Source organism: Steroidobacteraceae bacterium, assembly GCA_041395505.1.
Lineage (GTDB): Bacteria > Pseudomonadota > Gammaproteobacteria > Steroidobacterales > Steroidobacteraceae > JAWLAG01.
Map to the genome: position 1 here is coordinate 1,380,130 of JAWLAG010000001.1, position 461,373 is coordinate 1,841,502.

Here is a 461,373-nt window from a genome sequence, read left to right on the forward strand (position 1 = left end):
AGTTGAATCGTATAACCGGTTCCGCCCAGTCTGGAGCGACGGAAATAATCTGGTTGAGACGTACATGAGTTTCACCGATGCCAAATAGCTGCGATCGCCGCAACCAGTCGTACAAGCCAAGAATCAAAATGAGATTGTTGGCATATTGCTTGATTCGCCACGAAAGCGGTGGACGAGGTTGGCGCGCTGCTGCGGCAAATCCGACGTGCGTATCAGACGTCGCTTGCGGTTGCAGCAGTAAACCGCCTATCAAAGCATTTACCGGTTTGCCTCTACCAAAGCTGAATATGACTGGAGTTTGGAGCGAGCGACGGGCGAGGATCGCATCGGGATGAGCTTGGCAGGCATCCAGAATTATGACGGCGGGCGACTTGGACCGCAGCTCGGCTCTTATCTCCTCTGCATTGTCGCCCGAACCAAGGAAATTGACGCATACAACCGCTACCGTATTGCGTGTCACAGCGGCCAAAACGTCTGCTGCAGGCATCTGAGGGTTATCTCGGTCAAAATCAACGAGTCGCAGTCGCGCTCCCGCGGAAATAGCTGCTGTCGCAATGTCGGGGCACGCATACGCAGGCGCAATGACTTCGGGTATTCCTGCTTCGCGGCTATCGGAAATAGCCGCTGAAATAGCTGCGGACAGGGCGGAAGTGCCATTGGCGTACAAGTGGCCTTGTGTAAGGAATGGTAGTGGCTCGTCTGCAGCGTGCTTACGCGCAGAACAAACTAATTCGCCGACAGGGGCAACAGACTTGAGCACGATTGAGTAAAACGGGGATCGCAGTCCAGTCCCTATAATACAGGCTCATCGACCGTGGCGAGGTACCGAGAGGCGTCGCCTGTGCGTGCCGCGCTAGATATGCGATGCTTGAGCCGGTTTTGCAGCGAGTGCAAGCCAAGCCCGGCAAACAGCGAGCTCCGCTAATTTTGCAGCAAATTTTTTGTAGTTAAGTGATGCCAAAATCCCTACCGCATACCATCAAGTCGCAGCTCCGCTCGTTATATGGGCGCTTCGCCGCGCCAATCGGTCAACGCCGGCATCGCCGGGATTTCGCGATTCTTACGTACCATAGGATCTTGCCCGTCGAGCATGCCGACTTTGGCATTGAGGAGCCAGGCATGGTCGTTACGCCAGAGACCTTCGAAATGCATCTTCAGGTGCTCCAACGTGAGATGCGACTGACGCACCTGGGGGCGACAGTAGATGACGAGCGTGGTGGCGCGGTTGATTCAACTCGCCCTGCAGTTGCAATTACGTTCGACGATGGCTGGCGGGATAATTACCTTTACGCTTATCCTCTTCTCAAGAAGTACAATGCGCCTGCGACAATTTTTGTTGTTACAAGCCTGGTTGGAAGCAACCGGGGTTTCTGGCCGACCAATTTGGCCAGGCGGTTGAAAGGGCGTCCTCTAAGTTCATCCCTCAAGGATATTGTCGCCGACGAGCTGGCAGAATTCCTTCATGCATTTGGCGGGAAACATTCTGATCAGCGCGTGTCGTGGGACGCGACATTGATCAGCTTGGCCGTGGGTGCGTGCAAGCGGTTTGCCGACTCCCAAATGGAAGCCTGGATCGAGCGGATTGATTCACAAGACGCGTCTTCCGGTCGAGATATTGTCAGCTGGGAAGAACTGGATGAAATGTCTGCGAGTGGGTTGGTTAGCGTCGAATCACATTCTGTCGCACATCAGCGAATGACCGCGAACGTGACAGACGACGTAATTGCGCGGGAACTGGCTGATTCGCGCACCGCAATCAGGAAACGGCTTGGAATCGACCCACAGATATTTTGTTACCCTAATGGCGACTATACGGCGAAGGCGGCGGAGATTGTGTCAAAGTACTATCGCGCTGCCGTAACGACCGACATAGGATGGAACCACCGTACCGGTAACAGGTTCTCGTTGCGACGTTTTTCGATACACGAAGACATGGCGAGCACACGGGACGATCTAATGGCAATCCTCTACTAGGCCAGCGCGAATGCTCGCGGTCTTCGAATTGGTCATCTACAGTTCGAGATTCTGCCGGGCCGACTTGCTCAGTGTATTCGCGTAAAGATTTGCGTAGTCCCGCAGCGTCGTTTGCAGGGAGAAATTCTCAACGACATAGTCTCTGCCGGCCTTTGCGAGAGTGCTGCGAAGAGGTCGATCGCGCAGGAGCCGTAAGATTGACTGAGAGAGACCAGCATGATCTCCACTATCGACCAATAGACCTCGGATACCGTGTTTAATTATTTCTTGCGCGCCACCGCTCGCGGTTGCGACCATCGCGCGACCACATGCCATCGCCTCCAGAAACGACATCGGCAGCCCTTCAGAGCTGGAACTTGAAACGTAGATATCTAGGTTTTGATAGAAGTCTGCGTCCGTGTTTCTCAAGCCCAAAAAATGGAAGTGCTTCTCGAGCTTCAGCTCATTACGCAGGTCAAGTAACCTTCGCGCAAGCTGTCCGTCAGTGCTGCCCGCAACTGCAAAAATTGCTTGCGGGACTTCCCGGACGACAAGCGCTGCCGCACGCAATAAGACGTCGTAGGATTTTGGCGGGCGGATATTGCCGACCGCGCCAATCAGGAGAGCCCCATCAGTCAAAGCTAGTTCGGCGCGTAAACTGGTGGAGGCACCGTCCGTGAAACTGCTTGTGTCGACGCCATTATGAATAATTACGCTTGACTCCCTGCCTTTAACAAGTGGTTCCATAGCGTCGGCTGTGCTTCGTGACACAGCAACTAACCTCCCGCAAAAACGCGACAATAACCAGTGTTTTACTGCAGCCAATCGCCCCAGTTTGTCGAGATCCGTTGGTCCGTGCAGCGTCGCTACCACGGGGATGCCGAGAAATGCCCCGCACAGCGCGCCATAAACAGCAGACCCTGGCAAATGTGCGTGGATCAGGTGCGCACCATTCGATCTGGCAACTTTGGACAGTCGGCCCAAGTATCGAACATTGAAAGAACCGCTTGAGTTCAGAATAACGGGCTCAACGCCGACCTGACGCAGTCGGTCAGCCAGCCAGTCTTCGCGAGGGATTACGGCAACGCAACGGAAACCGAAATCAGGCATGCGAGCTGCGAGTTGCGCAAAAACTGTCTCTGCGCCACCGGGCCCGGCGGTGTCGATGACCAGGAGAACGGTCGGTTGATTGTCCACGGGCTATCGCAGCAGTGCGCGCAAGTAGTCGCGCGCCGCAAAAGCAGCTGGCCTGGGATCCGAAAGACGCAGCAATTCGTAGCGCAGCCCGGGACGCCAAGGCATGAGGAACCGACCCAAAGTGGTCAACTTTTTCTTGATGCTGGCGTCGGCGTCTCGAAACGTCAGGTACAGGTGATCGAGATCCCCGAGCCACCAACGCAAATACCTGCCAATTGAATAACAATGCGGAAAAGAAACTGGCTGGCCGACAGCAAGCTGATACATATACCAGGGAAACTCCACGCCGCAGTCAATTGCAAGTTGCAGCGACCCCCAAAGCCTGGCGTTGATTTCCATCAACCAGTACTCGCCAGATTGGTCCCGTTTGAATTCTACCATCGCAACCCCGTGCCACTGCATGCCGCCAAGAAGGCGTTCAACGCGCGAACGAAGCTCACTCGGAACCGGAACACTACGGCTAAGCACGCTCACGCCTCCGGATGGGGGTTTTTCCCGTAGGCGTTCATGCGCGAAGAACCCCAGTGCTTGCCCATGGTCGTACAGAGCAAATACGCCGCATCCTTGCCCGACGACCAACTCCTGTACCAGAACCTCGTCGTTCTCGTCCAACAGAGTCGACTTGGCCGTAGTCTGCAACGTCTCGGCATCACGACAATAACTGACGGACCGGCGGAAAATTTGGCCACCGGATGCCTGTGCCGAACGTCGGGGTTTGACGACCACGGGGAAACTCAAACCTCCTTCGTCACATGCGGTCAGATTGCGCATGCTGACAACAAACGTCTGGGGTGAACCGATCCCTGCGCCTCGGGCCGCTTCAGCCGTGTAGTACTTGTCCACTGCGTGCAAATATTGTGCGCGTCCGGGCAGTGCTGAGCGCAGACGGGTGCCGCTATCGATCATGTCAACGACGAGTGGAACGGTGACATCGGTCATAGGGAAAACGACGAAATGCGGAGCATTGGCGGCCAGGTCGGCCAACCATGCCCGGAAACCGGCAGGATCGCTCGATGGGTCGGGGTAGCTCAGCCGAAAAGTGCAAAAGCGTGAACTGGCTGAAAGGCTCGAGGCCGTTGTGTCGGCGACTGCCACCCGCAACCCGCGACCACCCAGGCACCGAACCGTCGCGAGAGCGCTACGTTGCTGGCCATCAAGTACCAGTGCGTCGCACTGCGCGATAGGGTTTTCTGCCACTGGTCGCCGGTCGTGATACTCTGCCATGATCTAATTTAGACTTCGCAAGGGTTTATAAGGCAGAACAGACGGCAATGGACGAAGCAGAAGCGCCTGAAATTCTATTCGAACCATGGCTCCGTCATGCGCAGTATCAGCACCCCATCGGCGGTTTCTGTCTCCTTATTGCGACAGCGGTCTCATTTTCGGTCCTGACGAACGCATGAGTTTACGAGCTCGCGCGGCCAGCGCGATGGAACGCAGTCTGCTCGCGCTCGGCCTCTTGACGTCGGGCAGTGATGTTCCCGCGAACCAACGCGATCGTCTGGTATTTGTTTGCACGGGCAACATTTGCCGCAGTCCCTATGCGTCCGCCATTGCGCAACGAGCTGGCATCAATGCCGTCTCCTGCGGCATTGCTACGACACCCGGTCTTCCGGCTGATCCTATGGCAATCGATGCGGCAAGACGCCGCGGCATTGACCTGGCCACCCATCGCACGTCAGCCTTTGCCGCCAGCGCCCTTCGTGCTACGGATTGGGTAATACCAATTGAAATGCGACATGCGTTGCATGTTCGCGGCGCAGCGCGTCAAGCTGGATGTGCTGTTACCATCCTTTCTGCTCTCCATGCCGGCCAATTTTCGGTTGTGAGCGACCCATATGGCACCAATGCGGCTGAGTTCGATCGGGTATATCATTTGATCGACACTTTATGTGCCCGCCTGTTTTCGATTTGCCGCGGCTAATACCTTGAATCCGGAGTTGTAATTTGGCCGGTCTGAACGACGACACGCAGCACCGAGTTGCGATCGTCGTTTCGTATTACATTCTTCCGGCGCCGGCAGTTGGTGCATTGCGCCCCTCCAACACTATCGATGCGCTCGTGGCAAATGGCTGGACAGTTGTAGTGCTGACGCGGCATGCACCCTCCGTAGTGGACTACTGGCGAAATCGCCACGGTGATCGAGTTGATGTGGTGACCGTTCGCGAACTGCCCAAGGTTCTGGATGCGCTTGCCCGATTTAGGAATCGGCTGGTCGAGCGCAGTGTTCCGGCGGCTGCCGTTCAGGATCCAACGGTCGCCGATGCGCCTACGCAAAAGAGCTGGTTGTGGCGCCGCGCTCATTCGATCATGTGGATCATAGATACGACCAAAGCATGGGCCTTCGCGGTTTTGTGGCGGATGATTTTCCACCCCCAGGCGCGCCGCGCGCAGGTGATCATCTGCTCCAATCCGCCGGTAGCGCAGCAGTTGGCAGCCGCGACCATGAGTCGAATCTTCAGAATTCCGTACATCATGGACATGCGCGACCCATGGCTCGGCAACTTCGGTTACATGGAAGGAATCCGCTCCCGATTGACGGATATCGTCGACACCGCCGCCCAGAAATGGTGCGCGAATACCAGTTTCGCGGTCACGACCGCCTCGCCGGGTATTGCGCGCGGAATGATCGCCGACGCGCATCTGCCCGAGAGCAAGGTACACGTCATTTACAATGGCTATTCCGGTCAGGCGGCAAAGGTATCGGGTTCCATGGTCGGCCGGCTGGACATGCTCTACGCCGGTACGATCTACCTCAACCGCAATCCGTTCCCGCTTCTCGAGACGGTCGACGAACTGCTCGCGGCAGGTCAACTTGATCCTTCGCTTGTCTCCATAACATTCGTGGGAGATTGTCACGCCTATCAAGGCGTCTCCCTGGCTGACTGGGCGAGGCCGCGAGCCATTCGCGACGTGCTCCATATTCGCGATACGGTTCCGCGCGTTGAACTCGAGTCGATGCTTGCCGCGGCCAACATCATGATCGTGCTGGCGCAAAAGCAGCTCGGGCAGATTCCAGCCAAGTGCTATGATTTCATGCGCCTGGGCAAGGAATCGTTGGTCGTCACGGAAAGTGACGGCGACACAGCGCGCATCGCGCGCGAGTCGCGTGCGGCAGTGGTGGTCGATCCGGATTCGCGGCCGGCCATGCGCGCGGCAATACTCGACATGTATCGCCGCTATGCAATCGACAAGACCGGCTTCGATTTTGATCCCGCCGCAGTCGCCCGGTTTGCCTCCAGTGCACAAATTGCCAGATTCCTGGAATTGATCGAAACGAGGCTCCGAGGCGCCGCACTGCAGGCCGACCCGCGATAGTGTGACGCTCGTCACAACGCACGCCGCAGCAAACGCCGCGATTGCGGCTTACCGACACGGACAGCGATGAGCCGAATCAGGTAGCATTTCACCCCAGGGTTGCCGGTCGGATTCGGGCGAACAAAAACAACGGATTAGCGAAGGGAATGAGCGGAATTTCGGACGAGCTGGACGAGGTGGCCGGAGGCACGGATATTGCCGTCGTCGGCATGGCCTGCCGCCTGCCAGGCGCGCAGACCCCGTCCGAATTCTGGGAGCTTCTGGCGGCCGGGCGTGAAGCGAGCACCCGGCTCGGCGACGATGACTTGCGTGCAGCCGGCGTGCCCGATGTGCTCCTGCGCGATCCCAATTACGTCAAGGCCGGAATGTTCCTTGCGCACATGGAGCAGTTCGATCCCGGCTTCTTCGGCTTCAGTCCGCTCGATGGCCGCATTCTCGATCCGCAGCATCGACATTTCCTCGAATGCACCTGGGAGGCGCTCGAGAACGCCGGCTACGACCCGACGCGGACCGATGCCTCGATCGGCGTGTTCGCTGGTTCCGGCCACAACGCCTATCTGCCCTACAACCTGCTCACGAATCCTCAGCTGGTCGCCGAAGTCGGTTTCTTCCTGCTGCGCCACACCGGCAACGACAAGGATTTTCTCGCGACCCGCGCGTCCTACTGCTTCGACCTCAAGGGCCCCAGCGTCAATGTGCAGACGGCCTGTTCGACTTCGCTCGTCGCCATTCACTACGCATCGCAGAGCCTCATCAACGGCGAGTGCGACATGGCACTTGCCGGCGGTGTCACCATCGAGATGCCGCACCATCAAGGCTATCTGTACAAAGAGCAGGAGATCCTCTCGCGCGACGGTCATTGTCGTCCGTTCGATGCGAGCGCCGGCGGCACGCTCTTTGGTAGCGGTGTCGGCGTGGTGCTGTTGCGCCGGCTCGGCGATGCGATCGCGGCGGGCGATCACATCCACGCGGTGATCAAGGCCTCGGCGATCAACAACGACGGTGCGAACAAAGTCAGTTACCTTGCGCCGAGCGTGGATGGGCAGGCGGCTGCCATACACGAGGCGCTGGCAATCGGCGACATCGACCCCCGGTCGGTGACCTACATCGAAGCGCACGGCACCGGCACGCAACTTGGCGACCCGATCGAAGTCGCCGCGCTCACTCAGGCTTACGGCGCCGACAATGCAGCCCGGCAGTACTGCGGACTCGGATCGGTGAAATCGAACATCGGCCACCTTGACACGGCGGCGGGTATCGCGAGCCTCATCAAAGTCATCCTCGCGATGCAGCACCGCCAGTTGCCGGCCACGTTGCATTACACGGCGCCTAATCCGGCGATCGATTTCTCCGCGAGTCCTTTCTACGTCAATGACAGACTGCGCGACTGGGCCGCACCGGCGCCGCTGCGCGCGGGGGTGAGCTCCCTGGGAGTGGGCGGAACCAATGCCCATCTGATCATCGAGGAAGCACCGCAGTTGGCGCAGAGCGAAGCGCCGCAACGCAGCTTGCAGCTCATCATGTTGTCCGCGCGCTCCGATCAATCGTTGCTGCGCAGCCGCGATCGCCTTGCGCAATTCCTTGAAAACGAGCCGACGGATTCAGCGGCCCGTTTCGCGGACCTTGCCTATACGCTTGCCGTGGGCCGTCGTGGCTTTCGCAAGCGGGGGTTCGCGGTCGTCGCCGATGCCGCGGAGGCCATGGCGGTCCTCAATGGCAGTTCGCGTGACCAGTGGCGACAGGCCGACGCACCGGCTGGCAGTCGCGAGGCCGCCTTCATGTTCGCTGGCGGTGGCGCACAATATCCGAACATGGGCCGCGGCCTGTACGAATCAGAACCGGTCTATCGTGCCGCCATCGACGAGTGTCTGCGCCTGCTCCGTTCGGTCATCGACTACGACCTGAAGACCTTGCTCTATCCCGAGGCCGCGGACCTCGAACGGGCCGCAGTGGAGCTCGAGCGTCCCAGCCGCACATTGCCGGCGCTATTCGTCACGCAATACGCCCAGGCGCGGTTGTGGGAGTCCTGGGGCGTGCGCCCGGCTGCCCTCATCGGCCACAGCATGGGTGAGAACACGGCGGCCTGTATCGCGGGCGTGCTGTCGTTGCGCGACGCTCTCGGACTCGTCGCCTTGCGCGGCAAGCTGTTCGAGACGGTCGGCGAAGGCTCGATGCTGAGTGTCGATCTCGACGAAAAGGAACTACTGCCGCTGCTTGGCACGGAACTTAGCCTTGCGGCGATCAACGCCCCCGGACTCGCGGTCGCCTCCGGTCCCAAGCCGGCGCTGCGAGCCCTGGAGCGTACGCTCGCGGAGCGGGAGATCGGGTGCAAGCCCATTCGCATCGACGTCGCGGCCCACTCGAGCATGCTCGACGCAATCCTCAAGCCTTTCGGCGATTATCTGCGCTCGATCTCATTGCAGGCGCCACAGATACCCTTTGTATCCAATCTCACCGGCGACTGGATCAAGTCGGGAGAAGCGACCAATCCGGAGTACTGGGTGCGGCACCTGCGCCAGACAGTGCGCTTCGCCGAAGGTGTGGGGCGACTGCTCGAGTCGGGCAAATACGCGCTCATCGAGGTTGGACCAGGGCGAACGCTGTCGAGCCTCGCGGGATTGCATGCTGCGCGCAAACCCGACCAGGCGATCGTAACCTCACTCCGCCATCCCGATGACGCAACGCCCGATCCGGTGCACATGCTCTCGACGCTCGGGAGTCTGTGGCAAGCGGGTGTCGAAATCGACTGGTCCGTTTTCCATGGCGACGGGACTCGGCGTCGCGTGCCTTTGCCCACCTACGCCTTCGACCACATGCGCTGCTGGGTCGATCCCGGTACGCGGATGCTGAGCGCCGCGCCGCTTGGCAAGGATGATGCGGAACGCGGCGCCGGCATGGTCGACTGGCTCTATCAGCCGACCTGGCAACGCGCAGCACCATTGGCGGCTCCTGAATTGCGCGGCACCCGCGTGCTGCTGCTTGCGGGTGAGCATGCATTGGCTGGCCAGTTGATACAGGCCCTGCAAAGCGCCGGCGCGGATCTGAAGATCGTGCGCCAGGGCGCGCGTGCCGAGCTCGATCCCGGCGCGGCGCTGACGATCCGCCCCGGTCAGGCGGACGACTTCGTCCGGCTCGTCGCTGCCTTGCAGGCGAGCGACTGGGTGCCGGGCTGCATCATCCACACGCTTGCCCTCGATGTCGAGGCCGGCGCCGACGCGGCGCTCGATCCCGTACAGCGAGCGCGCAGTTTCGACAGCCTGTTCCATCTGGGTCAGGCGGCCGCCAACGAAGACTGGCAGGCACTGCGCTGGTTGGTGGTCACGTCGCAGGCCATCGAAGTGGCGGGCGAGCGCGCCATGCGACCCCTCGCGGCGCTTGCCCAGGGTCCTGTGCGCGTCATGCCGCATGAATTCCCGGGCTGGAATTGCCGCCTGGTCGATATCGATGACAGCACTTCGGCCGGGACCATCCTGGCGGAACTCAGCGACGCGTCGTCGACGCCCCTGATCGCCATCCGCGGTCGCGGCAGGCACCTGCAGCGCTTCCTGCGACGAGCCGACAGCTCGGCCGACGCCGTGGCCGCCCTGGCGCCGCGCGCGGGCGCTGCCTATCTGATCACCGGCGGTACCGGCGGCCTCGGGCTGGTGGCCGCGCGCGCCATGGCGCAGCGTGAGCGGGTCAAGCTGGTGCTCCTGGCACGCAGGCCATTGCCGGCACGCGATTACTGGGACCAACTCATCACGGAACAGGCACCGGAGGCGGACACCCTGGCGGCGATCAAGGCCATCGAGACGACCGGATCGGAAGTCATTCTGGAGACCGGTGACGTTGCCGACCGTGCCGCGATGAACGCGCTGGCGGCGCGCCTTGCCGGGCGCGGTGCTGCAGTCCGCGGCGTCATCCACACCGCGGGTGTGGTCGAAGATGCGCTCCTGATGACCAAGGACTTCGACCAGGCCGAGCGCGTATTGGCGGCCAAGGTCGCCGGCACGGTGGTGCTGGATCAGGTGTTTGCGGGCGCGACGCTCGATTTTTTCATCCTCTACTCCTCGACCAGCGCGTTCGCGGGACTGCCGGGCCAGATCGACTATGCCGCCGCAAACGCGTTCCTCGACAGCTACGCGCACGCGCGCACGGCCGAAGGCGGGAATTTTGTCGCCATCAACTGGCCGGCCTGGCGCGATGTCGGCATGGCGGCGGCAATTGCAACGGGCGCCAAGGCGCGGCGACTTCCGGCCGGGCGACCGGTTTCGCATCCGCTCATCGATCGCTGCATCGAGGACTCACCCGGCCGTGCGGTCTACGCAACACTTTTCGACGTGCCTGGTTTCTGGTTGCTGAACGAGCATCGCATCAAGGACGGACCGGCGTTGATTCCAGGCGCAGGCTTTCTCGAGCTGGCGCGGGCCGCATTTGCCGACCGATTCGCCGATGCAACCGCATTCACCATCGACGAAGCGGAGTTCGAGCTGCCGTTCATCGTGGGCGATGCCGAGCATAAATTGCTACGCGTTGCATTGAATGGCGAGCGCGACAACGTGGAGTTTACGCTGCTGAGCGAAAGCTTCGGCGATGCGGTCGAGCATGTGCGCGGCCGGATCCGTTCGAGCGAGCCATTGCGCGCAACGCTTGATATCGCCGCGGTGCGCGCACGTTGCCAATCGGGAGAGCAACGTTTTGATGACGCGGACCACCATCCCTACCTCGACTTCGGGCCGCGCTGGGCGTCGCTGCGGCGCGTGCTGATCGGCGAGCAGGAAGCGTTGGTCGAGATCGAACTCGATCAAGAACATCAGGGCGAGCTGGGACAATTCATCCTGCACCCGGCATTGCTCGATATGGCGACTGCGGGAGCCCAGGTCGTCATCGACAACTATTCGCCGCAGGAAGAATTCTACGTACCCATCGGCTACCACGAGTTGCGCAGCAATGGCGCATTTGCGCGGCGCTCATTCAGTCACGTGCGATTCCGGCCCGCGGATGCCAGCGGGCGAAGTCACGAGGTGGCGACACTCGATATCGATGTTGCCAACGAGAGCGGCGAGATTTTTCTTCAGGTGCGCGGTTTTGCGCTGCGCCGACTGGCGGACACGCATGCGCTCAAGCAGGCCGCCGGCGAAAATGCACCCAGCGAGCATCCCTCGCTCGCGCGTACGCTCGAGCTGGGCGTTGCGCCGGATGACGGTGCCGATGCCCTGATGCATGTCATGGCGCACCGCCTCGGGCCGCAGACCGTGGTCAGCCCGTATCGGCTGGATTACCTGCGAGGCGAACTGCTGCGCATGGCCATTCCCGAGCGCCCGAGCGAGAAGTCGCAGCACGATGCCGACGCCGATCCGTCGATTGCGCAGATCGAGGCAACGCTCGGCGAATGTCCAGCCGTGGCCGAAGTCATCGTGCGCGCCTTCAAGGACGCCTCGGAGGAGACACGCTACGTCGCCTTCTTCGTGCCCGATCACGAGCACTTCGTAACGCTTGCCGAAGTGCGCCGTTTCGCGCGCCAGCACCTTGCGGCCGAATTGACGCCGCAGCAGCTGGTCGAGCTCGACGAATTTCCGTCCGGCGCCGCGGGCGTCGATCGCAAGGCGCTGCGTGATCCGCTGGCGCCGGAAGACAATTTCAGCGCGCCCCGTACTACCACGGAAAAGGCGCTGGCCCGAATCTGGCAGGAGGCGCTCGGCGTCGAGCGGGTCGGCCTGGGCGACAATTTCTTCGACCTGGGCGGCCACTCGCTCCTGTCCACGCGCGTCGTCATGCAGATCTACAAGAAGCTCGGCGTCCGGCTCGACCAGGCAACCATGGTCTTGAATACGCTGGAGCAAATCTCCCGCGATGTGGATCAGCGCGTTTCGGTCACGCAGACGGCTGCCGCGAACGAGGCGGAGGCAGCTCCCGCGCCGCAGCGCGACAAGGGCCTGCTGCGCTCGCTGTTCGGCAAGAAGGCGGGCTAGGCCATGGTGCCGCTGTTCTTTGGCGACAAGGATGCGCCGCTCTATGGCGTCTATCAGCCGCCCAAAGGTGAGTCGCGCAATGCCGGCGTCGTGTTGTGCTATCCATTCGGACAGGAGTACATGCGCGCACACCGCGCGTTCCGGCAGTTGGCGCTGCTCCTCACCCGCAAGGGTTTCCATGTGCTGCGATTCGACTATCGCGGCACCGGTGATTCGAGCGGCGAGCTTGAATCGAGCCGTATCGAACAGTGGCTCGATGACATCGGTCACGCCGTCCAGGAGTTGCGCGATACCGCCGACCTCAAATCGGTCAATGTCGTTGGTCTTCGCCTCGGTGCGCTGGTTGCGGCAGCGGCGTGCGCCAAACGCGATGACATCGACAGGCTCATACTATGGGATCCGGTCCTGACCGGCTCCGCCTACGAGAATGAGCTGCTGGCTGAAATCCGCAACGAGCGGCCTGGCCACGACGATGTGCCCTCCGGCAATGCGGTAGATACGGACGGACGGCTGCACTACAACGGATTTACCATGGCGCCGGCATTTCTCGATGGCATGCGTCGCCTCGATCTGCAGAGGCTTGAATTCCCCGAAGGACTGCAGATTCTGCAGATCGTCTCCCATGAAACCGAGGATTTCGCGGCGCTGCGCGATAGGCTGCGCCCGAGAGCGGGTTTTCGTTATCAGTTCACACCCGCGCCGCACGACTGGAACTATGTCGACAATTTCGGCGGAATCCTGCTGCCGCAACCGGTGATTCAGGCTATCGTCAACAGACTCGACGCCGAGGTTCAGGCATGAAAGAGCGCACAATCCGGGTCGGCAAGCCAACGCCACTGATCGGCGTCGCCAGCGAACCCGATGCATTTTCCGCCGACCGTCCTGCGGTTCTGGTACTCAATTCCGGTGTCATGCACCACGTCGGTTCATGCCGCCTGTCTGTCAAGATCGCCCGTGCTGCCGCCGCGCGTGGCTTGCTCGCGGTTCGTTTCGATTACTCCGGAATAGGCGACAGTGAACCGCGCCGTGGCGCCGATTCATTCGAAGAAACCGCCACGCGCGAAGGCATCGAGATGATGGACTACCTCGAGCGCACTCGCGGCGTGAAGCAATTCATCCTCTATGGCCTGTGTTCGGGCGCGGACATGGCCTACCTGACCGCGCTCGCCGATGCCCGAGTGGTTGGATTCGCGCAGATAGACGCATTTTGCTACATCACCTGGCGCTACCAGCTCAACCACTACGTACCCAAGCTGCTCGATGGCAAGCGCTGGGCCGGCTTCCTGCGCCGCAAGCTATCGGGCGGCGGCAGGGATGAGCGGGCGCCAAACGAAATCGCTGGTATCGAGGAGGAATATTTCGAGGTACCGACCTACACGCGGGTGTTTCCGCCGCGCGAACAGGTGGCAGATGGACTACGCAAACTCACCGATCGCGGCGTGGCGATGTACGTCAATTTCACCGGCGGTGAACCTGCCTACAACTACGAGAGCCAGTACCGCGACAGTTTTCGGGACGTGAATTTTCGCGACCTGCTGACGCTCGATTACTACCCGCTTACGAACCACATCATCACGCAACCGCAATATCAAACCGCGGTCGTCGAGCGCATCGCCGAGTGGATGCGCGAACTCGGCGAGCGGCGGGCGGCTGGCATGATGCGCGAGGTCGCATGAGGACGGCGAGCCCATGAGTCCTGGCACTCGCGCCGCAAGACCGTTCAGCGCCGTCGTTCTCGGCGAGCAGTCGCTGCTCATCCAGTGTTGCGAGCTGCTACTGGCGCGCGGTCATGCCATACGCGCGGTCGTCGCCCGCAATCGACGCATCGTCGAATGGTGCCGCGATCATTCCATCAGCTGCTCGGCGGATTTCGAAACGCTCGAACGCGACGTGCCGCAGGGTTCGGTCGATTACCTTTTCAGCATAACGAACCTTCGCATGTTGCCGGAACGCCTGCTCGGCCTGCCGGCGCGCATGGCGATCAATTTCCATGACGGACCCTTGCCGCGCTATGCGGGCCTGAATGCACCGGTCTGGGCGATCGCCAATGGCGAGGCCGAGCACGGTATCACCTGGCACGTCATGCAAAAAGGCGCAGACACCGGCGATATCCTGGTCTCGCGGCGATTCGCCATTCCGCCGGACGCAACCGTGTTCGCGCTCAATGCCGAGTGCTACCAGGCCGGACTCGATGGTTTCACCGAGCTCGTCGATCACATCGAACGCGATGCGCTGGCGCCGCGCCGCCAGGACACCGCCGACCGCAGCTACTTTGGCCTCAGCAAGCGGCCGCGAGCGGCCGGGCTGCTCGATTTCTCGCGCTCAGCAGCCGACCTCGCGCGTCTCGTCAGGGCGCTCGACTTCGGCCCCTATCCCAATCCGGTGCTGCTGCCGAAGTTGGCTCTCGACGCCGAGATCCTGCTTGTGCGCGAAGCGCAGGCCGTGTCCGCCGCAGGTGGTGCTGAAGCCGGCACGATTGAGGCCGCGGACAGCGGCGGCATTACGGTGCGATGCGCCGAAGGCGCGCTCCACATTCGCCGGCTGTCCGATCTGAAAGGCGCGGATGTTGCGCTCGCGACGGCAATCAGCCGCCACCAGCTCGCGGCCGGTACGAGACTGCCTGCTCTCGAGCGGTCACAAGCCGATCAGATCGATGCCGAAATCGCCCACATCGTGCGGCATGAGCCGTATTGGCAGCAGGTATTGCAGCGCATCGAACCGAACGAGCTGCCTTTTGCCGAGCGCACGAGCGAGACAGGGGCGACGGCGACCCGGGAGCTGCCGGACCTCGGACTCGACAATACGTCCGTGGCGGCGGCCTGCATTGCGCTCGTGGCGCGCCTGTCCGGCAGGACGGAATTTGGCGTGGGCGTCGTGACCGCCGCGCTCATGGACAAGCCCGAATGGCTGCGCCGATTTCTCGTGCCGATTTTGCCCATGCCGGTCGATGTCAGCATGCATGATGGTTTTTCGCGGTTCCTCGGGAAATGCGCATCGTCACTGGCCGACTTGGAGCAGCGCGGCGCCTACCAGTGCGACCTGATCGCGCGCGAGCCCGAGCTGCGCGGTGCTGCAGACCCGCACGACCTGCCGTTACGCGTACTGCGACCAGAGGCGGCGGGGCAGGTTCCGTCGCAATTCCTGCAAGGCGCTGCACTGGCCATCATCGCACCTCTCGATGGCTCGCGGCCGAGCCTGGTCTACTCCCGCGCGCATTTCACCGATGCGGCCCTGGGGGACTTTCTCGATTGCCTCGCGGTCTTCGCCAGGGCGGTAGCGGCCAACCCGGACGGTTCGATCGGGCTCCTGCCGGTTCTCGCCCGCGACACAGAGTCGCGTCTCGAGGGATTCGAGCGTGGCGAGCTGCGCAAGACCGACGACCTTGGCCTTTGCGTGCATCAGCTCATCGAGGCGCAGACGGCGCGCACGCCGCAACGCATTGCCTGTATTTTCGAAGGCGAGCAGCTGAGTTACGCCGAGCTCAACGCTGCGGCGAATCGTCTCGCGCGGCTGCTGACTGCGCGCGGCGTAAAGCGCGGCGATCTGGTTGGCGTCATGGTCGAGCGCTCCATCGAGATGATGATCTCGCTCCTTGCGACCCACAAGGCGGGCGCTGCCTACGTGCCGCTCGATCCGGTCTACCCGGCCGATCGCATCGAGTACATGATCGAGGACGCAAAGCTCGCCACAGTCATCACGCAGCGCGCATTCGCCTCTCGCGTGGAACCCGATCGCGCAGTGGTGCTCGAGGATCTCGTCACCCGGCTCGCCGGCGAATCGCCTGACAATCCCGGGATCGACGTACGGAACACCGATCTCGCCTATGTGATCTACACCTCTGGCTCGACCGGCAAGCCCAAGGGCGTGATGGTCGAGCACCGCAATGTCGCCAATTTCATGATCGGCATGGATGCCAGGCTCGATGCCGAGCCGGGCGTCTGGCTAGCTGTCACCAGTATTTCCTTCGACATCTCCGTGCTCGAGTTGTTCTGGACGCTTGCGCGCGGCTTCACGGTGGTCATCTACGCCGATGCGGTGCGCCAGAAGGCCGTCAAGGCACCGCAGCGCGTCACCCGCTCGGGCGCCAAGGGGCTCGATTTCAGTTTCTTCTACTGGAACGTTGCCAAGGATGAAAGCGACTACGACGAGGAGAAATACCGCCTGCTCATCGAAGGCGCAAAGTACGCCGATGCGAACGGCTTCAGCGCGGTGTGGAACCCCGAGCGGCACTTCGAAGCCTTTGGCGGGTTATTTCCAAACCCGTCGGTAACGACGGCGGCGCTGGCGATGATCACGCGCCATGTTGCTTTGCGGGCCGGCAGCTGCGTGGTACCGCTGCATAGCGCCATCCGCATCGCCGAGGAGTGGGCCGTTGTCGACAACCTCTCGAACGGCCGCGTTGGTCTGTCGATCGCCGCGGGTTGGGCACCGCCCGATTTCGCCATCAGGCCGGAGAACTTCGCCAACGCCAAGCAGGTCATGTTCGAGACCACGGAGGTCGTCAAGCGGCTGTGGCGCGGCGAGCGCGTGTCCTTCCCGGGACCCAAAGGCGAGGTCATGGTGCGCACGCTGCCGCGACCTGTGCAGCGGGACCTGCCGATCTGGATGACGACTGCCGGCAACGTCGAAAGCTTTGTGCAGGCGGGCCAGAAGGGCTACAACCTCCTCACCCACCTGCTCGGCCAGACCGTGGAAGAGGTCGCCGAGAAGGTCCGTGCGTATCGCAAGGCCTGGCACGAGGCGGGCCACAAGGGCAAGGGCCAGGTGACGCTGATGTTGCACACCCTGGTCGGCCCGGACGCCGAGGATGTCGAGCGGGCGGTGCGCCAGCCGCTCAAGGATTACCTCAAGAGCGCGATGTTCCTGGTCAAGGCGGCCGCGTGGCAGTTCCCGACCTTCAAGCAGATGTCGCAGGAGCAGGGGCGGACGCTCGATGAATTCTTCGCCAATATTTCCGACGAAGACCTGGATGGCCTGCTGGAATTTGCTTTCCAGCGATACTTTCACACCAGTGGATTGTTCGGTACACCCGCGACCTGCCTCGCGATGGTGGACAAGGTGCGTAGTGCCGACATCGACGAAATCGCCTGCCTGATCGACTTCGGTATTCCAACGCAGACAGTGCTCGATCACCTCCCTTACCTCAACGAATTGCGCGCTTCGGCGCAAAGTGGCGATACCCTTCGGCCGGCCGAGGACTATTCCCTGCCGGCATTGCTACGCGATCATCAAGTCACGCATTTCCAATGCACACCGTCGATGGCGACCATGCTGGTCGGGGACCCGGACGCGGCATCAGGCCTGTCGGGCTTGCGTCAGATGATGGTAGGCGGCGAGGCGTTTCCACCCGAGCTCGCGCGCAATCTCGCGAAGCTCGTGGGCGGACGGGTCACCAACATGTACGGCCCTACGGAAACCACCATCTGGTCCGCGGTAGGTGACGTAGCGGCAGCGAATGGGCGGGCGCCGACATCCCCGGTATCGATTGGCCGGCCACTGCCGAACCAGAGCGTGTACGTGCTCGATGCGCGCCAGCAGCGCATGCCGATTGGCCTCGTCGGCGAACTGGTCATCGGAGGCGAGGGCGTCGTGCGTGGCTACTGGCAGCGCAGCGAGCTCACGGACGAGCGCTTCCTCGCCGACCCGTATGCGCCCGGCACATCGCCACGCATGTACCGCACCGGCGATCTGGCCCGCTATCTGCCCGACGGGCGCATCGAGTGCCTGGGGCGGCTGGATCATCAGATCAAGATTCGCGGCTACCGGGTGGAACTTGGCGAAATCGAAGCGCTGCTGCGAGCTGTGGACTCCGTACAGGAAGCTGCGGTCATATTGCGTGAAGATCAACCCGGCGACCAGCGGCTCGTCGCCTACGTGCGCCCGGCGTCCGGACACGAATTCAAACCCGAGGACCTCAAATCCAGCCTGCGTCGCCAGCTGCCGGAATTCATGGTGCCATCGCTCATGGTACGCGTCAGCGAATTGCCGCTGACACCGAACGGCAAGCTCGATCGCAAGGCGTTGCCGGCCCCCGCGCGGGCGGAGCGCGTGCCAAGCGAGACCATTGCACCGCCTGTGGGCGAGGCGGAGGCTACGATCACCGACATCTGGAAACGTGCGCTCGGCCTGTCGCAGGTCGGCACCAGGGAGAATTTCTTCGATATCGGCGGTCACTCGCTGCTCGTGGTACAGGTGCTGGCGGAACTGCGGCAGAAGTTCTCGCGACCCATCCAGATGACCGATCTGTTCAAGCACACGACCATCGAGGCGCTGGCCGGGTTCCTCGGCGGGGATGGCGCTTCGGCCAAGCCGATCGATCGCAGCAAGGCGCGAGCCGAAGCCCGGCGGGCGGCCTTGGGACGCCGCCGCCGCGGCTGATCCAGCCGGCGCGTGGCAGCAGGCGGCAACAGCATCGACATTTTTTACGCGCGGCTCGATGATCCGCGCCTGCAGGCGTTGGGCGATCTTTGCAACGACGACGAGCACGCACGCGCGTCGCGCTTTCGCTTCCCGCGCGATGCAAGGCGCTACCGGGTCGGTCGCGGCGCGTTGCGCGTGATCCTGGGTCGCGCGACGGATACGGATCCAGAGCGCGTTCGACTGCTGGCCGGAGCGAACCAACGGCCAGGGCTTGCGGATCTGCCGCGCTCGCGACTCGATTTCAATGTCAGCCATAGCGAGGAAATCCTGCTGATCGGTCTCTCGCATGGCATGCAACTCGGCGTGGACGTCGAGATATTGCGCAAGGTCGAAATGGCCCATGCCCTTGCGCGCGAACACTATTCGGCCTATGAGGCCCTGCAATTGCGCGAGGCGGCGACGCAGGAGCGTGACCGCGTGTTCCTCGGTGTCTGGGTGCGCAAGGAAGCTTGCGTCAAGGCGAGCGGTGTTGGCATCACGGCCGATCTGCGCAGCTTTACCGTCGGCTGCGGCCCGCAATCACTGCAGGTGGAGGTACCCATCGAGCGGGGCAGCAATGCGGTGGTTGCCATGCACGTGCAGTCCATTGCGCTCCCGGGGCCCTGTCTCGCTGCGTGTGCGAGTCTCGGAGCGGAATCGCCCCGCGAGCTGCGTGTCACGGAGTTTGCCGGCGCGTGCTAGGGAAGCTCTGCCCGGAATTCTGGTTCTAGATCAGGCGCTTGGCCTTGGCGAGCCGAAGAACGAGCTGCTCGTAGTTGCCGACCATGGATTTTTCGGTGAACTTCTCGTAGTACAGGGCCTGGGCGCTCGCGCCCATGCGGGCCGCCAGATCGCGGTCCGATGCCAGCCCAAGGATCTTCCCGGCGATGGCCTGCGGCGAACGCGGTGGCACCAGAAAGCCTGTGCTGCCGTCCCGAATGACTTCCGGTACGCCGCCAACGCTCGCGCCCACGATGGGCTTGCCGTAGGCCATGACCTCGAGGAGCCCAAGCGGCATGCCTTCCCAGATCGAGGAACTGACGAAGATATCCGACACCGCCAGGAAGCGCGGCACGTCCTTGCGATAACCGAAGAATTCGACGGCCGATTCGATGCCGAGCGCAGCCGCCTGCTGCTCGAGCTCCGGACGCAGTTCGCCATCGCCGACGATGAGGAATTTTGCGCGCGGGTATTGCGCGAGGACGGCTGGCATCGCGTCGACGAAATAGTGCGTGCCTTTCTGTTCGGTCAGCCGCGACACACTGATGGCGATGGGCCAGTTGTCGGCGAGCCCCAGCGTCGCCTTGAGCTCCGCCACGTCGAATGGCTCGGGCCGCATGTCGACGCCATTGGCGATGACATCGATCTTGCGCGGTGAGATGTGCTCGAACTCGATCAGATCGTTGCGCGAATGCTGCGACACTGCGACGACGCGGTCGACCAGATGGGAGACGAGCCTTTCGGCGATCATGTAGCGCTGGTGGTCCGGGAAGGCGCGCGAATGGTCGGTGTGGATGCGGATCGGCGTGCGCGCGAGGCTGGCTGCGATCGCACCTTCGACGAACGGGTGGGTGTTGTGCGTGTGGATCGCATCGATGCGCTCGCGCTTCAGGAGCTTGGCGAGTGCCATGATCGATTTACGGGTCCGGCCACGCGCATCCTCGGGGATCACGTGCACCGGTATGCCGGCCGCTTCGAGTTCCGGTGTAAAGAACCCCTTGCGCAGCAGACAGCAGACCGAGGGCTCGAAGCGGTTGGTGTCGATGCGTCGTGCCAGGCAGGACACGATGCGCTCGAGTCCGCCCACATTCAGTGAGCGCGTGACCTGCATGATGCGAATCTTGCGCGGTTCGTTCAATTATTCTCTCGCACAATCCCGCCGGTTGCGCGCTGCAACCGGCCCGGCCTCAGCCAGCGCGTGCCCGATGCGCTGATGCTGCCGGGAAAAACCTGGCCGTTTGCTCCGCGCGCAGGCGATCGCACAACCTGCCATCCGGGAGCTCGACGTCGGCGTAGGTGATCGGGCTGTCCTTGGTAATGTCGCGAAGGAGCCTGCAACCCACGGATTGCGCCATCGGCAGATAGTCCTCGCGCACACAGAGATCGGCTCGCTCGATGAGTCCGTACGCAGCAAAGCCGCCCATTCCATCCAGCATTTCCCCGGCGCGAAGATCCTTCTTGGCGGTCGCAACGGTATCACAGACAGGCGCTCCGCGCGGCGTGAGGGTCGGATCGTTGAACAACGCGGCGCGCGCGACGGAATGGGGCAGTTGCAGATGCGGCAGGTGATAGGGCGTGTAGAACATATAAAGAGGACCGGCGCCAAACTTGAAGTATTGCATGTACTCCTGTTTCACCTTGTCGTCGTTGTAGCCGATGACGAACGCGCCGGTGTGCGGTTCCGCGCCCAACACGAAGTCGACGATACCGCCGTTGCGAAAGTCCTCGGGCGAGAAGTGTTGCAGGAGATCCTTGACATGTGCGCACTCGTGTCCGTGCATGCCGCGGATGGCGGGAACGAAGCCGGTGGCGTTGCCCATCAGTGCCGATTCGAGCGCGAGCTTGGAGCCGTCGGCGAACGAGGCGACCATGGCCGGTTTCTGGCCGTGCTTTGCAGCGAATTCGCGTTGCGTGTCGGGGTTGCGGTAGCGATTGAGGAAGCCCTTGATCTGTCCCATGCAGACGGGTTTGTAGCCGATGCTGTCGACGAACCGGAAGAGGTTCATGGCAACGCCGGGTTCATCGCCATCCGTATAGGTATAGACGACACCGGCACTGTCGGCATGTGCCTTGAGGATGGGGCCGACGGTCGCGTCCACCTCGGCGTTCATGAGCACCACGTGCTTGCCATTCTGGATGGCCGCCGAGGCGACCTGGGCGCCCACTTCCACATCGCCCGTCGAGTCGATGACGACGTCGACCTGGCCGGCCCGGCAAATGGCCAGGTAGTCATCGGTCACGAGCGGCTGGCCGCGTTCGATTGCCTTGTCGATTGCCTCGGGCGAGCTGCCGACGACCGCCGCCTTGATGCCGGTCTGCGAATACGCGCTGAGCGCCTGCTCGACGGTACGGTTGGCAATGGCGACCAGGCGCATGCCCGTGGTGACGGTGAGGAACTGCCGGGCGATGCCCCGTGCCATGTAGCCGGCGCCGACCATGGCAACGCGGATCGGCCGACCCTCGGCTTCCCGGCGCTTCAGAACGGTGTCGATGATGATCATGGTGCCGCTAGCTCCCGTTCGTAATCAGGCCAGCCACGATCCGCCGCGGAGACGATCTCGACCGGTCGCGGCCATTGTATGGCGAACGCCGGGTCGTCGTAGCGAACGCCGTAGGCAGAATGGCGCTCGAAGCGGTGGCTGGTGAGATATGTAAAGGCGCTATCGTCGCACAAGCTGAGCGCCCCGTGCGCGCAACCCTCTGGAATGTACAAGGCACGGCCATTGTCAGCCGTCAGCTCGATGCCGAACCACTGACAGTGGGTCGGCGAGTCGCGCCGAAGATCCAGGGCAACGTCGTAGATCGCGCCGCGAGTGCAGTTGACGATCTTGACCTCCGCATGGGGCGCACGTTGCAGGTGCATCCCGCGCAAGGTGCCCGACCGCGGGTTGTGGGCTGTATTGATCTGCACGATTTGCGCCGTCAGGCCGCCACGCGCGAGTTCGTCGCTGCACCACTGCCGGGCGAAGTAGCCGCGCTCGTCGCGTAGGGGTTCGAGTTCGAGGACATGCACGCCGGGAATTGGCGTGGCGTGCAGCTTCATGCCTGCGCGGGATGCGTCTTCCAGAGCATCCACGGACACTCGCCGCGCGCTTCCATGCGATCGTAGGCGACTTTGTCCTTGAAAGTGTCCATGGGTTGCCAGAAGCCGTCATGGTGCCAGGTAATCAGTTTGCGCTCCGAGATGAGGCGCTGGAACGGCTCCTCGACCAGTTCTTCGCCTTCGTGCAGGTAGTCGAAAATCGACTGGCGAAGGATGAAATAACCGCCGTTGAGATAGGAGCCATTGCCCTGCATCGGGCGAATGTTCCTGACGTGGCCGTCATTCGTCGCATCGACCAGGTGAAAGGTCTGTTGCGGTTGTACCGAGGCGAAACTGGCGACCGCATCCTTGCCACCGAAGTCGGCGATCATCTTGTCGAGAGCGATGTCGCCGAGTCCATCGGAATAGTTGGCGAGGAACGCCGGCTCATCGCGCAGATAGCTGCGCACGCGCAGCAACCTCTGGCCGATGTTCGAGTGCATGCCCGTATCGACGAAGGTGATGCGCCAGTCGTGGATATCACTCGAGTGCAATTGCAGGCGTCGACCGCCTTCGGACATGGTGAAGTCGTTGGATACGTACTCGGAATACTGCAGGAAATACTCGCGAATCAGATCGCCGCGATAGCCGAGGCAGAGGATGAAGTCCTTGTGGCCGAAATGCGCGTAATAGCGCATCAGGTGCCAGATGATCGGGCGCGTGCCGATCGGCACCAGGGGCTTCGGTATCGTATCCGAGTGCTCGCGCAATCGGGTTCCGAGGCCGCCGCAGAAGAGTACGACTTTCATGCCCTCAAGCCTAACGCCCCACGCCCAAATAGTGGGAAAAATCCGCCGGATCGAGATTGCGCCGGCCATCGACGACGATTGGATCGCGTCCAATCTCGCGCAATAGCTGCGGCAAAACCGTGAACTCGTCCCACTTCGTAACCTGGATCAGGACATCCGCCTCGCGTATCGCCTCGATGAGCGACGAGGCGACCGTTACGCCGGTCATTGCAGGATGCCCTTCGGCGCGCGCCACGGGATCGTAGGCCGTGATGCGCGCCTTGCGCTCGCGCAGGATGCGAATGATTGGAAACGCAGGTGACTCGCGCAGGTCGTCGGTGTCCGGTTTGAAGGCAAGGCCCAGCACCGTGACTGCGCGACCGGCGAGATCCGGGACTGCACGATCCAGCAGCTTGATGAGTTCCGCAGGCTGGGACGCATTGATCGACAGCACGCTCGTGAGCATGGGCATTTCGAGGCCGAGGTGGCGGCCCTGTGCCGCCAGCGCGGTGACGTCCTTCGGCAGGCAGCTGCCGCCGAAACCGCATCCGGCTTCGAGAAATCCCGTAATGGCTGCGCGGTTGACGCCGCCGTCCGCTCGCCGTTGCGTGAAATAGGCGGCTGCATGCACGCCGCGCATGACCTCCGCCACGTCGATGTCGCCGATGGCGCTGCAGAGGCGGCCGATCTCGTTCGAGAACGAGATCATTGTCGCGAGCACGGAGTTCGATGCGTACTTGATCATCTCGGCGGTACGGCAATTGGTATGGATGCGCGGCACGAAAGCGGGGTAGGGCGTGTAGACCGCCGCAATGCTCTGGCGCGAACGTCCATCGAGTCCGCCAACGACGATACGGTCAGGGTCCGTGAAATCGGCGATGGCCTGTCCTTCGGTAAGGAATTCCGGATTCATGCCCAGGCCGAAGTCGTGCCCGGCCTGCCGGCCGCTGCCGGCCTCCAGCGCCGCGCGCACCGGCCCGTCGGTGGTGCCGGGAATGACGGTGCTCTTGACGACGACGCAGTGATAATCCGCTTTGCGCCGCAACGCCGCGCCAATCTGCTGCGCCGCCGTGGTCACGTATTGCAGGTCGATGCGGCCGTCGCGTGCCGGCGTACCAACGGCGATGAAAGTGATATCCGAATTGAGTACCGCGGCCTCGAGATCGCCGGTTGCGCGCAGGGTCTTGCCAACGGTGCGCTGCAGCAGCTCGGGCAAGCCGACTTCATGGATCGGCGCCTGGCCTTTGTTGATGTGATCGACCTTGGCTGGATCGACGTCGACGCAGATGACCTCGTGGCCGCGGTCCGCGAGGCAGGCGCCCGTGACCAGGCCAACGTAACCCGTGCCTATGATGGAGATGCGCATCAGGCCTCGGCGGCCTCGCGGTTGTGCGAGTACCAGATGAGCGATCTGCGCACGCCTTCCTCGAGCGACACGCGCGGATCGAACCCAAGGTGCTCGCGCGCCTTGTCGATTTTCGGGCAGCGACGGTTGGGGTTGTCGATCAGGTAATCCGCCTGGCGCGCCTTGCCGAGTACCACCTTGCCGCGATAGCCGAACTGTTCCGATGCGCTCTGGCAGACGAGCCGCGCGACATCGGCCATCGAGATCTCCGGGCGATCGATGCCCACGTTATAGGGTTCGCCACGGTGTCCCTTGACGAGCACCTTGTAGTAGCCGGTGATGGCATCGGTGGCATAACAGAACGTTCGGGTCGGGCTGCCGTCGGAGAGCATGACGATGTCGCGGCCCGCTAGCACGTCGCGCGCGAAATCCGGCAGCACGCGCCCGTCGGTGATCTTGAGGCCTGGTCCGTAGTTGTTGAAAGGCCGCGCCATCTTCACCGGCACGTTGCGATGCTGTGCAAAGGCGACGCAGAGAGTCTCACCAAAACGCTTTGATTCATCGTAGCAGGCGCGCGGTCCGGTGCAGGAGACGAGACCGCGGTAGGTCTCGGGCGTCGGAATCGCATCCGCCGACGGATCACCATAGATCTCGCTCGAGGAGTAGAACAGCATGCCCTTGATCGGTTGGCCCGCGTCAGCCCGCGCAACTGCGTACTCGAGGAGGTTGCGAAGGCCGTTGATGTTGGCATCGATGCACTCGATGGGTGCCTTGCGATAGTAGATCGGCGAGGCGATCCCCGCGGCGTGGATGATCCAGTCGAAATGGCCCATGTCGGCGGGCAGGGGTTCGATCATGTTGTGGCGCACGAGCGTGAGCTGCGGATCGTCGCGCAGATGCTCGAGCCACTGCGGCACGCCACGAAAGTAGTTGTCGTAGACCGTGACCGAAATGGCCCGGTTCGCGGGTTGCCCGCGGTTGTGGTGCAACGCGGCCTGCACCAGGTAGTAGCCGAGAAAGCCGCCGCCGCCCGTGATCAGCAGCCGCGAGCCTGCGAGCTCGGCAAACTCATCCTGCAGATCGGCACAAATGCGATCGAGGTCCTCGCGCAGCAATTGCGCGAGCGAGGGCAGGGCGGTATGCGTCATTTTCGGTCCAACCAGCTGAATTTTACTATTTTCACCCCTTGGCTGGATCGGGGCGCGTGACTTGCATCACAGGCAGAGCTTGCGGGCGTAGAACCCTTCCGCAAACTTCTCCGGTGCATTGCATTCGAGTCCGCGAATGCGCGCGAGCCCGCGGAAAGTCTCGCTATCGAACCAGGGCTTGTGTGACTGGGTCGCGAATGCGGACATCAGGACCTCGACTTTGCGCTCGAGGTCCCGGCGGCTGATCGCGATATAGCAGTTGGGCTGTCCGAGATCGCCTTCGTACTTCGGGATCTCGTATTCAAGGATCTGTCGCGTGCGCCAGGTGTTCCAGGTCAGCTCTGCGAGCAGCGCGTGGTCCTGGTGGCGATCCTCGAGGCGATGGGTCAGGATGAGATCGGGCGCCGGAACCGCGCTCTTGAGCGCTTCCATGGCATCCTTGATGACCGCGTACTGCGCAGGAAAGTAACTGCCACGAAATTGGTGCATCTGCATCGACACCCGCGCGACACCCACCAGCGCCGCCGCCGCCGCGCGCGCCTCGGCTGCACGCGTTTCATCGCCGGAGAAGACTGCAAACGTGAAGCGGCACGCCGGCGATTCCCTCGCCAGTCGCAAAAGCGTTGCGCCGCAGCCGATTTCGATGTCGTCGCAATGCGCACCGATACAAAGCACCTGGGATGGATTGCCAAATCGCGCGATCATGGCGGGCCGCCGAATTCTAGTTCTGGCTTCGAGTCTGCCATAGGCGGAAGGCCTTGTCGCCCGGCGCCGAGGGTCGCTGTGATCCCACTCACATAGACCGCGATCCAGGTGCCGGAAAATTCTTGAATGTCCCGGATGAGCGCTTAGAGTGTCCATGATGAACATGCGCATGAACCGTCGACAAGCGCTTGCTGCCCTGGGAGGTGCCGGCCTGCTGTTGGCGGTGGGCGGCGTGTACCTGCGCCGCCAGGGCTCTGCGGCAGGACCTCCACCGCTCGGACCTGCAGGCTGGCTGCACATTGGACCAGGCGGCACGGTGCGGCTGTACAGCTTCCTGACGGAAATGGGGCAGGGTATCGCGACCGTACTTGCGCAATTGGTTGCCGGAGAACTCGATTGCCCGATCGAGTCGATCAGCGTCGAAGCCGCACCGCTGCCAGGCGGGTTTCGCGATGGCTGGAGTTACTGGACAGGAGGCAGTGCGTCGGTGACGCGGATCTACCGGCCGCTACGGGAGACCGCGGCCAAAGCACGGACCCTGATGTTGCGCGCTGCAGCCGAACAGTGGAATGTTCCTCAGGCGGGCTGCGTAACCGAAAGCGGTGTGGTCGTGCATGCCGCTACCGGTCGGCGGCTCGATTACGGGCAGCTGGCGGCCGGCGCAGCACGTCTGCGCGTTCCGTCGCGTGTCACGTTGCGCGATCCCGCAGCGAGTCCGTTTCTCGGGCGCAGCCAGACGCGGATTGGCAGCGGCACGCGGGTTGACGGCAGCATGCGCTACGCCGCCGATCGGCGTGTGAGCGGCATGCCTTGCGCCTTGATCGTCGATCCGTCGCGGCTCGGCGCGACGGTCGGCAACGTCGACGAGTCGACAGTGAATGGTCTCCGTGGTCTTAAGCGCATCGTCTCGCTCGGCCACTGCATCGCCATCGTTGGCGACGATCATGCGGTCTGTCTCGAGGCCGCGGGCCGGTTGCGCGTCGATTGGCAGGGCGGCCATGACGGGTTTTCTTCGCGACAGCTTCGCGACCAGCTGGCGAGCGCAATCGCTGGCGATGCGGCCAGGAGCGTCTCCGGCAGTCACGAGCGCATCAACACACTCTGGCAGGCAGCCCATCGACGCATCGAGGTGAAGGTCGAACTGCCATTCCTCGCGCAGCTGCCGCTCGAGATGCTGGGTGCGACCGTAACGCAGATCGACGCGCGCTCGGTATCCCTGGAGCTTGCGACGCAGGCGCAGGATCGGGTCGCCGCTGCCGTCGCCGCCGAACTTGGCATCGCATTGCAGGACGTCGAGGTAAGGAGCATTGAGCCGGGCGGCGGATTCGGGCGACGCCTGGCGACCGATACCGCCGTCGATGCCGTGCGGCTTGCCCGCGCAATCGGATCTCCGGTGAGGGTGTTCTTCACGCGCCATGCTGATTTCGCGCGCGGCCATTTCCGGCCGGCCGCCGCGATCCACGCGCGCGCAGTGCTGGCGAGCGATGGCGGACTTGCGGCGGTCGCTACGCACCTTGCGACAACCCAGCCCGGAGCACCGGTGGCGGGACTCGAAGGCCTGCCCTACAGGGCCGGGCAGATCGCGGTCGGCGTCACGAACATTGCGATTCCTGTTGCAACCGGCGCGTGGCGCTCGATCGAGTACAGCTGCAATATCCACGCGATTGAGTCGCTCATCGACCAGTGCGCCATCACCCTTGCGCGCGATCCGATCGAGCTGCGTACTGCCTGGCTCAACAGTGACGTGCGAGGTCAACGCGTGCTCGGGCAATTGCGCGAAATGCAATCGGGCCTGCGGGAGGATGAAACCGCGGGCGTGGCGTTCGCATCTTTATACGGTTCGCGCATTGCAATGGCGGTGTCCATTGGCAGGACATCGGCAACCTCTTTCGAACTGCGCGGTGTCGATGTCGTGGTCGACTGCGGTTTTGCAGTCAACCCGCGTGGCGTCGAGGATCAGATCATCGGCGCTACGGTATTCGGGCTCGAAGCTGCACTGTTTGGCGAAGTCCGCTATCTGGGCGGCCGCGTCATGGCGCAGAATTTCGACGGCTATCGATTGCTTCGCATGCACGAGGTACCGCATGTTGCGGTTGCATTGATATCCGATCCGGCGCAAGAACCTGGCGGAGTCGGCGAACTCGCTGTGCCCGTGGTCGCACCGGCCTTATGCAGTGCCATCGCGCGCCAATTTGGCATAAGGCCGCAACGTCTGCCGATTGCCGGCGAGCATTTGCAACTCGCGTCGGCGCCCGCCAGAATCACGGGCTGACGTTATGGCTACAGCTGTGCTTGGCATCATCGGTGGGTCCGGAGTCTACGACCTGCCGGGTATCACCGATTTGCGCGAAGTGCGCATCGATTCCCCCTGGGGCAGGCCTTCCGATGTTCTGCGACGTGGCCGCATGGGCGAGACCGAAGTCGTCTTCCTGCCGCGGCATGGTCGCGGCCACCGCTACGCCCCGTCGGCGATCAACTATCGCGCCAATATCGACATCCTGAAACGTGCCGGCGTAACCGACCTCGTCTCTATTTCGGCCTGCGGCTCCTATCGCGAAGAGCTTGCGCCGGGCCAGTTCGTTCTCGTCGACCAGATCGTCGACCGCACGGTTGGCCGCGCAGGATCCTTCTTCGGCAACGGTTGCGTGGCCCATGTGTCGATGGCCGACCCGGTCGGTCCAGCGCTGCGTGCGCGGATCGCGGCGGCGGCAGCGGCCGAGAACATCGACGTCAGAATGGGTGGAACAGCCCTGTGTATCGAAGGGCCGCAATTTGCGACCCGGGCGGAATCACTGACCTACCGCGCCGCAGGCTATGACATCGTCAACATGACCTGCATGCCCGAAGCGAAGCTCGCGCGGGAGGCGGAAATCACCTACGCGCTGGTTGCGATGGTGACGGACTACGACTGTTGGCATGCCGCGCATGCCGCCGTCGATGTGGCGGCGCTGCTGCGCGTGCTTGCGGACAACGCCGAGCGCGTGCAGCGACTGGTTGCGCGTGTCGCGGTGGATTTTCCGGCCGAACACGAACCCTGCCCGATCGGTTCCGATCGCGCGCTCGATCACGCGATACTCACCCAGCCGCAGGCGCGCGATCCGGCGTTACTCGCCAGGCTCGACGCCATCGCGGGGCGCGTGCTTGGCTGCGCTGGCGAACCGTCGTGACGGGGGAGGTTGCCGAGCGATTGCGTCGGGCTGTGCGGACCATCCCCGACTATCCCAAGCCGGGAATCCAGTTTCGCGACATCACAACGCTCCTCGGCGATGCCGAGGCGCTCGCATTGGCGGTCAAGTCGCTGGCTGCACCATTTCGCGGCGATCGCATCGACAAGGTGGCCGGCATCGAAGCGCGTGGTTTCATTCTGGGTGGCGCCGTTGCCTGCGCGCTCGATGCGGGGTTCGTGCCAATTCGCAAGAAGGGCAAGCTGCCGCACGAGACGGTCAGTGTTTCCTATTCGCTCGAATACGGCATCGATCAGATCGAAATGCACCGCGATGGTGTGTTTGGTGGCGAGCGCGTGTTGCTCATCGACGACTTGATCGCCACAGGCGGCACTGCGCTGGCGGCGGCACAGCTGTTGCGCTCGCTGGGGGCCGTGGTGGTCGCGGCAGCCTTCGTGATCGACCTGCCCGACCTGGATGGCGCCCGGCGCCTCGCAGAAGCCGACATTCCCGTGCGTTCGCTGCTCGACTTCGCGGGTCACTGATGTAGCAATGAAGATCGGCGAGCGTCACTGGCGTACGATCTGGAGCGATGACGAGGGTCGAAGCTTCAACGTGATCGACCAGACAAAGCTGCCCTTCGAGCTCGCAGTCTGTCGCATCGAAACCCTGGACGACGCAGCTTGCGCCATTCGCGACATGGTCGTCCGCGGTGCGCCTTTGATTGGTGCGACAGCGGCCTACGGGCTCGCCCTCGCGAGCTACACGGATGCGAGCGACGGCGCCATGGCGGCAGCCTTTGAAAAGCTCCTCGCGACGCGTCCGACGGCAATCAATCTGCGCTGGGCACTCGAGCGCATGCGCGAGCGGATTCTTTCGGCGCGATTGCAGGCGCGGCCAGCCATTGCGGGCCTGGAAGCACGCAGGATCGCCGACGAAGACGTCGAGTGCTGCCGGGCCATCGGAGTGCACTCGGCGGCGTTGCTTGCGGAACTTTCCGCGCACAAGGCCGGCGCGGCGGTGAATGTCCTCACCCATTGCAACGCCGGCTGGCTCGCCTGTGTCGACTGGGGTACTGCGCTCGCCGGTGTGTACGCCGCGTTCGATCGTGGCATCAATGTGCATGTGTATGTCGACGAAACGCGTCCGCGCAACCAGGGCGCATCGCTTACGGCCTACGAACTTGGTGCCCACGGTGTTGCGCACACGCTGATCGCCGACAATGCGGCTGGCCATCTGCTGCAGCGCGGCGAGGTCGATATCTGTATCGTCGGGAGCGACCGGACCAGTGCCAATGGCGATGTGGCCAACAAGATCGGTACCTACAACAAGGCATTGGCGGCGAAAGACAATGGCGTGCCATTCTACGCGGCCTTGCCGTCGTCAACCATCGACTGGGCAATCGGCGATGGTATCGCCGGCATACCAATCGAGGAGCGCAGCGCGCGCGAAGTGACCCATGTTCGCGGCCGTGGCGCGCAAGGCGAGCTGGTCGAAGTGCAGGTCGCGGCGCCCGGCACGCGGGCATTCAACCCCGCCTTCGATGTCACGCCAGCCAGGCTCGTGAGCGGCATCATCACCGAGCGCGGCATTGCCAGCGCATCTGCTGCGGGCCTGCGCCAACTTTATCCCGAGCGCGGCGCATGATCACATCACCTCACCAGGCGCTGATCGATACCGCAATTGCGATGGAACAGGCGGGTTTTGCCGTTGCGAAGTCGGGCAATGTATCGGTGAGGACGGGCACAGGCATGCTGATCACGCCGTCGGGCGTGCCCTACAGGTCGTTGCAGCCCCCGGACCTCGTGCAGATGGACCTCGAAGGCAGGGTACTGCAGGGGCGCCTGGCGCCGTCGTCGGAGTGGCAATTCCATGCGGCCATCTATCACGCGCGCGATGATGCCGCTGCAATCGTCCATACGCACAGCCCGGCGGCGACGGCTTTGTCCTCGGCACACCAGTCCATCCCCGCGTTTCACTACACGGTTGCCATGGCAGGCGGCAACAACATCCGCTGCGCACCGTATGCGACTTTCGGTACCGCGGCGCTCGCCACGGAGGCCGTGGCAGGACTCTGTCAGCGCCGCGCCGTGCTGCTCGCCAATCACGGTGTGATTGCAATCGGAGCGAGTCTTGCCGCGGCATTCGCGCTCGCCTGCGAAGTGGAAAGTCTTGCGGACCGCTATCTGCGTTTGCTCGCGGCCGGGTTGACACCGCAGCTGCTCGATGATGAAGAAATGGCGCGAGTGGCCGCGCAGTTCGAGCGCTACAAGCGTTACGACGATTTGCCGGACAGTTGAACGCGAAAATCCGCTTCCGTCCTGGCACGAATCTCTTCGACCGGGACGCCGGGCGCCAATTCGCGAAGCACCAGACCTTTGGCGTCCCGCTCGAATACACCAAGGTCGGTGATGGCTAGATCGACCACAGCGACGCCCGTCAACGGCAGGCTGCAGGCCTTGCGCACTTTTGAGCTGCCATCCTTGGCGCAATGTTCGAGCACCGCCACGACGCGTTTTGCACCGGCGACCAGGTCCATTGCGCCGCCCATGCCCTTGACCAGCTTGCCGGGCACCATCCAGTTCGCGATGTCGCCATTCTGGGCTACTTCCATGGCGCCGAGGATAGCGAGGTCGATATGGCCGCCGCGGATCATGGCGAAGCTCGCCGCCGAGTCAAAATAGGACGTAAACGGTAACTGCGTTACGGTTTCCTTGCCGGCATTGATCAGATCCGGATCCTCTTCGCCGGGACGCGGATATGGTCCTATGCCCAACATGCCGTTTTCGGATTGCAGCACGACATTGACGCCCTTGGGCACGTAGTTCGCGACCAGGGTCGGGATGCCGATACCGAGATTCACGTAGTAGCCATCGCGTAGTTCCAAGGCGGCTCGAGCAGCAAGTTGTTCGCGATTCCAGCTCATGCGGGGTTACCAGGCAGGTTCTGGTCAGTCCTTGCGGTAGGTGCGTTTTTCGATGCGCTTGTCATAGGCGGGGCCCTGGATGATTCGTTGCACGAATATGCCCGGCGTGTGGATGTGATCGGGGTCGATACTTCCGACAGGCAGCAGTTCCTCGACCTCGGCCACTGTGACCCTGCCGGCCGTCGCCATGATCGGATTGAAATTGCGAGCGGTGCGGCGGAACACGAGATTGCCTTCAGTGTCGCCGCGCCAGGCCTTGACCAGCGACAGGTCCGCAGTGAGACCGGTCTCGAGTACGTAGCGACGACCGTTGATTTCGCGAACTTCCTTGCCGTCGGCGACCAGTGTGCCAACGCCCGTTGCGGTGAAGAATGCCGGGATGCCGGCGCCACCCGCGCGTATGCGCTCGGCCAGCGTGCCCTGAGGATTGAATTCGAGTTCGAGTTCACCGGCCAGGTACTGGCGCTCGAACTCCTTGTTCTCGCCGACATAGGAGCTGATCATCCTGCGAATCTGCCGGGTCTTCAGCAAGGCCCCGAGGCCGAATTCATCGACGCCCGCATTGTTCGAGACCACCGTGAAGCCCCCATGACCCGATTGCATCAGCGCGACGATGAGATTCTCGGGAATTCCGCAAAGCCCGAATCCGCCGACCATCAAAGTGATGTCATCGCGCACCAGGCCCTCGAGCGCGCTGGCCGGGTCGGCGAAAACCTTGCTCATCGCTGCTTGAAGTCTTCCGGTGTCAGTTGGTGGCGATTGAGGAGCTTGTAGAAATCGGTGCGATTGCGTTTGGCGAGGCGCGCGGCCTGGCTCACGTTGCCGCCTGTGATCTGCAGGATCTGCGACAGGTAGCTGCGAGTGAATTCATCGCGGGCCTCGTCGAAGGAGGGCAGGCGACCCGACGATCCGCCGAGCGATTGCTGCACGAGTTCGACGGGGATGATGGGTGTCTGCGACAAGGCGACGTTCTGGCGCACGACGTTGTGCAACTGGCGAATATTGCCCGGCCACTCGGCAGTTGCCAGGAATTCGACCGCTTCCGGCGCATAGATCTTGCGTTGGCCGGTCTCGGTGCTGATCTGTGCCAGGAAGTGCGCAACCAGCAGAGGGATGTCCTCGCGGCGTTTGTTGAGCGGTGGCATGTCGATATGAACGACATTGAGTCGATAGAAGAGGTCTTCGCGAAAACCTCCGGACATCATCAGCTGTTGCAGATCGCGGTGCGTTGCCGAAATGACGCGCACGTTGACCGGCACTGCATCGGTGGCGCCGATCGGCCGGACCATGTTCTCCTGCAGGACCCGCAGCAGCTTCACCTGCAGACGCATCGGCATGTCGCCGATTTCGTCGAGGAGCAAGGTGCCGCCGTCTGCCGATTGGAACAGGCCACGGTGCGATTTGATCGCGCCCGTGAACGAGCCTTTCTCGTGACCAAACAGCTCCGACTCGAGCAGGTTCTCGGCCATGGCGCTGCAGTTGATGGCAATGAACGGTTTGTTGCGCCGCGGGCTTGCCTTGTGGATGGCGCGCGCGAGTAACTCCTTGCCCGTTCCGCTCTCGCCGGTAATGAGTACGCGCGCATCGGTCCCTGCCACCATGTGCGCCTGGGAGAGTTTCTCTTCCATGACGGGGCTGCGGGTGATGATTTCGTCGCGCCAGGCTTCGTCCGCCTCGGTGAAGCCCGAGATCTTCAACGCCTTCTGTACCTGGTCGAGAAGTTCCTGCTTGTCGACCGGCTTGGTGAGGAAGCCGAATGCGCCCATCTGCGTTGCCTGCACCGCGTCGGGAATGGTGCCGTGTGCGGTGAGCATGATGACCTTGAGACCCGGCCAGCGATTTTGCAGTTCTTTGAGCAACCCGATGCCGTCCATCGGTTCCATTCGCAGATCGGTGATGACGAGATCCGGACGGAAGCGGCTCGTGGCGGCGACGGCCTGCGGCCCGCTTTCGACGGCTTCGACGTCGTAGTTCTCGGCACGCAGGCGAATGGTCAGCAGGCGAAGCAGTCCCGGGTCGTCATCGACGACCAGGATTCTCGCTTTGCGCTTGCCCAACGGCATGGTTGCATTCATGGCGTGCGTCCCTCGTTACCTTGTGCGCGCTCGCTCATCGAGCGTTCGATGTTCGCGAGAGCATCGAGCTTCTTCTTGGCTTCGGCCAATTCGCGCTTGAGTCTCGCGTTTTCGTCCGCTTCGGATTGTAACCTTCTGTTGAGCTGCGCCAAACGGTCTTTGGCATTGCGATCGGCGCTGTCCTGCAGTCGCGCAATGTCGTTGGTTAGCGACAGCTGGGTGTTGAGCCGTTGCAGCTCGACGAATGCAAGCGAGCGCTCGATGGGCAGGAGCAACTCCGGCACGGCCACCACTTCGCGCAACAGCCGCTGCGCCTCGGAAGGATCGCTGCCGACATGATTGGGTGTACCGAGCAGTAATGCATAGCGCAACTGTGTCCCCGGTGTTGGTGACAACTCGTGCTCGTGTTTGGCCCTGGCGATGATCTCCGCTTGCTGGGCAGGGCTTGCGTTGATCAGCCGCTGCAGGGACTCGATTGTCTCGGTGAGCGAAGCGAGTTGCTGGGCCGTGCGATCGACGCGTGGTTCGGCGACGGGCTCCGGTTTCTTGCCGAACTGGCCGCCGCAACCGGCCGTGAGCAGCACCGCGATGCAGCCGATGGCGAAAAGGCGGCCCTCAGGCAGCATGTGCGGCCTCTGCTCGCGCTGCGGACTTGGCCTGCGTGCGAAGTGGCAGGCGCACCCGGAAATGCGCGCCCGAATAGGTGCCGTCGACGATCTCGACGGTGCCGCCATGCGCATGCGTAAATTCAAGTACGACCGAAAGTCCAATGCCAGTGCCCTTGAGGTGGCCGCCCGTGGGAGCCTTGCCAGTATAGAAGGCATCGAAGATGCGCTCACGTTCTTCCTTGGGGATACCCTGACCCTGGTCGGCGACTTCGATCTGCATGACCTCGCCCGCTGCCTTGACGAACAAGTGCACGGTGCCCCCGCGCGGCGAGTACTTGATGGCGTTCGACAGGAGATTCTCCAGGATCAAACGCACCTTGCCACGGTCGGCGTACACGGTGACATCTTCGACGGCAACATCCAGGCGCAGGCGCTGGCTTAGTAGTGTCAGCTGTTGATTCTCCAATACCTGTTTGACAACCGACCGAGCGCGAAATTCCGTGAGCTCGAGGTCTGTACGCTGCGACTGCCAGGCGCTGAATGACAGCAGGTTCTCGATGAGCCGCTGCAGCCGTATGCCATTGTCGCGCAGGATCGTGGTGACCTCGCGCTGGCTGCTGTCGAGCTCGCCCACAGCGCCGTCCATCAACAGCTCGGTGCCCTCGCGGATGTTGGCGAGCGGCGTCTTGAGCTCATGCGACATGTGTCGCAGGAAGCGATTACGCTCCTGCGCGAGGTCCACAAGGCGCTGGCGTAGCCATTCAAGCTGACGGCCGAGCCGCTCGATATCCGTCGGGCCTGAGACCTCGATGCTGCGATTGAACGCGCCGCGGCCGAGTTCGCTGATGGCGCGGTCGATCTGGCGCAGCGGCCGCCCGATGGAGAATGCGAGCAGCAATATCGCGAGGAGCGAGAACGGCACCAGCAGCGCGGTCTGCATCAACAGCCATTGCTGCGCATCGCGCGTGCGTGAATCGAGCGCCGAGAGGTCGGCGTCGATCTGCCGGTTGGCACTGTTGGCAATCTCGTTGGCAAGATCGGTCATGCGATAGAGCCGGTCGACGGGCGTCTGCAGGTCGGCGCCGGCGCCAAGCTGGGCGCTCTCGAGCGCCGCCTTCGCCCGCAACTGCAGGGTCTCGAGTTCATCGAGTTGGGTATTGGCGATGTCCGTGCCGAGGCGCGCACGCAGTTCGCGGCGGGAGTTGGCAAGGCGGGCATCCGCCTGGTGATAGGTATCGAGGAACTTGCGATCGCCGAGCACCAGGTAGTAGCGCGTGGCGCGTTCGAGAGAGGTGATCGAGGTGAACATCGACTGGGTGAGTCGGGTCGCTTCCACGCCCTTGACCACGAGTTGCTGGCTGCTCGCGGCGAGCCGGCGCATCTGGATGGCTGCATTGACGACCGCGAACAGCAGCGGCACGGCAATGAGCAGCAGCCCGAACATCATCAGGCCATAGAGGGACTTGGGGCGGGCCCAGCGCATCGTCGTATTCTAGAACCTATCTCATGAACCGGGGTCACGAGATGGGTATCAGTGCCGTCGGCCGCGCCTCATCAGGCGGATTCGCTCAGTGCCAGGGCTGCGTCAGGAGCTTGCGTTCCCAGGCGAGCGAGGAGCGCACGATGCTATCGAGGTCGTCCAGCGCCGGTTGCCAGCCTAGCTGGCGTCGGATGCGTTCGGCACGCGCGACCAGCACCGGGGGATCGCCTGCGCGGCGCGGACCTTCCACCACCGGCAGCCGCAGGCCTGCGATCTTCTCGACGGCTTGCAGGGCTTCTCGCACGCTGTAGCCACGGCCATAGCCGCAGTTGAGCACGCTGCTCTTGCCGCCATCGCGCAAGTAGTCGAGTGCTTTCAAATGTGCGGTTGCAAGGTCCGTGACATGGATGTAGTCGCGCACTCCCGTGCCATCGTTGGTCGGGTAGTCGGTGCCGTAGACAGCGAGCTGATCACGCTTGCCCACCGCGGCTTCACATGCGACCTTGATCAGCAGCGTTGCCTTGCGCGTGGATTGTCCGATGCGGCCCTCGGGATCGGAGCCCGCGACGTTGAAATAGCGCAGTGCCACATAGCGCAGGTCCGAGGCGGCTGCCAGATCGCGCAGCATCCACTCGGACATCAGCTTGGATGTGCCGTAGGGGTTGATCGGTGCGGTTGCGGTCTCCTCATCGGCGACGCCGTCTGCCGGAATTCCATACACGGCTGCCGTGGAGGAGAATACGAAATGTTTGACGCCCGCGCGCAGGCAGCATTCGAGCAGGGACCGGGTGCTGCAGGTGTTGTTACCGTAGTACTTGAGTGGTTCTGCAACCGATTCGGGCACGATGGTATGTGCGGCGAAGTGCATGACCGACTTGACGCCATGTTCGCCGAGCACGCGCTCGACCAAGGCCCGGTCGCCAACACTGCCGACGACCAGGGGGTTATCGAGCGCCGCTTCCCGGAAGCCGGTCGAGAGGTTATCCAGGATGACAACTTCTTCGCCTCGCTCGACAAGCTGAAGCGCAACGTGGCTGCCGATGTAGCCGGCACCGCCGGTGATCAGTATCTTTGACTTGGACATGCTCCGGATCATACTTAAAGTCCGCTTCAACTGCGTGAAATGCGTGGCAATTTCGTCGTCGGAGGTGCGTTGACGGACCCACGACCCTACGACGGTCTCACCCCGGAACTGCTGCAGGAGGCCATCGCCTCGTTGGGGGTGGCCACTGACGGGCGGCTGTTTGCGCTCAACAGCTATGAGAACCGTGTCTATCTCGTCGGGTGCGACGCAAAGCCGCCTGTCGTTGCCAAGTTCTACCGGCCCGGGCGCTGGAGCGATGCGGCCATCCTGGAGGAGCATGGTTTCGCCGCGGAGCTTGCAGCGCGCGACCTGCCGGTTGCCCGTGCGCTCGAATTCAAGGGCACGACGTTGCACCACATGGAAGGATTTCGCTTCGCGCTCTTCGATTATCTGCAAGGTCGCGCGCCGGAACTCGGTTCGCGCGATGCGCTGGGTCTGATCGGCCGGACCCTCGGACGCATCCATGCCGTTGGTGCGCTCAGCGAATTTCAACACCGGCCGGATCTCGATGTGGAGCGTCTGGGTTGGCAGGCGAGGGATGCGGTACTCGCGCACCCCGATCTCGATGAGCGTTTTCGCGATCGCTATGCCGCAGCGTCGGAGGAACTGCTGGTCGCCATCGAGCAGGTACTCGATGCCCACAGCGGCGTGCGCTGGCAGCGTATCCATGGCGACTGCCATCTCGGCAACGTACTGTGGAACGACCACGGGCCGGTATTCGTCGATCTCGACGATTGCATGATGGGTCCGGCCGTTCAGGACCTGTGGATGTTCGCGACCGGGAATGAGGACGAACAGCGCGGCGCCTGGGAATTGCTGCTGGGCGGCTACCGTCAATTTGCGCACTTCGATCGCCACGAACTGGCGCTGGTCGACGCCCTGCGCGCCTTGCGCATGCTCCACCACGGCGGCTGGATCGCAGCGCGATGGCGCGATCCTGCATTCCCGCGAGCGTTTCCCTGGTTTGGCGAGGCGCGCTATTGGGAACAACACCTTTCGGACCTGGCGGCCGAACGGGACCCATTGCGGGGTGAGGCTTGAGGTTACACCGCAGCAGTGTCCGCCAGCGATCAGGCAGGTTATGCTTCGCACCGAGTGCATTCCCGTGAAAGTCTCTATGCGCACCAGTGTGTCGTTGTTGGCGATCTGCGGCCTGCTCGGGGCCTGCGGCGATCGCGCTGCGCCCGACGAGGATGCAGCGCGTGCAGCCGAGCAGGCGCGGCAGCAGGCTTTGGTGGCGGCGGCCGGGGCTGAGGCCGAGCTCGGCGCGAATTTCATCAACGCCGTGAGCGCCGGCAAGTCGACCGCGCCGGTCAACGTCAAGTTCGATATCCGCAGCCGCCCTGAAGTCGGCCAACCGGTCGAAGTCGAGCTGGCTGTCGTGCCGGTGGCGCCCGATCTGGAACGCATCGGCCTGACCTTTCAGACACCCGACGGATTGTCCATCAGCGGTGGCGGAAGCTTCGGCGACCTGCAGCGCCCGCTGCCCGGCAAGATCGCAAAGCACGTTCTGACGATTACGCCCGGCCGGGAAGGGGCCTACACCATCACCGTCGTCGCCCTGGCCGACTCCAAGGACAGCTCTCTCGCTCGCGTATTCGCGATCCCGCTCCTGGTTGGGCCGCCGTTACCGGCCGCCGCGGCGCCGGCCGCGGGGAGCGCGGGCGGCGGATCACCCGGCGGAGCCTGAAAAACCGCGAGCGCGATCACGGGGCCACGTGCGGGTCCGACCTATGATGCCGGTCTATGTTCAGCTGGCGTCATTATGTCAAATAGCCGCGCGAGTGCAAAACCTGGCGCCAGCGCACCGGTCGGCGAGGCGACCACCCAGGTGCGAACCGAGGTCCCCATCGTCGATGACGGGCTGCGCACGGACGTGCTGCAGGAGCAGTTGCTGCCGAACCGGGCACGCGGCACTTTGCACACCGTCTTGCTCGAGCAGCTGCAACAGGCCAGGAAGCGCTCGATCGATGGCGAGGTTTCTCTCGAGGATCTGATTCCGCTGCTCGATGGCTATTACCGCCAGCTCGATGAGGAGCGGCGCGGCATCGTGCGCTCGATGCAGTTGATGTCGCATGAAGCCCTCGGCGTCGGTCGCGATGCATCGCGTGAGACGACCGCGTTCATGCGCACCATTCTCGACAACATCAAGGAGGCCGTCATCACGCTCAACGCGGACGGCGTCATCGAGACCTTCAATCCCACCGGCGAGCGACTGTTCGGTTACGCCGCCGCCGAGGTCATCGGGCACCGGCTCGACCGGATCATGCCGACGCTGAGTCGCCCGGATTCTGTCGCCAACAATCTGCGACGATTGGCCGGCGCGGGCCGTGAAGCTCACGGCAGCGTAGGGCAGACCGACCTGCAGGGACGCGCCAAGGGTGGCGCCCAATTCCCCGTCGAGATGACAGTCAGCCAGGTTTCGATCAGCCGACGTGACCTGTTCATCGTCAGTATCCGCGACTCATCCGAACGGCAGCGCTCGCAGCGCCAGCTGCGCGAGAGCGAAGAGCGCTACCGCATCCTCGTCGACAACGCTCCCGAGGCGATTGTCGTCGTCGACCTTGCGACGCAACGCTTCGTGGACGTCAACAAGAATGCCGAGCGATTCTTTCGGCGCTCGCGCGAGGAGTTGTTGCAGCTTGGCTTCGTGGAGCTCGGCGATCCCGAACGTCGCGGCGCCGAACTCATGCTCGACACGCTGTTCGAGAATGCGCTGCATGGCGAGCCGCAGGTGTTCGAGTGGGTTTATCGCGATGCCTCGGCCCACGACTTGCCATGCGAAGTGCGCCTGGTGCGGCTGCCGAGTGCCGACCAGCGCCTGCTGCGTGCGAGCATCACGGACGTGGGCGATCGCAAGCGTGCCACGGCTTTTGCAATCGGCGAGCGCGCGGTCTACGAGAAGATCACGGTCAATGCACCGTTGGCCGATGTGTTCACCTCGATTACCGAACTGGTCGAGACCGTCAATCCGCAGGTCGTGTGCGGGATCAGTCTGTTGAGCGAAGGCGGCGGCTTCGAATCAGTTGTTGCGCCGGGTCTGCCAGGCGAGCTACGCCGGCGCCTCGCGGTTGGCAAGATCGACGTGCGCGACGGCTCCTGTGCTGCTGCGGTTTTTCTCGGCCGCCAGGTGCTGGTGGCCGATGTTGCGAGCGATGCATTCTGGCAGCATCACCGCGAGCACCTGCAGAAAGCGGGTATTCGTTCCTCGTGGTCGACGCCGATACGCGGTGAGTCGGGCAAGGTCCTTGGTTCGCTGGGCGTTTACCGGCAGGAGACCGGGTTGCCAGGCAAGCGTGATCTCGAGGTTCTTGCCAATGCCGCACAGCTTGCCGCGATTGCCATCGAGCGGCGCCGCTCGGGCGAAGCGTTGAGCGCGAGCGAGGCTCGCTACCGCGGCCTGTTCGAATCCGTGCTGGAAGGCATGTATCAATGCGATCGCGACGGTCGCCTGCTCGCCGCCAATCCTGCGCTCGTCCAGATGCTCGGCTATAGCTCGGCGCAGGACCTCTACCGACTGCCGAGCATGGCCGCCGTGTACTGGAATCCCCGTGAGCACCGCCAGTTCGTCGCCGAATTGGCGGCACATCGCTCGATACACAACGCCGAACACCAGCTGCGTCGCAGCGATGGCGAAAAAGTGGTCGTGCTCGAAAGTGCGCGCGCAGTGTTCAACGATAAGGGGGAATTGACCGGATTCGAGGGGTCGCTGTCGGACATCACGGCACGCACGCGCGCCGAGCAGGCAGTATTTGCCGAAAAGGAGCGGGCCCAGGTCACCCTCAATTCGATTGGCGATGCGGTCATCACGACCGATGGCCAAGGCGCGATCGATTATCTCAATCCGGTCGCCGAGCAGTTGATTGGCTGGCGTTTCGACGAGGCCTTCGGTCGAAGCATTGACGACGTATTGCGCCTGCGCGATGAAGTGTCACGGCTGGGTATCGACAATCCGCTGCGACGGGCGCTGACGAGTGGCGCGCGAATCTCGGCGACGACCCGTACCATGCTGGTGACACGCGATGGTGCGGAGCTCGCTATCCAGGAAACCGCCGCACCGATCCTGGATCGCACCGGCGCGATCATCGGCGCCGTCATGGTCTTCAACGACGTGACGCGCGAGCGCCGCTTGCGTCGCGCGCTCGCCTATGAAGCGGCCCATGACGCGCTCACGGGTCTCATCAATCGACGCGAATTCGACAGCCGGCTGCAGGGCGCGGTGGATGACGCGGCGCGCAGTGGCGGCCGTCACGCCCTGTTGTACATCGATCTGGATCAGTTCAAGGTCATCAACGATACCTGCGGTCACGGCGCCGGCGATCGGCTCATACGTGAGATCACAAGTCTGATACAGAACCGATTGCGCGCGGAGGATACGATTGCGCGCCTCGGCGGCGATGAATTTGGCGTGCTATTGCACGATCTTGGGCTCGAGCAGGCAGGCCAGTTGGCGGAGACGTTGCGGCAATCGATTGCGAATCATCGGTTCGAGTGGCAGGACCAGTCGATGTCGATCGGCGCGAGCATTGGTGTCGTGGAGATTTCCTCGAGCACCGAATCGGCGGCGAGCGCGCTGAGCGCGGCCGATGTCGCCTGTTATTCGGCCAAGGACCTCGGCCGCAACCGCGTCCAGCTCTACGGCGGTGAATCGGGTCAGCACCGCCATCGCGAAATGCAGTGGGTCTCGAAGGTAACAAGCGCCGTAGAGCAGAACCGGCTCGAGCTCGTCACCCAGCCGATTGTCGCGATCCACCAGGGCGCGGGTTTGTCGAATTTTCACGAATTGACGGTGCGCCTGCGCGATGCCGACGGCAACCTGGTCATGCCGAACGAATTCATACCCGCGGCCGAGCGTTACAACGTCATGCTGGCCATCGACAAATGGGTGGTGCGCCAGGCGGCGCAGCTCCTGCTTCACAATCGCGCGAAGTTTCCGCAGCTTCTGCTCGCGGTGAATCTGTCCGGCAGTTCGATCAACCAGGATGGTTTCCTCGATTTCGTTCTCGAGGTCGTTGGCGAGGGCGATACCGGTTCGGGCATCTGTTTCGAGCTGACGGAAACCGCGGCTGTCGCAAACCTGCACAATGCCGTGGCCTTCATGCAGGAATTGAAGTTGCGCGGCTGTCGCTTCTCGCTCGATGACTTCGGTATCGGTTTGTCGTCGTTCATGTACCTGAAGACATTGCCCGTGGATTTCCTGAAAATCGACGGCGAATTCGTTGCCCGCATTACCGACGATGCGGTGGACCGCAGCATGGTCGAGGCGATCTGCAAGGTCGGTCACGAACTCGGCATTGCGACGGTGGCTGAACGCGTCGAGAGTGGCGCCGTACTCACCGAACTCGAACGCATCGGCATCGACTACGCACAGGGCTTTCACATCGCGCGGCCGGTCCCGGTCGCCAGCACCTTCCGTCTCTGATTCGACCCTGCTGTCACGACCACAGTTATAATCTTCGTATCGGGGCCTTGGAGAGCGGCGACAATGACGCAGCGCGTGCGCGTGGAAGTGGCGACACATCTGGCCGAAGTCATTCTGGCACGGCCGGAGAAAATGAATGCCCTCGATGAGGCGATGTTCGAGCAGCTGGCCGCTGCCGGCGATGCCTTGCGCGCGCGCGAGGACCTGCGCTGCGTCCTGCTGCGCGGTGAAGGCGACAATTTCTGCTCGGGTATCGATATCGCAAGTCTCGGCGCACTCGCCGCCGATATGGACAAGTTGCGCATGCGCCTGCTGGAGCCGGCTTCGGGGGAGATGGCGAATTTCTTCCAGCGGCCCGCTATCGTTTGGCAGCAGCTCGACGTTCCCGTGATTGCCGTTTTGCGCGGAGCCGTCTTCGGCGGCGGCTTGCAGATCGCGCTCGGCGCCGATTTGCGGTTCGCCTACCCTGATGCGCGTTTATCGGTGATGGAAGTCAAATGGGGCTTGATCCCGGACATGGGGATTACGCGATCATTGCCGCGCCTGGTGCGAAGCGATATTGCGAAGGAGCTGCTGTGGAGCGGGCGAATCGTGCCTGCCGCGGAGGCGCAGACGCTCGGTTTGGTCACCAGGGTCGATGACGATGCGCTCGCCGCTGCGAGAGCGTTCGCAAACAGCATCGCCAGGCAATCGCCCGACGCCATTCGCCGCGGAAAACACTTGCTCGATCAGGGCTGGAACCTGCCCGCCGCGGAGAGCCTCAGGCTCGAGGCCGAACTGCAATTGCAGATACTGGCTCAGCCGGGTCTGCGCGAGGCGATGGCGGCCTCAGTGGCAGGTCGGAAAGCCACGTAGGGCTAGTGGGCCGCCGTACTTTCGCTGCTTGATGGCGCGCTCGGGTTGCGGGGGACCTTCATCAACACGGCCGCAATCAGCGCAATCGCGGCGAAAGCCGTCAACACCAGGAATGCATTGCCGTAGGCGATGACATTGGCCTGGCGCTGTACCTCGGCATCGAGCAGCCAGATGTTCTGCGCAGCGCGCGGCAGAGCATCGAACACCGTGATGCTCTCCGCCAGCCGGGCCCGATTCTCGATCGTCGAGTGACCGAGGTAGTTGCCGATGAGCGAAATGGCGATGGCACCTGCAATCGAGCGGATCAGCGTCGTTACGACGGAGCCTTCCGTGCGCAATGGGCCGGTCAGAGTGAGCATGCTGGCCGTCATCAGGATGCCGAAGGTCGTACCGAGGCCTATGCCCTGCACGAACGAAGCAAATCCGATCGTGCTTGCACTGATGCCAAGTGACAGGTGCACGAGCGGCCAATTGGCGATTGCAATGATCGCAAAACCGGCGGTCATCAATGTCAATGGACGGAAGTACTGCATGAGTCGGGTCGATACCACCGACCCGATTGCAATGCCGACACCGCGCGGCGCCATGAGCATGCCAGCCGATGTAGCCGAGTGGTTCTGCAACTGCTGAAGAAACGTCGGCAGCAATGCCGAGACGATCAGGATCAGCGGATAGATCGCGATCATTGCCAGCGTGCCAGCCATCAGATTGCGGTCACGGAAGACGGCACGGTCGAAGAATGGATTGGTAGCGGTCAACATGTGAACCAGGAACATGGCCAGAGCTGTTGCGCCGACCACGCCTTCGATGAATATCTCGCCGCTTGCGAACCAATCGAGATGATTGCCGCGGTCGAACATCAATTGCAGTGTCAGCAGGCTGACCGACAACAGGACGAATCCGGTAACGTCGAAAGGTCGATTGTTGCTGCCGTGGTCCTTCGGAAGTGATGTCGCGAGCAATAGCCATGCCATCAGCCCGACCGGCGCGTTTACGAAGAAGACCCATCGCCAGCTGCTGGTCTCGGTGAGCCATCCGCCGAGTGTCGGGCCGATGACGGGGCCAACCATCACGCCGACTGTCCACACGCCCATTGCTCGTGCCGCACTTGCACCTGTAAATGCGCGCAGCAGCGCTGCCTGCGAGATCGGCAGGAGTGCAGCACCGAAAGCGCCCTGAATGCCCCGGAACAACACCAATTGCTCGAGGGATATGGCGACACCGCAGGCCATGGATGCCAGGGTGAAGCCCACGACGCTCAACAAAAGGATCCTGCGCTCTCCAAAGCGGATCGCCAGATAACCAACGAGCGGCATGCACAGCGCACTGGTGACGATGTACGAGGTGAGCACCCACAGTGTCTGATCGAGTGTGGCCTGCAACGAGCCCTGGATGTTCGGCAACGCGACATTCGCGATGGTCACGTCGATCGAGTACAGCAATACGGCAACGGTGGTCGCTGCAACGACCAGCCAGGGTCGCTCGGGCGCCGTGCTCACTGCGATGCGGCGCTGGTGGCACCGCCGGCTGGCGAAGCTTGCCGGCCAGCGGCCGCCGTGTCGATCTTTACCGTGGCGCTCATGCCGGCGCGCAAGGGCGGGTCATCGGGAGCGCGCTCGACACTGATTCGCACCGGGATCCGCTGCACCACCTTGACCCAGTTGCCACTCGCATTCTGTGGTGGCAGTAGTGCGAATTCCGCGCCGGTCGCCTGCGCGATGCTTTCGACGCGGCCGTGCCACGCGTGCCGGGCGTAGGTGTCGATTTCGATTGCGACCGGTTGTCCCTCGCGCACCTTGCCAAGATCCGTTTCCTTGAAGTTGGCTTCGATCCAGACCGGATCATTTGCGACGATTGCGAATGCCGGGCCATTGCGGGTGACATAGGAACCCGCCATGGGCAGCTTGCTCACCATGCCGTCGCGCGGTGCATTGATGACCGCCTGGCGCAACTGCCATTCGCTGCGCGCCAGTTTTGCTTCGGCCGCCTTGACGTCTGGATGTGCGTCGATCGGCAAATCCGGTCGGCCGCCGAGCTGGGCGGCAAGCGCCGCAAGGTCGCGCTCGGCTAACGCGACCGCGCCGTCAGCCTCGACGGCCGCGCGGTCTGCGTCGTCGAGTTCGGTCGCGGCTATCAGTTTGCGATTCTCAAGTTCCTGTTTGCGGCGAAATTCCTTGTGCGCGAACTGCGCGCTGCGCCGTGCCAGTTCGAGTGCGGCCTGCTTCTCGGCGTATTGCGCTCTCAGTGTGCTGATTCGCACTCGTTCGGTTTCGACCTCCGCGCGCGCCTCCGTCACGTCGTAACGCAGCGATTCCGGATCGAGTTCGAGTATGGGCTGGCCGGCGCGAACACGATCATTCTCATGGACGAGCACATTGAGGATGCGTCCGTCCACTTCGGCGGCGACAATGACTTTGTCCGACTTGACGTAGGCGTTGTCGGTCTTGGCATAGCGCTGCTGCGCATGCCAATACCAGTAGGCGGAGATTGCCGCGGCGATCGGTAGCACCCAGAGGCCAACGATGCGCAGCGCAATGCGACCGTTCGATCGACGCAGCAATTGGCCAGCGTTGTCAATCACGTCGCGATCCCGGTTGCCCATTGCTTTGCTGGCCTCGCTCGAGCAACGAATCGTGCACGATGCCGAGCAAGCGCATCAATTCATCGCGGTCGGTGTCGCTCAGTTCCCGCATGGCGTGGGCCGCGACCTGCGCACTTATCGTGCGGATTCTGTCGACCCGGGGTCGCGCGCGCGACGTCAGGTAAAGGCGCACCGCGCGCCGATCGGACGGGTGGGGCCTGCGCTCGACCAGGCCTGCCCTGGCCAGGTGATCAACCTGCCGCCCAAGCGTTATAGGTGTGAGTTCAATGGCTGTCGCGAGCTCGCGTTGCGTGCAGCCCTCCATCCGCGACAGATAGGCGAGGGTGCGAAGGTCAGTCTGGGAAATACTCGTATCGTCTCGGCGCGCCATGAAGTCGCGCCGGATCAGGCGTGCGACCTCATGGACAAGAAAAGGCAATGTCGGGGGCGTTTGCACAGGCAGTAGTCCTGACTAATAAGCATGACAGATTATATGCCATACTACTTAAGCAGGTTCGCCCGAGGCGAGGCGTCCATTTTTGTCCAGATAATCAATAATTTGCGCAGCTGCGACGGTGGCATCCCCGGTCGCGGTGTCGACGCGAAGCTCGGCAAACTCGGGCGCTTCATAGGGCGAGCTGATTCCCGTGAAATTCTTGAGCTCCCCTGTGCGGGCCTTCTTGTACAAGCCTTTGACGTCACGCTGCTCGGCTACGGCAAGCGGTGTGTCGACCCAGACTTCGATGAATTCGCCCGGCTCGAACAACTCGCGCGCCATGCGCCGCTCGGCGCGAAATGGCGAGATGAACGATACCAGCACGATGAGTCCTGCATCCACCATGAGCCTGGCGACCTCCGCAACCCGGCGAATGTTCTCGACGCGATCCTGGTCGCTGAAGCCGAGATCCTTGTTGAGCCCATGGCGCACGTTGTCGCCATCGAGGAGATAAGTGCGCTTGCCTTGCGCGGCGAGATTTTTCTCGACGAGGTTCGCGATGGTCGACTTTCCGGCACCGGACAAACCGGTGAACCAGAGCACTCCCGGGCGTTGCCGGTTGTTGCGTGCGCGCGAGGCTTTATCCACATCGAGCGCCTGCCAATGAATGTTGTGCGAGCGGCGTAGTGCAAAATGAAGCGTACCCGCGGCGACTGTTGCATTCGTCAGCGGATCAATGAGTATGAATCCGCCGAGTTGCCGATTCCGGGCATAGGGTTCGAAGGCAATTCGCTGGTCGAGCTCGATTTCGCAGACACCGATGTCGTTGAGTTCGAGTCGCTCCGCCGGCCGTTGCTGCAATGTATCGACATCGATCCGGTATTTGATCGGACTGATCGTCGCGCCCACCGTACGCGTGGCCATTTTCATCAGATAGCTTCGGCCTTGCAGCAACGCGTCGTCGTGCATCCACACGACGGTGGCTTCGAATTGATTCGCGACCTCCGGTGGCTCGTTGCAAAGAGCCAGTACGTCGCCGCGACTCACATCGACCTCGGCGTCGAGTGTCAATGTGATCGCCTGGCCATTGACGGCTTCGTGGAGATCGCCGCTCGCGGTGACGATGCGGGTAACGTGGGCGTCGCGCCCGGATGGCAGCGCGCGCAGCCTGTCGCCGACCCGGACGCGGCCGGCACAAACGAGACCCGCGAATCCTCGGAAGTCCTGGTGCGGTCGATTCACCCATTGTACCGGCATGCGAAATGCGCTTGCCGTGTCCTCGACCTCGGTCGGCACAGTCTCGAGGTGCTGCATCAGCGTCGGGCCATCGTACCAGGGCATGTTCGATCCGGCGTCGATGATGTTATCGCCACGCACTGCTGACATTGGAATGGCAGTGAACTCATTGATATCGAGCGCGGCGGCGAATTCCGAGAAATCCGCCACGATCTTGCGGTACACCGCTGGCTGGTAATCGACCAGGTCCATCTTGTTGATCGCTAGCACCAGCTGGCGAATGCCCAGCAGGTGCACGAGGTAGGCATGCCTTCGGGTCTGGGTGAGCACGCCTTTGCGTGCATCGATCAGAAGTACGGCGAGGTCGGCCGTCGAGGCACCGGTGACCATGTTGCGTGTGTATTGCGCATGACCCGGTGTATCGGCAACGATGAACTTGCGCTTGTCGGTCGAGAAATAGCGGTAGGCCACGTCGATGGTGATGCCTTGCTCGCGCTCGGCCGCCAGGCCATCGACCAGCAAGGCGAAATCCGTCTCACCGCCGCGTGTGCCGTGCTGCCTGGAATCGCGCTCGAGCGCAGCGAGCTGGTCCTCGAAGATCATCTTCGACTCGAAGAGGAGCCGTCCGATGAGGCTCGATTTACCATCGTCCACGGAGCCGCAGGTGATGAAACGCAACAGACTCTTGTGCCGGTGTGTGTCGAGGTAGCGGGCAATGTCGCTCGCGATCAGATCGGATTGGTGGGCCATCAGAAATAGCCCTCCTGCTTCTTCTTCTCCATTGACGCCGCGGCATCGTGGTCGATGACCCGGCCTTGTCGCTCAGAAGATCGCGTCAGCAACATCTCCTGGATGATCGCGGGCAGCGTGTCCGCGCGGCTCTCGATGGCTCCGGTTAGTGGGTAGCAGCCGAGTGTGCGAAAGCGCACGCTACGCATCTGGGGGCGTTCGCCTTCGGCAAGCGGCATGCGTTCGTCGTCGACCATGATCAATGTGCCGTCGCGCTCGACCACGGGCCTCTCGGCCGCGAAATACAAGGGTACGATGGGAATGCCCTCGAGATAGATGTATTGCCAGATGTCGAGCTCCGTCCAGTTGGAGAGCGGGAAGACGCGTATGCTCTCGCCGCGGTGCTTGCGGGTGTTGTAGAGATTCCAAAGTTCGGGCCGCTGGTTCTTTGGTTCCCAGCGATGCTGGGCACTGCGAAACGAGAATACGCGCTCCTTGGCGCGGCTTTTCTCCTCGTCACGCCGCGCGCCGCCGAAGGCGGCGTCGAATCCATACTTGTCGAGCGCTTGCTTTAGTGCCTGGGTCTTCATGACGTCGGTGTGGATAGCCGAACCGTGCGTGAATGGGCCAATGCCTTTCGCGATGCCTTCCTGGTTGACGTGCACGATGAGATCCATGCCGAGCTTCCGGGCCATGGCATCGCGGAATTCGTACATCTCGCGAAATTTCCAGGTCGTGTCGACGTGCATCAGTGGAAAGGGCGGCGTGGCCGGATGGAACGCCTTCATGGCCAGGTGCAGCATGACCGCGCTGTCCTTGCCGATGGAATAGAGCATTACGGGCTTCGCGCACTCGGACACCACCTCGCGCATGATGTGAATGCTTTCGGCTTCTAGCCGCTCGAGGTGGGTCAGTGGAATGCTCACGCGCGCGGTGCTCTTCGAGTGAATGGGCGAGAAAATAACTCTACCATATTATATGCATTGGGTAGTATATAGGCGGCTACACGCCGCGCATGCGCCGCGCTTGGGCCCGGGCGGCAATAGTGGCATATTGCGGTCAAACAATAGATCCGGTTGCGACCGGACGCCTGGGAGGGTCAATGGAAGAGCAGTCGACAACCGGCGCGGCAGCTGACGCTGCCGCACCCGCGAGCACAGCGGCCACGCGCAATATTCCGTTCGAGTTTCGTGCCACCGGCGGCGAGTATTTTCGAATCTGGATCGTCAACCTGCTGTTGACCATCGTCACGCTTGGTATCTACTCGGCCTGGGCGAAAGTGCGGCGCCTGCGCTACTTCTATGGCAGCACCCTGCTCGACGGTGCGTCCTTCGAATATCACGGTCGACCGATCGCGATTTTGAAGGGTCGATTGATCGTCGTCGGCGCTTACATGATTTTCCTTCTGGTAAGTCACTTCCTGCCGCTGATTACCTTCATCATCATTCCATTGTTCATTTTCGCAGTGCCCTGGATCGTGCAGCGATCGCGCTTGTTCCAGATGCGCATGAGTTCCTGGCGCGGGCTGCGATTTAATTTCACGGGAACCTACGGCGGGGCGATGGGCGCCTATGTAGGCTGGGCAATCGTGGCCGCCATCACGCTGTACGTGTTGGTCCCTATCTGGTTGTGGAAGCGAGTCAATTACCTGCTTTCGAATTCGAGCTATGGCGGCGAACGTTTTCGCTTCACAACCCCCATCGGCCGATACTTCGGGTTCTATTTCAAGACAATCGGCTTGATGTTGCTGCTCGGTATCTTGGCAGGCATTCTGGTCGGCGCCGCAGCCGCCGGCGCGGGCAAGCCGGCCGTCGAACCGGGCAACCCGTATTCCATCTTCATGCATGCGCCTGTCATGCTGGCGTTCATTATTCTCGGCGTGCTTGGGCTTGGCATCGCGGGCTATTACCAGAAGTCCTTCATCAATGCCTCGTTCGGCGGTCTCGAGATCGGCAATCACAAAGTGCGCTCCGAGCTTCGCGCCTGGCCATTGATCGGCATCTATGTCAGCAATTTCCTGCTGATCGTCCTGACACTCGGTTTGTTCTATCCCTGGGCCAAGGTGCGGCAGATGCGCTACCAGCTCGACAACACGAGCATCGACGCACAGGGCGGTTTTGATGAGTTCCGTGCCGGCGCCGAGGCCGATGCGAGCGCAGTGGGCGAGGAAGTGGGCGACTTCTTCGACGTGGACTTCGGGCTGTGAGTGGCGCTGATTGATCGCTGGGCAGTATTTTGATTCGAACAGCTCCCGATCCCATGCGGCGCAGCTGACCATCTCGCCGCAGGGCCAGATCCGTCTCGCGGTCGCAACGGCCGAGGAAATGCCGAATCAAGTCGTCGAAGCGTCGGTCACCGAAGTTGGGATTTCCGAGCGCTTGGGCAACATCACGCGTCGCGTGACATTCCCCGATGGCGCGGTATTCGAGACCGATGACAACGATGCGCTCGACCGTGCGCTCGCTGAGTTCGGGCACGTGCCCGGTGTGGTGGATTGGCTCGAGCGGCGTTGGCCCGCGGCGCTCGCCGCGTTGGCGGCGGTCGCGGCGATCACGATTCTCTTCATACGATACGGTGTGCCGGCGCTCGCCAATTTCGCGGCGGCCAATCTGCCGGCCAAGATCGACGCACGACTCGGCGCCGAAGCGCTTGAAGCGCTCGATGGGGTCTTCTTCCGGCCCACGGAGTTGCCGCGCGCCCGGGAGCGCGAGTTGCAGGGCTATCTCGACGACATGGCGGATGAAGTCGATGACGGCCATATGTATCGCCTCGAATTGCGCCGCTCGCCCATCATGGGCGCCAATGCGCTTGCGTTGCCGTCCGGCATCATCGTCATGACCGATGAACTGGTGGCACTATCGCATAATGACGAAGAGCTGATCGCCGTGCTCGCGCACGAGGTCGGTCATGTGCGTCGTCGCCACGCGCTGCGGCAGATATTGCAATCGGCAGGCGTGTCCGCGATCGCTTTTGCGGTCCTCGGCGACGTGAGTTCCGTGTCGGCGCTGATCTATGCGGCGCCGGCGCTCATCGAGGCGAAGAATTCACGAGACTTCGAGCGCGAGGCCGATGATTTCGCGAAAAGCTGGCTCGATGCGCATGGCATTGCGCGTTCGCGTTTCGACGACATACTCTGTCGCATGGATGAGCGGCCCGAGACCGAGGGCGAGGGCGCAGGCGACGAGGGCGATCGCATCGGGCGGTTCCTCGCGACTCATCCGCCGACCGAGGAGCGTGCGCACTGCAGTGAACCGGCCAAGCGGCGCACGGCCGACGCGCGCTGAGTCGGCAATCATGTCAATGAGCCGAGGGGTCAGACATTGCTAGCCATCCTGCTTGCCCTGCTGGCGCTCATCAGTGCCGCGCTGTTGGTCCGGTTGGTTCATATCGCGCGTGCTCGCGGTCAGTTGCAGCCGCGACTCGAAGCCATCGGACTCGGTGCCGTGACCAATTTCTTCGACACCCTGGGCATCGGCTCGTTCGCGCCGACAACAGCGTGGTTCAAGTTCCGCTCGCTCGTTCCGGACAGCTTCATACCGGCCACCCTTAACGTCGGACATGCCTTGCCGACGGTCGCGCAATCGGTCATTTTCCTCGTGCTGCTGGGCGTGCATGTCGATCCTGTGCTGCTTGTCTCCTGCGTTGCCGCAGCCACGGCTGGCGCGCTGATTGGTGCGCCCATTGTCGTGAGTACGCCCATTCGGCTCGTGCAGGCCGTCGTCGGCATCGCCCTGGTGATTGCGGCGACACTGTTCGCGATGAGCAATCTGGGGCTCTTTCCGGTGGGCGGCACTGCTACGTCCCTGCCTGCGGCATCGCTCCTGATCGCAATCGCAGCGCATTTTGTCATGGGAGCCCTGATGGCCTTCGGCATTGGACTCTATGCACCGTCGCTGATCCTGCTGAGTCTTCTCGGCCTCGATCCGCGACTGGCCTTTCCGGTGATGTCGAGTGCCTGTGCGTTCCTGATGCCTGCGACAGGTTTCAAGTTCATGACGTCCGAGCGCATCGATCTGCGTGTCGTCATCGGGATCGCCCTGGGTGGGGTACCCGCCGTGTTGCTCGCGGCCTTTGTCGTGAAGGAACTGCCGATGACCACGCTGCGCTGGATGGTTGTGGCGGTTGTTCTATATGCCGCCGTGCTGCTGTTGCGAGCGGCGTTCAAGGGCGATGCTGCACGCGATCCGACCTCGCGCTGACCGGAGTTGAGACCATGAGAGCAACGATACCTGGCGCGTTTGCGTTGACCCTGGCATTGGCGGCGCAATGTGCCGTAGCAAGCGCCGCAAGCGATGCGCTGGCGGCGCTATTGGACGATGAGCGCGAAGCGGCCTGGCGTGACGATCCACTGCAGGCAACTTACGAAGGCGTGCATCGCTACGACGATCGCCTGCCATCCGTGACGCCGGCGGATCAGGTCATGCGGCTCGCGACGAACCAGCGGTTTCTGGATCGCCTGCACGCGATCGATGTCGATTCGCTTACGCCGCAGGAGCGGATCAGTCTTGAGCTATTCGATTTCGTGTTGAGCCAGCGGCAGATACTGGGTCGCCATCGCGACTGGCGCACGCCCATCAACAGCGACAGCGGCTTCTATGCCGACTTGTTGCTGCTCGCCGACGCGCATCCATTCGCGAACGCTGCGGACTACGAACGCTATATTTCGCGCCTGCGGGATGTGCCGCGATACTTTCGGCAGAATATCGACAACATGCGCATCGGCATGCGGGAGGGATTTACCCTGCCGCGCGAGATACTGCCCGGCATCGCGACGATCATTGCAGGCGCACAGATCCGTAATGTCGAAGAGTCGACGTTCTGGGCGCCATTCGCCCGTTTTCCAGAGTCGGTCTCTGCGTCGGATCGGGAGCGCCTCATGGCGGATGGCCGCAGTGCCATTCGCGATGCCGTGGCGCCCGCCTATGCGCAGTTCCAGGCATTCTTCGAGTCGGAGTATCGGCGCAAGGCGCGCACTAGTGTCGGAGCGAGCGCGATGCCGGGTGGCCGCGAGTATTACGCCGACCTGATCCGCTACTACACGACCTTGCCCGATGCGACCGCCGATGGAATCCATCGAACGGGACTCGCGGAAGTCGCGCGTATACGCGCACAGATGGAAGGCATCGTCAGGGAAGTCAATTTTGCCGGTGACTTCGCGGCATTCCTCGCCTACCTTCGCACCGATCCGCAGTTCTATCCCAAGTCAGGCGATGAGTTGCTACGTGAAGCCGCATGGATCACCCGCGAGATCGATGCGCGCATACCGGATTTCTTTGGACTGATACCGCGCACACCATACACCGTAAAGCCAGTGCCGGCGGCGCTCGCCCCAAACTACACCGGCGGGCGATATAACCCGGGCCCCACGGGTGCAGCCGGAGAGTATTGGGTCAACACGACGCGATTGGATCAACGACCGCTTTACGTACTTCCGGCATTGACACTGCATGAGGCAGCGCCTGGCCACCATACCCAGGGTTCGCTTGCGCGTGAACTCGAGAACGTGCCGGCATTTCGCCGCAACTTCTATCCGCATGCGTTCGGCGAGGGCTGGGGTCTATATTCGGAGTGGCTCGGCCAGGAAATGGGTATTTATCACACGCCCTACGAGCGTTTCGGACGCCTCACCTACGAGATGTGGCGCGCATGCCGGCTCGTGGTCGACACCGGTATTCACGCGATGGGCTGGACCCGCCAGCAGGCGATCGACTACATGACCGGCAACACGGCACTGTCGAACCACGAGATTCGCACGGAGATCGATCGCTACATTGCCTGGCCAGGCCAGGCGCTTGCCTACAAGACCGGCGAGATGCACATCATCGCGCTGCGACGGCATGCCGAGCGAGAGCTGGGGGAGCATTTCGACGTGCGCGCCTTTCACGACGCTGTGCTCGACAATGGTGGCCTGACGCTGCCGGTACTTGGTGAGCAGATCGAAGCCTACATCGCGCGTGTGAAGGCGGCACACTGATGGCGGATGGCGCAGCAGCGCAAAAGGACCCGGGGGCCAAATTGCCCCGGACCGGACTTCGCATCAGCCTGTACGCGCAGGTCATCGCCGCCATCGTGCTCGGCGTCGCGGTCGGCTACCTGTGGCCCGACTTTGCGCAAAGCCTGCGCTGGCTCGGCGACGGTTTCATCAAGTTGGTGCGCATGATCGTCGCCCCGGTCATTTTCCTCACGATCGTGACCGGAATTGGCGGGCTCTCGGTGGGTGGCGCCATGGGGCGAGTTGCGATCAAGACGTTTGCCTATTTTCTGGTGGTTTCGACATTTGCCCTCATCGTCGGTCTCATCGTCGCCAATCTCGTGCAGCCTGGTGTGGGCATGCACATCGACCCGAAGACCCTGGATCCGTCTGCAGTCGACCAGTACGTGCGAAAATCCCACGAGTCGACGGTCGTGGGCTTTTTGCTCGATATCATTCCGACTACGCTTCTCGCCGCGTTGACCGGCGGCGAGATCCTGCCGGTGTTGTTCATAGCGGTCCTGTTCGGCAGCGGCTTGACGCTGGTGGGCGATCATGGCAAGCCACTATTGCATCTGCTCGAGTCCCTGTCGTCCGTGGTCTTTCGCATCGTCGACATGCTGATGCACCTGGCGCCGATTGGCGCCTTTGGCGCCATGGCTTTCACGGTCGGCCGCTATGGCCTCAATACGCTGCGCAACCTGGCAGAGCTCGTGGCAACCTTCTATCTGACGTCGGCTCTCTTCGTCGTCATCGTGCTCGGCATTATTGCGAGAATGAATGGATTTTCGATATTCGCGTTGTTGCGCTATCTCAAGACCGAACTGTTCCTCGTGCTTGGCACGTCCTCCTCGGAAGTGGCGCTACCGCGCCTCATTGCTCGCATGCGCGACGCCGGCTGCCCGCCAGCCATCGTCGGTCTCGTCGTGCCCACCGGGTACTCGTTCAACCTTGACGGCACCAATATCTACATGACCCTGGCGGCGCTGTTCATTGCTCAGGCGACCGATGTGCCGCTCAGTCTGGGTGACCAACTGCTTTTGTTGTCGATTGCAATGTTGAGTTCGAAGGGCGCCGCCGGAGTCACTGGCGCGGGCTTCATTACCCTGGCAGCCACGTTGTCGATTGTGCCGTCCGTGCCGGTGGCGGGCATGGCGATCATCCTCGGCATTGACCGCTTCATGAGTGAATGCCGCGCATTGACCAATTTCATCGGCAATGCCGTCGCCACCATTGTGATCAGCCGCTGGGAAGGGCGTCTCGATCCGTCGAAGATTGAATTCACCGCGAAATTCCGTCCGGGGGATTGATTCATGGCGAGACTCGTTTTTGGTATGAACCAGACCTTGGACGGCTACGTCGATCACACCGCGTTTTCACCCAGCCCTGCGTTGTTCAGCCATCTCACCGACCACATTTGCACATTGGCCGGCAGCGTATACGGTCGCCGAATGTACGAAGTGATGCGGTATTGGGATGACGATCACCCGGAGTGGGGCGAGGCTGAGCGCAGATTTGCGATGGCATGGCGCCGGCAGCCGAAGTGGGTCGTGTCCAGCACGATGACATCGGTGGGCCCGAATGCCAAACTCATTGGCGATGATGTAGAAGTTGTTGTCAGCGGGCTTAAGGAGGAGCTGACAGGAGAAATCGACGTCGCGGGTCCGAATCTGGCGCAAAGCCTGACCGACGCGGGACTTATAGACGAGTATCGAATTTACTTGCACCCCATTGTGCTGGGCGCCGGCAAGCCATTCTTCGCGGGCGCCCGTCCGCCACTTCGACTGTTATCCGTCGACAGAATAGACGTGAGCATTGTCAGGCTGGCATACGATAACGCGTAATTGGCAGACAGCCGGTTTCTGCACATGCGGGCGGCGGCCGACGGCTATTGCACCGGCACATGAGTGGCAAGGAATGCGGTCATCTTTTCGTAGAGTGCAAGGCGCCACTCCGCGCGGCCCAGCGAGTGGTCGCCATCCGGAATCAACAGCAGATCGTAGGGTTTGTTGGCGCGGCGCAACGCTGCGGCCATTTTCTTGCTGTGATCGACGACGACATTGACGTCGGCCGTACCATGGACCAGCAAAATCGGTATGCCGATGCGGCCTGCCTCATCCACCGGCGATCGTTCGCGCAAGGCTGCCTGACCTGTGGAGTCCACACTTGCCTTGCGACCGGCATAGAAGCGCTTGTTTTGCCATGCCCAGTCATCCATCGCACTGACGCCCGCGATGCTCACTGCGCATTGGTAGAGGCCCGCTTCCTTGTAGCTAGCGACTAGAGCGGCAAATCCACCATAGCTCCAGCCGACGATGCACATGCGTTTCGGATCGGCGATTCCCTGGGCGATTGCCCATCGAGCTGCAGCCGTAATGTCATCATGCATGATGGTGCTCCAGGCTTGATCGCCTGCTGCTTCGAAGGCGTAACCAAAGCCGGTCGAGCCGCGAAAATTGACTTGCAGCACGGCGTAGCCGCGACTCGCGAGCACCTGTACGAGCGGGTCGAAACCCCAGGTGTCGCGTGAGTATGGGCCGCCGTGCGGCAAGACGACGAGCGGCAGGTTCCGTGGCTCACGGCCAACCGGAACCGTGAGGTATCCCGGCAACCGCCAGCCCTTGCCGGTGTCGACGTTAATGGGCTGCATCGGCGCGAGCCGCGCGCCGCTCAGCAAGGGGTGCGTGTCGGCAAGCTTGACGAGTTGCCCACTCGTGATGTCAATCTTGTAGTACACGCCCGGATCGACATCGCTCGTTGAGCGGATCAGCATCGATTTGCGATCGTCCGAGGCGTTGACAATGGTGTTGACGGTCTTTGGCAGAGCGCCATCCACTGCGCGTTGCACGCTTCGCGCCCAGCCATCGATGTAGTTGGCGCCTGGCTTGTCGGCCTCGAAAGCAAACCCCAGCACTCCCTGATCGCGCGTCCATTCGATCGACGTATCAACGTCGACGTCGGGGCGGCCAAAGACCGGCTGCATGTTGCTCTGATCGGTCAGGTCGGTTTCGAATATGCCGCGACGACCATTGAAATCTGCAATGACCAGCAAGCGATCCGGATCCGCGCCAAATCCCATCGGAGAAAAGTCGTGCCCATCGAAAGCATTGAAGCGTGCCAGCGTGATCCAGCGCTCACCGGCGGCTTCGCGGGCAATGTACAGGCCGCGTTCGTCCTTGTAGCCAAAGCCAAATCGCACCTCGCCCTTGCGGTCCGCCATCCAGGAGGTAATCGGCTGGCGTTCTCGAAGCACCAGTTTCATGCGGCCGTTGTACACGTCGAGTTTGAAGACCGAGGGGTAAATGTTGCCGTCGTCATCAAGCTCGATCAGGACGTCGCGCGGATTGTCGGGCAGCCAGTGGACGATTCGATCCTGAAACTGTGCCTCACCTGCGCGCCCGTTCTGCACCAGCACTTTGAGGTTCTCACCCGTAAAGTCGACTGCAACAAGACGGCTGGTCCAGTACGGCCGACCGAGATCGAACACGGTGCCATAGAAGAAGCACAGGAGGCGGTCGTTGGTCTTGAAGTTGCAGTGATCGACGTCGAATTGTTTGATGCGTCCGGCGACGACCGAGTGTGCCGCCTTCGTACCAAAGTCAACTGTGACAACCGTGGGATCACCGTCCTTGGTGGTTGTTATATAGACCAGGCGCTGGCCATTCGGCGACAGGCGCGCCGCGCGCATGGCTGGCTCGCCGGCGAAAGCGGTAAGCGGGATCTCGTTGTGGCCCACTGCCGGCCACGTGATGACTAGCCCGAGCAGCGTGGGCCACACGATTCGCCTCATCGCAAACTCCCTTGCGAATTCAGCATGATTCTAGCCTGCCTCGAGTGCCGCCGTCTCAGGTCGTGCAGGCCGCCCTTCGCGGATCCCTTCCAAAGGCCAGCGGCTCCAGCCATCCGTGGCTGGAGCCGACTGGCACAAGAAACAGGCGTGAGTCCTAGCGACCGTCGCGGTCTGCATCCCCGGGCAGCACATGTTCAATGCTGTGCCAGCCAGAGCGCACGGCCTGCTTGGCGTCCTGCCAGGCGAGCTTCGATTTGCCTTTTACCTTTTCCCAGCCCGATTCGAGTGAATTTTCCATGTCGCTGAATTGGCTGTTGGGATTGCTCTGGCGCTGGTCCCAGGCGTATCGGTAGGCCGGATCGTAATCTGACCACTGATAGCGAGTCTGGAAGTACGGTTCCTTGTTGAACTGGTCGTGCCAGTGGGTTGTGTACTTCTCGATTCGATTGAACTTCTCCATTAGTCGGCTCCTTGCTGGTTGCACGGTTGTTTCAACAGCAACAGCTTCGCTGCGAAACGCCGTGTGTCCTGTCGGAGGAGCGCGCATCACCATGTAGGCGAGGGGCGAATCGCGTTCTGTCGGAAACGGACTACGACTGTGAACAGTTCGCGCCGACACCCTGGCTGGCGAGACTTGAATAATCTCTGGGACGCAAGCAGCGCAAACGCGCTTAGTGGCGGGAAGGAGAAGACATGAATCGACTGACAACGACAGCAGCCATCGCGGCCCTCGGCACGCTGGCAATTGCGGGTTGCAACAGTCGCAGTCCGGCGACCAGTACCGAAGCAGCGGCTGCACAGGCAGACGCCGCTGCGGAACGCGCAGCGAACGCTGCAGGTGATGCCATGGCGGCTGCGGCTGAGCCGATTGTAGAGGCTGCGGATAGCGCCGAGGACAAGGCGGCAGACGTCGTCGACGAGATGGGGCAGGACGCCCGGGATACGGCCGAGGAAATGCGCCGCGACGAGTAACCCGCAGAATGAACGGATCTTTCAAGCAACCAAATGTGACATGGGAGACATCATGAAAAGTGAAATTCGAATGATCAGTGCGTTGGCGGCCGCGATGGCGCTTACAGTGGCCTGTTCGGACCGACAGGCTTCGCAAACCGATGCTGCAGCCGAGCGCGCAAGCAGCGCTGCGGGCGACGCCTGGGACGCAGCGGGCTCCGCATCGGATCGTGCGGCCGATGCGGCCGGCGATGCTGCTTCCGCTGCGGCTGATGCCGCCGGCGCCGCGGTGAGCGCGGCAGGTGCAAGTGTCACCAATGCGGCTACCCAGGCCGGAAACGCCGTGGCTGATGCGGCGGATAAAGTCGAGGACAAGACGGCGGACGCCTTGGACAAGGCGGGCCAGCAGGCCCAGGAGACGGCGGACGAGATGCGCCGTGACGAGTGATTCGAGCAACGCCAAAGGAGTGATCATGAGTCAACAGGATGGAAAACGCGTCCAGGGTGAAGGTAACTACCGCGCAGCTCGTCGCTTCCGCAAGGAAGCGGAAGAATTTGCGAATGATGAGCAACGAGTGAAGAAAGCGGCCCGGGACGCAGCACCTGATAGTGCAGCGCAACAGCGGGAGCTGGAAGATGCCGAACAGGCTGGGCGAGATCGTGCCCGATCCTGAGCGCGATCCGGCGGAGGTCGCGGATGACGCGAGCCTCACCGCTGGCCAACGGCGGCGCCGACTCGACCAGCTGATCCAGGATCTCGAGGATCGGCTGCGCGCGTCGGAAGAGAATATGTCAGCGGACGGTGAAGGACAGACTGCCGACAGGTTGCGCCGGGCTCACGAGGCGCGTCGACGACTCGACTAGCCACGGCGCCGAGTCATGATCCTTGCCATCAAGTTGGCGGATTTTCGCGTGACGACAGTGGCGCCATCAGATCTTCGAGAAAGAACGCCGCGAGTTCAGTGCGGCCGGACAGCCCGGCCTTGGCATAAACCGAAGTGGACTGTGTCCGTGCCGTCTTTTCCGACGTATTTCGAAGCGTGGCTATTTCCTTGAAGCCGAAACCCTTCAGGAGCAGGAACGCGATTTCCTTCTCCGCGGCCGTCAGTTGCCAGCGTCCGAGCTGCCTGTCGATGGCGATCGAAAGGCCCTCCACATGCCGTCGTGCATCATTGCGCCAACGCTCCGCCTCGGCCCGCAGGGCCGTCGATGTCGCAAGTTCGGCGACAAGTCGGCGTCGGAGTGAGAATGTATCTCGCAGCAGGTAGAAGAATCCGAGCGCAGCCAACAAGCCAGCGATTCCCTCGGCGAGCACGTGCCAGCGGGCAACGCCTTCGCCGGAATCCTGCAGGAGGTCCGTGCCGATCAGTACGGCGACGACGGCCAGTACGGCCGCAACTACCCAGCGCTCGCCCGAATTCACGCCCGACCCTTCCTAGTCATGGTCATGGTCATCGCCTTCCCGTTCGCCTAACTGCAGCGTCGTCCCGAAAATTTCCAGCGACTGCGAGGCAGGATCGTAATTGCGTGCGACATTGATTGCAAAGGCCGCCACAATTGCCATGAATACCACGCCAATCGCGGAACGCGGTGAAGCGATGGTCTCGGCCGGGCTTACATCCTGCTTATGACCATCAACCATGCTCAGGGCGAATCCATCGCGATGCCGGAGCGAGTGCAGAATCACGCCCGCGATATGCAGCACTACGATCAGCAGGAAGGCGTCGGCCAGGAATTCGTGGATCTCCTCGAAGGATTCCCGATTTGCGCCGCTCGTCATGAGATAGCCCGTTGTGCCGAGCGCGAGCGTCAGGACCATCAGGACGATTGCAACCCAGCTCGATGCCGGATTGTGACCCGCCACATGGGTCTTTCTACCCGTGACTTGCCCGACGATATAGCGGACCAGGTCGGCTGGATTCAGCCTGAACGACGTGAAGCGCGCATGCCGCGTACCCAAGAGCCCCCACGCCACTCTCGCAAGCACGATGAACGCCAGCGTGAGTCCTGCCAGCATGTGCCAGGGAAAGAACGCGGAATCCTCAGCCGTGCTGGCGATCAAATAGGCCGCCACGAACAGGCCGGCGAACAACCAGTGAAACAGCCGGACCGGCAGGTCGTAAACGAGTTGGTTTCTCATGTGGCACCCATCCAGGGTCTCGAACCTTTCTGGTTCCTGCGCAAGAATAGGTGCTGAGTGGTGCCCTCACCATTGGGCAGATGTCCTATGCGCTGGGGCCGGCACCGATCCCGGAAAAGATGCCAAGGCCGAGCAGGGCGAAGAAGCCGGCCGCAATGGTGCGCACCAGCTTGATCGGTATGCGCGTGGCCAGCCTATCGCCGATGATTACGGCCGGCACGTCCGCCGCCAGCATGCCGAGAGTTGTGCCGATGACTACCGTGATCGGTGCGCTGTAATGCGCGGCCAGGGCAACTGTCGCGATTTGCGTCTTGTCGCCCATTTCGGCCAGGAAGAAGGTGATCAGCGTGGCGCCGAACACGCCGAGTCGTCGCGCGACCTTCGCCTCGTCCTCCTCGATCTTGTCGGGAATCAACGTCCAGGTCGCCATGCCAATGAATGACGCACCCAGTACCCAGCGCAAAACCGGGGGAGACAGCTGCGCGGTGATCCAGGCACCTGCCAGCCCCGCCAGTCCGTGATTCACGACCGTCGCGCAGAGGATGCCGAGGACGATAGGCGCGGGCTTCTTGAAGCGTGCAGCCAGAATGAATGCGAGCAGTTGTGTTTTGTCGCCGAATTCGGCCAGTGCGACGATGCCTGCTGAAATCAGAATTGATTCCATGATGTTGTCCCGGTCAAGGATAAACTATCCGGATTACGCAGGCATCGCGCAGAAACGACCCGAGTGGAAAACGCTACAAAGCAAGGTATTTCCGTCGAGAAACGCAGCGATCTGATCGACCGCCGCGTCTCGGTCGCACCCATGATGGACTGGACCGACCGTCACTGCCGCTACTTCCTGCGTGGCTTTTCGCGGCACACACTCTTATATACAGAGATGATCACGGCTGCGGCCCTGGTGCGGGGTGGGCGGCGCGATCTGCTTGAGCATCATCCCGAGGAGCAACCGCTCGCCCTGCAGTTGGGCGGCAACGACCCGGCCATGCTGGCGCAGGCCGCACGCATGGGGGCGGAGGCCGGCTTTGTCGAAATCAACCTCAATTGCGGTTGCCCGAGCGACCGGGTCGCCAGCGGATCCTTTGGCGCGTGTCTCATGCAGACTCCGGGACGCGTTGCGGATTGTGTCGCGGCGATGAAGGCGGTGACCGATCTGCCGGTCACGGTCAAGGCGCGTATCGGTGTGGTGGAAGGGCGGGGCGCCGCAGCGAACGATGAGTTGCGCGAGTTCACTGCGCGCGATGAGCAGGGGCTGCTTGCATTCGTATCCAACTTATTCGATGCCGGTTGCGATGCGCTGATCATCCACGCGCGCAAGGCAGTGCTCGGCGGCCTCTCGCCCAAGGACAACCGCGAGATCCCGCCGTTGCGCTATGACGTCGCGGCCGCGATGAAGCGCGCCTTTCCAAACCTGCCCATTGTGCTGAACGGAGGATTGCGCACCGCCGCGCAGGTACTCGAGCAATTGCAGGTCTTTGACGGCGTCATGCTGGGTCGTGAGGCCTATCACCGCCCAATGCTGCTCGCGGAGCTGGATCGGTTGCTATGCCGCGGCACGCCGGCGCCGAATACGGAATTCGAATTCGTCATCCGCCGCATGGCGGGCTATGCGACCGAACGACTGCGATGCGGCGACTCCCTGCCGGCAATCACCCGGCATATGCTGGGTCTTTGCGCGGGTCGTCCCGGTGCGCGGGAGTATCGTCGCCGGTTGTCGGAAGGAGCGCGACGCGCTGGTGCGGACGAGTCTGTACTGCTCGCGCTCTTGTCGATTCCGCTTCGCGCTTGAAAATCAATCTGCGGCGCCTCTGGTGCCCGAGCACGCGCGCCCAACCCGCGTAGCCTGGAAGTATTCGCAGGCTGACACGTGCGATCACCAGCAGTGGAACGGCGAGAACCGCACCACCGAGACCCCATGCGCCACCAAACAGGACGATTGCGAGCATCACGAATAGCGGATTCAGCGTAAGTCTGCGACCGAGTACGGCGGGTGTAATGAACTGACTCTCGAGCAGATGCAACAGGAAGAATCCTGCAGGGAGCAATAGAGCTGCCGGCTCTGCACCAAAGGTCAGCATGCCGACCAATATGCAAGTGGTTCTGCGGCGTTGGTCAGGGCGAGGGCCGCACCGCCGACGACACCGGTCAGTACCAGTCCGGCGGCAAGCGTCGTCGGCACTCTGGCGCGCTTGAGTACGACGACGATCGGCCACAACACCATGGCGAGCAGCAACGCGAACAACATGGGTAGCAGAACTGGTCGCGCAAGCACGGCCGCGACGACAATGCTGACTGCGGCGAGGATGTTCAGTGCTCGGGAAGGACCATGTGCCAGGTACCGACCCATTGACGACGCCATGCAACTCCCCCTTTGAGCGAAGTATGCGCCGCGCCCGCAGGCGTGAGGATTGAGCGATTTCCCGGGCGTCTGTAGGCGTTAGCTCACATACCAAGGGGCCAGGTCAACTGGCCCCTCGCTATCAAGGCACGCCAAGGTTGTCAGTTGTCCAGTTTCTGCACCGCATCGCTGCGGTTTCGTTCGGCGTCCAGGGTCATCTGCGCCTTGCCCTTTGCAGCTTCGTATTGAGCCTCCGCCTGATCCTTGCAGGTGGCTTGCGCCGATCCAGCCAGCGCCTCGCACTTTTCCTTTGCAATATCCATATCGCCCTTGGCCTTGGCGATCGCGACGTTGTAGGCCTCCTCCGCGCGGTCCTCGATGGCGTCACCACGATCGTCGGGGTCGGCCGATGCCGCATCGTCCATGCTGTCCGCGTAGACTTCCTGCTGGTCCTTGCGCGCGTCCGCCACGTCTTCATTGCGATCCTGCGTAGCGTCCGCGACGTCTTCGGCAACTTCCTGGGTGCTCTCACGTTGATTGCAGGCCGTTGCGGAAAGTGCAGCCAGCAGCGCCACTGCCAATAAATGTGTTCTCGCGGGGATTGTCATGCCAGATGCTCCTGATTGTGTAGGTTCCGCGTCATGTTGCCGCCAATGCCGTTCATCAAGCATGACGGCAATGGGATCATCAAGGCATAGGAGTTGTCTTACGGCTGCTCGAACTGCGAAGCTGCGTAGCCCCAATTCAAGTGCGACCCGACGATCTTCTTGAGGTAGCGCGCGCGTTCATTCTGGTGATCGAGATAGTAGGCGTGTTCCCACAAATCGACGACCAGCAGACAACGATGTCCATCCGTAACAGGTGTGCCCGCGTTGCCTGTGGTCTGCACCTCGAGCGCACCCTGTGCCGTACGGACCAGCCACAGCCAGCCACTCGCAAAATGCGTACCGCCACTGTCGGTCAGCAATGTCCGTAGGGTCGCCAAAGAGCCGAAGTCCTTGATGATCGCGTCTCGGAGCTCGCCAACCGGTTTGAGTTGCCGGGGGGTAAGCGATCGCCAATAGGTGTCGTGATTACATGCCTGGGCGGCGTTGTGATACAAGTCCGTCAGGCCGCGTCGATAGGCTTCGATGACGATCCCATTGGGTGTCTTGCCTCCAAGCGCATGACTTAGCGCCATTTTGTTTGCTTTGCGCACGTAGCCTGCGTGGTGCTTTCTAAGATGCAATCGCACTGTGCGGGCGCTGATCACCGGCTCGAGCGCTGCGACGTCCCAGTCAAGGACGGTCAGGGCGAATGGTCCGCGCGTTGTTGAATTGCTACTCATGGAATTCGCCTCGCGTTGTGGTCACTTGTTCAGGCTGCGCAGGTTTTCCATCATGCTGGCGATCTCCTCGGCATGGTGTTCCTCCGCAGCGAGTATCTGTTCGATCATTCGCCTGGTCGTGGAGTCCTTGTCCTGTAGATAGCGCGCCATCTCCGTATAGGACTCGATGGCTACTCGCTCCGCGACGAGATCCTCCTTCAGCATGGAGACGAGTCTCGTGCTCGTGCCATACTCGGCGTGGCTGCGTGCGGCAAGCCCATCTGGATTGAAATTCGGATCGCCGCCGAGTTGCACGATGCGCTCCGCGATCAGATCGGCGTGCGCTTGTTCTTCCTGCGCATGAACGAGGAACTCCTTCTTGATCGCTTCGGCCAGGATGCCCTCTGCGACAAAATAATGGCGACGATAGCGCAGTGTGCATACGAGCTCCGTAGCCAGTGCTTCGTTCAGGATATCGACAACAAGTTTGCGGTCGGCTCCGTAACTTGGCGTGACAGCGCCGTCCTCGATTCGTTTCCTGGCACGTGCGCGCAATGTCTTGATGTCACTGAGAAAGTCCCGTTCAATTGTCTTGCCCATGATTACTCTCCAGATTCCGGTTGCGCAGAATCGCCATGCGCGACCGCGCGATTGATGATCGAGACCGACGCGCTGACCAAGAGCAGTCGCCGCGCGAGTCGTCCTTTGCCAAACAGGGCAATGGTTCCTGCAACTCGCGCGGCCCGTACGACGCGCGGATCCGTCAGCCAGCGTAGCGTGCGGCTACGGGGGAAAGTGGATTCTGGTTGCGGCGAGTCTTGCGCTGCCTCGACTCGCAACCTCAGGCGCGATCGCTGCAGCCGTGCGGCAAGGGCGCGGGCAGGTTCGCTATCCGTTGTTTCAGGCATGGACAGGGTCCGTCTCGTCCTTGGCCGAGCTGTCAGGTTCAGGGCGGCTGGCCGCATCCCGTACCCAAAGGAGATCGCTCTGCAATTCGCCGCGCGTCAGGGGAAAAGCCTCCTGCAGATCAAGTAAAGCGCGATTTGACCGATGGAGTGCCGCTGCGCTGAGGGCGGTCAGGCTGCCAATTGACGTGATGCAGACAGCGAGTCGATGAGGCGTATCCCAGTACCAGGCAACAAGGATCGCGAATGCACCGCCAATCGTGACGACTGCGAGCAGGCACGAGGCCAGTGCGCCGACCAGCATGGTGAGCAATTGCCTGGGCAGACGCGCAGCTTCGCTGCGGATCAGGCTGCCATAGAGCGCAATGTGCTCCGCTATTCCTGGACTCAGGCGCCAGAGCGAAGCAATGCCACTCAACCATTTGATCCGCACGAGCTCGAGCAATCTGCTGTCAGCGTCTGCGCAAGAGCCACCCTGCCACCAACGCGGTGCCGGCCGCGATGGCAACGGCATTCCAGGGTCGCTCGCGGACATAGTGGTCAGTCGCGCGTGCCGCTTCCCGGCCTCGATGGCGCATGGCCTGTGCCGCTTCATCGACTCGGTCGCGCGCCGCCGCCATTTGCTCCCGGGCGCGGGCTTTGAGCCGACTCACCTCGTCGTCACTGAGGTGAGCCGCCCGCTTGATAAGATCCTCCACATCCGCGGCAAGCGCGGAAAGCTCCTCTCGAAGCGATTCGTTTTGGGTGCCGTTGAATGCGGTGGTCTGCGAGCCGCCTACGCTCTCATTTGCTGTGCTTCGCCCCATGCGTCAAACCCTCCGAAGCAGACTTGCAATCAAGGTAATGGCAGCGACCGCCAGAAAGACGAAAAACAGCACTTTGGCGATGCCGGCAGCACCCGCTGCAATGCCCGTGAATCCGAAAACCGCCGCGATGATGGCGATGACAAAAAAGACCGCCGCGTAGTTAAGCATGACCTATCCCCTTGTTGTATGGTGTCCAGCCGTTTCGACTACCATGACAGCCTGACAGATCGTAAGTGGCGAAACGGTCGGCTGAACTGGCATCGTCGTGTAGGAGGTCGCTGACACTGCTGGAAAAATCAAGGGGAACCGCTATGATCAATAGCCCTGCGGTTGACTGGAACGATGGTTGATGCGGGAGAATCCGCAAGCGTTGATGGTTCGCGCGCTCGCCGTACTGGTAATTGCCGGGTTGGTTGGCGTTTTTGCGGTCAGCGAGATTCGCCGCCAGATCATCCAGCGCACCGCCGTCGATGTTCAGAATTCGCTCGACCGACTCGCAAAGCTGGCTGAATTCGAAGCCGTCGTGGGTGACGCCGAAGGCAGTCTACGCAGCTACCTGCTGACCGGTGCGCCGCGCTACAAAGACGCCTTCGAGGCCGCTGTGGCCAACGCACCGCGTGCATTGGACCAACTCGCGCAACTTTACATGAAAGAAGGTTCGCCCGGACCGTCGGCATTTCGGCAGCTCGCGGCATTTTCGGGGGTTCGGTTTGGTCAATTGTTCAGTCTTCGTGACTTGTTCGACGCCAAGGGCGGTCGGGCCGCCATCGACCTGCTCGACACCGGGCTGGATGACCGCTCGGAGCAGCGAGTCACCGCTCTGATCACCGAGCTGCGTGCAGCGGAGCGGGACAACGTCCGCCGTCGCAACACCGAGTGGACAGAAGAGCATAAGCAGAATCGCCTGTTCATGGCGTTGATTACGCTTGCGGTCATCGTGCTTGTGGTTGTTACCGCGAGCCTTGCGCTCAATGAACTGCGGAATCGACGCGATCGCGCCCGTGAGCTCGAATCCATAGTTGCCGCACGCACCTCGGAACTGGCTTCCCTGACGAGCCACCTGCAAAGCTCCGTCGAGGAAGAGAAGGCGAATCTCGCGCGCGAGTTGCACGACGAGCTCGGCGGTCTTCTTGTCTCGGCAAAGATGGATTTGAACCAACTGAAGTCGGTGCTGCCGGCAAATGATGAACAATCGGCCGCCCGCGTGGCCCGCATGGACAAGGCGCTTGCCGATGGCGTGCGGTTCAAGCGCCGTATCGTCGAAGAATTGCGACCCACCTTGCTCGATAACCTCGGCCTGATCCCTGCGCTCAGGTGGCAGGTCGAGCAGGCCTGTGCTGCAGCCGGCCTCAATCACGAGCTGAACTTGCCCGAGGAAGAGCCGGCCATCTTGCCGCAAACGCGTATCGGGCTTTTTCGGATAGTCCAGGAAGCGCTCAATAACATCATGAAGCACGCGAGTGCATCGACGGTATGGCTCGATGTAGCGCTGGAGGAGACACATTTGCGCCTGTCAATCGCCGACGATGGCGTTGGACTCAAAGACGAGGTCATGCGGGGCAAGGGTGGCCATGGCCTGACAGGCATGCGCCATCGTGTCCGGGGCATGGGCGGGCGGTTGATGCTCGGCCAACGCGCCGGTGGCGGCACGCTGATAGAAGTGATCGTGAGCCTCGAGGCCCGCGAACCCGATGGACAGATCGAGCGTGGTGCCTAGCTATCGAGGCGCTTGGCGGTGACTTCGCCAATTAACCCGGGCAGTTGGTCGAATTCAGTCGATTTTTCGAGAAAATAACTGGCGCCGAGTGCGAGTGCTGCACGACGGTATTCATCGAGCGCGTAGGTGGTGAGTACGATGATCGACGGGTGAAACCGGATATCGCGCAGCGCCCGCATGACGCCAAATCCCGTCCCTTGTGCGAGATGCAGATCAAGAATAATCAGATCCGGGCGCAGTCTTGCTGCAGTTTGAACGGCGTCGCGTTCACTCTCCACGGTGCACAGTAGTTCAACGCGCGGGATGCCCAGCAGCAATTCTCTCAGCCGATCCGCCAGCACCTGCGAATCCTCGACCAGCAATACTCGCAGTGGTGCATGCCCCGCCGATCCGCCGGCGCGCTGGTTGTCAAATGAGGATTGCAGAAGCATCTTTCGTGGTTGTCGTGAGTCAGCCCTGGATAAGGCCGTTGCGCAGTGCGTAGGTAGTGATGTCGGCGTTGTTGGCGAAGGCCATTTTCTCGAGAATGCGGCTGCGATAGGTGCTTACAGTCTTGACTGACAGGTGCAATTCGTCAGCTATTGCCGATACCGCCTGGCCTGCTGCTAGCTTGCAGAAAATCTGGAACTCACGCTCCGACAGTCGGCTGTGCATGGGCTGGTCCTGATCGGAATCGAGTTCGTCGACCAGGATCTCGGCAAGGGCGGGAGACACGTAGCGCCTGCCTCCCAGGACCGCGCGTATCGCGGTAATGAGCTCTTCGGAGGCCATTTCCTTGTTGACGTAGGCGCTCGCGCCGAGTCGCAGAACCTGCAGCGCATACTGGCGCTCGCCAAAGCCACTCAAAACCAGGACTCGCGTTCCAGGAGATCCCGCCAGCAGGTGTTTGAGAATGTCGAGCCCGCTGCGCTCGGGCATGTTGATATCGAGGATGACGAGATCCCAGGCCTTTTCTCGTGCCCTGGCAAGCGCATCGTCACCCGATGAGGCCTCGCCGATCTCGCCGATGTTCTGCTCGCTTTCGAGGAGTTGCCGCAGGCCCGCCCGGACCAGCTGATGATCATCCACAATGAGTACGCGTGCCATATATTCCCCCGAGAGCGTCCTGGCTATTTTGACGGCCGCGCGCAGTGACTGCAAAACAAATGACCCAACGAGCGAGTCGGCGCTGCGAGCTTTGTTCGGTAAGAATCGTCCTACAACGCACGGCGCGACGAGGCGGGCGCCTACAGATAGTCATGCCACGGACAAATAGGATGGTTACCGAGTGAGCAACACTGCGGAGGACCCAATATGCTGAGCACCATCATCGCAGGCCTGATCTTCATCGCCGACATCTGGGCCATCGTTCAAGTCCTGAGTAGTGGCAGTTCCACGGCGACCAAGCTGCTGTGGGTGCTGGTCATTCTGTTCCTGCCCGTGCTTGGATTGATCCTATGGCTACTCGCCGGGCCGCGCGCGCCGGCTCGGGTGGTCTAGAGTTGCGACCGCAGCAGCGACGCGGCGCGTTCAAGCGAACGTCGCCAGAGCGGTCTTCGGCGCCATCGCTCGTAGTTGTAGGCGCGACACTCGCACAGGTCGTTCTCGATGAGCGCGAGTTGGACGCGTGCGAATTCACCGTCCCAGACATTGAGGTTGGCCTCGTCATTGACGCGGAAGGATCGGGTATCGAAATTTGCAGAGCCGATTGACGTCCAGACCTGATCAATTACCATGACCTTGCAGTGCATCATCGTGCGTTGGTATTCGTAGATCTCTACACCTGCAGCCAAAAGCTTCCCCCACTGGGCCTGTGAGGCGTGTCGAACGATGTGTGCATCGGTTTTCCCGCCCGGCACCATGATGCGAACAGCCACGCCCCGCCGGGAGGCGGCGATGAGCGCGCTCGTGGTCAGTGCGTCCGGAACGAAGTAGGCGTTCTGGATCCAGATTTCACGCGATGCCGCGCCGAGTGCAATCGCAACCATGAGCTGCATGCTCTCGGCACCCTGTTGTGGTGAACTCGCGAACATTTGCGCGCGCGAGTGGCCCGCGGGTTCCAGGTCGGGGAAATAACGGTCTCCATGCAGCACGCGCCCTGTAGTTTTCATCCAGTTGTCGAGAAACGCAGCCTGCATCTGCGCCACGACCGGACCTTCCACGCGGTAATGGGTGTCGCGCCAGTGGTCCTCGTCCTCGGCATTGCCGGTCCAGATTTCAGCAATTCCAACGCCACCAGTGAAACCAATCCAGCCGTCAATGATCATCAGCTTGCGGTGCGTACGGTTGTTCATGCGGTGGAGGTGATACCAGCTGAGCGGGTGGTAGATCTCGACTTCGACACCTGCATCCTTGAGTGCGGGAATGATGCCATCGCCCAGATTCTGGGAGCCAACCCAATCGATATGGACGTGTACTCGAACACCGCGGCGTGAAGCGGCGCACAGCGCGTCCTGGAATTTGTTGGCGATCGGGTCGGACCAGAAGATAAACGTCTCGAAGGTAATGGTGTGCTCGGCATCGCCAATGGCTTCGAGCATGGCGGGAAAGATCTCTACACCGTTGACGAGCGCTTCGATTCGATTGCCGGAAGTGATGGATGGTCCGAGCAGTACCCCGAGCGCGCGCGTGAAATCCACATCTTCGATGTCATAGAGTCGTCTTGGTCGGCGCGCGAGACGTTTCTCGGATGTAACGAAATTGATGCCGATGATCATGATCAGCGCGGTTGCCAATGCGCTGAGCACGATGATCTCAACCGTAACCATGATTCTCCCCTTGAACCGCATGTAAAGTGTCAACTGGCGGGGGACCGAGCTCAAGCATGCTCGTCCGATCGCCCGTTAGGACTTGTCCTACACGCCAAGTGCCGAGGCGCCTAGTGTCGGCTGTTCGCGGCTGGACGAGACTGCCAATCAGAGCAGCGGAATCGTCCGCGACTGAACTGAGTGACAGGAAGGCAAGCAATGAAAACGATACTCGCAACCATCGCACTGGCATTGTTTCTGGGTGTGACGGTAGCAGGCTGCAACGTCGTGCGCGGTCAGGAGACTGCGGGAGAATACGTAGACGATGTCACCATCACGACCAAGGTGAAAGCCGAGCTCCTGGACTCGAACAAGGTCGAGGGTCTTGACGTCAATGTCGATGTTAACAAGGGCCGTGTGACACTGTCTGGTTGGGCCGATACAACCGACGAGCGCTCCAAGGCGGCGCAGCTCGCAGCAAGTGTCGAGGGCGTCACGGCGGTCGACAACCAGATCAAGATCAAGCAGTAACAGGCTCCCCCCCAAGGAGAGTGAGGTACGACACTTCCTCACACCGATTGGCATCGCATCGGAAGGTGCGATGCCTTTTTTTTCAAGAGTGCGAGGCACGGAAACATGAATTTCATCATTTACATCATTGTGGGCGGCATAGCCGGGTGGTTGGCAAGTCTGATCATGCGAACGGACGGTCAGCAGGGCATCTTGCTCAATATCGTTGTGGGTGTCGTGGGTGGCGTGATCGGTGGTTTTGTTCTGCCACTGGTCGGCGTTGTTCTCGCCGGGTGGGGCGGTTTCCTGTTGACGGCGCTGATTGGCGCCGTAATCCTGCTCGCAATCGTCAACCTGGTGCGCAAAGGTAGCGCTCGCTAGACGGCTGCCGCGCCCCCGTTCAATGCGCGCAACGATATTACGGGCGTGCTTGTTTTTGATGGCATTCGTTTCTGCCAATACTTCGAGGGCAGCGAAACCGGGGTCGCTGAGTTGCTTGAGCGCATAAGCTAGGATACTCGCCATCTGGAGCTGACCAAGCTCGTGGCGCAGCTCGAGCTGGAGCCCCAGTCGCAATATCGACCTCGCGCGTAATATCACGCTCGCCACAGTTGCGGCTTCGGGTGCGTAACACGGATTTTCGCGGCAATCCGTGGCGTGCCCCATTTGGTCCCATCGCCGTCCCATAATTGCGCAATGGATCAGTGCGCTTCTTGCTATAGGAGAAAGTGCGCCAAGTCGCCGTGGGAGACGCGCCTTGGGCGATAATCTGCACCCCGACGCCGCAAGAGCGCGTGAGGCGAGGCAATGGTTCGAAGGACTGCAAGCCTGGGCATGACGATCATCTTCATCTCGGCGCTCTGCGCCTGCACGGGCCATACCCAGGACGTGACCCAGATCGGGGCGCTCCGTTACACCAAGTACTGGGGCGAGAATCTCTGGCGGTGGGAGGGCGGTACGACATTCATCGAGCGCGAAACGCTCTGCCAGCGCGACGGCAGTGATTGCGTCGAGGATTCCACACTGCGATTCGAACCCCAGGGAGCGGAGTTATCAATCCCGCCCTGGCTCATTGTCTTTGGCGGGGACAGGCGTCCACTGCAGCGTTTCTATGACGTGCAAACCGGCAACAAGTTGCCTTGCGAGAATTGCGCCGACATCGATTGGCAAGAGCATGTGGGACTCATGAGCTGGTCCTTGTCGGGCGATCGCGCCGTCGGGTTATTCTGGCGTGATGCCGACCGGCAAGCAGCCTTCTACTTGTTCCAGTTCTCGGCGACCAAAGTCGATGTGACGCGCATCGATCCGCAGCCGACACATCCCGACCCGAGGAACTTGCCGCGCCTTTCGCGCGATGGGTCGACGCTCGCGTGGTTCGATTGCTCTGCCAACTGCATCCTCTATTGGGAAGATCTGGCTACGCACGCGCGCCAGGCGTTCGACACGCACTGTCCGCCGCACGACTACCTTGAATTCGTCTGGGAAGGCAATACACCGAAGGCTCAGTATTACTGGGGCGCCGCCGGCAGCAATGTCATGGCTACGGTCTGTCGCGACGCCGCGGGCAATGTCGCGTTGCCAGTCGGCAAACGCCCGGAGTCTTGAGGCGATCTGACAACCGATTGGCGCGCAGGGACGGCCTCGTAGTGTTGTTATGTGAGCAGGCGGGCGCAGAAAGCAGGCCTTATGTGTGGACGATGAGGCCATGAGTGATTCAGTTTCGGCCGAGATGTTCGCGCGCGGTGCGTCCACGTATTGACATTATTTTGCGTTCCTCGCCATTGCCGGTGGGCAAATCCAGCGGCATTGCCTGCTTTATGGACTGGAGAGCCAAAGGAGAGCCTCATGCCAGTCCCTGCATTTGGGCGAGCCGCGATTGTTCGCCTGCTTATTGCACTGCAAATTACCTTGCTCGTGCCCGGTGTCGTTCAGGCGGAGCAACAGCTGTTCGTCAGCAGCAGCAATATTGGTGTCGCCGGCAATGCGCCAATCGAGCCCGTCGAGATCGTGAGGTTCGATGCGCAAACGGGGCGCCGCATTGACCGTGTTGTCGATGTTTTTGAGCAGGCCATCATGCGCTCGATCCGTGGTGTCACCGTGGGTCCGGATGGTCACATCTATGTCGCGGCGCGCCAAAGCGCCAGCGGCGATGACGACCTGGGCCAGGTCATCAAATACGACGGCCGGACATTCGCGTATCTCGGTCAGTTCGTACTGCCCGGTCGCGGTGGCCTGCGCGGTCCCGAAGGCATCGCTTTCGGACCTGACGGTCATCTCTATGTTGCGAGCCGGTTTACGGATTCGATACTGCGCTACGACGGCGCAACCGGGGCCTTCATCGACGCATTCGTGCCCACCGGCACTGCTGGTCTCGATGACCCGATCGCGATCAAGTTCGACGCGGCCGGTAACCTGTATGTTGCTGCTGACCGCAACAATGGCGTGCTGGTATTTGGCCCCCAGGGTCGATTCATCCGCGTGGCTGCTGACACGGCCGCGCAGGGCTATACCTCGGCGCGTGGCCTGGCCATTGGCCCCAATGGAGACGTGTTCGTTGCGACCATCGCTGTTGACGCACAGTCGCGCGCCGGCGTCGTCGCCAAGTTCGACGGCAATGGCAATTTCGTCGCCGAGATCGCGCGACTGACTCCGGGCAGTGCGGCGCTCGGTGAAATCGTCGGCGATATGGCGTTCGACGCCAGGGGACATCTGCTGGTTGGCGACATCATCGGCCAGCGCGTTCGCCGATTCGATGTCGGCGGCGGCGCTGAGCTCAACCCGGCGGCGGATCCCATCCTGCGGCCGAGGTTTATCGCGCTGGCGGACCTTGCACTCATGAGTGTCGACTCCGATGCGCTCACCGTGACCGGCGATGGTGATGAGAATCCAGATCGGATCTACGGCGTACCATTCACGACCGAAGTCATCGACGGCATCGCACATTTCTATCTGCCGGGTGATGTGAATTTCACCAATCCGCTGATTCGCGGTACGGGAAGCAACGGAATCGTGCTTCATGTTGGCAACAACGCCATGGTTGCCGATGGCGTGACTTTCATTGCATCCGGAAAAGCTGCGCTTCCAGGTCCCGGGGGCGGGCCGGGCGGCAGCGGTGGCAGCGCGTCATTTGGCGGCGCGGGTGGTCGGCCGCTGGCGCCGAATCCGGTGACGGTGACACGATGCAATGGGGCCGCGTTTTTTGGTGATGACAATGACGAACCCAGCGCACCCGGCTGCGGTGGTTACGGGGATTCCGACATCGGTTTCGATGGTTTCAATGGTAACGCGGGTCTCGGTGGCACGGTCGGCGAGGACGGCGGCGACTCGTCGGATGGCGGCGCCGGGTCGGACGGCGGCGTTGGCGTGGCGAACGGCGATCTTGGCGCAATGGGCGGTGCGGGTGGCGGAGGACGACTCGGCAGTGTGCGCGGAGCGGCGGGCGGCGGCGGTCGCGGCGGTTCGGGCGCGGCATTCTCGGTCATCATCAATGCGTCGGATGGTGGCGCCGGCGGAATTGGTGGCTCAGGGGGCGATGGAATCGACGGCTTGTTTGGTTTCGACGGCGCGCTCGGTGCGCAAGGCGCGCATCGCTATCAGGCCGGTGTCTTCAGCGCCGGCAATGGCGGTAGCGGCGGTGGTGGTGGCAGCGGCGGATCCGGCGGCGGCGCGGGTGGCAGTGGCGGCAACGGCGGCGGCGGCGGTGGCGGTGGTCCGACGACCGTCGCGCCTCCGTTCAATACAATCGTATTGAGCGGTGGCGATGGCGGTCGCGGAGGCGGCGGAGGTCAGGGCAGCAGCGGCACTGCGGGTGGCATCGGTGGCGTTGGCGGCGACGGTGGTGGCGGTGGCGGCTTGTTCGTTCTCGATGTCGCTGGCCGACTGATTTTCGACAGCGCATTGCTGGAGTCGCGCGGTGGCGATGGCTCGCGCGGCAGGGCCGGCCAGTTTGCTGCGATGCCAACAGCCGGTAGCGCCGGTGGCAACGGGACCGCCGGGACGGCTGGCGATGTGTTCGCAGCCAATGACGGCGGCGATGGCGGCGATGGCGGACGCGGTGGCGCCGGCGGCAAGGGCGGTAAAGGTGGCGCAGGCGGCATCGGTGGCGGTGGCGGTGGCGGTGCCGGTGGTATGTTCGCGTTGATCGCAAGCGTTCTCACCGCACCGGATGTCCTGGCGGACCTGCGTGGCGGCGAAACGTTCGGCACTCAAACCCGAGGTGCCGATGGCTATCTGCTGGTTGGCACTTATACCGATCGACCGACGTTTACGAACGCGACGGCCGAGGTGATTGCAGGCAGTGGTCGCGACAATCCGTTCATCTCGGGTAACACCAACGTCGCAAACATTCCGGGCCTGCAAGGCGGCGCGGACGCGTTTGGCATCGCCCAGCTGACTGCGGGCGACATTCCGGGCGCAAACGCCGGACCGTCGGACACCGGCGTTGCAATCGTGCGCATGGACCGTGGTCCCGCCGGTTACGACGATGATTTCCGCGATCAGGACATGATCCTGCTCGTGAATGTTTCAGGCGCAGCAATCGACAATCCACAATTCGGTGTCGGCGGCGGAGTCAGCACGCCCCTGTTGCAGGGAGGGTTTGCGACGCGCGGCGAATTTGGTGGTAACGGCCCGACAACGATCACTCAGCTGTCGCCCGGCGCTGTCTATGTGACGTTGGTGCCGGACGGCGCGGTAAGCGTGAATTTTACGGGCCGCATCAACGGCCGCAGTCATCGGGTGAGCAGCGCAACTCTCGCCAAGGGCGAGGCGGTTTACTCTTCGCCGGACAGTACCGGCGCCGGTGGTGGCGGCAGTGGCGGCGGCGGCGGTTCACTCGACGTCGCACTGCTCGCAGTCTTGCTGGCCGGGTTGCTGCAGCGACTTTGGCGCGCATATCGCGACGCCCGTTGCCGCAATGGTTGCAGCGGCACGGATCGTGAGCTAAATAACGTACTGGCGCCACTGGAGTCGCGAGTCGCTGCAGAAAGACATGACATCCGATGCCTGGCATAAACTCGAGACGGCATTTGCGCGCGCGCTGTCGCTGCAGGGCGAGCAACGTGAGATTTTCGTCGCGGAATTTGCAGCAGCTGAGCCCGCGCTCGGAGCCGAGCTGCGTCGCCTGCTGAGCGCAGACGGCGACGCAGATGCCGAGCTCGTCGATCCTATCGCTGCCACGGCTGCGTCGCTCGCGCGCGAGCGGGGCGATCCCTGGGTGGGGCGCGTCATCGGCGCGTGGACGATTACCCGCAGGCTCGCCGGCGGCGGCATGGGCGCGGTGTTTCTCGCCGAACGCTCGGATCACCAGTACGAGCAGGCCGCCGCGCTCAAAGTCATGGCGGCGCAGCTCGTGGCGCCCGAGGCGATCGGTCGTTTCAAGTCCGAGCGGCAGATTCTCGCAAATCTCAATCACCCCTTTATCGCGAAACTCATCGACGGCGGGTCGACCGATGAAGGCGTGCCGTATCTCGTCATGGAGTACATCGACGGGATGCCGATCGATCAGTACTGCGACGGGAAGCGCCTGCGCGTCGCCGAGCGGGTTGCCTTGTTTCGCAAGGTGTGCGAGGCGGTCGACTATGCGCATCGCAATCTGGTCGTGCATCGCGACCTGAAGCCGAGCAATATCCTGGTCGACGCGCAGGGCAATCCGCGTCTGCTCGATTTTGGAATCGCCAAGCTGATCGAAGCGGACTCGGCCCGCCACACGGTCGCAATGACGCGCGAAGGTACGCGCGTGATGACCCCGGAGTACGCGAGCCCGGAGCAGGTACGCGGTCAGCCGGTCTCGGTCGCGACCGATGTGTATTCGCTTGGTGTGTTGTTGTTCCGATTGCTGACGGGACAGTCGCCCTATGGCGCCAATCCGACCACACCGCTGGAAATCGCCCGCGCGATCGTCGAGCTGGATCCGCGTCGACCCAGCACGGCGGTCTCATTGACGGGTAGCGATGCACAGGTTGGCGAACATCGTCGCGTATCACTCGACGTATTGCGGCGTGCGTTGCTCGGTGATCTCGATAACATCATCCTGAAATCACTTCAAAAAGACCCCGAGCGGCGCTATCCGACCGCCGAGGCGCTCGCTGCAGACTTGCGCCGCTACCTCGCAAATGAACCTGTGCAAGCGCGCGGCGATGACTGGCTGTACAAGGGCCGCAAATTCACGATCCGTCATTGGCGTGGAGTCACGATGACGACGCTTGCATTGGTCGGAAGCGCAGCGATTGCCGGCTATTACACCAAGCGCCTGACCGACGAGCGCGATCGTGCCAACCTGGCCGCATCCCAGGCCGCACAGGTATCGGGGTTTTTGTCGCGGCTGTTCGACAGTGCGTCGGCTTTCGCTTCGAAGGGCGAGGCGATCACGGCTTTCGATTTGCTAGAGCAGGGCAGCCGCGACATCGAGCAGCTCCGCGAACAGCCGCAGCTGCAGGCGGAACTGCAACGCATCATGGGCACGAGCTACACCTCGCTTGGATTCACCACGCGTTCCACGCCGATGCTGGAGGCCGCGCTTGCCACCAAGGAAGCCGCCACGCCGCGCGATGAGCTGTCGATTGCCGAAACGCTCGAGAACCTGAGCGAGGCGTATCGACAGCAGGGTCAGCTGGAACCGGCGGAGTCATATCTGAGGCGTGCGCTGGCGGTGCGCGAAGCAGAGCTTGGCGAAAATGATGCGCTGATCGCACACACCCAGGCGCGTATTGGTGCCGTACTGCATGATCGACGGGACTATGATGGCGCACTCGCGATCGAGAAGCAGGCGCTCGAGACATTCATTGCGCTCGGCCTGGGGGAGGATCCAGCGGCCATCGACGTACGCGGAAATCTCTGCAATTCGCTCGACTCGCTCGGCCGCTACGATGAAGCCGCAGCGATGTTCGCTGAAACGATTGCGCTGTCGCGTCGCATTGAAGGGGAGATGGACCCCAACACCCTCATCCGGATGGCCAACTACGGGCTTTTGATGACGCGCCAGGGCCGGCTGGACGAAGCGCTGCAGCAATTCGATGTAGCCCTCGAGCGCGGCCGCAAGGTGTGGCCGGAAGACAACGACAATCTCGCCTTCATGGCCAGTTCACGTGCCGCGGTCTTGAAGCGCATGGGTCACATGAGCGACGCCCTGGCGGGCTACGAAGAGGCCGCCCGCATCACGCGCAAGGGGCTCGGCGAGCACAATGCCCGCTATTCGATGCGCTTGCGCGGCCTGGGAACGGTCCTGCTGGACATGGGCCGCTATCAGCAGGCCGATGCCATGCTGCAACGTGCCCTTCAGCTTGCGATCGAGCTGCAGGGCGAGGATGGTCCCCAGGCGGCGCAGCTGTGGATGTTTCTCGGCATGTCGAGTCGGGAGCAGCAGCGCCCGGCGCAGGCCGAAGCGTACTTGCGAAAGTCGTTGGCGCATGCCAACCGCATGACCAAATACAATCAGCTCAACGCAAGGAGCACACTCGCAGCGGCAATCAGCGCCCAGGGTCGCTACAGCGAGGCCGAACAGCTCGTGCAGCAACTACTCGGCGAGATGATTGCGGTCAATGGCGAGAACAGTCCTGTGAACATTCCGTTTCTTTCAATGGCGGGTGTGCATTACCGCCGCGCCGGCAATCTGCAGCGTGCGCTCGAGATGGGCGAACGAGCCTATCGACTGGCCGAGCCGGAGATGGCCAAAGCACGCTGGGTGGCGGCGCTCGCGGTGGCCGACTATGCCGATACGCTCCGGGAAGCCCGACGACCGAACGACGCCGAGCGTCTGTATCGAGAGGCGCACGTCGTATTGGTGCGCACCTTCGGGGCAAAAGACCCGCGCACGCGCCGTATCGCGGCGCAGCTCGGCGTCTAGCGCCAGCCGGCGTTTGGGTGCCGCTCGATCGACGGCAAACACGGTGCTAGCATCGGCCCGTGAGTACAAAGGGCGACATCACGCGCCTTCTCAATGACTGGGCTGGCGGCAATCAGCAGGCCGGCGATGCGCTTGCGCCGCTGGTCTACGATGAGTTGCACAGGCTCGCGAAACGGTTGTTTCGTCGCGAACGCGATGGCCACACTTTGCAACCAACGGCGCTCGTGCACGAGGTGTATGCCAAGCTGGTCGACGTCGATGTGGCCTGGCAGGATCGAGCGCATTTCTACGCGCTGGCCGCGCGAATGATGCGCCGCCTGTTGGTCAATCATGCGGCTGCACGCAGCGCCGCCAAGCGGGGTGGTGATGTCGTTCGCGTCACCTTCGACGACGCGAACGACATCGCAGTCGATAGCGATTCCCAGCTGCTTGACCTCGACGAAGCGCTGACGCAACTGGGCGACCTCGACCCGCGCAAGGCCGAGTTGATCCAGTTGCAGTATTTCGGCGGCTTGACCTTCGCCGAAATGGAGTCGGTAACCGGTTTGTCCTCGAGCACCCTCGATCGGGATCTTCGACTCGCCCGGGCCTGGTTGAAGGACCGGCTGGCGAGGTAAGGCGCTCCCGCGCCCACAGCGGGACAGTTGCCTGGCCAGAAAAGCATTTGGGCAAAGCCGGGTCCGTTTGCGGCTACTACACCTGGAGAAACCAGATATCAATTTCCAGGGTATGGACGGGAGGACGGACGATGAAGATTCTAATTGCAGCGGTAATGGCGGTTGCGCTGGTCGGCTGCGCAACGCCGTATCAGTCGAGTGGTTTTCGCGGCGGGTACAAGGAGATTCGGCTGGGCGACAATGTATTTCAGGTCTCGTTTCAGGGTAATGCCTACATCGGCGCCCAGAAGGTCAAGGACTTTACGCTGCTGCGCAGCGCCGAGTTGGCACAGGAAAACGGATTCGACTATTTCGCCATCGTCGATTCGGCAAGCTATCAGAAGACCGGCGTGATCTCGACGCCCGCCAGAACCTATAGCTCCGCGAGCGTCGTCGGCAACTCCGCCTACGGGAGCAGCACGACTTACGGTGGCACGGTATCGACCTACGCGAAGCCGTCGAGTTCGAACACTATCGTATGTTTCAAGGAGCGTCCGGAAGGCTTCAGCTATTCGGCAACCGAAGTCATACGTTCGCTGCGGGCAGCGTATCGAATGCATAGTGACCCTTGAAGATCGGCCGTACATGCCCCATCAGGTGCAGCCGAGGCAACCTGCTTCGCCGAGTGCGTGATCGTACCGCCCGCGGCGAACTCAACGATCGCAATGTCCCCGGGCGAGCGCTCGGGGACAACAAGGCTTCGACCAGACCGACGATGCGGCCAGCTAACTCGAAGGACCCGGCGCCCAGTGCCTCATGGCGGCTCGTCAATTACGAGCGTCGCGGTCGTCCGCCATGGCAGATCGCCTCGGTGTCCGCGCGACGAAACTCCGCCACCCAGTTCGTCTCCCAGCTCCGGTTATCGTAGGAAAACGCCTGCTCCCATCGTGCGTGATCGTGATCAATCTTCTCCCATAGGTATCGAACTTTCACGGGCCGGTGATCGTCTTCATCTTCCGCATAGAATTCGCCGCGGTTGCCATCAAATCCTCCGACTGCGGGAATGGGGTCGAGTTTTCCGGTCGTGCCGTTAACCCAGTAAATCGACCATTGTCTTTTTTCAACGTCAAAGGTGCGCAATGTAAGACCATTGCTCTTCTTGCTTGGCGTATATAGTTCACCAACAGTTGCGAGACCATCCAGGTAAAGTGACATGCAGAGTGTCGATGCGAACTCGACCCAGTCCGTGCTGCCGGCACCGCGAATCCTGAGTCGTCGCTGCCTTGTCAGCCAGCCGCCAACAAAGTAGTCGAAGTCATGGACGTCACCGGTGCGCGTGATGGTGTAGCCAGGAGGAGAATCGATCGACCGGCCGGAGTCGCCGGCGATTGCGCCCATGCCCGATACGCTCGCAACCATTGTGATGCAAAGACGCGTGGCGGCACCGAATGCAGACCGCGCTGGTTTCAACAGTTTCATCGGAATGCAGGCCTCGCGCAGTAGTTGAAATCGCTTCGGATTCTAGGCGGCCTGGTCGTGGCATCAAAGCAATAATAGTCGACGTTTATTTCAAGTCGACCTTGAAATTGCTCGCGGTCGCGTTCGGCGCCAGCGGTCAATGTAAACTTGATTCCGCATTGTTTTGTCCCAAGCTACCAGCTGGCAAGAACTACAGCGTCTCGGCTAGCGCGTCGGCAAACGTACCTGATCTGTAATCCAATTGACCTCCCAGGTCTTGCCGCCGTCGTCGGAAAACGCCTGTTCGAAGTGAGGGTGCTCTGTGTCAGTTTGTGTCCACTGGTAACGAATCAGAATCGTGCGCCCCTGATACGTGTCTTGTGCGAAGAATTCGCCGACTCCATCGCTGAATTGACCAACATTCGCGGGCCCGCCGATTGCACCTTGTTGCTGGTTGGCCCAGTAGAGACTCCACTGGCGGGTCGCGGGATTGTAGAGGCGCAAAGTCAGGCCGACTATGGGTCCGCTCGGGCCGCCAACATTGAATTCCTCGATCTGGGCTGCACCATCCCAGACACGACGTGTCTTGGATTTGCCATCGAACTGGACCCACTCGCTGGAGCCAGTCAAAGGGTGCATCAAGCGCCTGAGGTGAATGGTCCATTCGCCGAGCTCAAAATCAAAATCGTGGGACCCATCGCGGACATTGGGCTGCGCCTTGATGGGTAGATCCGCAGCATTCGCGTAAATCGCGTTGGTCGCGAGCAACAGCGCGACAGTCGGTAATGCGAGCGAACCAATGCTTTTCATTGTGACTCCGGCAAATTGCAGCGACAGCAAGTCTAGGTCGTACCCGCATCGGCGATGACACAAAGATTTGACGGTGATACAAGGTTACGCTTTAAATGCGCGATGCGATCGCGTTTACCACCTTTTGATGCGCTGCGCGTGCTTGCCCTGTGCGTGCGCACAAGCAACTTCACCAAGGCGGCTGACGCGCTGGGACTATCACCGGCCGCCGTCAGCCAGCGCATGCGCCAACTTGAAAAAGACCTGGGAGTGATCCTATTCCGGCGGCGAGGTCCGCAGCTCATACCCACGGATCGCGCTCGCTCCATGGCCTCGAAGGTCGAGGTCGCGATTGGCGAATTGCGCGCAGCCATCGACGACTGTCGGATGGACCGAATGCCTTTGAGAGTCACCTGTGCGCCAACGTTTGCGGCCCGGTGGTTGCTGCCACGGCTGGCGACATACCATGGGTTGCCAGATGCGAATCCGCTTGTTGTGGACGCTTCCACCGTATTCGCGCCACCCGGCACGTTCGATGTTGCAATCCGTTTCATGGCGTCGCCAACAGCGGGAATGGCGGCCGTCCGTCTATGCGCGGATCGGGCCACGCCATTAATCAGTCCGCGCCTGCTCGGCAATCGGCGCGCATTCGCGATCGACGACCTGTTGCGCACGCCCTTGGTGCCGGATTCACGGTGGTCGGCCTGGTTTCAATGCAGCGGTCATCCTTGCGTGGTTCCTAGGTTTGTCGCCACACGCTTTGCCACCTATGAACTCGAAGCACAGGCGGCCGTGCAAGGCATAGGCGCTGCATTGCTGTCGCCAGTCATGTATGCCGACCTGTGCCAGCAAGGTGTACTTTTCGCTCCATTCAGTCAAACAGTCGATCGCGCGGAGAGCTACTGGTTATTATGGGAAGGAAACCGTCGCGAGCCGCATTTCGTGCATTGGATCAAAGAGCAGTTTGCGCATGGTTAGAATGCGGATCACAGGGTCGGTCGAATTGTGAGTGGGCAACGCAGCAAGCAGGACAATCTGCAGTGCGGTGCGTTACGTGTCGTCAAGGCAGCTTGGGGCATGCACGCCCTCGATCTGAACGATCACGCACTGGGCGCGTTGTCACCGAATGCAATAAGATCGGCAACCAGAATGGGGAGGACACCGCGATGCGCACACTGACCGTCGTGCTTGCACTGGCCTGCTTGCAGGCCTGTGGTGGCACGCTTGGAGGCACCAAATCCTTTACGCTCGATGTTGCCATGCCGGAGCAGGGCCAGCTTCGCCATCGTGTCGAGCTGAAGACCATCGAGGCAATGAAAGGCGGTAGTGAAGTCGACTCCGTCGGCACCTTCCACCTCGGCAGGCTCGACGACGGCGAGATCGCCGATGTGCGCAAGTCGCTTGCCTCGACTCTGCAGCGTGTGAACTGGCCGTCGGCCGATACCGGTACACTCGACCTGCATGTGCTCTACACGAGCTACTATGTCGCGCACAGCAACAACGACGGCGCGATCGTGGCGACGATCGACTGGGCCCTGGCCCGGAATTCGAACGAAGTGACTTTTTCCGAGCGCTTCTTTACATCGGTCCAGGCGGACGACGTCCCGGGACTCAACACGCTCGGCAAAATCAAGGACCTGCTGAACCAGCACGTCGTGCAGCGCATTGCAGATACGAGCGTCCTGATCGCGATGGACCCGGGCGCCAAACCCCGGGTCGCCGTGCCGCACACCTACGGCACGATCGCGGAGGCTGTCGCGCCGCTGCCGAAGCGGCTCACCTCGCTGATGGGCCTGCCACAATTCTCGACCAAGACCATGGACTGGGAGAAAGGCTCGCGCAACGAGCCCGTCGACTGGAGCAAACGGCTCGCGACCTCACCCTGAGGCCGCCGGATCGCCCGATCGGATCCGGCTCGGAGTTCATCCGCCCTGACGCGGGTTCGGCGCAAGGTTGCACAATTTCCGTGCAGCGATCCGCGGCCTCAGGAATGTCTCAGAGCATCGATACCCCAGTCGGCACCGCGATAGGACTCCGCAACCACCCAAGCGCTCACAGCCAGCACCCAAGTGTCGACCGTTTCGATTCTCTGAAACGCGCTTAATTGGCCGGCGATCGCGATGGGCAGCCAGACCAGCGGCAAAAACAAACCCATCTGTATTGCCGATAGAACGGCCGCCAACCGATCCATCACGCGAACGAGAATCGCAACGCCCGCCACCAAATACGTGCAGCCCGTGAAATAGGCCCAGCCTACCTGCCAACCCAGCCAGGACGGGACGAGCGGTGCGGTCATGTTGAGGTAAAAGAAATGCGAGAGACCGAAGGCAAGCAGCGACAGGCCATATAGAAGCCTGGCGATGCGCACGCCGCTTTCGCCTGTCACGAACGACACCCGGCGACGTTCCCAGCCCGTTGCGAGCTGCGCGTATAGAACCCAGGCGCCGGCCACGATAACCGAAGTCATCGCAAAGCTCTGGTAGGAAACCTCCTGCAGCGGCGCGCGGAGGATAAACGGGGCCTTGAAGGCAACGAGCCAGAACAGCAGAAATGCGAGCAGCAACCGCGCTGCATGGGAGGCAGTCTGCCGCCAAAGCAATCCCAGACCGCCCGCCAGCGCGAAACCGCCGGATAAATAGACCAGCGCCCCGTGACGCGGCGTGTCCGTCGCAGCGCCGATCCAGATCGGCGCGAGGTCGCCTTGGATCAGGCTGGTCGCACCCAGAAATATCATGGTCGCTGCAAAGACAGCGTGCGCCAGGCTGTGGAATGTCTTGCGCGGCATGATCGAGTTTCTCTAGCGTGCACAGGTCAGTCGGGCTTTCGAAAGCGCAGCATGAATTGATCGGTTCGGAATCGGATGCTGGGGTCGAATACATTAACAGTGCGGGAATCGCTGGGGTTGCGAAGCGCTTCGGATTCGGCCTCCAGGCGAAAGCCTGCTGCTTCCACTTCCCGGCGGACGATGGCCGGATCGATGCGATGAAGTCGATTGGGAATTGTATCCTGATCGGGGTCTTCGGGCGCGGAATGATCGATGATCACCAGCGCGCCGCCCGGCCGCAGCGATCGGAAGAACAAAGCGACCATTGAATGTGGATTGACCTGCAATGAGGTGACATGAAAATCGTGATAGATCTGGCTGACGAAGATGAGATCGAGCGGGTGGCGTCGCCGGAACGCCCATCCTTCGGAGAGAACGTCCACGTTTGAAAATTCAGGATCGCGTTCGAGTTGATAGATTGGCCCCTGCTCCGCGCTTGCCGGGCGGCCGTGCGCATCGGTGACCGCATAGACGTGTCCCGTGGGGCCGACAATATTCGAAAATAGCCGCGTGTAATAACCTGTACCGGGACCCAAATCGACGACATATTCACCCGGGCGCACTTGAGCAAAGGCGAGCACTTCCGTCGGGTGGCGCACGGTATCGAGGACATGATCGTCGGCAGGACGGCTTGGACGAGCCAGCGCAGCTTGGATCAGGTCTTCCGATGAGACAACTTTTCCGGCCTGCGCCGATGCTGCACCGCCCATGGCGATCGCAAGGAGTGCTGTGCCCAGCACCAGCCTGCGGCGGTCGATCATACTGTTTCTCCTGTGCGGCAACGGCCGAGGCTGCATACAATCAGGTCTCGACCGTTGTGCGACGAACTCCGTAACGTTTGGGCGCCAAGTGTGATCAATCCAATCCGATAATCGTATTCATGTAAAGAACGACAGTAATTGGTCCCCAGGCTCGGCGGGTTAGCCCACAACTACGCCGCGCGGCGGCGAAATGGCCGTGTTTGCCGAGTTGGCACTTGAGTGCAGGCGAGTTACATGCAGTCGCTCATGGTGGGACAGTGACGAACCGAGGGCCAAAGAATGAACACACCTGTCGTCCTCCGAAATGTGCGGTGGCTATTCGCCACTAATGCGTTGATCAATTGGGTTGTCTCATTACCGGGCATACTTGATCCGACAGCGGCAGCATTGGCATTCGGGGGGTTGGAACCTCGCTACCCGTCGATCATTCGACTGTGGCAATGCTTCGTTTTCATGTTTGGCTGTCTCTTCTGGGAGGTCAGCCGAGACGTCGCATGCAAGGCAGCACTCATCAAATACGTTTGGTTATTTTGATCGTATTGACCAACTGGGTATGGATTCCATTCATCGTGTGGGGCGATATCGCGGTCAGGAGCGCAATCGGCCGTTCCGTCACGCGGTGAACTTACTGCCGTAATTGACCCGGAGCGTGCGTTCGGCGTCGTCAACCATAACCAGAAAATTCCTGACGGAAAACAGTGCCATGTCTACCCAGCCTCCGTGGGTGTCACGCGTCTGTTGAGACATTCTGTCCTGCCCAAGGTGCCTGCCACACCGTCATTGGTTTCACGAGCCGGTCTGATCACAAAGCGCTATCGAAGCTCGCGTGGTTTTCGGGCCGTCGGCTCTTCAGGCATTGCCTGTAATTGGTGGCGATGTAGGTGCGGACTCAGAGCTCATTTGCGATCGCACTATTTCCGTGGCCGATAGTCACCGCGTGGACCGGGAGTTATGTGCAGCAGGAGAGATGGTTCAATCATCTGAATTCGATGCCATTCACCTTGCCGAACGATGCATGCGTCACCCGGGCCCAGATCGAGGCTGGCTGCCGGGTCAGATTCACCGATTACACGCAATCTGCCCGAAATTACGTACAGTATTTCGTCGCCATCGGGATGGACCTCGCCGTTGTGAGGCGCATCTCCCGTCACCGAGACGAAACCTACGGTCATGCCGTCGATTCGCTCCGGCGGGCCGCTTTTTCGTGTTCGGGCCGAGACTGTTAAATCTCGGTGAATATCCAGGGCGAAGCGACTGACGTCGACTGGTTCTAGATTCGCCATGGGGTTGCTCCATTATTGGCACGATCGAATCCATACGATGGCGCGGACGCCGTTCCAAATGCAATCACCGATCGCGCGGTTCTTCGATTCATGTCACTGCCCACGACAAGGCCTCTTCGAGCCGATCGTTACCCCAGAAGAGCTCGCTCCCGACCAGGAAAGATGGAGCACCGAAAATAGCCCGACGGGAAGCCTCTTCCGTCTGCGTGCGAAGGAGGGTCTTGGCGTCCGGCGTCTGAGTCTCGTTCAGGATTGGTTCTGGATCCTGCCCCAACGCAATTAGGCAGTCAGCTACGGTCTCGGGCAGTGATATGTCGAGGTCTTCGGCGAAGTTCGCGCGGTAGATGTTGCGAACAAACTCAGGGAGCCATTCGGCCTGGCTGTAGCGGCAGGCAATCCTGGCTGCCAGTAAACCGCTACGAGGGAACACCGTTGGGCGGCGGAACGGGATACCTTGATGTTCGCATGTGCGCTCGAGGTCTCGCCACATGTAGCGCCCCTTGGCCGGGTAGAGATTGAACGGCGAGTCACGCCAACCCTGTTCGCGGAAAATCGGGCCGAGTAAAAAGGCTCGCCACGTGACCAAAAGGCCCCGTTCTGCCGCGAGCGCCTCTATGCGCATCGCGGCGGGGTAGGAGTAGGTGCTGCCAAATTCAAACCAGAATTCGATGTTCACGCTGTGCGCTCTGTCTAAATTGACGTCCCCCAATGCAGCATACGCCACACCCTTCGCGTAACCCACTCCGCTAACCATGGTGCGGTCTGTCGGGGCAACTACACAATGTCATCCAACAATTGCGGTCGGCTGCAACATCGCGGCACTCAACCGTTGCGATATTCCCCGCACAGGGCGGTGAAGCCGGGTCGTCTTCCCATGTGTTCAAGAGACCCACTAGGACCAACAGCAACAAGATCGGCACGAGCACGCTCGCGAGCGAGCGGGGAAAGATAAACATGATTCGGTCCTCCTGCGCCCAGACTAACGGCGGCGGATCGGCGGATAAACAAGACAAAAATGGATTCTTTGTTCGCTATTTCTATATAATAGGAAAATGGATCAATTGCGGGCGATGCGGGCATTTGTTCGCGTGGGCGAATTCGCCTCATTCTCGCGCGCGGCGGATGCGATCGACTCGTCGCGTGCGATGACCAGCACGCTGGTAGCCCAACTCGAGCGTCATTTGGGTGTGCGGCTGTTGCATCGTACAACCCGGCGCGTTTCGCTGACTCCCGAGGGCGCCGAGTATCACGACAAATGCCGCCGCATTCTCGCCGAAATCGACGCCGCTGATGCTTCGCTGAAGGGCGCCCGCGAACGCCCAAGCGGTCGACTTCGTGTCGACGTCCCGCATTCTTTCGGGCGCTACCTGTTGCTGCCCGCGCTACCAGCCTTCACAGAGCGGTACCCTGATCTCGCGTTGGACGTGAGCCTCAATGATCGTTACGTCGATCTCGAAGCCGAGGGCGTCGACGTCGCGCTGCGAGCCGGTGTCAGCCCGCAGGCACGGCTGATCGCGCGCCGGGTTGCCACCTCGCGGCTCATCACCTGCGCAGCGCCGCAGTATCTCGCCCGCTTCGGCGCCCCTCGCACACCAGACGACCTTCATGATCATCGTCTGATCGGCTACAAGTCGGGTGCGAGGCAACGTGCCAGCCCGTGGCGTTTCACCACAGGGCAAACGGTCAGGCGACTCAAGTTGGGATTCCGCCTCACCGTCGACACGGCCGAAGCGCCCATCGTCGCCGCACTCGAAGGTGTTGGCATCGTGCAAACCGTCGATCTGCTTGTCATGCGCCTCCTCAGCGAAGGGCGCCTGATCGAATTGCTGGGTGAATACTCCAGCGCCGGCGCACCGCTCAGCGTTGTCTATCCGCGGTCGAACCAGAACAGCGTCAAGGTTCGAGTGTTCGCCGATTTTGCCGCGCGACTCCTTAGCGATTGGCAAAAGCGCGTCGTTGTTGCGGGGGCGCGGGGTTGACCTGGTCTTTACGGACAGTTGATGTTCACAAACCGGGCCAACCCCAACCGCGAAGAACAGATGCTGGACATCCAGAACCGCAATCACGAGACCAAAGAACACCAACATCGCGAGCATCGGCGGCGATGACCGCGGCGGCGACGGTTGGGGCGACGCCTCAGGGTGGGCGCGACGGAGCCGTCTGATCGGCCCCGCCGCTTACCGTTGGTCGCTAGTCGTTATCAAGCGTCGCCTTCTTGTTGGCTCCGCGCTTGGTTGCGGCTGGCGGCGGCTCATACTCGGCACCACTGGTCGTATATGCGACCAATAGCGTCGGGCGCTGCTCCGCCGGCGCGCCTTCACGCGATCGAAACGCCCAAATTGGTGCATTCTCGACAGCGCGGATAGCGAAACCCCGATTGCGGTGTTGCCCAGAGACCCACTTCTCAACTGGCCCCTTCACGTTCCAGTGCACGGGTCCGGCAGCCGAGATGGTGCGGGTCTTGTTGCTCCACGCGACCTCCGGCTGATTCGCGTAGGTCACTTCCGATTCCCTCCACACACCGCGAACGGCACCGAGTTTGACGACGTTCGGCCCGTTGCCGGACCCCACAACGTTCATGACCAGACGCGCATCGGTGATCGTCGCGCCGGCGGGAATCGCGGCTAGATCGAAGTACACGAATACGCTCTTGTCTGGATTGCCGATGTGTATAACGGTGTCGTCGCCGTAGTTCTGATCAGGTGCGCCGCCTTGCACATCGGCATCGCCTGCGGCCACCAGGCTGACCTCATGCGGGACTTGAACCGTCGGTATGTCGACGGGCGCCTCTCTCGCGTGGGCAAGCTGCGCATGCGGCGACAAGGTCGCAAAGGTACATGCCATGCCAAAGACAAGACCATGCGGCGTCGCAGCAAATGGTTTACGAACGTGTCTGATAAGCTTCACGGTTGCAGATCCTCGTATTGCCAATGATGAGGGAGCGAAGCGCTCCGTCACTTAGGCATACAGAATCGGCCGGTCAATCGGCTCAGCTCCCGGAAGGTGAAACGGAATCGCATCTGGTTCAGAAGTGCCTGTCGGCAGGTAGCCATAAACCTGTCAGTGAATGTTCCCTGCGGCATCCCACGCTGCGCTAGTGCAAACCGAATTTTAGTCGCTGGAGACGACGCCATGACCAGGTACCGAGCCCGATGTTGTCCAGCATCTCGTGCTCGGTGGAGCCCTTGCGGGTGATGCCATCGATGGTGGCGAGATCACACGAGGTCGGGCCCATCGGGTAACAAGTCCCAATACCCCATTCTGTTCGGTTCATTTGGCCGTGGTAGCCCTGACAGTGTCGATCGATCCGAACTCCACAATTGGCCAAATTCTTTTGGGCAAGGGCCGTCACCGCCTGGTTTGACCCTTTCAATCGACGAATCGGCGACACGTCCGGAGCCCCGAGAGCGGACGCTCATGAGCGGCAGCCAGGGGTCGTTAGTGACCAAGCATCCGTTTTGCAAGTACGGTCTGCATGTCTCGTCGGCCATCGGCGATCAGATAAATGACGACCCGCTCGTCGACGACTCGATAAATCAGACGATATGGTCGGAAGAAAAGCTGCCGGAACTCTAGTACGCCCAGCTCGCGCAGTTCCTTTGGCACCGAGCCTCGAGTCGGTTCGACCGAAAGGCTGTTCGCTGCGTCGAGGACGCGATTCAGGACGTGGTCGGCGCTGCGAGGCGAGTCGTGCTGAGCAATGTAGATGACGATATCTTCGAGGTCGCGTTCCGCATCATCCGTGATGACGACCTCAAACGCCATCAGTCATCCGCTGCGATCTCGGCGCGAACCCGCTTGGCGACATCAGCGAACCGCTTGACGTGCCCCTGCGCGAGTTGTTGGTTGCCAAGCGCCAGAATTTTCAGCAGTGCCAGGGTCTCCTGGGTTTGCTCGTAGGAAACCACATCTTGCAGGACGGCTTTGGCCTCGCCGTTTTGCGTGATTACCAGCGGCCGGCGCTGATCAGCAAGCACTTCGAGAATCTCTGCAGCGTTGGCTTTGAGATAGCTTATAGGCTTGATCTGTGTTGAATATCGCATGGACCAAATATAGTCCATTATCGGACCAGTGACAAGAGCGCCGCACAATCAGGAAAATGGGTGCGGCCGGCGCTGCAGTGGGCGGCAGCAACGGACGACCCTCACTCGCCGTGACCGTCCGCCTTGTTCGGCCCTGGTTTGATGTCAACTGTCCTAACCTGATGTGACGCCAGGCCCCGCGGCCTGGCGCGCCTCATGCAAGCCTGGCATCAGTTGTCGAGCTTCTGCACCCGGTCGCTGCGTGCACGCTCGGCATCGAGCGTGGCCTTGGCCTGACTCTTCGCCCGGTCATACACCGCTTCCGCCGCGGGCTTGCACCTCGTTGAGCATCATCGCTCTTAACTCGGTGTCAACGACAGTGGGACCAGGCCAGTGTGTATTGGAACGTTGATGTATTGTTGGCGTCCTTGGTGATGGCCTTCGGCAGATTACTCGCGAACCAGGTAATCGTGGTACCCGCCCGGTTGGTCATATTTCCGTTGGCGTCGTAAGCCTCGCGAGCTGGGTAAGGGTCCTCCTACGCGTCTATGGTGATGAGTCCGCCAGATTGTAGCGTGCACAGGCGGCACACTTGTTTGGCAAACCCGGCATTTCCCGATCGATCACTGTGAACGGAGCGACATCATGGTTTTAGGACACACGATTACGTTGATGGCGGTGAGTGCCACCGCGGTGCTGATTGCAGGCTGCGCATCGCGCGGACCGATCGCGACGGCCGAGCGTGCTGAAGCGCGCACGCTCATCCAACAGGCGGAAGCGTCTGGTGCTGCCGAAAGTGCGGCGGACGCACTGGGCAGCGCGCGGGCGAACTACCAGAAGGCGGAAACGGCCGCTCAGAATGGCGATGAGCAACAGGGCCGGCAAGCAGCGCAGAAGGCGGTTGTCGACGCGCGCCTTGCGCTCGTCAGGACGGAACAAGTTAAAGCGCAGCACGCTGCCGCGGAGTTGCGCGAATCGATCGACACGCTCCGAAGTGAAACCAAACGCAACGGCACTCGCTAGGCAAACGGAGGATACCCAAATGATAGTCGACGTCAGCTTGAACATCGCGAAGCGCTTCGGCGCGTTGACGGCGTTGTCGCTAGCCTTGCTGGCGAGCTGTGCATCGCAGCCGCGCAACATCGTGGAACTGGAACGGGCTCAACGGGCCGTGGCCGAGGTGGCTGCGACACCGCAAGCGGCTCAACTCGCTGGCAAGGAACTCGAAGAGGCCCAGGACATGCTCGCCCGTGCGCGCCGCGCTGCGGATGACCGCAAACCATTGGACGAGGTGGTTCACCTGTCCTATCTCGCCGAGCGTCGAGCGGAAATCGCGCAATCAAGACTGCTTGCGGCGCAAGCCCAACGCGAAATTGAGCAGGCACAAGGCGAGCGCGATCGAGTCCTGCTTCGCGCTCGCGAGCGCGAAACGACGCAGGCACAGGCACTCGCGGCTCTGCGCGCCGCAGAAGCGCAACAGGTCCAGAGCGAACTAGACCGCGCCCAGCAGCAGATTGCCGAGCTCGAGGCCTACAAGACGGAGCGTGGTATGGTCCTGACGTTGCAGGATGTCCTGTTCGACACGGGATCGGCAACGCTCAAGCCTGGTGGCGACCGTATCCTGCAACGGGTCGCGGAATTTCTGGCTGGCAGCGAGGAGTCTCGGGTTGTCATCGAGGGTCACGCCGACAGTCGTGGTTCCGAGGCGTACAATACGGCGCTGTCACAACGTCGGGCCGAATCCGTTCGCGATCGACTTGTGGCGATGGGCGTCAATGGCGGTCGCATCGAAACGGTTGGATTGGGGGAAGGCTACCCGGTCGCCAACAATTCCACGCGCGCGGGTCAGCAGCAAAATCGCCGCGTCGAGATTGTCTTCTCGGACGAGACGGGACAGTTTGCCGAATCTACGCGCAAAGTCTCTCGCTAAGGTAGTCGTCAACCATCCGACAGAATGGCGTCCCACGATGTGGCTTGTTGCGCTTCTGGGTCGTCCTTTGATACCGGCGGCGGTTGCGCCGCAGGTACGGTGTCGGGGGTGACCGGTGAGGCGGCGTGAACTCGCCGGTAGAAAATCAGCTGCGGGTCAGTCGGATCAATGTCATTATGCGCGAAGCTATTGCGAATCGCCTGCACGATGCCAGCGCGGGTTACGAATTCATGGGAACGTTGCGGTGCGATCCACCAGCGTATGCGAATGGCGAGCGACGTAGCACCGAGTTCCCATGCCACCACCTGCGGCTCGGGCTTTGCCAATACCCCCGGCACAGTCGTCACAGCATCTCGAACCAGTTGAGTCACCCAGTTTACGTCGTATTCGTAGCCAACGGTCAGATCAAGTTGGACGCGACGAGATTCGAACGCTGTCAGGATGCGAATCGAATTCGAATAGACGTCTGTATTCGGAACTAGAACCAACGTGCCGTCGAAGGTTCTCAGATGTGTCGCCCGGGTATCGATGGCCCGGACTGTGCCGCGCAGCTCGCCAATCTCGACTTGGTCACCGTGACGAAAGGGCCGCCGCAACAATATCAACAGCCCAGCCAGCCAATTTTGCAAAATGTCCTTGAATGCGAAGCCGACCGCAATCGAACCGATGCCCAGACTGGCTACGAGATCACCCATGCTGAGCGTCGGCAAGACTATCGTGAGCGCCAGCATTAGACCGAGAACAAGAGTGACCCAAAAACCAAGCCCACTCAGAACGACAGCCAGATCAGCGCGTTCACGTCGTCGAAGGTAGGTACGGAAAACAATTCGGATCGCAAAGGCAAGCAATACAAAAACAGCGAAAGTGAATCCTGCCGCGATCAGTGCAGGCAAGCGACCGAAGAATGCCTCTACCCAAGCGTCCGCCGTCTGCCGAGCAAGTGCAAAGCCGTCTTGCACCGCCGCACTGTTGACCTCGCTGCGCACCGCTCACAGGTCCGGTGGATTGGCACCATTGTGGCGCTCGCGGTATTCCATGGCAGCTCGCTTGGCGCAATACCCCCGCGCCGTGCCAACCAGGGCGTTGCACTTGTTCATGTCGGTACGAAATTCGGCATCGATTTGAGCAGCGGCTTCGACCGAGGGTTCGCAAGCGCTGACAAATACCGCGACCGCGATGACGCCGGGATTGAGCGAAGTAATTGGCTTGATCATGATCTGAACGTAGATGCAAGTGCGACGCCGCGCGATCAGCAAATTGCCCGTACTAGCGTCGGAGACGTCTTACATGCAGCGATAGTGGCCAATTTTTCCATCGGGCCGTGGGCGTCGCGGTCAATCTTTGGCAAGGATCCACCGCAGCGCGATAGGGGTAAACAACGTCGTGATGACAGCCACAATCACGACCGCAGAGAACAGATTCGCGACAATCGGCGGCGGTGGCACGGGAAGTTGGAAAACACCGCCGCGCAGCGCGATGTCAGCAATGACGAGTTCCACGGCACCTCGACCGCTCATGGCGATGCCAATGGCGGTTGAATTGCGTGCGCCCATTCCAAGCCAATAGGCGACGCCACCCGAGCCCAGTAATTTGCCGGCTAATGCAACGATGACCAGAAGTGCGAGAAAGGCGGGAACCTGTGAGAGCGCCGCAATATCGAGGTGCAGGCCGATGGAGGCAAAGAATACCGGAGCGAGGAAACCGCTCGTGATACCGGAAACCCTGGCTTTGACCCCCTCATAGAAATTGTTGTCGACGGTCGTCCTGTTGAAGAATAAACCTGCGACAAATGCTCCGACGATGAAATGCAATCCAAATCGCTCGGCCAGGAATGCATAGCCGAGGGCGTAGACTAGCAATGCGCTGAATTCGAACTCAGCGACCGTTGCTTTGCCCAGCAGATGACCAATTCTCGGTATGGCAAATAGCCCGATTCCGATCGTAATCGCGAAAAAGGCGGCCACGTTTCCGATGATCGTTAGTACTTCGAACGTGCTCGGCAGCTCGCCGGTGCGAATCACGGCGAGCAGCACCGCCAGGAGAACAAGACTTAATACATCGTCGAAAAGTGCCGCCGATACGATCATTTGCCCGGGCTTGGAATTGAGCTTTCCGAGATCCATCAAGACTTTGACAGCCACCGGTACCGCGGTAATGGCGAGTGCCGTACCTATGAACAAGGACTGAACAAGTCTCAATGACGAGGTGGGCAGCAGAATCCAGCCGAGCGCGAAGCCTGCCGTAAGTGGCACCACAAAGCCCCCGATGGCTACGAGTAATGCGCTGCGGCTGCTCGCGGCAAGTTGCCGAGGCTTGAGTTCGACGCCTGCGTTGAGCATCAGAAAGAAGATCGCCAAATCAGTAATTGCCGTGAACACTTCGTTGCCGGATAGCTCGGCAAGAACGGGAAAAGAAGAAGCGTTTTGTGCGACAACAATGCCCAATGCGATGCCGGCGATGAGCTCACCAGCAAGTGCCGGTTGGTTGGCGCGTTCGGCAATTTCACCGCAAACGCGGGTTACCACAAGCAGAACCAGTAATATGTAGAGTAGTTCCATCGACCGTGATCGACTCCTTGCGGCCTGGAACGGAGTTTGTTATGAGAATTGGGCCCCGCAAACTGCGGAGAACTCACGCTTCAACGCGCTACGTTTCGCCGGGACGTGTAGGCAGTCTGCTTTGAAAAGAATTCAGGACCTGCGCGACCAGGGAATTGAGCTCGCTCACCTTGATTACATACAGACCTAACGGGATCGCTGCACCAACATTTCAAATCAGTAATACACCTGACTCCAGGTGGCTAGATCCCACCTGCGGCCGCCCGGAATCCTGGCTGGCGACGAACGCTGGTCGGCGGCTCGCAGGGGGACACTGGACTGCGACTACCAGTAGCGCGGGGCTTTGTAGTACTGGTAGACGCGATCGCGATAGCCGAGACCGTCGTGCCCCGTCAGTTCGTCGATCGAACCTGCCGGAGCAGCTTTCAATTGTTCCTCAGTGTAGTTGATGACATATGCGCTCTCGTCAGGGTCATAGTCGAGGCCCGACCAGGGCAGTGGGTGATACTTTTCGCCCATACTGAGGAAGCCGCCAAAGCCGACCACGGCAAACATGATGTTGTTCGTCTGTTTGTCGAGGATGATGTCTTCGATTGTTCCCAGTTTCTTGCCGGTTCCATTCTTGACATCAGTGCCGAGTACGGTTTTTGCCCGAATCGCCGATGTATGTCCTTTGACTGTCGTCATTCGTTTCTCCTATTGGTGTCGTAAGTGTTGATTGGTAAATCGGCAGCGCCTGGTGATCATTTGCGTGTACGATTGCGATGCAACCATCCCGCCGTGCCGGCGAATCCGAACCCGAGCAATCCGATCAGCGGCAGGAACGACGCGGAGTCGGGCAGGCGATTTCGCGCCATTTGTGTAGGTGCCTGGTCGGACGACGAGTCACGCGTCATGGACCCATTGCCTGGTCCAGTCGCATTCGAACCATAGATCGCCGGGTCTGGATTGATTGCCGGGCGACGGAAAACGACTGCGCCTTGCTTGATTACCCGCTTACGAAGTACTGTATTTTTTGGATTCTCCGTACGCATTCGCGTGGCCTGGAGGCGATCGTTTGTCTTTGTAAAATGCAGCACGACCGTGTCGCCGGTGGAGATATCGCTTAATTCGTTGCCGCCGCTGCTCCCTAGCCTATAGATAGTCTGATCAATGTCGAAATCAACGTCTGTTCCAGCAGGAACGTAATAGGTTTCAGTCTGACCCGCCCGCGCGTCACGATTCTCGCCAGCATCAAGTACACGAATTACGAGTTCGCGCTTATCGGCACTCACCTCGATCACTTCTCCACGAACTTCATCTGGATCGATGGCAAAACTTGGCGTAGCCGCGAGAGACATCGCTATCGCGGCAAAGCAAAAAAGATGTTTCATGATCAAATTCCTCCAGTGAGATGGGTTGTCAAGTGGACACCGTACGATTCGTTCGCTTGCGCCTCCCGAATAAGGTCTGCCTGTATGATGAAACGCCGCGGCGCTTTGCCAACGAACCAGAATGGGTAGCAGGTGATCAATGTCAGTGTGGGTTCGATGGTATTTGTCAGAACCGACAAGTCGGTCGGCTCGACGACGCGATGTTCGCGCACCTTGTAGATGCGTACCAACGTGCCGACGCGCAAGGCGAGCAACTCGCCCGCTTCAATCTTGCGAAGACGCCGAAACGCTCCATCACGATGTGCCGTCAGCGCGACATTGCCCGATCCGTCGAGCGCTGCGCTGTCGGGCAGGTGTCCTGCACCGATGGTCATCGTCAGTTCGGATACGCCACGAAAGACAGGAATCCTCGCATCCCTCGCAAGAAATTCGAGGGTAGCGACAGGCTGTGGAACTGCTGAAGCGACGTACTCACGGAACGCACTCAGCCGTTGTGCGGACCAGTCCTCGTGGGTCACTGGTGACGCCTTGCGTTTACCAAACTCGTGGATGACTACGCCCGGCTCGGACCGCTCGGGGTTCTTGGCCGCGAGTTGCGCGATGCTGTCAGCATCGAACCATGCTCGCGCCGCCACTGCACTCAGGAATGGCAGCCAGCAGGCCAGCGCGGCGGCCCAAAGAATTCTCTCCACCAACCTCATGGAGATCATCTTCGCGGCTGCAGCGAATGACTTCAGCCAGAGCAGCTTTGACTCTGGCGTAGGAATGATCCGATGGCTGACAGGCCATCGGGACGGGCAGTTTTCGAGCGTCGGTAACTCGCGCTACCTGACCGCCTTCTCCGCCTCCGTCGCGATCCTGCCGATCGGCTTCGGCCAGTTCGCCGCTATATAAAGAGCGACGGCGTGGGCGGCCACGGCCTGGCGCAGCGCAGCCGGATCGATCTTGTCGAGGGTGTCGTTGGCGGTGTGGTGGATGTCGAAATAGTTCGTGCCATCGAGCTGCATGGACAATAGCGGCACGCCCGCGCGGTGCAGCGGGCCGATGTCGGCACCGCCGTGGGTTTCGTTCTTGCCGAGCGCAACGCCCTGCGGCTTGAGCCACTGCGCAATGCGCTGCACCATCGGCCAGCTCTCGCCGGGCACGCTCGAATTCACCTCGTACACGGGCCCTGCGCCGAAGTCGGCTTCCATGGCGAGCGCGTGACGGGCGAGGCTGTCGGCGGATTTGTCGGCGTAGGTGTTGGCGCCGGAGAGCCCGAATTCCTCGTTCGCAAAGAGCACCACGCGGATGCCCCGGCGCGGCCGCACGGGCAGGTCGGCGATCAGTTTGGCCGCCGCCACCGCAATCGCCACGCCCGCGCCGTCATCGATGGCGCCGCTGCCGAGATCCCAGGAATCGAGATGCGCGCCGATCAGAACGAACTCGTCGCTGTCGCGGCCTTTGACATCCGCAATGACATTCGCCGAGCGTGACTGCGGCAGATCGCGCGCGGTCAGCATGAGCTTCATGCGCACGCCCTGGCCGCGGGCGAGCCGCCGCTCGAGCAGATCGGCGTCGGGATTGGAAATCGCCGCCGCGGGAATGCGCGGCTGTGTGATCGTGTATTGCAGTGCGCCGGTATGCGCGAGGCGGTTGTTGTCGGTGCCGACCGAGCGAATCACCAGCGCCGAGGCGCCGGCGGCCGCGGCCGCACTCGGGCCGGCGGCGCGATTGCGAACCGCGCGTCCGTAGCCCTGGCCATTGCGCGTGCGTTCGGTGCGCTCACCGATGTAGGCGATCTTGCCGGCGAGCGAGCCCGGGGGCTGGGCAGCGAGCTGCTCGAGGTTGCCGACATCGACGACCTCGGCGACAACACCTTCATCGGGCGTGCCGATGCTGCCGCCCAGTGCGACGACGGCCAAGGGTCGATCGGGCGATCCGAGCAAGGTCGCGCTCGCCGTGCCGCGGCTCCAGTGCGGCACGATCACTTCCATGGTGGACACGGCGTCGAACGGCAGGCGACGCAACTGCGCTTCGGCCCACGCCACGGCCGCGGCATCGCCGGGGCTGCCCGCGAGGCGCGGCCCTACCTCGGTCGTGAGCGAGCTCACGAGGTCGTAGGCCAGATCGGAATTCAACGCGGCTTTGGCGAGCGCCGCCGCCGTGCCGGCCTCATCGGGGCGGGTAGCGGCCGTGCTGACGGCAGATAGCGACAGCAGCGCCAGGAAAGGGGCGCAGATCTTGCGCAAAACGTGGTTCATCGGTGGTCCAGTGGGTTGGTAACGCAGATTCCCGCATATTGTAGCGGTCGCATATAATTGTAGGGCCCATGTCGAAGGATATTGAGCTTGCGATCCTGTTTGCAGATGTGGTGGGTTCGACGCGCCTGTTCGAATCCCTCGGGGATCAGCGTGCCCGCAACATGATCTCGACCTGCATCGACATCATGCGTACCGCCACCGAGCAGCATGCCGGCACGGTCATCAAGACCATGGGCGATGAGGTCATGTCGACCTTCCCCACGGCGGACGATGCCCTGAATGCCGCCTCGCAGATGCAGCAGCAGATCGAGAGCCACTCCATGCTCAAGGTGGACGGCCATGCGGTGGCCATCCGCATCGGCGCGCACTACGGGCCGGTGGTGCTCGAGAGCCGCGATGTGTTCGGCGCCACGGTGCACACGGCCAACCGCATGACGAGCCAGGCCAAGGCCGGGCAGATCATGACCACCGCCGAGATGGTCGATCAGCTCTCACCCGACTGGCGCGCGGCAGTGCGCCAGATCGATGTCGCCACCTTGCGCGGGCAGGGCAACGAGGTGTCGTTGTACGAGGTGTTGTGGCAGACCGAAGACGTGACCAACATGCTGCCCTCCATTGCGATGAGCCCGCGAAACACCAATGTCATCGGGCGATTGCGCTTGAAGTTCCAGGGCGCAGAGATCGTGCTCGATGAACGCCGTCCGAGCGTGGTCATCGGCCGGGCCGAAGAGAATGACCTCGTTGTCAAGGGCAACCTCATCTCGCGGTTGCATGCGCGCATCGAGCTGAGCCGCAGCAAGTTCGTGCTGGTCGATCAATCGACCAACGGCACCTTCGTGCAGATGAAGGGCGGAGAAGAGTCTTTCGTGCGCCGCGACAGCATGCAGATCCGGGGCGAGGGCATGATCGGGCTCGGCAAGGTGCCGGAGATGGACTCGCCGCTGACGATTCGGTTTAGTTGCGAGTAGGGAAATTCGGCCGCTAGCCCGGTTGCTAGCGTCGACAGAGCATACCTACGTGGTCTTTAACTTTGTCTGATTGCTAACGCACGCCTGACAAAGTCGCTGAAGGTTCGGCGTCACTGGTGCGTATCGAGCGATCCTCCTAGTCGCGTAGCCATCTGGCTACAAGCTTAGTTTGTTGCGCCGCAATATGACCCCGGTATTGCCGTACACCCCTCAAAAAGTACAAATCTTGAGAATCGATTCGATAGCCAGTCCCAATGCACTCGCGACTGCGCACTAATGCTCATCCTTTGGGAGGGGGCATTTGATGCCACCTGTTTTTCGGCAGGGCGCGACTTGGACTTAGTGAAAACAATTATTTACATAAGATATTCGCCGTGCTTTGCATGTAGTATCTGCGCAACAAAAGGCTTCTAATGGATCGGCTCTACTTGTGGAGCCGCGGCATATTTCGCCTTAACTAGTACTCCAGGGAGTGGGCCGATACCCATTAACGTAATCCGGGGGTTTTCCTAGACGCATCAAGGACTTGCCATAATGCGGAAAACGTGACTAAATTCACAAATGGCGTACAGAAAGATTGACCGGTAGGCATGGCCACTGCGGACACATTGGCGCGGCAATCTTCTGCTCGCCAAGACTTACTAGCTACGGCGGAGAGCATCCTCGATCCGCTTGTTGATTTTCTAATGCGCGGTGGTCTCGGTGCAAATGCGGTCAAACAAGCTCTTATTAAGTGCTATGTACGTTCTGCATCGCAATTGCTGTCAGATAAAGGTATGAGCCCGACGACGTCTCGAGTGGCATTGCTCAGTGAGCTGACTCGTGCTGAAGTCGCTTCTGCATTTGAGAGTCGCGAATTTGAAGATCATGCGGATCCAATGTTGGTGCACGATTTGGCGACGATTTTGAATGTTTGGCATACCGACGACCAGTTTTGCATTCCTTTTGGAGCGATGCCGCGCGAACTAGATATCGTTGGTAGGCCGGGTAGGCCGTGCTTTGCCGATCTTGTACGCGTCGCTTCGCCGAAACGCTCGTCATCCGAGATGCTGCAGAGATTGGTAGCGTCAGGTGTCGTTCAGATTATTGAGGAGAAGACGGTGCGCGCACTATCGCGCGCGTTCAAGCCGCGAGAGTACGATTCAGCCGCGGTTGCATATATCGGCCAGCAAGTCAGCGGACTGCTGAGGACGTTCCGGCGGAATTCAAATGCGTCAGTTCTTAAGGTGTCGAAATTCACAGAGAAAAGCGTGAAGACAGACCATCCCATAGAAGTACGGCGTGAGCCAGAGGTTTCAGGTTTTGTTAGTGAACGTGCTATGGAGTTGCTACGAAGTGTCGATGATTGGTTTGTTAAGCATGCAGATGCTGACTGCAGCGTCACGAGCTCCACGGCACATTACACCGTCAGTGTATTTCTGTCGCGTTCCGAAGACGGTTCACTTCAGTCGGTGCAAGGCACTTGACGGTAGGAAGTAAGCTTGGATTGAAGGGATGTATGGATCGAAGGGAAAGGGGAATTGCTATCATGGCTTTTAAGACTATCGTTGCGTCAGCTGTAGTCGGGTTGCTTGTCACGCCGTTTGCATTTGCTGACGGCGCCGATCAAGTTGATCTGAATGTTGTGTCTGAGGTTGGCGCTGTAACTGCAAGCCCATTGGCAGGCTTCGTCGAGACAGGCGTTGCAGGCTTCGTTGAGACAGGCGTTGCAGGCTTCGTCGAGACAGGCGTTGCAGGCTTCGTCGAGACAGGCGTTGCAGGCTTCGTAGAGACAGGCGTTGCAGGCTTCGTCGAGACAGGCGTTGCAGGCTTCGTCGAGACAGGCGTTGCAGGCTTCGTCGAGACAGGCGTTGCAGGCTTCGTCGAGACAGGCGTTGCAGGCTTCGTCGAGACAGGCGTTAACTAGACAACACGGCCGCAACAAGCCGGCCAATTGCCTGTTGGCGACTGATCTACCGGCGCGGTCGTAAAGCGATCGCGCTGGCGGATTTTCTTTTTCCAGAAGAAATCGACTTTCGATGCTGGCGCACAAATTCGTTTGCATTACGCAACGACACAGCGTTGCTGTTATTGGGTTTTTAAATCATCAAACTGATTCAGATGTCCTAACTACGACTCGATCTGACGGACGTGCCGCTTACGCGGCGACTTGGTTCTCCGCAGCTGTCCGATTTGCCCGATCCAGCTGTTTCTCGTCCGACTGCTTCTTGCTATCGAGGAAGGTCCGTATCGGCGTCTTGCCGAAGCAATACTTGCCCGAGTGCGTGCGCTCGACATTGTAGCTCTCAACCCAGGCATCCACGTCGACCTGCAGCTGCTCGATCGTGCGGTACAGTTTGCGCCGGAACGCGCTCGCGTAGAACTCGTTCTTCATCGTCACGTGGAAGCGCTCGCAGATCCCGTTGGTCTGCGGGCTCTTCACCTTCGTGCGCGAGTGTTCGATGTTCTCGAGGTCCAGGTACAGCACGTAGTCGTGCGTCTCGCGATTGCCGCAGAACTCGCTCCCGCGGTTGGTCAGGATACGCAGCAGCGGCACCCCATGTTCCTCGAAGAACGGCAGCACGCGATCGTTCAGCATGTCCTCGGCCGTGATCGCATGCTTGCGATCGTAGAGCTTCACCATCGCCACCTTGCTGTACGTATCGATGGAGGTCTGCTGTTAAATCCGCCAAACGCCTTTCAGCGTGCCCACGTAATAGGTGTCCTGCGCGCCGAGATAGTCAGGGTGCTCAGTCTCGATTTCCCCGTGCGCGGTCTTCTCTTCTCGCGCCTTCTCCAGCGCTCACACCTGGTCCTCGGTGAGGATCAAACCATCCTGCGCCACCTTCGCCGACAACGCCTTCAGGCGCTTGTCGAACTTCTCGAGGTCGTTGCGCAGCCAAATCGTCCGAACCCCCGCAGGCGACACGAAGTGCCCTCGCTTGCGTAGCTCGTTGGACACACGTACTTGGCCAAAAGCCGGTTGTTCGAGGGCAAAAGCCACCACTGCGGCTTCGATCGCCGGGTCGACTCGATTGCGCAGATTCGGTTTCTTCCGCGACAGCTTGACCAGCGCGGCTTCGCCGCCAGAGTCATGCAGCTCCTTGAAGCGATAGAAACTATCGCGGCTGAAGCCCATCACCTTGCAGGCCTCGGACACGCTGCCTAGCGTCTGCGCCAGCTTCAGCAATCCCACCTTGTTCCGAATGATCTTCTGTTCGTTCGTCATCTGACTTCCCTTTCGCATTCTCATGCGACATGACGATGTCAGATCAAGTCGTAGCTAGTGCAGGTGAGAACTTGTATGACAGCGGACGACTAGCCGTTTGCTGCCTGCGCCGATTCGCCCGTCACCACCCTGAATGCCTGATAGGCCTCCCGAAACTCCACCAACGCCTCGCACTGCGCACTGTGTCTTGCGAGGGCCGGCCAATCGCTCAACTTGAGCACCTCGGGCAACGCTTCGCTGACAAATCGCAACGCGCAACCCATCGCGATATCACCATGGCCGAGGCGACTGCCGAGCAACCAAGGGGCCGAGGAGCGCTCGCGCCAGCGCGTGAGTTCTTCGAGAGCACCTTTGATCTGCGCGCGGCATCGCTCCTGCCACAGGGCGGTATCCCGTTGGTGGATGACGGACTCGTACACCAGGCTCACGGCCTTGTCGGCAAGACCGGTCGACAGGGCGCAGACCTTGAGCGCTGCGCGGCGGGCCACACCGGTGCGCGCCATCAGCGCGCGCTCGGCGGGGACCAGCTCATCGAGCCAGTCGATGATGGCTGCGCTTTCGATGATGACGGCGCCGTCTTCCAACACCAGCGCGGGCACCCGGGTGAGCGGGTTGTATTGGCGGATCCGCTCGGCATCGCCAAATACCGACCAGGGCAGATGATCGAACGCCAGTCCGTAGTGCTTGAGGGCAACCGCCACGCGGCGCACGAAGGGGCTGTCGTACTGGCCTATCAGCTGCATCATGGCCCAAGCATACGCTAATCCACGCGGGTCGTATCACGGCGCAGCGCCACGCTGCGCGCGTCCGCCGCAACGATCGTGCCATGCACGCCGCTCATCCGCACCAGGGGCAGCCACTCACGGTCCACGATGGCGATGGCGTCGTCGGCGCGCCGCCAGGCATCGCGAAACGCCGCGAGCGAGCACCGCGCGCGGCTGAGACCCCGTTGCGCGAGCCCGAACGCCAGCTCGCCATCGTATTCGAACACGCGCTGGTTGCGATCGAGGTAGTAATTGACGCCATGCCGGTACTGGCCCACCGTGAATACCTGGGTGCGCGCATCGACAAAATCCCCGACGGCAACGGCGAATGGCTTGCTGCCGGGCGACTGCGGCAAGCCGTTGTAGGCGATGAGCAGCGCCTGGTAACAGACCATGGCCACGCCGCCAATCGCGAGCCAATGCAGGGCGGCGGCTGTCGTTTGCGGTGCGCGTGCGATCCACACGAGTCCAAGGCCGGCGATCAGCGCGGCGAGCGCGAGCGCTGTTCGCAGGGGCGCATCGAGCTCGCCCTGGCTATGCCAGCCGTAGAACGCCAGGCCGGCGGCGAGCGCCAACACCACCGCCAGCGTGACGGCGCCCACCCGGCGCCAGCTTGTTTGCACCTGTTCGAGATCGCCCGCCAGCAACAGGGCGAGCGGCGGCATGATGGGCAGCACATAGGGCGGGAGCTTTGAGTGCGAGATCGAGAAAAAAACCAGCACCGTAACGCACCAGATCCACAGCAGCCGCTCGACATGCAAGCCCTGCGCCGGCGCGGGCGCCCTCAGGGCGCGACGCAGCGCGCCGGGCAGACGTGGCAGCCACGGCAGCAAGGCGAAGCTCGTGATCGCCAGGAAATACCACCAGGCGCCGGTGCGATGATGCACATTGGTGGTGAATCGCGCGTAGTGCTCGTGCACGAAGAAGAACCAGGCGAAATCGGGATTGGCGCGCTGCACGGCGATGAACCACGGCAACGTCACGATCAGAAGCAGCGCCAGGCCGGGCAGGGCATGAAGCCGTTTTAGTACCGACAGATCGCGCTGCATGAGGCAATAACCCGACAAGGTCAGGGCCAAGAGGAGCGGAGCCACGAGGCCCTTGCTCAGTACCGCGAGCGCCAGGGTCAGCCAGCCTGCCAGCATCCAGTGTCGCTCGGCGCGACTGCCGGGCGGTGCGCCTTGGCCGAGCACGAGTGCGAACAGGGTCGCTACACAAAAGAACGTAAATCCTTGATCGAGGAGCGTGATTTGACCCACGACGAGATACAGCGGATTGATCGCGAGGAGCGCCACCGCCACCTGCGCCCGCTCGCGCGGCCAGCCGATGCGCCGCGCAAAGCCATAGAGCAGGGGCAGGCAGGCAAACCCGAGCGCGCATCCCCACAGTCGGGCCGTCCACTCATGCACGCCAAACACCTTATATAGAGCGGCGGTCGCCCAGTACTGCAGCGGTGGTTTCTCGAAGTATTTGAGACCGTTCAGGTGCGGCGTGACCCAGTCACCGCTCTCGATCATCTCCTGGGGAATTCGCGCATAGCGCGCTTCGTCGGGATCGAGGAGCGGCCGCCACGCCATGGTGGCGCACCACAACACAAGGAGCGCGAGCCACCAGCCATGGCGGCGCAGCCGCTGCGCGAAGAATTCGCGGCTCATGATGGCCGCTGACCCGGCTCAGGGTGCGGGCGGCGCGAGCAGTGCGTAACGACGGCCGTGAGGAATTTCATAGCGCTGTGCGATGCGTGCGACGCGCGCCGAGACCAGCGTGTTGGCGAGCCCATCGTCCGGCTGCCCGAGCGCGATGTCGGCTTCGCCCAGCAGGCGCGTGACTTCGCCCTGCGCCCGGCCCGGGAGCTTGACCAGCAACAGGGCCTGTGGTCCGCGGTCGGCGAACCACCGCTCGGCCTGGGCGAGCGCCGCATCGGCCGGCCCCTCGAGCAGCTGCGAAGGCGTGGCCTGATTGAAATCGAGCATCGCGATGGTCGTCTCGTCCGGCTGCAACAGCGCGAAGGGATGACCTTTGACATCCTGATCGATGCGCTTTGCCAATTGTGGCAGGTCGTACCAGGGGTTGAGCCTTTCGATCAGCAGGTTGCCGCCGACGACGAGCGTCACACCGTACACGGCAAACAACAACGCGAGGCTGCGCCCGAGCTGCGCCTGATCGAGCGACTGTTGCGCGCGATAAAGCCAATACAATCCGCCCGCCAGCACCGCAACCGACGCCGAGAGCAGCGCGCCGTACTCTTCGTCGGCCATGGCATCGGCCGCACCGAGGAGCAACAACAGGATACTGAACAGGCAAACGATGAAACCCACGATGTACAGCGTGCCGCGGGCCGGCCACAGCGATGACGACGGCATCGCGCGCTGGTCGCGATACCACAACGCGATCAGCACCGCCGCGCCGACAAAGGCGGGTGCCGCGTAGATGTCGCGGGCCGTGGCCGCGAACGACAACAGTATCAACCATGGCAAGGTCACCGCCACTGCGAAGCGCCAGGCGCTGCGCCGCTCATTCGCCTCGCGTGTTTGCGTGAAGGCGCGACGGAGCGAGGCTAGCAAGAGCAAGGTCCACGGCAAGGCGTAGATGCCGAGTTCGATGAAGTACTTGCCGAAGTGGTTGCGATGGCCCTGGGTGTACTGCAGTCCCGCGGGCGCATCGACCGCCATGAAGCGACCGACGGTGTTGTACCAAAGGAAGGCGCGCAAGGAATCCGCGCCTTGAGCGCTCGCGGCAAGTGCCCAGACCCACGGTCCGATGATCGCCGCTTGCAGCGCGAGCCCGGCATAGAGCTCGTAGCGCAGCAGCTCGCGCCAGCGCCGCTCCCAGGCCAGATAACAAACGAGCGCGAGCGCAGGTACCAGCCATCCGGGCGCACTCTTGGCCATGAAGCCCACGGCCGACCCGAGGTGCATCAGGCTGTACCAGCCGAGTTTGGCGCGGCCCGCAGGCGCATTCACGCCGCGCCAGGCGCCGAGCAGGGCGACGCTGACGCCGGCGAGCAAGGCCGCATCGGGCGCAAGCCAGATCAGCGTGCGATAGACCAGAAACGACGAACCGAAAGCGAGCGCCGCGACGAGCGCCGCGCGCTTGCCCGCCATCGAGCAGGCGAGCCAGCCGACCGCCAGCGTCGAGATGAGCGCATAGAGAAAATTCGGCAAGCGTGTCGTGAACGCCGAGGTGCCCAGTGCCTGTATCGACAGCGCCGACAGCCAGTAGCTGAGCGGCGGTTTTTCGAGGAATGCGCGCTGCGCGAGCTGCGGTACGGCCCGGTCCGCCTGCTGGCTCATCTGCCAGGCGATGTCTGCCTCGCGCGGCTCGTCGGGCGTCCAGAAGTTGCGCCCGGCAATGCCGCCGGCCCACAGGGGCAGCAGGATGAGCAGCACGAGCAGCGGCCAGCCGCGCAGGCTTGGGGATGGTGCGTTTTGCATTATGCTGACGTCTTGGACGGTCATGGCGCGCAAATCCGTCGCCGCGTCGGCCAGCGGCGACGAATAATCGCGTGCCGGGCCGTCCAATCGAGTTGACCATGAGCGCTTACCCGGATGACAAGGCACTGGCGAGGCGGCTCGCGAACGGCGAGCGCAGGGCATTCGAGCAGTTCTTCGCCGATTTGTTCCCGCGCCTCTACCGGTTCGTATTGCTGCGCGTCGAGCACGACAACGAAACGGCGCAGGATATCTGCCAGCAGGTGCTCGAACGCACCGTCAGGCGCATCGACAGCTACCGCGGCGAAGCCTCGCTCTTTACCTGGGTGTGCCAGATCGCGCGCAACGAACTCGCCGATCACTGGGAACGGACCTCGCGCGAACGCCAGCGCAGCAGCTCCTACGACCAGGATGAAGTGCTGCGCCACGCCCTCGAGTCGCTCGAAGTCGATCCCTTGCGCGCACCCGAGAAGGTCAAGGAACAAAGCGAGCTGCGGTTGCTCATCCAGACCGTGCTCGATCATCTGCCGGCCAACTACGGCAATGCACTGGAGTGGAAATATGTCGAAGGGCTCGATGCGCGCGAGATTGGCAGTCGGCTCAACTTGAGCGACAGCGCCGCGCACTCGTTGCTGGCACGCGCGCGGCGCGCGTTCCGGGTCGAGTTCGAGGCCCTGGCACAGGAGATCAAATGAGCGAGGCGGATACACGAGTGGACGACACCGATCCCGATGCCCTGCGGCAGCTCCTCGAGCGCGCGGGCCGTCGCCCCGAGCCGCCGGTCGAGATTCGCGACGCGGTCTACCTCTCGACGCTGGTCGCCTGGCAGGACAGCACGCGACGGCGGCGCAATGTGCGCCTGACGGCCTGGGCGCTTGCGGCATCCGTCGTTGGGGTTGCCATCGTGCTCGCGCTGATGTGGCGCGCGCCGGGTGGCGAGTTGGGTGCCGTGGTGGCGACGAGCGACGGGCCGGCCGGCATCAGCCTGCGCATTGGCGAGACCCTCGACTTGTCCAGTCAGTCCGGCCGCGTGCTCGAACTCACGAGCGGGCAGCAATTGCGCCTCGCCAGCGGCTCGCGCCTGCGTTTCGTTGCGAGTGATCGGGCGCGACTTGAAGCCGGGCGTGTGTATTTCGCCTCGCAGGACGGGCCGGACCGGCCATTGCGTCTCGATACGCCCCTCGGCACGGTGAGCGATGTGGGCACGCGATACAGCGTCGAACTCTCGCCGCGCGATTTGCGGGTGCGCGTGCGTGATGGCCGCGTGCGTGTCAATACGAGCGCGCAGATCACTGAAGCCGACTCAGGTGTCGAGCTGCGTTTCGATGCCACTGGTCAGGAGGTGGGTCGACGTCCGGTCGCGCGACATGGCGATGACTGGCGCTGGGTCGATGCGCTCGCGCCTCCCATGGCGCTCGATGGCCGGCCGCTCCTCGATGTACTCGAACAGATCGCCTATGAAAGCGGCCGGCAGCTGAGTTTTGCCGACACCACGCTGCGCGGCGAGTGCGAGCGTATCGAGCTGCACGGTCCGGTGCTCGACCTGTCGCTCGGCGATCGGCTGTTCGCGGTGCTGGTGACGACCGGTTTCGAAGCGGTCGAGAATGGCGATATGATATTGATCCGGCGCCGGACCATGGCGCCTCCCTGAACCCGGCGCCATCCGAGTGGTTGGCCGGGTCTTCATGCCGACGCCATGCCCAGACTCGCCGCGACACTCATTGCGCTACTTCTCGCCTCAGGCGCGCACGCGGCGTCGCCCATCGCCATCGAGGCCGGCACCCGCATCGCCACCGCACTCGATGCCTTGCGGGAGCGCGGCCTGCGGCTGGTGTACAGCGATGCGCTCGTTCCGGCGCGACTCGAAGTGCTGCGCGCGGTCAGTGGCAGCGATGCCGAAAGGGTGGCGAGCGAGCTCCTTGGGCCCCACGGCCTCACGCTGCGCCGTCTGTCGGGCGGTGTCGTCGCGGTCGTCATGGACCGGGGCGGGCCGCGCTGGTCGGTCACCGGTCGCGTGGCCGCTGCCGATGGCGCGCGACCGGTTGCGCAGGCGCGCGTCGAGTTGTTGGCCGATGGTCAGGTAGCCTGGACGAACGCCAATGGCGAGTTCCGCCTTGCCGTGCGCGGCCGGCGCGATCCAACGCTGCGCGTTGCGGCCAGCGGGTTCGCACCGCGCACCATCGCGCTGCATTTCGATGAGGCCGTACGCGATGATGTCACGCTGACGCTGCGCGCCGACCGGGTCGCGCTCGAGCAGGTCACCGTGCTCGCAAGTCGCTATCAATATGAGAGTCCGACGCTGGCGGGTCCGTTCGCACTCGATCGCCAGGACATCATCGCGCAACCGAAGCTGGCGGAAGATGCCCTGCAGGCCATGTTGCGCTTGCCGGGCATCGCCTACTCGGGTGTCTCGGCACGACCCAACGTTCGCGGCGGCGAAGCGTCCGAAATGCTGGTCACGCTCGATGACATGCCGATCCGCGAGCCCTATCATCTGGCGGCCTACAACAGCGCATTCAGCGCGCTCGATGAATCACTGATCGGCGAGCTGGATGCATTCACCGGTCAGTTGCCCGCGCGCTATGGCAATCGCTTGAGCGGCATAGTCGCGCTGCGTAGCGCCGCCGCCGATGATCCCGCCCCGAGTGCGGTGGGCCTCAGTACGTTCAATGCGCGTCTGCGCCATGGCCGGGCAGCGACGGACGAGGGTGGTCCCGAGTGGCTCGCGGCGGCGCGCTTCGGCACGCTGCGCAGCTGGATCGGACAGTACACGCGCGATCTCGGCGAACCCTCGTACAGCGATGTGTTCGCGCGGATGAGCCGGTCACGCGAAGGCACGACACTGCGGGCCGAACTGCTTGCGCAAACCTCGAACCTCGAATTCTTCGACGCCACGACCTTCGAGCAGGCGGAGCTCTCGAGCGAGGCGACGTATGCCTGGGTTTCGGCCGAGCGCGAACCGAGCGAGCGCTTGCGACTGTCCGCGTTGCTGGGGTTTTCGCGGATCGCGAGCCGGCGCGGGGGGCTTGCGGCCGGCGGACTCACGGTCGCGGGCAGTGCGGCGGATAGCCGCTCGAGTCATCTGTGGGACCTCAACCTGCGTGCGCAATGGCAGGCGTCGAGCCGGCACTTCATCGACGCCGGCCTCGCTGCGACCCTGGGCGAGGGCAGCTACGATTACACGGGCCAGGTCGAACTCGAGCCGATTGCGGTGCAGCTGTTCGGCGGTGCCGAAACACGGCAGGCGCGCGTGCTGGCGGATCTCGATCGCAACATCTATGGCGCGTGGGTCAGCGATCGCTGGCAATTGGGCGCGCGCTGGTTCCTCGAGGCGGGCCTGCGCGCCGATCATTATGGCGGCGACGCCGATACGGCGAGCACGGTGGTCGGTCCGCGACTGTCGCTGCGCTTCGATGTCGCGGCGCACACTGTGCTGCGCGCCGGCTGGGGCCGTGCCTTTCAGGCCGAGGAAATCCACGAGCTGCGTGTTCAGGATGGCGTGACACGATTCGGTCCACCGCAACGCGTCGATCAGTGGGTGCTCTCGGGCGAGCGCACGCTCGCGCCGGGCATCGCGCTTCGCCTGGAGCTGTTCCAGCGCGATCTGCCCAATCCACGCGCGCGATTCGAGAATCTACTCGATCCCCTGCGCGTGCTGCCCGAGCTCACGGCCGACCGACAGCTCGTCGCGCCCGATTCTGCGCGCTCGCGCGGCGCGGAAGTATCGCTGCAGGTACAACGCGGTGCGTGGTCGGTGTGGTCGGCCTACAGCTGGCTCGATGCCGTCGATCGCATCGCGGGCGAGAGCGTGCCGCGCAATTGGGACCAACGGCATACTGCAAGTACATCGCTTGCGTGGCAACGGGGGCCGTGGTCGTTGTCGATGCTCGCCTCATATAACAGTGGCCGGCCCACCACGGCGTTACTCGACGACCGGCTGGCGAGTCCGCTGCTCGGGCCGCGCAATGGCGCACGGCTCGCGCATTACGCGACGCTCGATGTGCGCGCGGCTCGCGAATTCCCGGTCGCGTTGGGTCGCCTCGTGGTCTATGGCCAGGTCACCAACGCCCTGAATCGTCCCAACCGCTGCTGCACCGAACTCGATCTGCCCGATGAAGGCTCGGATCCGCTGCGACTTGAGCAGGAGTCCGTGAAGTCCTACCCGATCCTGCCGGCCTTCGGTATTTCCTGGGAATTCTGACCGCGTGGGGCGGCGCTTTGTGCTCGGATTGGCGCGGGCGTAAACTTTCCCGCCTGCCAGTTCGACGGGTCAAGGGGGCCGCATGTTGAAGAAAATCATTCTATCCGTGGTGGGTATCGTGGTGCTGCTTGCAGTCATCGGCATGCTGCTGCCGCGGCAGGTGCACCTCGAGCGCAGCATCGACATCGATCGGCCCGCGAGCCTGGTATATGCGACGGTCAATTCCTTCCAGCGCTTCGCCGAGTGGTCGCCCTGGGCCGACCTCGATCCGAACATGACGCAGTCCATCGAGGGGCCGCGCACCGGGGTGGGCGCCAAGCTCAGCTGGAGTGGCAACGACAAGGTCGGCACCGGCACGCAGGTCATTACCGCCTCGGAGGCGAATGTCTCGGTCGACAACGATCTCGACTTCGGCGACATGGGCAAGGCGAAGGCCGGCTTTCGCCTCACGCCGGCGGAGGGCGGCACCCATGTGGTGTGGAGCATGGATGCCGATATGGGCGCAGGGCCTGTCGGCCGCTATTTCGGCTTGTTCATGGACAAGGCTGTGGGCGCCGACTACGAAAAAGGCCTGGCACGCCTGAAGACGCTCATCGAGAAGTTGCCGGCAGTCGACATCGCAGGCATGGTTGTCGATGAAGTCGAACTGCCTGCACACGCGATCGCCTACGTCAGCAAGACAACGGCTACCGACAACGCGGCCATCAGCAAGGGCTATGCCGACGCCTATGCGGCGGTCGGCACATTCATCGCCAAGAACCAGCTCACGGCGACCGGCGCGCCGGTCGGCATTGATGGAGCGATGAGCGAAACGAGCTACAGCTTTGATGCGGGCATTCCCATCGATCGCGCCGATGTCGAAGGCGCGGGCGATGTGCAGATCAAGGACAGCTACGCCGGCAAAGCCTTGAAGTTCGTTCACGTCGGACCCTACGAGACGCTGGAGGACAGCTACCGGAAGATGGATGCCTACATCGCCGCGCAGGGCTATGAGAAAAACGGCGCGACCATGGCGGTCTACGTCGATGACCCGACCAAGGTGCCTGCCGAAGAGATGCGCACCGAGTTGTACTGGCCGGTCAAATAGTCGCGCGCATGCGCCGATACAAAGAGCAGTTGTGTCGTTGCGGGGCGCTCGTTCGCGACTGAGCAACGCGTGGCCGTCACCAACACCGCCAATGCGACGACGATGCCAACCAGAGGTGCTGCGGGCGAGCGCTTGAAAATGAACATGGCGCGGACCTGTCCTGTGTTTGATCGGACTGTCATTCTTCGCGCACGGCGCCAGGCGCGTGATGGCGCTCACGGACCGGTTTGGGGACAAATCGGACCAGCCGGGAGTGCGTGACCGGCTGGGCGAGGGCGCCGCAGCGCTGGCCGACCGGAAAGGATCAAATCTGGACATCCGCTTGCGGGCACCGGTTGCCTGATCTGCCGGTTACTGCATACTGGGCGTCGGAGGCCATGTCCGAATATGAACGCCCAGACATCCCGCGTCGATGTGCTGTTTGTCATTGCGCCGCACTCCTTGTTGCTGGACATCGCGGGTCCTGCCGAAGCGTTCCGACTCGCGAACCTGTGTCATGCCGAGCGCGGACGGGCGCCACGATTTCGATTGCGTTTCGCCGGCATCGAGTCCGGACCGGCGACATCCGTCGGTCTTGCGCTCGGGGCCCTCGAACCGCTCCCGGCCACGTTGCCGTCGCCGACCTGGGTCGTGGTGGTGGGTCAGCCGAGCGCCGTCGTCTGTGCGCCCACACCTGCGATGGATCAAACGGCGCGTTGGCTGGCACAGACGTTGCGCACCCATCTGCAAGCGCCCGATTCGCCGCATCGCCTGATTACGATTTGTTCCGGGACCTTGCTCGCAGCGCGCGCCGGATTGCTCGATGATCGCCGGTGCACGACCCACCACGACCTGATCGACCTGCTGAGGTCGGTCGCGCCCGGCGCGCGGATCATCGAGAATCGCGCCTTCCTCGTGGACGGACCGCTCGCCTCCAGCGCCGGTGTCACCGCGGGCATCGATCTCGCCCTGCATCTGATCGCCTCGGAATGCGGCGATGCCGTGGCGGCTGCCGTCGCGCAGGATATGGTCGTGTACCTTCGCCGCTCGCAGCTCGATCCCGAGCTATCGCCATTCCTGGCGCATCGCCGGCACACACATGCAGCCGTCCATCGCGTGCAGGATGCCGTCGGCGCCGCGCCCGAGCGCGACTGGGACATGGCGGCGATGGCGCGCGTGGCGCACGTTACGCAACGGCATCTGCTGCGCCTGTTCGTGCGTCACGCCGGCGTATCGCCGTTGCACTATCTCGAAGCCATGCGCCTGGAGCATGCGCGCCAGTCGCTCGAGCATGGCTCGAACGTGACGACGGCCGCGGAATTCGCGGGCTTCAGCTCCGGGTTGCAATTGCGCCGCGCATGGAAGCGCCAGTGGGGCGGATCGCCGCGCGATGCGCTGGTCAGTGTCGCGGTTCGCTCAGCTCCCTGCCTGCCACACGCCCCGGCGCGCACTACGGTCGCCCAGGAGCGGCACGGGCTCAAGCACCCAATTGCCTGACTTGCGTCGCGCCGGCGAGGGAATGACAAAAGCCGTGTCCTTGCCGTTGCGTCGCTGGAATTCGTCCCAGTCGATGCGCCAGCCGCGGTCATCGAATTTCTTCAGCCACTCGCGGTAGGCCACTACGGCCTTGTCGGCCGGCATCAATACCTCCTTGGTGTTGCTGATGGGTGTACGTGCCGGGTAGACATCCATCAGGATATTGATGTCCTGCTGCGCGATGACCTTGTTGCGTGCGTGTATGGGTCCGTCGTGTTCCGGACCGAGCATGAAGTTGCGCATGTTCACGAAGAAGATACGCGTCTTCGTATCGCTCACCGGCTGTTCGATGAAATACTGGCGAAACTTCTGGGTCGGACCGACATTGATTTCTGTGATCATGGTCGCCGGACCATGGGTTCCGGTGCCGGCGTACATGGCACCGGCCTTGGTTTTCGCTTCGTCCCAGGTCTTGTCCTTGAGACCAGGTGTGTCGAAGCGATGCAGGAACCACATGCCCCAGCCCTGGGGGTAGGGTTCCACTTCATAGTCGCGGACGTGATAGGTCTCGCGATTGACGCCCTTGAAGCCATGGGTGGGATGCACGAATTCGTTGTGCGCCGGATCGAGGCCGTTTTCGATGGAGCGTTCGTAGTAGTAGTCGACATCGAGCACGAGTACGGAATTGGCTCGCCAGGCGGGATCGTCATACTCCACGACTTCGACGAGCGGCGGGCGTTCCGCTTCGGGCAGGTCGCCGAGGAATGCGAACACGATGCCGTATTTCTCGACAGTCGGATAGGCATCGACTTTCGCGCGTCCCGGCGGCTTGGTGCCATAGCCAATCGAAGGGATGTTGCGGCAGGCGCCGTCCGCATCGTATTCCCAGCCATGATAGGGGCACACGATGCAGTCATCGACGATGCGTGGATTGCCGCCCAGCTCCCATGCGCCACCCAGCGATCCGCCGCGATGCACGCAGGTGTCGCTGAGTACACGTGGCCGTCCCTTGCTGTCCCGGTAAGCGACGAAATTGAGACCGAGCACCTTCATCCGCTCGGGCTTGTCCGGTCCCAGGTCTTCGCTGCGAATCATCGGATACCAGAAATTGATGTACATGGTGCGGCTCTCCCGAAAGCAATCGTCCGATTGTCGGCCGTGATCGTGCGGGCGGTAGTGCGGACAACTACGTATCGTTCATTGAGTGGACAGGGGCGCTGTGGAGGCGCGTGCTGGTATTGACTCAGCATTGACACGAGGTGCGCGGACATGCGAATTGCAAGCATGGTGCTCGTCGCGGCGAGCGTTCCGGCGCTCCGCACTACACCCGCCGTCGCCGGCGAAGGGCATGGAATATCGAACGGCCGAGTACCAGCAGCGCGCGGGCGGTGCGGGTGCACCGCGATCGACCGACATTAAGCGGTTGTCATGTCGGTGGTGTGCGACGTTTATCGCACACCATTTGACAGTGCGACGGACCTGTCGGCCCTGATTCGTCGCCGCGTCGCGACAACACAATGGATTTTTCTTCGACGCAACCATAACGCGGAACCAACAGCGAGTCGCGACAGTCCGTCTCTGCGAACACCTTCGTTCAAGGAGAATCCCCATGCGTTCCCGAAAGTCCTTGGCGCTTGCCGGTCTCATCGCGCTGACGCTGGTCGCTTGCGGCGGCAGCAAGCCGAATACGACCGAATTGAGTACCAGCGGTACCTTGCCCAACAGCGTTTCGGTATCACTGACGGGCACGATCTCTGCATTCGGCAGTGTCGTAATGAATGGCGTTCATTACGATACCAATGGCGCGGCAATCACCCACAATGGTCAAAGTGTCGTGCAATCGGCACTCGCGGTTGGCCAGGTCGCCCGCCTCAATGGCGCGGTGTCCATGAGCGAAGGGCGAGGGCGTGCCGATCGCATCGATGTCGATGATCAAGTGGTCGGACCGGTGTCGGCTGTCGACGCGGCTGCCGGTACGCTGACGGTCCTCGGGCAACAGGTCACGGTCGATTCCAATACATCGTTCGCACAGAACGTCACCAGCGGTGATCTCACCGGTGTCGCCGTCGGTGATGTGGTCGAAGTGGCCGGCCTGGAATCCGCCGATGGCAGTATCCGCGCCACGCGGATCGAGATTGAATCGGCTGGCGAGACTTTTCAGATCGTCGGGACAGTGTCGGCACTCGACAGTGCCACGAGCGTTTTCAAGATCAACGATCTTACGGTCAATTATGCATCGGCCATGGTCAACGGCTTCGCGAGCGGAGCGCCAGCGGATGGCGAAATGGTGATCGCTCGCGGCACGGCCTTCGATGCGGCAACGACGACGCTGACCGCCAGTTCGCTGCGTCCGGCCGACGATTCGGGCGACGGCGGCAGGGAAGGATCGCGAGCGGAGCGTGAGGGCTTGATCACGCGGTTCGTTTCGGCAACGGATTTCGACGTTGGGCAGCAGGCCGTAACGACCGATGGCACGACCAAGTTCATCGGGGGCACCGCGGCGGACCTCGCGCTCAATGTCCATGTCGAGGCGGAAGGCAGTCTCAATGCGAGTGGCGTTCTGGTCGCTGCCAAGGTCAAGATATTTTCGGCCGGCATAGCGGAGCTGGTCGGCGAGGTGACCGCCGTCGATGCCACCGCCGGCACGCTGACGGTCCTTGACACGACCGTGACGGTCACGAGTACGACGCGCCTCGAGGATCGCAGCAATTCGCGTGTGTCCCAGTTCAGCCTTGCCGATATTGCGGTCGGTGACACGGTCGAAGTGCGTGGGTTTGAAGACCCAATCGGTAGCGGCGCGGTGACAGCGACCCGCCTGGAGCGTGAGCGACCCAGGGCGACATCCAAGGTGGGCGGATTCTTCAGTGCAACCACGCCACCGCAGTTCGAGATCCTGGGCGTGACGGTCGATGCCAGCGCCGCAACTTTCTACAGCAATGCGTCGCAGGATTCGGAAAACAAGGATTCGTCTCGTGGATCGACGCTGACTGCGGATGAGTTCTTCGCCCAGGCACCCGGTCGTGTGGTGTTCGCAAGCGGTACGTTCGACGGCACGACATTGATGGCGGACAAAGTGCTGCTGTCCTCCCGCGAGGACTGTGAGGACGGTGACGGATTCTGATCTGTCCAGGCTGGGCGGCGTCCATGGATGGACGCCGCGCAAGTCAAGGATCACCTGTCGCGCACCGCGACCTGCGGAACCATCCACTCCGCTAGCGGCCGCGATAGGCGACGACGCTATGAGGTGCTGCTTCGTAGATCGTTCCGTCGGCGCCGATGGCGGGCGATGACATGCCGCCGCTGGCCGTCGAATCCGACGTCAGCGTCGCGAGGTTTGGTGTGAATGAATGCATCGATGCTCGCGTCGAGAAGAAGACACCATCCCACGAGAGAGACGGGGACGACACACTCGGGCCGGCCAATGGCACCTTGCTCAAGAGCACGCCAGCATTATCAAGCATCCACAGGTTATGCAGTCCCACGGCGTAGACATGCAGGCTACCTGCATAGAATGCCGGCGTCGCAAGCACCGGTTCCCCTGTTCTGAAGAACCATTGCTGCTTGCCAGAGACGACGTCGTACGACCAGATGAGGCCCTGGCTGCTGCCGATCGCAACCTGTCCGGCAGTCGACACGGCGGGCGAAGACAACAAGGTATCGCTGAGCGCCGCGTTGTACCAGAGGTGCGTAAGCTGCTGGTTGGGCGGTGGCGTCCATTCGTAGCCATGCACGCCACAGCCGTGCTGGGCGACAACGACGATCGGATGATCCAGCGCCTTGCCGTCGATTCGATCGGTGACTGCGACCGTGGGTGTAATCCACGTGCGCGCATCGGCCGGCTCGTACCATGTTCCGAAGTTTCCAGGCCCCGGATCGCCCGGCTTCGGTACGTAGCGACTGAGCGCTTCAAAGTCGAACGAGCCGATGGCGTCCACCTTGATGTCGCCGGAACACAGCAAAGGCTCAAGCGCGATGCGCTGACACCGGTCGTTGAACGTGTATAGCGTCAGACCCAATGTCACGAATACGGCTGTGTCTGTGCCGGAACCGACGACCTTGGGTGATGCGGTGGTGAACGTATAAGGAGAGCGTAGTTGCTCCATTGCAAAGTCAAGCTGCACCGAGCATTTCAATGCGCCGTTGCCGCCGCGGCCGACACGATCGCTGCGTCCCAGTAGGCCACGTTCGCGTCGAAAGTCCACGCCGGTTTTCCGTCCGGGGCAATTGCGACCATCTGACCAGTCGCGGTGCCAATCAGGACTTTTCCGTCCTTGGCGATGACTGGCGAAGCGTAGCCGATGGGAGGCGTGGACAGATTCCACTTGACGACGAGCGTTGACGCCGTATTGACGCCCATACTGCCCTGGCTCGGCGCGTCGGCGTGAAACTGCCCCCAGCGCGGCGTGCCGCAACCAGCGAGAAGCGCGAGCGCAAGCAGGGTGCAGAGTTGATTTCGCATAGTGTGCCGATGATGTGGCATCGTGCGCAGTGCGTTCAGTCTAGCGCGCCAGGGAATTTCAGTCCATTGGGCAGGCGCCACAGGCAATGCGTTGCGACAGCGCATGAACTGCAGCCGGCCCATGGCGACACGTGGTGGCGGGTATTATTGCACACCGATCCCTGACATCACCCGGAGAAGCAACAATGCCAAAAGGCCGACTCGAAGCGTTCAGCGATGGGGTGATCGCGATCATTATCACGATCATGGTGCTGGAGATGAAAGTGCCGCATGACGCAACGGCTGGTGCTTTGCTGCCGCTGCTGCCTGTGCTGCTGAGCTATGTCCTGAGCTTTCTGTATCTTGGCATTTACTGGAGCAACCACCACCATCTCTTGCACACTGTCCGTAACGTGTCCGGCGGAATACTCTGGAGTAACTTGCATCTGCTTTTCTGGTTGTCGCTCGTACCGTTTGCGACGGGCTGGATGGGAGAAACTCACTTCGGTGCATTACCCACGGCGCTCTATGGCGTCGTGCTTTTGATGTGCGCGATTGCCTACTATATTTTGCAGTCCGTTATCGTTGCTCGTGAAGGCCCTGATTCGACATTGCGGCGTGCCATTGGACGAGACGTCAAAGGCAAGGGCTCTTTGGCTCTCTATGTCGTCGCTTTGTTGGGTGTTTGGCAGTGGCCGGGACTTGCGCAGGCAATCTATATTCTGGTTGCGCTGATTTGGCTCATCCCCGATCGGCGCATCGAACGGTCGACTACGCATGCGGGTTCCCACACATAGGTTCCAAGGTGGCGTAAGGAGTCGCGGCCGGGGATGTGATTCGCGTGCAGGTTCTGAACGAATTCACAAGCGTTCAGTTGGTCCGTACGCAGTTAAGTTCGATGCGCAGGCACGATTGTGATAGTCCTGGAGCCGCGTTGGAGCTACCCTGATCGTCATGGCGAGCGGTGACGACACGGCGATCTATACGCGGCGCACTTTGCATGCGAGCGATCTGGTGCGCATCGGCGAAGTCATTGCAAGGCCGCGTTCTGACGCGGCGGGCTCGCTCAATGAGTCGGATGCTCACGTTGTTGTAATGCCGCTGCGCGGCCTGTTCAGGACGCATTTCTCCGCGCGCGATGCCGTTCTCGGCACGGCAAATGACGCGGTGCTTCTGCCGCAGTCGCAGCCGCATCGCTTCAGTTTCCCAGGCTGCATCGGGGATCACTGTCTCGTGATGCGATGGTCGCCGGAGGCGCTCGACCGGGAATTGCAATCGCTCGCAGCGTTCGCGCCCCGTGTTGCCCTGGGGGCTGCTCTACTGGTGGATCGCAGTCTGCTTTGGCGGCAGGTTCGTACTGGTTCGGTCGACCCGATTGCGGCGGACGAACTCGCCGTCAAGGTCCTGGCTGCGATCCTGGACGCCGCGAAACGTGACTCGCACGGTTTCGACCCTGCACCCGGGCGCACGAGTATGCGTCAGCGAAAAGCGGTCGATCGCGCACAACAGGCGCTGATCGCCGATCCATTCAGGCGGTGGTCACTGACCGACCTGGCTAGCGCAGCAAGTGTCTCGCCTTATCACCTGGCGCGATTGTTTCGTCGCCTGGTTGGAATGTCGGTGTTTGAATTCGTCCTGCGGATACGAATCACACATGCGCTATCTCTGGTACTGGATTCCGATGCCGACCTCGCTACCGTCGCTGTTGATTCCGGTTTTGCGCATCACAGCCATCTCACTGCAAGATTCCGTCAAATATTGGGATGTACGCCGCGGGAGTTGCGACGACGCGCAGGAGCGTGACAGCGACTCGATACTGCGCGAGTTAGGCTTCGGATCCGAGGATACCGATGCTGATTTTCAATCGACCACCTTTCGCCGTGCTCGCGGGCTTCATCGTCGTAGCAGCCGGTCTTTTCGTTAACGCCGCAATGAGCTCTGATGCGGATCGTCAGACTGTGTCAGCGTTGGATACCGCATATCAGGCAGCCGTTGAGCGCGGCGATGTCGCCGTGATGGGCTCCATACTGCATGCGGGAATGATTCTCGTGCTCGGCGACGGCAGCGTTCATACGCGCGCCGACCTTCTGGAGAGCGCTCGCTCGAGTCAGGTTGTATTCGAGCATCAAAAAGAGGACCCGGGAACGCAGACTGTTCGCATGTATGGTCGGGACACCGCGATCGTGACCGCGCGCCTGTGCCTCAAAGGTAGGCGACGGGGCCGTCCCTTCGAGAGTCATTTGTGGTTCAGCGACACCTACGTACGCACGGATCAGGGCTGGCGATATGCTTTTGGCCAGGCATCGATCGCATTGCCGCGCAACAAGTTGCAGGCGCAGTGCCTGGTCAGGTAACGGCATCGATTCCTTCAGCCGCGCTTCATCCCCTGTTCAGCCCCCAGTGGCAATACTGCCGTCATGTCGTCGAGGGGTGCACTATTGTTAAGTTTTGCGCTTATTGCTGCGCAGCCGACGCTGGCGGATGTCTTTGCGGGTGAAGCCTCCAGCGCTCGCATGCACCATCAAATCCTGCAACTCGTGAATGAAGCGCGATCGAGATCGCGCCGCTGTGGACACAGCTTGTATCCCGCGGCGGCGCCACTTGGCGCATCGCGAATGCTCGATGAGGCGGCCGCGCGCCATGCCCATGACCTTGCGGACCACCGTCACTTCGATCACACAGGTACGGACGGCAGCGAACCGCGGGACCGTGTACGCGCGAGTGGGTACGGATCCCGTCTCACTGGCGAGAACATTGCCTTCGGTCCCGAATCTGCGGAGGAGGTCGTTCGGGGCTGGCTCGCGAGCCCGGGACACTGTGCCAATATCATGGACGCGCGTTTTCGCGACATGGGTTTCGCCGTCGTTCGCGGCTATCGGCGCGGGCACTGGTACTGGGTGCAGGTGTTCGCCGCGCCGCGGCGAGCAGTGAAATAGCAGCCGTGCCGGCTAGAGAAACTGGAATCGATGCCGATCGCCGTGGCGGCGTATGAAACCCGCTGTCGGCGCGGGGAAATGAGCCGGCACGATGAGCGTCTGTTTCTCGCCGTGCGTGTCGACAAACCGGCGGCGGTAATGTGCGGCGGCGACCGGATCTTCGCAGAATGCACTTGACCACTCGGGGTGCGTCACTTGCAGAGGATGGTGAATCACGTCGCCCGAAAGCATTGCGTCCTGACCAGAGTCGCCAAGCTGCACGATGATATTGCCCGGCGTATGACCCGGGGCAGCCTGCAGGCACAGCTGTGAATCGAGCACGTGGTCGGCCTCGACCAGCGTGCCCTGGCCGGACTCGATTACCGGCAGGACGCTGTCGGCAAACGCCCGCACATCCTGGTCCTTGCCTTGGCGCCAAAGGCTCTCACGATGTTCATATTCACGTCGGCAGAAGAGATATCGCGCCTTTGGAAATGTCGGAACCCAGCGACCGTTCTCGAGGCGAGTGTTCCAGCCGACGTGATCTGCGTGCAAGTGCGTGCAGAGCACGACGTCGATATCTCCAGGCGCCAGGCCAAGGTCAGCCAGGCGCGCGAGCCATGGCGTGGCCAATCGGTGAAACCACGGATGACCACCGCGGTCTTTGTCATTGCCGGCACAGGTGTCGATCAGCACCACGTGGCGACGTGTTCGAACCACATAGCTCTGAAAGGAAAGCACTGCGCGCCACTCGCCCTCCTTGCCGATTTGCAGATAGCGGGGACCGAGCCAGTCGGTCGCAGCCTTGGCGCCTTCGGCGGAGGCCTGCGGCAGCAATTCGCTGAGTGGCAGCGTGCGATTCTCGCTCTCCACGACCGTATCGATTTGCAATTGGCCGATGCGTATCGATGGCATCGTACCGGCGCCGGTGGAGCGGACGTCGATCACCACCGCAAAATTGTCTCGCCCAGCAATCGCCCGAACGTCAGTGCCGGCGTGAGCGACAATCCGCCGACGAACGCATCGCCCGAGGTACGGCCGAATCCAAGTATTTCGCCGGCTGCGTAGAGGTTACCGATAGGGCGGCTTTCGGCGTCAAGCACGCGCAATTGACGATCGACGGCAAGACCGGCTGGACTCAGAACCGTGATGCCGCGCGCCTTGATGGCATAGTACGGTGGCTTTGTGATGGGTCGAATCAGGAACTGCTTGCCGTGACGCCGATCGACACCACGCTCGACGGCCCGATTGTAGTCGTCGACCGTGCGTTGCAACGCAGCCGCCGGCACGCCGGTTCGCGCCGCCAGTTGTCGCATGGTGCCGGCTTTGATGAAGGCGGGGTGGTTTCCGAATCGGGCGCGATACGCGCTCGACGGCTCGAGCGTAAGCGGGGTCGCGTTTTGCAGAATACCGCTGTCGAAAATAATGTGCATGGCCATATCGCGGCATGCCAGGAGTGCGCGCTCACGGTAGTCGATGCTCGGGTGATCCTCCTGCATGAATCGCTGTCCGCGGTTATCGACGAAGATCTCCCAGACCTTGCGCATGCCCGGTGACAGCTGGAGGAAACCGCCGCTGCAAGGGTCTTTGGCATCTTCGTAGTAACCCGCAAACGTGCACAGGAACTTTTCGCTGCCATCGACCGCGGCGCCGAGCGCACGAGCCGCGACGATTCCGTCGCCGCGCGAATAGGGGTTGACATGCGAGCAAAGCGGTACATTGGGCGTGAGTTCGCGCCACAAGCGAGGATTCGCGGCATAGCCGCCGGAGGCGAGCACAATATTGCGGGCGCGAAACTCGAACTCCCCGTTCGGCGTCCCGGCGCGCAGGCCAACGATGCCGCCACGTGCATCGCGCAGCAGTCGCGTCAGACGGTGCTGCAGGCGCAGGTCGATGGCACCCGCCGCCACGAGTCGATCGTGCACGGGCCTCAGCGTGTCGAGGATGGAGATCGCTTTGTTGCATCCCCAGAGATAGCGGCGTGTCGCATAGGCTTCGTGTGCCTCGCCGGCGACCGGTGTACCGGGTGCGGGTTCGAATCCGAGATCCATGAGCCAGTCGATGGTGGCGGCGGCGTTGTCGACGAACAAACGCAATACGACGGGGTCGATACGGCCGTGGGCGATGCGCTGGGCGTCACGGTAATGGGCGTCCGGACTGTCGTCGATGCCGTGGAGCGCCTGCAGGCGTGTTCCGGCCGCTGCGATCTGACCCGACGACCAGTGCAAGGTGCCGCCAATGCGATAATCAGCCTCGAGCTGCAACACGCGCGCACCGCGAGCGGCCGCCTGGATCGCCGCGGGCAACCCGGCGGAGCCGGCGCCGACGACGATGACATCCCACTGACCGGCAGCGGACCCTTTGGCGGGGGTCCGCAAGCGTTTTCGCGGTGGATGGAATTCGCGCGCGCTGCTCACGGTGTCAGATCATAACCCACCCGCCGGTTGCCAGCGGGTTCGCACAAGCGCAGCATAGGCCGATCGGAAACCAAGCGAGGATACGCGCATGAAACCAATTCTGGTGTTGGTCGTTGCGGCTATGGTCCCTGCCGCTGCACTTGGTTCGGGTGGCGGATCGATGAATATGCCCTCGATGTCCTCACCCGCTGTCGAGCGCACGCCCGAAGACAGGGCCAAGAGCGCGTACAACGCTGGCGTACGCTCCATCCGCAAGGCCGATAGCGCCAATGAACGCGCTGACAAGGAAACGAATCCCGACAAGAAAGCGAAGCTGCAGGAGCGTGCGCGCGACAGTTATCGCAAGTCACTGAAGGACTTCGAATCTGCGATCGAATTGATGCCACAAATGTTCGAAGCCTGGAACTACATCGGCTATGCCAAACGAAATCTCGGCGATTATGCCGGCGCGCTTGAAGCCTACGACCAGGCATTGACCATCAATCCGCAATACGGTGATGCCATAGAATATCGTGGCCGCGCTTATCTCGGACTCGCACGCGTTGACGACGCGAAGAATGCGTACCTCACGCTTTTTGCCAGCGACCGCAAGCTGGCCGACAAGTTGCTCACGGCCATGAAGGACTGGGTCGGCGCGCAGCGCGGCACGACCTCAGCCGTTGCGCCTGCCACGCTGGATGATCTGGACAAATGGATTTCGGAACGTATCCAGATCGCCGGTCAGACCGCCGGACTTACGCCGGACGGGAAGGGTACGCGCTGGAATTGACGTCCGGGCGGGCGACCCCTTGTCGCACGGTCAGGTCCTTTTCATTACGTTAGCGGTGGCCGCGGTGTCGGCCGCGTTAGTCGTACGCGCCGCCAATTCACCAGCGCCTTTTGATTGGCGACTGCCGCGCGGATTTCCCGTGCCCGCCGTGCCGGCCGACAATCCCATGTCATGGAGCAAAGTTGCGTTGGGTCGGCGGCTATTCTTTGATCCGCGACTGTCCGCCGGCGGCCGCCTCAGCTGCGCCAGCTGCCATGCGCCCGAGCGCGCATTCACCGATGCGCGTGGTGTCAGTCGCGGCGCACTTGGCGATGTATTGGCCCGCAACGCCATGTCGCTCGGTAATGTGGCTTACAACGCCAGCTATGGTTGGGTGGATCCGAAATTGCGATCCCTCGAGGCGCAGATGCAGCAGCCCTTGTTCAATGAGCACCCGATCGAGATGGGGCTGGCAGGTCGAGTCGAGGAAGTCTTGACCGTGCTGGAGACGGACTCTGATTACCCGTGGCGTTTTCGCGAAGCATTCGCGGACGATCCGCGCCCGATTTCCATGGACAACCTTGTCCGCGCGATTGCCTGTTACGAAAGGACGCTGATTACCGGCAACTCGCCATTCGACCAGTATGTATTTCGCGGCGAGCACGACGCGCTAGACCCGTCGGCCAGGCGTGGACTCGCGCTGTTCTATTCAAAACGACTCGGCTGTGCAGTGTGTCATGCCGGGTTCAATTTTACCGGTACATGGACACAAAGCGGCCGCGATCGCGCGCCACCGGCGTTCGCCGACAATGGCAGCGGCGGCGCGTATCGTGTGCCGACTTTGCGCAACGTCGCCTTGACCGCGCCCTACATGCACGACGGTCGATTCCAGACGCTCAATGCCGTGATCTCCCATTACGAGAGCTCCGCGGGACGCGGCAGGCTCAGGCGCTTCAGGCTGACAGCCACAGAACGCGATGACCTGATTGCATTCCTGAATTCGCTGACGGATGCCGTGTTCATCGAGCAGCAGTTGCGGCCTTGAAGCGGGGTGGCAGGCTCAGACGCCCCGAGAGAATTTCTCTTCGTCGAGATCGTAGAAATACAGGAAGACGCCATTCAAGAGAAACATGACGGCAGGTACGATGGCAAATCCCGCGTACAAACCCCAGACGGCCGAGGCAGGTTGCGTCACCAGCGCGCCGCCCACGGTCGGCACATAGCCGACCCACTTCAGCAATACGCCCACCACAGCCAGGCCGAAGGCGAATGACGCCTTCTCGACCACTGCGATGACGCTCGACATCAGGCCTTCGCGATAAAGACCGGTGAGCTTGCGGTCGTAGGCCATGGTATCGCCCAGCATCGAAATGGACATGAGAATGATCGCGCCGGATCCGAATCCGGAGACGATACCCCTCAGCCAGATTTCCCAGGGCGCAATCCGCGCATCGGCAAGCAGCCAGCTGAGGGACCCGGCGCAGAAGAACAGTACGCCAAGCAGATAGGTGCGCCGCTTGCCGATGCGGGTGCCGAGATGAACACACAGCGGCATGACGGCAGCGACGGTAAGGTTCAGGCTGACGGACAGGTGAATTTGCCCTGTATAGCCGACCTTTACGACGTTCAGCATATAAAGGAGTCCGGTCACTGCGACGCTGGCGAAGGCCAGGAACTGGAATACCTTGGCGCCGACCAGCATCGCAAAGGGACGATTGCGGAATAGTTGCAGGGTTTCGCGAAAGGTAATCCGGTGACCGGAGCCGGCCTTCGGTTCGATGGAGCGTGCATTCGCGGTACCGAGAAAGGACAGGAGCATGGCCGTGAAAATGACGAGCGCCATGACGGCTGCCATGATGCGATACCCAAGCAGGCCGCCACCGCCCGCGGCGATGAGCGCAGCCGTTACTGCAAGCGCCAGCAGCTGGCCGATCGATATGAAAACCGTGCGATAGGACAGGAGCCGTGTGCGTTCGTTGAAGCTGTCGCACATTTCGGATGGCATGGCCATGTACGGTACATTGAAGAGCGAATAACCGGTCGAGTAGAGAATGAGCGCTGCCCCCATGTAGGCGATCAACGCGCCGCGTGACATCTCGCCGGGCATGAACAACATCAGGAATGAAATTGCCGAGACAAATGCACCGGCGAGCAGATAGGGTCTGCGTCGGCCCCAGCGCGAGCGCGTGCGATCGCTCATGGCGCCGATGACGATATCGGCAACGGCGTCGTAGAGCTTCGAGATCATGAGCAACAAGCCCGCGATCTCGGTTGATTGCCCGAGGACGGTGGACATGAACGCCGGAAAATACGTGGTCACGGTATTGAGCATGATCGACACGCCCACCGTGCCCACGCCAAACCCCAGGCAGGTGCCGAGACTCAGGCGCTCGCCGCGCGCGATCGGTGACGATTCACGGTTCATTCGGCTGCCAGCAGAAATTCAGTGATGGCGGTCGCTTTGGCGCGCTCGCCGCCGCCAATGGCGGCGACGTGCGAATCGCGCAACAACCCGGCGGCTTTGTCGATGGCCGCGTTCAGCACAGGTAATTCGCTGTCCGGCTTGAGCAAGAGTACCGGCGCCTGAATCATCGGCATGCGCGCATAGGCTCGATACTCGAACGCGGCGATATAGGGCAGGGCATACGTATCCATGGCCTTCAGGACATCGATCGTGGCTCGATGCAGCACTTCGGCGGACGGAATCGCCGCTGCCAGTCGGTGTGCGGGATCACGCATGAACCAGGGAAAATGCAATGCCTGGTCGCGTACGAAGTTGAATGCCCAGATGAATTGCCGGCCGTAGTCATCGGGTGCGACCTGCGGTGCGTAGTTGTCGATGACCAGCTGGCGCATGTCGTCGTCGTATTCGATGATACCGTCGAGAACCACGCGGCGAACGCGCGCCGGACAGGACGCTGACAGCTCACAGGCGATGCGCGCACCCGTGTGCGCGCCATAGACATCGACGCGATCGATTCCGAGTGCATCGAGCGTGCGCTGCATGCTGTCGGCGAAATAGGCGATATCGGGGCGATCCGCGGCCGGTGCTGCAGAGTCGCCGTTGCCCAGGGTATCCGGCGCAATCATCGTGCTTTTCAGACCGGCCGATCGCAATGCCCGCATCAGCCCCTGCATGAAGTACGACGAGGTCGGCGATGCGTGCAGCATCAATATTGGAATATCGGCACTCGCAATCGCCCCGGCGGCGGGTGCCAGTCGTCGCAAATGCAGCTGGCCTTCGCGAAGATTGACGAAGGCGCGCTCGATCTGCGCTTCTTTGGCGGTCATCGCATCGAACAATAGTGTGCGCAGGTCATTTCGTCTATGGTTGCCGCATGCGAGCTCCACTGCCCGATGCAACGTCAGACGCTGTGGCTTCGGCAGACGCCGACTTGCGCGCGGCTCTTCGCCAGCGTGGACCCATGAACCTGGCCCATGCGCTCGAGGTGATGGAGCGGTACGGACTCGACGGCCTGGTGCTCGGCGAGCCCGTCAATGTGTATCACCTGCTCGGCTACTGGCCGCAGCTCGCCAGGACGCGCGTCGGTCAGCCACCGACCACCTTCGCACTGCTGACGCGCGCCGCTCACCCCGTTCCGGCGCTGGTGGCGTCGCGATTCATCTATTACTACACCTATGCCGATGGCGGCTACCCGGCAGACCGCCCCGTTTATCTCTACCGCGAGCCAGGTGATGCGGCCATCGATGATTTTCGCGACGACGCCGGCATTGCGCGCAATGCCGATGCAATGGAGTTCCCGGATCTGCACCGCGAGCCGCTGTCGACTACGGAAACCCGACGTCGTTCTGCGCTCGACGCCGCGACCAGCGCCCGGCGCGGCGATGTCGATGCGGGCGCCGCCCTGGTGCGCGCGATGCGTGATCTGGGTCTTTGGCGCGGGCGGGTGGCCTATGACCATCCGGTCATCGCCGCCGTGTGTACGCGTCACGATCGACCTGGCGAGCTCGTGCCTGGCGACAACGTCCTGCGCTGGATACGACTCGTCAAGTCGCCGCTCGAGATCATGCTGCTACGCCGTGCAGCCGCCGCGAACGCCGCCGCGATTCATGAACTTGGGCGCTACGTTCGCGCCGGCGCAACGCATGCGGAGCTGCAACAAGGCTTTGCCGTCGAAGCAGCGCGGCGTGGCAACCAGGCGGTTTTTCTGAATGTCGATCGCGTGTCCTCCGAGTTGTCGCAGGAACGCATTGTCGATGGACAGGTATTGTTCATCGACGGAGTCAGTCATTTCGCCCATTATCACGGCGACTACGCGCGCACGGTCGTCGTGGGCGAGCCGGCTGCAGCGGCACGGTCGGCCACGCGCGCCGTTACCCATGCCTGGCGCGCCATTCGAGAACAATTGCGCCCCGGACTGCGCTACTCGCAAATCGTGCGCTTGGGGCAGGATGCGTTGCGCAAGGGTGGCTTCGATGTGGCCGTGGGATTTGGCCCGCACTCAGTCGGTCTCATGCACACCGATGAGCCGGGCGATCTTGCCGGCGGTTTCCATCGCAAACTCGACCTCGAGCTGCGCGAGAACATGGTTTTGAGCGTCGATTGCCCGGTCATGAACACCGGCATCGGTGGCTCAGCGCATATCGAGGATCTCATGCTGATCACGGCGAACGGCGCGGAGCCGCTACATGTGCCTGGCGAAGCCGTGATTATCGCATGAGCGTGCACGGGCGCCGGATATTGGGCATGCTGCTCGCGGTCGTGGCGATCATCGCAATCGCCCTCGCAATTGCCATGACCATGCCGAAGCGGTGGTGGTCAACGGATTATGCCGAAGTCCGGGCACGCTGGGCGCAACCTCCTTCGACTTTCGTCGGTGTCGATGGCGTCGATCTGCATGTGCGGGACGAAGGGCAGGGTCCGGTGGTTGTGATGCTCCACGGCAGCATCCTGAACCTGCACGAATGGGACCTCGTTGCCGAGCGACTGGTCGGGAAATTTCGGGTGGTGAGGTTCGACTGGCCGCCCTATGGCGTATCGGGACCCGATCCATCCGGCATCTACACCACCGCGCGCGCGGCTGACCTGATGGCAGGACTCATCGAGCGCCTTGAGCTTGGCAAATTCTTCCTCGTCGCCACCTCAAACGGCGTCAATATCGCGCTCGACTACAATGCGCGCTATCCAGGTCGGGTCCGGGCGATGGCGTTGTCGGTATTGCCACTCGAACGGCCGAGCCAGACGCGCAAAGTCGACTGGCGGATCCGCAAACTCATGTGGTTTCACGCCGCGTTTGCACCCGACAATCATTCGAAGTACTGGTATCGACTCATCCTCGAGGACACGACACCAGCGGATTTCGTGCCACCTGATGATCTGGTTCAGATGATGTACGACATGAACAACCTGCCGGGTGCTTCACAGCATCAACGGGATTTCATCGCATCGAATGTCCGCCTGTTCCAGTCGAGCGATGTCGGTGCGCTGGCCGGGAAGGTCGACGTCCCGGTGTTGATTCAATGGTGCGACCAGGACACGGTAATTTCGCAGTCCGCCGAACGTACCGTGTCGCGTTTCACTCGTGCGCCGGTCACGCTTGTTCGTTATCCGCAGTTCGGGCACTTTCCGATGTGGGAAGATCCGGACCTGTTTACACGCGATCTCGCAGTATTTCTTTCGCAACAGGACGCACAATGACCAAACGCATCATCGATGCCGATACGCATGTAATCGAAACCGCACCGATCTGGGAACACCTGACTGAGAGCGAGCGCGTGCATCGCCCGCAACCGGTCGAGCTCGATGCCGGCATAATCGTGCCGCCCATCCAGATGCCGATGAAATCCGTGTGGATCATCGATGGTCAACTCTATGCGCGCACGAACCTCGACCTGATCGAGGAATTGTCCAAGGGGCAAATCAAGCCGGGTGCGCTCGCGATGACCGATCCGGCGGAGCGGCTCAAGGCAATGGATCGGCAGGGAGTCGATGTGCATGTCATTTTTCCGAGCCTGTTCCTTGCACTTGCGCCCGAGTCACCGGCGGTCGAGCTGGCCCTCAGCCGTGCCTACAATCGTTTCCTTGCGGATCGTTGCTCGGGTAGCGGTGGTCGGCTGCGCTGGGTCATGCACCCGGCAGTCAACAACATGGACGAAACCCTGAAGGATATCGCCTGGGCCCGGCGAAATGGCGCCGTCGGTGTGCACCTGCGCGGCCTCGAAGGCGATCGACCGATCGATCATCCCGACTTTCATCGAGTGTTTGAAGTCGCACAGGATCTCGACATGCCGATCTGCGTGCACATCGGGCACGCGAGTCCCGCATTCAGGCGAATTCGCCGCAATACAGAGGACAAGCCTTCCAGGTATCACATGTCGGTGCCGACGCTGATGGCCTTCACTGCGCTTGCGATGAGCGATATTGCAACGCGCTTTCCGCGCCTGCGCTTCGGCTTCTTTGAAGTGGGGTCCTCCTGGTTGACTTATATCGTCGCTCAGGCGCACAAGGTGCGCGATGATCGCGATCGCAAGGCTTACACGCGATCGGTGCTGCGCGAACGCAACTTCTTCGTCACCTGCGAGGAGCACGAGGAGCTGCCACTGATTCTGCAATACGCTGGCGATGACCGACTGGTGATCGGTAGCGATTTTGGCCATCCGGGCGATGTCGATGATTCGATATTCGTGCAACGCAAGCTTCGCGACCGCGCCGACATCAGCGAAAATCAGAAGACTCGCATTCTGAGCGATAATGCAGAGGCGCTATTCGGGCCTGGCTGAGGGGTGCCGCTCCCGCGTTCGTCCTAAAGGCCGACAATTCTCGCCAGCGACTGCCGAATCCAGCCATCGAAACGAAGTGGCGATTCGAGGTAGGCGAGGCACAGGCATTCTCCGTCAGCGGCTACCACCGGACGGTGAGTGACTTCCTGGTTGGTTTCATCGAAGTCCCCTGCAACGAACGTTGCACGGCCATCGTCAAATCGACCGCTCAGCACCTGCGTGAGTTCCATCGCGCCATGTGAGTGCCGAGGCAGGCTCTTGCCAGGCGCGATGCGCAGCAGGAAGGTTTTGCCGTTGCTCGAATGCGGCAGTGCAATGCGACTGTAGCGTATGCCTGCGGCGATCCAGCGCCAGCGGCCGATGGTGCAGCCGCGCAAAGCGCGCGATTCGGTGAGCGGGCCGACGTGAGGCATCGGGCGCGCTGGCTGCCAGGTGTCGGATTCGACGACCGGTCGCGTGCGAGGTGCAGTTGCGCGTGTCAGCGTATGCTCGAGCGAAGCGCTGCCCATTGCGACGGGTTCGATCTCATCCAGGCAGACGCCACCCGTCGCGAGCAAAACCTGCACACGCTCTCGGCAATTCTGGCATCCGTCGCAGTGTACCGAGAGCACCAGGCCTGCCGCGGGATCGAGGTGACCGGCCGCCCAGGACTGCAATAGCTCATCGTTCGGATGGTGGTTGATCATAATTCCTTGTCTTGAAGATGTTGACGCAGTGCGGCGATGGCAAGACGAATGCGCGATTTGACCGTACCGAGCGGAATGCGCAGTGTCGCGGCGATTTGTCGCTGCGGCTGATCGTCGAAATAGGCAAGACGGACGATCTCCTGCTGCTGTGGTGACAATGCCGACAGGGCCCGTCTCACATGTTGGATACCCTGCGCCGTATGCACCGGATCAGCCGACGATTCCACCGGCAGATCGATTTCCGGCAGATCCAGAAGCCACGAACCGCGGCGTGACGCAGCGTCGCGGCGGCACTGATCGACCCAGAGGTTACGCGCGATGGTGTAAATCCAGGTGATCACCGCAGCGCGCTGTGGATCGAACGACGCAGCTCGACGCCACACCGTGGCCATGGCCTCCTGGGCGAGATCTTCCGCCTGATCGCCGCTCGCACCGCAGCGAAGCAGATACGCCTTGACGCGGGGCGCAAAATGCCCGAACAACGATGCAAATGCACCGTGGTCGGACTGGTGCGCTACAGCCCGCACGGCCTGTGCCCATGCATCGGTCGCTGTCGATTCCCGTGCGGGCAAACGGTTCACGGTGAGAGCAGGCCTGCGCCGCCGCCACGATGGCGGCGGTCCGGGAATATGCACGCGCAGGGCCAAAGATCCATGCATACCCATTGTACGGCCAGCGCAGGGTTTCGGATCACTGATGCGGGTGATCCAATCGCGCCGCGCTGCGTATAACCACAAAACCCTGTTGCAACCGGCGTGGCGGGGCGGTTTCGAGAGGTCTTTGACATGGCGTTTACGGCATCTGCATTGAAGTGGGTCGAGCGGGGTGCGCTGCCCGATGCTGTGGTTCGCGCCGGAATTCGCCACCTCGTCCGCGAACGTAGCCGCGATATTCGCGTGGTCGGGACCGAGGCGGGCGAGCAGCGAACACGGGATTTTGCGGCGGCAATGGTCGCGTCGCCCGTTGCGGTCCTCACCGACAAGGCCAATGAGCAACATTATGAGGTGCCGGCGGAATTCTTCGCTCTCATGCTCGGACCCCACCGCAAGTACAGCAGTGGCTGGTGGCCGGACGGCGTAACCACCCTTGCCGAGGCCGAGAAAGCGGCATTGCGCCAGACCTGCGAGCACGCGCAGCTCGCCGACGGACAGCGCATTGTCGAACTGGGTTGCGGCTGGGGGTCGCTCAGTCTGTGGATGGCCGAGCACTATCCGAACAGCTCGATTCTCGCTGTGTCCAATTCGAATTCGCAGCGCGAGTACATCCTTGCGCAAGCTCGCCAGCGAGGGCTCGTGAACCTGCAGCTGCAGGTCGTCGACATGAATCACTTCCGTATGCCCGGCGATGTAGACCGAATCGTCTCGGTCGAGATGTTCGAACATATGCGTAACTGGCCGGAGCTCTTCTTGCGCGTGTCACGGGCGCTGCGAGACGATGGCCGTTTCTTCATGCATGTGTTCTGTCATCGTGCCGTGCCGTATCTTTTCGAGGATCAAGATGCAAGCGACTGGATGAGCCGGTATTTCTTTTCAGGCGGCATGATGCCGAGCGAATCGCTGGCGGTTCAGTTCCAACGCGATCTGGCATTGCGGCAGCAGTGGCGCTGGAGCGGCGTCCACTACCAGAGGACCGCGCGCGCCTGGCTCTCAAACCTCGATCGCAATCGGATCGCAGCAAGGGCAATCCTCGAGACGGTATACGGGAGTGAACAATCGGCGCTGTGGATGCAGCGCTGGCGGATGTTCCTGATGGCCTGTGAGGAATTGTTCGGGTATCGCCGCGGCGAGGAATGGTGCGTGAGTCATTACCTGTTCGAGAAACGCCGCGGTGAGTGATCAGCTCCGTTGGGTGCGCGACGCACTGCGCTCCCGCATTTTCAACTTCGTCCTTTTCCAGCTGGCCTGGTTCATCGGCGTGACCAGCGCGGCACGAGGTGAGCCACTACTGGCACTGCTCGTCGTGTCCGGCGCGACCGTCATGGCCATTGGCTTGCGTCCGCCCTTTGGCGCGGGCCTGCGCCTCGCATTGCTGGCATTGCTCGTCGGCATATTGATCGAGTCGCTGTTGGCGCACCTGCGGGTAACGGAATTCAAACCCGCACCAGGCAATTTGTTGTCGGTTCCGCTCTGGATGCTGGCGCTCTGGGCATTGTTGTCGACAACGTTGAGCTCCTCCCTGGGTTGGCTGCGCGGGCGCCCGCTGCTTGGCGCGTTGGTCGGCGCGAGCGGTGGCGCACTTTCCTATGCCCTCGGCGCACGACTCGGCGCACTGACCCTGCCAGGCGAGTATGCGCTCGGCGTGATCGCTGCGGTATGGGCAATCGCATTGCCACTACTGGTCTGGTTGGCTCGTAGCCAGGTCGCCTCGGCATGACCGCCTTCACACAGGCGTGGCTTACAAGCTCGGCGCCAATCGCGACACTCGCGATTCTGGCCTGGGTGCTTTGCAGCCTGCGCCGCAACGTCGGATTGATCGACATGTTCTGGCCGCTATTCATGCTGGCGGCTGTCATCACTGCAGTCGTGCGTGGCAACCCACCGACGACGGTCGGAATCGCAGCGTGCGCTATTGTCGCCCTCTGGGCCCTGCGCCTTTGCGTCTACCTCACGGCGCGCAACTGGAGCGCGCCTGAAGATCGACGTTACCAGGCGATACGCGCTCGCAACGGTAATCATTTTGTCTGGACGAGTCTGGTGACCGTGTTCCTGTTCCAGGCCGTGCTGGCCTGGATCGTGGCAGCGCCTGCCGTGGCTGCGGTCGCGTTCGATGTTCATTCGCAATGGTGGAATTGCCTGGGTGCCGCTCTCGCGCTGTTCGGGCTATTGTTTGAGTCACTTGCCGACGAACAACTGCGGCAATTCAAGTCGAACGGGCAGAATGCCAGCCGCGTGCTCGATACCGGCCTTTGGCGTTACAGCCGGCATCCGAATTACTTCGGCGAGTTTTGCCTCTGGTGGGGCATCTTCCTGCTCGGCGCCCGTCCGGGCACGCTCTGGACCATTGTTTCGCCTGCGCTGATGACGTTGCTGTTGTTGCGAGTCTCAGGTGTGACGCTGCTCGAGAAAGACATTGCCGAGCGCCGACCCGCGTATCGACGTTATGTGGCCCGTACGTCTGCTTTCGTCCCCTGGTTCGTGAGGAGCGACCGTGCATGAGAATCGCGGTCGTCGGTAGCGGTATCGCCGGTAATGTGATCGCAGCCAGCCTGCATCGGGAACACGATGTCGTGGTATTCGAAGCCCGCGACCGGCCCGGCGGGCACTCCAATACCCATTTGGTTGAATACCAGGGCCGGCAATACGCAGTCGATTCCGGATTCATCGTCTATAACGAGAAGAACTATCCGCAATTTACCCGATTGCTGGCCCGGATCGGCATCGCGACCCAGCCGAGCTGCATGAGTTTTTCTGTTCGCAATGAGCGCATCGGACTCGAGTATTGCGGCACGAATCTCAATTCGCTGTTCGCGCAGCGACGCAATCTTCTCAATGCCACCTTCCTGCGCATGTTGCGGGAAATCCTTCGTTTCAATGCGCGTGCTCCCTCGTTGCTGGATGCCGATGCACCGGAAGTGGCTCTCGGCGAGTACCTCGCGAGGGAGGGTTACAGTGCGTATTTCATCGAGCACTACGTCATTCCGATGGGTGCAGCGATCTGGTCGACGCGACCCGGGCTGATGCTCGAGTTTCCGGCGCGGTTCTTTGTTCGCTTCCTTCACAACCACGGGATGCTGAGTGCCGGCAAGCAACTCGCCTGGCGATCGATAGTGGGTGGTTCGCAGTCCTATGTCCGGAAGCTGACGGCGCCATTCCGTCAGGCCATACGGACCAACTGCGCCGTGGAGCGCATACGCCGGTTGCCGGATCGTGTGTTGCTGAAATGCCGCGAGACGGATTTTGAAATTTTCGATCGGGTATTTCTCGCCTGTCACAGTGATCAGGCGCTCGCCATGCTCGAAGAGCCAAGCCGGGCCGAGCGGGACGTGCTCGGCGCAATACGATTCCAGCGAAATGAAGCCGTGCTGCATCTGGACTCGAGCCTGCTCCCGACGCGGCGGCGCGCATGGGCGGCGTGGAATTACCACGTAATGCCGGATGTTGCCGGTCCCGTGACGCTGACCTACAACATGAACATACTGCAGTCGTTGCCGGCGCCGACGCCCATTTTGGTGACCTTGAATCGCTCCGATGCAATAGACCCGTCCCGCATCCTCGCGCGCGAGACTTATGACCATCCCTTGTTCTCGCCGGATGCGACCCTTGCGCAAGGCCGGCATCGTGAGTTGAATGGCCACAAAGGCACCTATTATTGCGGGGCGTGGTGGCGCAACGGATTTCATGAGGATGGCGTCGAGAGCGCGCTGCAGGCGGTGAGGCATTTCGAGGAGGATGATGCAAAGCGCGCTTTACATCGGGCGGGTTAGGCACACGCGCCACCGCCCGGTCGTGCACGATTTCAGCTACCCCGTGCGGTTGCTGTGGATTGATCTCGCGGAGCTCGATACGGTATTTCGAGGGCGCTGGTTGTGGTCCACGCGGCGCGCCAACCTCGCCTGGTTCCGGCGAAGCGACTATCTCGCGCCGCACGATGCACCGCTCGCCGACGCCGTCAGGCAATGCGTCGCGAGCCGGACAGGCATCGTGCCGGCTGGTCCCGTCCGTGTGCTTACGCAGGCGCGGCTGTATGGATCGTGCTTCAATCCAGTCACCTTCTACTACTGTTACCACGCCGATGGGCATAACGTGCAGGCAGTGATTGCCGAAATCACCAACACGCCATGGAACGAGCGCGCCCAATACGTCGTGCTGGCGGACAGTGCGGCATCGGGTGGCCGTGCGGTTGACGGGACGTTCGAGAAGACGTTCCATGTTTCGCCTTTCATGCCCATGGATCTCGACTATGCCTGGACCTTCGGTGAGCCCGGCGAGCACCTGCGCGTCGGCATGGTCAATCGTCATGCGGGCGATGTGCTATTCAATGCCTATCTCGATCTGCGCCGCGTTGCCATGACCGGCTCGCAGCTTGCGCGTACGCTGATTGCCGTGCCCGCTTCGGGTGTGGGTGTGCTGGCGAGGATCTACTGGCAAGCCTTGCGGCTGCGGTTGAAAGGTGCTCCCACTTACGCGCATCCTTGAGCGCATCGTCGACGCGGTGTTGACAATCCGGGGGTCAAGGCTACGATCCCTCGATCATGAACACCCAGATTGTAACGCGCTGCGGCACCGCAGGTGCCTGGTGGCGATTCGCGTCGATTCTCATCGCAATGCTTGCACTGGGCGCCTCGCGCGCGCGCGCCGTCGACCCGACACCCGACGCTGCCGAGGAGGGCTCGATCGAGGCGATCGCAGCGGCTACGAGCGAGCCGCGTTTTCTGAGCCCCTGGGTGGCCTATGTCCCCGACGCGAAGGATGTGCCGTCGCCAACGAGGTTCCTTGGGCACATCATCGGTGCGCCCGGCGAGCTTACCCAACCGGCGCGGATCGTCGAGTATGTGCGGGCTCTTGCTGCCAGCTCGCCGCGCGTGCATGTCGAGACGCTGGGTGTCTCGGAGGAAGGTCGCGACATCGTGCTTGCGGTCATCGCGGATGAGCAAGGCATCCGCGACCTCGATCAGCTGAAGGCCGCTTCGGCCGCACTTTCCGATCCGCGCCGCACTTCGCCCGCGGCGGCCGCCCAACTCATCGCCGGCGCGCGTCCCGCCTATTATTTCAATTGCAACCTGCATGCCGATGAGACCGGTAGCGGCGAGATGTGCATGGAGCTGATCCATCGTCTCGCCGTATCGGAGCAGCCCATGATCCAGGCAATACGCCGCAATCTGCTGGTGCTCGTCAATCCGGTATCCGAGCCCGACGGACGGGCCAAGGTGACCGACTGGTTCCATCGCTACCTCAAGGGCAAGACCAATTTCGACGCGCTGCCGCGGCAAAGTCCGCCCTACTGGAGCCGCTACGTCTTCGTCGATATCAATCGCGATGCACACCAGCAGGATTTCGCCGCGACGCGCGCGGTGAGCAAGATGTTCTTCGACTATCATCCTGTCGTCGTGCACGACCTGCACGAAGCAATATCGCTGCTGGTGACATGGAACGGCACCGGACCCTACAACCCGCACCTGGACCCGATCGTCACATCGCGCTGGCTCGAAATGAGTTTCCACGAGATGACGACCATGAACGCCCTGGGTATGCCAGGCGTATGGACCTGGAACTTCGGCGATGGGTTCGGGCATCACTATCTGGATTCAGTAGCCATCAACCACAACGCCATCGGGCGCGGCTACGAGACCTTTGGCAACGCGACAGCGGAAACCGTCGAGCGACACGCTGATGCCGATTCGTTGACGCGCGAGTGGTATCGGCCATGGCCGCCGGACGCGAAGTTCCGCTGGTCGATGCGGGATAACGTCAACTACCAGCAGACGGCTGCGCTAGCGATACTCGACTGGTCGGCCAGGCATGCCAGCGAGATGCTGCAGGATTTCTATCAGACGGGCTACAACTCCTGGCGCAAAGGCGTCGAGCAAAAACCCTATGCCTACATCGTGCCGGCCGGACAGGCCGATCGCCTGCAGGTCGTTCGCATGATCGATCGGCTGCAGACGCAGCGTATCGAAGTGCACCGTCTGGACAAACCCATCGACGTCGATGAAGGTCAATTCAAGCGTGGCGATTTCCTGATCCGTCTCGATCAGCCATATCGCAACTACGCCCTCGATGTTCTCGAGCCACAGAGTTTTCCGACGGGCTACAAGGAGCTTCCCTACGACGACGTTTCCTGGGCTTATCCGGTCGGGTTCGGCGTGCGCGCCGTGCGCATCGAGGATGAGCGCGTGCGCAAGGCTGAAAGCCACTTGCTCGAGGGCGGGACGCTGGTGGGCGGTACGGTGCGCGGCAATGGACCTGTATTCATCCTGCGCGAACGTGGCCAGGAATCGCTCCTCGCTGCGCGTTTTGCGCTTGCGCACTATCCGGTGCGCATCGCGGAACGATCCTTCCGCATGTCGGGAGAGGTATTTCCTGCGGGCTCGTGGATCGTTACCGCCGGCGACGGTCAATCGCCGGCGGAACTGCGCAAGGCTGTCGAGCATGTGAGCGGGACGTTCGCGATCGATTTCTGGTCGCTGCACCAGGTGCCGGACGTGGCGGCACACGATGCCAAGCTGCCGCGCATCGGCCTGTGGGTACCGTGGGCGGACACCGACATGATGGGCTGGATACGCCTGATCCTGGAGCGCGAACAGGTTCCTTACACCTATTTGCGCGATGAAGACCTGCGCGCCGGCCATCTGCGTGAACGCGTGGACGTCATTGTGTACGGACCATTTTCACGCCTGGAACTCGCCGGGCAGATACATGGCATCGCTGCAACAGAGGGTCCGATGGCGTATCGGGCGACGCCGGAGTATCCGAGTCTTGGTCAGCCGGTCGCCTCCGATGACATCACAGGTGGTGCTGGATACGAGGGTCTCGCGGCGCTCAAGGATTTTGTCGACGCTGGTGGCGTGCTCCTGACGCTTGGCAGTGGCAGCGCCCTCGCGCTGGAAGGCGGCCTGGTCTCTGGAGTTGCCCGCGCGAACACAGCTTCGGTATTCACACCGGGCGCGGTGCTCCGCGCGAGTTTTCGCGACATTTCGCATCCGATCGCCTATGGATTTGACAGTGAGGCCGCGGTGCTGCGCACCAACTTGCCGGTATACGAGACGCCGCGGCGCTGGCTGACCATGGCGTATTGCACGTCCTGTCTCGATGGCCCGATCGATGAGCGGCATGTGGTTCTTGCCTGGGGCGGTAAAGGACCAATGGTGATCAGCGGCGGCATACGCGGCGAGGACGAACTCGCGGGCCATCCGGCAATCCTCGATACGCCGATTGGCAACGGGCATGTCGTCAGTTACAACTTCAACGGGATTCACCGCGACATGAACAGCGGCGAGTGGCGGCTGGTGTGGAACACCATCCTCAACTGGAACGCATTGCCGAGACCGTCACCCTGACGGCCGGCATGGCCTCAAGCCAGCTTGTCCTCTGTGCGCAGGTCGAAATCGCTGGCGTCGTGGCGTTCGTGCAATTGCTCGGATAATTCCCCGGAAGTGCGATTGACCATGCGGCCGCGCTCGACGGCGGGCCGGGCGGCGATCTCTTGCGCCCAGCGCTGCAGGTGCGTGTAGTTCTTGACCTGCAGGAATTCGCCTGCCTCGTAGATTTTCCCTTGCGCGAGAACACCGTACCAGGGCCAGACCGCGATATCGGCGATGGTGTATTCATCGCCCGCGAGATAGGCCGTTTGCGCCAGTCGCTGGTCGAGCACGTCGAGCTGTCGCTTGACCTCCATGGTGAAGCGATCGATGGCGTACTCGATCTTGAACGGTGCATAGGCGTAGAAATGGCCGAAGCCGCCGCCAAGATAGGGTGCGCTGCCCACCTGCCAGAATAGCCATGACAGGCATTCGGCGCGGCCCGCGGAATCGCGCGGCAGGAAAGCGCCGAATTTTTCCGCCAGGTACAGGAGGATCGCACCCGATTCGAAAACCCGCACCGGTTGAGCGCCACTGCGATCGATGAGTGCGGGAATCTTCGAGTTGGGGTTGACGGCCACGAAGCCGCTGCCGAATTGATCGCCGTCATTGATACGAATGAGCCACGCGTCGTACTCGGCGCCGCCGTGGCCCTGCGCCAGCAGCTCCTCGAGCAATACCGTGACCTTCACGCCGTTCGGTGTCGCGAGCGAATAAAGTTGCAGCGGGTGGCCGCCGAGCGGCAGCGGCTTGTCGTATCGTGCACCGGCGGTCGGCCGGTTGATGTTGGCAAACCTGCCGCCATTGCCCGGTGTCCAGGTCCAGACGGGCGGCGGCTGATATTCTTTCGTATCGCTCACTCGTTCAGATCATAACCCACATGTGATGCGGCGACATGCCGAACAGGTGAGTAATGGTTTCGCCAAGGCCGGGGACCGTTTCGAGGAGAACCCAGCCGAAGGCCGCGACGAGCACGAGCCATAGAAGCGCGTCGAGCGAACTGGCCCAGCCGTAGTTGCGACCACCATTCGCGTAGCGACGTGAGGCACGACGCGCGACGCCGACCGGTGCCGCCACGATCAGGTAGGCCAGGACCAACACGGCAATGAGCGCCCAGGTGGGCACGTTCGGCAGCGGCCACCAGGCAAACCACGCGCTGTTACCCAGCAACAACAGCAGACCGGCAACGAAGACGACAAAAAGGGCTGCGGACAGAATCGACAGTACTGGCAGGGTGAGGCCCGCCAGAACCTGGGCGCCATATCCGACCGACGGCTGCGGCTGACGATAGACGCTTGCGTGGCGTCGGTGCGCGGCACGGTGCATGTCGCTGCGCTTGCTGCGCAGTTTGTCGGCGAGATTGGTTACGCCTTGTTTGACGTCAGCTGCCGCGCTTTTTACGGTTGACTCGTGTTGTTGCCATTGACGCCGGCCGAGGTCGGCGGCGACGCCGCTGTATTCGTCATACTTTTTTTTTACGCGGTTGATCACGTCCTGGGCATTGAACGGCTCGCCATGTGCGAGCGCGACGTCTTCGGGCGTCTGTGCGCGCGGCATGACGAACAGCATGACCAACCAGGCGACGATCCAGATGCCAGTGACGAATGTGAGAATGACGAACAGCAGCCGGACCCACACTACGTCGACGTTGAAATACGCAGCGAGGCCGGCGCACACGCCACCCAACATGCCCTGTTCGGGAAGACGAAACAGGCGTCGCGTCGGTGTTGCAGAGGACGAAGCTTCCCCTGTGCTCGTCGATTGCCCGTCTTCGTGCGCTGTGTTGCCTCGAGGCTGTTCGGCAGCGCCCTCGACGGGGCCCATTTCCTTGAGGATCTGGCCCATTTCGCTGGCATCGACCACGTTCTTGTGGGCGCCGAGAAAGGTATCGCATTTGTCCGCGATGGCTTGTTCGAGATCCGTGAGGATCTCGGCGCGATCGGGATTCTGGCTGAGCTTCTGGCGGGCGTCGTCGAGGTAGCCGCGCAGCGCTTCAAAAGCGTTCTCGTCGACTTGATAGGCATTGCCGTTGAGATTGATGGTGACGACTTTCAGCATGCTCATGCTCCCAGTTTCGTTATGGTGTCGTTGAGGTGCTGCCAGTATTTCTGCAGTTCCTGCAACGCACTCTGACCCGTTGATGTCAATTTGTAGTACTTGCGGGGCGGCCCCGACTCCGACTCCTGCCATTCGTAGTCCACCAGCTGTTCACGCCGCATGCGCGAGAGCAGGGGGTAGAGGGTACCCTCCTGGGTGGCAAACTCGGTCTGTGCGAGACGCTTGCGCATATCGGCGACATAGAGCTTTTCACCGGCGATGGCCTTCAGGAGCACGAACTCCAGCAGTCCTTTGCGTATGGCGGCGAATTTTTCGCTGGTATCCATGATGGGCTAGTCGAAAGCTACCTTGTGTAAACAAGGTAGCAGGGTAGATTAAGGATGTCAAGCCCGTCCCATCCAGTGCCAGGCGGGCAGCGGCGCTGGATGGAACCCGATGCGGGTGGCTGCTAGTTTCCGGACATGTCCGACACCGTGTCGTTTCGATGCCCGATCTGCCGCAGCCAGGTGTACGAGCGCGTCGGGCTCGCGACGGATCGGCGACCGGTGTTCGAGTGCGCCGGTTGCTCGGTGCTGTTTCGCGACCCCACGCGACTGACACGTTTCGAACCGCATACCGCGGGCATACTCGCACCCGAGTTGTCGCAGCATTGGCGCAAGCTGTAGGGAGATTGAACGACATGAAATTGCAGGAATTGGCGTGCAGTCGCCGATGGCCGGCGCAACACCCGGACCGTCTGCAGCTCTATTCGCTCGCGACTCCGAATGGCGTGAAAGTATCGATCATGCTCGAAGAAACCGGTCTGCCTTACGAGGTGCACAAGATCAATTTCGACACTGCTGATCAAAAGTCGCCCGAGTTTCTCGCCCTCAATCCGAACGGCAAGATTCCTGTACTGATCGATCCGGCAGCGACGCAAAATGAGCCGCTGATACTCAGTGAGTCAGGCGCAATACTGCTGTACCTGGCGCAGAAAACAGGCCAACTCCTGCCGAGTGGCGTTATCGGGCGCAATCAATGCATGCAATGGTTGATGTTTCAGGTAAGCGCCATTGGACCGATGTTCGGTCAGCTTGGTTTCTTTCATCGGTTTGCCGGCCGCGAATGGCCAGACAAGCGACCACGAGACCGCTATGCAACGGAATCGCGCCGCCTGCTTGGTGTACTCGATGCGCAGCTTGCTACGAGGGAATGGCTCATGGGAGACGCTTATTCGATCGCCGATATCGCCGTCTTTCCGATGATCGACAATCTCGTGAAATTCTATGGCGCCGGGGAACTCGTGGGTATCGATGATTTTCGCAATGTCGGGCGTGCCTGCGAGTCGTTTCTTGCACGACCCGCAGTGATCAGGGGGATAAGGATCCCCGCGTAAGAAAATTCCTTGCGGTCGCTTCGAAGGCGCGCCATGACGCGTGTGCCAGCACACCGCCGAGGCTGATGCGGCGGACGCCGGCGTCTACGAGTTCATCGACACGCTGCTGCGGTTGATACATCAGGACATTGACCGGCCGCGGCGCAACCGCCGCGACAATGGCGCGTATCGTCGGCAGATCGACCACGCCTGGTGCATACAGGCAGTCCGCACCGGCGTCAGCGTATTGAACGAGACGGTCGATCACCAGGCGCGGATCAGTCTGTCCCAACAGGTAGGCTTCGCATCGCGCCACCAACAAAACCTCGGGCGCGCCCGCATCAAGTGCCTGGCGCGCTGCGCGGATACGCTCGATGGATAGCCCGGTGTCGTATAGCTGCTCGCTGCGTTGGTCTTCGATCGACACCCCTGCGATGCCGGTGGCTGCTGCGCGAAGGACATTCTTCGCGATGGCCTCGGGAGCATCGGCGAAACCGTTTTCGAAGTCCGCATTCAGTGGCAGGCTCGTCGCGGCCGCGAGGCTCTGCAAGTGCGTCAGTGCTTCATCCAGCGTGATCTGGTAATCGCTTCGGCCGAGCGCCATCGCGCATGCCGAGCTCGATGAGGCCAGGGCCTTGAAGCCCATCGCCTCGAGGCGCGCGGCGCCGCCAGCATCCCAGGGATTGGGCAGCAGGAGGCAGCCGGACTGATGCAGTTTCCGGAATGTGCGTCGGCGTTCGAGCCATATGTCGTGCATCGTCTGCTCCTGCGGTTGGGATCGTCGCGCAATCGTGCGAAGCAGCTCAACGCCTGAGTTTCATGTAAAGCCGCCTGGTCGGATAGTCGATGATCAACTGTTCCACCGTGCCGATGACATCCATGCCAAGCAATATGGCGGGCTCCCGCGTCAACCGCCAGTGCTTGAACAAATGTACATCGCCAAAGCTCATTTGCGCGCCTTTGATCATGATCTGATCCATGTAGATGGTGGGCATATTGATGCGATTGGCATACTCGACGTCGAGAGTGACGCCGATCACCTCGGATGGAGGCAAATCCTCGGGCACGCGTTTGAGGGCCTCCTGCAGCGCGAGATTGCCTAGCGACTGCGCCGAGCCCGTGTCGATGATTGCGGTCGTGGGTATCCGTCCGATGCGCACGTCGATCGCCATCAGATAATTGCGCAGGAACTTGATCGGCATCATGCGATAGCCGGGGCCCGGGTCATCACGGCGCGAGCGCTTGACGGTGATGATGTCGTTCCTGAAATCGATGAAGATTCTCTTGTCGTGAAGGCCGGCGTTGCCGAGCACGCCATCGGCGCCGCCGAATACATCCGCTACGACCGGCAACATGGCGGGCTCCAGCACCAGATCGCCGATGTCCATGCGGTCGATCCTGAGTACCGGCACGATAGCTGTGCCGGATACGCCTTGCACGCGCATCTGTCGGTTAGTTCGGGCATCGTCACCAAGCAACTGCGCGACCCGCGGAATAATCGCTGATTGGCTGGCGCCGGTATCGAGGACGAGTCGGAAAGGTCCCTTGCCATTGAGGTAGACGGGTGCCCAGATGCGCCCGATTCGATCACGCAGTGTGGGTGCGACGTACCGCGGAACGCGGCCCGTCACGGTAATTTCCTGCAGAGTCGGTGGCGTGTCGGCTACGGTTGTGGAAGAGCCGCCGTCGACCTGCGCAACAGCTATGGAGCTGCCCATGGCGACCGCGGCAGTGAGTGCAAGAAGCGGGAGAACAGTGGTGGCTTGGTTGCGCATAGGCGAATCGCAACAAAAGGATATGGCTGCACCGCCTTTCACTCGGGCGGCAGGTGCCGTTCGGCGGATCATAAAGCAAATGCCTGCGGAAAGGATATGATCGTTGAAGGGTCGTGAGTCTACGCAAACCCAAGGACCTGATTCGACAAGCGTCACCACATGGAAGAGGAAGTACAAGAATGATGCCCCGGAAGCGATTCTCAATTTTCGCGCTGGTTTCGCTGTTGACCACCGCGTATTTGGCTCACGGCCAGGAGGCCCCAGGAGCCGAGGCGGCACCTGTCACTGAGGAGGCGCCGGATGCAGCGCAACAATCGACGATCAAGGTGCCGGAAGGAACCGAAGTCGCACTGGCATTCGTGGATGCACTCAGCTCCAAGACCAATACCGATGGCGACCGCTTCAACCTCCGGGTCGACGGCGATGTGCGTGTCAATGGCGTGGTGGCCATTCCGTCAGGAGCGATTGCGGTCGGGACGGTGACGCACGCGCGCAAGAAGGGATACATGGGCAAGGCCGGCGAGTTGAACGTGATCCTCGACTATGTGAGCGTCGGTGATCGCCGCGTGAAACTGCGCGCCAACAAAGGCAATGAAGGCGACGCGAAAGTCGGCGCAACCGTCGCATTGACGGTTCTGTTCGGACCCCTTGGTTTACTCAAGCGCGGCCACGATATCGATATCAAGCCCGGCACGCCGATTACGGCTTATGTCGACCAATCGGTCGAATTGCCGTTCAGTCCATGACAGAGGATCGATACGCGGGAGTATTTCCGGGTCAGCCCGGGCCCGACGCTCAGGCAGCCTCTGTGCGAAATGCCGGCGACTTGCCTTGCTTGTCGACGCCAGCATAGAGCGTCACATGCGGGTAGGGGATTTCGATGCCCTTCGCGTCGAATGCCTGCTTCAATTGCTTTAGGTAGGCGCGGCGCACCGCCCATTGCTCGAGCGGCTTGACCTTGATGCGGCAACGAACGACGACGGCCGAGTCGCCGAGTTCCTCGACGCCTGCGATTTCCAGCGGCTCGAGTATTTTTTCGGCAAAGCCTTCCTGCTTGCGCAGTCCTTCGGCAACTTCGCGTATCGCCGCGTAGACCTCGTCGAGGTCCTCACGATACGCAACGCCAATGTCCATTACCGCGAAGGCGAATCCGCGACTCATGTTGGTGACCGTGGAAATGAGGCCGTTAGGGATGTAGTGTACGTCGCCGTTGTAGGCGCGCAGACGCACGTAGCGCAGGGTGACGTCTTCTACGACGCCCGACTTGTCCGCCACTTCGACGACATCGCCTCGCGCCACCTGGTCTTCGAGCAGCAGGAAAAAGCCGGTGAAGTAGTCCTTGACCAGTGATTGCGCGCCGAATCCGACCGCAAGGCCGACCACACCCGCGGCACCGAGTATCGGCGCGATCGATACGCCGAACTCGCTCAGTATCAACATGCCGGCAACCAGCGTGATTGCGACCGACGCGATGTAGCGAATTACCCGGCCCAGCGTCTCGGCACGCTTGATGCCGTGGCCCTGGCCAATGTGGCTCGTGAAGCGATCGCGGAAGATGCGAATCAGGCGGCTGGCGAGACGTTTGGCCACCATGGCAAGTAGGATGATGACCAGGACGCGCAGCGCCGGCGCTGCATAGGCGACCGATTCAGGGCCGAACCATTCGATGAGTGTCTGCTTGATTGCTGTCATCTCGTTACCTCGTTCACTTCGAAAAAATAGCCGTCCAGATCCCAGAACGACGCGCCGATCATGTGTTTGGTTACGCCGTCGGCGCCTTGTACCGACCACGGATGTGGCGACGAGTGCAGGCGCGATCCAGCGGCCAGTGCCCTGTCGGTGGTGGCGCGTACGTCCTGCGCCGCGACCACGAAAATCGGTGCGCCGAAGGTCAGTTGCGCCGGCAGATTGTCAGGGGCAGGTCGGGGTGGATCCAGCCACTGCAGCAAGCCGATCATGCCGATGCGCTCGTGCTTGCATTGCATGATGATCAACCTGGTGCGGTCGCCGATTTCGCCCGCAGCCAGTTGCCCGTCCGAGAGCACGAATTCGCTGTCAAACCAGCGTCGCATGCCAAAAACCGTTGCATACCACTCGGCGGCGCGCTCTGCGTCGCGCACCATCAGGGTGGTTCGTTTTATCTCGTCAGGCATGATGGCGCTCTCCTGCTGGCATTATAGGCATGCGATCGCGCCATGCCTGCAATGATGCGGGCTCAAACCGGGTCATTAAGCAGATGAATTACAAGAAAGCGCTTTTGGGTGCAGTTGTGCTGGCGGCGGTCGGCGCATTTTTCGTGTTCGATCTGGGTCGATTCCTCGACCTGCAGGCGATGCAGTCGGCGCGCAGCGAGTTTGCGGCTCACTACGCGTCGCGGCCGTACGCAACACTTGCGCTTTTTGCGCTCATTTATGTCGCCGTCACAGCGCTTTCGCTGCCGGGGGCTGCCGTGTTGACCCTGGTTGCCGGCGCCTTGTTCGGGTTGGTGGCCGGTACGATCGTGGTCTCGTTCGCATCGTCAATCGGCGCGACTTTGGCGATGCTGGTATCGCGTTATCTTCTGCGCGATGCGGTGCGTGGGCGGTTCGCCCAACGACTGTCAGAAATAGACCGCGGTGTCGAGCGTGAAGGCTCGTTCTATTTGTTCACGCTGCGCCTGGTGCCCCTGTTCCCGTTCTTCGTGATCAATCTCGTGATGGGGCTGACACGCATGCGCGCCGGTACCTTCTATTGGGTTAGTCAGGTCGGCATGCTGGCGGGTACGATTGTCTACGTCAATGCGGGTACCCAGCTCGGTCAACTGCGCTCGCTTGAAGGAATTTTCTCGCCGGCGCTGCTCGCTTCGTTCGTGCTGCTTGGGGTATTTCCTCTGCTGGCGCGCCGGTTGTTGCGGCTCGCGCGCGCACGGCGCATCTACTCGCGCTGGCGTGGGAACAAGCCACGGCGGTTCGACCGCAATCTGGTCGTCATCGGTGCCGGCGCGGCCGGTCTGGTCACGAGTTACATTGCTGCGGCCGTCAAGGCGAGCGTAACGCTCGTCGAAGCGCAGCGCATGGGAGGCGACTGCCTCAACTCGGGTTGTGTGCCGAGCAAGGCGCTCATCCATGCGGCCAGTATCGCGCATCAGGCGCGCAAGGCGGGCGCTGCGGGAATTGGCATTGCACCGCCTGCAATCGACTTCGGTGCCGTCATGCGCCGGGTTGCCGACGTCGTTCGCCGCGTTGAACCGCACGACTCGGTCGAGCGGTACACCGCACTTGGCGTCGATGTCGTATTGGGCAAGGCGCGCATCGTCGATCCATGGCGTGTGCAGATCGAGCGACAGGACGGCGCAACGCAGGAGCTCAGCACTCGCGCGATGGTGATTGCGACAGGTGCCGAGCCCATCGTGCCGCCTGTTCCAGGCATCGAGGACTCGGGTTATCTCACGAGCGAGACTCTCTGGGGGCTGACGGAGGCGCCACAACGGTTGCTGGTGCTTGGCGGTGGACCGATCGGTTGCGAACTAGCGCAGGCTTTTGCGCGTCTTGGATCGAGTGTCGTATTGGTGGAGATGGCGGCACAACTATTGGGCCGCGAAGATGGTGATGTCGCGGAACATCTCCTGCAGTGCATGCGCGATGACGGTGTCGACGTGCGTGTTGGTGCGGAGGTCGTGCAATTCGATCGCGATACAGGGGGGCGTTACGCCATCGTCGATTCCGGCGGTAACCGCGAGAAGCTGCACTACGACACGTTGCTATGCGCGGTCGGCAGGCGCGCGCGTCTCACCGGTTACGGCCTGGAAGCGCTCGGCATTCGCGCGGACAAGACCATCGTGCACAACGAATTCCTGCAGACGGACTACCCCAATATCCTTGTCGCGGGCGACGTCGCTGGACCCTATCAGCTCACGCATGTGGGTGCGCACCAGGCTTGGTACGCAGCGGTGAACGCCCTGTTCGGCGGTTGGAAGCGATTCCGCGCCGATTATCGGGTATTGCCGGCCGTGACTTTCACGGACCCGCAAGTCGCGCGTGTCGGGCTCAATGAACAGGAGGCTAAGTCCCGGAATCAGCCATTTGAGGCGATCCGCTACCAATTTGCCGAGCTCGATCGTGCCATTGCGGACGACAAGGCGCGTGGCTGGGTCAAGGTGCTGACGTTGCCTGGCAGCGACCGCATCCTCGGCGTGACCATCGTTGCGCCCGATGCGGGTGAGTTGATCGCGGAATGGGTGCTTGCCATGAAGCATGGACTGGGCCTCAGCAAGCTGCTTGCCACGGTGCACGCCTATCCCACACTGGTCGAAGCGAACAAATATGCCGCCGGCGAATGGCGGCGGGCGCACCAGCCGCAACGCCTGCTCGCAGGGCTCGCGCGATATCATCGCTGGCGGCTCGGATCCGGTGCGCCTGACAAGGGCCACGCCAAGCCATTATGATCGCCAGCGATGCGACACCCGCTGCACGGTCATGCCGACGACGGCGATGCGCTCAGGTTCTGCAGTACCTGTGCGTTCTCGGGTGCCTGTCTCGCGCAAGGCTACGACAAGGCGGCGCTCGCGGAATTGCACGTGCTTGTCGAACACGTCGGCCCCTTCGCCGAAGGTACTCATCTATTCCGCGAGGGCGATGCATTCAATGCCATCGCGGCGGTGCGCGCCGGCACGGTGAAGACCTACATGATCGACGCACACGGCAGGGAGCACGTGCTGGGTTTTCACATCCCGGGTGAACTCATCGGCCTGAACGCGATTCACGACACACGCTACCCCTGCAACGCCATCGCTCTGGACGAAGTGCAGTTGTGCCGTTTTTCGTTCCCGAAAATGGCGATTCTGGCGACGCGGTTGCCGGGACTGCAGCAGCGCCTGTTCGCGTTGTTGTCCCAGGACATCGGCCGCGCGCATCTCCTTGCGGGCGATTTTTCGGCCGAAGAGCGGCTTGCGGCGTTCTTCCTGCTGTTGTCGCGACGCTATGAGCGCCAGCAATTCTCCGCCACCGAACTGCATCTGCCGATGTCGCGCAGCGATATTGCAAGCCACCTGCGGCTCGCACCGGAAACCGTCAGCCGCATCCTGCGACGTTTCCGTGAAGAGGGGATTGTGCATATCGAATTGCGCGATCTACGCATACTGGATGTCGAAAAACTCGCCGATATCGCCAGGGTTGCGATTGGCGATACTCGTTTGATCTAGATCAAGGCGCGCATCGCGCAGCGTGAGCACAATCCCGGCAGTTATCCGGGAGTGCAGACATGGACCAGACTCGCAAACTATGGCTCGGCCTCGGCGCATTGCTGCTGGTGGCGTTCTCCGTTCTCCTGTGGATGGGCAAGGAGGTGTTTCGCCACGCTCCTCCAATGCCGGAGCGCGTGGTGGCCACCAACGGTGATGTCATTTTCACCCGCGCAGACATGCAAACGGGCCGCGTTGTCTGGCAAAGCATCGGCGGCCAGCAGCTTGGTTCAGTGTGGGGTCACGGTGCGCTGGTTGCGCCCGACTGGAGTGCCGACTGGCTGCATCGCGAAGCCACTGCCTGGCTCGAGGCGCGCGGCAAGCGCGAGTATGGCCAGGACTGGCAACGCCTGTCCGAAGGCGAGAGGGCGAAACTCATTGCCGACTTCAAGCCCCTGATCCGCGCCAATACCTACGATCCGGCCTCGGGCGACCTGCGAATCAGTGACGAGCGCGCACAGGCCATCGCAACCGTCCTCGATCACTATGAGAGTCTGTTCGGAGACGGTGCGGATACAGCTGCATTGCGTGAGAGCTATGCGATGAAGGACCGCACGGTCGACAGCAGCGCCCATCGTCGTCAGCTCGCGGGATTTTTCTTCTGGACGGCCTGGGCGAGCGTCACGGAGCGTCCGGGCAGTGCCGCGTCGTACACGAATAACTGGCCCGCCGAGCCGCTGGTCGGCAATGCACCGACTTCAAGCGCGTTCCTGTGGACGGTGTTCAGCGTCATGTTCATGATCGCGGGTATCGGCCTGCTCGCGTGGCACTATGCGGGTTACCACGGCAAGGATCCGCCGGTGACGCCGCCGGCCACCGATCCTCTGCAGAGTCTCGCCATAACGCCGTCCATGCGCGCAACGGCCAAGTACTTCTGGCTGGTGGTCGTGCTTTTTGTTGCGCAGATATTGCTCGGTGCAATTACGGCGCACTATCAGGTGGAAGGGCAACAGTTGTATGGATTCCAGCTCGCTGACGTCCTGCCGTATTCGTTGACGCGCAGCTGGCACACGCAACTCGCCGTGCTGTGGATCGCTACCGCGTGGCTCGGTACGGGGCTTTATATTGCCCCGGCCATTTCGGGCGTGGAACCGAAGTGGCAGCGGCTCGGGGTGAATTTCCTGTTCATCTGCCTTTTGATCATCGCGGTCGGTGCATTCGCAGGGCAGTGGCTCGCTGTCATGCAGAAGCTCGGCCTCGCCAACAACTTCTGGTTCGGCCATCAGGGTTGGGAATACGTCGACATCGGCAGGTTCTGGCAGATTTTCCTTTTTGTCGGCTTGATGCTGTGGCTGATCCTCGTCGGCCGGGCGCTGGCACCGGCATTACGGAGGCGCGATCAGATGTCGTCCATCGTCGGGCTTCTGTTCCTGTCGACGTTCGCCATCGGGCTCTTTTACGGAGCAGGGCTGATGTGGAGCGAAACAACACACTTGTCGATGGTGGAATACTGGCGCTGGTGGGTTGTTCACTTGTGGGTGGAAGGATTCTTCGAAGTCTTTGCCGTTGCCGTCATGTCCTTCCTGTTCGTGCGCCTGGGATTGATTCGCGGCAGCACCGCTACGGCGGCGGTGCTGTTCGCGACGCTGGTATTCATGGCCGGCGGCATCCTCGGCACTTTCCATCACCTTTATTTTGCAGGAACTACAACCGCAGTCGTGGCCCTGGGTGCCTCTTTCTCGGCACTCGAAGTCGTGCCGCTTGCGCTGATCGGCCTCGAGGCGGTCGACACGATGCGTTTGAGTCGCGCGGCGCCCTGGATGCGCCGCTATCACTGGCCCATCATGTTCTTTCTGGCGGTGTCGTTCTGGAATCTGGTCGGCGCCGGTTTGTTCGGATTTCTCATCAACACGCCACTTGCGCTCTATTTCATGCAGGGACTCAATCTCACGCCTTTGCACGGTCATACGGCGCTATTCGGCGTCTATGGCATGCTGGGCATCGGTCTTATGCTGTTCTCACTGCGAGGCCTGCGTCCGCAGGCACAATGGGACGAGTCCTTGCTGCGGCGAAGTTTCTGGGCACTGAACGCCGGGCTCACGGCAATGGCACTGCTGACGCTGCTGCCGATCGGGTTGCTTCAGCTCAATGCGGCCTTGTCGCACGGCTACTGGTATGCGCGCTCGGCGGAGTTCATGTCACAACCGTTGATCGAGATTCTCGTCTGGATGCGCGTGCCGGGTGATGTCATATTCTCGATCGGTGCCTTGCTGCTCAGCTGGTTCGTGGCGAAACTGTGGATCGCGCCGAGCAGGGAGTCGAAGACGAGCGGCCAGATCGGCCGGGCGGAGGCTTCGAACTGATCGAATATTACGGCGAGATACGCCAGATTCACATTGTCGCGGTTGCCTTGAGTGGCGGCCTGTTCGCGCTGCGCGGCGTTGGCATGTGGATGGGGTCGGTCATCGGCATGAGCTGGCCGGTGCGCTACCTCAGCTATACGATCGATATCGTGTTGCTGACGGCCGCGCTGCTGCTTGCGACCATGCTCCATCGCGTGCCCTTCGTCGATCCTTGGGTGACGACCAAGATCGGTCTGGTCATGGTCTATATCGCAGTGGGGTCATTCGCGTTGCGACGCGCGCCGACGCAGCGCTGGCGAGTGCTGTGCTTCGTGGTCGCGCTCGGAATATTCGCGCTGCTGGTTGCTATCGCGCGCAGCCGGACAATGCCATTCTGGTACGGCCAGTCCTAGCCGAAATCATCAGTGTTCGCGGCGCAGCGCGAACAGTTGCTCATCGATCTGGCGCGTGAGCCGCTCGAAACTCGGCTTGCTTATCAGTCCAAGCCTCTGGGTTTCAACCAGGCTGTCTTTTTCTATGAGCAGGAGGTGACGATCGCGCGCGCCTTGTTCGCGGAGTTCGAGGTGCGGATGTGCGCCGCGCAACCCGTCGAGCGTCTGGCGCAGTTGCGTGATGCGCTCACGCAATGCCGTACCGGTCCTGGCGGCCGCCTGGGTGGAGATCATGTGGTCAGCCGCTAGCCGCTCGGTCTCCGCAAGCGCCGCTTCGGCGGCGCGCAATTGCCCAAGCGCCAGTTCGAAATCGCTCTGCGCAGGGTCTGCAGCGTGCGACAGGCCGAGCGAGGCGAGCAATGGTTTGATCGTAAGGCCCTGCAGAACGAGCGACAGCAGCACGGTTCCGAAGGTGAGGTGAAGAATCAGATCGCGCTGCGGGAAATCGCGAGGAATGGCAAGCGCCAGCACCATGGACAAGCCGCCGCGCAATCCTCCCCAGGTGAGGATGGCCGACCAGGACCAGGGCGACGTCTCCCGTCCAACGAGCCGTGTGACCAGGTTGTTGCCGTAGATGACGATGCCGCGTGCCGCGAGTACCGCTGTCCATGCGAGCATGATGGCAGGCAGATAGCCGATCAGCGATTCGAGGCGAATCTCGTAGCCGACGAGCAGGAAGATGACGCTGTTCAATATGAACGCAAGGTAGGTCCAGAAGGATTCGACGGCGAGTCGCGTCGGCGCAGACATGCCGACATGGGCGCCCCAGTTGCCGACGATCATGCCGGCGACGACGCAGGCGATGACGCCGGAAAGATGAAACATCTCGGCCAGCACGAAGGCGCCGTAACCCGCGAGCACCGTCAAGGTGATTTCGATGAGTGGATCATCCACCGCGCGAGTCGCCAGACTCACGACGAGACCGACGCCCGCCCCGATGATCGCAGCACCGACGGTGATACGGAGGAAATCGACGGTGCCGCTAAGTGCCGTGACGGTCGCCCCGCCCACGAGCGCGAGCAGGATCGTGAACACGACAACGGCCGTGCCGTCGTTGAACAGGCTCTCGCCTTCCATCAGTACGGCAAGCTTGCGATCGACACCCAGGCTTCGCAGGACGGACAGGACGCTGACTGGATCGGTTGCACAGATCAGTGCGGCGAAGAGCATGGCGGCGAGCAATGGCAGGCCGCCCAAACCGAGCCACTCGAAACCAAGCCACAACAGCGTGCCGGTCAGTGCGGTGGCAAGCAGCACGCCGGGGCCAGCGAGCAACGCGATAGTCCAGCGCACGGGCTTTACATCCTTGGTCTGCAGCTGGAATGCGGCCTCGAAGATCAGCCCGGGCAGGATGACCAGGAACAGCAGTTCCTTGGAAAGATGCGGCACATCGAGCGAGGTCAGGTGACCAATGGCAAGGCCAGTGAGCACGAGGCCGATGGCATAGGGGAAATCGTAGCGCCGGGCAAGGAAGGCAACCATCGCCGCAATGGCGAGCAGCGCCAGCACGCCCAGTTCAGCTTGCGGTGTCATGCGGCACTCCGCGGCAGAATCAATTGCGGGAATTGTTGTCCATCGGCTCGCGTTTTGCCAGTCTAGCGCTCATCCGCATGGGCGGGGTTACTTCGGGACGGCGCATGAGCAAACAGCACTGGAATCCCTGGCATGACGCGGCGATCGAACGCGCATTCATCGATTTGTCCGACGGCCAAATGCACATCAGGCGAACGCGCGCCATGCCGCGAGCGGCGATACCGTTGCTTATGTTGCACGCATCGCCCGCATCCTCGCGCACGCTGGTGCCCTACATGCGCGAGCTCGCTCCATCGGTGCGCTGCATCGCGCCTGATACACCCGGCTTTGGCGATTCCGCGCCACCATCGCAGGCAGCGCCTACCGCTGCCGACTATGCCAAGATCATGGCGCAGTTGCTCGATGCGCTCGGGCTCGGGGAAGTCGATCTCTACGGCAGCCATACGGGAGCTCATATTGCCGTCGAACTGGCGTTGCAGCGCCCGCGGCAGGTGCGGCGCCTGATACTCGATGGCGTAGGATTGTTCGATGCGGAACAGAAGCAGCAGATGCTTGCCAACTACGCACCTGCAGTCAGTGCCGATGACATCGGCGGACAGTTCAACTGGGCATGGCATTTCGTGCGCGATCAGTGCGTGTATTTTCCCTACTTCATGCGCGATGCGGAGCACCTGCGCATGCTGCCGATGGCTGATGCGCGAACGTTGCACGCGACGGTCACCGACGTGCTGAAGGCGCTGACAACCTATCATCTGGGGTACCGCGCCGCCTTCTCGCATGACGATCGCGCGCAACTTGCCAAGCTGACCCAGTCCGTGCTGGTGACTGCAGATGCGAGTGACCCGCTGCGGGTGCATGTACCGCTTGCGGCCGAGCTCATACGCAACAGCAGGACGGCCATCACGCCGCCGACGACCGAGGTGGATTATCTCGCCGCGAAGATTCGGGTGCTCGCGGAGTTCCTGGGCGGCTGAGGTCTCAATGCACGAGACGTTGCTGCTGCTCGAGTTTGGTCGTGATCGAGAAGCGCGGCTCGGCACTGGCCTTGCGTCCGAGCACGAGCGAGGCCGCGAGTCGGCCGACCGCGGGGCCGTGCTTGAAGCCATGGCCAGAGCCTGCTCCAACCAGCCAGCAATCTCCGAGCGTCGGATGTCGGTCGATCAGCAGGTCGCCGTTCGAGCTGTTCTCGTACTGGCAGACCCTGCTTTCGACAAGTGGTTGTGCTGTGAGCGCAGGGAAGCGCCGCGCAACATAGGCGCGCACGTCGGCAAGTGCCGCGGCATCGAGGCTGCGTTCCATGCTGTCGGGGTCGCAGGCTGGCCCGTGGCGATCGTGCGCGATCTTGAAGCCGCGGCCTTCGATATTGGGGAAGCCGTAGTAGATGTCGCCGGCATTGAAATCCGCCCAACCCGGCAGCTGCTGCACGCTGAAACGCGCATCACCCGCAGGCGGGGCGAAGAAGAATACTTCCTGGCGGGTCGGGAATATTCGCGTGCCAAGTGTCTGCGGCAATAGTTTGGGCAGCCACGGTCCGCAAGCGAAAACAAAGGCGTCGGCTCTGATCTCGCTGCCATTGATACTGAGTGATTCGAGCTCAGCGCCGGAGTGCGGCTCAATCGGAACGACTTGCGCCAACGTATAGCTGCCGCCGTCAGCAACGAATTGGCTGACCAATGTCTGTACGGCCCGACGCGCCATCAACACGCCGAATTCGGGCTCGTACAGTCCCGCCGTGATGTCCGACCACTCGATCTGCGGCCAGCGTCTGCGCAGTTGATCACGCTCGAGCAGTTGCGACGGGAGTCCGAGTTCGCGGTGTACCCTGAGACTGTCCTGCAGATAGGACTCGAGCTGGGCGAAGAAGAACAACACGCCCGTATCATGAAACAACGGCAGCTCCGCGCGGTCCGACAAGCGGCGCCACTCGGCGAGTGACTCGAGCGCCATGCGCGAATACAGTGCATCGGCGCCGTAGCCGGCGCGGGTCATGCGCGATTCACCGCCGGATGAGGCCAGGGCGTTCGCGGGACCGCGCGCGTCGATGAGCAGCACGCGCTGTCCTTTGGCGCGCAATTGCCGGGCGGTCCAGGCGCCGAAGACACCGGCACCAATCACGAGACTGTCCCAGCGGCCGGCGAGCGTTTTGGCCGGCAGCGCCGCGCCCAGGCTCATGTTGGCTGCCGCGGCACCCACGGCTTTGAGTATCTCTCGCCGCGTGGGTTTCGCCATGGCATGTGTTTGCGATCAGCCCAGGCGCTGTTGCAGCGCTTTGACTTCGCTTGCGAGCTCATCCGGCAGGCGCTGGCCGAATTCTCCGAGATACTCGTCGATAGCCGCCGCTTCCTTCTGCCACTGCGACTTATCGACTGCGAGCAGTGCTTGCAGGGTCGCTGAGTCGATCTGCAGCCCCTCGGTATTGAGATCGGCGGTCCGCGGCAGATAGCCGATGGCGGTCTCCGTGGCGTCGACGCGCTTCTGACATCGATTGAGCATCCAGGCGATGACGCGCAGATTCTCGCCGAAGCCAGGCCACATGAATTTGCCATCGGCGTCGCGCCGGAACCAGTTGACGTGGAAAATCTTCGGCGGCTGACTCAGACGTTTCCCGACGGCGAGCCAGTGGGTCCAGTAATCGGCGAAGTTGTAGCCGCAGAATGGCTTCATGGCCATGGGGTCGCGCCGTACCACGCCGACCTGGCCGGTTGCCGCAGCAGTGGTCTCTGAGGCGACCGACGCGCCAACCAGTACGCCGTGCTGCCAATTGCGCGCTTCGTAGACGAGCGGCGCGACTTCGCGCCGGCGTCCGCCAAACACGATCGCCGAAATCGGCACGCCGATGGCGTCGTCGGCGTGCGGCGAATACGCCGGATTGCGTCGCGCATCGACGGTGAAGCGGGAATTCGGGTGCGCAGCAGGACCGTTCTTGGGGTCGTAGGGCCGCCCCTGCCAATCGATGGCAGGCTGCCCGCTTGCCAGGCCTTCCCACCAGGGGCTGTTGTCGGCCGTCACTGCGACGTTGGTGAACAGCGTGTCGCGCTGGATCATGTCGTAGGCGTTGCGATTGGTGTCGGCATTGGTGCCGGGTACGACGCCGAAATAGCCGGCCTCCGGATTGATTGCCCACAACCTGCCATCGCGACCGGGATGCAACCACGCGATGTCATCGCCCACTGTGAATACTTTCCAGCCCGGCATGGATCCGGGTGGAATCAACATCGCCAGATTCGTCTTGCCGCAAGCGGAGGGGAAGGCTGCTGCGACATAGTGGGTATCGCCTTCGGGGCTTTGCAGGCCGACGATCAGCATGTGTTCGGCGAGCCAGCCTTCCTGTCGCGCCTGCCAGCTTGCAATGCGCAGCGCATGGCATTTCTTGCCGAGCAATGCATTGCCGCCGTAGCCCGAGCCGAAGCTCTCGATGCTCAGGTCTTCCGGGAAATGCATGATGAAACGGCGATCGGGGTTCAGATCGCCGGTCGAGTGCAGGCCGCGCACGAAATTGCCGTCGCGGGCAATGCGCGCGAGCGCCGGTCGGCCCATGCGCGTCATCAGTGCCATGTTGACCACGACATAGGCGCTGTCCGTAATTTCGACGCCGCAACGCGCATAGGGCGAGTCGATGGGTCCCATGCAATAGGGGACGACGTACAGGGTGCGTCCGCGCATCGCGCCGCGGAACAGATTTCGCATCTTGCGCCGCGCTTCGATCGGGTCCATCCAGTGATTGTTTGGCCCGGCATCCTCGGGCTTGTGCGTGCAAACGAAAGTCAGATGCTCGACTCGCGCGACGTCGTTCGGGTCGGAGCGGTAGAGGTAGCTGCCGGGCGCCGTCTTGCTGTTGAGGGGCGTCAGTTCGCCACGCTTGACCAGTTCATCGATGAGTCGTCGATATTCTTCCGGGGACCCATCGCACCATTGCACTCGGTCGGCCTGGGTGAGCTCCCTTACGGTATTGACCCAGTCGGTTACCGGGCGGGACATGTCGTGCATCGCTACATGGGTGGCTGGGGCCGTCGCCATCGTCGCTTTTCCTTGGAATTATCTTGGGCAGAAACGCGCCATTATAACGAGTCAGACCTCGATCGCAGGCGAACGCAGGTCACGCAAAAAAAAGCGCGCGAGGCTCCATAACCTCGCGCGCCAGTTGACATTTTCTGCCTGTTCGGCCGGCTCAGGCGGAACGATTCGAGCGTCGAGCGGCGCGTTTGCCGGCGGCCGATTTGCGCGCCGGTCGGCTCTTGCCACGCGCCACTTTGACGGGTCGGTTGGGCAGAAGGATCTGGCGCGCTTCGCGCCCGGCGTCAGCGACGATGCCGACCGCTTGCAGCGCATTGGCGCGGATGCGCTTGCCCGAGGCGGGTAGGGTGGCGACCTGGTCCGTGTAGAAATGCCGCAAATCCCTGGACTTGGCGGCACTGGCAAGGCGGCGCGCGGTCGCGGCCGTCAATTGACCGAAGCTCTCGGCCTGATGCGCGAGCAGCTGTTCAACGGTGCGGTGCGACAGGCCGCTCAGGCGGGTCGCGGCGTCGGTCAGCTTGAGGACGGGCTTATTGGCCGCTTCGACGCGCAGCGCAGCGCGACCCAGAAGGCTGCGGCCTTCGGTGCGGAACAGTTCGCCCACGCTGCGGGCCTGGTCCGCGAGTTCAGAAAATTTCCGGTTGAGTGAAGAAGACGTGATCATCGGACGGGCTCCTGTGGGTTGCTGCAATGCACCATTTGTTGCAGCGCAGCATATCCACGGCCTTCATGGTTGTCAACCGCCGGGTAGGCTCGACCGCTAAGCCATTGATTATGAGACTAATTCCTGTCGAGGAAACCGTCGATCAGTGGGATGACCTGCTCGAGGCGATACAGCATGAACAGGTGGCCGCCTCCCGGGATGATGTGCAATTCGCTGTTCGGGATCAGCAGGGCGAGGATACGGGCGTTGGCCGCCGGCACCAGCGGATCATCTGAGCCGGCCAGGACCAGTGTCGGCTGGCGCAACCGATGCAGCCAGTGAAGACTGGTCCAACCCGCGCCGGCCATGAGCTGATAGACATAGCCCATGGCTTTCGGCGCGACGATCCGGCTCGTGTGGCGATTGATCAGCGACGGCCGCTCGCGCACTTCGCCACCGTAAATGTCGCCCGCGGCCCGGCGCATGTAGCCGGGCGAGAGGTAGCGTTGCGGCGTGATCATCTTCAACAGCGCCGAGGGTCGGCCAGGAATCATCACCGCGCCGGGCGAGGTTGCCGCGAGCACGAGCCGGCGGCAGCGTTGCGGAAATTGACGGGCGAATTGCTGGGCGAGGGCACCGCCCCAGGAAACGCCGGCGACGTCCACGGTCCGCAGGCCCATGCGATCGAGCAAGGCGCTTGCCAGGCGCGCAAGTCCGGCGAATCGTCGCACTCGCCAGGACATGGGCGAGCCGCCGGTCCCCGGCACGTCGAAGGCAACGACTTCGCGATCGGGCATGGCTGCGATGAAGGGAAACAGCACTTCGAGGTTGGCGCCGATGCCGTTGAAGAGCAGCAGTGGTGGCTGTTTGCCCGTGCCGCTCTGGTGCGCGATGCGCAGCGACACACCGTCGATATCGACGAATTCGATGCGCGGGCCGCGGACGCGGCGCAGGTCGGCTGCATGCAATGCGGCGGTCATCGCTGGTGCACGTAACGACCCGGTGCTGCATCGGAGGCCGGATGATTCGTGCTGCCGAGCTGCGCCGGCGCCGGGCGCAGCGCGCCACCGTGCTCGCCTATCCAGCCGAGCCAATGCGTCCACCAGCTGCCGCGACGGGTTTGTGCGCGCGCGAGCCAGGTAGGCGCATCGAGAGTGAGATCGTCATTGAGATAGAACTTTGCCTTCGGATTGCTCGGCGGATTTACGATGCTCTGTATGTGGCCGCTCGAGGACAACACGAAAGTCGTCGGGCCCTTCAGTATGGTTCGCGACGCGTAGCATGCCTCCCAGGGCGTGATGTGATCGGTGATGCCGGCCACGACATAGGCGGGGATTTTCACTTTCGACATGTCGATGGGCGTGCCGAGGAATTCCGTCTTGTCGGCACCGCCTTGCGCCTTTTTCAAAGGATTATCGAGGAACATGCGCAGAAGATCCGCGTGAAACTGCGCCGGCAGTCGCGTGGTATCGGCATTCCAGTAGAGGATGTCGAAAGCCGGCGGGCGGTTCCCCATGACCCAGTTGTTCGCAACGAACATCCATACGAGGTCATTGGGGCGCAGCCAGGAGAATACGCGGGCCATTTCACTGCCTTCGAGTACACCGCGCGATTGGCTGCGCTGGATCGCGGCGCTGATACCGCTGCGCGATGCGAACTGGCCGAGCTGGGTGGGTGCTTCCGTGTCGAGGACGGTGACCAGAAGCGTTGCGCTCGCGACGCGCTCATCACGCTTGGCCGCCAGATGCGCGAGCAGGGTCGCGAGCGTGAAGCCGCCAGCGCAGGCGGCCATCATGTTGAGCTTGTCGGCGCCGGTGATTTCAAGAGCGACATCGATCGCCTGGATACAGGCCGTGAGGTAAGTCTCCATGTTCCAGTCACGCTGTGCCGCGGTCGGGTTTCTCCAGCTGATCACGAACAGCTGCACACCGTTCTGGGTCGCGTATTCGGCGAAACTGCGTCCGGGCGACAGGTCCACCGCATAGAACTTGTTGATCTGCGGTGGCACGATGATCAGCGGTCGTGTCAACACCTGTTCGGTGGCCGGACGGTACTGCAGGAGCTCGAACACCTCGCTGCGAAACACGACGGCACCGTGAGTGGTGGCAAGGTTCTTTCCGACCGCGAACTTTCGCTCATCGACCTGTCGCGGCATGCCGCCGTTGTTCAGCAAATCGTCCACGAAATTCGACAGGCCGTAGAGGATGCTGCGGCCGCCGGTTTTCATGGCGCGCTGGATGGCGCCCGGATTGCCGATCAGCGCATTGGTCGGCGCGAAAGCCTCGGTCACGAGTGATAGCGCGAAACGCGCTCGTTCACGGTCTTCTTCGCTTGCGCTGGCATCATCGAGAATGCCATGCATCGTGCTCCGCCAGGCGAGATACGCTTGCATGAGACGCTTGAAGTAACCGCTCTTCGACCAGATTTCGTGGCTGAAACGCCGGTCTTTCGGATCCGGTGTGACCTGCGATCGCCCACCCAGCACGTCGAGCCACTCACGAGCGAGCCCGATGTGCGCCTCGAGCACATTGCGCGGATTCATGGCAACCAGCCGCGCCAGGCGTTTGCAGGCATCGAGAATTTCGTCGCGATCGATACCGATCAGCGGATTCGCACCGAGGATCTGCTCGGCCGCATCGTTGGCCGCCGAATGCTCGAGTTCGGGTGGTTCGCTGCTCTCGCCCGCATGGCTGAAACCTTCGGCATCCGGATTTTCGATTTGCGCCTGGCGTTCGGGCTCTGGGTTCGTCATAACAACTCGCTTCGTGACGCAGGTCTCAGTCGCCGCGGACCTGCAGCTTATCCTGAGCATCTCGACTCGGCCTAACCCCGAAGGCTGTGATTATGGTCACAAGACCCCTCGTGGCGCTTACTTAACATGCACAGCGCCTCAAGAAACACGGTGCGCGGCCGATAACTTCGGGTTTTGGCCTGCGCCCGTCACGAGATGACGCGCTTGCAGGTCGCGCAGGCGCATCGTCGTTCCTTGGGGCGGTTTGGTTATCCAGATTTGTCTTTCCTTGAGGAGTCTAGCGCGATGCGCCAGGTTACGCTTGTCGGGCTGTTGTCGGCCCTTGCAGGATTCATCGTGCCCGAGGTCGCGGCGGCTGCAGGCGCCGCGGCGGGCACGGTCATCGATAACACCGCCCAGGTGAGTTACACGGTATCCGGCACGCCGGTGACGACGCCATCGAATACCGTATCGGTAACTGTTGCGGAAATCCTTGACGTCGTTGTGACCGCACAGACGCCTGTGGTCAATGTCACTCCGGGCGCCACGCAGCAGGTGCTGGTGTTCCGGGTCACCAACACCGGCAACGGGCAAGAGGCGTTTTCACTCGCACTCGACAGCGTCCTTGGCGGCGACAACTTCGATCCCGTACCGAGCGCGCCACTGCCCGCCATCTATTTCGATACCGACGGCAGCGGCACCTGGACGCCGGCGGACGTGCTGTACGCGCCGGGCAGCAATGAACCGCTGCTCAATGCCGATGGTTTCGCGACGATTTTCGTCGTGAATGGCATTCCCGCAGGACTCAACAACGGCGACCGGGGCTTGAGTCAACTGACTGCGCGCTCGTTGACCGGTACTGGTGCGCCGGGAACGGTATTTGGGGGTCAGGGCACGGGCGGCACCGATGCGGTCGTCGGCACTACCGGCGCCGATGGGAGCGATCAGGGCGAGTACCTGGTGAGCGATGTGCTGGTCAACGCAGTCAAGAGCCAGACCGTGGTTGATCAATTCGGCGGCACCCGGCCCATTCCCGGTGCCCGTATCAACTACTCCATTGCGGTCAACGTCACCGGCAGCGGCACCGCGACCGCCGCTGCGTTCGTCGACAACATTCCGGTGAACACCACCTATGTGCCCAACAGCTTGCAGCTGAACGGCGCACCGCTGACCGACGCCACAGATGCGGATGCCGGGCAATTCGTGCCGAGTCCGCAGGCCCTGGTGCGCGTGACGCTTGGCAACCTGACGCAGGCCAGTGCGACCCAGACCATCCAGTTTTCCGTAACCATCAATTGATCAATCACGCCATGAAGGAGGCGACGATGAACATGGGGATCAACACAGCGATCAATGGGTTTTCGATGATGCGAGTGACAGCGATGTCGGCGGCTACGGCATGCGCCGTGCTGCTGGCGGGCGCGAGCCACGCCGCGGCGCAATCACGCGCCGATGCGGCGCCGCCGGGAGGTTGCATCGTATTGAAGACCGTTGCCGAAGTCGAAGTAAGCAGTGTCGAGAACGGTGAGCGTGTCACGCGACTCGTGCCGGCGACGAAGGTCGTGCCGGGCGATGAAGTCGTGTGGACCGTCACGGCATCCAATGTCTGCAAGAGCTCGGTCGAGAAAGTCGTCATCAACAACCCGGTGCCGGAGCACATGGCCTACGTGGCCAATTCCGCGGTCGGCCCGGGCACCGAAGTCAGCTACTCGCTCGATGGCGAGCGCTATGGCAAGGCCGAACAGCTCGTCGTCACCGACGCCGATGGCAGCCAGCGGCCGGCACGCGCCGATGAGTATGGCTTCCTGCGCTGGACTCTGGAGTCGTCGCTGAAGCCGGGCGCTGTCGCGTTCGCGCGCTACCGCGCAGTGCTGCGCTAGATCGAGTTGCCGAATTGGTTGCGGCGCACGGCAGGGGCGACGCAATCACACATGTCCTGCCATCGAGTCGTTTTGTGAGGAGTGAAGATGATCAACTTGAACAAACAGCTGAGACTGGCGGCGAAGGCCGCAGTTGCGCTGTCGCTTCTGGCCGGCGCCGGCCAGAGCGCATTTGCGGCCGGCACGGCCGCAGGTACGGCGGTGAATAACCGCGCGACCGTCAACTACAGTGTCGGTGGTGTGCCACAGGGGGCGATCGAGAGCTCGCCTACCGGCAATTCGACGGCCACCGGAGCCGATACTTCGTTCGTCGTCGACAACCGCGTCGACTTCTCCCTGATCGAAGTGTCGAACAATCCCGGCGACCCGACCTTGAATCCCGCAACGGCCTTTCCGGGCCAGACCGGTGCGTTGACCTATTTCCGTCTGACCAACGAGGGCAACGCGGCACAGGCATTTGCGCTGACCGCGGCCAATGGCGGAACACTCGCGGGCTCGTTCACGGGCGCTGGCACGGATAACTTCGATCCGGCGAATCTGCGCGTGCGCGTCGATACCAACAACGACGGCATCCTGCAGGCGAGCGAGAACGTCGCGACCAACAACAACATAGCATCGCTCGCGGCCGACGGTACGATCGGCGTATTCATTCTCGGCGACATACCCCTGGGTCAGACGTCGGGTGATTTCGCAACGGTAAGCCTCACCGCAGTTGCCGCGCCGGACGGCAATCCGGCCGGTACGCTCACGGAGAGCGCATCCGACACGGCCGGCGTCGATATCCTGTTCGGCGATCCAGGCGAGAACAACACCGAGACGGCTGCCGACCAGTATGAAGTCGGTGCGCCGGCGCTCACCGTCGCCAAGACTTCGGCGACGGTCGAAGATCCGTTCAATGGCACGACCAACCCGCTGGCAGTGCCAGGCGCGTTCGTCGAGTACACGATCGTGATCACCAACACCGGCACGGTACCGGCAACGGATGTTGCAATTGCCGATCCGGTGCCCACGAGCACGACGTTCGCGCCATTGCGCTACAACGCTGGTGCGAGTGATGTACGCATAACGGTGGGTGCCTCCGATACCTTCTGTGTCGCGGAAGCCGGCGGAACCGATACCAATGGCGATGGCTGTGTCGTCAGCGGCGGCGCCTTGCAGGTTGGCGCTCCGGCCCTGGCCAACGTTGCACCTGGCGCGGGTAACGCGGTGTCGATCCGCTTCCAGGTGAGTATCGACTGATCGATGCTCGGAGGCTGAGCTAATGCGCGCGCCTGGCGCGGGGCCATTGACGACCCTGCGTGTTGGCAACTTGCAAAACGACCGGGGCGGGGTGATGAACAGTCACCCCGCCTCGCGCGCGTTTGCGCGTCTGCGATCGGCGCTCGGTTTCCTGGCTGCAAGCCTGTTTCTGGCCGTCATGCCCATCGCGACGATTGCCCAGAATGCCCCGCCCGGCACGTTGATTACCAACATCGGCAATGTCTATTTCGACATCGGCGGCGCGACGCAACGGAGCGATTCGAATGCCGTGACCGTGACCGTGTTGCCGACACCGACAACGGCGACCATCACGATCGATCGTTACAACGCAGGGGCAGCGACCTCCACAACGGCGGGGCCAACCCAATGCCTGCAAGGCAATGTGGCCGTGCCGTTGCCTGATCCGGTCGTCGCCGGCAGCGGCTCGTTGAATCCCGCCCAGCCACTGCCGTTGAGCGCAACCGGCACAGTCCATGCCGGCGATGCAATTTTTCTGCGGGTTACGGATGGTGACCAGAATCTCGATGCGACGGTGCTTGATTTCATCGACGTGCGGGTGGTCGCTAATGCGACCGGTGACAGCGAACGGGTCCGTCTCACCGAAACAGGCGTGAACACCGGAGTATTCGTCGGATACGTTCCATCGCAGACCAGTGCTGCTGCGGCCGGGGACTGCGTTCTTCAGGTGACCCGTGATACCTCGCTGCAGGCGTTCTACGTGGATCCCGATGATGCGGCCGATGCGGTCCAGGCGGAGAGCCTGATCGATCCATTCGGCCGGCTATTCGATTCTTTGTCCGGCGCGCCTGTCGACGGCGCGCGCGTGACGCTGATTGACGTTGCAACTGGTCTGCCGGCCGCCGTTCTTGGCGACGACGGCGTCAGCAGCTACCCCGCGACACTGATTACGGGCCAACCCGTGACCGATTCGGGTGGCACGGTTTACGTCCTGCCCGCGGGTTTCTATCGTTTTCCGCTGGTGGCGCCCGGACAGTACCGGCTCGAAATCGAACCGCCGGCGGGCTATCTCTTTCCGTCGATGCGTACCGAGGCCGACTTGCAACAATTGCCTGGCAATCCCTGGCGCCTGGGACCTGGCTCGTTTGGAAATTCCTTCGACGCACTTGCGCCTCCAGCCGTTGCCGTCGACGTGCCGCTCGACCCATCAGGCACGGATTTGATACTTCGCAAGAGCGCGAATACCACGGTCGCAGCGCCCGGCGACTTCGTTCAATACCAGGTGAACGTGCAGAACGCGAGCACCGTGGGCGAGTTTCGAAACGTGCTCATCGAGGACAGGCTGCCGTTTGGTTTGCGCTTCCGCCCGGGCTCGGCGCGCATCGATGGCCAGCCGGTCGCCGACCCGGCGGTCAGCGCCGACGGGCGCGGCCTCACCTTCACCGTGCCGTTGCTGCCCGCGGGGGCGCAGGCAACCGTCACCTATGTGGTCGAGATCGCAGCAGTGGCCCGCGGTCCGGAGCTGGTCAACGTCGCGGTTGCAGAGGCGCTCGGCGGCATACGCTCGAATGAAGCGCGCGCACTCATCCGCCTGCGCAACGAATTGTTCACCGACAAGGGATTCATCGCTGGCCGGGTAGTCGAAGCGATATGCGCGAGCCCGGTCGAGTCTGCGCCGGGCGTCGCTGGCGTGCGGATCTATCTGGAGGATGGCCGTTATGCCGTAACTGACAGCGAAGGAAAGTACCACTTCGAGGACGTGCCGCCCGGCACTCATGTCGTGCAACTCGACATGCTGAGCGTGCCGGATTATCTGCAACTCTCCGGCTGTACGGACAACGCCCGATTCGCGGGTCGCGCCTATTCGCAATTCGCGCAACTGCGCGGTGGTCAGCTGTGGCGAGCGGACTTCCGGCTCATCGAGCGCGCGCCTGCCCGTGGCACCGCCGAGCTCCGCATGCGTTCGCGGTTGATAGACGAGCGCACGGCGGAACATGAACTGCTGGTCCATGTGCAGGGCGTCGCAACCGGCAACAATCGAATTCAACTGTTGTTGCCCACGGGCCTCCAGTACGAATCCGGGAGCGCGCACCGCGACGGTACGCCAATTGAAAGCGTCAGCCTGCGCTCCAATGTGTTGTCCGTGGACCTGCACGAGCTGGCTGCCGGCGCCCAGATCGTGGTCAAGCTGCGAACGCGCGTAACGGCAGCTGCCGCCGATCTGCTCGCGATCAAGGCGATACTGACCTTCGACACGGCTGCAGCAAGCGGCCAGCGCACGGCTGCAACCGAGAACAGCCTCCGTTTCGGCAGCGCCGAATACCGTAGCGGCAGCTATCGATTTTCGCCGCGGTTTGATGTGCTCAAGACCCATCTGTCGACGAGTGACCGACTCGAGCTCGATCGAATTGCCGATGAGTGGCGGGCGGCGACCGAAGTGCGCTTGCGCGCGGTCGGTCACGCCGACAAGACGCCGATATCCGCTGCGAGCCGCAAATTGTTCGCGGACAATTACCAACTGTCGCAGGCGCGCGCACAGGTTGTCGCCGATTACCTGATGCAGCGGCTGGGTCTTGAGTCGGATGCCGTTGTCGTCGATGGGCGCGGTGCCGATGAACCGCTTGCGACCGGTGACGATCCGGCATCGCTTGCGCGCAATCGGCGAGTGGAAATCGAGGTGACCGGTCGACACCTGGTCCGCGCGGGTGAACTGCAACTCGTCAAGGCTGTTGCGGAGCCGCAGAGCATCGCGACGAGCGGCGTGGTGCTGCGCGCACCGGTTGCGGCCACGGCACCTCGCCGCCCGGCGATCGAGCGCAGCAATGGCGCCGAAAGCATCCCGCAGATCGAGGAATTGCAGCCGGGGATCGACTGGCTGTTGCCGCGCGAGGACGCGGTGCCACCCATCCCGGCCATCAAGATCGCCATCAAGCACGGGCCCCGCCAAAGCATTGAGCTTCGCATCAACGGGCAACCAGTGGGCGAACTCAATTACGACGGCGAGCGCAGCAATACCATCAAGACGGTGAGCGTCAGCCGCTGGCGTGGCGTCAATCTGCGCGATGGCGAGAACGAACTGGTGGCCGATGTGCTCGATGATACGGGCAAGCTCCTCAAGCGGCTCACCCGCAACGTGCACTATGGCAGCAACGCCGTGCGAGCCGAGCTCGATCGCTCGGCATCGGTACTGGTTGCCGACGGCCGGACGAAGCCGGTCATCGCGTTGAAGCTCTTCGATGCCTATGGCAAACCAGTACGTCGCGGCAGTTATGGCTCCTTCCGCGTCGATGCGCCGCATCGTTCGTGGTGGGAAGTCGAGTCGCTCGATGACAATCCATTGCTGGCCGTGGCGCCACGCGAACCGCCGTTTGAAGTCGAGGAGGGTGGTATTGCACGGCTCGAACTCGAGCCGACCACCCAGGCTGGCAACGTGAGAATGCACCTGCGACTGAGCGAACGACAGAACCAGGATCTCAATGTCTGGCTCGCGCCAACTTCGCGCGAGTGGATCATGGTTGGCGTGGCGTCGGGTACGGCAGCCTACCAGCAGATTTCGCAAAACCTGCAAAATGCCGAGGCGGCCGGCGTCGAGGAAGGATTCGACTCTGACGGGCGGGTTGCATTCTTCGCGAAAGGCAGCATACGCGGCGATTACCTGCTGACGCTCGCCTATGACTCGGCCCGCGATCGGGAGGAAGCGCGCCAGCGTCTGCTCGGCGTCATCGAGCCGGGCCGCTATTACATGGTGTATGGCGATGGCACCGAGCAGCGCTTCGAAAGTGCTTCGGCGCGCAAACTTTACTTGAAACTCGAACGTCGGCAGTTCGCGGCACTCTTCGGCGACTACGAGACCGGTTTCACCGTCACCGAACTGACGCGCTACAACCGCACACTGAATGGTCTGAAGGCGGACTACGGTGGCGATCGCGCGGGATTCAGCGCCTTTGCAGCACGCACCGACCTTGGCATGGCGAGGGATGAGATCCGGGGCGACGGCACCTCGGGCCTTTATCGGCTGAGCCGAGCTCCAATCGTCATCAACAGCGACAAGATCCGGATCGAGATCCGCGACCGGTTCGAGACGTCGAAAGTGATCTCGAGCAGCGAACAATCGCGCTACCTCGATTACACGCTTGATTACTCCACCGGTGAATTGTTCTTCAAGCAGCCGGTGCCAAGCCGCGACGACGAATTCAATCCGGTGTTCATCATTGCCGAGTACGAAACCGTCGGAACCGGCGAGGAGCGAACCTCCGCCGGTGCCCGGGTTTACGTGAAGTCGGCGGACGAACGCGTCGAGGTCGGCGCCAGCTACCTGCGTGATGGTGCTGCCAATGGTGACAGCGAGATCAGTGGCGTCGATCTGCGCTGGCGACCAGCGGCGAGCACGGAGCTGCGAGCCGAGTTCGCCGCCAGTCAATCCGACGATCCGTCGCGCGCATCGTCGGCCAGCGCCTATCTCGCCGAGCTCAAGCACGTCACGGAAAAACTGGACGCACGTGTCTATGTGCGCGAACAGGACGTCGGGTTCGGCATCGGCCAACAGCTGTCGACCGAAGAAGGCTCGCGTAAAGCCGGCATCGATGCGCGCTGGCGCCTTGAGGAAAACCTCAACCTTCAGGCCGAGTCGTACTGGCTGCAGAGCGTCGCGACTGCGGCGGAACGGCGCTATGCGGCGGCGGAATTGCGCTATGGTCACGATGGGCGCAGCGCCGGTATCGGTGCGCGTATTGCCGATGATCGAATGGCCGACGGCGAGCACAGGCAGAGCGAACAGCTGTTCCTGACGGGCAGCATTAACCTGTTTGACGATCGCATCACGCTGCGTGGCTCAGGTGATATCACCGTGGGCAACCAGAACGAAAGCGTGGACTATCCGGCGCGCGCGCTGGTGGGGGTTGACTATCATCTTGGCAATCTGACAACCGCCTTCGTCGAATACGAGCACGGCAATGGCAGCGCGCTCGATACGGACATGACGCGGATCGGATTGCGTGCCCAGCCCTGGGAGCATACCCAGGTGACGACTTCATTGAACCAGCAATTCACGGAGTTCGGGCCACGCTTGTTTGCCAATTTCGGCTTGACTCAGGGTTGGCAGATCAACGATGCATGGTCGGTCGATTTTGGCGTCGATCAGAGCAATACCATGCGCGGTTCCGCTCTTGCGCCATTGACCGACGGGCAGCCGCTCGCGAGTGGTACACTCGCCGAGGACTTCTTTGCCAGTTATGTCGGTGCGAGTTACAGGCGCGACCTGTGGACCTTGACCAGCCGTATCGAACATCGAAGTGCCGACAGCGAGCAGCGCTGGGGCGTATTGGCAGGGTGGTATCGCGAGCCGGTGCGCGGCCATGCATTGTCGCTGGCCCTGACCGGGTTTGATTCGCTGCTGCTCGACGGCGGCCGCAACCGCAACGGCGATCTGCAGTTCAACTGGGCGTACCGGCCCGTCAGCAGCGCCTGGATCGTCTACAACCGGCTCGACCTGCGCTTTGACGCCACACGCAATCTGCTCAATGATTTCGACTCGGCGCGCATCGTGGAGAACCTGCATATGAACTGGCAGGCCGGGCCGCGTGACCAACTTGGCCTGCAGGTGGGTGCCCGCTACGTTGAGAGCACGTTTGCCACGGAGCGCTACTCCGGCACATCGACTTTCGCCGCCGCCGACCTGCGTCATGACATCTCGCCCCGTTTCGACGCCGGATTGCATCTGGGCGCATTGAATTCCTGGCAGAGCCGACTCGGCGAGTACACGGCCGGCGCGGACCTTGGTATCAATGTAGCGCGCAACGTTTGGATCGCGATCGGCTACAACCTGCTTGGATTCGACGACCGCGATTTCTCCGAGGCCCGCTTTACCGCCAAGGGACCATTCCTGCGCTTCGCCGTCAAGGCAGATCAGGATACTTTCAAGGATTTGGCGCTCGACAGACTCCGCCCTTCACGCTAGCTTGGCGCCGACCGGCTCACCGCCGGCCCCAACGCCATGCATTCCATCGAAGACATTTTCGGCGCCGGTGGCGCCCTGGCCGATACCCTGAGCGGATACCGGCCCCGCAGCGGTCAGCTACAGATGGCCGAACGTGTCGCCCTTGCCATGCAGGAGCGCCGCGCGCTGGTCGTCGAGGCCGGAACAGGCATAGGCAAGACTTTTGCCTATCTGGTGCCTGCGCTGCTATCTGGCCTGCGGGTCATAATCTCGACCGGCACCCGAACCTTGCAGGATCAGCTGCATGGCAAGGACGTGCCGCTGGTGGCGGGGGCGCTCGGCAGGCCGGCCAGGCTCGCGTTACTCAAGGGCCGCGGCAATTATCTGTGTCGCCATCGTCTGGAGGAGTATTCCCGCCAGTCGTCGCTTGCCATGGCACGCGAGGGATCGACAGATGTCATGGCACTCGAGCGTTGGTCGATGGCTACCCGTACGGGCGATCTGGTCGAGCTTGCGGGATTGGCAGACGATGATCCCATTCGGCCGCATATAACATCCACCCGGGACAATTGCCTTGGCCAGCGCTGCGCAAGATTCGATCAGTGTTTCATTCTCCAGGCGAGGCGAGCCGCTCTTGAAGCGGACCTGATCGTCGTCAATCACCATCTCCTGCTCGCGGACATGCTGTTGAAGGAAGACGGTTTCGGCGATCTGCTCGGGGCAGCGGACGTGGTGATCGTCGATGAGGCGCACCAGCTTCCTGACCTTGCAACGCAGTTCTTCACCGTGTCGGTCGGGACGCGACAGACCGCGAATCTGCTCATCGATCTTCGAGGCAGGCTCGCGATTGCCGATTTCGCGACGGACGACTTGCTCGATCCCGTGCGACGGGTCGAGAAGGCCGAGCTGCAACTTCGGCAAGCGGCCGCGCGCGGGGCAACGGCGGTCGATGCGACAACCATTGCGGCGGCCGATGAGTTACAGCGGGCGTTGGGTGTGCTGGCCGAGCAGTTGCAGCCGTTGCGCGACGACGAGGCACTGGGGCAATGCGCCAACCGCGCGCGACAACTTGCCGAGCGCCTGGGTGCGGTCATCGGACTTGCCGATCAGGATGGCGTGCGTGGCATGGAGGCGACCGCCAATCAGGTGACCCTGTCCGCAATACCGTTCGATGTCGCCGGCAAGTTCAATGCGCTCGTCGCCCAGACCCAGGCAAGCTGGATCTTCACCTCCGCAACACTCGCAATCGGTGCCGACTTCACTGCATTCGTGTCGCGCCTCGGCCTCGATGACTGCGAAGCGCTCGCGATTCCAAGCCCGTTCGATTATGAGCAGCAGGCACTGCTCTACCTGCCGCCGAAGATGCCGGATCCGGCCTCGGACCGTTATCTGCCGGCTGTCATAGCCGAGACCGAGTGGCTGGTTGCCGCTGCAGGCGGCGGCGCGTTCGTGCTGTTCACCAGCCATCGCGCTCTCTCGCAAGCCGCCTCGCAATTGCGTACGATCTGGCGAGACGAGTCCTGGCCGGTGCTGGTGCAGGGCGAGGCGCCGCGTGAAGTCCTGCTCGAGCGATTTCGCGCCCATGGCAACGCGGTGCTGCTCGGTACGGCGAGTTTCTGGGAAGGCGTCGACGTAAGGGGCGATGCGCTGCGGCTGGTGATCGTCGAGAAACTGCCGTTTCAGTCACCGGATGAGCCGTTGGTTCGCGCCAGGATCGACTTCCTGCGCCGCAGCGGCGGTAACCCGTTTGCGGATTTCCAGTTGCCCGAAGCGGTGCTCACGCTCAAGCAGGGTGTCGGCCGCCTGATCCGCAGTGAATCCGATCGCGGTGTCGTCGCATTGCTCGATCCGCGCCTGCGAACGCGCGGCTATGGGCGGGTGTTCATTCGCGCATTGCCACCGATGGCGCGTACTGAACAGCCGGGCGATGTAAAGCACTTCTTGCGGCAATTAACGCGCGAATTGCACACAGCGTCCGGCCATGGCTGATCGCCGCAATCTGCTCGCCATCGATACGGCATCCGCACAAGCTGCGGTCGCGCTGCATATCGGCCCGGACCTGCTCGTGCGCGTCCTGCCAGCGGCGCAGGACCAGTCGCGCGCGGTGCTGCCGGCCGTGCGCGAGCTGCTTGCCGAGGCTGGCCTGTCCCGGAGCAGCCTGGGCGCGATCGTTCTGGCACGCGGGCCTGGCGGATTCACCGGCGTGCGCCTCGGTGTCGCTGTTGCGCAGGGACTCGCCTATGGGCTCGACCTTCCCGTGGTCGCCGTGTCGAATCTTGCGGCGCTTGCCCATTGTGCGTTCGCCGCCGCACCCGGCGCAAAACGAGCTCTCGCCTGCGTCGATGCGCGCATGCGCGAGGTCTATTTTGCTGTTTATGAGCGCGAGTCGATTCTCTTGCAACAACCGACAGCCCCGGAGCGGGTGGGTGCCCCGGCGGACATGCCGCTCGACCTGCTCGCCGCAGGGGATGTCGCTGCCGGTTCGGGCCTGAGCCAGTTTCCGCAGAGCGCCGACGCATTGCGACTGCGTGGCGTCGTGATGCCGGCCAATTTGATCCAGTGCGACATGGCGGACATTATCGCGTTGGGCCTGGCGGCGCTCGAGCGCGGGGAGATCCTCGCTGCGGCCGAGGCGCAACCCGTTTACCTGCGCGAGCAGGTTACGGCTGTCACGAAACAGTAACGTCGGAAGGCTGTAATATTCCTGTCACCAGGCAGAGCATGGCATGTCCGACAAACTGATTCTCATCGTGGAGGACGAACGCCCGATCCGGGAAATGATTGCCTACGGCTTGCGCCGCGCCGGTTTCGAGACCTCGGAGGCCGAGGATGCGACCAGTGCACGCAGCGCAGTGGTGGACCGGCGCCCTGATCTCGTGCTGGTTGACTGGATGTTGCCCGACACCAGCGGTCTTGAATTGACCCGTCAGCTCAAGCGCGACCGCAGTACCAGCGAGTTGCCTGTCATCATGCTGACGGCACGCAGCCAGGAGTCCGATAAGGTCGCAGGGCTCGAAGGTGGCGCGGACGATTACATAACCAAGCCCTTTTCACCGCGCGAGCTGGTCGCGCGCATCAACGCGGTTTTGCGTCGCGGCCAGAACGAACAGGAGCTGGAGCGTATCGAGCGTGGGGGCCTCGTGATGGATCGCGCGAGTCATCGCGTTCTGGCGGGCGAGCAGGTAGTGAACCTCGGGCCGACCGAGTACCGCATGCTTGAGTTCTTCCTGGCGCATCCAGAGCGCGTGTTCAGTCGCGAGCAGCTGCTCGACCGTATCTGGGGTGGTAATGTTTATATCGAAGAGCGTACGATTGACGTGCATATCCGGCGGCTGCGCAAGTCGTTGGAAGGCCATGGTCTCGATCATCTGATCCAGACCGTACGAGGTGCCGGATACCGGTTTTCCGAAAGCCGCTGATGAGCCCAAATGCACGCGCACTCGTTTACGCCGCCACCCGGCTCGGTGCTGCGCTCGCGCTCGGCCTGCTGCTGGGTTGGATCCTCGGCAATATGACCACCGGCCTCGGCATCTCCCTGGGTGGTTTTCTCGGCTGGCAGCTTTATCACCTCGCAAGAGTCGACTTCTGGTTGCGGCGGCGCGCGTATATCGAACCGCCTGACACCAGCGGCATGTGGGGCGACGTGGTTGCGCAGGTGTCGCGCCTGCACCGGCGCAAGCGTTTTCACAAGCAGCGCATGCTGCAGATTTTCCGCGAACTGCGGCGCGCGACTGCCGCCATGCCCGATGGCATCGTCATCCTCAACGCCGCGCAGGAAATCCTCTGGTTCAACCGTGCCGCGGCGCAGCTCCTGCGACTCGAGCGCCGGCAGGACATCGGCCTTCGTATCGACAACCTGATCCGCCAGGAGCAGCTGGGCAGATATCTGCGTAACGGTGATTTCTCGTCAGCGGTCACGGTGCCAGGCCGTGGCGACGGTCCGCAGCGGCTGTCGATCCAGGCGGTTCCCTATGGCGAGGAGCAGTGCATTCTCCTGGTGCGCGACGTCACGCAGCAGCTGCGTCTCGAGACGATGCGCCGGGATTTCGTCGCCAATGCGTCGCATGAACTGCGTACACCGCTCACGGTCATTGCAGGGTACCTCGAGACCATGGCGGCCGACCCGCAACTGCCGGCAGAGCTCGCCACGCCGATCGAGGAAATGCGCCACCAGGCCGTGCGCATGACTCGCGTGATCGAACATCTGCTCGAGCTGTCACGCCTGGAGACAGCCGAGGGACCGGCGCCCCGCACGCCGGTCGACGTGCCGCAGATGCTGCGTACCCTCATTGCCGATGCGCGACAGCGTTGCGGCACGACCAGGCAGATCGAGCTCGACCTCAGATCCGGCGACGGCTTGCTCGGAGTCGAGGCGGAGCTTCATTCCGCGTTCGCGAATATTGTCGAGAATGCGATCAAGTACAGTCGGGACGGCGGACGAATTGTCGTGAGTTGGGGTATTGACGGCGGCTCGGCGATGTTTGCCGTGCGAGACGAGGGTATCGGTATCGCCGCCGAACACCTGCCGCGCCTGACGGAGCGTTTCTATCGCGCCAGTACCAACGGCGGCCGCGGCCGTAGTGGTTCCGGCCTGGGTCTCGCGATCGTCAAGCACGTCCTGCAGCGCCACGAAGCGGAGCTGCAGGTCGAGAGTGTCGAAGGTCGCGGCAGCCGCTTCGCCTGTGTCTTCCCGCCGAGCCGTATCGGCACAGCCGCCCTGCGCAAGGCGGCCTCCTAACCCGAAGTCAAAGGTGATAAGGTATTTTCATGGAAACCGCTGATCTGTCCCACCATATTTCACGCCGCTTCAATGAGGATCTCGAGCGCGTGCGCAGCAAGGTGCTCGCGATGGGCGGCTTCGTCGAGGAGATGCTGCAACGGGCCCTGAACGCGCTGATCGAGGGCGATAGCGCGCAGGGTGAGTCGGTCGCCAACGATGACTACAAGGTGAACGGCATGGAGGTCGCGATCGACGAGGAATGCTCACGCATTCTCGCGACGCGCGCGCCCGCGGCGGGCGATCTTCGGGTCATTGTCACCATCATCAAGACCATTACCGATCTCGAGCGCATCGGCGACGAATGCGAAAAGATCGGCTGGATAGGCGCGCGCCTGGCGGGACTGGAGCGGCCGTCGGACCGCTATCGGTCCGTCAAGCACATGGGCCGCGAGGTCCAGGACATGCTGCACGCCACACTGGATGCTTTTGCACGGATGGATGCAGAGGCGTCTATGGAGATCGCGCGACGCGATCGCATGATCGATGAAGAATACGAATCCATTCAGCGGCAGTGCATCACGTTCATGATGGAAGATCCGCGCGCGATCCGGCGCACGCTCGATACCATGTGGGTGGTGCGTGCGCTCGAGCGCATTGGCGATCATTCCAAGAACATCTGCGAATACGTCGTATACATGGTGCATGGCAAGGATGTGCGCCACACCAAGCTGGAGGGGCTCAAGCGCGAACTCGACGCGGACGACGCGGAGAAGTCTTGAGTCTGCTCACGGAACTCGCGCGACGCCGTCGAGCCGTCAATGTGCTGATCGCCATCGCCGTCGCCGCAATGCTCGGCTATGCCTTGTATGCCCAGCGCCAACTCGGTCTGGAACCCTGCCCACTGTGCATTTTCCAGCGAGTCGGAATCGCCGCGCTAGGTGCAGTCGCCTTGCTCGCCGCGCTGCATGGGCCGCGCTCACCCTGGGGTCGCCGCTGCTACGCATTGACCGGGCTCATCGCGGGCGGGGCTACCGTGGGCGTTGCAGCCCGCCACATCTATATCCAGAGCCTGCCACCCGGTTCGGTACCGTCCTGCGGTTCGACGCTCGATTTCATGCTCGAAGTGCTGCCGTTGACCGATGTGGTGCGCAAGGTGCTTACGGGTGGCGGCGAGTGCGCGCAAATCGATTGGCGTTTCGCGGGCCTCACCATGCCGCAGTGGGTTTTGTTGGCCGCCGCGCTGCTGACCGCGGTGTTCGTCATCGCAAACTGGCGGCGGGATACCCCGGATCAGGCGAGCAGATTGCAGAGCATCCGATAGTAGATCTCGTGCAGCGCGTCGAGGTCTGCAACGGCGACGTGCTCGTTGACCTTGTGAATGCTCGCGTTGACCACGCCCAGTTCCACTACCTGCGCACCCATCGGCGCGATGAATCGCCCGTCCGATGTGCCGCCACCGGTCGTCATCCGCGTCTCGATTCCGGTGGTGTCGCGAATGGCGCGGGCAACCGCCTCTGAAAACACGCCCGGTGGCGTGTAGAAAGGTTCGCCGGATAGATACCATTCCAGGGTATAGCGCACCTTGTGCTTCTTGAGTATGCCCTCGACCGTATTCTTGAGGCCTTCGATGGTCTGCTGCGGTGCATAGCGGAGGTTGAACCTCGCCTTCAATTCACCGGGTATTACATTCGGCGCGCCCGTGCCGGCATTGAGATTGGACATCTGAAACGATGTCGGCTGGAAGAACTCCGTGCCCTTGTCCCACTCGTGCGCAACGAGTTCGGCGAGCGCAGGCGCCAAAGTGTGCACAGGATTTTCCGACAGCTGCGGATAGGCAATATGGCCCTGGACACCATGCACCGTCAGCCGGCCCGAGAGTGATCCGCGGCGACCGATCTTGATCGTGTCTCCGACCTTTGCATCGCTCGAGGGTTCGCCAACCAGGCAGTAGTCGATTGGCTGGCCGCGTTCGCGCAAAGTCTCGACGACCCGCTTGGTACCGTCGACCGAGGGCCCTTCCTCGTCGCTCGTGATGAGATAGGCAATGCTGCCGCGATGCGATGGGTGATCGGCTACGAAGCGTTCGCTCGCCGTCACCATGGCCGCGAGGCCGGTTTTCATGTCGGCTGCGCCGCGACCATAAAGCAGGTCGTCTTTCTGCGTGGGCGAAAACGGATCGGTATGCCACTCCTCGAGCGGACCCGTCGGTACGACATCCGTATGACCTGCGAAACACAATACCGGCCGCGCGCTACCGCGCTTGGCCCAGAGATTCTCCACGGCGCCGTAACGCAGGGATTCGACCGCGAAACCAATTGCCGCCAGGCGTTCGGCCATGACGGCCTGGCAGCCGGCATCGTCCGGCGTGACAGACTGGCGGCGCAAGAGATCCAGCGACAAATCGAGGGTTGCTGACATGGCGCAGGCTTATACGGCGTTGCGCCGCCGAGTGCAATAGATCCCGGCAAATCAATCGCTTGGCTGCGCTGAGCGGGTGTTTCATAAAACTGTCATTTTGTGTCATTAAAGTTACGGCAGCTCGCAGTGGGCACTGGAATTGGAGGTGGGCAAGTGAACAAGACTCTTCTAGCTATATTGGGCGTACTCGGCGTCGGAATGAGCCAGTTGGCGGCGGCACAGTCGTCGCGCGATTACATCAGCATCGTGGGTTCATCGACGGTCTATCCGTTCACGACAACCGTCGCCGAGCGTTTCGGCCGCGGCGGCTCGTTCAAGACGCCGAAGGTCGAGAGCACCGGAACCGGTGGCGGCCTGAAGCTATTCTGCGCGGGCGTAGGCGTGCAGCACCCGGACATTGCGAACGCATCACGTCGCATCAAGGCGAGCGAGCTCGAAACCTGTGCCAAGAACGGCGTGAAGGAAGTGGTAGAGCTAAAGATCGGCTATGACGGAATCGTCATCGCCGAGAGCAAGAAAGCCAAGCCCATGAAGCTCAGTCGCGCGCAGGTGTTCCTTGCACTTGCCAAACAGGTGCCAGATCCGGCGAATTTGAGCAAGCTCGTGGCGAATCCGTACACCAGCTGGAACCAGATCGACAAAGGCCTGCCCGCGCAGAAAATCGAGGTGTTGGGGCCACCACCCACCTCCGGTACGCGCGACTCTTTCCTTGAGCTTTACATGGAAGCCGGCTGCAGCAGCGTTGCATGGATCAAGACGTTGAAGGAAACCAATGAAACGCGCTTCAAGAAAATCTGCCACACCCTGCGCGAGGACGGGGCGTTCATTGAAGCGGGCGAGAACGACAACCTGATCGTGCAGAAGATCGAAGCCAATCCAGGCTCGCTCGGTATCTTCGGCTACAGCTTCCTCGAAGAGAATCTTGGTCAGCTGCGCGGCGCGGTCATCGATGGCGTCGAACCCGACTACGAGACGATCTCGTCTGGAAAGTATCCCGCATCCCGGCCCTTGTTCATCTACGTCAAGAAAGCGCACGTCGGCGTGATTCCGGGCATCAAGGAATTCATTGCCGAATACGTGAGTAGCAAAGCGATTGGCGAGGATGGCTATCTGGCTGAGCGCGGTCTTGTGGCGCCAACCAAGGCAGAGCTTGCCAAGTCGCGCAGCGATGCCGCGTCTTTGAAGGCTTTGAAACTCTAGTTCAGCAGTTACAACCTTTCGCTCTACCCGGGGGGGTATTTCGATGCATATGTTCAAACAGGCCGCCGCGGCGGTCGTGGGGTCGGTTTTTCTCCTGAATGTCGCGACTGCCGCGTCGACGGATGGCGCCGATGAGATCGCGCAACTGAAAGCGATGCTCGCCAGCATGCAAACGCGTATCGAGCAGCTCGAAGCGCAGCAGCAACAGCAGGCGCAACAGGTCACCGAGCAACAGGAAGCCATCGATAGCGCCACGGATGCCCTGGCGCAGACCAAGACAGGAATTGGCGACTGGGTGTCTCGATTCCAGTGGAAGGGCGATTTGCGCTACCGCAATGAAAGCTTCGACGTGCAATACAATTCGTCGAACCGCGTGCGTGACCGAATCCGAGCACGTGCGGGATTCGTGGCCAAGGTCAACGATACCTTGAGCGCGGAACTGCGCCTTGCGAGTGGCGGTGACGACCCGCGCTCGTCCAACCAGACCTTGACCGATACCAATTCGCGCAAGGCTTTTGGCCTCGATCTCGCATATCTGCGTTGGCAGCCACGTCCGGACACGTCGCTCAGCCTCGGCAAGATCAAACAGCCGTGGTCAACACCGTCGCAAAGCATGTTCTTCGACGGCGATGTCAATCCTGAGGGCATTGGCCTTGCGTGGGCCAGCAAGACGAGCGGAGTCTTCGCGAACGCGTTCTATCTGGATCTTGCTGAACGCAGCAGTCGCGCCGATAGCAATCTCATCGGTGGTCAGCTGGGCTGGACAGGATCGGTGGGCGACGGATCGAAGCTGACTTTGGTCGCAGGCTACTTTGATCACGGCGCGGTCGAAGGCTACAACGCGCTATTTGGCGGGGGTGCCAATGGCAACACGACTGTCACCAATTCGCCGATTTGCCGCGCCGGCATCGCGACCTGCGTCGCCAATGACTTCAATATCGTCGATGTATCGGCTGAATGGAGTACTTCGCTGTCCGGCCGGCCGTTCAGTCTGTACGCTGATTTGGCCCAGAATACCGCGGCGGATGATCTCAACAACGCCTATGGACTCGGCTTTTCCTACGGCCGCGCCAAGGACCCCGGCACCTGGGAGATCGGTTATCTTTATCAACAGGTCGAAAAAGACGCGCTCTATGGCCAGTGGGTGGACTCGGATTTCGCCGATGGCAATACCGATGGACGCGGGAGTGTGTTGAAATTCGCATACGCATTTGCGAAGAATTTCAAATTCAATGCAACCTTGTTCCTCAATGAAACGAATGTTGATGTGCCGACCAGCGTATCGGGTGTCGGGCCGGTCACCGGCAGGGACTACAAGCGCCTGCAGCTCGATCTCGTTACATCGTTCTAGGGCGAGCGCAGCCCGGCGGTTCGACGACGGCCTCCCTGGCATTCGCCAGGGAGGCCTTGTCGTATTCTGGTTTCGTGCCTGATTGTCGATCGATGAAACCATGAAGCCACAGTTGCTGCTCCTGATTCTTTGCGCCATTACGGTGGTCGCGTTCTGGCTCGGCAAAGCTCGGGCGATCAGTGTGGCGGGCGGGGCGCGTGGCGTGCGCAATCTGCACTCCCTGCCGAGTCATTATGGCCAGTTTGTCGGTATCTGGACCTTGCTGCCGGCCGTGGCGATTTTCCTGCTGTGGGTCATGCTGAGCGATGCGGTAATCACTGCAAAAGTGGGCGCCCACATGCCCGCGGAGATTGCCCAGCTGCCTGCGGATCGCTTCAGCCTCGTGATGAACGATGTACGCAATGTTGCCGCGGGCCGCACGCCGGCCGCGCTCGCTGAGCCGTTGGTTCGCGAAGCCGCCGAGCGATACCGGTCGGCAAAGCAGACGAGTGACATTTTGCTCGCCGTCCTGGTGCTCGCAACCGCGGTGCTCGCGGCGCTTTTCTCGCGCGGCCGCATCCGCACCGACATGCGGGCGCGCAATAACGTCGAATCAGTCTATCGCTGGCTGCTGTTTGGATGCGCGTCGGTCGCAATCCTGACCACGATCGGCATCGTGCTGTCGGTGCTGTTCGAGACCTGGCGGTTTTTTGGCCGCGTGCCGGTTACGGAGTTTTTTGGCCTCAAGTGGAGTCCGCAGACGGCCATCCGCGCGGACCAGGTGGGTTCCTCGGGAGCCTTTGGTGCCGTACCGCTATTCGTCGGAACCTTGCTCATCTCCGGTATCGCCATGATCGTCGCGGTACCAATCGGGCTTTTCTCCGCCATATTCCTTGCCGAGTATGCTCCGGGGAAAGTGCGGGCCGTCATCAAGCCGCTGCTTGAAGTATTGGCAGGTATTCCGACCGTCGTTTATGGCTTTTTCGCGGCGTTGACGGTTGGTCCGAGCCTGCGGCGCCTTGGCGAATCCATGGGGCTCGACGTTGCGAGCGAGAGCGCGCTCGCTGCCGGACTCGTCATGGGCATCATGATCATTCCGTTCGTTTCCTCGCTTGCGGACGACATGATCGCGGCGGTGCCGCAGAGTCTTCGTGACGGCGCGTACGCGCTCGGCGCAACGCGCTCGGAGACGATCAAGCAGGTGGTGTTGCGGGCGGCGCTGCCCGGAATCGTTGGCGGTGTGTTGCTGGCCATATCGCGCGCCATCGGCGAGACGATGATCGTCGTGATGGCCGCAGGCCTTGCGGCCAATCTCACGCTGAACCCGCTGGAGGCAGTGACAACCGTGACCGTGCAGATCGTCACATTGCTGGTTGGCGACCAGGAATTCGACAGTGCCAAGACGCTGGCCGCATTCGCGCTCGGTTTCGTGCTCTTCGTCGTCACGCTCATTCTGAATGTCGTGGCCCTCTACGTCGTCAAACGCTATCGTGAGCAGTATGAGTAAGCCCGCGTCCAGACCCGCCAGTGCGCGCGACGCACGCGAGACCCAGGCGCTGGTTGCGCGCAGCCTGCGACGACGCTATCGCGCCGAGCAAAGATTCAGATTCTATGGAATCGCAGCGGTCGCGCTCGGCGTACTGTTCGTGGTCTTTCTCTTTGCCGACATCATCTCCAAGGGATGGTCGGTTTTTCAGCAGAGCTACATCCAATTGCGCGTCGACTACAGCGCCGAGGTCATGGGCCTCGAATCGGACCGAAGTCGCGAGGTGTTGCAGGCGGCTGATTACGACGCATTGGTGCGCGAGGCCCTGCAGGAAAGGCTCGGCGAGGTCGAGGGTAGGTCGGCGAGGCGGGAATTGAAGCAGCTCGCGAGCGTTGGCGCGGGCTATGAGTTGCAGCGGCGGGTACTCGAAAATCCCGATCTGATCGGACAGAGCGAGACCTTGTGGCTGCTCGCGAGTGCAGACGTCGACTTGCTGCTGAAGGGCCGCATGAATACGTCTCTGCCGGAAAACGAGCGCGCGCTCAGCGATCAGCAACTGGCCTGGATCAAGACTCTGCGAGATAACGATGCCCTCGAACTTCGCTTCAATCGCAGTTTTTTCAGCCACGGCGATTCGCGCGAAGCGGAACTAGCCGGGGTGCTGGGGGCCGTCCGCGGATCATTCCTTACGTTGCTGATAACCCTGCTGTTGTCGTTTCCGATTGGCGTGGCCGCAGCGATATACCTCGAGGAGTTCGCGCCAAGGAGCCGGATGACCGATCTGATCGAGGTCAACATCAACAATCTCGCGGCAGTGCCGTCGATCGTCTTCGGCCTGCTTGGGCTCGCGGTATTCATCGGATTCTTCGGCATGCCGCGCTCGGCGCCGCTGGTCGGTGGCCTGGTGCTCGCGTTGTTGACGCTGCCCACGGTGATCATCGCATCGCGCGCATCGCTGAAGGCGGTACCGCCGTCGATACGCGAGGCGGCACTCGGCATGGGAGCATCCAGGATTCAGATGGTCCTGCATCATGTCATGCCGCTTGCAATGCCCGGAATGCTGACAGGTACGATCATCGGCATGGCGCGGGCATTGGGTGAGTCAGCGCCCTTGTTGATGATTGGCATGGTCGCCTTCATCGTCGAAGTGCCGCGCGGAGTGCTGGATCCGGCCACCGTGCTTCCAGTGCAGGTATTCCTCTGGTCCGATCTCCCCGAGCGCGGTTTTGTCGAGCGAACCTCCGGCGCGATTATCGTGCTGTTGATGTTTCTGGTAGTCATGAATGCGACCGCGGTTGTCCTTCGAAACCGCTTCGAGAAAAGATGGTGAGCATGAACGTCACTCAACCCACTGCACCGCCTGCGGAGGCAGGCAACCAGACTGTAAAGACGGTTGGCTCCTATGCCGTTGAGGATCCAGTCTTCTCCTGTCGCGATCTCAACGTGTACTACGGTGAGAAACACGCTATCAAGAACGTCAACATCGACATCGGCCGCAAGCAGGTGCTGGCCTGCATAGGTCCGTCTGGTTGCGGCAAGTCAACATTCCTGCGATGCCTCAATCGCATGAACGACACGATAGAGTCGGCGCGGGTGAGTGGCCGGATTCTGCTCGACGGGCAGGATATCCATGATCGTCGGCAGGATGTGGTTCAGTTGCGCGCCCGGGTCGGCATGGTTTTCCAGAAGCCAAATCCATTCCCCAAATCGATCTACGAAAACGTCGCCTACGGGCCGCGAATTCATGGACTGGCTGCCGATCGCGGCGACCTCGACGAACTGGTGCAAACAAGTCTCGCGCGGGCCGGGTTGTGGGAGGAGGTCAAGGACCGACTCGACCAGCCGGGTACCAGCCTCTCGGGTGGTCAGCAGCAGCGCCTGTGCATCGCGCGTACGATTGCGGTCAATCCCGAAGTAATCCTCATGGACGAACCATGCTCGGCACTCGATCCCATCGCCACTGCGCGCATCGAGGACCTGATGGAGGAGCTGCGCAAGAGCTATGCGATCGTAATCGTCACACATTCCATGCAGCAGGCCGCGCGCGTGTCGCAGCGCACTGCCTATTTTCACCTGGGCGACCTCATCGAAGTGGGCAAGACGGACCGGATCTTCACCAATCCGCGGCACCGGCTCACCGAGGACTACATCACCGGGCGTTTCGGCTGAGTACGCAAGGCGCGACTTGGGAGGCGCCGCCGGCCTGAAAGCATTGTTCTCTGATTTTGATCAGCGCCTTTCAGGAACGCCGTGGACCCCTCCATGGGGGCTCCGGGGCGCACATCCATGTGCGCCACGGTCCTGAAAGGCGCTGATCAAAATCAGAGAACAATGCGTGCACGCACGCCACGGCGCCCGCATCGCGCCTTGCGTACTCAGCCGAATCGTCAGTCGATGTTGCGCAGCAGTTCGTTGACCGAGACCTTGGCGCGGGTCTTCTCATCGACGCGCTTGACGATGACGGCGCAGTAAAGGGAGTACTTGCCGTCGGCGGAGGGCAGGTTGCCCGGCACGACGACCGATCCGGCGGGTACCCGGCCGTAGAGCGTCTGGCCCGTGACACGATCGTAGATGCGCGTGCTTTGACCAATAAAAACACCCATCGAGATCACTGAGCCTTTCTCGACGATGACCCCCTCAACTATTTCCGAGCGCGCGCCGATGAAGCAGTTGTCTTCAATGATGGTGGGATTGGCCTGCAGTGGCTCCAGCACGCCGCCGATGCCGACACCACCCGAAAGGTGCACATTGGCGCCGATCTGGGCGCAGGAGCCGACGGTGGCCCAGGTGTCGACCATGCTGCCTTCGCCGACCCAGGCGCCAATGTTGACATAGCTCGGCATCAGCACGACGTTGCGAGCGATGAAGGCGCCACGACGTACGATGGCATCAGGAACCACGCGCAAGCCCGCAGCCCGAAAGTCCGCATCGTTGCAGTGCGCGAATTTGAGATCGACCTTGTCGAAGAAGCGGCTGTGGCCGCCCTCGATCACGCGATTCTCATTGATGCGAAACGACAGCAGAACGGCTTTCTTCAGCCACTGGTTGACCTGCCAGCCGTTCCCAACCGGGTGCGCCACGCGGAGTTCACCGCGATCGAGCAGCGCGAGCGCCCCATCGACGGCATCGCGTACTGCGGCCGGTGCCGTGGCCGGCGTCAGGCGTTCGCGTAGCTCGAACGCGTTCTCGATCTGCTGGCGCAGAGGCTCGATATCAGTCACCGCTTTTCATTCCTGACAGAAAATTACGAATTCTCTCGGCTGCCTGCACGCATTCATCGACGGGCGCGACGAGTGAGATGCGCACGCGGCCGAGGCCCGGGTTGCTGCCATCCACTTCGCGCGCCAACAGACTGCCTGGCACTACAGTGACGTTGCATCGCGCAAACAGCTCACGCACGAAGCGTTGGTCGTCCATACCCACATCCGGCCAAAGGTAGAACGTACCAGCCGGCTCGTGGACGCTCATTACCGAGGCAAGTATCGGAACGACGCGACGGAACTTCTCACGATAGATCCTGCGATTGGCAGCGACATGCAGGTCGTCGCGCCATGCGGCAATGCTGGCGGCCTGGACCGTCTCCGACATCGCCGAGCCGTGATAGGTGCGGTAGAGGAGGAAGCGCTCGATGATGGCCGCGTCTCCGGCAACGAATCCTGAGCGCAGCCCGGGCAGGTTCGAACGCTTGGAAAGGCTGTGAAACGCGATGCAGCGCTCGAGGCGATCGTTACCGCAGTTTGCCGCGGCCGCCAGGAGACTGGTTGGAACGAGTGCGTCGTCGTTGTACAGCTCGCAATAGCACTCGTCGGCCGCGACGACAAAGTCGTAACGATCCGCAAGCGTCAGTGCCGCACGCAGGTGATCCGCCGACAGTACGGCCCCCGACGGATTGCCAGGATTGCACAGATAGAGCAGTTCGCAGCGGTTCCAGATGCTCGCAGGAACGGAATCGAAGTCGGGATGAAAGCGATTTGCTGCTGTCGTCGCCAGGTAGTAAGGCTCGGCGCCAGAGAGCAACGCCGCACCTTCATAGATCTGATAGAAAGGATTCGGCATGACAACCATCGGCTTTGATTTGCGGCCGACGATCGTCTGAGCGATTGCGAACAGGGCTTCCCGCGTTCCATTCACCGGCAGCACCATGGTTGCAGGATCGACCGCTCCCGTAGACAGGCCGAATCGCCGTTCGAGCCATGCGGCTGCACTGCGCCGCAGCCCGATGCTTCCCGAAGTCGTCGGATATCGGGCGAGCCCATCGAGTGAAGCGCGAAGCGCATCGAGCACGAAGCTGGGCGGATCGTGGCGTGGCTCACCGATGGTGAGCGAGATCGGCGACAGGTCCTGTGGCGGTGTCGCCCCCGCCAACAAGGCGCGCAGCCGCTCGAAAGGATAGGGTTGCAGCAGGGACAGGCGCGGATTCATGCGGCGCGCCGCCGATCGAGCGACTCGATGAGTGCCGTTCGCAGTCTTTCGGCTGCTGCCTCATCGAGCGGCTGCGCATTCTGGTCGGTTACGAAGAAAACATCCTCGGCGCGTTCGCCAACGGTCATGATCTTCGCGGCGAGGAGATCCATGCCCTGGTCCACCAGTACCCTGCCGACGTCGCACAGCAGCCCTGGCCGATCGCCAGCGATCAATTCCACGACAGAGCGGCGGTTGCGCGGATCGCGGCTGATCGCAACCTGCGTTGGCGTGTGGAACATGCGTGCCTGGCGCGGTGCTCGCCTCGAGACAACGGGTGGCGCGTGATGCGGCGAGCGCAGCAGCCGGTCGAGCGCGCCCTGGATTTCGCGCTGACGGTCCGGGTCGCCCGTTGCACTGCCGTCGGCCTCGAGCACATGGTAGGCATCGATGCTGAAACCGTCGTGTGTCGGGGTGATCCGCGCATCCACGATGTTCAGCCCCAGCTGATCGAGTGCCGCTGTCGTGCGCGCGAAACCGTCGTAACTATGTGGTGCCAGCGTCACGATCGAGGTCGTGCCGATTTCGGTCTCCGGGCGCACGGCGACGAATCCAGCGCTGTCGCGGTTGCCGTCCGCGAGGAGCAGCCGCGTGTGCCAGGCGATCTCGTCGGGCGTGTGGCGCAGGAAGTAGGCCGTGGTCAGCCGACGCCAGGCGCCGTCTATCTGTTCGGGCGTCAATGCGGCCGCAGCCAGTTGCTGGCGCGCGGCCAACTGCGTCTCGGCTATGAGGTCTTCCTGGTCGATCGGGCTCTCGAGGCCGCGCCGCAGTGCGCGGCGAACCCGCAGATAGAACTCGTGGAACAGGGATTCCTTCCAGGAATTCCACAGCTTGGGGTTGGTGCCGCGAACATCGGCGCAGGTGAGCACATAGAGATAATCGAGATGCGACTCGTCGCCAACCTGACGTGCAAACGCATTGATTACTTCCGGATCGCTGATGTCCTGCTTCTGCGCCGTCACCGACAACTGCAGATGATTGCGCACCAGCCAGGCAACCATGCGCGCGTCGTAGCGCGACATGCCTTGCTCGAGGCAGAATGACTCGGCATCGACGGCGCCGAGTTCCGAATGATCGCCGCCCCGACCCTTGGCAATGTCATGAAAGAGTGCCGCGAGGTAGGCGATCTCGGGCTTCGGCAATTTCTGCATGATCGCCGACACCTGCGGCAGTTCCTGGTCGTAGCGGCTCAGCGCGAGTCGACGCAGATTGCCAACGACGAACAACGTATGGGCGTCGACGGTATAGGCGTGGAACAGGTCATATTGCATGCGTCCCACGATGCGGCCAAACGCCGGGATGTAGCGCCCCAGCACGCCGTAACGATTCATGCGCCGCAGCTCGTGTGTGACGCCGACGGCGGCGCTCATGATCTCGAGGAACAGTCGATGGTGGCGGGGGTTCTGCCGGAATTCCTCGTCGATCAGCCACAGGTCCCTGGTCAGAGCGCGTATGGTGGCGGCGCGCACGCCGCGAATCTGGGGATTCGACTGCAGGATGAGGAACAACTCGAGCATTGCCGAGGGCTGGCGCGCGAATACGTCGTCGTGCACGACCTCCAGGTACTGATTGCGCAGCTGGAAGCGGGAATTGACTGGCTGCGGCGGGCTGTCGTTGCTCAGAATCGCTTCGCGAAACAATTGCAGCAGCAATTCGTTCAGCAGACTGACTTCCATGACGGTGCGGTAGTAGCGCTGCATCAATTGTTCGACAGCGAGCGTGAAACTCGCGTCTTCGTAACCAAATACTTTGGCAAGGCGGATCTGGTTGTCGAACAGCAAGCGGTCCTCGCGCCGACCGGCGAGAAGGTGCAGACCGAAACGCACCTTCCACAGGAACGCCTGCGCCTGTTTCAATCGGCGCAGCTCCGCACCGGTCAGGAAACCCTGCGCGGCAAGATCATCGAGCGATTCGGCGGCGAAGTGACGCTTTGCAACCCAGGCAATCGTCTGAATGTCGCGCAATCCACCCGGTCCGGTCTTCACGTTGGGTTCGAGGTTGTAGGCCGTATCGTTGGCGCGCAGGTGCCGTTCGGCTTGCTCCTTGACCTTCGCCTCGAAGAATTCGTCGACCGGCCAGATATTGTCGGGACGCAACTTGCGATTCAGCTGCTCGTAAAGGTCGGCGCGTCCCTCGAGAAGCCGCGCCTCGATGAGTGTCGTCATCACGGTGACGTCCGCGCGGCATTGCTCTACACACTCATCGACCGTGCGCACGGCATGGCCCACCTCAAGTCCGATGTCCCACAGGAAGGTAACGAATCGCTCAAGCGCCGCGCGCATCGCAGCCTCGGGTTCGTCGGCGATCAATACGAGCAAGTCGATGTCGGATGCAGGTTGAAGTTCGCCGCGGCCATAGCCGCCAACGGCAACCAGGCAGGCAGCTGCGCCTTGCTCGCCGAGCAAGTGCCGCCAAGCCATCCCGACCAGCGTATCGACCAACGCGGCGCGAAGATGCACCAGATCCTCGATCGGTTCATCGGCGTAGTAGCGTTCGCCGAGTTCCGCCTGCGCCTGCAGCAGGGCTTCGCGATATTGACTTGCCTCGGCAGTTGGCAGCTTCTCACGAAGTCGCGCGAGCAGCGGCCACGGGGGCAGGGCGAATGAGCGAACTTGCGTCTCGGTGGCCGGCACGCTCATGCGCGCGCACGCGCCGCGGCGCCAAGTGTCAGAACCTCATAACCCTGGTCGGTGACGAGTATCGTGTGTTCCCATTGCGCTGACAGCGAATGGTCCTTGGTGACGACGGTCCAGCCGTCGTTCAGCAGTTTGACGTGCCGTTTGCCCGCGTTGATCATCGGTTCGATCGTGAACGTCATGCCGGCCTGCAATTCGACGCCGGTTCCGGGCGTGCCGTAATGCAACACCTGTGGATCCTCGTGATAGACCCTGCCGATGCCGTGGCCGCAGTACTCGCGAACGACGGAGTAACCGGCGGCTTCTGCAAAGCGCTGGATCGCGTGACCAATGTCGCCGAGGTGCGCACCGGGACGAACGGTTTCGATGCCACGCCACATCGAGTCGAAACACACTTCGACGAGCCGGCGAGCCTGTATGCCCGACTTGCCCACGAAGTACATGCGGCTCGTATCGCCGTGAAAGCCATCGCTGATGACGGTGACGTCGACGTTGACGATATCGCCGTCTTTCAGCCGCTTTTCATTGGGTATGCCGTGGCAGACGACGTGGTTGACCGACGTGCATATCGTCTTGGGAAAGCCCCGGTAATTGAGATTGGCCGGAATTGTTCCCTGGGTGTTGACGATGTAGTCGTGGCAGATCTGGTCGATATCCTCGGTGCTGGCTCCCGGCTGGATGTGCTCGCCGATCATGTCCAGGACCTCGGCCGCGAGGCGCCCCGCGATGCGCATTTTCTCCTGCTCTGGAGCCGATTTGATGGTTATGGTCATGGGGCGGCGCGGCTCTGTCGCGGGGGCAGCGTAAGGCGTTGTTCTGACGGAAACTTCATGGTATAAAGCGCGGCCTTTTTTGGCAATTAATCCACACGCGTACTGGCTTTTTACCCCCGCGACTGGGTGTTCGGCGCGAGCCGAATGGTCCGGGGAAGTACGCGGAGGCTCAACCCTGCAAAGGAGTTCTCATATCATGGCCAGCGTGTCCATGCGGCAGATGCTGGAAGCGGGTGTCCATTTCGGCCATCAGACCCGTTTCTGGAACCCGAAGATGTCGCAATTCATCTTCGGCGAACGCAACAAGATCCACATCATCAATCTCGAGAAGACGCAGCCGCTGATGACGGCGGCGATGACTTTCGTGAAGGACATCGTCGCCGATGGCGGCACAGTGCTGTTCGTCGGCACGAAGCGTTCGGCGCGCGACGCGATCGCCAAGGAAGCCGGCCGCGCGGGCATGCCTTTCGTCAACCAGCGCTGGCTCGGCGGCATGCTCACCAACTTTAAGACCATACGCCAGTCGATCAAGCGACTGACAGAACTCGAACAGTTGCGCGAGACTGGCGCTCTCGAGAAACGCGGCAAGAAAGAGGCAACGCAGTTGCGCCGCGAGATGGTCAAGCTGGAGCGCAGCCTCGGCGGCATTAAGGAAATGGAATCGCTTCCCGATGCGTTGTTCGTCGTCGATGTTGGGCACGAGCGCATCGCGATCGCCGAGGCGCGCAAGCTCGGCATCCCGGTCGTGGCGATCGTCGATACCAACTGCACACCGGACGGTGTCGATTTCGTCGTGCCCGGTAATGACGATGCCATGCGCGCCATCCAGCTCTATGCCAACTCGGTCGCCGAGGCAGTGCTCGAGGGCAAGGCCGCCGTACCGCGGCTTGCGGCCACGGAAGACGAGTTCGTGGAGCTCGACGAGGAAGGCCGGCCGAAGCGCAAGGCAGCGCGCGGCAAGCCGCGACGCGAGGCTGCCGTTCGCAGCAAGAAACCCCCGGTGCGCCGCAAGGCAGCGGCACCAACAGCGGCCGCTGCCGCTGCAGATCCTGCGGCCGCCGCAGCGGTGGCGCCTGCACCGGATGCCGACGCGGGTGAGGGCGCCGCGATCGACCTGGCTGACGATGGACTCGACGATGACGCCGATGCCGGCGATGCCGCCGACCAGCGCAAGCGCAGCACGGCACCGCGCGGCCGCGGCCGTGCTGGCGCGAAAACCGACGGAGACTGAGCGGTGGAAATTTCGGCACATAAGGTCAAGGAACTTCGCGAGCGTACCGGCGCCGGGATGATGGAGTGCAAGAAAGCGCTCATCGAGAGTGGCGGCGATGCGGATGCTGCGGCCGAACTGATGCGCAAGCAGGGTCTGGCCAAGGCGGACAAGAAAGCTGCGCGCGTAGCGGCCGAAGGCACGATCGCGCTGGCACGCGATGAGCAGTCGAAGGCGGCGGCGATCGTAGAAATCAATTGCGAGACCGACTTCGTGGCCCGTGGCGATGATTTTCGGGAATTCAGCGATGCGGTAGCGGCCAGTGCGCTCGCCAATCCGCATTCAGCGGCCGAACAACTCTCGGATGCCAAGCTGGCGGATGGCACGACCATCGATGCGCGACGACGCGAGTTGATTGCGAAAATCGGCGAGAACATCACCGTACGCAGGGCTGCTCGCCTCAAGGCGCCGACTCATCTCGGCGCTTACCTGCATGGCACACGCATCGGCGCGCTGGTCGCCGTCGAAGGCGGCGATGCGCAGCTCGCACACGATCTGGCCATGCACGTGGCGGCAAGCCGGCCGCGGTATGTGGCCGTTTCCGATGTGCCGGAGGCGGAAGTCGCAAAAGAACGAGAGATCCTGCTGGAGCAGGCCCGCAACGAAGGAAAACCGGCGGAAATCGTCGCGAAAATGGTGGAAGGCCGTTTGCGCAAGAATCTGGCCGAGCAGGTCCTGCTTGGCCAGCCATTCGTCAAAGACCCCGACCAGACTGTCGAGAAGCTCCTGAAGGCCGCTGCTGCCAAAGTCGTTGGCTTCGAGCGATTTGAAGTCGGCGCCGGTATAGAGAAAGCACAGAGCGATTTCGTTGCCGAAGTCATGTCCCAGGTAAAAAGCAGCGGCGGCTGAATCATGGGCAACAGCCAACGGTTTCCGATCGTGCGGTCGTGCACATGACCGAATCCGTCGGCCCCCGATATCGCAGGATGCTCGTCAAGCTCTCCGGCGAGGCGTTGATGGGGCGGGGGGACTACGGCATCGATCCGGCGGTGATCCGCCGCATCGCGGGCGAAATCAAGCAACTCGTGGAACTACCAACCCAGGTCGCGCTGGTAATCGGTGGTGGCAACATCTTTCGCGGCGCAGGCCTGGCGCGCGCCGGCATGGATCGTGTCACGGCGGATCAGATGGGCATGCTCGCCACGGTGATGAACGCGCTCGCGATGCAGGATGCACTCGAGTCGCTGGGCGTGCATGCCAGGGTCATGTCGGCGATCCGTATCAACGAGGTGTGCGAGGACTATATCCGCCGTCGCGCGGTGCGCCATCTGGAGAAGGGCCGCGTCGTGATATTCGCGGCCGGTACCGGCAATCCATTCTTTACGACCGACACAGCTGCCTCGCTGCGCGCGATCGAAATCGATGCCGATGTACTGATCAAGGCGACCAAGGTCAATGGCGTCTATTCGGCCGACCCGGTACACAACCCGAATGCTACGCACTATGCGCGTCTGACCTTCGACACCGTGCTCAGCGATCGGCTCGAAGTCATGGACGCAACGGCCATCGTCATGTGCCGGGACAACAATCTGCGGCTGCAAATCTACAACCTGAATACGCCGGGCGACCTGATACGCATTGCGCGTGGCGAAGCCGTTGGTACCATCGTCACCCGTGAATGAATACTGACGGGCGAGGCCTGGACGGGGGCATGAGATGATCGAAGAAACCTTGCAGGATACGGCGCAGCGCATGCACAAGTGCGTGCAGAGCTTTCAGTCGGACTTGAAGAAAATGCGCACCGGCCGGGCACACCCGAGTCTGGTCGAACATTTGAAGGTCGACTACTACGGTTCCGATGTGCCGCTGCAGCAAATTGCGAATATCTCCGTCGAAGATGCCCGCACTTTGACGATCGCGCCCTATGAGAAGAACATCGTGCCGGCGGTCGAGAAGGCGATCATGAAGTCAGATCTGGGCCTGACGCCCATGACCGCAGGCCAGATCATCCGCATTCCATTGCCGCCGCTTACCGAGGAACGTCGGCGCGACATTACCAAGGTCGTCAAGCAGGACGCCGAGAATGCTCGCGTCGCAGTGCGCAGTGTCCGACGCGAAGCGATGACCGACGTCAAGGAGTATCTCAAGGAGAAGATGATCTCTCAGGACGACGAGAAGCGGGCGGAAGGCGAAATCCAGAAGCTGACCGACAAATTCGTGGCCGAGGTCGACAACCTGCTCGCGGCCAAAGAAAAGGAAATAATGCAGGTTTGATCCTGCATTGGTGCAGGACTGCCTCAGTATGACTGTGCCACGCCATCTGGCGATCATCATGGACGGCAATGGGCGCTGGGCCGAGCAGCGCAATCGCGACCGCAGCCTGGGCCATGAGGCGGGAATCGCGCCGGTGAGAATGTGCGTCGAGGAGTGCATACGCCGCGGCGTCGGTGCACTGACGCTCTTTGCGTTCTCCAGCGAGAACTGGCAGCGCCCGCAGGATGAAGTGACGGCACTGATGTCACTGTTCATCAGCTCCCTGGAAATGGAGCTGCCCAAACTGCACGAGAACGGCGTCAAACTTCGCTTCATCGGCGAGCGTGACCGGCTCGATGACGATCTGCGCGCGCGAATCGGGGCGGCCGAGCAGCATACGGCGGCGAACCGGCGTCTTGAGCTGCAGGTTGCGTTGAGCTATGGCGGTCGCTGGGACATCGCCCGGGCGGCGCGCCGCCTGGCGGAGGATGTGAGCGCCGGCAGGATACGCAGCACGGAGATCGATGAGTCGGCGCTCGCGACGCGCCTCTCGCTCGCGGGTCTTCCGGATCCCGATCTTTTCATTCGCACCGGCGGCGAGCATCGCATCAGCAACTTCCTCCTCTGGAACCTCGCCTACAGCGAGCTGTGGTTCACCGATACCCTGTGGCCGGATTTCTCGGTCGCCGACATCGACCAGGCCTTTGCAAACTTCACCGCCAGGCAGCGCCGATTCGGAATGACCGGCGCGCAACTTCGCGGAGCCACCAGTGCTTAAGGCACGGGTATTGAGCGCATTGGTGTTTGGCGCCGTGGTCCTCGCGGTGCTGTTTGCGCTGCCGTCGACTGCAGCACTTGCGCTGCTGCTCGCCATCATGGCGGTGGCCGGCTGGGAGTGGTCGGGGCTGGTCTGGGGCTCGCGGCGCGCGATTCGAGTCGCATATTCGATCGCCGTGGTTGCGCTGTGCCTTGGCCTGCCGCTGCTCGTACCGAGCCGCATCGGTGTCGATGTTTTCTTGGTGACCGCATTGCTCTGGTGGATATGCGCCTTCGCATGGGTGACGCTGCGGCCAGGCTGGACCCCCGTGCCATTGGCGGTCGTGGCGGGGCTTCTCGTCCTGGTGCCGGCGTGGCTAGCGCTGCGATGGCTCCTCTCCTGCGAACAAGGCGCGCAGTGGATACTGTTCTGCCTCCTGATCATGGTTGCAGCCGATAGCGGTGCGTTTTTCGCCGGACGGCATTTTGGCCGCGTCAAGCTCGCCCCGCTGGTATCGCCGAACAAAACCTGGGAAGGCGTCATGGGCGGCGTATTGCTTGCCTGCATGGTTGCCATCGCCGGCGCCTGGTGGTTCGACGTGGCGACGTCACAGCTCCTCCTCGTGAGTGTCGCGGCGGTGTGTTTCAGTATTGTCGGCGACCTGCTCGAGAGCATGTTCAAGCGCGCCGCCGGCGTTAAAGACAGCGGTCGCCTGCTGCCCGGACATGGCGGTATCCTGGATCGTATCGACAGCCTTACAGCCGGCGCGCCCGCACTGGTGGCGGGCCTGCGCTTGCTCGGAGTCCTGCAGCCATGAGACGCGTGACGATCCTCGGATCCACGGGCAGCATCGGCGAGAACACGCTCGATGTCCTGTCCCGTCATCGGGACCGATTCGAAGTCCATGCGCTCGCGGCGCATCGAAACCACCAGCGGCTCCTGCAGCAATGCCTGACCTGGCGCCCTGCCGTGGCCGTACTCGGCGACCCGGCTGCTGCCGCCAAGCTCGAGCAAGGGGTTCGCGCCGCGAAGCTGCCGACCGAAGTCTGCACCGGCGCGGCAGCGTTGGATGCGATCGCAGCAGATCCATCGGTGAGCGATGTCATGGCGGCCATCGTCGGGGCAGCGGGACTCGAGTCGACGCTTGCGGCGGCACGCAGCGGCAAACGATTGCTGCTTGCGAACAAGGAAGCGCTGGTCATGTCAGGCAGCCTGTTGCTCGAAGCAGTTCGAGCAAGTGGCGCAACACTGATTCCCATCGACAGCGAGCACAACGCAATTTTTCAATGCCTCACGCCAAGCGCGACGCCAGGACGGCGTCCTGCGGGTGTGCGGCGCATTCTGCTGACAGCCTCAGGTGGACCATTCCGATCGGTCGAAGCCGCCGCGTTGGTCAGCGTGACGCCGCAGATGGCCTGTGCTCACCCGAATTGGAGCATGGGGCGCAAGATCTCGGTCGACTCAGCGACCCTCATGAACAAAGGCCTGGAACTGATCGAAGCGTGCCTGCTGTTCGGTCTCGGCAGCGAGGAGGTCGAGGTGCTGGTGCATCCGCAAAGCATCGTGCATTCGCTGGTCGAGTATCAGGACGGGTCCGTGCTGGCCGAACTCGCCGCACCCGATATGCGTATTCCCATTGCTCACGCTCTGGCCTGGCCGGCGCGCATGAATGCCGGGGCCGATTTCCTTGATCTCGTGAAGATCGGTAAACTCGAGTTCGAAGCGCCCGACTTCGCGCGGTTTCCGGCGCTGGGGCTGGCACTCGCCGCGGCGCGCGCGGGCGGAACCGCACCGGCAGCACTCAATGCGTCGAACGAAATCGCGGTGCAGGCATTTCTGGATGGCCGGGTGAACTTTCCGGGGATCCCTGGAGTCATTGAATCAGTCATGACAACAATAGAAATTGGCCCGGTCTCAGGCCTCGACCACGTGCGTGAAATTGATGCGCGCGCGCGACAACTGGCCAGGGCTGCGATCGGTACCGACAGGTTGCGGACGGAGGCGCGCAGCGCGTGAACGCAATCTGGTTCTTTTTCTGGTTCGTGGTGGCGGTGAGCTTGCTGGTCACCGTGCACGAGTTTGGCCATTACTGGGTTGCCAGGCAGCTCGGTTTCAAGGTCCTGCGTTTTTCGGTGGGGTTCGGACGCCCATTGATCAAGCGCATTTGGGGCGCGGACCGGACGGAATATGTGATCGCGGCGTTGCCACTTGGTGGCTACGTGAAGCTCCTGGATGAACGCGAAGCGCCGGTTGCACCGGGCGAACTGGCACGTTCTTTCAATCGCAAGCCACCCTGGCAGCGGATTCTGGTGCTGCTCGCCGGCCCATTCTTCAACATAGCGTTTGCCATATTGGCGTTGTGGCTGATCCTCGCGGTCGCAGGAACCACCGAGGTGCGCGCGGTCGTTGGCGCCGTCCTGCCCGATTCCATTGCCGGCAAGGCCGGTCTCACAAAGGACGATGTCATCGTCGCCATCAACGATCAGGAAGTTGGCGGCCAACGCGATGTCGTGTTCGGACTGCTCGATGCCGTGTCGGGTGATGGCGAGATACGCATGCGCGTCAAGCGAAATCGCACCGACCACGACTTGCTGCTCGAGGTTGCCGATCTCCAGTTGCGACGCACGCTGACCGAGCCGGACCAACTGATGCGCGGTCTCGGTTTCGGATTCTGGCGTCCGGACATTCCGCCGGTTGCCGGCAAGGTCGTCGCCGACGGTCCGGCCGCACGTGCCGGTCTCAAGGACGGCGACAGGATCATCGCCGTCAATGGTGAGAGGGTAGCGAGCTTCGAAGACCTCGCCCGGCGCATCAATGCGATTCCCGGGACGAGCGCTGTGCTGCGACTCGAGCGCAACGGCAGCGATATGTCACTGCGCGTGCAGGTAGGCGCATATGAGCAGGATGGCAAGCGAATCGGCAGGATCCTGGTCGAGCCCGTGGGATCCATAGCCTATCCCGAAGAAATGTTGTTCAAGTCCCGCTCGGGGCCGATCGCGGCATTGTCGGGCGCGTGCAGCGAAGCCTGGCGGCTCACGGTGATGCAGGCGCGCCTGTTCACACGCATGGTGCTTGGACGGGTGTCGCTCAAGAACCTCAGTGGGCCACTGTCGATTGCGCAGTATGCGGGCGAATCCGCGCAAGCGGGTTTCCTGACCTTCGTCAATTTTCTCGTTCTGATCAGTCTCAGCCTGGGATTCCTGAACCTGCTGCCCATACCCATCCTCGATGGCGGCCAGATCCTTTTCCAGCTTGCCGAATGGATCAAAGGCAGCCCGTTGTCCGAGCAGGTGCAGTCGATTGGCCAACAACTGGGGATTGCGTTGTTGCTGCTGTTGATGGGCGTCGCCATTTTCAATGACGTCGCGCGACAATTCGGCTGAACCGTCCTATTCCAAAAAGAATGCGAAATTTCATGACCCATCATTCGTCGACGTCCCTCGTACGTGTTTTGCTGGCAGCCGTCCTGCTCGGCACCATGGCGAGCGCAACCCTCGCGCAGGGGGTGGGCGAGCCGTTCACGGTCGGCGACATCAAGATCGTCGGACTTCAGCGCGTCTCGGAAGGTACGGTATTCAACTACCTGCCGGTCAACATCGGCGACAGCATGGATGCGCAGCGCTTGCGCGAATCGTTGCGGGCGCTGTATGGCACAGGATTCTTCAGCGACGTGGAGCTTCGCCGGGATGATGCAACGCTCGTGATCGTGGTGCGGGAGCGGCCGTCGATCGAGAGTTTCGAGGTCAAGGGCAACAAGGACATCAAGAGCGAGGACCTCAACCGTTCGCTGCGCAATGTCGGTCTGGCGACTGGCAAGATATTCGACCGATCCGTACTCGAGGATGTGCGCGGTTTTCTCACGGATCAGTATTTCAGTCGCGGCAAGTATGCGGTCAATATCAAAACCGATGTGCAGGACCTGCCCGACAACAAGGTACGGATCAAGATCGACATCAAGGAGGGCAAGCGTGCCCGTATCAGGCAGATCAACATCGTAGGCAACAAGTCATACGACGAGGACACGTTGCGGGACCAATTCGAGCTGCGTACGCCGGGTTGGTTGTCCTGGTACAAGCAGGACGACCGCTACGCCCGCGAGACGCTGCAGGGCGATCTGGAGAAACTGACCTCCTACTACCAGGATCGCGGCTATGCCAACTTCGAGATTTCTTCGACGCAGGTCGCCATTGCACCGGAGAAGGACGACATATTCATTACCGTCAACGTCAACGAGGGCGAGGTCTATCGCATCAGCCAGACGAAGCTGGCCGGCACCTTCGTGGTACCGGAGCCGGAGTTGCAGCGCTTCGTGGTGGTCAAGGAAGGCGATATCTTCTCGCGCAAGGCAATCACCACGACCCAGGAGCTGATCCAGAACCGCCTGGGTCTCGAGGGCTATGCTTTCGCCAAAGTCGATCCGGTGCCGACCACCGATGAAGATGGCAAGACGGTGGAGATCACCTTCTTCGTCGATCCCGGCAATCGCGTCTACGTCCGGCACATCCTGTTCTCCGGGGTCACCAAGATCAACGACGAGGTGCTGCGCCGCGAAATGCGCCAGCTCGAAGGCGGCTGGTTGTCGAACGCCTTGCTCGAGCGCTCAAAACAGCGCCTGCAACGACTGCCCTACATCGAGAGCGTCGAGTCGGAGACGAAGCCCGTGGCCGGTACAGCCGACATGGTCGATGTGGAATACACCATCAAGGAAGGTCCCTCGGCGCAGCTCGGCGGCGGTATCGGCTATTCCGAGTCCCAGTCGTTCATCCTGAACGGCAGTTACGCGGACAGCAACTTCATGGGTAGCGGAGAGCGCGTGGCCATCGAGCTCAATTCCGGCAGGTACAGCAAGGTTTATGCGCTATCGCACACCGATCCCTATACCAGCATCGATGGCGTTGCGCGCACGCTTTCGCTGACCTACCGTGACGTCACGCAATTCGTGTCGGCATCCTCCGACCTGTCCTCCGAGACGCTCGCGCTCGGCGTCGACTATGGTTATCCGATCACCGAATTCCAGGCGTTGCGCCTTGGAATGTCCTACCAGCGTGCGCAGTTGCTGACCACCCAGGGTGGTAGTGCCGACCAGGCGGTGCAATGGGTGCAGGCGAATGGCGATGCATTTGCCCGGACCGAAGTCGATACCCGTTTTTCTCCCCCGGTCAGCTTCAATTTCTTCGGCACACAGTTCCAGACGTTCGAGCTGACAGCGGGCTGGAGCTTCGATTCGCGCAATCGGGCGCTGTTCGCCAGCCGCGGGCAGCGCCACCAGCTGTCGCTGTCCTACACCCTGCCCGGGAGTGACGTCGAGTATTGGCAGGCAAACTACGAATACGTCCAGTATCTGCCCATGCCATGGCGGATGACGTTGTTGCTCAATGCCGAGCTCGGCTATGGCATGGACATCGGCGATACCACCGCCGTGCCGCCGTTTCGCCAGTTTTTTGCAGGCGGTCCGGACTCGGTGCGCGGCTACCGTGAAAGCCGCCTGGGACCCAAGGACAGCCGGGTAGGCATACAACAGGACCAAGGCAATCCCTACGGCGGCAACATGAAGGTTCTGGGGCGAGCGGAACTGATCTTCCCGATGCCCCAGAAATGGGCGGCATCGGCGCGTATCAGCCTTTTCTACGACATGGGCAATGTGTTTTCCACCGGCCATCGCTACCTGTTCCTGGGTCGGGATGGCCAGACGCCGGTGGATTACGGGTTCGAATTCTCGCAGTTGAAGCGTTCGACCGGGGTCGCCGTGCAGTGGCTGGCGCCACTTGGCATATTCCGGTTCAGCTACGGTATACCGTTGAACGCGTATAAAGGCGATAATGTCATTTATCCTGACGAGAAAGAGCAGTTCCAGTTTTCCATCGGCCAAGCGTTCTAGAGGTATAGACAGCGTGAAGTATCCAATTTATTCCTGGTTGATTGCCGCCGTGCTCGGTTTGACCGTGCTGCCCGCCAAAGCCGATCTCAAAATCGCCGTGGTCAACTATGGGCAATTGCTGCAACAGTCGCCGCAGGCACAGGCAGCCGACGAATCGGTGCGTAACGAATTTGCGCCGAAACTGCGCGAATTGCAGAACCAGCAACAGGCCTTGAAGACCAAGGAAGAAAAGTACCAGAAGGACTCCGCCACCATGACTGCGGACCAGCGGTCGCGTGCCGAGAAGGATCTGCGCGATGGTTATCGCGAACTGCAGAGGCGGCAGGCGGAGATCCAGGACGATGTCAATGCGCGGCGCAATGAGGAAGTGTCCAAGTTGCAGCGCGCCCTGATCGAAGAGGTGCGAACCTTTGCGAAGGCGCAGAGCTATGATCTCGTACTCACCGACAGCGCCGCGATTTATTACACGCAGGTGCTCGACATCACGCCGAATATTCTCGCCGCGCTGAAAGCGCGAAATGGTGCAGCGAAGCCCTGATGTCTGCTGCCACGGCGTCGTGTCCGCGACGCCGTGGTTGCGCGCCAAGGCAGCTTGCCAATGGCCGTGACGCTCGCGGAATTGGCCGTCAAATTTGGCTGTGACCTGCGCGGTGATCCACAGCGTGTCGTAAGCCGCGTTGCTACCCTCGAGGCGGCCACGGCGGACTGCCTTTGTTTTCTCTCGAATCCCAAGCTCATCGCGCAGCTGCGAAGCACACGCGCCGGTGCCGTCGTGCTTGCGCAGCCTGCGCTCGAGCACTGTCCGGTTGATGCGCTCATAGCAATCAATCCGCATGCAGCATTCGCCCGCATGGCTCAGCTGTTGCATCGCGTACCGGATCCGAAGCCCGGCATCCATCCCACGGCGCAGATCGCTGCGTCGGCAACCGTCGACCCGAGTGCCGCCATCGCGGCGCAAGTCGTGATTGGCGAGGCATGTCGGATCGGTGCCAATTGCGCGATCGACCCGGGAGTGGTTCTCGGCAGCGGGGTCACGCTCGGCGAGGGCTGCCGGATCCATGCGCGCGCCGTGCTCTACGATGGCGTCACGGCAGGCGCGCGATGCATCGTGCATTCGGGTGCCGTCATAGGTGCGGATGGTTTCGGCTATGCCGCGGACAACGGCCAGTGGATCAAAGTGCCGCAGATTGGCAGCGTAGTCATTGGTGATGACGTTGAGATCGGGGCCAATACCACGATCGACCGTGGTGCGCTTGGTGATACCGTCATTGAAACGGGCGTCAAGCTGGATAATCTCATCCAGATTGGCCACAACGTGCATATTGGCGCGCACACAGCGATGGCGGCATGCGTTGGCGTCTCGGGCAGCGTGCGCATCGGCGAGCGCTGCCAGATCGGCGGAGCAGTCGGCATCGCCGGGCACCTGCAAATCTGTGATGATGTCATCGTCACCGGGTTGTCGCTGGTGTCGCACTCGATCAGCCAGGCGGGCGTGTACTCCTCGGGCATACCCGTCGAGCCGGTTCGGGATTGGCGGCGAACCGTTGGCCGCTTGAAGCGCATCGAACATCTCGCCGACCGCGTGACGCGTCTCGAGCGCGCTGGCGGTGGCACAGACACTACGGATCCGGCAGGAACTTGAGAGGACAGGGCAGGACAATGGATTTTTCGCAAGGCACGACCGACATCAACGCAATCATGCGTCAGCTCCCGCACCGCTACCCGTTCCTGCTGGTCGACCGGGTACTCGAACTCGTCAAGGGCGAGCGCATACGTGCACTGAAGAACGTTACGGTCAACGAGCCGTTCTTTCCCGGCCACTTTCCGTATCGCCCTGTCATGCCAGGCGTGATGATCATCGAGGCGCTGGCACAGGCGGCCGGTATCCTTGCATTCCAGACGGCAGGCGTGGTGCCCGATGAAAGCACGCGCTTCTACTTCGTTGGCATCGACAAGGCGCGTTTCCGCAAACCCGTCGAACCGGGCGACCAACTGATCCTCAACGCAACGCTCGAGCGCAATCTGCGCGGCATATGGCGATTTGCGACACAGGCGACTGTGGCTGACGCGGAAGTCTGCGCTGCCACCATGATGGTGGCGCCCGAAACCGGGTCGCAGGATCCATGATCGATCCGCAGGCGCGGATTTCACCGCGCGCACAATTGGCCGACAACGTGTCGGTAGGCGCGTTCGCGGTCATCGGCGATGACGTATCCATCGACGCCGGCTGCCGTATCGGACCGCATGCGGTCGTGCACGGACCTACGCGCATGGGCCGTGACAATCAGGTTTTCCAGTTTGCCTCGATCGGCGATGCACCGCAGGATCGCAAATATCGCGGCGAGCCAACGCGGCTCGAAATCGGCGATCGCAACGTCTTCCGTGAATGCTGCACGGTCAATCGCGGGACCGTCGGCGGGCACGGAGTCACGCGGATTGGCGATGACTGCCTGTTCATGGCAAACACCCACGTGGCGCACGACTGCGTGGTCGGCAACCAGGTCATCATGGCCAACCTTGCGACCCTTGGCGGCCATGTCGAGCTCGGTGAGCATGTGATCATGGGTGGTTTGTCGGCGGTGCATCAGTTCTGCAAGATCGGAGCTCATGCCTTCATCGCCAACAATGCTGCTGTGACCCGCGATGTGCCGCCGTATGTCATGGCGGTCGGCCAGCCAGCAGAGCCGCATTCGGTCAATTCCGAGGGATTGAAGCGGCGCGGCTTCTCCGCGGTTCAGATACGCAACATCAAGCAGGCATACCGGCTTCTTTACCGCTCCGATCTGCCGCTGGAGCAGGCTCGCCGGCAAATAACGGAACTCGCTGACACGCAGCCCGAGCTCGGCATCTTCGCCGGTTTCATCGCAGCATCGACCCGATCGCTCGTACGTTGACGGGCTGATCGTGCACATCGTACTGGTAGCTGGTGAGGCCTCGGGCGACCAGCTTGGGGCCGCGTTGATCGACGCACTGCGCGAGCGCTGGCCAGGGGCGCAGTTCAGCGGCGTCTGCGGGCCCAAAATGCGGGCCGCAGGCTGCCAGGCCTGGGCTGCGAGTGATGAGCTCGCCGTGATGGGCGTGGCCGAGGTGGTTGGCCACCTGCCGCGGCTGCTGCGCCTGCGACGTGAGCTGGTCAGCCGATGCAGCGCCTTGCGGCCGGACCTGTTCATCGGGATCGACGCACCCGAATTCAATCTCGGGCTCGAAAAGCGCCTCAAGCAACGCGGCTTGCGCACCGTGCAGTATGTTAGTCCGCAGGTCTGGGCTTGGCGCCAGGGGCGCGTGCGGCACATGGCCGCCGCCTGCGACCTGGTGCTCTGCCTGCTGCCATTCGAGCCCGACTTCTACACACAGCATGGTGTGCAGGCGGAATTCGTCGGTCATCCGCTCGCCGACCAGTTTGGCGCGCGTAGCGATCGCGAGAGCGCCCGGGCCGCGCTCGGTGTCGATCCGGCTGCGCCGGTGATCGCCCTGCTACCGGGTTCGCGGCAGGGCGAGGTGGCGCGACTTGGTCCGTTGTTCGCTTCCACGGCCGCGTGGCTCGCCCGGCACCGGGCGCAGTTGCGCTTCATCGCAGCACTGCTCAACGATCACCTTGCCGAACAATTCAAGCAGTATGCCAGCGCGCAGGGGGCGGACGTTGCCTGTCATGTCGGAAAGGCCCGCGCTGTCCTGGCAGCCGCTGACGTCGTGATCGTCGCCTCGGGAACGGCTACGCTCGAAACGCTGCTCAGCAAGCGCCCCATGGTCGTTGCCTATCGGCTCGCGCCCGCAACGGCGTGGCTGATACGCCGGTTCAATCTGGTCAAGTCGCCTTACTTTGCGCAGCCAAATCTGTTGGCGGGTGAGCGACTTGTGCCGGAATTCTTCCAGGAAGCTGCAACTGCAGACGTATTGGGGCAAGCGGCGCTCGGCTGGCTGGATCATCCGGAACGTAGCGCGGCACTGATTGCGCACTTCGACCGCATCCACGAAACTTTGCGTTGCGATGGGGCGCGGCGCGCCGTCGCAGCCATTGCCCGGCTTATGGAACCGGGTTTGTGACGGCTTGCGGGGGGGGCGATTGCAACTGACGATGAACCTGGTGCCCGGGTCGGAACTGATTGCCGGCGTCGACGAGGCGGGCAGGGGCCCGCTTGCCGGTCCCGTCGTGGCCGCAGCCGTCATCCTCGATCCGGCGCGCCCGATCGCGGGGCTTGCCGATTCCAAGACGCTCTCGGCGCCCGCGCGCACACAGCTCGCTCGGGAAATTCGCGATCGTGCCCTCTGCTTTGCGCTCGGCAGCGCGAGCCCTGCGGAAATCGACGAGGTCAATATCCTGCAGGCCACCTTCCTCGCCATGCAGAGGGCACTCGCGGGATTGCAGCCGCGACCTGCCCATGTCCTCATTGATGGCAATCGTTTGCCGTCACTTGCCGCTCTCCCGTATCGCTGCACGGCTGCGGCCGTGATCCGGGGCGATCAGAGCGTAGCTGCGATCAGCGCGGCCTCGATTCTCGCCAAAACCGAGCGTGATTCGCTGATGCAACAACTGCATCACGTCTATCCGCAGTTCGATTTTGCGCGCAACAAGGGCTATCCGACGGCCCAGCATCGAGCAGCACTTGCCTCGCACGGCGTGTGTGAAGTCCATCGCCGCTCGTTTGCGCCCGTGCGCGAGGCGTTGCAGGGCCCATGACCGCGCCGTTCGTGCATCTGCGGCTGCATACCGAGTTTTCGCTCGTCGACAGCGTCGTGCGTATCGAGCCGCTGATGCGGCGTGCCGCGGAACTCGGCATGCCTGCCGTTGCTCTTACCGACGCCAGCAACCTGTTCGGTCTCGTCAAGTTCTACCGCTGCGCGCTGAAAGCTGGCATCAAACCGATCATCGGCGTCGATGTCGATCTCATGCCTGATGGCGATCGCGCGCAGCATCCGCGCATCACGTTGCTCTGTCAGAATCTTGCCGGCTATCGCAACCTGACGCGGCTGCTATCCAGGGCCTATCTCGAACGTAGTGACCGGGCTTTGCCATTGCTCGATGCGAAGTGGCTGGACGAGTCGACCTGCAAAGGGTTGATTGCGCTGTCCGGGGCCGGCGCGGGCGACATCGGCATCGCGTTGCTGCGAGGTCGGCCCGACCTTGCCGAGCGCCGCCTCGCAAGGTGGCGCAGTCTGTTTGGGGATCGCTTCTACATCGAGCTGCAACGCCTTGGTCGTGACAGCGACGAAGCGTACATCAACGCTGTATTGCCTCTTGCAACCAAGCTCGAAGTGCCCGTGGTGGCAACGAACGACGTGCGCTTCCTGAGCGGCGCCGACTTCGAATCGCACGAGGCGCGGGTGTGCATACACGACGGCACCTTGCTGGCAGACACGGGTCGACCGCGGCGCTATACGGCGAACCAGTACCTGCGCTCGGCTGAGGAGATGTGCGAGTTGTTCGCCGATATTCCCTCGGCAATCACCAACAGCCTGTGCATCGCCGAGCGCTGCAGCGTGGCCATGTCGCTTGGCGATATGCAGCTGCCGGACTACCCGGTGCCGGAGGAGATGCCCGCCGCAGACTATCTCGCGCAGCGCGCCAGGGACGGGCTGGCCGTGCATGGCCTTGGCGCCGACGAGCGATACGTCTCGCGTCTCGCGAGCGAGTTGCAGGTCATCAACGCCATGGGATTCGCCGGGTATTTCCTGATCGTAGCGGACTTCATCGCCTGGGCGCGGACCAATGCCGTGCCCGTTGGGCCGGGCCGCGGCTCGGGCGCCGGATCGCTGGCGGCCTACTGCCTTGGCATCACCGACATCGACCCGATTCGTTACGACCTGCTGTTCGAGCGCTTCCTCAATCCCGAGCGCATATCGATGCCCGACTTCGACATCGATTTTTGCATGGAAGGGCGGGATTCCGTCATCGACTACGTTGCTGGCAAGTACGGACGTGATCGGGTCTCGCAGATCATCACCTACGGAACCATGGCCGCCAAGGCGGTGGTGCGCGACTGCGGTCGAGTCCTGGGAATGAGCTACGGTCACGTCGATCGGATCGCAAAGCTGGTGCCGTTCGAACTCGGCATTACCCTCGACGATGCGCTCGAAAAAGAGCCGGAACTGAAACGGCTGTACGCTGGCGACGATGAGGTGCGCGGCCTGATCGACCTCGCCCGCTCACTCGAAGGTTTGACCCGAAACGCGGGCACGCATGCCGGGGGCGTTGTCATCGCGCCATCGCTGTTGACTGATTTTGCTCCGCTCTACCGTGAAGATGGCTCGACAAGCGTCGTCACGCAATTCGACAAGGACGATGTCGAGGCGGTCGGCCTCGTAAAATTCGATTTTCTCGGCCTTCGCACGCTGACCGTGATAGAGCGCGCGCTTGGTTACATCAACCAGACGCGTATGCGCGGCGGGGAGTCGCCGCTTGATATCCGGCGCATCGCAATGGACGACGCCGCCACATTCGCCTTGTTGCGCTCCTGCCGTACTACAGCCGTGTTCCAGCTCGAATCGCGCGGCATGAAGGACCTGATTCGACGTCTGCAGCCGGATTGTTTCGAGGACGTCGTGGCGTTGGTGGCCTTGTTTCGGCCGGGTCCGTTGCAGTCCGGCATGGTCGATGACTTCATCAACCGCAAACATGGGCGCAACGATGGGCCGATCGATTACCTGCACCCGAGTCTGAAGGGCATCCTGAGCCCGACCTACGGCGTGATTCTCTATCAGGAGCAGGTCATGCAGATCGCGCAGACGCTGGCCGGCTACACGCTGGGTGGCGCGGATCTCCTGCGGCGCGCAATGGGCAAGAAAAAGCCAGAGGAGATGGCCAAACAGCGCAGCGTATTCATCGATGGCGCCGTGCAGCGGGGCGTGCCAGCGGCAAAGGCTGCTCATATTTTCGACCTGATGGAAAAATTTGCCGGCTATGGATTCAACAAATCCCACTCGGCGGCCTACGCAATGCTCTCCTACCAGACAGCCTACCTCAAGGCGCATTACCCGGCCGAGTACATGGCGGCCGTACTGTCGACCGACATGGATCACACCGACAAGATTGTCACGTTCAAGGCGGACTGCGATCTGCTCGGATTGCGCGTCCTTGGCCCCGATGTCAATGAGTCCGTCTTCGAATTTCTCGTGAGTTCGCCCGGTCAGATCCGCTACGGCCTTGGCGCCATCAAAGGCGTTGGCCGCGGCGCGGTGGAGGCGTTGCTCGAGGAGCGCGCGCGCAACGGCCCTTTTCGCACGCTCGAGGAGCTGTGCCGCAGGCTCGACATGAACCGGGTCAATCGCCGTGTGCTCGAAGCGCTGATCAAAAGCGGGAGTCTCGATTCGATCAATCCCAATCGCGCTGCGTTGTCCGATGCCCTGGGCAGCGCATTGCAGCTTGGCGAGCAGGTCAACAGCGCGCGGCGCGCCGGACAGGTCGATCTTTTCGGTTTGCCGAGAGCATCGCCGATGGGGCAGGCCGCAAACTCATCGGCCGCAATGACTGCCGAATGGCCGGCTGCCAAGCGACTCGCGGCTGAGCGCGAAACGCTGGGTCTGTTCCTGACCGGCCATCCGATCCTGCAATACGACAAGGAGCTCACCTGGGTGGTGACGGGGCGGATCGGTGATGTCGCAGCCGATCGCCCGGCGCAAGGCACGGCTTTCGGATTTGCGAGCCGGCAGGTCAAACTGGCCGGGCTGTTGTCCGAGCTTCGCCGCCGCGGCAATCGGGTAACCGCGGTGCTGGATGACAATACCGGGCAACTCGAAGTGACCTTTTTTGAAGATACGCTGCGCGACTGCCGGGACATACTCGTCAAGGATGCGCTGGTGCTGATCGACGGCGGGCTGCGATTCGATGAATTCATCGACGGCTGGCGGCTCGCGGCGCGCGCGATCACGCCGCTCGCGCGCATCCGTGAGCAAAATGCCAGGCGTCTGCACCTGCAATGGCGAGGCGACCTCGGCGCATCGGGTGTGCAGGCACTGCACGAGCTTCTGGCTCGTTATCGCCCCGGGGATTGCCAGGTCACCATCAGCTATCTCGGAGCGAGCGGTGGCGTGGACGCCGTGCTCGGTCGCGAGTGGGGCGTTCGCCCCGTGCCCGAGCTGTTCTTCGAAATAGAGACTTTGTGCGGCTCGGATGCCGTCCGCGTCTACTACAGTGCGCCGGCGGGCGCCGACAGCAGCGCGATAGCCTAGCGCGCAAATCGTTTCAATCACGATCCCGGAAGGCAGCGCATGGCCGCGCCCGGGCCGCGTGGGTCCGCCCCGGACTTGCCAGCGTGGCAGGCGGTCCGTAACCTCGCGCAAGCGCACCAGTAGCCGGAACCCCATGGCAGTCAGCTTTCTCGATTTTGAACAACCGATCGCCGAACTCGAAGCCAAGATCGAGGAGTTGCGACACGTTGCTGCCGATGGCGAGGTGGTCGTCGACGAGGAAATTGCCCGCCTGCGCAACAAGAGCGAGCAGCTGACGCGGCAGATATTTGCATCGCTCACCCCGTGGCAGATCACCCAGCTCGCGCGGCACCCGCAGCGGCCGTATGCGCTCGATTACATTGCGCGGGCGTTCACCGATTTCCACGAACTGCATGGCGATCGCATGTATGGCGATGATCTTGCGATCGTGGGCGGGCTCGCGCGCATCGATGGCACGGCTGTCGTGGTGATTGGCCACCAGAAGGGGCGCGACACCAAGGAGCGGGTGCGGCGCAACTACGGCATGCCCAAGCCCGAAGGCTATCGCAAGGCGCTGCGGCTGATGCGCACGGCCGAGCGCTTCGGACTGCCGATCGTCACCATGATCGATACGCCGGGCGCCTATCCTGGTGTTGGCTCGGAGGAGCGCGGTCAGAGCGAGGCCATTGCGCGCAACCTGTTCGAAATGGCGCTGTTGCGTGTGCCCATCGTGAGCGTCGTGATCGGCGAGGGCGGATCAGGCGGTGCCTTGGCGATCGGCGTCTGTGACCGGCTGCTGATGCTGCAATACAGCACCTATTCAGTCATTTCGCCGGAAGGCTGCGCGTCGATCCTGTGGAAGAGCGCCGACAAGAAGGAGACCGCCGCGGAAGCGATGGGATTGACTGCCGAGCGGCTGGCGCAGCTGAAGCTGGTCGATGAGATCGTGCCGGAGCCGCTCGGCGGTGCACACCGCGATGTCGATGCCATTGCGCGGGGCCTGGGAGCTGCACTCGGCCGCCATCTGGCCGAATTGCTGGCGATCGATGCGCAGCAGTTGCGCGATGCACGCAGCGCCAAGATTGCCGGCTTCGGTGTCTTCGAGGAAACCGTTGCCTAAGGGCGCTGCGCCCGAGTTCACAGCGGCTGCATTGGCTGCGCAATTGCAGACACTGCTAGGGTCCGCGTTGCCGTGCTGCATCGCCCTGAGTGGCGGCCTTGATTCGACCGTGCTGCTGCATGCGCTTGCCAGTCTGCCCGCCTGGCGCAAGCGACTTCGGGCCGTGCATGTCCATCACGGTTTGCATCACGAGGCTGATGACTGGGTGCACCATTGCAGGCGGTTGTGCCGCGACCTGGGTGTAGGACTGGTGGTGCGCAGGGTGGCGGTGACGCTTGCCGCCGGGGTTTCCGTCGAGGCCGAGGCCCGCCGCGCCCGGTACCAGGCGCTCAAGCGCTGCGTGCGCAAGGATGAGGTGCTGCTTACGGCGCATCACGGCACGGACAATGTCGAAACGATGCTGTTGATGCTGGTGCGCGGAGCGGGCGTTGCCGGACTCGGCGGTATTGCTGCGCTCAGCGAGCGCGATGGCATGTCATTGGTTCGACCGCTGCTGCCCTGGTCGAGGCGCCAGCTCCTTGGTTATGCGGAGCGCCACGCGCTCACCTGGGTGGACGACCCCAGCAACCTTGATCTGCGCCTCGAGCGCAATTACCTGCGCCACAAGCTGCTGCCGGCGTTCTGCGAGCGCTGGCCGGATCTCGAGCAACGCGCCGCGCATGGCGCGGCCCTGCTCAGGGAGGCTGCACAACTCAACGCACAATTGGCGGCGGCGGATTTGGCCTGGTGTGGTGATGGCGAACAACTTGCGCTCGACGCCCTCGGCCGGCTGCCGCTGGTTCGGCAACGCAACCTGGTGCGCTACTGGCTGCAATTGCATTCGCTGTCGCCGCCTGACCGCAACAGCCTGCACCGCATCGTGAGCGAGTTGCCGCGCGCCCGCATCGACGCGCAGCCCTGGCTCCGTTGGCCGGGCGGTGAGGTGCGTCGATTCGGCAATCGCCTATTTGCACTGCAGCCGGGTGCGCTGTCGCCCGCGACGCGGACCTGGGACTGGGCCCGATCGAGCCAGTGCGAGCTAGGACCTGGGCTCGGGCGGTTGCGACTCGATCGCTCGGCGCACGGCAAGCTGGCGCTCGGGCGGCTGGATCGGCCGATCACGGTGCGCTATCGGCAGGGCGGCGAGCGCATGCGGCCAGAGCCGGGCTCGGCCCACAGGGATTTGAAGGACCTCTTGCGCGAAAGCGGCGTTCTGCCGTGGATGCGCGGCGCCATTCCACTGCTCTATTGCGGCGATATTCTGGTTGCGGTGGGCGATTTGTGGGTCGATGCTGCGTTTCATGCGACGCGGCGCCACCAGAAACGCGCCAATGTCAAATGGCTCGGACGGCCGACAATTATTTGAGCGCCGCGCCCTGATTTGGTAGTCTGAATTCCCGTCATCAAGGCTTCGTGCAGCGTAACGCCCGAAGTCCATCGGCTCCAGAGACGGGATTCCCACATGACTCGATTCATATTCGTCACCGGCGGCGTCGTTTCCTCGTTGGGCAAGGGCATTGCTGCCGCGTCTCTGGGCGCGATCCTCGAGGCGCGCGGCCTCAAGGTCGCCATGGTGAAGCTCGATCCCTATATCAACGTCGATCCCGGCACGATGAGTCCGTTTCAGCACGGCGAGGTATTCGTCACCGAAGATGGCACCGAGACCGATCTCGACCTGGGCCATTACGAGCGCTTCGTGCGCACCACGACGGGCCGGGACAGCAATTTCACCACCGGCCGCATCTACGAACGTGTGATCGCCCGGGAGCGGCGAGGGGATTACCTCGGTGCGACCGTGCAGGTCATCCCGCACATCACCGACGAAATCAAGCGAAGCATCTTCCACGGTGCCAACGAGGCCGATGTGTGCATGGTCGAGATCGGCGGCACGGTTGGCGATATCGAGTCGCTCCCGTTCCTTGAAGCCATTCGGCAGCTCGGTGTCGAGCTCGGGCGCAATCGCTGCCTCTACCTGCATTTGACCCTCGTGCCGATCGTCGGTGGATCGGGCGAGATCAAGACCAAACCGACCCAGCACTCGGTCAAGGAATTGCGCGGCATTGGCATCCAGCCCGACGTGTTGCTGTGCCGTTGCCGGGATCCACTGCCGGACGAGCAGCGGCGCAAAATCGCCCTTTTTACCAATGTCGAAGAGCGGGCCGTGATATCCGCGGTCGATGCCGACGATATCTACAAGATTCCGATCCTGTTGCACGAACAATTGCTCGATCAGATCGTGGTCGAGAAGCTCGCGCTGAATGCGCCTCCTACCGATCTTGCCGAATGGCGCCAGGTGGTTGCCGCAAAGGCAAATCCGGAGTGCACGGTCGATATCGCAATGGTCGGCAAGTACGTGCAGATTCGCGACTCGTACATCTCGCTCAACGAAGCGCTGGTGCACGGCGGGATCAAGACGCGTACGCGCGTGAATATCCACTACATCGAATCCGCGCAGATCGAACAGGCGGGTACCGGGGCGCTGGACGGGATGGACGCCATCCTGGTGCCGGGCGGTTTCGGTGAACGTGGCATCGAGGGAAAGATCGCGGCAGTGCGTTACGCGCGGGAGAATCGCGTCCCTTACCTTGGTATTTGCCTTGGAATGCAGATCGCAGCGATCGAATTTGCAAGGTATGTGCTCGGCCTCGACGCCGCGCACAGTACGGAATTCAAGCGCGATACGCCCGATCCGGTCATTGCGCTGATCACCGAATGGCAGGATCGCAAGCACGGTCAGCAAATGCGCGCAGATGATGCGGACAAGGGTGGCACCATGCGACTCGGCGCCCAGCCCGTGCGACTGGTCGGTGGATCGCGGGTGCGCGATCTCTACGGCCGGGAGGAAATCCACGAGCGGCACCGGCACCGCTATGAATTCAACAACCGCTACCGCGACGCGTTCCGCGAACGCGGCGTGCTGTTCGCAGGCCTGTCGCCCGATGATCTGGTGGAAATACTCGAGCTGCCACAGCATCCATGGTTCGTGGCGACCCAGTTTCACCCCGAATTCACCTCGACGCCGCGCGATGGTCATCCGCTGTTCACGGGCTTCATTCGCGCAGCGCGTGCGCAGCGCCTCAGCCAGATGCCTGCAGCGGCTGGCGCATGAAGCTCGCGGGGTTCGAGGTCGGCCTCGAGCGGCCGTTATTTGTCATCGCCGGCCCCTGCGTGGTTGAGACTGCCGCGCTCACGGAGGAGATTGCCGGACGGCTGAAGGAAATTACTGGCAGGCTCGGTATCAACTTCATCTTCAAGGCGTCCTACGACAAGGCCAATCGATCCTCGCTGGAGAGTTATCGCGGCCCCGGGATCGAGGCGGGTCTGAAGATCCTCGCCGACCTGCGTCAGCGGCTGGCTGTTCCGGTTCTGACCGACGTGCACGAGGACTCGCCGTTGGGCGAGGTCGCCGATGCGGTGGATGTGCTGCAGACGCCTGCGTTCCTGTGCCGTCAGACGAACTTCATTCGCGCCGTTGCGGCTGTCGGCAAGCCGGTGAATATCAAGAAAGGGCAATTCCTCTCGCCCTGGGAGATGGGCAATGTCGTTGCCAAGGCGCGTTCGACGGGTAATCAGCAGATCATGGTCTGCGAGCGCGGCGCGAGTTTTGGCTATCACAACCTGGTTTCTGATATGCGATCGCTCGCGGTGATGCGGGCGACAGGCTGTCCGGTCGTGTTCGATGCAACCCATAGCGTGCAGCTGCCGGGCGGCCAGGGCGACAGATCGGGTGGCCAGCGCGAGTTCGTGCCAGTCCTGGCGCGCGCAGCCGCCGCAGTTGGCGTCGCCGGCATATTCATGGAGACACACCCTGATCCGCAGCGAGCGCTCTCGGACGGACCCAATGCCTGGCCACTTGACCGCGTGGCATCGCTGTTGGAGTCGCTGCAGGAAATCGACCATTGCATCAAGCGCAAACCACTGGAGGAACTCGAGGAATGACGAAGATTGCCGCAATTCTTGCTCGCGAGATCATCGATTCGCGCGGCAATCCGACCGTTGAGGCCGATGTCACACTCGCGAGCGGTCAGCGCGGGCGCGCAGCGGTGCCATCCGGTGCGTCCACCGGATCACGCGAAGCGATCGAGTTGCGCGATGGCGACGTCAAGCGCTACCTGGGCAAAGGTGTGCGCAAAGCCGTCGCAAACGTCAACGGCGAGATTCGCAAGGCACTACTTGGCCGGGATTGCCGTGACCAGGCCGCGATCGATCGCCTGATGATCGAGCTCGACGGCACCGAGAACAAGGAGCGGCTCGGCGCGAACGCGATACTGGCAGTATCACTTGCCAATGCCCATGCGGCCGCAGCCGCCGAGGGCGTCGGACTGTATCGCTCGCTTGCCGGATCGGTGGCACCATCGATGCCGGTGCCCATGATGAACATCATCAACGGCGGAGCTCATGCCAACAATCGCCTGGACATCCAGGAATTCATGATCCTGCCGGTGGGCGCTCCGAGCTTTCAGGAAGCCCTGCGCTATGGCGCGGAGATTTTTCACACGCTGAAGAAGATCCTCAACAAACAGGGGTTTTCCACGGCGGTCGGCGATGAGGGCGGTTTCGCGCCCAATCTGGCATCCAATGCCGAGGCGCTCGGCGTCATCCTCGCCGCGATCGAGCAGGCGGGCTATGTTGCCGGCAAGGACATCTACCTGGGCCTCGATGTCGCCAGCACGGAATTTTATCGAAATGGCAGATACCAGCTCGAGGGCGAGGGTCGCGAGTTCGATAGCGGCGGGTTTGTCGATTACCTTGCCGACCTCGTCAGCCATTATCCGATACTGACGATCGAAGATGGCATGGCGGAAGGCGACTGGGACGGATGGAAGTCACTCACTGAAAGGCTGGGCGCAAGGGTGCAGCTCGTAGGCGATGATCTCTTTGTAACCAATACCCGGATCCTGCGCGAAGGCATCGAGCGCGCCATCGCCAATGCCATTCTCATCAAGCCGAACCAGATTGGCACGTTGACAGAGACACTTGCGGCAATCGAACTGGCCGACAAGTCAGGCTATGCTGCGGTCGTGTCTCACCGCTCGGGCGAGACCGAGGACTCGACCATCGCCGATATCGCCGTGGCGACGACGGCGACCCAGATCAAGACCGGATCGATTTCCCGATCCGACCGCGTGGCGAAGTACAACCAGTTGCTGCGCATCGAGGCGGAACTCGGTCAGGTTCGATACTGCGGGATGAGTGCATTTCCGATAAAACCCTGACTCTGGTACGCTCGCCGCCCATGAAGTGGTTCGCCGTTGCGCTGTTGGCCATCACCCTGCTGTTGCAGCTGGGTTTGTGGGTCTCGGACAACGGCGTGCGCGAGATCTATCGCCTTGAAGCCGCGGTTGCCGACCAGGCTCTGCAGAACGCGACGATGCGCCAGCGCAATCAGCTGCTGGCCGCGGAAGTCGCCGACCTCAAGAAGGGGACCGCGGCGCTCGAGGAGCGCGCACGCAGCGAGCTCGGCATGATTGCCGCTCGCGAGTCCTTCTTCCAGGTCGTTCCGGGGCGCGCCCCGCCCGCCTATGCGACTGCCCAGAACGGGACAACCTCCCGCTAGTCGCTCGCCGGCCGGCCGCGCGCTCCAGAGGCAACGATGCGTTACTGGCTGATTCTCGCCGCAGGCGGTCGCGGGCGGCGCCTTCGCGATGATCTGCCCAAGCAGCACGTCAGGATCGCTGGCAAGACGCTGCTGGAGCATGCCCTGGAGCCGTTCCTTGCCGATTCGTCGTGCCGTGGCATCGTCCTGGTCTCGGCAGCCGACGATGCGCGCTCGCGCGACGTGGCGGAGCAGGCGCGCCATCGCATGGCGAACAAGGCGGGTGCGATCTGGTGCGCGAGCGCGGGCGAGGAGCGCTGTCACTCCGTGCAAAACGGTCTGGCGTACCTGCGGGAGAGGGTCGCTCCCGATGATTGGGTGCTGGTCCACGACGCGGCGCGCCCATGTCTCGATGCCGCGGATCTCGGCCGGCTGCTACGCGAGTGCGCCGACCATCCGGTGGGTGGCTTGCTCGCCTGCCCGGTCGTCGACACACTCAAGCTCGCCCAGGAGGGCGACTGCAGCGGCACGGCGGATCGCAATGAGCTGTGGCGCGCGCAGACACCGCAGATGTTTCGTTTCGCTGCTCTCGAGGCGGCGCTCGAGCAGGCCATCGACCAGGCCAGGCTCCCCACTGATGAGTCGCAGGCGATCGAATGGCAAGGCGGTCGACCGCGAATCGTGGCGGGATCGACGTACAACCTCAAAGTGACGACCAAAGAGGATCTTCTTCTGGCGGAGGCAATCTTGCAGCAACGTAACACCAGCGCTGGACCGGCGCTGCGTATCGGGCAGGGCTTCGATGTGCACGCTTTCGGGCCAGGCGATTCGGTGCCACTCGGCGGCGTGCGATTCGCGAATTCGCGAGGCGTGGTCGCGCACTCCGATGGCGATGTCCTGATACATGCGCTGGTCGATGCATTGCTCGGTGCAGCCGGCCTCGGCGATATCGGAGTGTGGTTCCCGCCGGATGACCCCGCGTGGCGCAATGCACCCAGCGAGCGCTTCCTTTCTCAGGCCGTGGCCATGCTGGCCGAGCGCGGCTACCGAATCCGGAACGTGGATGCGACCATCATCTGCGAGCACCCGCGAATCGGTGAGAAACGCGGCGCAATTCGCGACTCGTTGGCACGGGCGCTTGCATTGCCAGCGAGCCAAATCAACATCAAGGCCACGACGACTGAAAGGCTTGGTTTTCTCGGCAGGGGCGAGGGCATCGCCGCGCAGGTGGTCGCGTTGATAGAGGCCTGCGAGCCCTGAGGTGCCTCAACCCATGCCGCCCGGTCGGCGCAGCAAGACATACAAGGCACCGCTGCCGCCGTCGACATGCCGCGCGGAGGTAAACGCGAGCACGCTGTCGAGTCGGCGCAATGTGCTGTTCAACATGGTCTTCAAAACAGGACCACGATGCCCGGAGCGCAGGCCCTTGCCGTGCACGATACGAACGCAACGCCAGTTCGCGAGCGCTGCGTGCGTCAGGAACTGACGCAGCTGAAGCCGGGCCTGTGCGCCGGTCAGGCCATGCAGGTCGATTTCCGCGTCCCTGCGGTACTGACCGCGTCTGAGCCGCCGCAGCACGCTGTCCTGGACACCGTCGCGCCGAAAACTGAGCTCGTCCGCGGCGTAGGTGTCGAGCTGCTCGGCCGAGAGGCTGAGGCTCTCCTCGAGCACGGCCAACTTCTCGGCACGCGCAAACCGCGCGCGCGGCTTCGGTCTGCGCTGCGAGGACTGCGAGCGGGCAGTGCTACGCAGCGGTTTGACCCCGCGCATGGCGTCGCGAAAGATCTGCGCCTCATCATTGTCCGCCGGGTTTTTCAAGCTATCGGCCTCCGCAGTCATTGAGTATATTGTCGCGCCGGCGGTAGGGAGTGGGCGCGGCCCGCAAAAAATAGTGAAAATTCTTGTCAGTAACGACGATGGGTACCGCGCGAGCGGCATCAGGGCGCTTGCGAAGGCACTGTCTGCGCTCGGCGAAGTCACGGTCGTGGCGCCGGATCGCAACAAAAGCGGTGCCAGCAATTCACTTACGCTCGACGTGCCTTTGCGGGTCGCGCAGGCTGAACCAGGCGTTTATTTCGTGAACGGCACGCCGACGGACTGTGTCCATATCGCGATATCCGGTTACTTCGACTTCGACCACGACATGGTTGTATCGGGCGTCAACGACGGCGCCAATCTCGGTGATGACGTGCTTTACTCGGGCACGGTCGCGGCAGCCATCGAGGGGCGGTTCCTTGGTCTTCCTACGATGGCCGTGTCGCTGGTGACCCAGCGCCGCGGCATCGGCGCGCGCAATTTTGACGTCGCGGCGAGGATCGCGGCGCAGCTGGTCGAGCGCCTGCTGGCGCAACCGCTCGACCGCGCGACCATTCTGAATGTGAACATTCCCGATGTGTCCTGGGAGGAGCTGCGTGGCATCAAGGCGACGCGTCTCGGTTTTCGCCATCGCTCGAAAGGCATACAGCCCGCCGCAGACCCCTATGGCCGACGCGTCTTCTGGGTGGGGCCCGCGGGTGATGGCCAGGATGCCGGGCCGGGCACGGATTTCGACGCAGTGGCGAACGGCTTCGTGTCGGTCACTCCGCTGCAGATCGATCTCACGCGCCATGCTGCGGTCGAGGGGCTGGCGCAATGGCTGCCCGAGCACCTGTGAACGAGCTGCGCTACAGCGGCATCGGCATGACTTCGGCCCGCACGCGCGACCGGCTGGTGCAACGCTTGCGCGACAAAGGCATCAAGAACGCGGCCGTGCTGCAGCAGATGCGCAACGTGCCGCGCCACATATTTGTCGACGAAGCGTTGGCGAGCCGGGCATACGAAGATACGGCCCTACCGATTGGACACGGCCAGACCATCTCGCAGCCCTATATCGTCGCGCGCATGACCGAGGCGCTCATCGAGGGACGCAAACCCGCCAATGTTCTTGAGGTCGGCACCGGTTGCGGCTATCAGACTGCGGTCCTCGCGGGGCTCGTCGAACGTGTGGCAACAGTCGAGCGTATCAAGCCGTTGCTCGATCGTGCGCGAGCGACACTCAAGGAGCTCGGCGTTCGCAACGTGCGTTTCCGCCATGGGGATGGCACGCGTGGCTGGCGCCAGCACGCGCCCTACGACGCCATACTGGTCGCGGCGGCGCCGCTCGCGGTGCCCGAGCCCTTGTTGCAGCAATTGGCCGAAGGCGGCCGGTTGGTCATGCCGGTCGGCGCGGAGGGGGCGCAGGTCCTGATGCGCTTCGTACGACGGGGCGAGAAAGTCGACAGCCAGGCACTCGGTGGCGTCGCGTTCGTGCCCCTCGTCAAAGGTCTATCGTGACAAGACGATAACAAAAAGCGCACAACCATTTGATAACTAACCGTATTCTTTTTTCGACTGCGGAGTAGGTAAAACTTGCAAGTGCTGACAGGTCCCGCGTAGTATCTGTCGCTCGTTAGAGACAGGTTATGTCGCCTGACCGGGAGACGGATTCGCAGAGGGCACAGGGGCGAACGGGGAAGTCGATTTTCCAGAAGAAGAAAAACGTAACAAGAACAAGAAAATCCGAGCAATTATTCGAGTCTGTCAGCTTCGAATGATTGGATAGATTTCTCACCCCTGCGCCCTCTGCGAATCCGGCCTCACTACTTCGACACCCTACTCATTCCGTGAACAACAGCGCGACGACATCGCGCGATTCGGCGGCGAGCACGTTGAATGTCCGGCACGCCGCGGCGGACGGCATGGCTTCCGTCGCTGTGCCGCGCGCTTGCATCGATTCGCGAAGAGCGCGCGGCGCGAACTGCTGTCGTGCGCCGCAGCCGAGCAAGAGTATGGACGGCGATCGTGGCAGCCAACCACATAGCCACTCGCCGTCAAGATCGGCGAAACGATCAAGCGGAAGGGGCTGCACGCCCCGCGTCGCATCGATTGCGCAGGGCAGGCGATAGCGCTCGGAGTCGACCACGATTACGCCGTCTTCATAGGCGTTGATGACAACCGGGCCAGCCAGGTCCTGCATGAGCGGCATGGTCGGCTACGATACGCGAACATGCGCGAAATTGTCCTGATCGCCGACGACGCCTACCTCGCCGATGACTCACCGCGACGCGACGCGACGCCTGCTGCGCCGACCTTCGCGCAGCTGGCCGCCCTGCTGCGCTATGCGAGGCGCGTGCCGGGACAAGTGGACTGGCTCGAGCTGCTTGCCGATGAGTTGGGCCTGGCGAGCCCGGTGAGCGATGCGGACCTCGCGCTTCGCGCCGTCGGTGCCGTAGCCGCCGAACCGCAAGCCCGGGCTTTGCGAGCTTTTGCAGTACGTCTCGAGGCCGGCCTGACCCAGGTGCGATTGGCGGCCGACGGTCTCATCGACATGACGCCCGAGGCCGCGGCGCAACTCAGTCGCGCGTTCAATACGGAATTCGTTCGTTCGCCCGAACCGTATCGACTCGAGGCCGCGGACGACGGTAGTTTCATACTGCATGGCGCCTGGCTCGAGGATGTTACGACGGTCGACCCGCGGCGATTACTCGGCGGCACGATTACGGAAGGACTGCCATCGGGTGAGCGCGTTGCGCCGCTGCGCAAGCTCTGGAGCGAAATCGAGTTATGGCTGGCGCAGAATCGATCGCGCTGGTCACACTGGCGCGAGGTCCCGAATGCGCTGTGGCTTTGCGGCGCCGCTCGGCGAGTGGCGAGACCGGCACGCCGCGCCACCGTCGACTGTGCGTTGTTCGCTCGCGATGTGACCGCGCGCGGGCTCGCCTTGATGGCCGGCGTCAGTGCATATTCGGCTTGCAGCGTGCCTGGCAGGTGGCCAAGCTGCGGCCATGTCTACGTGGTCGCACCGCTGCAGCAGGTGGTTGGCGAGTGGCTGCCTGTCGTACAGGAGTTGCTCGGCACCCGCCGGCTCGCCCATTGCCGCTTGCACCTCAATGATCGCTCCTTCGATCTTGGGCCGCGTGATCGCTGGCGGCTGTGGCGGCGGGCGGCGGACTGGCGGTCACTGGTAACCCGGCCGTGAGGGTGCAGCGACGTCCCGTCGATCGGTCGAATGCGCTGCCGGGCCTGAATCCGGTACTGGCCCGTGTCTACGCAGCGCGCGGCGTGCGCTCGCCCAGGGACATCGATCTTTCGCTTGGCGAGATGTTGCCGGTATCGAGTCTGCAGGGGATCGATGCGGCGATCGAACTTCTCATGGCGCACCGCTCGCCGCAGCGCAGGGTCATGGTCATTGGCGACTTTGACGCCGATGGCGCGACCAGCACGGCCCTTGCTGTCCGCGCCTTGCGTAGTATGGAATTTTCCCACGTCGATTATCTCGTTCCCAATCGCAGCGAGTTTGGCTACGGGTTGACACCCGAGATCGTGGCGGTCGCGGCCGCTCGGCGTCCGACCTTGATCATTACCGTCGACAACGGAATTTCGAGCCTGCAGGGCGTTCGGCGCGCCCGCGAGCTTGGCATCGACGTGCTGGTCACCGATCACCACCTGCCGGGTCCCGAGTTGCCGAATGCCAATGTCATCGTCAATCCAAATTGCCAGCAGGGCGAATTCGGCTCCCGGTCACTGGCAGGCGTCGGTGTCATTTTCTACGTCTGCGCAGCCCTGCAGCGTGCACTTGCCGCGAGCTCGGCCGCGGCGCGGGCCACGCGGGTCGCGGACTGGCTCGACCTGGTCGCGCTTGGCACGGTGGCCGACCTGGTGCCGCTCGATCGCAACAACCGTGTGCTGGTCGCGCAAGGCCTCTCGCGCATCCGTGCTGGCCGATGCGTGCCCGGCTTGCGCGCGCTCATGCAACTGGCTGGCCGCGAACTCGGCTCAGCGAATTCGGCCGACCTCGGCTTCACTGTCGGTCCGCGCCTGAATGCGGCGGGGCGCATCGACGACATGAGCATCGGTATCCAGTGCCTGCTGACGGACGACGAATCGACGGCCCGGATGCTGGCCGCACGCCTCGATCAACTGAATGGCGAGCGTCGGGCGATCGAGGCGCAGATGCAACAGACCGCGCTCGCGGCGGTGCGCCACCTGCGGGACGGCCCGTTGGCGGATGCGCGCCGCGGTGTGACGCTGTACGAAGCCGACTGGCACCAGGGTATCGTCGGACTGGTCGCGAGTCGTATCAAGGACAGGTTGCGTCGCCCGGTCGTGGCCTTTGCGCGCGCGGGCGATGCACTCCTGCGTGGGTCTGCGCGCTCGGTCGCAGGTGTCCATGTGCGCGATGTGCTGGCGCGTATCGACGCCTTGCACCCGCAGCTGATCGTGCGCTTCGGTGGCCATGCCATGGCCGCCGGCCTGACCCTGCACGAGGAGCAGATCGAGACCTTCGCCGAGGCATTCGACACCGCGGTCCGCGAAGCGCAGGGAGATGCAATTCGCGCTGACGTCGTGGAGACCGATGGCGAGCTGTCTGTCGAGGAGCTGTCACTGCAGACGGCGGCGGCGCTACGCGACGGTGGACCCTGGGGGCCATTGTTTCCGGAGCCATCTTTTGATGGCCAGTTCCGGCTCAGTCAGGCCCGTGTCGTGGGCGAGCGCCACTTGAAGCTCTGGCTCGAGCACTGCGAGTCAGGGCGACGCTTCGATGCCATCGCCTTTGGCTATCTGGCCCCTGGTGAAGTCCTGCAGCGCCTGCCAGGCGACGCGCGGGTCGTCTATCGTCTCGACGTCAACAGCTTTCGCGGCGAAACGAGATTGCAGCTGCTCGTCGATCACCTTATTTGCTAGGATGCGCTGCCAATTCCACGGAACAGGTCGAGTGATGGAAGTTACACAGACGCGCAAGGTTCTGCGCGACCTCGAGTCGCGGCTGCAGATGCTCAGGGGGTATCTTTGATTACGATCGCAAGCGCGAACGGCTCGAAGAGGTCAATCGGGAGCTTGAGGATCCTGCGGTCTGGGGTAATCAGGAACGCGCGCAGGAGCTCGGCCGCGAGCGGGCGCGGCTGAGCGCGGCGCTCGGCGGCCTGGACGCCGCGCAGCAGGGCATCAGCGACAACCTGGAGCTGCTGGAGCTGGTTGCCGCCGAAGCGGACGATGCGGCACTTGCCGAGATCGACCGTGATGCAGAACGATTGCGCACCACGGTCGAACAATTCGAATTCCGGCGCATGTTCTCGGGCGAGATGGACTCGCACAGTGCCTTCCTCGACATCCAGGCGGGCGCTGGCGGCACCGAGGCTCAGGACTGGGCGCAGATGCTGCTGCGCATGTACCTGCGGTGGTGTGCCTCGCGCGGCTTCGATGCCGAAGTGATCGACTCCAGCCCCGGCGAAGTGGCGGGCATCAAGAGCGCGACTGTGCAGATCCAGGGAGAATACGCCTATGGCTGGCTGCGTACCGAAACCGGCGTGCATCGCCTGGTGCGCAAGTCGCCCTTCGACTCAGGCAATCGCCGCCATACATCCTTTGCCTCGGTGTTCGTCTCGCCGGAAGTCGACGACGATATCCAGATCGAGATCAATCCCGCCGATCTCAAGATGGATGTCTATCGCGCGAGCGGTGCCGGCGGCCAGCACGTCAACAAGACCGAATCCGCGGTGCGCATCACGCACGTGCCGAGCGGAATCGTCGTCGCCTGCCAGAATGAGCGCAGCCAGCACAAGAATCGATCGACGGCGATGAAGATGCTGAAGGCGAAGCTTTATGAGCTCGAGGTCAACAAGCGCAATGCCGCTGCCCAGGTGCTCGAGGAATCCAAATCCGATGTCAGCTGGGGGCACCAGATCAGATCCTATGTGCTCGACCAGTCGCGCATCAAGGATCTGCGTACCGGCGTCGAGATCGGCAATACCACGGCCGTTCTCGACGGCGGTCTCGATCCCTTCCTCGAAGCGGCGCTGAAGGCGCAACTGCAGTAGTGCCATCCAGGGTGCATGATGACGGACGATGAGAACCGGTTGATCGCTGAACGACGTGCCAAGCTCACGGAGCTGCGCGCGCAGGGCACGGCGTTTCCAAACGACTTCCGTCCCGACGCGCAGACCGGTGAGTTGCAGGCGAGGTTTGCCGACAGCAGCGCCGCGCAGCTCGACGCCGCGCAGGTCAGGGTACGCATTGCCGGGCGCATGATGCTCAAGCGCGTCATGGGCAAGGTCAGTTTCGCAACGTTGCAGGATGGGTCCGGGCAGCTACAGCTTTTCGTCGCGGCAGATGTGCTCGGCGAGCGTTATGCGCAGTTCAGGAACTGGGATCTCGGCGACATACTGGGCGCAGAAGGGGTCATGTTTCGCACCCGCGCTGGTGAACTGTCGCTGCGGGTCGAGGTGCTGCGGCTGTTGGTCAAGTCGCTCCGGCCGCTGCCGGACAAATGGCATGGTCTTGCCGACACCGAAACACGCTATCGCCGGCGATATGTCGACCTGATCGTCAGCCCGGAGAGCCGCGCGGTCTTTCGCAAGCGCAGCCGTATCGTGAGCGCCACGCGGGCGTTCCTCGACGGCCGGGATTTTCTCGAAGTCGAAACGCCGATGATGCAGGTCATACCGGGTGGCGCGGCTGCGCGGCCATTCGTGACCCACCACAATGCGCTCGACCTCGACATGTACCTGCGCATCGCGCCTGAGCTCTATTTGAAGCGCTTGCTGGTCGGCGGCCTCGAGCGGGTTTACGAGATCAACCGCAATTTTCGCAATGAAGGTGTCTCGACGCAGCACAACCCCGAATTCACCATGCTGGAGTTGTACTGGGCTTACGCCGATTACGAAGATCTGATGCAGCTCACGGAGGAGCTCCTGCGCCATCTCGCTGCGGCCATCGGGCAGGCGCAGTCGTTGAGCTACCAGGGTCGTACTATCGACCTTGCGCGGCCGGCGCGGCGGATCTCGGTAATCGACTCCGTGATCGCCGCCAATCCCGGATTCGATCGTGCGCGGACCCGTGACCCCGATTACCTGCGCGGAGTGTGCGAGCGGCTTGGCTGTGCGCTTTCCGACGCGGATGGTCCAGGCAAGATGCTCATCGAGATCTTCGAGAAGACGGTCGAGGCGACACTGCAGGATCCGACTTTCGTGCACAGCTATCCTGCGGAGGTGTCGCCGCTGTCACGCGCCAACGACGCCGACCCATTCCTGACCGACCGATTCGAGTTCTTCGTTGCGGGACGGGAAATCGCCAACGGATTCTCGGAATTGAACGATCCGGAGGACCAGGCCGAGCGATTTCGCGCTCAAGTCGAGCGCAAGAGCGCCGGCGACGAAGAAGCGATGTTCTTCGACGCCGACTATATTCGCGCCCTGGAGTACGGTATGCCGCCGGCTGGCGGGCTCGGCATAGGTATCGACCGGCTGGTCATGCTGTTGACCGATTCGCCCTCGATACGCGATGTACTGCTGTTTCCGCATCTGCGGCCGGAGAGTGATTGAGCGCTGCCCGCGCACCCATTGGCGTGTTCGATTCCGGTGTCGGCGGCCTGACAGTGCTTGCGGCACTGCGCCGTGTGATGCCCGCGGAGCGTTATCTTTATCTTGGCGATACCGCCCGGCTTCCCTATGGAACGAAGAGCCCGCAGACCGTCCTGCGCTATGCGCTGCAGGCCAGCGCCTTGCTGGTCGAGCGTGGTGTCGGGATGCTCGTGGTCGCTTGCAATACAGCAGCTTCTTTCGCATTGCCGGCGCTGCGCGCGCGATATCCGCAGTTGCCCGTCATTGGCGTAGTCGAGCCCGGCGCCGCAGCCGCAGCCGCGGCCTCGACCAGGCAGCGCATTCTGGTACTCGCCACTGAAGCCACAGTACGCGGCGGCGCCTACCAGCGCGTGCTCGCTGCCATCAGGCCGCGCGCAGAGGTGGCCGCGCTCGCGGCGCCGCTGCTCGTGTCCCTGGCCGAAGAGGGACTAACCCACGGGCCGATCGCCGCGGCCATCGTGCAACATTATCTCGCGCCTCTGCTGTCGAGACCGCGCGAATCTGCATTCGATTGCCTGTTGCTCGGCTGCACGCATTTTCCGCTCCTCGCTGACGAGATCGCGCGCGCAGTCGGTCCTTCGGTAACGGTAGTCGACTCGGCAGCTACCACCGCGTCGGCGGCCTGCCAACTGCGCCAGGGGTCTGGGGCGGCCAGTGCGCGCGGTGCGCCCGCGCTGAAGTTGATGGCAACTGACAATGTCGAGCGTTTCGCGAAGGTGGGCGGCGCATTTCTCGGTGAACCGATCGAACCGGATCAGGTCGAGACAGTGGACCTGGCCGCTCAGTTGGCCGGGAGCGCGTAGGGCAGGGGCAACTCGTGCACGGCCTCAACGACGTCGACCGCTTCTTGGGTCGGCTCCCGGGTTTGACTGCCCGGCAGGTTGGCAACCGCGAGCACTTCATATCCTGTCGGCGTGGCTAGAGCATCCGTAATGTCGAGCCGCCTGCCGTCGGGTGCGTGGCAATGGCGCCCCGGTGCAAGCGCAAGCCTGGTGTCGACTGCAAAGCGTTGCATGCGCCGCTTGACGCGGCCGCGGTAGTGGGCACGGGCTATGACTTCCTGGCCGGTATAGCAGCCTTTGTCGAAAGCAATCGCGCCGACGAGGTCGAGGTTGAGCATTTGCGCAACGAAGGACTCACTGGTCGCGGCATACACCTGGGGCTGGCCAGCTGCAATATCGGCGCCGCGCCAGGCGAGGCTGCCATCCAATGCAGTCTCGTTGCCGCGGCGGCGAATCTGCAACCAGCGTATGCCGGCGCCCGCTTGGCGAATGAATCGCGTGTCACCGACCGCTCGCAGCGCGAAGGGTTCTGCATCGCCCAACGAACGGCTCTCGCCCCATGCAAACAGCCCCAGGTCACTCGCATGCTGCAACGAAAATTTCGAGCGCAGACGAAACCTGAGCATTCTTTCTCGTACGCTTTCGAGGAGTTCATCGGGCAGGATCAGCCAATAGCTCGCCTCGGCAAGGCGCACGATCTGCATGATCGAGATCACGCGACCTTGCGGATTGTGGTAACCCGCAAGCCGCGCATGCTCGGTCGTCATCGTGAGCAGGTCATTCGATAACTGGCCGTGAAGAAAACGACCGGAGTCCGGCCCATCGACGGCAAGCACGGCAAGATGGCTGAGCGTTGTCGCCACGTCCGTGCCGTCACTAGGGAAATCACTCATGGCAGGAGGCCCAACGTAGTCGACGCCCGGGGAATCTGGCAAAATCGATGCTAATGCAGCATAACATTGAGCTTCCGGCAGTGCCCGAGCGCTCTGCCACGTCGCCGGCAACGCCCGAGGTTGGCGCGCCGTTGCAGGCCACGCCGCCGCAACCATCGGGCGGACCTGTCGAAATCGGCGGCCCGACCGGACCCGAGCCGACGCGGTTCGGGGACTGGGAAAAAGGTGGTCGCTGCATCGACTTCTGAATATGCGATCCTCTGCGCCCATGTCGACACCGCCTCTTTCACCCCATCTCGGCGTGTACCGGTTCATGTACACGATGGCCCTGTCCATTTCCCATCGCATCAGTGGGCTCGCCATGTCAATCGGCCTGATCGTACTGTGTGCGTGGCTGGTCGCCCTGGCCGCGGGCCAGCAGACCTATGCCGCATTCATGGTCTATCTCGGCAGCTGGCCCGGTCAGGCGCTGCTGGCGGCCCTGTTGCTCGCCTTTATCTATCACTTCTGCAACGGCATCAGGCATCTGCTCTGGGATTCGGGCCGTGGGCTCGAGCGAGCCGAAGCCAGGCGCAGTGCGGTCATAACCATCGCGGCCACGCTGCTGCTCTACGGCTTCTTCTTCTACCTGCTCTTCCTTGGCAAGGCGGGATTGACATGAGCCTGCGCAGCCCGCTCGGCGCCGTTCTTGGACTCGGCGCGGCCGGACACGGTGTGACGCATTGGTGGCAGCAGCGGCTGACAGCCACGGCGCTGCTGGTGCTCGGTCCCTGGCTGCTGATATCCCTCGCGCGGCTCGATGGGCTCGATCGTGCGCACCTCATCGAATGGTTGCGCGCGGGGCTCACTGCTCCGGTCCTGATTCTGCTGGTCATCGCCGTCGCCTGGCATTCCAAGCTCGGCGTGCAGGTGATCATCGAAGACTATGTGCACGGACGCAGCAAGCTTGCGTTGCTGGTTGTCACGAGCTTCCTGCATATCCTGCTCGCCGTGTCGGCGATCCACGCGATTTTGCGGATATCACTGGCAGGTGCACCGTGAGTGGCGACTACGAATTTGTCGATCACAGCTATGACGTTGTGGTCGTCGGTGCCGGCGGCGCGGGATTGCGCACCACGCTGGGCCTGGCGGAAGCGGGCCTCAGTACTGCCTGTGTCACCAAGGTATTTCCCACCCGCAGTCACACCGTAGCGGCTCAAGGTGGCATATCCGCTGCGCTCGGCAACATGGGCGAAGACGACTGGCGATTCCACTTCTACGACACCATCAAAGGGTCGGATTGGCTTGGCGACCAGGACGCCATCGAATTCATGTGCCGTGAAGCGCCGGCGGCGGTGCTCGAGCTCGAGCACTACGGCGTGCCGTTTTCGCGAACTGCCGACGGACGCATCTACCAGCGGCCTTTCGGCGGCATGACCACGCATTATGGCCAGGGCATTGCGCAGCGCACCTGCGCTGCGGCCGATCGCACCGGCCATGCCATGTTGCACACGCTGTACCAGCAATCGATACGGCACCAGGCAGAATTCTTCATCGAGTACTTCGCTACCGACCTGATGATGCACGACGGTGAGTGTCGCGGCGTCGTCGCGATCGACCTTGCAACCGGGAAGGTGCATCGCTTCCGAGCCGCGATGGTGGTGCTGGCGACGGGCGGCTACGGCCGAACGTACTTTTCCTGCACGTCGGCGCATACCTGCACGGGCGATGGCGGCGGCATGGCGCTGCGGGCTGGATTGCCGTTGCAGGACATGGAGTTCGTGCAATTCCACCCGACCGGAATCTATGGCGCAGGTTGCCTGATTACCGAAGGCGTACGTGGCGAAGGCGGCTACCTCACCAATTCCGCCGGCGAGCGCTTCATGGAGCGCTACGCCCCGAACGCCAAGGACCTTGCCTCGCGCGATGTCGTCAGCCGCTCAATGACCATCGAGATTCGCGAGGGGCGCGGTGTCGGCAAGGAACACGACCATATTCACCTGCACCTCGAGCATCTGGGCGCCGAAGTGATACACCAGCGCCTGCCGGGCATCGCCGAGACCGCGCGCATCTTCGCCGGTGTGGACGTGACGCGCGAGCCGATCCCGGTGCTGCCAACCGTGCACTACAACATGGGAGGCGTTCCCTGCAACGTCCATGGCCAGGTGGTCACTTTACGCGGCGCAGATCCAGAAAGCGTCGTGCCAGGGCTGATGGCGGCGGGCGAGGCGGCCTGTGTATCGGTGCACGGTGCGAATCGCCTGGGCTCGAATTCGCTGCTCGATCTCGTGGTATTCGGTCGCGAGGCGGCGCGCTACTGTGCCGACCATCTCAAGCCGGGCGCCACGCTGCCGCCGCTGCCAAAGAGCGCGAGCGAATTCGCGGTGGCGCGTATCGACCGCCTGCGCCATGCCAGGGGATCGCGGCCGACCGCAGCAATACGCAATGAAATGCAGCGCGTGATGCAAAGCGACGCCGCCGTATTTCGCACCGGTGCGAGCCTCGAGGAGGGCTGCAGGAAACTCGCGAAGACCTTCGCAAGCTTCGCCGATGTGGCGATTACGGATCGTTCGATGCGTTGGAACACCGATCTCATCGAGACCATGGAGCTAGAAAACCTGCTCCTGCAGGCCGTTGCCACCATACACGGCGCCGTAAACCGCACCGAGAGCCGCGGCGCGCACGCGCGCGAGGATTATCCTGATCGCGACGATGTGAACTGGCTCAAGCACACGTTGGTATGGGTCGGCGATGATGGCCAGCCGAAGATCGAGTATCGCCCGGTCCATATGCGGACCATGACCGATGCGGTAGAGGCAATTCCGCCCAAAGTGCGCAGCTATTGATCCCCAGGCAGGACTGACCATGGCCGAATTCTCCTTGCCCGCCAACTCCCGCGTCGATCGCAATGGCAACCATTTCGCGGCGACGCAGCCCGCTGCCAGCCCGCGGCGCTTTCGGATCTATCGCTACGACCCGGACGATACGCGCAACCCGCGTATCGACACCTATGAGATCGACATGGCGGCCTGCGGCCCGATGGTTCTCGATGCGCTTATCAAGATCAAGAACGAACTCGATCCGACGCTGACGTTTCGCCGCTCCTGCCGCGAGGGAATCTGCGGCAGTTGCGCCATGAACATCGATGGGGTCAACACGCTCGCCTGCACCAAGGCATGTTCGGACATCAAGGGCGATGTGCGCATCTATCCGTTGCCGCACATGCCGGTGGTGAAGGATCTGGTAACCGACCTGACTACCTTCTACGCCCAGTATGCCGCGGTAAAGCCATGGCTGCAGAGCCGCACGCCGGCGCCGCCGGATCGCGAACGTCTGCAAAGTCCCGCCGAGCAGGAGAAGATCGACCGGCCATCGGCATGCATACTGTGTGCCTGCTGCTCGACGTCCTGTCCGAGCTACTGGTGGAATGCAGACCGCTACCTGGGGCCCGCGGCCTTGCTGGCCGCCTATCGCTGGCTGATCGACAGCCGGGACGAGGCCCAGGGCGAGCGATTGGATGCGCTCGAGGATCCGTTCAAGCTCTATCGTTGCCACACGATCATGAATTGCACGGAAGCCTGCCCCAAGGACCTGAATCCAGCCAAGGCCATCGCCGAGATCAAGCGCATGATGCTGGAGCGCCAGCACTGAGCACGGCCAGTGCGCCGCTGGTGAGCGCAAGGCTGCGGCAGTTGCATTGGCGATGCCGCCGCGGCATGCAGGAACTCGACATCATGCTGCGACGGTTTGCCGACCGCGAGCTTGCCAGACTATCGGCTGACGAATTGCGAGTCTTCGCGCAATTACTCAGCTTGCCGGACCCCGAGCTCGCCGCACTATTGTTGCGAGGTGAACAGGGTCCGGACCGCGAGCTCAATGCACTCGCCGCGCGTATCGCCGCGATGGCTCCTTGACGTCGAGATTCCCCTGCCGGCGTGGCGGGCCATCCATGGCTCGCTTGCCACCCTGGTATTGCTCTGCCTGCAACGCTCGGCGGTGCCGGGCTGGCTGCAAACGCTCTGCAGCACATTCGCGCTGCTGCTCATTGCCTGGCAGTGGCGCCGACGCGACGTCCTCCGGGGCCAGGTGGAATTCGACCTCGACGGCCGCTTATGGTTAGTCGAGGGTCGTTGCCGACGGCCGGCGCAGCTGGGCACGGCCAGCTGGCGCCTGGGTCCGTACTATGCGCTCCTGCTGCGCGATGTCGGCGATCACCGCAGGCGGAGGCGTTGGCTGCTCGGCCATCGCGCAGCCGCCGATCCGACCGCGTTTTGCCGATTCGTTGCATTGCAGCGGCTGGGTATTTGGTCGCGGTACCGCCTTGCGGACAGGAGCGGTACCATGGGTGGATGCCAGTAAGCGAAACTCGGCGCCAATCCACGGTTTCGATGCGAACTTTTGCAGTGCCGGCATGTCTATTGGCCGGCAGTCGATACTGGCGGCTGTGCGGCTCATGCAGCAGGGGGCAGTCTTGAGCGCTGATCCGAGCGATATGAGTCTGATTCGGCGCGTTCAGCGCGGTGACAAGGGTGCCTTCGATCTGCTGGTGCGCAAGTACCAGCACCGAGTCGTGAAGTTGGTCATGCGGTACGCGGCGAACGCAGCTGAGGCGGAAGACATTGCCCAGGAAGCATTCATCAAAGCCTATCGAGCCCTGCCTCAGTTTCGTGGCGACAGCGCGTTCTACACCTGGCTCTACCGGATCGCAATCAATACTGCGAAGAACTCCGTCGCCTCACGCGAACGCAGTCCGATCGAATTTACGCTCGACATGAACGACAGCGAGGCAAGCTACGACATGCAGTCGCGATTACGCGAGACGGCCACGCCCGAGGCGTTGGCCTTGACCGACGAGATTCGCCGCACCGTCGATGCCGCCATGGCTGCGCTGCCCGAGGATTTGCGCACTGCGATCGTATTGCGTGAACTGGAAGGGCTCAGCTACGAGGAGATTGCAACCACCATGGATTGTCCTGTGGGCACGGTGCGCTCGCGCATATTCAGGGCGCGCGAAGCGATCGACAGCAAGTTGCGGGAAGTATTTGATGCCGGTTTGGGACGGGCAGAGGGCATAGGATGAGCGAGCAAGGCGCATCGAAGGGCAACGGTTCCGGCCATGTCCAGGTTACACAACAATTGTCGGCCATGTTCGACGGCGAGTTGCCGGCCGAAGAGTGCGAACTACTCGCACGCCGCTTGACGAGGGATGAAGCCCTTCGCACCAAGTGGTCGCGCTATGCGCTGATCGGCTCGTGCATCCGCGGCGACTTCGTTGCCTCGTCCGTCAGCCAGGGCGTCATCGGCAGCGAGCAGCTGGCGCGGCGCGTGCAGGCGGCCGTGCAAAAGGAAGGGCAGGCCGGCGCTGCCACGCGAGTTCGAGTGCCGAGGCGGCTGGTTCATGGAGCCCTTGGTCTCGCCGTGGCGGCAGGCGTCGCAACTGTCACGGTGCTCGGGCTGCGCGTATTGCAGACTGGCCCATCCGCGGCCACGGCCACGGTGTTGGCGGACGGCAGCGCTGCCGCGGCGCAGGTTTTGCCCACCGTGTCGTCAGCGGGTTCCGGCGAGCCGCTCAGCTACAGTACACCGACACCCGGGTCCAGTGCGCCGGGCCTGCCGGCGACCGAGCTTGCCAATTACGTCGTTGCCCACAGTGAGTTCTCCAATCCGCTCATTCGGCGCAATCTCCTCTCGGCGTTCGTAACCGGTAGCCCGCCGGCGGTCGATGACGAGGGCTCCCCGGCTGATCGCGACGATGCGGCCAAGGCCAAGCCTCGTGAGCCAGTGGCAAAGGCGGAGGTGACCGATGCGCGCTAGGGCGGGTATCGCGCTTGGTCTGTTGCTCTGTGCCGGCAGCAGCGGCTTCGCATGGGCCGACGATAGCAGCGCGACGCCCTCGCAATGGCTTGCCCGGATGAGCCGCGCGCTTACAGACAGCAACTACGACGGTGTGTTCATGCACGTGCGCGGCGGCAGCGTCGAGACCTTGCGCATCATCCACCGGGTGCAGGATGGCACAGTCGATGAGCGACTGGTGTCGCTCGATGGTTCCGGACGCGAATTCATCCGGCGCGGCAACGAGATGGCTTGCTACATGCCTGACAGCCGCACCGTCGTGGTCGAGGAGCAGCCTGCGGACGCGCGACCCTTGCTCGGAAACCTGCCACGGTTCGATGATACGACCGCCAATGTTTACGACATCCGCGCCGTGGGTCGGGCGCGTCTGCTGGGTCGCGATACGCAGCTCATCAGTGTGCGGCCCAAGGACCGATTCCGCTATGGCTACCGGCTGTGGATCGACGAGTCGTCGAATCTGCCGTTGCGGACCCAGCTTTGCGATGCCAGTGGCGCAGTGATCGAACAGATCGTGTTCGCGAACCTGACCCTGCCGGAGCGCATCGCTGATGAGCAATTCCGTCCGCAGGTAGCTGCGGCCGATTTCAACTGGCTGCGCCGCGGCTCGCGCCAGGTGCAGGCAGCCACCAGCGCCGCGTCCTGGGGCGGCGTCAAATTGCCGCCGGGGTTCCGTGTCGCGGCGCGTACATCGCAGGTCATGCCAGGATCGGAGAAGCAGGTGGACCAGGTCGTTTTCACAGACGGCCTCGCGTCGATCTCGGTGTTTGTCGAACAGCAAGGCGCTCCGGCGCGTGCCGGTGAAAGCGAGGAACGCGAAACCGCCGTGGGTTCGGTGTCGGTCTTTTCGACAGTCTCCGGTGGCCAGCGCTACACGGCCGTCGGTGAGGCTCCGATCGAAACCGTGCGGTACATTGCGACGTCCGTCAAATCGGGCGCTCCGGATTTCGGTCGGCGCAAGCGCTGAGCCAGACTTATCCTTGACTTCGGCATGAGCGATCTTGCGGGCCTGGTCCTGCTCACGAGGCCCGATTGCGATTTGTGCGAAGAATTCCTGGCCGAGTTCGCGGCTCACCTGCCCGCTACGACAGCGCCGCCCCTGCGCCGGCTCCCGGTCGACTCGGACGCCACCCTGGTGCGGCGTTATGGCCTCAAGATCCCGGTATTGCTCCTGGATGGGGAACTCGTCTGCTGGGGCCGCTTCGACCCGGCCGAACTCGACCGGTTGCTGGGTGCGCCTGCTCGTCGTCGAGAGCGGCTATAATGGCAAGCTGACGTATAGGACCAGCTGCGGGCTCGCAGCCGCGAGCTGCGCATTGCGCCGCGTCGCCACGCGAGCGCCGCGCCCGGCACGTTTCCGATGCAGCACATTCGCAACTTTTCAATCATCGCCCATGTCGATCACGGCAAGTCCACGCTTGCCGATCGGCTCATACAGCTGTGTGGCGGTCTTGCGGACAGGGAAATGCAGGACCAGGTCCTCGATTCCATGGCGCTCGAACGTGAGCGGGGTATCACGATCAAGGCGCAGGCCGTGTCGCTGCACTACCGCGCGCGCGACGGCCAGAATTACCAGTTCAACATCATCGACACACCCGGTCACGTGGATTTCTCCTACGAAGTATCGCGATCGCTGGCAGCCTGTGACGGCGCATTGCTGGTGGTCGATGCCTCCCAGGGTGTCGAGGCGCAGAGCGTCGCCAATTGCTACACGGCGATCGAGCAGGGGCTCGAAGTCGTGCCGGTGATCAACAAGATCGATTTGCCGTCGGCCGATCCCGAGCGCGTGAAACGCGAAATCGAGGAAATCATAGGCATCGCCGCTGCAGATGCGAACCTCGTGAGTGCCAAGACCGGCGCAGGCGTGGATGAATTGCTGGAGACCATAGTTGCGCGCATTCCCGCACCCCGGGGTGAGCCGCAGGGGGAGCTCCAGGCGCTCATCGTGGATTCATGGTTCGACAACTATGTCGGTGTCGTGTCGCTGGTTCGGGTCGTAAACGGCAGCGTAAGCACCGGCGATCGCATCCGCGTCATGTCGACGGGTCGCGCCTACGCAATCGACAAACTTGGCAAGTTCACGCCCAAATCCGTCGCCTGCGATGCGCTCGGCGCGGGTGAGGTTGGATTTCTGATCGCCGGCATCAAGGATATCGACGGTGCGCCAGTTGGCGATACCATAACATCGGACCGTCGCCCGGCAAGCCAGCCGCTGCCAGGGTTCAAACAGATCCAGCCGCGCGTCTTCGCGGGCCTGTTTCCGGTCAATTCCGAGGACTATGAGTCGTTTCGCGATGCACTTGCAAAACTGCGACTCAACGACTCGGCGCTGCACTACGAGCCCGAAGTCTCGGGTGCGCTCGGATTTGGATTTCGCTGCGGGTTTCTTGGCCTGCTGCACATGGACATCGTGCAGGAGAGGCTGGAGCGTGAGTACCACCTCGATCTCGTTACCAGTGCGCCCACCGTCATCTATGAAGCCCAGCTGACCGATGGCACCACGGTCTTCGTCGACAACCCGGCTCGCCTGCCAGGCACCAACCAGCTGGCTGAGCTGCGTGAACCCATCATCACCGCGAACATCCTGGTGCCGCCCGACTACGTGGGTGGAGTGTTGCAGCTTTGCAGCGAAAAGCGTGGCGCCCAGAAGAAGATGCAATATCTGGCCAATCAGGTGTCGTTGCAGTATGAACTGCCGCTCGCCGAGGTGGTGCTCGATTTCTTCGACAGGCTGAAGTCAGTGAGCCGCGGGTATGCTTCCTTCGACTATGAATTCGCGCGTTTCCAGGCCGCTCCGCTCGTGAAGCTCGACATCCTCATCAACGGCGACAAGGTTGACGCGCTGTCGATCATCGTGCACCGGGAGAATGCCTATCAGCGGGGCCGTGACCTGGTCGACAAGATGCAGGAGCTGATTCCGCGGCAGATGTTCGAGGTTGCGGTGCAGGCGGCGATTGGCACCAACGTGATTGCCAGGGCGACGGTCAAGGCACTGCGCAAGAACGTGCTGGCCAAGTGCTATGGTGGCGACATTACCCGCAAGCGCAAGTTGCTCGAGAAGCAGAAAGAGGGCAAGAAGCGCATGAAGCAGCTCGGACAGGTTGAAATACCGCAGGAAGCGTTTCTCGCGGTGCTCAAGGTGGGCAAGAAATGACCGGCGACGGCATCGGCAACGACGGAGTTTGATCAATGTTCGCTGAGATACTCGATTGGCTGACCGTGGCCGCTGTGGTTTTCGGTGTGATCTGCGCCGTGGACGACCTGTTCATCCGGCCGCGACGGCGCGCCGAGCGCGGGCCGGACTCGACCGACCCGCAACCACTGCGCACGATGTATTTCCTGTTGCCGTTCCTGGTAATCGCTGCGGTCCTGCGCCTGCTACGCGCCGAGCGTCTCGATTTCAGCCTGGTCCTGGTCCTCATCACGGTCATATCAGGTGCATTGTGGGCGATCGATGTGCTGCTGTTGCGGCGCTTGCGCGCTGGCCTCGCTGCACGTGCGGCCGGAGGCGGGATTCCCGAGCCCATGACCATCGACTATGCGCGCAGCTTTTTTCCGGTTGCGCTGCTCGTACTGCTGGTGCGCTCATTCCTGTTCGAACCGTATCGGATTCCTTCCGATTCGATGATGCCGACTTTGCTTGACGGCGACTTCATCGTCGTCAACAAGTTTGCCTATGGTCTGCGCCTCCCGGTGCTCAACCGGAAATTTCTCGCCGTGGGCGAACCGCAGCGCGGCGATGTCGTCGTCTTCCGCTATCCACCGGACCCGGCCATCAACTACATCAAGCGACTGGTCGGCCTGCCAGGCGACCGCGTAACGATTCGTGCGGATCGAATTTATGTCAACGACCAGCCCGTACCATTCAAGGTCGTAGGTAGCTATGACGATGGTTGCTACCGCAATATGCAACTCGCCGAGGAGACCCTGGGCGAGCACCAGCACCAGGTCATGTTCTGCAACACGCCTGGTGACATTGGCGTCGCCGTCATGCCAAGCTGCAATCGCAGTCCGGAGGCAGTGCGCGGGCGCAACTACTTCTGTCAGCCGGTCGACATGGAAATGCAAAGGGACCTGAACGACGCCTTCGACATCCGTGTTCCGGAAGGCAAATACCTTATGATCGGCGACAATCGCGATAACAGTTCGGACGGACGGGTCTTCGGCTTTGTCAGCGAGGAGCTGCTGGTCGGCAAAGCGACGCGCATCTGGTTCAATCTGGACCTGCAGCGCAGCGGTGGGCCCAATTGGGGCCGGATTGGCAAAGCGATCGAATAGCGCGCAAAATAGCCAGGGGAGGCAATGGCAATGCGTCGAAAGCAGAGTGGTGTCACGTTTATCGGCTGGCTTTTCCTGTTGGTGCCCGTAGGGCTCCTGGTTTATGCGGCCATTCGGTTGACGCCAATCTACTCGAACTATTTCTCGGTGGTTCGGGCCATGGAACAGACCGCAAAGGAGTTCAAGGGGGACGAGGGCATTTCCGCGGCCTCCATTCAGAACTCCCTCGAGAAGCGACTCGACATCGACAGCGTGGTGTTTCCGACCGTCAAGGACATCGGTATTCGTCGCGAGGGCAGCACCTGGAAGATGGCGCTGCGCTACGAGGATATCGCGCCGCTTTTCTATAACCTGTCGATTCTTGTTACATTCGACAAGGAAGTTCGTGTCGAGTGATCGCGGCTGACTGGCCGTTGTCCTGGCTGCAATCGCAGCTGAACATCACGCCGCGGGACGTCGCAATCTACGAGCAGGCGCTCACTCATCGCAGCGCGTCCGCCGATAACAACGAGCGCCTGGAATACCTCGGTGACGCCGTGCTCAGTTTTCTGGTGGCCGAAGAGCTGTTCGCAATGCATCCACATCTCGACGAGGGTGATCTGAGCCGGATGCGCGCCCGTCTGGTCAGTGGCGCGGAACTCGCGCCGGTGGCCGCCGCGATCGGCATTGGAGAACAATTGCGCCTTGGATCCGGCGAGGCAGCGAACGGCGGACATCGGCGCGAGTCGATACTCGCGGATGCCCTAGAGGCATTGATCGGCGCTGTCTACCTCGATCGCGGCATCGATGTGGCTCGATGCGTAACGCTGCGGCTGCTGCGCGAGCGGCTCGATGTGCTGCCCGATCCCGATGCACTGAAGGATGCCAAGACGCGACTGCAGGAGTACCTGCAATCGCGCGGCATGCCGCTGCCGGAGTATCGCTTGCAGGCAACCCATGGCGAACCGCATGAACAGGTATTTCATGTCTGCTGTGCAGTGCGGGGTTTGACGGACGCCGGGCACGGTTCGGGCTCGAGCCGGCGCAAGGCCGAGCAGGAGGCCGCTCAGCAGGTTCTCGATTCCCTTCTGGAACAACAATGAGCGAGGCCGCCGAACTCGAAAATCCGGCTTTCAGGGCGGGTTTCGTGGCGTTGCTGGGCAGGCCAAATGTCGGCAAGTCAACGCTTTTGAATGCGCTCGCTGGCAGCAAACTGAGTATTGTCACGCCGCATGCACAGACGACCAGGCACAGGATCTCGGCCATCATCGAGCGCCCGGGTGGGCAGATCATTCTCGTCGATACACCGGGCGTGCATCGCGGCGAGAGAAGAGCGCTCAACAAGGCGATGAATCGAACTGCCTCCGGCGCTTCGGCCGACGCCGACATGATCGCGATGGTCGTCGAGGCAGGCAAGTGGCAGGCTGAGGATGACCTCGTGCTCTCACGCATTGCCAGGGATGCGCGGCCGGTCATCGCCGTCATCAACAAGATCGACCGGCTGCGAAGCCGCGACAGCCTGCTGCCATACATCGACGAACTCTCGCGCCGCCATGAATTTGCAGCCATCGTGCCTGTGAGCGCCTCAAAAGCGGATAACCTCGACGCTCTCGTCCAGGTCATCGAGCGCCATCTGCCGCAATCCTCGCGACTCTTTCCGCAAGGTCAGCGGACGGATCGAAGCATCGAATTTCGCGCAGCCGAGGTCATTCGCGAGAAATTGTCCCTGGAATTGCGCCAGGAGCTTCCCTTTGGCATCGCTGTGCAGATCGAGGGCGTCCAGCCGGTCGAGGAGCAACTTCACGTGGATGCCGTCATCTGGGTCGATCGGCCCGGGCACAAGCCGATCGTGATAGGCCAGGGTGGTGAGAGGTTGAAGCGGATCGGTCGCAACGCGCGCCTCGAGCTGAACGAGCTCTATGGCCAACGCGTTCACCTCACCTTGTGGGTTAAGATACGGCCGGGCTGGGCGGATGACATCCAGGCACTGCGTAAACTGGAAATCGAATGAATCGTTCGATCAGACGGGTGCAACTGACACCGGGTTATCTGCTTCACCAGCGGCCGTATCGGGACAGCAGTCGCATTATCGAAGTATTCACTCGCGAGTTCGGCCGGCTGACGCTGTTCGCCCGTGCCGTGCGCGGCGGCAAGTCGGCCCTGGGGTCGGTGCTGCAGCCATTCCAGTTGCTGTTATTCTCATTCAGCGGACGTGGCGATGCGGCGCAGCTGACCGGTGCCGAGGTTGGTCGGCCATGCACAGCGGTACTCGCGCAAACTTCGTTGATGCCCGCATTTTATGCGAACGAGCTATTGCTCAAGTTGCTCACCCGTGACGACCCGGCGCCGGTGCTATTCGACGCGTATGCAGAATTGCTCGACTGGCTGCACGGCGCCAAGGAAGTCCAGGCGGGCCTGAGGATTTTCGAGAAGCGACTGCTCGATGCCATTGGCCTTGGGCTCGATCTCGTGCGCGAAGCCTCGGGCGGCACGATCGAACCCGATACCCACTATCGGTATCTGTCGCGGCAGGGAATCGTGGCGGCAGGTGATGCCGCCGGGCATTCGGTGCGCGGCGATTGCCTCCTCGCACTGGCGCGGGAGGATGTGACCAGGCCTGGCCAATTGACCGGCGCGCGAGCGATCCTCCGCGCGGCAATAGACGATGCTCTCGAAGGCCGTCCCCTTGCGACGCGCCAGGTCGCACGCGAATTGCATGCAATCGAGAGGACAGACGGGCGATGAGCGCGCCGATTCTGGGTGTCAATGTAGATCACGTGGCTACCCTGCGGCAGGCTAGACGTGCGTCGCTGCCCGATCCGGTGGCGGCGGCGATCGTGGCCGTGCGTGCCGGCGCGCCGGTCATAACCGCACACTTGCGCGAGGACCGGCGGCATATCCAGGACGACGACGTTCTCAGGTTGCATGAAATCGCTGGCGGCAGGCTGAACCTCGAGATGGCCGTGACGCCGCAGATGCTGCGCTTCGCGGAGCAATTGGGCCCGCCGGAGTGCTGTCTCGTTCCCGAGAAGCGCGCCGAGTTGACTACGGAGGGTGGGCTGGATGTACTCGCCGGCGAGACCGAGGTCAGGGCGGCTTGCCAGCAACTCGCTGCCCTTGGCACGCGCGTGGCGCTGTTCATCGATCCGGTGCAACAACAGGTCGAGGCGGCGGCGCGCTGCGGTGCAGTTGCAGTGGAGCTTCATACCGGAAGTTACGCCAATGCCGGTGTTGCGGCGGCCGCGCACGAGTTGCAGCGTCTGGTCGAAGCGGCCCGGATTGCAGTACAGCTCGGACTTGCAGTGCATGCCGGCCACGGGCTCGATTACTTCAATGTCAAGCCGGTCGCCGCGATCCGGCACATCGAGGAACTCAACATCGGCCACGCTATCGTGGCGCAGGCGATGATCTGCGGGTTCGAGACAGCGGTGCGACAGATGCTCGATCTGCTGCGTGCAGCGCGCCCATGATCTTCGGCATTGGCATCGATGTGCTGGAGGCCCGTCGTGTCGACCTGCTGCTCGAGCGCTATCCGCAGCGCTTCGTGCAGCGCTTGCTCATGCCGAACGAGCTCGAGCAGTTTCGAAGAACGAAACGGCCAAATCGCTTCCTCGCCATGCGCTTTGCCGCCAAGGAAGCCATTGTAAAGGCAATGGGCACCGGATTTGCGAACGGCGTGTGGATCCGCGATATCGGTGTCGTGCAGAACAAGCTCGGCAAACCGGAAGTTGTGTATTCGCCGCGTGGCGAGCGCAAACGTCGCGAGCTCGGCGTAGGCGAGGGCCACGTTACATTGACGGATGAGGCCGGATTGATCGTTGCCGTTGCGGTGTTGCTGCGAGCGTCGGCGCCATGAATGTCCTTACTTTCGACATCGAAACCGTGCCGGATGTCGAGCATGGCCGGAGGTTCCTGGGGCTCGGCGACCTGGATGACGTCGCCGTGGCCAAGGCGATGCAGGCACTGGCGCGTCAGAGGCGTGGCGAGGATTTCCTGCCGCTGCAGCAGCACCGCATCGTCGCCATCGCCTGTGCTTTGCGGCGCGGTGAAAATCTCACGGTCTGGAGCCTCGGGGAGACCGATTCCTCCGAGGCGCAACTCGTGCAGCGATTCTTCGATGGGCTCGAGCGCTACTGTCCCGATCTCGTATCGTGGAATGGCGGCGGGTTCGACCTGCCGGTGCTGCACTATCGTGCATTGCGCAACGGCGTCGTGGCAGCCCGCTATTGGGAAACCGGCGATGAGGACAAGTCTTTTCGCTACAACAACTACCTCGGACGATTTCATTGGCGGCATATCGACCTGATGGATGTACTGAGCGGATACCAGGCGCGGGCGCGGGCGTCGCTTGATGAAATCGCCACTTTGGTGGGATTGCCTGGCAAGCTTGGCATGACGGGGGCCGATGTCTGGCCACGTTATCTGGCGGGCGATTTGCGGGCGATTCGACAATACTGTGAGACCGACGTTCTGAATACCTATCTGGTCTACCTGCATTTCGAACGCATGCGCGGTCGGCTCACGCCTGCGCAGCACGGGCAGGAGATAGAACGTGCGCGCCAATTCCTGCAAGCCTCGGACGGACCACATTGGCAGGAGTATCTCGCGGCCTGGGATTCGACGAATTGACAGCGACGCGATCCGGCCCGGTCGAGCTCGGCACAGTGATCGATCTGGGTCGGGATGGCGAAGGCGTCATCCGCAACGGCAAAACCGTATTCGTTCCCGGTGCGCTTCCTGGCGAGGTCGTGAAATTTGTCCGTCGGCGAAGCCGTCGTCAGCACGACGAAGGTGAATTGATCGCAGTCGAATCGCCATCCGTGCACCGTGCAGATCCCATCTGCGCGCATTTTGGCCGCTGTGGTGGCTGCACGTTGCAACACCTGTCAAGCGATGGGCAGGTCGAGCTGAAGCAGCGCGAATTGGCACAGTGCCTGGCGCGTATCGGGCAGGTTGCACCGCAGCGTTTTCTTGCGCCGTTGCGGGCTCCGACACGGCACTACCGGCGTCGGGCGCGACTCGGTGTGCGCTACGTTGCGAAGAAAAACCGTGTGGTGGTAGGTTTTCGCGAGCGATTCAAACCCTACGTTGCCGATCTCGACCAATGCCCGGTCCTGGTCGAGCCTGTTGGTTCGCTGTTGCGGCCATTGAGTCATGTATTGAACGAGCTCAGCATTCGCGAGCGGCTGCCACAGGTCGAGATTGCCGTGGGGGACTCGGGCGAGGTCGCCATGGTGCTGCGTACGCTCGATGCGCCGAGCGATGCCGATCTGGAGCGACTACAGGCCTTTGCTGAAGCGCACTCGTTGTTGCTCTTTCTTCAGCCGGCAGGTCCGTCAAGCGTCGTGCCGCTGTCCCACGAGCGACGCAGTCAAAGCTACTGCCTGCCGAATCACGATTTGCGCCTCGAGTTCGCGCCGACGGATTTCGTGCAGGTGAATGCGCTCGGCAATCGGCTCCTGGTCGATGCCGCGATCGAGCTGCTCGATTGCAACGCAGGCGATTCCGTGCTCGACCTGTATTGTGGCATTGGCAATTTCACGTTGCCGATCGCGAGGCGCGCGCGGCAGGTCCTCGGTATCGAGGGTGCGCCGGAGCTCGTGGCGCGAGCGAGCGCAAACGCCCAGCTTAACGGCATTGGCAACGCGCAGTTTGTCTGCCGCGATTTGACCGATGGGCCCGCGCTCGCGCACTTGCTGCGCGATCGATCGATCGATCTCATATTGCTCGACCCGCCCCGCGCGGGTGCCCAGGCGATATTGCCCGTGCTGGCAGACTTGCGCTGCCGGCGCATCGTCTACATATCCTGCCATCCTGCAAGTCTGGCCCGGGATCTGGGCCAGCTCGTGCATGAGTTCGGATATCGTCTCGAAGCCGCCGGCAGCGCGGACATGTTTGCGCATACGGGGCACCAGGAGGCGTTAGCCTTGCTCACGCTGTGACCGGCGTCGCGCTAGCGCTGCTGGCCAGTTCGCGGGCGACACAGTAACCTTGGCGCATCGCTGGCTTGTTGGCAGGTCCATGGTGTGACGCTGGGGCCGCTCATGGTCGATATTGCTGGCCTGGAACTCACGAGCGAGGACCGGGAGGTGCTGTCGCATCCGATGGTCGGGGCGGTCATTCTGTTCTCCCGAAACTACGAATCTCCGGAGCAGCTGCTGCGGCTGACTGCGGCCATCCAGGCAGTGCGCGCGCCACAGCTCCTTGTCACCGTAGACCAGGAGGGCGGCCGGGTGCAACGCTTTCGTGAAGGTTTTTCGTTGTTGCCGCCGCTCGCATGGCTCGGGCAGGAGTATCAAAAGAACCAGGCGCGCGCGCTCGATCATGCGCGCCGACTCGGCTGGCTGATGGCCGCCGAGATGCGCAGCGTCGGAGTCGATTTGTCATTTACGCCCTGCGTCGATGTCGACTATGGCATCAGCGAGATAATCGGCGATCGCGCATTTGGCTCGGACAGGAATGCGGTCGCGCGCCTGGCCGTCGCTTATGCACACGGCATGCACGATGCGGGCATGGTCGCGACCGCCAAGCATTTTCCTGGCCATGGCGCGGTGCGCGCCGACTCGCATCTGACGCTACCAGTCGATCGTCGAGCATTGGCTGACATCCGGGACGACCTGCTGCCATACCGGCGAATGATCGCCAACGGCCTCGCAGCCGTCATGGTGGCGCACGTTGTCTATCCGGATGTCGATGAAATGCCTGCGAGCCTGTCGGGACGCTGGATCAAGGGCGAGTTGCGCGGTGAACTGTCTTTCGCTGGCACCGTATTCGCGGATGACCTGTCAATGCGGGCGACCGCGCAGTTCGGCAATGCGGCGCAGCGCGCCGCCCTTGCGCTTGGGGCAGGCTGCGACGTGCTGCCGGTTTGCAACGATCGCGAGGCAGTCCTCGAAATACTGGACGCACATGTGCTGGCCGCGAGTCCTACCAGCCAGATGCGCATGGCTCGCCTGCGTGGCGGTGCCAGGATTGCACCCGGGGATTTGCGGCACCATGGCGATTGGCAGCTAGGCAGCCGGATCCTGGCCGCCTATCGCGAAACGCCAGTCCTGGAGCTCGACGGCAGGCCGGCATGAGCGGACTTACAGAACCACTGCTGCGCGCAATCCTCGATTCTGCCCCGCAAGGCGTCGTGATTTTCTCCACGGACGATGCGGTTCGTGCCCGATATCTGAATGCAGTCTTCACATCGATGACGGGTATGACGTTGGCGGACGATCCGTCAGGTTCCAGTTGCGGTCTCGCCGGGAGCGCCCAGGATCGCGAAAGCATCGAACGCATTGGTCAGGCCGTGCGCCGCCGCGAGCCCTCGCGCCTCGTGCTGCGAAGCTACGGCGCGGAAGCGGTGGCCAGCTGGTGCGAACTCAGCCTGCAGCCACTGACCGAGTCCGGTTCTGATTCACAGTATGTAGTGGGATTCTTGCGCGACCTTGCGGGTCGAGTGCCGCGTCAGGACCAGTCCGGTACGGAGCCGCCGGCGTGGATTCGCGAGGATCGCTTGACGGGGCTTGCTTCGCGGGATTTTTTCGACGAGGTGTTGCGTCGCGAGTGGGCAGCGAGTCAGCGGGAGTCGCGTCCGATCGGCTTGATCCTGATCGATCCGGATTATTTCGCCGGCTATAACGAAATATTCGCGAGTACCGGTGCGGATGCCTGCCTGCGACGTGTCGCGCGTCTCGTGCAGGCGGCGTACCGCCGCGGCAGTGATCTCGCCTGTCGCTGGGACGGATGCGTGCTGGCCGTCATGCTGGCCGGGGCAGGAGCCGAGCCTAGCACGAGCTATGTGAATTCGGTTCTGGCCCGGATATTCGAACAGCGCATTCATCACCCGCGCTCGCCGCTGCGCTATGTGACGGCGAGCGCCGGGATAGCCGTGCTGGTACCGCAGCGAGCCCAGGAACCCACCGTGCTGATCAGCGCCGCCGAGAGCGCCTTGCGACGTGCCAAGTCAGCTGGTCGCAATCGCGCCGAGGTCGCCGGGAAGGCCGATTTTCGGGCAGGCTGAGCGGCTCGCAGTCTACCGGCCGTTATCCCGGCCGCTGCTCGCCGGGGTCACGATTGCGATCACTCCGAGTGATGGGCTGTCGTAGTAGTTCTTCTCGTAGAAGCGGATACGACGCCGTTCGTCGATTGCGCCCCCGCCGTAGCTGACCTTGACACCCAAATGCAGGTACTGGCCGCGTTCCAGCGAGATCCTGCCGTTCAATCCGGGTACGTTGGCGCCGAGGCGCTGCAAGGTGAACCCTGCGCGTGTTCCCCAGTCGCTGGCGGTTTGAGACCAGCCAAAGTGTGCAATCGGCGTATATCCGGACGCTGCGCGCAGGCGGTTGGCGATGTCGCCCAGCTTCAACTCGGCCGCCGGAGTGCTGCGAACGAAACGACCAATCGCCGAGCCACCCGAGGCGCCATCATCGGCGCCGGCGCCGCCGACGACGCCGGCACCTGGTGCGCGAAATATGATCAACTCGATGTTGTAGATATTCCCGCCGTTGGCGGACTGTGGCACCGCGGTCGCGGTCGCCAACAAGCCAGCGAAGACCAGCAGCCATTGTCGGTGGAAACCCATGGCGTGATTGTAATGCAAATCGGTGTCAATCGTCGCCGGAGAGGGCGGTGAGCAGCTCATCGGCCAGCGCGAAGCGCTGCTGCCCACTGTCGAGAACGGCATTGATGCGCAGTTTGAGCGGTCCGTCGAACCGACAGCGTCCGCTGCTGTCGCTGGCGAGGCGTACCAGGACCGCGGGATCTGCCGTGCTGTGCTCCGTAAACGACAAGTAGCCACCCTGAGGACCCAGCTCCATTCGCCGCATGCCCAGGCGGCGCGCGCGCAACGTCAGTGCGGCCGCCCGCAACAGATTGGCCGCTGCCGGCGGCAAGGGTGCTCCAAAGCGGTCGACGATCTCCACGCCGAGTTCGTCGAGTTCCGCCGCGCCCGCAGCCGAAGCAATCCGCTTGTAGAGCCCGAGCCGGACATGGACGTCGCCGACGTACTCTTCAGGGAGGAGTGCGGGCACGTGCAGCTCGACTTCAGCGGGTGCCGCGAGAGGCCGGTCGAGTTCAGCGGTTCGGCCGGCCCGCGCGGCCGCAACGGCCTCGCCCAGGAGGTCGAGATACAGCGACAGACCGATTTCACTGACGTTGCCACTCTGTGCTTCGCCAAGAAGCTCGCCCGCACCGCGGATTTCAAGGTCATGTGTTGCCAGCACGAAACCTGCGCCCAGTTCCTCGAGCGATTCGAGTGCCGCGAGCCGCTTCTGCGCATCGCTGCTGACGCTTGCCATCGGCGGAGTCAGGAGGTACGCGTAGGCACGGTGATGAGAGCGACCGACCCTGCCGCGCAGTTGGTGCAGTTGCGCGAGGCCAAAGCGATCGGCGCGATCGATCATGATCGTATTTGCAGTCGGGACATCGATGCCGCTTTCGATGATCGTGGTCGCCAACAGGAGATTGAACCGGCGATGGTAGAAATCGATCATGAGTTGCTCGAGGTCGCGCTCCCGCATCTGGCCATGACCAACACGAACATCAGCTTCGGGAATGAGGTTGCGCAGGCGCATCGCAACTTTTTCCATGTCCCGTACCTCGTTGTGCACGAAGTAGATCTGCCCGCCGCGCCGTAGTTCACGCAATGCCGCTTCGCGTATTGTCGCATCATGCCATTCGAGCACGAACGTCTTGATTGCGAGCCGCTCGACCGGTGGCGTCGTGATCAGCGACAGGTCGCGCAGACCTCCGAGCGCGAGATTGAGCGTGCGCGGTATTGGCGTGGCGGTCAGTGTCAGGAAGTGCACCTCGGCCCGCAGCGCCTTCAGACGCTCCTTGTCGCGGACGCCAAATCGGTGTTCCTCGTCAACGATTACCAGGCCGAGATTGCGAAATTGAACCTGGGCGTGGAGAAGTTTGTGGGTAGCGATGACGATATCGACGGCGCCTGAGGCGACACCGGCGATGACGCGATCCGCATCGCCGCGGCCGCGAAATCGCGACAATGCCTCGATGCGTATCGGCCAGTCGGCGAAGCGGTCGCGAAAATTGGCGGCATGCTGTTCGGCCAGCAGGGTGGTAGGGACCAGCAAGGCGACCTGGCATCCCGCCTGGCAGGCAATGAAGGCGGCGCGCATGGCGACCTCTGTCTTGCCGAAGCCGACATCCCCGCATATGACGCGGTCCATCGGTTTCGACGCGGCCAGGTCTACACGCACGGCCGCGATGGCCGCGGCCTGGTCTGGTGTTTCTTCGAATGGGAAGCCGTCCGCGAACCGGTTGTACTCGAGGTCGCCGACGGCGAGTGATCTGCTCTGTTTGAGTTGTCGCCTCGCGTGCAGATCGAGAAGCTCGGCCGCGACATCCCGGATCTGTTCCGCGGCACGGCGTCGCGCTCGCTGCCAATCGCCGCTGCCGAGCTTGTGCAATGGCGCGTGATCGGGCTCGGAGCCGGTGTAGCGGGACACAAACTGCAGCGAATGCACCGGTACGTACAACAGGTCACCGTCGCGATATTCGAGAACCAGGAATTCCCCGTCCTCGCCGCCGGCTGTCATGACTTTCAGTCCGCGATAACGGCCGACGCCGTATTCCTGGTGTACCACCGGCGCGCCCTCGATCAGGCTCTGCAGGTCGCGCAGGATCGCGGCCGGGTCGATTTCGCTGCGTCGACGACGGCGTTGCTGGCGCGCTCGCGCGCCGAATATCTCCTGCTCGGTAACGATACGCAGCGCAGGCTCTGCAATCGCGAGGCCGCGCACCTGCTCGGCGACCATGATGGCGTTGCGCGCGGGACTCGCCGTGAATTCCTGCCAGCTCTGCATTTGCGGCGGATGCAGCTCGTACGGTGCAAGCATCTGCAGCAACAGCTCGCGCCGACCGGGTGATTCGGCGACCAGGAGCGTGCGCTGCCCGGCGTCCCGAAGCGCGGCGACCAGGTTGGCGAGGGGTTCCTGCGGCCGAGCGAGCCCGGTCAGCGCAATCGGAGCGCGAGTATGGAAATCCTGGCTTGGTACCGCCTCGATCGCGTCGATGGCGTGCTTGAAGCGCGCCATCGTTACCTGTGGCCGTTCGGCCAGATGTTGCTCGATCTGTTGCGGCTCGAGCGCGATCTCGTGCGGAGCAAGGATCGGGCGTTCGATGTCGTGACGTCGTTCCTCGTAGCGTTCCTGCAGGTCGCGCCACGCGCTGGCGCAGTGCTCGAGCGCCTCTGTTGCGGTGACCACTACGGCGTCATCGGGCAAATGGTCGAACAGCGATGCGGGAGTCTCGAAGAATAGCGGTAGATAGAACTCGATTCCCGGCGGCGCGATGCCGTTGCCAACGCCGCGATAGATCGCCGAGCGAGACGGATCGCCCTCGAAACGTCTTCGATATCGCTGACGGAAATCCCGAATCGCGATTTCATCGAGCGGAAATTCGCGACCAGGAAGCAATTTCACCGTGTCGATCTTTTCGAGCGAGCGTTGCGTATCCGGGTCGAATTGGCGAATCGCGTCGATCTGTCGATCGAGCAGGTCGATGCGCAGCGGTTCGGTACTGCCCATCGGGTACAGATCGAGCAAGGACCCGCGCATCGCGAATTCGCCCGGATCGCGAACCTGGCCGACCGCCAGGTACCCGGCCGCGACCAGGCGGGTTCGCATGGCGTCGGTGTCCAGCGTATCGCCGGTGCGAACCTGAAAACTCAATGCCGAGAGGTAGTTCCGGGGTGGCAGCCGCAGGAGCAGCGTCTCCGCCGCAACCAGCAGGATGCCGCGCGGTCGATCGAGCAGCCAGGCGAGCGTTGCCAACCGTTCCGACACGAGATCAGCGTGTGGCGAAAACAGGTCGTAGGGCAGTATTTCCCAGTCGGGCAATGCGCGAACCGCGAGCCGGGTTCCGCAGAAGAAACGCAATTCCGCCGCCGTTTCCTCCATCGCCTGCACGGTAGGCGCGATGACGAGGTAGAGGCGCGAGTCCTCGACGGCTGCTTGCGCAATCGCAAGGCTCGTGGCGCTGCCGTGCAAGCCGTGCCACTCGACATGGCGCCGGGAACGATTCGGGCGTATGGGTGAGAACAAGGCGGAATACCGCGCGCAATAGCCTACGGGCGCGGCAGGATACCGGCTCGAGGCCGGCGATCCAATAGACTTGTAGAGGTGGTGTCGGTCTAGGGTGCAGTAACGACGGCGTGGATCACGCGATCGTTTTCGAAGAACACGGCGAAATTCGGATAGTCCCAGCGTGTTATCGGCGGTTGACCGACCGTGGCGTGGCGATTCGTGGGCTCACCAAATCGTGATTCGACGGCGCTCATGGTAATGCCGCGTGCCGGAGTCTCAACCGAGCTCGCCCGCAGCTGAATCGCATCCCCGACCGCTACGGTTTCCGCCTGGGTCATGGCCGCCGCGCTGGCAAGAGCAGCGAACGACAGTGTCAGCAGCAAAGCCCTATTCATGGTTGCATCTCCCGGTCGAACCGTTGGACTATAGCACCGGCCGGGACAATGGCGCCGCACCGGGTGGGCGGTATCCTGACCAATCTGTGACCCAGTTCGGATTTTGCAGGCGTAACCGCTCCCTCCAGGCCCTGATGTTCTATCCCTTGCCCATATTCGTCGGAATGCGCTACCTGCGCTCCGGCACGCAGCGATTCTTCGTATCCCTGATCTCGTTGCTCGCGCTGCTGGGCGTCGCGCTGGGTGTCGCTTCGTTGATTGTCATCCTGTCGGTAATGAATGGCCTCGAGGGCGAGTTGCGGGAACGACTCCTCAGCCTGAGTGCGCATGCCAGGGTTTATGAACGCGACGGGTCCTTGCCTGTCGACTGGAAGACGCTCGCGACGAAAATCCGCGAATTACCCGGCGTAGCGGGTGTCGCGCCATTTGTCGAGCAACAGGTGCTTGCCGTCCACCAGCCTGATATGTTGCCCGTGCTCCTGCGGGGCATCGCTCCGGATCTTGACGGTTCCGTCACAGGCCTTGCGTCCATGCTGGTGCAGGGGCGAATGCAGGATTTGCAGCCAGGATCCGACCGGCTGATCCTGGGCAGCATAGTCGCCGAGCAGCTCGCCGTTGCCGTTGGCGATCAGGTCACGCTGCTCATACCGGCGGTGGCCGCGGATGGAACGCCGCTGCCGCGTCTGCGCGAGTTCACTGTCGCCGGAATTTTCGAGGCCGGTCTGCAGGATCACGACGCGACATTGATGGTGGCGGCGCTGGCAGACGTCGCGCAGCTGCTCCCTGGCGGCAATGTGCAAGGAGGCCTGCATTTGCGGTTTACCGATGCGCTGGCGGCGCCGCAGATTGCAGCTGCGATTGCCGCGGCTCTGCGACCGGGACTCGCGATAACCGACTGGACCGTCGATCACGCGAATTACTTCCGGGCAATCCGGATCGAGAAGACCATGATGACGCTGATCCTGCTGCTCGCAGTGGCGGTTGCTGCTTTCAATATCGTGGCGATGCTGGTCATGGTCGTAACCGACAAGCGCACCGACATCGCAATCCTGCGCACGCAAGGCGCGCGCCCGTCTTCCGTGATGGCGATTTTCGCGACTCAGGGGCTTGCGATCGGTTGGCTCGGCGTTTGCCTTGGACTCATTCTCGGGGTCCTCGCTGCGCTCAACGTGGAGCCGATCCTGGGTTTTTTCGAAAGTGCATTCGGTTGGCATCTGATGGACGCGAGTGTCTATTACATTTCGAGCGTGCCGTCGGAACTGCATTGGTCGCAAGTCGGTGTGATCACCGTCGCCGCGTTGTTCATAACGGCATTGGCAACCATTTATCCGGCGTTGCGTGCAGCGCGGATCGCGCCAGCCGAAGCACTTCGATACGAGTAAGCGCATGGCATACGAATGGCTGATTGGTACACGCTATATGCGTTCGACGCATCGGCGGGGATTCGTGTCCTTCGTCGCGCTCATGTCGGTGCTCGGGCTGATGCTTGGAGTTGCCGTATTGATCGTCGTGCTGTCGGTCATGAACGGCTTCGAGGGCGAGCTGCGGCAACGAATTCTCTCGGTTACATCGCACGCGACGCTGATGGGACTCGAGGGCAGTTTGCCGCAATGGGAGTCGGCCCGCCGCCGGGCATTGGCCAGCACGGGCGTTGAGGCCGCCGTACCCTATGTCGAAGCTCAGGCGATGCTGGCGATGGGCGGACGGGTCCTCGGCGCAACCGTTCGTGGCATCGATGTCGCGGCGGAACGCGCCACACTTGGCCTCCTCGGCAGATTCCAATCTGGCTCGGCCGATTCCCTCGTCGCGGGCGATTACGCGATTGCGCTCGGCGATGCGCTCGCAAAAGAACTCAACGCATCGGTAGGCGACAGCCTGGTTGTGATAACCCCGCAAGGCACGGCGACGCCGGGCGGAATCATGCCGCGAATGCGCCGCTTCCGGGTCAGTGGGATATTCAGCTCCGGCATGTATGAGTTCGACCGTGGCCTCGCCCTGGTCAACATCGACGATGCGCGACGCCTGTACAATATGGGCGATTCGGTTACAGGCATCCGCCTGACGCTCGATGATCCATTGCAAGCGCCGGGCACGGTGCGTCAGCTCGCTCTTGAGCTTGGCGGCGGGTACTTCGTGAGCGACTGGACCCGCAACCATGCAAATTTCTTTCGCTCGATTCAACTTACCAAATCGCTCATGTTCTTCATTTTGATGTTGATCGTCGCCGTCGCCGCTTTCAATATCATCGCGACACTGGTAATGATCGTCAAAGAGAAGCGGGGTGACGTCGCGATTCTGCGCAGCATGGGCGCGGCGCCGCGCAATATTCTTCTGACTTTCACCGTACAGGGCGTATTGATTGGCGTCCTCGGCACCTTGTTCGGAGTTTTGCTCGGTGCGACGATTGCACACAACCTGGAGAGGCTGGTGCATTCGGTGGAACGAGCCTTCGGAGTCCGCTTCCTTGACCCAAAAGTATATTTCATGAGCGATCTTCCCGCGTATGTGCAATGGCCCGATGTCCTGCAGGTGTCGGCCATCGCGCTGCTGCTTTGCGCCGTCGGCACGCTCTACCCGGCATGGACCGCTTCGCGTGCCCAACCCGCAGAGGCGTTGCGACATGACTGAGCAGGTCATGCAGGCGACGGGCCTGCGCCGTGAATTTCGTCAAGGATCGAGCGTGCTGCAGGTGCTTTGCGGGGTTGACTTCAACGTGGCTCGTGGCGAGCGCATTGCAATCATCGGAGCCTCGGGTTCGGGGAAGACGACTCTGCTGCAGATACTGGGCGGCCTCGACAAGCCCGACGCCGGCACCGTCAGGATAGACGGTCGCGACATACACGACATGAACGAAGCGGATCGTTCACGGCTTCGCAATCAGACCATGGGGTTCGTATACCAGTTCCATCATTTGTTGCCGGAATTCTCTGCATTGGAGAATGTTGCCATGCCGCTCCTGGTGCGGCGCGAACCGATCGCGGCCGCGAGGCGGGCGGCAACCGAGCTGCTGTGCCGTGTAGGGCTCGAGAACCGCCTCGACCACCGACCGCACCAACTGTCGGGTGGCGAGCGTCAGCGTGCGGCGGTGGCGAGAGCGCTCGTCGGCGGACCAGCCATCGTGCTTGCGGATGAGCCGACTGGCAATCTGGATCACCGCAACGCCGAGCAGGTCTTCCAGATGATGCTGGATCTCAATCGCGAACTCGCCACCAGTCTGGTCGTAGTCACACACGATACGGCGTTGGCGGCAAGAATGGACCGTCAGGTCCAGCTGCAGGATGGAATATTGGTCGATTCGCCCGCTTAGTCAGACCTGGGAGACGCGGCGTGTGCGATATCGTCGGATCGTGCGCCATCGCCAAAGCAATTCGAGAATCAACCAGCTGAGCACGGCTCCTGTCAATGCGCACACGGCGCAACCGGTCAGGAAGGCGCGCCACATTGGCCCCAAGCCATGCTGTAGCCACGACCACGACAGTTCAAAGTGGAATGGCCCCTGCTGCCCCACCAGAAACGTTCCAACGCGATAGGCAAAGTAATAGACAGGTACGACGGTCAACGGATTGACCAACATGACGGTTGCGAAGATCGTCGCGACGTTCAATCGTGCGACGATCGCCACCAGAGCGGCCAGTGGCAGGTGTATCGGCAATGGTACGAAGCAGATGGCGATGCCGGCGGCCACGGCGCCGGTAATGCTGCGACGCTGCATCGACCACAGGCGCGAATCGCCAACGAAACGCCAGACCGGGCGCAAATACCAGCGCCCGCCCAGTCGTTCGATGCGCGGACGAAGCTTTTTGATCCATTTGCGGGCCATTTGCCGGCGTCACGGTACCATGGCCTTGGGGTTGCGCCTACCAGCGCGCCATTGCGTTCGTGACCGCGCTCGCACATTGCGCAGTCTTTTTCGTTTGCGGCGAGTTGTTGCAACTGCAGCTGGCGTCGGCGGTTGCCGTGCCCAGGTGGATTTCCGTCGCAACGATCCTGGCGCTCGCGCTCGCCCATCTCGCGGCGCTTCGAATGGGCGGAAGGAACTTTCTGCATTGGCTGGTTTTGCCGCTGCTCGCGGCAGCGGCTGGTTTCATTCATATGCAAGGCGAGGTCGCTCGCTACCTCGCCGGGCGTTGGCCGCGTGCCGACGATGGGCAGCGCATACTCGCTGAGGTAATAGTCGAGTCCATACCCTCACGCGATGAGCGCGGAGTCGGTTTTCTTGGCATTGCCGCTGCCAAGGGCAAAACATGGCGCACCCGGATTACCTGGAGCGAGCCCTGGCGAGATCCGCCACGATTGGGCGAGCAGTGGCAGTTCGTTCTTGCAATGCAAGCGCCGACCGGTTTCGCGAACCCCGGCGATGTTGCCCGCGCGAAGGCAAGGTTGCGTGAGGGTATCCATGCGATCGCGCGAGTCGTGCCGTCGGCGCTCAACCGGCGACTCACGACCGCGGGTTCACCGATTGCAAGGGTGCGCCAGCAGGTTGCGGAACACGTCGCCGCAACCATTGCCGATCGCGACGCCGCGGCGCTCCTCGCGGCGCTTGCCGTTGGCGCAACGCAGGACATGTCATCCGAGCAATGGCAGGTCTTCGCGGCCACGTCGACGACGCATCTGGTTGCGATTTCCGGCATGCACGTCACGATCTTCGCCGTCGTCATGTTCGCTCTGGCACGGCGCCTGTGGCGTGCGCTCGGGCTCGCAAGAGCCGGATTGCAGCGTGACAACTTTGCGATGATCTTGGCACTCGGCAGTGCGACCTGCTATGCAATGCTGGCTGGCGCGTCGATCCCGACGCTGCGGACATTGCTGATGCTCGGGCTTTTCTATCTGGCGCGACTCACGGGCCGTGCAGCACAACCTGCAAGCGTCCTTGCCGCCGCCGCCGTCTTGCTGCTCGTATGTGATCCGACCGCGGTACTTGCGGCCGGCTTCTGGCTGTCCTTCGTCGCCGTCGGCCTCATTCTTTTTGTTGCAGAGAAGGGGCTGTCCGAACGCGGTGATTGGCGACAGAGCCTCACGCTGCAGTGGTGGATAGGCATCGGCCTGCTGCCGTTGTGTTCGTATTTCTTCGCGACCGTGCCCGTGATCGGCTTGGCGGTCAATTTGCTGGCGATCCCGGTTTTTGGATTCCTGCTCGTTCCGCTCGTGCTGGTCGCTACCGTGGCGTTGGCCGTGACGCCTGTATGCAGCACCTGGCTGTTCACTATGGCCTGGCGTGTCCATGACATTTTCTGGCCTGTGCTCGACTGGGCAGCCCTGCATGGTCGGATCGCAGGAGCTTCCGGGCTCGATGGGATTGCGCTACTGGTGATCGCGACCCTGGCGCCCCTCATGATCCTTGCGGTTCCCTGGCGGCTGCGTGCCGCCGCCTGCCTTGCCGTGTTGTTGCTGCTCGGTTCCAGGTCGGAGTCGCCCGCCGCTGGTGAGGCCATTGTGACTTTTCTGGATGTCGGCGATTCTGTTTCGATCATCGTGCGTACGCGTCGACATGCCCTGGTGTACGGGACCGGCGAGCGCTACCGCAGTGCAGGCCGTGTCAGCGAGACTGTCGTGTTGCCGCAGCTGCATCGCGCCAATCTGGGTCGGGTCGATCGCCTCGTGGTGCCACGACTGAGCCCCGATCGTGCTGCCGGTGCGGGTGAAATGCAGGGCCAGCTGGAGATCAGGGAGGTCCTCACCGAGCGCAACTGGCAAATGGCGAACCGTGCCGCGCTACGCTGCCCGGAGACCGGTGAATGGCAATGGGACGGCATCTGGTTCCGGTTCCTGCACGGCAGCGATAGCTGTGTGCTGCTGCTCGGCAGCGGCAGCGACTGCCTGCTTCTCGCGAGCGCCGTACGTGTCGAGCATGAGCCGGTGATTGCAAGGCAAATCGGCTGCAACGTGATGTTATTGCTCGTGCCGCGCTCCGGCGCGGCCGATACAGCGGGTGGGGGCTTCGAGCGTGGACTGCATCCGCGTTACGCCATTTTGAGTGCGTCGGCCAGCGGCAGGCGCGTGCGTAGCGTCGCATCCAGCGCGGCCCGCTGGCGTGCCGCCGGTGCCAAAGTGCTCACCACGGGCGAGAGCGGCGCCATCACCATGCGACTGGGATCGACCGGCCTTACCGAGCCACAGGGCGAGCGCGAGCGCCGGCGAGGATTCTGGCGAGGCTGGTGAGCCTGGTCGGCTTGCGGATCCTTGCTCAAGGCCCCGTGAACGGCCTATCTCCTGTGCCAGGGCCGAAAACCCTCGAGATCGTGTGTCCTGGAAAGCGTGCTGGCGGACGCCTGGTGTCCAGTGGGCTCCTGAGGTGGGTTCTAGCTCAGGTTGCCCTTAGGTATGATGGCGCCGGTCGCAGTTTCCGGATCGTCACCAATGTGGGAAATTTTTCGAGCTGGCGGGCCATTGATGTGGCCGATACTGTTGTGCTCCATCATCGCCGCCGCCATCATCCTCGAGCGGCTCTGGACGCTGCAGGATCGACGTGTCATGCCGCGTGACCTCGTCAAGAAGGTCTGGCAAATGGTCGAGGCGGACCAGATCAACGAAAAGGTGATCGAGCGCCTGCAAAAAAGTTCGCCATTGGGCGAGGTGCTCGCGGCCGGACTGGCCAATCGTCATCGCGCGCGCGAGGTCATGATGGAGCGGCTCGAGGATACGGGGAGACACGTCATCCACAGCCTCGAGCGCTATCTCAACACGCTTGGCACGATTGCCGGCATCGCGCCGCTGCTTGGTCTGCTGGGTACGGTGACCGGCATCATCAAGGCCTTCAATGCCATTACCCAGGGCGGCATGGGCAATCCGCAAATGCTCTCTGGCGGTATTGCGGAAGCGCTGTTGACGACAGCGGCGGGGCTGTCGGTCGCGATCCCGGCGCTGATTGGTTATCGATACCTGCGCGGCAAGGTTGATCGCATCGTGATCGAAATGGAAAAGGACGCGATTGCACTCGCCGAGGCGGTCGAAAACACCGCGTCGCGACGGGCGAGCTGAATAGATGAATCTCAAGCCACGCCGATCGGAGGAGCCAGAAGTCAACCTGACTTCGCTGATCGACGTGGTTCTCCTGCTGGTCGTGTTCTTCATGTTGTCCTCGACATTCATCGACGAGGGACGCGTCAAAATCAAACTTCCAGAAGCCAACGCCAGCAAGGCCGTAAAGTCTGCGACCGAGCCTCTGGTCATTACCGTGACCCGGGAAGGTGTGTATCGTCTCAACGACCGGGAGCTGGTCAACTCGAGTGCTGCAACGCTGCGCAATGGCATCGTCAAGCTGGTTGGCGATGAGCGCAATGTCAGGGTGACGATACGCGCCGATGCCGATTCTCGCCATCAGGCCGTTGTTACGGTCATGGACGTGCTCAGCAAGCTTGGATTCGGGCAGATCAACATTGCCACGGTAGAGTCAACCGCAGGATCGCCTTGAGTCAATCGATCGAGACTGACAGCGCAACGCAGGTCTACAAGCGACTGCTGGGTTATGCCCGGCGCCACCTGGGCCGTTTCGCGATCGGCGTCGTGGGTATGGTGTTGTTTGCGCTGACAGACACGGCATTCGCATGGCTGGTCAAGGAATTCCTCAACGGCGCATTCGTCGAGCGTAACCTCGACATCCTGTGGTTCGTGCCTGCCGGCATCGTGGCGCTATTCTTCCTGCGCGGCCTCGGCGACTACACGGCCAACTATTTTCCCGGTTGGGTCGGCCGCCAGGTAATCCGCGCCTTGCGAGGCGAGCTGTTCGCGAAATATCTGCGTCTGCCGGTGTCCTATCATGACAACGCGACCTCCGCGCAGTTGTTGTCGCGGCTGACCTATAACACCGAGTTGGTTGCGGAAGCCGCAACCAACGCATTGACCGTGCTGATTCGCGACCTGTTGTCGATCGTCGGTCTGTTCGGCTGGTTGTTCTACCTCAACTGGCAGCTCACGGCGGTTGTACTGGCCATCGCGCCGGTAATCGCCTGGCTCATTCAGCGCATCAATCGGCAATTTCGACGTTACAGCACGCGGATCCAGAATTCGATGGGTGATGTGACCCGGGTTGCGAAGGAGGCCCTCGAAGCGACGCGTCTGATCAAGGTCGCGAATGCGCAAACACATGAGCAGCAGTTGTTCGCCGCCGCCAATGAGCTCAACCGACACACCAATACGCGCCTCATCGGCGCCAAGGCGATGGCAAATCCCGTCGTACAGCTGGTTGCCGCTGCGGCGTTGGCCGGCGTACTGCACTTTGCCATCCGCCAGGTGCTTGATCACACCATGCCCGTGGGGGACTTCATGTCCTACCTGACGGCCTTGCTGATGGTTACGGCGCCGCTTCGCAGGTTGGTCAACGTGGCCGGTCCGATCCAGCAGGGGATTGCGGCCGGGCAAAGCATCTTCTCCATCCTCGACGAAAAAGAGGAACCGGAGGGCGGCAGTTTGGGGATCGACCGCTGTCGGGGTGACATCGAATTTCGCGCGGTTGATTTCTCCTACGACGGCGACAAGGGCAAGGCGCTGCATGGCGTCAATCTGGCCGTCACTGCCGGTTCGACGGTGGCCATCGTGGGTCGCTCAGGCAGCGGCAAATCGACGTTGGTGAGTTTGTTGCCGCGATTCTACGATCCGGTCGCTGGGCAGATACTGCTCGATGGCGTTGATATACAGGATTACCAGCTTGCCGATCTACGCTCCCAGTTCGCACTCGTCACGCAGGACGTCGTACTGTTCAATGACAGCATTCGCGCCAATATCGCGTTCAACCTGACCGGCGCCGACGACGCGGCGATCGAATCGGCCGCACGGGCCGCTCACGTCATGGAATTCGTGGCCGACCTGCCGCAGGGGCTCGATACCATGGTCGGCGACAAGGGCGTGTTGCTGTCAGGCGGTCAGCGGCAACGCATTTCCATTGCGCGCGCCATTGTCAAACAGGCACCGGTTTTGATTCTCGACGAGGCGACGTCGGCGCTCGATAGCGAGTCGGAGCGGCGCATTCAAGAAGCGTTGTCGCACTTGATGAGCGGTCGCACGACCTTCGTCATCGCGCACCGGTTATCGACGATTGAACAGGCGGATTTGATCGTCGTCATGCACGAAGGGCGCATTGTCGAGCAGGGCGGTCACGCCGATCTTCTTGCGCGCAACAATCTCTATGCGCAATTGCACCGTCTGCAATTCGCTGTCTAGCGGTTCCGCGATTGGCTGAAGCGCCAGCATATTGGTACGGTGACGGGAGTCCGCCGCTGGTGCTGCGCGTACTGAGCAAGCTATTCTCCGCAGCCGTGACCGTGCGACGCGGGCTCTATGCGCGCCATTGGCTGCGTGCTCGATCATTACCGGTTCCCGTCATCGTGGTCGGCAACCTGACGGTTGGCGGCACCGGCAAGACACCGCTGGTGATCTGGGTCGTCGATCAATTGCAGGCCATGGGCCTGAGGGTAGGCGTGGTATCACGGGGCTATGGGCGAGAAGACCGGCAACTTCGTCGTGTGAGCGCGAGCGACAGGGCTGTCGATGTTGGCGATGAACCTCTGCTCATTGCACGGCGGACCGGTTGCGCGGTCGCCGTTGCAGCACGGCGTATCGACGCGGCGCGACTGCTCGCACCAGAAGTGGACGTGATAGTCAGCGACGATGGTCTGCAGCACTACGCACTGCATCGTGACCTCGAATGGCTGGTGCTCGACGGCCGGCGCGGTGTTGGCAATGGTTATCTCCTGCCCGCCGGGCCATTGCGTGAACCGATCGAGCGCACGCTCGCCGTAGACTGCCTGGTCGTCAACGCCAGCGCGGGCTCCGCGGCAGGCTTGCCGGCACTCTGGAATGCGGTGCCGACCGTACGGATGAGCTATTCAGCGACACGCGCGGTTGCCATCGATGGCGCGAATTCGCTCGACCTGGAATTCTTCCGGGGACAGACCGTCAATGCGGTGGCGGGTATTGGCCAACCGGAAAATTTCTTCGCCATGCTGCGTGCCGCCGGATTGACGCTCAAAACCCGCGCGTTCGCGGATCATCATCAATTCCAGCCGGCGGATCTCGACTTTGGCGACTCGCGACCGGTATTCATGACCGAAAAGGACGCGGTAAAATGTGCTGGCTGGGCGGGCGGCAATTGCTGGGCTGTTCCCGTCGATGCCCAGTTCACCGCAGCGGCAGCGCAAAAACTGCTCGCAACGGTGCGGGAGCGGATTCCAATCAGCAACAGGGGCTATGCACGCCATGGATAAGCGACTTCTGGAAATCCTTGCCTGCCCGGTATGCAAGGGTCCAGTCCAATTTCATCGTGATGCGGCGTCGCTGGTGTGCCGGATGGACAAGCTCGCATTTCCGGTCCGCGACGGAATCGCCATCATGCTGGAAGACGAGGCGCGCCAGCTGGCCGACGGCGATTCGCTTCTCGAACGCCGGGATTGAATTTGCCGGACTTCGCCATAGTCATTCCGGCGCGATTTGCATCGTCGCGTTTTCCCGGCAAGCCGCTGGCGCTCTTGCGTGGCCGACCAGTATTGCGCTGGGTGTGGGAGCGTGCGCGCGACAGTGCGGCCGCACAGGTACTCATCGCGACCGACGATGAACGCATAGCCGCAGTTGCGCGCGGTTTCGGTGCGGACGTCGTCATGACCGATGCGAATCACGCCTCCGGCACTGACAGGATTGCAGAAGTGGCACAACTGCTGCGTTGGCCCGGCGAGCAGCTCATCGTCAACCTGCAGGGCGACGAGCCCAGCATGCCTGCGCCTCTGATCGACCTCGTGGCGAGCACGTCGATACAGCACCCTGCTGCGGATATCGCCACGGCCTGCTGCCGGTTTTCCTCGGTCGCAGAGTGGCACAACCCGAATGCCGTCAAGGTCGTGGGTGCCGCTGACGGCCGTGCGCTTTATTTCAGCCGGGCTCCGATTCCGGCGGCCGTCTCTGGCGACACTCTGCCGTCCCTGGCACGACGGCACATCGGCATCTATGCCTACCGCGTAGCGGCGCTTCGGCGTCTGGCCCGCCTCGGGCCTTGTGACCTCGAGCGTGAGGAACGACTCGAACAGTTGCGGGCATTGCATGCGGGCATGACGATCATGCTTGCCGAGACCGACAAACCGCCGCTCGGCGACGTGAACACGCAGGCCGACCTGGCACGCCTCGAACTGCTCCCGGATTTCTGACACCGCCCAGCAGGCGCCGGTTGCCGGTCAACGGCTACAATAGCGGCAGGATCGCCGCGACCGGGCCGCACTTGTTCAAGACCGAGATGCTTGCCGAATTACTGGACCGTGAGCTCGAGCATTTCGAGCGAACGCACCAGCGGTCGATCCATCAGCTGCAATCGGCGTCCCGGCATTTCCGGGGCGGAGTGCCGATGCACTGGATGGCTGACTGGGGCACGCCCGCACCCCTGGTCGCACGCGAAGCAGTCGGTGCTGTGCTCGAAGACATCGACGGCCACAGCTACGACGATTTTTGTCTGGGCGATACGGCGGCCATGTTCGGGCATGCGCCGCCGGCCGTGGTGCGTGCGGTCGGTGAGCAACTCGCGCGCGGATTCTCCACCATGCTGCCGAGTCCCGATCTGGTTGCGGCTGGAGACCTGCTGAGCGAGCGTTTCGGTTACGAATTCTGGCAATTGACACAAACGGCGAGTGACGCAAACCGTTGCGTCATTCGATGGGCCCGGGCCATTACCGGCCGGCCGCGCGTCCTGGTCTTCGACGGCTGCTACCACGGCATGGTGGACGATAGCCTGGTCGAGCGCCTGGGCGAGGGGACCTTGGCGAAACCCAGCCTTGTCGGCCAGTTCTATTCATTGGGCAGTGGCAGCGTCGCCATCGATTTCAACGACGAGAATTCGTTGCGTCGGGAACTCGCCAGGCGCGATGTCGCGCTGGTCCTGTGCGAACCGGTCATGACGAACACTGGGATGATCGAACCTCTGCCGGGATTCCTTCGCCTGCTGCGCGATCTAACCAGTCAGACCGGTACGCTGCTCGCCTTCGATGAGACGCACACGCAGAGCAGCGGACGAGGCGGCCATGCGCGCGCGCTCGGCCTCGAGGCCGATTTTATTGTCGTCGGCAAGGCGATTGCCGGCGGCTTTCCATGCGCCGTCTACGGGTGCCGTGCCGAGATCGGCGCAGCGATGGATGCGATCGACCGGACGCGCCCGGCGGGACACTCCGGCATGGGGACGACGCTGGCCGGAAATGCACTCGCGTTGGCCGCGCTGTGCGCGAATCTGCGCGATGTGGCTACGGACGAAGCCTACAGGGCCATGCTGCAGGGTGCATCCCGCTTGCAGGCGGGTCTCGAGGCGCTGATCGCCAGCGCCGGACTGTCCTGGCCGGTCTGTCGGGTGGGTGCGCGGGTCGAGATCATGTTCGGAACCCGGCGGCCGCAAAACGCTCGCGAGGCACGTGCTGACGAGAATGCGCAACTTCACCGTGCGCTGCGTGTATTCCTGCTCAACCGCGGAACATTGATCACGCCGTTTCACGGCATGATGCTGGTGAGTCCGGTAACCAGCGGCGCACAGATGGACAGGCTGCTCAAAGGGTTCGGGAATTTTCTCGAGGCGTGCAGATGAGTGACTACATCGACATTGCTGCGATGGTCGACAGCAGCGAAGCCCGGCGTTTTCTCGACGCGAATCCGGACATCGCAGCGGTGCAGATTTTCGCGACGGATCCATCCGGTGTGGCGCGCGGCAAGAGCATTGCACGCGATGAATTGCTTTCGTTCTTTACGAGTGGCCGGCGTGTTGCCGCATCGCTGCTCGGCCTTGACATGCTCGGCGAGGATGTGGACGAAACCGGTCTCGTGTGGGATATCGGCGATGCGGACCAGCTCGCGTTGCCGGTGGCAGGCAGTCTGCAGCGCTGCAGTTGGCTGCGACGGCCGACCGGACAGGTCATGCTGACCCTGCACGATACCAATGGGAGGCCGTTCGCGGCGGATCCGCGTCATGTGCTGGCGCGCGTCATCAAAGAGTTCGATGGCCTTGACCTGGTACCTGTCCTGGCCTGCGAGCTCGAGTTCTACCTGGTGCGTCGCTCGCCGTCGGGACGGGTACGTTGCCTGACGTCGAGCGGGCAGGTCAGCATCGACAGCTACGATCTGCGGCAGATCGATGAGTATGCCGTCGTCTTTGACGCCATCCACGATGCGGCGCGTGAGCAAGGCATACAGCTGGGCACGCTGATGTCCGAATATGCACCCGGCCAGTTCGAAATCACGTTGCCGCACCGCGCCGATGCGCTGCGCGCTGTCGACGAAGCCGTATTGTTCAAACGTCTTGTCAAGGGTGTCGCCTCGCGTCACGGCCTCACGGCAACGTTCATGGCAAAACCCTTTGCGCAGTTTGCCGGTAACGGGCTGCATATCCACGTCAGCGTCCGCGACCGCAGCGGCACCAACGCCTTTGCCAGCGATGATCCACAAGGCAATGCGCTTTTGCGCTCAGCCATTGCCGGCATGCAACAGCACATGGCCGAAAGCATGCTGGCGTTCGCGCCGAACGCCAATTCCTACCGCCGGTTTCGCCGCAAGAGCTATGCGCCGGTGGCGCCGACCTGGGGCGTGAATAATCGGTCGGTCGGATTGCGTATTCCCGCTGGTTCGGCCGAATCCCGACATATCGAGCACCGTATCAGTGGCGCGGATGCGAATCTCTATCTTGCGGTAGCCGCGACCCTGGCCGCCGCGCTGCAGGGCATGCGTCATGGCGCAGTTCCTGACAAACCCGTCAGCGGCAACGGTTACCTGGCGGCCGAAACGGCTCCTTTGCCGCTCTACTGGCAGGCCGCGATCGATAGTGCTTCGCGATCGGCGTTCTTGAAGCAGGCGTTTGGGGCCGATTTCATGAAGATATGGCTAGCCATCAAGGTGAGCGAATACGCCAAATTCAATGCTGAAGTCACCGCGCAGGATCATGCGTGGTATCTCGAGCGCTGCTGATGTGATCGGCAAGGACCCAGTGCGATGGTCGGGGTGAGAGGATTTGAACCTCCGACTCCTACGTCCCGAACGTAGTGCTCTACCAGGCTGAGCTACACCCCGAGATCAATCAAACGCTGCGCGCTACGGCAAAACGGGCCAGTGCGGCCAGTGCCTCGCGGTAGGGGCCGGGCGCCAGGGCCGCCAGCCTGGCAATGGCCCGATCGGCCTCGGTCTGCGCGCGGTCGCGAGTGTACTTTAGCGCACCGGTCGATTCAATTGCCCGCAGAATTTCATCGAGATGCTCGAGGCCGCCTTGCTGGATTGCCGTACGCAAAATGTCGCGCTCGGCGTCGCTGCCACAGCGCATGGCGTGAATCATCGGCAAGGTTGGTTTTCCTTCGGCGAGATCGTCGCCGAGGTTCTTGCCGCGCTCGATGGGATCACCCTGGAAATCGAGTGCATCGTCGATGAGTTGGAAGGCGCTGCCGAGATGACGCCCGTAGGCGGTCAGGTCGTCTGTCAACGAGTCGCTTGCGCCAGCGAGCACGGCGCCAACAGCTGCGCCGGCAGCGAACAGGGCCGCGGTCTTGCGATGGATGACATCAAAGTAGCGCTGTTCGGTCGTATCAGGATCGCCTGCGTTCATCAGTTGCAGTACTTCACCTTCGGCGATGACGTTGGTCGCATCCGCCATGATTTCCATAACGCGCTGCGAGCCGATTGCAGCCATCATCTGGAATGCGCGCGAGTACACGAAGTCGCCGACAAGTACGCTTGCAGGATTGCCAAAAATCTCGTTTGCCGTCGCACGTCCGCGCCGTTGGGTCGAGTGGTCGACGACGTCGTCGTGCAGCAACGTAGCCGTATGAATGAATTCGATGAAGGCAGCGGCGCTGATGTGTTGTCTGCCCTGGTAGCCACAGGCCCTGGCGATCAGCAGAACGATCATGGGTCGCAGGCGCTTGCCGCCGGCGGCAGTGATGTGCTCGGCAACGCGGGAGACGAGTGCGACATCGCTCGCGAGCGCACGGCCGATCTCCTCATCCACGGCGCGCATGTCCTCGGCAACCAGGGCACGGATCTGCGGCAGCGACATCGGAAGCGTTTGCTCTTGTAACCTGTTGTTTTGCATGCCTGTTTAGTCGTTTGACCCTGGCAGCGCCTGCCAGTAGAATGCGCGGCCTTGCGGGTTCTGCCCGTTTGGCTGGCAATTCAATCACTTGCGCCCTGTCTGCCTCTGGTCTGGCCGGTCGCTGGTGGCACTATATACAGGGTAATTGAAGCATGTACGCCGTTATTGCGACAGGTGGCAAACAATACCGCGTTGAGCGCGGCGGCGTATTGCGCGTCGAGAAACTCGATGCCGAGCCGGGTGCGACCGTGACCTTTGGCGAGGTGCTGTTGGTGGGAACGGGTGGTGATGTGAAGCTGGGCACGCCTTTGCTCAAGGGTACCAGCGTCAACGCCACGGTCGAGCGCCACGGCAAGGGCAAGAAGGTAAGCTTCGTCAAGTTCCGGCGTCGCAAGCATTACATGCGTCGAGGCGGCCACCGCCAGCAGTTCACGGAAGTGAAAATCACCGATATCGTGACCGCTTGAATTCGAGGTAAAGCGCAATGGCACACAAGAAAGCAGGCGGCAGCACGCGTAACGGTCGCGATTCCCACTCCAAGCGCCTTGGCGTCAAGGTCTTTGGCGGGCAGAACGTCCGGGCTGGCAACATCATCGTCCGGCAGCGCGGTACGCGCATGCACGCAGGCGTCAATGTCGGCGTCGGTACCGACCACACATTGTTCGCGTTGGCCAATGGCACCGTTGAGTTTCAGCGCAAGGGTCCACTTGGTCGTACGTTCGTGAACGTTCGCGGAGCGCAGTCCTAAAGGCGCATCGCGGCAGCGCGCGTCGGTCCGCAGGGCCTCACGTCGCGCCAATGCGTCCCCACCAGAACCTTTCGGCCGATGCCATGACGCTGTGCGGCGTCCGGCAGGGGCAACTATGAAATTCGTCGATGAAGCCCGTATCAAGGTGCAGGCCGGTAATGGCGGACGGGGCAGCGTCAGCTTTCGCCGGGAGAAATTCGTGCCCTTCGGCGGCCCGGACGGCGGCGACGGGGGCAATGGCGGCAGCGTTTTCCTGCGCGCGGCCGAGGGCGTCAACACCCTGGCCGATTTTCGCGTCGAGCGAACTTTTCGTGCGCAGCACGGCGAGCCGGGCGGAGGACGCGACTGCACGGGTGCCGGCGGCAAGGACTTGTACATAACCGTACCCGTCGGGACGGTCGTAGCCGACCATGACACGCAGGAGTCGCTCGGCGATCTGACGCGCGCCGGCGCCACACTGCTGGTCGCGCGCGGCGGCAAGGGAGGCTGGGGCAACACCCGATTCAAGTCGAGCACCAATCGCGCGCCGAGACAACACGGCTCGGGTCTGCCAGGGGAGAAGCGCAGCCTCGACCTGGAACTTAAATTGATCGCTGACGTCGGCCTGCTCGGCATGCCGAATGCGGGCAAGTCCACTTTGATCGCGCAGTTGTCAGCGGCGCGCCCGAAAATCGCCGATTATCCCTTCACCACGCTATATCCCAATCTGGGAGTCGTTGCTGTCGGCGCGCAACGCAGCTTCGTGATGGCGGATATCCCAGGTCTGATCGAAGGTGCCGCCGAGGGCGCTGGGCTGGGGATCCGTTTCCTGCGCCATCTCCAGCGCACACGTTTGCTGCTGCATCTCGTTGACCTCGCGCCGCCCGATCCGCAAGCCGATCCAGCGACGCAGGTGCGGCAGATTGTCGCGGAGCTGCGCAAATTCGACGCGGGACTTGCGCGCAAACCGCGCTGGCTGGTGATCAACAAGATCGATCTATTGCCGCCTGAGGAAGCACAGCTACGCGCCGCGGCGATCGTGAAGAAGCTGCGCTTCAAGGGCCGCTGGTTCCTCATATCCGCTGCGACCGGCGCTGGTACGCGGGATCTCGCGCATGCGGTGATGGAGCATTTGCAGTCGTCAACCCGGCCACGGGCCCAGGGCGCCTGATTTGGCCCCCGCGGCTACGCGAAACCAGAAGGTTCGCCGGCGTCTGGCTGCGGGCAAGCTGCGGTTGCGGATTCGTGATCTGCGCAACCTCGGTCCGCGGGCCGAAGCCCTGCTGGCCGACGTTGGAATCGATTCGGTAACGAAGCTACGCAGGGTCGGCGCAGTGCGGGCCTATGTGCTGCTGCGACGCGCTCGCGCACGCAGCTCCCTCAACATGCTTTGGGCGTTGGTGGGCGCGCTAGACCCGTGGCCGGAAGGCACGGACTGGCGAAGTGTTTGCCGGGGCGAGGAGCGGCTGTCGCTACTGCTCGCTGTCGAGGATCAACTTCGGATCGATGGCCGCAGGTCGGGAATCAGCCGAGTGCCTTGATACGGGCGGCGAGCCGGCTCTTGTGCCGCGCAGCCTTGTTGCGGTGGATTATTCGCTTGTTGACCAGCCCGTCGATCACGGAAATCCCGTTGCGATAAGCACTGACCGCTGCCGCTTTGTCGCCGCCCGCGATCGCTGTCGCGATACCGCGGATGGCAGTTCTGGACTGCGAACGCATGGCGACATTGCGCTCGCGATTGCGTTCTGCCTGACGGGCTGCCTTCTCGGCTGACTTGGTGTTTGCCACTCGTATGCTCCGGACCTGATTCCAGGGATTGCAGGGGGCGCGTAGTTTGCAAATCTGGCATCGGTTTGTCAACGGCGCACCTGGTCTAGTGCCATGATTTGCCATTAGTTTTTGCCGGCCATCGCCTGTATATTGCCCACGCCATGGGAAGCAGGCCTTGAGTCGCGCGATTTTCAAGAGTACGGGCGTCGTCGGCGTCACCACGCTGATTTCGCGCATTACTGGGTTGCTGCGCGACATGGTCTACTCCCAGGCCTTCGGCGCCGGTACGCTGATGGACGCTTTCCTGGTCGCTTACAAGATTCCGAACTTCCTGCGTCGGCTGTTTGCCGAAGGGTCCTTCTCGCAGTCATTCGTGCCCGTCATTTCCGAGTTTCGCATGCGTCGCAGCCAGGCGGAGGTAAGGGAACTCGTCAGCGGCGTCGCCGGCACACTCGGCACGGTATTGCTGATCGTGACCGCGATCGCAGTGATTGCGGCACCTCTCATAATCCTGCTGTTCGCTCCGGGTTTTACCAAGACCGGCGACAAATACGATCTGACGGTTCAGATGCTGCGCTGGACCTTCCCCTATTTGTTCTTCATTTCGCTGACTGCACTGTTCAGCGGCGTGCTCAACAGTTACGGCCGCTTTGCCGTGCCTGCATTCACCCAGGTCGTCATGAACGTCGTCATGATCATCGTCGCACTCGGCGTGGCGGTGCACAGTGCCAACCCGGGGCGCACGCTTGCAATCGGCGTGTTTGCTGCGGGATTGCTGCAGGTGATTTTCCAGCTACCTTCGGTTGCGCGACTGGGTCTGCTCGATTGGCCGCGCTGGCGCCCGGCCATGGAGGGAGTACGTCGTATCGGCCGACTCATGATTCCCGGCATTATCGGCTCATCGATGGCCCAGGTCAGTTTGCTGCTCGACACATTGATCGCCTCGTTCCTGCCGACAGGGAGTATCGCCTGGCTGTATTACGCGGATCGACTGATGGAATTCCCGCTCGGTGTCTTCAGTATCGCCCTCGCTACGGTGATACTGCCCGGGCTTTCCGCACAATTCGCCGCGGCATCGGTCGAACGTTTCAGCACGACGGTAGATACGGCATTGCGGGCAACCTTGCTGCTGGTGACGCCCGCAGCGGTCGCAATGCTCGTGTACGCAACGCCATTGACAGCGGCGATATTCGGCTACGGCCGTTTCGGTACCGAGGACGTGCGAATGGCGAGCTATGCACTGATGGCGTATTCCTGGGGCCTCGTTGGCTTCAGCATGGTCAAGGTGCTGGCGCCGGGATTCTATGCGCGCCAGGACACGCGTACGCCGGTACGCATCGCGCTGTTGGCGCTCGCTGTCAACATGGGCGCCAACGTCGCGATCGTGCTGCCTGCCTACTATGCGGGTTTCCCGATACCGCACGTGCTCCTGGCCACCTCGACCTGCCTGTCCGCTGCGGTCAATACAGCGTTGCTCTGGCGCGGCCTTGCGCGCAGCGGCTACTACAAGCCTGCGCCGGGGTGGCCCGGTCTGTTGCTTCGAATGCTGGTCGCGAACCTCGCCATGGCGGCAGTACTCGTCTACCTGCAGGGCGAGCCCCAGCAATGGCTGCAGCTTGCGCCCTTGCCGCGGGCGTTGCGCCTTACCTGGCAGGTCATGCTGGCCGCGGCGTGTTATTTCGCGGTGTTGTTCGCAATAGGCATCCGGGCCAGGGATTTTCGCGGCGGCAAGCGCGGTTGACGCCCGGCGTCGCAGACGCATGCCTATAATCACCGGTTCGATGCAACTCATTCGCGACCCATCGCCACGTTATTTTCCCGCCGCCGGTAGCGCTGTAACCATCGGCGGATTCGACGGACTACACCTGGGGCACCAGGCACTGATCGCGCGGACGGTGGATCTTGCGCGCGATTCGGGCCTGGCGGCCGTGTTGATCAGTTTCGAGCCCTTGCCGCGCGAGTATCTGCGCAGGCTCGCTCCGCCGGCGCGGCTGACGACATTGCGCGAGCGCATGCATATCCTTGGCAATACCGGTATCGACTGTTTCTGCGCGCTGCGGTTTACGGAGAATCTGCGCGCCATCAGTGCGGAGCAGTTTGCGGCGTTGCTGCGCGAGAAGTTTGCCGTGCGACACGTCGTAGTCGGTCATGATTTTCGCTTTGGCCGTGACGGTGCCGCGAGCGCCCAGAGTCTGCGTTCGGACGGGGCACGGCACGGTTTCAGCGTCGATGTTCTGGCGCCGATCACGCAAGATGGTGTTCGGATCAGCTCGACGGCAGTACGCGCGGCGCTCGCCGGCGGTGATCTGGCGGCGGCGCGCAACCTGCTCGGCAGAGCCTACACGATGTGCGGCAGGGTCATTCGCGGCGAGCAATTGGGGCGAACACTCGGATTTCCCACGGCAAACATGCGGCTCGGACGGCGCGCCAGCCCTCTCGACGGTATATTTGCCGTTCGTGCCCACGGAGCGACGGTGGGCGTCCGCGATGGGGTTGCGAGCCTTGGTACCCGCCCGACGGTCGGTGGAACCGTGCCGCTGCTCGAGGTGCATTTGTTCGATTTCGCGGGCGATATCTATGGCGATGAGCTGTGCGTCGAGTTCATCGCGAGACTGCGCAGCGAGCAGCACTTTCCGTCGCTCGAGACCATGCAGGCCCAAATGCACGTGGACGCCGCCGAGGCGCGTGCGCGCTTGAGCGCATACGACTGATGAAACGCTGATACCTAAAGGATCGCTGGTGCCCGATTACAAGACAACGATCAATCTGCCCAAGACAGATTTTCCCATGAAAGCCGATCTTGCGAAGCGCGAGCCGGCTATGCTCGAAGACTGGCAGCGGCGCGGTATCTATCGAAAACTCCGTGAAGCCCGCCGTGGGCGCCAGGTGTACCTGCTTCATGACGGTCCGCCCTACGCGAACGGCAGCATTCACATCGGCCATGCCGTCAACAAGATTCTGAAGGACGTCATTGTGAAGGCGCGTTCGATGGAGGGATACGATGCGCCGTACATCCCTGGCTGGGACTGTCACGGCCTGCCTATCGAGCTCGCGGTGGAGAAGAAATACGGCCGCCCTGGACGCAAGCTGGATGTGCGCGCATTTCGTGCGGAATGCCGCAAGTTCGCGCTGCAGCAAGTGGCTGCACAGCGCGCCGATTTCGAGCGGCTTGGTGTGCTCGGCGACTGGGACCGGCCTTACCTGACAATGGATCCTGCCTATGAGGCGGAGCAACTGCGCGCCTTCGCTCTCGTGCTCGCGAACGGCCACGTTTACCAGGGTGCCAAGCCCGTGCACTGGTGTCTCGATTGTCGTTCCGCGCTCGCAGAAGCCGAAGTGGAGTACGAAGAGCGCGTATCACCGGCAATCGACGTCGCGTTCAGGGTCGCAGATGCTGCCGACCTTTGGCGACGCATTGGCGAGCGGGCGCGGGGCGGGGCCGCGGACATCTCTGTCGTCATCTGGACGACGACCCCCTGGACGCTTCCGGCCAATGAAGCCGTTTCGGTGCACCCCGAATTCGACTACCAGCTCCTGCGCGTAGGCGCCGATCGCTATCTGCTACTTGCCGCAGACCTCGCAGCCGATTGCCTCGTCCGCTATGGGCTGGGCGCGGAGGAATGCGTGGCGCAAATGAAGGGCAGGGACCTCGCGGGCTTGCAACTTCGCCATCCGCTCTATGAGCGCACTGTCCCGATAATCGTCGCAGAGCATGTGACCGCCGATGCCGGCACGGGCGCTGTCCATACGGCTCCGGCGCATGGCCAGGAGGACTTCGCGGTCGGGCAGCAATATGACCTGCCTGTCGTGAATCCTGTCGATGACGCCGGCAGATTCGTCGCCGGCACGGAGCTGGTCGGCGGACTGGGGATAGACGCAGCAAATCCAGTGATCATCGACGCCCTGGACAAACGCGGCGCATTGCTCTCGCACAAACCCTATACGCACAGCTACCCGCATTGCTGGCGCCACAAGAGCCCGGTCATTTTCCGTGCTACGGCGCAGTGGTTCATCAGCATGGATCGGTGCGGCCTGCGTCGCAATGCATTACGCGACATACGCCAGGTTCGTTGGACGCCCGCCTGGGGAGAGGCGCGCATCACCGGCATGATCGAAAACCGCCCCGACTGGTGCATTTCGCGCCAACGTACCTGGGGCGTGCCGATACCTCTGTTCCTGGATCGCGAAACGAGCGCCATTCATCCGCGCAGCGGCGAACTGATCGAACAGGTCGCGGTGCGCGTTGCGAAGCAGGGCATCGACGCATGGTTCGATCTCGACCCGGTGGATCTGCTCGGTTCTGAAGCGAGCCGCTACCGCAAGGTTACGGATGTCATGGACGTGTGGGCGGACTCCGGATTCTCTCACGAGTGCGTCAGCAAACTGCGCAGCGAAGTGAGCACGCCGGTTGATCTTTATCTCGAAGGTTCCGACCAGCACCGCGGCTGGTTCCACAGTTCGCTGCTGCTGTCCGAAGCGTTGCACGAACGTGCTCCTTACCGCGCCGTACTGACGCATGGCTTTACCGTCGACGACAAGGGGCGAAAGATGTCCAAGTCGCTCGGCAACGTCGTCGTGCCGCAGCAGGTGATGAGTACCATGGGGGCGGACATACTGCGCCTGTGGGTGGCTGCGACCGACTATGGCAACGAGATCAGTGTGTCGGACGAGATACTGAAGCGCATCGCCGACTCCTACAGGCGCATGCGCAATACGCTGCGTTTCCTGTTGGGGAACCTGCACGGGTTCGATCCACAACGCGACTTCGTGTCGCCGGAGAAAATGATCGATCTCGATCGCTGGGCCTTGCGACAAACCGCCGAGTTGCAGCGGCAAGTCAGGGACGGATATGAACGATTCGAGTTTCACGAGATCTACCAGCGCGTACACAATTTCTGCGTCGTGGATCTCGGCGGCTTCTACCTGGACATCCTCAAGGACCGCCTCTACACCATGCGGGCTGACAGCACGGCGCGACGCTCCGCCCAACAAGCAATGCAGCAGATCGCCGAAGCCATGGTGCGATGGCTCGCTCCGATCCTGTCATTTACTGCCGAGGAAGTGTGGCGTCATCTGCCGGGCGAGCGTGGTGAGTCAGTCCACCTCGAGCAGTGGCACCCGCTTGTCGACCTTGCGCCTCCGGTCGCGGACTGGGAGCAGGTCATCGCTTTGCGTGATGACGTTTTGAAGATACTGGAGCAGCTGCGGGCTGCTGGCCGTATCGGTGCGCCGCTCGAGGCCGAGATCGACCTTTATTGCGATCGGACGGCCGAGGCATGGCTACGACCACTCGCCGATGAGCTGCGATTCGTCCTGATTACTTCCGACGTTACGCTCCAAGGCGCTGATCTCGCTCCAGCCGATGCGACGCCAGCGCAATCGGTGAGCAAGGGCCGTGTATCGGTAGGCGTCAGGGTCAGCGAGGCAAAAAAATGTGTGCGTTGCTGGCACCGCCGTACCGATGTGGGCCGTGTCGGGGCACATCCCGAGCTTTGCGGGCGCTGCGCGAGCAATATCGACGGGCCCGGCGAGACAAGGGCGATGGCGTGAATCAACCGAGGCCGGAGAACTGGACTGCCAGTGGCTGGCGATGGCTCGGCCTGTCAGGGCTGTTGATCGTCCTCGATCAGCTCAGCAAAGGCTATATCGAAACCCATCTTCGCCTCTATGAGAGCCGGTACGTAATGCCAGTGTTCGACATCGTGCGGGCACACAATACCGGCGCCGCTTTCAGCTTTCTTGACGATGCTTCCGGCTGGCAGCGCTGGTTCTTCACCGCTCTTGCAGTCGCGGTCAGCGTCGCGATCACGGTCTGGTTGCGGCGGGTGCCGGCTCGCGGATCGGTATTGGCGCCGGGGCTTGCCTGCATACTCGCGGGTGCACTTGGCAATCTACTGGATCGTCTGCAGCATGGCCATGTCGTCGATTTCCTGCATTTTCACTGGCAGCAGCATTCCTTCCCGGCATTCAATCTGGCCGACTCGGCGATCACCGTCGGGGCCGCACTGGTGCTGCTCGACAGCTGGCTCGAACACAGACGCTCGCGCGATCAGGGTTCGGCATGAAAATCGTGCTTGCGAACCCGCGTGGCTTCTGCGCCGGCGTCGACCGCGCCATCGAGATCGTAGAGCGGGCACTCGAGTTGTTCGGCGCGCCGATCTACGTCCGCCACGAAGTGGTGCACAATCGCCACGTGGTCGAACGCTTGCGCGAAGCAGGGGCGGTATTCGTCGAGGAGCTGGACCAGGTGCCCGATGGCGCGCGCGTCATATTTTCAGCGCATGGCGTTTCGCGGCAGGTTGAAGTGCTCGCAAAGGCACGCGGTCTCACGGTCTATGACGCGACCTGTCCGCTCGTGACCAAGGTGCATATGGAAGTCGGACGATTCGCGCGCGACGGGCTGGACGTCATTCTGGTCGGGCATGCAGGCCACCCGGAGGTCGAAGGCACCATGGGGCGATTCGACGCATCCGCGGGTGGCCAGATTCATCTGGTCGAGGATTGTGCGGATGCCGAAGGCGTGTCGGTGCGAGACCCTTCTCGGGTCGCCGTCGTCACCCAGACGACGTTGTCGGTCGATGACACCGTGCAGATCATCGCGGTGTTGCGGCGCCGGTACCCGGCGCTTGCTGCGCCCCGGCGAGAGGATATCTGCTATGCCACGCAGAATCGCCAGGATGCAGTGAAGGACTTGCTTCGCGACTGCGACATACTGATCGTCGTCGGATCCCGCAGCAGCTCCAACTCGAACCGCCTTCGTGAGCTGGCGGACCGGGCCGGTGTTCCGGGTTTTCTGGTCGATGGCGCCGATGATCTGCAACGTGAGTGGTTTACCGGCAAGAGCTGCGCGGGTGTCACCGCAGGCGCGTCGGCGCCTGAGAACCTCGTGCAGGCCGTGGTAGGCCGACTGATCGCCTGGGGTGCCGAAGCGCCGAAGGAATCAGCCGGGCGCGACGAGCAGGTGGTGTTCGCAATGCCACGCGAACTGCGCACGACGCGCGCCAGGGGCGAGGGTCCCGCCCGTCCGTAGGACGCAACCGACGCCAGTCAGTTTCCCGCGATGCCCGGACGCTGCCAGAAGGTTCGCACGACGCCCTGAGGAACGACGCACCTGTTCAGCACCTCGACGCCCGAGGCGCAGATGACACGCCTGCCCGCAGCATCGACGCCGTCTCCGCCACTGCCGCCATTACCCCCGCCGCCCGAGCCCTGCGATCCCAGAACGGATTCGTAGATCAGGGAGATTTCGCCCGCGATACCGGTTTGCACCAATTGGGTCGAAGCATCGCTGGCATCGATCGCGAGATCATCGTTGAAGTCGATGGCCGGCCGGCCGGTGTCGACACTCAGTGCGTAGACACGGTTGACGCCATTGGCAGGCACGCAGGGATCCTGCTGGCTCGGCGGCAGCGGTTGATAGGTCGGGAAGAGGATCACGCCATCGACCGTCAAGGCTTCGCCGAGCACCTTTTCGCCGATCCAGCCGCCGTTCAATTGCAGCTCGAGCTTCCAGCCGTTCGCATTGGTGTTGACCGCGGTCGCTGTGATGTTGGGGGTGATGTCGACCAAGTCATTGTCCGTCAGCGGTACAATCGCGTTGTATTGGGCTTGTGACAGTTTTCCGAAGGGATTCTTGTCGCGCACCGAGTAGAAACGGTCGTGCACGGCCGTATCGAGCGGATGGCCGCGGTAGCCGGAGCCGATCGCGATGTTGAAGTAGGGGTCGGCGCCGCGGCGTTGGATCAACGCCACGTCCGGCGCATTGTAGAAACGGCGTACGTCCTCGCTCGTTGCGCCGGCGACCCCGGCAGCACCCAGAGTTGCAATGACTCCGCCCGTAACCAGACTGCCCCGGCTATTGCCATTGAAAATATCGAAACGCCAGATCTGGCCGCCCATGTCGGCAGCATAGAGCCGGTCCGCGTATTGATCGGCATTGCTGTCAACGACCGTGATGCGGGCAGGAATCGAATTGACCATGTTGGGCAAGGCGAGGTCGATCGGTCCGCCGCTGCTATTGCCGCCTGCCCATAGCAGCTGGCCGGTGAGTGCATCGACGAAATAGATGCGTCGGCCCGAACTGTCGGGCGTGTAGGCGTAGTTCTCCTGCGCATCGTCATAGCCGCCGCCGAAAATCAACACGAGATTCTCACCGTTCTGGGCGGCGCCGGAGACTCGCACCCGCGTGATGGTCGGGACCGACCAGGTCTCGCCGATGCCGGGGAACTGCGCGGGTCCCCCCGACCATAGGAGCCTCGGCTGGCTGCGATTCGTGACATCGAGGGCATAGACGTTTCGGCCACCTCGGCGCATGCCGAAATAGATGAACATGCGATCGCCGGCCCCCGCATCGATCACGCCATCGAGATTGGCGTCGAACTTGAGGATCCGCACGTCGGAATCGAGCCCGTAGGTTCTCGCGACCACACCTGGATTGCGGTACAGGTCGCTGAGTCGTGGCAATAGCTCAGGCGGCACGAAGGCCCATAGTTCTGCGCCGGTGCGCGCATCGACCGCATGCAGGAAGCCATCGTTGGTCGGGACGTAGATCACGGCGTCGTTGCTGTCGGGCGCGGCAGGGCTGCCGCCATAGATCGCAAGCGCCGGGCGTGCATGCAGGGGGTCTCCCATGCTCGGGCGCGCATCGGTCGTACTGCCGTTGAAGTTCTGGTCGTAGACGTCGAATCCGCGCGCGAAGTTGATGACGTCGTCGCGGGCAGGGCCGCTACCGCCCGTGCCGAGCAATGTGTCGGTCAACAGCGCATTGCCGGTCTGCAACTGGTTGACACTGGCCGCGAGACTGGAATTGCCCGCAGCGGCGATATACGTGTAGAGCTTGCGCTGGGCAGGATCCGGCAGCTGCTCGACAGCGCCGCCTGCTTCGGTGTCGTTGCCATCCACGCTCGATGACCAGAAGCTGCGGGCGTTGTTGCGGAAAAAGCCGGTGGCAGGATCGATGGCCGGGTTGCCCTGGGCATCGACGATGACACCGTTGCTGATGCCATAGCGCTTGAGGTTGCCTTGCCAGCGCAGCGTATCGCTCGGCTTGAAAACCGACACGTAGAGCTGATTGAGCGTCTGCGTACGATTGAAGGCGTTGAGCGAGACCGCGGGCGTCGTAAAGGTGGTATTGACGCGCAGGATGTTGGCGAAAATGGCCTGCAGGCTATTGCTCAAATCGACAATGTCGTTGGCGGCGAAGGATTGCCCGCCGCCGCGGGTGGCCGTCTTGGCGAGGAAGGGCGATCCAGCCGCCGCGGCGCCGAAGCCGACGGTATAGGTCGTGACCGTCTGTTCGCCCGGCAATGGCGACTGGTCCGCTTCGCGCATGTACTGCGCGAGGTCGTCGAGGCAACGACCATCGCCGCTGTCATCGCAACTGCTGCTGCCGACGACGCTGGCAAAGCCGGGTAGCGATTCGATGCTGGCATCGGCGGCGTTGTCGAATGTCGGCTCGCCGTCGGTCAGCATCACGACGAAATTGCGCTGGCACTGCGCCTTGATCGGTGATTCGTAGCGGGTTTGATCTGTGCTGCGGCGCGAGGCGGGAATACTCGGGAATGGCGTGTTGATGTCGATTCGGGAATTGAGGCCGAAGTCGACCGGGCTGCCCGAGAAGTAGCGCTGCGCCTCGTAGAGCGTTTCCGACAATGGTGTCTGGCCCTCTGCCGTCAACGAGTTGATCGCGTTGGTCAGGCTGGTACGGGTTTGCGAAATATCGGCGATCTCGTGCACGACCATGCCGCCTGCGGCCAGATCGGTGGCACTGTCCGGATCGTTGCTGAATCGCATCAGTCCGATGTTGACCCCATCGAGCGAATTGATCAGCGAGCGTGCGGCGGCTTGCACGGTTTGCAGTCTCGTTGCTGTCGCGGGCTGCGGCGCCGACTCGTTCCAGTTGAGCCAATTGGCGCTGTAGAGGCGATAGACACTCGCATTGGTCCAGGAAATCTGCTGCAAGGGCTGCGAAGTCCAGCGACTGTTGTCATCGCCATTGCGGGCATAGCGCTCGGACGACCCGTCGCTTTCGCCATGTGTACCCGCATCGGCCGCGCACTCGATGTCGCTGTCCGTTGCGCTCGAGCGCAATGCCAGCCACTGGGTCTGCGCGCTGTCCCACTGTGCGACCCGGCCTGTCCAAAGGCCCGCCGCGGCAATACCATCGATGGCGGCGCGACAACGGTTGACGTTCGACTCGAAACGCGCCGCCGTGGCATCGCTGCAGCTCGGTGGTGCTGCAGCCGTGCTCAGGGTCCAGTAGGTTTCCGACGCGTTGCAACTTCCCGCGTATACGACCGCAGGATCATAGGGCGCCTTGGGCAGCGTCACGCTCGTGGTCATGCTGCCGGAGGTGTCGAAAATGAGCAGGACATTGGGATTGGCGCCGCCGCCCATGGCCTGGTTGACGAAGATCTCTGTGTCGTCGGCATATGCCGCAGCGCCTGCGAGGCAACCCAGGACCGTGGCGGCAAGTCGCATGACGGCAGGGCAGGCGGCGCCGCGCATGATCGTCGGCTGAAGACCAGTCATCGGGGTGCTCCGGAAGCTTCCGGGACATTCAGCTCAACGCGCAGCAGCCGCCCCGATCCGTTGGCGCGGACGATCAACAACGGAAAGCGCGGATAGCGCAGCATGGCCTCGCGCATCTGGCTTGCCGATACGTCGCGATGACTCAGGACGAACCGTGTCGCCGCCTCAATGGGCAGCGATGTCATCGGGCAGGACGGGCAGGGCCTGACGATCAGGGAGCCGCCTGCTGCCGCATCCATGGTCACGGCGCCGGCCGTTGTCTCGATCGCTGTCTCGAGCAGCGTAATAGGCGGAGCGGCCGAGGCGGTCGCAGCCGCAACGAGTGCAGCGACGATGGCCGCCATGCACTGCTTTGCGCGCGGCGTCATGGCAACCCTCCGCCGAGCTGGCCGAAACTGTTCTGGGCTCCGCCCGCATTGCCACTTACGACGAACACGCCTTGACGTTGCTGGTCCTGGGCATTGCGCGCCGATGTGCCGGAGCTGTCGATCTGGAAATGCAATCCGATGAACTTGTTCACGCTGGATTGCGGCAGATTGGTCTCATCGCCCATGTAACGCGTGCTGGTCGTGAAACTGTCGCCAGGCGAGGAGGGCATGGCCGTCGGGCCGGCGACAGTTGGCGCCGCGCCGGGCGAGGTCGGAACCGCCGCGAGCGTGCCCATGGCAAGCTCGATGCCGGCGCCCGCCGCTTCGCTGGCAGCGCGGTGGTATTGCTCATTCCCGGCCATGATGAGCTCGGTGGTCGACGTGTTTACGCCGGTGATCGCGAGCAACGTGAGAATCATCAACAACACGAGCCCAACGACCAGGGCGGCGCCGGATTGGCGGTCGATGCGGGGCGATGGGTTCATCACGGTCTTCGTCCTCGTGTTCATAGCGTGCGTGAATTGCGCAGTGTGATCGTGCGTGACATGAGCACCCGCCGGAATCCAGCCTCCGCGCCGGCCGGCGTGTATTCCACATTGCCGTAGCGATAGGTCTGGGTGTCGACGAAACCGGGTTCGATATCGGCGCTGCGCACGCGGACCCAGACCCGGACCGAAACGACCTGCAGGCGCTCGAGACCTGGAAAATCAGGGTCGACGTAGCGCGTTGCGCGTCCATCGGTCTCGGGGATTCCGTCATTGTTGCGGTCGGCACTCGCGTCGATGTTGCCGTCGTTGTCGTAATCACCCGTATCGATGCCGAATTGCACCTGCAGGTCTTCGATGCCGGGCATGACTTCATCGTCGATGAAACCCACGTTGCCGCCGATGGAGGTGAGGGACTTGACGCGCAGCGCGGGCAACTGCGGGTTCTCGACCGAGCTGCGATCGACATAGTAGGCGCGTACGCGCAGATCCCGGATTTCGTTGTCGGCATCGATGGGGCCGGGCGCGATGCCATCGAGAAACAGGTTCTGCCCGGTACGGCTTGTGAGACGCGACGTGTAGATCTGCAGGCGGCCCGCCTGGGCTGCGGCGGGTGCATCGGCCGCGCGCCGGAGTGTCAGCGTATCGGTGTTGGGCGCGGCATTGCCGGAGTTCGGAGCGCAGGCCGCACCTGCGCCCGGGCCCAGCGCAAAATTGTTGTCCGATCCTTGTACGGGCATCAGCACGTCGATGGCGAAATTGGTGCCGCAACTGTGTGCGCTTGCAGGCAGGGTTGGTGCCGCGATGGGCGATGCCGCCGCCGGCGGGATGGGATACTGGCGCAGCGCAGTGGCGCCCGCCAGTACTACGCCTGGATTGGCGCCTTGTATCAGGCGTAGCGCATCGGGGTAGTTGCTGTAGCCGTACTGGCCTGCAAGCTCGACATCCGGCTCGATGACGCTGAATACGTAGCGGCCCTGCTCCTGCAAGCGGGCAATGCGTTCGGACAGCGCGAAGGTGTTGCGGCTGTTCGAATAGACGATCACGGCCCCGACGATCAGGAAAGAGCCGATCGCCAACGCGACGAGCAGCTCGATCATGCTGAGGCCGCGGGAATCTCGCAGCCGGCTCATGCGGGTGGTCTCGGCACGATCAGCAGTTCCGCCGCGAAAGTGAGCGGGTTTGCAACCCCAGGCTCCTGCCAGGTCACGGTCACGCGGTAGCGCTCCGGCTGTGCCGCCGCGGGCGGCGCAAAATATTCGACGTTGCCGGTCGGGGCCCCGGCGGCGCCGCCCGGCAATAGCGTCTGCACCGTCTGCAGCCAGCGCGCCAGATCGTCCTCGGCGAGTGTGGCCGGATCGCAATTGGCACCGGCGACGGCAAAGGTGTCCTGACAGGCCTGCACCGCCGGAGCGCCGCCATAGCCGGCCAGGTCGTAGGCATCCGCAGCATCTACATTGGCGCGAATGCGGTTCAACATGTCGCTCACCAGGTTGACGGCCTGAGTGCGCAGCAGCGCACTGCGCCCGTTCTGCACCGACTGGACGAACAGCGCAGCAATGCCCAGCATGCCAACCGAAAGGACCAGCAGGGCGACGAGCGATTCGACCATGGTGATGCCCCATAGGTCCTTGCGAAGCCTTGAGACGCTGGCCGCCCTCATGGGCACGTGAGTCCCCAGCTGCCGAGGCGGGCAGGGTCGCGCGTGATTTCCGCGCGGCCCGTCGGTCCGATCGCGATGCCGCGGGCGGCGCTCTGGTTCGTTCCGGATTGCAGCGCAAGGCCACGTTCATCGCACAGCGCAAGGCGCGTCGCGCTTGGTTGCCCGGCGAACGTCGCAAGGTAGCCGTTGCTCGCGAATGTCAGGCATCGCCCGTCGCCGGTGCTGGTCAAGGCCGCATCGCCACGGCCGCCGCTGCCGAGCAGCGCATCGGCGGCATCGCGCTGGCAATCGTTATTGCCATCTTCGAACACGATCCAGCCTGCAAAGTCATTGCCATTGGCGCATACGGCGTTGGCTGCTGCTGGATTGGCCGATGCGCACAGTGCCACCGGCCGCTGACGTTTGATTGCTTCGCTGCGCGCCTGCTGGATCCCGGTGAGCAGGTCGTTGGCCGCCGCAGTGAGGCGGGCATTGCGGCGAAACTCCCCAAAACTCGGCGCGCCGAGCCCGAGCACGACCGCCGCAATTGCCAGGACGACCATGAGTTCGAGCAACGTGAAGCCGCGTGCCGTTCTTGTGCGGACACGCGCGGACAGGTATGCCGCGCGCGTCGGTTGAGTCCCCATGGGCGCAATATAGGGAGTGCGGACGAGATGGCCGTCACTTTCCGATATGCGGTGTCATCCGCGCGACAAGCGGCGTCATGAACGCGAGCATCCGGCCAGTTGGCGCGTCGTGCGCTGCACGCGTGGTCGACCCGTGCGGCTGACGATGACGATGCGCGCTTCGTCGAGATCGCCCGTCGGGCAGACGCGCACCGAAGTGGTGGTGCCCGCCGTGACGATCGGCCAGAAGATGATCGCTCGCCGGTTGCTCTGGATACGCACGGCATCAGCGACCTGGTGTTGCGCGATGGCCGAGCGCGCTGCGCCCGGTTTCGGCTGCTGATACAACAGCCAGTGCCGTGCATTGCGATTGGCAACTCCGAGGCAGCGAAACGCGTCGTCACTGAGGCAGATGATGGCCGGGACGCCTGTTGTTATGGCGGTGGAGCGCGCCTGATGCATGGTGAGCAGCAGTGCGTTGGCGGCAGCTGTCAGGGCGGCCTGTTGCGCGAGGTTGCGAAATCCGGGCACCGCCGAACCGACCAGGGTCGCCGCGATCAGCAGGGCGACAAGCAATTCGACCAGCGTGAAGCCCGTCTCCCTGCATTCGTTCGTCCCAGACATGGTGCCGGCAGATTGCCCGCGCGGCCATCGTGACTGGGTTCGCAAATATCGGCAATTAAAGACATTTTTCGGGTAGCTGCCTATAATTCGCGGTCATGGATGGCACCACGATTCACGGTGTGCCGCGGCAGCATCTAGCCGAGAGGCTGCGCGGCTGCGGCATCCAGCCGACGCAACAGCGGCTGCGGATCGCTGCAATCTTGCTGGCAACGCCGCAGCACATCACGGCGGAGCAGATTCAGGCCCGCCTCGCTGCCCTCGGGACCCGTGTATCCAAGGCGACGGTCTACAATACCCTCAAGGTGTTTGCCGACAATGGCCTCATCGGTCGTTTGTGTGTCGACGGCACACGCACCTACTTCGACTCGAATACCCAGTCGCACTATCACTTCCACGATCCGGCTACTGCCCGGCTGATCGATTTTCCCCTCGAAGCCATTGAGTTCAGCCGTTTGCCGCCGCTGCCGGACGGTACGGAAATCGCTGGCATCGACGTTGTCATCCGCTTGCGCAGGCCGCGCGAGAACCCATAGGTGTTAGAATTCCCGGTTCCGGCGCCGGAGTAGCTCAGCTGGTAGAGCAGCGCATTCGTAATGCGCGGGTCGGAGGTTCGAGTCCTCTCTCCGGCATGGTTTCATCCAAACTGGCGCGAGGGCCCATGCAGACCTTGCTTGGCCAACTTGCAGTCAGCGCGCGCTGGCTTGTGCTGCTGTCCGTGGGTTTGATCATGGGCCTCCTGCCACCCACTGCGGCCAACGCGGCCAACGCGGCCAGGAGCGAGCCCTCCGTCGTTGCCTTGCTCGAACTCACCGGGCCCATTACGCCCGCATCCGCCGACTACCTGCAACGCGGGTTGCGTTGGGCGCGCGAGAACAACGCGTCGTTGGTCGTGCTGCAGCTCGATACACCGGGTGGCCTCGACACGTCGATGCGGGACATGATTCGCGAAATCCTCGCATCGCCCATCCCGGTAGCTGGGTTCGTGGCTCCCGAAGGCGCACGAGCGGCGAGCGCTGGTACGTATATCCTCTACGCGACGCATGTGGCTGCCATGGCGCCAGCGACTACGATTGGCGCCGCGACTCCCGTGCAGATCGGAGGACCCGTGACGCCTGTCCCGGACGACGTGCCATCCAGGACGACGCCGGATTCGCCCGAGGCGGAGCACGCGCCCGGACCTCCGCCTGCAGATGCCATGAAGGCGAAGCAGATCAACGATGCAGCCGCCTACCTCCGGGGCCTGGCGCAATTGCGCGGCCGGAATGCCGATTGGGCGGAGCGCGCGGTGCGCGACGCCGATGCAATCGCCGCCTCCGAAGCCCTCGCGATCGGCGCGATCGACATCGTGGCCGCGGATGTCGATTCTTTGCTCGTCGAAATCGACGGTCGCCGAGTCATGACAGCTGACGGCGAACGAGTACTTCAGCTCGCAGGCGCCCGTATAGAGGCCGTCAGGCCCGACTGGCGCAACCAGCTGCTGGCCGTCCTCGCGAACCCTCAGCTGGCGCTGATCCTCATGATGCTGGGCGTCTACGGTCTCATTTTCGAGTTCACCAGTCCGGGATTCGGCCTGCCGGGCATCGCGGGCGCCATTTGCCTGTTGCTCGGGTTGTTCGCCCTGCAGACCTTGCCGATCAACTTCGCCGGGCTTGCGCTCATTGGTCTCGGAGCTGCGCTGCTCGTGGGGGAAATATTCGTGGGAGGATTCGGCGCCCTGGGCATCGGCGGGGCACTCGCAATCGTCCTTGGCGGCCTGCTGTTGTTCGATCGCGATTCACCCGAGACCCGGGTGCCACTCGCCATCATTTCCAGCCTCGCGATGGTGGGGCTCGCGGTCAGCTTGCTGGCGGGGTGGCTGGCCCGCAGGGCGCATCGCGCACCGGTTGCTTCGGGCGCCGATGAGCTCAAGGGCATGGAGGGAATCGTCATCGACTGTCATGGCGATGACGGCTATGCCCTCGTGCACGGCGAGCGGTGGCGCGTGCGAGCCGATCGACCGCTGCAGCAAGGCCAACACGTGCGTGTCGATGCGATCTATGGACTGACGCTCCACGTCAGCCCGTCGCCGGTCAAGAACTAGCTGGAATCCGGCTCATGATCGCCCGCGGGTTCGTGAGACAGGTTCCAAACGCAATTCATCTTAAATAATCAAGGAGCAGAGCATGCTGCCAGTTTTCGGTTCCGTCGGTTCAATCCTGGTCGTTTTCGCGATCTTCCTGGTATTGAGTTCCATCAAGATATTCCGCGAGTACGAACGTGGCGTGGTGTTCCTGCTCGGACGGTTCTGGAAAGTCAAGGGCCCTGGTCTTGCGCTGGTCATTCCGGGGCTGATGCAGATGGTGCGCGTCGACCTGCGCCTGGTCACCATGGACGTGCCGAGCCAGGACGTCATATCGAAGGACAATATCTCGGTCAAGGTCAACGCCGTCGTGTACTTTCGAGTCGTCGATCCGCAGAAGGCGATCATCCAGGTGCAACGCTACCTGGTCGCGACCAGCGAACTGGCGCAGACAACCCTGCGCGCCGTACTTGGCAAGCACGAGCTGGACGAAATGCTCGGCGAGCGAGATCGCCTGAACCTCGATATCCAGCGCATCCTCGACAGCCAAACCGACGCCTGGGGCATCAAGGTGGCCAATGTCGAGATCAAGCATGTCGATATCAACGAGACCATGGTGCGGGCCATTGCCCGGCAGGCGGAGGCCGAACGAGAGCGCCGCGCCAAGATCATCCACGCCGAAGGCGAACAGCAGGCGGCAGAAAAACTCGCCCAGGCCGCGGCAGTACTTGCCCAGCAACCGCAGGCGCTGCAGCTGCGATTCCTGGAAACGCTCACGGTGGTCGCCGCGGACAAGAACTCGACCATCCTCTTCCCTGTGCCCATCGATGTCATTGCGCCATTCATGGACGCAGCCAAGGCGCTGGCGAAACGCGGCTGACATTGTCACGTCCGCCGGGCTTGGCCACGGCTTTGGCCGCATGCAATACTGCGTGATCGACCACGGAGGAGCGGTGCATGGGACGACTGACGGGCAAGGTGGCAATCGTAACTGGTGCGGCGTCGGGCCTCGGGCGTGCCGACGCGCTGGCCATGGCGCGTGAAGGCGCGCGCGTCGTTGTAACCGATGTCAATGCCGCCGAAGGCGAGAAAGTGGCCGCTGAAATCAACCGGATTGCCAAGGGCAGCGGCATGTTCGTGCGCCAGGATGTGCGCGATGAGGCGGCCTGGCGGGACGTCGTCGCGCAGACCACAGAGCGCATGGGCGGTTTGCATGTGCTGGTCAACAACGCCGGTGTCGTCGTCGTCGCGGATCCTGAAACGACGACGCTCGAGCAATTTCGCTTCGCCAACGCCGTCATGTCCGAAGGCGTCTACCTCGGTTGTCGCGCTGCCATTCCCGCGATGCGCAACAGCGGCGGCGGCTCCATCATCAACATGTCCTCGGTTGCGAGCCACCTGGGGTATCCGGTATTTTTCGCATACAGTGCGGCCAAAGGCGCAGTTCGGGCGATGACCAAGTCGATCGCCGTGCATTGCCAGATGCACAAGTACGACATTCGCTGCAATTCGATTCACGCCGGCGCGATTGACACGGCCATGGTGCACTCGGCGAACGACCAGCTCGGGCTCAAGATGAGCGACATGGAGGCCACGCCCTGGGGCGTCGGCAAGCCCGAGGATGTTGCCAGCCTGGTCGTCTTCCTCGCCAGCGACGAGTCGCGTTTCATCAATGGCGCAGAAATGCTCATCGACAATGCGCTGACAATCCAGTGACCTGACGGTCTCGTGCACAGCGAGGCGCAAGCCAGGCGGTCGGCGTGGTGGGTGCGGGCGTTCGCGTCCTTGCCAATGCCGCTTCTTTACGCGCTGGCGGACTTCCTTGCCTGGATTGCCTATCGCATCGCCCGTTACCGCGCGCATGTGGTGCGGCCGAACCTGCAAAAGGCCTTCCCGCAGCTCGAGGCCGGCGCGATCGAGCGGCTGATGCGCGATTACTATCGCGGTTTTGCCGAGGTGCTGGTCGAGATCATCAAATCGGCTCGCATGAGCCTGGAGCAGATGCGCGAGCGGGTGCACATCGTCAACCCCGGGTTGTTGCGCGAGCGCCTGGCGAGGAACCAGTCGGTTTTGCTGGTTGCTGCGCATCAGTGCAATTGGGAGTGGATGCTGCTTGCGCTGTCCGCGGATCTTGGCTATCCGCTCGATGCGGCTTACAAACCCTTGGTCAATACCTGGGCCGAGCGCGAGATGTTGACGATTCGCGAACGCTTTGGTGCGCGCATGGTGCCCGCGCAGAACCTGCTGGCGGACGTCCTGCAGCGCGGCAGGATTACGCGCGCCGTCGCATTGGTTGCGGACCAGGAGCCTGTGCAGAGCGAGCGCAAGCACTGGCTGCGCTTCCTCAACCGGGACAGTGCGTTCTTCCTCGGCGCTGAGGAAATTGCCCGCGTTACGCGTGCACCTACATTTTTCATAGCCATGCGCCGCTTGCGCCGCGGCGTCTACGAAATGCGCTTCGAGTTGCTCGCGGAACCGGCCAGCGAAAAACTCCGTGCCGGGGATATCACCGAGCGATATGCCGCGCGTGTCGAGGAGCAGATCAGGGACGCGCCCGCGGACTGGCCGTGGTCACACAAGCGATGGAAGCTGCACAAGCCGCTTTACGGCACGGCCAGCCGCGCTGCCGGTTCACGCGGGGTCACGGGTTAGTCGCTAGGCTGCGGCGAGCTTCTGCTCGAGGAAGGCGGCCAGTTCGCGGATGGTCGGATAGTCGAACAGCTCGGTCAGATCGACGCTGCCGGGATAGGTCTGGTCGATCTGCTCGTGAATTTCGATCAGCTTGAGTGAGCTTGCGCCGATTTCGAACAAGTTGTCATCGAGGCCGAGCGCCTGGCCCTGCAGCGCCTGTTCGCAAATACCGAGCAGACGCGCTTCGATATCACTGGCGGCAGCCGCACCCGGTCGTTGTTGGGCCGCGCGTAGCGCGGCGAGCTGGCCGAGCTCGGTGTCGAATTCGCCGTCGACATAGGCAGTTTCGAGCTGAACCCGCTGGATCTTGCCGCTGGTCGTCTTGGGAATGCGCTTGACCGGTACGACCTCTGCGATTTCTATTCCCGTGTGCTCGTTCAATGCGCGCGCCACGGCGTTCGCGACGGGCAGGAAGTCAGTCAGTTCCTGCCGATGCAGGACGAAAACAACGACCTGATCGGCTTGCGCACCGCGCGGACGCGCGCCGATGGCTACTACCTTGCCGAGTTCAAGGCCAGCTTCCTTGACGGCAATGTCCTCGAGATCGTGCGGGTAGTAGTTCTGGCCATTGACGAAAATGATTTCCTTGTCGCGGCCGGCGATGTACAGGTCGCCATCGTGGATGAGCCCCAGATCGCCGGTGCGCAGCCAGCCGTCGGCGGCAAATGCGGCCGAGTTGGCCTGCGGATTGTCGAGGTAGCCGTGAGTGACATTCTCGCCGCGGATCTGTATGTGGCCCACAAGGCCCGCCGCGAGGGCCTGATCGCTGTCGTCGCAGATGCGCAGTTCGCAATGCGGTATCGCCCGACCCACCGACATGAGCTGCGTGGCGTCGCGTGCGGTCGTTGCCAGCATGGCCGGTCGATCGCCGACTGCAAGCTGGTGCCGGTCGACGCAGATGGAATGCAGCATTTGCCCGAGTTTCGGGAAGCTGACCGCGAGCGAGGCTTCGGCGAGCCCGTAGACCGGGAACATGGCCCGGCGTGCAAGGCCCGCAGCGGCCATGCGGGCAAGGAACTCTTCGCACAGGTCAACCGAGATGGGCTCGGCGCCATTGAACAGGATTCGGACCCGTGAAAGATCGAGAGACTCGTACGAGCGCTCGCCAAGGACCTTCAGGTAATGGCGGTAACCGAAATTCGGTGAAGCGAGAATGGTGCTGCCGAGGCGGGACGCGAACTGCAACCACAGCAGCGGCCGACGGATGAACAATTCGGTCGACATCAATCCCACGTTCATCCGGTGACTCATCATGAAGATGGTCATGCCGATCAGGCCCATGTCGTGGGTGAGGGGCATCCAAGACAGGGTTTGATCGGCGTCACTGAAGCCGGCGGCAATTCCAGCGCCGCGGGCATTCGCCATGATATTGCCGTGAGTCAATACCACGCCCTTCGGATCGCTGGTCGAGCCTGAGGAAAACTGTACGAACGCCGTGTCTTCGGGGCGGGCCGCAAAGGGGCGGCCACTGCGGCCAATGTCGGTCAGATCATCCGTATAGAAAGCCTTGTCCTGCAGGGCCGCAAGAATTGCCGACTGTCCGTGCTGTTCTGCGTACTTGCCGATGCGCTGGAGTGTCTTGCGGTCCGTATAAATGAACGGCTCGCGCAGCAGCGCAGCGATGCGCATGAGCTTGTGGCGGTGCTCATCACTGATGCCGACGGCCACGGGCACGGGGACGATACCACCGAGCACTGCCGCGAAGAATGCGTCGACGAATTGTTCGTTGTCGTTCAGGTAGAGGATGATGCGATCGCCGGCTTTGGCGCCCAGCGCCTGCAGGTGATGGAGAATGCCGAGGGCGCGTTCGTGCAACTCGCTGAACCGGACGCGCCGTTCGTGGTGCTCGCCCTCGAGATAGATGACTTCACGGTCGGCATTGCGGTTGCCGGCGAGCATTTCACACAGGGTCGACGGAATCTGCATCAACGTTTTTCCAGTTTCATCAGCAATGGCGCGCGGGTGCGCAGATTGACCTGCGCTTCGAGATCTATCGGAGAGCTGTCGGCGCGACGCAGTCGGAAGCGCCTGGCAGCTTTACATAGATGTATCAGCATTTCGTAGACGGCGAACGTCTCGCCGATGCAGTGTCTCGGTCCGGCGGCGAAGGGCATATAGGCGAAGCGCGGACGCTGCGCTTCATGCGCATCATCGAAGCGTTCGGGCAGGAATGCATCCGGCTCGCGCCAATAGCGCGGATGGCGGTGCAGGACATAGGGCGAGAGCAGCACATCCGTGCCCGCTGCAATGGGGAAGCCGCCGAGTTGATCGTCTTCGATCGCCCGCCTCGACAACAACCAGCCGGGCGGATACAGGCGCAGTGACTCGTTGATTACCTGTTGTGTGTAAGCGAGTCCCTCCATGGTCTGCAGGCCGAAGCCGGCCGCTTCGTCGAATGCGTCGACTTCCCGTTGCAGGTGTTGCTCGACCTGCGGGTGTTCCGCGATGAGGTACCAGGTCCAGTTGAGCGAGCTTGCCGTCGTCTCGTGACCCGCCACGACCAGCGTCATGATTTCGTCGATCAGCTCGCGGGTCGACATGGCATCGCCCGTTTCCTTGTCACGCGCCTGCATCAACATGGCGACATAGTCGAAGTGCTCTTCCTCGAGTGCGCGGCGTCGATCGAGGAGTTGTGCGATGGTCTTGCCCAGTGATCGGAATTTGTAGGCAAAGCGCAGGTCACGCGCGGGTTCCCGGGTGACTACAACGAAGGGGTTTTCGCCGTGCTCCGCGGTGAGTCTCTCGAGGTCGCGGCCAAAAATGGAGTGCAGTACGATGTCGAGCGTGAGTTCACTCATCTCTTCGGTGATGTTGAGCGCCTCGCCGCTGCGCGCCAGCACCTCCCAGCGTTGCAAATAGCGGTCGTTGATCGTCGCAATCTGGCTGGCGAATTCGTTGATGATGCGACGGTGGAACGTCGGCTGCATCATGTATCTCTGGCGGCGCCAGAACTCGCCCTCGCTGGTCATGATGCCGTTGCCAAGCAATATGCGTACCCGATCGAGGCCAAGACCCTTGCGGTAATTGCGGTGGTTCGACACCAGTACCCGCTTGATATCATCAGGATGATTGATGACGTAGACGTAGCCGCGACGAGCCGGCGAGTACACCCGATAGGTGTCGCCCAGGCGCGCAAAGAGTTCGACCATGCGCTGCAGGGAATCGTCCGTCGCACCGATGTCGAACTGCTCGTCCGGCTCGGGCGGAGTCGATGTGCGTTGTGGTTCGTTAGTCCCCATTATCGCCACCCCTTTAGTTTACCGCAGCACTGTCCGGCGAACGGGGCAACTTGTCTATCTGCAGGCCATGCCCGACAATGCGCCGCTTTGCACGGCGTCACTGGAGCGGCCGGAATCCACAGCCGATGAACGACTCGAACCCCAGGGGGGAGCTGCGCAACACCGTCTACCGCACCCAGACGCGCTCGTCCCGGCGAATGACGGGCTGGCGGCGAATCGGCTACCGGCTCGCGGTGCCGATCATCATTGCGATCGTGCAATTGTTCTGGCGGAGCTGCCGCGTGCGCGTGGTGCTCGGCGCGGAACACTTGCGTACTGCCGCCAGCGGCGGCGCGGTAATTCCATGCTATTGGCACCAGCACCAGCTTTTCTGCGGCAAATACCTGCTGGACGAGGCAGTGCACGGATTGAAACTCGGCTTTCTGATAAGCCCATCCGTTGATGGTGAGTTGGGCGCGATGGTGGTAGGGCGGCTCGGTGGCCACGTCATCCGTGGATCATCGACTCACACGGGTGCGCGCGCGTTGCGCGATTATTTCGACGCACTGAAAAAGCTTGGCGTGTCACCGGCGATTACGCCTGACGGGCCACGGGGTCCGCGCTTTCAATTCAAGCCGGGTGCAATCCTGCTCGCGCAGATGTCGGGCAGGCCGATAATTCCGCTCGCCTATGCCGCCAGCCGGGCCTGGTTCGTGCATTGGGACCGGTTCGTGATTCCATGGCCGTTTGCCCGCATTGCCATTGCGATTGGCGAACCTCAGTTCATTGCGAGGACTCAGTCGGGTGACGCACTCGCCGCGAACCAGGATCGACTCGGGCAGCTACTGCGAAGTCTATATCTCGATGCCCGCTCGGCACTCATTGCAAAGACGCGATGATGACACCATCGCTGTCAGTCGTGGTACCGGTTTGCAACGAGTCGCCGAATATCGGTCCGCTGGTCGAGGAGATATGCGGCGCGCTTGCCGGCGTTGACTTCGAAATAATCTACGTCGATGACGGCAGCAGCGACGACAGCGCCGAGGAAGTGCTGCGGGCACGGCAGTCCCATCCCCAGTGCGCCCTGCGATTGCTGCGTCATTCGCGCCGCGCGGGGCAGAGCGCCGCGCTCGCAACCGGCGTGGCGGCGGCGCGAGCGCAGTGGGTAGCAACGCTCGACGGCGATGGACAGAACGATCCGGCCGATCTGCCCGCACTGCTGGCCGCCAGAGGCGAGCCGCAACACGCTGGAGTGCGCCTCATCATGGGCAATCGCGCGCGACGCCGCGACAGTGCTTTCCGCCGCTTGCAATCGCGCCTTGCCAACAAGGTACGTGCGGCATTGCTTGACGATGGCACGCCCGACACGGGTTGTGGCATCAAGCTGTTCGAGCGCGAGACATTCCTTCGACTGCCTTATTTCGACCACATGCACCGTTTCCTGCCCGCACTGTTTCAGCGTCAGGGTGCGGCCGTGGTCTCGGTGGTGGTCAATCATCGTCCGCGACAGCGTGGCCAATCGAAGTACGGCATGTTCAACAGACTCTGGGTCGGCATCGTCGACACCCTGGGTGTGATGTGGTTGCAGCGACGGCGTGTCGCTGGCCTGCGGATTACAGAGGAACAGGATAAGTCATGAAATTCTCGGCGGATCAGCTGTGGCTGGCGGTCGGCTTTCTTGGTCAGGCGATGTTCTCTGCGCGTTTCATAGTGCAGTGGATTGCCAGCGAACGCGTCAGGCGCAGTATCGTGCCGCGGGCGTTCTGGTATTTCAGTCTGGCGGGAGGTCTGACCCTTCTCTCTTACGCGCTCTACAAGCGCGATCCGGTATTCATCGTGGGCCAGGGCGCCGGTGTGTTCGTGTACCTTCGCAACCTGCATCTTCTGCGATCCGGCCGCCAGCAGGTGGACGCCTGAACGCTGTGTCGATGCCCGATCCGGTGACAACGGCGGCGTGGCGTTGGTGCGACGCCGCCTTGCTGGCGTTCGCCGCTCTGGCAGTCATCGGCAGCGGATTGGGGCTGCGGGATCCGTGGCCGGCGGACGAACCCCGCTTCGTGCTGTTGGCGCGCGACATGATTGCCAGTGGCAACTGGCTGATTCCCGTCATCGGGGGCGATCTATATCCCGACAAACCGCCGCTTTTTTTCTGGTCACTCGCGGCGAGCTACGCGTTGTTCGGTTCGCTGCGCTGGTCGTTCCTGCTGCCAGCGCTTGTCAGCGCGGTTGCAACGCTGTGGCTGGTCTACGACCTGGCGCGACGTCTGAGCGGGCGGTACGCTGCGATCGCGACGGCAATCACATTGCTCGTCACGCTGCAATTTACGACAACGATGCGCGGCGCCCAGATCGATCCACTGCTATGCGCGCTGATGACGCTATCGGTATATGCGCTGTCGCGCCACCTGATATTCGGGCCGGCCTGGGGGTGGTATTTTGTCGGCGGCGTGGCAGCGGGCCTCGGCGTGATCACCAAGGGCGTCGGGTTCCTGCCCATTCTGATGGTGTTCCCCTACATCTGGTTGCGGCGTCGCGGTTTCCGTGGACTGTATGCCGGAACTGGCAACGTCGGGCTGTGGCTGCTGGCGCCACTTGGCATGCTGCTTGCGATCACATCGTGGTTGGTGCCGGTATTGGTCGCCGCCATGGTATCGCCTGATATCGCGGCCTATCGCGACGAGATCCTGTTCAAGCAAACGGTGGGTCGATACGCATCGGCGTGGCATCACAACCGCCCCTGGTATTACTTTCTGGTCGAAGTGGTGCCCGGACTGTGGTTGCCGTTCAGTTTGCTGCTTTTCTGGCTGGTGCCTGCCTGGTACCGATCATGGTGCGACGGCAATGGCCGCGTGGCTCTGTTGCTGAGCTATCTGCTGATTTGTTTCTTGTTCTTCTCGCTGTCGTCCGGAAAGCGCGGTGTGTATCTCCTGCCGCTGCTCCCTGTATTGGCGGTCATTGCGGCGGCGCCACTCGAGACCGTTCTGTTGCGCCGCGCACTGAGCCGTTGGAGTCTCGCGCTCGCTGGCATCTTGGTGGCAGCCATGCTCGTGCTGTTTGCGGCTGCCCAGTTGCAACTGCCCATGTTGCAGGACGTCCTCGGCGAGGCTGGCATTGCCAACACCAGGCCATTGCTCTATTTCGGCATCACCGCATTGCTCGCGGTTGCATTGTTGTCCCGCTCGCGTGGCTACCTTGCCTGGCCCGTCGTCTTTGCCATGTTCTGCGTCATGTTTGGCATCGGCATCGCGCCCCTGATGAATGGCGAACGTTCGGGCCGCGACTTCGTAGCCGGCGCATTGCGCGCAATACCCGACAACTACGACATCGGCCTGGTCGCGTACAAGGAGCAATTCCTCCTGTACCTCGACCGGCCAGCCTGGAACTTCGGACATCGCCGTTGGCGTGAAGGCAATGCCGAGGCCGACGACGCGGCCGCATGGCTCGCCGCCGGGCAGCGCCGGTTGCTGCTGGTGCCTGATAGCCTTTTGCGACCCTGTTTCCCGGGTGCCCGATTGGTGCGCGCAGGACACAGTGCCTCTGAATCGTGGTGGTGGGTGACCGGCGTTGCCTCCGCGCCCTGTGTGGCCCGGGGTTCGCTCACTCATGCCCTTTACTACGATCCGGCAAAACCCGGACATCGCGCGCCCTAGGGCGGGCTCTGTACAGGCGCCAAGAGGCGCGCGACGCGGCGGCTCCGCAGTGCGTTCCTAGGCTATTCTGATTCAGTATCAATTAGTTACCTTGTTTTCCTTTGCATGTATGTCAAAATGTTCACCTGCCCAGGGAGTTGGACTACGCCGGTGAATTGTGGCGTAAGTCTGCGGTTTTTCTTGGAAACTTCGTCAGAATGACAACTCAAAATTTGCCGGAGTCCTAAGGACCGCATGTCCACGACGTCTCCAGACGATCCAGCCGATTTCGCGGCCTCCGACGTGTTGGCGCCGGAGAACTGGCCGGTGCGCCGCCACAGTGCGGGCGCCATCGGGCTCGATGCACGCGGCACCAAGCTGATCGTCGACCTGCAGAATCTCGAGGCGTCGAAGCGCGATAGCGTTCTTGCCGGTTGCGTCGAGGATTTGCTCGAGACGAGCGGCTGCGACGCCTGCTGCATCGCCTTGCTCGACCCGGAGGCTGCGGTGCTGGCGACGCTCCATACCGCGCGCAACGGACTCAATCCCTGTGATCCGGATGAATTGCAGGGCCAGGAGTATGCGCTGCTGCCCTGGTTGAAGCAGCGCAGTGAGCACCTGCGCCTGTCCGAATTCCTCGACACGAGCACGCCGCGGCGCGAGCAACTCACCGACGCCCGACGTCTCGCCGCCGCGCGCATCGCGGCTGCATTGTTCGTTACCGTGCAGGTGCAGGGTCGGCCGGCAGCGTTGATCGGGCTGTGCGAGTCACTGCCAAAGGGATCCTTCAGCGTGCATCGTCGGCTGCTGCTTAAGCTTGCGGGTGCATCGCTCGGTGCCGGCCTGGCAAGACTTGCGCTCGAAACGAGGTTGCAGCGGGTGGAAGAGCGCGAGTTGCTCGCCCAGGCGGCTGCCAACGACGGGCTCTGGGACTTTGACGTTGAATTGAACCGTACGTTTTTTTCACCGCGCTGGAAGCAGATGCTCGGCTATGACGAGTCGGAGAGCGCATCGCTCGACTGGCGTGGACTCGTGCATCCTGACGACATCGGTCGCGTTCAGTCCGGTATCCGCGAGCACATCGCCGGCGAATCGCCAATGTTCGACAGCGTACATCGCATGAGGCATCGCAATGGCGAATGGCGCTGGGTCGCGAGCCGGGCAAAAGCGCGCCTCGACGAGCATGGCCGGTTGCTGCGCCTGGTGGGCGTCGAACTCGATATAACGGAACGGCGCATCTACGAGGAAGCGCTGTTTCGCGAAAAGGAGAGTGCGCAGATCACTCTGCAGTCGATCGGCGACGGCGTCATCACCACCGACGCTCATTCCGTGATCGACTACGTGAATCCGGTGGCCGAGCAACTGACCGGCTGGCGCCTCGAGGACGCAATGGGCCGGCCCGTCGACGAGGTGTTTCGAGCTTTTCACGAAGAGACCTGCGAGCCGCTGGAAAATCCACTGACGACGTCGATCCGACGCAGTCGACCCGCCAAGTCCGTGCGACCGATGCTACTCATCCGTCGCGACGGCAACGAGCTTTACGTTGAGAGCACCGCGGCGCCGATTCGCGATGGCGCCGGTCAGGTCGCAGGCGGCGTGCTCGTCTTCCACGACGTCAGCGAATCGCGCGAATTGAATCGCCGGTTGTCCTATCACGCCAGCCACGATCTGCTCACAGGGCTCGTCAATCGGCGTGAGTTCGAGAATCGCCTGGAGCGCGCGCTGAAGAGCGCCCGCGCGCGCGAGTCATCCTACGCCCTGTGCTATATCGATATCGATCAGTTCAAGATCGTCAACGACAGCTGCGGACACAGCGCGGGCGACAGTCTGCTCGGGCAGGTTGGCGCCTTGTTGAAGGCCAAGGTGCGGTGGCGCGACACGCTTGCACGCCTCGGCGGAGATGAATTCGGCGTGCTGCTCGAGAGCTGTTCACTCGATGAGGCCATGCGCACCGCAGAGAACCTGCGCGAGGCGGTTCGCAATTTCCGCTTCACCTGGGAAGATCGCGTGTTCAGGCTGGGCGCGAGCATCGGCGTGGTACCGATCACCGCAGACAACGAGGACGTGGCGTCAATCGTTTCGGCCGCCGACAGTGCCTGTGCCGCGGCCAAGGAAGCCGGACGCAATCGGGTGCACAGCTTTGCCGAGAATGACATCGAGTTGATGCGCAGACGCCGTGAGATGCAATGGGCTGCGCGTATCAATACCGCGCTCGAGGAGGGCCGGTTCGAGCTGTTCCGCATGCCGATCCAGCCGCTTCAGGGTCCGGCCGTGGGCTTGCACTATGAGCTGTTGCTGCGCATGCGCGACGAAAACGGTCGCATCATCGCACCTGACAATTTCATCGCTGCGGCGGAGCGTTATGGCATCACGCCCAATATCGACCGCTGGGTCATTGAAAATGCCTTGCGCTGGCTGGTCTCGGAGGCGGATGAGCGCGAAAAGCTTGCGATGTGCTCGATCAACCTGTCCGGGCAGAGCCTGGGCGACGACAAGTTTCTGCCATTTGTCATCGAGCAATTCCGCCGCAGTGGAATCGATGCCAACAAGATCTGTTTCGAGATCACGGAAACGGCTGCGGTGGCGAGCTTCTCGCAGGCCAACCGCTTCATCCAGGCGCTCAAGGAGCTCGGCTGCCGCTTTGCGCTCGATGATTTCGGTACGGGTCTTTCCTCGTTCGGCTATCTAAAGCACTTCCCGGTCGATTTCCTCAAGATCGACGGCAGTTTCGTGCGCGAGATCCTGCACGACCCGATCGACCGCGAAATGGTCCGTTCGATCAACGAAATCGGTCATCTTACCGGCAAGCAGACGATCGCCGAATTTGCCGAGAACGCCGAGATCATACAGATGCTCACCAGCCTCGGCGTCGACTACGCGCAGGGCTATGGCGTGGCACAGCCGCAGCGTGTGCTGAAGGCCGTCAGCGCCTGAGCGGTCGCTCGCCCCGTCAGCGCTAGCCGCCGCCGAATTCGAAGCGCATCGACAGATCGATGGCCCGCAGGTGCTTGGTGATGGCGCCGACCGATACATAATCGACCCCTGTGGCTGCAACTTCGGCGATATTGTGCAAATCGATGCTGCCGGAGGCTTCGAGCGGCACGGGCGTCGCGCGTTGCCGGTTGAGCGCGACCGCCTCGCGCATCTCGGCGAGCGAAAATTCGTCGAGCATGATGATGTCGGGCTCTGCCGCGAGGGCGTTCCTGAGTTCTGCGAGATTTTCGACTTCCACTTCGATCCGGGCTGCGCCTGCCGTGCGTCGCGCCAATGTAACGGCCTGGGAGATTCCGCCCGCCGCCATGATGTGGTTTTCCTTGATCAGCACCATGTCATAAAGGCCCATGCGGTGATTGTGCGCGCCACCGACCTTGGTAGCGTACTTCTGCGCATGTCGCAGGCCCGGGATGGTCTTGCGGGTGTCAAGGAGTCGGCAATGGTCATTGTCCATCGCCGCAACATATTTCGCTGTAACGGTTGCGGTGCCGGACAGTGTCTGCAGGAAATTGAGCGCGCAGCGCTCGGCGCTCAGGAGGGCCCGGGCTTGGCCTTGGACAGTTGCCACCCGCCCGTCGGCGCGAACCTGACCGCCCTCGGGGCAGAACCATGTGAATTTCGTATTCGCATCGAGTTCGCGAAATGCGCACTCGAACCACGCTTGACCGCAGATTACCGCATCCTCACGCGCCACCACATGTGCCCTGGCTTGCTGGTCGACGGGAACCAGCGCTGCGGTGAGATCGCCGCCACCAATGTCCTCGGCCAAGGCGGCTGCAACCTGCCGACGTATTTCCGCCGCGTCCGGTTTCATGGCGATCGCCGCGGATGGGCAGCAAAAAGAAACCCGGCCGAAGCCGGGTTCCCCTGTTCGTCCAGTCGCGCCTCAACCGCCGAAGAATGGCAATCCATGCGCTGAACTTCCCATGCACAACAGCATCGGAATGGAGAGGGCTGTATTGGTGCGGGAGGCCATTGCAGCAACCTTGCGCGCTGCCGCCTTTTGCTCATCGGTCGCGGGGACGATGCCGAGAATTTTCTTCTGGTTCGGCCAGATCAATACCCAGACATTGAACAACATGATCGTGCCGAGCCAGGCGCCGATGCCGATGATCAAGCGATCGCTGCGCAGCAGGAAGGCATCGGCAAACCAGCCAGCGCGCCCCAGGTACCAGGCGCCCGTCAACCACGTGAGCAGCGCTGCGTAGCGGAACCAGCGCAATGCAAGCGGTGCGACGTACTTGCTGATGCCGGCACCGCCCGGGCCGCCTTTGTCCGCGGCGGCGCTCGCAAGAGCGGGTGTCTGCACGAAATTGAAGTAATACAGCAATCCAATCCAGGTAATGCCCGCCAGGATGTGAAACCATCGCGCCAGCGAAAGTTCCTGGAAATTGCCGCCGCCGACCCAAACCAACACGAGAATTGCGAGTATGAAGCCCGTAATCAACGTGCCCTTGATACTGTTAAGCGGATTCATAAGTGCTGCTATCCCCCTGATCTGCCTTGTTTAATGTGATACTGGCAATTGAAGAATAGGGCAGCCAACCGCATAATTCAATTGTGATGCCGAGCCGGCCTGTTTCCCCATGCGTCAATGTCTGTGTCATCGGTCAGGACGGCTACTGCAATGGCTGCCGACGTACGCTCGAGGAAATCGCCCGCTGGGCGTCGATGACGGCTTTGCAGCAATGGGAAACCATACGCTCGCTGGAGGAGCGCTGGGCACTGGCAAGGGAACGCCCAGAGTTTCTGCCTGGTCAAACAGGATGATTGGTCGTAGCGGACCGTAACCGAACCCGAGGAGTCTATGGCAGAGGTCAATGAAAGAATTCGCGAGCACCTGGCGGCGGCGCCGGTGGTGTTGTTCATGAAGGGTACGCCCGATTTTCCGCAATGTGGCTTCTCGGCCCAGACAGTGGCCGCCTTGCGTTCCTGCGGCAGTGATTTTCACGCGGTCAATATTTTCGAAGATCCGGAATTGCGCGACGCACTGAAGCAGTACTCCAGGTGGCCCACCTATCCGCAGCTTTACGTCAAAGGTGAGTTGATCGGCGGCTGTGATATCGCGCTCGAGATGTATCGTAGTGGCGAGCTGAGGCAGCTCCTCGAAGATGCCGGTGCTGCGAACGCAGCCTGATCTTCCGCGCTAGTCGTTCGCGGGCCGGTCGGTCGGCTCGTCGCTGTCCGCAGACGCGGTGACCTGGTCCTGCCAGCCGAGCGAGATGGCGCGGCGGTGCGCTGCCTCGTAGCTGCTCCGGCAGTCATTGCATATCGTGCAGAAAAGCTCGGCCGTGCGCTCTGCGTCGTAGCTGGCCGAGTGCGCTGCATCGCTTTCCCAGTCGATGCCAGCAACCTGCACGGCCTTGGCGAGCACGGTCTGGCCGAGTGCGGCTCCAGCCAGGGTCGCCGTATCGAAACTCGAGAATGGATGAAACGGATTGCGCTTGATGCCGCAGCGCTGCACGGCAGCGTTCAGAAACCCCAGATCGAATGCAGCATTGTGACCAACCAGGATGGCCCGCCGGCAGGATTCGGCGCGGATTCGCTCCCGGACCACACGAAAAATGCGCTGCAGTGCGTCTCGCTCCGGCAGCGCAGGACGTAGCGGATGATCCGGGTCGATGCCGTTGACGGCAAGGGCCTGGGGAGAGATCACCGATCCGGCGAATGCCTGGACCTGGTAGCAATGGGTGTCATGGCGTTGCAGCCGCCCATCGCCATCGATGACGACGAATACCGCCGCTATTTCCAGCAGCGCGTCGGTTGCACAGTTGAAACCACCGGTCTCGACATCGACGATCACCGGCAGGAAGCCGCGAAAACGACGGGCCATTGCGGGCAGTGCGTCAGTCACCGCGCTTGAGCCGCCAGCCCAGTGTCTGTCCGGCGCCATAGGGAATCAGGCAATCCTTGCCCGCGCTGATCTGAGTGTCCATGACCCAGTCGCCTCGCTCGAGCACGATTTGCCCGGTATTGCGAGGCACGCCATAGAAATCGGCGCCCCGTTCCGCGAGAAAAGCCTCCAGGCGATCCAGCGCGCCCGCCTGTTCGAACGCCGTGGCGTAGAGCTCAACCGCGGCATGTGCCGAAAAAACTCCTGCACATCCGCAGGCTGATTCCTTGCTATGGCGCGAATGCGGTGCGCTGTCGGTACCGGCGAAGAACCGCGCATCGTCGCTGGTCGCGGCGCCCAGCAAGTGATTGCGATCGTTCTCGGTCTTCAAAATGGGCAGGCAGTACAGGTGTGGGCGGATGCCACCGACCAGCATGTCATTGCGGTTGAGCAACAGGTGCTGCGGTGTCAGGGTCGCGGCGACACCGGGGCGCGCACGCTTGATGAAACGGACTGCGGCCGCGGTGGTAATGTGCTCGAACACCACTTTCAGCCGCGGGTGGCGCTCGCAAAGTGGCGCAAGCGTCCGCTCGATGAAGCGCTCCTCGCGGTCGAAGATATCGACGTCCTTGTCGACCACCTCGCCATGCACCGATAGCACCATGCCATGTTCGGCCATGCAGGCAAAAACGGTGTCGAGCCGGTGAATCTCGGTGACCCCGGCGTCCGAGTGCGTGGTTGCACCGGCCGGGTAGAGCTTGCAGGCCATGACCACCTTGCTCAGCGCCGCGCGCTCGATTTCTGCTGGCGCGGTCTGGTCGGTCAGATAAAGTGTCATCAAGGGTTCGAAGGAAAAGCCGGAAGGGACAGCCGCGAGTATGCGCTGCCGGTACGCCATTGCCGCCGCTGTTGTTGTCACGGGAGGCGCGAGGTTTGGCATCACCAGCGCTCGCCGGAACTGCCGGGCAGTCAGCGGCGCGACGGCGACAAGTATGTCCTCGTCGCGCAGATGGACATGCCAGTCGTCGGGTTGCCTCAGCTCGAGCCGCTGCATCAGCGCCGGCGCTGCCTTTCACCAAGCAGCGCCGTGACTGCCAGCACGGCGCCGAAACCCGTAATTTCCGTCGCAATGGCACCAAGGCCTCCTTTGCGCGACGCGGCGGCCAGATCGATGTGTGCCCAGGGAATCGATTTGTCGACGAATCGGCTGAGAAAACGTGCAGCGAGGATGTGATCGCCTTTGCCCTCGACCGCGCACTGCATGACATCAGCGTTGTCGCTGTGCAGGTCGCTGTCGAAATCCTCCGGCATGGGGAAGGCGTGCAGGCGCTCGCCACAACGATTTGCGGCATCCTGCAATCGGCGCTCGAGAGCCACATCGTTACTGAACAGGCCGCTCATTCTCTCGGTGAGCGCATAGACGCAGGCGCCGGTGAGCGTTGCAAAATCGATGATCGCTTCGGGCCGCTCGCGCGACGCCAGTGCGAGCGTGTCGGCAAGCGCCATTCGGCCTTCGGCGTCCGTATGAATGACCTGGATGTGCACGCCATTGGCGGCGCGCACGATTTCCTGCGGGCGGTATGCACCACTTCCGATTGCATTGTCTGTGATCGCGAGCCAGCAATCGATCGGCTGCCTGGATTCGAGTTCGACCATTGCCAGCGTCGCCGCGAGGGCAACCGCGCTGCCGGCCATATCGGTGTGCATGTCGAGCATGGCACGGTGGGGCTTGAGGTTGGTGCCTCCTGTATCGAACACGATGCCCTTGCCGACCAAGGCTATGGCAGGTCGTTTTCGCGGCAATTTCGGACGGTAGCGCAGCAGGGCAATGCCGCCGTTTCGCAGTTTGCTGCCCCGCGAGACGGCGAGGAATGCTTCGGCGCCGAGCTTACGCAGCCTGGCTTCGCCGTACCAGGTCAACTGCAGTTTTTTCGAGCGCGCGAGCTGCGTGAGCAGCCTGCGGTAAGCCGCGACATCGAGCTTGTTGGTCGGCAATGCGGTCAACCAGCGCGCCAGATTGTTGGCTCGAGCATTGGCGGCAAGCAGGCGCAGATCGAGCGCATCGGAGCCAAACAGTCGCAGCGACTTGATTCGCGGCGCTCGCGCACCCGGTTTTCCCTGGTAGCGAGGCAATGCAAAATCGGCAGCGAGCGAGGCCGATGCGAGTGCTTCGAGTCCGGCCGCGATGTTCTTCCTATTGCCGGCGATGGCCAGCAGTCCGACTCGCGCGCGGCGATTACCTGCGAGCGCCATCATCCGGGCGGCGGTGCTCGCCAGAGCGAAGATCTCGCTCCCGTCGGCATGAAACCCAAGCACGGCCAGCGTTCGCGCGGGATTGCCGAGTACCGTGCTGCGCGCGCTGCCCGCGATCGGCGGCGCTTCGAGCAAGAGATCCTGCCAATGCCGGGCGGCCGGTAATCTCGCGAGAGCCGCAGGCTTGGTCGACACCGGCAGCAATACCAGCAACATATCGAGATCCTGCAAGTCGCTGGCAGCAGGGAATCGACTCGATGCGTCGATCGCGGGAAGTGTCAGATCAGGCAGCATGATGTGGGGAATCGATCGCTTGACCGTGCTCGGTGCACGCCGGATCATAGCGGACTTGGTCGCATCTGGGTCTTTGCTTGATTGTAACGATCGTAGCACAGCGTAGCGGTTGGGCGGGCCGGGCTCCGGCCGGCGCCTGGAAAATCGTCTGAAAATCATCTGATGAGCAATAGTACCGAGCCGGACGATCTCGATCCGGTAGAAACCGAAGAGTGGATCGAATCCATCGATTCCGTGCTCAAGGCGCATGGTCCCGCTCGTGCGCATTTTCTGCTCGAGCGTCTCATCGACCACGCACGGCGCTCGGGCACCTATCTGCCTTTCAAACCCAATACGGCCTACCTCAACACAGTCGCGGTCGGACAAGAGCCGGATTACCCCGGCAATCGCGCACTCGAGCGCAGGCTCGAAGCCTATCTGCGCTGGAACGCGATGGCCATGGTCGTGCAGGCCAACCGTATCTCCTCGGAATACGGCGGGCACATTTCCACTTATGCCTCGGCGGCGACGTTGTACGAAGTGGGTTTCAACCATTTCTGGCGTGCGCCGAGTGCAAACCACCCGGGCGACATGATCTTCATCCAGGGCCATGCCGCTCCCGGAATCTATTCACGCGCTTATCTGGAAGGCCGATTGACCGAGGAGCAGCTGCGCCACTTCCGGCAGGAAGTCGATGGCGAGGGACTGTCTTCGTATCCGCACCCCTGGTTGATGCCGGGGTTCTGGCAATTTCCAACCGTCTCGATGGGCCTCGGTCCCATGATGGCGATTTTCCAGGCCCGATTTCAGCGTTATCTCGAAAATCGCGGGCTCGTGCCGGCCTCGAATCGGCGCGTCTGGGCATTCCTCGGCGATGGCGAAATGGACGAACCCGAATCCATGGGTGCGTTGACGATGCCGGTGCGCGAGCAGCTCGACAACCTCATCTTCGTCATCAACTGCAACCTGCAGCGTCTCGACGGGCCGGTACGCGGCAATGGCAAGATCATCCAGGAGCTGGAAGCCGCATTTCTGGGTGCAGGCTGGAATGTGGTCAAGGTGCTATGGGGCTCGCGCTGGGACCCATTGCTCGCGCGCGACCACCAGGGACTGCTGCGCCGGGTGATGGAAGACTGCGTCGACGGCGAATACCAGAATTTCAAGGCCAAGGGCGGGGCATACACTCGCGAACATTTCTTTGGCAAGTACCCCGAGCTCAAAGCCATGGTCGCCAACATGTCCGATGACGAGATCTGGCGACTCAATCGTGGCGGCCATGATGCGCGCAAGGTCTTCGCCGCCTATAGCGCTGCGGTCAATCATCGTGGCCGACCGACGGTCATACTCGCCAAGACGGTCAAGGGGTTCGGACTCGGCAAGGCGGGTGAAGGCCAGATGGTCACCCATCAGCAGAAGAAGCTGTCGGACGAGGACCTGCGGGCGTTTCGCGACCGATTCAACATTCCGGTGTCCGATGAGGACCTGACGCGCCTGCCGTTCTGCCGACCGGAGACCGGGAGCCCCGAGCTCATCTATCTGCAGGGGCGACGCAAGGCGCTGGGCGGATTCCTGCCGTCGCGGCTGTCGACCGTTGCGCCGCTCACGGTGCCCGGTATCGAGGTATTCAAGGCCTTGCTCGAGGGAACGGGCGAGCGCGAGATCTCCACCACCATGGCCTTCGTGCGCCTGCTGACGACGCTCCTCAAGGACAAGAACATTGGCAGCCACATCGTGCCGATCGTGCCCGATGAGGCACGCACCTTCGGCATGGAAGGCCTGTTTCGGCAGATCGGGATCTATTCGGCGGTGGGTCAGTTGTATACGCCGCAGGATGCCGAACAGCTCATGTCCTACCGCGAGGACAAGAAAGGCCAGATGCTCGAAGAGGGCATCAACGAGGCCGGCGCCATGTGTTCGTGGACGGCGGCTGCAACGGCATACGCCAATCACGGCATCGCGATGGTGCCCTTCTTCATTTACTACTCGATGTTCGGCTTCCAGCGCATTGGTGATTTCATCTGGGCGGCGGCCGATATGCAGGCGAGGGGATTTCTGATGGGTGCGACGGCGGGTCGCACCACGCTCGCCGGCGAGGGCCTGCAGCACCAGGATGGCCACAGCCTTCTGCATGCGACTACCGTGCCCAATTGCCGCTCCTATGACCCGACGTTTGCCTATGAGCTGGTCGTCATCATCCACGACGGTTTGCGGCGCATGTACGTCGACGGAGAGAACGTCTTCTACTACATCGCGTGCATGAACGAGAACTACCCGATGCCTGCCATGCCCCCGGGAGTCGAGCAGGGGATCGTCCGCGGCATGTATCTGTATTCGATTGGCGGTCGCGGTCGGGTGAGGGTGAACCTGCTCGGCTCCGGAAGCATATTGCGCGAATGCATTGCCGCGGCCGAGATCCTCGAGAGGGATTTCGGCGTGCCGGCGGATGTTTTCTCGGTACCGAGCTTCTCGGAACTCACGCGCGAGGCGCGCGACTGCGATCGTCACAACCTGCTGCATCCGGACGGTGCACGGCGGCAGTCCTATGTTGCGCAGATTCTTGGCGATCGCGAGGGACCGTTCATCGCGGCCACGGACTATGTCGCCGCGGTTCCCGAGCAGATTCGAAAATGGGTACCTGGCGCGTATCTGACTTTGGGAACGGACGGCTTCGGCCGCTCGGATACTCGCGCCGCACTCCGTCGTCACTTCGAAGTGGATCGCAACTTCATTGCGTATGCGGCACTCAGCGCATTGGCGGAGGAAGGCAAAGTCGACCAATCGACCGTGCTGCAGGCCGTGCGCGCGCTCGAAATCGATCCGACCAAGCGTGACCCGCGGCTTGCCTGATGCGCTCGACGCGGAGGGTCCGGCATGAATAGCAGCGTCGAAATTCGCGTGCCCGACCTTGGCAATTTCACGGATGTCGAAGTGATCGAGGTGCTGGTAACGGTCGGGGCCTCCGTGCAGGTCGATCAATCGCTGCTGACGCTGGAGACCGAGAAGGCGACCATGGACGTGCCGTCGAGTGCGGCGGGCACCGTGACGGAAGTTCTGGTCGGAGTCGGCAGCAAGGTCAATAGTGGCGACATCATCGCGCGTCTAGGCGGTGCAACGGCCACGCCGACTGCTACGCAGGTCTCGCCACCGGAAGGGCGGCCCGCACCAGCGCCGCCACCCGTCGCGGCCCCTGAGGCACCGTCACAGGCGCCGGCAAAGCCGGCGCCGCCACCGCCACAGGGCAGTGCTGCGGCGTCCGGATCGCAAGCGCGGCCATCGGTCGACTCGAGCCCGCCGCCCTTCCCAACGGCGCATGCCAGTCCGTCCGTGCGCAAGTTCGCCCGGGAGCTGGGCGTCGATTTATCTACAGTTCACGGCAGCGGGGCCAAGGGCCGCATTACGCACGAGGATGTCAAGGGCCATGTCAAGGCGCAGCTTGCGGGCCGGTCCAGTGCACCGCAATCGGCGCTGCCGGCACTCCCTCAGGTCGACTTCGGTGCTTTCGGCGAAGTCGAGATCAAACCGCTCAACCGTGTGCAGAAGATTTCGGGGCCGCGGCTGCAGGCGGCATGGGTCAATATCCCGCACGTCACCCAATTCGACCAGGCCGACATCACCGACTTGGAAGCCCTGCGCGCGGAGTTGAAGGACAAGGCAGCAGCGCGGGGATTCAAGCTGACGCCGCTCGCGTTCATCATGCGCGCCTGCATCAAGGCGTTGCAGAAATTCCCCAAATTCAACAGCTCCCTCGATGGCGCTGGCAATCTGGTCTTCAAGAAATACCTGCACCTCGGCTTCGCAGCGGATACGGAGCTCGGGCTGCTCGTCCCGGTCATCCATGACGCGGATCGCAAGGATATCTATGAATTGGCCGGCGCGCTTGCCGAGCTGTCGGCGGCTGCACGCGAGGGCAAGCTCAAGGCCGCACAAATGCAGGGTGGCTGCTTCACGATTTCCAGCCTCGGCGGGATAGGCGGGACCGCATTCACGCCCATCATCAACCCGCCGGAGGTTGCCATCCTCGGCGTATCGCGTGCCGAGCGCAAACCCGTCTGGGTCGACGACCGATTTGCTGCGCGGCTCATGTTGCCCCTTTCGCTGTCCTATGATCACAGGGTAGTCGACGGCGCCGATGCCGCTCGATTTACCAGTTACCTGGCGGAGCTGTTGTCCCGTCCGCGTCAGCTGGTCGAGGCCGTGCCTTGAGTGATGTCGAGCTGACCGTTCCGGATCTGGGCAATTTCACCGATGTCGCTGTGATCGAAGTGCACATCGGTCCTGGACAGCAAGTGGCGCAAGGCGACGCCTTGCTGACGCTCGAAACGGACAAGGCGACCATGGATGTGCCCGCCGCTCTGAGTGGGCGTATCGGCCATGTACGTGTCGCCGTCGGCGACAAGGTCTCCTCGGGCAGCGTGATCGCGACGCTCGCGGCCGTTCCTTCGGGCGTCGGTACGGCAGGCCAGGAGGCGCCGGCGTCCTCGCCCGCGCCCGGATCGCAGCTGGCTGCCAACAAGCCGGCTGCAGCGGCACCGCCCGACATACGCCCTGGCGGCAGCGCGGCAGACCGTGAGGTCGACCTGCTTGTCCTCGGTGGCGGACCGGGTGGCTATACGGCCGCCTTCCGCGCTGCAGATCTCGGACGCAAGGTTGTGTTGGTCGAGCGCGGCGCCAGCCTTGGCGGCGTGTGCCTCAATGTCGGTTGCATCCCCTCCAAGGCGTTGCTGCACGCGGCGCGGGTCGTCGAAGAGGCGACCGGCATGGCGGCGCACGGTATCGAATTCACTGCCCCACGGATCGACCTGCCGCGCCTTGCGGACTGGAAGAACAACGTGGTGCGCAAGTTGACCCATGGGCTGGCCATGCTCGCCAAGCAGCGCAAGGTCGAGGTGCTCACCGGCAGCGGCCGGTTCGTTGCACCGGATATTCTGGCGGTGGCGCAGTCGGGCACGCTCGAACGGCTCCGGTTCCGGCACTGCATCATTGCCGCCGGGTCCGAGCCCAGCCGCATGCCCGGCCTGCCCGATGACCCGCGCATCATGGATTCGACCGCGGCGCTAGAGCTCACGGCAATTCCGGCCCGATTGCTGGTAGTCGGCGGTGGCATCATCGGCCTGGAGATGGCCTGCGTGTACGACGGACTGGGTGCCAAAGTCACGGTCGTCGAGCTCACCGATCAACTCATGCCAGGCTGCGATCCGGATCTGGTACGCCCGCTCGAGAAACGCCTCAAGGCGCGCTACGCAGGCATACACCTGAAGACTCGCCTGCAGGGAGTCGCAGCCGGCCCCGAGGACCTGCGCGTGACGCTCGCCGATGCAAATGGCGAGCGGACGATGGCATTCGACAGGGTGCTCATCGCCGTCGGTCGTCGACCGCTGGCGAGGGCGTTGGCACTTGATGCGGCGGGCGTCGCGGTCGATGAGCGCGGATTCATACCGGTCGATCGGCAGATGCGTACCAATGTGAGCGGCATCTTTGCAATCGGGGATATCGTTGGCCAACCGATGCTGGCGCACAAGGCAACCCACGAGGGCAAGGTGGCGGCCGAGGTTGCCTGCGGCGAGCGCAGTTCATTCGATGCCCGTGTCATCCCGTCCGTCGCTTATACGGACCCGGAAATCGCCTGGGTTGGATTGACCGAGACGGCGGCGCGAGAACAGGGCCTGGCCGTCGAGAAATCGCTTTTTCCGTGGGCCGCGAGTGGGCGCGCACTGGCGAGCGGCCGGGACGATGGATTCACCAAACTGATTGTCGACCCGACGACACGCAGGGTGCTGGGCGGCGGTATCGTCGGGATCAACGCCGGTGAGTTGATCGGCGAAATTGCCCTGGCGATAGAAATGGGCGCCGACGCCGCCGACATCGGCCTGACCATACACCCGCATCCGACACTCTCCGAGACAATCGCCATGGCGGCAGAGGCGGCCGAAGGTACGTTGACCGATCTGTACCAGCCCAAACGGCGAAGCTAGCAGCGCACTGAGCCAAGCAGGACGCCAAGCTTGCGCAGATCCTCCAGCATGTCGCGCGCGGCGATCACGACGTCCGGCTGCGCCGATCCCAGCTCATTGGCGAGGGTGTCGATCGCCTCGCGGCCGGTAAGTGACGGGTTCTCCTGCAGGATTTCCAATAAGCGTGCGGTCGCGACGCCCAGGTTCATGAAATGTACGTCGTCGTTGCGGTCGCGCCAGGCCAGGATACAGGTGCGTTCGGAGGGCGCGATGGCCGGCTGGAAATCGGGCGCGAGACGGTGCACGGGCCAGAGGTAAGCGGCAACGTCGACAAGCGGAGCCAGCACCGGGCGGCCGTCGATCAGGTCTCCCAGCGGGTCGGCTTGCGGCCATGCCGGATCGGCTGCAACGGTCAGCGCGAGCTCGATCCATTCGTGTCGCGCGAGTTCGGCGATGAACGCAGGTTCCCCGGCGCGCGCCGGGCGACTTTGTAACCAGTCGACGAACTCGCCTGGCAATTCCAGGAAGTAAGGTGTTTTCGCATGGTGCTGTGCGTAGAATTCGCGCACCAGCGTACTCCACCGTTCCCGGCCGAGAATCTTCTGCAGGACCGGAAAACTGCCCGACAGCAGGCTGTTCACATTGTTGATGAACAGTTCGCGGTACACCGCGAGCCGCCGCTCGGGAATACCCGGGAGAGGTGTCTGGTTGTCTGGGTCGCGCAGATGGGCCGCAAAACGCCGTTGCAATTGCGCGAGGCCGCCGCTCAAGCAGCGCTCCTGCGGCGCGACTGTGCCGAACGTTGGAGGCCGCGAACCCTCGCTACCTCGCCGAGCAATTCATCGACAGGCGGAAAGTTGAAATCACGTTCGAGCAAGGTCGGTACGGGCCCGAAACGGTGGTAGGCCTCGGCAAGCAACTCCCAGACATCGTGGCATACGGCCGTGCCGTGGGTGTCGACGCGCAGATCTTCGGCCTCGACATAGTGTCCGGCGACGTGGAAGTAAACCAGCCGCTGCGCCGGAATCCTCGCCAGGAATTCACTCGGGTCGTAACGGTGATTGATGCTGTTGACGAAAATATTGTTGATATCGAGCATGAGGCGGCAGTCGGCTTCCTCGAGCACTGCGTTCAGGAAATCGATCTCGCTCATGCCCGGCGCCGGAGCCGCGTAATAGGACACGTTTTCGATTGCCATCGGCTCGCCGATGATTTCGCTCACGCGTCGTATGCGCCTGCTCACGTGCCGTACGGCCTCGTCCGTGAATGGCAACGGCATCAGGTCGTACAGGTGGCCATCATCACTGCAATACGACAGATGTTCCGAGTAGCAGCGCACTGCATGTGCGCGCATGAAATCGCGAATGTCGAGCAGGAGTTTCTCATCGAGCGGTTCTGGTCCGCCCAGGGACAGCGACAGTCCATGGCAAACGAACGGGTAACGTTCGGTGAACGAACGCAATTGTCGACCCAGGCGTCCGCCTACGCCGATCCAGTTCTCAGGCGCAATCTCGAAAAAATCGACCCGGCCCGGCGCGTTCGCGGTGAGGTCGGCCATGAGCGGCCGACGCAGACCGAGGCCCGCGCCGCTAACGGGATATTGAGTTGCGAGGCTCATAAGAACTTGACCCGTGATTTTACCGCTTTATTGCGCGGCTTTGGCCGACTTCATTTCGTACTCGCACCAACGACGGATTACGCAACTCGCGCAGCGCGGATTGCGCGCAAGGCAGGTGTAGCGACCGTGCAGGATCAGCCAATGGTGGGCATTCTTCCGAAATTCCAGTGGTACGGCGGACAACAGCGCTTTTTCGACGGCAAGCGGAGTTTTTCCTGGCGCGAGCCCGGTCCGGTTCGCCACCCGGAAGATATGCGTGTCGACAGCAATCGTAGGTTCACCGAACGCGGTGTTGAGGATCACATTGGCGGTCTTGCGACCGACACCCGGTAGTGCCTGCAGGGCTGCGCGGTCGCGCGGCACGCTGCCGCCGTGATCGCGCAGCAGGATCTCGCAGGTCGCCATGATGTGCCTCGCCTTGGAGTTGTATAGGCCGATACTGCGGATGTATCCGCGAAGTCCGGCGATGCCAAGTGCAAGTATTTTCTCCGGTGTATTGGCGGCTCTGAAGAGCGCGGCCGTAGCGGCGTTGACGCTCCTGTCGGTCGCCTGGGCCGAGAGGATGACTGCGACCAGCAATTCGAAGGGACTTGCATAGTTCAACTCCGTGCGCGGCTCGGGACGTTCCGCCTGCAATGCCAGGAACAGCTTGCGGCGTGCCGCGGGTGTCATGAACCGCTTGGCCCAGGCGCCTGGTGCTTTCTTTGCTCGAGGAGCGCAGCCCGTTCACTCCCGCGCTGCTCCATGCGCCGCGTGCGGGCGCGGTAGCGCTGCCGATTGTCGTCCGGCGAAGGCACGGGTGAGGAGACCGGTCGCGGTTGCATCGAAATACAGTCGACCGGACAAGCCGCTATGCACAATTCGCAGCCCGTGCAGAGTGTCGCCACGACATCATGCATATAGCGAGCGGCGCCGACGATCGCGTCCGTGGGGCAGGGTGGCAGGCAGCGGGCGCAGCCAATGCACCGCTCAGGGTCGATAACGGCGACGATTTCCCGTGGATAGCTCCCGCACGAATCATCGAGCGCAACGAGTTCCCTGCCGAGCAACACAGCCAGGCTCGCAATGGTGCTGGTCCCGCCCGGCGGACAACGATTGATTGGCGCATCGTCGCGGGCGATGGCTTGTGCGTATGCGCGACAGTCCGGGTAGTCGCAGCGTTGGCACTGGGTTTGCGGGAGCAGCGCGTCGATGCGATCGGCGAGTGCCACGGTCGTGTCAGGTGATCAGCATGCCGGGTTTGGCGCCACTGTCGGCACTCAGCAGGAAGATTCCGCTGTCATCATCGCCGGCGCACAGCACCATGCCCTCCGAGACCCCAAAACGCATTTTCCGCGGCGCCAGATTGGCAACGACGACGACCAGTCGATCGACAAGCGTGTCCGGGTCGTAGGCGGCGCGGATACCGGAGAACACCGTGCGTTGCTCGCTACCAAGATCGAGGGTCAGTCGCAGGAGCTTGTCCGAACCTTCCACGAGCGAGGCGGCTGCAACGCGTGCTACCCGCATCTGCACCCGCTGAAAATCCTTGATGGTGATGTGGGCTGCAGTATCAGTCACTTGATTCTCCGTCGGCGCTGCGGGAGCGGCTATGAGACGCGCCACCGCGGTATTGTCGAGGCGTGATGCCAGCGGCTGGTACGCCGCCAGCGGCGTCGCGAGCAGCGGTTCGCGCGGCGCGTCCCAGCGCGCGAGCGACACGCCGAGAAATCGCTCCGCAGCGCTCGCCAATTGCGGCAGGACGGGCGCGAGCCAGGTCATGAGCAGTCGAAAGTAGTTGATGCCCTGGGTGCAAATCCTCTGTACGTCGCCAGAGCGCGCGGGATCCTTCGCGAGCAGCCAGGGCTTGTGCTGGTCGACAAACTGATTGGCGCGATCCGCGACGGCCATGATTTCGCGGATAGCCTGGGAGTATTCGCGTGCCTCGAGGCAGCGGCCGACCTTCTCGCCCATGGCGGCAAGCTCGGTGTATCCGGCATCGTCGAACAGGTGATCCGAGAGCTTTCCGCCGCTACGGGCGATGAATGGCGCACAGCGGCTCGCAATATTGACCAGCTTGCCGACAATATCCGAATTGTATCGGGCGACGAAGTCTTCCAGATTGAGGTCGATGTCATCCAGTCCGTCGCCGAGCTTGGCGGCAAAGTAGTAACGAAGCGCCTCGGGCGGCAGCAGCTCGAGGTAATGTCTCGCCGTAATGAAAGTGCCGCGCGACTTCGACATCTTCTGGCCATTGACCGTAAGGAAGCCGTGCGCAAACACCGCCGTCGGCAGACGCAGTCCGGCCGAATGCAGGACTGCGGGCCAGAAAAGGGTGTGAAAGTAGCTGATGTCCTTGCCGATGAAGTGGTAAAGCTCCGCGGTACTGGTCGCCGCGAAATATTGATCGAAATCGATATTGCGTTGCTTGCACAGCGCCTTGAAACTACCAAGGTAGCCGATGGGCGCATCGAACCAGACATAGAAATACTTTCCCGGCGCATCGGGAATCTCGAAGCCGAAATAGGGCGCATCGCGGGAGATGTCCCAGTCGGCAAGCCCTGCCTCGAACCATTCCCTGAGCTTGGCACGTACAGCAGGCTGCAGCGATTTCCCGGCCACCCAGTCTCGCAGCATTGCCTCATGTGCGCTCAACTTGAAGAAAACGTGCTCGGAATCGCGCCAGACCGGCGCGTTGCCTGTGAGTGTTGACCGCGGGTCCTTGAGATCCTGCGGCGAATAGGTGGCACCACAGTTCTCGCAGGCATCGCCATACTGGTCCGCCGTATTGCAACGTGGGCAAGTGCCGCGCACATAGCGATCGGGCAGGAACATCCCGGCGCTCTCATCGTAGGCCTGGCGCACATTGCGCCGATCTATGTACCCGGCATCGCGCACCCGCTCGTAAAGCGAACGCGTCAGGGCAAATGTCTCACTCGCATGCGTTGAGTGAAAAAAATCGTGCGCGACAAGGAAATCACGGTAGTCGGCCCGATGTTCCTCGGCAACGCGTGCAATCAGGGCTTCGGGGCTGATGCCCTCGCTCTGGGCGCGAATCATGATCGGCGTACCGTGCGTGTCTTCGGCACAGACGTAAATGCAGTCGTTGCCGCGCATGCGCTGATAACGCACCCAGACGTCGGTCTGCACGGCTTCGATGATATGACCGAGGTGCAGCGACCCGTTGGCATAGGGGAGTGCGCTGGTAACCAGAATGCGGCGTGTCATGGGATGGGTTCCAGGTAAGCCCCGCGCGGATGCGCCGCTCAACCCGCTTCGCGGAAGGCTTCGAACTTGGCCTTGTTGATGGCCTTCTTGTAGGCCTCCGGGCCCTTGATGGCTCCCTGGTCCAGCAGCCCCTGAATTGCCGCATCCATGGTGCGCATGCCGACCTGGCCACTGGTCTGCATGGTGGACTCAATCTGATCGAGCTTGCCCTGCCGGATGAGGTTCGCAACGGCCGAGGTGTTCAACATGATCTCGAGCGCGGCGACGCGTCCTTTGCCGTCGCTTCGCTTCAATAGCTGCTGCGAGATGACGCCGCGCAGGCTGGTTGAAAGCATGGTGCGCACGTGCGACTGCTTGTCCGAGGGGAAGACGTTGATAATGCGGTCGATCGTCGGTGCCGCGCCGTTGGTGTGCAGCGTACCCATGACCAGAATGCCCATCTCGGCGGCAGTGACGGCGATGCTGATGGTTTCGAAATCGCGCATTTCGCCGACCAGTATCACGTCCGGATCCTCGCGCAAGGCTGAATGCAGGGCATCGGCGAAACCCGGGCTGTGTACGCCGATTTCGCGCTGGCTGATGAGACAGCCCTTGCGCTCGTGGACGAATTCGATCGGGTCCTCGATGGTCAGTATGTGCCCTTTGGTACGGCGATTGATGTCATCGATGATGGCAGCGAGCGTCGTGGATTTGCCGGAACCCGTCTTGCCGGTTACCAGGATCAGCCCGTTGTTGGCGCGCGATAACTGGTGCACGGCCGGCGGAAGCTTCAGTTCCTCCATCGTAAAGGCGCGGGACGGGATGGCGCGCAATACGGCGCCCATGCCGTTAAGGTGGCGCATGACATTGACGCGAAAGCGGCCACGCTCGGGAATCATGTGTGCGAAATCCGCGCCGTCATGGCTGTCGAAGCGGGCCCTGGCCGTGCGCGACATGATCTCAAAAAGCACTTCTTCGACGTATTTGGCTTGCAGCGGTTCGTTGTTGAGTGGCATCAGTTCGCCGTGCATCCGTATGCGCGGTGGATCGCCGGCAATGAAATGCAGGTCCGAACCACCCCGCTCGAGCACCATGAGGAGATATTCGTCGATCTTCGCCATTCAGTTCTTCAGTCTTTGCCGGCGGTTTCAGGAAGCTTTGCCGCCTCGAGCTTTGGCAGCATCGTCGTGTCAGTCACGTATTTCTGGAACAGGCGCTTGTCCGAGGCGTAATTGTATGCATCGTCGGGGTCGATTTCCTTGGCGACGATCGCATGCTGCAGGGCCTGGTCCATCAGCTGCATGCCGAGATCGCGCCCGGTCTGGATCTGGCTTGGAATCTGGTGCGACTGCTCGGCCTGGATGAGCTTGGCTATGGCCCTGTTCATGACCATGATCTCGCAGATTGCCTTGCGTCCACGACCATCTGTGGTTTTCACGAGCACCTGCGTAATGACTGCGAGCAGGCTGGAGGACAGGAAGCTCTTGGTCTGCTCGCGCTGTTCGATGGGCAGGGCGTCGATGATTCGGTCGATGGTCTTGGTGGCGCTGGTCGTATGCAGTGTGCCGAGCACCAGGTGACCTGTTTCCGCGGCCGTCATTGCCATGGTGATCGTCTCGGCATCGCGCATCTCGCCGACCAGGATCACGTCGGGGTCTTCGCGCATCGCCGCGCGCACACCCTCGGCAAAACTCGGTATGTGCGTGCCGTACTCGCGCTGGATCACCTGTGCCTGTTTGCTCCGATGGACGAATTCGATCGGGTCTTCGAGACTGATGATATTCAGCTTACGCTCGGTATTGAGCAGGTCGATCATCGCCGCCAAGGTCGTCGACTTGCCCGTGCCGGTCGACCCGGTTACGAGGATCATGCCCTGGTGCTGGTCACACAGCTTGCGGATCGTCGCCGGCAGGCCAAGGCTCTCGAGGCTCGGCACGCCCGATGGGATCGAGCGAAAGGTGGCGCCGATGCCGGTCGCTTTGCGGAATACGTTCACGCGAAAACGCCCGCCGTCCGCACTCACATAGGAGAAATCGAGATCGATGCCCTTGGTCAGCTGGGCGTTCTGTTTTTGCGTGAGTATCTCGGTGATATAGCTCTCGAGCTCGGAATCCCGCAGCTCGCGAAACTTGATCGGCAGAAGGTCGCCGTACATACGCAGCATCGGCGGTACGCCTACTGCGAGATGGATGTCCGAACAGCCTTGCTGGGTGCCCAGCTTGAGAAACGCATCGATGCGCGCCACGCGCGACTCCGTCAACCAGCCTTGTACTTCTCCAATTCTAACCGCATTTCGTCCATGGATTGCGGCCGCTTGGCAAGATCCACCGCCATCGAGCGCATGGTGAGATCGGCGAGACCCGGAGGCAGGTTCTTGTTGATCTCCTGCGGCGGCCGCGCCTTGCCCTGTACGTGCTGGTACATGACGGACATGTGGTCGCCCCGCGAATAGGGTGGTACCCCGGTGATCATTTCGTAGAGGATGACGCCGGTGGCGTATACGTCGGCGCGATGGTCGACGCGCTTCCCGAGAATCTGCTCAGGCGCCATGTACTTCGGTGAGCCGATCACGTAACCGGTCTTGGTCAGCTGCGTGTCCCCCTCGCGCTGGGCGGCTGCGACGCCGAAATCGACGATCTTCAGCAGGCCCTCGTTGTTGATCAGCACGTTGGCGGGCTTGAGATCGCGATGCACGATACCGACCTGGTGGGCGACCGCCATGCCCGTGCAGATGTCGATCGCGAACCCGAGTGCTCGCGGCAGTGGCATCGGCTGCTCATTGACGATCTCGCTTCCGAGCGTATGCGACGGGAAGTACTCCATCGAAATGGCATAGATGCCCTGGATGAACAGGAAGTCGTAGATCCGGATGACGTTACGATGCGTGATCTTGCGCGAGTAACGCAGCTCGTGCACGAAGCGCTTCATCATTTCCTCATCCTGGGACACATTCGGATTGAGGAACTTGAGGATCAGGCGCTCATCGACAACGGTATCTTCCATCAATAACACGGTACCGAAGGCGCCGCGGCCGATGCGCTCGATGAATTTGTAACGGCCTTCGATGATCTCGCCGGGTTTCAGCACGGAGATGTCGAGCTGCTTCTGAGCGGATTTCTCCGCATCGCGAACCACCTTCGCCACCGCGGAGTCGGACATCATTACAGTACGTGCAGGCTGTGGCGGTGGCATGGTGCTTTCGAGCGGTGGGCGCGGCGTCGCCTCGCCCGCCATTGGCGGTGCCGGCGTGCGAATCGTACCCGCCGCACCAGGCGGGGCAGCGCGAGTTGCCGTGCCCGGTGCCGGTGGCGCCATGGTCAACCCGGATGCGAAGCGATCGTCAAGTTCCGACAGCGCCGCTGCCGCCGCTTGGGCAATTGTCGCGTCAGGGGTTGCCGCCTGCGCCTGCAACTGCAGGCGTACATGCTCTGAGCGGCGCTCGTCCGTCAGCTTGGTGATCGCCTGGATGGCTTCGACGCGAATTTCCTTCTCCGGCCGGTTCAGTAGCGGCAGCAATGCGTCGATGCTCTTGTGATCACCGAGCTTGCCGATGGCGCGGGCCACGACAGGTATGGTTCGGTCGGCACCACCCAGCATCTCCAGAAGGCGCGGCAGGGCCCGCTTGCTGCCAATTTCCGCGAGCGCATCCACCGCGCGCTCGCTGACCCACCAGTCGGAGTCCTTGGTCGCCTCGATGAGCTGGCCGACGGCGCGTTCGTCCTTGGTCTGGTTGAGGATTTCGATTGCGGAGCGGCGTATGTTCTCATCCTGGTCGCGCACCAGCTGCAGCACGGCATCGACCACCTTGGGGCCGCCGATCTTGCCGAGTGCGTCGGCCGCGCGGCTGCGTACCCACCAGTCATCATCGGAGATGACACCGAGAAGATGCTTGACCGTCTTGGCAGTCCCGATTTCGTTGAGGACCTCGACCGCCGCCCGACGCGAGTACTCGTTTTCGTCCTTGAGCACGGGAATCAGGAATTTGATCGTTTCCGGATCGTTCGCCTTGATGACGACATCGATCGCCTTGTTCTGGACCTCGATCTCCGGATCCCGCAGCAGTTCGCACACGTTGCGCGCATCGATCGGTCCATCCATTCGCTGCATGGCCGAGAGCGCGGCGCTGCGAACCAGCTTGTTCGGATCCTTGAGCTGGCTCTCGAGCGCCTGCTGGACACCCGGGCGATTGAATCGCGAGAGAATGTTGATGATGTGGATCCGGGCGATTGGATCCTTGCCTTGCAACCGGCCGATGAGTTCCGGCAGCGCATCGGCGTCCGCCATCTCGCCGATGATGCGAAAAAGCGCTGCTTTTTCATTCGGCTCCTGCTGGTAGGCGGCGTTCAGCAGCTCGCGTAGCCCAAATCGCTGCTTCTGCGCGCTGATGACATCAAGAAGCGCGGAGCGGCTGATGCCGTCGGTCGTGAGCGCATCAAGCAGCAGATGGGGTGGATAATTGCGACTGCTGGACAGTGCCCACGCAATACCGGCAATGACACGCGGGCTGCCGTGCACCAGCGCCTGCACATAGAGCGGAAACGACTTCTGATCGAGCAGTCCCGTCAAAGCCTCGACCAGCGCGATCGTGGCCGACTTGTCAGCATCGGGCAGGGCGGCCAGGATGGTTTCTATCGCCCCCGATCCGAGGGATCTGAGCTTGGCGATGGCCTTTTGGCTCGCCGGGCTTGCGGGGTCGTGGGTCGCGCGCAACTCGGCGACGATTTTCTCCGCCCGCAGGCCTGCTAGGAACGCCATTGCTGACCGTTCCTTCCCGCATTAACTTTGACAGCACTGCGCTGCGCCAATCCGACACTCTCCGTCACAGGCTGCGGACGTCTTTACCCGCGCCTGACGCAATTCAACCGACCCTAAAGTATGCCATAGGCGGGCTCCGGGCCGCCGGAGCCAGGCCGCAATTTGCTACCATGCCGGCCCGTTTGGCTGCCCCGCTGTGGTGAGGTCCGCTGGAAATGCCTGATATCGAATCCCGGATTTGCGCTGCGGTGGGGCAAGTCAACGATCCGAATCTCGGTTGCAGCTTCGCTGACGCCAAACGTGCGATCCAGGTCACATCTTCCAAAGGTCAATGGTCGGTCAATATTGTCCTGGGCTATCCCGTCGGCGATCAGCGGGAGGGCCTGATCGCAGCAATTGCGGCGGCTATCGCGGAAGCGGGCGTGAGTGAGCCGGTTGCGATCCAGCTCACGCCGGGAATCGCCGCGCATGCCGTGCAACGTGGAGTCGAACGCGTGCCAGGCATTAGCAACATCATTGCGGTCGCCTCCGCCAAAGGTGGCGTCGGCAAGTCAACGGTCGCGGTCAATCTGGCGATTGCGCTGGCACGCGATGGTGCGCGTGTGGGGTTGCTCGATGCGGATATCTATGGGCCGAGCCAGCCCCTGATGCTTGGTCTGCAAGGCGAGCGGCCATCCTCGGATGACGGCAAGATGATCGAGCCCTTGCGGGCGCATGGTGTGGCGGCGATGTCGATAGGTTTTCTCGTCGACAACGAGCAGCCCATGATCTGGCGCGGGCCGATGGTCACTTCGGCGCTGCAGCAATTGCTGAACCAGACGCGCTGGGGCGAACTCGATTACCTGATCGTTGATCTGCCGCCCGGTACGGGCGATCTGCAATTGACGCTTGCGCAGAAAGTCGCCGTTGCCGGAGCGATAATCGTCACCACGCCGCAGGACGTCGCGCTCGCCGACGCGCGCAAGGGATACAGGATGTTCGAAAAAGTGGGCGTTCCGGTGCTCGGAATCGTCGAGAACATGAGTGGTTACACCTGCGCGAACTGCGGGCACCACGAGGACATTTTCGGCAGCCGTGGCGGGGCTGAGATGGCGCAGAAGTACCAATTGCCGCTGCTGGGCCAGGTACCCATCGATCCACGTATCGGCAGGCTTCTCGATGCGGGCCAGCCGGGGGTCGCGTCGGAACCCGCATCGGCACATGCGCGCGCTTTCGTCGACATCGCAAGGCGCGCTGCGGCGCATCTGTCATTGCGTCCAATCGATCGCGGGCGTTTGTTCGGCAAGGTAGTCGTTGAGAAAGGTTGACGGTATGAGCATCAAGTCGGATCGATGGATCAGGCGCATGGCAGAGCAACACGGCATGATCGAGCCATTCGCCGCCGCACAGGTGCGCGAAGTAGATGGCCGGCGCATCGTGTCCTTCGGCACGTCGAGCTATGGTTATGACGTGCGCTGCGCGGCGGAATTCAAGATTTTCACCAACATCAATTCGACCATTGTCGATCCCAAGGAGTTCGATGCCAAGAGCTTTGTCGATATCGCTGCCGACGTTTGCGTCATTCCGCCGAACTCGTTCGCGCTTGCAAGAACCGTCGAGTATTTCAGGATTCCACGCAGTGTGCTGACAGTCTGCCTCGGCAAATCCACCTATGCGCGCTGTGGAATCATCGTGAATGTCACGCCACTTGAGCCGGAGTGGGAAGGGCATGTGACACTCGAGTTTTCCAACACGACGCCACTGCCGGCCAAGATCTACGCCAACGAGGGAGTCGCACAGATGTTGTTCTTCGAATCCGACGAGATCTGCGAGACGTCCTATCGGGACCGCGGCGGCAAGTACATGCGCCAGCGCGGAGTCACCCTGCCGAAAACATAGCGACCGCAGCGCCGGGGTTTGCGCAGCTGCCGCTCAGCGCGACTCGCTCTGGGTGAAGCTGCGGATCATCATGGCCCATTCGACCGAACGGCCCCGCCGCCGATCGGCGCGGACAGGAACGTAGCCAAGCGAAGGCGCGAGCCATAGCCGGGTGACGCGATCGGAGTCCGGCTTGTGGCTTGCTATTACCACGGTATCGAGTTCGCCAATACTGGTGCGCAATCGGGTCGGACCCTCATTCTCATAAACGTAGGGATTGGCGCGGTTCTTGTCCACCAGCACGTAGTCGGTCGGCGCCTGGCCCATTTGCATCGCCCAGATGAGCGCGATCTGGTTCGACAACGGATCCTGCGCAGCGTCCGGCAGTGGCAGGTCGACAGTTTCACCTTCAGCCTGGCCGGTGATGCGTTTCTTGGTCCAGTCGAATGCGAGATCGATGGATTTTTCGGCCTTTGCCTTGCCGGTTTCTGCGTGGTAGGCGAATGGTCGAACGCCACTGGCGGTTATTTCCAGTTTCGAGGTCTGTTCGATGGCGTCCGGGACGATAAGCCGAAAAATTCCGCGCGCGCGATTGGTGGTGCTGTAAAGGAAACGGCCATCGCTTTCGCGTTGCAGACGGATAAAGGTCGATCCGGCATTGAGTCCTTTCCACTCGACCGTATAACTTGCCTCGAAGGGGTTGATTGCGGGCGCAGCAAACGCGGACCCGGCACAACAGCCGGCGCTGAGCAGCAGTGCTGCCGCGACCCTGGGACCCTTGCCGATCACCGGCACTTGCTGCATTCCTAGAACTCCTCTAAAGGCGGCGAGGTCAGCACCTTGCCATCGAGTGTGGGTCGATCGCCCGAAATCTGCAATCGCCCGCTCGCAAGCTGCGCCAGCACTCGTGGGTAAATAATGTGCTCAATAGCCTGAACACGCGCTGAAAGGCTTTGCTCGGTGTCATTCTTCGATACGACGAGACGTCCCTGGCGCAATACCGGTCCGGCATCGAGTTCCGCCGTTACGAGGTGGACGCTGGCGCCGTGATGCGCGAGGCGCTCGGACAGTGCACGCCGGTGCGTATGCAGTCCAGGCAGTGCCGGCAGCAGCGAAGGGTGGATGTTGAGCAGACGATGCCTGTAATGCTCGACGAATTGGCTTGACAGTATGCGCATGAAACCCGCGAGCACAAGATAATCCGGCGCATGTTCGTCGATTGCCCGCGCGAGGCGACGGTCGAATTCCTCGCGGCTCTGGTGAGGCTCGGGCCGCAGTATCGCCGTGGCAAGACCCTGCGCTCGGGCGGCTGCGATGCCGGTCGCATCCCGATCTGCAATGACCAGCACGACCCGCGCCGCAATATCGCCGCTCTGGCAGCCATGTGCGATCGCGAGCATGTTGCTGCCGCGGCCCGAAATCAGCACGGCCAGGCGGCAGCTACTGCTCGCGCTCATTCGGTGATGATCACCGAGCCATTGCCGGGCGCGACCTGGCCGATGATTCGCGCATCTTCGCCTTCGTCAACGAGCAGTTCGACCGCGCGCGATGCGTCGCCCGGCGCGACGATGCACACCATGCCGATGCCGCAATTGAAGGTGCGGTACATTTCGCCTGTTGCAATATTGCCGTTGCGCGCTAACCAATCGAATAGCGGATTTGCGGGCCAGGCACTGCGGTCAAGACGCGCATCGAGGCTCGCTGGCAGCACGCGCGGAATGTTCTCGGTGAGCCCACCCCCCGTGATGTGCGCGAATCCATGCACCGGCAGTTGCCGCGCTATTGCGAGCATTGAGCGGGTGTAGATGCGGGTCGGCTCGAGGAGTCGATCGATGAGGCGGCGGCCTGCAAGATCCTGGTGCGGATCGTGGTTGCCGACTTCGAGGACCTTGCGAATCAGCGAATACCCATTCGAGTGCGGGCCGGAGGAAGCGAGACCGATGACGAGGTCTCCTGCAGCGACTTTGGAGCCATCGATGATGGCGCTGCGCTCTACGATGCCGACGCAGAATCCGGCGAGGTCGTAATCGCCACGCTGGTACATGCCCGGCATTTCCGCGGTCTCGCCGCCAACCAGGGCGGCGCCGGCCCGTTTGCAGCCTTCGGCGATGCCATGGATCACATCGGCCGCGACGTCGACGTCGAGCCTCGCCGTGGCGTAGTAGTCGAGAAAGAACAGCGGTTCGGCACCGCAGACCGCGACATCGTTGGCGCACATGGCGACCAGATCGATGCCGATGCTGCCGTGGCGGTTGTGATCGATAGCGAGGCGCAGTTTGGTACCGACGCCGTCGGTTCCCGAGACCAGGACCGGCTCGCGGAAGCGCTCGAGTGGAACTCGGACCAGCGCGCCAAATCCGCCAAGTCCGCCCATGACCTCGGGGCGCAACGTACTGCGCGCGGCGGGTTTGATGCGTTCGACCAGCGCATCGCCGGCATCGATGTCGACACCTGCGTCGCGATAGCTCAGGTTCTTCGGTGTTGTCACGTCGGCCTTTGCGGTTGTAGTCCGGGGCGCCCGAAGGCGCGGCATTCGGGCGGCGCTATTGTACAAACGTCGGCTGCATCGCGGCAGGGATTCGGGATCGCCGGACAGGTGCTCTGGTAATATTGGCGGCAAGGGTCGGATCCGCCAACGTGAAGCACCTGCCTAATCTCATCTGCCTGCTGCGCATCGCGCTGATCTGGCCGATCGTCCTGTCCCTGCAGGCGGGCGAACACGTGCGTGTCGTGGTTCTGTTCCTCGTCGCAGCGATTTCGGACGGGCTGGACGGTTTCCTCGCCAAGCGGTTCGGCTGGGCGTCCGACCTCGGAAGGTTTCTCGATCCGTTGGCGGACAAGCTGTTGCTGGTCACGGTATTCGTCGTGGCGACCTGGAATGGGCTCATTCCGTGGTGGCTCACGGTCGCCGCCGTGGCGCGGGATTTCATCATCGGATTGGGTGCGCTCGTCTATCGCCTGTGGTTCGGGCCGCTGCATGGCCGACCCACCATAGTCAGCAAGATCAATACGCTGGTTCAGTTCTCCTGCCTGGTGGCTGCCATCCTGGCGGCCGCATGGCATTGGCCGCCGCGCGAACTGCAGGACGCGTTGTTCGTGTTTGCGTTCGTGCTCTCCATCGCCTCCGGCATCGATTATCTGGCGCGCTTCGTGGGTCGCGCCTGGCGCGCGCCGGCCGCGACGCTCTGAGCGCAGGGCGGTCGTGAAACAGCTCGCACTGGCGGTCGCACGCGCGGGCAGTCGCGTGTTCGCCAATTTTCATGCCGGCGAAAATGCCGAAGCGCTCGCTCGTTGCCAGCAGCTCGCCGGAGGCGAACGTCTGGCGCTGTGGCTGTGGGGCCCGCCCGGCTGCGGGCGCAGCCACCTGCTGCAGGCAACCGCGGCGGCGGGCGGCGAGAGCGCGACGCTGATTCGCGGCTCGGATCCCGACATGCTGCCCGGGCCACTGGCTGGCCGGACGCGACTCGTCATAGTCGATGACATCGACGCTCGGGTGGGCGATGCCCGATTCGAACGCTGGTTGTTCACGGCCTATCGCGAACTCGAAGATGCGGCAGGCGGTTTGCTTGTGAGCGCCGAGGCGCCACCGCGCGGACTGCGCTGGGGTCTGGCCGACCTCGCCTCGCGCATGTCCGCGAGCCAGGTATTGAGGCTACGCCCGCTCGATGACCGTGGTCGCGCCGCTGCCCTGAAGCTCCATGCCGGGCATCGCGGTTTCGCGCTGCCTGATGAGACGCTCGATTACCTGCTTGCACGACTGCCGCGCGACTTGCCGAGCTTGTTCGAGTTGCTCGATACGCTGGACTCAGCTTCGCTGGAAATGCAGCGGCGCATCACCGTGCCGTTCATTCGTGAAGTGTTGCACCGGCGCGGTCACGAAGTTTGACAGCCATCTCGGCGAGCCGCGCGCCGAGTGCCTTTGCAATCTGCGCCTCGTGTTCGCTGAGCGCTCCTTTCGCCGCCGCCACGCCCGAAACGTGAGTTGCGCCATACGGGGTACCACCGCTTCGCGTTTCGTTCAGCGCGGTCTCCGTGTATGGCACGCCGAGTAGCAGCATGCCATGGTGAAATAGCGGCAACATCATGCTGAGCAGCGTCGTTTCATTGCCGCCGTGCATCGACTGCGAAGCGGAGAATACGGCCGCAGGTTTACCCACCAGGGCACCTTCGAACCAGAGCGGACCGAGACCGTCTATGAAGTATTTGAGTGGCGCCGCCATGTTGCCAAGGCGTGTCGGACTACCGAGTGCCAAGCCATCCGCGCGACGCAGATCGTCATGCGTCGCGTAGGGCGGCCCGTCGCCCGGCACCGGCTTGACCGGACGTTCATTGTCGGCAGAGACCGGCGCGACGGTGCGCAATATCGCCTCGGCATCGGTGATGGTTTCGATGCCGCGACAGATCTGGCGCGCCAGCGCCGCGGTGGCGCCGCTGCGTGAATAGTAGAGCACGAGTATTTTGGCCAAGATTGCACCTCGGTTGCGGGCGGGCGCGACAATTGTAGTTCACTTGACGCCGGGTCAAGTTGCATAGAACCATTGTCTGGTGATCGTACGTCGCTATATCGTGAAGGGCCGCGTGCAGGGCGTTTTCTACCGTGCGAGTACAGCCCGCGAAGCGCTGCGTCTGGGCGTATGCGGTCACGCCCGCAATCTGGCCGACGGGTCGGTCGAGGTGCTGGCGGGCGGCGAGGCGGCTGTGCTCGATGAGTTCGAGAAATGGTTGTGGCGAGGACCGGGCGCTGCGCGTGTTACGGCAGTCGAATTACAGGCTGACGCAGGCACGCTCGCAACACAGATGCAAAGCGGGCGCTTCGTTACTTCCTGATGGCGCTCACGCTGGCCTCAGGGCTGCCGAGATCGTCGGCGCCATTCCAGTACGACCAGCGCTGTATGACCTTGTCCGAATACCAACGCCGTCCGACACTGCCGTTATAGCGCGCCAGTGCGCGCTGCACGTCATTTCGCTCGATGCGCAGGTAATAGCGCAGGATGGCTGCTCCCATGCGAATGTTCGGGCCGACGCGCACGAGTTCGTGGCGGCGCATGCCCAGCTGCTCGGGCCAGAAAGGCATGACCTGCATGAGGCCGACGGCGCCGGCGTAGGAGACCGCCCAGCGGTTGAAGCGGCTTTCGATGTCGATGATGGCCATGAGCAGACCCGGCGGCACGCGCAGTTCGTTGGGCCGGTGCGCCTCGCAGAACACCTGCTGCAGGATCTCGGTGCGTTCGGCCTCATCGGCGACCGCCTTGCGCAGTCGCGGCTCCATCATCTTGTACCAGACAGCGGAGTCGAAACTGTCGGCGAAGCACTTCGCTTCGTGGATGGCTGCTGCCACGACCGGACGCAGCGCGGCGTCGCGCTGTTGGTCGGCATTCGCGGCCGCGGGCAGGGCGAGCAACAGCGCGAAACTAGTGCGTGCCAATACGCTCGCAAATGAATTGCACGATGCCATTGCGGTCGATGTCCTGACTTTGACTGTCTCGTCGATGGCGATATTCCAATTTGCCGCTCTTCAAGCCACGATCGCCGATCACGATTCGGTGCGGAATGCCCAGCAACTCGGCATCCGCGAATTTCACGCCCGGACGCGCATCGCGATCGTCGAGCAACGTGTCGATTCCCTTTGCTACGAGCGCGGCATACAACTCATCGGCTGCCGCCCGCACATCGGCCGAACGGTCCATGTTGATCGGCGTCAACACCACATTGAACGGGGCAATTGCGTCCGGCCAGATGATGCCGCGCTCATCATGATTCTGCTCGATCGCAGCGGCGACGATCCGCGTCACACCAATGCCGTAACAACCCATGTAGAGAGTGACCTTCTGTCCGTTCTCAGCAAGTACCGTAGCCGCCATTGCGTCGCTGTACTTGCATCCGAGCTGGAATATGTGACCTACTTCAATACCACGCATGATGGACAGCGGGCCGCCGCCGCCCGGGCTGGGATCGCCGTCCACTGCATTGCGAAGGTCCGCAAGCTCGGGCAGAGGCAGGTCGCGGCGCCAATTCACACCCGCAAGGTGCAGGTCGGCGCGATTGGCGCCGCAGACGAAATCACTGAGACCTGCGACGCTGTAGTCGGCGATGCAGGGCAGCGCAAGTCCTACCGGCCCGATAAAACCCGGCGGTGCGCCGCAGCACTCGCGAATGCGCTCGGCACTGGCAAAACGAAGCGGTGTCGCAAGCGACTGGTGCTTCTGTGCCTTCAACAGATTGAGTTCGTGGTCGCCGCGCAGCAGCAACGCAACGACGCCGCCGTTGCGCGCCTCGACGAGCAGGGTCTTGAGCAGGCGGCTGCGATCGATGCGCAGCATTGCGGCAACATCCTCGATGCTGCCCGCTCCCGGTGTCGCGACCTCGCGCATGGCCTCTGTTGGAGCAGGCGGGCGGGCCTCGGCGGCGGGCAGGGGGACGGTCTCCAGATTGGCGGCGTAGTCATCACCGGGGCACCAGGCAATGGCGTCTTCGCCCGAGTCGGCCAGGACATGGAACTCCTGCGAGACATTGCCGCCGATTGCGCCGCTGTCGGCCGCGACCGCTCGAAAGCGCAGGCCGAGCCTCGTGAATATGCGCGTATAGGCGTCGTGCATCGCCACGTAACCCTGGCGCAGCGATTCTTCATCCTGGTGGAAAGAGTAAGCGTCTTTCATGACGAACTCGCGCGCGCGCATGACGCCGAATCGCGGCCGGATTTCATCTCGGAACTTCGTCTGGATCTGGTAGAAGTTGACAGGCAGCTGCCGGTAGCTTTGCAGTTCGCGCCGGGCGATATCGGTGATCACTTCCTCATGCGTCGGCCCGACGCAGAACTCCCGGTCGTGCCGGTCGCGAAGGCGCAGCAACTCCGGTCCATATTGCTCCCAGCGCCCCGATTCACGCCACAGTTCGGCCGGCTGGATGGCTGGCATGATCAGCTCCAGGGCGCCGGCACGATCCATTTCCTCGCGCACGATCGCCTCGACCTTGCGCATGACCCGAAAGCCAAACGGTAGCCAGCTGTAGAGCCCTGCCGCCAGCCGTCGAATCATGCCGGCACGCAGCATGAGCTGGTGGCTGACGATCTCGGCTTCTGATGGCGTCTCTTTCGCGGTGTTGATCGGGTAGCGGGACCAGCGCATAAGGGGCGCAATGATACCAGCGCGGAGTGCATTGTCGCGCGGCCGATCGGCCCCTATCATGGCGATGTGACCGAAACACCCATGCCCGGCCCGCAACAGCGTCGCGGGATGTATTTGCTGCCGAACCTGTTTACCACTGGCTGCCTTTTTGCCGGGTTCTATTCCGTGGTGGCGGCGGCCGATGGCAACTTCTCACGGGCATCGGCGGCAATATTCATCGCAATGCTCTTCGATGGCCTGGATGGGCGGGTAGCGCGTTGGACCCGCACCGAGACGGTGTTCGGCAAGGAGTACGACAGCCTTGCCGACATGGTGGCGTTCGGAATTGCGCCTTCGCTGGTGGCGTATCACTGGGGTATCGCGCGTATTGCCGAATTCGGCCACTCCTGGGTGCGTTTTGGTTGGGTCGCCTGTTTCTTCTACAGCGTATGCGCGGCGCTGCGCCTGGCGAGATTCAACGCCCGGGCGGCGACGGCCGACAAGCGTTACTTCGAGGGATTGCCAAGTCCGTCGGCAGCCGCGTTCGTGGCGGCATTTGTCTGGTTCTTCAATAATTGGCGCGAGCCCGGCCTGCTCGGATTGATCCTGGCCTTCGCTGTGACTGCGGGTGCCGGAATGCTGATGATCAGTTCCGTGCCCTATCCAAGTCTCAAGCAGGTCGAATGGGACCGGCGTGTCAAAGGCTACTACATGGTGATCGTGCCGTTGTTCCTCGCAATGATTGCCATCGAACCGCCGACGATGCTGCTGGCGATGTTCGCGACCTTCTGCCTGTCGGCGCCATTGTTGTGGCTCGCGCGCCGCCTGCGCCGCACCATGCGCGGCGGCGTGGCACCCGAGCCGTGAGCGTCGCCGCCGATAACCGGCGCCTGGCCTATTTGCAGGCGATCGGCGTCCAGGCCTGGCGGGCGCACGTCAGGCGGCCAGCGATAGCACCTGAACCCGTTACCGACGCGGTTGCTGCAAAGGTGGCGGCTTCGGACGATGCCGAAGTTGCAAGCGCCGCATTGCCTGGCAACTGGGTTCAATTGCGCGAGCAAGTGCAATCCTGCACGCGTTGCGCGTTGCATGCTGGCAGGAAGCAGACTGTTTTTGGCGTAGGCAACCAGGGAGCGGACTGGCTCATCGTCGGTGAGGCGCCCGGCGCGGAAGAGGACCGCCAGGGTGAACCGTTCGTCGGGCGTGCCGGCCAGTTGTTGAATGCAATGCTGGGCGCGATCGGCCTCACGCGCGAGACGGTCTATATCGCCAACATTCTCAAGTGCCGGCCGCCCGGCAATCGCGATCCCAAGCCAGCGGAAGTCGCAAGTTGCACGCCATACCTCGATGCCCAGATCCTGCTCCTGCGGCCGCGCATCATCCTGGCCGTTGGCCGGATCGCCGCGCAGCACCTGTTGCGCACCGACGCGCCCCTGGCGCGGTTGCGCGGTCGTGTGCATCACTACGGAACCGCCGCGACGGCGCTGGTCGTGACCTACCACCCTGCGTATCTGTTGCGCTCGCCGGCAGACAAACGCAAGGCGTGGGAGGACCTGAAATTCGCACGCAGCACGCTCGCGGCGCTGCAACCGGTGAAATCGCATGGCGGCTGAGCGCGACGCCATGCAGTCGCTGCCGCAGCTGCAACTACGGCCCATGGTGGACGATGACCTCGCCGAGGTCATGCGCATCGAGCAGGCGAGTTACGATTTCCCATGGACCCTCGGCATCTTCGGCGATTGCCTCAGGGTCGGCTATATCTGCCGTGTGCTCGAGTTCGACGTGCATATCGTGGGCTATGGCGTCATGAGTGTCGGTGCAGGTGAGGCACACATCCTCAATGTCTGCATCGACGAGCGCTATCGCTGCCGTGGGCTCGCGCGCGTGCTGCTGCACGAAATGCTCCGCAGCGCAGCTGCGCTCGGTGCGCAGGCAGCCTATCTTGAGGTGCGACCGAGCAACCTTGCGGCAATCCGACTTTATGCCGCACTAGGATTCGAGCAGGTTGGCACCAGGCGCGGCTACTATCAGGCGCGGAACGGCCGCGAGGACGCGGCGCTGTTGCGAATCGACCTGCCGATCGGCCAGACAGCCGCGACACGGTCAACGGCGTCCCCCGTCGGCGAAAATTTCTAGTCCGATCAGGTATTGCAGATGCACAGTCTCGAAAAAGAGATCGCGCGCCGGCGTACTTTTGCCATCATTTCGCACCCCGATGCGGGAAAGACTACGCTGACCGAAAAGTTGCTGCTGTTCGGCGGCGCGATCCAGCTCGCTGGCACGGTCAAGGGGCGCAAGGCGGCCCGGCACGCCACCTCGGACTGGATGCGGCTCGAGCAGCAGCGCGGCATTTCCGTGACCTCGTCGGTCATGCAATTCCCCTTCGACGGACGCATCGTCAATCTGCTCGATACACCCGGGCACGAGGATTTCTCCGAGGATACGTATCGCACTCTGACCGCCGTCGATTCGGCGTTGATGGTCATCGACTGTGCAAAAGGTGTCGAGGAGAGGACCGTGAAACTGATGGAAGTCTGTCGCTTGCGTGCGACCCCCATCATGACGTTCATCAACAAGCTCGATCGCGCGGGCAGGGCACCCATCGAGTTGCTGGACGAGGTGGAGCAGGTGCTTGGCATAGCGACAGCACCGGTGACCTGGCCAATTGGCATGGGTTCAGCGCTGCGCGGCATTTATCACCTGCTTGAAGACTGCGTCTACGTGTACCGCGAAGCCGCGAAAGGGCGGGCAGGGAGTTTCGAGCGTTTGCCGGACCTGTCGAGCAGCGCCGTCGGCGATTTGCTCGGTGACGATGCGAAGCAGTTCATGGAAGAACTGGAACTCGTGCGCGGAGCGACGGCTTCCTTTGACCTCGCTTCATATCGCGCGGCACGTCAGACGCCGGTCTTCTTCGGTTCTGCCATCAGTAATTTCGGAGTGCGCGAATTATTGCAGTTTTTCGTGATGCACGCCCCGCCGCCAGGGGAGTTCGTGACGACCGCGCGGCCCGTATCTGCATTGGAGCCCGCGCTCAGCGGCTTTGTATTCAAGATCCAGGCGAACATGGATCCGGGGCATCGCGACAGGATCGCGTTCATGCGAATCTGCTCGGGGGCGTACAATCGCGGCATGCGCATGCACCATGTGCGGCTCGGCAAGGAAGTGCGCGTGAATGACGCAATCACCTTCATGGCAGCGGATCGACAGCATGCCGACCAGGCGTTCGCTGGCGACATCATTGGGCTTCACAACCACGGCACGATCAATATCGGTGATTCGTTCTCGGAGGGCGAGCGCCTGGTATTCACCGGCATCCCCAATTTTGCGCCGGAAATCTTCCGGCGCGCGGTGCTGAAGGATCCGCTGAAGGCCAAGGCGCTTGGCAAGGGACTGGCGCAACTGTGCGAAGAAGGCGCCACGCAGCTGTTCAAGCCCATGCGCAACAACGACCTTATACTCGGGGCCGTTGGCCAATTGCAGTTCGAGGTGGTCGCATTTCGGCTCCAGGACGAGTACAACGTCAGCTGTCAATTCGAGCCCGTCAACGTCTATACGGCTCGTTGGCTCGCAGCGGACCAGCAACGCGAACTCGACGAGCTTGCCAACCGATCGCATGACAACATGGCTGTCGATCATGCCGGCGCACTGGTCTATCTGGCGCCGACTCGCGTGAACCTCGAGCTCGCGATGGAGCGTTTCCCACGAGTGCGATTCAGTCCGACGCGCGAGCATTTCCTGCATGAGTGAACCTGCCGAGGCGCGTTCCAGCATCCGCGCGGTGCGGGCCTGGGCTTTTTACGACTTCGCCAATTCCGCTTTTGCCACCACAGTGATGGCGGGTTTTTTCCCGACGTTCTTCAAGCAGTACTGGAACGCCGGCGTCGATGCGACCGTCAGTACCGGCAGGCTCGGCGTTGCCAACGCCATCGCAGGGCTCGTAGTGGCGATCCTCGCGCCCGTGCTGGGTGCAATTGCCGACCGAGGAGGCGCAAGAAAGAAATTGCTGCTGGTGTTCACGGTCATCGGGGCTGCCGCCACGGCGGCGCTGTACCTGATCGGTCAGCCCCACTGGAGCGTTGCGGCGGCGATGTTCGTTACCGCATCGGTCGGTTTCATGGCGGCCAATGTCTTCTACGATGCACTGATGCTCGATGTTGCCAACGACCGGGAGCTGGATCGCGTGTCGGCACTGGGTTTCGCCCTGGGTTATCTGGGCGGCGGCTTGTTGTTCGCCCTCAACCTGCTGATGGTCGTGCGACCGCATTGGTTCAATCTCGCGACCGCCGCCGATGCGGTACGCGCGTCGTTCCTGACCGTGGCATTGTGGTGGCTGTTGTTCTCGATTCCCCTTGCTGTGTGGGTGCGCGAGCACAAGGGTGCGCCGCTGCCGATCAAGACTGCCGTCCGCCAGGGCTTTGCGGAGCTGGGTGCGACCGTGCGGACGGTGATCCGGTATCGGGAGGCCGTCGTGTTCCTGTTGGCCTATTGGTTCTATATCGATGGCGTCAACACCATCATCAAGATGGCAGTCGACTTTGGGCTCGCAATCGGGCTCGAAGCCAGTGATCTGCTTGGGGCGCTCCTGCTCACGCAATTCGTGGCCTTCCCGGCAGCCATGTTCTTCGGCTGGCTAGGTGGGCGCATCGGCTCTCGCAATGGCGTACTGGTCGCACTGGCCGGTTACGTCGTCGCGAATGTTTCCGCCTATTTCATCGATACATCGCTGGGTTTTGTGATCCTTGCGGTACTGATCGGTCTTGTGCAGGGGGGTGTGCAGAGTCTGTCGAGATCACTGTTTGCTCGCCTGGTGCCTCAGGGCAAGAATGCGGAATTCTTCGGGTTCTACAACATGATGGGCAAATTTGCGACCGTGCTCGGTCCGGCGCTGGTGGCACTCGTTGGCTGGTTGACCCACAGCAACCGCGCTGCAATCCTGTCGCTGTTGCTGCTGTTCGTGATGGGTGCCGCGATACTGCTGAAGATCCCGAACAGGGTGGTTCAGGCAACTTCCGCATCCGTTGCGCGATAGCGACGGACCGCGCGGCCGAAACCTGCAATCAACGACGGCGCAGTTGCAGACGGCCTGCCATAGCGCAGCGAGGCATATTGCTCGAGCAGTGCCGAGGCTTGCGGGCGTTGCATCCGCAGGCGCATTGACAGCGCAGCGGCTGATTCGCTCGCGCGTATCGGGATGCCAGCGCGCGCGAGCTTCGCAAGCAGGAGTCGATAACTGCGCTGCAGTGGCTCATTCCCGCGGTACAGGAGTACGCGTGCCTGCCAGGCGCCAAGTGCGATCAGCCAGATCACGAACCCGATCGCAAGTATGCGGCCGGCCGTGGCGAGGTCCGCATCACGTAAACCAAGACTCTGCAACAGGGAGCGCTGCGAACTGGAGTTGAATTCAATGATACGTTGTGTCCACCAGGCGTTGGCGGCGTCCCATTGTCGCCTCAGGCCACGCAGCCAGGTTGAGGCAAGCACCAGCCGCTGGGTGAACGAGCCGGAGTCGCTCAGGAGTTCGCTTGCGCCACGCGTCAGGCGCTCGGGAGCGACGACCGCCGTCGGGTCAACGCGGGTCCAGCCGCGCGCATCGAGCCATATTTCCGCCCAGGCATGTGCGTCCGACTGGCGAATGGTAAAATGGCGGCCGATTGGATTCCACTCGCCCCCGAGGTATCCGGTGACGACCCTGGCCGGCACGCCGGCCGCCCGCATCATGCTCACATAGGCCGAGGCGAAGTGGCCGCAGAAACCGCGCCGCGAATTGAACAGGAAGTCGTCGACCGAGTTGTAGTCCAGGCGCGGCGGTGTCAGGGAGTATTCGAAGCCCGTCGATGCGAACAGGGACAGAACCGCATCGCTGAAGGCGAGATCCGAGCCGGCTTCGCGGCGCATGCGTCGCGCCAGTTCGAGTGTGCGCGGATTGCGTCCCGCCGGCAGTGCCGTGAAAAAACGTCGTCCAAGGGAGCGCAGCGTCTGGCTGTTCCCTGCGCGAGTGTATGAAGTAAGGCGATAGCTGATCGGCTTGCCGACGGGCTCGTTCGCCGTCAGTTCGTTCGCGCCCGCCATGCGCATGCCGCGTTGCCTGGGAGGCGTTGGCATTTCGAGTGCAAACAACCAACGTTGATCGTGCGGTTCCAATGCGACGGTGTAGGAGTAGGAGGGGCCTCGATACGACAGGGCGGGTTCCATGTAGGACGCGCGGCGCGCTCGCCACGTATAGCCGTCGAAGTCCATCATCACGGGTCCGCGAAAGTACAACTCGCTGCTCGGCGGGGCACGGCCCGTGAATTGCACGCGAAAAGCGACAGCATCGGAGTCGACCAGCTCAGTGATCGAGCCCGGGCTCATGCTGTCGGCGAGGCCGGTGCTCGCTGCGCCGCCACCCGGTGTCGCCCAGAATGAGCCTGCGATACGCGGGAAGAACAAAAAACCCATGATTGCGATCGGCAAGGCGAGGCCAATTGATCTTGCGGACATTCGAAGCGCCGCCCGGGTCGACAAGCCCGCGCCGGCCGCGCTTACGATCGCCATCGCTGCGAGCGTGAGCCATGCGACAGCTCCGTAGAGCGGCATGCGTATCATTCCCTGTCGGTCGAGACAGGCAGCGAGCAGCAGGAAAATGGCGCTGCCGGCCACGACCTGCGCATCGCGAGTCGTGCGTGCTTCGAGCAATTTGAGGGCCCCCATTGCGCCAAGCAGGCTGCTCCCGGCGGCCAGTCCATTCAACGTGCGGAACTGCGCGAACACGGCGCCGAGCAATGTCAGCACCAGCAGCAGCATTGCGATGCGCCCCGGTGGGCGGGCCCGGTCGGCGGACATGGCCAGGCGGTATGCAACTGCTGCGATTGCAGCGACGATGGTCCAGGTCGGCATTCGATCCAAGTGCAACAGAAGGCTCATCGCGAAGGCGAGGGCGATGCACTGCGTTTGCCGCGGCGACAATTCGGCGCGCGCGCTCAAGGTAAGTTCTCCGGCCAGATGCCGAGGCGATCGAGGCTGATCTGGTAGTGATTCAGGCCGCGCCCAGGCGGATCGATCTTTGCGCCAATTCGCAGCTGGTACGATGCCCCGATCGTGTGTGCGTCGACAATCCATCGACAGATCTGTTGCAGCCTCAACTCGGCTGGCATCGGCGCCAACGCATCAAAATCGAACAGAGTTGCTTGTGCCTGTTCCGCGACGTAGCTTTTCACCATCAACGGCGCGCCGCGCGCATAGGCACTCCAGGCAACCCTGCGTGGCGAGTCGCCTTCGCGAAAATCGCGCAAGTGCGAGAAATCATCGGCTCCCGGACGCTGCCCGCCGGTCACGGCGCCGGCGGCCTGACTGGTTCCCCGGGCTGCGCCATGCTCGATGGGTTTGGGCCAGGCAATGTAGGTGACATCGCCATGCAAATAGGTGAAGGCGCGGAACAATCCATAGGGGTAGCGAGTCTCGAGGCGAACTCTCGGGATGGTCTGTCGTCCGCGCTCGCCATACCAAAACGGCACTGCAACGCTAAGTGTTTCGCCCGCCAGCAGGCTGCTTGCTGCGGTGTTTCCTCGGCCGGCATCGAGCACCAGCGCGTGGCGATCAGCGGCACTGTGATTGTGTAAATGGATCGAGATTTCACCCTGGCTCGCGGCAAATCCCGACTTGGCCCCGACAGCCACGACCGACAAACCAAGCAGATTACGGTGGCATTGGTGCATGGCGACGAGCCAGACGCCGCCAAAAAGGAAGGTCGCGAACAAAGCCACATTGTTCGAGTAATTGAGACTCGCCAATAACATCACGAACAGCAGCAGGGCGAACGCCATCCCGGTGCGCGTCGGCAGGATATAGAGCCGCCGGGCGGTAATCTGCAGCGGCAGGCGATCCTTGCCTTGGCGTCGCCTGACCCAACCTGCGAATGCTGCCGCCAGCCGTTTCCTCCACGCAGTCGCCGGGTTGATTGCCATTGCCCGCATGGCGTCAGGGCACAGGTATGAGTTCCATCAATTCGGCAGCAAGAACATTGCCGGCATCGCCACCGCTGCGGCTGTGCAAGCGATGGGCGGCGACGCTCACGAACACGGCCTGGACGTCGTCGGGCAGAACGTGGGCGCGCCCCTGCACCAGAGCGTGGGCCTGCGCAGCGCGAATCAGTCCGAGGCCGGCGCGGGGCGACAGGCCATTGGATGCGCCATCGAGTTCCCGGCTCTTCTGCAGAAGGGCTTGAACGTAATCGAGAACGGGCTCGGATAGAAAAATCTCGCGCACCTGCGTCTGCCAATAGATGACCCGCTCGGCACTCATCACCGGATGCATCAAGGGCAGGGCGTCGCGGCGGTCGTTGCCGCGCAACAACAGCCGCTCGTTGGCGCGATCGGGGTACCCCAGCTGTATGCGCATCAAAAAACGGTCCAGTTGCGACTCGGGTAAAGCGAAGGTGCCAGCCTGTTCGAGCGGGTTCTGGGTCGCAACGACGAAGAATGGTTCGGGCAGCCGATAGGTCGTGAGCTCGGTGCTGACCTGTCGTTCTTCCATTGCCTCGAGCAATGCGCTCTGGGTCTTCGGGCTGGCCCGATTGACTTCGTCCGCGAGCAGCAACTGCGTGAATACGGGACCGCGCCGGAAATTGAACTGCTGCGTGGCGCGATCGAAGACAGCGACGCCCAGAATATCGGCTGGCAGCAAATCGCTGGTGAACTGAACGCGTTGCCAGGCGATGCCGAGGACCTGCGCCAGCGCATGGGCCAACGTCGTTTTGCCCACGCCAGGCAGATCCTCGATCAGCAGATGCCCGCGCGCGAGCAGGCAGACCAGTGCCAACCGCAGCTGTCCTGCTTTGCCCAAGATGACTTCACCGAGCGCATCGAGGGCGGCGGTGAGTTCGCTAGTTGCCATCGATGAGCCTGTCAACTATTGCCGCCTGGCCGCGCAGTTTGCCCAACAGCGCTTCGAACTCCGTCACGCGATCGCGTTCCTGCTGCACTACCGCGGCCGGCGCGCCGTTGACGAAGCTGTCTTTGGCGAGCAGTCCGCGGCTGCGATCGAGGTCCTTCTGCAATTTCTGCATGCGCTTTTGCAGCCGATCGCGCTCGGCGGCCGGCTCGATCAGTCCGGCAAGCGGCACGAGCAGGCGCATCAGGCCGACGTTGGCCATCGCGGCAGGTGGGGCAGGCGCGTCCGCCGGCAACACGTCGATCGACCCGAGCGCGGCCAATCGCCGCAGTAGCGACTCATGGGCGGCGAGCAGGCGCCGATCGTCGACGCTCGCATCGGCAATCTTGATGGATAGCCGTCGGCCGGGACTGACATCCATCTCGCCGCGAATCTGCCGCAGGCCCATCACGAATTGCTGGATCCAGCTGATCTCGGATTCGGCCTGCAGGTCGCGCGCATGGTTCTGTGTCAGCGGATAGTCTGCCAGCATTACACTTTCATGATGCGCTCCGGCGAGCGGCGCGAGTTTCAGCCAGATCTCTTCGGTGATGAATGGCATCAATGGATGCAGGGCGCGCATCGCAGCTTCGAGTAACGAAACCATGTTGTAGCGAACTCGCGCCGCTGCATCGGGATCTTCGCCCTGCAGTATCGGTTTGCACAATTCAAGGTACCAGTCGCAGTACTCGTGCCACACGAAGGTATACAGGGCGTTTGCGGCGTAATCAAAGCGATATTCCGCGAACGCTGCGTGCACATCGGCAAGCATGGCGGAAAAGCGCGACTGCGCCCAGCGGTCGACTACCGATTCGGTTCCCGCCGCAGGCCGGACCGGCGGCTGGTCGCCGACGGTCATCATGACGAACCGGGCCGCGTTCCAGATCTTGTTGCAGAAATTTCGATAGCCGCCGACGCGCCCCAGGTCGAAGCGTATGTCGCGCCCCTGGGTGGCGAGTGCCGCGAAGGTGAAGCGCAGGGCATCTGCGCCGTGTGCCGCGATACCCTGCGGATACTCCTTGCGCGTGGCTTTCTCGATTGCGGGACGCAGGTGTTCCTGCATCAGGCCGGAGGTCCGCTTTGCGATGAGTGCGTCGAGATCGATACCATCTACGACGTCGATGGGGTCGATGATATTGCCTTTCGACTTGGACATTTTCTGGCCATGTTCATCGCGCACCAGTCCGGTGATGTACACCTCCCGAAACGGCACGTCCTTCCTGAACTTGAGGCCCATCATCATCATGCGAGCCACCCAGAAGAAAATGATGTCGAAACCGGTAACCAGCACTGACCCGGGATAGAAGCTGCGCAGGTCGGTTGACTCATCGGGCCAGCCGAGGGTCGAGAACGGCCATAGAGCCGATGAGAACCAGGTATCGAGGACATCCGGGTCCTGGCGCAGCGCGAGGCTGTCGGCGAGCGCGTGCTTGCTCCGCACTTCGGCTTCGTCACGGCCGACATAACACCGGCCCTCATTGTCGTACCACGCTGGAATGCGGTGTCCCCACCAAAGTTGCCGGCTTATGCACCAGTCGCGAATATTGCGCATCCATTCGTAGTAGGTCTTGGTCCAGTTCTCCGGCACGAAGCGCGTGCGTCCGGACTCGACGGCAGACAGCGCCTCCTGCGCGAGCGAATCGATGCGCACATACCATTGATCTGTGAGCAGCGGCTCGAGTACGGCCCCCGACCGATCGCCGCGCGGAACCATGAGTTTGTGCGCCTCTGTGTGCTCGAGCAGTCCCAGCGACTCGAACTCCGCGATCAGTTGCTGGCGTGCAGCATAGCGATCGAGGCCGCGATAACGTTCTGGCACGCTGTCATTCAGATGTGCATCGGCGGTGAGGATATTGAGCATTGGCAGCCCGTGACGCTCGCCGATCTCGAAGTCGTTGAAATCATGTGCCGGCGTAATCTTGACGCACCCGGAACCGAATTCTGGGTCGACGTAATGGTCGGCGATAATCGGGATGCTGCGTTCCGCGATCGGTAGCCGAACGCGCTTGCCGACGAGATGTGCGTAGCGCGGGTCATCCGGGTTGACTGCGACGGCCGCGTCGCCGAGCATGGTTTCAGGTCGGGTCGTTGCAACCGTCACATGTCCTTCGGCGCCTTCGAGCGGGTAGCGCAGGTGCCAGAGCTTTCCATCTTCCTCCGTACTAAGTACCTCGAGGTCCGACAAGGCCGTGAGCAGAACCGGGTCCCAATTGACGAGCCGTTTGCCGCGATAGATGAGTCCGTCTTCGTACAGTCGTACGAATGCTTCGTTCACGGCTCTTGATAGATCGGGATCCATCGTGAAACGCTCTCGCGTCCAGTCGACGGATGCGCCGAGGCGCCGCATTTGCGCGACGATCGTGCCGCCCGATTGCGCTTTCCAGCGCCACACTTCTGCCAGGAAGTCCTCGCGCGGCATGTCTCGCCGATTGCGGCCTGCAGTCGCCAACTGTCGCTCGACGACCATTTGCGTGGCGATGCCCGCATGGTCTGTCCCTGGCTGCCAGAGCGTATTGCGGCCGCTCATGCGGTGATACCGTGTCAGCGCATCCATCAGCGTGTGCTGAAACGCATGGCCCATGTGGAGTGTGCCGGTGACGTTCGGCGGAGGCAGCATGATGACGTAGGGATCGCCGGAACCGCGCGGCGCAAACCACCCGCGGCTCTCCCAGCGTTCGTAGATTGTGGACTCGATCGAGCCCGGCGAGAAAGTCTTGTCCATCAGTCTAGGGTCAGGCCCGGTGGCGGATGCAGAAGGCGAGTATACCCAAGCGCCTAGTGCGCCGATCGTCCCCGCAGCTGCTGCGTCGCGGGCTCCAGGCCCAGTTCGCGATAGCTGCGAAAGCGTTCGCGCCCGCGGGCGCGGCGGTCCGCGTCACCATCGATGATGTCGATGACGCGCTCGCAGGAGTCTGCCGCTGCGACAAACGTTTCCGATAACGAAATGACGATTTCGCCCGCATTGTCGGCGTCTAGCTGCAGCCTGACGCAACGCGGCTCCACCGGAGCGACGGAGTCGGCGCACTCATGCGGCAGGAAACTGCCGTCACGGAAAGTCCACATCAGTTCATCGAGGGCACGTTGTTGCTCTGCATCGGCGCACAGTACGACCACCGCCTGGCCTGCCTGGTAGGCTTTCTCCGCCAGCCTGCAAGCGAGCCTCAGCCGTTCCCGACCGCTGGCGTCGTCAGTGATGTAGAAATCGACTCGAGGCCTTGGCATGCCCGGCGGCCCTATTGGCCCGCACGCTTTAGCAGAAAATCGGCGAGCGTCGGGAGCGGGCGACCCGTGCTGCCCTTGTTCGCTCCGCTCAGATAGGCCGTGCCCGCGATGTCGATATGTGCCCATATCATGCCCGTGGTGAATTTGGACAGGAAGGTCGCGGCAGTGATCGCGCCGCCATCGCGGCCGCCGACATTGGCCATATCGGCGAAATTGCTGCGCAATTGCTCGGCATATTCTTCTGTTAATGGCAGCCGCCATAGTCGATCGTCCGCGCGCAGGCCGCTGTCAAGCAGCTCACTGGCAAGCGCATCGTCGTTGCTCATGAGCCCGCTATGGTGGGCACCCAGGGCGACGACGCAGGCACCGGTCAACGTGGCTACATCGATGAGCGCCGATGGTTTGTATCGGCGCGCATAGTGCAGCGCATCGCAAAGAATGAGACGGCCTTCCGCATCGGTGTTGAGGATTTCGACTGTTTGACCTGACGCGCTGGTGACGATATCCCCCGGCTTGATTGCGCGGCCGCCAGGCATGTTCTCGCAGGCAGGCACCAGTGCAATGACATGCAGGGGCAGGTTGTATTCTGCCGCGAAGTGCACGGCACCAAGCACGGTGGCTGCGCCGGACATGTCGAATTTCATTTCATCCATGGCCGGTGGGTCCTTGAGCGATATGCCACCGGTGTCGAAGGTGACACCCTTGCCGACCAGCACGACCGGACCACGCTTCGATGGGCGGGCGGGTCGATGCTCGAGGACGATGAACTGAGGTGGCTCGTCGCTGCCTTGGGTCACGGCCAGGAAGCAGCCCATTTTCTCTCGCTTGATCGCGTTACGATCCAGAATCCGCAGCTTGACGCTCTTGTAGTCGCGTGCAATGCGCCGTGCCGTGGCAGCGAGGTAGGTGGGCGTGCAGTGGTTGCCCGGCAGGTTGGCCAGATCACGTTGGGTGCGCATGCCAACGGTGATGGCGGCGGCCTGTTTGGCCGCTCGGCGGCCTGCCGCGCTGATGCTTGCGACAGGTCCTATCGTCAGGTGCCTGAGTGCGGGCGCGGGCGGGTGCGTGCCGCTCTTGAGGTCGTTGATGCGATAAATCGCCTGTCCGCATAGCACGCCGGCGCTGCGCACCAGCAAGGCGTCGGGCAATTCGCCGCCAACCGCAACATCGAGCGCGATCGTTGCGCTTTGAATTCTGGTTCGCGCCAGCGCATTGAAGCCGCTCACCAACGCGCGTCGCCATGCACGGCGATTGAGGTTCTTCTGCGCACCCTGACCCACCAGCAGCACGCGCGTGCGCGAATCTGCGGCAACTGGCGGGAGCAACAATGTTTCGCCGAGTTTGCCGGAGAAGTCGCCTCGCTTGACGAGCTGTGAAATGCGACCATCCTGCTGCCGGTCGACTTCGTCGGCCCATTTGCCGAGCTTGCCGCCGTCGAACACTCCGACCACGCAACAATCATTGTCTTTTTGAGGTACCTTCTTGGACCAAAGGTCGAAATTCATCCGCGCGCGCTCCTTCGGGTTGCCTTGGCTGTCCCGCCACAGCCCACGATTAGGCCGTGGTCGGTTGGGCCGGGCCCTATAATGATAGTTTATCGGACTTTTCCGGACTGATCTCTTGGGCGGCGTTTTTCGCAATTACCTGTTGCGCGAAGTACTGGCGGCGGTCGCCTCGGTGACGCTGGTGTTGCTCGTGATCCTGGTCACCAACGAAGTGGCGCGGGTTTTGTGGCGTGCCGCCGAGGGTGGTTACCCACGATCAGTGGTGCTCGAACTGATCGGGGCAGGCACGATGCAGAATCTCGCGGTGATCATGCCCATAGGCCTGTTGCTCGGCGTGGTGCTGGCTCTTGGCCGCATGTATCACGAAAGCGAAATGGTCGCGGCGCAAGCCTGTGGTGTTGCGACTGGCCGCGTGCTGCGGCCGGTAATGGCAGTGGCACTCGCCATCGCGTTGCTGCAATGCCTGATTACGCTGGTGCTCGCGCCCGGCGCGGCCCAGCGCTTGTTCGATCTGCGCAAGTCAGCTGCGCTCGCGGGGCAGTTTTCGCCAATCGCCCCGGGGAAGTTTGCCACCTTTGGCGGTGCCGGGACGGTCGTGTACGCCCAGAGCGAGGATCCGGACGGAACGCTGCGCAAGGTATTCGTCAAACGCGCGCACGAGAAGTCGCTCGAGGTCGTCACGGCCCAGTCCGCGCGCCACGAAATCAGCAACGACGGTGCGGTTCATACCATCACCTTGTTTGATGGCGAGCGCTACGAAGGTGTTCCGGGTGAGAGACGCTTTCGCATCATTCGTTTCAAGGAAAACGTCATTCCAGTACACGTCCCGGACCTTGATACGAGCGAGGTTCGAATCGAGTCCGTGCCAACGGCCGAGCTCATCAGGATGGGTACGAGCAAGGCCATTGCCGAATTCGCCTGGCGAACCGCCTTGCCCATCATGGCCCTGGTGCTTGCCGTGATCGCCGTGCCGTTGGCGCGGCTGCGTCCGCGGCAGGGTCGCTACGCGAAAGTGTGGCTCGCGATTCTCATCTACATCGCATACACCAATCTGGTTGCGACGGGACGCCTTGCAATCGAACGCGGCAGTCTGCCCGCCTGGCTCGGGGTGTGGTGGGTACATGCAGTCATTCTTTTGGCCGCCTGGTTGATCCTGGCGTCGCCGAATTGGCTTGCGCGGCTTCGCTACAAGGCAGCGGCATGAGGATCACCAGCTATCTGTCGCGGCAGGTGCTTGCATCGGTTGCCATGGTGATGATGGTATTGATGGCGCTTACCGCGCTGTTTACCTTCATCGGCCAGCAGGATGACGTCGGCATCGGCACTTACCGCAGCGGTGATGCGTTCTGGTTCGCGCTGTTCAACCTGCCGCAGCAGATGTTCGAATTGCTGCCTATCGGAGCACTCATTGGCAGCCTGATCGGTATGGGCGCGCTCGCCCGCGGCAGCGAGATCACCGTCTTGCGCGCAGCAGGCATGTCGGTCTGGAGCCTGGCCCGGTCAATCCTGCCCGCTGCTCTGGTACTGCTCGGCATGGCTGTGCTGCTCGGCGAGTACATCGCGCCGCCGCTGGTTCAGGTTGCCAAGCAGCAGAAAGCCTTCGCCAAGTTTTCCAACATCAGTTTTGCGGGGCGCGGCGGCGCCTGGTTGCGCGAGCCCAGTCGCATCATCAATGTTACGCAACAATCGACGGCGGACAGTTTTTCCGGGGTCGCGATTTTCGAGCTCGACCAACAAGGTCGACTCAAGTCCATGGCCACAGCCGCGTCGGCCGCGGCGGGTAGTCCCGGATACTGGGATCTCGGCTCCTATGCGGTAACGACTTTCGCGGGCGAGACCGTGAATGCCGAGCGCGAGCAACGCTACCGGTTGGCGACAGGCAGCAGCGGCGAGTTGCTCGGACTGACGGTGCGCGAGCCTTGGCAGCTGCCCAATCGCAGTCTGTGGAAGCTCATCCATCATCTTCGTGCCAATGGCCTCGACGCCGGTCAGACGATATTCGCATTCTGGTCGCGCATTGCGCGGAGCGTCGCGATCGTATTCGCCGTTCTTCTTGCCGTGCCCCTGGTCGTCGGTGTGTTGCGAAGCGCCGGTTCGGGCAGCCGTACGGTTGTTGGCATGCTGCTTGGAATCGCGTTCTTCATGCTGCAGAACCTGCTCGAAAGCGGTACGATCGTTTTCGACCTCAATCCGGTACTACTGGCTTGGTTGCCCGCCGCGCTGCTGGCGGGTGCGTCCTTGATCGCGATCCTGCGCGCGCGTTAGCCGGCGGGTTTCAGCATGTCCTCGAGCGGGCGGAACAGGCTCGTGTAACGCCAGGTCGGAACATCGAATACGAACCCGGCGAGTCGCCGCATGGTCTCGGCACTGGGCGCTGCCGGGTTGTCGGTGGCTCCTGATACGACGCCCGCATCGATGGTAATGCGGGCGCGATTGTTATCGCTGTGGCCCGCGATATCGACAAAGGTACCGTCCGACAACTCGGCGCGCGCATGATCGACAGGTGAGAAGTCACTGCTGTCGGAACGATGCGCAAGGTCGGTCATTTCGAGTTTCTCTAGGGCCCTGGCAGACTGGTCCGTCGCATCATCCGAGATCGTCGTGCGACCTTTAGGAAGATCGACAATGGCCAGGTGCGGCGAGTCGGTCGAGGGTCGTCGCAACCGGTAGGTCCTGCCCGCCTGGGTGACCGTCAGGCCGACGATGTCTTTGGCGGCAATATCAACCAGTTCGTGCGCAAGCCAGTCGGCCGGTTTGGCGGACGGTGAAAGTGACGGTTCGACGAGCAGTCCTTGTGCGTCGCCGGGTTTGCGTGCAAACACGCCGCGCCCACCGGCGTTCTTGCCGAGTATGACCGCGGCAAGGCTTTTCTCGCCTGATCGAAGCTCGACCAGCGTGCTGGACGCTCCAGGCTTGCTCGGGTCGTCGATGCCGAGTTCGGTGTACTTCGCCGGCAATGACGTTTTTTTCTCGGCAATGCGCAGTCCCGCGAAATCGATCAGAAACTTGCGCAACTTGCCCTGATCCGCCGCGAAGCCGCGCTCCGCGACCTGCCAGCCGTTGGCCGAACGCTGCAGCGTCGTGCGCTCGCCCGACTGGCTGACCGTCATGCTGTCAATGGCATTCAATTCGCCCTGCAGTGAATCGAAAAGTTTCGTTTCCGTGCCGAGATCGCGCGGCAGCGAGCGTTGCTGAGACAGCCACAGGGCGCCGCCTATAACCACCAGCGCCGCGAGCAGCAACAAGGTCAGCTTGCGTGACGTCACGGTTCGTCTCCTGTCCTGGCGGCCGGTGGTGCACCGCGGGAGCGGCGTCGCCACGTGACGAAGATCAACGCCAGCAGTGCGAACGCAACCGGTACCAGTACGATATTGACGAACTTGAGTCGATTGCCCAGCGCCTTGATATCGCTGTCGAGGCCCGCGCGAACCGCTCGAAGTTCCTTGCGGATGCGCAGCTTCTCGTCCTGGAAGCGTTCGAGTTCGGCCTCTTGTTCGGGCGTGAGAAGCATGGCATTGCTGTCGTTGCGCTGCGTTTGCAGTGACGACAGCTTTTGTTCGGTCGCCGCCAATTCCTGTTCCAGCTCCTGCTCCTTCGCGCGAAAGCGGTCTTCGGCGGCAACGCGCAGGTCATCCACCCGGCCGAAGGGCCGCGTGAAACTCGCACGGCCGCGGACGCTGATCAGATCATTGCTGCCCGCAAGATTTTCGATCACGTTCCAGACGAAGTCGCCGTTGTTCGCCCATGGCTGCACGATTCGCTGCCCGAAAAGGTTCTGTTGACGAACCCACATGAAATCGGACAGCAGGTCAGTGTCGGCGACGATCACAAGGTTGGCGGGCTCGCGTGATTCGCGCAGCCGCTCATCGCTTGCGGCCGTGCCTTCGGGCGCAGCGTCGGCAAACGCGCTCCTGATCGGCCCGCTCACTCTCGCGGCAAGCACGTGCCTTTGTCCGTCCGGGCGGAACCCGTCACGCAGCGTCGCCGGGTCGGTCATCATGGAAAATCGTGCCGCCGGCAACAGGCCCGAGTCGGTGCTCGAGAGCAGCAAGGGCTCGAATTTCAGTTTGCTGTCGGCTATCGGTTTGAGCTCGCCGGCACTCGCCAGATTGATGTTGCCAAGACCGCCGCTTACCACGTCCTTCTGGTCGAATGCGTCGCGATCGAGTCCCAGAATGCCAATGTGTCGCACCGGTGCCATACCCTGGCGCATGGCGACGGTCATGCCGTAATGCAGGTCGCCGACTATCTGGGTGCTGTCGAAATCTACGCCCCAGGCTTTCAGCAGCGGGCTGAGCCTCGAAGCACGGTCTGCGCCCAGAGCCGCCATGGGATTACCTGGCTCGGCAGCAGATTCATCCTGCTCTGCCAACGGGTCGATGAACGCCAGCACCCGGCCGCCACGCATGACGAACTGATCGATGGCGAACTCGGTCGCAGGTGTCAGCTCCTTCGGGTGCACGAGCACCAGTACCTTGATTGCCGGATCGATCGTCGCGAGCCCGGACCGATCGATGATGCGCACATCGAATAGTTGGCGAGCTTGCGAGAGTACGACCCAGGCGTCGCGAAACTGGCCGGACGCCGGGTCCATGCCGGCGTCCATTGGCAGCGATGAAAACCAGCCCACCGCCGGCTTTTTCTCGTTGCCCAGCTGGTAGATGAGCTTGGCGATGTCGTACTCGAGAAACTCTTCCTTGCCCGGATCGAAGAATTCGATGCTGGCATGGCCGTCGGTGGAGTTGGTGCCGGCAAGTCCAAAATAGACCTGGGTACCGTTGGCTCCCATGGGCACCGCGCGCAAGCCGAGCGCTGCAGCCCGGTCCTCCTCCTCGGAAAATGGTTGCGGGTCGATGACGGACAGGCGCAGCTTGCCGCCGCTGCGCGACGCCAGCTCCTCCAGCAACTCACGCACGCGAGTCGCGTAGGTGTCGAGGCCAGTGACCTGCTGCGCCGCTTCGGCCGAAAAGAAGAAGTACAGGTTGACCGGCTCTGGAAGCTTTTGAATGATGTTGCGCGTGCCATCGGCAATCGTGTAGAGCCTGTTTTCGGTCAGGTCGAGTCGCGGCCCATGCAGGCCCTTGGATACGAGGATGACGCTGCCGAGGAAGAGCAGTGTCAAAGCGATCAGCGCTCCGCCACCCATGCGCAATCGATGGCTCATAGGCGCTCCCCCAGATTGCCGTGGCTAGTCATGCGCGTCTCGCCTCGAGAACGATTGCCGTTGCGGTCAAAAAGAAAATCATGGTCAGAAGGAAGTACAGGACATCGCGCAAATCGATGACGCCTTTGCGCAATGCTTCGAAGTGCGTCCAGAACGAAATCGATGCTGCGGCATCGCGGAGGCCTTCCGGTAGCCATCGCAATGCGTCGACAACGAGCGGGAAGCCGGCCAACAACACGGCGAAACAAACGACTATCGTCAGGATGAACGCGACCACCTGGTTGCGCGTCAATGCCGACATGCACGAGCCGATCGCAAGAAATCCGCCCGCCATGAGCAAGCTGCCAATATAGGCGGTGATGATCGCGCCGTTGTCGGGTTTGCCGAGGTAGTTGACCGTGACCCAGAGCGGAAATGTCAGCGCGAGCGCAATCGCGGTGAAACCCCAGGCCGCAAGGAATTTCCCGATCACTGCTTGCCATAGCGTGATTGGCTGCGTCAACAACAACTCGATGCTGCCGCTGCGGCGCTCTTCGGCCCACAGTCGCATGGACACCGCCGGAATCAGGAACAGGTAGAGCCAGGGGTGAAAAACAAAAAAAGGCTCGAGGTCGGCCTGGCCTCGCTCATAGAACCCGCCGATATAGAAGGTGAGGGCGCTTGCCAGCACCAGGAAAATCAGGATGAAAACATAGGCGAGGGGAGTTGCGAAGTAACTGGCGAACTCCCTGCGAAAAATGGCGCTGACGTGGCTCACGTGGGTCGACTCCGGGGCTGGCGGGACAGTCAGGCGGTGATGCTGCGGAAAACATCGTCGAGACGCCCCTGTTCGAGACGCATGTCCATGACCGCGATGTCGCGCTGGTCCAGTCGCGCCTTCACCGTGGCCGGACCCTGCCCGGCGAAACTTCCGAAGACCGTCAATTGCAGTTTATGGCCGTCAGCATCGCAGCCGCTATAGCCGGGAACCGACTGCAGGGCATCGCGGGCAGCCAGCATCGCGTTGCTGTCCGCGAATCGAACGCTTATCGCGTCGTGATAGCGCGAGCGTCGCGCAAGTGCCGCAGGTGTTTCGTCCGCGACGACGCGGCCCTTGGCAATGATGATGGCGCGCGTGCACACCGCGTCGACTTCTTCGAGAATGTGGGTCGAGATTACGATGATCTTGTCGCGCGCCATGTCGGCTATGAGCCGCCTGACTTCGTGCTTCTGGTTGGGGTCGAGCCCGTCGGTTGGCTCGTCCATGATCAGCACCGGCGGATCGTGCAGTATCGCCTGCGCAATGCCGACGCGCCGGCGAAATCCCTTCGAAAGTGTATCGATGGTTTGACCGAGGACGCCTTGCAGGGCCAGTCGCCCGACTACTTCGTCCATCCTCTGGCGGCGGGTACTACCATGCAGGTCGCGCAGATCGGCGATGAAGCGCAGGAAGCCTTCCACGGTCATTTCGCCATAGCTCGGTGCGCCTTCTGGCAGGTAACCGAGGCAACGGCGGGCAGCGATGGGATCGGCCTCGACATCGTGACCATTGATGCTTGCCGTACCGCTGGTGGGCGGCAGGAACCCGGCGATCATGCGCATGGTCGTGGTTTTGCCGGCGCCATTGGGGCCAAGGAATCCCAGGACTTCGCCGGGTGCGACGCTGAAACTGACGTCATCGACGGCAGTAAGTGAGTCGTAGCGTTTGGTGAGGCGTTCTGCTTTGATCATGGTGCGGGTCTTTGGCCTAGATCGGCAATAATGCGGAAAGTTCCTCGCCAGTGTGGTCAGGGCAGTGCATTTTCGGCAATGCGCAAGCGGGTAATCAAGTCAAAATGAAGGCAATGCGACAGGATACTTCAAGCTCCGGGAGGCTGATATGGGATTTGCCGCTGCGGCTGATGCACGGCTTGCTGATCGTCGGCGTCGCTCTGGCCTGGTTGACGCAGAACCTGTCCGCCGACTATTTCGACTGGCACCGGCGCAGTGGCTACCTGGTTTTGTTCATCGTGATAAGTCGCCTGATCTGGGGATGGTGCGGGCCGCGCTATGCCCGCTTCCGGCAGTTCATCAAAGGTCCGGCCTGGACGTGGGATTATGCGCGGGACCTGCTTCGACCCGGAGCCCGTAGACACTGCGTCGGCCACAATCCCTTGGGCGGGTGGATGGTGCTGTTGATGCTTGCGTTGTTGTTTGTTCAGGCCGTGACGGGCCTCGTCGCGAACGATCAGATCATGAACAGCGGTCCGCTTTTCGGTTATGTATCGGAGGCGTTCAGCAACCGTATGACCAAGGTCCACAAGCTGGTCGTGAATGTACTGCTAGCGGCGATTGCAGTGCACATCGTGGCGGTGCTTTTCTATCTGCTGGTCAAGAAGCAAAATCTCATCGTGCCGATGATCACCGGGCGCAAACCGGTCGCGCAGCTGAAGGAAGGTGCTGGCATCGACCGCTCGATGGTGGCCCGGGCCATTCTCGTCTGGGTGATCGTGGCGCTCATGCTCGCACTGCTCGTGCGTAGTGCGCCGCAGGCTGCACTCGGGGCCTGGGACTACTGATGCCGACCGGGCGGGCGCCGATGCTGGGTCCGGCAGTCGCTCAGTCGGTCTTGAACTTGTTGTGACAGCTCTTGCACACCTTGCCGGTCGCTGCGACGGCAGGTTTTGCGCTCGCCAGGTCGCGTTGACCGGCAACATTCTGCAGCTTCGTCGTTTCTACGCCCAGTTGTTTCATGAGCGCCGCGAACTCCTCGGGCTTGCTCCAGATCTCGGGTTTCGCTTCGGTCCTCGCGCCACGGTCCGAGCCCGCCGGAAATGCCTCCGGAAGCATGGTGGCCAGCATCGCAACCCGCTTGCTCAGGGTTTCGAATCGCTCCGGGTCATATGGCATCTTGCCGTTCACCATCGCCGCCATCTGGCCAAAATTGCTGCCGAGCACGGTATACAGTGACTGCCGGTACTCGATCTGCTGGGCGCTGCGATTCGCTTCTGCGCCGCCGCCGACGATGGGCAGGCAGAGAAGTACTGCGGTCGAGGCCGTGGCGAATACGGTGCGAATTGAGCCGATGGACATCCGAAACTCTCCTGGATTGCAAAGCGGGCGGCTGGGTGGATTCAGGCGCGATTATGCCATGCGCCATCAAAGGCGTGATAACGCTCCTCGGAGGTCGGACAGCAGGTCATCGACATTTTCGAGGCCAACGGAAAGGCGCAGCAAACCGGGCGGCAGCCGTGACTGCGCTCCCTCGACGGTGGCGCGATGTTCGATCAGCGACTCAACGCCACCGAGCGAGGTCGCGCGAATGATCAATTCGAGACCCCCAGCGACGCGTAGCGCCGCTGCGTCGCCATCGGTGACTTCGAACGACAGGAGTGCCCCATACCCGCCCTGCATCTGTTGCCTGGCCAGCGCATGTTGTGGGTGCGATGGCAGTCCCGGATAGCGGACCCGGCGCACTTTCGGCTCGTGCTCCAGTGCGGCCGCGATGATCTGTGCAGATGCACAGCAGCGTTGCAAACGAACGTCGAGCGTGCGCATGCCGCGCACCAACAGCCAGGTTTCGAACGCGCCAAGCACCGCACCCGCTGCGACCCGCTCCACGTGCACCGCATCACACAGTGCATCTCGTTCGCGAAATGCCAGCGCACCGGCAAGCACGTCGGAGTGGCCGTTGAGGAACTTGGTCGCCGAGTGAAGGACAATATCGGCACCGAGTTCCAGCGGCCGGGTAAGGAGCGGTGTAGCCACCGTCGAGTCGATGACCAACTGCGCACCGCTCGAATGCGCAATCCCCGCCGCGGCCGCGATGTCAAGCAACTCCCAGGTCGGATTTGCCGGCGTCTCACCCCATACCAGTGTGGCGCGTCCCGGTCGCAGTGCCGCCTTGAGCGTAGCGAGATCCTCGCAATCGAACCACTGCAGGCCAATGCGGCCCTGCGCCTCGAGCTGTTGCAGACGAGCGCGCACACCGAAATACAGGCGCGATTGCGCGATGACCAGCGTACCCGGCGATAACGCCATGAGTAACGCATTGGCGGCGGCCATTCCGGAGGCGAACAACATGGCGTCCGCCGCGCCTTCGAGTGCCGCAATGACGCGCTCGGCATCCTTGGACAGCGGCAGATCATCGCGTATGTAGATCGCATCGCTGATCGGACGGTAATCGCGATCGCGGCCGTAGGTCGTGGCTGGCTGCAAGGGGGGCAGGACAGCGCCGGTTTGTGCATCGTGTGCGCCGCCGGCCCGGGCCAGCCAGCTCTCCCGGCTCATGCCGTCGATCCGGTCGCCGTTGCTCATGCGCGAACTCTGCGCAGTGTCCGTGCTGTCACGCCGTCTGCCATCGCTCATGGTATCTTTTGTCAAAGCGCAGTCGCAACGTAGTGGAGGGACTCATGGCGAGCAGCCAGATCGTTACCCGGCAAATCGACTATTCGGCCGGCAGCACCAAGCTCAAGGGTATGCTCGCCGTCGATTCGGCAGTCGCGGGCAAGCGTCCCGGTATCGTGGTTTTCGGCGAGTGGTGGGGATTCAACCCCTACCTGCGCCGCCGCGCGCAGGATCTGGCGGCGCTTGGGTATGCAGCACTCGCGGCCGACGTCTATGGCGATGGTGTTGTCGCGGCCGACGCGGAGGAAGCCGGGCGTCGCATGAACGCACTGTTCGCTGATATGAATGCGACTTCGGCGCGTATCCGCGCAGCTGTCGATACTCTTGCGCAACAACCGGAAGTCGATTCGTCCCGGCTTGGCGCGATGGGCTATTGCCTGGGCGGCGCGCTGTCTTTGCATGCCGCGCGCACCGGCTTGCCACTGCGCGGTGTCGCCAGTTTTCATGGATCGCTCGGCAAGACGCACGCGGCCAAAGCGGGCGATGTCAAGGCCAAGGTCCTGGTATGCCACGGCGCCGAGGACAAACTGGTCTCCACCGAGGAGCTGGCTGGGTTCCGGGAAGAAATGAACGCACTGGGCGTCGAGCTGGAATTCCACTCCTACCCGGGGGCGCTGCACGGGTTTACCAACCCGGAAGCGACCGCAAATGGCAAGAAATTCGGCTTGCCGCTGGCCTACGATGCGGCTGCCGACCGGCAGTCCTGGAACGATTCGCAGGCATTCTGGCGGCGGGTGATGGCCTGATACGGGCCACTCAACTGGACGGCCGCACGCGCACGGGCACCGAGACGTTGCAAACGTCGATGTGATTGGCCGGGCGCAGATACCAGGGGTCGCGACGGTTGCGACGCGATTCAACATAGGCATCGAACGCAGCGCTTCGCGTATCAAGCCGTTGCAGCGCAATGCGCTCGTCGGCCAGTACATCGGCTGCAACCCGCGCCCGTTCGATCACGGTCGCCTGTCCAGCATCGGTGTAAAAACCCATGGGCGGTGGACCTCGTGTCAGGGCGGCAAGGACTTCGATGCCTTGAACGACGCGTCCGACGACGGTGATATTGCGGTCGAGTTGTCGAGGTGCCTGGCCGATCACCGCGTAGAGTTCCGTGCCATTGCCCGCATCGGGAGGATTGTCCCGGCCAACGCCTACCGCTCCGTAGCAATGTAACCCCCAGATGCGGCGGTGAGCAAAGTCCACCCCGACCGGGAATCCGTCCAGGAATCCCGTCGCCGGCGCGTAGCCATCGGCATCGGTCAACCTCGATACCGCCATGCCCGCATCAAGTGCAATGTCGAATTCGGCGACCGGATGGGCCTCGGCACCGCCCGGTAGCGCAGTGTCCCTGGACGCGCCCCATTGTGCGACGAAATTGTCCTGGACGCGGCTGACCGTGAGCCCGTCGAAAAACCCTGCGCGCACGAGCGCACGGACGTTCGCACTCGCTGCGGGCGCAAGTGAATCCGCCAATTGCACGATGAACCGTCGCTCGCCAGCCAGGTCGAAATAGATCAGCTGGCCTGGGTCGAGGTCCTGCCAGTCCGCGGCTGTGGTCGCGTCGAGAATCTCGCTGCTGGTCGGTGCGGGCTTGACCGGGCGCGGCGCGGCGACGCAGCCGCAGATCAGCAGCATGGGTAGCAGAACGAGACGCGAATCGAGCTTGCGCATGATCGAGGGCCCGCGACATGACCGGCGAGTCCCCATTGTAGGCCAGCTCGGCCCTGGCGGTGGCGATCGCGCCTGCAATTGGCAATACTTCCTTAACGAGTTCAGCCGGAGTACCGAAAGATGATCACGCGTAAGCTGATTCTGGGCGTCATCGCCGCATTGCCGATGGTGTTCGTCGCGAACCTTGCCTCGGGCGCCGAACCTGATGACTATGATCGTGCGTTGACCGTGGTCGGCCGCGATGCGCAGGACCGTGCGCGCGATGAGCGCGACAAGCCTGCCGAAGTGCTGCGTTTCGCGGGAGTCACACGAGGCATGGTGGTTGCCGATGTGTTCGGTGGCGGTGGCTATTACGCACAATTGCTCGCGACGCTTGTTGGACCTGAAGGACAGGTCCTGCTTATCAACAATGCACCGTACGCGGAATTCGTTGCAGACGATCTGAAGCGCCGCTTCGCCGACGGGCGGTTGAGCGAAGTCGACCGGCGGGTCGTCAAGAACGAGGATCTTACGCTGCCGGCAGGCAAGGTCGATCTGGTCCTGATAGTCATGTCCTACCATGACCTTTACTACAGCGGCGATGGCTGGCCGGCGATCGACGCAGGGCAGTTCCTGGAGCAGATCAAAACCGCGCTCAAGCCTGGCGGCGCATTTGTCATCGTCGACCACGCGGCCCGAGCGGGCAGCGGAAAATCCGATGCGCAGACGCTGCACCGCATCGATGAGGATTTTGCCGTGCGCGATATCGAATCGCATGGCTTCGTGTTGGAAGACCGCTATACCGGACTGCGTAACAATGAGGATGCACGCGACAAGTCGGTCTTCGACCCGTCGATTCGCGGTCACAGCGATCGCTTCGTGCACCGCTACCGCAAGCCCGCAGCCGCGAACAACGAGTAGGCGGTTTCCGGCATACGTTTGGTCGGGTCGGTTCGCTAGGCTCCGCCCATGGTTGCAACCATGCGCGCAATGTGTCTGCATGCGCCGGGCGCTGCGCTCGAGCTCGTAAAGCGACCGCCGCCGACCCCGGCCGCGGGACAGGTGCTGATTGCGGTGCGGGCCTGCGGAGTCTGTCGCACGGATCTACACATCGTCGATGGCGAATTGCCCAATGCGCGGCTGCCGCTCGTTCCCGGCCATGAGATCGTCGGCACGGTTGCCGCGTGCGGACCCGGCGCGACGCGATTTGAGCCCGGCGCGCGAATCGGCGTGCCCTGGTTGGGCGGCAGCTGCGGATCCTGCGATGCCTGCCGGCGAGGGCAGGAAAACCTGTGCACTGCGGCGCGTTTCACGGGCTTTTCGCTCGATGGCGGCTATGCTGACTTCGCAGTCGCTGATGAACGATACTGCCTCCCGATCCCCGGCAATTACACAGACAGCGAGGCGGCGCCGCTCCTTTGTGCGGGCCTGATCGGCTACCGCGCGTATCGTGCCGCCGCCGCGGAACGGACTCTCGGTCTGTATGGGTTTGGCGCGGCCGCACATTTGCTGGCGCAACTGGCATGCGCCCAGGGTCTCAAAGTGTTCGCTTTCACGCGCGATGGCGATCGCCCGGCGCAGCGGCTCGCGCTGCAACTGGGCGCCGAGTGGACGGGGAGCTCAATGCAATCGCCGCCTGTTGCGCTCGACGCAGCGATCATCTTCGCGCCAGTCGGGGCATTGGTGCCGCCCGCGCTTGCGGCCGTGCGGCCCGGCGGTCGAGTCATCTGCGCAGGCATTCACATGAGTGATATCCCGAGTTTCCCTTACGACCTGCTCTGGCACGAGAAGCAGCTGCAGTCGGTTGCGAACCTGACTCGTGCCGACGGCGAGGCATTCATGCGCCTTGCAGGGCAGATTACGTTGCGTCCGAGCCTGACTGAATTACCGCTCGAGCAGGCCAACAGCGCCCTCGATGACATGCGCGCCGGTCGTTTGACCGGAGCGGCGGTGTTGAGAACAGGAAACGCTGCCTGACCTCAAGGAGCCGCCGGTTGAATCATCAGGCCCCTTGGCGATAGATTCGATACTTGCGCCACTCGAAGTACAAATCACTGCCAGTCTTCAGAAGTATCATGGCCAGTAGACCGCCAATGGCCGATACACCTTTTTCAATGACAAGGTAAGCCATTCCCAAAACCGCCAGCTGTACGATCCAGATACGCAAGTGCAACTCGCGCACTGCCAGGTTGGCAAGGTCCGGCCGCAATGCACCGGCGCGCAGGTAACCGGTTGCAAACCCGTATAGATGACAAACCAGCACTGTTGCAACGACAAATTGCCAGGCACGCTGGTGGCCCAACTCCAATAGCGTCGCAAATGGACCGTTGAAGTGGCTCCGATCGGCAAGCAGCGCCATGATGCCAAAAAGGTGGCCGAGCAGGGCGATGCCAATACCGTAGAAATAAATCGCCCCGCGGACTAGCCCAAGGATCAATCCTTCTTTTGCCACCAGCAGCATCAGTACGATTACGACCAATTTTGCAAGACCATCCAACCATAGCGCCATGGCCACGTCGAAGCTGCGCCAGCCCAGCTGCAGCAACCCGAAAACCGGAATGGCGCTGGTGATCAGGATTGCAACGAGTCCGATTGCAGCTGCGCCGTTGCGCATTGCGTCGTGATCGGCAGGCAAACGGCTTGCGGAGGCGTTGGCGAGCGGCGGCATGCTCATCCGGGATTAACCAGAAGCAGAAGCAGCATGAACGCCACGGCGCCGGCGGTCGCAATTGCCACCAGACTCAACATTAATTGCGCGAAGTGCAGTACCCTGCCACGGTCATTGCGAATCAACCCGATGGGAGCGTAGAAAAAGGCGAAGGCGCCGGCAAAGAATGCAATGATTGCCAATCCGACGATCGACCAGCCGCCGGAGCTGAGCACGCCTCGAGTCCCAAGAATAGCGTTGCGTCCCGCGCCTGGATCCAGATTCGGGTAGAGCTTGGCAAATACAGCCCACAACGACAGGGTGGACGTGCCGAGGAGCAGCGCAAGGATGCTGTTGAAGGTCTTGCCGCGAAAGCTGGAACCGACCAACCAGTTTTCTTCCCGGCTCAAGAGAATTGCCATGGCACAGGCGCAAATCAGCAAGACGGCGGCGCAGAGAATGGGGGCCGGCACCGGTCCCCCGTAGGCGGACTTGATGATGAACGGTACGGTCAACCCGGCCACGGTAACTCCGATGGTGAGCAACGCGATGGACCGACGCGGAGGATGGCGGGCGGCTTGATAAATTGCGTAGGTCGCAGTGATCGTGCCGAACCCGCCGCCGTAGACGATCAAAGCGACCGAGTGCAATCCGTCTGGCAGGGCCAGCACGATCGTGCTGATCGCCAGCGCCAACACGAGCGCTGCACCGAATACGATGCGCATCAGAGCCATCCGGGAATGATAGGTTTCGCTATGCGACAGGTTCTGGGCCTACGTCGCAAGAATCGGCCAAGCCCGGCCAGGGCGGGCGCCATATCTTTGAAATTGCGGTGAAAATTGGCGCTCCCTACGGGATTCGAACCCGTGTTACCGCCTTGAGAGGGCGATGTCCTAGGCCTCTAGACGAAGGGAGCCAGGGCGGATGACCCATGCAGAAGCAGGCTATTATATGCGCACCGGTCAAATGCCGATAGGCGCCCTGTCCGCCGGGACAGCGGCGGATACTCCAGAAATTGAGCCCAAGCAACACCTCTGACGAGGTTACTTCAAGTCTTGCCCGCGTTGTCCCGCGTGACTCGCACAGCGTGTCGCGGGCACAGATTTCCGCCAATGCGCTGCGGGTTCTGTATCGACTGAAGGATTCCGGCTTCCAGGCCTTCCTCGTGGGCGGCTGCGTCCGCGACTTGCTGATTGGCATCGAGCCCAAGGACTTCGATATCGCCACCAACGCCTTGCCCGAGGAGGTCAGGAAGCTATTTCGCAATTGTCGTCTGGTTGGCCGACGCTTTCGGCTGGCGCATGTGTTCTTTGGCCGCGAGATCATCGAAGTCGCCACATTTCGGGCCGCCAGCGCACCGCCACCGGGTACGGAGGGTGCATCGTTTGATCCCGATGCCGATGCCGATGCCGGTAGCGACGTCGACGCCGACGGCGACGAGGGCGGCGACGAGGACGGCGAGCGAGTCGTCGATCACAGCGGTCGCATACTGGCCGACAATATTTACGGCAGCATCGATGAAGATGTCTGGCGTCGCGACTTCACGGCGAACGCGCTCTACTACAACATCCGCGATTTCTCGATCTGGGACTACGTCGCGGGACTCGAAGACATTGCGGCGCGACGGCTGCGGCTCATAGGCGATGCCGAGACGCGCTATCGGGAGGATCCGGTGCGCATGCTGCGTGCCGCCCGATTTGAAGCCAAGCTGGGTTTCACGCTCGACGCCGCGTCGGCGGAACCGATCGAAAGCTTGCGCGAACTGCTGGCAGGCGTGCCGCCGGCACGGCTGTTCGATGAAACACTCAAGCTCTTCCTGTCGGGGCATGCGCTCGCGAGTCTCGCTAGCCTGCGTCGCCACGGACTCCTGCGGGCACTGTTGCCCCCGGTTGCCGAATTCCTCGACACGCACCCGACTGGGCCGGTTGCGCAGTTGCTCGAACTCGGTCTTGGCGATACGGACGCGCGCCTCGCTGAGGGCCGGTCCGCCGGCCCCGCCTTCCTCTTCGCCATATTGATGTATGGGCCCATCGTTAAACGTATCGAGGAGTCACCGGCGGAGCAGTGGCACGATAGTGCGACAATTGCCGCGTGTTGCGATGACGCCTTGCGTGAACTTCATGGCCGCGTGGCGTTACCCCGGCGCTATGCATTCGCGGTGCGCGAAATGTTCACCTACCAGCCGCGCCTTGAAGCTCCTCGGGGCCGGCGTGCATTGCGTTTACTCGAGCAGCCGCGGTTTCGAGCGGCTTTCGATTTGCTGCAGTTGCGCGCCCGCTCGGGCGCCGGATCGCGCGATGCAGCAGCGTGGTGGCAAAGACTGCAGAATTCGGCGCCGGACGAGCAGCAGGCGATGAGCGACGCATTGGCCGCCGCGAATCCGAACCGAGCAGCCCCGGCTGGCGCCACACGGCGTCGACGCGGCGGCCGGCGCCGCGCGGGTCGCGCTCGCACCCCGGGTTGATCGTCGCGTGGCTTGCTGGCGCCCAGCCTACGTCGCGCTCGGGAGCAATCTGGACGGTCCGCGCTATCAGGTCGGTAAAGCGCTCGAACGTCTGGCACGACTCCCTGACAGTCAGCTGGTGTGCTATTCCGCTCTCTACTCGAGCGCGCCATTCGGACCGGTCGAGCAACCGCGATTCGTGAATGCGGTGGCAGCGTTGCTGACCATGACCGGCAGTCGCGAGTTGCTCAGTCACCTGAAGGACCTGGAGCTGGCGCTTGGCCGTGATCCCGCCGGTCAGCGCTGGGGGCCACGGCGCATCGACCTCGATTTGCTGCAACTAGGCGTTGAATGTGCGAACGACGATCAATTACAGCTGCCGCACCCCGGGATAGTGCAGCGCAATTTCGTTCTGTATCCTTGGGCGGAAATTGCTCCCGAGCTATGGGTGCCCGGCGTCGGGCGGGTTGCTGACCTTGCTCGTGCAATTTCCCCGGCAGGACTGACTCGCCTTGACTGAACGAAATATCGAACAGCGCAACACGGCAGCTGCACAGCCGCTGAGCGGCAAGCGTTACATCGTCGTCGAAGGGCCTATCGGCGTCGGCAAGACCAGCCTCGCCTGCAAGCTCGCCGAGAGCCTCGGCGCCGATCTGGTGCTCGAGCAGGCGGCGCGCAACCCCTTCCTCGAGCGCTTCTACCGCAATCCACGCGCGGGCGCGCTGCCGGCGCAGTTGCATTTCCTGTTTCAGCGCGCCCAGCAGCTGGCGGCGCTCAACCAGCAAGACATGTTTGCGCCGCTGCGAGTCGCCGATTACCTGTTCGACAAGGATCGCCTGTTCGCGAACGTCACGCTCGATACAGAAGAATATGCACTCTATGAGCAGATCTACGCCAAACTTTCGATAGAGGCGCCACGGCCCGACCTGGTTGTTTACCTGCAGGCGCCGATCGATGTATTGCTTGAGCGCATAGGCAAGCGCCGGATTCCCTATGAGCAGATGATCGACCGCGGCTACCTCGAACGGCTGAATGGCGCATACGCGCGATTCTTCCACGAGTACGACGGCGCGCCGTTATTGATCGTCAATGCGGCACATATCGACCCGCTGGGCAACGATCAGGACTTTCGCGAATTGCTCGGCGCCATGGGGCGTATGCAAAAGGGCCGGCTCTATTACAATCCGCTGAAAGCCCGTACGATCTAGGGTCGAACCATGTATACGCAACTCAAAATGCGCGACTCGGCGCGGCCGCCGGTCTCGCTCAGCACGCTCGACAAGATGAAGGCCGAGGGCGAGAAGATTGCCAGCCTGACCTGCTACGACGCGAGCTTCGCCGTGCTGGTCGACGAAGCCGATGCCGACGTCGTGCTGGTCGGCGATTCGCTCGGCATGGTCATACAAGGCCACGATACGACAGTGCCCGTTACCATGGATGACATCTGCTATCACTGTCGTGCCGTCAAGCGCGGGCTGCAACGCCCACTGCTCATGGCGGATCTGCCATTCATGAGTTACCCGTCGCGGGACGAAGCGCTGCGTAATTCGGTGCGACTGATGCAGGAAGGCGGTGCCCAGGTTGTCAAACTCGAAAGCGGCGCAGGCCAGGTCGAAATCGTCGAGCATCTGGCGAGCCACGACATTGCGGTGTGCGCACATCTGGGCCTCAAACCCCAGTCGGTGCACAAGACCGGCGGCTTCCGCGTGCAGGGGCGCAAGGAAGATGACGCCGAGCGCATGTTGCGCAACGCCAAGGCGCTGGAAACGGCAGGCGCGGATATTATTCTCCTCGAGTGCATACCGGCGCCGCTCGGGGCATTGCTCACCCGCGAGCTCACCGTGCCGGTCATCGGCATCGGGGCGGGACCTGATACCGATGGCCAGATCCTCGTTCTCTACGATGTCCTCGACATTACGACCGGGCGCAAGCCGCGGTTCGTACAGAACTTCATGACGGAGGCAAGCGACAATCTCGACGCGCTGAAGCGCTATGTCGCGGCCGTTAAGGATCGCAGCTACCCGGCCGCGGAGCATTGTTTTTGAGTACCCCAGCGCTTGACGTGGCGCGCCACGTCGCGGAAGTTCGCGATGCGGTTGGCAGGTGGCGCAGCGAAGGGCATCGCATCGCATTCGTGCCGACCATGGGCAATCTGCACGCCGGGCATCGCAGTCTGCTCGAACTCGCGGCGCGTCTCGGCGATCGATTCGTTGCGAGTATTTTCGTCAATCCCATGCAATTCGGACCGAACGAGGATTTTGCCCACTATCCGCGCACGCCCGATGCCGATGCGTCAATGCTTGCCGAGGCTGGCTGTGACCTGATGTTCATTCCGGATGTCGCCGAGATGTATCCAAACGGACCGGAAAATGCGACGCGAATCGAAGTGCCGGAGTTGTCCGGCATCCTCTGTGGCGAATTCCGGCCCGGACACTTTCAGGGTGTCGCAACGGTCGTGGCCAAACTTTTCAATATCGTGGATCCGGACACCGCGATCTTTGGCATGAAGGACTACCAGCAGCTTACGGTCATCCGGCGCATGGTTGCCGATCTTTGCATGCCAGTGCAGATCGTCGGCGCGCCCACTGTGCGTGAGAGCGACGGGCTCGCGATGAGCTCGCGCAACCAGTATCTGACGGCAGATGAACGTGCGCTCGCGCCGGGCATTCACCATGAACTGCAACGCGCTGCCGCTCGGCTGTTGCGCGGCGACAGCATCGACCAGGTGCAGAGTGATGGCGCGGCGGCCCTTGCGGACCACGGTTTCTCGGTCGAGTATTTTGCGGTCCGGCGCGCGCTCGATCTGATGCCGGCCAGCGCAAGCGATCATGAGCTCGCAGTGCTCACTGCGGCGCGCCTTGGCAAGGCGCGCCTTATCGACAATGTCGAGGTAAGGCGCTAGCTCTCCTGTCGCTCGAGCGCCCATTGCAGATGCTCGCGCACCATGGGCGAAGCGCCGTCGAGGCTCGAGCGCAGCGCGCGGATGATGTCGTCCGATGGCGGCGCATTGCCGAGTGCGACAGCAATGTTTCGCTGCCACCGCTGGTACCCCAGCCGATAGATCGCCGTACCTCGCATCAATCGATCGAACTTCTCGGCTGACCAGCCGAGCAATTCGATCAGCCGTGGCCGATCGAGGCCGTGGCGCACCTTGATGTCAGGATGGGTTGCGGCGCGGGCGAACTTGTTCCATGGGCAGACCAGCTGGCAGTCGTCGCAACCGTAGATTCGGTTGCCGATCAGCGGTCGTAGTTCGACCGGAATGCTGCCCTTCAGCTCAATGGTGAGGTAGGAGATGCAGCGCCGCGCATCGAGCTGATAGGGCGCGACGATGGCTGCCGTGGGGCAGGCCGGCAGACAGGCCGAGCAGCTGCCGCAATGTGCGCTTGCGCGTGCATCGATCGGCAGCGGCAGCGTGGTGAAGATTTCGCCGAGAAAAAACCACGACCCGGCCGTCGTGTTGATGAGGTTGGTGTGCTTGCCGATGAAACCGAGTCCGGCGTTGCGCGCCAGGGCCTTCTCGAGCACAGGGGCGCTGTCGACGAAGACCCGGTGCCCTTGCGCTCCGGCAAGCTCATCGATATGACGTGCGAGCCGGGTCAATGCCCGGCGCAACACCTTGTGGTAGTCGCGACCCAGGGCATAGCGGGACACGTAGCCACGGGTCGGATCCTCGAGCAGTTCGATGGGATCCGCCGCAGTCTGCGGCCAATAGTCCATCCGGGCGCTTATTACGCGCAGCGTGCCCGGGACCAGTTCCGCGGGCCGGCTGCGTCGGCTGCCATGCCGTTGCATATAGCCGAGTTCGCCGTGGTAGCCGCTGTCCAGCCAGTCTCGCAGTCGCGCTTCGTCTTCCCCCAGATCGATCCCAGCGACTCCGATGGCCTGGAATCCGAGTTCCTGCGCACGCTGCGCAATGGCACTGCGCAGCTCGAGCATTGCGGGGTGATCGGTCGCGGCAACTTGTTTCATCGCCATCAGTATAATCAGCCGGCCATGTTGCCCGCCGCCGTCTACAGTACCCAGCAGGTGCGCCAGATCGATCAATTCGCCATCCATGAACTGGGTATAGAAGGCTACGAATTGATGGCGCGGGCCGCAGACGCGGCATTGCGGCAACTGCGCCAGCGCTGGCCCCTGGCGCGCCGAATCGCCATCGTCTGCGGCTCCGGCAACAATGGCGGCGACGGTTATGTCCTTGGGCGCCTTGCACAATCGCAAGGCTTGGTGGTTGATGTGTGTGCGGCTGTCGATCCTGCGCGACTCGCCGGCGACGCCGCGCGTGCCTGTGCCGATTTCACGGCTGCTGCCGGTCATGTCGTCGCGTTCGATGCAGGCGTGCTGCGTCGCGCGCACGTCGTTGTCGATGGTTTCCTCGGTACCGGGCTCGCGGACGAGTTGCGCGCCGATGCCAAGGCGTGTATCGCGGCGATCAATGCGAGTCGCAGGCCGGTGTTGTCGCTCGATCTGCCCTCCGGCCTGGACGGTGACAGCGGCCGGGATCACGGTGCCGCGGTGCTCGCCGACTGCACGGTGACTTTCGTTGCGCTCAAGGCGGGGTTGTTCCTCGGCGACGGCCCACAGTTCACGGGTGATCTCGCGCTCGCATCGCTCGGCATCGATGTGCCCGACCGACCGCAGTTTCATCCCATTTTGCGTCGTGTCGTTGCTCGAGATCTCTCACAGCGTTTGCAGCCGCGGCCACGCCGCGCGCACAAAGGGCAGTCGGGGCGGGCGCTGATCGTCGGCGGCGGGCCGGGTATGCCAGGCGCCGCGCGGCTCGCCGGGGAGGCTGCGCTTCGCTGCGGCGCGGGTCTCGTGGTCGTTGCCGCCGCGCCCGAGAGCACTGCGGCGATCGCAGCGGGCAGCCCGGAGCTCATTTGTCGCGCGACTTCGGACCCCGGGCAACTGCGTGATTTGATCGATGCGGCCGACGTGATTGGCGTCGGCCCCGGACTCGGCCAAAGCGCATGGTCACGGGCACTGCTCGATGAGGTACTCGCAAGCGACAAGCCCCTGGTGGTCGACGCCGATGCCTTGAATTTGATCGCAAGCTCGGGCGCCCGCAGGCGCGAGCGCTGGATATTGACACCTCATCCAGGCGAGGCTGCGCGCTTGCTCGATGTGACTGCGGCGCAAATCGAAGCAGACCGCGTTGCGGCCGTCCGCGAATTGCACGCGCGATACGGTGGAGTGATCGCACTGAAAGGCGCAGGTACGCTCATCGCTGAGGCCGGCGAAGTCATGCACATTTGCGATCTGGGCAATCCCGGTATGGCGACAGCTGGTATGGGCGATGTGCTGACAGGCGCAATTGCGGGCCTGCTGGCCCAGCTCAAGGAGTGCGGATGGGCTGCCCGACTTGGCGTGTATGCGCATGCGGCAGCGGGTGATCTTGCCGCAGGTGATCGGCCGCGCGGCTTGATGGCGAGCGACTTGCTGCTGCCGCTGCGACAAGTCGTCAACCCACTCGAGGGTGTGCGCCCATCGTGAAGCGGGAATGCCGCGTCCTGTGCGGCGAGGCCGCGACGCTGCAACTTGGCCGACAGCTGGCTGCGAGCTTTCGCGCGCAGCCAGGGCGCGCCGTCTATGTTCACCTGGAAGGCGAACTGGGCGCGGGCAAGACCACGCTGGTCAGGGGGATGCTGGAGCAGTTCGGCTATCTCGGACCGGTCCGCAGCCCGACATTCACGCTGCTCGAGACCTATGGCTTGGCCTCGTTGCAGATCGTGCACATGGATCTGTACCGTCTGCAGGGTACAAATGCCATGGAAGGCCTGGGTCTCGCGGACCATGACCAGGCGAACAGCCTGTGGCTGATCGAATGGGCCAGACGCTACGCCGCTGAGTTGCCTACGGCGGACCTCATGATCGAACTTGAGTACCTGGGGTCGGGCCGACGTGCTTGGCTTGCTGCCCTGAGTGACTGCGGGCAGTCCTGGCTTCGAAGACTTCCTGAGGTAAGCTCTGTAGGTTGTTAATTTTAATTGATATTTATTTTTGCGCAGGGTAGATTAGGTCAACTTTCTTTCGAGCGCTGCCGCGAGCTGACATGTTGCGTACCCTTGCAAGTCTGACAGTTGCGTTGGGTTGCCTGATGGTGTTGCCTGCACGGGCCGGCTCGCTCGTTCAGGCAATACGCGTGGAAGAACAAGGGAACGGCACGGTGATCCGCCTGGCCCTGACTGCCGCGACGCGATATCACATCATCCGGCTGGACAATCCTGATCGGCTGGTCGTCGATCTTGACGACGCGCAGTTGTCGCGAGCGGTGGTGATGCCGCGGACAGGCCGCGCGATCCTGGCGGTACGCACGGGCCGCCGCAGCAAGACGACGCAACGGATCGTTTTCGACCTCGGTGGCCCCGCCCGCGTGCGCGAGGAAATGCGCGACCTTGCATCAGGAGGAGTCGAGCTGGCGCTCGCTCTGAATGGCGCCATTGCCACGCCGCAAAACTCTCCCGCGCCAACCGCCGCGCCTGGCCCGCAACCAGCGCCGCGCCTCGTTGCCGTCAAGGCCGCGCACCAGCCGGCCGCATTCAGTCGCGACATCATCGTGGCGGTTGACGCCGGACATGGCGGCAAGGATCCGGGTGCCATTGGCCCAAGTGGCGTGCGCGAGAAGGACGTCGTCCTGGCAATTGCTCGCGAGCTCGTTGCCAGGATCAACCGCGAGCCCGGCATGCGCGCCATGCTGACGCGCGATAGCGACAAGTACATCTCGCACCGCGAGCGCATGCGCCGCGCGCGGCAGGCGCGGGCTGATCTTTTCATCTCCGTGCATGCGGACTCGATCCGCAACAGCGCGGTGTCGGGCTCGTCTGTTTATGTGCTCTCTGAGCGCGGGGCCACCGATGAGGCTGCGCGCTGGCTCGCAGAGCGGGAAAATGCCGCGGACCTCAAGGGCGGAGTCAGCCTGGATGACAAGGACGACATGCTCGCGCAGGTCCTGCTCGACCTTTCGCAGACTGCGAGCATCTCGCAGAGCATGACCGCGGCCAATCATGTCCTGGAATCGCTCGGTGACGTTGGAGAAGTTCGCAAACGGCACGTACAGCAAGCAGGATTCCTGGTGCTGAAGTCTCCCGACATGCCGTCGTTACTGGTCGAGACCGCGTACATATCCAACCGTGGTGATGAACGGCGCCTGCGGGACAATGGCCACCAGAAGCGCCTAGCCGAAGCGCTCTTTACGGGGCTGCAGAATTTCTTCATCGCCAATCCCCCGGACGGTACACAGCTCGCACGCAACGCGGGCACGGTGGCGGCGGCTACGTCCGGCACGCTCTAGGCAAGCTCTCTCCAGGCGCGACGATCCGTTAGACTTGCAGCGCCGGCCGCAGCCCGCATCGCGGCCCCCAGCGTTTGATCCAATGCGCCTGCCCATCAAAGTACTGCCCGAAGTGCTCGTCAATCAAATCGCTGCCGGCGAGGTCATCGAGCGCCCAGCCGCAGTGGTTCGGGAGCTCGTTGACAACAGTCTCGATGCCGGCGCGACGCGCATCGAGATTGACGTCGAGCGTGGCGGCGTGCAGTTGATACGGGTCCGCGACAACGGCGAAGGCATTGCGGCGGACGATCTAGTCAAGGCGGTTGCGCGCCACGCGACCAGCAAGATCGCCAGCCAGGACGATTTGGCTGCGGTGAGCAGCCTCGGCTTTCGCGGCGAAGCCCTGCCGTCCATTGCATCGGTCGCGCGCCTGCAGATCGTGTCGCGGGCCGCGGGCGAGTCGCAGGCATCGCAATTGTCCGTGACTGCGGGCGAGATCGGCACGCAGGGACCGGCGGCACGCGAACAGGGCACGACGGTCGAAGTGCGCGACCTGTTCTTCGCGGTGCCTGCCCGCCGCAAATTTCTGCGTAGCGAGCGTACGGAACTCGCCCATATCGTCGACCTGGTCGAACGCGCGGCGCTATCGCGCTTCAATGTGTCGTTTCGACTGCGTTGCAATGGTCGCGATCTGCTGGATTTCCCGGCGGCCGGCAGCCTGGCCGAGCAGACCACGCGTTTTGGTTCGATACTCGAGCCACAGTTCGCCGCCGACTCCATCCCGGTTGCCGCCCGCTCGGGGCCCGTCGAGCTCGCAGGCTGGATCGCGCAACCAACGGCATCCCGGGCCCGTGCCGATCGTCAATACTGGTTCGTCAATGGCCGTTCGGTGCACGATCGCCTGCTTGCAAGTGCGGTGCGGGTCGCTTATCGCGACGTGCTCTACCACGGTCGCCATCCAGCCTATCTGTTGTATTTGTCCATTGACCCGGAGCTCGTCGACGTGAATGTGCATCCGGCCAAACAGGAGATCCGCTTTCGCGACAGCTCACAGGTGCATGCCTTCGTTCGTCACGCAATCGAGGACGCGCTTGCACGAGGTTCGACGGCGGCGTCGGCAACCATCGGATCGGGAGCGTCCGCAAGATTGCCGGATGAATCCTCCCCGCCACAACTACCGCTGGCGGTGGCAAGGGCGGACGATGGCGAAATGATCGTCACGCGACCTGCCGCGGGCGGGCAATCCGCGCCGATGGTGCGGGAGGCCGCCGGCGCTTACTTTGGTCGTGTGCTCGGCCAGGTTCACGGTATTTATGTTCTTGCCGAGACCGCTCGGGGCCTCGCATTGATCGACATGCACGCAGCTCACGAACGCGTGCTCTACGAGCGTTTGAAGGCGAACGTCGGCGGATTGGCGGCCAGCCAACGACTGCTCGAACCGCTGACCATCTCGCTGACGACCAGGGAAATGCAGCAAGCACTGCACAATCTGCCGGCCTGTGCAGCGGCTGGCTTCGATATCACGCAGATTTCCGAGCAGGCGCTGCTGCTGCGTGCCGTGCCGGCGCTGTTGCGTGACGCATCAGCCGCGGTGCTGTTGCGCGAGGCGCTGCTGGTGGAGGAACGATCCGAGGCAGGTCACCATCTTGGCGGCGGCGCCGAAAGAGTCTTGGCCGAGATTGCATGCCGTGCCGCGGTCAAGGCCAACCGGCGCCTTGCAACCGATGAGATGACGGCTCTGTTGCGCGACATGGAGCACACTGTGCGCATCGATCAGTGCAATCACGGGCGACCCACCTGGGTGGAATTCCCGCTCGCTGAAATAGATCGCTGGTTCCTGCGCGGTCGCTGACTCATGCCTCGCGATGCCGCCGCGGTATATCCGCTCGTCGTCATTACCGGGCCGACGGGTATTGGCAAGTCGGCGTTGGCGGCCCAATTGGCGCGTCAGTACCCGGTCGAGATCATCAGTGCTGATTCGGCGCAGATCTATCGCGGCATGGATATCGGTACAGCGAAGCCCGGCAAGGCCGAAAGACAGGCGATTCGATACCATTTGCTCGACATTCGTGATCCGGCCGAGTCGTACTCAGCCGGGGAATTCAGGCGCGATGCCCTGGCGCTCATTGCGCAGATCCGCGCGCGCGGCAACCTGCCACTTTGCGTTGGCGGCACGCTCCTCTATCTGCGCGCTTTGCTGAGGGGCATCGCCAGGCTGCCACAGGCGTCTGCGCAACTTCGCAGGCAATTGGATGCACGTGCGGCGCAAGACGGTTGGCCTGCGCTGCACAAGGAGCTCGCTGCGATCGACCCCGACACCGCCGCGAGGGTGCATGAAAACGACGCGCAGCGCATCCAGCGCGCGCTGGAGGTGCACCAGTTGACAGGCTCGACGATGAGTGTGTTGCAGCGGGATGCCATGAGTGAATCCGTGCCGGGTGACCGGCTGTGCTATGCACTGTGGCCCTCATCACGCGAGTTTCTGCACCGCCAGATCGCGTCGCGACTTGGCGACATGTATGACCGCGGCTTCGTCGCTGAAGTCGAGTCGTTGCACGCGCGTGGTGACCTGACCGACCGCACGCCGGCGGTGCGAGCTGTGGGATATCGTCAAATCTGGGCCCAACTGGCCGGCAAGCTGGAAGCATCTGCGGCCCGCAATGCCGCGCTTGCCGCAAGCCGTCAATTGGCGAAGCGCCAGATGACGTGGCTGCGTCGCGAGCCCGAATTTCGGCGCCTGCTGGTGCCGGACGAGGACGCGGCGACCAGGGTTGCGAACGACGTCAAGGCTTTGCTTGCCTGACGTGGCTGTGACTGCGCCGGCATGCTAGGATTGCCTTCGGCAAATTCGGTCGCCAAAGTGCCATTATTTGAATAATAAGGAGAATCCTGATGGCCAAAGGCCAGTCATTGCAGGATCCATTTCTCAATCAACTTCGCAAGGAACGCGTTCCGGTTTCGATCTATCTGGTCAACGGCATCAAGCTGCAAGGCCAGATCGACTCATTCGACCAGTTCGTCGTTCTGCTGAAGAACAGCGTCAGTCAGATGGTCTACAAGCATGCAATTTCGACCGTCGTGCCGGCACGCAATGTGCGCATCGGTTCCGAAGACACCGACGGAGACGATTCGTCATCGGGATGAGGTTCGTCTCGCGTGTTTGACCGCCCGGCGAGTGGCGAACGCGCGGTGCTCGTGCAACTGGGCATCGGTGCTCCCGTCGAATCCGACGCGCTCGAGGAATTTCGCTCACTCGCACATGCCGCCGGGGTGCAGATTGTCGCTGTCGTAACCGGCCGGCGCGATCGCCCGGATCCCCGATTTTTCGCCGGCAGCGGCAAGGCCGCAGAAGTGGCAGCCATCGCGCGCGCCGAACAGGCCGAAGTCGTGCTTTTCAATCACGCACTTTCTGCGGGGCAGGAACGCAATCTCGAGAAGCTCATCGGATTGCGTGTACTCGACCGCAATGCGTTGATACTCGATATCTTTGCGCAGCGAGCCCGCAGTCATGACGGCAAGCTCGAGGTCGAACTGGCGCAGCTCCGTCACCTCGCCAGCCGACTGGTGCGCGGATGGACTCACCTGGAGCGCCAGAAGGGCGGCATCGGCTTGCGCGGTCCGGGCGAGACCCAGCTCGAAACCGACCGTCGCCTGTTGGCGAGGCGCGTGCGGGTGCTCGGCGAACGGCTCGAACGAATCAAGCGCCAGCGGGATACCGGGCGCGCGCAGCGGGCCAGGATACCCGTGCCCTCTGTTGCGTTGGTCGGTTACACCAATGCCGGCAAGTCGACATTGTTCCGTGCTCTCAGCGGCGCAGACACATATGTCGCGGACCAGTTGTTTGCCACTCTCGACCCGCTCGTGCGCCGCATTCGATTGCCGGGGGGCACTGAAGTCGTCATCGCCGATACGGTGGGCTTCGTACGGGACCTTCCACACGAATTGGTCGCGGCTTTCCGTTCGACGTTGACCGAGGCGCGCGAAGCATCATTGCTGCTGCACGTCGTCGATGCCAGCGATCCGCATCGCGACGTGCGCATCGCGCAGGTCAATCTGGTCCTCGAGGAAATCGGTGCTGGTGCGATCGAGCAGCTGCTCGTGTACAACAAGATCGATCGGCTCGGCCGCGAACCATTCGTCGAGTCGCGCGGCCTCGACTCATCGCCCGCTGTGTGGCTGAGTGCGGCCACTGGCCAGGGGATCGACCTGTTGCGGGAACAGATTGCCGAGCGCCTGGGGGCTGGTGTGCGTCATGTTCGGCTGCGACTCGCGGCCTCTCACGGCGCATTGCATGCCCGGCTGTACCGCCAGGGTTCCGTTATGGCCGAACGCCTGGATGACGATGGCGGGTGGCAGCTGGATGTCGCGTTGCCAAGGGCAGAGCTGTTGAGCCTGCAGGATACGCCCGGCGTGACACTCGAGGCGCTACTCGATCAAGCTCAATCTTGTGCCCCGCACGACGGGTTTTTACAATCCCGGACCGCATCTGTGGCATCTTAGTAATCATGGCTTGGAATCAACCCAACAACTCCCAGGATCCCTGGGGAAAACGCCGGAATTCAGCTGGCCCACAGGGTTTCGACAAGGCCCTGCGCGACTGGCAGAAGCGGTTGGAAGCACTTTTTGGCCAGGGCGGCCGGGGCGGAGGCAGCGAAGGACAGGGCCAGGGTCCCGTGCCGTCGATCGGACTGCCTCTCCTGATCGGCTTGCTGCTCTGGCTTGGGACGGGTTTCTATCAGGTCGAACCCGCGGAGCGCGGTGTCATTACCCGTTTTGGCCGTTATGTGGAAACGCGGCCGCCCGGACTTGGCTGGCACTTGCCCTGGCCGATGGAGAAGGTCACCAAGGTCAATATCCAGAACGTCAATAGCGTCGAGTACGAGTCCCGCGTGCTGACAGCGGACATCAATCTCGTCGATATGCGACTCGCGGTCCAGTACCGCTTGAGCGACCCGGTCAAGGTGCTGTTTCGTGTGCGCGATCCGGAATCAACATTGCGCTCGGTCAGCGAGAGTGCGATTCGCGAAGTCGTCGGACGCAGCGAGCTGAATGCCATCCTGGTCTCGAATCGCCAGGCCGCGACCGACATGACCCGCGATCTGATCCAGAGCACTCTGGATCGTTACGAGACCGGCATAACAGTGCAGACCGTCAACCTGACCGACGTGCAGGTGCCCGAAGCCGTCATTCCCTCACAGCGCGATGCCAACAAGGCGCTGGCGGACAAGGAGCGGTATGTGAAAGAAGCGGAGGCCTACGCGAGTGGCATAATTCCAGTAGCGGAGGGTAATGCGGCACGCCAGCTGCAGGACGCGGAAGCCTACAAAGCGCGCGTAACGGCAATAGCCGAGGGTGAGGCCTCGCGCTTCAGCCAGTTGTTGACAGCCTACAAGCGCGCCCCCGGGGTCACCCGCGATCGGTTGTACATCGAGGCTGTCGAGGCTGTGTTCGAGCGCGCAAGGAAAGTCATCATAGATTCCAAGGGTAGCGGCAACATGCTCTACCTCCCGCTCGACAAGATTCTCGAAAAGCAGGCGCGGGCCCCTGCGTCGGCCACTGCGTCCCAGGGCGAGTCCGGCGCAACGGAGACCGTTACCGTTGACGGCCGGCAGCGGGGAGAACGCTGATGGCTTCGCGTGCAACCACGGCGGTTATTTTGCTGGTAGCCGTTCTTCTGATCGGTTCGAGCTGTGTATTCACGATAGGGCAGGCCGAGCATGCAATTCGCGTGCAGTTTGGCGATATCGTCGAGCAGTACGATACGCCGGGGCTCAAATTCAAATGGCCGGCGCCGATCGACAGGGTGCGCAAGTTCGAGCGGCGCATTCTCACCCAGAGCTACAACAGCGAGACTTTTCTAACCAATGAGAACCGGGCCCTGATCGTCGATTTCTATGTCAATTGGCGCATCAAGGATCCGTCGCGATATTTCGAGTCGACGACAGGCGATGAAGAGGTTGCAAGTCAGCGCCTTGCGGACATTGTCAAGGATGGCATCAAGAATGTCGTCGCGCAGAGGACATTGCCGGAAATCGTCACTTCGGAGCGAGCGGCCGTGACCGGCGACATGTTCGGCCGCGCGAGCAAGAGCGCCGACAAGTTCGGCATCGAGTTGATCGACGTGCGCGTACAGAGAATCGATCTGCCGGATGACGTTGCGGCACGTGTTTACGAGAGCATGAAGCAGGGCTTTGACAGGCTCGCCAAGCAATTGCGGGGCGAGGGCGAAAAGGAATCGCAGCGTATCAAGGCGGAGGCCGACCGGCATCGTACTGAAATCCTCTCGGCGGCGAATCGGGACGCGCTGAATATTCGCGGCAGCGCCGATGCGCAGGCAACCGAAATTTATGCTGCTGCTTTCAATCGCGATCCGGAGTTCTATGCCTTCTACCGCAGTTTGCAGGCGTATCAGAAGTCGCTCGGCAAGGATGAGGATGTACTCGTGGTTACGCCCGATGGCGAGTTCTTCAAGTACCTGAAATCCTCCGCCAGTCGACGCTGACCATGTTGGCATGGTCGGATTTGCTGACAGCCGTTGCGCTATTCCTCGTCATTGAGGGAGTAGCCCCATTTGTCAATCCGGGTGGGCTCAAGAGGGCCCTGGCACAGCTACAATTGCTCGGCGATTCCGAGCTGCGTGTCGCTGGTTTGGTCAGCATGCTGCTCGGCGTCGCATTGCTCATCGTCGTTCGCTGACCAGCAGAAATTTCAGGATCAAGTCGCTTGGGTAAATTCGCGGTTGTCATCGGCACGCAGTGGGGCGATGAAGGCAAAGGCAAGGTCGTTGACCTGCTGACTGATCGCGCCGAAGCGGTGGTGCGTTTCCAGGGAGGACACAACGCCGGCCATACGCTGGTTATTGCCGGACAGAAGACCATCCTGTCGTTGATTCCCTCGGGAATCCTGCACGAAGGCGTGCGCTGTTATATCGGCAACGGCGTGGTGTTGTCGCTCGAGGCGCTTCTGGGCGAGGCCGATCGCCTGCTGGCGGCAGGCGTTCCGGTGCCCGACAGGCTGAGAATCTCGCCAGCCTGCCCGCTGATACTGCCATCGCACGTCGCACTCGATCGCGCACGCGAGGCCGCCCGCGGTGCGCAGGCTATTGGTACGACCGGCCGCGGCATAGGCCCGAGCTATGAAGACAAGGTCGCGCGCCGCGCATTGCGCGTTGCGGACTTGTTCGAGCCTGCCCGATTTGCCGACAAACTGGCGGGCCTGCTCGACTACCACAACTTCCTGCTGCAACGCTGCTACGGCCTCGAGGCGAGCGAGATCGAGGCGACGCTGGCGAGCCAGCTGCGCCACGCCGAGCGTGTCCTGCCACTCGTGGTAGATGTTCCGGCCGAGCTTGACGCATTGCGACGACGCTCTGCAAATGTGCTCTTCGAAGGCGCGCAGGGCGCGATGCTCGATGTTGACCACGGAACCTATCCATACGTTACTTCGTCGAACACGACCGCTGGTTTCGCCGCGACAGGCTCCGGAATTGGCCCGGCCTGCCTCGACAGCGTCCTGGGTATCGTCAAGGCCTACGCCACGCGCGTTGGCGCGGGCCCGTTTCCGACGGAGCTGTTCGACGACGTCGGGGCGCACTTGTCGCGCGCTGGTGCGGAATTCGGTTCAGTAACAGGCCGGGCACGGCGCTGTGGGTGGTTCGATGCCGTGGCACTTCGCCGCGCCGCCATTCACTCGTCGATCAGCGATCTGGCTATCACCAAGCTCGACGTTCTCGATCAGGTGCATCCGCTGCGCATCTGTGTTGCCTATCAGTTGCGCGGTGAGCGACTGGAGCATCCACCATTGGTACCTGCGGACTTCGCTGCGGTCGAGCCGGTCTACGAGGAGATGCCCGGTTGGCGCGAGTCGACGGTTGGCATCACGGAATTCTCTGCGTTACCACGCAATGCGCAGCGCTACCTCGAGCGATTGTCGGAATTGATCGGGGCGCCACTGGCACTGGTGTCGACGGGGCCCGATCGCATGCAGACGATCGAGCTACGCAAGCTGTTCGGGTGAACGTCATGAAATCAGCGTCATTGCCCCTCGTTGGTCATTGGTTGAACGGCGCGATCCGTCGTGATGAAAGTGGCCCGCGAGGGCCTGTATTCGATCCATCGCTAGGGCAGCCATGTGCGGAGGTCGCTCTCGGCGCGGACGCCGACATCGAAATGGCCGTCGCATCGGCCGCAGCTGCATTTGCGGACTGGGCGGCGACTCCGGCGTTGCGCCGCGCCAGGGTGATGTACCGCTTCAAGGAAATCGTCGAACGCAACGCCGCGGAGCTCGGCCGCGCGATTTCGCGGGAACATGGCAAGACGGCGGCGGATGCCCAAGGGGAGATCATCCGGGGGCTCGAGGTGGTGGAATTCGCCTGCGCGGCGCCACAGTTGCTCAAAGGAGAATTCAGCGAAAATGCCGGCAGCGGCGTGGATGCGTTCAGCGTGCGCCAACCGCTCGGCGTGGTGGCGGGTATCACGCCGTTCAATTTTCCGGTCATGGTGCCGATGTGGATGTTTCCGTTGGCGCTGGTCTGCGGCAATTGCTTCATCCTGAAGCCATCCGAAAAGGATCCGTCGCCGAGTCTGCTGCTGGCCGAGTGGCTCGATGCGGCAGGGTTGCCGCCGGGTTGTTTCAATGTCGTGCAAGGGGAGCGTCGCGTCGTGGATGCGCTTCTTGCGCATCCGCGGATCAGTGCCATCAGCTTCGTCGGCTCGACCGCGGTTGCACGCCATGTCTACCTCACGGGTACATCTGCCGGAAAGCGCGTGCAGGCCCTCGGTGGTGCCAAGAACCACCTGGTCGTGATGCCGGATGCCGATATCGACCTGACTGTCGACGCATTGCTCGGCGCAGCCTACGGCTCGGCGGGCGAGCGCTGCATGGCGATTTCGGTTGCCGTCGCGGTCACCGATCCGCTGGCGGACGAGCTCGTCCTGCGGCTCGCGTCACGGGTGAGAGCGCTGCGCATAGGGCCGGCAGACGCTGCGGAACCAGACATGGGACCGCTGGTGACCGCAGAGCATCGTGCCAAGGTCGTGGGGTATATCGAGCAGGGGGTTGCCGAGGGCGCCATTGCAGTGGTCGATGGCCGAGACTGGCGACAGGCAGCCGAACATGGCAGCGGGTTCTATCTGGGCGGCACGTTGTTTGACCACGTGCGACCCCAGATGCGTGTCTACCGCGAGGAGATTTTTGGTCCGGTTCTGGTGATCGTGCGGGTCGCATCGCTCGATGAGGCGATGGAGCTCATCAATGCCCACAATTACGCGAACGGGACCGCTATTTTCACACGCTCCGGTGAGGCCGCCCGTCGATTTTCATCGGGCATCCAGGTTGGCATGGTAGGCGTGAACGTCGCGATTCCTGTACCTGTGGCCTTCCATAGTTTCGGCGGCTGGCGGCAGAGCCTGTTCGGTGACCACCATGCCTACGGGCCTGAAGCCGTGCGGTTCTACACTCGACTGAAGTATGTGACCAGCCGCTGGCCCCGCGGCGCCGATTCGTCGAACGCTTTCGTCATGCCGACGTTGCGCTGAGCGCCGCGTTGGTACCGAGAGCGCGAAGGTCGCGCCACGAGTGTATTGCGGGCAGGACAGTGCGCAACTCGCCGGTATTCATGGCGAGACTCGCAAAATCGCCGGTCAACTGCTGGTAGAACTCGGAAATTCCGGGATTGTGTCCGACCATCAACACGTGCCTGTCCGTATCGGTCACGGTGCGCAGGCTGAGCCATAACGCGCTGGCAGGGGCAAGGTAGAGTTCGTCGAAGGCCTCGATTGTCGCCGCAGGCCATCCGAGCGCGCGGCACAGCCGGTGCGCACTGTCAAAAGCCCGCTTGGCCGTGCTCGTCAGAACTCGATCCGGCTGTTCGCCCAATACCCGCAGTTGCTCGGCCACCCTGTCGATCTCGCGCTTGCCTGCTTCGGTCAAGGCCCTGTCGTAATCGTCCTTGGGACCAGAGTGGGCGGCGCCATGTCGCAACAGGCTGAGCCGCAGGGGCGAATGGGTCGTTCTCGGGTCCGCTAGGCGATTCACATCATGCCTGTCTGTAATTGCGCGGCTTCGGACATCATGGATCGGTCCCAGGGCGGATCGAAAACCAGTTCGACATCGACCGCTGTGACAGTCGGGATCAGTCCCAGTTTCTCGCGGACATCCTCAACGAGGATATCTCCCATGCCGCAGCCAGGCGCGGTCAGCGTCATCTTGACGTCGATTCGGCGCGACCCATCATCGCGCGGCAGTACCTCGCAGGCGTAGATCAGTCCGAGATCTACGATATTGATCGGAATCTCCGGGTCGTAGCATGTCGCCAACTGCTGCCATGCGAGCTGGCGTACATCCTCGTGGCTCGCGTTGTCGGGCAGACTGGGCGGTGTGGCAAGATCCTTGCCGAGCGCGTCAGCGTTGCTTCCCGAGATACGAAACAAATTGCCGTCGACGTATACAGTGAAACTGCCGCCCAGCGCCTGGGTGATAAAGCCGGACTGTCCAGCTCGCAGCTTGACTTCGACACCGGCCGGTACGATGACGGCATCGACGTCGCGACTCAAGACCACGGCTTCGTTGTGCTGACCGTGCATTAGAGGCTACTCCGTCGACACCGGCTCGCGCGCATCGCGCAATGCGGCCGCCAGCGTATGCCAGCTCAAGGTCGCGCATTTGACGCGGGCGGGAAAGTCACGCACGCCGGCCAGTGCCGCTACCTTGCCCAGTTCCTCCGGAACTTCGGCATCGTGATGCGTAAGTACCTCGTGAACCCTGGCGTACAGGTCGGCGAATTGTTTTCGTGTCATACCTTTGACGGCCTCGCTCATGAGCGAGGCGGAGGCTACGGAAATCGCGCAACCGCGACCCTCGAATCGCAAGTCGGCGATCCGGTCGCCATCGGTCCTCAATGTCACCGTCAGTTCGTCTCCGCACAGCGGGTTGTTGCCTCGCGCTGTCGCATCCGCCGGTTCGAGCCGTCCGAAATGGCGCGGACTGCGGTTATGGTCGAGAATTACATCGCGATAGAGCTCCTTGAGATCCATCAGCTGAACATCCTGCGTGCGAATTCGACTGCCGCGACCAGGCGCTGCACGTCTTCATCGGTGTTGTAACAGGCGAAGGAGGCGCGGGCGGTCGCGGGCAGGTCGAAATACTCCATGACCGGCATTGCGCAATGGTGACCCGTGCGGATCGCCACGCCTTGCGAGTCGACGATGGTGCCGAGGTCATGCGGGTGCACTCCCTCGACGACGAAGGAAAGTACGGCGCTCTTGTTGGCGGCGGTACCGATGAGGCGCAGACCCGGGATGGAGGCGAGCGCCGCACATGCGGCTTCGTGCAATTGCATTTCGTGTCGATGGACGGCCTCGATATCGAGGCTATCCAGATAGTCGATTGCTGCGGCAAGTCCGACAGCGCCAGAGATATTCGGCGTGCCGGCCTCGAACTTCCATGGCAGATCGTTCCAGGTACTCTCTTCGAATCGAACCGTGCGGATCATGTCGCCGCCGCCCTGCCACGGCGGCATTTCCTCGAGCAAGGCGCGCCGACCGTAGAGCACGCCGATTCCGGTCGGTCCGTATATCTTGTGGCCGGAAAAGGCATAAAAATCGCAATCGAGCGCACGCACATCCACGCGGCAATGCGGCACCGCCTGCGCGCCATCGATGAGTGTCGCTATGTTTCGGGCACGCGCCGCCTGGACAATTGCTGCGACAGGCAAGATGGTGCCTAGCGCATTGGATACATGGGCGATGGCGACCAGCCTGGTCCGGGCTGTCATCAGCCCAATGACGCTGTCCGCATCAACAGCGCCGCTGGCATCAAAGGGTGCGACGACGAGGCGCGCGCCGGTCGCCGCACAGGCCAGCTGCCAGGGCACAATATTCGCGTGATGCTCGAGTCGTGTCAGGAGGACTTCGTCGTCTGGCTGCAGGCGCGGGCGCGCGTAACTGTTGGCAACCAGGTTGATCGCTTCTGTCGTGCCGCGCACGAATACGATTTCCGCGCTGCTGCCCGCGTTAAGGAATGAACGTACCCTTTCACGCGCGCCTTCAAACGCTTCGCTTGCCAATTGACTGAGACGGTAGACGCCGCGATGCACATTGGCGTGCAAATGACGTTCGTAGTAGTCCACTGCCGCAATGACCGAGCGCGGCCGCTGCGCGGACGCTGCGCTGTCGAGGAAGCAGGTGCCCCGGCCCTCGGGGTCCTCGGACAACAACGGAAAATCCTCGCGTACCCTCCTGGCGTCAAAGGGCGCCGGCCGGTCGGCCGTTTGCCGTGCGTTCGCATTCATTGGAGCAGGCCCTTTGGCAGCGTGAAGGCCAGTTGGTCGGCAAATCGCTTGGCCAGGTCCTCGCGCAGGCCACCTCGCGGCGCAAGCGCCAATGCATCGGCGATGAACGTCCACTTCAGCAAACCAGTCGCGGTCTGTGCGTCGAGCCCGCGCGATAGCAGGTAGAAGAGCATCTGTTCATCGAGCCTGCCAGTCGTCGCGCCATGATTGGCGCGAATCTCGTCCGTGTTGATCTGCAATTGCGGGCGAAGTGCGATCTGCGCGCTGGACGCCAGAAGCAATCCGCGCAGCGACTGTGCGCTCACGGCTCCGCGCGCGAGCTCCGTGGCCCGCACATGACTGTTGCATGCTGCGCTGCCGCCATCGGCGGCTATGGCGCGGCACATGTGCTCGACACGTGTGCGTGCGCCGCTCAATTCGAAGAGGTTGTAGCAATCATGTCGCGCCCGATCGTGGGCGGAAACTGCCTGGAAGACCTTGCCGCATGCGTCGTCGCCTCGTAGCCGCAGCTGCAGGCCATGACGGGAACTTTCGCCGCCCGCGACGGCCAGTAATTGCTCGAGGCATCCCGCAGAGTCGACGCTCGCGAGCACTGAATCGACGACGCTGAGCTTGCCGTCCAAGATGAAGTCGCGCCAATGCGTCAAAGTCGCGCCGGCAGCGACATTCAATTCGACACTGACATTGCTGTGCGCGGATTCCCCGCTCGTCTGCAGGTGTCGCTCGTGGATCTGCAGGCGCGCCCGCGGAGCCAGGTCAATTTGAACGCGCACGTAGGATGTGCGCGCGAGGTCTGGCGCAGTCGTAGCGCACAGCAATTCGAGCGGCGGGCACTCGCCCTCGGCCATGATGTGCAGCGTAATGGGAGCGAAACCATCGTTGAGCCAGGCCGGCGCCAATTCGTTGCCGGTCAACTCCGCTGCGTTCCGTGAAACGTCATCGCAGTTGATGGCAAGTCCGGGTGGGAGCTGCAGGGCAGCAAGATTGCTCGGGCGGCCGTCGAGCAGAACAATCTGCAGCGGTTCAGCACCTGTTATCTGCCAATGCGCGGCTGCAAGCGCCAAATCTTCCGACGATACGGTCTCGCACGCAGCGGCGCCGGCCTTGGTCAGGGTCCTGAGATCGCTGTAACGCCAGTTCTCGCCCCGCGGTTCGGGCCAGCCTGCTGCAAGCAGTCGATCCAGTGCGGCCAGGCGAGCGGCTCGATTCTCCACGTCAGCAGGCAACAATCGTGCGAAGGCATCAAGTGCCCTGGATGTGGTCTCAGCCGCAGTCGGGGTCACGCCGCGGACTCCTCGAGCCAATCATAGCCTCGTCGTTCGAGTTCGAGCGCAAGCTCGCTGCCGCCGCTGCGCACGATGGTGCCTCGCACCAGAACGTGCACATGATCGGGTGTAACGTGGTCGAGCAGCCGCTGATAGTGCGTCACCAGCACGAGTGCGCGCGCGGGGTCGCGGGAACGCTGGATGCCCGCGGCGACCACTTTGAGTGCATCGATGTCGAGTCCGGAATCGGCTTCATCGAGTATTGCCAGGGTTGGTTGCAGGACCAGCATCTGCAGGATCTCATTGCGCTTCTTTTCGCCGCCGGAAAACCCTTCATTGACACCGCGTGAGAGGAACTCATCGTCGATCTTCATGATGCGACTGTATTCGCGTACCAGCTTCAGAAAATCATAGGCGTCGATTTCGGGCTTGCCCTGCACCTTGAGTCGCGAATTGAGTGCCGCGCGCAGCAGGTACAGGTTGTTGACACCCGGTATTTCCACCGGATACTGAAAGCCCAGGAACAGGCCGGCCCGTGCCCGCTCCTCGATGGGCATGGCCAGCAAGTCCTTGCCGTGGAAGCGGACCGACCCGCCGGTGACCTCGTATCCAGGCCGGCCCGCTAGCGTATAGCCAAGCGTGCTCTTGCCCGACCCGTTGGGCCCCATGATGGCATGCACCTCGCCGGCCGCGACATGCAGCGTCAGGCCGCGAAGTATTTCCCGGCCACCGACCTTGACCTTGAGAGAATCGATCTCGAGCATCATCCCACAGCGCCTTCGAGACTCACCGCCAGTAGGTTCTGCGCTTCGACCGCAAACTCCATCGGCAACTCCTTGAATACGGTCTTGCAGAATCCACTGACGATCATGTTGGTAGCATCCTCGGCGGACAACCCGCGCTGCTGGCAATAGAACATCTGCTCTTCGCTGATGCGCGACGTGCTGGCTTCGTGTTCGATGATCGCGTCACTCTGCTGCGACTCGATGTACGGGAAGGTGTGCGCTCCGCACTCGGACCCGATCAACAGCGAATCGCACTGGGTGTAGTTGCGGGCATTGCCTGCACCGGGCAGTACCTTGACGAGACCACGATAGCTGTTCTGCCCATGACCCGCCGAAATACCCTTGGAGACGATCGTGCTGCGGGTATTTGCACCCATGTGGATCATCTTCGTGCCGGTATCGGCCTGCTGGTAGTTGTTGGCAAGTGCTACCGAATAAAACTCGCCGACGGAATTGTCTCCGCGCAGGATACAGCTCGGATATTTCCATGTAATCGCAGAACCGGTTTCGACTTGCGTCCAGGAGATGCGCGAGTTGCGGCCGCGGCACTCGCCGCGCTTGGTCACGAAGTTGTAGATTCCTCCGCGTCCTTGTTCATCTCCCGGGTACCAGTTCTGTACCGTCGAGTACTTGATCTCGGCATCGTCCAGGCATATCAGTTCGACGACGGCCGCATGTAACTGGTTCTCGTCACGCATGGGGGCGGTGCAGCCCTCGAGATAGCTGACATGACTGCCCGCATCCGCGATTATCAATGTGCGTTCGAATTGACCCGTGTTGGCGGCGTTGATGCGAAAGTAAGTGGACAATTCCATCGGGCAACGTACTCCTGGCGGTACGTAGACGAAGGAACCATCGGAGAAGACCGCCGAATTGAGCGCGGCAAAGTAATTGTCGCCCGCCGGCACAACGCTGCCGAGGTACTGCTCGATGAGTGCCGGGTGAGACTTGACGGCTTCGGAGAAGGGGCAGAACACCACCCCCGCGTTGGCGAGGCGCTCCTTGAAGGTGGTCGCAACCGAGACGCTGTCGAATACGGCGTCCACGGCGACGCCTGCGAGTCGGGCGCGCTCGTGCAGTGGAACACCGAGTTTCTCGTAGGTCTGCAGGAGCTTGGGGTCGACTTCATCGAGGCTCTTGGGTGCATTGGCGCGGGATTTTGGTGCGGAATAGTATGAAATGGCCTTGTAGTCGATGGGCGTGTAGCGCAAATGAGCCCAGTGCGGCTCACGCATGCGCTGCCAGCGCCGAAATGCGCCAAGGCGCCAATTCAGGAGGAACTCCGGTTCGTTCTTTTTTGCCGAAATCAACCGGATGACCGATTCATCGAGGCCAGGTGGCACCGTGTCGGATTCGACATCCGTCACGAAACCGTGACGATAGCGCCGGGCTACGAGGGCTTCTATGTCATTCGCACTCATCGAGCGGTGCTCCTTGGCAGTGGCTTGCCAGGATCGAGCTGGGACAGAGGAATACGTACCGTTTGTGGCACGAGACCAGCCATCTCCGCCAGCGTCAGTTGCTGGAGCATCGCGCGAAAGGACAGGCTGACCCGTTGCCAGCTTCGCTCGACCTGGCAGTGATTCTGTAGCTCGCAGCGGTGTTCGCCGTGTGCGCAATCGGTCAATCGAACCGGACCTTCGAGGGCATCGAGTATGTCAGCCGCGCTGATCGACTCGGGCGGCCGCGCCAGACGGTAGCCGCCTTGCGCGCCGCGGGTGGATTGCACGAGACCCGCCCGTTGCAGTTGCTTCAATAGTTTACTGACCGTGGCCGCACCAATGCCGGTCCGCTGGGCCATTTGCGCGGCCGTGCGCAACGCCCCCGAGGGCTCGGTCAACTCGGCGAGCAATACGGTCGCGTAGTCGGTAAGGCGGCTGATCTTGAACATCGGCTGGCAATTCTCTAATTGGACTATTCTAGTCCTGATTTGTTCGTCCTGCCAGAGCGCCCGATGTTGCCGTTTTGCCACAGCGGCCTGCTCGACCCGATCTGCTATTCTTCGCCGCCATTTCACCGTAGTGAGCGCTCGCACCAAAATGACGGATTCCTCCGATGTCGTGTGCGCCGTCGATGACCTGTATCTGAGCATCAATGGCCGGGAAATCTTCTCCGGCCTGACCCTGCAGGCGCGACGTGGCCGCATCACGGCCGTCATGGGGCCAAGCGGAACAGGCAAGACGACACTACTGCGTGTACTGACTGGACAGGTGCCGCCGGATTCCGGGCAGGTGAGTGTTTGGGGACAGGATGTCGCGCGACTGGGGCGCAGACAGATTTACGCGTTGCGCCGGCGCATGGGCATGCTGTTCCAGAACGGCGCCTTGTTGACCGATCTCGATGTCTTCGAGAACGTGGCTTTCCCGTTGCGCGAACATACACGTCTACCGGAAGCGCTGATTCGCCAACTGGTGCTGACCAAACTGCATGCGGTCGGACTGCGCGGAGCGGCATTCATGAGCCCGGCGGCGCTCTCTGGCGGCATGGCACGCCGCGTTGCGCTGGCTCGAGCAATCGTCATGGATCCCGAATTGCTCATCTACGATGAGCCGTTCGTGGGTCTCGATCCAATATCGATGGGCGTAATCGTGCGCCTCATCCGCCAGCTCAACGACGCACTTGGAATAACCAGCATCGTCGTGTCGCACGACGTCGATGAATTGGCCGAGATCGCCCATGACAGCTATTTGTTGTCGGGTGGCAGGGTAGTGGCCTCGGGCTCCCCCGAAGAACTCAATCGCAGCGACTCGCAGGTCGTGCGCCAGTTCATGGCGGGAATGGCTGATGGTCCTGTGCCTTTTCACTACCCGGCACCTGACTACTACGCGCAATTGCTAAGTGAATCGGATCCGCAAGCATGGCGGTAGGCAAGACCGGGCTCGCGCGCATCGGCGCGACGGCAATTTTTTTGATCGAAATCCTGGCCCAATTGCCGGCCGCACTGCTTCGCCCCCGGGCGATCGTGCACCAGGTCTATAACGCGGGCGCGCGCTCACTGATCATCATCATGTTGTCGGGACTTTTTGTCGGCATGGTGCTCGGGCTGCAGGGTTTCGATCTGTTGCAGCGATTCGGATCGGAAGACGCGCTCGGTATCGCGGCTGCTCTCGGGTTGCTGAAGGAGCTGGGCCCTGTGGTCACCGCTCTGTTGTTCGCCGGCCGCGCAGGTACGGCACTTACATCCGAGATCGGCCTGATGCGCGCGACCGATCAAATTACTGCAATGCAGATAATGGCTGTCGATCCCGTGCGCCACGTCGTGGCGCCGCGCTTCCTGGGCGCACTGATCGCCGTGCCGCTGCTGACCGCCATATTCAATATAGTCGGCTTGTTTGGCGCACAACTGATCGGCGTGCAGATGATGAGCGTAGATCCCGGCTCGTTCTGGTCGCAGATGCAAGGTGCCGTGCAGCTCGATGACGTCAACGAAGGCATCATCAAGAGCGTCCTTTTTGGTGCTGCCTGCGCACTCATTGCAGTATTCGAGGGGTATCATTCCGAGGCGACCGCTGAGGGCGTCGGGTTGGCTACAACGCGTACGGTAGTTGCATCATCGGTAATGGTTCTGTTGCTGGATTACATGCTGACCGCGGCTTTCCTGTAGCCGCGCGGCGCTCGATCAACGAAGGATACGTCATGCGTCCAAATCGCACTCTGGAAATTGGCACCGGGCTGTTCGTACTGCTGGGGTTCGCCGCGCTTTTCTTTCTCACCACGCAGTTGCCGGGCAGCGGTCTGAAAATCAATTCCGAACGTGGTTTCCAGGTGGTGGCCGAATTCGACAATATAGGTGATCTGAAGGAAGGTTCACCGGTAACGATGGCGGGTGTGCGGATAGGCAGTGTCCAGACCATCGATTATGACGCACAGAAGTTCAAGGCCGTCGTGCGCCTGTTCATTCATGATCGGTTCAGTCAGATACCGGATGATAGCGATGCCAGTATTCAGACCAGTGGTTTGCTTGGCGGCAAATACGTGGCGATTGGTCCAGGAGGCTCGGAGACCTACCTTGCCAATGGCAGTCACATCGAGTTCACGCAGTCGGCGATCGTGCTCGAGAACCTTGTGAACAAGTTCTTTGCGAACTTTGCCGATCGCAAGTCGAGCGCCGACAAACCTGCAGAGGAGTCGCCATGAGGAAATTCCTGCTTACATTGATTCTTGCGCTGCCGGCTTTGGCCGGGACCGCAGCCGTGGACAGTTCCGATCCGGCTCGACTGATCGAAACCGCCTCGCAGGCAATGCTCGCGGAACTCGATGCGCATCGCGCAGAATTCCGTGCCGAACCGAAAAAACTCTACAAGGTCATCGACGATGTCCTGCTGCCACATTTCGACACGGAGTACGCTGCGCGTCTTGTGCTCGGTCGATATTGGCGCGACGCCACGCCGCAGCAGCGGCAGCGCTTCGTGACGGCCTTCTATCACTCGCTGCTGATGAACTATGGCGATGCGCTTATCGATTTCACTTCGGACCGGCTGCGCGTCCTGCCCTACAACGGACCTTCGAACCAGGACAGGGCCACCGTTCGCACGGAAGTCATGCGCAGCAATGGCGAGAAGGTGCCGGTCAATTACAGCTTGCGGCGTAGCGATGGCGCGTGGAAGGCCTGGGATGTCGTTATCGAGGGGATCAGCTACGTGAAGAGTTTCCGGGAAGACTTCGGTGCCGAGATCGGTCGCAATGGCCTCGATGCCGTCATTGCGCGCCTCGAGAAAGACGCCGTCCAGCGCGGCGGCAAGGCGAGTGCGTCGAAGTGACCGTCGGCTGCGACAGCAACGGAGCGATACTCCTGAGCGGGGCGCTTGGTTTTGCAACTGCCCGCAACCTGCACGAGGAACTGCATGCGGCGCTCGTTGCGGCATCACCCGGTCCGATCACGGTGGACCTCGCGGGCGTGGATCATGCGGACAGCGCAGGTCTTGCTGTATTGGTTGATGCGCTCGGCTGGGCCAAGCGAAATGCACGCGCCATGCGGCTGCAGAATCTGCCGCAATCCCTGCGTAGCATTGCCCGAATCTGCGAAGTGGAGCAGCTGCTTGATGGCGGTGTACACGCCTAGGCGGGGCTTTCCCGGACACTATCCCGCAAGGGATTACTGAGTTGGGTCCTGGTTTGGCGGTGGCTCGGATTCCGGTTGGGCCCCACCCTGGGAGTCGCTCGAATCGCCGGACTCCGCCTCTTTGAGTTCTTCCTCGCTGAAACCTTCGTCTGCTGGTGTATCTGTCACCTCGCCGTCGCTTACCTGGTATGCACGTCGCTGCAGGTAAGCGTTGCGAATAACGACATAGGGGTCGAAGGTGCGGGAAAGCACTTTTTCCGCATCCAGCAGCGAGGCGCGTTTGTCCAGCAATTTGAGGCCCTGCGCGCCGTAGAGCACCGTGTCGTTGTTGACGTAATTGATGGGTTCGGCAAATTGGTCCGCGACGCGACCGACGCTATCTCGCACCGACGACGGACCGAGCACCGGCACAACCAGGTACGGCCCCGGCGGCAAGCCCCAGCGACCCAATGTCTGACCGAAGTCCTCGTCGTTGTGCGGCAGGTCGGCCGCTTTTGTGGCCGGGTCCAACAGTCCGCCCAGCCCAAGCGTGGAGTTCAGCAGCAATCTGCCGGTGTCCTGGGCCGCCGCGCGAAACTTGCCCTGCAGCAGGTCATTGACCAGTACCAGTGGCATTTCCAGGTTGCCGAAGAAATTGCTGACACCCGTACGCACGGGCCGCGGTGTGACGTGCCGATAGATTCTGGCCGCCGGTTTGGCAAGACCGCGATCAACGTGGTCGTTGAAGGAATAAATACCGCGATTGACCCGTTCGAAAGGATCGCGCGGGTCGCGCGTACCGGGTTGAGTCGCGCAACCACATAGGACGGCACACAGCGCCATGATCATGGCGGGTTCGGGTCTAGGCATGCGCAAATTCTATCAGCGCCCGCGTCGTTGCGCCTGGGATTCAGCATTCTGGCGACGCGCGGGTTGCGCTGCCAGGTAGTCTTTCACTTCCTGCATTCGGGCCATGAAGCGTTTGCGTTGCACTTCGGTAAGACTCGGCGCCGCGAGTGCCAATTCGAATTGCCGCACGGCGAGCGGCAAGTCACCGCTCGCGATGTGATATTCGCCCATGTAGAAGTACGCGTCGCCCGTGTCACCTGCGCTGGCTGCGGCCAGTGCCGTCAGCCGGATCTGCTCAGGCGTCGGCGCGACATTGTTGAAAAGATCGAGAAGCAGGGCATGTGCCAGCTTGGGATTGCCGTTGGCCATCAGAGCTTCGGCATACCGGATCGTCAAAGGCAGATTACGCGGTGAAATCTGCAGCGCCCGTTCAAAGGTCGCCATGCCGCCCTGTAGATCACCCGCCTTGATCTGCGCTTGTGCGAGTGCGCTCTGCAATGCCGGTATGCCCTCGAAACGTGCGAGCAGCGCCCTCAGGTCGATTTCCGCCTCGGTCGGAACGCCACGCTCGAGCTCGGAAAGTGCCTTGCCGTAGGCAAACGCTGCCGAGCCATCGTCGGCCTGCCTGGCGTAGAAATTGCGCGGATCCGTTTCGAGCGGCGCGGTGATCACGCGAATGCGTTCGCGCATCAGTCCATAGCTGACCGTCGGTGTTCGCACATCGACGTGCATCTGCGCGGCGCGCGCCATTGACTCGGCGATACGATTGCGGGTCACCGGGTGGGTCTGCAGCATCTCCGGCAGCGCGCTCCCCGCGCCCGTGTGGCGCGCCATGGTTTCGAAAAACTGCGGCATCGCCTGCGGATCGTAGCCGGCGGCCGCCATATATCCGATGCCAACGCGATCGGCTTCGTATTCGTTGCTGCGAGTGAAGTTGATCTGCTGTTGTGCAGCCGTGCCCTGTGCGACCGCTATTGCGCCTTGCATGACGTCGCCGCCGGCGCCGGTTGTCGCGCCGATGAGGATGGCGGCGAGGATGGCCGCGGCCGAGGCCAGGCTCTGCCTGCCTTGTGCCTGAATTGACCGGGCGATGTGTCGCTGCGTGACGTGCGCGATTTCGTGTGCGAGCACGCTGGCGAGTTCCGATTCACTCTGCGTTGCGAGAATAAGGCCCTGGTTGACTCCGACGAAACCGCCGGGCAGGGCGAATGCATTGATGCGCGAGTCACGGACGACGAAGAATCGAAAGCGTTGCGACCCTTCCTGCGCGTGCGCTGCCAGCGAACTGCCGAGCGACTGTATGTATTCGTTGATTTCCGGGTCCTCGACGAGCTGGCCCTGATCACGCAGACCGCGCACGATCATCAAGCCGATCTGGTATTCGTCGTTAAGGCTCAGGGTGGCGTTCGCCGGGCTGCCCATGTCGGGCAGGTCATCGCCGGGCGAGCTGGCGGCGGACAGTCCGGTCCACAGCGTAGCCAGGAGCAGTATCAACAGGCGCTTATGCATGCATCTTCGAGTCGGGCCGCCATTGCAAGTTCCGCTCGCCCACCTACAGATTCTCCGAGGCGAAGTCCGCCAGGCGCGATCGTTCGCCGCGTACCAGCGTTACGTGGCCTGCGTGCGCCCATCCCTCGAATCGGTCGACGACATAGGTAAGACCCGAAGTGGTCTCGCTCAGGTAGGGTGTGTCGATCTGCGCTATGTTGCCCAGACAGACCATTTTCGTCCCGGGGCCTGCGCGGGTAACCAGTGCCTTCATCTGCTTGGGTGTGAGGTTCTGCGCCTCATCGAGGATCAGGAAACGGTTGAGGAAAGTCCGGCCACGCATGAAGTTCAGCGAACGGATCTTGATGCGATTGCGCAACAAATCATTGGTTGCGGCGCGGCCCCAGTTGCCACCTTCCTGGCTCTGGGTGAGTACCTCGAGGTTGTCCATCAGAGCGCCCATCCAGGGCTCCATCTTCTCTTCCTCGGTGCCGGGCAGAAAGCCAATGTCCTCGCCCAGCGGTACAGTAACCCGCGTCATGATGATTTCTGCGAATTTGCTCTGGTCCAGTGTCTGGGTAAGACCCGCTGCAAGAGTCAACAGGGTCTTGCCAGTTCCGGCGGGGCCGAGGATGGTGACGAAGTCGATCTGCGGGTCGAGCAGAAGATTGAGCGCGAAATTCTGCTCGCGATTGCGTGCGGTGATGCCCCAGACGCTGTTTCGTTCACTGCGGTGATCGCGAACGAGTTCCAGGCGCGCCTTGCCGTCGTCGACACCGCGCACGATGGCTTCGATACCCTCGCCGCGATCTTCGAAAACGAACTGATTGTGGACGAGGTCGCTGACGACGGGTCCGCTCAATTCGTAGAACGTTGCTTCGCCTTCCTGCCATGAACGCAACTGTTTGCTGTGGGTTTCCCAGAAATCCGCCGGCAACTGCATGGTTCCGGTGCTGAGTACATCGATGTCCTCCAATGCCTTGTCACTGTAGTAGTCCTCGGCATGAACACCGACCACTGCTGCCTTGATGCGAAGGTTGATGTCCTTCGAGACCAGTGTGACCTTGGCGCGATGCTGCAGCGCCTGCAATGCCAGGGTCTGCGCGAGGATTGCATTGTCGCTGCCATGCGTAGGCAGGTGTTTGGGCAGTTCGGAATGCAGATTGCGGGTTTGAAAGAACAGGCGGCCCGCAGGCGGCCTCTTGTCATCGTTGCCGAGGAGCTGGTTCGCCAGCGGCAAGCCTGAATCGATATCCTGCTTGGCGGCACCGCGCATCAGTTCGTCCAGGAATCGACTGACCTGGCGGCCATTGCGGGCGGCTTCCGATACGCCTTTCTTGTTTGCATCGAGCTCTTCAAGCACGATCATCGGCAGGTAGATGTCGTGTTCCTCGAAACGAAATATCGCGGTCGGATCGTGCAGCAGGACATTCGTGTCGAGGACAAAAATCCGTCGCGACACGATCGCGGGTTTTTGCGCGCGCCGATTTGCCGGTGGTGCCGGCTTGCGGCCGCTCACAGCGCTCGCGTCGCTTCGAGAACCTCCGCGACGTGACCTGGGATCTTGACCTTGCGCCACTCCCGCACCAGTTTGCCGTTGGCATCGATCAGGAAGGTACTGCGCTCGATCCCGCGGACCTTCCTGCCATACATGTTCTTCATCTTTATCACATCGAACAGCTTGCAAAGTGACTCGTCGACGTCCGCCAGGAGCTCGAAGTTGAGCCTTTCCTTGGCGCGGAATTTCTGGTGGGACACAGCGCTATCGCGTGAAACACCGACGATGGTCGCGCCGGCGCGAGTGAATGCCGCTTTCTGGTCGCGAAAGTCGCGTGCTTCGACGGTGCAGCCGGAAGTCATGTCTTTCGGGTAGAAGAACAGCACCAGGGGACGTCCCTTGAGGTCGGCTGAGGAAAAGGGATTGCCATCGGTGCCAGTGCTGCGAAATGCCGGAACTTTCCTGCCGACTGCGGGTGTGCTCATGATTTGACTGGTTCCAGTATCGCATCGAGATTCATGCTGTCGCAGAACTCCATGAATTCCTCTCTTAGCCCCGCGATTTGCAGCTTTGCCGGTACGTTGATCGACATCTGCACAGCGAACATGCGTGCACCGGTATGAGGTGCCGCAAAGGTGCGTGTTGCAACTTCGGCAATGTCGACCCCGCGGGCGGCGAAGAAGCCGGCAAGACCGGACACGATGCCTGTCTGATCCAGGCACACGACGTCGACCGAGTAGGGAAGGAGATCGGCTCGCGAGCCGCGACTCTCGGTGCGGCGGCTGTGCAAAGTGAGGGAGTGCAGTTCACCGAAGCGCTTCAACTCGGCTTCGATCTTCGCCAGCGAATGCCAGTTGCCGGATACCAGCAGCAGCATCGCGAACTCGTTGCCAAGGCCCACCATGCGGCTCTCGTGAATGCTGCCGCCGGTGTCGGTGATCAAGCGGGTAAGCTCATGCACGATGCCGATGCGGTCCGTACCGAGGGCAGAAACCGCGAGAAATTGCCGGGTCTGTTGATTCATGGCTCCGGATCGAAGTGTAGCCGCTGAGATTTGCCGCGGCGACGAAAATATGGCCCGTCCGGCCGACAATGGCGCGAACCGACTTGCGTGGCAGCGGTCCTACCCCTACCATCGCCGGCGCCTGATCACCGGCAAGCGACGCGGTACCGGATTCGCCACCATGATGCCCATTCGTCCATACATTATTGCGCTGCTAGCAGCGCTTTTTTCCCAGCTCGGTGCGTGTCGCTATCTCGCCTACGATTGCCACAAGCCCGCGCTTTACCAGCAGGCGCAGAGCATTGCGCCGCTCAAGGTGCCGGCGGGCCTTGAGGCGCCCGATACCAGCAATGCTCTCAGGATTCCCGAAGTCGTCGCACCAGCCGCCCCGGCGGGCTCCGATGGGCCCTGCCTCGAGTCCCCGCCAGAGTTTCAGACGACTCGCCAAGCACCGCCGGCGGCCTGATATCATGCGGTTGTGGGTGCCGGCCGTTACGTCGACTTTCTCTTAAGTTATTCTTCTAACTCATTGAATGGAGAGGTGGCCGAGTGGTCGAAGGCGCTTGATTGGAAGTCAAGTAACATCGCAAGGTGTTCGTGGGTTCGAATCCCACCCTCTCCGCCAGCCAGACAGTCAATGGCGTCCCGCATCGGTCCCTCCGCAACGACTCACCGTAAACCCCGTCAGGCCCGGAAGGGAGCAGCGGTAGCGGCACGGTCGGGTGCCGGAGCAAGGCGGGTGCGGGCCGCCTCCATCCCGGCCGGGCGAGTGCCATGAGCTACCAGGGCCTTGCGCGCCAATACCGGCCTCGGTCATTCGATGATCTCGTCGGCCAGGAGCACGTGGTGCGCTCCTTGCGCGGTGCGCTCGAGCGCAATCAGGTCCACCATGCCTTTCTCTTCACGGGTACGCGAGGGGTGGGCAAGACCACGATCGCGCGCATCCTCGCGAAGTGCCTCAATTGCGAGGCGGGTGTCAGCGCGAAGCCATGTGGCAGCTGCGCCAGTTGCCAGGAAATCGACACCGGGCGGTTCGTCGATTTGATCGAGGTCGATGCCGCATCGCGCACCAAGGTCGATGATACGCGTGAGTTGCTCGATAACGTCCAATACCTTCCGACCAAGGCGCGCTACAAGGTCTATTTGATCGACGAAGTGCACATGTTGTCGGCGCATTCGTTCAATGCGTTGTTGAAAACGCTCGAAGAACCGCCGCCGCATGTCAAGTTTCTGCTGGCGACGACTGATCCACAAAAATTGCCTGTAACGGTGCTGTCACGCTGCCTGCAATTCAATTTGCTGCGTATTCCGGCGCCGCTCATTGCGGCGCGCCTGGGCGAGGTGCTGGGGCGCGAGGGGATCGCCAGCGAAAGCGGCGCCCTGCGGCTGCTTGCGCGAGCCGCAGATGGCAGCCTGCGCGATGCATTGTCCCTGACCGACCAGCTGTTGGCCTATGGCGGTGGCAAGGTGCTCGAGGACGATGCCCGCAATATGCTGGGCACGGTTGAGCGCGGCCAGGTCATGACATTGCTTTCCCACCTCGCCAATCAAGATAGCGGACCGCTCCTTGCGTATGCACGCCAGCTCGATGAGCGTGCTCTCGATCTCGCGCAGCTGCTCGAGGAACTGGCGGCGCTTTTGGTAGAAGTCGCCGTGCAACAGAGTGTGCCCGAGGCCGAGCCGCTGGACCCTGATTCGGCTGACGCAATTGGCGCGATGGCGCGAGCGCTGGCGCCCGAAGATGTTCAGCTGTGGTATCAGATTGCGATACTCGGGCGGCGCGATCTCACGCTCGCGCCAGACCCGTTGCGCGGCTTCATGATGACCCTGGTGCGAATGCTGGCATTCCGCCCGCAGGACGAACCAAAGCACGAGGGCGGCGAGCCGCTGACAGGCTCGCGGCCCAAACCCGCGGTAACCCGCGCCGTACCGGGTGCAGCCACCTGGTCGGACATCCTGGGTCAACTCGACCTGCAGGGCGCGGCCCGCCAGCTTGCCAACAATTGCCGGCTGGTTGCTCGCGAGGGCGGTCTCTGGCGCCTCGAACTCGACGAGCGACAGCGCAATATGCTCACAGATGCGCAGCGCGACAAACTCGCACAGGCGTTGCAGCGCGGTTACGGCGCTGACCAGCGGGTCGAGATCAAGGTCGCAGCGCTTGATGTCAGCGCAGATGCCACGCCGGCTCAGCTTGCCGCGCGCGAGCAAAGTGCGCGCCGCCAAGCGGCCCGAGAACAGCTTTACGAAGAACCCGGGCTGAAGGCTTTCAAGGAAGTCTTCTCCGCACGTATCGACGATGGCAGTCTGCGTTTGCAGCACGATGAATGAGTCAGAACTAGGGACCAACGAGGCAACGACACATGCGAGGCAACATTGGCAATCTTCTCAAGCAGGCGCAGGCGATGCAGGCAAACATGCAGAAAGCCCAGGCCGAACTTGCGAATGTTGAGGTAACGGGCCAATCGGGTGGCGGCATGGTCAAGGTCACCATGAACGGCAAGCACCAGGTCCGCGCTCTCGACATCGAGCCCCAGCTGTTGGCGGACGATCGCGAGATGCTCGAGGACATGTTGATCGCCGCGATCAACGATGCAGTGCAACGCATCGAATCCGCGGTCAGCGAGAAAATGTCCGGCATGATGGCCGGCCTGAATTTGCCACCTGGTTTCAAGCCACCTTTCTGAACCTGCCGCGACCAGCGCCATGAAGCACAGCCCGCTTCTTGCGGAATTGATCGAATCACTGCGCGCGTTACCCGGCGTCGGCCCGAAAACCGCGCAACGAATGGCATTCCATCTCCTTCTGAAGGGACGTCCAGCCGCGCAGCGGCTCAGCACGGCGATGGCCGCCGCGATAGACAAGGTCGGCCGTTGTCGGCGCTGCCGCATGCTGACCGAAGGTGAACTATGCGCCATCTGCGCGGCGAACAATCGCGATGCGAGCCTGTTGTGTGTCGTTGAATCACCGGCGGACGTCGTCGCCATCGAGCAGGCCGCAGGCTATCGCGGCCGCTACTTCGTTCTGCTGGGTCATCTATCGCCACTCGATGGGGTTGGGCCGATTGAGCTGGGCGCCGAGCAACTGGGGCGCATACTGCGCGAGGGCGAGGTTGCCGAAATGATCATTGCGACGAATAGAACGGTTGAAGGCGAGGCGACTGCGCATTTCCTGTCGGAGCTCGCGCGCACCCATTCCGTCGGGGCGAGCCGAATCGCCCATGGCGTTCCGCTTGGCGGCGAGCTCGAGTATGTGGATTTCGGCACGCTGGCGCAGGCAATCACCGCCAGGCAGGCACTGCAGTAGCGGCTCACTGTGACCGACACCCACTCAGACCGCTTGATCTGGATCGACCTGGAGATGACAGGTCTCAATGTCGATGACGATGTCATTCTGGAAATCGCTACGGTCGTGACCACGGCGGAGCTGCAAATCGTGGCCGAGGGTCCGGTAATCGCGATACATCAGTCCAATGAGCGATTGGCGGCAATGGATGACTGGAATCGGCGTCAACATGGCGCGAGCGGTCTCAGCAGTCGAGTGAGAGCGAGTCGGGTCGACACATTGGCAGCCGAGCAAGCAACTCTCGAATTCCTGCGCCGCCATGTTCCTGCCGGCGCTTCACCCATGTGCGGCAACAGTATTTGCCAGGATCGACGTTTCCTTGCGCGGCAGATGCCGCAATTGGAACGATATTTTCATTACCGCAATCTCGATGTGAGCACCCTGAAGGAGCTCGCCAGGCGTTGGGCACCAGCTGTGCTGACGGGACTCAACAAGGAGAGCCGCCATCTCGCGCTGGCGGATATCCACGAGTCGATCGCCGAATTACGCTGGTATCGAAGCCGACTTTTTGCGCCCGAATATCGTGAATCAGCGCGACCATGAATTGACTCGCGACGATCTGCCGGAGTTTGCAGATGTCGTCGCCGCGGCCGATCGCCTTGGCCGTGCCGTATTGCGCACGCCCGTATTGCATAGCGAAGCCCTCGACGGGTTGATCGGTACCAGAACCACATTCAAGTGCGAGAACCTACAGTACGGTGGTGCCTTCAAGATTCGGGGTGCGATGAACGCCATGGCAGTGGCGCGCCAGGCCGGACCCGTTGGGCAGGTCCTGACGCATTCATCCGGCAATCACGGCGCTGCGCTCGCCCGGGCCGCGCGTCATTTCGGCAGCGCTTGCTGTGTGGTTGCGCCGAACGATTCCGCAGCTGTCAAACTGGCGAAAATCCGCGATCTGGGCGCCAGGCTGGTGCTCTGTGAGCCGGGCATAGCGGCGCGCGAGCAGGCACTGCAGCTGGAATTGCAGCGCAGTCCAGGCCTCGTCGTGCACCCCTTCGACGACGCTGCCGTGATTGCCGGCCAGGGCACGGTGGCGCTCGAGTTTTTCGAACAGGCATCGGATCTCGGTGCGCTTTTCGTGCCGCTTGGCGGCGGCGGACTGATCAGCGGAATCGCGCTCGTGGCGGCAGAGATCGCGCCGGACTGCCAGATTATCGGCGTTGAACCTCAGCTGGCTGCCGAAGCCCAGCGCTCATTGCTCTCCGGGCGGCGGGAGCGCCAGGGTGCAACGACGACGATTGCCGATGGTTTGCGCGGCTCGATCGGCGAGCGGAACTTTCACATCGTCAAGCGGCTCGTTCGCCGGATCGTCACGGTGTCCGACGCTCAGATCGCCGCCGCAATGCTGTTGTGCTGGCAGGAATTGAAGATCCTGATCGAGCCCTCCGCCGCCGTTGGCCTCGCAGCCGCGCTCGAAACAGGGCGGGAATTCGCGCCTCGTCCGGTTGGTATCGTGCTCTCGGGCGGCAACGTCGATCTCGGGCAGTGGCTCAAAGCGCCAGCCGCCCTGCAGTCAGGCGCTCGAGTTCGGGCCTGAGTTCTGGGCGATGTAAAGCCAGGTCTCGACGACGGTATCGGGATTCAGCGAAATACTGTCGATGCCCTCGGCAACCAGCCAGCGCGCGAAGTCGGGATGATCCGACGGTCCCTGCCCGCAGATGCCGACGTACTTGCCGTGCTTGCGGCAGGCGCCAATAGCCATTCGCAACAATTCCCGAACCGCCGGGTCGCGTTCATCGAACAGAGGCGCGACAATTGCCGAGTCGCGATCTATTCCAAGCGTCAGCTGCGTCATGTCATTCGAGCCGATCGACATGCCATCGAAATGCTCGAGGAAGCGGTCGGCTAGCAGAGCGTTCGTGGGCAATTCGCACATCATGATAATCCGCAAGCCATTCTGGCCGCGGACCAGGCCATTGTCCGCGAGCAGTTTGATCGTCTGCTCGGCCTCCGTCAGCGTCCGCACGAAAGGGACCATGACCTCGACATTGGTGAGGCCCATTTCTTCGCGAACCCGGCGCAGTGCCCGGCACTCGAGCTCGAAACATGCGCGGAATTCCGGATGCACATAACGTGAAGCGCCACGAAAGCCGAGCATGGGATTCTCCTCGGCAGGCTCATAGAGCCGCCCACCAATCAGGTTGGCGTACTCGTTCGACTTGAAATCCGACAGCCGTACGATGACCGGGTGGGGCGCGAATGCCGCGGCAATCTGTGCGATCCCCTCGCTCAGCTTGGTTACGAAAAAACCGACAGGATCCGGATATCCGGCCATCTGCGTGCGGATCTGTTCCTTCAAGTCGTTGTCGAGGCGATCGAATTCGAGCAGGGCCCGCGGGTGCACGCCTATCATGCGATTGATGATGAACTCGAGCCGAGCCAGTCCGACGCCGCGGTGTGGTATGCCGGCAAAGTCGAAGGCGCGATCGGGATTGCCGACGTTCACCATGATCTTGACCGCAATCGCCGGGAGCGAGTCGAGCTCCAGCTGGTCGTGATCGAAAGCAAGCGCGCCGTCGTACACGTAACCGGTATCACCTTCGGCGCAGGAGACGGTCACCGCCTGGTTTTCGCTTATACGCGCCGTAGCATCGCCGCAGCCCACCACCGCTGGAATTCCCAGTTCACGGGCGATGATGGCGGCATGGCATGTGCGACCGCCGCGATTGGTGACGATCGCCGCGGCACGCTTCATGACCGGTTCCCAGTCCGGATCGGTCATGTCTGCAACCAGCACATCGCCCGGCTGCACCCGCGCCATCTGTTCCACCTCGCGTACGATTCGCGCAGGCCCGGTCCCGATGCGCTGGCCAATGCTGCGGCCGGTCGCGAGCACGGTCGATTTTTCGCGTAACCGATAACGTTGTATGGTGCGACCGCTGCGGCTCTGCACGGTCTCCGGACGTGCCTGCAAGATGAAAAGCTGGCCATTTTCGCCGTCCTTGCCCCACTCGATGTCCATCGGGCGTCCGTAATGCTCTTCGATGAGCAGCGCCTGGCGCGCGAGTTGCTCGAGATCAGCATCACTTACGCAAAAGCGCAGCCGATCTTCGCGGCTGACATCAACCGTGCGCACGCGCTTGCCTGTGCCCGCCTCGCCGTAGACCATCTTGAGAGCCTTGGCACCGAGATTGCGCCTGAGGATCGCGCTGCGGCCCGCGCGCAGCGCGGGTTTGTAGAGATAGAACTCGTCAGGGTTGACGGCGCCTTGTACGACTGTTTCGCCGAGCCCATAGGATGCCGTGATGAATACGACATCCCTGAATCCCGAGTCGGTGTCGAGCGTGAACATGACACCACTCGAGGCGAGATCGGAGCGCACCATGTGCTGGATGCCTGCCGACAGGGCAACGGTGGCATGGTCAAAGCCCTGGTGCGCCCGGTAGGCAATCGCCCGGTCGTTATAAAGTGATGCGAAGACATCGTGAATCGCCGCAACGACGGCATCGGCGCCGCGCACGTTGAGAAAGGTTTCCTGTTGTCCGGCGAAAGATGCATCCGGCAGGTCCTCGGCGGTAGCGGACGACCTTACTGCTACCGCGATATCACGATCGCCGCCCATCGATTGGTAGCTGGCCCGAACTTCCCGCTCGAGCGCTGCAGGGAATTTCGTTCCCTTGATCCAATCGCGAATGCGCGCGCCGGTAGCGACCAGTTTGGAAACATTGTCGACGTCGAGGTCCAGGAGCGCACTGTTGATGCGATCGCCCAGGCCGTCGATAGCGAGAAAATCCCTGTAAGCCTGTGCCGTAGTGGCAAACCCATTGGGCACGCGCACGCCGAGTCGCGACAATGAGCTGATCATCTCGCCAAGAGACGCATTCTTGCCGCCAACCTGATCGAGGTCTTTCATCCCGACCTGTTCGAATGCGATCACCAACGGCTTCATCGTGAAATTTTCCTGCTCAGAGTCTTGCCCGATTGATTGCGCGGTGAAAAACTTCTCTATTGTCGCCTATCGACGAGAGTTGTTCTGTGACCAGACATACTGTTTTCTTCGTATCCGACCAGACCGGCGTAACAGCCGAAACGATGGGCCATAGTCTGCTCACGCAGTTCGACGGGCTGGATTTTCGCGCGCAGACTTTGCCATTTGTGTCAAATCTTGACAAGGCAAACGATGCGGTCGGGAAGATCAATCGTGCTGCCGAGATCGACGGCTGTCGACCCATCGTTTTCAGCACACTGGTGCAGGACGAACTGCGAGAGGTGATTCGTCGCGCCAATGCCTTGTATCTGGATTTTTTCGACGCGTTCATCGGGCCAATGGAAGCGGAGCTGAACGTCAGGTCGACGCACAGTGCCGGCAAGGCGCATGGTATCAGTGATGCTGCCAGCTATGCAGCCCGCATCAATGCCACGAATTTCGCGCTCGCCAACGATGACGGCGGCGGCCATGACTATGCGGCGGCCGATGTGATCGTGATCGGAGTCTCACGATCCGGCAAGACGCCTACCTGTGTGTACCTCGCATTGCAATATGGCGTGTTGAGCGCCAACTACCCCTTGACCGAGGACGACCTCGAATCCAATGGTTTGCCTGCGATGTTGCAACCCTACCGCAGCAAGCTATATGGGCTGACAATCTCGGTGGATCGGCTGCAACAGATACGACAGGAGCGCAAACCCGACAGCCGCTATGCCTCGAGGCAGCAGGTGCAATACGAAATCCGATCGGCGGAAGCAATGTTCTCGCGATTCAGAGTTCCCTACCTTAACACGACCGAGACCTCGATCGAGGAGATCGCGGCGAGAATTCTGAGCGATATGGCAATTGAGCGGCGCGTCAGGCCATGAACGTCGACTGGTTCCGTTTGTGTCACGGAGAGAACTGGCTATAGTGTGGTGATGCAGAGCGATTGCCTGGCATTGGCTTCATGGCGTGCGCGACCGCGCAGTTTCGTCGCGCTCATGGGCCTTTACGAAAGCAATTTCGTGCGACTTGGCTGGCTTGTCGATCTGGATCGACGACCGTCCGGCGTGCTGCACTCGCGCGTGCCAGGAGACTGTGAGCTCGTCTTTTCTGTGAACTGCATCTCACCCCACACGACAATGGCGAAGATGACCTACCGCCTTGCCGGGCCAAATCCCTGCGTTGAGACCGGTGGGCACGACTCGCCGGATCTCGAGTTGCGCATTTACCATGACGCGCGCCTGGTCGAAGCCGTTGCCTGGCAGGGCGAGCAAGGGCACACCGTCCTGCAGCGCCTGCAACGCCGGGCGGAGCGTGAACTGGATCAGCGCTGGGCGCGCAACAGCATGTTAAACAAGTGGCTGGAATATTGTAGCGAGCGGGGCCACCGGTTGGTCCGCGCTGGCCGGTAAACGCTGTCGTCGGGGCCTGCCCCGAGAGGCCACCTGCAATGAGGTCGCTGAAACCTCTCGCATTCGTCAAGATTTCAAAGGCCGCGCCACCGCCACCCGAGGCGGACAATGAGCGCGTAGTCGAGCTTTTCAATGACCGCGCGGCATTGAAGAAAAACTATGCCGCGCTCCAGCAGGAGTGCAATGAACTGCGCGACCGCGTCAAGCAGCAGGAAGGAGCGACGCGCCGTTTTCAGGAGTATCTGGAGACCCTGGAAGGTCGTTTGACGCGCGCTGAAACTGCGTACCCGGCGCTCGCATTCCATCATCTGCGCGACTTGTGGCGGTTCGGCGGTGAACAACTGCAACAGTTCTCGGCAGAATTGCAGCAACAGCAACGCAACCGCAAAACGAAGCCGGGCGTATCGTTGCCGGCGAACTCCGATCTGAAAGCGCGGCAGAGGGCTGAAGCCGCGCTGCGTGCCGCGGAGGCGGTCTGCGCCGATGCACTGCTGGGTCTCGCAGAAGCGGAGCGGGCCCTGGCCGAACTCGACAAACCCTGGCACGCGTTGAAGCGCAAGGAGGCCCAGGCGCGGGTCGGCGGACGGCGCGACGCGCTTCGAAAGGCGGAGCAGGCGTTGGAAGCCGCGCGTAGTGACTGCGAGGTTTCGCAGGCTACACCGCGATCTGCTGCTGACTTGCCCGACCCGGGTGGCGAGTTGTCGGTTGCGGCAAAGCGAGCTGTCAATCTGGCGGTGATCGCCTATGCAGAGGTGCTATGCCTGAAACTGTCCAAATCCGACCTGCTTTCGCAGGCGCGGCGCGCGATATCACGCCGTGAGGTCGTCGATGACTACGGCGATGTCGCGAGCTGCGAGCGCCTGATGCAAATGGTCGATCGGGCACGCGATGCCCTCGGGAATCGCAACGCGATGTCGGTGCAGGTCAAGTCGCGAACCGACCGGCTGCGCAAACTGGCACGCTACGCATCGCAATCTGACTGTATCCCGCTGCAGGACTCCATCGCGGTCACGGCGGGTGATGCGCTCGGTGACGACGCCCTGGGGGCGAGTGCGAGCCGCTTGCCCAATGTCCTTGCCGAAGACACCTGGGGAATATTCGGCGCGTTGCTTCGCTAGGGCAGAGCTTGCCTGGATGCACTCTGCAGGGCTCAGGTGGCCTCGGTTACCGTACCGGTTGTGTAGGCCTTGCGCGCGAAATTGGCGCTGCCGGCGACAAGATTATCGATCCAAATGTAGAACATGGGCACGAGCAGCAGGGACGTCAGTGCGCCGAACGCGAGTCCACCCATGATCGAGATGGCCATCGGCGCATACGATGGCCCAGCGATGCCGACGGCCAATTGCGAATCGCCGAGCGCGAGTGGCGCGAGGCCAAACAAGGTTGTCAATGTCGTCATGAGGATGGGTCGAAAGCGATCAGCGCCCGCCTGCACGATTGCCTCCAGCCGTTGCATGCCGAGCGCGCGCAATTCATTGATGCGCGCAACCAGCACGATGCCGATGTTTACCACCACGCCCATCAGTACCTGGATGCCGATGAGGGCCATGAAGGTCATGGTCGTGCGCGTCAGGAACAGCGTCCAGATTACGCCGACGATCCCCAGCAGCAGTGAGGTCACGATAGCGAGTGGGTGCACGGAGGACTCGAAAACCGCCGCCATTACCAGGTAAATCATCACGATGGCGAGCAGGAGATTGATCCCCATCATCGCCATGGTGTCGTCCTCCTGGTCGATGCCGCGACCGAATTTCCAGCTGTAGCCGGGCGGCAGCTGGTAGTTCTTCATGATTGCCTCGACCGCATCGCGCACCACGGGAAGGGTCGCGTCGCTTTGCAACGTGCCGGATACGACCGCGGTCGTAAGCCGGTTGATACGCTGGATGGCGCGTGCCGCGTGCCCCAGCTCGAAATCGGCGACTGCCGCAAGCGTGATGCGTTCTCCGCCCGGCAGGTAGATTGGCAGTTCGGCGAGGTCCGCGATGTCCTGGCGGTCGTTGGCGCGGAATGCGAGTCGCATGGTCAATTCGCCATCGGCGCCCCGCAGTTCGCGTAGCCGATCGCCGCGCATCGCGACGGCAACGGTCTGGGCAACCTGCTGTGCCGTGACATTGAGTGCCGCAGCCCTGTCGCGGCGAACGCGAACCATCACGACCTGGTCGCCATCGAGTGCCTCGGAGCGAACGGTCGCAAGGCCCTTGACGCTGCGCAATACGCGAGCCACATCGTCGGCGAGCGGCGCCAGTTCGTCGGTTGAGTCGCCGGACAACTGCAGCGAGAATCCGGTTCCGCCGCCATTTTGGTCGAACTTGAAGCTCGGACGCCCAATGACGACCTCCGGAAGCTTGGCGAGTATGCGATCCATGGCGACGGTTGCAGTAAGTCGTGCGACATCCTTATCGTTCAGGATGATGACCGAGTGTGCCTGATCGTCCTGGTAAAGCGTGTAGACGCTCTTGATGTCGAAATCCTGGCGGTTTTTCCTTAGATAATCTTCGACCGTCAGTACCGCGCCACGTACCCGTTCTATTGGATAGGTGCCGTCGATATGGTATTCGAGCACGAGCTGGCGGCCGGCATCTTGCGGGAACATGTCGATCTTGAGCAGTTTCTCCGGCCACTGTTGCGAGGCAACGAGGAGTGCGGCCGTTGCCACTATCATCGCAATGACGGCGGCGGCGGTGCGTCTTGGGTGCGTCAATACCGTGCGAAGCAGGGTTGCATAGCGATCGCGCAGGCGATCGATGCTGGCACTGCGCGAGCGCACCGGGCTGCCACCAAAACGCAGCGTCAGCATCGGAATAAGGGTCTGTGCGATGACCAGCGAGGCGATCATGGCGACCACGATCGGAATGGCCACGTGGGTGAGGAATATCGTGATCTGGTTGCGATCGCCGAATACGATGGGCAGAAAGACGACGATGGAAGTCGCCGTACCGGCGAGCGTCGGTATGCCTACCTGGCGCACACCCCGCATGGTCGCGGCAAATGGATCGTCGGGTTGATTCTGCCTCTCCCGGAAGACACTTTCCGTGACGACCACTGCGTTGTCTACCAGCATTCCGATCGCGAGCATCATGCCCATCATCGACATGACATTGAGCGTCAAGCCAAAGAAGTACATGGTTGCGAGGGTGATCAGCAGTGATAGCGGCACGGCGAGACTCACGTAGGCGGTGGTCGTCCAGTGGCGCAGAAAAAGGTAGAGCACCAGGATTGCGAACAGGCCGCCGATCAGGCCGGCATTGCGAACATCGGCGAGAGAACTGCGGATGGACTGCGCCTGATTGTCGATTACGAATATGTTGATGCCCTGCATCTGCGGCAGTTGGCGCGCGGACTCGACGACGGCGAGCGCCTTGTCCACGACATCGACGATGTTGGCGTCGGTCGATTTGAAGACATCGAGGCCAACAGCTGGCCGGCCATCGAGATTTCGGCGCGTCTGCAGCTCCGGAGAGATGAGTTCGATTTTCGCGATCTGCTCGAGGCGCAGGTTGTCGCGTACCAGCAGCTGGCGAACATCGTTGATGGAGTGGAACTCCCCAAGCGGCCTGACCGCGAGTTGCGCGCTGCCGTTGGATATGCGGCCGGCACTGACCGAGAAATTGCTCTGCTGCAGAAGGCGGGTCAATTGGCGAAGGTCAACGCCATAGGCGGCGACACTGCCGGCATCGAGCAGGATGCGCAGCTCCCGCGGCTCGACACCCGCAAGTTCGACCCGGGCAACGCCATCGAGCCGCTCGATCGGTTTCTTGAGGTAGCGATCGAGTAGCTCGTATTGCGTTGACAGGTCCTGGGCAGCGGACAGACGCACCGTCAGGATCGACTGATCGGACGATGAGGCGGTGAACATCTGCATGCGGTTCGCTGTATCGGGCAACAAGTGGCGGATCGAATCGAGTTTGTTGCGTACTTCGTATCCCGCGGCCTTTGCATTGACGCCCCAGTCGAACTGAATCTCGAACTGGGCGCGATCGGCGTTTGATGTCGAGCGGATTTCCTGTATGCCGGGCAGGGTGGCAAGGGCCTCCTCGACCGGCCGGGTGATTTGCTCCTCGACCTCGCTCGGGGTCGATCCATCGTAGGGAATCACGACCCCCATGAAGGGAAAGGTCACGTCCGGAAACTGCTCGAGCGGCAGCAGACGGCCTGCCACCGCGCCGAAGGTCGCGAGTGCCGCGAACAGCATCAACACGGTGATCGGACGGCGCAGGGCAAACTCCGTATGTCTCATGATTCTGTCACCGCTTCGCCCGCCGGCTCACGGCTTTTCTCTCGTGCGCCCAGGAGTGAGTAGAGCACAGGAATCACGATGAGCGTCATCGCCGTCGCTATCAGCATGCCGCCAATCACGGTAATGGCCATGGGTCTGCGCACTTCGGCGCCTTCACCCAGGCCGATGGCCATGGGGACGAGCCCGAGTATCGTGCTGATGCTGGTAATGACAATGGGCCGCAGGCGCTGCCGGGCCGCAAAGAGGATTGCGTCATGCAACTGTTGTCCCGCGCGCCTCGCCTGGTTGATCGCATCGACCAGTACGATCGCGTTGTTCACCACGATGCCGGCAAGCAGGATGAGTCCAATGAGCGCCACGGCGTTGATGGTCGTCGCCGTGATTGCCAGCGCCCAGAACGCGCCGATCAAGCCCATCGGCACGGTCAATAACACCACCAATGGATGTGTCAAGGACTCGAATTGCGAGGCCATCACGAGATAGACGAGGAATACTGCCAGTCCGAAGGCAAGTGCGAGGGAGGCGAAACTGTCACGCATCTCTTCGCTCTGCCCGCGTACCGAGACGCTGACGCCAGGCGCGAGTGGCGCGGCCGAGAGAATTTGCCGTGCCACGTTGACGGCGTGACCGAGATCGCCGTCGCTTGCGGTGGCGGAGACGATCGCGACGCGCTCCTGTTCGGCGCGCCGGATTTCGGCGGGGCCGAGCGCCAGGCGCACGTCGGCCACCGCATCGAGTGTCACGGGTCGTTCGGCGCCCGGATTGACGACGATTGCACGGATATCGTCTATGGATGAATCGCGTGTGTCGAGCGCTTTGACGAGGACGTCGATCTGCTTGTCCCGCAGGCGGTAACGGGTCGCGAGCGTCCCGCGAACGCTGTTGACCGTACTGTCAGCGAGGCTGCGAACCGGAAGTGACAGATGTGCGGCGCGCTCCTGATCGAAGCTGATCTGGATTTCGGGATGTCCTTGCTCGACGGTGCTGCGAACCTCCGCGAATTCACTCCGCGAGCGCAGTTGTTCTTCGACGCGCTGAGCCGCGGCGTCGAGCTGAGGCAGGTCGTAGCCCGAGAATATGACTTCAAGTGGTGTCGCCAATGACAGCAGCGCAGGCCTCGCAAATTCGTAACTCACGCCCGGCACGGCATCGAGTTCGCGGCCGACGGCCGCCTGTACCTGCATTTCGGCATCTTCCTTGGCGGGCGAGAGGAGTTTGATGTTGAGCTCCGCCGTATTTTCGCCCGAGTCCACCGGGGTCGCGTCGAGCCGGTTGCCGGAGCCCGCGACGGCGTAGGTGCGCTCGACGCCGGGCAATGCCGTTGTTGCCTGTTGCAAGGCACGTGCGACCCGATCGGTGCGCTCGAGCGGTGTGCCTGCGCCCAAGCGCAACTTCGCCGTGAATTCGCCCTGCTGCAGCTGGGGGATCAATTCCGTTCCCAGCTGGGTCGCAATGGCAAACGTCGCGAGCAATGCAACGGAGGAGAGCGCGATCACGGCCGCGCGATGCTGCATGGCTTTTCGGAGCACCGATGGATAGACAGTTTGCAGACGCCCGAACGACCTTGCGGTAAGCAGAAGGGCGGGAGAGAGCAGTAATCCAAGCACGGCCCCCAGCAGTTGCGCCGTTGCTGCGCCGAGTCGCAACAGCAGCAGCGCAAGCGCCCGCAGGGGCAGTGACAGGGTGTAACGGATGCGGGCTGCGAGCCCGCTCGGCCATTGACCGAGCAGTGCCGAGAGCCGGAACGCGTGTATCACCGAGACGGAGGCAATCGCGACCTGCTTCGCGCTCTCGCGCAGGCCCGATGCATAGTCGCGCGGTAATTCCGATGCCGCGAGAGGCGACGCGCGCAAGCTGGCGAGCATCGGCACCACGGTGAGGCTGATGATAAGCGACAGCACTTGCGCAAAGACGATCGTCAATGCCTGGTCACGAAAGAGCTGACCGGCGATCCCAGTGACGAAGACCAGCGGCAGAAAAACCGCGATGGTCGTCAGGGTCGAGGCCGTGACGGCCATGGCCACTTCGCGGGTTCCTTCCAGCGCCGCGGTATGCGCGGGCTTACCGGCTTCGCGATATCGGGTAATGGCCTCGAGAATCACCACGGAATTGTCGATCAACATGCCTACCGACAATGCGATACCGCCGAGCGACATGACGTTTAGGCTGATGTTGAAACCGTACATCAGCACGAAGATTCCAACGACGGTCACGGGGATGACCACGGCGGCGACGAATGTTGCCTGGGCCTGGCGCAGGAAAAGAAACAGCACCAGTACCGCAAGTACGCCGCCTATGAGAGCCGCATCGCCAACTTCGCTTACAGCGCTGCGAATGAAGGTCGACTGGTCATTGACAACGCGGATGCTGCTGTCGCGTGGCAGACCCGCCGACAGGCTCTCCAGGCGCTCGCGCACGTCGCGGGCCAGCGCGACCGTATTGGCATCGCCTTCCTTGTAGAGCGCAAGTTCTATGCACTCGCGTCCGTCGAACCGGGTGATGGCTGTGCGGTCGCGATACGCCCGGGTCACGGCGGCGATGTCCTTGAGATAGACCGGGCGATCCTCGACCGTGGCGATGACCGCATTCGCCATCGCTTCGACAGATTCGAATTCGTTGACAGTACGGACGAGGAAGCGCTCGCTGCCTTGCTCGAGACGGCCGCCGGAGAGATTGACGTTCTCTGCGCCGAGTCGGGCGGCGATTGTGCCGATATCCAGGTTGAGCTGAGCCAGGCGCTGCTGGTCCACCCGCACCTGTATCTCGTCCTCATAGCCGCCGCTCACCTTGACGGCCGCAGCGCCGATGATCGATTCGAATGCCGGCTTCAGGCGGTCGTCGGCGAAACGGCGCAATGACTTCAGGCGTTCGACCGACGTGTCCGGCGAGGCATCGATCAATGCCATGCGCATGATCGGTTCCGATGCCGGGTCGAAGCGCAGCAGAACCGGGCGAGTGGCGTCCTGCGGTAGCTGCAGCAGGTCGATGCGTTCACGGACTTCGATGCCCGTGAAATCCATGTCGGTGCCCCAGGCAAACTGCAATATCACGTCGGACTGCCCGGCCCGCGATACCGAGCGAATGCTGCGCAGGTTGCGCACTACGCCCGTCGCTTCCTCGATGGGTCGCGTCAGGAGATTTTCGATTTCGACTGGCGCTGCGCCGGCGAGCTCCGTGCGCACCGTCACCGTGGGGTAACTGAGATCGGGCAGCAGGTTCACCGGCAGGCGCGCGAGCGATACCAGGCCAAACAGCAGCAGCGCCGCTGTGAACATGATGACCGTGACGCGGCGCCGGACCGCGATTTCAATCAGGCTCATGAGGTGGGATCCTCAGCCCTTGGCCGGATCGTCAAGGCTGACGACACGTATAGCGCTGCCATCCTTGAGCGCCGTCTGGCCAACCACAACGACCTTGCTGTCGCGATCCAGACCGTCGAGAACTTCGACGAAACGCGAATCGTTCATGCCGGTCTTGATCGTGCGCAGCCTGGCATGACCATCGTCGACCACGAACACCTGCGGCGTGTCGGTGTTTTCGAGCAGCGCATTGCGCGGAATCTGCAGTGACCCCGCGCGGCGCGCCAGCTCGATCGCAACGCGGGCGAACATGCCGGGCTTCAAGGCGCCGTCGTGGCTGTCGACCTCGATGGTGACCTTGAACGTCGCTGTTTTCGGATCCACCGTGGGCGCGACCAGCGTGACGGCGCCCGCGAACTGTTGACTCGCGAGTGCATCGACTTCGATCAACGCACGCTGTCCGACCGCAAGGCGCGCTAACTCGCGTTCTGGAATGTACACCTCGGTGCGCAGTGGATTTGGATTCGTGATGCGAAAAGCAGGAGCCCCCGCAGCGAGATTCTCACCGACCCGCACATGACGTTCTGCGACGATGCCGTCAAAAGGCGCGCGTATGTTGGTGAAGGACAGATTGAGGGTCGCGAGGTCGTGTCGGGCCTTGAGATCGGACAGGTCGAAGCGTTGATTCTCGAAGGCGCCCGCGGCGATCAGTCCCTTGTCGTGCAGCTCGAGTTGCCGCCGGTAGTCAGCGCGCGCCTTCGCGAGCTGGGCGTCGATCTGCTGCAATTCGAGCGTGAGTTGGCGCTCATCGATGGTCGCCAGCAACTGGCCCTTGCGCACCTTGTCACCTTCCTCGACAAGCAGGCGCCGCACCTCGCCACCGACCCGGGCCGGCACGATAGCGTCGGCTTCCGCGATCAGTGTGCCGGTGCCGGCGTGGTGGGCGATGAAGTCGCCGACAAAAGGCTGCGAAACCTCGACGGGGATGGCATCGGCGGCCTCGGCCGATTTATCAGCCGCGGAGGTTGCTGCGGGAACGGCGCTGCTGTCCGAGCAGCCTGCCGCGATGAGCGACCCAAGGACGATAATTGCCAGTGCCGCTGCGGTATTCGAGCCCATTTGCGCCTCTCCCAGAGCATTTCGGGCCGTCTCCGCCGTCACGCCGGGACGGGGGGATCAGCCGATGGGGGCGAGTGTAAAGGGCTCTAGTGTTTTAGTCAACTAAAACACTAGTTCTGCTCAGATTGCGCGGTGCGGGTCGTTCCGGGCCGGGTCGGGTTGTCGCGAACCATGTCGGCCATGACCTGGGCTGCCTGGTCGAGCACAGCGTCAGGGAGCTTGTCGAATTCGATATCGCTGACTGCCTTGAGCGCTGGCTCGCCCTTGCTCTCGCGACGCGCATTTTCGCGTGACAGGCGCGCAGCGTCTTCGGCGTCGCGTTCGTTGCGACGCTGGGCCAGGTTCAAGGAAACACGCTGTTGTTTGCGAAGCTCGCGGTTCGCCGCAATGTCTTCCTGCAACCAGCGGTAGTCGGGGTCGTTGGCCGCCCGTTTGTCTTCCATATGGGCAAGCTCCGGCAGCTCCCGGTTGACGCCGGTCGCGCGCTGGTAGGAAACCGGCGAAATGCGGTCCCAGGGCAGGGCGGCGTCCAGGGCGCTCTCTCCGAAGTCCTGCATGTCGATGGGTGAACTGAGGGCAATGTCCGGTTCGACGCCTCGATGCTGGGTGCTCTCTCCCGATACGCGGTAGAACTTGCCCACCGTAACGGTCAACTGGCCGCTGGCCGCGGATTGTCCGCCGCGGCCCAGCGTGACGAGATTCTGGACAGTGCCTTTGCCAAAGGTCGTCTGGCCCATTACGACGCCGCGCCGATAGTCCTGGATTGCGCCGGCGAAGATTTCCGACGCGGAGGCGCTGAAGCGATCGACCAGAACGGCGAGCGGGCCTGAATAGGCGACGCCGGATTCCGGGTCATCGAGGACCTCACGCTCACCATTGGAAAATTGCACCTGCACCACGGGGCCGCGGTCTATGAACAATCCCGTCAGCGATTGGGCCTCCGGCAACAAGCCGCCGCCGTTCCCGCGCAAATCCAGAATAAGGCCATCCATCTTCTCCTTACGCAACTCGCGAAGAAGGCGTCTGACGTCGCGCGTGGTGCTGCGGTAATCGGGATCGCCCGCCTGCATGGCTGCGACGTCCTGGTAGAACGCAGGCACGGTGATGACGCCGATGCGGTAGTCCGTGCCATCGCGATGCAGGGTCTCGACGCGCTTCTGCGCAGCCTGCGCCTCGAGCGTAATCTTGTTGCGCGTGAGACTGATGACCTTCTCGTTGCTGCCGGGCGCTGCTCCGGCTGGCAACAGCTGTAGTCTGACGATGGTGTCGCGTTTGCCGCGGATCAGTTGCACGACGTCGTCGAGCCGCCAGCCAATGACATCCTGGATGGGGCCGTCGGCTCCCTGCGCGACCCCTGTGATGCGATCGTTGACTCCGAGCGTACCCGCCGTTGCCGCAGGCCCGCCTTCGATGATGTTGATGACCGTTACATAGTCGTCGGTCAACTGCAATGATGCGCCGATGCCGTCGTAATTGAGCGCCATAGCGATCCGATACTCCTCGCTCTGCCGCGGCGAGAAATAGCTCGAGTGCGGATCGTAGGTGCGGGCATACGCGTTCATGAAATTCTCGAACACATCGTCCGCCGAAATCTGGTCCACGCGCTTCAATGTGCGCGAATACCGATCAGTCAAGGTCTTGCTTGCTTCAGCCCAGGTCTTGCCGGCCAGAAGCAGTGACAGGCCGTCGCTCTTGACACGCTTGCGCCACAGTTCGTCGAGCTCGGCACCGCTCTGTGCCCACGGCACGTCTTTGCGGTCGAATTCGTAGTATTCGTCCACCTGCCAATCGGGCTCCTGCGCAAGGAGCTTGATGGCCTTCGCCAGGCGTTCCCGGTTGCGCTGCTGGAAGCGATTGAACATGAGGAACGCAGGTTCGATCTGGCCCGTGCGTATCATGTCGTCGAATTGCGTCTGGTAGCGCGAGAACTCGGCGATGTCGTCGGCCAGCAGATAGGCGTGCTGGCTATCGAGCGATTCCAGGTAGCGTTTGAAAATCTGCACCGACATGCTGTCGTCGATGCGCGCCTGCCGATAATGCTGCCGCTCGAGTATGGCGCCAATCTGACGTGCGACGGCTTTTTGCTCGACCGTGGGCGCGATGGCGTCGGCAGGTAGCAGCCCGGTTCCCGCGGGAACGGCGCTCGAGCGCGCGAGCGCGAGCAGGCTCAGGACGAGTAGAAGGGCGAAGAGGGTGGCCGCGGTGCGGCGAGACAGTGCGTGCATTGCGCCTACAATAGTGGTCCGGTTTTCAGTTAGACTGCAAGAGTCCAAGGCTAGTTCTCCAGGGGCCTGCGGGCAAGCGGTTCGCGATCAGAGGCGGTTGGCAAATTGCGTCCATTGGCAGTATTGCTCGGAATCGTGATGGGCTCGACAGTTTCCATCGCCAGCGCGCTCCTGCTGACCTGGATCGTGTTCCTGCTGCTGCCCGAGTACAAGGCCCGCCTTGCGGCCGAATCGGTGACATTACTGCGCTCGTTTGCAGTGGTCGCGACGCTTGCGATCTTTGCCATTGTGAGCTTCCGAGTTGAACTCAGGCTGAACCCGCGCCGTTGGCTCGCGCATCTGGCTCTGGTGGCGATGATCCTGGTCGCGGTATGGTTCTTCTGGCCGCAACGGTACGGCGGCTGACCGACCGCTCGGCTCGATTCTGCAAGACTGACGAGGTTCAAAATGCGCATCTGTTTCGCACCAATTCTTGCAATGACTCTGTTGGCCGCAGGCTGCGGCACGGTCGCGCAACAGCCCGCGGCGGCCCCTGTGGTCACCGAGGACAGCTTCAGAGCGCATCTCGCGCAACTCGCCAGCGATGAATTCGAAGGCCGCAAACCGACGACTCGCGGCGAGGAGCGGACCATTGCCTACCTCAGCGAGAATTTCGAGCACCTGGGTCTGAAGCCGGCCAATGGTACGAGCTATCTTCAGGATGTGCCGCTCGTCGAGTTGACCGCCGCCTCGGACGCGAGCCTCGAGTTCGATGGCGGCAAGTCGGGCAGGAAGGCGCTGCGCTACGGCGATGACATGGTGATCTGGACCAAGCGTGTCGTCCAGCAAAGCGGCATTGCGGACAGCCCGCTGGTGTTCGTCGGTTACGGCATCGTCGCACCAGAGTATGGCTGGAACGACTACCAGGGCATCGACATGCGCGGCAAGACAGCCGTCATATTGATCAATGATCCCGGTTTTGCGACCTCGGATCCGAAGTTGTTCAACGGCCGAGCCATGACCTACTACGGCCGCTGGGTCTACAAGTACGAGGAAGCGGCACGCCAGGGCGCTGCTGCGGCCATCATCATCCACGATACCGAGCCAGCGGCGTATCCATGGCAGACGGTCGTGACAAGTTGGACCGGACCGCAGCTCGATATGCAATCAGCCGACGGTAATGCCGGGCGGGTAGCGGTGGAAGGTTGGATCCAGAAGCCAATCGCGTCGGCCCTGTTCGCCGAGGCTGGTCTCGATCTCGATCAGGCGATGCTTGCGGCCCGGACGAAGGGTTTCCGGCCGACGCCGTTGGCGGGCCTCACCGCGAGCGCGCAGTTGCGTAATGCGATCCGTCGTGCAAATTCACACAATGTTGCAGCCATCCTGCCCGGGCGCTCACGTCCGAACGAGTACATCATGTACATGGCGCACTGGGACCACCTTGGCCGCATGCTCGGTGGGCAGCCTGACACGATATTCAACGGCGCAATCGACAATGCAACGGGGACTGCCGGATTGCTCGCAATAGCAGAGGCTCTGGCTGCCGCCGGAGCGCAGGAACGTTCAATAATGTTTGTTTCCGTCACGGCCGAAGAGTCGGGACTGCTCGGCTCGGCCTACTACGCAGCCAACCCGCTCGTGCCTTTGCGCGACACCGTGGCGGTATTCAATATGGATGCGATGCACTTCGGCGGTCGCACGCGCGATGTCACCGTTGTCGGGTATGGCGCTTCGGAGCTCGACGATTACCTCAAGCGCGCCGCCGTCCGCCAGGATCGAATTGTCGAGCCTGAACCGACGCCGGAAAAGGGTTTTTACTATCGGTCCGATCACTTCAACATGGCGAAGAAAGGCGTGCCGGCCTTGTACATCAAGCTGGGAATCGATGACCGCGAGCACGGCAGGGACTGGGGCCGCGAGCAATTGGAGAAATTCACTGCAACCTGCTATCACCAGACCTGCGACAACTACAGCCCTGACGTGCGGCTCGATGGTTCAACCGAGGATCTGAACCTGTTGCTGTCCATTGGTCGAGAGATCGCCAACGACGGCCAATATCCCAACTGGCGCGCCGGCAACGAATTTCGTGCGATTCGCGACCGCAGCCGGGCTGAAGACTAGCGCCGATACTGATGCGACGCCCAGCCCTTGAGGCGGCTGCGTGATGTCTCGGTGTCGTAGGGATCGAAGCCGCGTCCAGCCTCGTTCTCGCTGAGCTTGTCCATCAGAAGCGCGCTGACCCGCGATCGCGTCTCACGTACGCGCTGCTCGGCATTCTCTGGCTGTGTTGGCCGGTTCCGCTCCGGCCGCAATTCGTTTTTCATCCTCGGCTTCCCCTGCCGCCGCCGGATTCTTGTAGTCTGGCGTGACGGCAGGGCAATTATTGCCCACTGTCCCCAATCGCCGACAGCGACGCCGGCGTTATGCGATGCAGGTCGCACTTCAACGGCAGTTTGCGCGACATAATCCGACTTGCGCTACTCGTTGAGGCTCGCCTGTCGCGGCAGGCGCCTGAATGCCACGACCAGGCCGCGCGCGATGAGCAGCATGACCCAAGGTCCGAGCACCGCGAGCCAGTTTGCTTCCTGCAATCGGAACAGGCCGGCGAAGTAGTCGCCCGCGAACGACCAGACGCCGCCGTGTGCGTAGCGCCCAAGTGCTGCGTTTCCGACTGCGTATACAGCCGCTGGCACCAGCGTGACTCCCACGAGCAGCGCGCCGGCCAGCAGCAGACCTTCGCGCCGCAACAGGCTGCCGGTCCTGTAGTATTCGATCAGCTTTCTCAACGGCGATCCCCGGTCCGAACTCACCAAGCGACATCTTAGCGTTACCCATGAAGAAAATCCGCGCTGCCGTCATTGGTGCAGGCTATCTGGGCAGATTCCATGCCCAGAAATATGCGGCGCATGGCGATGTGGAACTGGTCGCGGTCGTCGATCCCTCCGCGGAGCGTCGACAGGCAGTCGCTCGCGAATTGGGCTGCGAGGCGTTGGCCGACATCGGCAGTCTGCTCGGCAGGGTCGAGGCCGTGAGCGTGGCGACGCCGACACCTGCCCACTTCAACATTGCGCGCGAGTTCCTGCTCGCTGGCACGCACGTGCTTGTCGAGAAGCCCATTACCGTGAGCGCAGCCGATGCGCGCGAGCTGATCGGGCTGGCGGAGCAACAGCGCGTGGTGCTTCAAGTCGGGCATCTGGAGCGCTTCAATCCGGCAATACTTGCCGTAGATCCCCATGTGAGCCAACCGCGTTTCATCGAAAGTCAGCGGCTCGCGCCGTTTCGCGAGCGCGGCACCGATGTCAATGTCGTTCTCGACCTGATGATCCATGATCTTGATATCGTGCTGTCGCTGGTGCGTAGCGATATCGTTGCCCTCGAGGCGATCGGCACCGCAGTTTTCTCGCCGCAGATCGATATCGCCAATGCACGCCTGCGATTCGCCAACGGTTGTGTTGCCAACATCACGGCGAGTCGAGTAAGCCTGAAGACCGAGCGTAAGCTGCGTATGTTCGAGGACGCAGCCTATCTGTCGCTGGATCTGCAGCAGCGGATCCTGACGCTCATCCGCCGCCGCGATGGGGCGCCCACCGCAGACGAGTTGCCGGTCGCCATCGAAGAGCAGAGCTTTCCGGCCGGTGACGCCTTGGCTGCGGAAATCGACTCGTTTCTGCGCTGCATCGCGACCGGTACGGCGCCCTTGGTTGGCGGCGCCGATGGCTTGCGCGCGCTTGAGGCGGCGCTGCGCATCACCGAGCTCGTGCAAAGCGGAGTTTCCGACCGCGGGCCGGCACGTTAGCTGCGCCCGTGGCTCTCTGGGCCGCTCTTGAAACACCGCTGCATCGCCCCGATAAAGGCGTCATGGCGAACACAAATCAACTGATCCAGCCCGCGGGGCCAAACCTGGTCATCGACCTGGTTGCCGATTTCATTTGTCCATGGTCGTTCATCGGCGTGCGCCGACTCGGCGTTGCGCTGCGCAACTTCTCCAGTCAGACACCGCCGGTGTTCAGGTGGCATGGATTGCGGATGCATGCGGGTGATGCCGCGCCGCCGCAGGACTGGGCGAGCCATCTTGCGACCAGGCTGCCGCCTGGCGTCAGTGCCGGCATGGCGGAGCAGGGGCTGCGGGAGGCCGGAAGGGAATTCGGCATTGGATTTCGCTTCGATTCCATACGCAATGTGGCCGATACCGGTGAAGCGCACCGGCTGGTGCACCTCGCGGCCGCCGAGGGCCTGCAGGGCGCGCTCGCCGACAGGCTTTTCCGCGGCTATTTCGAACTCGGCGAGGATCTGACCGAGGCCGGGAGCCTTGTGCAAATCGGGCGGGACGCGGGTCTCGGCGAAGAGTCGTTGCGGCGCTTCACCGACAGCGAAGAAGGACTCGATTCAGTGCGTGCCGACGAAGCGAGGTTGCGATCGTTGGGTGTCACCGCGACGCCCAACCTGTTGCTGAACCACCACGTCCTGGTGCCCGGTTCAGCTGATGTCCCGACCTACGTCGCAGCGCTCGACAGGGCACTGTTTCCGCAACTGACAGACCAGTCGCAGCAACGGTTGCACTGAGCTCGGCGCCGCTCCTGCTGAGGTGCTGGCCCCGGATTGGGGTATTCTTGCACTTCATGGAACCGGCTCATTTCGCCAACAAGTCGCGCTCGCTCAAGGTGGCGGCAACACAATTTGCCTGCAGCTGGGATGCGGCTGCGAATCTCGACAAAGCCGAGACGCTCGTGCGTCGTGCCGCGGGGCAGGGTGCGCGGCTGGTGCTGCTTCAGGAACTCTTTGAGGCGCCGTATTTCTGCATTGAGCAGGACGTGCGCCACTTCCGCCTGGCCACTGCCGTAGAGGACAATCCGGCCGTGAAGCGCTTCGCATCGGTGGCCCGGGAGTTGGGCGTGGTGCTGCCAATCAGTTTCTTCGAGCGAGCGGGGCAGGCCTGTTTCAACTCGGTCGCGATACTCGATGCCGATGGTCGCAACCTCGGCGTCTACCGCAAGGCACATATTCCGAACGGCCCCGGCTACCAGGAGAAACATTATTTCTGTCCGGGCGATACCGGATTCCGGGTATGGGACACGGCAGTGGGCCGAATCGGCGTGGGCATCTGCTGGGACCAGTGGTTCCCCGAATGTGCTCGTGCAATGGCGCTGATGGGGGCGGAGCTCCTTTGCTATCCGACCGCGATAGGCTCGGAGCCGCCGCCGGCCGCGCCGATCGACTCGCGGGACCATTGGCAACGTACACAACAAGGGCACGCAGCGGCGAATCTCATGCCCATGGTGGTCTCGAACCGAGTCGGCACCGAGCGCTCGCTCCAGGATCCGGAAAACCTGTTTATCCGCTTCTACGGTTCGTCATTCATTGCCGACCCAACCGGTGCCAAGGTGGCCGAGGCGGACGATGCGCACGAGGCCGTGATAACGGCAAGTTTTGACCTCGACGCCGTAACAGAATTGCGGCGCGGCTGGTTCGTGTTTCGCGATCGGCGGCCCGACCTCTACCAGGCGCTGACGCGTTATTGAGCGCCGGCACGGCTGTGCAGACTGCATGTCGTTGAGCCTGGCGGAAAGATTCCTCTCCACGAACGGACGGGCGCGTGCAGGCTCGGTCGTCGCCGAGCTGCGTTCGCGCTATGGCGAGCGGCTCAGTACGGTGCAGAGCGTTCGCGAGCAGCACGGCAAGGGCGAGGCGTTCGACGCAGGTTCGCCGCCCGATGCCGTTGTCTGGCCCGAGTCGACCGATGAGGTCAGCGCGATCGTCACGCTCTGTGCCGGCCATGACGTGCCGTTGATCCCCTTTGGTGCGGGCACGTCGCTGGAAGGTCATGTCAGCGCCCCCTATGGCGGCATTTGCTTGGACCTGTCACGAATGAATCAGGTTCTGGCAGTGCATGACATGGACGCTGATTGTGTCGTGCAACCGGGCATCACCCGCAAGCAGCTGAATGCCTATCTGCGCGACACTGGTCTGCATTTCCCTGTCGATCCCGGTGCAGACGCAAGCGTTGGCGGCATGCTCTCGACGCGAGCATCGGGGACGACCACGGTGCGCTACGGCGCGATGAGCCAGCAGGTTCTTGCGCTGCAGGCGGTACTTGCCGACGGCCGGGTCGTGCGATGCGGTACGCGTGCCCGAAAATCTGCCGCGGGTTACGACCTCGTGCGCCTGTTCGTTGGCGCCGAGGGAACGCTCGGCGTGGTTACCGAAATCACGCTGCGGCTGCATCCGCGGCCTGATGCGGCAGGTACCCTGCGTTGTTCGTTCGCGAGCATGCGCGATGCCGTGGACACCGTGGTGGCGCTCAGCCAGTCCGGAACCAGCATCACGCGAATCGAATTCCTGGACGAAGTGCAGGTACGCGCCTGCAATGCCTACGCCAGTGAGCGGCTGCCCGAACAACCGCTGCTGCTGATCGAGTTCCAGGGTCAGGCAACAGCGGTGGCCGAGCAGCTGCAGCTGGCACGCGCGCTGGTTGGACAATTTGACGGACAGGTGGTTGGTGAGGCAGAGAACGACGCCGAACGCGACCGGCTGTGGAAAGTGCGTCACAACGCTTATTTCGCAGCCCTCGCGCTGCGACCAGGCTGCCGTGCCGTGGTTGCGGATGTTTGCGTGCCTCTCAGTGAGCTGACCGAGAGCGTGATCGCCGCGCGCTCGGCGATCGACTCGGCACGGCTGCTCGCGCCCATGGTGGGACACGTTGGCGATGGCAACTTTCATGTCGTTTTCCTGGTCGACCCGTCATCGCCCCAGGAGTTCGAGCGCGCTTCGGCAGTCTATGATGCACTGATCGACCGCGCGCTGTCGGTAGGCGGCACCTGCACGGGTGAGCATGGAATCGGGTTCGGCAAACGAGAAAAGCTGGTGAAGGAGGCAGGGCCTGAGGTCGTGGGTCTGATGCAAGCCGTCAAGCGGGCCTGGGATCCGAACGGGATTCTCAATCCCGGCAAGATCTTTCTCGACGAACCCTGACGACGGGCGACCGACCCGTCTGGATACCTGGCCAATGTCGGCACAGCGCACTTACCGCGGCAAGATCCTTTTCATGACAAACGGCATTGGCGAGATGGGCCGCGAGTATTTTTCGCTCACGGTGCATGCCGACCGTTCCCGGACGCTTCGCGTACAGTGCGAGATGGATAACGACAGGCTGTCGCGCGACGTGACCTTGTCCATTGATCGCGAATGGCGGCCGCAGGACGCATTCGTGCGACTCTTTATCGCCGACCGGTTCGTCGGCTCGAGCTGGTTTTGGTTTTCCGCCGGCCACGCCGTTTGCGAGGGATATACCAGTCGCGAAGGGCGGTTTTCACAAATTTTCGATCTCGCCGCGCCGGTTGATTGCTTCGGTACCCACGCCTTGCACGGTGACTCATGGACCGTCGGCCGGTTGCGCCGTCACGCAGGCGGCCCGAACAGCTTTCAGTTCGTGAATTTCGCGAGTTCATTGTTGGCCAATGGTGGGTCAGGTCCATTGCTCGTGCCGGTCGCACCTGGTTCCGCGCGGGTCCATGACCTGGGCGATGAGGAGATTTCCGTCCCGGCGGGCGAGTTCACGGCGCGACATGTCCGCGTAGAAGTGCCGGGCGTCGATGATTTTGACATCTGGGCGGCGGGGGACGACTGTGTACCGGTGCGATTGACTTCTGATGGATTGAACCAGACTTATGAACTGGTCGAGCTTGCCGGAGAATGGCAATGAAGGAGATTTGAATTGAAACGCGCACTGGCATTGGGCCTCATGGTTTTCCTGTTCGGCGCGCATGTGGCGTCATCGGAAGAGATGACCAATCATGCAAAGATTGTCTGCGATGGGCAGGAGGGCAATCGTGACCAGTACCTGCGCATGTGGCAGGTGCTGTTCATGGAGCGCGATGCGTCGCGAGTCGCGGAATTCTATGCAAGTCAAGTGGTTTCACATAACAGCGATGCTGGTGGCGCGGGTTCAGTCGTAACGAGTGAGCAACTCGCCCAGTTCTGGTCACTGTCGAAAAAAGTCAATCCCGAGCGAGTGCTCGATGATGAGTTGATAATCTGCTCAGGCGATTACGTAGTTGTCCGGACCCTGGTCAGATCCACGGACAAGATGGGCATGTTCGGGCAGCCGCCGACTGGCAAATCCTATTCGACGACCGCGATCGATATTTATCGCTTTGTCGATGGCAAGGTCGTCGAGAGGTGGGGGAATTCCGACCTGGTCAGCATCGCGCAGCAGCTGGGCTATGAAGTCGCGCCGCGAGCCGAGACGAAGGCCGCGCCCGAGAAAAAATAGACTGAAGGTGTCCGTGCCATTGGCATGACGGGCACCAAGGCGCGACCATCGGCGCGGGCAAGTCGGTCAACGAATCACCCGAGCACCTTTGCCAGCCATCACTGCTTCGACCTCCGCAGCACGCACCATCGAGGTATCGCCCGGCGTGGTCATGGCCAGTGCACCGTGCGCGGCGCCGTATTCGACCGCCGCCTGCGGACCCTTGTTTTCGAGGAACGCAAAGGCGAGTCCGGAGGCAAAGCCATCACCGCCACCGACACGATCAAAGATCTCGAGGTTCTCCCGTTTGATCGATTCGTAGATCTTGCCGTCGTGCCAGAGTATGGCTGACCAGTCATTGAATGTCGCCGTACGCGCGTTACGTAGCGTGGTCGCGGCGACCTTGAAATTGGGGTAGGCCTTGACGGCTGCCTCGATCATGCGCTTGAAACCGGCAGTCTCGATGTTCGTCAGGTGTTCATCCGCGCCCGGTACAGCGAATCCGAGGCAGGCGGTAAAGTCTTCCTCGTTGCCGATCATGACATCCACATGGCGGGCGATGGCGCGATTGACTCGCTGCGCGCCGTCCATGCCGCCCTGGCTCTTCCAGAGCGATGCCCGGTAATTGAGGTCGTAGGACACGACAGTGCCATGACGCTTTGCAGCTTCGACCGCTTCGATGACTGCTTCCGCCGTGTTGCTCGCGAGCGCCGCGAAAATTCCACCGGTGTGAAACCAGCGTACGCCTTCGTCGCCAAAAAGCCGCTGCCAGTTGATCTCGCCCGGCCGGATCTGCGATGCAGCCGAGTGACCGCGATCGGAGCAACCGAGCGCAGGGCGTATCCCGAAGCCTTTTTCGGTGAAATTCAGTCCGACCCGGGTGTTGCGGCCAATGCCGTCGAAGTCTCGCCACAGCATGTGGCTCATGTCGACGCCGCCTTGCATGATGAGGTCTTCGACCAGCCAGCCGAGGTCGTTGGCCGGCAGTGCGGTAACGACGGTGGCACGTTGACCCCAGCATTTTCGCATGGCACGCGCGACGTTGTATTCGCCGCCGCCCTCCCAGACCATGAAATTGCGTGCATTGCGGACACGCCCGTATCCGGGGTCGAAGCGCAGCATGACTTCCCCGAGCGCGGCGCAGTCCCAGCGGGTCTGTGCGGCGGGCCTGATCTGCAGCCCCGTCACGACTCGGTCACGCTCTCACCTGGTGTCATCGCGCGATTTCCTTCTTGATTTTCGCAGCAAGGGTCACGGTCTCGCGCACGCGGCGCTCGATACCCGGGTAGTCCCGCGACCGCAGCAGGTCTTTGGTAATCAAATTGCTGCCGATACCGCAGGCAACGACGCCAGCGCCGAACCAATCGCGCAGCGATTTCTCCGTCGCATCGACGCCGCCGGTTGGCATGATGCGGGACCAGGGCATCGGCGCCATGATAGACCGCACGAAATCCGGGCCTCCGACCGATGATCCGGGGAAGAGCTTGACGATTTCGCAGCCCAGCTCCTGCGCATCGCCGATTTCGGTCGCTGAACCGCAGCCCGGACTGTAGGGAATGCCACGACGATTACACAGCCGCGCGACGTCCCTATTGAGTAGCGGCCCGACCACGAAGCGGGCACCGTTCGCGATGTAGATCGCTGCCGTCGGCGCGTCGACCACGGAGCCCACACCCATGATGACCGATGGGTCGGTGGTGGCGAAGTGTCGCGCTACCTCGAGAAAAGTGTGCGCAGCGAATTCACCGCGGTTCGTGAATTCGACGCATTTGGCGCCGCCATTTGCGCATGCCTGGATGACATTGCGGCAGACTTCGGGGTCCGGATCGTAGAACACCGGAATGACGGATTGGGCCATCATCGCGGTAAGCACGGATATTCGGTCTTTCGCGGTCAAGTCAACTCCCCACCAGCGCGTTGTCTCTTGCGAACGCGAGATGCCATAGGCTGCCGCAAAATTCGGTGGCCGTCACCTGGAACATGTGCTGCCGGCTGATTCCGGAGCAGTGCGAGAAAATCGCGTCGCCAGCGGTGCGCATCCTGCCCTCGAATGCGACGGCATAGTGCCGCGTGCCGACGCTGACGTTCCGCAAGCGGCATCAGCAGCGCCTGTTGAATGGCGTTCGCCGTGACCTCAACATCGAGCGGATTGACGATGATGGCCTCCCGAAGCGTCTCGGCGGCCCCAGCGAACTCGGACAGAATCAGCACGCCAGGATCGTCCGGATCCTGGGCGGCAATGTATTCCTTGGCGACCAGGTTCATGCCGTCGCGCATCGGAGTTACAAATCCCACCCGCGCCACTCGGTAAAGCGCCGCCAGCGTGCCGCGGGACAAAACCCCTTTGATGCAATGCAATGGCACCCAGTCGGCTTCCGCAAAGCGTCGTGTTATGGCCTCCTCGGCGTGCTCAAGGCCGAGTCGCAAATTTGCATAGTGCGCCTGCGGTTCGCGCGATGGTGCAGCGACCTGCACATAAACGGCCCGGTGTTCTCGCGCTTGCCGATTGGCAAGGAAATGCTCAAAAGCGCGAAATCGCTCCAACAGCCCTTTCGAATAGTCGAGTCGATCGATGCCAGCGATCAGCGGGTCGCGGCCAAAGAATTCTCGCAAGCCTGCGGTGTCGCCATTTGTGTCCGCGGCGCGGGCGAGTCGGGCGAGGTCATCGACATCGATGCCGGCTGGCAGCGTGCGACAGCGAACCAGCCGTTGCGCGCACTGCAGATCGCAGCCGTCAACCAGTTGTGCCCCGAGCACTGCCTGGGCGTAGTGGCGGAAATTGTCGGTGTCACTGCTGGTTTGAAACGCTACCGCGTCGTACTCGAGCAATGCGCTGAACAACTGTCGGTGCCAGGGTAACCTTGCAATGACTTCCGATGGCGGAAACGGCACGTGGAGGAAAAAGCCGAGCCGTTGGCAGGCACCGGCAGCCCGCAAGGCCCTCGCCAGCGGCATCAGGTGATAGTCATGCACCCAAAGTAGATCGTCCGGGTGCAGACGCGCCATGAGCGTGCTCGCATATCGCTGATTGACTCTGACGTAGGTCGCGAAGGCTTCATTGTCGCACTGCATCAGGTCGGGGCGATGATGAAGCAGCGGCCACAGGCACTGGTTGGAGAAGCCGGCATAGAACCCTGCGTGCTCGTGGGCCGTGAGGTCTGTGGTCAGTATTTGCAACTGATCGCAAACTTCGCATTCGGGTTCACGTTCAGCCGCAGACCTCGAGATTCGGCCGCTCCAGCCAAACCAGGTGGTGGGTTCTGCCGTTAGCGAGTCGCCGATCGCCACGGTCAGGCCGCCGGCGTGTGCCGTGCATCCCGGCCGGGTGACGCGGTTGGAGACGATTACGACACGACGGGCTCGTTGCGGCGACGTAATGAGCGTCGGGCTCGTAGGTAGTCGCATCACCCGGTGCCGCCCGGGCTAGAATTATTGCTTCCGCTGGCCAGATTGCATTGCTCCATGGCGACAGGCGACGATTCCCGAAGTGCAGAGCATGCCTGAAAAACCCAGCTCCTGCGGGCGTACGGTTCCTGCGACTGATCTTTCAGGTACAGCCCTGTTCCTTGATGTGGACGGCACACTCCTGCGGATTCGAGCAACGCCCGACGCAGTCGTGGCCGATCCATCGCTTGTATCATTGTTGTTGCAGCTTACAGGCAGGCTTGAAGGTGCCCTCGCGCTGGTGAGTGGCCGATCGGGAGATCAGCTTGATCGGCTATTCGCGCCCGCGAGGTTTGCCGTTGCCGCTGAGCACGGCAATTGGCGCCGTGACGGGAGTGGTCGAGTGCATCAACTTCGCAGGTTGCCACTACCGATGGCGGCATATAGCGCTATGCGCGCGCTCGTTACTGCAGACACCCGTCTGCTGTTGGAAGTGAAAGACGCCTCGCTCGCCTTGCATTACCGGCGTGCCTCGGAACGAAGGTGCGAGTTGCGTCGATACATGCAGCGACTCGCGGGCGCTCTGGCTCCAGATCACAGTCTCGTGAATGGCAAGATGGTCAGCGAGTTGCGACCCGCGGGCGTCAACAAGGGCTCAGCAATTGCGCAATTCATGCGCGAACCACCCTTCGCCGGTCGTCGCCCGGTATTCGTCGGCGATGATTTGACCGATGAAGACGGTTTTGCTGTTGTAAACGCATGCGGTGGAGTGTCGGCGCACGTCGGTCGGCGCAAATTCACCGCGGCAAGATATCAGTTCTCCAGTGTTGCGGCTGTTCGCGCCTGGTTGGAGATATCGCTGCGAGAACTGGTGGGACCAACCACGATAACTGGCGCCACGGTTCGAGGTCACTAGTCAAGATGCACCAAAAGATTGCCTCTTCGTCGAGGCTATGTTTGTCCGTAGCGTTGACCCTAATGGTTCTGGTAGTCCTTGCGTGGCAGCCAAGTGCAGACGCCGAGGATCTATACGGTCTCGATGTTGTTGAAATGCCTGCACTCACGTGTGCAGTGCCGCGCAAAGCGGCGCATTGGTCAAGTCGGCGGGCTGAGACCTTGAAGAAAATCAACAATGCGCTCGATTCATTGGAGGATGCGCGACCAAAGGCCTCGGCTATTACAACTTGGCCATCAGAGCTGACGATGGGTCTGAAAAATGACGTAGAGCGATGGGTTCTTCCAAATACGAAGCTAAACGAAATCCGCGAGACAGTGCGCAACCTGGCGACAACAAGACCTCAACAGACCGCGCAAGCGAAGGATCTGGCGGACCTGGAGGCTCTTAGAGGACGATTGTGCGGTTTGGCAATTCAAGCGATCGATATCTTCGTTTATTGGCAGCAGCGCGTTTGGATTGAACGGTTGCAGCGCGAACGCCTTGCGGTCCTTGCCGGCTATGGACAGATCGACTCGAAACTCGCGCAAGCACGGGATTTTGACAGCGAAATACAGCGGCTCGTTGCGACAGGAAATTTCGATCAAGCGATTGGGCGCGCCGCGGTCTGGCGCGTATTCGAGGAAGCGCACTCAGCCGACACGTTCAAGGCGGCGGGATCCGCGGAAAGACCAAGCGTTCGACTCCCGGCAGTTGTGCGCGATTGGACATGCCCGTCGCCAGTCGCACCGGTGGCGGACACTCACCCGAAATTGATCGCGCTGCCGGGTCTGGGTGAGTTTTACCCAATGAATTCGCGTCAGCGCGGCGAGAAGGGTACGGTCATGGTGCTTGTTCGCATTGACCCAGGCGGATGCGCTGTGGAGGCATTGGTGGTATTGGGATCTGGCCACGTCGCTCTCGATCAGGCTGCTCTGCGTGCGGCGTTAGCAGGACAGTACCGCGCTGGTCAGCTGAATGGGACAGCCATCGAAGGAACCATTACATACAAGGTCCATTTCGGGCAGGACCTTGCGCCACGGCGGTAAACGGCCAGTTAGCCCAAAATGCGATTGGCCGACACCAGAGCGCGGTTCGTGATGTACCGGGGCAGAGGGGCGGGGGACGCCTATGCCGGTGATTCGTGCGAGTTCGCTAATTTCTCTGGGCCTGCCCAGAAGGGGCAGGCCCAGAGAAATTGGTGGAGGCGGCGGGAATCGAACCAACCGCGCCCGCGGGGTCGGGTGAGCTGCGCTGCTGAGGCGCGGTTCACGACGAGCCGGGTTGGAGGACCGCGGTGGCGCACGCGGGTGATTCGTGCGAGTTCGCTAATTTCTCTGGGCCTGCCCAGAAGGGGCAGGCCCAGAGAAATTGGTGGAGGCGGCGGGAATCGAACCAACCGCGCCCGCGGGGTCGGGTGAGCTGCGCTGCTGAGGCGCGGTTCACGACGAGCCGGGTTGGAGGACCGCGGTGGCGCACGCGGGTGATTCGTGCGAGTTCGCTAATTTCTCTGGGCCTGCCCAGAAGGGCAGGCCCAGAGAAATTGGTGGAGGCGGCGGGAATCGAACCAACCGCGCCCGCGGGGTCGGGTGAGCTGCGCTGCTGAGGCGCGGTTCACGACGAGCCAGGTTGGAGGACCGCGGTGGCGCACGCGGGTGATTCGTGCGAGTTCGCTAATTTCTCTGGGCCTGCCCAGAAGGGGCAGGCCCAGAGAAATTGGTGGAGGCGGCGGGAATCGAACCCGCGTCCGCAAGCCCTACATCTGAAGATCTACGCGCGTAGCTCTCTCTTTGTGTCTCGCCAACCGCTACCCGAGGAGCAGGGAAGACGGCGAGCCAGCGGACAGTGACTCTTAACGGACGCATCCTGTCGCACGAGGCGCCGCGATCCTATGAGCGCGTCCCCTGATTCGGTGTCATAGGCACCAGCCGGTCAGAGGTCAGCTGCTGTATTAGGCAGCTAGAGCGTAGTTGTCGTCGTTGGCAACTAAAGTTTGCAGCAGTGTTTAACGAGGGCCACTGCACCTCGGCACGCACCTCAGGTTTCGCGACCCACGTCAAAACCGGTCGCCCCCGAAATGTATCCCCAATTTACCTTAGATCGCGCCGCGGCGCTTGGGTTCCATGGTGACTGGGTCATCGGTTCTTGAGCACCCGGGCCTTCTCCCGCTCCCAGTCTCGCGCTTTTTCGGTGGCGCGCTTGTCATGCTGTTTCTTGCCCTTGGCGAGGCCGAGCCGGAGCTTTGCCTTGCCGTTTTTCCAGAACAGCTCCAGTGGCACGAGTGTATAGCCGCGACGCTCCACGGCACCAATCAGGTGCTGCAGTTCGGAGCGCTGCAGCAGGAGTTTGCGGGTTCGTACCGGATCGGCCGGCACATGGGTCGATGTGGTCTTCATCGGCGAAAAGTGCGCGCCGATCAGAAATGCTTCACCGCCGCGCAGATAGACGTAGGCTTCGGTCAACTGGGCCCTGCCGGCCCGCAGGGCCTTGACCTCCCAGCCGAGGAGTGCCAGCCCCGCTTCGTAGCGATCTTCGATGAAATAATCGAAGCGCGCCTTGCGATTCTCGGCGATCAAAGCCGAGGAGCTGTCTTTTTTCACTGCGGCGAATCTCCCATCCCCACATTCTACTGTGACTGCGCAGCTTGTAGCGCGAGCCGTGATCTTCGACAATTCCGGCGATGCGTGAAGTGCGACGCAAGAGCCTGGTGCCACGGACCGCGAAGCAGATATTCGAGCTGATCGATGACATCGAGGCGTACCCGCAGTTCCTGCCATGGTGCAACCTGGCACGCGTGGAGTCGCGTACCGCCGATACGGTTGTCGCTACCCTTGGTGTCGAGCGGGGGCCGCTGCATACTGAATTCACCACCCGCAACGATCTGGAACGCTACCGCCGTATCGGCATCGAACTGGTCAGCGGCCCGTTTACGCAATTGCGAGGTGGTTGGTCGATCACGCCAATCGGGGCCGCGGGTTGCGAAGTGGCGCTCGCGCTTCAATTCGAATTTCGCAACGCATTGCTACGCACTGCACTCGAAGCAGCGTTCGCACAGACAGTCGGCTCTCTCCTCGATGCGTTCGTCAACCGCGCCCGCGAGTTGCCCGCGGATGCGGCGGATCCCGATACGTGACCGTCAAATGCTGCCAGGTCGTTGCGGCGCAACCCGATGCCGCCTGCCTGGTTTCCGTGTCAGTACCGGCCGCCGCCAATGTATCGCAGGTTATCGAACTGGCACGCCAATCCCCAGGTGGTGATCGTCTGCCGCAGGACTTCACGGCGATCGCGATCTTCGGCCAGGTGGTCGATGCGGATCATGTTCCCGCAGACGGCGATCGGGTTGAATTATTGCGACCGCTGGCGCTTGATCCGCGTGAACAGCGCCGCCGCCGCGTGCTGGCCGGCCGCAGGCGGCGTCGGTAACGCGGTCAGAACCGGTTCGGCTATTGGCTGGACGGCTGCTCGGCGGGTGTGTCGCTGGTCGATGCAGGAACCGAGTCGGCGGCAGCGCTCGCGACCCCATCGTTGTCGATGCGACTGACTTTCTCTTCCACGAAGTACACCGTCAGCCGCTGTCGCTGCGGTTTTTTCCAGCGCCCGACCTTCAGGTAGTGAACGTAGTCCCAGCGGTCGCTGTCGAATGCGTCCGGTACCATTGGCGTGCCTAGCAGGTATCGCACCTGGACCTTGGTCATGCCCACCTGCAGCTGTGAAACCGCTTTCGGATCGAGGAAATTTCCCTGCTGCAATGTCATGCGGTACACGCAGCCACTGCTCGTAAGGACGACGGCAAGCAGCACGGTTGTCAGGGATAATGGCCAGGCGCGCATGATCTGTTTCATAATGTCCTATCTTAGCGCAATGCAGGGGCGGGACCGTGGAGACTGACGACCTGCGCAAAGCTGGACTGAAGGTCACCGGACCTCGCGTCAAGATACTCGACATTCTTGCAGGCAGCGATTCCCGGCACCTGTCGGCCGAGGCCATCTACAAGACTCTGCTCGAATCGAACCACGACATCGGTCTCGCGACGGTGTATCGAGTGCTGACGCAATTCGAGGCCGCGGGACTCGTGACCCGTCGTCGATTCGAGAACGGGATGGCGGTATTCGAGCTGAACGAAGGCAGCCATCACGATCATATCGTTTGCATAGACTGTGGCAGGGTCGAAGAGTTCATGGATGCCGGGATCGAGCGACGCCAGGTCGAGGCTGCGCAGCGTCTGGGTTTCGAGATCGCCGACCACTCGCTCGTTCTGTACGGTCGCTGCGGGCGGCAGAATTGCCCCCACCGCAGTACGGGATCAGGCTGAGGGTTTGGCGCGCGAGCGCGACTTGGCAACCGGACGCTCCTCGGCATCGGCACGTTGCAACATTTCGCGCGCGTGCTCACGGGCCTTCGATGTGATTTCGATGCCGCCGAGCATGCGCGCGAGCTCTTCGATGCGTTCCTCGGGAGTGAGGCTACGAATCGCAATGCGTGTGCTGCGACCGTCTGTCAGTTTGGTTACGCGCAAATGCTGGTGCGCCTGGCTGGCCACCTGGGCGAGGTGAGTCACGCACAGTGCCTGGCCACGATTGGCAAGGCTGCGCAACTCCTGGCCGACGATTTCAGCGACAGCACCGCCGACACCTGTATCGACTTCGTCGAAGACCATGCAGCGGCTCTCGCGGGTCGCTCGTGTGACCTGTACGGCAAGCGACAGCCGCGATAACTCACCGCCCGATGCGACTTTCGCGACCGCACGCAATGGCTGGCCGGGGTTCGCCGTGACGCGGAACTCGACATTGTCATAGCCATGTGCCGCGGGTTCGGCGGACTCGAGCGGTGAGAGGTCGATCGTAAAGCGCCCGCCCGGCATGCCAAGCGTCTGCATGCGCGCCGTAATGTCGCGCGAGAGGATCCGTGCCGTCGCACTGCGCTTGGCGGACAGCTCCTTGGCCAAAGCCTGATAGGTCGCGAGGGCCGCTTGCTGTTGCTTGCGCAGGTTCGCGAGGCTGTTCTCGGCATCGTCGAGCTCGCCAAGTTCGGCAGTGATCTGGGCCTGCCGAGCCGTCAACTCCGCAACCGGGGCGCGATGCTTGCGCGCAAGCTCCTCGATTGCCGACAGTCGGGTCTCGATGCGCTCCTGCGCTCCGACGTCGGTCTCCAGCGAATCGATGTAGCCGCGCAACAATGCTGCGGCTTCCTTGATCTGGATGGCGGCTGAATCGACCATGGGCAGCAGTTCGGCCAGCCGCGCATCGCTCGGCGCCGCAGCGCGCAGGGCAGCAAGCGCGCGACTGGCGTAGCTGTGGGCATTGCCATCCTCGGCCTCGTACAAGGCAGCCGCGGCGAGCTGGGCCGCCTGATCGAGCTTGCCGCGGTTCGCTAGCCGGCCCCGCTCAGCCTGCAGCTGCTCGTACTCGCCGGGTTGCAACGCGAGCGCTTCGAGTTCGCGCGCCTGGTAGCGCATCATGTCGAGTCGCGCATCGCGATCGCGGGCGCGCGATTCGAGTTCGAGCGTGCGATTCAACAAGGCCAGCCAGGTGCGATGGGCGGCAGCGACACCATCGGCCAGCAACTCCAGCTTTCCGAATGCATCCAGCAGTTCGCGCTGTGCGCTCGCGCGAGTCAGCGACTGAAATTCGTGTTGGCCATGGATATCGACCAGGTGTTCACCGACAGCGCGAAGTACCTGGATCGCGACGGCCTGGCCATTCAGGTAGGCACGGGAGCGACCATCATTGCCGACGACACGGCGCACGACCAGTTCATCCTCGTAGGGAATGGATTGTTCGTCGAGCAAGCCGCGCAGTGCAGCCGCTGGCTCCTGCAGGGCAAAAGTGGCGGATATCTCGGCGCGCTCGGCGCCGTGGCGCACCTGCTCTGCGGCGGCGCGGCCGCCCGCGGCCAGCTGCAAGGCATCGACGATGATCGACTTGCCCGCGCCGGTTTCGCCGGTCAAAACCGTCAGTGCGGGAGCAAACTCTATCTCCGCGGCGTCGATGATCGCGAGGTCGCTGATTTGCAGGTGTGTGAGCATGGTCGCGTCCTAGCGCTCGGAGTGATTGCCGCCGCGGCCCCAATGCAACTTGGATCGCAGCAGCCGGTAATAATCGTAGTCCCGCGGGTGCAGAAGCTTGATGGCGTGCGGCGCAACTGCAACGCGTATGGTCTGCCCTGGCTCTATTTCCGCCAGTACCTGCCCGTCGCACATGATCTGCGCGCGTGTCTCGTCGCGCTCATTGAGTGCGATTTCGATCTGGGCGGTTGCGGGAAGCACGATCGGGCGGTCCGATAGCGTGTGGGGGCAGATTGGAGTCAGGACCAGCACATCCAGTGTCGGTGCAACAATCGGCCCACCACAGGACAAGGCGTAGGCGGTGGAGCCAGTGGCGGTGGCCACGATGACTCCATCGGCGCGATGGGTGTTGACGTAGGTGCCGTCGACGCGCGATTCGAAATCGACCATGCGGCCCGTTTCGGCCTTCTGCAGCACGACGTCATTGAGCGCCATGCCTCGTGCCAGCGTCCTCGTGCCGTCGCGCAAAGTTACATCGAGCATGGCGCGAACGTCTTCGAGTCCATCGCCGTCGAGTATGGTCTCGAGCGCCTGGGCCGCATCCTGGGGCAGGATGTCGGTGAGAAATCCGAGCCGGCCGCGATTGATCCCCACCAACGGGACGTCGCGCCCGGCGACCAGTTGCGCGGCCCGCAGCAAGGTGCCGTCGCCGCCGACCGCTATCACCAGGTTTGCCTTGTGCAGCAGTTCGGATTCCGCAATGGCCTCAACCTCATCAGGTAGATCCGTCGAGCCAGTGTCGGCAGCGACGAATACGGCAATGCCGCGCGCGCGCAGGACCTGCGCAGTCGCTGCGACCGATTCGCGCACTCTATGATCCGACAGACGGCCAACGATGGCGCAGCCGTCCACCCGCATCCGAGGCATTGCATCACTTTCTGAAACCGCAAGGACTGTCGCTTTTTAACATGTGGCGCGACTGGTTCCAATGTGATCTGGTGCACGAAACGGTGTGATTCATGCCTAGCGACCTGTCTTGACGCGACTTGGGTCACACGGTTAGCTTTGATCGGCTGGTGGTGTGGTTTTTTTCAGAAAATCAGAGCGTTAGCGGAAATGACCCAAGTCCAGGGCGATGACAAGCTGAACGACCGCGCGCAGCAACTGCTGCGAACACTGGTCGAGGCCTATATTCGCGACGGGCAACCGGTGGCGTCGCGCTCCTTGAGCCGCGAATCCGGACTCAATCTGTCCTCTGCGACCATTCGCAATGTCATGGCCGATCTCGAAGAGCTGGGCTTCGTCGTTTCGCCGCATACCTCGTCGGGCAGGATCCCGACCGACAAGGGTTATCGATTCTTCGTCGATACGCTGTTGCGCGTGCAGCCACTCGAAAGTGCCGCAATTCATACCTTGCGTGAGCAATTGTTGAACCCTGCCGACAGTTCCCAGGCATTGATCGCAACGGCCTCGCAATTGCTCTCGAATGTCACGCGCCTCGCTGGCGTCGTGACCATGCCGCGAAAGTCCCACGCCCAGCTCACCCAGATCGAGTTTGTCGGTCTGTCAGAGAAGCGCATTCTCGCCATCCTCGTTTTCGATGATCGTGAAGTGCAGAACCGGATCATCGTGCATGACCGCTATTTCGCAGCCGATGAACTGAAACGGGCTGCGAATTTCCTCAATGAGCAGTTTCGCGGCCGCACCCTGCAGCAACTGCGCAGCGAAATAGTCAAGCAGTTGAAGGAGGCGCGCGAGCACATGAATCAGGTCATGCTCGACGCGATCAGTTTTGCTGAGCGAGTGTTTCCCGCGGATGACGAGCGCCTCGAATACGTTATCGCCGGAGAGACCAACCTCATGGGCGTGGCGGAACTGTCCAATGTCGAGAAGCTGCGCAAGCTCTTCGAGGCATTCAACGAGAAACGCGACGTCCTGTCGCTGCTCGATCACACCCTGAAGGCCGCTGGCGTGCAGATTTTCATCGGCCAGGAATCGGGGCACCACGTTCTCGATGACTGCAGCGTGGTGACGGCGCCTTATAGCGCGGACAACGAAGTGGTCGGCGTGCTGGGCGTCATCGGTCCGACCCGTATGGCCTATGAGCGGGTCATACCCATCGTGGATGTCACTGCCAGATTGCTCGGCGCGGCCTTGAATTCACGCCGCTGATCCCCATAGTCGTGGTTTAAGATGACTGTGCCAGCGGGCAGGTCGGCGGTGCCGGCTTGCCATAACTAATTGAAAATACTGGAGTTCTAACATGCCTGACACCGGTCAGGAAGCTACCGACAAAGCCGGCGAGCCAGCGATTGCCGGCGAGGAAACCGTCGTTCTGCCCGAATCTGCGGCCGTGGTGGATGATCTGACCCAGTTGCGCAGCGAGCTGGCCGCAAGTGAGGAGCGCGCGCGCGGCCACTGGGAGCAATACCTGCGTGCCGCAGCGGAACTCGACAATGTGCGCAAGCGCGCCCAGCGCGACGTCGAGCAGGCGCACAAATTCGGCGCCGAACGGCTGGCGCAGGAGCTGCTGCCGGTCAAGGATAGCCTCGATCTCGCCATCGCGAATGCGGACAAGGCCGACGTCGCGGCACTGGTAGCCGGGCAGGCCGCAACGGCGAAATTGCTCGAACAGGCTTTACAGCGTTGCGACGTGGTCACCATCGACCCGCACGGCGAGCCCTTCGACGCGAGCGTGCATGAGGCCGTGCTGGCCCAACCCTCGAGCGATGTCGAGCCCAACACCGTGTTGAGTGTCGTGCAACGCGGCTATCAGCTGCGCGGCCGACTACTGCGTCCGGCGCGGGTGATCGTGGCGAAGGCCCCGGACGAATCTTGAAAATCGCCGGTGCAGACCTCATAGAAAGTGCCAACAGGTTAACGAACCAAGCTATTTCCGGAGTGTGGTGAAATGTCCAAGGTGATAGGAATCGATCTCGGGACCACGAATTCGTGTGTTGCTGTCATCGAAGGTGGCAAACCCCGCGTAATCGAAAACAGCGAAGGCGATCGCACCACGCCGTCGATCGTGGCATTTGGCAAGGACAACGAAGTGCTGGTGGGCCAGTCCGCCAAGCGCCAGGCGGTCACAAATCCCAAGAACACCCTGTTCGCCGTGAAGCGGCTCATCGGCCGGCGGTTCGACGACGAAGTGGTTCGCCGCGACATTGACATGGTGCCCTACAAGATTGCCAAGGCGGACAATGGCGACGCCTGGGTGGAGGCCAATGGCAAGCCGATGGCACCACCGGAAATCTCCGCTCGTGTCCTCATGAAAATGAAAAAGACCGCGGAGGATTATCTCGGCGAGCCCGTGACGGAAGCCGTCATTACCGTGCCGGCATACTTCAACGATTCGCAGCGCCAGGCCACCAAGGATGCGGGTCGCATTGCGGGGCTCACTGTCAAGCGCATCATCAATGAGCCGACCGCGGCAGCGCTTGCCTATGGACTCGACAAATCCGGCGGCGATCGCAAGATTGCGGTTTACGACCTGGGCGGCGGCACCTTCGACGTGTCGATCATCGAGATCGCGGAAGTCGACGGCGAGCGTCAGTTCGAGGTTCTCTCGACCAACGGCGACACCTTCCTGGGCGGCGAGGACTTCGATCTCAGGATCATCGACTTCCTTGCCGGCGAATTCCAGAAGGAATCCGGCGTCGACGTGCGCAAGGATCCACTGGCCGTACAGCGACTGAAAGAGGCGGCGGAGAAGGCGAAGATCGAGCTGTCTTCGAGTCAACAGACCGACGTCAATCTGCCGTACATCACCGCGGATGCATCGGGTCCGAAACACCTCAATATCAAATTGACGCGCGCCAAACTCGAGTCGCTCGTCGAGGAGTTGGTCAAGCGCACCATTGGACCTTGCCGCACGGCGTTGAAGGACGCTGAACTCGATCCATCAGAGGTGGCGGAGGTCATCCTGGTTGGTGGTCAGACGCGGATGCCTCTGGTGCAGAAGTACGTCAAGGAATTTTTCGGCAAGGAGCCTCGCAAGGACGTCAATCCTGACGAGGCTGTTGCGGTGGGCGCGGCAATCCAGGCTGGCGTGCTCGCCGGAGATGTCAAAGACGTCCTGCTGCTCGATGTTACGCCGCTGTCCCTCGGTATCGAGACGCTCGGCGGCATTCGTACCAAGCTGATCGAAAAGAACACCACGATTCCCACCAAGGCGTCGCAGGTGTTCTCGACTGCGGACGATAACCAGACGGCTGTAACCATTCATGTGCTGCAGGGCGAGCGCGAGCGCGCCAGCGAGAACAAGTCCCTTGGCAAGTTCGACCTGACGGATATACCGCCCGCGCCGCGTGGCATGCCACAGGTGGAAGTGTCTTTCGACATCGACGCCAATGGCATATTGCACGTGTCTGCAAAGGACAAAGCCACGGGCAAGGAGCAGAAAATCGTCATCAAGGCGAGCTCTGGACTGTCCGAGGACGAAATCAAGCGCATGGTCGGCGATGCCGAGGCACATGCGGCCGAGGACCGCAAGTTCCGCGAGCTGGTCGAAACCCGAAACCAGGCGGACGCTCTCTTGCACGGCGTCGAGAAGACGCTGACCGAACTCGGCGAGAAAGTCGCCGGAGCGGATCGCGCCGCTGTCGAATCGGCCGCCGCAGACCTCAAGGCCGTCTTGAAGGGCGACGACAAGGATGCGATCGCGAAGAAGACCGAAGCGCTGGCTACGGCCTCTGCCAAGATCATGCAGCAGGCCTATGCGGCGGGCGATGGTGCGGCGGGCAGCGCGAGCGGAGGTGGCGATCAGGGCGCGGCCGGTGGTGGCGCGGATGCCGGCAAAGGCGATGACGTGGTCGATGCGGAGTTCGAGGAAGTCAAAGACGACAAAGGCCCACGCAAGTCGGCCTGACCTCGAGGCCGCTGTCTTGTAAGCTGGCCGCCGCGTCGCTCATCCGGCGCGGCGGCTTTGTATTGTCCGATGGCAAGTGATGGCAAAACGCGACTATTACAAAATTCTCGACGTACCGCGCAATGCGGCCGAAGCCGATATCAAGAAGGCCTATCGGCGCCTCGCGATGAAATACCATCCGGACCGCAACCCGGGCGACAAGGAGGCCGAGGAGCATTTCAAGGAGGCCAAGGAGGCCTATGAAGTGCTGTCCGATGCACAGCAGCGCGCCGTCTACGACCAGCATGGCCACGCGGGCGTCGAGGCTGCCAAAGCCGGCCAGCCGGGCGGCGGATTTTCCGGAGGCGACGCCTTCGGCGACATATTCGGCGAGGTATTCGGCGATATCTTCGGCGGTGGGCGCCGTGGCCGCGCCAACCAGGTATTTCGCGGTGCAGATCTGCGCTATGAGCTGACGCTCGACCTGCGTCAGGCCGTCTTCGGCCACGAAGTCGAAATCGAAGTTCCAAAACTCGTCAGCTGCGACGTATGCGGTGGCACAGGTGCCGCAAAGGGTTCGAATCCCGAGGTCTGTCCAACCTGCAATGGCAACGGCCAGGTGCGCATGTCACAGGGCTTCTTCCAGTTGCAGCAAACCTGTCCGCGGTGCCGCGGCAGCGGCAAGGTCGTGAAGAACCCCTGCGACAACTGCCTGGGACAAGGCCGCATCCGGCGCAGCAAGCGGCTTTCGGTCAAGATTCCCGCCGGTGTCGATACCGGTGATCGCATCCGACTCGCGGGCGAAGGCGAAGCCGGACCCAATGGCGGTCCGCCGGGGGACTTGTATGTCGAAATTCGTGTCGGCGATCACGACATCTTCGAGCGCGACGGCGAGCACCTGTCCTGCGAAGTGCCGGTATCGTTCGCGACCGCCTCGATCGGCGGATCAGTGGAAGTACCAACGCTCGATGGGCAGGTGATGCTCAAGATCCCCGCGGGCACGCAGTCGGGGCGGATTTTTCGATTGCGCGGCAAGGGCGTCAAGCCGGTGCGTGGCGCGACCGCGGGCGATTTGTTCTGCCGTGTAATGGTCGAAACACCAGTCAACCTGAGCAGCGAACAAAAAGAACTGCTGCGCAAGCTGGATGCATCGCTACGAGCGGGTGGCGACCGGCATTCGCCACGCGAGAAGTCCTTCTTCGACGGTGTCCGTCGGTTTTTCACTGGCGGTGCGGGCTGATGGCCGGCCCACAGGCCGATGATGTGCGCGAGCCGCTGCTGATCATCGGTGCCGCGGGCCGCATGGGACGGACACTGGTACGGGCGAGCCTCGAGTCCGGCGACCTGCGACTCGGTGCGGCGGTTGATCGCGTTGGCAGCCCGTACATCGGGCGCGATGCCTGCGAGCTCGCCGACGCGGTGCGTGGCGGTGTCCCGGTCAGCGATGACCTGCACAAGGCGCTAGGCCATTGCAAGGTCGCGGTCGATTTCAGTCACGCCGATTCGGTTGCCGCGCACGCGACGGCTTGCGCGGCGGCCGGCGTTCCACTTCTCGTCGGCACGACCGGGGTCGACCCCGAGGCCGAGGAGTCGTTCGCTGCGGCTGCCCGGTCGATTCCCCTGCTGGTCGCAGCCAATACCAGCATTGGTGTCAACTTGCTGATCGAGCTGGTTCGCCAGAGCGCTGCGGCACTGAAGGCAGGGTGGGATATCGAGATCTTCGAAGCTCACCACCGGCACAAACGGGACGCTCCCTCCGGCACCGCCCTGGCGCTCGGCCGGGCAGCGGCGGAAGGCCGCCAGATGTCCCTCGACCAGGTGGCCCGGTTTGCGAGGCAGGGAAAGGATGAGCTGCGGCGCAGCGGGGAAATCGGCTTCGCGGTCCAACGCGGCGGCAGTATTGTCGGCGAGCATCAGGTCGCGTTTTGCGGCGAGTCGGAGGTACTGACCCTGGCCCACAGTGCGACTGATAGAATGGTGTTTGCGCGTGGTGCGCTCCACGCTGCCGCCTGGTTGCGGGGACGCCCGCCGGGTCGTTACCACATGCGGGACGTAGTTGCCTAAGAATCAATAGGTTATCGAGTAATAGTGGCACTGTTTCGAGGTAAAGTGAACCAACGACTGACAGCACTCATAATCCACGAATTGCCCCCCAAATTACATGGACACCCGGGGGGTCCGATCGTAGAATTTCCGCGTAATCCGATTAGCGGGTTAGTCCGTGCAAGGCGGGAGGATGTTCGCAAGAACTCCTCCCGCTTTGTGCATCAGCGCATCGCCATGGCAGCAGCGACTCGCGCTCGTATCAACAAGGCCTGCCATCGGGGCAAAGGGAACTCCGAGTGACGGTACCGGCAGTGCTCGCTCTGGCCGATGGAACTGTGTTTCACGGCCGTTCAATTGGTGCGCAAAGCAACACCACTGGCGAAGTCGTTTTCAATACTGCACTGACCGGCTACCAGGAAATCCTCACCGACCCGAGTTACGCGCGACAGATCGTCACGCTGACCTATCCGCACATCGGCAACACCGGCGTCACGCCCGAAGACCTCGAATCAGCGAAGGTCCATGCGGCAGGTCTCGTCATACGCGATCTGCCAAGAGTCGCGAGCAACTGGCGCATGACGGGTGATCTCGGCACCTTCCTGCGCGAAAGCGGATTGGTGGCGATCGCCGACATCGACACCCGCAGACTCACCCGCGTCTTGCGCGAGAAGGGCGCGCAGTCCGGATGCATCATGACCGGCGAGAAAGCCAGCAAGGCTGCGGCACTGCGGGCGGCCGCCAAGTTTCCGGGTATCAAGGGCATGGATCTTGCGCAGGTTGTCACCACGCGTGCGAGCTATCAGTGGAACGAAGGTGTCATCTGGCCGGAGCACCGGCTACCGGCAATGCGCGCGCACCAGCGGCTCCATGTGGTGGCCTACGATTTCGGCATCAAGCGCAACATCCTGCGGTTGCTCGCCGAATACGGCTGCAGAATTTCCGTCGTGCCGGCGAAAACCGCTGCGGCCGATGTGCTCAAGCTCGAGCCTGATGGCATTTTTCTTTCGAACGGACCGGGCGATCCTGAGCCCTGCGAATATGCGGTCGCCGCCATACGCGAGTTGGTCGAGGCCGACCTGCCGGTTTTTGGCATCTGCCTCGGTCACCAGCTGCTCGCACTCGCAAGTGGTGCGCGCACCGTCAAGATGAAATTCGGCCATCACGGGGCGAATCATCCCGTCCAGGACCTGGTGACTGGTCGTGTGCACATCACCAGCCAGAACCACGGTTTTGCAGTGGATGAAGCATCGTTGCCGCAGAACCTGCAGGCGACGCATCGCTCCTTGTTCGATGGCACCCTGCAGGGCATTGCCCGTACCGATCGGTCGGCTTTCGGTTTCCAGGGGCATCCGGAGGCGAGCCCGGGACCCAATGATGTGCGCTATCTGTTCGAACGCTTTACGCAGCTGATGCTGCGGCGACTCGCGGAGAAATTGCGCGACTTGCGCCGTGAAGGCGCGCGCAAGGCGGCCGAAGGGTAACTGCAATCGGTAATTCATGGCGCACTCCCGACTCAGCGGGAGCGCGCGAGGCCTGAACATGCCCAAACGAACCGACATCAAGAGCGTACTCATCATCGGCGCCGGACCAATCGTCATCGGCCAGGCCTGCGAGTTCGACTACTCCGGTGCCCAGGCTTGCAAGGCACTGCGCGAAGAGGGCTACCGGGTCATCCTGGTCAACTCCAATCCTGCGACCATCATGACGGACCCGGAGATGGCCGACGCGATATACATCGAGCCCATCAACAGCCGCACCATCGCCAGCATCATCGAAAAAGAGCGACCCGATGCACTCTTGCCGACGATGGGTGGCCAGACGGCGCTCAATACCTCCCTCGACCTCGTGCGCGAAGGCGTTCTCGAGAAATTCGGCGTCGAGATGATTGCGGCCTCGCGCGAGGCGATCGACATGGCCGAGGATCGCGAGCTGTTTCGCAACGCAATGGCGGAAATCGGCCTCGAATCGCCGCGCTCGATCATGGCGCACGATATGGACGAGGCACTTGGGGCGCTCGAGCAAATAGGCTTTCCATGCGTCATACGTCCGAGCTTTACGCTGGGCGGGTCGGGCGGTGGCATTGCCTACAATCGCGAGGAGTTCGAGGCCATCGTCATGCGCGGCCTCGATGCTTCGCCGACTTCCGAGGTGCTCCTCGAGGAGTCGGTGCTGGGCTGGAAAGAATACGAAATGGAAGTCGTACGCGATCGCAAGGACAATTGCATCATCGTGTGCTCGATCGAGAACTTCGATCCTATGGGTGTGCACACCGGGGACTCGATTACGGTTGCCCCCGCCCAGACGCTGACCGACAAGGAGTATCAGCGTTTGCGTGACGCCTCGATTGCGGTGCTGCGCAAGATAGGCGTCGATACGGGCGGGTCAAACGTGCAGTTTGCGATCAATCCGCAAGACGGGCGGCTGCTCATCATCGAAATGAACCCGCGCGTGTCGCGCTCCTCGGCGTTGGCTTCGAAGGCAACGGGCTTTCCCATCGCCAAGATCGCCGCGAAGCTTGCCATCGGATACACGCTCGATGAACTCAAGAATGACATCACCGGCGGTGCAACGCCGGCTTCGTTCGAGCCCAGCATCGACTACGTCGTCACCAAGATTCCGCGTTTCACCTTCGAGAAATTTCCGGCTGCCAACAATCGGCTGACGACCCAGATGAAATCCGTCGGCGAAGTGATGGCAATAGGCAGGAGCTTTCAGGAATCGCTCCAGAAGGCCTTGCGCGGACTCGAAACCGGCCTCGTAGGTCTCGACCCATTGCTGTCCCTGCCGTTGGGCGAGGCCGAAGAGCGGCAGCTCATCTACGAACTGCGCTCACCGGGTCCAGACCGGCTCCTCTATGTTGCCGACGCGTTGCGGGCAGGTTGGGGCCGTGATCGCGTGGTCGAGCTGACCGGCATCGATCCCTGGTTCATTGCCCAGCTGGAGGAGCTGATCGAGGCGGAGCAGGAGCTCGCCGACAGCAATTTGGCGGCACTCGATGCGAACCGTTTGAGGAGCCTCAAGCGCCAGGGTTTCTCCGATGTACGGCTTGCGCAGCTTCTGAAGACAACCGAGGGTGCCGTGAGGGCGGCGCGCCATCAACATGGCGTGCGACCGGTGTTCAAACGGGTGGACACCTGCGCCGCCGAGTTCGCAACCACAACGGCCTATCTCTACTCGACCTACGAGGAAGAGTGCGAGGCGCAACCTGACGAGCGGCGCAAGATCATGATCCTCGGCGGCGGCCCAAACCGCATCGGCCAGGGCATCGAGTTTGACTATTGCTGCGTGCATGCTGCGCTAGCGCTTCGCGAAGCCGGTTTCGAGACCATCATGGTCAACTGCAATCCCGAAACCGTTTCCACGGACTATGACACCTCGGATCGCCTCTATTTCGAGCCGCTGACGCTTGAAGACGTGCTGGAGGTCATCGCGAAGGAGGAGCCCGAGGGTGTGATCGTGCAATATGGCGGTCAAACGCCCTTGCGCTTGTGCCGTGCGCTTGAGGCAGCCAAGGCACCGATCATCGGCACGACACCGGAGTCGATCGACATTGCAGAAGATCGCGAGCGTTTCCAGGCGCTCGTTACGCAGCTTGGCTTGCGGCAACCGGCCAATGCCACTGCGCGCACCGAGACGCAGGCCCTGCAGCTAGCCAAGGAAGTTGGCTTCCCGCTGGTCGTGCGCCCCTCCTATGTCCTCGGCGGCCGCGCCATGGAAGTGGTTTTCAACGAGACCGACCTGCGCACGTACATGACCGATGCGGTCAAGGTGTCCAACGACAGTCCGGTCCTGCTCGATCGTTTTCTCGATGTCGCTGTCGAGGTCGATGTCGACGCGGTTTGCGACGGTGTTGACGTATTGATTGGCGGCGTGATGGAGCACGTCGAGCAGGCTGGCGTGCATTCCGGCGACTCCGGCTGTTCGTTGCCTCCCAATAGTCTGTCGGCCGCGGTGCAGGCCCAGATCAAGGAGCAGACCCGCAAGCTCGCACTGGCGCTCCACGTGGTCGGCCTCATGAACGTCCAATTCGCGGTACAGAACGGGATCGTCTACGTCCTCGAGGTCAATCCACGTGCATCGCGGACAGCTCCATTCGTGTCGAAAGCGACCGGCCTGCCGCTCGCCAAGATTGGCGCTTTGGTCATGGCGGGGCAAAAACTGGCCGATATGGGACTGACCGAAGAGCGTGTGCCTGCCTATTTCTCCGTCAAGGAAGCGGTATTTCCCTTCGGCAAATTTCCGGAGGCGGATCCGATACTCGGCCCCGAGATGAAATCCACGGGCGAAGTGATGGGTACGGGGCGCACGTTCGGCGAAGCCTATGCCAAAGCGCAGCTCGCATCCGGAGTGACACTGCCCACGAGGGGCGTATGCTTCGTCAGTGTGAGGGAGCAGGACAAGTCGGCTGCCACGCGCTTGGCGCAGCGGCTCATCGAGCAGGGGTTCTCGATCGTCGCGACCACGGGAACCGCGGCCGCGTTGCGTGCGGCTGGAATCGCCTGTGAGCGCGTGAACAAGGTGCGGGAAGGACGTCCCCATATTGTCGATATGATCAAAAACGACCAGATCAGCCTCATAGTCAACACCACGGAAGGAAAGCAGGCGGTACTCGAGTCACAGATGATTCGACGCGAAGCCGTGGCCCGGCGCGTCACCTACTACACGACCATGGCCGGTGCATTCGCGAGCAGCGAGGCAATCGACCATCTGGCCGAGGTCGATGTCAACCGCCTTCAGGACCTGCACACAGAGGCGCGGGTCTCGTGAAGCGCCGCCCGATTACAACGAGCGGGGCCGAGGCGTTGCGTGCGGAGCTGAAGCGGCTCAAATCCGAGGATCGACCGAGGGTTATCAAGGCGATCGCCGAAGCGCGCGGGCATGGCGACCTGTCGGAGAACGCCGAGTATCACGCGGCACGTGAGCAGCAAGGATTCATCGAGGGGCGCATCAGCGAGATCGAATCATTGCTTGGCAGCCTCGAAGTCATCGACGTCAGCAAGCTACCCGCAACCGATCGGATCGTGTTTGGCGCGACCGTCGAGCTGGAGGACCAGGACTCGGGCGAGTCCGTCGTCTACCAGGTCGTGGGCGAGGACGAAGCGGATATCAAGTCGCGCCGGATTGCGATCACATCGCCCATCGGTCGGGCGCTGGTCGGCAAGGAAGCCGGCGATGTCGTCGACGTGATTGCGCCAGGCGGCACGCGCAGTTACGAAATCATCGCCGTTCGCTACCAGTAGGCAGGGGCGGGGACTGTTACGTCTGGGGCAGGATGACCCGCGGCAGCGGCTCCCGGTTGCGGCGGTAGAGCACCGCAACGTTACCGATGCGTTGCACGAGCTGGGCGCCGGTCCGGGTGGTCAGTTCCTGCAACGTCTCGGCGCGCAGGCTTCGGTCACCGGCCCGCACCTTCACCTTGACGAGCTCGTGAGTTTCCAGCAGTTGATCGGCTTCGGCGCAGACCGCCTCGCTCGCTCCCGCCTGGCCGATCCACAGCACGGGCTGCAAAGCGTGTGCGAGACCTCGCAGGTGGCGCTTCTGTCGTTCGCTGAGTGCCATGTGGGGCGCATTTTAGCCGGTTGCGGAACCTAGGCGGTGGCCAAACGCTCCAAATCGAGTCGGCAGTGGTTGCGCGAGCACTTTTCCGACCCGTATGTGCAGCGTGCGCAGAGCGAGGGCTGGCGCTCACGGGCCGCGTTCAAGCTGGAGGAAATCGACCGGCGCGAACGCCTGCTCTCGCCGGGCATGACCTGCCTCGACCTTGGCGCGGCGCCCGGGGCCTGGAGCCAGTATGCGCGTCGCAAGGTGGGTCGTCATGGGCTCGTGGTCGCCAGTGACATTCTCGCGATGGAACCGATCAATGGTGTTGAATTCGTGCAAGGGGACTTTCACGACGCTGAGGTCGTGTCGGCGTTGTTGCGGTTGCTGCCCGCGCGCGGCGTGGATGTCGTGTTGTCGGACATGGCTCCGAATCTCTCGGGGATGGACGCGATCGACCAGCCGCGCTCGCTCCTCCTGGCCGAGCTGGCCCTGGACATTTGCGGGCAGCTATTGAAACCGGGTGGCTCCGCCCTGATTAAGACATTCCAGGGTGCCGGCTTCGAGCAGTTCGTGGCGGCTGCCCGCAAGGTCTTTGGCAAGGTCAAATTTGCCAAACCTGCCGCATCCCGTGCCCGTAGTCCTGAGCTATATGTGCTGGCGAGGGGTTGGCGAATGGTGTAGGTTGACTCGCAAGTGCCGGGACTGCGTCCGGCGAGGTTGTGTGCTTGAACGATCTGACCAAGAACATACTTTTGTGGGCCGTGATCGCCGTTTTGCTGACGGTCATTTTTTCGCGTTTCATGCCCACCGCAGGCCAGCCCCAGCCGGTGCGGTACTCGGAATTCCTCACAGAAGTGAGGGCAAATCGCGTCGACTCGGTCGTCCTGCAGGGCGAAGAGATCTATGGCTCGCGCACCGACCAGAGCCGCTTCAAGGTATTCAACCCGGAAACCGACAACTCGGCGCTCATTGGTTTGCTCGACAAACACCATGTCAAGATAGAAGGCCGACCGCCCAAGGAACCGAATTTCATCGCGCAGTTGTTGCTGCAGCTGGCGCCGGCGCTGCTCTTGATCATGGTGTTCGTGTACGTGCTGCGGCAGATGCAGGGTTCGGCCGGCGGACGCGGCGCAATGTCTTTCGGCAAATCGCGTGCACGCCTGCTCAATGAAGACCAGGTCAATGTCACGTTCGCCGACGTTGCCGGTGTCGAGGAAGCCAAGGACGAAGTGCAGGAGATCGTCGAGTTCCTGAAGGATCCAGGCAAGTTCCAGAAGCTCGGCGGCAAGATTCCCAAGGGCGTGCTCATGGTCGGCTCGCCTGGTACCGGCAAGACGCTGCTCGCACGCGCGATCGCCGGCGAAGCCAAGGTTCCGTTTTTCACCATCTCGGGTTCGGATTTCGTCGAGATGTTCGTGGGCGTTGGCGCATCACGGGTGCGCGACATGTTCGAGCAGGCGAAGAAGCACGCCCCGTGCATCATCTTCATAGACGAGATTGACGCCGTAGGGCGGCATCGCGGTGCCGGACTCGGCGGCGGTCATGACGAGCGCGAGCAGACCCTCAACCAGTTGCTGGTCGAGATGGACGGTTTCGAGGGCAGCGAAGGCATCATCGTCATAGCGGCTACCAACAGGCCGGACGTACTGGATCCAGCACTGTTGCGACCTGGTCGTTTCGACCGCCAGGTCGTCGTGCCGCTGCCCGATGTACGCGGCCGCGAGCAGATCCTGCGCGTGCACATGCGCAAAGTTCCCTTGGGCGATGACGTCAAGCCGGCCCTGATAGCACGTGGCACGCCGGGATTTTCGGGCGCCGATCTTGCGAATCTGGTCAATGAGGCAGCCTTGTTTGCAGCGCGTGCCAACAAACGCACTGTTTCGATGGACGAATTCGATCGTGCCAAGGACAAGATCCTGATGGGCGCCGAGCGGCGTTCCATGGTCATGAGCGAACAAGAGAAGAAAATGACTGCCTACCACGAAGCGGGTCACGCGATCGTCGGCATGACGGTTCCCGAGCACGACCCCGTTTACAAGGTGACGATCATTCCCCGCGGCCGTGCTCTCGGCGTAACACAGTTCCTGCCCGAGCAGGACCGGTACAGCTTTTCGCGGCGGCGCATCGAAAGCGCTATCGCAACGCTATTTGGCGGACGCATCGCCGAGGAAATCATATTCGGCCCCGACTCCGTGACGACCGGCGCGTCCAACGACATCGAGCGTGCAACGGAGCTTGCGCGCAACATGGTCACCAAGTGGGGTTTGTCCGATAAACTGGGCCCGCTTACGTATTCCGACGAGTCCGGCGAAGTCTTCCTTGGCCGAACAGTGACGCAGCACAAGCAGGTGTCGGACGAAACAGCCCATGCGATCGATCAGGAAGTGCGCCGCGTCGTGCAATCCAATTACGATCGCGCCCGTGAGATTCTCGCGACCAACATCGAAAAACTCCATGCGATGGCCAGTGCTCTCGTCAAGTACGAGACCATAGACGAAGGGCAGCTGCAGGACATCATGGCCGGCAAGGAGCCGCGCCAACCCAGCGACTGGGACGACAGCATCGGCCGTGGCGATGGTGACGACCAGGGCGGCCAGGTTGGCGTTGAACCGGCGCAGCCATCCAGCAAGCCAATCGGACCGGCGGCAGGGCAGACGCGCTAGCTTCTCCCGCGCGCACCGACGTGTTGCTGCAGTGTGCTGATGGACCGCTGAGTCTCTCCGCGCCCGTCATCATGGGCATCATCAACCTCACGCCGGATTCATTCTCGAGCGACGGCTTTGGTATGGACTCGGGCGCGGCTGTCGCAGCGGCGGAGTCCATGGTCGCTGCCGGCGCCACGTTGATCGATATCGGCGGTGAATCAACCCGACCGGGCGCCTCGCCGGTCACGCCGGATGAGGAAGCGAGTCGAGTCTTGCCGGTTCTGCGGGCGCTGGTGGCGCGGGGGCTGCGCGTGTCGGTCGATACTTCCACGCCGTCGCTGATGCGCGCTGCCGCCGCGGAAGGCGCCGCCATGATCAACGACGTCCGCGCCTTGCGCCGTCCGGGCGCGCTGTCAGCCGCTGCGAGCGGTCAGTGCGCGGTGTGCCTGATGCACATGCAGGGGGACCCAAAGGGCATGCAGACCGCACCCGCATATGACAATGTCGTGACCGAAGTCAAAGCGTTCTTGCAGGATCGGGTGCAGACTTGTCTCGACGCTGGCATTGCGCCGGAGCGTCTGGTGGTCGACCCCGGATTTGGCTTTGGCAAATCGCTGCAGCACAATCTTCGATTGCTGAACGAACTCGGCGAGTTGACACAGCTCGGTTACCCGGTGCTGGTCGGCTTGTCGCGAAAGTCCATCCTCGGCCTGTTGACCGGGAGGGAAGTGGGCGAACGCACGTCGGGTAGCGCAGTGCTGGCCGCGCTTGCTGTGGAGCGAGGCGCTGCCATCGTCAGGGCGCATGACGTTGCAGCCACTCGCGATGCGATTTCGATTGCAGTGGCGTTGAAGCCATAGGGAGAGCAGGTGACGCGCAAGTATTTCGGTACCGACGGCGTTCGCGGTCGTGTCGGCCAACACCCAATGACTGTCGATTTCGCCTTGCAGCTTGCAAGCGCGGCGGCGCGCGTGCTTGCGCCGCAGGGCGGCACCGTGTTGATCGGCAAGGACACTCGACTGTCAGGTTACATGTTCGAAGCGGCACTCGAAGCCGGATTCGTTGCGGCCGGCGTCGATGTCTTGCTCATCGGACCCCTGCCAACGCCGGGTATCGCTTACCTGACACGCAAGTTCAAGTGCCGTTTCGGCGTAGTGATCAGCGCCTCGCACAACCTCTATGACGACAATGGCATCAAATTCTTCGATAGCGAGGGCGGCAAACTCAGTGACGAACTCGAATCACAAATAGAGGCTGAACTTGAGCGCGGCGCGCTCACCCGCGAGTCCACTGCACTTGGCAGTGCCCGTCGCGTCGACAAGTCGCGCACGCAGTACCAGGAATTCTGTGCCGCGAGCCTACCCGAGGGGATGAACCTCGAGGGCATGAAAATCGTGATCGATTGCGCGAACGGCGCGGGCTACAAAGTCGGCCCGCGTCTGCTCGCTGACCTTGGCGCCGAAATCATCCCGATCGGCTGCTCCCCGAATGGCAGAAACATCAATGCCGGCTGTGGCTCGACTTCACCGGAACTGTTGCAATTGACGGTGCCTGGGGTTCACGCGCATGTTGGCATAGCACTCGATGGTGATGGCGATCGACTCGTCATGGTCGATCAACTCGGCCGCACGGTCGATGGTGATCAAATCATATTCATGATCGCGCGTCATCGGCACCTGCACAGACAGCTACCTGGTCCCGTCATCGGTACATTGATGAGCAACCTCGGTATGGAACTCGCGCTGAAGGATCTCGGGATAGGCTTTCGCCGCGCGGCGGTAGGTGATCGCTATGTGCTCGCCATGTTGCGCGAAACCGGTGGTACGATCGGCGGGGAGACGTCAGGTCATATCCTGTGCCTCGATCGCACCACCACGGGTGATGCGCTGGTCGCGGCGCTGCAGGTCCTTGCGATCATGCGCGAGACCGGATCAACGCTGGCCGAACTCGGGGCCGGATTCGTGCATTTCCCGCAGGTCATGCACAACGTGCGTGTACCACGACGGGTCGATCCGCAGCAGGTGCCGCAAATAGGCACGGCGGTGGCGGCCGCCGAATCCAGGCTCGGGGGGGAGGGTCGCGTGGTATTGCGAGCTTCCGGCACGGAGCCCGTCATACGCGTCATGGTAGAAGCCCGCGACGCCGCGACCGCGACCCTCGAGGCAAAAACTCTCGCGGCGAGCGTGGAGCGCGCGATCACCTGAAACGCGCGTTGCCGGCGTTGCGCCGGCCGCTCTCGGCCGCTATCATCGCGCGCCTTTGCGTCCGGCTGGACCGGAGAATCCAATGCCTCGCCCCATCGTTGCCGGAAACTGGAAGCTCAATGGCTCGCGCACTGCAAACCGCGAACTCATAGAGCGCATCCTCGCCGGACAAGCGCCGTCCGATTCGGCCGAATGCGTTATCTGCCCGCCGTTCGTTTACCTCGCGGACCTTGCGCGGGCGCTGGCGGGCTCGGGGATCGCACTCGGTGCACAGGATGTGTGCGCCGAAGCCGCAGGCGCGTTCACCGGCGAAGTATCGGCGGCCATGTTGAGCGATGTCGGCGCGACCTGGGCGATCGTTGGCCATTCGGAGCGACGTAGCCTCTATGGCGAGACCGATGAGCTGGTCGCAAGAAAATTCAGCGCTGCCCAGGGCCAGGGGCTGACACCGATACTCTGCGTCGGCGAGCAGCTGCAGGAGCGCGAGCGCGGCGCCACGACCGAGGTCGTTGGCCGCCAGCTGGATGCCGTACTGCAACTTGCCGGCGTGGCCAGTTTCGCCGCGGCAGTGATTGCCTACGAACCGGTATGGGCGATCGGCACCGGTGTAACGGCGACGCCCGCCCAGGCCGAGGACGTACATGCCTTCATCCGCGAGCGATTGCGGCGTCAGGATGCTAAAATAGCGGCCGACGTGCGCATTCTGTATGGCGGTAGTGTCAAGGCGGCCAATGCTGCAGAGCTATTCGCACAGCCTAATGTCAACGGTGGCTTGATCGGCGGCGCGTCACTCAATGCCGAGGAGTTTCTGGCGATACTCGGCGCGGCTAACGGTTGATCAACATGCTACGAACGACGCTGACAATACTTCAGTTCCTGGTCTCGGCCGCGATCATTGCACTTGTACTGATACAGCGCGGCAAAGGTGCGGAGGCGGGCGCCGGTTTCGGTGCCGGTGCCTCAGGCACGGTTTTCGGTGCGCGTGGCGCCCGCACGGGACTGTCGCGCATCACTGCCATTCTTGCTGCGGTCTTCATCATCAACAGCCTGGTCCTGGCTTATATGGGTTCGCGCAAGACCGACCAGCCGACCAGCATTCTGGACCAGGCAGCTGCAGTCACGGAGCAAGCGCCGGCCGCGGCTACCGTACCCGCTGCGCAAGATGCGCCGGCATCGGTAATCGACGACTCAGTGCCCGCACCCGCGACGGAAGATTCCGCGACCCAGCAGGTTCCGGCACCGCCAAACCCTTAGTCGCCTGCGAACGGGTATCGGGTGGCGAAACGATCGCGTGAACCTATCGCTGAGATTATGCCGACGTGGTGGAATTGGTAGACACACTAGCTTGAGGGGCTAGCGGCGCAAGCCGTGGGAGTTCGAGTCTCCCCGTCGGCACCAATGCAACATCAACCGCTGTACTGCAATGCCGTTGCACTGCCTGCTACAATGGCGGCCTGACGGGGCAGCGGAGCATTCAAGCGGATGATCCGTATGCCCTTTTCGCGGTTTGCTTGATGCTCAAACAATACCTGCCGATCCTCATATTTTTGGTGGTTGCCAGCGGCCTGGCAGTGGTGCTTCTGCTGCTGGGTACGCTGATTGGCCGGTATTTCTCTCGGGCTCCGTCCGATCCAGAGAAACTATCCGCTTACGAATGCGGCTTCGAAGCCTTCGAAGACACGCGGATGAAGTTCGACGTTCGCTATTATCTGGTAGCTATCGTTTTCATCGTATTCGACCTGGAAATCGCCTTTCTCTTCCCCTGGGCCGTGACCTTCACTGGTTTGCCCGCTGCAGGCAACATTGCGATTGGCCTGTTCCTGCTCATTCTCGTCATCGGCTTCATCTACGACTGGAAGAAAGGCGCGTTGGAGTGGGATTAGCAGCCGACAGCCCTGAGAGTTTTGCGCAGCGCGGCTATTTGACGGCCCGCCTGGATGACCTCGTCAATTGGGCGCGTACCGGATCCCTTTGGCCGATGACGTTCGGTCTGGCGTGTTGCGCCGTAGAGATGATGCAGGCGGGCGCATCGCGCTATGACCTCGATCGGTTCGGAGTCGTGTTCCGGCCGAGCCCCAGGCAGTCCGACGTCATGATCGTCGCCGGTACACTGGTCAACAAGATGGCGCCGGCGCTGCGCAAGGTTTACGACCAGATGGCCGAACCGCGCTGGGTCATATCCATGGGTTCCTGCGCGAACGGTGGCGGCTATTACCACTACTCATATTCGGTCGTGCGAGGCTGCGACCGAATCGTGCCAGTCGATGTCTACGTGCCGGGTTGCCCGCCAACCGCGGAAGCGCTCATCTACGGCATCATCCAGTTGCAGAAGAAGATCGCTCGCACGAGCACTATTGCCAGATGATCCAACGCCGATGAGTGACAACGCCGAGCAATTGCGCACAGCCCTGCAGGCGATGACTGGCGAAACACGTTATCTCGCATGCGGCGGGCTGGGTGTCGACATCGCCTCGCCGCGCTGGCGCGGACTTGCGCTGCAATTGCGCGATGACCCGCAGCTGCGATTCGAAATGCTCCTGGACATTGCTGGTATCGACTATCTTCAGTACGGCGATGACGAGTGGAAGACGCTGGGCGCGACGCGCAGCGGCTTCTCGCGCGGCGTGCATCGGCTGCACCCGGAGCAGGAAGAAGCGCCCGGACCGCGGTTTGCTGCGATCTACCAGCTACTTTCCATTTCCCAGAACCAGCGCCTGACCGTCAGGGTCTTTTGCGAAGGCGATGAGGAGCCGATGCTGGACTCGGTCGTTGATGTCTGGGCGTCGGCAAACTGGTACGAGCGCGAGGCCTTCGATCTTTACGGAATCTTGTTTCGTGGTCATCCCGATTTACGTCGAATCCTGACCGACTATGGGTTCGTCGGCCACCCGTTTCGAAAGGATTTCCCACTCGTCGGCAATGTCGAGGTCCGCTACGACCCGGTCAAGAAACGCGTTGTCTACGAACCGGTGACGATCGCGCCCCGGACCCTGGTCCCGAAAGTCATTCGTCGCGACAACCGTTATGACGAAGCCCTGAAGGATGGCAAGAGCGGTGTCTGAGATCCGCAATTACACGATGAATTTCGGTCCGCAGCATCCGGCTGCGCATGGGGTGCTGCGTCTGGTGCTCGAGCTCGATGGCGAAGTCGTCCAAAAGGCTGATCCGCACATCGGTCTGCTGCATCGCGGCACCGAGAAACTTGCCGAATCCAAACCGTTCAACCAGTCGATCGGATACATGGATCGGCTCGATTACGTTTCGATGATGTGTAACGAACACGCCTATGTGCTCGCAATCGAGCGATTGCTCGGCATCGAGGCGCCGTTGCGGGCGCAGTACGTCCGCGTGATGTTCGACGAGATTACCCGCATCCTGAACCACCTGATGTGGCTTGGCGCGCATGCACTCGACATCGGTGCCATGACAGTGTTCCTGTTCTGCTTTCGTGACCGTGAAGACCTCATGGATTGTTACGAGGCGGTCTCGGGAACACGAATGCACGCCACCTATTACCGGCCGGGAGGCGTGTACCGCGATCTGCCGCTGACAATGCCGAAGTACCAGGCTTCGCGGTGGCGCAGCGAATCGGATGCAGCGCGGCTGAACGAAGCGCGAAGCGGCGGACTGCTCGAATTCATCGCGGATTTCGTTAGCCGATTCGATGCCGCGGTCGACGAGTATGAAACACTGCTTACCGACAACCGCATCTGGAAGCAGCGCACCGTCAACATTGGCGTGGTTTCACCGCAGCGAGCCCAGCAGCTCGGGTTCACAGGACCAATGTTGCGCGGCTCCGGCGTCGAATGGGACCTGAGAAAGAAGCAGCCCTACGAAGTCTATGATCGCCTGGACTTCGACATTCCGGTTGGAGTCAATGGTGACTGTTACGACCGCTATCTCGTGCGTATCGAGGAGATGCGACAGTCGAATCGCATCATTGGACAGTGCATCGACTGGCTGAAGGCCAACCCCGGTCCGGTGATGCTTGAGGACCGTAAAGTGAGGCCGCCGCGCCGCGCCGAGATGAAAGGCGACATGGAGTCGCTCATCCACCACTTCAAGTTGTTCACCGAGGGCTATTGCGTGCCGGAAGGTGAGTGCTATGCCGCTGTCGAAGCGCCCAAGGGTGAATTCGGCGTCTACCTGGTTTCGGACGGCGCCAACAAGCCCTATCGGTTGAAGTGCCGTGCACCGGGATTTGCGCATCTGGCGGCGCTCGATGAAATGGTGCGGGGCCACATGCTGGCCGACGTCGTGGCAGTCATCGGAACGCAGGATATCGTGTTCGGGGAGATCGATCGCTGATGTCAGATGCAGCTGGCCAAGTTTCGCTGTTGAGCGAGACAACACGCAAGGAAATCGATCACTGGGTTGCCAAGTTCCCGCCAGGGCGACACCGGTCTGCCGTGATTTCCGCTTTGCGTGTGGTACAGGAACAGAACGACGGACATCTGACAGTCGCGCTCATGAACGCCGTGGCGGATTACCTGCAGCTGCCGCCTATCCAGGTCTACGAGGTAGCCACTTTCTATTCCATGTTCGAAACCCACCAATGCGGACGCCACCATGTCAGCATCTGTACCAACATCAGTTGCATGTTGAACGGTGGTGAAGACCTGCTTGCACATGCCGAACGCAAGCTGGGCATCAAGGTGGGCGAGAGCACTGCGGACGGCCGAATATTCCTCAAGCGCGAGGAAGAGTGTCTTGCGGCCTGCACCGGGGCTCCGATGGCGATGATCGACCATCATTTTCACGAATACCTGACGCCCGAGAAATTGGACCAAATTCTCGATGGGCTCGATTGATTTCATGGACAGCTACGCCGACAAACGCAATTTGGTGGTTTTCGAGCCACTGCATCTCGACGAATCATGGACTCTGCCGGTTTATCGCAGCATTGGCGGTTATTCAGTATGGGAGAAAATCCTGCGCGAGAAACCCCCGCGTGAGCAAATCATCGATGCCGTCAAGGCGTCGGGACTACGCGGGCGTGGTGGTGCCGGATTCCCGACAGGCGTCAAGTGGAGCTTCATGCCGCGCAATGCCGACATGCAAAAATACGTCGTCTGCAATTCCGACGAGAGCGAGCCCGGTACCTGCCACGATAGGGACATCCTGCGCTTCAATCCGCATTCGCTCATCGAAGGCATGGCCATAGGCGGTTACGCCATGAATGCCACGGTCGGTTACAACTACATTCGCGGCGAGTTCCTGGGCGAGCCGATCCCGCGATTCGAGGCAGCGTTACGCGAGGCATATGCGGCTGGCCTCCTTGGCAGGAATATTGCCGGTTCGGGCATCGATTTCGACCTGCACTGTTTTGTTGGCGCAGGTGCCTATATCTGCGGAGAAGAGACCGCGTTGCTCGAATCCCTCGAAGGCAAGCAGGGCAAGCCACGATTCAAGCCGCCTTTTCCGGCCAACTTCGGCCTCTATGGACAGCCGACCACCATCAACAATACGCAGAGCTATGCCTCGGTTCCGACCATCCTTCGCAAGGGCCCGGAGTGGTTTGCGGCGCTGGGCCCGCAGAATTCGGGCGGTACGGTGATCTTCTCCGTCTCGGGGCACGTGCAAAACCCAGGCAACTTCGAGCTGCCGCTTGGCGTGCCCTTCGCCGAACTGCTGCAGTATGCCGGTGGCGTACGCGGCGGGCGCAAGCTGAAAGCAGTCATCCCGGGCGGATCGTCCGTGCCAGTAGTGCCGGGCGAAATCATGCTTCGAACCAACATGGATTTCGATTCGCTGCGCGCGGCAGGATCGGCTGTGGGATCGGCGGCCGTCATCGTCATGGACGAAACAACCTGCATGGTGCGCGTCCTCGAGCGTTTGTCGAGATTTTACAAATCGGAGTCCTGCGGGCAGTGCACGCCGTGCCGCGAAGGTACGGGTTGGCTCAACCGCATGTTGCGCAGGATCATGGCTGGGCATGGGCGCATGGATGACCTCAACCTTCTGCTCGATGTCGCGAATCGAATCGAAGGGCACACCATCTGTGCCCTTGGCGATGCGGCAGCATGGCCGGTTCAGAGTTTTCTCAAGCACTTCCGGCACGAGTTCGAGTACATGATTGCCAATGGCGGCAAGAGCATCGTCGGCGATGCCACCCGTGTGGCAGCCTGAGGAACGCGCATGGCTGCCAACCCGCAGGATGACATGGTCAATATCGAAGTCGACGGCGTTGCCATGAAAGCGCCGAAGGGCGAAATGATCATTCGCGTAACCGATGCGCACCAATGCTATGTTCCGCGCTTTTGTTATCACGACAAACTGAGCGTGGCGGCCAATTGCCGCATGTGCCTGGTGGAAGTGGAGAAGGCGCCGAAACCACTGCCGGCGTGCGCCACACCGGTCGCCGAGGGCATGAAAATCTTCACGCGTTCGCCGAAAGCCATTGCGGCGCAGAAGGCAACCATGGAGTTTCTGCTCATCAATCACCCGCTCGATTGCCCGATCTGCGATCAGGGTGGCGAATGCGAATTGCAGGATCTTGCGATGGGTTTTGGCCGCGACATATCCAGGTTCCATGAACGTAAACGCATCGTTCGCGACAAGAATCTGGGTCCGCTGATATCCACCGACATGACACGCTGCATTCACTGCACGCGCTGTGTCAGGTTCGGCCAGGAGATTGCAGGTTTTCCCGAGTTGGGCACGACCGGACGCGGTGAGGACATGCAGATTGGCACTTATATAGAACGTGCCGTGAACCATGAATTGTCCGGCAACATCATCGACCTGTGCCCGGTCGGTGCGCTCAATAGCAAGCCATTCAGATTCAGCGCACGCGCCTGGGAGATGACCCAGCACGAACTGATATCGCCCCACGACGGAGTCGGCAGCAACATGTTCGGGCACGTGCTGCGTGGCCGCTTGATGCGTGTGGTGCCTCGCAGCAACGACGCCATCAACGAAACCTGGCTCGCGGACCGGGACAGGTTCAGTTATGAGGCGCTGCATAGTCCCGATCGGCTTGTCGAACCGGCGCTACGCAATGAGGATGGCAGTTGGCGCACGGTGCCATGGCGGGAGGCGCTCGAGCGGGCGGCCGAGGCGATCAGCGAGGCGGCGGAGTCCTTTGGGATCCTGGCAGCCGACAATGCCACGGTCGAAGAGCTTTACCTGCTTGCGACCATTAGCCGTGCGCGCGGACCGGGCAATATCGATCACCGGCTGCGTCAGCTTGATTTCCGTGCCGACGATTTCGGCTGCGGCATGCCGGACCTGGGTCACGCGATTGCCGACACCGAAAGCCAGCGGGCGGTACTCGTCCTTGGCTCGAACCTGCGCTCGGAACTGCCGCTGCTGGCACATCGGCTGCGCCGCGCGGCGCTGCGCGGTGCGCAAGTGTCGTTCATCAATCCGGCGCGCTACGAATATTTCTTTCCGGTAGCGAACTACGTCGAGTCCGCTGCCAACACGCTTGCGGCAGACCTCGCGGCGGTTCTCCATGCTGCCTGTGCGGCGAGTGGCCGTTCGCCGCCGGCGCTCCTTCGCGACAGCGGCTTCGATGCAAACGCGGTACAGACCGTACACCGGGAAATCGCCGCGACGCTCGTAGGCGAGGGTCCGCGCGCCATCTGGCTCGGCGCGCTCGCGCAACGGCATCCGGCTTATGCCGAGTTGCAGGCGCTGGCTGGTGCGCTTTGCGACGTCACCGGTGCGTCGCTCGGAATACTCGCAGAAGGCGGCAATGCACGCGGCGCCTGGCTGGCCGGTGCCGTACCCCGCCAAAGCGGACTCAATGCGCGACAGATGCTGCAGCGTAGCCTGCGCTGTTATCTGCTGTTTGGTGGTGTCGAACCGTGGTGCGAGACAGGTAGTTTCGATAGCCATGCCGCCTTGCGGGGCGCGCAGACAGTCATTGCGGCTACACCATTCGCAAACGATGCCTTGCGCGCCGTAGCGCACGTGCTTTTGCCCATCACGGGTTTTGCAGAAAGCGCTGGGACCTACGTCAACCTGGAGGGGCTCTGGCAGAGTCAGCAGGGCATCGCTACTGCGCCCGGTCAGGCACGTCCTGGGTGGAAGGTTGCACGAGTATTGGGGAACCTTCTGCAGGTCCCTGATTTCGAGTTCGATTCGGCCGACCAGGTGCGCGATCGCGCGCGGGAAAATATCGCGCCAGGAGCAGCTGCGGCGCGTATGCCCGGAATGCCAAAAGGTCCCGCGGTATCAGGCACGCTGCGTGACATTCCGATGTATCAGCTCGACGCCATGCTGCGCCGTGCACCCGCGCTTGCTGCCACGCTAGCCGGGCGCGCTGCCGTACGCGAGTATCCGTCGTGATCGACAACCTGCAATCATTGCTGGTGGCGTGGTGGCAGCATCCTTTGGGCCTGCTGCGCTCCACCGTGTGGATAATCGTCGTAACAGTCGCGCTGATTCTGAGTGTCGCGTTCACGACCTTGCTCGAGCGCAAGGTGATTGGCTGGATGCAGCTTCGCAAGGGTCCCAATCGTGTGGGTAGCCTGTTCGGCTTGCTGCCCGGAATATTTCAGCCGTTCGCGGATGTGATCAAACTCCTTGTCAAGGAAGTGGTGGTCCCCTCCAGTGCCAATAAGCTTTTGTTTCGGATCGCACCCGCTATCACCCTGATACCCGCCTTCGCCGTGTGGGCAGTTATCCCGCTGTCTCCGGACCTCGTTCTTGCCGATATCGATGCTGGTCTGCTCTATGTATTGTCATTGACGTCGGTTGGTGTCTACGGCGTGATACTGGCCGGCTGGGCAGCCAATTCCAAATATGCGTTTCTGGGTGCCATGCGTTCGGCGGCGCAGATCGTGGCCTACGAGATTGCCATGGGATTTGCGCTGATCGGCGTGATCATGGCCTCCGGCTCGCTCAATCTCGGTGATATCGTACGGGCGCAGCAGGGCGGTGTGCTCAACTGGTTCTGGTTGTGGCTCGCGCCGCTTTGGATCGTGTACCTGATCTCGGGCGTTGCGGAAACAAATCGCGCGCCGTTCGACGTGGCCGAGGGCGAGTCGGAAATCGTCGCGGGCTTCCATGTCGAGTATTCGGGAATTGCGTTTGCGCTGTTCTTCCTCGCCGAGTATGCAAACATGATCCTCATCTCGGCACTGGTCGCGGTATTCTTCATGGGCGGTTGGCTGAGTCCCTTCGAGGGTGTACTCGATGCTGCAGGTGCGCCGGCGTGGCTCGCCTGGCTTGCAGCGCCGAGCTTTTTCTGGCTGTTCGCCAAACTGTTCTTCTTCCTGTTCTGTTTCCTTTGGTTTCGCGCGACATTTCCCCGCTATCGCTATGACCAAATCATGCGTCTGGGTTGGAAGGTGCTCATTCCCGTCACCCTGCTCTGGGTGGCAGTCGAGGGCCTGATGGCGCTGGCGAAAATTGGTCCGTGGCGCGCCTGAGGCTTGCATGATGTCAATGCGCAGCATATTCAAGACGTTCTTTCTGGCCGAGCTGCTGAAGGGCATGACCGTCACCGGCAGGTCATTGTTCAAGAAAAAGGTGACTGTCAACTACCCTGAGGAAAAGACTCCGCAGTCGCCACGCTTCCGCGGGTTGCATGCGCTGCGCCGCTACCCGAATGGCGAAGAACGCTGCATTGCCTGCAAGTTGTGCGAAGCGGTATGTCCCGCGCTCGCGATCACGATCGAATCATCCGTGTCGGCCAACGGCACGCGGCGCACGTCGCGATATGACATCGATTTGTTCAAGTGCATTTATTGCGGTTTCTGCGAAGAAGCCTGCCCGGTCGATGCAATTGTCGAGACACGCATCCACGAGTATCACATGGAGGCGCGTGGCGAGAACATCATGTCAAAGGACAAACTGCTTGCCATTGGCGATCGCTACGAAGCAATGATCGCGGCTGACAAGGCCGCCGATTCGCAGTATCGCTGACGAGGGAGTCATTGGAGTGCTGATTACGGTACTGTTCTATATGGTGTCGGCTGTGCTGATCGCCGCTGCGCTTGGCATGATCATCACGCGCAACCCGGTCTACTCGGCGATGTGCCTGGTACTGTGTTTCGTCACCAGCGCCGTCATCTGGTTGCTCATCGAAGCCGAATTCCTCGCTCTTGTGCTCATTCTGGTCTACGTCGGCGCCGTCATGGTGTTATTCCTGTTCGTGGTCATGATGCTCGACATCAATTTCGAGGAATTGCGCCGAGGGTTCGCCCGATATGCCTGGTTGGGCTGGTTGGTGGCGATGGTGATCGCTGCAGAGTTGATTGGCGTAGTCACCGCTCGAACCCTGGGGGTCGATGCTACGCAGGGTGCGGCCGCGTTACCCGAGGGCTACTCCAATACCCGCGAGCTGGGCGAGGTCCTGTACTCGAACTATCTCTATCCTGTGGAGCTCGCGGCGATCCTGCTGCTGGTCGCGATCGTGGCGGCAATAGCGCTCACCATGCGCAAGCGTCCGGGACTCAAAGCGCAGAACATCTCGGCCCAAGTGGCAGTGCGACGAGCCGATCGCGTTCGTATCGTCAAGATGAACCCGGAGAAACGCTCGTGATCACATTGGCACATCTGTTGACGCTCGCGGCAGTGCTGTTTGCAATCGCGGTTGCCGGAATATTCATCAATCGCAAGAATCTCATTCTGCTGCTGATGTGCATCGAACTGATGTTACTTGCAGCCAATTTCAATTTTGTCGCTTTCTCCCGCTTCCTGGGTGACATCAACGGGCAGATATTCGTCTTTTTCGTGCTGACGGTGGCCGCTGCCGAGGCGGCGATCGGGCTTGCAATCCTGGTCGTGCTGTTTCGTGAGCGACGGAGCATCAACGTCGCCGATCTGGACTCGATGCGGGGTTAGTTGTGCTGAGCCTCAATCCCAATCACTTGCTGCTGATCGCGTTTTCTCCGCTGGTCGCGGCCCTCATTGCGGGACTCGCAGGCCGGATCATCGGGCGCGTCGGAGCGCATAGCCTGACCATTGCCGCAGTTGCTCTTTCGGCGATCCTGTCCTTCCAGACCCTCAGCCTGCTCTGGCAGGGCATGCCGACATTCAATGACAGTGTATATACCTGGCTTGTCAGCGACGGCATTCGCATGGAGGTCGGATTCCTGGTCGATCGTCTGACCGCGCTGATGATGTGCGTGGTGACTTTCGTTTCGCTCTGTGTGCACGTGTACACCATCGGCTACATGCGTGATGATCCGGGCTATCAGCGGTTTTTCAGCTATATCTCGTTGTTCACGTTTGCGATGTTGATGCTGGTCATGTCGAACAACTTCATGCAGCTATTCTTCGGTTGGGAGGCGGTCGGACTCGTTTCCTATCTCTTGATAGGCTTTTGGTATACGCGCCCCAGCGCAATTTTCGCCAACCTGAAGGCTTTCGTCGTCAACCGGATCGGTGACTTCGGCTTCGTATTGGGCATTGCCGGTATCGTGTATTTCACCGGATCGCTCGATTACAATGCGGCATTCGCTGCTGCGCCCGATATCAAGTCTGCGACCCTGCCGTTGACTGCGGGTACCAACGTCGAGGCGTTGACCTTCATTTGCATCTGCCTGTTCGTTGGCGCGATGGGTAAATCGGCACAAGTGCCGCTGCATGTCTGGCTGCCCGACTCAATGGAAGGCCCAACACCGATCTCGGCGCTGATTCACGCGGCGACCATGGTCACGGCCGGCATTTTCATGGTCGCGCGCCTGTCGCCGTTGTTCGAATACAGCGAGGCGGCGCTTTCGTTCATTCTCCTCATTGGCGGGACGACTGCGCTGTTCATGGGGTTCCTGGGTATCGTCAACAACGACATCAAACGTGTCGTGGCTTATTCGACCTTGTCGCAACTGGGCTACATGACGGTGGCGCTTGGTGCATCTGCCTATAGCGTCGCGATTTTTCATCTCATGACCCATGCCTTCTTCAAGGCGCTTCTGTTTCTCGCTGCCGGTTCGGTGATCATAGGCATGCACCACGAACAGGATATGCGCAAGATGGGGGGTCTTGCGCGCAAGATGCCAATCACCGCAATCACTTGCTGGATAGGCGCGCTGGCTTTGATCGGAACACCGCTGTTTTCGGGCTTCTATTCGAAGGACCTGATCATCGAAGCAGTGGCCGAATCTCATCGCCCATTCGCCGCATACGCGCATTTCTGCGTGCTTGCCGGAGTGTTCGTTACGGCCCTCTATACGTTTCGCATGATCTTCCTGACATTCCACGGCAAGCCGCGATGGCATGGCAGTGATCACGGCTCACATGACGCTCACAAACATGCTGCTCCGCATGAACATGAACCACATGAGAGTCCGTGGGTGGTGACATTGCCGTTGATAGCATTGGCGATACCTTCGATTGTCGTTGGCTATTTGACGGTGCAACAGGTGGCTTTCGGCGGCTATTTCGGTGAGTCGATACTCGTGCTGGCACAGCACGACGTGCTCGGAGAACTTGAAGGCGATTTCCATGGTCCGCTCGCGATGGCAGAGCACGCCTTGCAGTCGGCGCCATTCTGGTTGGCGCTCGCGGGTGTGCTGGTCGCATGGCTGGTCTTTCTGGCAAAGCCGCAGATTGCAGATCTTGCCGAGCGACGCTTGGCATGGATTCGGCGGATCCTCGACAACAAATACTACTTCGACTGGTTCAATGAGAATGTAATCGCAGCCGGCGCGCGTGGCCTTGGTCGAGTCTTCTTTCGGGTTGGGGATCGGTTCCTGATCGATGACGGCATCGTCAACGGCAGTGCCGGCATAGTTGCCGCCGTGGCCGGGTGGGGGCGCCGCCTTCAAAGCGGTTATCTCTACAGTTATGCATTCTGGATGTGTATCGGACTTGCCTTGTTGCTGGGCTGGTTCCTGATATTCGCGCACTAGGAATCTGGACCGGTACTCGCATGCTGAAGCTTTCGCTACTTTCCCTGATCATCTGGATACCCATCGGTACCGGTATCGTGCTGCTCACATTGGGTGATCGCCGCGCGGCGTTCGCTCGCCTCCTTGCGCTCATCATGGCGGTCGTTACCTTCCTGCTATCGGTGCCGCTGTACACGGGGTTCAATCCTGCGACCGCGGCGTTCCAGTTCCAGGAATTCGCGCCGTGGATACCGGCTTTCAATGCCTTCTACCGACTTGGAATCGATGGCATTTCGCTGCCCCTGATTCTGCTCACGACCTTCATGACCATACCGGTCGTAATTGCCGCCTGGACCAGCGTGAAGGAGCGTGTTGCGAGCTATCTTGCCGCCTTCCTGATCATGGAAGGCCTGATGGTCGGAGTTTTCTCAGCCCTCGACGCGTTGCTATTCTATTTCTTCTGGGAAGCAATGTTGATACCGATGTTTCTCATCATTGGTATTTGGGGAGGTCCACGCCGGGTTTACGCGACATTGAAGTTCTTCCTTTACACCTTCCTCGGGTCGGTGTTCATGCTTGTTGCCCTGATCTACATGTACCTGCAGTCGGGCAGCTACGAAATTGCGACCCTGCAGGGTTTGCCGCTCGGCATCGTGGAGCAGCGCTGGATCTTCCTGGCGTTTCTGCTGGCTTTTGCGGTCAAGATACCGATGGTGCCGGTGCACACCTGGCTACCCGACGCGCATGTCGAGGCACCGACCGGCGGATCGGTGATCCTCGCAGCCATCATGCTGAAAATGGGAGGATACGGCTTCCTGCGATTCAGCCTGCCAATCACGCCGGATGCCAGTCGCGAGCTGGACAGCCTGATCATCGGGCTCTCGCTGATAGCGGTCGTATACATTGGTTTCGTCGCGCTCATTCAGCAGGACATGAAAAAACTCATCGCCTACTCGTCGATTGCCCATATGGGTTTCGTGACGCTCGGCGCATTCATCGCATTCGACATTGTCGCCCGGCATGGCGATCCATCGGGAGCCGGCATGGGTATTGATGGCGCTATCGTTCAAATGGTCTCGCATGGGCTCGTCTCCGGCGCGCTGTTCCTGTGCGTGGGTGTGATGTACGACCGGGTGCATAGCCGCGAGATTTCGGCGTATGGCGGCGTCATCAATACCATGCCGCGTTTCGCGGCATTCATGGTGTTGTTCGCGATGGCAAACGCGGGCTTGCCCGGCACCTCGGGATTCGTCGGCGAGTTTCTCGTCATCATTGCGAGCTTCAAGGCCAATGTCTGGTATGCCATCCTCGCGGCAACGACCTTGGTCGTCGGTGCCGCCTATACGCTATGGCTCGTGAAGCGCGTCATTTTCGGACCAGTTGCGAATAGTGATGTTGCCGAGTTGCGCGATATAGGTGCCAGCGAAACAATCGTACTGCTCACGTTGGCTCTGCTGGTATTGCTGATCGGCGTGTGGCCAGCTCCTTTGCTCGAAGTGACGCAAGCTTCAGTGGTGCAGCTGATCGAGCAAGTTACCTTGAGCAAACTGGTTCCGTAGGGTGGACATGCCAAGCATCGCTAACATGATCGATTGGGTGGCACTGCAGCCGGCAATCCCGGAGATTTTTCTCGGTACGGCCATCTGCCTGCTGCTCCTGGTCGATGCTTTCACCGCCCGTGAAGGTCGTACCTACATGCCGACATTGAGCCTCGTGACTCTGCTCGCCGGCGCAGTTCTCACCTTGAAGACGGCGAGCCTCGAGTCCACCGTGGTCATGTTCGGTGGCTCCTACGTTGCGGATCCGCTCGCGACCTTTCTGAAGCTGCTCGCTTTTCTGGCGACAGCCGTCGCGCTGTTCTACTCGCGGCACTATCTGCAACGGCGCGGCATTTTGAAGGGCGAGTACTACATTCTCGCTCTCACTGCGTTGCTCGGTATATTCGTTATCGTATCCGCTAATAGCTTGCTCACACTTTATGTTGGTGTCGAACTGCAGGCGCTGTCGATATACGCCATGGTGGCTTTCGATCGCGATTCGGGTGTTGCGGCTGAGTCGGCGATCAAGTATTTCGTGCTGGGAGCCATAGCATCCGGTGCCATGCTGTACGGAATGTCGCTCATTTACGGTTTGACAGGTACCTTGCAGCTCGATGAGCTGGGTGCGCGACTGGTTGAGCAGGCGCCGGGACCGGGCGTGCTACTCGGCATGTTGTTCCTGGTAGTTGCCATCGCCTTCAAGTTTGGCGCTGCGCCGTTCCACATGTGGGTACCGGATGTTTACCACGGAGCGCCTACCGGAGTGGTTGGATTCATTGCGAGCGCGCCCAAGTTGGCATCATTCGCGCTCGCGTTCCGGCTGCTTGGCCATGGCCTTGAGACGATCGGTGATGACTGGAGTCGTGCGTTGACGGTGATTGCCGTGCTCTCGCTCGTCATTGGCAATGTCGTCGCAGTCGCCCAAACCAATCTCAAGCGGCTGTTGGCGTACTCGGCAATCGGAAATGTCGGTTTCATCCTGCTCGGCTTCGTTGCCGGCAACGAAGCGGGTTACGAGGCGGCTCTTTACTACACGATCGCCTACGTGTTGATGGTGCTCGGGTCCTTCGGCGTGATTTTGCTGGCCGGTCGCGATGGGGTCGAAGCCGACGAAATCAGTTCCTATGCCGGGCTTGGCAAGCGCGATCCGCTGCTCGCGCTTTGCATGATGTTCCTCATGTTCTCGACCGCGGGCATTCCGCCATTCGTGGGTTTCTGGGCCAAATTGACGATCTTCCAGGTCCTTTGGCAGACGCAGCATACCGCTCTGGTAATGATCGCGGCTGCCGTGTCCGTTATCGGTGTCTTCTATTACCTTCGAATCGTGAAGGTCATGTATTTCGATGCACCGGGCGAGTTGCCAGGCGGCGAGCGGCTGCCGGCTGTGAGAGCCGTCCTGACCCTGAACGCCGTCGCCGTGCTGGCGCTGGGCCTGCTCCCCCATGCCCTGCTGGCCTGGTGTTCACAGCTGCTTGCTTCAGGCTGATTTGCCTATGCGGGCAAACCGGTTGCCATGCCCTGGCTCCTGCCGCTAAAATACAAAGTCTTGCATGCGACTGGTGCGGGGTGGAGCAGTCTGGCAGCTCGTCGGGCTCATAACCCGAAGGTCGCAGGTTCAAATCCTGCCCCCGCTACCAATTTCAGTGTGTCCCATTATTGCGAACGCTACATGTTCGCCAGGAATTACCGCGCGTAAAGTGTAGCGGCTGATCTCGGCGGATGGCCATGCGCAATGTCGTAGCGATTCGACGGCGTGCCGACACGGTTGCGACTGCAGCTCATTTTGAAACCCAGGTCCGGGTTTTGGCTCGCGCGTTCGTCCCTCACTACGTCGCTCGCATACTGCAGTTTCTTGATATGTCTCTTCATGGCACTTTGGCCGTCAACGCTGAGGGCTCTGTTGCCATACGTGTTCGCGCCAGCTGGCCATTTGCTTGGCGTTTCTCGAAAATTTTCGCGCGCGAAGCTGTGCAAAGCGCGACTCGCCAGGGACAACGCATCGACATCTATCTGGCGACGCCGCGCCACGACCACGTGCAATGCTGGGCCACTGACCAGGAGTCAGCTGTCCGCCTGATCAACAGCCTGCCCACACGGGCGACAGTCGAAAGCGACACTGACGCGCCGGTGCCACCTGTGCACCCGAACCTTAGGATCATCGCCCTAACGCTGGCGATTGCTGCCTGCGGTGTTGTCATATGGCGCGGAGGAACGGAATCCGACATCGGCAAGTCGCCTCGCTCTGTTGATCCGGCTACCCATACGAATGAAATACCACTGCAGCCGGCGACAACCGGCACGCACTGGCAGCTCAATAAAGGCGGTGAAGATGCAAGTTTTTCGCAGGTCATGTCGCGTCATAGGCAATGGCAGGGCTACACTGCGAGCGCGATCAGGCTGCGCACGACTTTCTACGACTTATGGTACCTGCTGCAATTGGGGCGCATCGATCAGGACCTGTTCGATCGGCAAATGAGGCGAACGGCCCTGGAGCAATGGCGCGAGCTGGAGCGCGCCCTGCTGGCTCAAGCCAGTGCATCAATCGGCGCCGATGCCGATTTGAACTACCGCCTGGCTGAACTAGCGCACGAGGAATCATTTGTACTTGAGAAATACTTGCAAGGTCTGCAGGAACTCGACGGCGATCTGGCATTTCGCGCGGTCAACGGGCTTTCTGCGCTGGATGCCAGGCAGGCGGCTCTTGAGCCCGGGAGAGAGCCGTCCGGGTGATTTCCGTCGACAGGTCATGACACGCCCGCCATCTGCCTATGGCAGAGGCGGTATGAGGCAAAGCCAATGCAATCGCTACGATCGACACCGTTGGTAATCCGATGAGTAATTCAATCGAGAGGGTCTGCAATGGTGGCATCAATAGTCGATCAACTGGTTGGCAACAACACGCGTTATGCAGCAGGCGATGCCTTGCATCGACCCGTTTACCCCGGCAAGCAGCCGATACAACCCGCCAAGCGGGTTGCAGTGCTGGCCTGCATGGACGCGCGCCTTGACATTGACGGGCTGCTTGGCCTGCAGACGGGGGAAGCGCACGTCATCCGCAATGCCGGCGGTGTCGTAACCGAAGATGCGCTCCGGTCGCTGATTATTTCGCATCACCTGCTCAATACCAGGGAGTTCATACTGATTCACCACACGCGCTGCGGCATGCTGGCATTTACGGACGATTTGTTGAAGGCGGGGCTCGAGGGTGATCCAGGTGCAGAGAAACTCATCGGCCAGGCCACGGCTCGAGCGTTCACGAGTCCTCACAAGTGCTCGGCGACACCCGCGGCCTTTCATGCCTTCCGCGGTGCGATCGAGCCACTCGATGCGCCACGAGATGACAAGAATATTGCGCGGCTGGCATGGGATGTGCGCCGGGGCATATCGTCAATCTTGAATCACCCGTGGATACCGACGAGCGGTGCCGATGCGGTCGGCGTGCGGGGGTTCATCTACGATGTCGACAGCGGCCGGCTCGAGGAAGTGAATTATCCCGGGCCGACAGGTTCGCCCGGCTAGGTACGGCGATCGCGGCTACTGCGTCTCGAGGTACAGCGCAAAAGTACCCAACCAGTGACCGCCTTCGTAGTGTTCGCCCGTCACTGCCGGCAGGGCCGTTTCACGGTGAGCGGCGAACGAGGCGAGCAGAGCGCGACGGCGCGGATCACGGACGGGCAACGCCTTGGCGATGCCGCGCAGCATCCAGGCTCGGCTCAGATTGAGTCCATCGATGTGTGCCAATTTGGGGTCCTTACGATCCGTCACAACTCCGGGCGGCAGCCAGCGCGTCGACCCATCACGAGGAATTTGCGGCAGAAAGGCGCTGAGCCAGGCCGAGTACTCGCTTTGCCCAAGCACGCGACGCATGAAATCCGCTTCGGCGAGGCAAGGCGACAGGAAGTCCTCGCCGGATGGTTCGTAGAGCAGGGGACAGCGACGGTCTGATTGGTAGAATTCGCGCGCCTTTTGCCGCAACAACTGCTTCATATCGTCATGGCCCGCACTCTGCGCCCAGTCCCAGATCAAGCCAAACGCGAAGGCTGTTTGATTGTGCTCGCCAGTCCGAATTGGGTAGTGAAGCATTGGGAGCCAATCGAGGATGCGCCGAGCCGCCTCCTGTTCGAGTGGCTCGAGCGCGGCGGGGTGATCGAGCTCCGCAGCAAGCTGCAGAAGCCAGGCGAGGCCATAGGGGCGTTCGAATGAGCTGCGCCCGGCGCCGCGCAGGTAATCTAGCTCAGCGAGGATTTTTTCTGCCGATAGATCCTGCTCGAGCACGGCGCTCGCCACCGGCACGAACGAGCCGTCGGGAAATCGAGCGCGGGCACGCGCCAGCAGCCAATGCGCATGTACGGCCGAGTGCCAGTCGTAGCAACCATAGAATGCGGGTGCCAACTCGTGCGGCGGCGCGACATCGCTCGCGTCATTCAGCACATGGGAAATCTT

The 461,373-nt window shown here is 62.1% G+C and carries 431 protein-coding genes, 6 tRNA genes, 2 other RNA genes and 2 pseudogenes (2 of these 441 cut by a window edge); 274 read left to right on the plus strand and 167 right to left on the minus strand.

Annotated elements, in window-relative coordinates:
* Window positions 1-667, minus strand: the 5' portion of a protein-coding gene (locus tag R3E77_06260; protein MEZ5499014.1) for a DegT/DnrJ/EryC1/StrS family aminotransferase. It extends 401 nt beyond the left edge of the window; the window shows 667 of its 1,068 coding nt (coding positions 1-667); it begins with the start codon at window positions 665-667; the stop codon falls past the left edge of the window.
* A gap of 410 nt (window positions 668-1,077) precedes the next feature.
* Here R3E77_06260 and R3E77_06265 point away from each other — a divergent pair, with 410 nt between their 5' ends.
* Window positions 1,078-1,974, plus strand: coding sequence for a polysaccharide deacetylase family protein (locus R3E77_06265; GenBank protein MEZ5499015.1), 897 nt, complete (start codon window positions 1,078-1,080; stop codon window positions 1,972-1,974).
* Between the two features lie 36 nt (window positions 1,975-2,010).
* Here the strand turns inward: R3E77_06265 and R3E77_06270 are convergent, their stop codons facing one another.
* Complete coding sequence (locus R3E77_06270; GenBank protein MEZ5499016.1) at window positions 2,011-3,150, minus strand: glycosyltransferase family 4 protein; 1,140 nt, start codon at window positions 3,148-3,150, stop codon at window positions 2,011-2,013.
* A 3-nt stretch (window positions 3,151-3,153) separates the two neighbouring features.
* Window positions 3,154-4,134 (minus strand): ATP-grasp domain-containing protein, encoded by a 981-nt coding sequence (locus R3E77_06275; GenBank protein ID MEZ5499017.1) that lies wholly within the window; start codon window positions 4,132-4,134, stop codon window positions 3,154-3,156.
* A gap of 445 nt (window positions 4,135-4,579) precedes the next feature.
* On the opposite strand from R3E77_06275, the gene R3E77_06280 reads away from it, so the two are divergent.
* From R3E77_06280 to R3E77_06310, 7 genes are all read left to right on the plus strand, one after another.
* The gene (locus tag R3E77_06280) at window positions 4,580-5,074 is read left to right on the plus strand and encodes a hypothetical protein (protein MEZ5499018.1); all 495 of its coding nucleotides are present in this window, start codon (window positions 4,580-4,582) and stop codon (window positions 5,072-5,074) included.
* A gap of 23 nt (window positions 5,075-5,097) precedes the next feature.
* Entirely contained in the window at window positions 5,098-6,468 is a 1,371-nt protein-coding gene (locus R3E77_06285) for a hypothetical protein (protein MEZ5499019.1), read from the plus strand.
* A gap of 146 nt (window positions 6,469-6,614) precedes the next feature.
* Window positions 6,615-12,419: a beta-ketoacyl synthase N-terminal-like domain-containing protein gene (locus R3E77_06290; GenBank protein MEZ5499020.1), complete on the plus strand. Its 5,805-nt coding sequence runs from the start codon at window positions 6,615-6,617 to the stop codon at window positions 12,417-12,419.
* A gap of 3 nt (window positions 12,420-12,422) precedes the next feature.
* Window positions 12,423-13,220, plus strand: a complete 798-nt coding sequence (locus R3E77_06295; protein ID MEZ5499021.1) for an alpha/beta fold hydrolase — start codon at window positions 12,423-12,425, stop codon at window positions 13,218-13,220.
* On the plus strand, window positions 13,217-14,095 hold the full coding sequence (locus R3E77_06300) for a hypothetical protein (protein ID MEZ5499022.1): 879 nt from the start codon (window positions 13,217-13,219) through the stop codon (window positions 14,093-14,095). The genes R3E77_06295 and R3E77_06300 overlap by 4 nt, the downstream gene beginning before the upstream one ends.
* A gap of 13 nt (window positions 14,096-14,108) precedes the next feature.
* Window positions 14,109-18,797: an LLM class flavin-dependent oxidoreductase gene (locus R3E77_06305; GenBank protein MEZ5499023.1), complete on the plus strand. Its 4,689-nt coding sequence runs from the start codon at window positions 14,109-14,111 to the stop codon at window positions 18,795-18,797.
* Window positions 18,798-18,809: 12 nt separating this feature from the next.
* A complete protein-coding gene (locus R3E77_06310) occupies window positions 18,810-19,520 on the plus strand; it encodes a 4'-phosphopantetheinyl transferase superfamily protein (GenBank protein MEZ5499024.1) in 711 nt (236 codons plus the stop codon).
* Window positions 19,521-19,545: 25 nt separating this feature from the next.
* On the opposite strand, the gene R3E77_06315 is transcribed toward R3E77_06310, so the two are convergent.
* From R3E77_06315 to R3E77_06345, 7 genes are all read right to left on the minus strand, one after another.
* Complete coding sequence (locus tag R3E77_06315; protein MEZ5499025.1) at window positions 19,546-20,676, minus strand: glycosyltransferase; 1,131 nt, start codon at window positions 20,674-20,676, stop codon at window positions 19,546-19,548.
* A gap of 49 nt (window positions 20,677-20,725) precedes the next feature.
* Window positions 20,726-22,039, minus strand: coding sequence for an SAF domain-containing protein (locus tag R3E77_06320; GenBank protein MEZ5499026.1), 1,314 nt, complete (start codon window positions 22,037-22,039; stop codon window positions 20,726-20,728).
* On the minus strand, window positions 22,036-22,581 hold the full coding sequence (locus R3E77_06325) for a dTDP-4-dehydrorhamnose 3,5-epimerase family protein (GenBank protein MEZ5499027.1): 546 nt from the start codon (window positions 22,579-22,581) through the stop codon (window positions 22,036-22,038). The genes R3E77_06320 and R3E77_06325 overlap by 4 nt, the downstream gene beginning before the upstream one ends.
* The gene (locus R3E77_06330) at window positions 22,578-23,369 is read right to left on the minus strand and encodes a sugar phosphate nucleotidyltransferase (protein ID MEZ5499028.1); all 792 of its coding nucleotides are present in this window, start codon (window positions 23,367-23,369) and stop codon (window positions 22,578-22,580) included. The genes R3E77_06325 and R3E77_06330 overlap by 4 nt, the downstream gene beginning before the upstream one ends.
* Window positions 23,370-23,379: 10 nt before the next feature.
* Window positions 23,380-24,714 (minus strand): UDP-glucose/GDP-mannose dehydrogenase family protein, encoded by a 1,335-nt coding sequence (locus tag R3E77_06335; protein MEZ5499029.1) that lies wholly within the window; start codon window positions 24,712-24,714, stop codon window positions 23,380-23,382.
* The gene (locus R3E77_06340) at window positions 24,714-25,841 is read right to left on the minus strand and encodes an NAD-dependent epimerase/dehydratase family protein (GenBank protein ID MEZ5499030.1); all 1,128 of its coding nucleotides are present in this window, start codon (window positions 25,839-25,841) and stop codon (window positions 24,714-24,716) included. The genes R3E77_06335 and R3E77_06340 overlap by 1 nt, the downstream gene beginning before the upstream one ends.
* A 66-nt stretch (window positions 25,842-25,907) precedes the next feature.
* Complete coding sequence (locus tag R3E77_06345; GenBank protein ID MEZ5499031.1) at window positions 25,908-26,546, minus strand: PIG-L deacetylase family protein; 639 nt, start codon at window positions 26,544-26,546, stop codon at window positions 25,908-25,910.
* Between the two features lie 169 nt (window positions 26,547-26,715).
* Between R3E77_06345 and R3E77_06350 the strand changes: the two genes are divergently transcribed.
* Genes R3E77_06350 through R3E77_06370 form a run of 5 tightly spaced genes read left to right on the plus strand, consistent with a single transcriptional unit; the run spans window position 26,716 to window position 32,010 of the window.
* Window positions 26,716-28,818, plus strand: coding sequence for a molybdopterin cofactor-binding domain-containing protein (locus R3E77_06350; GenBank protein MEZ5499032.1), 2,103 nt, complete (start codon window positions 26,716-26,718; stop codon window positions 28,816-28,818).
* Window positions 28,819-28,822: 4 nt separating this feature from the next.
* On the plus strand, window positions 28,823-29,713 hold the full coding sequence (locus tag R3E77_06355) for an S-methyl-5'-thioadenosine phosphorylase (GenBank protein ID MEZ5499033.1): 891 nt from the start codon (window positions 28,823-28,825) through the stop codon (window positions 29,711-29,713).
* Window positions 29,710-30,255 carry an adenine phosphoribosyltransferase gene (locus tag R3E77_06360; GenBank protein MEZ5499034.1) on the plus strand — a complete coding sequence of 182 codons (546 nt, stop codon included), beginning with the start codon at window positions 29,710-29,712 and terminating at the stop codon, window positions 30,253-30,255. The genes R3E77_06355 and R3E77_06360 overlap by 4 nt, the downstream gene beginning before the upstream one ends.
* Window positions 30,256-30,262: 7 nt before the next feature.
* Window positions 30,263-31,357 carry an S-methyl-5-thioribose-1-phosphate isomerase gene (mtnA, locus tag R3E77_06365; GenBank protein ID MEZ5499035.1) on the plus strand — a complete coding sequence of 365 codons (1,095 nt, stop codon included), beginning with the start codon at window positions 30,263-30,265 and terminating at the stop codon, window positions 31,355-31,357.
* The gene (locus R3E77_06370) at window positions 31,354-32,010 is read left to right on the plus strand and encodes a class II aldolase/adducin family protein (GenBank protein MEZ5499036.1); all 657 of its coding nucleotides are present in this window, start codon (window positions 31,354-31,356) and stop codon (window positions 32,008-32,010) included. The genes mtnA and R3E77_06370 overlap by 4 nt, the downstream gene beginning before the upstream one ends.
* On the opposite strand, the gene R3E77_06375 is transcribed toward R3E77_06370, so the two are convergent.
* The 6 genes from R3E77_06375 to galE form a co-directional block, all read right to left on the minus strand.
* Window positions 31,986-32,636 carry a CoA transferase subunit B gene (locus R3E77_06375; protein ID MEZ5499037.1) on the minus strand — a complete coding sequence of 217 codons (651 nt, stop codon included), beginning with the start codon at window positions 32,634-32,636 and terminating at the stop codon, window positions 31,986-31,988. The two genes, R3E77_06370 and R3E77_06375, sit on opposite strands and share 25 nt — an antisense overlap.
* A 24-nt stretch (window positions 32,637-32,660) precedes the next feature.
* Window positions 32,661-33,359 carry a CoA transferase subunit A gene (locus R3E77_06380; protein MEZ5499038.1) on the minus strand — a complete coding sequence of 233 codons (699 nt, stop codon included), beginning with the start codon at window positions 33,357-33,359 and terminating at the stop codon, window positions 32,661-32,663.
* Window positions 33,356-34,711 (minus strand): sigma 54-interacting transcriptional regulator, encoded by a 1,356-nt coding sequence (locus R3E77_06385; GenBank protein ID MEZ5499039.1) that lies wholly within the window; start codon window positions 34,709-34,711, stop codon window positions 33,356-33,358. Before R3E77_06385 ends, R3E77_06380 begins: the two co-directional genes overlap by 4 nt.
* A complete protein-coding gene (locus R3E77_06390) occupies window positions 34,708-35,337 on the minus strand; it encodes a hypothetical protein (protein MEZ5499040.1) in 630 nt (209 codons plus the stop codon). Before R3E77_06390 ends, R3E77_06385 begins: the two co-directional genes overlap by 4 nt.
* Window positions 35,327-36,802 carry an ATP-binding protein gene (locus R3E77_06395; protein ID MEZ5499041.1) on the minus strand — a complete coding sequence of 492 codons (1,476 nt, stop codon included), beginning with the start codon at window positions 36,800-36,802 and terminating at the stop codon, window positions 35,327-35,329. The genes R3E77_06390 and R3E77_06395 overlap by 11 nt, the downstream gene beginning before the upstream one ends.
* An 85-nt stretch (window positions 36,803-36,887) precedes the next feature.
* Window positions 36,888-37,883, minus strand: a complete 996-nt coding sequence (gene galE / locus R3E77_06400; protein ID MEZ5499042.1) for a UDP-glucose 4-epimerase GalE — start codon at window positions 37,881-37,883, stop codon at window positions 36,888-36,890.
* 39 nt (window positions 37,884-37,922) lie between these two features.
* Here galE and R3E77_06405 point away from each other — a divergent pair, with 39 nt between their 5' ends.
* The 4 genes from R3E77_06405 to R3E77_06420 all read left to right on the plus strand — a co-directional run bounded on the left by R3E77_06405 (window position 37,923) and on the right by R3E77_06420 (window position 44,160).
* Window positions 37,923-38,924 (plus strand): serine/threonine protein kinase, encoded by a 1,002-nt coding sequence (locus R3E77_06405; GenBank protein ID MEZ5499043.1) that lies wholly within the window; start codon window positions 37,923-37,925, stop codon window positions 38,922-38,924.
* Between the two features lie 64 nt (window positions 38,925-38,988).
* Window positions 38,989-39,573, plus strand: coding sequence for a hypothetical protein (locus R3E77_06410; protein ID MEZ5499044.1), 585 nt, complete (start codon window positions 38,989-38,991; stop codon window positions 39,571-39,573).
* Window positions 39,574-39,648: 75 nt separating this feature from the next.
* Window positions 39,649-43,305, plus strand: a complete 3,657-nt coding sequence (locus R3E77_06415) for a PAS domain S-box protein (GenBank protein MEZ5499045.1) — start codon at window positions 39,649-39,651, stop codon at window positions 43,303-43,305.
* 63 nt (window positions 43,306-43,368) lie between these two features.
* The gene (locus R3E77_06420; protein MEZ5499046.1) at window positions 43,369-44,160 is read left to right on the plus strand and encodes a crotonase/enoyl-CoA hydratase family protein; all 792 of its coding nucleotides are present in this window, start codon (window positions 43,369-43,371) and stop codon (window positions 44,158-44,160) included.
* Between the two features lie 2 nt (window positions 44,161-44,162).
* Here R3E77_06420 and R3E77_06425 read toward each other — a convergent pair whose 3' ends face one another.
* From R3E77_06425 to cysD, 5 genes are all read right to left on the minus strand, one after another.
* Window positions 44,163-45,659: a DHA2 family efflux MFS transporter permease subunit gene (locus tag R3E77_06425; protein ID MEZ5499047.1), complete on the minus strand. Its 1,497-nt coding sequence runs from the start codon at window positions 45,657-45,659 to the stop codon at window positions 44,163-44,165.
* Window positions 45,656-46,741: an HlyD family secretion protein gene (locus tag R3E77_06430; protein ID MEZ5499048.1), complete on the minus strand. Its 1,086-nt coding sequence runs from the start codon at window positions 46,739-46,741 to the stop codon at window positions 45,656-45,658. Before R3E77_06430 ends, R3E77_06425 begins: the two co-directional genes overlap by 4 nt.
* Window positions 46,734-47,132, minus strand: coding sequence for a MarR family transcriptional regulator (locus R3E77_06435; protein MEZ5499049.1), 399 nt, complete (start codon window positions 47,130-47,132; stop codon window positions 46,734-46,736). Before R3E77_06435 ends, R3E77_06430 begins: the two co-directional genes overlap by 8 nt.
* Window positions 47,133-47,246: 114 nt before the next feature.
* A complete protein-coding gene (gene cysN, locus R3E77_06440; GenBank protein MEZ5499050.1) occupies window positions 47,247-49,163 on the minus strand; it encodes a sulfate adenylyltransferase subunit CysN in 1,917 nt (638 codons plus the stop codon).
* Window positions 49,163-50,068, minus strand: coding sequence for a sulfate adenylyltransferase subunit CysD (cysD, locus tag R3E77_06445; GenBank protein MEZ5499051.1), 906 nt, complete (start codon window positions 50,066-50,068; stop codon window positions 49,163-49,165). Before cysD ends, cysN begins: the two co-directional genes overlap by 1 nt.
* A 176-nt stretch (window positions 50,069-50,244) precedes the next feature.
* Here cysD and R3E77_06450 point away from each other — a divergent pair, with 176 nt between their 5' ends.
* From R3E77_06450 to R3E77_06475, 6 genes are read left to right on the plus strand one after another with little or no spacing between them, the layout of a single operon-like run.
* The gene (locus tag R3E77_06450) at window positions 50,245-51,348 is read left to right on the plus strand and encodes a YjgN family protein (protein ID MEZ5499052.1); all 1,104 of its coding nucleotides are present in this window, start codon (window positions 50,245-50,247) and stop codon (window positions 51,346-51,348) included.
* Between the two features lie 10 nt (window positions 51,349-51,358).
* Window positions 51,359-52,426 carry a M48 family metallopeptidase gene (locus R3E77_06455; protein ID MEZ5499053.1) on the plus strand — a complete coding sequence of 356 codons (1,068 nt, stop codon included), beginning with the start codon at window positions 51,359-51,361 and terminating at the stop codon, window positions 52,424-52,426.
* Between the two features lie 36 nt (window positions 52,427-52,462).
* The gene (locus tag R3E77_06460; protein ID MEZ5499054.1) at window positions 52,463-53,341 is read left to right on the plus strand and encodes a hypothetical protein; all 879 of its coding nucleotides are present in this window, start codon (window positions 52,463-52,465) and stop codon (window positions 53,339-53,341) included.
* Window positions 53,342-53,355: 14 nt separating this feature from the next.
* Window positions 53,356-55,116: a DUF885 domain-containing protein gene (locus R3E77_06465; protein ID MEZ5499055.1), complete on the plus strand. Its 1,761-nt coding sequence runs from the start codon at window positions 53,356-53,358 to the stop codon at window positions 55,114-55,116.
* On the plus strand, window positions 55,116-56,423 hold the full coding sequence (dctA, locus tag R3E77_06470) for a C4-dicarboxylate transporter DctA (GenBank protein MEZ5499056.1): 1,308 nt from the start codon (window positions 55,116-55,118) through the stop codon (window positions 56,421-56,423). The genes R3E77_06465 and dctA overlap by 1 nt, the downstream gene beginning before the upstream one ends.
* Before the next feature lie 3 nt (window positions 56,424-56,426).
* Window positions 56,427-56,957, plus strand: a complete 531-nt coding sequence (locus R3E77_06475) for a dihydrofolate reductase family protein (GenBank protein MEZ5499057.1) — start codon at window positions 56,427-56,429, stop codon at window positions 56,955-56,957.
* A 44-nt stretch (window positions 56,958-57,001) separates the two neighbouring features.
* Here R3E77_06475 and R3E77_06480 read toward each other — a convergent pair whose 3' ends face one another.
* Window positions 57,002-58,903, minus strand: a complete 1,902-nt coding sequence (locus tag R3E77_06480) for a prolyl oligopeptidase family serine peptidase (GenBank protein ID MEZ5499058.1) — start codon at window positions 58,901-58,903, stop codon at window positions 57,002-57,004.
* A gap of 154 nt (window positions 58,904-59,057) precedes the next feature.
* A complete protein-coding gene (locus tag R3E77_06485) occupies window positions 59,058-59,363 on the minus strand; it encodes a hypothetical protein (protein MEZ5499059.1) in 306 nt (101 codons plus the stop codon).
* Window positions 59,364-59,596: 233 nt separating this feature from the next.
* Between R3E77_06485 and R3E77_06490 the strand changes: the two genes are divergently transcribed.
* The 4 genes from R3E77_06490 to R3E77_06505 are packed head-to-tail and all read left to right on the plus strand — an operon-like array spanning window position 59,597 to window position 60,718.
* On the plus strand, window positions 59,597-59,875 hold the full coding sequence (locus R3E77_06490) for a hypothetical protein (protein ID MEZ5499060.1): 279 nt from the start codon (window positions 59,597-59,599) through the stop codon (window positions 59,873-59,875).
* Between the two features lie 52 nt (window positions 59,876-59,927).
* Window positions 59,928-60,302 (plus strand): hypothetical protein, encoded by a 375-nt coding sequence (locus R3E77_06495; protein ID MEZ5499061.1) that lies wholly within the window; start codon window positions 59,928-59,930, stop codon window positions 60,300-60,302.
* 25 nt (window positions 60,303-60,327) lie between these two features.
* A complete protein-coding gene (locus R3E77_06500; protein MEZ5499062.1) occupies window positions 60,328-60,528 on the plus strand; it encodes a hypothetical protein in 201 nt (66 codons plus the stop codon).
* Complete coding sequence (locus tag R3E77_06505) at window positions 60,491-60,718, plus strand: hypothetical protein (protein MEZ5499063.1); 228 nt, start codon at window positions 60,491-60,493, stop codon at window positions 60,716-60,718. Before R3E77_06500 ends, R3E77_06505 begins: the two co-directional genes overlap by 38 nt.
* 28 nt (window positions 60,719-60,746) lie before the next feature.
* Here R3E77_06505 and R3E77_06510 read toward each other — a convergent pair whose 3' ends face one another.
* The 3 genes from R3E77_06510 to R3E77_06520 form a co-directional block, all read right to left on the minus strand.
* Entirely contained in the window at window positions 60,747-61,277 is a 531-nt protein-coding gene (locus tag R3E77_06510) for a helix-turn-helix transcriptional regulator (GenBank protein MEZ5499064.1), read from the minus strand.
* Between the two features lie 12 nt (window positions 61,278-61,289).
* The gene (locus R3E77_06515; protein MEZ5499065.1) at window positions 61,290-61,994 is read right to left on the minus strand and encodes a cytochrome b/b6 domain-containing protein; all 705 of its coding nucleotides are present in this window, start codon (window positions 61,992-61,994) and stop codon (window positions 61,290-61,292) included.
* A gap of 85 nt (window positions 61,995-62,079) precedes the next feature.
* Entirely contained in the window at window positions 62,080-62,658 is a 579-nt protein-coding gene (locus R3E77_06520) for a TMEM165/GDT1 family protein (protein ID MEZ5499066.1), read from the minus strand.
* Between the two features lie 63 nt (window positions 62,659-62,721).
* On the opposite strand from R3E77_06520, the gene dusA reads away from it, so the two are divergent.
* Window positions 62,722-63,783 (plus strand): tRNA dihydrouridine(20/20a) synthase DusA, encoded by a 1,062-nt coding sequence (gene dusA, locus R3E77_06525; GenBank protein MEZ5499067.1) that lies wholly within the window; start codon window positions 62,722-62,724, stop codon window positions 63,781-63,783.
* 282 nt (window positions 63,784-64,065) lie between these two features.
* Here dusA and R3E77_06530 read toward each other — a convergent pair whose 3' ends face one another.
* The 7 genes from R3E77_06530 to R3E77_06560 form a co-directional block, all read right to left on the minus strand.
* Complete coding sequence (locus R3E77_06530) at window positions 64,066-64,341, minus strand: hypothetical protein (GenBank protein MEZ5499068.1); 276 nt, start codon at window positions 64,339-64,341, stop codon at window positions 64,066-64,068.
* A gap of 152 nt (window positions 64,342-64,493) precedes the next feature.
* Window positions 64,494-64,907 (minus strand): hypothetical protein, encoded by a 414-nt coding sequence (locus tag R3E77_06535; protein MEZ5499069.1) that lies wholly within the window; start codon window positions 64,905-64,907, stop codon window positions 64,494-64,496.
* A gap of 131 nt (window positions 64,908-65,038) precedes the next feature.
* Window positions 65,039-65,659 (minus strand): superoxide dismutase, encoded by a 621-nt coding sequence (locus tag R3E77_06540; protein ID MEZ5499070.1) that lies wholly within the window; start codon window positions 65,657-65,659, stop codon window positions 65,039-65,041.
* Window positions 65,660-65,680: 21 nt separating this feature from the next.
* Complete coding sequence (locus R3E77_06545) at window positions 65,681-66,238, minus strand: ferritin-like domain-containing protein (GenBank protein MEZ5499071.1); 558 nt, start codon at window positions 66,236-66,238, stop codon at window positions 65,681-65,683.
* Window positions 66,239-66,538: 300 nt separating this feature from the next.
* The gene (locus R3E77_06550; GenBank protein ID MEZ5499072.1) at window positions 66,539-66,976 is read right to left on the minus strand and encodes a hypothetical protein; all 438 of its coding nucleotides are present in this window, start codon (window positions 66,974-66,976) and stop codon (window positions 66,539-66,541) included.
* Window positions 66,977-66,995: 19 nt separating this feature from the next.
* Window positions 66,996-67,349: a DUF883 family protein gene (locus R3E77_06555; GenBank protein MEZ5499073.1), complete on the minus strand. Its 354-nt coding sequence runs from the start codon at window positions 67,347-67,349 to the stop codon at window positions 66,996-66,998.
* A gap of 3 nt (window positions 67,350-67,352) precedes the next feature.
* The gene (locus tag R3E77_06560; GenBank protein ID MEZ5499074.1) at window positions 67,353-67,517 is read right to left on the minus strand and encodes a DUF1328 domain-containing protein; all 165 of its coding nucleotides are present in this window, start codon (window positions 67,515-67,517) and stop codon (window positions 67,353-67,355) included.
* Between the two features lie 181 nt (window positions 67,518-67,698).
* On the opposite strand from R3E77_06560, the gene R3E77_06565 reads away from it, so the two are divergent.
* Window positions 67,699-69,066: a histidine kinase gene (locus R3E77_06565; GenBank protein MEZ5499075.1), complete on the plus strand. Its 1,368-nt coding sequence runs from the start codon at window positions 67,699-67,701 to the stop codon at window positions 69,064-69,066.
* Here R3E77_06565 and R3E77_06570 read toward each other — a convergent pair.
* Entirely contained in the window at window positions 69,063-69,497 is a 435-nt protein-coding gene (locus R3E77_06570) for a response regulator (protein ID MEZ5499076.1), read from the minus strand. The genes R3E77_06565 and R3E77_06570 overlap by 4 nt on opposite strands.
* Before the next feature lie 19 nt (window positions 69,498-69,516).
* A complete protein-coding gene (locus R3E77_06575; GenBank protein ID MEZ5499077.1) occupies window positions 69,517-70,152 on the minus strand; it encodes a response regulator transcription factor in 636 nt (211 codons plus the stop codon).
* Window positions 70,153-70,359: 207 nt separating this feature from the next.
* On the opposite strand from R3E77_06575, the gene R3E77_06580 reads away from it, so the two are divergent.
* Complete coding sequence (locus R3E77_06580; GenBank protein MEZ5499078.1) at window positions 70,360-70,545, plus strand: PLD nuclease N-terminal domain-containing protein; 186 nt, start codon at window positions 70,360-70,362, stop codon at window positions 70,543-70,545.
* Here the strand turns inward: R3E77_06580 and R3E77_06585 are convergent.
* On the minus strand, window positions 70,542-71,813 hold the full coding sequence (locus R3E77_06585) for a phospholipase D-like domain-containing protein (protein ID MEZ5499079.1): 1,272 nt from the start codon (window positions 71,811-71,813) through the stop codon (window positions 70,542-70,544). The two genes, R3E77_06580 and R3E77_06585, sit on opposite strands and share 4 nt — an antisense overlap.
* 198 nt (window positions 71,814-72,011) lie before the next feature.
* On the opposite strand from R3E77_06585, the gene R3E77_06590 reads away from it, so the two are divergent.
* From R3E77_06590 to R3E77_06620, 7 genes are all read left to right on the plus strand, one after another.
* On the plus strand, window positions 72,012-72,323 hold the full coding sequence (locus tag R3E77_06590) for a BON domain-containing protein (GenBank protein MEZ5499080.1): 312 nt from the start codon (window positions 72,012-72,014) through the stop codon (window positions 72,321-72,323).
* Window positions 72,324-72,428: 105 nt separating this feature from the next.
* The gene (locus R3E77_06595) at window positions 72,429-72,683 is read left to right on the plus strand and encodes a GlsB/YeaQ/YmgE family stress response membrane protein (GenBank protein MEZ5499081.1); all 255 of its coding nucleotides are present in this window, start codon (window positions 72,429-72,431) and stop codon (window positions 72,681-72,683) included.
* A 426-nt stretch (window positions 72,684-73,109) separates the two neighbouring features.
* The gene (locus R3E77_06600) at window positions 73,110-73,907 is read left to right on the plus strand and encodes a hypothetical protein (protein MEZ5499082.1); all 798 of its coding nucleotides are present in this window, start codon (window positions 73,110-73,112) and stop codon (window positions 73,905-73,907) included.
* A 240-nt stretch (window positions 73,908-74,147) separates the two neighbouring features.
* A complete protein-coding gene (locus R3E77_06605; protein MEZ5499083.1) occupies window positions 74,148-77,315 on the plus strand; it encodes an NHL repeat-containing protein in 3,168 nt (1,055 codons plus the stop codon).
* On the plus strand, window positions 77,293-80,145 hold the full coding sequence (locus R3E77_06610) for a tetratricopeptide repeat protein (GenBank protein MEZ5499084.1): 2,853 nt from the start codon (window positions 77,293-77,295) through the stop codon (window positions 80,143-80,145). The genes R3E77_06605 and R3E77_06610 overlap by 23 nt, the downstream gene beginning before the upstream one ends.
* A 59-nt stretch (window positions 80,146-80,204) precedes the next feature.
* Window positions 80,205-80,762: a sigma-70 family RNA polymerase sigma factor gene (locus R3E77_06615; GenBank protein ID MEZ5499085.1), complete on the plus strand. Its 558-nt coding sequence runs from the start codon at window positions 80,205-80,207 to the stop codon at window positions 80,760-80,762.
* A gap of 131 nt (window positions 80,763-80,893) precedes the next feature.
* Window positions 80,894-81,373, plus strand: a complete 480-nt coding sequence (locus tag R3E77_06620) for a hypothetical protein (GenBank protein ID MEZ5499086.1) — start codon at window positions 80,894-80,896, stop codon at window positions 81,371-81,373.
* 199 nt (window positions 81,374-81,572) lie between these two features.
* Here the strand turns inward: R3E77_06620 and R3E77_06625 are convergent, their stop codons facing one another.
* Window positions 81,573-82,220 carry a hypothetical protein gene (locus tag R3E77_06625; protein MEZ5499087.1) on the minus strand — a complete coding sequence of 216 codons (648 nt, stop codon included), beginning with the start codon at window positions 82,218-82,220 and terminating at the stop codon, window positions 81,573-81,575.
* A gap of 204 nt (window positions 82,221-82,424) precedes the next feature.
* On the minus strand, window positions 82,425-83,009 hold the full coding sequence (locus R3E77_06630; protein MEZ5499088.1) for a hypothetical protein: 585 nt from the start codon (window positions 83,007-83,009) through the stop codon (window positions 82,425-82,427).
* Between the two features lie 54 nt (window positions 83,010-83,063).
* Here R3E77_06630 and R3E77_06635 point away from each other — a divergent pair, with 54 nt between their 5' ends.
* Window positions 83,064-83,966 (plus strand): LysR family transcriptional regulator, encoded by a 903-nt coding sequence (locus R3E77_06635; GenBank protein MEZ5499089.1) that lies wholly within the window; start codon window positions 83,064-83,066, stop codon window positions 83,964-83,966.
* A gap of 188 nt (window positions 83,967-84,154) precedes the next feature.
* The gene (locus R3E77_06640) at window positions 84,155-84,874 is read left to right on the plus strand and encodes a hypothetical protein (protein MEZ5499090.1); all 720 of its coding nucleotides are present in this window, start codon (window positions 84,155-84,157) and stop codon (window positions 84,872-84,874) included.
* Window positions 84,875-84,972: 98 nt separating this feature from the next.
* Here R3E77_06640 and R3E77_06645 read toward each other — a convergent pair whose 3' ends face one another.
* The 4 genes from R3E77_06645 to R3E77_06660 all read right to left on the minus strand — a co-directional run bounded on the left by R3E77_06645 (window position 84,973) and on the right by R3E77_06660 (window position 88,532).
* Window positions 84,973-85,773 (minus strand): hypothetical protein, encoded by an 801-nt coding sequence (locus R3E77_06645; GenBank protein ID MEZ5499091.1) that lies wholly within the window; start codon window positions 85,771-85,773, stop codon window positions 84,973-84,975.
* A gap of 26 nt (window positions 85,774-85,799) precedes the next feature.
* Window positions 85,800-86,573, minus strand: a complete 774-nt coding sequence (locus R3E77_06650; protein MEZ5499092.1) for a hypothetical protein — start codon at window positions 86,571-86,573, stop codon at window positions 85,800-85,802.
* 911 nt (window positions 86,574-87,484) lie between these two features.
* Window positions 87,485-87,856, minus strand: a complete 372-nt coding sequence (locus R3E77_06655) for a cupin domain-containing protein (protein ID MEZ5499093.1) — start codon at window positions 87,854-87,856, stop codon at window positions 87,485-87,487.
* An 88-nt stretch (window positions 87,857-87,944) separates the two neighbouring features.
* Entirely contained in the window at window positions 87,945-88,532 is a 588-nt protein-coding gene (locus R3E77_06660; protein ID MEZ5499094.1) for a 2-hydroxychromene-2-carboxylate isomerase, read from the minus strand.
* A gap of 376 nt (window positions 88,533-88,908) precedes the next feature.
* Between R3E77_06660 and R3E77_06665 the strand changes: the two genes are divergently transcribed.
* Entirely contained in the window at window positions 88,909-89,835 is a 927-nt protein-coding gene (locus R3E77_06665; GenBank protein ID MEZ5499095.1) for a LysR substrate-binding domain-containing protein, read from the plus strand.
* A 211-nt stretch (window positions 89,836-90,046) separates the two neighbouring features.
* Here the strand turns inward: R3E77_06665 and R3E77_06670 are convergent, their stop codons facing one another.
* From R3E77_06670 to R3E77_06680, 3 genes are all read right to left on the minus strand, one after another.
* Window positions 90,047-90,763 (minus strand): DNRLRE domain-containing protein, encoded by a 717-nt coding sequence (locus R3E77_06670; protein ID MEZ5499096.1) that lies wholly within the window; start codon window positions 90,761-90,763, stop codon window positions 90,047-90,049.
* Window positions 90,764-91,294: 531 nt separating this feature from the next.
* Complete coding sequence (locus R3E77_06675; GenBank protein ID MEZ5499097.1) at window positions 91,295-91,621, minus strand: type II toxin-antitoxin system RelE/ParE family toxin; 327 nt, start codon at window positions 91,619-91,621, stop codon at window positions 91,295-91,297.
* Window positions 91,621-91,899, minus strand: coding sequence for a type II toxin-antitoxin system Phd/YefM family antitoxin (locus tag R3E77_06680; GenBank protein MEZ5499098.1), 279 nt, complete (start codon window positions 91,897-91,899; stop codon window positions 91,621-91,623). The genes R3E77_06675 and R3E77_06680 overlap by 1 nt, the downstream gene beginning before the upstream one ends.
* A gap of 624 nt (window positions 91,900-92,523) precedes the next feature.
* On the opposite strand from R3E77_06680, the gene R3E77_06685 reads away from it, so the two are divergent.
* A complete protein-coding gene (locus tag R3E77_06685; GenBank protein ID MEZ5499099.1) occupies window positions 92,524-92,901 on the plus strand; it encodes a DUF4398 domain-containing protein in 378 nt (125 codons plus the stop codon).
* Between the two features lie 19 nt (window positions 92,902-92,920).
* Complete coding sequence (locus R3E77_06690; GenBank protein MEZ5499100.1) at window positions 92,921-93,808, plus strand: OmpA family protein; 888 nt, start codon at window positions 92,921-92,923, stop codon at window positions 93,806-93,808.
* 8 nt (window positions 93,809-93,816) lie between these two features.
* Here the strand turns inward: R3E77_06690 and R3E77_06695 are convergent, their stop codons facing one another.
* The 7 genes from R3E77_06695 to R3E77_06725 all read right to left on the minus strand — a co-directional run bounded on the left by R3E77_06695 (window position 93,817) and on the right by R3E77_06725 (window position 99,982).
* Entirely contained in the window at window positions 93,817-94,794 is a 978-nt protein-coding gene (locus tag R3E77_06695; GenBank protein MEZ5499101.1) for a mechanosensitive ion channel family protein, read from the minus strand.
* 3 nt (window positions 94,795-94,797) lie between these two features.
* A complete protein-coding gene (locus R3E77_06700) occupies window positions 94,798-95,022 on the minus strand; it encodes a hypothetical protein (GenBank protein MEZ5499102.1) in 225 nt (74 codons plus the stop codon).
* Window positions 95,023-95,142: 120 nt separating this feature from the next.
* A complete protein-coding gene (locus tag R3E77_06705; GenBank protein MEZ5499103.1) occupies window positions 95,143-96,366 on the minus strand; it encodes a cation:proton antiporter in 1,224 nt (407 codons plus the stop codon).
* A 324-nt stretch (window positions 96,367-96,690) separates the two neighbouring features.
* Window positions 96,691-97,053: a PRC-barrel domain-containing protein gene (locus R3E77_06710; GenBank protein ID MEZ5499104.1), complete on the minus strand. Its 363-nt coding sequence runs from the start codon at window positions 97,051-97,053 to the stop codon at window positions 96,691-96,693.
* Window positions 97,054-97,109: 56 nt separating this feature from the next.
* Window positions 97,110-97,739: a hypothetical protein gene (locus R3E77_06715; GenBank protein MEZ5499105.1), complete on the minus strand. Its 630-nt coding sequence runs from the start codon at window positions 97,737-97,739 to the stop codon at window positions 97,110-97,112.
* A 2-nt stretch (window positions 97,740-97,741) separates the two neighbouring features.
* Window positions 97,742-98,431 carry a class D sortase gene (locus R3E77_06720; GenBank protein ID MEZ5499106.1) on the minus strand — a complete coding sequence of 230 codons (690 nt, stop codon included), beginning with the start codon at window positions 98,429-98,431 and terminating at the stop codon, window positions 97,742-97,744.
* Between the two features lie 132 nt (window positions 98,432-98,563).
* Entirely contained in the window at window positions 98,564-99,982 is a 1,419-nt protein-coding gene (locus tag R3E77_06725) for a M20/M25/M40 family metallo-hydrolase (protein ID MEZ5499107.1), read from the minus strand.
* Window positions 99,983-100,050: 68 nt separating this feature from the next.
* Between R3E77_06725 and R3E77_06730 the strand changes: the two genes are divergently transcribed.
* The 3 genes from R3E77_06730 to R3E77_06740 all read left to right on the plus strand — a co-directional run bounded on the left by R3E77_06730 (window position 100,051) and on the right by R3E77_06740 (window position 102,856).
* Complete coding sequence (locus R3E77_06730) at window positions 100,051-100,950, plus strand: adenylate/guanylate cyclase domain-containing protein (protein ID MEZ5499108.1); 900 nt, start codon at window positions 100,051-100,053, stop codon at window positions 100,948-100,950.
* A gap of 590 nt (window positions 100,951-101,540) precedes the next feature.
* Window positions 101,541-102,416 (plus strand): DUF6502 family protein, encoded by an 876-nt coding sequence (locus R3E77_06735; protein ID MEZ5499109.1) that lies wholly within the window; start codon window positions 101,541-101,543, stop codon window positions 102,414-102,416.
* A gap of 62 nt (window positions 102,417-102,478) precedes the next feature.
* Window positions 102,479-102,856 carry a hypothetical protein gene (locus tag R3E77_06740; protein ID MEZ5499110.1) on the plus strand — a complete coding sequence of 126 codons (378 nt, stop codon included), beginning with the start codon at window positions 102,479-102,481 and terminating at the stop codon, window positions 102,854-102,856.
* 231 nt (window positions 102,857-103,087) lie between these two features.
* Here R3E77_06740 and R3E77_06745 read toward each other — a convergent pair.
* From R3E77_06745 to R3E77_06760, 4 genes and pseudogenes are all read right to left on the minus strand, one after another.
* Window positions 103,088-104,158 (minus strand): annotated as a pseudogene (locus R3E77_06745) (IS481 family transposase).
* 89 nt (window positions 104,159-104,247) lie between these two features.
* Window positions 104,248-104,904: a glutathione S-transferase family protein gene (locus tag R3E77_06750; GenBank protein MEZ5499111.1), complete on the minus strand. Its 657-nt coding sequence runs from the start codon at window positions 104,902-104,904 to the stop codon at window positions 104,248-104,250.
* A gap of 14 nt (window positions 104,905-104,918) precedes the next feature.
* Window positions 104,919-106,577, minus strand: a complete 1,659-nt coding sequence (locus R3E77_06755; GenBank protein MEZ5499112.1) for a phospholipid carrier-dependent glycosyltransferase — start codon at window positions 106,575-106,577, stop codon at window positions 104,919-104,921.
* Window positions 106,578-106,595: 18 nt separating this feature from the next.
* Window positions 106,596-108,380, minus strand: a complete 1,785-nt coding sequence (locus R3E77_06760; GenBank protein ID MEZ5499113.1) for a glycosyltransferase family 39 protein — start codon at window positions 108,378-108,380, stop codon at window positions 106,596-106,598.
* Window positions 108,381-108,454: 74 nt separating this feature from the next.
* On the opposite strand from R3E77_06760, the gene R3E77_06765 reads away from it, so the two are divergent.
* The 5 genes from R3E77_06765 to R3E77_06785 all read left to right on the plus strand — a co-directional run bounded on the left by R3E77_06765 (window position 108,455) and on the right by R3E77_06785 (window position 115,117).
* The gene (locus tag R3E77_06765) at window positions 108,455-109,048 is read left to right on the plus strand and encodes an RNA polymerase sigma factor (protein MEZ5499114.1); all 594 of its coding nucleotides are present in this window, start codon (window positions 108,455-108,457) and stop codon (window positions 109,046-109,048) included.
* Window positions 109,045-110,004: a FecR family protein gene (locus R3E77_06770; GenBank protein MEZ5499115.1), complete on the plus strand. Its 960-nt coding sequence runs from the start codon at window positions 109,045-109,047 to the stop codon at window positions 110,002-110,004. Before R3E77_06765 ends, R3E77_06770 begins: the two co-directional genes overlap by 4 nt.
* 45 nt (window positions 110,005-110,049) lie before the next feature.
* The gene (locus R3E77_06775) at window positions 110,050-112,554 is read left to right on the plus strand and encodes a TonB-dependent receptor (protein MEZ5499116.1); all 2,505 of its coding nucleotides are present in this window, start codon (window positions 110,050-110,052) and stop codon (window positions 112,552-112,554) included.
* A gap of 82 nt (window positions 112,555-112,636) precedes the next feature.
* Window positions 112,637-113,641 (plus strand): SRPBCC family protein, encoded by a 1,005-nt coding sequence (locus tag R3E77_06780; GenBank protein MEZ5499117.1) that lies wholly within the window; start codon window positions 112,637-112,639, stop codon window positions 113,639-113,641.
* Between the two features lie 387 nt (window positions 113,642-114,028).
* Entirely contained in the window at window positions 114,029-115,117 is a 1,089-nt protein-coding gene (locus R3E77_06785) for a helix-turn-helix domain-containing protein (protein MEZ5499118.1), read from the plus strand.
* Here R3E77_06785 and R3E77_06790 read toward each other — a convergent pair.
* On the minus strand, window positions 115,037-116,215 hold the full coding sequence (locus R3E77_06790) for an aromatic ring-hydroxylating dioxygenase subunit alpha (GenBank protein MEZ5499119.1): 1,179 nt from the start codon (window positions 116,213-116,215) through the stop codon (window positions 115,037-115,039). The genes R3E77_06785 and R3E77_06790 overlap by 81 nt on opposite strands.
* Window positions 116,216-116,705: 490 nt before the next feature.
* Between R3E77_06790 and R3E77_06795 the strand changes: the two genes are divergently transcribed.
* On the plus strand, window positions 116,706-118,217 hold the full coding sequence (locus tag R3E77_06795) for a DUF5666 domain-containing protein (GenBank protein ID MEZ5499120.1): 1,512 nt from the start codon (window positions 116,706-116,708) through the stop codon (window positions 118,215-118,217).
* A gap of 91 nt (window positions 118,218-118,308) precedes the next feature.
* Here R3E77_06795 and R3E77_06800 read toward each other — a convergent pair whose 3' ends face one another.
* Entirely contained in the window at window positions 118,309-119,199 is an 891-nt protein-coding gene (locus R3E77_06800; protein ID MEZ5499121.1) for a hypothetical protein, read from the minus strand.
* Window positions 119,200-119,225: 26 nt separating this feature from the next.
* Window positions 119,226-119,555 (minus strand): PQQ-binding-like beta-propeller repeat protein, encoded by a 330-nt coding sequence (locus tag R3E77_06805; GenBank protein MEZ5499122.1) that lies wholly within the window; start codon window positions 119,553-119,555, stop codon window positions 119,226-119,228.
* Window positions 119,556-119,740: 185 nt separating this feature from the next.
* On the opposite strand from R3E77_06805, the gene R3E77_06810 reads away from it, so the two are divergent.
* The 4 genes from R3E77_06810 (at window position 119,741) to R3E77_06825 (ending at window position 122,470) form a co-directional block, all read left to right on the plus strand.
* Window positions 119,741-120,331: a TMEM175 family protein gene (locus R3E77_06810; protein ID MEZ5499123.1), complete on the plus strand. Its 591-nt coding sequence runs from the start codon at window positions 119,741-119,743 to the stop codon at window positions 120,329-120,331.
* Window positions 120,332-120,488: 157 nt separating this feature from the next.
* On the plus strand, window positions 120,489-121,337 hold the full coding sequence (locus tag R3E77_06815) for a helix-turn-helix transcriptional regulator (protein MEZ5499124.1): 849 nt from the start codon (window positions 120,489-120,491) through the stop codon (window positions 121,335-121,337).
* A gap of 47 nt (window positions 121,338-121,384) precedes the next feature.
* Window positions 121,385-121,888, plus strand: coding sequence for a nuclear transport factor 2 family protein (locus R3E77_06820; GenBank protein MEZ5499125.1), 504 nt, complete (start codon window positions 121,385-121,387; stop codon window positions 121,886-121,888).
* Between the two features lie 63 nt (window positions 121,889-121,951).
* Window positions 121,952-122,470 (plus strand): CAP domain-containing protein, encoded by a 519-nt coding sequence (locus tag R3E77_06825; GenBank protein ID MEZ5499126.1) that lies wholly within the window; start codon window positions 121,952-121,954, stop codon window positions 122,468-122,470.
* A 12-nt stretch (window positions 122,471-122,482) separates the two neighbouring features.
* Here the strand turns inward: R3E77_06825 and R3E77_06830 are convergent, their stop codons facing one another.
* Entirely contained in the window at window positions 122,483-123,397 is a 915-nt protein-coding gene (locus R3E77_06830) for an MBL fold metallo-hydrolase (protein ID MEZ5499127.1), read from the minus strand.
* Window positions 123,394-124,866 (minus strand): FAD-dependent oxidoreductase, encoded by a 1,473-nt coding sequence (locus R3E77_06835; protein ID MEZ5499128.1) that lies wholly within the window; start codon window positions 124,864-124,866, stop codon window positions 123,394-123,396. Before R3E77_06835 ends, R3E77_06830 begins: the two co-directional genes overlap by 4 nt.
* An 88-nt stretch (window positions 124,867-124,954) precedes the next feature.
* Between R3E77_06835 and R3E77_06840 the strand changes: the two genes are divergently transcribed.
* Window positions 124,955-125,635, plus strand: a complete 681-nt coding sequence (locus tag R3E77_06840; GenBank protein MEZ5499129.1) for a tetratricopeptide repeat protein — start codon at window positions 124,955-124,957, stop codon at window positions 125,633-125,635.
* 166 nt (window positions 125,636-125,801) lie between these two features.
* The gene (locus R3E77_06845; GenBank protein ID MEZ5499130.1) at window positions 125,802-126,659 is read left to right on the plus strand and encodes a cytochrome c peroxidase; all 858 of its coding nucleotides are present in this window, start codon (window positions 125,802-125,804) and stop codon (window positions 126,657-126,659) included.
* A gap of 15 nt (window positions 126,660-126,674) precedes the next feature.
* Here R3E77_06845 and R3E77_06850 read toward each other — a convergent pair whose 3' ends face one another.
* Entirely contained in the window at window positions 126,675-128,039 is a 1,365-nt protein-coding gene (locus tag R3E77_06850) for an MFS transporter (protein MEZ5499131.1), read from the minus strand.
* Window positions 128,036-128,905 carry an alpha/beta fold hydrolase gene (locus tag R3E77_06855; GenBank protein MEZ5499132.1) on the minus strand — a complete coding sequence of 290 codons (870 nt, stop codon included), beginning with the start codon at window positions 128,903-128,905 and terminating at the stop codon, window positions 128,036-128,038. The genes R3E77_06850 and R3E77_06855 overlap by 4 nt, the downstream gene beginning before the upstream one ends.
* A 47-nt stretch (window positions 128,906-128,952) precedes the next feature.
* Between R3E77_06855 and R3E77_06860 the strand changes: the two genes are divergently transcribed.
* From R3E77_06860 to R3E77_06870, 3 genes are read left to right on the plus strand one after another with little or no spacing between them, the layout of a single operon-like run.
* Window positions 128,953-130,296, plus strand: a complete 1,344-nt coding sequence (locus R3E77_06860; GenBank protein ID MEZ5499133.1) for a M24 family metallopeptidase — start codon at window positions 128,953-128,955, stop codon at window positions 130,294-130,296.
* The gene (locus R3E77_06865) at window positions 130,293-131,273 is read left to right on the plus strand and encodes an alpha/beta hydrolase (protein MEZ5499134.1); all 981 of its coding nucleotides are present in this window, start codon (window positions 130,293-130,295) and stop codon (window positions 131,271-131,273) included. The genes R3E77_06860 and R3E77_06865 overlap by 4 nt, the downstream gene beginning before the upstream one ends.
* Window positions 131,270-132,355, plus strand: a complete 1,086-nt coding sequence (locus R3E77_06870) for an amidohydrolase family protein (GenBank protein ID MEZ5499135.1) — start codon at window positions 131,270-131,272, stop codon at window positions 132,353-132,355. Before R3E77_06865 ends, R3E77_06870 begins: the two co-directional genes overlap by 4 nt.
* A 23-nt stretch (window positions 132,356-132,378) precedes the next feature.
* On the opposite strand, the gene R3E77_06875 is transcribed toward R3E77_06870, so the two are convergent.
* Both R3E77_06875 and R3E77_06880 read right to left on the minus strand, forming a co-directional pair.
* Window positions 132,379-133,041: a ChrR family anti-sigma-E factor gene (locus R3E77_06875; GenBank protein ID MEZ5499136.1), complete on the minus strand. Its 663-nt coding sequence runs from the start codon at window positions 133,039-133,041 to the stop codon at window positions 132,379-132,381.
* Window positions 133,038-133,622, minus strand: a complete 585-nt coding sequence (locus R3E77_06880; protein MEZ5499137.1) for a sigma-70 family RNA polymerase sigma factor — start codon at window positions 133,620-133,622, stop codon at window positions 133,038-133,040. Before R3E77_06880 ends, R3E77_06875 begins: the two co-directional genes overlap by 4 nt.
* Window positions 133,623-133,826: 204 nt before the next feature.
* Here R3E77_06880 and R3E77_06885 point away from each other — a divergent pair, with 204 nt between their 5' ends.
* The 6 genes from R3E77_06885 to R3E77_06910 are packed head-to-tail and all read left to right on the plus strand — an operon-like array spanning window position 133,827 to window position 141,037.
* The gene (locus tag R3E77_06885) at window positions 133,827-134,876 is read left to right on the plus strand and encodes a cyclopropane-fatty-acyl-phospholipid synthase family protein (protein MEZ5499138.1); all 1,050 of its coding nucleotides are present in this window, start codon (window positions 133,827-133,829) and stop codon (window positions 134,874-134,876) included.
* The gene (locus R3E77_06890) at window positions 134,869-135,414 is read left to right on the plus strand and encodes a DUF2878 family protein (protein MEZ5499139.1); all 546 of its coding nucleotides are present in this window, start codon (window positions 134,869-134,871) and stop codon (window positions 135,412-135,414) included. The genes R3E77_06885 and R3E77_06890 overlap by 8 nt, the downstream gene beginning before the upstream one ends.
* The gene (locus R3E77_06895; protein ID MEZ5499140.1) at window positions 135,411-136,196 is read left to right on the plus strand and encodes a DUF1295 domain-containing protein; all 786 of its coding nucleotides are present in this window, start codon (window positions 135,411-135,413) and stop codon (window positions 136,194-136,196) included. The genes R3E77_06890 and R3E77_06895 overlap by 4 nt, the downstream gene beginning before the upstream one ends.
* Window positions 136,193-137,464, plus strand: coding sequence for an FAD-dependent oxidoreductase (locus R3E77_06900; GenBank protein MEZ5499141.1), 1,272 nt, complete (start codon window positions 136,193-136,195; stop codon window positions 137,462-137,464). Before R3E77_06895 ends, R3E77_06900 begins: the two co-directional genes overlap by 4 nt.
* Entirely contained in the window at window positions 137,430-138,176 is a 747-nt protein-coding gene (locus R3E77_06905; protein ID MEZ5499142.1) for a DUF1365 domain-containing protein, read from the plus strand. Before R3E77_06900 ends, R3E77_06905 begins: the two co-directional genes overlap by 35 nt.
* A gap of 56 nt (window positions 138,177-138,232) precedes the next feature.
* A complete protein-coding gene (locus tag R3E77_06910) occupies window positions 138,233-141,037 on the plus strand; it encodes a M14 family zinc carboxypeptidase (protein MEZ5499143.1) in 2,805 nt (934 codons plus the stop codon).
* A gap of 14 nt (window positions 141,038-141,051) precedes the next feature.
* Here the strand turns inward: R3E77_06910 and yghU are convergent, their stop codons facing one another.
* Genes yghU through R3E77_06925 form a run of 3 tightly spaced genes read right to left on the minus strand, consistent with a single transcriptional unit; the run spans window position 141,052 to window position 143,442 of the window.
* Window positions 141,052-141,918, minus strand: coding sequence for a glutathione-dependent disulfide-bond oxidoreductase (yghU, locus tag R3E77_06915; GenBank protein MEZ5499144.1), 867 nt, complete (start codon window positions 141,916-141,918; stop codon window positions 141,052-141,054).
* A gap of 4 nt (window positions 141,919-141,922) precedes the next feature.
* Window positions 141,923-143,122 carry a PspC domain-containing protein gene (locus R3E77_06920; GenBank protein MEZ5499145.1) on the minus strand — a complete coding sequence of 400 codons (1,200 nt, stop codon included), beginning with the start codon at window positions 143,120-143,122 and terminating at the stop codon, window positions 141,923-141,925.
* Window positions 143,119-143,442, minus strand: coding sequence for a PadR family transcriptional regulator (locus R3E77_06925; protein MEZ5499146.1), 324 nt, complete (start codon window positions 143,440-143,442; stop codon window positions 143,119-143,121). The genes R3E77_06920 and R3E77_06925 overlap by 4 nt, the downstream gene beginning before the upstream one ends.
* Before the next feature lie 135 nt (window positions 143,443-143,577).
* On the opposite strand from R3E77_06925, the gene R3E77_06930 reads away from it, so the two are divergent.
* Window positions 143,578-143,781, plus strand: a complete 204-nt coding sequence (locus R3E77_06930) for a hypothetical protein (protein MEZ5499147.1) — start codon at window positions 143,578-143,580, stop codon at window positions 143,779-143,781.
* A gap of 14 nt (window positions 143,782-143,795) precedes the next feature.
* Window positions 143,796-144,491, plus strand: coding sequence for a glutathione S-transferase N-terminal domain-containing protein (locus R3E77_06935; protein ID MEZ5499148.1), 696 nt, complete (start codon window positions 143,796-143,798; stop codon window positions 144,489-144,491).
* Here the strand turns inward: R3E77_06935 and R3E77_06940 are convergent.
* Both R3E77_06940 and R3E77_06945 read right to left on the minus strand, forming a co-directional pair.
* A complete protein-coding gene (locus tag R3E77_06940; GenBank protein ID MEZ5499149.1) occupies window positions 144,466-145,227 on the minus strand; it encodes an isocitrate lyase/phosphoenolpyruvate mutase family protein in 762 nt (253 codons plus the stop codon). The genes R3E77_06935 and R3E77_06940 overlap by 26 nt on opposite strands.
* A gap of 46 nt (window positions 145,228-145,273) precedes the next feature.
* Window positions 145,274-146,245 carry a retropepsin-like aspartic protease gene (locus R3E77_06945; GenBank protein MEZ5499150.1) on the minus strand — a complete coding sequence of 324 codons (972 nt, stop codon included), beginning with the start codon at window positions 146,243-146,245 and terminating at the stop codon, window positions 145,274-145,276.
* Between the two features lie 179 nt (window positions 146,246-146,424).
* Between R3E77_06945 and R3E77_06950 the strand changes: the two genes are divergently transcribed.
* Complete coding sequence (locus R3E77_06950; protein MEZ5499151.1) at window positions 146,425-146,991, plus strand: hypothetical protein; 567 nt, start codon at window positions 146,425-146,427, stop codon at window positions 146,989-146,991.
* 49 nt (window positions 146,992-147,040) lie between these two features.
* Here R3E77_06950 and R3E77_06955 read toward each other — a convergent pair whose 3' ends face one another.
* Window positions 147,041-147,937 (minus strand): mechanosensitive ion channel family protein, encoded by an 897-nt coding sequence (locus R3E77_06955; protein ID MEZ5499152.1) that lies wholly within the window; start codon window positions 147,935-147,937, stop codon window positions 147,041-147,043.
* Window positions 147,934-148,398: a VOC family protein gene (locus R3E77_06960; GenBank protein ID MEZ5499153.1), complete on the minus strand. Its 465-nt coding sequence runs from the start codon at window positions 148,396-148,398 to the stop codon at window positions 147,934-147,936. The genes R3E77_06955 and R3E77_06960 overlap by 4 nt, the downstream gene beginning before the upstream one ends.
* Window positions 148,399-148,481: 83 nt before the next feature.
* On the opposite strand from R3E77_06960, the gene R3E77_06965 reads away from it, so the two are divergent.
* From R3E77_06965 to R3E77_06980, 4 genes are read left to right on the plus strand one after another with little or no spacing between them, the layout of a single operon-like run.
* Window positions 148,482-150,668 carry an FAD-dependent oxidoreductase gene (locus tag R3E77_06965; GenBank protein MEZ5499154.1) on the plus strand — a complete coding sequence of 729 codons (2,187 nt, stop codon included), beginning with the start codon at window positions 148,482-148,484 and terminating at the stop codon, window positions 150,666-150,668.
* A gap of 9 nt (window positions 150,669-150,677) precedes the next feature.
* Window positions 150,678-151,424 (plus strand): helix-turn-helix domain-containing protein, encoded by a 747-nt coding sequence (locus tag R3E77_06970; GenBank protein MEZ5499155.1) that lies wholly within the window; start codon window positions 150,678-150,680, stop codon window positions 151,422-151,424.
* Window positions 151,425-151,483: 59 nt separating this feature from the next.
* Window positions 151,484-153,766 (plus strand): nitric-oxide reductase large subunit, encoded by a 2,283-nt coding sequence (locus tag R3E77_06975; protein ID MEZ5499156.1) that lies wholly within the window; start codon window positions 151,484-151,486, stop codon window positions 153,764-153,766.
* Window positions 153,700-154,158, plus strand: a complete 459-nt coding sequence (locus tag R3E77_06980; GenBank protein MEZ5499157.1) for a SirB2 family protein — start codon at window positions 153,700-153,702, stop codon at window positions 154,156-154,158. Before R3E77_06975 ends, R3E77_06980 begins: the two co-directional genes overlap by 67 nt.
* A gap of 9 nt (window positions 154,159-154,167) precedes the next feature.
* Here R3E77_06980 and R3E77_06985 read toward each other — a convergent pair whose 3' ends face one another.
* Window positions 154,168-155,730: a sodium:proton antiporter gene (locus tag R3E77_06985; GenBank protein MEZ5499158.1), complete on the minus strand. Its 1,563-nt coding sequence runs from the start codon at window positions 155,728-155,730 to the stop codon at window positions 154,168-154,170.
* A 104-nt stretch (window positions 155,731-155,834) separates the two neighbouring features.
* On the opposite strand from R3E77_06985, the gene R3E77_06990 reads away from it, so the two are divergent.
* Complete coding sequence (locus R3E77_06990; protein MEZ5499159.1) at window positions 155,835-156,704, plus strand: alpha/beta hydrolase; 870 nt, start codon at window positions 155,835-155,837, stop codon at window positions 156,702-156,704.
* A 4-nt stretch (window positions 156,705-156,708) separates the two neighbouring features.
* Here R3E77_06990 and R3E77_06995 read toward each other — a convergent pair whose 3' ends face one another.
* The 5 genes from R3E77_06995 to R3E77_07015 all read right to left on the minus strand — a co-directional run bounded on the left by R3E77_06995 (window position 156,709) and on the right by R3E77_07015 (window position 163,139).
* Entirely contained in the window at window positions 156,709-157,959 is a 1,251-nt protein-coding gene (locus R3E77_06995; GenBank protein MEZ5499160.1) for an FAD-dependent oxidoreductase, read from the minus strand.
* A gap of 15 nt (window positions 157,960-157,974) precedes the next feature.
* Window positions 157,975-159,747, minus strand: coding sequence for a phosphoenolpyruvate carboxykinase (GTP) (locus R3E77_07000; GenBank protein ID MEZ5499161.1), 1,773 nt, complete (start codon window positions 159,745-159,747; stop codon window positions 157,975-157,977).
* A 151-nt stretch (window positions 159,748-159,898) separates the two neighbouring features.
* A complete protein-coding gene (locus tag R3E77_07005) occupies window positions 159,899-160,408 on the minus strand; it encodes a hypothetical protein (protein MEZ5499162.1) in 510 nt (169 codons plus the stop codon).
* Between the two features lie 116 nt (window positions 160,409-160,524).
* Window positions 160,525-161,367, minus strand: a complete 843-nt coding sequence (gene phaZ, locus R3E77_07010) for a poly(3-hydroxyalkanoate) depolymerase (GenBank protein MEZ5499163.1) — start codon at window positions 161,365-161,367, stop codon at window positions 160,525-160,527.
* On the minus strand, window positions 161,364-163,139 hold the full coding sequence (locus R3E77_07015) for an alpha/beta fold hydrolase (GenBank protein ID MEZ5499164.1): 1,776 nt from the start codon (window positions 163,137-163,139) through the stop codon (window positions 161,364-161,366). Before R3E77_07015 ends, phaZ begins: the two co-directional genes overlap by 4 nt.
* Window positions 163,140-163,424: 285 nt before the next feature.
* Between R3E77_07015 and R3E77_07020 the strand changes: the two genes are divergently transcribed.
* The 10 genes from R3E77_07020 to R3E77_07065 all read left to right on the plus strand — a co-directional run bounded on the left by R3E77_07020 (window position 163,425) and on the right by R3E77_07065 (window position 178,192).
* Window positions 163,425-164,417, plus strand: a complete 993-nt coding sequence (locus R3E77_07020; protein ID MEZ5499165.1) for a hypothetical protein — start codon at window positions 163,425-163,427, stop codon at window positions 164,415-164,417.
* 26 nt (window positions 164,418-164,443) lie between these two features.
* Window positions 164,444-164,998 (plus strand): hypothetical protein, encoded by a 555-nt coding sequence (locus tag R3E77_07025; protein ID MEZ5499166.1) that lies wholly within the window; start codon window positions 164,444-164,446, stop codon window positions 164,996-164,998.
* A gap of 87 nt (window positions 164,999-165,085) precedes the next feature.
* On the plus strand, window positions 165,086-166,237 hold the full coding sequence (locus R3E77_07030) for a hypothetical protein (protein MEZ5499167.1): 1,152 nt from the start codon (window positions 165,086-165,088) through the stop codon (window positions 166,235-166,237).
* A 94-nt stretch (window positions 166,238-166,331) separates the two neighbouring features.
* On the plus strand, window positions 166,332-172,172 hold the full coding sequence (locus R3E77_07035; protein MEZ5499168.1) for an OmpA family protein: 5,841 nt from the start codon (window positions 166,332-166,334) through the stop codon (window positions 172,170-172,172).
* A 36-nt stretch (window positions 172,173-172,208) separates the two neighbouring features.
* The gene (locus R3E77_07040; GenBank protein ID MEZ5499169.1) at window positions 172,209-174,140 is read left to right on the plus strand and encodes an ATP-dependent DNA helicase; all 1,932 of its coding nucleotides are present in this window, start codon (window positions 172,209-172,211) and stop codon (window positions 174,138-174,140) included.
* Window positions 174,133-174,834 (plus strand): tRNA (adenosine(37)-N6)-threonylcarbamoyltransferase complex dimerization subunit type 1 TsaB, encoded by a 702-nt coding sequence (gene tsaB, locus R3E77_07045; protein MEZ5499170.1) that lies wholly within the window; start codon window positions 174,133-174,135, stop codon window positions 174,832-174,834. The genes R3E77_07040 and tsaB overlap by 8 nt, the downstream gene beginning before the upstream one ends.
* A 43-nt stretch (window positions 174,835-174,877) precedes the next feature.
* Window positions 174,878-175,570 (plus strand): phosphate regulon transcriptional regulator PhoB, encoded by a 693-nt coding sequence (gene phoB / locus R3E77_07050; GenBank protein MEZ5499171.1) that lies wholly within the window; start codon window positions 174,878-174,880, stop codon window positions 175,568-175,570.
* A complete protein-coding gene (gene phoR / locus R3E77_07055; protein ID MEZ5499172.1) occupies window positions 175,570-176,889 on the plus strand; it encodes a phosphate regulon sensor histidine kinase PhoR in 1,320 nt (439 codons plus the stop codon). The genes phoB and phoR overlap by 1 nt, the downstream gene beginning before the upstream one ends.
* A gap of 29 nt (window positions 176,890-176,918) precedes the next feature.
* Complete coding sequence (gene phoU, locus R3E77_07060) at window positions 176,919-177,650, plus strand: phosphate signaling complex protein PhoU (GenBank protein ID MEZ5499173.1); 732 nt, start codon at window positions 176,919-176,921, stop codon at window positions 177,648-177,650.
* Window positions 177,647-178,192, plus strand: a complete 546-nt coding sequence (locus R3E77_07065; protein ID MEZ5499174.1) for a disulfide bond formation protein B — start codon at window positions 177,647-177,649, stop codon at window positions 178,190-178,192. The genes phoU and R3E77_07065 overlap by 4 nt, the downstream gene beginning before the upstream one ends.
* On the opposite strand, the gene dapE is transcribed toward R3E77_07065, so the two are convergent.
* A complete protein-coding gene (gene dapE / locus R3E77_07070; GenBank protein ID MEZ5499175.1) occupies window positions 178,162-179,289 on the minus strand; it encodes a succinyl-diaminopimelate desuccinylase in 1,128 nt (375 codons plus the stop codon). The two genes, R3E77_07065 and dapE, sit on opposite strands and share 31 nt — an antisense overlap.
* Before the next feature lie 153 nt (window positions 179,290-179,442).
* Here dapE and R3E77_07075 point away from each other — a divergent pair, with 153 nt between their 5' ends.
* The 5 genes from R3E77_07075 to pstB all read left to right on the plus strand — a co-directional run bounded on the left by R3E77_07075 (window position 179,443) and on the right by pstB (window position 185,474).
* Window positions 179,443-180,489 carry a PstS family phosphate ABC transporter substrate-binding protein gene (locus tag R3E77_07075; GenBank protein ID MEZ5499176.1) on the plus strand — a complete coding sequence of 349 codons (1,047 nt, stop codon included), beginning with the start codon at window positions 179,443-179,445 and terminating at the stop codon, window positions 180,487-180,489.
* A gap of 49 nt (window positions 180,490-180,538) precedes the next feature.
* Window positions 180,539-181,840 (plus strand): putative porin, encoded by a 1,302-nt coding sequence (locus tag R3E77_07080; protein MEZ5499177.1) that lies wholly within the window; start codon window positions 180,539-180,541, stop codon window positions 181,838-181,840.
* Window positions 181,841-181,940: 100 nt separating this feature from the next.
* Window positions 181,941-183,326 carry a phosphate ABC transporter permease subunit PstC gene (gene pstC / locus R3E77_07085; protein MEZ5499178.1) on the plus strand — a complete coding sequence of 462 codons (1,386 nt, stop codon included), beginning with the start codon at window positions 181,941-181,943 and terminating at the stop codon, window positions 183,324-183,326.
* The gene (gene pstA, locus R3E77_07090; GenBank protein ID MEZ5499179.1) at window positions 183,319-184,635 is read left to right on the plus strand and encodes a phosphate ABC transporter permease PstA; all 1,317 of its coding nucleotides are present in this window, start codon (window positions 183,319-183,321) and stop codon (window positions 184,633-184,635) included. Before pstC ends, pstA begins: the two co-directional genes overlap by 8 nt.
* 2 nt (window positions 184,636-184,637) lie before the next feature.
* Window positions 184,638-185,474, plus strand: coding sequence for a phosphate ABC transporter ATP-binding protein PstB (pstB, locus tag R3E77_07095; protein ID MEZ5499180.1), 837 nt, complete (start codon window positions 184,638-184,640; stop codon window positions 185,472-185,474).
* Window positions 185,475-185,692: 218 nt separating this feature from the next.
* Here pstB and dapD read toward each other — a convergent pair whose 3' ends face one another.
* From dapD to map, 4 genes are read right to left on the minus strand one after another with little or no spacing between them, the layout of a single operon-like run.
* Complete coding sequence (gene dapD, locus R3E77_07100; protein MEZ5499181.1) at window positions 185,693-186,517, minus strand: 2,3,4,5-tetrahydropyridine-2,6-dicarboxylate N-succinyltransferase; 825 nt, start codon at window positions 186,515-186,517, stop codon at window positions 185,693-185,695.
* Between the two features lies 1 nt (window position 186,518).
* On the minus strand, window positions 186,519-187,727 hold the full coding sequence (dapC, locus tag R3E77_07105; protein ID MEZ5499182.1) for a succinyldiaminopimelate transaminase: 1,209 nt from the start codon (window positions 187,725-187,727) through the stop codon (window positions 186,519-186,521).
* Window positions 187,724-190,405 (minus strand): [protein-PII] uridylyltransferase, encoded by a 2,682-nt coding sequence (gene glnD / locus R3E77_07110; GenBank protein MEZ5499183.1) that lies wholly within the window; start codon window positions 190,403-190,405, stop codon window positions 187,724-187,726. Before glnD ends, dapC begins: the two co-directional genes overlap by 4 nt.
* Window positions 190,402-191,175 (minus strand): type I methionyl aminopeptidase, encoded by a 774-nt coding sequence (gene map, locus R3E77_07115; protein ID MEZ5499184.1) that lies wholly within the window; start codon window positions 191,173-191,175, stop codon window positions 190,402-190,404. Before map ends, glnD begins: the two co-directional genes overlap by 4 nt.
* Window positions 191,176-191,371: 196 nt before the next feature.
* Between map and rpsB the strand changes: the two are divergent.
* From rpsB to ispD, 23 genes and pseudogenes are all read left to right on the plus strand, one after another.
* A pseudogene (rpsB, locus tag R3E77_07120) lies at window positions 191,372-192,046 on the plus strand (30S ribosomal protein S2).
* Between the two features lie 363 nt (window positions 192,047-192,409).
* Window positions 192,410-193,294, plus strand: coding sequence for a translation elongation factor Ts (tsf, locus tag R3E77_07125; protein ID MEZ5499185.1), 885 nt, complete (start codon window positions 192,410-192,412; stop codon window positions 193,292-193,294).
* A gap of 44 nt (window positions 193,295-193,338) precedes the next feature.
* Window positions 193,339-194,067 (plus strand): UMP kinase, encoded by a 729-nt coding sequence (pyrH, locus tag R3E77_07130; protein MEZ5499186.1) that lies wholly within the window; start codon window positions 193,339-193,341, stop codon window positions 194,065-194,067.
* A gap of 34 nt (window positions 194,068-194,101) precedes the next feature.
* Window positions 194,102-194,659 carry a ribosome recycling factor gene (frr, locus tag R3E77_07135; GenBank protein ID MEZ5499187.1) on the plus strand — a complete coding sequence of 186 codons (558 nt, stop codon included), beginning with the start codon at window positions 194,102-194,104 and terminating at the stop codon, window positions 194,657-194,659.
* Window positions 194,660-194,687: 28 nt separating this feature from the next.
* The gene (gene uppS / locus R3E77_07140) at window positions 194,688-195,416 is read left to right on the plus strand and encodes a polyprenyl diphosphate synthase (GenBank protein MEZ5499188.1); all 729 of its coding nucleotides are present in this window, start codon (window positions 194,688-194,690) and stop codon (window positions 195,414-195,416) included.
* 10 nt (window positions 195,417-195,426) lie between these two features.
* Window positions 195,427-196,212, plus strand: a complete 786-nt coding sequence (locus tag R3E77_07145; protein MEZ5499189.1) for a phosphatidate cytidylyltransferase — start codon at window positions 195,427-195,429, stop codon at window positions 196,210-196,212.
* Window positions 196,209-197,411 carry a 1-deoxy-D-xylulose-5-phosphate reductoisomerase gene (locus R3E77_07150; protein ID MEZ5499190.1) on the plus strand — a complete coding sequence of 401 codons (1,203 nt, stop codon included), beginning with the start codon at window positions 196,209-196,211 and terminating at the stop codon, window positions 197,409-197,411. The genes R3E77_07145 and R3E77_07150 overlap by 4 nt, the downstream gene beginning before the upstream one ends.
* Window positions 197,408-198,778: an RIP metalloprotease RseP gene (gene rseP / locus R3E77_07155; protein ID MEZ5499191.1), complete on the plus strand. Its 1,371-nt coding sequence runs from the start codon at window positions 197,408-197,410 to the stop codon at window positions 198,776-198,778. The genes R3E77_07150 and rseP overlap by 4 nt, the downstream gene beginning before the upstream one ends.
* 32 nt (window positions 198,779-198,810) lie before the next feature.
* Window positions 198,811-201,273 carry an outer membrane protein assembly factor BamA gene (gene bamA / locus R3E77_07160; GenBank protein ID MEZ5499192.1) on the plus strand — a complete coding sequence of 821 codons (2,463 nt, stop codon included), beginning with the start codon at window positions 198,811-198,813 and terminating at the stop codon, window positions 201,271-201,273.
* 13 nt (window positions 201,274-201,286) lie between these two features.
* Window positions 201,287-201,811 carry an OmpH family outer membrane protein gene (locus R3E77_07165; protein ID MEZ5499193.1) on the plus strand — a complete coding sequence of 175 codons (525 nt, stop codon included), beginning with the start codon at window positions 201,287-201,289 and terminating at the stop codon, window positions 201,809-201,811.
* A gap of 60 nt (window positions 201,812-201,871) precedes the next feature.
* Entirely contained in the window at window positions 201,872-202,915 is a 1,044-nt protein-coding gene (gene lpxD, locus R3E77_07170) for a UDP-3-O-(3-hydroxymyristoyl)glucosamine N-acyltransferase (GenBank protein MEZ5499194.1), read from the plus strand.
* 17 nt (window positions 202,916-202,932) lie between these two features.
* Window positions 202,933-203,400, plus strand: coding sequence for a 3-hydroxyacyl-ACP dehydratase FabZ (fabZ, locus tag R3E77_07175; GenBank protein MEZ5499195.1), 468 nt, complete (start codon window positions 202,933-202,935; stop codon window positions 203,398-203,400).
* Window positions 203,397-204,167, plus strand: coding sequence for an acyl-ACP--UDP-N-acetylglucosamine O-acyltransferase (lpxA, locus tag R3E77_07180; GenBank protein ID MEZ5499196.1), 771 nt, complete (start codon window positions 203,397-203,399; stop codon window positions 204,165-204,167). The genes fabZ and lpxA overlap by 4 nt, the downstream gene beginning before the upstream one ends.
* Before the next feature lie 10 nt (window positions 204,168-204,177).
* Entirely contained in the window at window positions 204,178-205,317 is a 1,140-nt protein-coding gene (lpxB, locus tag R3E77_07185) for a lipid-A-disaccharide synthase (GenBank protein ID MEZ5499197.1), read from the plus strand.
* A 19-nt stretch (window positions 205,318-205,336) separates the two neighbouring features.
* Window positions 205,337-205,951, plus strand: coding sequence for a ribonuclease HII (gene rnhB, locus R3E77_07190; GenBank protein MEZ5499198.1), 615 nt, complete (start codon window positions 205,337-205,339; stop codon window positions 205,949-205,951).
* A complete protein-coding gene (gene dnaE, locus R3E77_07195) occupies window positions 205,948-209,439 on the plus strand; it encodes a DNA polymerase III subunit alpha (protein ID MEZ5499199.1) in 3,492 nt (1,163 codons plus the stop codon). Before rnhB ends, dnaE begins: the two co-directional genes overlap by 4 nt.
* 133 nt (window positions 209,440-209,572) lie before the next feature.
* Window positions 209,573-210,538 carry an acetyl-CoA carboxylase carboxyltransferase subunit alpha gene (locus R3E77_07200; protein ID MEZ5499200.1) on the plus strand — a complete coding sequence of 322 codons (966 nt, stop codon included), beginning with the start codon at window positions 209,573-209,575 and terminating at the stop codon, window positions 210,536-210,538.
* On the plus strand, window positions 210,531-211,883 hold the full coding sequence (tilS, locus tag R3E77_07205) for a tRNA lysidine(34) synthetase TilS (GenBank protein MEZ5499201.1): 1,353 nt from the start codon (window positions 210,531-210,533) through the stop codon (window positions 211,881-211,883). The genes R3E77_07200 and tilS overlap by 8 nt, the downstream gene beginning before the upstream one ends.
* 96 nt (window positions 211,884-211,979) lie before the next feature.
* On the plus strand, window positions 211,980-213,626 hold the full coding sequence (locus R3E77_07210) for a CTP synthase (GenBank protein ID MEZ5499202.1): 1,647 nt from the start codon (window positions 211,980-211,982) through the stop codon (window positions 213,624-213,626).
* Entirely contained in the window at window positions 213,623-214,456 is an 834-nt protein-coding gene (gene kdsA, locus R3E77_07215; protein MEZ5499203.1) for a 3-deoxy-8-phosphooctulonate synthase, read from the plus strand. Before R3E77_07210 ends, kdsA begins: the two co-directional genes overlap by 4 nt.
* Window positions 214,453-215,733 (plus strand): phosphopyruvate hydratase, encoded by a 1,281-nt coding sequence (gene eno / locus R3E77_07220; GenBank protein MEZ5499204.1) that lies wholly within the window; start codon window positions 214,453-214,455, stop codon window positions 215,731-215,733. Before kdsA ends, eno begins: the two co-directional genes overlap by 4 nt.
* Before the next feature lie 20 nt (window positions 215,734-215,753).
* A complete protein-coding gene (gene ftsB, locus R3E77_07225) occupies window positions 215,754-216,074 on the plus strand; it encodes a cell division protein FtsB (protein MEZ5499205.1) in 321 nt (106 codons plus the stop codon).
* A 36-nt stretch (window positions 216,075-216,110) separates the two neighbouring features.
* Window positions 216,111-217,313 carry a 2-C-methyl-D-erythritol 4-phosphate cytidylyltransferase gene (gene ispD, locus R3E77_07230; GenBank protein MEZ5499206.1) on the plus strand — a complete coding sequence of 401 codons (1,203 nt, stop codon included), beginning with the start codon at window positions 216,111-216,113 and terminating at the stop codon, window positions 217,311-217,313.
* 6 nt (window positions 217,314-217,319) lie between these two features.
* Here the strand turns inward: ispD and R3E77_07235 are convergent, their stop codons facing one another.
* Window positions 217,320-217,892, minus strand: a complete 573-nt coding sequence (locus R3E77_07235) for a Smr/MutS family protein (GenBank protein ID MEZ5499207.1) — start codon at window positions 217,890-217,892, stop codon at window positions 217,320-217,322.
* A gap of 52 nt (window positions 217,893-217,944) precedes the next feature.
* Here R3E77_07235 and surE point away from each other — a divergent pair, with 52 nt between their 5' ends.
* Both surE and R3E77_07245 read left to right on the plus strand, forming a co-directional pair.
* Window positions 217,945-218,706 (plus strand): 5'/3'-nucleotidase SurE, encoded by a 762-nt coding sequence (gene surE / locus R3E77_07240; GenBank protein ID MEZ5499208.1) that lies wholly within the window; start codon window positions 217,945-217,947, stop codon window positions 218,704-218,706.
* The gene (locus tag R3E77_07245; GenBank protein ID MEZ5499209.1) at window positions 218,685-219,365 is read left to right on the plus strand and encodes a protein-L-isoaspartate(D-aspartate) O-methyltransferase; all 681 of its coding nucleotides are present in this window, start codon (window positions 218,685-218,687) and stop codon (window positions 219,363-219,365) included. The genes surE and R3E77_07245 overlap by 22 nt, the downstream gene beginning before the upstream one ends.
* 322 nt (window positions 219,366-219,687) lie before the next feature.
* On the opposite strand, the gene R3E77_07250 is transcribed toward R3E77_07245, so the two are convergent.
* Window positions 219,688-220,047, minus strand: coding sequence for an Mth938-like domain-containing protein (locus R3E77_07250; protein ID MEZ5499210.1), 360 nt, complete (start codon window positions 220,045-220,047; stop codon window positions 219,688-219,690).
* A 30-nt stretch (window positions 220,048-220,077) separates the two neighbouring features.
* On the opposite strand from R3E77_07250, the gene R3E77_07255 reads away from it, so the two are divergent.
* From R3E77_07255 to murI, 5 genes are all read left to right on the plus strand, one after another.
* Window positions 220,078-221,049, plus strand: a complete 972-nt coding sequence (locus R3E77_07255) for a hypothetical protein (protein ID MEZ5499211.1) — start codon at window positions 220,078-220,080, stop codon at window positions 221,047-221,049.
* Window positions 221,046-222,755 (plus strand): single-stranded-DNA-specific exonuclease RecJ, encoded by a 1,710-nt coding sequence (gene recJ, locus R3E77_07260; protein ID MEZ5499212.1) that lies wholly within the window; start codon window positions 221,046-221,048, stop codon window positions 222,753-222,755. The genes R3E77_07255 and recJ overlap by 4 nt, the downstream gene beginning before the upstream one ends.
* A gap of 34 nt (window positions 222,756-222,789) precedes the next feature.
* A protein-coding gene (gene prfB / locus R3E77_07265) for a peptide chain release factor 2 (protein MEZ5499213.1) occupies window positions 222,790-223,888 on the plus strand; the annotation gives its coding sequence in 2 pieces (ribosomal slippage) (window positions 222,790-222,861 and window positions 222,863-223,888; 1,098 coding nt in all).
* 15 nt (window positions 223,889-223,903) lie between these two features.
* A complete protein-coding gene (lysS, locus tag R3E77_07270) occupies window positions 223,904-225,391 on the plus strand; it encodes a lysine--tRNA ligase (protein MEZ5499214.1) in 1,488 nt (495 codons plus the stop codon).
* Window positions 225,388-226,233, plus strand: a complete 846-nt coding sequence (murI, locus tag R3E77_07275) for a glutamate racemase (protein MEZ5499215.1) — start codon at window positions 225,388-225,390, stop codon at window positions 226,231-226,233. Before lysS ends, murI begins: the two co-directional genes overlap by 4 nt.
* Here the strand turns inward: murI and R3E77_07280 are convergent.
* Window positions 226,212-227,105, minus strand: coding sequence for a hypothetical protein (locus R3E77_07280; protein MEZ5499216.1), 894 nt, complete (start codon window positions 227,103-227,105; stop codon window positions 226,212-226,214). The two genes, murI and R3E77_07280, sit on opposite strands and share 22 nt — an antisense overlap.
* A gap of 53 nt (window positions 227,106-227,158) precedes the next feature.
* Here R3E77_07280 and R3E77_07285 point away from each other — a divergent pair, with 53 nt between their 5' ends.
* From R3E77_07285 to R3E77_07395, 23 genes are all read left to right on the plus strand, one after another.
* Window positions 227,159-227,353 (plus strand): DUF1674 domain-containing protein, encoded by a 195-nt coding sequence (locus R3E77_07285; GenBank protein ID MEZ5499217.1) that lies wholly within the window; start codon window positions 227,159-227,161, stop codon window positions 227,351-227,353.
* A gap of 20 nt (window positions 227,354-227,373) precedes the next feature.
* Complete coding sequence (sdhC, locus tag R3E77_07290; GenBank protein MEZ5499218.1) at window positions 227,374-227,766, plus strand: succinate dehydrogenase, cytochrome b556 subunit; 393 nt, start codon at window positions 227,374-227,376, stop codon at window positions 227,764-227,766.
* On the plus strand, window positions 227,763-228,146 hold the full coding sequence (gene sdhD, locus R3E77_07295) for a succinate dehydrogenase, hydrophobic membrane anchor protein (GenBank protein MEZ5499219.1): 384 nt from the start codon (window positions 227,763-227,765) through the stop codon (window positions 228,144-228,146). Before sdhC ends, sdhD begins: the two co-directional genes overlap by 4 nt.
* Complete coding sequence (gene sdhA, locus R3E77_07300) at window positions 228,143-229,930, plus strand: succinate dehydrogenase flavoprotein subunit (GenBank protein MEZ5499220.1); 1,788 nt, start codon at window positions 228,143-228,145, stop codon at window positions 229,928-229,930. Before sdhD ends, sdhA begins: the two co-directional genes overlap by 4 nt.
* A 19-nt stretch (window positions 229,931-229,949) precedes the next feature.
* The gene (locus R3E77_07305) at window positions 229,950-230,735 is read left to right on the plus strand and encodes a succinate dehydrogenase iron-sulfur subunit (GenBank protein MEZ5499221.1); all 786 of its coding nucleotides are present in this window, start codon (window positions 229,950-229,952) and stop codon (window positions 230,733-230,735) included.
* Window positions 230,736-230,755: 20 nt separating this feature from the next.
* Window positions 230,756-230,998, plus strand: coding sequence for a succinate dehydrogenase assembly factor 2 (locus R3E77_07310; GenBank protein MEZ5499222.1), 243 nt, complete (start codon window positions 230,756-230,758; stop codon window positions 230,996-230,998).
* Window positions 230,961-231,443, plus strand: coding sequence for a hypothetical protein (locus tag R3E77_07315; protein ID MEZ5499223.1), 483 nt, complete (start codon window positions 230,961-230,963; stop codon window positions 231,441-231,443). Before R3E77_07310 ends, R3E77_07315 begins: the two co-directional genes overlap by 38 nt.
* Before the next feature lie 133 nt (window positions 231,444-231,576).
* A complete protein-coding gene (gene rpoE, locus R3E77_07320) occupies window positions 231,577-232,164 on the plus strand; it encodes an RNA polymerase sigma factor RpoE (GenBank protein MEZ5499224.1) in 588 nt (195 codons plus the stop codon).
* Window positions 232,161-232,898: a sigma-E factor negative regulatory protein gene (locus R3E77_07325; GenBank protein MEZ5499225.1), complete on the plus strand. Its 738-nt coding sequence runs from the start codon at window positions 232,161-232,163 to the stop codon at window positions 232,896-232,898. The genes rpoE and R3E77_07325 overlap by 4 nt, the downstream gene beginning before the upstream one ends.
* On the plus strand, window positions 232,888-233,901 hold the full coding sequence (locus R3E77_07330) for a MucB/RseB C-terminal domain-containing protein (GenBank protein ID MEZ5499226.1): 1,014 nt from the start codon (window positions 232,888-232,890) through the stop codon (window positions 233,899-233,901). The genes R3E77_07325 and R3E77_07330 overlap by 11 nt, the downstream gene beginning before the upstream one ends.
* A gap of 24 nt (window positions 233,902-233,925) precedes the next feature.
* Window positions 233,926-234,198, plus strand: coding sequence for a glutaredoxin family protein (locus R3E77_07335; GenBank protein MEZ5499227.1), 273 nt, complete (start codon window positions 233,926-233,928; stop codon window positions 234,196-234,198).
* Window positions 234,199-234,294: 96 nt separating this feature from the next.
* A complete protein-coding gene (gene lepA, locus R3E77_07340; GenBank protein MEZ5499228.1) occupies window positions 234,295-236,088 on the plus strand; it encodes a translation elongation factor 4 in 1,794 nt (597 codons plus the stop codon).
* Window positions 236,089-236,123: 35 nt separating this feature from the next.
* Window positions 236,124-237,212 (plus strand): signal peptidase I, encoded by a 1,089-nt coding sequence (gene lepB / locus R3E77_07345; protein MEZ5499229.1) that lies wholly within the window; start codon window positions 236,124-236,126, stop codon window positions 237,210-237,212.
* Between the two features lie 30 nt (window positions 237,213-237,242).
* A complete protein-coding gene (locus tag R3E77_07350) occupies window positions 237,243-237,608 on the plus strand; it encodes a DUF4845 domain-containing protein (GenBank protein MEZ5499230.1) in 366 nt (121 codons plus the stop codon).
* Complete coding sequence (gene rnc, locus R3E77_07355; protein ID MEZ5499231.1) at window positions 237,605-238,294, plus strand: ribonuclease III; 690 nt, start codon at window positions 237,605-237,607, stop codon at window positions 238,292-238,294. The genes R3E77_07350 and rnc overlap by 4 nt, the downstream gene beginning before the upstream one ends.
* Window positions 238,291-239,202, plus strand: coding sequence for a GTPase Era (gene era, locus R3E77_07360; GenBank protein MEZ5499232.1), 912 nt, complete (start codon window positions 238,291-238,293; stop codon window positions 239,200-239,202). The genes rnc and era overlap by 4 nt, the downstream gene beginning before the upstream one ends.
* Window positions 239,199-239,936 carry a DNA repair protein RecO gene (recO, locus tag R3E77_07365; protein ID MEZ5499233.1) on the plus strand — a complete coding sequence of 246 codons (738 nt, stop codon included), beginning with the start codon at window positions 239,199-239,201 and terminating at the stop codon, window positions 239,934-239,936. The genes era and recO overlap by 4 nt, the downstream gene beginning before the upstream one ends.
* Window positions 239,933-240,661: a pyridoxine 5'-phosphate synthase gene (locus tag R3E77_07370; protein MEZ5499234.1), complete on the plus strand. Its 729-nt coding sequence runs from the start codon at window positions 239,933-239,935 to the stop codon at window positions 240,659-240,661. Before recO ends, R3E77_07370 begins: the two co-directional genes overlap by 4 nt.
* The gene (gene acpS, locus R3E77_07375) at window positions 240,658-241,047 is read left to right on the plus strand and encodes a holo-ACP synthase (protein ID MEZ5499235.1); all 390 of its coding nucleotides are present in this window, start codon (window positions 240,658-240,660) and stop codon (window positions 241,045-241,047) included. The genes R3E77_07370 and acpS overlap by 4 nt, the downstream gene beginning before the upstream one ends.
* Window positions 241,044-241,820: a 3'-5' exonuclease gene (locus tag R3E77_07380; GenBank protein MEZ5499236.1), complete on the plus strand. Its 777-nt coding sequence runs from the start codon at window positions 241,044-241,046 to the stop codon at window positions 241,818-241,820. The genes acpS and R3E77_07380 overlap by 4 nt, the downstream gene beginning before the upstream one ends.
* Entirely contained in the window at window positions 241,817-243,133 is a 1,317-nt protein-coding gene (gene rlmD / locus R3E77_07385; protein ID MEZ5499237.1) for a 23S rRNA (uracil(1939)-C(5))-methyltransferase RlmD, read from the plus strand. The genes R3E77_07380 and rlmD overlap by 4 nt, the downstream gene beginning before the upstream one ends.
* Before the next feature lie 102 nt (window positions 243,134-243,235).
* A complete protein-coding gene (gene nagZ, locus R3E77_07390) occupies window positions 243,236-244,270 on the plus strand; it encodes a beta-N-acetylhexosaminidase (protein ID MEZ5499238.1) in 1,035 nt (344 codons plus the stop codon).
* Complete coding sequence (locus tag R3E77_07395) at window positions 244,267-245,199, plus strand: diguanylate cyclase (GenBank protein ID MEZ5499239.1); 933 nt, start codon at window positions 244,267-244,269, stop codon at window positions 245,197-245,199. Before nagZ ends, R3E77_07395 begins: the two co-directional genes overlap by 4 nt.
* 12 nt (window positions 245,200-245,211) lie before the next feature.
* Here R3E77_07395 and R3E77_07400 read toward each other — a convergent pair whose 3' ends face one another.
* The 3 genes from R3E77_07400 to R3E77_07410 form a co-directional block, all read right to left on the minus strand.
* Window positions 245,212-245,760, minus strand: a complete 549-nt coding sequence (locus R3E77_07400) for a hypothetical protein (GenBank protein ID MEZ5499240.1) — start codon at window positions 245,758-245,760, stop codon at window positions 245,212-245,214.
* A gap of 25 nt (window positions 245,761-245,785) precedes the next feature.
* Window positions 245,786-249,241: a transcription-repair coupling factor gene (mfd, locus tag R3E77_07405; protein ID MEZ5499241.1), complete on the minus strand. Its 3,456-nt coding sequence runs from the start codon at window positions 249,239-249,241 to the stop codon at window positions 245,786-245,788.
* A gap of 89 nt (window positions 249,242-249,330) precedes the next feature.
* Window positions 249,331-249,618 carry a hypothetical protein gene (locus R3E77_07410; protein ID MEZ5499242.1) on the minus strand — a complete coding sequence of 96 codons (288 nt, stop codon included), beginning with the start codon at window positions 249,616-249,618 and terminating at the stop codon, window positions 249,331-249,333.
* Between the two features lie 134 nt (window positions 249,619-249,752).
* On the opposite strand from R3E77_07410, the gene R3E77_07415 reads away from it, so the two are divergent.
* Genes R3E77_07415 through lolD form a run of 3 tightly spaced genes read left to right on the plus strand, consistent with a single transcriptional unit; the run spans window position 249,753 to window position 252,925 of the window.
* Window positions 249,753-251,000, plus strand: a complete 1,248-nt coding sequence (locus tag R3E77_07415) for a lipoprotein-releasing ABC transporter permease subunit (protein ID MEZ5499243.1) — start codon at window positions 249,753-249,755, stop codon at window positions 250,998-251,000.
* Between the two features lie 4 nt (window positions 251,001-251,004).
* Complete coding sequence (locus tag R3E77_07420) at window positions 251,005-252,246, plus strand: lipoprotein-releasing ABC transporter permease subunit (protein MEZ5499244.1); 1,242 nt, start codon at window positions 251,005-251,007, stop codon at window positions 252,244-252,246.
* A complete protein-coding gene (gene lolD, locus R3E77_07425; GenBank protein MEZ5499245.1) occupies window positions 252,239-252,925 on the plus strand; it encodes a lipoprotein-releasing ABC transporter ATP-binding protein LolD in 687 nt (228 codons plus the stop codon). Before R3E77_07420 ends, lolD begins: the two co-directional genes overlap by 8 nt.
* Here the strand turns inward: lolD and R3E77_07430 are convergent, their stop codons facing one another.
* Window positions 252,926-253,438: a DUF2062 domain-containing protein gene (locus R3E77_07430; GenBank protein MEZ5499246.1), complete on the minus strand. Its 513-nt coding sequence runs from the start codon at window positions 253,436-253,438 to the stop codon at window positions 252,926-252,928.
* A gap of 59 nt (window positions 253,439-253,497) precedes the next feature.
* Between R3E77_07430 and R3E77_07435 the strand changes: the two genes are divergently transcribed.
* From R3E77_07435 to R3E77_07475, 9 genes are all read left to right on the plus strand, one after another.
* Window positions 253,498-255,777, plus strand: coding sequence for a DNA internalization-related competence protein ComEC/Rec2 (locus R3E77_07435; GenBank protein MEZ5499247.1), 2,280 nt, complete (start codon window positions 253,498-253,500; stop codon window positions 255,775-255,777).
* A 231-nt stretch (window positions 255,778-256,008) separates the two neighbouring features.
* Window positions 256,009-256,596: a MotA/TolQ/ExbB proton channel family protein gene (locus tag R3E77_07440; GenBank protein ID MEZ5499248.1), complete on the plus strand. Its 588-nt coding sequence runs from the start codon at window positions 256,009-256,011 to the stop codon at window positions 256,594-256,596.
* Between the two features lie 4 nt (window positions 256,597-256,600).
* A complete protein-coding gene (locus R3E77_07445) occupies window positions 256,601-257,029 on the plus strand; it encodes a biopolymer transporter ExbD (protein MEZ5499249.1) in 429 nt (142 codons plus the stop codon).
* Window positions 257,026-258,774, plus strand: coding sequence for a lipid A export permease/ATP-binding protein MsbA (gene msbA, locus R3E77_07450; protein ID MEZ5499250.1), 1,749 nt, complete (start codon window positions 257,026-257,028; stop codon window positions 258,772-258,774). The genes R3E77_07445 and msbA overlap by 4 nt, the downstream gene beginning before the upstream one ends.
* A gap of 59 nt (window positions 258,775-258,833) precedes the next feature.
* Window positions 258,834-259,817 carry a tetraacyldisaccharide 4'-kinase gene (gene lpxK, locus R3E77_07455; protein MEZ5499251.1) on the plus strand — a complete coding sequence of 328 codons (984 nt, stop codon included), beginning with the start codon at window positions 258,834-258,836 and terminating at the stop codon, window positions 259,815-259,817.
* Window positions 259,810-260,004: a Trm112 family protein gene (locus R3E77_07460; protein ID MEZ5499252.1), complete on the plus strand. Its 195-nt coding sequence runs from the start codon at window positions 259,810-259,812 to the stop codon at window positions 260,002-260,004. The genes lpxK and R3E77_07460 overlap by 8 nt, the downstream gene beginning before the upstream one ends.
* Window positions 260,001-260,747 carry a 3-deoxy-manno-octulosonate cytidylyltransferase gene (gene kdsB / locus R3E77_07465; GenBank protein ID MEZ5499253.1) on the plus strand — a complete coding sequence of 249 codons (747 nt, stop codon included), beginning with the start codon at window positions 260,001-260,003 and terminating at the stop codon, window positions 260,745-260,747. The genes R3E77_07460 and kdsB overlap by 4 nt, the downstream gene beginning before the upstream one ends.
* Before the next feature lie 20 nt (window positions 260,748-260,767).
* Window positions 260,768-262,162: a transaminase gene (locus R3E77_07470; GenBank protein MEZ5499254.1), complete on the plus strand. Its 1,395-nt coding sequence runs from the start codon at window positions 260,768-260,770 to the stop codon at window positions 262,160-262,162.
* Complete coding sequence (locus R3E77_07475) at window positions 262,159-263,532, plus strand: glutamine synthetase family protein (protein ID MEZ5499255.1); 1,374 nt, start codon at window positions 262,159-262,161, stop codon at window positions 263,530-263,532. Before R3E77_07470 ends, R3E77_07475 begins: the two co-directional genes overlap by 4 nt.
* A gap of 25 nt (window positions 263,533-263,557) precedes the next feature.
* Here R3E77_07475 and R3E77_07480 read toward each other — a convergent pair.
* Both R3E77_07480 and ispB read right to left on the minus strand, forming a co-directional pair.
* Window positions 263,558-263,634: transfer RNA gene (locus R3E77_07480), tRNA-Pro, on the minus strand.
* Between the two features lie 7 nt (window positions 263,635-263,641).
* Window positions 263,642-264,610 carry an octaprenyl diphosphate synthase gene (gene ispB, locus R3E77_07485; protein ID MEZ5499256.1) on the minus strand — a complete coding sequence of 323 codons (969 nt, stop codon included), beginning with the start codon at window positions 264,608-264,610 and terminating at the stop codon, window positions 263,642-263,644.
* Window positions 264,611-264,798: 188 nt separating this feature from the next.
* Here ispB and rplU point away from each other — a divergent pair, with 188 nt between their 5' ends.
* The 4 genes from rplU to R3E77_07505 all read left to right on the plus strand — a co-directional run bounded on the left by rplU (window position 264,799) and on the right by R3E77_07505 (window position 266,914).
* Window positions 264,799-265,113: a 50S ribosomal protein L21 gene (gene rplU, locus R3E77_07490; GenBank protein MEZ5499257.1), complete on the plus strand. Its 315-nt coding sequence runs from the start codon at window positions 264,799-264,801 to the stop codon at window positions 265,111-265,113.
* Between the two features lie 17 nt (window positions 265,114-265,130).
* Window positions 265,131-265,394 (plus strand): 50S ribosomal protein L27, encoded by a 264-nt coding sequence (gene rpmA / locus R3E77_07495; GenBank protein ID MEZ5499258.1) that lies wholly within the window; start codon window positions 265,131-265,133, stop codon window positions 265,392-265,394.
* A 115-nt stretch (window positions 265,395-265,509) separates the two neighbouring features.
* Window positions 265,510-266,544, plus strand: coding sequence for a GTPase ObgE (obgE, locus tag R3E77_07500; protein ID MEZ5499259.1), 1,035 nt, complete (start codon window positions 265,510-265,512; stop codon window positions 266,542-266,544).
* A gap of 1 nt (window position 266,545) precedes the next feature.
* Window positions 266,546-266,914 (plus strand): TfoX/Sxy family protein, encoded by a 369-nt coding sequence (locus R3E77_07505; protein MEZ5499260.1) that lies wholly within the window; start codon window positions 266,546-266,548, stop codon window positions 266,912-266,914.
* On the opposite strand, the gene rpsT is transcribed toward R3E77_07505, so the two are convergent.
* The gene (rpsT, locus tag R3E77_07510; GenBank protein ID MEZ5499261.1) at window positions 266,898-267,161 is read right to left on the minus strand and encodes a 30S ribosomal protein S20; all 264 of its coding nucleotides are present in this window, start codon (window positions 267,159-267,161) and stop codon (window positions 266,898-266,900) included. The genes R3E77_07505 and rpsT overlap by 17 nt on opposite strands.
* A 157-nt stretch (window positions 267,162-267,318) precedes the next feature.
* On the opposite strand from rpsT, the gene murJ reads away from it, so the two are divergent.
* Genes murJ through ispH form a run of 5 tightly spaced genes read left to right on the plus strand, consistent with a single transcriptional unit; the run spans window position 267,319 to window position 274,173 of the window.
* Entirely contained in the window at window positions 267,319-268,884 is a 1,566-nt protein-coding gene (gene murJ, locus R3E77_07515) for a murein biosynthesis integral membrane protein MurJ (GenBank protein MEZ5499262.1), read from the plus strand.
* Window positions 268,885-268,924: 40 nt separating this feature from the next.
* Window positions 268,925-269,854 carry a bifunctional riboflavin kinase/FAD synthetase gene (locus tag R3E77_07520; GenBank protein MEZ5499263.1) on the plus strand — a complete coding sequence of 310 codons (930 nt, stop codon included), beginning with the start codon at window positions 268,925-268,927 and terminating at the stop codon, window positions 269,852-269,854.
* 28 nt (window positions 269,855-269,882) lie between these two features.
* Complete coding sequence (gene ileS, locus R3E77_07525) at window positions 269,883-272,693, plus strand: isoleucine--tRNA ligase (protein ID MEZ5499264.1); 2,811 nt, start codon at window positions 269,883-269,885, stop codon at window positions 272,691-272,693.
* Window positions 272,690-273,208 carry a signal peptidase II gene (gene lspA / locus R3E77_07530; GenBank protein MEZ5499265.1) on the plus strand — a complete coding sequence of 173 codons (519 nt, stop codon included), beginning with the start codon at window positions 272,690-272,692 and terminating at the stop codon, window positions 273,206-273,208. Before ileS ends, lspA begins: the two co-directional genes overlap by 4 nt.
* A complete protein-coding gene (gene ispH / locus R3E77_07535; protein MEZ5499266.1) occupies window positions 273,205-274,173 on the plus strand; it encodes a 4-hydroxy-3-methylbut-2-enyl diphosphate reductase in 969 nt (322 codons plus the stop codon). Before lspA ends, ispH begins: the two co-directional genes overlap by 4 nt.
* Before the next feature lie 17 nt (window positions 274,174-274,190).
* Here the strand turns inward: ispH and R3E77_07540 are convergent, their stop codons facing one another.
* From R3E77_07540 to R3E77_07570, 7 genes are all read right to left on the minus strand, one after another.
* Window positions 274,191-277,673, minus strand: coding sequence for a PilC/PilY family type IV pilus protein (locus tag R3E77_07540; GenBank protein ID MEZ5499267.1), 3,483 nt, complete (start codon window positions 277,671-277,673; stop codon window positions 274,191-274,193).
* Window positions 277,670-278,041 (minus strand): hypothetical protein, encoded by a 372-nt coding sequence (locus tag R3E77_07545; GenBank protein ID MEZ5499268.1) that lies wholly within the window; start codon window positions 278,039-278,041, stop codon window positions 277,670-277,672. Before R3E77_07545 ends, R3E77_07540 begins: the two co-directional genes overlap by 4 nt.
* A complete protein-coding gene (locus R3E77_07550; GenBank protein ID MEZ5499269.1) occupies window positions 278,038-278,526 on the minus strand; it encodes a PilX N-terminal domain-containing pilus assembly protein in 489 nt (162 codons plus the stop codon). Before R3E77_07550 ends, R3E77_07545 begins: the two co-directional genes overlap by 4 nt.
* Before the next feature lie 20 nt (window positions 278,527-278,546).
* Entirely contained in the window at window positions 278,547-279,659 is a 1,113-nt protein-coding gene (locus R3E77_07555; protein MEZ5499270.1) for a PilW family protein, read from the minus strand.
* The gene (gene pilV / locus R3E77_07560; GenBank protein MEZ5499271.1) at window positions 279,656-280,189 is read right to left on the minus strand and encodes a type IV pilus modification protein PilV; all 534 of its coding nucleotides are present in this window, start codon (window positions 280,187-280,189) and stop codon (window positions 279,656-279,658) included. Before pilV ends, R3E77_07555 begins: the two co-directional genes overlap by 4 nt.
* Entirely contained in the window at window positions 280,186-280,815 is a 630-nt protein-coding gene (locus R3E77_07565; GenBank protein MEZ5499272.1) for a GspH/FimT family pseudopilin, read from the minus strand. Before R3E77_07565 ends, pilV begins: the two co-directional genes overlap by 4 nt.
* A 75-nt stretch (window positions 280,816-280,890) precedes the next feature.
* Entirely contained in the window at window positions 280,891-281,418 is a 528-nt protein-coding gene (locus R3E77_07570; GenBank protein ID MEZ5499273.1) for a GspH/FimT family pseudopilin, read from the minus strand.
* A 95-nt stretch (window positions 281,419-281,513) separates the two neighbouring features.
* Here R3E77_07570 and R3E77_07575 point away from each other — a divergent pair, with 95 nt between their 5' ends.
* The 6 genes from R3E77_07575 to R3E77_07600 all read left to right on the plus strand — a co-directional run bounded on the left by R3E77_07575 (window position 281,514) and on the right by R3E77_07600 (window position 286,129).
* Window positions 281,514-281,951 (plus strand): Fur family transcriptional regulator, encoded by a 438-nt coding sequence (locus tag R3E77_07575; protein MEZ5499274.1) that lies wholly within the window; start codon window positions 281,514-281,516, stop codon window positions 281,949-281,951.
* A gap of 23 nt (window positions 281,952-281,974) precedes the next feature.
* Window positions 281,975-282,047: transfer RNA gene (locus tag R3E77_07580), tRNA-Thr, on the plus strand.
* On the plus strand, window positions 282,047-283,498 hold the full coding sequence (locus R3E77_07585) for a nodulation protein NfeD (protein ID MEZ5499275.1): 1,452 nt from the start codon (window positions 282,047-282,049) through the stop codon (window positions 283,496-283,498). Before R3E77_07580 ends, R3E77_07585 begins: the two co-directional genes overlap by 1 nt.
* An 82-nt stretch (window positions 283,499-283,580) precedes the next feature.
* Window positions 283,581-284,357 (plus strand): slipin family protein, encoded by a 777-nt coding sequence (locus R3E77_07590; protein ID MEZ5499276.1) that lies wholly within the window; start codon window positions 283,581-283,583, stop codon window positions 284,355-284,357.
* A gap of 77 nt (window positions 284,358-284,434) precedes the next feature.
* The gene (locus R3E77_07595) at window positions 284,435-285,193 is read left to right on the plus strand and encodes an SDR family oxidoreductase (GenBank protein ID MEZ5499277.1); all 759 of its coding nucleotides are present in this window, start codon (window positions 284,435-284,437) and stop codon (window positions 285,191-285,193) included.
* 51 nt (window positions 285,194-285,244) lie between these two features.
* A complete protein-coding gene (locus R3E77_07600; GenBank protein MEZ5499278.1) occupies window positions 285,245-286,129 on the plus strand; it encodes a lysophospholipid acyltransferase family protein in 885 nt (294 codons plus the stop codon).
* A gap of 3 nt (window positions 286,130-286,132) precedes the next feature.
* Here the strand turns inward: R3E77_07600 and R3E77_07605 are convergent, their stop codons facing one another.
* Both R3E77_07605 and R3E77_07610 read right to left on the minus strand, forming a co-directional pair.
* On the minus strand, window positions 286,133-288,094 hold the full coding sequence (locus R3E77_07605) for a non-ribosomal peptide synthetase (GenBank protein ID MEZ5499279.1): 1,962 nt from the start codon (window positions 288,092-288,094) through the stop codon (window positions 286,133-286,135).
* Complete coding sequence (locus tag R3E77_07610; protein MEZ5499280.1) at window positions 288,094-289,407, minus strand: cytochrome P450; 1,314 nt, start codon at window positions 289,405-289,407, stop codon at window positions 288,094-288,096. Before R3E77_07610 ends, R3E77_07605 begins: the two co-directional genes overlap by 1 nt.
* Window positions 289,408-289,532: 125 nt before the next feature.
* On the opposite strand from R3E77_07610, the gene R3E77_07615 reads away from it, so the two are divergent.
* The 5 genes from R3E77_07615 (at window position 289,533) to R3E77_07635 (ending at window position 295,949) form a co-directional block, all read left to right on the plus strand.
* On the plus strand, window positions 289,533-290,285 hold the full coding sequence (locus R3E77_07615; protein ID MEZ5499281.1) for a lysophospholipid acyltransferase family protein: 753 nt from the start codon (window positions 289,533-289,535) through the stop codon (window positions 290,283-290,285).
* Window positions 290,282-291,025: a glycosyltransferase gene (locus R3E77_07620; GenBank protein MEZ5499282.1), complete on the plus strand. Its 744-nt coding sequence runs from the start codon at window positions 290,282-290,284 to the stop codon at window positions 291,023-291,025. The genes R3E77_07615 and R3E77_07620 overlap by 4 nt, the downstream gene beginning before the upstream one ends.
* The gene (locus tag R3E77_07625; GenBank protein MEZ5499283.1) at window positions 291,022-291,303 is read left to right on the plus strand and encodes a lipid-A-disaccharide synthase N-terminal domain-containing protein; all 282 of its coding nucleotides are present in this window, start codon (window positions 291,022-291,024) and stop codon (window positions 291,301-291,303) included. The genes R3E77_07620 and R3E77_07625 overlap by 4 nt, the downstream gene beginning before the upstream one ends.
* Window positions 291,304-291,314: 11 nt before the next feature.
* Window positions 291,315-293,036: a glycosyltransferase family 39 protein gene (locus R3E77_07630; protein ID MEZ5499284.1), complete on the plus strand. Its 1,722-nt coding sequence runs from the start codon at window positions 291,315-291,317 to the stop codon at window positions 293,034-293,036.
* Window positions 293,037-293,270: 234 nt separating this feature from the next.
* Window positions 293,271-295,949 (plus strand): EAL domain-containing protein, encoded by a 2,679-nt coding sequence (locus R3E77_07635; GenBank protein MEZ5499285.1) that lies wholly within the window; start codon window positions 293,271-293,273, stop codon window positions 295,947-295,949.
* Window positions 295,950-295,971: 22 nt separating this feature from the next.
* Here R3E77_07635 and nadC read toward each other — a convergent pair whose 3' ends face one another.
* Together nadC and R3E77_07645 are read right to left on the minus strand one after the other, a co-directional pair.
* Window positions 295,972-296,823, minus strand: coding sequence for a carboxylating nicotinate-nucleotide diphosphorylase (gene nadC, locus R3E77_07640; GenBank protein ID MEZ5499286.1), 852 nt, complete (start codon window positions 296,821-296,823; stop codon window positions 295,972-295,974).
* A 72-nt stretch (window positions 296,824-296,895) separates the two neighbouring features.
* Window positions 296,896-297,486 (minus strand): urate hydroxylase PuuD, encoded by a 591-nt coding sequence (locus tag R3E77_07645; protein MEZ5499287.1) that lies wholly within the window; start codon window positions 297,484-297,486, stop codon window positions 296,896-296,898.
* A gap of 86 nt (window positions 297,487-297,572) precedes the next feature.
* On the opposite strand from R3E77_07645, the gene R3E77_07650 reads away from it, so the two are divergent.
* Both R3E77_07650 and grxD read left to right on the plus strand, forming a co-directional pair.
* The gene (locus tag R3E77_07650; GenBank protein ID MEZ5499288.1) at window positions 297,573-297,779 is read left to right on the plus strand and encodes a DUF1289 domain-containing protein; all 207 of its coding nucleotides are present in this window, start codon (window positions 297,573-297,575) and stop codon (window positions 297,777-297,779) included.
* Window positions 297,780-297,816: 37 nt separating this feature from the next.
* Window positions 297,817-298,146, plus strand: coding sequence for a Grx4 family monothiol glutaredoxin (gene grxD, locus R3E77_07655; GenBank protein MEZ5499289.1), 330 nt, complete (start codon window positions 297,817-297,819; stop codon window positions 298,144-298,146).
* Between the two features lie 9 nt (window positions 298,147-298,155).
* Here the strand turns inward: grxD and rnt are convergent, their stop codons facing one another.
* Genes rnt through R3E77_07670 form a run of 3 tightly spaced genes read right to left on the minus strand, consistent with a single transcriptional unit; the run spans window position 298,156 to window position 301,389 of the window.
* Window positions 298,156-298,842, minus strand: a complete 687-nt coding sequence (rnt, locus tag R3E77_07660) for a ribonuclease T (protein ID MEZ5499290.1) — start codon at window positions 298,840-298,842, stop codon at window positions 298,156-298,158.
* Window positions 298,843-298,855: 13 nt separating this feature from the next.
* Window positions 298,856-299,896, minus strand: coding sequence for a dihydroorotase (pyrC, locus tag R3E77_07665; protein MEZ5499291.1), 1,041 nt, complete (start codon window positions 299,894-299,896; stop codon window positions 298,856-298,858).
* On the minus strand, window positions 299,896-301,389 hold the full coding sequence (locus R3E77_07670) for a hypothetical protein (protein ID MEZ5499292.1): 1,494 nt from the start codon (window positions 301,387-301,389) through the stop codon (window positions 299,896-299,898). The genes pyrC and R3E77_07670 overlap by 1 nt, the downstream gene beginning before the upstream one ends.
* A gap of 162 nt (window positions 301,390-301,551) precedes the next feature.
* Between R3E77_07670 and aceE the strand changes: the two genes are divergently transcribed.
* From aceE to lpdA, 3 genes are read left to right on the plus strand one after another with little or no spacing between them, the layout of a single operon-like run.
* Complete coding sequence (gene aceE / locus R3E77_07675; protein ID MEZ5499293.1) at window positions 301,552-304,215, plus strand: pyruvate dehydrogenase (acetyl-transferring), homodimeric type; 2,664 nt, start codon at window positions 301,552-301,554, stop codon at window positions 304,213-304,215.
* Window positions 304,216-304,239: 24 nt separating this feature from the next.
* Window positions 304,240-305,571 (plus strand): 2-oxo acid dehydrogenase subunit E2, encoded by a 1,332-nt coding sequence (locus R3E77_07680; GenBank protein MEZ5499294.1) that lies wholly within the window; start codon window positions 304,240-304,242, stop codon window positions 305,569-305,571.
* Complete coding sequence (lpdA, locus tag R3E77_07685; protein MEZ5499295.1) at window positions 305,568-307,340, plus strand: dihydrolipoyl dehydrogenase; 1,773 nt, start codon at window positions 305,568-305,570, stop codon at window positions 307,338-307,340. Before R3E77_07680 ends, lpdA begins: the two co-directional genes overlap by 4 nt.
* Here lpdA and R3E77_07690 read toward each other — a convergent pair.
* Genes R3E77_07690 through nth form a run of 3 tightly spaced genes read right to left on the minus strand, consistent with a single transcriptional unit; the run spans window position 307,337 to window position 309,609 of the window.
* Window positions 307,337-308,089, minus strand: a complete 753-nt coding sequence (locus tag R3E77_07690; GenBank protein ID MEZ5499296.1) for a putative DNA-binding domain-containing protein — start codon at window positions 308,087-308,089, stop codon at window positions 307,337-307,339. The two genes, lpdA and R3E77_07690, sit on opposite strands and share 4 nt — an antisense overlap.
* Complete coding sequence (locus R3E77_07695) at window positions 308,086-308,937, minus strand: DUF692 domain-containing protein (GenBank protein MEZ5499297.1); 852 nt, start codon at window positions 308,935-308,937, stop codon at window positions 308,086-308,088. The genes R3E77_07690 and R3E77_07695 overlap by 4 nt, the downstream gene beginning before the upstream one ends.
* A gap of 27 nt (window positions 308,938-308,964) precedes the next feature.
* A complete protein-coding gene (gene nth, locus R3E77_07700; protein ID MEZ5499298.1) occupies window positions 308,965-309,609 on the minus strand; it encodes an endonuclease III in 645 nt (214 codons plus the stop codon).
* 146 nt (window positions 309,610-309,755) lie between these two features.
* Between nth and R3E77_07705 the strand changes: the two genes are divergently transcribed.
* Window positions 309,756-310,163 (plus strand): hypothetical protein, encoded by a 408-nt coding sequence (locus R3E77_07705; GenBank protein ID MEZ5499299.1) that lies wholly within the window; start codon window positions 309,756-309,758, stop codon window positions 310,161-310,163.
* Here R3E77_07705 and metG read toward each other — a convergent pair.
* The 4 genes from metG to R3E77_07725 are packed head-to-tail and all read right to left on the minus strand — an operon-like array spanning window position 310,156 to window position 316,878.
* Complete coding sequence (gene metG / locus R3E77_07710; GenBank protein ID MEZ5499300.1) at window positions 310,156-312,144, minus strand: methionine--tRNA ligase; 1,989 nt, start codon at window positions 312,142-312,144, stop codon at window positions 310,156-310,158. The genes R3E77_07705 and metG overlap by 8 nt on opposite strands.
* Window positions 312,145-312,182: 38 nt before the next feature.
* Window positions 312,183-313,244: a PilT/PilU family type 4a pilus ATPase gene (locus R3E77_07715; protein ID MEZ5499301.1), complete on the minus strand. Its 1,062-nt coding sequence runs from the start codon at window positions 313,242-313,244 to the stop codon at window positions 312,183-312,185.
* 8 nt (window positions 313,245-313,252) lie between these two features.
* On the minus strand, window positions 313,253-314,368 hold the full coding sequence (locus tag R3E77_07720) for a PilT/PilU family type 4a pilus ATPase (protein ID MEZ5499302.1): 1,116 nt from the start codon (window positions 314,366-314,368) through the stop codon (window positions 313,253-313,255).
* Between the two features lie 11 nt (window positions 314,369-314,379).
* Window positions 314,380-316,878: a HEAT repeat domain-containing protein gene (locus R3E77_07725; GenBank protein ID MEZ5499303.1), complete on the minus strand. Its 2,499-nt coding sequence runs from the start codon at window positions 316,876-316,878 to the stop codon at window positions 314,380-314,382.
* Between the two features lie 215 nt (window positions 316,879-317,093).
* Here R3E77_07725 and apbC point away from each other — a divergent pair, with 215 nt between their 5' ends.
* Both apbC and dcd read left to right on the plus strand, forming a co-directional pair.
* Window positions 317,094-318,185, plus strand: a complete 1,092-nt coding sequence (gene apbC / locus R3E77_07730; GenBank protein ID MEZ5499304.1) for an iron-sulfur cluster carrier protein ApbC — start codon at window positions 317,094-317,096, stop codon at window positions 318,183-318,185.
* A gap of 4 nt (window positions 318,186-318,189) precedes the next feature.
* A complete protein-coding gene (gene dcd, locus R3E77_07735) occupies window positions 318,190-318,756 on the plus strand; it encodes a dCTP deaminase (protein MEZ5499305.1) in 567 nt (188 codons plus the stop codon).
* Window positions 318,757-318,789: 33 nt separating this feature from the next.
* On the opposite strand, the gene R3E77_07740 is transcribed toward dcd, so the two are convergent.
* Genes R3E77_07740 through purM form a run of 3 tightly spaced genes read right to left on the minus strand, consistent with a single transcriptional unit; the run spans window position 318,790 to window position 321,223 of the window.
* On the minus strand, window positions 318,790-319,539 hold the full coding sequence (locus R3E77_07740; protein MEZ5499306.1) for a DUF3108 domain-containing protein: 750 nt from the start codon (window positions 319,537-319,539) through the stop codon (window positions 318,790-318,792).
* Between the two features lie 2 nt (window positions 319,540-319,541).
* Window positions 319,542-320,192 carry a phosphoribosylglycinamide formyltransferase gene (gene purN, locus R3E77_07745; GenBank protein MEZ5499307.1) on the minus strand — a complete coding sequence of 217 codons (651 nt, stop codon included), beginning with the start codon at window positions 320,190-320,192 and terminating at the stop codon, window positions 319,542-319,544.
* Window positions 320,189-321,223, minus strand: a complete 1,035-nt coding sequence (gene purM, locus R3E77_07750) for a phosphoribosylformylglycinamidine cyclo-ligase (GenBank protein MEZ5499308.1) — start codon at window positions 321,221-321,223, stop codon at window positions 320,189-320,191. The genes purN and purM overlap by 4 nt, the downstream gene beginning before the upstream one ends.
* Window positions 321,224-321,372: 149 nt before the next feature.
* On the opposite strand from purM, the gene R3E77_07755 reads away from it, so the two are divergent.
* Both R3E77_07755 and hda read left to right on the plus strand, forming a co-directional pair.
* Window positions 321,373-321,924: a CDP-alcohol phosphatidyltransferase family protein gene (locus tag R3E77_07755; GenBank protein ID MEZ5499309.1), complete on the plus strand. Its 552-nt coding sequence runs from the start codon at window positions 321,373-321,375 to the stop codon at window positions 321,922-321,924.
* 13 nt (window positions 321,925-321,937) lie between these two features.
* On the plus strand, window positions 321,938-322,621 hold the full coding sequence (hda, locus tag R3E77_07760) for a DnaA regulatory inactivator Hda (protein MEZ5499310.1): 684 nt from the start codon (window positions 321,938-321,940) through the stop codon (window positions 322,619-322,621).
* On the opposite strand, the gene wrbA is transcribed toward hda, so the two are convergent.
* Entirely contained in the window at window positions 322,581-323,201 is a 621-nt protein-coding gene (gene wrbA / locus R3E77_07765; protein MEZ5499311.1) for an NAD(P)H:quinone oxidoreductase, read from the minus strand. The two genes, hda and wrbA, sit on opposite strands and share 41 nt — an antisense overlap.
* A gap of 79 nt (window positions 323,202-323,280) precedes the next feature.
* On the opposite strand from wrbA, the gene R3E77_07770 reads away from it, so the two are divergent.
* Window positions 323,281-323,562 carry an acylphosphatase gene (locus R3E77_07770; protein ID MEZ5499312.1) on the plus strand — a complete coding sequence of 94 codons (282 nt, stop codon included), beginning with the start codon at window positions 323,281-323,283 and terminating at the stop codon, window positions 323,560-323,562.
* Here the strand turns inward: R3E77_07770 and R3E77_07775 are convergent.
* A complete protein-coding gene (locus tag R3E77_07775; GenBank protein ID MEZ5499313.1) occupies window positions 323,552-324,190 on the minus strand; it encodes a lytic transglycosylase domain-containing protein in 639 nt (212 codons plus the stop codon). The two genes, R3E77_07770 and R3E77_07775, sit on opposite strands and share 11 nt — an antisense overlap.
* Window positions 324,147-325,859 carry a proline--tRNA ligase gene (locus tag R3E77_07780; GenBank protein MEZ5499314.1) on the minus strand — a complete coding sequence of 571 codons (1,713 nt, stop codon included), beginning with the start codon at window positions 325,857-325,859 and terminating at the stop codon, window positions 324,147-324,149. Before R3E77_07780 ends, R3E77_07775 begins: the two co-directional genes overlap by 44 nt.
* Window positions 325,860-325,925: 66 nt before the next feature.
* Between R3E77_07780 and pssA the strand changes: the two genes are divergently transcribed.
* From pssA to R3E77_07805, 5 genes are read left to right on the plus strand one after another with little or no spacing between them, the layout of a single operon-like run.
* Window positions 325,926-326,705 (plus strand): CDP-diacylglycerol--serine O-phosphatidyltransferase, encoded by a 780-nt coding sequence (pssA, locus tag R3E77_07785; protein ID MEZ5499315.1) that lies wholly within the window; start codon window positions 325,926-325,928, stop codon window positions 326,703-326,705.
* The gene (locus tag R3E77_07790; GenBank protein MEZ5499316.1) at window positions 326,702-327,451 is read left to right on the plus strand and encodes a uracil-DNA glycosylase; all 750 of its coding nucleotides are present in this window, start codon (window positions 326,702-326,704) and stop codon (window positions 327,449-327,451) included. Before pssA ends, R3E77_07790 begins: the two co-directional genes overlap by 4 nt.
* A complete protein-coding gene (gene rimI / locus R3E77_07795) occupies window positions 327,441-327,974 on the plus strand; it encodes a ribosomal protein S18-alanine N-acetyltransferase (protein ID MEZ5499317.1) in 534 nt (177 codons plus the stop codon). The genes R3E77_07790 and rimI overlap by 11 nt, the downstream gene beginning before the upstream one ends.
* An 18-nt stretch (window positions 327,975-327,992) precedes the next feature.
* On the plus strand, window positions 327,993-329,585 hold the full coding sequence (locus R3E77_07800; protein MEZ5499318.1) for a peptide chain release factor 3: 1,593 nt from the start codon (window positions 327,993-327,995) through the stop codon (window positions 329,583-329,585).
* Window positions 329,578-330,867, plus strand: a complete 1,290-nt coding sequence (locus R3E77_07805) for an MFS transporter (GenBank protein ID MEZ5499319.1) — start codon at window positions 329,578-329,580, stop codon at window positions 330,865-330,867. Before R3E77_07800 ends, R3E77_07805 begins: the two co-directional genes overlap by 8 nt.
* On the opposite strand, the gene R3E77_07810 is transcribed toward R3E77_07805, so the two are convergent.
* Genes R3E77_07810 through R3E77_07835 form a run of 6 tightly spaced genes read right to left on the minus strand, consistent with a single transcriptional unit; the run spans window position 330,837 to window position 339,472 of the window.
* Window positions 330,837-332,801 (minus strand): DUF3488 and transglutaminase-like domain-containing protein, encoded by a 1,965-nt coding sequence (locus R3E77_07810; protein MEZ5499320.1) that lies wholly within the window; start codon window positions 332,799-332,801, stop codon window positions 330,837-330,839. The two genes, R3E77_07805 and R3E77_07810, sit on opposite strands and share 31 nt — an antisense overlap.
* Window positions 332,798-333,781, minus strand: coding sequence for a DUF58 domain-containing protein (locus R3E77_07815; protein MEZ5499321.1), 984 nt, complete (start codon window positions 333,779-333,781; stop codon window positions 332,798-332,800). Before R3E77_07815 ends, R3E77_07810 begins: the two co-directional genes overlap by 4 nt.
* A 13-nt stretch (window positions 333,782-333,794) precedes the next feature.
* Window positions 333,795-334,709 (minus strand): MoxR family ATPase, encoded by a 915-nt coding sequence (locus R3E77_07820; GenBank protein ID MEZ5499322.1) that lies wholly within the window; start codon window positions 334,707-334,709, stop codon window positions 333,795-333,797.
* Window positions 334,699-337,467 carry a valine--tRNA ligase gene (locus R3E77_07825; GenBank protein ID MEZ5499323.1) on the minus strand — a complete coding sequence of 923 codons (2,769 nt, stop codon included), beginning with the start codon at window positions 337,465-337,467 and terminating at the stop codon, window positions 334,699-334,701. Before R3E77_07825 ends, R3E77_07820 begins: the two co-directional genes overlap by 11 nt.
* Before the next feature lie 53 nt (window positions 337,468-337,520).
* Window positions 337,521-337,967, minus strand: coding sequence for a DNA polymerase III subunit chi (locus R3E77_07830; protein MEZ5499324.1), 447 nt, complete (start codon window positions 337,965-337,967; stop codon window positions 337,521-337,523).
* Between the two features lie 11 nt (window positions 337,968-337,978).
* Window positions 337,979-339,472 carry a leucyl aminopeptidase gene (locus R3E77_07835; protein ID MEZ5499325.1) on the minus strand — a complete coding sequence of 498 codons (1,494 nt, stop codon included), beginning with the start codon at window positions 339,470-339,472 and terminating at the stop codon, window positions 337,979-337,981.
* A 115-nt stretch (window positions 339,473-339,587) separates the two neighbouring features.
* Between R3E77_07835 and lptF the strand changes: the two genes are divergently transcribed.
* Window positions 339,588-340,676 (plus strand): LPS export ABC transporter permease LptF, encoded by a 1,089-nt coding sequence (gene lptF, locus R3E77_07840; protein MEZ5499326.1) that lies wholly within the window; start codon window positions 339,588-339,590, stop codon window positions 340,674-340,676.
* Entirely contained in the window at window positions 340,673-341,737 is a 1,065-nt protein-coding gene (gene lptG, locus R3E77_07845) for an LPS export ABC transporter permease LptG (protein ID MEZ5499327.1), read from the plus strand. The genes lptF and lptG overlap by 4 nt, the downstream gene beginning before the upstream one ends.
* Here lptG and R3E77_07850 read toward each other — a convergent pair.
* Genes R3E77_07850 through R3E77_07865 form a run of 4 tightly spaced genes read right to left on the minus strand, consistent with a single transcriptional unit; the run spans window position 341,734 to window position 346,346 of the window.
* Window positions 341,734-342,738, minus strand: a complete 1,005-nt coding sequence (locus tag R3E77_07850; protein MEZ5499328.1) for a DUF4340 domain-containing protein — start codon at window positions 342,736-342,738, stop codon at window positions 341,734-341,736. The two genes, lptG and R3E77_07850, sit on opposite strands and share 4 nt — an antisense overlap.
* Window positions 342,735-344,636 (minus strand): Gldg family protein, encoded by a 1,902-nt coding sequence (locus R3E77_07855; protein ID MEZ5499329.1) that lies wholly within the window; start codon window positions 344,634-344,636, stop codon window positions 342,735-342,737. Before R3E77_07855 ends, R3E77_07850 begins: the two co-directional genes overlap by 4 nt.
* Window positions 344,637-344,664: 28 nt before the next feature.
* Window positions 344,665-345,393, minus strand: coding sequence for an ABC transporter permease subunit (locus tag R3E77_07860; protein MEZ5499330.1), 729 nt, complete (start codon window positions 345,391-345,393; stop codon window positions 344,665-344,667).
* A 29-nt stretch (window positions 345,394-345,422) separates the two neighbouring features.
* On the minus strand, window positions 345,423-346,346 hold the full coding sequence (locus R3E77_07865) for an ABC transporter ATP-binding protein (GenBank protein MEZ5499331.1): 924 nt from the start codon (window positions 346,344-346,346) through the stop codon (window positions 345,423-345,425).
* Window positions 346,347-346,459: 113 nt separating this feature from the next.
* On the opposite strand from R3E77_07865, the gene R3E77_07870 reads away from it, so the two are divergent.
* Window positions 346,460-347,173, plus strand: a complete 714-nt coding sequence (locus R3E77_07870; protein MEZ5499332.1) for a cytochrome b/b6 domain-containing protein — start codon at window positions 346,460-346,462, stop codon at window positions 347,171-347,173.
* Window positions 347,174-347,213: 40 nt separating this feature from the next.
* Here the strand turns inward: R3E77_07870 and R3E77_07875 are convergent, their stop codons facing one another.
* Window positions 347,214-347,687, minus strand: a complete 474-nt coding sequence (locus tag R3E77_07875; protein MEZ5499333.1) for a cytochrome c — start codon at window positions 347,685-347,687, stop codon at window positions 347,214-347,216.
* Between the two features lie 66 nt (window positions 347,688-347,753).
* Window positions 347,754-348,962 (minus strand): PLP-dependent aspartate aminotransferase family protein, encoded by a 1,209-nt coding sequence (locus R3E77_07880; protein ID MEZ5499334.1) that lies wholly within the window; start codon window positions 348,960-348,962, stop codon window positions 347,754-347,756.
* Between the two features lie 44 nt (window positions 348,963-349,006).
* On the opposite strand from R3E77_07880, the gene R3E77_07885 reads away from it, so the two are divergent.
* Complete coding sequence (locus R3E77_07885; GenBank protein MEZ5499335.1) at window positions 349,007-349,747, plus strand: dienelactone hydrolase family protein; 741 nt, start codon at window positions 349,007-349,009, stop codon at window positions 349,745-349,747.
* Between the two features lie 10 nt (window positions 349,748-349,757).
* On the opposite strand, the gene R3E77_07890 is transcribed toward R3E77_07885, so the two are convergent.
* Window positions 349,758-350,669, minus strand: coding sequence for a peptidylprolyl isomerase (locus R3E77_07890; GenBank protein MEZ5499336.1), 912 nt, complete (start codon window positions 350,667-350,669; stop codon window positions 349,758-349,760).
* A gap of 120 nt (window positions 350,670-350,789) precedes the next feature.
* Between R3E77_07890 and R3E77_07895 the strand changes: the two genes are divergently transcribed.
* Both R3E77_07895 and R3E77_07900 read left to right on the plus strand, forming a co-directional pair.
* Complete coding sequence (locus R3E77_07895; protein ID MEZ5499337.1) at window positions 350,790-351,569, plus strand: methyltransferase domain-containing protein; 780 nt, start codon at window positions 350,790-350,792, stop codon at window positions 351,567-351,569.
* Window positions 351,570-351,617: 48 nt separating this feature from the next.
* Window positions 351,618-352,625, plus strand: a complete 1,008-nt coding sequence (locus R3E77_07900) for a zinc-dependent alcohol dehydrogenase family protein (protein ID MEZ5499338.1) — start codon at window positions 351,618-351,620, stop codon at window positions 352,623-352,625.
* Between the two features lie 25 nt (window positions 352,626-352,650).
* On the opposite strand, the gene R3E77_07905 is transcribed toward R3E77_07900, so the two are convergent.
* The 3 genes from R3E77_07905 to R3E77_07915 all read right to left on the minus strand — a co-directional run bounded on the left by R3E77_07905 (window position 352,651) and on the right by R3E77_07915 (window position 354,211).
* Complete coding sequence (locus tag R3E77_07905; GenBank protein MEZ5499339.1) at window positions 352,651-353,322, minus strand: DUF6498-containing protein; 672 nt, start codon at window positions 353,320-353,322, stop codon at window positions 352,651-352,653.
* Window positions 353,319-353,990 (minus strand): hypothetical protein, encoded by a 672-nt coding sequence (locus tag R3E77_07910; GenBank protein MEZ5499340.1) that lies wholly within the window; start codon window positions 353,988-353,990, stop codon window positions 353,319-353,321. Before R3E77_07910 ends, R3E77_07905 begins: the two co-directional genes overlap by 4 nt.
* Before the next feature lie 145 nt (window positions 353,991-354,135).
* Window positions 354,136-354,211 (minus strand) — tRNA-Glu (locus tag R3E77_07915).
* Between the two features lie 99 nt (window positions 354,212-354,310).
* On the opposite strand from R3E77_07915, the gene pcnB reads away from it, so the two are divergent.
* The 5 genes from pcnB to panC are packed head-to-tail and all read left to right on the plus strand — an operon-like array spanning window position 354,311 to window position 358,640.
* A complete protein-coding gene (gene pcnB / locus R3E77_07920; GenBank protein ID MEZ5499341.1) occupies window positions 354,311-355,759 on the plus strand; it encodes a polynucleotide adenylyltransferase PcnB in 1,449 nt (482 codons plus the stop codon).
* Between the two features lie 7 nt (window positions 355,760-355,766).
* Complete coding sequence (folK, locus tag R3E77_07925; protein MEZ5499342.1) at window positions 355,767-356,258, plus strand: 2-amino-4-hydroxy-6-hydroxymethyldihydropteridine diphosphokinase; 492 nt, start codon at window positions 355,767-355,769, stop codon at window positions 356,256-356,258.
* The gene (locus R3E77_07930) at window positions 356,251-356,946 is read left to right on the plus strand and encodes a deoxynucleoside kinase (protein MEZ5499343.1); all 696 of its coding nucleotides are present in this window, start codon (window positions 356,251-356,253) and stop codon (window positions 356,944-356,946) included. Before folK ends, R3E77_07930 begins: the two co-directional genes overlap by 8 nt.
* 9 nt (window positions 356,947-356,955) lie before the next feature.
* Window positions 356,956-357,783, plus strand: coding sequence for a 3-methyl-2-oxobutanoate hydroxymethyltransferase (gene panB / locus R3E77_07935; protein MEZ5499344.1), 828 nt, complete (start codon window positions 356,956-356,958; stop codon window positions 357,781-357,783).
* Window positions 357,780-358,640, plus strand: coding sequence for a pantoate--beta-alanine ligase (gene panC, locus R3E77_07940; GenBank protein MEZ5499345.1), 861 nt, complete (start codon window positions 357,780-357,782; stop codon window positions 358,638-358,640). Before panB ends, panC begins: the two co-directional genes overlap by 4 nt.
* On the opposite strand, the gene queG is transcribed toward panC, so the two are convergent.
* On the minus strand, window positions 358,637-359,710 hold the full coding sequence (gene queG, locus R3E77_07945) for a tRNA epoxyqueuosine(34) reductase QueG (protein MEZ5499346.1): 1,074 nt from the start codon (window positions 359,708-359,710) through the stop codon (window positions 358,637-358,639). The genes panC and queG overlap by 4 nt on opposite strands.
* 24 nt (window positions 359,711-359,734) lie before the next feature.
* On the opposite strand from queG, the gene R3E77_07950 reads away from it, so the two are divergent.
* From R3E77_07950 to R3E77_08005, 12 genes are all read left to right on the plus strand, one after another.
* Window positions 359,735-361,231 (plus strand): NAD(P)H-hydrate dehydratase, encoded by a 1,497-nt coding sequence (locus R3E77_07950; GenBank protein MEZ5499347.1) that lies wholly within the window; start codon window positions 359,735-359,737, stop codon window positions 361,229-361,231.
* Complete coding sequence (gene tsaE / locus R3E77_07955) at window positions 361,228-361,719, plus strand: tRNA (adenosine(37)-N6)-threonylcarbamoyltransferase complex ATPase subunit type 1 TsaE (GenBank protein ID MEZ5499348.1); 492 nt, start codon at window positions 361,228-361,230, stop codon at window positions 361,717-361,719. Before R3E77_07950 ends, tsaE begins: the two co-directional genes overlap by 4 nt.
* Window positions 361,720-361,790: 71 nt before the next feature.
* Window positions 361,791-363,029 carry an N-acetylmuramoyl-L-alanine amidase gene (locus R3E77_07960; GenBank protein ID MEZ5499349.1) on the plus strand — a complete coding sequence of 413 codons (1,239 nt, stop codon included), beginning with the start codon at window positions 361,791-361,793 and terminating at the stop codon, window positions 363,027-363,029.
* A gap of 82 nt (window positions 363,030-363,111) precedes the next feature.
* Window positions 363,112-364,860, plus strand: coding sequence for a DNA mismatch repair endonuclease MutL (gene mutL / locus R3E77_07965; protein MEZ5499350.1), 1,749 nt, complete (start codon window positions 363,112-363,114; stop codon window positions 364,858-364,860).
* Window positions 364,861-364,863: 3 nt separating this feature from the next.
* Window positions 364,864-365,811: a tRNA (adenosine(37)-N6)-dimethylallyltransferase MiaA gene (gene miaA / locus R3E77_07970; protein ID MEZ5499351.1), complete on the plus strand. Its 948-nt coding sequence runs from the start codon at window positions 364,864-364,866 to the stop codon at window positions 365,809-365,811.
* A gap of 89 nt (window positions 365,812-365,900) precedes the next feature.
* Entirely contained in the window at window positions 365,901-366,152 is a 252-nt protein-coding gene (gene hfq, locus R3E77_07975; GenBank protein MEZ5499352.1) for an RNA chaperone Hfq, read from the plus strand.
* 12 nt (window positions 366,153-366,164) lie between these two features.
* A complete protein-coding gene (gene hflX / locus R3E77_07980; GenBank protein MEZ5499353.1) occupies window positions 366,165-367,508 on the plus strand; it encodes a ribosome rescue GTPase HflX in 1,344 nt (447 codons plus the stop codon).
* A gap of 5 nt (window positions 367,509-367,513) precedes the next feature.
* The gene (gene hflK, locus R3E77_07985) at window positions 367,514-368,635 is read left to right on the plus strand and encodes an FtsH protease activity modulator HflK (GenBank protein ID MEZ5499354.1); all 1,122 of its coding nucleotides are present in this window, start codon (window positions 367,514-367,516) and stop codon (window positions 368,633-368,635) included.
* Window positions 368,635-369,510: a protease modulator HflC gene (gene hflC, locus R3E77_07990; protein ID MEZ5499355.1), complete on the plus strand. Its 876-nt coding sequence runs from the start codon at window positions 368,635-368,637 to the stop codon at window positions 369,508-369,510. The genes hflK and hflC overlap by 1 nt, the downstream gene beginning before the upstream one ends.
* Before the next feature lie 2 nt (window positions 369,511-369,512).
* Complete coding sequence (locus R3E77_07995; GenBank protein MEZ5499356.1) at window positions 369,513-369,704, plus strand: DUF2065 domain-containing protein; 192 nt, start codon at window positions 369,513-369,515, stop codon at window positions 369,702-369,704.
* A 27-nt stretch (window positions 369,705-369,731) separates the two neighbouring features.
* Window positions 369,732-371,024, plus strand: a complete 1,293-nt coding sequence (locus R3E77_08000) for an adenylosuccinate synthase (GenBank protein MEZ5499357.1) — start codon at window positions 369,732-369,734, stop codon at window positions 371,022-371,024.
* A gap of 5 nt (window positions 371,025-371,029) precedes the next feature.
* Window positions 371,030-372,544: a CoA-acylating methylmalonate-semialdehyde dehydrogenase gene (locus R3E77_08005; protein ID MEZ5499358.1), complete on the plus strand. Its 1,515-nt coding sequence runs from the start codon at window positions 371,030-371,032 to the stop codon at window positions 372,542-372,544.
* Here the strand turns inward: R3E77_08005 and R3E77_08010 are convergent.
* From R3E77_08010 to R3E77_08045, 8 genes are read right to left on the minus strand one after another with little or no spacing between them, the layout of a single operon-like run.
* Window positions 372,525-373,043, minus strand: coding sequence for a histidine phosphatase family protein (locus R3E77_08010; GenBank protein MEZ5499359.1), 519 nt, complete (start codon window positions 373,041-373,043; stop codon window positions 372,525-372,527). The genes R3E77_08005 and R3E77_08010 overlap by 20 nt on opposite strands.
* Entirely contained in the window at window positions 373,040-373,591 is a 552-nt protein-coding gene (sufT, locus tag R3E77_08015; GenBank protein ID MEZ5499360.1) for a putative Fe-S cluster assembly protein SufT, read from the minus strand. Before sufT ends, R3E77_08010 begins: the two co-directional genes overlap by 4 nt.
* A gap of 6 nt (window positions 373,592-373,597) precedes the next feature.
* Window positions 373,598-374,041, minus strand: a complete 444-nt coding sequence (locus R3E77_08020) for an SUF system NifU family Fe-S cluster assembly protein (protein MEZ5499361.1) — start codon at window positions 374,039-374,041, stop codon at window positions 373,598-373,600.
* Window positions 374,041-375,297 (minus strand): cysteine desulfurase, encoded by a 1,257-nt coding sequence (locus R3E77_08025; GenBank protein MEZ5499362.1) that lies wholly within the window; start codon window positions 375,295-375,297, stop codon window positions 374,041-374,043. Before R3E77_08025 ends, R3E77_08020 begins: the two co-directional genes overlap by 1 nt.
* Entirely contained in the window at window positions 375,294-376,580 is a 1,287-nt protein-coding gene (locus R3E77_08030; protein MEZ5499363.1) for a SufD family Fe-S cluster assembly protein, read from the minus strand. Before R3E77_08030 ends, R3E77_08025 begins: the two co-directional genes overlap by 4 nt.
* Window positions 376,577-377,329: a Fe-S cluster assembly ATPase SufC gene (sufC, locus tag R3E77_08035; GenBank protein ID MEZ5499364.1), complete on the minus strand. Its 753-nt coding sequence runs from the start codon at window positions 377,327-377,329 to the stop codon at window positions 376,577-376,579. Before sufC ends, R3E77_08030 begins: the two co-directional genes overlap by 4 nt.
* Entirely contained in the window at window positions 377,326-378,768 is a 1,443-nt protein-coding gene (gene sufB, locus R3E77_08040) for a Fe-S cluster assembly protein SufB (GenBank protein ID MEZ5499365.1), read from the minus strand. Before sufB ends, sufC begins: the two co-directional genes overlap by 4 nt.
* Window positions 378,765-379,238 carry an SUF system Fe-S cluster assembly regulator gene (locus R3E77_08045; GenBank protein ID MEZ5499366.1) on the minus strand — a complete coding sequence of 158 codons (474 nt, stop codon included), beginning with the start codon at window positions 379,236-379,238 and terminating at the stop codon, window positions 378,765-378,767. Before R3E77_08045 ends, sufB begins: the two co-directional genes overlap by 4 nt.
* Before the next feature lie 148 nt (window positions 379,239-379,386).
* Here R3E77_08045 and R3E77_08050 point away from each other — a divergent pair, with 148 nt between their 5' ends.
* The 5 genes from R3E77_08050 to R3E77_08070 are packed head-to-tail and all read left to right on the plus strand — an operon-like array spanning window position 379,387 to window position 382,409.
* Window positions 379,387-380,214, plus strand: a complete 828-nt coding sequence (locus R3E77_08050; protein ID MEZ5499367.1) for an ABC transporter ATP-binding protein — start codon at window positions 379,387-379,389, stop codon at window positions 380,212-380,214.
* Window positions 380,205-380,951: a lipid asymmetry maintenance ABC transporter permease subunit MlaE gene (gene mlaE / locus R3E77_08055; protein ID MEZ5499368.1), complete on the plus strand. Its 747-nt coding sequence runs from the start codon at window positions 380,205-380,207 to the stop codon at window positions 380,949-380,951. The genes R3E77_08050 and mlaE overlap by 10 nt, the downstream gene beginning before the upstream one ends.
* A 32-nt stretch (window positions 380,952-380,983) precedes the next feature.
* Window positions 380,984-381,484 carry an outer membrane lipid asymmetry maintenance protein MlaD gene (mlaD, locus tag R3E77_08060; GenBank protein ID MEZ5499369.1) on the plus strand — a complete coding sequence of 167 codons (501 nt, stop codon included), beginning with the start codon at window positions 380,984-380,986 and terminating at the stop codon, window positions 381,482-381,484.
* The gene (locus tag R3E77_08065; GenBank protein MEZ5499370.1) at window positions 381,481-382,107 is read left to right on the plus strand and encodes an ABC transporter substrate-binding protein; all 627 of its coding nucleotides are present in this window, start codon (window positions 381,481-381,483) and stop codon (window positions 382,105-382,107) included. The genes mlaD and R3E77_08065 overlap by 4 nt, the downstream gene beginning before the upstream one ends.
* Window positions 382,104-382,409, plus strand: coding sequence for an STAS domain-containing protein (locus R3E77_08070; GenBank protein MEZ5499371.1), 306 nt, complete (start codon window positions 382,104-382,106; stop codon window positions 382,407-382,409). Before R3E77_08065 ends, R3E77_08070 begins: the two co-directional genes overlap by 4 nt.
* Before the next feature lie 33 nt (window positions 382,410-382,442).
* Here the strand turns inward: R3E77_08070 and R3E77_08075 are convergent, their stop codons facing one another.
* From R3E77_08075 to R3E77_08095, 5 genes are read right to left on the minus strand one after another with little or no spacing between them, the layout of a single operon-like run.
* Window positions 382,443-383,258, minus strand: coding sequence for a VacJ family lipoprotein (locus tag R3E77_08075; protein MEZ5499372.1), 816 nt, complete (start codon window positions 383,256-383,258; stop codon window positions 382,443-382,445).
* Between the two features lie 12 nt (window positions 383,259-383,270).
* On the minus strand, window positions 383,271-384,746 hold the full coding sequence (locus tag R3E77_08080; GenBank protein ID MEZ5499373.1) for a M48 family metalloprotease: 1,476 nt from the start codon (window positions 384,744-384,746) through the stop codon (window positions 383,271-383,273).
* A 43-nt stretch (window positions 384,747-384,789) separates the two neighbouring features.
* Window positions 384,790-386,187 carry a PhoH family protein gene (locus tag R3E77_08085; protein ID MEZ5499374.1) on the minus strand — a complete coding sequence of 466 codons (1,398 nt, stop codon included), beginning with the start codon at window positions 386,185-386,187 and terminating at the stop codon, window positions 384,790-384,792.
* A gap of 53 nt (window positions 386,188-386,240) precedes the next feature.
* The gene (locus R3E77_08090; GenBank protein MEZ5499375.1) at window positions 386,241-386,708 is read right to left on the minus strand and encodes a peroxiredoxin; all 468 of its coding nucleotides are present in this window, start codon (window positions 386,706-386,708) and stop codon (window positions 386,241-386,243) included.
* Window positions 386,705-387,247, minus strand: coding sequence for an ACT domain-containing protein (locus tag R3E77_08095; GenBank protein ID MEZ5499376.1), 543 nt, complete (start codon window positions 387,245-387,247; stop codon window positions 386,705-386,707). The genes R3E77_08090 and R3E77_08095 overlap by 4 nt, the downstream gene beginning before the upstream one ends.
* A gap of 49 nt (window positions 387,248-387,296) precedes the next feature.
* Between R3E77_08095 and R3E77_08100 the strand changes: the two genes are divergently transcribed.
* The 8 genes from R3E77_08100 (at window position 387,297) to R3E77_08135 (ending at window position 392,105) form a co-directional block, all read left to right on the plus strand.
* Window positions 387,297-387,692, plus strand: coding sequence for a hypothetical protein (locus R3E77_08100; GenBank protein MEZ5499377.1), 396 nt, complete (start codon window positions 387,297-387,299; stop codon window positions 387,690-387,692).
* A 69-nt stretch (window positions 387,693-387,761) separates the two neighbouring features.
* Window positions 387,762-387,851, plus strand: a tRNA-Ser gene (locus tag R3E77_08105).
* A gap of 23 nt (window positions 387,852-387,874) precedes the next feature.
* Window positions 387,875-387,971: signal recognition particle sRNA small type (gene ffs / locus R3E77_08110), an RNA gene on the plus strand.
* A 29-nt stretch (window positions 387,972-388,000) separates the two neighbouring features.
* Complete coding sequence (dnaX, locus tag R3E77_08115; protein ID MEZ5499378.1) at window positions 388,001-389,554, plus strand: DNA polymerase III subunit gamma/tau; 1,554 nt, start codon at window positions 388,001-388,003, stop codon at window positions 389,552-389,554.
* Between the two features lie 32 nt (window positions 389,555-389,586).
* Window positions 389,587-389,910 (plus strand): YbaB/EbfC family nucleoid-associated protein, encoded by a 324-nt coding sequence (locus tag R3E77_08120; GenBank protein ID MEZ5499379.1) that lies wholly within the window; start codon window positions 389,587-389,589, stop codon window positions 389,908-389,910.
* Window positions 389,911-389,929: 19 nt separating this feature from the next.
* Window positions 389,930-390,529, plus strand: coding sequence for a recombination mediator RecR (recR, locus tag R3E77_08125; protein ID MEZ5499380.1), 600 nt, complete (start codon window positions 389,930-389,932; stop codon window positions 390,527-390,529).
* Window positions 390,530-390,538: 9 nt separating this feature from the next.
* A complete protein-coding gene (gene orn / locus R3E77_08130; GenBank protein MEZ5499381.1) occupies window positions 390,539-391,111 on the plus strand; it encodes an oligoribonuclease in 573 nt (190 codons plus the stop codon).
* Window positions 391,092-392,105 (plus strand): threonine/serine dehydratase, encoded by a 1,014-nt coding sequence (locus R3E77_08135; protein MEZ5499382.1) that lies wholly within the window; start codon window positions 391,092-391,094, stop codon window positions 392,103-392,105. Before orn ends, R3E77_08135 begins: the two co-directional genes overlap by 20 nt.
* On the opposite strand, the gene ppsA is transcribed toward R3E77_08135, so the two are convergent.
* Window positions 392,082-394,457: a phosphoenolpyruvate synthase gene (gene ppsA, locus R3E77_08140; protein ID MEZ5499383.1), complete on the minus strand. Its 2,376-nt coding sequence runs from the start codon at window positions 394,455-394,457 to the stop codon at window positions 392,082-392,084. The genes R3E77_08135 and ppsA overlap by 24 nt on opposite strands.
* Before the next feature lie 86 nt (window positions 394,458-394,543).
* Here ppsA and R3E77_08145 point away from each other — a divergent pair, with 86 nt between their 5' ends.
* The 3 genes from R3E77_08145 to R3E77_08155 are packed head-to-tail and all read left to right on the plus strand — an operon-like array spanning window position 394,544 to window position 397,011.
* On the plus strand, window positions 394,544-395,365 hold the full coding sequence (locus tag R3E77_08145; protein ID MEZ5499384.1) for a pyruvate, water dikinase regulatory protein: 822 nt from the start codon (window positions 394,544-394,546) through the stop codon (window positions 395,363-395,365).
* 51 nt (window positions 395,366-395,416) lie between these two features.
* Window positions 395,417-395,893, plus strand: a complete 477-nt coding sequence (locus tag R3E77_08150) for a DUF1249 domain-containing protein (GenBank protein ID MEZ5499385.1) — start codon at window positions 395,417-395,419, stop codon at window positions 395,891-395,893.
* A gap of 38 nt (window positions 395,894-395,931) precedes the next feature.
* Window positions 395,932-397,011 (plus strand): hypothetical protein, encoded by a 1,080-nt coding sequence (locus R3E77_08155; protein MEZ5499386.1) that lies wholly within the window; start codon window positions 395,932-395,934, stop codon window positions 397,009-397,011.
* Between the two features lie 32 nt (window positions 397,012-397,043).
* Here the strand turns inward: R3E77_08155 and R3E77_08160 are convergent, their stop codons facing one another.
* From R3E77_08160 to R3E77_08175, 4 genes are all read right to left on the minus strand, one after another.
* On the minus strand, window positions 397,044-400,130 hold the full coding sequence (locus R3E77_08160; protein MEZ5499387.1) for an efflux RND transporter permease subunit: 3,087 nt from the start codon (window positions 400,128-400,130) through the stop codon (window positions 397,044-397,046).
* Window positions 400,127-403,450, minus strand: a complete 3,324-nt coding sequence (locus R3E77_08165) for an efflux RND transporter permease subunit (GenBank protein MEZ5499388.1) — start codon at window positions 403,448-403,450, stop codon at window positions 400,127-400,129. The genes R3E77_08160 and R3E77_08165 overlap by 4 nt, the downstream gene beginning before the upstream one ends.
* Before the next feature lie 12 nt (window positions 403,451-403,462).
* Complete coding sequence (locus R3E77_08170) at window positions 403,463-404,548, minus strand: efflux RND transporter periplasmic adaptor subunit (GenBank protein MEZ5499389.1); 1,086 nt, start codon at window positions 404,546-404,548, stop codon at window positions 403,463-403,465.
* A gap of 110 nt (window positions 404,549-404,658) precedes the next feature.
* Entirely contained in the window at window positions 404,659-406,773 is a 2,115-nt protein-coding gene (locus tag R3E77_08175) for a carboxy terminal-processing peptidase (protein MEZ5499390.1), read from the minus strand.
* 114 nt (window positions 406,774-406,887) lie between these two features.
* Between R3E77_08175 and R3E77_08180 the strand changes: the two genes are divergently transcribed.
* Both R3E77_08180 and R3E77_08185 read left to right on the plus strand, forming a co-directional pair.
* Window positions 406,888-407,178 (plus strand): hypothetical protein, encoded by a 291-nt coding sequence (locus R3E77_08180; GenBank protein ID MEZ5499391.1) that lies wholly within the window; start codon window positions 406,888-406,890, stop codon window positions 407,176-407,178.
* A 72-nt stretch (window positions 407,179-407,250) separates the two neighbouring features.
* A complete protein-coding gene (locus tag R3E77_08185) occupies window positions 407,251-408,873 on the plus strand; it encodes a M28 family metallopeptidase (GenBank protein MEZ5499392.1) in 1,623 nt (540 codons plus the stop codon).
* Here the strand turns inward: R3E77_08185 and R3E77_08190 are convergent.
* On the minus strand, window positions 408,870-409,076 hold the full coding sequence (locus tag R3E77_08190; protein MEZ5499393.1) for a hypothetical protein: 207 nt from the start codon (window positions 409,074-409,076) through the stop codon (window positions 408,870-408,872). The two genes, R3E77_08185 and R3E77_08190, sit on opposite strands and share 4 nt — an antisense overlap.
* Before the next feature lie 153 nt (window positions 409,077-409,229).
* Window positions 409,230-409,538: a hypothetical protein gene (locus R3E77_08195; protein MEZ5499394.1), complete on the minus strand. Its 309-nt coding sequence runs from the start codon at window positions 409,536-409,538 to the stop codon at window positions 409,230-409,232.
* A gap of 47 nt (window positions 409,539-409,585) precedes the next feature.
* Between R3E77_08195 and R3E77_08200 the strand changes: the two genes are divergently transcribed.
* From R3E77_08200 to R3E77_08225, 6 genes are all read left to right on the plus strand, one after another.
* The gene (locus R3E77_08200; GenBank protein MEZ5499395.1) at window positions 409,586-410,548 is read left to right on the plus strand and encodes a Gfo/Idh/MocA family oxidoreductase; all 963 of its coding nucleotides are present in this window, start codon (window positions 409,586-409,588) and stop codon (window positions 410,546-410,548) included.
* Between the two features lie 62 nt (window positions 410,549-410,610).
* A complete protein-coding gene (locus R3E77_08205; protein MEZ5499396.1) occupies window positions 410,611-411,315 on the plus strand; it encodes a DsbA family oxidoreductase in 705 nt (234 codons plus the stop codon).
* Window positions 411,316-411,371: 56 nt separating this feature from the next.
* Window positions 411,372-412,271 (plus strand): N-carbamoylputrescine amidase, encoded by a 900-nt coding sequence (gene aguB / locus R3E77_08210; protein MEZ5499397.1) that lies wholly within the window; start codon window positions 411,372-411,374, stop codon window positions 412,269-412,271.
* Between the two features lie 25 nt (window positions 412,272-412,296).
* Window positions 412,297-413,721 carry an FAD-linked oxidase C-terminal domain-containing protein gene (locus tag R3E77_08215; protein MEZ5499398.1) on the plus strand — a complete coding sequence of 475 codons (1,425 nt, stop codon included), beginning with the start codon at window positions 412,297-412,299 and terminating at the stop codon, window positions 413,719-413,721.
* A gap of 73 nt (window positions 413,722-413,794) precedes the next feature.
* Window positions 413,795-414,451: a hypothetical protein gene (locus R3E77_08220; GenBank protein MEZ5499399.1), complete on the plus strand. Its 657-nt coding sequence runs from the start codon at window positions 413,795-413,797 to the stop codon at window positions 414,449-414,451.
* Window positions 414,452-414,463: 12 nt separating this feature from the next.
* Complete coding sequence (locus R3E77_08225) at window positions 414,464-415,021, plus strand: ester cyclase (protein ID MEZ5499400.1); 558 nt, start codon at window positions 414,464-414,466, stop codon at window positions 415,019-415,021.
* Between the two features lie 66 nt (window positions 415,022-415,087).
* Here the strand turns inward: R3E77_08225 and R3E77_08230 are convergent, their stop codons facing one another.
* The 3 genes from R3E77_08230 to R3E77_08240 are packed head-to-tail and all read right to left on the minus strand — an operon-like array spanning window position 415,088 to window position 418,405.
* The gene (locus tag R3E77_08230) at window positions 415,088-416,188 is read right to left on the minus strand and encodes a sugar kinase (protein ID MEZ5499401.1); all 1,101 of its coding nucleotides are present in this window, start codon (window positions 416,186-416,188) and stop codon (window positions 415,088-415,090) included.
* Window positions 416,189-416,213: 25 nt separating this feature from the next.
* Complete coding sequence (locus R3E77_08235; protein MEZ5499402.1) at window positions 416,214-416,897, minus strand: bifunctional 4-hydroxy-2-oxoglutarate aldolase/2-dehydro-3-deoxy-phosphogluconate aldolase; 684 nt, start codon at window positions 416,895-416,897, stop codon at window positions 416,214-416,216.
* A complete protein-coding gene (locus R3E77_08240; protein MEZ5499403.1) occupies window positions 416,894-418,405 on the minus strand; it encodes a trehalose-6-phosphate synthase in 1,512 nt (503 codons plus the stop codon). The genes R3E77_08235 and R3E77_08240 overlap by 4 nt, the downstream gene beginning before the upstream one ends.
* A gap of 91 nt (window positions 418,406-418,496) precedes the next feature.
* Between R3E77_08240 and otsB the strand changes: the two genes are divergently transcribed.
* On the plus strand, window positions 418,497-419,300 hold the full coding sequence (gene otsB, locus R3E77_08245; GenBank protein MEZ5499404.1) for a trehalose-phosphatase: 804 nt from the start codon (window positions 418,497-418,499) through the stop codon (window positions 419,298-419,300).
* Window positions 419,301-419,500: 200 nt separating this feature from the next.
* A complete protein-coding gene (locus R3E77_08250; protein ID MEZ5499405.1) occupies window positions 419,501-420,367 on the plus strand; it encodes an energy transducer TonB in 867 nt (288 codons plus the stop codon).
* Between the two features lie 668 nt (window positions 420,368-421,035).
* Here the strand turns inward: R3E77_08250 and ssrA are convergent.
* Together ssrA and smpB are read right to left on the minus strand one after the other, a co-directional pair.
* Window positions 421,036-421,392: a transfer-messenger RNA gene (gene ssrA, locus R3E77_08255) on the minus strand.
* 61 nt (window positions 421,393-421,453) lie between these two features.
* The gene (gene smpB / locus R3E77_08260) at window positions 421,454-421,918 is read right to left on the minus strand and encodes an SsrA-binding protein SmpB (protein ID MEZ5499406.1); all 465 of its coding nucleotides are present in this window, start codon (window positions 421,916-421,918) and stop codon (window positions 421,454-421,456) included.
* Between the two features lie 80 nt (window positions 421,919-421,998).
* On the opposite strand from smpB, the gene R3E77_08265 reads away from it, so the two are divergent.
* Both R3E77_08265 and R3E77_08270 read left to right on the plus strand, forming a co-directional pair.
* Window positions 421,999-422,451 carry a type II toxin-antitoxin system RatA family toxin gene (locus tag R3E77_08265; protein MEZ5499407.1) on the plus strand — a complete coding sequence of 151 codons (453 nt, stop codon included), beginning with the start codon at window positions 421,999-422,001 and terminating at the stop codon, window positions 422,449-422,451.
* Window positions 422,448-422,741: an RnfH family protein gene (locus R3E77_08270; GenBank protein MEZ5499408.1), complete on the plus strand. Its 294-nt coding sequence runs from the start codon at window positions 422,448-422,450 to the stop codon at window positions 422,739-422,741. Before R3E77_08265 ends, R3E77_08270 begins: the two co-directional genes overlap by 4 nt.
* Window positions 422,742-422,761: 20 nt before the next feature.
* On the opposite strand, the gene bamE is transcribed toward R3E77_08270, so the two are convergent.
* On the minus strand, window positions 422,762-423,160 hold the full coding sequence (gene bamE, locus R3E77_08275; protein MEZ5499409.1) for an outer membrane protein assembly factor BamE: 399 nt from the start codon (window positions 423,158-423,160) through the stop codon (window positions 422,762-422,764).
* 35 nt (window positions 423,161-423,195) lie between these two features.
* On the opposite strand from bamE, the gene fur reads away from it, so the two are divergent.
* On the plus strand, window positions 423,196-423,630 hold the full coding sequence (gene fur, locus R3E77_08280) for a ferric iron uptake transcriptional regulator (protein ID MEZ5499410.1): 435 nt from the start codon (window positions 423,196-423,198) through the stop codon (window positions 423,628-423,630).
* On the opposite strand, the gene recN is transcribed toward fur, so the two are convergent.
* Window positions 423,622-425,343 carry a DNA repair protein RecN gene (gene recN / locus R3E77_08285; protein MEZ5499411.1) on the minus strand — a complete coding sequence of 574 codons (1,722 nt, stop codon included), beginning with the start codon at window positions 425,341-425,343 and terminating at the stop codon, window positions 423,622-423,624. The genes fur and recN overlap by 9 nt on opposite strands.
* Before the next feature lie 9 nt (window positions 425,344-425,352).
* Window positions 425,353-426,249, minus strand: a complete 897-nt coding sequence (locus R3E77_08290) for an NAD(+) kinase (protein MEZ5499412.1) — start codon at window positions 426,247-426,249, stop codon at window positions 425,353-425,355.
* Window positions 426,250-426,438: 189 nt separating this feature from the next.
* On the opposite strand from R3E77_08290, the gene hrcA reads away from it, so the two are divergent.
* The 8 genes from hrcA to greA all read left to right on the plus strand — a co-directional run bounded on the left by hrcA (window position 426,439) and on the right by greA (window position 437,457).
* A complete protein-coding gene (gene hrcA, locus R3E77_08295; protein ID MEZ5499413.1) occupies window positions 426,439-427,494 on the plus strand; it encodes a heat-inducible transcriptional repressor HrcA in 1,056 nt (351 codons plus the stop codon).
* Window positions 427,495-427,585: 91 nt separating this feature from the next.
* A complete protein-coding gene (gene grpE / locus R3E77_08300; protein ID MEZ5499414.1) occupies window positions 427,586-428,161 on the plus strand; it encodes a nucleotide exchange factor GrpE in 576 nt (191 codons plus the stop codon).
* A 72-nt stretch (window positions 428,162-428,233) separates the two neighbouring features.
* Window positions 428,234-430,192, plus strand: coding sequence for a molecular chaperone DnaK (dnaK, locus tag R3E77_08305; protein MEZ5499415.1), 1,959 nt, complete (start codon window positions 428,234-428,236; stop codon window positions 430,190-430,192).
* 79 nt (window positions 430,193-430,271) lie between these two features.
* Window positions 430,272-431,411 (plus strand): molecular chaperone DnaJ, encoded by a 1,140-nt coding sequence (gene dnaJ, locus R3E77_08310; protein ID MEZ5499416.1) that lies wholly within the window; start codon window positions 430,272-430,274, stop codon window positions 431,409-431,411.
* On the plus strand, window positions 431,411-432,235 hold the full coding sequence (gene dapB / locus R3E77_08315; protein MEZ5499417.1) for a 4-hydroxy-tetrahydrodipicolinate reductase: 825 nt from the start codon (window positions 431,411-431,413) through the stop codon (window positions 432,233-432,235). Before dnaJ ends, dapB begins: the two co-directional genes overlap by 1 nt.
* 278 nt (window positions 432,236-432,513) lie before the next feature.
* Window positions 432,514-433,698 (plus strand): glutamine-hydrolyzing carbamoyl-phosphate synthase small subunit, encoded by a 1,185-nt coding sequence (gene carA, locus R3E77_08320; protein MEZ5499418.1) that lies wholly within the window; start codon window positions 432,514-432,516, stop codon window positions 433,696-433,698.
* Window positions 433,699-433,756: 58 nt separating this feature from the next.
* Window positions 433,757-436,984, plus strand: coding sequence for a carbamoyl-phosphate synthase large subunit (gene carB, locus R3E77_08325; protein MEZ5499419.1), 3,228 nt, complete (start codon window positions 433,757-433,759; stop codon window positions 436,982-436,984).
* A complete protein-coding gene (gene greA, locus R3E77_08330; protein MEZ5499420.1) occupies window positions 436,981-437,457 on the plus strand; it encodes a transcription elongation factor GreA in 477 nt (158 codons plus the stop codon). Before carB ends, greA begins: the two co-directional genes overlap by 4 nt.
* A 16-nt stretch (window positions 437,458-437,473) precedes the next feature.
* Here greA and yhbY read toward each other — a convergent pair whose 3' ends face one another.
* Window positions 437,474-437,776 carry a ribosome assembly RNA-binding protein YhbY gene (yhbY, locus tag R3E77_08335; GenBank protein MEZ5499421.1) on the minus strand — a complete coding sequence of 101 codons (303 nt, stop codon included), beginning with the start codon at window positions 437,774-437,776 and terminating at the stop codon, window positions 437,474-437,476.
* Window positions 437,777-437,812: 36 nt separating this feature from the next.
* Between yhbY and rlmE the strand changes: the two genes are divergently transcribed.
* From rlmE to R3E77_08455, 24 genes are all read left to right on the plus strand, one after another.
* Window positions 437,813-438,439, plus strand: coding sequence for a 23S rRNA (uridine(2552)-2'-O)-methyltransferase RlmE (rlmE, locus tag R3E77_08340; GenBank protein MEZ5499422.1), 627 nt, complete (start codon window positions 437,813-437,815; stop codon window positions 438,437-438,439).
* Between the two features lie 44 nt (window positions 438,440-438,483).
* Complete coding sequence (ftsH, locus tag R3E77_08345; protein MEZ5499423.1) at window positions 438,484-440,421, plus strand: ATP-dependent zinc metalloprotease FtsH; 1,938 nt, start codon at window positions 438,484-438,486, stop codon at window positions 440,419-440,421.
* A gap of 20 nt (window positions 440,422-440,441) precedes the next feature.
* Window positions 440,442-441,263, plus strand: coding sequence for a dihydropteroate synthase (folP, locus tag R3E77_08350; GenBank protein MEZ5499424.1), 822 nt, complete (start codon window positions 440,442-440,444; stop codon window positions 441,261-441,263).
* Between the two features lie 9 nt (window positions 441,264-441,272).
* Window positions 441,273-442,607, plus strand: a complete 1,335-nt coding sequence (gene glmM / locus R3E77_08355) for a phosphoglucosamine mutase (protein MEZ5499425.1) — start codon at window positions 441,273-441,275, stop codon at window positions 442,605-442,607.
* Window positions 442,608-442,689: 82 nt separating this feature from the next.
* On the plus strand, window positions 442,690-443,445 hold the full coding sequence (gene tpiA / locus R3E77_08360; protein ID MEZ5499426.1) for a triose-phosphate isomerase: 756 nt from the start codon (window positions 442,690-442,692) through the stop codon (window positions 443,443-443,445).
* A 5-nt stretch (window positions 443,446-443,450) separates the two neighbouring features.
* The gene (gene secG, locus R3E77_08365) at window positions 443,451-443,861 is read left to right on the plus strand and encodes a preprotein translocase subunit SecG (protein ID MEZ5499427.1); all 411 of its coding nucleotides are present in this window, start codon (window positions 443,451-443,453) and stop codon (window positions 443,859-443,861) included.
* 59 nt (window positions 443,862-443,920) lie between these two features.
* A tRNA-Leu gene (locus R3E77_08370) sits at window positions 443,921-444,005 on the plus strand.
* Window positions 444,006-444,121: 116 nt separating this feature from the next.
* Complete coding sequence (ndhC, locus tag R3E77_08375) at window positions 444,122-444,490, plus strand: NADH-quinone oxidoreductase subunit A (GenBank protein MEZ5499428.1); 369 nt, start codon at window positions 444,122-444,124, stop codon at window positions 444,488-444,490.
* Entirely contained in the window at window positions 444,481-444,972 is a 492-nt protein-coding gene (locus R3E77_08380; protein ID MEZ5499429.1) for an NADH-quinone oxidoreductase subunit B family protein, read from the plus strand. Before ndhC ends, R3E77_08380 begins: the two co-directional genes overlap by 10 nt.
* A gap of 10 nt (window positions 444,973-444,982) precedes the next feature.
* Window positions 444,983-445,669: an NADH-quinone oxidoreductase subunit C gene (locus R3E77_08385; GenBank protein ID MEZ5499430.1), complete on the plus strand. Its 687-nt coding sequence runs from the start codon at window positions 444,983-444,985 to the stop codon at window positions 445,667-445,669.
* Window positions 445,662-446,915: an NADH-quinone oxidoreductase subunit D gene (locus R3E77_08390; GenBank protein ID MEZ5499431.1), complete on the plus strand. Its 1,254-nt coding sequence runs from the start codon at window positions 445,662-445,664 to the stop codon at window positions 446,913-446,915. The genes R3E77_08385 and R3E77_08390 overlap by 8 nt, the downstream gene beginning before the upstream one ends.
* Complete coding sequence (locus tag R3E77_08395; protein ID MEZ5499432.1) at window positions 446,915-447,418, plus strand: NAD(P)H-dependent oxidoreductase subunit E; 504 nt, start codon at window positions 446,915-446,917, stop codon at window positions 447,416-447,418. Before R3E77_08390 ends, R3E77_08395 begins: the two co-directional genes overlap by 1 nt.
* A complete protein-coding gene (nuoF, locus tag R3E77_08400; GenBank protein ID MEZ5499433.1) occupies window positions 447,405-448,736 on the plus strand; it encodes an NADH-quinone oxidoreductase subunit NuoF in 1,332 nt (443 codons plus the stop codon). The genes R3E77_08395 and nuoF overlap by 14 nt, the downstream gene beginning before the upstream one ends.
* Window positions 448,737-448,745: 9 nt before the next feature.
* Window positions 448,746-450,902: an NADH-quinone oxidoreductase subunit NuoG gene (nuoG, locus tag R3E77_08405; protein ID MEZ5499434.1), complete on the plus strand. Its 2,157-nt coding sequence runs from the start codon at window positions 448,746-448,748 to the stop codon at window positions 450,900-450,902.
* On the plus strand, window positions 450,899-451,987 hold the full coding sequence (gene nuoH, locus R3E77_08410) for an NADH-quinone oxidoreductase subunit NuoH (GenBank protein MEZ5499435.1): 1,089 nt from the start codon (window positions 450,899-450,901) through the stop codon (window positions 451,985-451,987). The genes nuoG and nuoH overlap by 4 nt, the downstream gene beginning before the upstream one ends.
* Before the next feature lie 16 nt (window positions 451,988-452,003).
* Window positions 452,004-452,483, plus strand: coding sequence for an NADH-quinone oxidoreductase subunit NuoI (gene nuoI, locus R3E77_08415; protein ID MEZ5499436.1), 480 nt, complete (start codon window positions 452,004-452,006; stop codon window positions 452,481-452,483).
* 16 nt (window positions 452,484-452,499) lie between these two features.
* On the plus strand, window positions 452,500-453,102 hold the full coding sequence (locus tag R3E77_08420) for an NADH-quinone oxidoreductase subunit J (GenBank protein MEZ5499437.1): 603 nt from the start codon (window positions 452,500-452,502) through the stop codon (window positions 453,100-453,102).
* The gene (gene nuoK / locus R3E77_08425) at window positions 453,099-453,404 is read left to right on the plus strand and encodes an NADH-quinone oxidoreductase subunit NuoK (protein ID MEZ5499438.1); all 306 of its coding nucleotides are present in this window, start codon (window positions 453,099-453,101) and stop codon (window positions 453,402-453,404) included. Before R3E77_08420 ends, nuoK begins: the two co-directional genes overlap by 4 nt.
* A gap of 2 nt (window positions 453,405-453,406) precedes the next feature.
* Window positions 453,407-455,413, plus strand: a complete 2,007-nt coding sequence (gene nuoL, locus R3E77_08430; GenBank protein MEZ5499439.1) for an NADH-quinone oxidoreductase subunit L — start codon at window positions 453,407-453,409, stop codon at window positions 455,411-455,413.
* Window positions 455,414-455,433: 20 nt separating this feature from the next.
* The gene (locus tag R3E77_08435) at window positions 455,434-456,951 is read left to right on the plus strand and encodes an NADH-quinone oxidoreductase subunit M (protein ID MEZ5499440.1); all 1,518 of its coding nucleotides are present in this window, start codon (window positions 455,434-455,436) and stop codon (window positions 456,949-456,951) included.
* A gap of 7 nt (window positions 456,952-456,958) precedes the next feature.
* Window positions 456,959-458,416: an NADH-quinone oxidoreductase subunit NuoN gene (gene nuoN / locus R3E77_08440; protein ID MEZ5499441.1), complete on the plus strand. Its 1,458-nt coding sequence runs from the start codon at window positions 456,959-456,961 to the stop codon at window positions 458,414-458,416.
* Between the two features lie 74 nt (window positions 458,417-458,490).
* A tRNA-Met gene (locus R3E77_08445) sits at window positions 458,491-458,567 on the plus strand.
* Between the two features lie 82 nt (window positions 458,568-458,649).
* Window positions 458,650-459,660, plus strand: coding sequence for a hypothetical protein (locus tag R3E77_08450; protein MEZ5499442.1), 1,011 nt, complete (start codon window positions 458,650-458,652; stop codon window positions 459,658-459,660).
* A gap of 129 nt (window positions 459,661-459,789) precedes the next feature.
* Window positions 459,790-460,449: a carbonic anhydrase gene (locus R3E77_08455; protein MEZ5499443.1), complete on the plus strand. Its 660-nt coding sequence runs from the start codon at window positions 459,790-459,792 to the stop codon at window positions 460,447-460,449.
* A gap of 15 nt (window positions 460,450-460,464) precedes the next feature.
* Here R3E77_08455 and R3E77_08460 read toward each other — a convergent pair whose 3' ends face one another.
* Window positions 460,465-461,373, minus strand: the 3' portion of a protein-coding gene (locus R3E77_08460; GenBank protein ID MEZ5499444.1) for a DUF2891 domain-containing protein. Its footprint extends 243 nt past the window's final position; the window shows 909 of its 1,152 coding nt (coding positions 244-1,152); the start codon falls outside the window, past its right edge; the stop codon is at window positions 460,465-460,467.

Coding starts and splice junctions, on each gene's coding strand:
- phoU (MEZ5499173.1), top strand. CDS start 176,919: ATGGAAACCGCTGATCTGTCCCACCATATTTCACGCCGCTTCAATGAG.
- R3E77_07650 (MEZ5499288.1), top strand. CDS start 297,573: ATGCCGAGCCGGCCTGTTTCCCCATGCGTCAATGTCTGTGTCATCGGT.
- pyrC (MEZ5499291.1), bottom strand. CDS start 299,896: ATGCAGCGGCTCGAGCTGAGGCAACCCGACGACTGGCATGTCCATCTG.
- R3E77_06975 (MEZ5499156.1), top strand. CDS start 151,484: ATGGACCAGACTCGCAAACTATGGCTCGGCCTCGGCGCATTGCTGCTG.
- R3E77_07255 (MEZ5499211.1), top strand. CDS start 220,078: ATGCGCGAAATTGTCCTGATCGCCGACGACGCCTACCTCGCCGATGAC.
- R3E77_07670 (MEZ5499292.1), bottom strand. CDS start 301,389: ATGCTGCCTGATCTGACACTTCCCGCGATCGACGCATCGAGTCGATTC.
- R3E77_08455 (MEZ5499443.1), top strand. CDS start 459,790: ATGGTGGCATCAATAGTCGATCAACTGGTTGGCAACAACACGCGTTAT.
- pyrH (MEZ5499186.1), top strand. CDS start 193,339: ATGACCGAATCCGTCGGCCCCCGATATCGCAGGATGCTCGTCAAGCTC.
- R3E77_08120 (MEZ5499379.1), top strand. CDS start 389,587: ATGCGAGGCAACATTGGCAATCTTCTCAAGCAGGCGCAGGCGATGCAG.
- obgE (MEZ5499259.1), top strand. CDS start 265,510: ATGAAATTCGTCGATGAAGCCCGTATCAAGGTGCAGGCCGGTAATGGC.
- R3E77_07030 (MEZ5499167.1), top strand. CDS start 165,086: ATGATCAACTTGAACAAACAGCTGAGACTGGCGGCGAAGGCCGCAGTT.
- mutL (MEZ5499350.1), top strand. CDS start 363,112: ATGCGCCTGCCCATCAAAGTACTGCCCGAAGTGCTCGTCAATCAAATC.
- R3E77_08220 (MEZ5499399.1), top strand. CDS start 413,795: ATGACAAACGGCATTGGCGAGATGGGCCGCGAGTATTTTTCGCTCACG.
- R3E77_07610 (MEZ5499280.1), bottom strand. CDS start 289,407: ATGGGGACTAACGAACCACAACGCACATCGACTCCGCCCGAGCCGGAC.
- cysN (MEZ5499050.1), bottom strand. CDS start 49,163: ATGGCCCACCAATCCGATCTGATCGCGAGCGACATTGCCCGCTACCTC.
- R3E77_07325 (MEZ5499225.1), top strand. CDS start 232,161: ATGAGCGAGCAAGGCGCATCGAAGGGCAACGGTTCCGGCCATGTCCAG.
- R3E77_07025 (MEZ5499166.1), top strand. CDS start 164,444: ATGAACATGGGGATCAACACAGCGATCAATGGGTTTTCGATGATGCGA.
- R3E77_08190 (MEZ5499393.1), bottom strand. CDS start 409,076: ATGAAAAACGAATTGCGGCCGGAGCGGAACCGGCCAACACAGCCAGAG.
- R3E77_07475 (MEZ5499255.1), top strand. CDS start 262,159: ATGAGTGACTACATCGACATTGCTGCGATGGTCGACAGCAGCGAAGCC.
- R3E77_07780 (MEZ5499314.1), bottom strand. CDS start 325,859: ATGCGCTGGTCCCGCTACCCGATCAACACCGCGAAAGAGACGCCATCA.
- metG (MEZ5499300.1), bottom strand. CDS start 312,144: ATGACACGCCGCATTCTGGTTACCAGCGCACTCCCCTATGCCAACGGG.
- R3E77_08200 (MEZ5499395.1), top strand. CDS start 409,586: ATGAAGAAAATCCGCGCTGCCGTCATTGGTGCAGGCTATCTGGGCAGA.
- mtnA (MEZ5499035.1), top strand. CDS start 30,263: ATGAAGATCGGCGAGCGTCACTGGCGTACGATCTGGAGCGATGACGAG.
- R3E77_06935 (MEZ5499148.1), top strand. CDS start 143,796: ATGAAATTGCAGGAATTGGCGTGCAGTCGCCGATGGCCGGCGCAACAC.
- lepA (MEZ5499228.1), top strand. CDS start 234,295: ATGCAGCACATTCGCAACTTTTCAATCATCGCCCATGTCGATCACGGC.
- rpoE (MEZ5499224.1), top strand. CDS start 231,577: ATGAGTCTGATTCGGCGCGTTCAGCGCGGTGACAAGGGTGCCTTCGAT.
- R3E77_07035 (MEZ5499168.1), top strand. CDS start 166,332: ATGAACAGTCACCCCGCCTCGCGCGCGTTTGCGCGTCTGCGATCGGCG.
- R3E77_06855 (MEZ5499132.1), bottom strand. CDS start 128,905: ATGACCGCCAAAGAAGCGCAGATCGAGCGCGCCTTCGTCAATCTTCGC.
- phaZ (MEZ5499163.1), bottom strand. CDS start 161,367: ATGACCGCCGCATTGCATGCAGCCGACCTGCGCCGCGTCCGCGGCCCG.
- R3E77_07870 (MEZ5499332.1), top strand. CDS start 346,460: ATGCGACAGGATACTTCAAGCTCCGGGAGGCTGATATGGGATTTGCCG.
- R3E77_06650 (MEZ5499092.1), bottom strand. CDS start 86,573: ATGATCGACCGCCGCAGGCTGGTGCTGGGCACAGCACTCCTTGCGATC.
- R3E77_06655 (MEZ5499093.1), bottom strand. CDS start 87,856: ATGGCGAATCTAGAACCAGTCGACGTCAGTCGCTTCGCCCTGGATATT.
- R3E77_06335 (MEZ5499029.1), bottom strand. CDS start 24,714: ATGCGCATCTCCATCATAGGCACGGGTTACGTTGGCCTGGTCACGGGC.
- R3E77_07570 (MEZ5499273.1), bottom strand. CDS start 281,418: ATGTCTGGGACGAACGAATGCAGGGAGACGGGCTTCACGCTGGTCGAA.
- R3E77_06710 (MEZ5499104.1), bottom strand. CDS start 97,053: ATGACGACAGTCAAAGGACATACATCGGCGATTCGGGCAAAAACCGTA.
- R3E77_06925 (MEZ5499146.1), bottom strand. CDS start 143,442: ATGGATACCAGCGAAAAATTCGCCGCCATACGCAAAGGACTGCTGGAG.
- R3E77_06965 (MEZ5499154.1), top strand. CDS start 148,482: ATGAATTACAAGAAAGCGCTTTTGGGTGCAGTTGTGCTGGCGGCGGTC.
- R3E77_06505 (MEZ5499063.1), top strand. CDS start 60,491: ATGCCGAACAGGCTGGGCGAGATCGTGCCCGATCCTGAGCGCGATCCG.
- R3E77_07830 (MEZ5499324.1), bottom strand. CDS start 337,967: ATGCCAAGGCCTCGAGTCGATTTCTACATCACTGACGACGCCAGCGGT.
- queG (MEZ5499346.1), bottom strand. CDS start 359,710: ATGAAACAAGTTGCCGCGACCGATCACCCCGCAATGCTCGAGCTGCGC.
- R3E77_06870 (MEZ5499135.1), top strand. CDS start 131,270: ATGACCAAACGCATCATCGATGCCGATACGCATGTAATCGAAACCGCA.
- R3E77_06540 (MEZ5499070.1), bottom strand. CDS start 65,659: ATGAGTAGCAATTCAACAACGCGCGGACCATTCGCCCTGACCGTCCTT.
- phoB (MEZ5499171.1), top strand. CDS start 174,878: ATGTCCGACAAACTGATTCTCATCGTGGAGGACGAACGCCCGATCCGG.
- R3E77_07150 (MEZ5499190.1), top strand. CDS start 196,209: ATGAGACGCGTGACGATCCTCGGATCCACGGGCAGCATCGGCGAGAAC.
- R3E77_08185 (MEZ5499392.1), top strand. CDS start 407,251: ATGACTCTGTTGGCCGCAGGCTGCGGCACGGTCGCGCAACAGCCCGCG.
- yhbY (MEZ5499421.1), bottom strand. CDS start 437,776: ATGGCACTCAGCGAACGACAGAAGCGCCACCTGCGAGGTCTCGCACAC.
- R3E77_07305 (MEZ5499221.1), top strand. CDS start 229,950: ATGGCCGAATTCTCCTTGCCCGCCAACTCCCGCGTCGATCGCAATGGC.
- R3E77_08155 (MEZ5499386.1), top strand. CDS start 395,932: ATGAGGTCGCTGAAACCTCTCGCATTCGTCAAGATTTCAAAGGCCGCG.
- R3E77_06595 (MEZ5499081.1), top strand. CDS start 72,429: ATGAATTTCATCATTTACATCATTGTGGGCGGCATAGCCGGGTGGTTG.
- rpmA (MEZ5499258.1), top strand. CDS start 265,131: ATGGCACACAAGAAAGCAGGCGGCAGCACGCGTAACGGTCGCGATTCC.
- R3E77_07280 (MEZ5499216.1), bottom strand. CDS start 227,105: ATGAGTGATTTCCCTAGTGACGGCACGGACGTGGCGACAACGCTCAGC.
- R3E77_06995 (MEZ5499160.1), bottom strand. CDS start 157,959: ATGGCGAAACCCACGCGGCGAGAGATACTCAAAGCCGTGGGTGCCGCG.
- ispB (MEZ5499256.1), bottom strand. CDS start 264,610: ATGTCGCTGCCGCAGATCCGTGCCCTGGTTGCCGAGGACATGCGCGCC.
- nth (MEZ5499298.1), bottom strand. CDS start 309,609: ATGACACCCGCGGCACGCCGCAAGCTGTTCCTGGCATTGCAGGCGGAA.
- R3E77_06385 (MEZ5499039.1), bottom strand. CDS start 34,711: ATGAATGCAACCATGCCGTTGGGCAAGCGCAAAGCGAGAATCCTGGTC.
- miaA (MEZ5499351.1), top strand. CDS start 364,864: ATGCCTCGCGATGCCGCCGCGGTATATCCGCTCGTCGTCATTACCGGG.
- R3E77_07625 (MEZ5499283.1), top strand. CDS start 291,022: ATGAAATTCTCGGCGGATCAGCTGTGGCTGGCGGTCGGCTTTCTTGGT.
- R3E77_06370 (MEZ5499036.1), top strand. CDS start 31,354: ATGATCACATCACCTCACCAGGCGCTGATCGATACCGCAATTGCGATG.
- fabZ (MEZ5499195.1), top strand. CDS start 202,933: ATGGATTTTTCGCAAGGCACGACCGACATCAACGCAATCATGCGTCAG.
- R3E77_06910 (MEZ5499143.1), top strand. CDS start 138,233: ATGAACACCCAGATTGTAACGCGCTGCGGCACCGCAGGTGCCTGGTGG.
- hrcA (MEZ5499413.1), top strand. CDS start 426,439: ATGACCCAAGTCCAGGGCGATGACAAGCTGAACGACCGCGCGCAGCAA.
- sufC (MEZ5499364.1), bottom strand. CDS start 377,329: ATGATGCTCGAGATCGATTCTCTCAAGGTCAAGGTCGGTGGCCGGGAA.
- R3E77_06515 (MEZ5499065.1), bottom strand. CDS start 61,994: ATGAGAAACCAACTCGTTTACGACCTGCCGGTCCGGCTGTTTCACTGG.
- R3E77_07575 (MEZ5499274.1), top strand. CDS start 281,514: ATGGATGGCACCACGATTCACGGTGTGCCGCGGCAGCATCTAGCCGAG.
- R3E77_07540 (MEZ5499267.1), bottom strand. CDS start 277,673: ATGACTGGTCTTCAGCCGACGATCATGCGCGGCGCCGCCTGCCCTGCC.
- ndhC (MEZ5499428.1), top strand. CDS start 444,122: ATGCTCAAACAATACCTGCCGATCCTCATATTTTTGGTGGTTGCCAGC.
- lpxA (MEZ5499196.1), top strand. CDS start 203,397: ATGATCGATCCGCAGGCGCGGATTTCACCGCGCGCACAATTGGCCGAC.
- R3E77_06620 (MEZ5499086.1), top strand. CDS start 80,894: ATGAAGATTCTAATTGCAGCGGTAATGGCGGTTGCGCTGGTCGGCTGC.
- sufT (MEZ5499360.1), bottom strand. CDS start 373,591: ATGCACGGTCAGCACAACGAAGCCGTGGTCTTGAGTCGCGACGTCGAT.
- R3E77_06680 (MEZ5499098.1), bottom strand. CDS start 91,899: ATGCGATATTCAACACAGATCAAGCCTATAAGCTATCTCAAAGCCAAC.
- R3E77_06380 (MEZ5499038.1), bottom strand. CDS start 33,359: ATGAGCAAGGTTTTCGCCGACCCGGCCAGCGCGCTCGAGGGCCTGGTG.
- secG (MEZ5499427.1), top strand. CDS start 443,451: ATGCTACGAACGACGCTGACAATACTTCAGTTCCTGGTCTCGGCCGCG.
- R3E77_06390 (MEZ5499040.1), bottom strand. CDS start 35,337: ATGCTGCCTGAGGGCCGCCTTTTCGCCATCGGCTGCATCGCGGTGCTG.
- R3E77_08160 (MEZ5499387.1), bottom strand. CDS start 400,130: ATGAGACATACGGAGTTTGCCCTGCGCCGTCCGATCACCGTGTTGATG.
- R3E77_06685 (MEZ5499099.1), top strand. CDS start 92,524: ATGGTTTTAGGACACACGATTACGTTGATGGCGGTGAGTGCCACCGCG.
- R3E77_06955 (MEZ5499152.1), bottom strand. CDS start 147,937: ATGACAGCAATCAAGCAGACACTCATCGAATGGTTCGGCCCTGAATCG.
- R3E77_06740 (MEZ5499110.1), top strand. CDS start 102,479: ATGGCTTTTAAGACTATCGTTGCGTCAGCTGTAGTCGGGTTGCTTGTC.
- lolD (MEZ5499245.1), top strand. CDS start 252,239: ATGACTGAGCAGGTCATGCAGGCGACGGGCCTGCGCCGTGAATTTCGT.
- phoR (MEZ5499172.1), top strand. CDS start 175,570: ATGAGCCCAAATGCACGCGCACTCGTTTACGCCGCCACCCGGCTCGGT.
- R3E77_06325 (MEZ5499027.1), bottom strand. CDS start 22,581: ATGAAGCTGCACGCCACGCCAATTCCCGGCGTGCATGTCCTCGAACTC.
- R3E77_06765 (MEZ5499114.1), top strand. CDS start 108,455: ATGAGCGCTTACCCGGATGACAAGGCACTGGCGAGGCGGCTCGCGAAC.
- R3E77_06340 (MEZ5499030.1), bottom strand. CDS start 25,841: ATGACGCATACCGCCCTGCCCTCGCTCGCGCAATTGCTGCGCGAGGAC.
- R3E77_07555 (MEZ5499270.1), bottom strand. CDS start 279,659: ATGAGCCGGCTGCGAGATTCCCGCGGCCTCAGCATGATCGAGCTGCTC.
- R3E77_06950 (MEZ5499151.1), top strand. CDS start 146,425: ATGATGCCCCGGAAGCGATTCTCAATTTTCGCGCTGGTTTCGCTGTTG.
- R3E77_06295 (MEZ5499021.1), top strand. CDS start 12,423: ATGGTGCCGCTGTTCTTTGGCGACAAGGATGCGCCGCTCTATGGCGTC.
- bamE (MEZ5499409.1), bottom strand. CDS start 423,160: ATGAAACAGATCATGCGCGCCTGGCCATTATCCCTGACAACCGTGCTG.
- R3E77_06675 (MEZ5499097.1), bottom strand. CDS start 91,621: ATGGCGTTTGAGGTCGTCATCACGGATGATGCGGAACGCGACCTCGAA.
- aguB (MEZ5499397.1), top strand. CDS start 411,372: ATGGAACCGGCTCATTTCGCCAACAAGTCGCGCTCGCTCAAGGTGGCG.
- R3E77_06940 (MEZ5499149.1), bottom strand. CDS start 145,227: ATGCACGACATATGGCTCGAACGCCGACGCACATTCCGGAAACTGCAT.
- acpS (MEZ5499235.1), top strand. CDS start 240,658: ATGATCTTCGGCATTGGCATCGATGTGCTGGAGGCCCGTCGTGTCGAC.
- R3E77_07440 (MEZ5499248.1), top strand. CDS start 256,009: ATGTGGCCGATACTGTTGTGCTCCATCATCGCCGCCGCCATCATCCTC.
- R3E77_06625 (MEZ5499087.1), bottom strand. CDS start 82,220: ATGAAACTGTTGAAACCAGCGCGGTCTGCATTCGGTGCCGCCACGCGT.
- dapC (MEZ5499182.1), bottom strand. CDS start 187,727: ATGAATCCGCGCCTGTCCCTGCTGCAACCCTATCCTTTCGAGCGGCTG.
- R3E77_07245 (MEZ5499209.1), top strand. CDS start 218,685: ATGGCTGCCCGAGCACCTGTGAACGAGCTGCGCTACAGCGGCATCGGC.
- hfq (MEZ5499352.1), top strand. CDS start 365,901: ATGGCCAAAGGCCAGTCATTGCAGGATCCATTTCTCAATCAACTTCGC.
- R3E77_06840 (MEZ5499129.1), top strand. CDS start 124,955: ATGAAACCAATTCTGGTGTTGGTCGTTGCGGCTATGGTCCCTGCCGCT.
- R3E77_07410 (MEZ5499242.1), bottom strand. CDS start 249,618: ATGAATAGGGCTTTGCTGCTGACACTGTCGTTCGCTGCTCTTGCCAGC.
- R3E77_06495 (MEZ5499061.1), top strand. CDS start 59,928: ATGAAAAGTGAAATTCGAATGATCAGTGCGTTGGCGGCCGCGATGGCG.
- R3E77_07235 (MEZ5499207.1), bottom strand. CDS start 217,892: ATGACTGCGGAGGCCGATAGCTTGAAAAACCCGGCGGACAATGATGAG.
- R3E77_07865 (MEZ5499331.1), bottom strand. CDS start 346,346: ATGATCAAAGCAGAACGCCTCACCAAACGCTACGACTCACTTACTGCC.
- R3E77_06330 (MEZ5499028.1), bottom strand. CDS start 23,369: ATGAAAGTCGTACTCTTCTGCGGCGGCCTCGGAACCCGATTGCGCGAG.
- rnt (MEZ5499290.1), bottom strand. CDS start 298,842: ATGGCCCGTCGTTTTCGCGGCTTCCTGCCGGTGATCGTCGATGTCGAG.
- R3E77_06610 (MEZ5499084.1), top strand. CDS start 77,293: ATGACATCCGATGCCTGGCATAAACTCGAGACGGCATTTGCGCGCGCG.
- sdhD (MEZ5499219.1), top strand. CDS start 227,763: ATGAGCCTGCGCAGCCCGCTCGGCGCCGTTCTTGGACTCGGCGCGGCC.
- R3E77_06970 (MEZ5499155.1), top strand. CDS start 150,678: ATGCGACACCCGCTGCACGGTCATGCCGACGACGGCGATGCGCTCAGG.
- nadC (MEZ5499286.1), bottom strand. CDS start 296,823: ATGAAACCGGACGCGGCGGAAATACGTCGGCAGGTTGCAGCCGCCTTG.
- R3E77_06575 (MEZ5499077.1), bottom strand. CDS start 70,152: ATGGCACGCGTACTCATTGTGGATGATCATCAGCTGGTCCGGGCGGGC.
- R3E77_06750 (MEZ5499111.1), bottom strand. CDS start 104,904: ATGATGCAGCTGATAGGCCAGTACGACAGCCCCTTCGTGCGCCGCGTG.
- galE (MEZ5499042.1), bottom strand. CDS start 37,883: ATGTCCAAGTCAAAGATACTGATCACCGGCGGTGCCGGCTACATCGGC.
- R3E77_08290 (MEZ5499412.1), bottom strand. CDS start 426,249: ATGCCTCGGATGCGGGTGGACGGCTGCGCCATCGTTGGCCGTCTGTCG.
- R3E77_07775 (MEZ5499313.1), bottom strand. CDS start 324,190: ATGGCATCGTGCAATTCATTTGCGAGCGTATTGGCACGCACTAGTTTC.
- R3E77_08025 (MEZ5499362.1), bottom strand. CDS start 375,297: ATGAATGCGAACGCACGGCAAACGGCCGACCGGCCGGCGCCCTTTGAC.
- R3E77_06705 (MEZ5499103.1), bottom strand. CDS start 96,366: ATGGAACTACTCTACATATTACTGGTTCTGCTTGTGGTAACCCGCGTT.
- apbC (MEZ5499304.1), top strand. CDS start 317,094: ATGCCTGATATCGAATCCCGGATTTGCGCTGCGGTGGGGCAAGTCAAC.
- R3E77_06825 (MEZ5499126.1), top strand. CDS start 121,952: ATGTCGTCGAGGGGTGCACTATTGTTAAGTTTTGCGCTTATTGCTGCG.
- R3E77_06280 (MEZ5499018.1), top strand. CDS start 4,580: ATGGAACGCAGTCTGCTCGCGCTCGGCCTCTTGACGTCGGGCAGTGAT.
- lpxD (MEZ5499194.1), top strand. CDS start 201,872: ATGGCCGTGACGCTCGCGGAATTGGCCGTCAAATTTGGCTGTGACCTG.
- R3E77_06665 (MEZ5499095.1), top strand. CDS start 88,909: ATGGATCAATTGCGGGCGATGCGGGCATTTGTTCGCGTGGGCGAATTC.
- R3E77_06545 (MEZ5499071.1), bottom strand. CDS start 66,238: ATGGGCAAGACAATTGAACGGGACTTTCTCAGTGACATCAAGACATTG.
- R3E77_07020 (MEZ5499165.1), top strand. CDS start 163,425: ATGCGCCAGGTTACGCTTGTCGGGCTGTTGTCGGCCCTTGCAGGATTC.
- R3E77_06520 (MEZ5499066.1), bottom strand. CDS start 62,658: ATGGAATCAATTCTGATTTCAGCAGGCATCGTCGCACTGGCCGAATTC.
- grxD (MEZ5499289.1), top strand. CDS start 297,817: ATGGCAGAGGTCAATGAAAGAATTCGCGAGCACCTGGCGGCGGCGCCG.
- R3E77_07890 (MEZ5499336.1), bottom strand. CDS start 350,669: ATGCGCAAGCTCGATTCGCGTCTCGTTCTGCTACCCATGCTGCTGATC.
- kdsA (MEZ5499203.1), top strand. CDS start 213,623: ATGAAGCTCGCGGGGTTCGAGGTCGGCCTCGAGCGGCCGTTATTTGTC.
- rimI (MEZ5499317.1), top strand. CDS start 327,441: ATGGCGGCTGAGCGCGACGCCATGCAGTCGCTGCCGCAGCTGCAACTA.
- R3E77_07080 (MEZ5499177.1), top strand. CDS start 180,539: ATGTTCAAACAGGCCGCCGCGGCGGTCGTGGGGTCGGTTTTTCTCCTG.
- R3E77_06760 (MEZ5499113.1), bottom strand. CDS start 108,380: ATGACCGTCCAAGACGTCAGCATAATGCAAAACGCACCATCCCCAAGC.
- R3E77_07380 (MEZ5499236.1), top strand. CDS start 241,044: ATGAATGTCCTTACTTTCGACATCGAAACCGTGCCGGATGTCGAGCAT.
- R3E77_07900 (MEZ5499338.1), top strand. CDS start 351,618: ATGGTTGCAACCATGCGCGCAATGTGTCTGCATGCGCCGGGCGCTGCG.
- recR (MEZ5499380.1), top strand. CDS start 389,930: ATGAAGCACAGCCCGCTTCTTGCGGAATTGATCGAATCACTGCGCGCG.
- dapB (MEZ5499417.1), top strand. CDS start 431,411: ATGGCCGGCCCACAGGCCGATGATGTGCGCGAGCCGCTGCTGATCATC.
- R3E77_06700 (MEZ5499102.1), bottom strand. CDS start 95,022: ATGATCAAGCCAATTACTTCGCTCAATCCCGGCGTCATCGCGGTCGCG.
- R3E77_07430 (MEZ5499246.1), bottom strand. CDS start 253,438: ATGGCCCGCAAATGGATCAAAAAGCTTCGTCCGCGCATCGAACGACTG.
- nagZ (MEZ5499238.1), top strand. CDS start 243,236: ATGGTCGATATTGCTGGCCTGGAACTCACGAGCGAGGACCGGGAGGTG.
- R3E77_06860 (MEZ5499133.1), top strand. CDS start 128,953: ATGCGAGCTCCACTGCCCGATGCAACGTCAGACGCTGTGGCTTCGGCA.
- R3E77_06990 (MEZ5499159.1), top strand. CDS start 155,835: ATGAGCAAACAGCACTGGAATCCCTGGCATGACGCGGCGATCGAACGC.
- R3E77_07395 (MEZ5499239.1), top strand. CDS start 244,267: ATGAGCGGACTTACAGAACCACTGCTGCGCGCAATCCTCGATTCTGCC.
- R3E77_07040 (MEZ5499169.1), top strand. CDS start 172,209: ATGCATTCCATCGAAGACATTTTCGGCGCCGGTGGCGCCCTGGCCGAT.
- R3E77_06290 (MEZ5499020.1), top strand. CDS start 6,615: ATGAGCGGAATTTCGGACGAGCTGGACGAGGTGGCCGGAGGCACGGAT.
- R3E77_07590 (MEZ5499276.1), top strand. CDS start 283,581: ATGCTGCCAGTTTTCGGTTCCGTCGGTTCAATCCTGGTCGTTTTCGCG.
- R3E77_06735 (MEZ5499109.1), top strand. CDS start 101,541: ATGGCCACTGCGGACACATTGGCGCGGCAATCTTCTGCTCGCCAAGAC.
- eno (MEZ5499204.1), top strand. CDS start 214,453: ATGACGAAGATTGCCGCAATTCTTGCTCGCGAGATCATCGATTCGCGC.
- R3E77_06775 (MEZ5499116.1), top strand. CDS start 110,050: ATGCCCAGACTCGCCGCGACACTCATTGCGCTACTTCTCGCCTCAGGC.
- carB (MEZ5499419.1), top strand. CDS start 433,757: ATGCCCAAACGAACCGACATCAAGAGCGTACTCATCATCGGCGCCGGA.
- R3E77_08080 (MEZ5499373.1), bottom strand. CDS start 384,746: ATGCATAAGCGCCTGTTGATACTGCTCCTGGCTACGCTGTGGACCGGA.
- R3E77_06815 (MEZ5499124.1), top strand. CDS start 120,489: ATGGCGAGCGGTGACGACACGGCGATCTATACGCGGCGCACTTTGCAT.
- R3E77_07565 (MEZ5499272.1), bottom strand. CDS start 280,815: ATGGGGACTCAACCGACGCGCGCGGCATACCTGTCCGCGCGTGTCCGC.
- pstA (MEZ5499179.1), top strand. CDS start 183,319: ATGAGTAAGCCCGCGTCCAGACCCGCCAGTGCGCGCGACGCACGCGAG.
- bamA (MEZ5499192.1), top strand. CDS start 198,811: ATGACCCATCATTCGTCGACGTCCCTCGTACGTGTTTTGCTGGCAGCC.
- R3E77_07250 (MEZ5499210.1), bottom strand. CDS start 220,047: ATGCAGGACCTGGCTGGCCCGGTTGTCATCAACGCCTATGAAGACGGC.
- R3E77_06475 (MEZ5499057.1), top strand. CDS start 56,427: ATGGCGAGACTCGTTTTTGGTATGAACCAGACCTTGGACGGCTACGTC.
- uppS (MEZ5499188.1), top strand. CDS start 194,688: ATGACTGTGCCACGCCATCTGGCGATCATCATGGACGGCAATGGGCGC.
- R3E77_07550 (MEZ5499269.1), bottom strand. CDS start 278,526: ATGAACCCATCGCCCCGCATCGACCGCCAATCCGGCGCCGCCCTGGTC.
- R3E77_08075 (MEZ5499372.1), bottom strand. CDS start 383,258: ATGCCTAGACCCGAACCCGCCATGATCATGGCGCTGTGTGCCGTCCTA.
- R3E77_06945 (MEZ5499150.1), bottom strand. CDS start 146,245: ATGCGCAACCAAGCCACCACTGTTCTCCCGCTTCTTGCACTCACTGCC.
- era (MEZ5499232.1), top strand. CDS start 238,291: ATGAGCGAGGCCGCCGAACTCGAAAATCCGGCTTTCAGGGCGGGTTTC.
- mlaD (MEZ5499369.1), top strand. CDS start 380,984: ATGCGTCCAAATCGCACTCTGGAAATTGGCACCGGGCTGTTCGTACTG.
- dapE (MEZ5499175.1), bottom strand. CDS start 179,289: ATGTCAGCAACCCTCGATTTGTCGCTGGATCTCTTGCGCCGCCAGTCT.
- R3E77_07680 (MEZ5499294.1), top strand. CDS start 304,240: ATGAATAGCAGCGTCGAAATTCGCGTGCCCGACCTTGGCAATTTCACG.
- R3E77_07315 (MEZ5499223.1), top strand. CDS start 230,961: ATGCACTCGCCGCGCGTATCGCCGCGATGGCTCCTTGACGTCGAGATT.
- R3E77_06900 (MEZ5499141.1), top strand. CDS start 136,193: ATGAGAATCGCGGTCGTCGGTAGCGGTATCGCCGGTAATGTGATCGCA.
- R3E77_07520 (MEZ5499263.1), top strand. CDS start 268,925: ATGCAACTCATTCGCGACCCATCGCCACGTTATTTTCCCGCCGCCGGT.
- R3E77_06985 (MEZ5499158.1), bottom strand. CDS start 155,730: ATGACACCGCAAGCTGAACTGGGCGTGCTGGCGCTGCTCGCCATTGCG.
- R3E77_06640 (MEZ5499090.1), top strand. CDS start 84,155: ATGCGCACACTGACCGTCGTGCTTGCACTGGCCTGCTTGCAGGCCTGT.
- R3E77_06730 (MEZ5499108.1), top strand. CDS start 100,051: ATGTCGAAGGATATTGAGCTTGCGATCCTGTTTGCAGATGTGGTGGGT.
- R3E77_07715 (MEZ5499301.1), bottom strand. CDS start 313,244: ATGGCGAAGATCGACGAATATCTCCTCATGGTGCTCGAGCGGGGTGGT.
- nuoN (MEZ5499441.1), top strand. CDS start 456,959: ATGCCAAGCATCGCTAACATGATCGATTGGGTGGCACTGCAGCCGGCA.
- R3E77_06715 (MEZ5499105.1), bottom strand. CDS start 97,739: ATGAAACATCTTTTTTGCTTTGCCGCGATAGCGATGTCTCTCGCGGCT.
- R3E77_06645 (MEZ5499091.1), bottom strand. CDS start 85,773: ATGCCGCGCAAGACATTCCACAGCCTGGCGCACGCTGTCTTTGCAGCG.
- dnaE (MEZ5499199.1), top strand. CDS start 205,948: ATGACCGCGCCGTTCGTGCATCTGCGGCTGCATACCGAGTTTTCGCTC.
- tsaB (MEZ5499170.1), top strand. CDS start 174,133: ATGGCTGATCGCCGCAATCTGCTCGCCATCGATACGGCATCCGCACAA.
- R3E77_06785 (MEZ5499118.1), top strand. CDS start 114,029: ATGAACGCCCAGACATCCCGCGTCGATGTGCTGTTTGTCATTGCGCCG.
- R3E77_06580 (MEZ5499078.1), top strand. CDS start 70,360: ATGCTGAGCACCATCATCGCAGGCCTGATCTTCATCGCCGACATCTGG.
- R3E77_06350 (MEZ5499032.1), top strand. CDS start 26,716: ATGAACCGTCGACAAGCGCTTGCTGCCCTGGGAGGTGCCGGCCTGCTG.
- lepB (MEZ5499229.1), top strand. CDS start 236,124: ATGTTCGCTGAGATACTCGATTGGCTGACCGTGGCCGCTGTGGTTTTC.
- R3E77_07630 (MEZ5499284.1), top strand. CDS start 291,315: ATGCCCGATCCGGTGACAACGGCGGCGTGGCGTTGGTGCGACGCCGCC.
- dcd (MEZ5499305.1), top strand. CDS start 318,190: ATGAGCATCAAGTCGGATCGATGGATCAGGCGCATGGCAGAGCAACAC.
- ispH (MEZ5499266.1), top strand. CDS start 273,205: ATGAAAATCGTGCTTGCGAACCCGCGTGGCTTCTGCGCCGGCGTCGAC.
- R3E77_07000 (MEZ5499161.1), bottom strand. CDS start 159,747: ATGGCGACGGCCCCAGCCACCCATGTAGCGATGCACGACATGTCCCGC.
- R3E77_08150 (MEZ5499385.1), top strand. CDS start 395,417: ATGCAGAGCGATTGCCTGGCATTGGCTTCATGGCGTGCGCGACCGCGC.
- recO (MEZ5499233.1), top strand. CDS start 239,199: ATGAATCGTTCGATCAGACGGGTGCAACTGACACCGGGTTATCTGCTT.
- R3E77_07895 (MEZ5499337.1), top strand. CDS start 350,790: ATGATCACGCGTAAGCTGATTCTGGGCGTCATCGCCGCATTGCCGATG.
- R3E77_06605 (MEZ5499083.1), top strand. CDS start 74,148: ATGCCAGTCCCTGCATTTGGGCGAGCCGCGATTGTTCGCCTGCTTATT.
- hflC (MEZ5499355.1), top strand. CDS start 368,635: ATGGCTTCGCGTGCAACCACGGCGGTTATTTTGCTGGTAGCCGTTCTT.
- R3E77_08435 (MEZ5499440.1), top strand. CDS start 455,434: ATGCTGAAGCTTTCGCTACTTTCCCTGATCATCTGGATACCCATCGGT.
- R3E77_07995 (MEZ5499356.1), top strand. CDS start 369,513: ATGTTGGCATGGTCGGATTTGCTGACAGCCGTTGCGCTATTCCTCGTC.
- recN (MEZ5499411.1), bottom strand. CDS start 425,343: ATGCTCACACACCTGCAAATCAGCGACCTCGCGATCATCGACGCCGCG.
- R3E77_06395 (MEZ5499041.1), bottom strand. CDS start 36,802: ATGCGCTGGGCCCGCCCCAAGTCCCTCTATGGCCTGATGATGTTCGGG.
- purN (MEZ5499307.1), bottom strand. CDS start 320,192: ATGAGCGCGAGCAGTAGCTGCCGCCTGGCCGTGCTGATTTCGGGCCGC.
- R3E77_07800 (MEZ5499318.1), top strand. CDS start 327,993: ATGCACAGTCTCGAAAAAGAGATCGCGCGCCGGCGTACTTTTGCCATC.
- R3E77_06780 (MEZ5499117.1), top strand. CDS start 112,637: ATGTTGAAGAAAATCATTCTATCCGTGGTGGGTATCGTGGTGCTGCTT.
- R3E77_06895 (MEZ5499140.1), top strand. CDS start 135,411: ATGACCGCCTTCACACAGGCGTGGCTTACAAGCTCGGCGCCAATCGCG.
- R3E77_06530 (MEZ5499068.1), bottom strand. CDS start 64,341: ATGGGTCGGTACCTGGCACATGGTCCTTCCCGAGCACTGAACATCCTC.
- panB (MEZ5499344.1), top strand. CDS start 356,956: ATGTATACGCAACTCAAAATGCGCGACTCGGCGCGGCCGCCGGTCTCG.
- R3E77_08005 (MEZ5499358.1), top strand. CDS start 371,030: ATGAAATCAGCGTCATTGCCCCTCGTTGGTCATTGGTTGAACGGCGCG.
- R3E77_07695 (MEZ5499297.1), bottom strand. CDS start 308,937: ATGAGCCTCGCAACTCAATATCCCGTTAGCGGCGCGGGCCTCGGTCTG.
- dctA (MEZ5499056.1), top strand. CDS start 55,116: ATGGCGGATGGCGCAGCAGCGCAAAAGGACCCGGGGGCCAAATTGCCC.
- R3E77_07210 (MEZ5499202.1), top strand. CDS start 211,980: ATGACTCGATTCATATTCGTCACCGGCGGCGTCGTTTCCTCGTTGGGC.
- sdhC (MEZ5499218.1), top strand. CDS start 227,374: ATGTCGACACCGCCTCTTTCACCCCATCTCGGCGTGTACCGGTTCATG.
- R3E77_07400 (MEZ5499240.1), bottom strand. CDS start 245,760: ATGGGTTTCCACCGACAATGGCTGCTGGTCTTCGCTGGCTTGTTGGCG.
- R3E77_07805 (MEZ5499319.1), top strand. CDS start 329,578: ATGAGTGAACCTGCCGAGGCGCGTTCCAGCATCCGCGCGGTGCGGGCC.
- nuoG (MEZ5499434.1), top strand. CDS start 448,746: ATGGCTGCCAACCCGCAGGATGACATGGTCAATATCGAAGTCGACGGC.
- R3E77_06320 (MEZ5499026.1), bottom strand. CDS start 22,039: ATGATCATCATCGACACCGTTCTGAAGCGCCGGGAAGCCGAGGGTCGG.
- R3E77_07635 (MEZ5499285.1), top strand. CDS start 293,271: ATGTCCACGACGTCTCCAGACGATCCAGCCGATTTCGCGGCCTCCGAC.
- glnD (MEZ5499183.1), bottom strand. CDS start 190,405: ATGAGCGTGCCGGCCACCGAGACGCAAGTTCGCTCATTCGCCCTGCCC.
- R3E77_07960 (MEZ5499349.1), top strand. CDS start 361,791: ATGTTGCGTACCCTTGCAAGTCTGACAGTTGCGTTGGGTTGCCTGATG.
- R3E77_06795 (MEZ5499120.1), top strand. CDS start 116,706: ATGCGTTCCCGAAAGTCCTTGGCGCTTGCCGGTCTCATCGCGCTGACG.
- map (MEZ5499184.1), bottom strand. CDS start 191,175: ATGACCATAACCATCAAATCGGCTCCAGAGCAGGAGAAAATGCGCATC.
- R3E77_06790 (MEZ5499119.1), bottom strand. CDS start 116,215: ATGTACATCAATTTCTGGTATCCGATGATTCGCAGCGAAGACCTGGGA.
- R3E77_06865 (MEZ5499134.1), top strand. CDS start 130,293: ATGAGCGTGCACGGGCGCCGGATATTGGGCATGCTGCTCGCGGTCGTG.
- mlaE (MEZ5499368.1), top strand. CDS start 380,205: ATGGCGGTAGGCAAGACCGGGCTCGCGCGCATCGGCGCGACGGCAATT.
- R3E77_06845 (MEZ5499130.1), top strand. CDS start 125,802: ATGTCATGGAGCAAAGTTGCGTTGGGTCGGCGGCTATTCTTTGATCCG.
- R3E77_06770 (MEZ5499115.1), top strand. CDS start 109,045: ATGAGCGAGGCGGATACACGAGTGGACGACACCGATCCCGATGCCCTG.
- R3E77_07420 (MEZ5499244.1), top strand. CDS start 251,005: ATGGCATACGAATGGCTGATTGGTACACGCTATATGCGTTCGACGCAT.
- R3E77_06875 (MEZ5499136.1), bottom strand. CDS start 133,041: ATGATCAACCACCATCCGAACGATGAGCTATTGCAGTCCTGGGCGGCC.
- R3E77_08265 (MEZ5499407.1), top strand. CDS start 421,999: ATGCGTGAAGTGCGACGCAAGAGCCTGGTGCCACGGACCGCGAAGCAG.
- R3E77_06630 (MEZ5499088.1), bottom strand. CDS start 83,009: ATGAAAAGCATTGGTTCGCTCGCATTACCGACTGTCGCGCTGTTGCTC.
- R3E77_07620 (MEZ5499282.1), top strand. CDS start 290,282: ATGATGACACCATCGCTGTCAGTCGTGGTACCGGTTTGCAACGAGTCG.
- R3E77_06905 (MEZ5499142.1), top strand. CDS start 137,430: ATGATGCAAAGCGCGCTTTACATCGGGCGGGTTAGGCACACGCGCCAC.
- R3E77_07615 (MEZ5499281.1), top strand. CDS start 289,533: ATGAACGACTCGAACCCCAGGGGGGAGCTGCGCAACACCGTCTACCGC.
- tpiA (MEZ5499426.1), top strand. CDS start 442,690: ATGCCTCGCCCCATCGTTGCCGGAAACTGGAAGCTCAATGGCTCGCGC.
- R3E77_08385 (MEZ5499430.1), top strand. CDS start 444,983: ATGAGTGACAACGCCGAGCAATTGCGCACAGCCCTGCAGGCGATGACT.
- R3E77_06375 (MEZ5499037.1), bottom strand. CDS start 32,636: ATGAGCTGGAATCGCGAACAACTTGCTGCTCGAGCCGCCTTGGAACTA.
- ftsB (MEZ5499205.1), top strand. CDS start 215,754: ATGAAGTGGTTCGCCGTTGCGCTGTTGGCCATCACCCTGCTGTTGCAG.
- R3E77_07370 (MEZ5499234.1), top strand. CDS start 239,933: ATGAGCGCGCCGATTCTGGGTGTCAATGTAGATCACGTGGCTACCCTG.
- R3E77_06930 (MEZ5499147.1), top strand. CDS start 143,578: ATGTCCGACACCGTGTCGTTTCGATGCCCGATCTGCCGCAGCCAGGTG.
- nuoF (MEZ5499433.1), top strand. CDS start 447,405: ATGGGCTCGATTGATTTCATGGACAGCTACGCCGACAAACGCAATTTG.
- R3E77_06820 (MEZ5499125.1), top strand. CDS start 121,385: ATGCTGATTTTCAATCGACCACCTTTCGCCGTGCTCGCGGGCTTCATC.
- R3E77_06420 (MEZ5499046.1), top strand. CDS start 43,369: ATGACGCAGCGCGTGCGCGTGGAAGTGGCGACACATCTGGCCGAAGTC.
- lysS (MEZ5499214.1), top strand. CDS start 223,904: ATGATGACGGACGATGAGAACCGGTTGATCGCTGAACGACGTGCCAAG.
- R3E77_06480 (MEZ5499058.1), bottom strand. CDS start 58,903: ATGAGGCGAATCGTGTGGCCCACGCTGCTCGGGCTAGTCATCACGTGG.
- R3E77_08240 (MEZ5499403.1), bottom strand. CDS start 418,405: ATGCGACTACCTACGAGCCCGACGCTCATTACGTCGCCGCAACGAGCC.
- R3E77_08205 (MEZ5499396.1), top strand. CDS start 410,611: ATGGCGAACACAAATCAACTGATCCAGCCCGCGGGGCCAAACCTGGTC.
- R3E77_07855 (MEZ5499329.1), bottom strand. CDS start 344,636: ATGAGCCATCGATTGCGCATGGGTGGCGGAGCGCTGATCGCTTTGACA.
- R3E77_08165 (MEZ5499388.1), bottom strand. CDS start 403,450: ATGAGCCTGATTGAAATCGCGGTCCGGCGCCGCGTCACGGTCATCATG.
- R3E77_06805 (MEZ5499122.1), bottom strand. CDS start 119,555: ATGCGAAATCAACTCTGCACCCTGCTTGCGCTCGCGCTTCTCGCTGGT.
- R3E77_06355 (MEZ5499033.1), top strand. CDS start 28,823: ATGGCTACAGCTGTGCTTGGCATCATCGGTGGGTCCGGAGTCTACGAC.
- R3E77_08215 (MEZ5499398.1), top strand. CDS start 412,297: ATGTCGTTGAGCCTGGCGGAAAGATTCCTCTCCACGAACGGACGGGCG.
- R3E77_08395 (MEZ5499432.1), top strand. CDS start 446,915: ATGTCAGATGCAGCTGGCCAAGTTTCGCTGTTGAGCGAGACAACACGC.
- R3E77_07820 (MEZ5499322.1), bottom strand. CDS start 334,709: ATGGCAACTAGCGAACTCACCGCCGCCCTCGATGCGCTCGGTGAAGTC.
- R3E77_06300 (MEZ5499022.1), top strand. CDS start 13,217: ATGAAAGAGCGCACAATCCGGGTCGGCAAGCCAACGCCACTGATCGGC.
- R3E77_08020 (MEZ5499361.1), bottom strand. CDS start 374,041: ATGGATCTCAAGGAGCTCTATCGCGATGTAATTCTCGACCATAACCGC.
- R3E77_08100 (MEZ5499377.1), top strand. CDS start 387,297: ATGGCCCGTCCGGCCGACAATGGCGCGAACCGACTTGCGTGGCAGCGG.
- dnaX (MEZ5499378.1), top strand. CDS start 388,001: ATGAGCTACCAGGGCCTTGCGCGCCAATACCGGCCTCGGTCATTCGAT.
- ppsA (MEZ5499383.1), bottom strand. CDS start 394,457: ATGAAGCCGTTGGTGATCGCATTCGAACAGGTCGGGATGAAAGACCTC.
- R3E77_08170 (MEZ5499389.1), bottom strand. CDS start 404,548: ATGGGCTCGAATACCGCAGCGGCACTGGCAATTATCGTCCTTGGGTCG.
- R3E77_08090 (MEZ5499375.1), bottom strand. CDS start 386,708: ATGAGCACACCCGCAGTCGGCAGGAAAGTTCCGGCATTTCGCAGCACT.
- R3E77_06635 (MEZ5499089.1), top strand. CDS start 83,064: ATGACACAAAGATTTGACGGTGATACAAGGTTACGCTTTAAATGCGCG.
- R3E77_08175 (MEZ5499390.1), bottom strand. CDS start 406,773: ATGCACGCACTGTCTCGCCGCACCGCGGCCACCCTCTTCGCCCTTCTA.
- R3E77_07285 (MEZ5499217.1), top strand. CDS start 227,159: ATGCAGCATAACATTGAGCTTCCGGCAGTGCCCGAGCGCTCTGCCACG.
- R3E77_06435 (MEZ5499049.1), bottom strand. CDS start 47,132: ATGGCGCGCCGAGACGATACGAGTATTTCCCAGACTGACCTTCGCACC.
- R3E77_07545 (MEZ5499268.1), bottom strand. CDS start 278,041: ATGACGCCGCGCGCAAAGCAGTGCATGGCGGCCATCGTCGCTGCACTC.
- R3E77_06405 (MEZ5499043.1), top strand. CDS start 37,923: ATGCGTGGCAATTTCGTCGTCGGAGGTGCGTTGACGGACCCACGACCC.
- R3E77_06450 (MEZ5499052.1), top strand. CDS start 50,245: ATGGAAGAGCAGTCGACAACCGGCGCGGCAGCTGACGCTGCCGCACCC.
- R3E77_07460 (MEZ5499252.1), top strand. CDS start 259,810: ATGGATAAGCGACTTCTGGAAATCCTTGCCTGCCCGGTATGCAAGGGT.
- R3E77_06690 (MEZ5499100.1), top strand. CDS start 92,921: ATGATAGTCGACGTCAGCTTGAACATCGCGAAGCGCTTCGGCGCGTTG.
- R3E77_07605 (MEZ5499279.1), bottom strand. CDS start 288,094: ATGCAGATTCCGTCGACCCTGTGTGAAATGCTCGCCGGCAACCGCAAT.
- R3E77_06885 (MEZ5499138.1), top strand. CDS start 133,827: ATGGCGTTTACGGCATCTGCATTGAAGTGGGTCGAGCGGGGTGCGCTG.
- R3E77_08045 (MEZ5499366.1), bottom strand. CDS start 379,238: ATGTTCAAGATCAGCCGCCTTACCGACTACGCGACCGTATTGCTCGCC.
- R3E77_06600 (MEZ5499082.1), top strand. CDS start 73,110: ATGGTTCGAAGGACTGCAAGCCTGGGCATGACGATCATCTTCATCTCG.
- R3E77_08065 (MEZ5499370.1), top strand. CDS start 381,481: ATGAGGAAATTCCTGCTTACATTGATTCTTGCGCTGCCGGCTTTGGCC.
- grpE (MEZ5499414.1), top strand. CDS start 427,586: ATGCCTGACACCGGTCAGGAAGCTACCGACAAAGCCGGCGAGCCAGCG.
- R3E77_06415 (MEZ5499045.1), top strand. CDS start 39,649: ATGTCAAATAGCCGCGCGAGTGCAAAACCTGGCGCCAGCGCACCGGTC.
- R3E77_06755 (MEZ5499112.1), bottom strand. CDS start 106,577: ATGAGCCGCGAATTCTTCGCGCAGCGGCTGCGCCGCCATGGCTGGTGG.
- R3E77_07585 (MEZ5499275.1), top strand. CDS start 282,047: ATGGTTTCATCCAAACTGGCGCGAGGGCCCATGCAGACCTTGCTTGGC.
- nuoI (MEZ5499436.1), top strand. CDS start 452,004: ATGCGCAGCATATTCAAGACGTTCTTTCTGGCCGAGCTGCTGAAGGGC.
- pilV (MEZ5499271.1), bottom strand. CDS start 280,189: ATGAGGGCGGCCAGCGTCTCAAGGCTTCGCAAGGACCTATGGGGCATC.
- R3E77_07875 (MEZ5499333.1), bottom strand. CDS start 347,687: ATGTCCATCGGCTCAATTCGCACCGTATTCGCCACGGCCTCGACCGCA.
- frr (MEZ5499187.1), top strand. CDS start 194,102: ATGATCGAAGAAACCTTGCAGGATACGGCGCAGCGCATGCACAAGTGC.
- R3E77_07335 (MEZ5499227.1), top strand. CDS start 233,926: ATGAGCGATCTTGCGGGCCTGGTCCTGCTCACGAGGCCCGATTGCGAT.
- dnaK (MEZ5499415.1), top strand. CDS start 428,234: ATGTCCAAGGTGATAGGAATCGATCTCGGGACCACGAATTCGTGTGTT.
- dnaJ (MEZ5499416.1), top strand. CDS start 430,272: ATGGCAAAACGCGACTATTACAAAATTCTCGACGTACCGCGCAATGCG.
- R3E77_08050 (MEZ5499367.1), top strand. CDS start 379,387: ATGACGGATTCCTCCGATGTCGTGTGCGCCGTCGATGACCTGTATCTG.
- R3E77_06920 (MEZ5499145.1), bottom strand. CDS start 143,122: ATGAGCATGCTGAAAGTCGTCACCATCAATCTCAACGGCAATGCCTAT.
- R3E77_07595 (MEZ5499277.1), top strand. CDS start 284,435: ATGGGACGACTGACGGGCAAGGTGGCAATCGTAACTGGTGCGGCGTCG.
- R3E77_07880 (MEZ5499334.1), bottom strand. CDS start 348,962: ATGAGCGATGGCAGACGGCGTGACAGCACGGACACTGCGCAGAGTTCG.
- R3E77_07905 (MEZ5499339.1), bottom strand. CDS start 353,322: ATGAGCATGCCGCCGCTCGCCAACGCCTCCGCAAGCCGTTTGCCTGCC.
- R3E77_06485 (MEZ5499059.1), bottom strand. CDS start 59,363: ATGGAGAAGTTCAATCGAATCGAGAAGTACACAACCCACTGGCACGAC.
- rplU (MEZ5499257.1), top strand. CDS start 264,799: ATGTACGCCGTTATTGCGACAGGTGGCAAACAATACCGCGTTGAGCGC.
- R3E77_07815 (MEZ5499321.1), bottom strand. CDS start 333,781: ATGGCAATCAACCCGGCGACTGCGTGGAGGAAACGGCTGGCGGCAGCA.
- hflK (MEZ5499354.1), top strand. CDS start 367,514: ATGGCTTGGAATCAACCCAACAACTCCCAGGATCCCTGGGGAAAACGC.
- pstC (MEZ5499178.1), top strand. CDS start 181,941: ATGAAGCCACAGTTGCTGCTCCTGATTCTTTGCGCCATTACGGTGGTC.
- R3E77_06800 (MEZ5499121.1), bottom strand. CDS start 119,199: ATGGAGCAACTACGCTCTCCTTATACGTTCACCACCGCATCACCCAAG.
- R3E77_06560 (MEZ5499074.1), bottom strand. CDS start 67,517: ATGCTTAACTACGCGGCGGTCTTTTTTGTCATCGCCATCATCGCGGCG.
- R3E77_07825 (MEZ5499323.1), bottom strand. CDS start 337,467: ATGGACAAGACTTTCTCGCCGGGCTCGATCGAGTCCACAATCTACGAA.
- R3E77_06305 (MEZ5499023.1), top strand. CDS start 14,109: ATGAGTCCTGGCACTCGCGCCGCAAGACCGTTCAGCGCCGTCGTTCTC.
- pstB (MEZ5499180.1), top strand. CDS start 184,638: ATGAACGTCACTCAACCCACTGCACCGCCTGCGGAGGCAGGCAACCAG.
- ispD (MEZ5499206.1), top strand. CDS start 216,111: ATGCGTTACTGGCTGATTCTCGCCGCAGGCGGTCGCGGGCGGCGCCTT.
- R3E77_06490 (MEZ5499060.1), top strand. CDS start 59,597: ATGAATCGACTGACAACGACAGCAGCCATCGCGGCCCTCGGCACGCTG.
- R3E77_06960 (MEZ5499153.1), bottom strand. CDS start 148,398: ATGCCTGACGAGATAAAACGAACCACCCTGATGGTGCGCGACGCAGAG.
- otsB (MEZ5499404.1), top strand. CDS start 418,497: ATGCCTGAAAAACCCAGCTCCTGCGGGCGTACGGTTCCTGCGACTGAT.
- R3E77_07645 (MEZ5499287.1), bottom strand. CDS start 297,486: ATGAATCCGCTTAACAGTATCAAGGGCACGTTGATTACGGGCTTCATA.
- R3E77_07330 (MEZ5499226.1), top strand. CDS start 232,888: ATGCGCGCTAGGGCGGGTATCGCGCTTGGTCTGTTGCTCTGTGCCGGC.
- R3E77_08095 (MEZ5499376.1), bottom strand. CDS start 387,247: ATGAATCAACAGACCCGGCAATTTCTCGCGGTTTCTGCCCTCGGTACG.
- R3E77_06555 (MEZ5499073.1), bottom strand. CDS start 67,349: ATGGGGCGAAGCACAGCAAATGAGAGCGTAGGCGGCTCGCAGACCACC.
- R3E77_07200 (MEZ5499200.1), top strand. CDS start 209,573: ATGGCAGTCAGCTTTCTCGATTTTGAACAACCGATCGCCGAACTCGAA.
- R3E77_07950 (MEZ5499347.1), top strand. CDS start 359,735: ATGTTGCCCGCCGCCGTCTACAGTACCCAGCAGGTGCGCCAGATCGAT.
- R3E77_07725 (MEZ5499303.1), bottom strand. CDS start 316,878: ATGGCGTTCCTAGCAGGCCTGCGGGCGGAGAAAATCGTCGCCGAGTTG.
- R3E77_06500 (MEZ5499062.1), top strand. CDS start 60,328: ATGAGTCAACAGGATGGAAAACGCGTCCAGGGTGAAGGTAACTACCGC.
- R3E77_07015 (MEZ5499164.1), bottom strand. CDS start 163,139: ATGACGAACCCAGAGCCCGAACGCCAGGCGCAAATCGAAAATCCGGAT.
- R3E77_07885 (MEZ5499335.1), top strand. CDS start 349,007: ATGGCGAGCAGCCAGATCGTTACCCGGCAAATCGACTATTCGGCCGGC.
- R3E77_06810 (MEZ5499123.1), top strand. CDS start 119,741: ATGCCAAAAGGCCGACTCGAAGCGTTCAGCGATGGGGTGATCGCGATC.
- R3E77_08450 (MEZ5499442.1), top strand. CDS start 458,650: ATGGCCATGCGCAATGTCGTAGCGATTCGACGGCGTGCCGACACGGTT.
- R3E77_07350 (MEZ5499230.1), top strand. CDS start 237,243: ATGCGTCGAAAGCAGAGTGGTGTCACGTTTATCGGCTGGCTTTTCCTG.
- R3E77_06565 (MEZ5499075.1), top strand. CDS start 67,699: ATGCGGGAGAATCCGCAAGCGTTGATGGTTCGCGCGCTCGCCGTACTG.
- R3E77_07415 (MEZ5499243.1), top strand. CDS start 249,753: ATGTTCTATCCCTTGCCCATATTCGTCGGAATGCGCTACCTGCGCTCC.
- R3E77_06725 (MEZ5499107.1), bottom strand. CDS start 99,982: ATGAACCACGTTTTGCGCAAGATCTGCGCCCCTTTCCTGGCGCTGCTG.
- sufB (MEZ5499365.1), bottom strand. CDS start 378,768: ATGAGTGCGAATGACATAGAAGCCCTCGTAGCCCGGCGCTATCGTCAC.
- R3E77_06590 (MEZ5499080.1), top strand. CDS start 72,012: ATGAAAACGATACTCGCAACCATCGCACTGGCATTGTTTCTGGGTGTG.
- lptG (MEZ5499327.1), top strand. CDS start 340,673: ATGAGGATCACCAGCTATCTGTCGCGGCAGGTGCTTGCATCGGTTGCC.
- R3E77_07445 (MEZ5499249.1), top strand. CDS start 256,601: ATGAATCTCAAGCCACGCCGATCGGAGGAGCCAGAAGTCAACCTGACT.
- R3E77_06850 (MEZ5499131.1), bottom strand. CDS start 128,039: ATGAACCGTGAATCGTCACCGATCGCGCGCGGCGAGCGCCTGAGTCTC.
- R3E77_07835 (MEZ5499325.1), bottom strand. CDS start 339,472: ATGAATTTCGACCTTTGGTCCAAGAAGGTACCTCAAAAAGACAATGAT.
- R3E77_06345 (MEZ5499031.1), bottom strand. CDS start 26,546: ATGATCGCGCGATTTGGCAATCCATCCCAGGTGCTTTGTATCGGTGCG.
- R3E77_06570 (MEZ5499076.1), bottom strand. CDS start 69,497: ATGCTTCTGCAATCCTCATTTGACAACCAGCGCGCCGGCGGATCGGCG.
- R3E77_07005 (MEZ5499162.1), bottom strand. CDS start 160,408: ATGATCACGTCTTCTTCACTCAACCGGAAATTTTCTGAACTCGCGGAC.
- R3E77_07740 (MEZ5499306.1), bottom strand. CDS start 319,539: ATGCAGCAAGTGCCGGTGATCGGCAAGGGTCCCAGGGTCGCGGCAGCA.
- aceE (MEZ5499293.1), top strand. CDS start 301,552: ATGAGCAATAGTACCGAGCCGGACGATCTCGATCCGGTAGAAACCGAA.
- R3E77_06585 (MEZ5499079.1), bottom strand. CDS start 71,813: ATGGTTACGGTTGAGATCATCGTGCTCAGCGCATTGGCAACCGCGCTG.
- R3E77_06465 (MEZ5499055.1), top strand. CDS start 53,356: ATGAGAGCAACGATACCTGGCGCGTTTGCGTTGACCCTGGCATTGGCG.